This is a genomic window from Winkia sp. C0117E2, from assembly GCF_056590455.1.
The window spans coordinates 57,672-519,044 of sequence record NZ_JBWPWD010000001.1; the positions used below are offsets into that span (position 1 = coordinate 57,672).

Genomic DNA, 461,373 nt, shown 5'->3' on the forward strand with positions numbered 1-461,373 from the left:
CGGTTTTACTTCCAATCCCGCGTACAAGAAATTTGAGCAATTGGCGGCCGAGATCGACCACGCCCTTAAATTCATGAAAGCCTGCGGGGTTGATTTTGACGCATTGCAATATGTTGACTTTTATAGCGCTCACGAGGCATTGCTACTTGAATATGAAGCAGCGCTAACCAGAACCGACTCCCGTACCGACGATCTTTACAACACGTCGGCACACATGTTGTGGATTGGGGAGCGGACTCGTGACCCGAAGGGAGCTCACGTCGAGCTTCTTAGCAAGGTAAAGAATCCTATAGGCGTCAAAATAGGTCCGAACGCAAAGCCGGAGGACATCTTCGCCCTGACCGACAAGCTCAATCCAGAGGGCGAGCCTGGGCGCATGTCGCTAATAACGCGAATGGGCGCTGAGAATATCCGCGAGAAGCTTCCGAAACTAGTTGAGGCAGTGAAGGCGGATGGACGTCCATATACGTGGCTAACTGACCCCATGCACGGCAACACCATTACCTATGGTGGATACAAGACTCGGCGCTTTGACACAATCTTGGACGAGGTGAAGGGATTCTTCGAAGTACACCGCGCCCTCGGCACCATTCCGGGTGGGATTCATGTCGAGCTAACCGGCGATGACGTTACCGAAGTAATCGGTGGATCTGAGCCAGTCGGTGAGGCCGATCTGGGTTCTAGATACGAAACTTTGGTAGATCCGCGGCTGAATCATCAGCAATCCCTCGAGATGGCTTTCCAGGTAGCTTCTCTGCTAAATTCCTGATCTACACGTGGATCAGCGTAATTGTAGAGCCTACCTTGGCCATCTTGCCGCCCTTCGGGCTTTGGTCATATACGCGGTGTGGGTCAATGCCAAGGAGCTTGGCCCGCACCTCAACCTTGAAGCCTAGCTTTTCCAATTGGGCCTTTGCCTCTGACATCTTCATGCCACGAAGGTTGGGAACTTCTTTCTTTTCTGGCCCGAGCGAGAGCACGTAGGAGATTGGGTCGCCCCGGTAGGCGTCAGTGCCAGCCTTTGGATCCTGGCTGAGCACCTTGCCTGCGGCGATGTCATTGGAGTGCTGCTCTGTAACGGTTGCGCGAAGACCAAGTTGGGAAGTCTCCTTGGCCGCTTCCTCAGCGCTTTTACCTGAAAGATCAGGAATCTTTATGGGCTCGCGCCCCTTTGAAATGACCAGGGAGACCTTCGTATGGTGGCGAAGTGTGGCCGGAGGCGCAGGGGAGGTAGATATTACCTTGTCCTTGGCAACGGTGCCCGAGTATTCTTCGGAAATCTTTCCGATCGTTAGTGGAGCCGCCTTGAGTGCCTCTATCGCCTCGTCTTTGGACTTTCCGACTACATCCGGCAGGGGCACCATCTGCACACCTTTGGATACAACCAAAGCGATCTTGGTACCGGGTTTCACCTTTTGTTTGGCTGACGGTTTCGTAGAAATGACAATGCCGCTTGGGACCGTGTCCGAGAATTCTGCCTTCTTATTCGGATCCAGGTTGGTGTCTACAAGCAGCTTTTCTGCAGTGGAATCCTGGAGCCCAACCACGTTAGGAACATCAACGCGTCTGCCAGGGCCATAGATGAAGTACCAGATGGTGCCCAAAATTAGGCTCAGCACGATCACTATGGCCCCGAGGATTACCGCCCAGTTCTTTGACTTGCGGATTGTTGCGGGGGAATCAATTGCTCCAATCGGCAGCGCAGAAGTGCCAGAACCGTAATCAATTGCTGCGGTGGATGAAGAACGCGGGGCAACTTCTGTTTTGTTCTTTTCCTTGGTTTGCTGTGGGAGGACAGTGTACTTCTTTGCCAGCGTTTCTGGATCTAAGGCATCAATCACTTCACGCACGTAGTGTGCTCCGGCAGCCCCATCTTGAGGGCGATCTGCCGGTTCCCGGGCAGCAAGAGCGCAAAGCAGATCATCCACCTCGGATGGGATCCACTCAATTGTGTCGGAAAGGCGCGGAATGTCCTCGTGCACGTGCGACCAAGCCACCGCGATAGCGCTTGACGAAACATAAGGTGGCTTACCTGTGAGTAATTCATAGGCCATGATGCCAACCGAGTAGATATCAGAGCGAGCATCCGCCTCGCCGGAAGTGACTAGTTCCGGAGGAATGTAAGCGACCGTTCCGAGGACGGAACCGGTGGTGGCCATGGTTGCATCTGATACGGCACGAGCCAGACCGAAATCGGCAACCTTAACATTGCCATCTTTAGTTAGAAGGACGTTTTCAGGTTTCACGTCCCGATGAATAAGGCCTGACCGGTGGGCAGGAGCGAGTGCCTCTAGGACGGAGTCGATAATGGAGAGCGTTTCGCCTAGGCTAAGAGAGCCTTCCTCGCGAAGCCGCTCACGCAGGTTAGTGCCGTCGACAAGTTCCATTACCAGATAGCCAGCACCATTTACTATTCCCTGGTCAAACACAGATACGACCGAGGGGTGATTGATCCGGGCAGTAGCTCTTGCCTCGCGTCTAAATCTAGCGACTAGATCGGGAGAACCGGACAGGTGCGGGTGCATCACTTTTAGTGCTACCGGCCTATCAAGTCGTTCGTCGCGGGCTCTGTAGACAGTTGCCATACCGCCGGAGGAAATCTTGTCCAAGACCATGTACCTACCGTCCACGATCTTGCCGACTAGAGGATCGCCCGCCGGGGCTGAAGGGGCAGAACTTTCCGCATCTGCAAGGGGCTTTGTGTCCCCTTTAGATTTGTTGGCCTTAAATGGAAGATGCAGCGCTCTCTTCGAATCGGCGCGCTTGATCCCCCGAGGTCCTTCCATGGTTGCATTCTACGTGTATAAACCGCGCTGGCGAACTTTACACACGCCCCAGAGGGCAATGTAGTCTTAAGCGCATGAGCAAAAAACTACTTCCCCTGCCCGATGTCTCCGAAATGTTGTCCGTGCCTTACTCTAGGCTGCGCTCGGCGGTGCGCGAGGGGAGAGTAGGGGCACTACGCAGCGAAAATGGTGTGCTGTGTATTCCAGAAGACTTCCTGTCCTTCCAGGACGGATCGTGGACTCTGGTGGACGGGCTTAGCGGGACACTTACAGTCTTGCAGGATGCTGGAATGGATCTAGTGCAGGCTACAACCTGGCTACTGGAAGGCGATGACACTTTTGTCGGTCGCCCGATCGATGCGCTAAAGCAGGGGCGCAAGAAGCAAGTTAATTCCTACGCCCGTTCGCTAGCTTTCTAGACCTGCCGGTTCACAAGTAGGTTGCGGAACTGGCGAAGCGATTCCTTGCCGGCTTCCGGCAATTCCAGCTGCGCAAGATGCTGCTCTCCATCCTGCAGCAAAGAGGCGATCAACTGCTCGTGGTCGTCGTAGGCTCCACAGGCGGATATAGTCTGTCGCATCTTGTCGATTTCACGTTCGGATAGGTCGGTTCCCAGCGCAGCAAGAAATTCTTCGGCATTCTTTCCTAGCCGCTTTAGAGTGAGAGCTACGAGTACAGTGCGCTTTCCTTCGATCAGGTCTGCGCCTGTCGCCTTTCCCATAATTTGATCATCGCCGAATACCCCCAACTGGTCATCACGTAGCTGGAAGGCGCTGCCCCAAGGCTCTAGCACCTTCTCGAGCCCGTTGGTTAGCGCTTCCGAGGCGCCGGCAAGTTGCGCGCCGAAGATTACAGGAAGGGCAACCGAGTAGCGGGCAGCCTTGTGCTTCACCACGTCAAGGGCAGCTTCGAGCGCGTAGCCAGGATTGTCCATAACAGGGGTATCCTCCAGCGCACAGTCGAGGAACTGTCCGACAGCAACCTCGGCAGTCATCTGGGCGAAGGTATCCCGCGCAGACTTTGAATTAGCAAGATCTGCCGCCCTGTTTGCTACTTGCTGAGAAAGAGAGAGCAACAGGTCGCCTACCAAAATGGCACAGTTCTGGCCGAATGTCTGCTCGTTGCCTCGAAAGTTGTGCGATTTGTGCCAGCTCTCGTAGAAACGGTGCAGGGAGGGGGCGCCCCGCCGCAAATCAGCGTTATCAACTATGTCGTCATGAGCTAGTGCGCTGGCCTGATACAGCTCTACTGCAACTTGGCCGGTTAGGCAGGCATCTTCCAGCTGGCTGGCTCCGTCTGCAAGCGAAAAGCCTAGCTGCACTCCGCGGGCACGCAATCTTTTTCCGCCCTTGGTGTAATGAACAAGCCCGTCGGCAAGACCGTTAAGAACGGTGGTGGAAGGCCACTTCGCCCTCCATTGAGCCAATTCTGCACTTATCAGGTCGCTTAATTTCTGGCTATTAAAAGTCACGCTAAACACCCTATCGTACCTGGCTAGAGGGATCCCAGAAAGACAAAGAGATTTTCGTTGTTATAATTGTGTTAGCACGCCGTATGGCGAAGAGATAGAGATTTCATCCGCATAGCGGAAACTGGCTTACGAAAGGGCATTCGTGTCAACTTCGCGTTCTAAGAACACCGCTTCCAAGGCATCCGCTTCCAAAGCCAATGCTACCAGCAAAACCAGCTCTAACAAGGGTTTAGCAACAAAGAAATCAGCGGCTAAGAAGAAGACCAAGGCCACCGCAAAAGCTACTGCCGAGCCCGCTGCAGAGGGAAAGAAGACCCAGGCCGGCCAGCCGAATTACGGGCCTGTCAAGGCCCATCACGGGAAGGCAGCAGTGAAGGCTCACCGCGGTCGCAAGAAGCGCAACGAAAAGAGCGGCTTCACTCTTTCCGAAAAGGATGAGGGTGACGAGCCGGCACAGCAGGTTACGGTAGCGGGCGCAACGGCTGATCCAGTTAAGGATTACCTGAAGCAAATCGGTAAGGTGCCGTTGCTGAATGCTGAAGAGGAAGTCGACTTGGCTCGCCGCATCGAAGCGGGACTGTATGCCGATTACAAGATGAAGCAGGATGCGCAGACCATGACTTCAAAAGAGATGCGTGATCTGCGAGCAATAAGCATCGACGGCCAGCATGCAAAGAATCACCTGTTAGAGGCGAACCTGCGTCTGGTTGTTTCACTGGCAAAGCGTTACACAGGCCGTGGCATGCTGTTCCTCGACCTGATTCAGGAAGGCAACCTGGGCCTGATTCGCGCGGTCGAAAAGTTTGACTATGCCAAGGGCTACAAGTTCTCTACCTACGCGACTTGGTGGATTCGGCAGGCTATCACTAGGGCAATGGCTGACCAGGCTCGTACTATTCGAATTCCCGTGCACATGGTCGAAGTAATCAACAAGCTGGCGCGTGTGCAGCGGCAGATGTTGCAGGATCTTGGTCGTGAACCCACCCCCGAGGAGTTGGCTAAGGAACTGGACATGACTCCAGAGAAGGTCGTTGAGGTTCAAAAATACGGTCGCGAACCTATTTCCTTGCATACTCCGCTAGGCGAGGACGGCGACAGCGAGTTCGGCGATCTAATTGAGGATTCTGAGGCCGTAGTGCCAGCGGATGCCGTCTCGTTCACCCTGCTGCAAGAACAGTTACACAGAGTGTTGGATACCCTGTCCGAGCGTGAAGCGGGCGTAGTATCGATGCGTTTCGGGCTTGGTGACGGCCAGCCTAAGACTCTTGACGAGATCGGCAAGGTGTACGGAGTTACCCGCGAGCGCATTCGCCAGATCGAATCGAAGACCATGTCCAAGTTGCGCCATCCGTCCCGTTCCCAGGTTCTGCGCGACTACCTGGATTAGAACTGAAATAGTTTTGGGGCCCGCAAATGCGGGCCCCAAAACTTTTAAGTCAAATAAGTCAAAGGTTACTTATTTCAGCAGACCTTGAGGATCGTCTAGGCTGACCGCCTGCTGCACCAGCTTTTCTTGGAATTGGCGGGCGTGGTGGCCACAGAACAATAGTTCTCCGGAAATAAGGTTCGCTCGAACCTGAGCTGCAGCACCACAGGCATCGCAGCGATCAGCAGCGGTGAAAGTCTGTGTCTGTTCGGTTCTTTCGATTGTTGTTTCCATACCCCTATTGTGAACGGTGTCTTGGGGCAGATTCCAACTTTGTGGCGCTTTTACGCCAGAGGCGCAACAGGTAACTGTGGGACTCGAGTCGCTACCGGCCATGACGTCACTAAGCTAATAGACTACTTCTGTGAGTGCGTCTGAACAGAAGAAACAGGAATATAATGCCCAACACTTAACCGTGTTGGAGGGCTTGGACGCGGTGCGTAAACGTCCAGGTATGTACATCGGCTCTACGGACAGGCGCGGTTTGATGCACTGCGTATGGGAAATCGTAGATAACGCGGTCGATGAGGCTGTCGAAGGATACTGCGACAAGATTGTTGTCACTTTGCACCCAGACCGCTCTGTTTCCGTTTTTGATAATGGTCGCGGTATTCCCGTGGACGAGGTCCGGGGCACCGGGCGATCAGGCGTTGAGGTTGTATACACGAAACTACATGCAGGCGGAAAATTTGATTCGGGTAACTATGCCGCAGCAGGTGGCTTGCACGGGGTTGGAGCCTCGGTAGTTAATGCCCTGTCGGCACGTTTGGACGTTCAGGTCGATCGCGGTGGCAAGACCTATCAGATGTGTTTCCGTCGGGGTGAACCGGGCGTATTTGATGATTCAAAAGGGCGCACCCCAAACTCGCCGTTCACCCCATTCACTGAGGGATCACATCTTGATGTGGTAGGAAAAACCAAGAGGGGAGTCACTGGCACCCGGGTGCGCTTTTGGGATGACTTCCAAATCTTTCCGCCGACTGAAACTTTTGACTGGGAAAAGCTGTTGAACAGGGCCAGGCAGACCTGTTTCTTAGTGCCTACGGTGACGATCGAGTGTAGGGATGAGCGCGGCGAGGAACCGGTTGTGGAGTCCTTTCACTTTTCTGGCGGGATTAGCGACTTTGTGGAATTCAATGCCAAGGACACCCCGGTTTGTGACACCTGGGCTATAGAAGGGGATTTTCCTTACCAGGAAGTTGTCCAAGAGATTAGTCCTGAGACTGGGCACCTGGCACCGATTGAGCGGCAACGTAACTGTCACGTCTCGGTCGCCCTTAGGTGGGGTACCGGCTACGACACGGACATTCGCGGTTTTGTAAATATCATTGCCACGCCCAAGGGCGGCACCCACGTGGCGGGGTTTGAACAGGCTGTCCTCAAGGTGGTTCGCGCCCAAATAGAAAAGTCTGCTCGAAAGCTGAAAGTCGGTGCGAAGGACGGCAAGGTCGAAAAAGATGACGTTCTAGCTGGGCTGACCGGGGTGGTCACGGTTTCGCTCCCCGAGCCCCAATTTGAAGGGCAGACTAAAGAAGTACTGGGTACCCCGCAGGCACGCCGGGCGGTAAATAAGATCGTTACGGAGGGCCTAAAAGCTCGTTTTACTTCCTCTAAACGCGAGGATAAATCTCAGACCTTTACGATTCTCGAGAAGGTTGTAGGCGAGATGCGGGCGCGCGTGAGTGCCCGGGTCTCGAAGGAAATCTCGCGCCGTAAGAACGCTCTGGAAACTTCTTCATTGCCTGCCAAACTGGCGGATTGCCGAAGCAACGATGTAGAGCGTTCTGAACTTTTTATTGTCGAGGGCGATTCCGCACTTGGCACTGCCAAAGTAGCGCGCAATAGCGAATTTCAGGCCCTGTTTCCCATTCGTGGCAAGATTTTGAATGTGCAAAAATCCTCCACCTCGGACATGCTGTCGAATGCCGAGTGCTCTGCCATTATTCAGGTGGTAGGCGCTGGCTCTGGGCGGAGCTTTGATATTGACGCGGCTCGGTATTCGAAGATCGTCATGATGACGGATGCTGATGTTGATGGGGCGCATATTCGCACTCTGCTGCTCACATTGTTCTTCAGGTACATGCGACCGCTGATCGAACAGGGAAGAGTGTATGCGGCGGTTCCTCCGCTGCACCGCATTGAGGTGGCGGCAAAGGGGCGCAAACCGCGCGAATTCATCTACACGTATTCCGAAGCTGAACTGCACCGGAAGTTGGCTGAATTGAAGAGACGTGGGCGCACTTATAAGGAACCAATTCAGCGCTACAAGGGACTCGGCGAGATGGATGCGGATCAGCTTGCTGAAACCACTATGGAACCTGAGCATCGGACGTTGCGGCGAGTAACGCTAGATGATGAAGAGGCAGTAGAGAAAGCCGAAGAGGTATTCGAGCTTCTTATGGGTTCTACCGTTGCCCCTAGACGCGATTTCATAGTGGCGGGCTCGCACGAGTTCGACCGCGAACGCATTGATGCCTAAACAATATGAGTTTCCGGTAAAGACTAAAGACCTATTACAATGAGAGACGTGTCCCAACCATTAGTTAATCGAGTGCATCCGCCGTTTCGGGCTTCTATACCAGGCCCGCACCTAGGGCTGTCCTGGCGTTTTTCCTCGGCCAGCGATCTGCCGGCGCTTTCCAGGTTCGTATACTTTTGTGAAAACCACGACCAGGTTGTACGGCCTACGCCGCCGGCTAGGCTAGAGCGCCTCGTGGAGCCGAACGATTATCAGGATGCCATCGTGGGGCAAGATGCCCGTGGAGACATTGCAGCATTTGCTGCGGTTACCTTGATAAACAAAGATCAGTTACCTGCTCGTGCCGAGCTGTTTGCAGTAACTTCTCCTACCTGGCGCGGCCGCGGTATCGGGCGGGCCTTGTTGGCATGGCAGGATGCTCGGGCAAGGCAGCTGCTGGTGCAGGTTTTCGGAGACCTCTCTGATGCTCCAGCTTCGATTTTGAACGTGGTAGACGAGAAGTTGCAGGACCGGCGCCGGATGTACATTGCTGGCGGATTTTCGGCCAAGTCGACCTTGCTGTGCCTATCCAGGTCACTGCAGGAGCTGCCTGCCGATTTCGCCAATGCAACTGGGCAGATTGTGCCAGCATCCTCACTGGAAAAATCTGAACTAATGAAGTTTGTGGTCTCGGAGCGTACCTCTCTTGGAGCTACTGCTGACCAAGTGCGTGGCTGGGCAGAGCAGGTAAGCGACAGGATGGATACAGATCTGTCTTTAGCTCTGCTCGAGGACGGCGAACTGAAGGCAGTTGTGCTCGTTACCAAGGAAGAGGGCTTGCGTCTTGGCCAGGAAGAAGCAGACGTGCAGTGCCAGGTGACTGCCGCTAGAAAGCCGAAGAGGGGGGCGGCTCTTGCAGAGCTCATGTCGGTCATCTGCGATAAGGCCGCGCGTCAAGGTGGGCAAAGAATAGCCTTAGAACTGGACGAAGCCTCGAAATGGGCACTAGATCCCATGCTCACTCAGTTGAAGTTCGAAAAAGTGGGCGCTAGGAAAGTCTATTCGATCGAGTTGTGACATGACCATCACCTGGAGGGAACTAAACAGCAAGGACTCGGCTCAGGTAGCAAAGCTAACTGAGCGGATCCAGCATGTCGATAACCCTCCGTACCGGACTAGCCGTGCCGAGATAGAGGCCGATTTCGCGGCGGACCAGCGATGGCGCGCGTTTGGGGCTTTTGCAGGAGCGACATTGGTGGCTTTCGGCCATGCTCTATTTCGCCCGTCTCAACCACCGCGGGTGCTCTGCATTGGGGGAGTAGATCCTGACTATCGCAGGCAAAAGTTGGGCGGGCGCATAGTTGACTTGCAACTGCAGGCAGGAAAAGAACTCCTTGGCGGCAACGAAGGTGACGTTGTTATGCATGTCGACGAGGGAATGGCAGAGCTCGTAGATGTGCTGGCCTCAAGAGGTTTTACCTGGACTAAGACCTACTATGAACTGCGGGCTAGCTTAGACTCGTTCCCCGCGCTGCAGGCCGATCCGTTTATCTCAATTGTGCCCTGGAGCGCAGATCTAGATGATGAATTGCGTCTTGCGGTAAACGACGTTACGGGACAGAAATGGGGCTCCAGCCCTCTTAGCGAACAGGAATGGGAAGAAGGACGCCCTCACTTTTCGGAGCAGCATTCCTTTATTGCCCTAGACAAATCCACTGATAGGGCGCAAATAGCTGGTCTGGTAATGTGCTCGCTCTACAAGCAAGACTGGCAGGCACTTGGGCTGAAGGAATGCTACGTAGACATATTTGCTGTAGCCGAGCCGTGGCGCCAGACCAATGTGGGAGGCAGACTGCTCACAGCGGTGATGCAGCAGTGTGCCGAAGACGGGCTGGATGCAATTGGAGCTGGCATCAGTTCCGAAAACGATTCTGGAGCCCTAGACCTATACCATTCGCTGGGGTTCCGCACGGTTGCCCGAACTAGGGCATACACGGTGCACCTATCCGATTGAGGCTATCTGGTTCAAAAGCGGAGATCCGGAACCGTCACGCTTTGGATTGATATCCGGCAGTTCAACTGGCGAACCGGCAGAATCTACCGCCCTCGGATCAGCTAGAACCCCTGCCACTTCAAGACAGTCCTCATCCTTTAGGAAACGCTGTGCGCGCACACCCTGGCCACCGCGCCCCTTGGTGGGAAATTCTGAGAGGGGGGTTACCTTAGCTGAAGTTTGACCGGTGCCAGGTAGCGCAGTACTCAGGGCAGCAACGGTTATAACCAACGCGTCTTGCTCGGCAGTGAAAGTACCGGCGATTACTGCGCCGTCTTGCACGGACATTCCCGCCACGCCATGTCCGGATGTGCCTTGAGGGCGGATCTTTTGGCCGGGGGTACGAAGCAGTTGCCCCGTAGAGGAAATTAGGACAGCGTCGGCCTCATCTGGGGCGGGTACCAGGCATAACACCTCGTCTGAATCTTCTAGCCCCATGTAGATCCATTCATCCTTGCTAACAGGATATTCCGGCCGTATCCGTTTCACCTGACCGCTCCGTGATATAGCACCCATGATCGTGGAGTTTGGGTCGAGTGATGCCAAACCGATGACGCGCTCATCTTTTTGCAGATCCACCAATGATTCCGCCGGCATGCCGGCATTGAGAGAAGGCGCATCCTGGGTGCGCGGCAAAGATGGAGTATCCAGAACGTTAAACCGGAGCATCCTGCCTTTAGAGGTGGCTAGCCCGACTTCGGCCCTAACAGTTGTACCGAGAGTGGCAGCCAACGCGTCGTGAGGAGATCGGGATCCCGTGCGACTTACGGACTCTTCGCCACTGACACGGGCCAAGCGGCCGGTAGTAGATAGCAGGAGCTGACAGGGATCGTCGGCAACTTCCAGATCCAAGTTGGCCTTCGCCGATGCCGTGGGGACCACAGCCCCTGCGTCTTCCAGCAGAAGGGTTCGGCGCGGTGTAGAAAGCCGATCCGAGACCTCAGCAAGTTCCTTGGATACCAAGTCCTTACGGACCTGGTCATTCTCAATGATTTCCTGCAAAGTAGCGATGTCGCGCATTAGTTCATCGCGTTCGCCCTCTAGTTCTAGCCGGGAGAACTTTGTGAGTTTACGAAGACGCAGCGCCAGGATGTGATCTGCCTGCACGTCGTCGAGGTCGAATGCCGTCTTCAGACGCTCCCTAGCTGAAGCTACGTCCTCGGAGGCACGAATGATGGCTATGACGTCATCAATATCCAAGACCGCGATCAGTAGGCCCTCTACCAAGTGCAGCCGCTCTTGGGCCTTGTTAAGGCGATATTTGGACCTACGCAGTACTACCTCCATGCGATGATCCAAGAAGACCTGCAACATCTTTTTGAGGCCGAGCGTTTGCGGTTGGCCGTCGACAAGAGCGACGGCATTGATTCCGAAAGAATCCTCCATGGGAGTATGCCGGAAGAGCTGAGAGAGAACAGCCTCCGGATTGAAACCATTCTTTACCTCGATAACGATCCGCAACCCGTGATTCCTGTCGGTCAGATCAGACACGTTCGAGAGGCCCTTGATGCGGCCTCGCTTTACGCCTTCCTTGATCTTTTCAATCACGCGTTCGGGACCTACCAGGTAGGGCAGTTCCGTGACGACTATCCCATGCTTACGTGGGCTGACTCGCTCGATGGATGTCTTCGCTCGGGTTTTAAACACGCCGCGGCCAGTTTCGTAGGCATCACGAATGCCATCCAGGCCAACTATGATTCCGCCACAGGGAAGGTCCGGACCCGGAATAAACCGCATCAGATCCTCTGTAGTAGCGTCAGGATTTGCCAGCAGATAGCGCGCGCCGGCGGTAACCTCTCCGAGATTGTGCGGGGCAATGTTGGTAGCCATACCAACGGCAATGCCAGAGGCCCCGTTCACCAGTAGATTCGGGAACCCCGCAGGAAGAACACTGGGCTGAGTCAAGGTGGAGTCATAGTTTGGCTCCATGTCTACGGTGTCTTCAGCGATGTTGGAGACCATGTCCAAGGAAGCCTCCGCCATGCGCACCTCGGTATAACGGGAGGCAGCCGGCCCGTCGTCTAGCGAACCGAAGTTGCCGTGCCCGTCGGCAAGCGGTAGACGCATCGTAAAATCCTGGGCAAGTCGAACAATGGCATCGTAGATTGCTGAATCGCCATGAGGGTGGAGTTTACCCATGACTTCGCCGACCACTCGCGAGGACTTGACATGACCTTTGGTGGGAAGTAGTCCCATGTTGGACATCGTGTAAAGGATGCGTCGCTGAACAGGTTTGAGACCGTCACGGGCATCAGGGAGAGCACGGGTGTAGATCACCGAGTAGGCGTATTCCAAAAAAGATGTCTGCATCTCCTGGGAAACATCAATATCGACGATGGTGTCAGTATCTTCGTGCTCTAGAGACTTCATGGGCTTATTATCGGAACTATTACCATCGCCAGTTGGTAGCCCACGCCGGAAAGGAGCGCTAAATGACCATTTCCACTCCGCGCCAAGGTAATGCTTGGGGTACGGGTTACCCTAGTTTTCGTATTTACGACTTGTTTAGCGCAGCAGTGGAATCTTTGGAGGGAAACGACACTTGGCTACTGCCTGGCTGCAAGCAAGTACTTTTCTTCCTGGTCGATGGCATGGGCCTTTCTCAGCTTGAGCACTACCGGGGGCATGTGCGAAATATGCGCCAGCTCGATTCTGTGCAGCGCTGTCAAACCTGCGTGCCTTCCACTACCGCAGCTGCTATTACGTCCTTCGCTACTGGCAAGACTCCCGGACAAACCCGCATGGCAGGATACGAAGTGGCAGGGCGGAACTGGCGAGAAAACCTGATCACCTTCGCCCACGGCAAAAATCCCCAAGAATGGCAGGATCAGCCCACTTTTTTCGAACGACTGGCGCAAGCCGGAAAGAGGGCGGTCTTCGTAGGTAAACCCAAATTTGCCGGTTCTGGCCTTACCAAAGCAGCGCTGCGCGGCAGTGATTTTCTGCCGGCTCGGTCTTTGACCGAAACTGCCAAACGCTCTTTGAGTGCGCTCCGTGCAGGAGCTGACGTGGTCTACATGTACTGGTCCGAATTGGATCATGCGGGGCACGGCAAAGGAGTGGGCTCCGAGTCATGGCTAGGGCAATTAGAAGAGATAGATTCTACAGTTTCTAATTTGAGTCGGAGCTTGCCCGAGGGCGCCTGCCTGGTAGTTACTGCCGACCATGGCATGGTTAATACTGATGAAGACCATGCTATTGAAGCCGATGCGTATCCAGACCTCCTAGAGGGCGTGTACGCAGTAGCGGGGGAGCCACGCGCGCTGCACTTGCACTGCGAGGATCCCATCCTAACGGTCGAGCGCTGGCGGGAAAGGCTTGCGGAGCGGGCTTGGGTTACCACTGCCGAAGAATCTCCGATAGGCCCCGTCCGCGACGGGGTTGCCGGATCAGTCCAGGTATGGATGCGCGGGCGCTGGGTATGCTACGTAAGAGGAGTACACTCTGAAGGTGCTAGATCGCTTGTGGGGGTGCACGGGTCCCTTACTAGTGAGGAGATGCGCATTCCAGTATTGAGAGCGTTTTAGGGTTTCGCTCCAAACACGATTTCGTCCCAACTAGGCATAGCGCGCCTACCTTTCTTTTTGGCAGGACGTTCCTCGGCGCGGTCAGGCTTCGGGGCAGACTCGATATGCTCCATCCCTGGGAGAGCATCGGGATCTTCCTCGTCTTCGGGCTCTTCCCCGGTAGCGGGCTCTACGCGCTGCCCGCGTCTGGCGTTCAATTCGTCAAGTAACTGTTCCGTTCCCTGCACCTGTTCGACCTCTTCGGTTTCGGCTGGTTCAGGCGCGGGATGCAGGGGGATTGCGCCCCGCTGCGGCCCTGCAGGCGTTGTAGTTTCGGTTAGCCAGGTAGCCTCTTGATCAATAGCCTCTACCGAGCGTCCTGCCTGGTTCAATTTCCACGTGGCGATGTGCTCAGTAGCGTCTTGCACGAATGTGACGTTTACGTGCCAGGGCTCGCCTGGATTGCGCGTAGCGTCCCAGGTGGTGTGCTCCGGGTCTATGCCGCGTGCCGCCAGGCGATTCACTACTAGTTCTCCGAGAGTAGGAGCTGTGGCCTCGCGGGAAATGCGAGCATTGCGCCCCTGTTCAGCTGCGTAAGCACGCTCAGCAAGGATCGGGCTTTCAAAGCGCTCGAGGGATTCGACCTCCATGTCATGGTTGGCGGCGATCTCAGCTGCTGATACGCCCGCCCTCATCAAAGTCTGGATCTCCTTCGGGCGAATCTTTTTATTAGCTGAAATTCCGCTAGTGGAGGCAAGGTCGCGGAGAGGGCGCCGGACTGCGATTCGTAGTTCTTCGGTGATGGGAAGGCTGTAGCGAGCCCCTTCGCTGTCGGTCAGGATAACCGCAGTTCCATCGGGGGTAGCGCCCAAAACTTCCAAATCAACCATCGCAAAAACCGTCCTACTCAGTGAGTGTTACCGATGCTTCGATACCGTCGATATTGCCACACAATTAGGGTATTTTTACCAAAGAATTCGGCGAGTCTAAAGCACCTGGATAAAAGTGGAGTAGATTAGCGCAAAAATAGGTGCTAATATCCCGGCGCACCCAATTTACTACGTAGGACCGAAAGGACCCTTCATGGCAACTGATTACGACAGCCCTCGCAAGCGCGATGATGACAACAATGAAGACTCCATCGAGGAGCTAAAGGCGCGTCGTGCCGATGCTGCCGGTTCTTCCGAAGTCGAGCAGGATGAAAACGAAGCTGCCGAATCTTTCGAGTTGCCCGGTGCTGACCTTTCCGGCGAAGAACTGTCCGTCAGGGTCGTTCCGCGTCAGGACGACGAATTCACTTGCTCCATTTGCTTTTTGGTCCACCACACTTCGCAGCTAGCATACGAAGAGGATGGACAACCAGTCTGCACAGACTGCGCAGACTAACACTGAAGAGAGAATGCAATGGGTCTTTTTTCGCGACGGAAAAAGAAGGTCAGCCAAGCAGAGGTGTCGCCTGAGCCAGTAGCTCAGGAGGCAGATGCGGCTCCTTTAGCAAAGACAGTTGGCCCCTTCGACATTTCGCAGGTTGAGGGCGACGAGCCACTTGTTGATTTTGGTCCCATCAAGCTGCCGTATGTGCAGGGCATGCAGATAAATCCGCTACCGCACCAGAATCAGCTGATTGGCCTACGCGTAATTCTTAATAATGCGGCATTTGAACTGGGTGTTTTTGCCGCTCCACGGTCTGGCGGAGCCTGGGCTGCGTCTGCTCCGGCCATGCTGGAAGGATTCGCGCAGATGGGGTGGAAGGCGCAGAAAGTGTCTTTGCCCGAGGGCGATGCCGTCCTCGCTACTCCGCCCGAAGGGGAAGAACAGCTTCCGTCTTTGACTGTCGGCGTCGAGGGACCGCGGTGGCTCTTGCGGGTTTGCTATCTTGGCTCTGCGGCTACTGATGAAGCTGCCAGGCGAAGCCTTGACTCGGTCTTGCATGGGATTGTGATAGACCGCGGCTCGGAAGCGAAGGCTCCCGGGGATCGGCTCTTGCTAACTTTGCCGGCCGAACTCGTCGAGCAGATTGCCGAGCAGAACGAACCGGAACAGTGACTAACGTGTTTACCTGGCTGAAGGGAAAGTTTAACCAGGTCCGGAAGTCTCGTGTAGACATTGGTGCTGAAGACGAGAAGGCTATCTCCGAGGCTCTTGGAACTCGGGCTATTCGCTCGGTTTCGGCTCGAAACGAAGTGCGTATTGGTGGAGTGTTGACATCCGTCACCTATCCCGCTCGGCCGGGAGCCATTGACCTCTCGGCAACCTTGTCAGATGGCACCGGCACGATTGAACTCGTTTGGATGGGCCGAGATGACATTCCTGGCATTGCGCCGGGAGCGCACATGGTTTTGGAAGGAATGGTCAGTGAAGACCGCGACCATCTGCGTATCGTAAATCCTGCCTACTCGTTACTGGCGAGCGCAAAATGAGTGCGAGACTACCTGGAGTAACGGACGAGGGCGATTTTTCGGTTGGTGCAGCTCTTGGGGGAGTGCGGGGTACCCTCGAATCGGTTATTCCGGGATTGGTATTCGTCATTGTCTACGTGCTGACCTTCTCCTTGAAGGCCCCGCTAATTGGATCTGGCATCTGTGGTGCTATAGCCCTCATTGCTCGCTTAGTACAGCGGCAATCAATAAGGCAGGCACTTGTTGGCCTAGCTGGAGTGGGGATAGGGCTAGTGTGGGCGCTACTCACCGGCAATCCCGCAGATTTCTTCGCCTTCGGATTATGGCTGAACGCCATATATGGCGGGATATTCCTAATTTCTATACTTGTGCGTCGCCCTCTTGGTACAGCGCTGGTCTGCCTGTACCGCGGAGAAAAGGTCAGTGGGGCATCACAGCGCCTCAGGCGGGCCGGGGCGTGGGCAACATGGCTTTGGGTAGTTCTATTTGGACTTCGCTTGGCAGTAGAGACACCTCTGTACCTTGCGGACCAGGTGGCAGCCTTAGGCAGCGCTAGGCTTGCCCTTGGCTTGCCACCATATATTTTGGTCGCCTACCTCAGTTGGCGTCTTCTGGCTCCTTATCTGAAGCGGGAGAAGCCACTAGCGCACTGACTTCGGCCAACACATCTGGGCCCTGGCGGTCACCGAATAGCAGCAGCAACTCGTCGCCTGCCTCAACCGTGTCATCGTCAGTCGGATTGAACGGCCTTTCATCGCGAAGGATAGCTGCCAAAACTACATCTGGAGGCAGTGCTACGTCCTTGCAGCGCATCCCTTGAATTGGGGCGTCCTTGGGGATGGTGACCGAATACATTGAAGTGGTTGATTCGTGGAACCAGAAGATCCGGACCAGCGAACCAACAGCAACGGCCTCTTCTACTAGAGCGGTCATCATGCGAGGAGTGGACACCGACACATCGACGCCCCAAGTCTTATCGAACATCCACTCATTTTTTGGATTGTTTACCCTAGCTACGGTGTGGGGGACTCCAAACTCGGACTTGGCAAGAAGCGAGATGACCAGGTTTGCCTTGTCGTCGCCAGTAGCGGCAACCATAAAATCGCACTCGTCTACCTTCGCCTGCGAGAGCGCATCTGGAGAACAGGCATCCGCCAAAATCCAGTCGGCCTCGGCCACAGAGGCTACCCTCATCTTGTCGGAGGACTTGTCCATAAGTGTGATCTGGTGGCCGTGGGACAGGAGCTCCGCCGCGATCGAGCGTCCGACTGAACCGGCCCCGGCAATGACGATCCTCATTTATTTTTCCTCACTTTGACCGTTGGCAAGCTGATGGGACACGTCTGTCAGATTGGAGTGCTGTACTGCTATGAAAAGCTCATCGTTTTCCTGCACCACATAATCCGGGCGTGCTAAAAGGGCATTTCCCAGGCGTGAAACATATGCGACTCGTACCCCCAACGCTTTTTCGAGCTCCGCTAGGGGCCGGGTGAGCCACATCTTGGCGGGGCGAGCCCGCAAGATCTCCATGCCGTTCGTCTGGTCGGCAAAAATCACCTCAGAGTTGTCAGGGAGCATGCGGCGCAGCATTGCTCTTGAGGTCCATTTCACTGGCCCGACGGTGGCTATCCCTAAACGCTGATAAAGCTCAGCTCTTCGAGGATCATAGATACGGGCAACAACCCGCTTTACCCCGAAGGTTTCACGAGCCACCCGCGCAGACAAAATGTTGGAGTTATCCCCGTTAGATACTGCCGCGAAGGCATACGCGTCTTCGATACCTGCACGCTGGAGCGTGTCTCTATCGAATCCCACTCCCTTGACCTTCTGGCCAGAGAAATCTTTCTTGAGTTTTCGGAATGCGGCGGGGTTCTGATCGACTACGGCAACTGAGTGGCCTTGCCGGTCAAGCTCTATTGCCATTGCCGCACCAACACGGCCGGATCCCATGATCACAAAATGCACGGCTCTAACCTACCCTGGGGATTGCAAAAACAAAAGCAAAATGCCGCGCTGTTTCACTTGCGTTGGGAAGAGTGTAGATTATCGGCGTGACCCAATACTTAGACGGGATAAAAAGAGTCCTCTTAGGCAGGCCCATGCGTTCGGACGCACTGGGCAATACTCTGTTGCCAAAGAGGATCGCGCTGCCAGTTTTTGCCTCGGATGCGCTCTCCTCGGTTGCCTATGCGCCGGATGAAATCTTACTGACACTTTCCTTTGCCGGGCTCGGCGTGACTGCGCTTTCACCAGCGGTAGGACTTGCGGTGGTCGTTCTGTTGGTGGTGGTAGTAGCTAGTTACCGCCAGACCGTGAAAGCCTACCCATCCGGCGGTGGCGACTACGAAGTGGCTACAAAGAATCTGGGCGGAACTGCCGGGCTAGTAGTAGCGTCTGCACTACTGGTGGATTACGTATTGACGGTCGCGGTCTCAATCTCGTCCGGTGCACAGTACCTATCCGCCACTTTTCCTGTGTTAGCCGGCAGTGAGGCGCTCATTGGTTCGCTTATTATCGCAGTGTTAGCGTTGCTTAATTTGCGCGGTATGCGCGAGTCGGGCAAGGCATTTGCTATTCCTACTTATCTGTACCTGGTAGCGATCGGCGCGATGATCTGTACAGGTATATTCCAGTGGGCTACAGGATCCATCGGACATGCACCTACCGCGATGTATGAGATTGCGCCCAAGGCTCAATACTCCGCTGGTCTAGTTGGCATCGGGGGAGCCATTTTGATGCTCCGCGCTTTCTCGTCAGGTTGTGCAGCCTTGACGGGGGTGGAAGCGATTGCCAATGGTGTTCCAGCCTTCAAGAAGCCAAAGTCGAAAAATGCTGCCACTACGCTAGCGCTACTTGGGACCATTTCGGCGGCTATGCTCATGTCAATTCTGCTGCTAGCAGGTAAGACCGGTGTACGGTCAGTTGAAAACCCAGCTACCGATCTACTCGTTAACGGCAAGCCTGTGGGCACAGGGATCAGCGTGGATCCGGTCATTGGGCAGCTAGCAGCTACCATTTTTGCCAATGCCAAGCCGATGTTCTACCTGGTTACTATCGTCACTGGTCTGATCCTGGTTCTGGCTGCGAATACCGCTTTCAATGGTTTTCCGCAGCTGGCGCAGGTACTGGCGCGGGATTCCTTCCTACCTCGGCAGCTCTACAATCGTGGCGATCGCCTGTCCTATTCAAACGGCATCTTGGTCCTAGCAACCGGGGCAATTGTCTTGGTTCTTTCCTTCGATGCCCAAGTGACTCGCCTGATCCAGCTGTACATCGTTGGGGTGTTCATCGCCTTTACTACTTCCCAGTTGGGCATGGTCGTGCACTGGAGCCGTGAGCTGTCGGTATCTACAGATGCCGATGCCAGGACTGCCATGAAGCGCTCCCGGGTCGTGAACGTTATTGGCTTCTTGATTTCTGGTGCGGTGCTAATCATTGTCATGGCCACTAAGTTCATCCACGGGGCATGGATGGCATTGCTTCTTATGGCTTTGGTGTTTGCCATCATGATGGGCATACGGAAGCATTACCGGACGGCAAATGAGGAGCTTGAAGTTCCCGACTACCAGGGGGCATTGGCCTTGCCCTCACGCGTACACGCAGTGGTCCTGGTATCGAACCTGCATCAACCTGCAATGCGCGCCATCTCCTATGCGAGGGCGACATCGCCCTCTACCTTAGAATTGCTTACCGTCGACATTGATCCGGATAGCACAAGGGGATTGAAGGAACAGTGGAAGGCCTCAGCAGTGCCGGTGCCACTAACCGTGCTTGCCTCTCCTTTCCGAGATATAACCGGACCCGTGGTCCAATACGTGCGAAACCTTCGCAAGTCTTCCCCGCGGGACCTCGTGGTGGTCTATATCCCGGAATACCTAGTAGCACACTGGTGGGAGTCTGCGCTTCATAACCATTCGGCGACAAGGCTGCGCGTGCGCCTACAATTTGTCCCAGGTGTAGTGATGGCGACAGTCCCTTGGCAGCTGACTGGTGCCTATGACCACGTTGCTAAGCCGGGCGCCAACTCCACCATTAATCCCCCAGAACAAAGTAGGAAAGAAGCCTAATGGGCGACATTGTAGAACTTAAGATTGAAAGCCCGGCCCATGGCGGCGAGTGCATCGGGAGACTAGATGGAAAAGTCATTCTAGTTTCCGGTGCTATTCCCGGGGAGCGCGTAAGAGCTCGGATTCTAAAGTCTAAAAAGAACCTAGCGTGGGCAAAGACAGTGGAGGTACTGTCTGCTTCTCCGGAGCGAATCAGCCACATTTGGCCTCTGGCAGAGAAAGAGGGGATCGGCGGAGTCGAGCTAGGGCATGTCTCCCTCGAAGGGGGAATGGCATGGAAGAAAGCCGTGATTGCCGATCAGACTCGGAGAATAGGCGGCAGTGATGCTGCAGCGGCTCTGAAGCAGCTAGACATGCAGATAGAGCCGGGTGCCTCTAAGGGACTTCACCAGCGCATAAGGGTGGAGTTTGAGGTCAATGAACAAGGGCAAGCCAGTATGTATAGGGCTGGCAGCCATGAACTAGTCCCAATTGATTCCATGCCCCTTGCAAACGAGCAGATCAACGCACTTGGGCTGTTCGGCACAGACCAGTGGGAATTCGTGCCCGGTGATCGTATACGCGTCGTTGCCTCCAGCGCAGATGCTCCGAAGATTGTTGCGAATAAGAACGTTTGGGGACCGGACGGTGAGCCTGCAACCCCGGTGGTGAAATATCCCCTGAGTGGACCTGTGCACCCCGGCGGGGAAGATGAAGTAATTCTTCGGGCAATGGCCACCGATTTTTGGCAGGCCCATGTCAATGCGCCTCACCTGCTTTTCAGTGAGGTTATGGAGGCAGTAGGAGAAGATCCCGGGAGGGTGATTGAGCTATTTTCCGGCTCCGGGCTATTTACGGTTGGCCTTGCCAATAGGGCGCAGTCGCTGCAAACCTTTGAAGGAGGACGAAGCGCAGTAACTTCTGCCCAGAAGAATCTACGTGCGTTGGGCTTGCAGGCGCAGGTTGTGCAAGCGCGCATAAATGCGAAGACCTTGGCTAATTCGCAGGCAGATACCTTCGTGCTGGATCCGCCCCGTGCGGGAGCGGGACGCGAGCTGATCCATGCCATGGCAACCGCGGGAGCGAAGAAGATTGTGCATGTTGCATGCGACGTCGCAGCAATGGCCCGAGATGCAAGCTACTACCTTGCAGAAGGCTATTCCTGGACGAGAGCGCAGGCATTTGACCTGTTCCCGTACACTCACCATGTCGAGCAGGTGAGCGTCTTCGAAAAGTAGCACTGTCCAAGTTGGACAGTGCTCACCCCAGCTTGGGAGCGGATGCCTATCGGAAGTATTTTCGAGCGCCGGGGTGCTTTTCGAGCCACCTGGAACCCCACGAGCTTTGTTTGCCCGCTGCGATTGCTCGCCTTTGCTCGCGATACATCCTGCTGACTAGCGCACGCTGGGAAATCCACCCGATAGCTTTCCCGTCCTCGATCACGGGTACCGCGCTCATGCGGGAATTTAGCATCACGGACAGCACTTCCGAGGGCAGATCTGCTGACAGAACGTGAGAAGTATCGAGTTGGGCTTCGCCGATTACCGCATCCTCATCGGCTCCCTGCGCAGCACTGAGGGCTAGTGGGGTCGCCAAACCGACAAAATTGCCTTCCTTGTCGGTTACCAGGGCCGTTGATTCCCCGGTGCGGTGAAGCTGGGTTAGGGCAGACTTCACTGATTCTGCGGAATCGAGTGTGAGGGGCACCGGTTCCATCAGCTCCTTGGCAGCGTGCCTACCGACAAGGGTGTGGTCGACCGGCTCGTCAAGAGTGTCGCCGCGCCTAAATAGCTTGGCTGTGTAGATCGTTTCGCGGGTTAGGAATCGCGAAATTCCCACAGCAATCACCACGGCTAGCATCACGGGCAGGATCAGGTCGTACTGCCCGGTCATCTCGACAATAATTAGAACCGCTGTGATCGGTGCTCGAGCCGCCCCTGCGAATGCTGCGGCCATTCCAATTACGCCCAGGGTCCCGATGAATAGTGGATCGTCCGGAGAGATCAGCTCGCCAACGATGGCTCCGGTTATTGCACCGACAAACAGGGAAGGAGCAAAGACTCCGCCAGAACCGCCGATTGCAATGGTGTAAGAGGTGAAGAGTATGCGTGCAACGAGCAGGGCGGCAAGCATCCCAATAGTATATTTGCCTGTCAGCGCATTCACTTGGATGGGGTAACCAGAACCGTACATGTAAGGGAAGACCAGTAGGGCCAGTCCTAGCAGCACGGATCCAATTGCCGGACGAGCCCATTCGGGACCGCGATAAACCCAGTTCACCGCGTCCTCAAGTGCGTACAGAATCTTTGAAAATGCTAGCCCTGCCAGGCCTGCAAGAATCCCCACCGCTGCTGCGGGGGCCAGTGCAATGTCACTGTCCCAAGACAAATTTTGAGGAAGCGCGACCACGGGAGTATTGCCGATGAAATAGTGTGAAACTATTGAAGCGGAGACAGATGCCACCACGGCCATGCCGAAGGTCTCGGCAGAAAACTTTACTAGGATCACTTCTAGAGCAAACATTGCTCCTGCCAGGGGCGCGTTAAAGGTGGCAGCGATTCCGGCGCCGGCGCCCACTCCTGCCAGCAAGATAATGCGCTGACTAGGCAGTCCCGTCAGGGTAGCAAGCTTGGAACCGATAGCGGCTCCCACCTGGGCAATTGGACCTTCTCGGCCTACTGAGCCGCCACCGCCCAGCGTCATGGCACTGGCAATGATCTTTACGATGGCGATGCGACCGGGAATGCGACCACCTTTGCGGCGAACTGCCAGCATTATCTCCGGGATTCCGTGGCCTCTGGCTGTGGGAGCCCACTTCTGGATGAGGGGACCGTACAGGAGCGCCGAAAGAACGGGGACAATCAGCAAAAACCATGTGCCCACCCCAAGATAGCCGTGGGAAGCTCCCGGATGTTCGGTGTAGTCGGTATAGCCCGTCATCAGATAGGTCCACCCGGCTATGCACCAATGGAATACCACGGAAGCAAGCCCACAGGTCAGCCCGACGACGCCTGCCATAATGGCGAGGGCGAAGCGGTGGTCGCGGATAAGTTTAGTAAACCAACTTCTGTTCGATTCGCTAGGGGTGGGGCTCATGCCTTCTTGAGTCCCCAGACCTGGCGATAGAAGTCAAGTTCCCTTTGCAGAGAACCGCCGATCGAGGAAGCTTTAGCCAAGCGGTGTCCTTCGCCAGTAAACTCAGCGGATTCTACAGTGGTGCCATTTGCCTGCAGGGCCTGCGCCATTTGGCGTACTTGGTCGACAGGGACGATGGGATCGTCAGTGCCGTGGATGAAGAGTGTACTGGCGCTGATCTGGTCTGCCCAGGTGATGGGGGAACGATCCTTCCATTTTGGATCGTCATCTTCTGTAGCCCCAAGCAGGGCACCAAGATATTCGGAAGCAAACTTGTGGGCATGGTCGCGGACATTTTCCAAGTCACAAATACCGTGGCGCGAGCAAACTGCGGTGAACAAATCTGATTTCGCAGCCGCTAGTAGCGCGGTAGTGGCACCAGTACTAGAACCTCTAATAGCAATCTTGTCTTTATCTACCTTGCCTTGTTCTATAAGCATGCGAACCCCACTAATAACATCGTCGACGTCGTAGATCCCCCAATTACCAAGAAGACAGTCGCGGTAGGCACGGCCGTAGCCTGTAGAACCACGGAAATTCACGTCTAGCACTGCGAAACCGCGATTCGTCCAGTACTGGCGCTCAAGGTTTAGGCCGGCGCGATTAGCACTAGTGGGACCGTCATGAACAGTAACAATCAGCGGGGGTTTGTCCCGCTTAGGGCCTTTGAAACTGGCAGAGGTGGGGACAAAGAAGAACCCATGGCACACTGAGCCATCCGTGTTCTTCCATGTAAGGAACTGCGGGGAAGAAATATCTTCCTTAGGAAGCGGAGATTCGATAGCGCGACGAATAACCGTTGCCTTTGCGTCCAGAATTTGCACTATAGAAGCTGGTTCTTGCTCTGAATCTGCCAGCAGCACTACGCGCCCGTCATCGCAACACACGTTGCCGGCTGGAGCCCACCCGGTCTCCCAAGTCTCCAGCTGCCCGTTGTCTAGCCGAATCGCACCTAGTGCGAAGTGGCCATCTTCGCTCCAACCAGCTACCAAGTGGTCATGGTCCAAGTTGTCATAGGAGTGCAAGCCGAGACGCCATTCAGGAGCCGAGAAGGCCTTCTGCGAGGGGTGGAGCGCCCGCGTCCGAAGGTTCTTCTTCCAGTCTCCGCTAGCAATTCCCTGAGCGGTGTTTGCACCCACGAACCCCTCTGTGCGATACAAATTTGCCCAGCCGGAGGAATCGTCGACGTGGATCAAGTTGTCATCCAAAGACCACCTAGGCTGCGTCACCGATACTTCCGGATCATCCAACAGCACCATGTGATCAGCAAAGTCGCCCTCGAAAGTAAGAGGCGCAACGTGGAGCGCAGCTTGATTCCAGTTCATCTGTGGACGGTTCCAAGTAATGAAGGCAAGGAATTCTCCGGCATTCGACAGCGCCGGGGAGGCGACGAAATCGTCCTCGTTCCACAGCACCTTAATGTTGGAAGATTCCCTAGCAGCGCTTCCGTCCAGAGGCACAGAAACCAGCTTGTTGGCCACGGACTGGGCGCCCGTATGGTCCTCGAGCACAGCGAAGACAACCCCACGAACCGGGTCCACAGTCATGTCTGCAAAGCGGTATGCCACCTTCGGGGTTAGGCGCCTGAGCCCCGCCGAAGGATTATCCAGGTCGAATTTGTAAAGGCAGCCATCACCGCCGTGAGAAACCACGATCAGATTATCGATGACGGTGTATGCCTTCCCGCCGTAGTCATGAACCTTGGTACGCACATCCACTAGTTCGGAATCGGGAGTCATCGGGAGAACCTCTTCAGTTCGCCCATCCATCCGCCGCCGCAGAAGTACATTACGGCCCTCCTGAGCAGAACGGGTTTCTACCCAGTAGGTGTCGTCTCCGGATACGCGCACCTGAGAAAGGCGGAACGAGCGCCTGTTTAAAACTTCAGTGGTTAACTCCGACGTCCAGGTCCCGTAAGGGGATACTTTCAAGGTTTTTTCGCTCATGGTATCTAGTTTAGAGCCATGGCTAACATTTTTGTGCTGCGGGCTTGATATTGCCAAAATCCTGACAGAAAAATCTACCATTGCATGGAGCTACATTTTACGCACTAGGCACCGGCGTTTAGACTGGATTGTCTAGGTAGTCGGAGGAAACGTGAGCGAACATCTAAAGTACATTCAGTCCCCCGCAGACTTGAAGAAGCTGAACTCTGCGCAGGCCAAAGAACTGGCCAGCGAGATTAGGCATTTCTTAGTGCAGTCTGTGTCAAAGACCGGGGGCCACCTAGGACCAAACTTGGGGGTAGTTGAGCTGACTATCGCCCTCCACCGGCAGTTCACATCCCCACGCGATCTAATCGTGTTCGATACCGGGCACCAAGCTTACGTACACAAGTTGCTTACCGGCAGACAAGACTTTACTAACCTGCGCCAAAAGGGTGGCCTGTCTGGGTACCCTTCCAGGGCCGAATCGGCGCACGACGTTGTCGAGAATTCGCATGCCTCTACCGCCCTGTCTTGGGCGGAAGGGATATCGAGGGCGCGCAAGATGGACCGCAAGGACGATTGGGTTGTTGCAGTCATCGGTGACGGCGCGCTAACAGGTGGCATGGCGTGGGAAGCTCTTGACACGATTGCTGAAGAAGCAGGAGACAAGCTAATAGTGGTTGTCAATGACAACGGCCGTTCTTACGCTCCTACGATTGGTGGGCTTGCGCACCACCTGGATGCTATCCGCACTAACCCGCATTATGAAAAGGCGCTCAGCTGGGGCAAACGCCATCTAAAGTCCAAGGGTATGCCTGGTGAGCTTGCCTACGACGCCCTCCATGGATTGAAAGCTGGAGTAAAAGACGTGTTGGTTCCCGACATGATGTTCGAGAACCTAGGAATCAAATACACCGGACCGGTGAACGGACACGATATCTCGGCGCTGGAGTTCGCCTTTGCAAGAGCGAAAGAATACGGCGCGCCGGTCATCGTGCACACGATTACCGAGAAAGGCCGTGGCTACACTCCTGCAGAGCAGGATATTGCCGATAGGTTCCACGCGGTAGGAAAGATTCATCCCGAGACGGGATTGCCGATAGCCCCCGCACGCTTCGGATGGACGGCAGTCTTTGCCGATGAGATTGTGAAAATAGCGCGCGAAGACGAACGCATCGTTGGGGTAGTTGCCGCCATGATGCAACCGGTTGGGCTGCTGCCAATGTACAAGCAGTTCCCGGATCGCGTAATTGACGTGGGCATTGCCGAACAGAACGCGCTCACCATGTCAGCTGGGTTGGCCTACGGGGGCAAACACCCGGTAGTCGCCCTCTACTCGACTTTCCTAAATCGAGCATTCGACCAGCTCCTTATGGATATCGGACTCCATGACGAACCGGTAACAGTCGTGTTGGACCGCGCCGGCATTACCGGATCGGATGGTCCTTCACACAACGGCATGTGGGACATGTCGATCGCCGCCATTGTTCCCGGCATGAAACTGGCGGCCCCCAGGGATGAAACCAGGGTGCGCCAGTCGCTGCGGGAAGCTACTTCTTGGCAGGAAGGGCCAACTCTGGTCCGCTACCCGAAGGGTTCGATTGGATCGGATATTGAAGCTATAGGCGTTTTGAATGGCGAGCCCGATACCAAGTGGGCTGCGCACATCGGGGCTCCAGAAATCATCGCTGAAGCAGGCAGTGGGGATGTAGAAATCCTGATACTGGCACTAGGCGCATTTGCACAGACTGGCATTGAGGTAGCTCGGTTGCTTTCCGAGGGAGCGCACGTGCGGGTGGTTGATCCGCTGTGGGCCATGCCGCTCGATTCCAGAGTAGGGGAAGCGGTAAGCGCTGCTGATCTGGTGGTGACTATCGAGGACGGATTAGCCCAGAGCGGGTTCGCCGCTGTGCTGAATTCATGGATGCAGCAAAACGACTGCTTCACCCCAACAAAGAACTTTGGTATTGCAAAGCAGTATCTGGAACACGCCTCGCGTGACCAGGTGATCAATGAGTTGGGATTGGAACCAGCTCAGATAGCTGAAACGGTCCAGCGCACAATGCGTGGACTAAAGCTCAGTTAGCGCCTCGGCTAGCAGATCCGTCACAGTGGCTATTTGCCACGGGCGGGCACCTGCGCTTTGCAGGATCTGCTCTACTTCAGCACCTGGCGCATACTGCCATGCTAATTGCTTTTGCGCAGCGGGAGCGACCAACTTTTCCTGCCAAATAGATAGTTCGTCCGCCAACGAATGGACGCAGAACCGGATGATCTCGAGCCTTTCTGCCGATCCTGGACGAAGTTTTGCCCACTGCCGGCGGCCGGGTAGAGAGCGCTTATTTGGTTTCTTGCGCTCCGGCAGGTCGGATTCCTTGGTACGTCCCGCGGCACGCGCGGCACGCGCCCAATTGGCAATGCGAGTGCGGGCTTTTCGTTCCCGGAATGCTCCAATGGCGAGCAGCTGCCGTCTAGAGGTTGCCTCCGCCTGGCTCGCGGCCACCATAGCCTGATTGCGCAAAATCTTCGTGGGCGCAATATTGAGTTCACGCGCTATTTCGTCGCGTTCAGCCCACAGTCTTTTGAGTACCTCTAGACCCCTGGGGGTGCGCACCTTGCCCGCGCCGGGCACCTTTCGCCATGGTTCTGCGGGAGCTTCTTTAGGCGGCGCTAACCTGATTGCTTCCATTTCTTGCTTAGCCCACTGGGCCTTGCCTGCGATTTGGAGGGCACGCGATAGTTTATTGCGCAGTGGAATGAGTAGTTCCACGTCTAGAGCGGCGTATCGGAGCCAATCGTTGGGAAGAGGCCGCTTCGACCAGTCGTCAGCCTGGTGATCCTTGAGCAGAGATTTGCCGAGGGCATACTCGCATACCGCTGCCAGCCCAATATGTTCCATTCCCAGCAGTTGGGCAGCCACTTCGGTGTCGAACAGTTTATCCGGCAACATCCCCACCTGCGCAAGACACGGCAGGTCCTGGTCAGCTGCATGAAGGATCCACTCGGATTTTTGGCAGGCTGTATCGATGGGGGACAGATCTCCGCAGCGAACTGGATCCACCAGAAAAGATCCGGCGCCCTCACGGCGAAGCTGCACCAAATAGGCGCGTTGAGAGTAGGTGAATCCCGAAGCCCGCTCCGCGTCGAAAGCTACCGGGCCGTGTCCTGCTTCCAAAGCACGCCCTACTTCTTCGATCTGCCAGTACTCGGATACGACCTCGGGAATGCCCTCTGCAGGGGCTTTTACCAGCTGCACCTTATCTACGCCCTCGCCTGCAGCGCGGAGGCCGCCTTTGCCATCAATATCCAGCTTGGCGGCGTGGCGTTCGACTAGTTTTTTGGCAGCTTCTTCGTTCATACGACCTCGTGCAACTGGGTACCGGTCAGGGACATCATTAGGTAATCTAACGCCTGCAAGTGCGGTCCCAAAATTTCGGTGTTGGGGCTCCAGGAGGCCCGCAGCTCCACGTGTAGGCGTCCGCCTAGTAACTCCGTCGCCCCAAAAGACTGCGATTCTGTCCGGGTGACAGTGCCCGTAATGGCGTGCCTGCCAGCACCGGCGGCATCTAGAGCCTCGCCTAGCCAGGCCCATACGACATCTGCGAGCAGTGGGTCGGAGGCGAATTCGTATTCGATTTCGCTTCGAGCCATTATGACGATCCGGAAGTGTGAGTCCCAGCCCGGCTGGCCCTGCGGATCGTAGAGCACAACGAAACGCGCGTGTGCAGTTTCGGCGCTCAGTGCTAGTGCGGCGGCATAAGGCGACAGCCTGGAAGGGGCAGGTACCTCTTGAATCTGCCACTTCGATTCTTTGCCAGCTTGCCTGAGGCTAAGGAGGGCCTCAACAAACTCCTCTGGGGGCCGTTCGTTCACATACCACAATGTAGCCTCCTTTACACCTCAGAGGATGGGGCCCACGCCGGTGGGCCTAATCTTTCCACTCATGTATGCTTAGGAACTCCCAGGGCTAGGAGTAAAACATGAATGTACTAACCCAACTTTTCCTCGTCGTCAGTGTTGCCCTATTAGCCCCAATAATTTCTAAACTTCTCTTCCGCGGCGTTGTCCCGGAGGTCGTCTTCTTACTTGTTGGGGGCATGCTTATTGGCCCCTTCGTCCTCAACCTAGTTGAAGTAGGCCCAGAGCTAGGGCTGCTCCGCGAGCTTGGGGTAGCATTTCTATTCCTTCTTGCCGGCTTCGAGATCAATCCGGCAGACCTGAAAGGTGGCCGCGGCGCGAAGGCCTCGCTGGTGTGGCTCGTCTCGCTCCTGCTGGCGTTTGTGGTGGTGGTTGTGCGACACAAGGTACCGCCGCTATCGGTGGAGGGCGCAGCCATTGCCATCGCGATGACTTCAACAGCTATTGGCACGCTCTTGCCCGTTTTGAAGGAACGCGGAGCAACCGCTAGGCCGGTAGGGAAGTTGGTGCTAGCTCACGGTGCTGTGGGGGAGCTAGGCCCGGTGGTGGCCATGGCGCTGCTACTTGGCTATCGCGCCACCTGGGTCTCTTTGGTGCTGCTGTTGCTCTTCGCAGGACTGTCCGTGGTGCTCGCAGTGATCCCTAAGCCTTTTCAGAAATTCGGAGGGCGAATCATAGAGGGCATCAAGTGGGGTGCTGAAACTACGGCGCAGGCTACCGTGCGAATTATGCTGGTGCTGCTGGTTGGGTTCGTAGCGCTCGCTGCCACTCTTGGCTTAGACATTGTCTTGGGCGCATTTGCGGCTGGCTTCGTCTTGCGACAAGCACTCCCAAACGGGCGTGCCGAACTCGAGCAGAAGTTGGATGGCCTGGCCTACGGCTTCTTCATCCCAACCTTTTTCATTATCTCCGGTATGGAGGTTGATCCCGCCGCCTTGCTCGACTCACCTCTTGGCGCCGCAGCCTTCCTCATCTGCCTTCTGGCTGTACGCGGACTGCCGGTATTCGGATCAACCTTCGTGATGCCCTCTGAATTAGAGAAGGAACTGTCTATTCGACAAAAGGTAACGGTAGGGCTGTACTCGACTACGTCGCTGCCTATTATAGTGGCTGTGACGCACGTAGCCGCGCAAGCTGATGCAATGAGCCAAACCACCGCCTCGACCTTGGTAATAGCGGGCACGATATCCGTGTTGGCAATGCCTTTGCTGGCATACATCACAGATCACGTTCCAGGCGCCGAGATTCTTGCCCGAAATCGAGCCCAAGCTGAAAAATCAAAGCCAGCCAAACCCACAGGAAAGGCTAATGTATCTATAGGCAAGCAGATAAAAGCCGAACAGAAATCCGCAGGGCAGAAGCGAAAGAAGGAGCGATAATGTCCAAACTTACCCGCGAACTAGCAGGTAAACGCAGCGCCACTTGTCAGGTTAGCCACCAGCGGGTGCACCTAGATCTAACTAGGGCGAAGGAAACTGATGGACATTTCCCTGTCTCTACGCTTTTGCAAGTTGATCTGAAGGAAGATTGGCTCGCTCTAGATGTCCAGGAAGGCAAGGTACTTGCCGTTACGGTAGACGGCGCTGAGCCTAAGTGGCGTCAAGATGAACATCAATTATGGATTGAGGACTTATCTAGCGGAGCGCATGAGGTTCAGGTGCGTGCGCAGATGACCTATTCCCATACCGGCCAAGGACTGCACAGATACCAGGATGCTACCGGTGCTACCTACCTATACACGCAGTATGAACCGGCTGATGCCCGCGCTGTTTACCCATGTGTGGATCAACCCGATATGAAGCCTAGGTGGACTTTCGTTATCGACGGCCCCTCGGACTGGATCATCCTTACCGGAGGAGCGGAGGTTAGCGCTACCGAATGCGAGGGCGGCACTCGCCACGAGTACAGAGAAACTCCGCCACTGTCCTCCTATCTAACCGCCGTCATTGCAGGCCCATACACGTGCGTAGAGCTCGGCACTTGGAAGGGCGGGGCACAGGATATCGAGGTTCCACTCCGCGTGTTCTGCCGAGGTGAGTTGGCTGATGCACTGCCCGTTCAGGACATGGCACAGTGGACTAAGGCCGGCCTGGATTTCTACCACGATCGGTATCAGTTTGACTACCCGTGGGGTAAGTATGACCAGGTGTTTGTTCCCGAATACAACCTGGGAGCTATGGAGAATCCTGGATGCGTTACTTTCAACGAGAAGTATTTGCGGCTCGGTGGGGCTAGCGCCACCGAGCGGGAGAAGCTGGCAAACACTCTTATGCACGAGATGGCCCATATGTGGTTTGGGGATCTGGTTACACCGCGGTGGTGGGATGGCCTGTGGCTGAAGGAATCGTTTGCCGATCACGAGGGCTATTGCGCGCTTGTCGGCGCTACTGAATTTACCGATGCATGGGCATCTTTTGCGGTAGCTCGCAAAACTTGGGCCTTGCAGGCTGACCAGTTGCCCACTACGCACCCAATCCAGGCGGAGATTCCTGACGTCGATGCCGCAAAGCAGAATTTTGACGGGATTTCCTATGCGAAGGGCGCTGCCGCCCTTGCCCAGCTGGTTGCCTACGTTGGCGAGGAGGCCTTTGTCGAGGGGGCACGGAAATACTTCGCCGAACACGCGTTCTCAGCAACGGAAATGTCGGATCTAACTGCGGCATTGGAAGAAGCCAGTGGGCGCAAGCTGGATCATTGGGTCAGGTCGTGGCTTACTACTACTGGGCCGACATTCTTGGAAATTGCAGATGGCAAAGTGACCCGCGTAAGCAAAGATGATCGCCCTCAGGTGTTCGATGTGGGCTTTTTCGATACCGACGGCACAAGATTGGCCCGCGAGCAGGTGGAACTCGATGGCGCCGAGGTGAGGCTGAAGGCCCAGGCGCCATGGACAGTGCTAAACGAGGGCGACCGCACTTACGCCCGGTGTGGTCTTAGCCCGGCAGTTCGAGAGGCTCTTACCGACGCATTGCGCGAGATCGACGACATGTCCGCTCGCGCTGCTCTGTGGGCTTCGGCCTGGCAGGAAGTACGCGATGGCCAACTATCGCCAGCTGCATTTACCGCTGCTGTGCTAAGCGCGGCGCCACTAGAGACCGGCACTGTGCGCGATACTTTGTTGTCACAGGTAGAAACAGCAATTGGCGAATACACTGCTCCGGCACAGCGAGGTCAACTGGCACTCAAAGCTGCTCGTAATGCGTTGCAGATTGCGGGGGTGACCCAGGTACCTGAAGCACGCACTGCTTGGGCGAAATGTGCTGCTGAGTTAGCAGCAATTGGGCACGTGAAGGATATCGTCGCCGAGGTTGGCACCGGGTATGGCCTGACCGAGGACGACCAGTGGCGGCTTCTTGCGCTGGCAGCGAAGGTTGGCCAGGCGGATCTTGAAACAGCGAAGCAACGGCTTGCTGCCGCAGATACAGGCAGAAGCCGGCAGCGTTTCCTTACTGTCCAGGCAGTATTAGATCCTGAGGGCGCGAAGAAGCGTATCGTCGAGGACGAATCGGCGGCGAATGCAACGATCGATGCGCTGATGGAAGGCATCGAGATTGCCGCGGTGCCGCACACAGACCCGCAGCAGGCAGTCGCTGACCTGGAGCTAGCCGCAAAACTCTGGGATTCTCGCGTAATCCAGATTGCCACGCGCGTCGCCCATACGCTCACCCCGCACCGCATCGATACCGATGGAAGTGAAGAGCCGGAGGTATTGAAAGCGTGGAAACAGTGGGACAGGCAACTGCCCGCCACGCTCGCACGTCTTGTTGCGGAAGACCTGGACGAGACCACCAGGCGTGTTCGCATTCAGAACAAGTGGAGTGAGTAGTTTTGTTAGCGGCCCTAGCGCCGTTATCATTTAGTAACATAGTCGGTAAATAGATATTGGTACTTAGAAAGCAGGACATGATGGATTTACCATTTGGCGACGAGGATCCTCAGTCAACTGCCATTTTCGGCTCTAAACCTGCCGAAGAGGCTATTGAACGAGTCCCTCTATCGGCTGCCGCGCAGGCCGCAGTTGATGCGCTTCCTGAAGGTTCTGCATTGCTAGTAGTACATAAAGGACCCAACTCTGGGGCTCGCTTCCTATTGGACCACAATGACACTACTGCAGGTAGATCCACTAAATCCGATATTTTCCTAGATGACGTCACCGTCTCGCGTAAACATGCCATCTTCACCCACCAGGATGGAGCATGGACCGTTCGCGATGCCGGTTCTCTGAATGGCACCTATGTCAATCGGGAACGCACCGACAGTGCGGTGCTAAGCGCCGGTGACGAAGTGCAGATTGGAAAATACCGCATGACCTTCCATCCGTCTGGTGTTACTAAGTGAGTGCTGCCCCGCTAACAAAGCCTAATCAAATAGAACCTTGGCCTAGGGGAGTAGACAGGAAGGTCTGCTTCTCTATAGGCCAGGTTGTTGCTAGGCTCAAGAAAGAATTCCCCTCGCTGTCCGTATCCAAGGTGCGTTTTTTGGAGGACCAGGGAATTGTTTCCCCCACCCGCTCCGGCTCTGGGTATCGGAAATATTCCGAGGCAGACATTGCTCGTATCCGTTACTGCCTTACTGAACAGCGCGATCGGTACAAGCCAATCCGCGTAATTGTCACGCAACTGGAGAAGCTTGATCAGGGCTATGACATTGCTCCTGCCCCGGTGGCGAGGGTAGTTGCCGATGGGGGCGAAGTCATCGCACCTACAAGGGCCGATGGCACGCTTACCGTTGCCGAACTCGCTTCACTAACCGGCGCTACTCCTGAATCACTAGAGGCGATGGTCTCTGCTGGACTTATCTCTTTAGAACTATCTGGTCGCTTTGACAAGTCCGCCTTGCAAACTGTCAAGGCCGTGAAAGTACTTAACGAAGCAGGTATCTCCACGCGTAATTTGCGTTCTGTCCGCGTAGCAGTGGAGCGAGCCGTGGAACTGATAGAGCATGTCGTTACCTCCAGTGGTGCCGAACGCACCGAGCAGGCCAGCGAATTAGCTACTCACATGAGCGATTTGATGTCTGAACTGGTAAAACGTAGCGCTAATAGCTCCGGGGCCCTATAAGACCAATCTGCCTTAAAGGTAACTTTCAAGTTAAGGTTCAGACTTTGCGCGCGTTTCGTTGACCACCCGGTTTTGGCCAACTAATCTAGAGCTTGTTATCCCCGAACTTCGCAAAAGGAGCTTACAGGCCATGGTCGCATTCCCCGAACGCCGGCAACCGCTGCTCTTCAACGACGGCCTTCCAGAACTTGACCCCAATGCCGGTTACCGTGGTCCCACGGCCTGCAAGGCAGCTGGAATTACCTATCGCCAATTAGATTACTGGGCACGGACTCAACTAGTCGAGCCTTCCGTTCGGGGAGCCAAGGGATCTGGCTCACAGCGACTGTACTCTTTCCGAGACATTTTGGTGTTGAAAGTAGTAAAGCGGCTGCTCGACACCGGTGTCTCTTTACAGCAGATCCGCCAGGCAATCGCTGCACTAAAGGAATGGGGAGTCGAAGACCTAGCCCAGATAACGCTCATGTCGGACGGCGCATCTGTGTACGTTTGCACTTCTGCTAATGAGGTTATCGATCTTGTCCAGGGTGGACAGGGAGTATTCGGCATCGCAGTGGGACGTGTTTGGCGCGAGGTCGAAGGTACTTTGTCTGAGCTTCCTTCCGATGCAGCGCAGGGGGCTGACGTAGTAGACGAGCTGGCGCTACGCAGAGCACAAAAGCACGCCGGCTAATCATAAACTGAATATAAATGGATCCCGCAGGCTAATTCCTGCGGGATCCATTTATATTGCTTTTAGTCCTCTTCTACCTGGGTGAACTTTCGATCCCAAGCGGAGCGAATAGGATTGGCGTTTGCCATCAGTATGTCGAAACGATCATTGGCCACTTCGACAATCTGGCTTAGGGCCACCCGGTGCTCCTGTTCGGGGGAGTTCTCCAACCGGCGGACGCCCTCGGAAATAATTGAATCTACCGTATCCGCAGTTCCAAGGCAGGCAACGAAAGGCATGTGGAAACGCTGTTGGTATTCCTGACTGACAGATTCGAGCTTTGCCTTCTTAGTATCATCCAACCGTTCGAGGCCGAGTGAGCCACGGTCACGAGCAATAATTGCAGCCTCTTCCGGAGAAGCCAAGATCAGCTGAGCCATGTCCGGGTAGTCGTGAATCAGATCTTCCCGCAGTTCTTCTGCACTCGTGAGTACGGCAGTTTGAATGGCCGCACGCAGTTCAACGGCATTCTTGAAAGGGCGAGACTGCCAGGCTTCCTCGAGCGGCCAAGTCTTGTTGTTGAACAGGGATCGCAAAGTCGCAACAAAGTCGTCCTTGCTCATCTGGTTGATTTCTTCAATAGAAACCCCTCGTCCTTGCGCGTCCTCGGCCACAGTAGTGCTCTTCTGCTTGCCTACGTGGAAGAACAGCAGGTTGAGTACAATCGCTGCAATAGCGCCGATAGTCATACCGGAAGAGAGGAAGATCTGCGCCCATGCGGGGAAAGCATTCGCAATATCTGGCTTGAATGAGACAAGCATAGCCAGCCCAAGGGCAGTGGTGACTATGACTGCATTGCGGTTATCCGAAAGATCAGTCTTCGCAATTGTTTGCAGACCGACATAGGCGACGTTGGCAAACAGCGCGAGCGAGGCTCCTCCCAGGACGGGCGAGGGGATCGAAGCTACAACTGCACCCGCCTTGGGAATAAGCCCAAGCAGAATCATGAAACCCGCAGCTGCCGCAGCAACCCATCGCGACTTGACTCGAGTAATACGAACCAGCCCAACGTTCTGCGCGAAACAGGTATAGGGGAAAGAGTTCATAACGCCGCCGAGCAGCGTAGACAGTCCATCAGCTCGCAGGGCGCGGGTGATGTGAATCTTCCGGATTCGCTTGTTGACGATCTCGCCTGTGGCAAACACGTCACCGGTAGTCTCGACCATGGTAATGATCATGACGATGATCAAAGAAATGATCGCCGACAGATTGAATTGCGGTATTCCGAAGTAGAAGGGGGTAGTGATTCCGAACAGATTGGCACCAGCGACCTTATCCAGATTTGCATCTCCGAGTATGAGAGCTACTGCGGTGCCGCCGACAAGCCCAATAAGCACGGCGATGGTGCCTAGGAACCCATGGAGGAATCGCTGTACCAAGACAATAACTGCGAGCGTCCCGAAGGCATATGCCAGATCGCGGATCTTCGGCGTGCCTTCGGCATAGTTCGTGAAGTCGTTCGCCGATACTGCAAGTAGGGAAGTACCCATCACCAAAAGTACTGAACCAGTTACTACCGGCGGGAAGTACTTCAGCAGCTTCGCAAATAGGGGAGCAGCGAAGAAGGTGAACAGGCCCGAGACGATAATGGCTCCATAGATTGCTGGTAGTGAAGCAACTCCGCCTTTACCTGAGGTCACGCCCAAGCCGACTGCGATGATTGGCGCCACGGAAGTGGTAGTGACGCCCTGAATTATAGGAAGGCGGACACCAACCCATTTACCTATGCCAACAGACTGAATAATGGTAGCCAACCCGCAGGTAAGCAGGTCCGCGTTAATCAGGTGAATAGTTGTGGCAGTGTCCAGTTTTAGTGACTGGGCAATTAGAAGGGGAACAATTACGGCGCCGGCATAGAACGCTAATACGTGCTGTAAGCCGAGCATTACCAGTTTGCCTGGCGCAGGAACTTGATTGACGGGGTGTTTTACGGTTGCCATTGGGGCTCCTAACGTTCTTACCCCAAGTTTGGCTAACAGCTTATAAGTTTCCCAAATATTTTTGCTGTGATTTTATTCCTACGTCCGTATAGAGTGGACTACTACAGTACTCGCAGCGCGTTATTCCGGGTCTTCCGCAGGTATGGTGCGGTTATTAGTGCCAGCACGACCATGATCCACCCTGCAGACGCCACGGTCATTAGACCACCGTGGGCCCCAGCAGATTGGATTGCCTGGCCACCGATAGCTGAACCGATGGAAGCACCGACGTTCGAAGCGGTAACCATCCAGGCCATTGACTCCGTCAGTCTTGATCCAGGCACTGCCTGCGAGACCATGGTCATGACGTTGGTAGCGGTAGGTGAGAAGGCAGAACCGGTTATAAAAACAGTCACCATAAACCAGAAGAGCCCGGGCACAAAGGGGAGGACCGAACAGCCCACCCCTAGGAAGATGACCCCAAATAGGTAAAGCCTCAGAATAGATGGCTTCCAGCTGCGGGCGCCGTAAACCAAGCCTGCAATGAGCGAGCCAACCGACATAGCGGCAAGAATTACCCCCGAACCGGACGGCCATCCATTCTCGTTTGCAAAGGAAACGCACGAGACATCCAGCGCCCCGAAAATTGCCCCCATGGCAATGTAGACAATCATCAGCATCAGCAGAGTGCGGTTCTTCAGCAGTGGCTTCGATGGAGTAGTGGGGGCAGGCTTTCGGCCTGATGGAATTGGTTCAGTAGACCGCTGCGGGAAGAGCAGAAAAGCACCGATCACAGAGACAATCGCGGTGCCATAGATGCCAGCCGTTCCGTGAATCTCGGTAGCCATAAATGTCGCTAGGACCGGGCCAACGATGAAGATTACCTCGTCTAGAGTAGCCTCCAATGCAAACGCGCTTTGCAGCTTTCCCGGTTCCTTCAGTACGTAAGCCCAGCGGGCACGCACGAGCGCACCAATGGAGCCGGAAAAACCGGCACCCATAATAGTAAGTAGGTAAAGCAACGGCCTGGGGCCAGCATGGTGGGCAGTAAAAGCGAGCCCTCCGAAGGAAGCGGCCGAAATTAGAACGGACGGGAACATGATCTTCGCCTGCCCGTAAATGTCCACAAGCCTGGATAGCTGGGGGACCATAATTGCGAAGCTCACGGCAGCGACAGCAGAAAGTCGCCCGGCAAGTGCGTAGTCTTTGTACATGGCGGTAATCATCATGATGACCGCCAGGTTGGTCATTGCCATGGGGAAGCGCGCCAACGCGCCCGCCATGGAAAAACGTGCAGCTCCCGGAATGGAGAATAATTGCTTATATATCGACATTTCTGCTTCGCTAAGAAAATCCCTTTTCCTCTGAATCATAGCCTCTAATCTAAGGACCAAGCTAATTTATGAGCGCCATTGCGCCAACTTATAGAAAGACAGGTTTTTCATTGCGTCCAATTGCGTATGCACGAACGGAATTTCCCCAAAAATTCGGCATTCCTAGACAAGCGGGCAGGGTTGGCCAGCTACGCGCGCGGATCGTATTTGAGCCAGAATTTGCCTCCGAGCAAGCGGTGCGAGGGATCGCTGGGTTTTCTCATCTTTGGCTTATTTGGCAGTTCTCTGAAGTGCCTGAGCGCGACGGATTTGCGCCCATGGTTCGCCCTCCGCGATTGGAAGGTAACGAACGCATAGGCGTGTTCGCTACCAGGTCGCCATTTCGCCCAAATCGCCTTGGGCTTTCCTCTGTAAGGCTTGAAGCCGTAAAGGCTGGCGAACTAGTGGTGGCCGGTGCGGATTTGCTGGACGGAACGCCCATCTTTGATGTGAAGCCTTATGTGCGCGAGGATGTGCACGAAGATGCTCGATTCGGGTTTACACAAAAGGCGAAAGCTACGTACGAGGTAATTATTGATCCGCAGATAACTGCAAGTCTGCCTAGCGCCTACGTGGACAAATTGACTGCAGTGCTCGCCGAAGACCCACGGCCTGCTTATCATAGCGATCCAGAGCGCATCTACGGTTTTACGTTCGGAGGCTATGAGATCAAGTTCCGAGTGGACGGGGTGGTGCGGGTTCTAAGCGTTACCCGTATATAAGGAAGCACAGTTAACCCTAAAAGTACATAATGTACATTATCGGCATTTACCTATAGCGGCACTTGCGAGCTGGTTCGCCTCTCTTATGTAAGCCCTGTACAATTACATAGATTGATAGAAAGGACGATGCATGGCTGATCGCGCACTCCGTGGTACTTCCATTGGTTCAAAATCTCTTGAGACTGAAGATGGGGTTGTTTTCGCCGACCGCATTGAGGCGACCTACGTAGTTCCTCTTACCGGTGAAACTTTTACTGTCCCGTTTTCGTCTGAGGCCGAACCGCCGGCTGTGTGGGAATCTAAGACTGGCCAGCAGGCGCTTCTTCAGGGCGCATCCAAGCCAAAGGACGAAAAGCCGTCAAAGCCGCAGCGTACCCACTGGGACATGCTGCTTGAACGTCGCAGCCTTGAAGAGCTACAGGTTCTGCTAGACGAGCAATTGAAGATGTTGCACGAAGGAAGACTACGTGAAGGCGTCCACTACAGGCGACGCTAGTAAAACTTACATAATTAATGGAGGGCTTACCGCCCTCCATTAATTATTTTGCAAAGGCCCACCTGGTTACCTGCACAAGAGATTCCCAAAATATTCTGGAAGACATCTTCGAGTAACCACTGCGACGTTGCGGGAAGACAATCGGCACCTCAGCAACGCGCAAATTGGCTTTGTGTACGGCTCTAGTAAGCTCAGTCTGAAAGACATACCCGCTAGTTTGTGGTTTGAGCAGCGCGAATGCCTCGGCAGAATAAACTCTGAGGCCAGCTGTGGCATCAGCAACGGGCAGCGAAAGCATCGCCCTGATATACAGATTTCCGGCTCTTGATAGCAGTTCACGCCATTTTGGCCACCCCACTACCCTGCCACCGCGGATCCATCGCGAACCAATAACGAGTGCGGGCAGATCAGCCTGATGCGCCCGAGCAATAATTCGCTCAAGATCTTGTACACGGTGAGAACCATCGGCATCCATCTGCGCTATCAAGTCGTAATCGCGTTCAATAGCCCAGTCGAAACCAGCCCGGTAAGCGGGTGCTAGTCCCTCTTTCGTATGCCGCGAAAGCAGAAATATGCGCTCGAACGTATTGGCAAAAGCTTTCGCAATTCTTCCTGTGCCATCCGGAGAGTCATCGTCTACCACCAGCACGTCAAGAGGCAGCTTCGAAAGCTGCTCCAACAGAATGGGCAGATTCTCGGCCTCATTGTACGTAGGGACGATAACTACTTCCTTAGGCACGATTTCTCCTACTTTTTCGCGTATACACGACTGCTGCACTGATAACCCAAAGGCTAGCTGCCAGAACCATTGCTGCCAGCTGTACCCTGCCCCCGATCTTTGCGGCAGGAGTAATGTCGCTGTGAAGCGGCAACTTCGCAATCAAGGTATCCGCCGTAAAAAGCTGCGACTGCTGGGCAACGGTACCGTCTGGCAATATCAGCGCGGACACACCGTTTGTTGACACTTGGGCGGTAGCACGATGGTATTCCAAAGCCCGAAACCGGGACATTTGCAACTGTTGGGTAGATTCTGCAGAAAATCCAAATGAGGAGTTATTAGTAGGGACAGCCAGAAGTGTTCCTCCCGCGTTTATCCCCTGGCGAACTATCTGGTCGATCGCCACCTCAAAGCAAATAGCTTCGGCTAGTCTCACCGGCTTTAGTCCTTTTACATCCAGGATCGCTGGTCCCGCTCCCGGCGCCATATCAGTTTGGATGCGATCCACATCCGAGAACCAATTGCGCAGTATATTCCGAAACGGAATATATTCGCCAAAAGGAACGGGTCTCTGCTTGGTGTAGGGGGCACTGAAGGAACCATCGGGATAAGCCACATAGTGGTCGTTATAGCGCAGGCCATTCTGGTAACGGATAGCCCCAACAACGATAGGTACGCCAACGCTCCGGACTGCCTCCCCCACCATCTGTCCTGTAGTCCGATTTAACCGGGGATCCCGATCTGCCGCCTGCTCGCCCCACAGCACTAGGTCTACCGGCTCGGCAAGAGCCTTGGTCTGGGCCAGATGAGCGCCTGTAACTTTGCCTTCCTCGGCGTAGGTAGCTTCGACTGGTCGAGCAATATTGCCCTGCACAGCGCCGACTGTGAGTGTTCCCTCTGGCGAAGCCGAGGGCATGGGCACAGCAGCAGGAAAAATAATCAGGCCAATGCAAACTAGTACGGTGCCGAGACGGGCAAGAAGGGACAGTCCAGTAGAGATGGCTGTGAACGCGAGGGCGCCTATCGCGAAGGTCAGAGCACTCACCGCTACTTCCCCGCCGTACGGGGCTAGATTCGCTAGCGGAGAATCTACTTGTCCGAATGCTGCGTATCCCCATGGGAATCCGCCCCAGGGCATGTGCCCTCTAAGTTGTTCGAAGCCGGCCCAGGTGATTGCTCCAACTATCGTCTTCGATATATCTGCCTTCAACCACCGAGTAAGCCAGCAGTTACCGATTGCCCATACCGCAACGAAAACTGATTCAATCGTGGCAAGGGCGACCCAAGGGCCTATCCACCCTACCGATTTAGAAATCCACTCAATGTGAGGCAAGAAAAAAGCTAAAGACCAGGCTAAACCGGATAGTCCAGCAACAGTGGCTCCATGTTCACGAGTACACCAATACAGCGCCCCCAGTGCGAGCGGCATCAGGAACCAAGCTCCGGTAGGAGGGAATGCCAAATACATCCCAATACCGCCGCCAACTGCTAATACAAGTGCTTTGGCGTAGGTCAAGAAGCCTCGTCTTGGCTTTAATACTCGGTCCATGCCACTACCCCACGGCGAATTAGATCGGCTGCTGACTGTGCCTTGCGAGCAATGGCCGGATCGGCTACGAGACGGAGCTGGCCTAAAACATCAAGCAGGATTTTTGCCCATCGGACGAAGTCGCCAGCCGGCATCTTGTCAGTGCTATCGAGAGTAGTAGTTAGAGATGCTCCGTTTGCCCATGCTGCAATGGCTCCGGCTAGTCCGGCCGAAGACCATTCCGAGGGCGGCAAAGAATTCGCTTGTTCAGCTCGTTCGATCCGGGCCTGTTGGGCCTCAATCTTCGCCAGAGCACCGCGCAGCTGCCCGGGCAGATGGGTAAGAGGAGTAACTGCTTCAGTCCGGGTTTCATATATACAGGCACTGACGGCACCGGCCAGATTCGCAGCGCTCAGACCAGCAAATACGTCGTTTTTTAGACACTGAGCAAGCAGCAAATCGTGCTCGGAGTAGATTCCTGCCAGAACTCTGCCCTGCTCGGTTACTTCAGACTCGGAAAGGTAACCGAACTCTCTGAGAACAGCACATACTCCTGCGAAACGATCGGTTAGTGCGCCCGTTTGTTCATTCACCTTGGACAGCAGACGTTCGTATTCAGTCTTGGCGCGCACCCAGGCTCGAGACTTGGAATAGTGCTCCTCGCGCCTTGGACAACTGTTGCAAGGATGATTCTGGATCTTGCGCTTTAGCCGATCAAAATTCTGTAGCTCGGGCTCCGCCTCCCTGCGAGCCTTAAACTTGCCTGCTCGCCCATCGTGGCGAAGGCGCGAGGCTAGTTCTTTCCGGTCTCGTGGCTTACGACCTGTCAGCGAAGGGGGAATCTTCATGTGGCCGACTCTAGCTATTCCCGAAGGAACATCGTCGGCGCTAATATGCCTGATTTTGGCGTCGTCAGTAAGAGCTACCAAAGTAGGTACGCCATGATGTTTAGCACCACTTAGAATTAGCGCCGCCCGAAAGCGTTTGCCAATCTTCAACTGTGCTACGTCTCCGCGATCAAGCTCAAGAATGACCTGCCTAGTTCTAGCATGGCGAGCCCGGTTCAAAGCTTTAGCAGCAGATTTTTGCGCCCTCGACAGTTCCTGCCTAGCCAAAGCATATTCCTTGAAGTCACCCCTAGAGCAGTGCAGGTCGCCCTCGGCGGCATCCATCTGTTCTTTCCAGCTACGTGCCTTGAGCGCATTTTTTCTGGCTTTTAGATCGGACTGGAACTGGGCAAAGGATCTTTCCATAGTCGCCTTCGCGGCCTCTAGATCCATATGTTCAAGTAGTCCGACCGCCATCGAGTACGTAGGGCGGAAAGCGGAAATTAGCGGATACGTACGTTTAGAAGCCAAAGAGGCAACAATCGCAGGCTCTGCTCCGATCTGATAGGGAACTACCGCATGCCCTACAACGTCAATTCCGCGTCTTCCTGCCCGCCCGGTCAACTGCGTGTATTGCCCGGGAGTAAGCATTACATGGTCCGAGCCATTCCACTTTCTCAATTGGGTTATTACCACCGACCGTGCTGGCATGTTGATACCGAGCGCAAGGGTTTCGGTAGCAAACACGGCTCCGAGTAGGCCCTCCGAGAAGGCGAGTTCGACCGCCTCCTTCAGAGCTGGCAACAAGCCAGCATGATGCGCAGCATAGCCACTGAGTAATGCTCTGGCCCACTTGTCCAGTCCAACCACCGCATGATCCTCTGCAGGGATACGGTCCTCGACGTCCTCTACAATTTGCGCCAGCCGTCTACGCTGGTCGGGAGTAGTTATAGAGATCTTAGCCCGCAAACAATACGAGACGGCCCTATCGCAACCTGCTCTAGAGAAGATGAAAAAGATCGCTGGAAGTAGATCATGTTTCGCCAGCGTCAACATATTATCTTCCGGGAACACCCTCGGCCTACGCTCCAAAGAACGCGCAACCGCATCTGTCAAAGCAGAATTAGGACGGTTCGAGCCACGCCTGTATAAGTCGTAGAGTCGATCGCCGACCAGCATATGTTGCTTCAGCGGAATTGGTCGCTGCTCCGAAACTACTACAGCGCAGTCGCCTCTTGCCTCTTCTAGCCACTTCCCAAATTCTTCAGCGTTAGAGACGGTGGCAGAAATAGAGATGATCTGCACCTCTTCAGGCGTGTGCAGGATTACCTCTTCCCAGACAGGACCGCGGAAGCGATCAGCCAGGTAGTGTACTTCGTCAAGCACTACTACCCCGAGACCTGTCAGCGCGCGATGCCTCTGGTAAAGCATATTGCGCAGTACTTCGGTGGTCATTACTACCACGTCAGCATCGCCGTTTACTACCGTGTCTCCGGTGAGGAGGCCTACCCGATCTCGTCCCCACTTCCTACAAAAGTCGGCGAATTTCTGGTTAGACAATGCCTTGATTGGGGTTGTGTAGAAGGCCCTCTTGCCTAATGAGAGCGCACGTTCAATGCCGAATTCGCCAACAATAGTCTTGCCCGCCCCGGTAGGAGCAGCAACAAGTACTGGCCTACCAGCTTCGACTGCCTCGCAGGCGGATACCTGGAAATCGTCCAGCTCAAAGTTGAGCCCGCCCTCGAATCGACCCAACAGCGTCGACTTCCTTTCCTGCCGCTTCTTAAAGGCAAGGTACCTTTCCGCAGCAGAGGGCTCTGGTGGCAGAGTCTGCTCGGTTCGTTTTCGTCTACGCCTGTGCTTTGTCATATCCCTAATCCGTCAGGCCAATGCTATGCCATCTGTGCAGAGCCTGCTCGCTGCGGCGCGCTCTTGCCTCGCGCCTCTTCAGGCGAATCTGCATCCGGGCAACCTGACAGTCACGGATCTGGGTGCTAGTTGCGACTGCGCCAGGTGCGCAGTGACGTGGAGGGCGGGATGGCTCCGGCATCGGCACGAGCGCTTCAAATAAAGACGGAACAACAGCCAGCAACTGCCGGAACTTGCCCCACAGCCTGAGCGTAAGCAAAATTGGCACGATGATGGCAGCCAGTACCAGCAAGATCCATACAATAACCATAAATTCTGCCCTATCTGTATAAAGCTAGTGCTTTTCTTGCGCGATCGGTAGCCGCCTGCGCAAATAGCTTCTGATCTACCTCGCGGATGCCGCTGCCAAGTCGTAGCAAGAGTCGGGTAAACCACTCGACGTCCCGCACCACCAAAGATAGCTCAATTGCTCCGTCTTCATGACGGGCAAGCACCCTGGATGGGACCGTATCGCACAGCCATCCCAGCTCGCGATCTATCACCATCGTGACTTCAAGCAATGGAGGCCTCTCGACTCGCTCAGACCGATCCGTCGCGATTGGCTCGTCCAGTATTTCTAGGTCGAGTATTCGATCTAGCCGGAAACTCCGGGGTGCGTTGGCCAGTTGACACCAACCGTCAAGCTTCCACTGCCCGTAAGAGTGCTCCAATTGCCAAGGTTCTACCGTTCTTTCGGTTACTTTGTCAGCACGGTCTACATACCGCAGATGCACGTTGTTGCCCTGGTTTAGAGCCTGCTGCACCATTCCGCCTAATTGGCCAATCCTAGGGGGCGTGCGGGAAGTTGATACCTCGGCCTTTCCAAGACCAGCAGCAGAGATTTTCGCTGCAGCTCTGCGGGCGATTTCAGCAAATTCCGGTATCGGAGTTTCAGCTAGTACTGTCAGCCCCGCAAGAATCGTTGCCGCTTCAGTGGCACTAAGCGCAAGGGCACGGGTAATTCCTTGGTCGTCGTCAACATTTACTTCGTCATCCGGGTCGGAGGGAATGTCCACGACTATCGATTCCCAGTACGCTCTGGAGCCGCGGCCAACTCCTACCAGAGTAGTAAGTGTTCTGCGCATTCCTCGCACGTCAGTGTCAAATGCCTTAGCAAGCTCACGCAAGGTAGTGCCCGGGTGTGCCTGCAGATAGGCCAAAATGGATACAAAGCGCACAATGTGCTTCGAACTGGAAATACTAGGCATCATCCACCATCTTCTTAAAATGGGCAATTACCTCTTGTCGTAGCCGATTGGGAGCTAGCACCACAACGTTGGGGCCGCACTCAACCAGATCCCCCAGCCAAGCTAGGAAATCGTCCTCTTCAAGTAAGTAGTTCTGCCACCCCTCCGGGGTTCGCTCGTCAGCAGGCCGGCGCGTACCTCGCATCCGTAAAGCATGCTCACTACCGGGAGCAATAGCAACCAGTGGGGCTATCTCGAAAGCATCCACTACCGCGTCAGAAGCAGGATGCGAGATGACCGCTCCCGGCGTCGGTTCTCCAATAACCCGAGACACTCGAAACGTACGCACGCGATCACGATCGTGGTCATAGCCGAGTAGGTACCAAGCGCCATCCTTCGCACGCAACCGCCACGGATCGACGTGCCGTACTTCAGTTTCACCGCTCCCCTTGCGGTATTTGAAGCTAACCGAGCGGCCCGCTACCAGCGCCTCCATAAAGCCTGTAAGAGATTCAGTACCTGAAACATGCCACTGCGGCACGTCAATTGGAGCGGCATCGGGCACCTTCGATTCAACCTGAGAGACGTTCCAGCCGGCATCATCCGACCACATGCGGATGGCGGCCAGCACTACCGCTGCCTCCAGCGAATCCAATTTCAAATCCGAACTCGCTAAATCCACCGAATAGTAGGTCTCGTTTGTAAAAACCTCGTCCTGGCGGATTTTAAGTGCAATCCCCGCATCCACCAAGGTCTTCTTGTCACGTTCAAAAGTGCGCTCATCTGCTGGGGTATACCCCGCAACCGACTCCAAAAGTGCTGCCTTGGTTATTCCTTTAGTAGGCGCATTGACTAAGGTAACGAGCAAATTCGCTACCCGTTCAGTACCCTTCACTCTGAAATCTGTCACGTACTTACACTACCGCCTAAAATGAGCTTTATGATCTATCGAGATGGCGTGGTTGTAAACATCGTTCGTACATGGGAAGGCGCGGGCATCTTTGAAGTGGAAGTAGACTCCGCGCCTACAAATGCAACCCTGATAGGAAAAGGGCAGCGGTTACACGCACTCGCCTATGACCGCATTGTAGGGCCGGTAAAGGTAGGCGACCGTCTGCGTCTGGAATGCTCCGCCCTCGCCAAACGTCTAGGCACCGGTGGGCAGGCAAGTGTTGTCACCAACCTCTCCGCTCTTCCATCAGACTATTTGCCTAACGGCCACATGGTAAAGGCACGGTACATGCCTACCCAGGTGATGGTTTCGGCAGCCGACGAACAAGGGTCGCCAACGCATGACAAGCTCACTCGCATTGAGAATGTTCCAGTAGTGGCGGCAGACCTCCACTCACAGCTGCCCGCCATTATCTCCGGAGCGCGGGCAGCGAAGGCGGACGCAAGAATTGCGTACGTGATGACAGACGGGGCCGCCCTCCCGCTTCCTTTGTCCATGCAAGTAGCGGAGCTTGTGCGCGCAAATTGGTTATGTGGGACAGTCACCGCTGGACAGGCTTGGGGCGGCACCTACGAAGCCGTTTCTATTCCTTCAGCGCTACAGGTGGCAGCCGCTGCCCTATCTGCAGACCTGATAGTTGTCTCGCAAGGGCCGGGAAATTTGGGGGGCGACACCGAGTTCGGTTTTTCCGGAGTAGACGTAGCCTGGACCTTGACTGCGGCTGCTGTGCTGGGGGCCCGCCCGATTGCCGCGCTGCGCATCTCCGGAGCGGACAAGCGCAACCGCCATCTGGGGCTTTCTCACCATACCCACACTGTCTTAGCCGACCTTACGCAGGTGGGGGTAGACCTTCCGCTCCCCTCTTTCGCCACTCTAGACAACATGCCAGAAGGATTCGATGCCCTGGTAGCCAAGCAAGTTGCTCAGGCCTGTGCTGGCCGCCACCACATTCGCGAGGTCGACGCCAGCGGTGCCTACGAGCTCTTACAGGACTCGCCCGTTAGGCTCCGCACGATGGGCCGCAGCTTGGAAGAGGACGCAGCGATATTTGTTAGCGGTTGGGCCGCAGGCAACTACGCATTGAGCTAAAGCTCAGTGGCAGTGCCCCTCGGCCAGTGAGCGCAACGCGGAAATCTCCTTGTCAGCGTCCTCAGCACCGAACACAGCAGAACCAGCAACAAATACGTCAGCACCTGCATCGGCAGCCTGCTCAATGGTCTTCCGGGATACCCCGCCATCGACCTGGATTGATACTTGCACACCCGCAGCCGAAATAGCCTTGCGGGCCCGGCGAATTTTTGGCAGCACCTCGCTTATGAACGACTGCCCCCCAAAGCCGGGTTCCACCGTCATACACAGGATCATGTCAAAGTAGCCCAACACGTCCTGGAACTGCTCGAACGGAGTGGCAGGATTTAGCGCAAGCCCCACCTTTGCCCCTAGCTTGTGGATCTCTTTTGCCAGTCGAAGAGGCGCTGCCGCAGCCTCCGCATGGAAGGTTACCGACGCACACCCGACCTCGGCATATTGCGGCGCCCACACGTCAGGATTTTCGATCATCAGGTGGGCATCAACGGGCAAAATACCTGTTTTTACTACCGATTCCACCACCGGCAATCCCCATGTCAGATTTGGGACGAAATGGTTGTCCATCACGTCAACGTGGGCATAATCAGCATTCTTGATCTTCGCCAGCTCGCCGCGTAGGTCGGCTATATCGCAATTGAGAATTGAGGGAGAAATCGTAGTCATGTATCTAGGCTAACCTTTCTTCCGCAAAAGTGCGGCGAACATGGCATCGGTTTCATCTCTGTCAGGCCATAGCTGCAGCATTGGTCCGTTACCTAGTTCTACTCCCGAAATATCCTTTGCGACCTGGGCAGCATCAATTATTTCAATGTCGCTGCGGTCCGCTAGCACCTCTGCAATGACCAGTCGGGTTTCCCACACGTGGGGGCTGCAGGTGGCGTAACAAAGTACCCCGCCGCCGCGGAGCATTTCAAGGCCCTTACGCAGCAGTTTCCTCTGCAGCCCGGTCAACTTCGCTAGATCGGAGTTAGATTTGCGGTAGCGGGCTTCTGGCCGTCGGCGCAGCGAGCCGAGACCGGTGCAGGGGGCATCTAACAAGATCCTGTCGAAGCCCTCGCCTTCCAAGTCGAGGGCGTCTGCCACCTGCACCTGGACGTTATTGAGAGATTGAACGTTCTGCCGAACCAACTCTGCCCGGTGTGGGGTAATCTCGTTTGCCAGCAGACGTGCGCCTCGCTGTGCCGCCAACGCGCCTAGCAAACCCGCCTTTCCCCCAGGGCCAGCGCACATATCCAACCAGCGGTCGTCTGTCCCTCCGAGGGGAGCCTCGGCAAGTAAGCCAGCTACTAGTTGCGACCCCGCATCCTGCACTGCCGCGTATCCCCTCTGGATAGGTTCAAGCAGCGCGGGATCACCGTGCTGCAGAATTACTGCCCACGGTGAGATATCCGAGAAGGCAACATTGGTATTAAGCTCGTCCTCGGCAATATCGGCCAGCCTTTCCCGATCGATCAGTCCAGGACGGGCGCACAGAGTAACATACGGAGATTCATTATCCGCATACAAGATGTCTGCTAGCGCATCTGCCCTGCCTGCAGCTTTAGCCGCTTCCGCTATGGCACCCACAATCCACTCCGGGTGGGATGAACAGATCGCTAAAGCCTGCTGCTCACTTTTGCCCTGCGTTATGCGATTATCCCATTCTTCATTGTCGCGCTCGCTGACTCGGCGAAGCGCAGCATTTACCAACTTGGCTGGCCCATCAGAGGTGTGTACCCGCGCCTGGTCTACTGTTTCGGCGACTGCAGCATGTGCGGGCACACGCATATAAAGGAGCTGATAGGCACCGATGCGCAAAAGAGCCCGAACCGGTAAATCTAGCTTCGAAACCAGCCTGGAGCTAGCACTTGAAATAATCGCGTCCAGACGAGCCATCTCGCGCAACGTGCCGTAGGTAATCTCTGTTGCAAATGCAGCATCGCGCCCCTTTACCCGCTTGCGGCTCAAGACCTTCGGCAATAGCAAATTGGCATAGGCATCGCGCTCATCTACAGCACACAAGACCTCAAAAGCAGCCTCACGAGCTGGATCCAGCCTCTTAGCTTTAGCTCTATAGCTCATTTCTCCTCCATCTTTGAGGAAGCATCAAGGTGTGCTCCTCTAGCCCAAGCCGCCCCACTCATCCAAGATTTACCAGCTGGCGCAACCTGCCCAATTTCGAGCGCCTCGGTGCCGGTGCCTACGAAAAGCTGCTTTTTTGTCGCCTGGATTGCCCCCGCCGGCAAGGTCTTAGCTGTGATAGTTGGACTGGCAATTTTCATACGAGTCCCCTGATGGGTCGACCATGCCCCTGGAGTAAAGGCACGGATCTTCGCGCTTACCTCTTCAGCCGGGCGCTGCCAGTCAACTTGCTGAGCTGCCTTATTGAACATCTTCGCATAAGAGGACGTTCCTTCTTGTGGCAGAGGGGCCTCATTTCCATCGGCAATCTTAGCGAGTACGTGCCCAATCATCTGGGCTGCTTTCACATTCAAGGCTTCAAACAGTTGCGGGGTATCAGTAGAGGGGGAAATGGGGACTTCTTGCTTGTCCCAGATTGGGCCGGTGTCCAGGCCCTCTTCAATTTGGAAAATGCTTACGCCCGTTTCGCGCTCCTCCGCTTCGATAGCACGTTCCACCGGCGCTGCCCCGCGCCACTTGGGCAGCAGCGAATAATGCACGTTTATCCAGCCTTTGGGGAGCTGTGCTAGTGCTGGCGGCGGAATAATTTGCCCATACGCAACAACCACTGCCAGATCCGCATGCAATGAATCCAGCAATTGATGAGCAGCCTCATCTTTCAATGTTGCCGGTTTATACACGGGGATAGATAGTTCTTCCGCCCTCTTCGCTATTTGAGAGGGACGAAGTTTCTTCGACCGTCCTCTAGGCGCATCCGGGCGGGTGAGCACACCTACGATTTCGTGATCTTCTAGGGCGGCAACTGCCTCTAGCAATGGCAGCGCAGTATCAGGAGTTCCAGCAAAAATTAAACGCACTAAGCTAGTGTACCGACCATAGATCTGCCGGCGAGACTTGGACGCGCACTTTCTGCTTTCGAGCAGCACTACGACTGGCCTGAACGCCATTTAACGCGGTCATCAATTGCATATGTTCGCCGAGATGACTGCGTAGCAATGCACGTACCCCATTGCTTGTAGGAAGCGGCCCAAGCACCTCGTACTTTAGCTGGAGGGGAGATTCCTTCAGCTGTGCGAGCAGCTCTTCAACTGCCTCCTGACCGCCATCAACAGCAACCATCCAGTTCACGGGCGGTAAGTCCAAAGTTTTTCGCTCTTCATATTCTCTGCGGGCCCATCCGGGCCCATCCCAGCGAATAAACGCTCCGGCCAGTGCTCTATCTACAGCTCCCAGAAGAAGAGTCCTCCCCTCTGGACGCACTAACGCGGCCGCATTAAACCAGCGTCTAAGAGCCTCAGTGGGAGCCCACAGTTCTGGCCGCCCCGCCGTGGCTGCCCCATCCAGTAATACAGCCGCAAAGTAGCCCCTTTCGGCAACTGGCTCAGCACCCGGCGTCGCAACAACAAGGCGAGGCTGGGCATCTATCTCTTCTACAACCGCCCTAGCCGCCCCAGAAACAGTAACTGTAACTCCGGGAAATGCTCTGCCAAGTTCTTCGCCAACGCGACGAGCCCCAACTTTTCGAGAACGGATTCGCGCCGATCCACACTCGGGACAGTGATAGTTAGGATTCGTCTTACCGCACCAGTTACAGGACAACATTCCGGCACCAGAAAGCGAAAGCGGCCCAGAGCACTCCTGGCACCTTGCAAGTGAACCGCAATCGACGCAAGCCGTGACCGGAACGTAGCCCTCCCGAGGTGCCTGAATCAGCACTGGCCCATGCTCGAGTCCACGAGCAAGCAATTTATGTGCTGGAGGCGGAATGCGCATGTGACCGCTTGGGCCATAAGCCTCCAGTTCCTGGTCCGTTGGCGCCTCGTTGATACAGGTGTGCGACCGCAGCACTTCCCTAAGAGGAGTTACGGAAGCACACCAGCCAGACTCTAGTAGCATGTGTGCCTCGACAGAGCGAGCATATCCCCCAAGAACTAGACCGCATTGGGCAAGTGCGGCACGTTCGACGGCAATTGTGCGTGCATGCAGATAGGGACTGCGTCTGCCCTCCAAGCTATCGGACGCCTCATCCCAAATTGCTATTAGTCCAAGATCCGAAAGTGGAGCCCAGATTGCGCTTCTGGTCCCCACAACAACCTTTGTGCCTCCACTTAGGCAGACCAGGTGAGCCCTATAGCGTTGTGCATCGGAGAGCCCGGAGCCCATTCGTAGATGATCAATTCCGGCCTGCTCCAGCATTGTGGAGAAGTACTTTACCTGAGAGGCTGTAGGAAGTATCACCAGGGCAGTTCGCTTCGAGGCAAGCGTCGAGGCAACGAGCGCTATGTATTGACCAACCCAGCCCTGTTCGCCCGACGGGGGCATCCCCATTACCAATGCTCTAGGAGACTGCCCAGCTTGCAGACGAGAACACAGCGCCTTGCCACTATCGGTACCGGCAAAAACGTCGCTACGAATCTGCAGATCGGGAAAGTCCGCTTCGTTAGGCACAAAGCTACCTTCAGTACGCGCATGTCGCTTAGGAATAGCCTCAGCTAGGATCCCGGCAATGGAACCGCAGTATTTGCGGCTCAGCCGTACCGCTAACTCGTAAATACTGTCTGTCAGTAGTGGTTGAGTTGAAACTACCGAGCGAATACGTGCCAGCCTGCCTGGATGCTCTGTGGTGCTACCACGAGATATTACCCAGCCATTGTGCCGGCTCCCCGCCATATTGACGCGGACCAGGCCACCGACCTTCGCATTGCGTGTCTTCGCATCCAGCACATAATCCAGAGGACGGTTGAGGTGCGGCACCGATAGATCCACTAAAACTGACACCACAGGATTTTCTACCCCGGGCACTGTTACAGTGCGCGGGGTAGGGTCCGGCAGTGCCAGAAGCGCATCTTGGATCATGTCTTAATTAAAGCTTCTGCCACAGACAGATGAAACTATAGGGCAGCCTTCAGTTCCTCGATCTTATTCGTCTTCTCCCAGCTGAACTCACTACGCCCGAAGTGGCCGTAGGAGGAGGTGGCCTTGAATACAGGTTCTTTCAACGACAGAGCATCGATAATGGCCGCCGGCCGCAGATCGAATACGGTAGACACTGCCTTCTGCAGTGCCTCTTCCGGAACTGTAGCAGTACCGAAAGTATCTACCCACAAACCTACCGGACGAGCTTTTCCGATTGCGTAAGCAACCTGAATTTCACAGCGCGAGGCAAGCTTTGCCGCAACAACATTCTTTGCCACCCACCGGAGTGCATATGCGGCGGAGCGGTCTACTTTGGAAGCGTCCTTGCCAGAGAAGGCGCCTCCCCCGTGCCGTGCGTACCCCCCGTAGGTGTCAACGATAATCTTTCTGCCAGTCAGGCCTGCATCGCCCATGGGGCCGCCTACCGTGAATAGGCCGGCGGGATTCACAAAGACGGAATCCGAATCGGGCATAGACCATCCCAGCTCAGCCAACGTCGGCTCAATAACTGTCTCGACAATTGCAGGACGCAACTTGGCAAGGGCGAGATCCGGCGAATGCTGGCTGGAAACCACTACAGTATCCAGCCCTACAGGGGTGTCGCCCTCATAAGCAACAGTGACCTGGGTCTTCCCGTCCGGACGAAGCCCCTCGACGATGTTCTCTTTGCGAACCTGAGCCAGTCGCTTGGCCAGCTTATGGGCTAGCCAAATCGGTGCCGGCATCAAATCAGGTGTCTCGTCGCACGCATACCCAAACATGAGGCCCTGGTCACCAGCGCCCTGCACGTCGTACGCGTCGTAATCGCCACTCAGGTCGTCTCGAACTTCCCACGACTTCTCTACACCCGCCTGAATATCCGGGCTTTGCTGATCAATTGAGGTCAGCACCCCGCAAGAGTTGCCATCGAAACCAACCTCGGAAGAGGTGTAACCAATGGAAGAAACTTCTCCGCGCACAATCTGCGGAATCTCGACGTAGGCGTCAGTGGTAATCTCGCCTGCTACGTGAACCTGGCCAGTAGTTGCCAAGGTTTCGACAGCCAGATGCGCATTGGGATCCTGTTCTAAGACAGCGTCCAAAATCGCGTCAGAAATCCGGTCACATACCTTATCGGGGTGGCCTTCGGTAACAGATTCAGAAGTAAACAGACGGTTCATAGATCTTCTCTCCCAACTTGCGGGACTTTCTAGCACTTAGAAGCTAGAGTACTAATTTCCTCAACAACGGCGCGGGCAACAACATCTTTTGGACCCTGTGCACTGCCAAGCTGTTGACCTTTGGCATCGACGAGCGTAATAGTCGTGTCAACGTCGCCAAATCCGGCGGTATCTCCGACCTGATTGATAACAAGCAGATCAGCCCCCTTGCGGCGGGCCTTCTCTTTTCCTAGCTGTGCCACCTCTGTAGGAGTACCAGTCTCTGCAGCAAAGCCAACCACCAGCTGGCCAGGTCGCCTATTCTGCGCCAATTCAGCCAAAATATCTGGATTCTTAGTCAGTTCCAGCACCATGGTGTCAGCTGGCGTCTTCTTGATTTTCCCGGCGGATACTGTCTTCGGAGTAAAATCAGCGACCGCGGCGCACTGCACTAGAATGTCACACTCAGCCTGTGCCGCGAGCATTGCCTCCTCGAGCTCGGCTGTGCTAGCGACAGACACGACTCGCGTGCCAGCGGGGACTATCGCGTCTTCGACGTTTGCTCCGACAAAGGTTACTTCAGCGCCGGCGGCAGCAAGCTCACTAGCAATAGAAGCGCCCATGCGCCCGGAGGATCGATTTCCAATCCACCGCACAGGATCGAGCGGCTCGCGAGTCCCACCAGCAGACACGGCAGCCTTATATCCTCGCAGCGACTGCTTCCGCAGCGCCGCTTTGAGGTGGAACAAGATTGTGGCTTCATCCGGCAAACGTCCTCGGCCCGAGTCGCCGGAGGATAGATCTCCTTGCGCGGGAGTAACGACGCGAACGCCACGTGTCCGCAATGTATCCACGTTAGTCTGCGTGGCAGGGTGCTCCCACATCTGCGTGTGCATAGCAGGAACCACTACCAGCGGACACGTTAGTGCTAGCAAAGTGGTGCTCAGTAGATCGTCCGCTATACCGCAAGCCATCTTTGCGAGTACGTTGGCTGTTGCAGGCACGACCAGGGCAACATCTGCCTTCCTGGCAGCCTCAATATGGTCAACGTGCTGAGCATCTTCAAAAACGCCCGTCCGCACAGGCTCTCCGGTAAGAGCTTCCCAGGTGGCCTTTCCCACCATCTGCAAAGCATCAGCAGTAGGAATAACACGGACATGCCAGCCGGCCTTGATAAGAGCTCTTACAACACCGACTGCCTTATAGGCCGCGATCCCTCCGGTTACTCCTACAAGCGCATTTGCCATGGACTATTCCTTGTCGGTTCCCTGCTCCATAGACAGCAAGCCCTCATTGATCTCGCGGAGCGCGGTACCGAGCGGCTTGTCCTCAGGAGAAACCTCAACTAGAGGCCCGGGGGTAGAGATCATCCCGTCCGCTACCTGCTGGTTGTAAGTGTTGATCTGACGGGCACGCTTTGCTGCGTACACAACCAATGCATACTTGGAATCTACCCTCTCGAGCAGATCGTCGATTGGAGGATTCGTAATTCCTTCGGGATGTGCGACAATTCCGGACATTTGATTCCTTTCCTTCAACTGCCCTATTTTATGCCAGGCCCATAACGGAGGCCAGCTTAGAAACTGCGGTATTTACCTCATCATTTACGATTTGAACGTCGAATTCGTCAGCAGCTGCAAGCTCCACTTTTGCGGTCTGCAGTCTTCTAGTCTGCTCTAATTCATCTTCAGTTCCTCGTCCGCGCAATCGCGACACAAGCTCCTCCCACGAAGGTGGAAGCAGGAAGACTAACTGAGCATCGGGGCGCTTCTGCCGAATCTGCCGAGCACCGGCCAAGTCGATCTCGACTAGCACCGCCCTACCCTCAGACAAGGCGTTATCTACCGGTTCGGCTGGAGTTCCGTAGCAGTGCGCCCCGTGCACCTGCGCCCATTCAAGCATCTTCCCATCGCGCACTAACTGGTCAAAGCGATGTTGATTGACAAAATAGTAGTCCTTGCCGTCCTCTTCACCAGGACGAGGATTGCGAGTAGTAGCTGAGATAGAAACATAAAGGTTTGGGTAAAGCTCCCTCAACCTTGCCACTACTGTCCCTTTACCCACCGCCGTGGGACCTGCAAGTACCGTAAGTTTCGCGCTCATAGATACAATCATGCCTTACTTGGGCGCCGCTCCCAAATAGTCGCTTAAATCCGTAAGGGGGCACAGACCAAGTCTGCGCCCCCCTTACGAAAGTACTGAGCTAGCCGAAGCGGCGAATCAGCTCCTGAGCCTGGTGAACTCCCAGACCGCGAATACGTCGCGACTGAGCGATCCCAATCTCCTCCATAATGTTCTGGGCGGTGGTCGAGCCTACGCGGGGCAGAGACTCCAGAAGGGTAACAACCTTCATCTTGCCGAGTGCTTCATCCTCTTTGGCATCCTTGAGCACCTTCGACAAGGTGGTCTGATGCTTCTTCAGAGCTACCTTAACTTCAGCGCGGACGCGACGAGCTTCAGCAGCCTTTTCCAGAGCAGCAGCACGCTGTTCGGCTGTTAGTGGAGGCAGAGCCATAAAAACCTCTCTAATTGAATTAGTTGTACAGACGCGCAAAATCTTACGATATTGCTGGACTAACGCAAAAGCTCGCCCAGCACCTATCCCATACATGACTATTCGAAAAGTTGCGTGCGGAAGCTTTGTATAGCCTTCACCAGGTCGGCCTTGTCGGGCCCGTTCATTAAAATTGAGCGAGAGGCCGAAGCGAGCACATTCTCCTGCACTCCCTTGAAAACACTTGCCAATTCTTGCTTTCCGGCCCCCTGCGCTCCAAATCCAGGTGAGAGGATTGAAACCTTAGCATTAGATAAATTAATGTTCAGTTTCTTGAGTACATCACCGATAGTTGCGCCCGCAACTATCCCGATGGGTCCCATGTGACTATTGCCACAGGCGGAATTGTTTACTTCAGCTGCGTGTTCGACTACATATTTGGCCACAGAATAGCCATTTGCAGTAGTTGCTTGCTGAACCTCTGGCCCCTCCGGATTAGACGTAAGTCCCAGTACATACAGGCCTTTGCCATTTTCAATTGCAAGGTCTACGGCAGGGCGTAAAGAGCCAAATCCGAGATATGGGCTAACGGTAATTGCATCTGCTTCCAGTGGCGCACCTTTAGCAAGGTAAGCCCTTGCATATGCGGCCATAGTCGAACCAATATCGCCACGCTTTACGTCCAATATAGACACGAGTCCGGCGTCGCGGGCAGCTTGCAAGATCTTCTCCAGAGCTGCAATTCCCGCGCTGCCGTAGCATTCGAACAGAGCAGATTGCGGTTTCACTGCCGCAGCGTTTTCCGCCGCGGCCTCAACCGTTCGAAGCCCAAACTCGAGTGCGCCTTTCGCTGAGTTCTCGAGGCCCCAGCGCTCCAGTAGGTTCTGATGCGGATCAATGCCCACGCACACCTGCCCATATTCGCGCATGCGGGCGGCGAGCTTTTTAGCGTAGTTCACTTGTTCCTCCTAGCAATGCGATCGGCAGCGTACTCCTGCAAGGATGCAACCTGGAAGTCTGCAGGATCGATCGACAGCGCACGAACGTAGGCCGTTAGCTGCTGCATAGTGGTGATAATCGGCTTACCCGCACTAGTGGTGGCTGTGCGAATGTCGTAGCCATCCGCGCGCGAGCCCTGAGATCCTGGAGTGTTCACTACAATCGCAATCTTCGAATCGTGAATCATATCCACGATTGTGGGTTCGCCGTCTTCGCCACGGCCATCCGATGCCTTGCGCACTACCTCACAATCGATACCGTTGCGAGCGAGAACCGCAGCAGTCCCCTTAGTAGCACATAGTTCGAAGCCCATTTCGGATAGCTGCAGCGCGGGAAGCACCAGCGCCCTCTTATCCCGGTCGGCTACCGAAATAAACAATTTGCCAGAGCTCGGAACCTCGCCAGCAACAGCTAGCAAAGATTTCGCAAAAGCAATCGGGAAGTTCTTATCGAATCCCATCACCTCACCAGTAGAACGCATCTCCGGGCCAAGGATTGTGTCGACAACCTTGCCTTCGTAATCCAAGAACCTCTTGAATGGAAGCACGGCTTCCTTGACTGCCGTAGGATCGCCCGGAACCATCTCTGTGGCGTCCTTTGCCGGCAGCATTCCTTCTTCCTTCAGCTGCGCAATCGTCCTTCCGATCATTACTCGGGCAGCTGCCTTAGCCAAGGAGACGCCGGTAGCCTTGGAAACGAACGGGACGGTACGCGAGGCACGCGGATTAGCTTCGATTACGTAGAGCACGCCAGATAGCAGAGCAAACTGAATGTTGATCAGGCCACGCACACCTACGCCTGCAGCAATAGCTTCGGTAGCTTTGCGAATCTGCCGAATGCGGGCCTGGGACAAAGTCATTGGCGGAATCACACATGAGGAGTCGCCCGAGTGAACCCCGGCCTCTTCGACGTGTTCCATGACGCCGCCAAGGAATAGTTCGGTGCCATCGTAGAGAGCATCCACGTCAATTTCGATCGCGTCATCCAGGAAACGGTCGATCAGCAGTGGCCCTTGGCCAGCGCCTTCGGCTGCGATACCAGAAGATTCTAGATACTCATTTAGAGCCTTCTCGTCATAGATGATAGCCATACCACGACCGCCTAGGACGAACGAAGGACGTACCAGCACCGGGTAGCCAACCTCCAAAGCGGCGCTGCGGGCTTCTTCGACGGTGTGGGCAGTACCGTGCGCAGGAGCATCGAGTCCGGCCCGATCCAATACTCCCCCGAAAATCTCGCGATCTTCAGCAGCATCGATTGCCTTTGGAGAAGTACCAATAATTGGCACTCCAGCCTTCTCTAGCTTTGCTGCCAGGGAGAGCGGAGTCTGCCCACCGAGCTGAACGATCATCCCGGCAACAGGACCGGCCTGACATTCGGCACGGTAAATTTCGAGGACGTGCTCGAAGGTAAGCGGTTCAAAGTACAGCCGAGAAGAAATGTCGTAGTCAGTGGACACCGTTTCCGGATTGCAGTTGACCATGATGGTGTCATAGTCCTTTGCCAGTTCCATGGTCGCGTGCACACAGGAGTAGTCGAACTCAATGCCCTGACCGATGCGGTTGGGACCGGAGCCCAAGATAATGATTGCTTCCCGATCGCGCGGGGCCACCTCATTCTCGAAATCGTAAGTCGAGTAGTGATAGGGGGTGTCCGCAGCAAATTCAGCAGCACAGGTGTCGACGGTTTTGTACACCGGGTACAGCCCGTAGGCATGTCGAACCTCGCGAACTGTGTCTTCGGTCAGTCCCCTAATCTCTGCTATCTGCAGATCAGTGAAACCGTGCCGTTTAGCCTCGGTCATGATCTGCTTGTCCAAAGCATCGGCCTTCTCGATTGCAGTTGCAATTTCGTTGATCAGGACAACCTGATCAACGAACCACGGGTCAATCTGGGTTGCCTCAACTATCTGCTCGGCGCTAGCACCTGCCCAGATAGCCTGCTGAACCTGCACCATCCGGTGCTCGGTCGGAACTTTGATCTGCTCGAGCAACTCAGCTAGTTCTTCCGCCGAGGGCGCGGTGCCCTTCCAGGTGAAACGAGTGCCCTTCTTGTCAATGGAGTTCATTGCTTTCTGCAGAGCTTCGGCATAGTTACGGCCAATTGCCATCGCCTCGCCCACAGACTTCATAGAAGTGGTCAGACGCGGATCTGCAGCAGGGAACTTTTCAAAAGCAAAGCGCGGCACCTTCACCACGACGTAGTCGAGTGTCGGTTCGAAAGATGCGGGAGTAGAGCCGGTGATGTCGTTGGGAATCTCGTCTAACGTGTAGCCCACCGCCAGCCTGGCTGCCATCTTCGCGATCGGGAAACCAGTTGCCTTGGATGCAAGCGCTGAGGACCTAGAAACTCGCGGGTTCATCTCGATTACAATTACGCGGCCGGTCTTCGGATCCACGGCAAACTGAATGTTACAGCCGCCGGTATCTACCCCGACCTCGCGAATGACGGCGATACCGATGTCGCGCAGATTCTGCAGTTCCCTATCAGTCAGGGTGAGTGCAGGTGCAACAGTGATCGAGTCACCAGTATGGATGCCCACCGGATCGACGTTCTCGATAGAGCAGACCACAACTACGTTGTCTGCCTTGTCGCGCATCAGTTCTAGCTCGTATTCCTTCCAGCCCAGGATGGACTCTTCCAGCAATACTTCGTTCGTAATTGAATCGTGCAGGCCTTCTCCGGCAATCCGGTCCAGATCCTCACGGTTGTACGCGAAACCACTGCCCAGTCCGCCCATGGTGAAGGAGGGCCTCACTACCAGCGGATAGCCCAATTTCTCGGCGGCTTCGTGGCATTCTTCCAATGAGTGCGCAATGTAGGAGCGAGCTACTTCAGCCCCGCAGCGCTCAACCACGGCTTTGAACTCATCACGATCCTCGCCAGCATTGATGGCCTCAGCGCTAGCACCGATAAGTTCCACTCCGAACTCATCGAGTATTCCTTCGTTCTTGAGGGCGATCGCCGCATTTAGTGCAGTCTGCCCCCCCAAGGTCGGCAGCAATGCGTCCGGACGCTCCTTATCGATGATGCGGCGCAAAGACTGCGTGGTTAGCGGCTCAATGTAAGTCGCATCCGCCATCTCTGGATCAGTCATGATGGTTGCCGGGTTCGAGTTGACCAGCACAACTCGCAGACCTTCCTCGCGCAGTACGCGACATGCCTGCGTCCCCGAATAGTCGAACTCGCAAGCCTGACCTATGACAATGGGGCCAGAACCAATAACTAGAACAGATTCAATGTCATTGCGGCGAGGCATTTACTTGGACTCCTTATTGTCTTCAATCATGGTCAGGAAACGATCAAACAGATGCTCAGCATCGTGAGGACCGGCGGCTGCTTCCGGGTGGTATTGCACAGAGAAGGCGGGAATATCCAGGGCTTTCAGCCCCTCTACTACCCCGTCGTTTAACCCCAGGTGGGAAACCTCCACCCTGCCGTAACGGCCATCGTCATATGGGGCCACCGATACTTCGTCTACGGGCGCATCTACCGCAAAACCGTGATTGTGGGCCGTGATCTCTACTCGACCGGTAGCCCGGTCTAGCACCGGCTGGTTTACCCCTCGGTGCCCATAAGTGAGCTTGTAAGTGCCATATCCGAGTGCCCGCCCAAGAATCTGATTGCCAAAGCAAATGCCGAAGAACGGAATCTTCCGATCCAACACTGCCCGCAGCAGTTCTACCTCGTGCTCAGAGGTGGATGGGTCACCCGGGCCATTGGAGAAGAACACCCCGTCCGGCTCGATTTCAAGAATGTCGGCAAGCGTGGCCGACTGTGGGAGGACGTGTACCTCGATGCCGCGAGCTGCCATTTGTTCTGGGGTGCGCGACTTAATTCCAAGGTCCAAGGCGGCCACCTTAGCCACCGGGGTCTTCCCCTCGTATTCGCCAGTAGGCGCTACTACATAGGCTTCCTTGGTAGTTACTGCCCCAGCAAGAGCAGCCCCTGCCATGGCAGGCTGTTCACAAACGATTGACACCAGGTTGGCCAGTGCAGCCTCAGTTAGGTTCTCGGCTCCAGCTGGAAGCGCATCCCCAGAGAAGATGCCCGCCTTCAGCGCACCCTTTTCCCGCAAGTGCCGGGTCAGAGCCCGCGTGTCGACCTCGCAGATACCGACAATGGACTGCTCTTTGAGTGCATCTTCCAAAGCGCCTTCAGAACGCCAATTTGAGGTAATGCGCGAGCCCTCGCGTACAGCGTAGCCTGCGACCCAAATACGCTTAGATTCGTTATCTGTCTGGTTTACGCCAGTGTTGCCAATATGCGGAGCAGTCTGAATAACGATCTGCCCATAGTAAGAAGGATCGGTCAGGGTTTCCTGGTAACCGGTCATACCGGTAGCAAAAACAGCCTCGCCTAGCGCGCGACCAGTTGCTCCGTATACCTTTCCGGGAAGATAGAAGCCGTCCTCGAAAACGATTATCGCGAGATCGCGAAACATAAGTGTCCTCTCGGGTGGGTTAGCCACCGTTAGTTGAAGTTGACTAGTTTTCCATCGCGGACGGTCATCTTGCCGCGATATAGCGTGTATTTGATTTGTCCAGGAAGCTCTCGGCCTACGAAGGGGGTGTTCGTAGACATGGACTTCTGCGAGCTCGGATCTACCTTGCGCACGATGGTCGGATCTACCAAGGTGACGTTTGCAAAAAAACCGCTCGCAATGTCCTGGCCCTGATCGGCTACTCGACCGATCTTTGCAGGAGTCTTGGACAGAACCTGGGCGACCTGCCCCCAAGTAAGCCTGCCGGTGTTCACCATCGTGTCGATAACTACGGGTAAAGCAGTTTCCAATCCGGTCATCCCAAAGGCACCGGACTGCCAATCACAGTCCTTGTCCTCGATCGGGTGTGGGGCGTGATCGGTACCCACAATGTCGATGGTTCCGTCTTCGAGGCCGGCGCGCACCGCCTCCACATCAGCTGCGGAACGCAACGGCGGGTTCACCTTGTACAGCGGGTCGTAGCTGCGGGCCTCCTCCTCTGTCAAGTACAGGTGGTGGGGCGTCACTTCAGCAGTTACGTTGATTCCCCTCTCCTTGGCCCATCGCACCAGTTCAACCGAACGCGCCGTGGACAGGTGGCATACGTGCAACCGAGACTTTGTAAGTTCAGCTAGCATTACGTCGCGGGCAATAATAGATTCTTCAGCAACTCCAGGCCAGCCTTTGAGGCCCAGTTCGTCAGAGAGAGCCGATTCGTTCATCTGGGCGCCCTCAGTGAGCTCTGGATCCTGGGCATGCTGAGCCACAACGCCATCGTAGGCACGCACGTATTCCAAAGCGTGCCGCATAAGCAGTGCATCATGTACACACTTGCCATCGTCAGAGAACACCCGAACCTTCGACTTGCAGGTCGCCATCGCGCCGAGGGCGGCCATGTGCTCCCCGCGCAGCCCCGCAGACACTGCCCCGACGGGACGTACCTGTACGTACCCGGCTTCGTCTCCCAATGCCTGCACCTGTTCGACAACCGGTGCGTCGTCGGCGACCGGGGTGGTGTTTGCCATGGCGTGTACGCAGGTGTACCCGCCCATGGCCGCAGCCTGGCTTCCAGTGCGCACCGTCTCAAAGTTTTCCTGACCGGGTTCGCGCAGATGAGTATGAAGATCAACCAGGCCTGGCAGCGCGATCAAACCCGAACCATCAATTCTTTCCGGATCTTCTAGATAGCTTGCTGCATCTGGACCTACCGCGACGATTTTTTCGTCCTTGATCGCAATATCTGCGACCTGTTCGCCCTCTATATTTGCGCCTGAAATAAGAATTTCGCTCATTTTACTTTTCCTTCGCTAGCAGCAGGTAGAGAGCTGCCATTCGCACTGACACACCATTTGCAACCTGTTCCACGATTACAGACTTGTCTGAGTCAGCTGCTTCCGCACAAATCTCCAAGCCTCGGTTCATAGGACCGGGGTGCATGACAATGGTCTTTTCGGGGAGCGCCTCGAAACGTTCCCGGTTCAGGCTGTAGAGCCTCCGATATTCCACCGGGGACGGGAAGTATCCGCCGCCGGCGGAGGACATCCGTTCCCGTTGAATACGCAGCATCATTACCGCGTCTGGAGCCGATTTCAGGGCCTCGTCGAAATCATAAGTAACCTCGCACGGCCAGGTCTCGATTCCATAGGGAACCAAGGTTGGGGGTGCGACCAAAGTTACCTTGGCACCGAGTAGATGCAATAGATCTACGTCCGAGCGGGCCACCCGCGAATGTTGGATGTCGCCGACAATGACTACGTGAGCACCGGCGATGTCAGAACCGGCAGGGGCAGGTTTTCCCTGTGCACGGAAGTGCCGGCGCAATGTCATCGCGTCCAGTAGTGCCTGTGTCGGGTGCTGATGGGTACCGTCGCCAGCATTCAGAACCGGCAGTCCGATCCAGCCCGCATGGGCTAGCCGGTGAGCGGCGCCAGAATGGTTGTGCCGCACAACTATGGCATCGGCTCCCATTGCCGAAAGAGTTAGGGCGGTGTCTTTTAGCGATTCGCCCTTCGAGACTGAGGAACCTTTCGCGGAAAAGTTAATCACGTCAGCCGACAGTCTCTTTTCGGCGGCTTCAAAAGACTGCCTAGTCCTGGTGGAGTCCTCGAAGAATAGGTTCACTACTGTCTTCCCGCGCAGGGTGGGTAGCTTCTTTACTGCCCTGGACTGAGTCGCTGCCATGGTTTCGGCAGTGTCCAGGATTTCGATAGCTTCGGCTCGGCTCAAATCTTTGATCGATATTAGATGATCCATATTATTTTTCCTGCTCGATTAAAACGGCGTCTTCTCCGTCGATTTCCATGGTGCGAACTACGATCGATTCCTCTTTCGAGGAGGGAAGATTCTTTCCTACGTAATCGGCCCTGATCGGAAGTTCTCTGTGTCCCCTATCCACCAGTACAGCAAGCCTCACAACGGAGGGACGTCCAATGTCTACGAGGGCGTCCAGCGCGGCTCGAATGGTTCGCCCCGAGTACAGAACGTCGTCTACTAACACCACTGTCTTGCCATCAATGCCAGAGTCAGGAATTGACGTCGGGTGGGGGTTTCGCACCGGGTTCTCGGATAGGTCGTCGCGGTACATGGTCGTATCGATGATGCCGAGTGATACGGGAGCACCTTCACGCTCAAGAACCTTGTAGATGCGATTTGCAAGAGGCACCCCGCCAGTGGGAATGCCGAGCAGAACGATCTCGGAGGCATCCTGGTTGCGCTCCAAAATCTCGTATGAAATGCGTTTTAGCGAGCGGGATATATCCTCCCGCGACAGGACTTTTTTAGCCCCTGGGGTAGCGTGCGCCACACCCGCCTCCTTCTCCGCCTCACAGGACGGTCATTAAAGGGTTTGGACACCCCAAGTTTAGCGTCCGAGGGCGGCCCTGTCACTTACGGAAAGCGGCATTAAAGCAGGAGGTGGCGAACATGACAGAAAAATTTTCGGGCCACCCGAAGGTGGCCCAAAAACTATTCCTCTTCCTCGTCTTCCAAGAAGTCGCCAGCAGCCAAATTTGCTAGCGCCTGTGCGACGGAATCTGCTCCAGGTCGTGGCGGCGCATCAGCTTCAGTAGCCTCTTCAGCCCTGACCGATTGATCCGGTTCTTCGGAAGGTACCTCAACTTTGTCGGTTGGCGCCTTCGCAGCTTCTACTGCGTCTTCACCGGCAGCGTCCGATAGCTCAGCCGTATCCGCATCCTCGGTACCGGCTTCGCCGGCGTTGTCCTCTTGGTCAGAACCGGCCTCTTCTACAGGAACAACGACGCTGCCTTCAGGAAGAGTCTCCTTGGCAGGCAAGTCGACGCCCTCTGCAAAATCTTCCGGCACCGTTGCAGAACCAAACACTGCTTGGCGTGCTTTCGACACCTTCAGAATGCGATCCAAAATCGCATTCACAAAAGCGGGCGTCTTGTCAGAGGCAATAACCTCCGAAATAGCCATCGCCTCTTTGATCGCAACGGGACCGTCGATCTCGTCGTTGAACATGATTTCCCATGCCCCGACGCGCAAGATTGCCAGGTCCACTCCCGGCATGCGATCAAGCGTCCAGTTAGTCGCGTTGGCCGAAATAGCCTCGTCGATCTCGTTTACATGGTCCGCAACCCCAAGCACGATTTGGTAGGCGTACGGGGGGATCCCGGTTTGGGCGGTGGACACAACCTGCCTTGCCCGCGCCAAGTCCTTTATCCGCTCCGGGGTAGAGCCAAAGCCGCGCTGGTCGGCTTCGAAGAGGGTATCTACTGCCCTGCTGCGAGCCTTCGTTCGACCAGTAAACTTCCTATTTTTCTTCCTTGACATTATTCGGTCACGCGCGAGACGTATTCACCGGTACGGGTGTCCACCTTCACCTTAGTGCCCTGTTCCAGGAAGAGCGGCACCTGGATTTCAGCACCGGTTTCGACGGTGGCAGGCTTAGTACCGGCATTGGAACGGTCACCCTGCAGACCGGGCTCGGTGTAGGTGATCTCGAGGGTCACCTGCGGGGGCAGTTCTACGAAAAGAACGTTGCCCTCGTTGAAGGAGACGATGACCTTCTGGCCTTCGAGCATGAACTTCTTGGCGTCGCCAACAATGTCCTCGGGGATTTCTACCTGCTCGTAGTTGTCATCATCCATGAACACGAAGAATTCGCCGTCGTTGTACAGGTAGGACATGTCGCGGCGATCGACGGTAGCTGTCTCGACCTTGACCCCGGCGTTAAAGGTCTTGTCGATGGTCTTGCCAGACAGGACGTTCTTCATCTTGGTGCGTACGAATGCCGGTCCCTTGCCAGGCTTGACATGCTGAAATTCGACTACCTGCCACAGCTGGTTGTCGATCTTTAGCACCATACCGTTCTTTAGGTCATTGGTCGTTGCCATTAGTGTGTCCTTTCAAAAATTTTCACTCTGACTTTAAACACTACCTGCTTCAAGCGCAAACCCGTTATTTTATAGGCCGAGCTCACGGATTATTGCTGCGGCGCTCTCTTCAGGAGTGGCCTCGGAGGTATCTATTTCTACCGCGGCCAGTGGGCGTAGTTCTTCTTCACGGCGTTTCTTTAGTGCGGCAAAGGTTGCATTTGGGGTGCCGAGGGCGATTGAGCGAGGCGCGTTTAAGCCGTTGCGCACCGCCAACACGTGAGTCCTGGCATTGAGTAGCACAACCGGAGATTTTCCAAGGAGCTCTGCCACGGCGGCGTAAGTGGGACCCGCCGATGGCAGCCCTACCACTGCGCAACCCGAGTTCAGCCCCTTCAAGCATTCTTCGAGTTCGACCTTTCGGTATGCCTCTTCCCCATCATTTAGCAAAATTGCGCTTCCGCCACGCTCGGCCATATGGGCCTCGGTGTCCCAAAAGCTAAGTTTCATTGCCTTTGCAAGGCACTCTCCGACGGTGCTGACTCCTGCTGCAGGCAGACCGAGCAGTACTAGTCTCACTTATTCACCTTCATAAATGCGCGCTGTAAGACGGATGTATCTTCGATCGGAACCGTAACAGGCTTTGCCAACCCTTGCAGCAGAACCATACGGATTACGCCGCCACGCACCTTCTTGTCGGCTTTCATTGCCTCAAGCAAGCGGGGGAAATCTGCTCCGTCGTAGCTGGTGGGCAACCCCAAATAAGAGATGACTTCTTGATGCCGGCGAACCAGCTGCGAACTAATCATGCCTAGTTCATGCGCGACATGAGCGGCAAACATCATGCCAAGTGCCACAGCGTTTCCGTGCCGCCACTGGTAGTTTTCTACCTTCTCAATAGCGTGGCCGAAAGTATGTCCGTAATTCAGAATTTCGCGCAGGCCAGCCTCGTGCAGGTCTTGGGACACTACGTTCGCTTTGACCCGGATTGAACGAGAGACAATCTCGACGAGCCGGTCGTCCTCGGGTCCAATCTCTTCATTTTCCAATAGTTCAAGAATGCGCGGATCGGCAATAAAACCGCATTTGACCACCTCGCCAAGACCTTCGATCAAATCGTCTTTAGGCAGTGACTTCAGGTAATCCAAATCGCACACCACCGCTCGCGGAGTGTAAAACGAACCCACCATATTCTTGCCGATTGGGGTGTTGATGCCAGTCTTGCCGCCAACCGCAGCATCGACCATCCCCAGTAACGAGGTCGACATGGCAATATGATCAATGCCTCGCATCCAGGTGGCGGCTACGAATCCAGAGAGGTCAGTGGTCGCTCCCCCGCCTAGACCGATTACCGTGTCTTCTCGCCCGAATCGTTCCAAGCCAAGAGTTTCCCAAGCATTAGACAGGCAATCAACGCTCTTCTGCTCTTCCGCGTTCGGGGTAATAAATCCCTGCACCTGCCTGCCCATTTCCTCCAGGACTGCTGCTAGTTCGATGCATTCCTTCTTCATATCTTCGGGGGCAATCAGCAATACTTTGCGAGAGGCAGAGGCAATGAGTGAATCTATCTTTGCCTTCGCGATACCTCTTCCGATGCGCACTGCGTACGGGGCATTTCCGTCTACTCCGATTAGCTCATGCTGGCTACGCATTAGGTCTTCAGCAACTTCGGCTACCGTACGCCCGTCAGTTTCTATCGCTATGGTGCAGACGGATCGGTAGGTTTGCTCGCGCTGCGCATAGAGCTTCGTGAGCGCAGGCAGCGGGTCTTCTCCGAGTAACGGTCGGGAATCGGACTTTCCGACTCGGGCAGCGGAAACAGTCGGGCTCGCTTTTAGGTAGACCGTTTCATGTCCGCTTACGAGTGCCGCTGCAGCCGAAGTACTTAGAGCTCCCCCGCCCAGCGCAATAAGATCTGGCGCCTCCTGCAGCGCTCGTCGGATTGCCTCTTGTTCGTAGCGGCGAAACGCGCCCTCTCCCTCACTGGAAAATATTTGCGGGATGGATTTTCCGGCAATATCCGGTATCAAATCATCCGTATCGATGCTGGTCAGACCATACTTGTTTGCCAGGTATTCACTGACCGAGGTTTTTCCGGCACCGGGCATGCCGGTTAGGAAAATGCTCACGCCAACCCCCTCGAATTGAGCGTGGCAACATAGGCACTGACCGCGGCCTTGATCTGTTTTACCGAATATCCTCCAGTGTGTTCCAGCAAGGCCTGTAGCAAGGTGAGGGCGACCATCGCTTCTGCGATTACGGCGGCTGGAGCCACTGCACAGACATCGGAGCGCTGGTGTATTGCAGTGTCTGCCTTGCCGGTTTCGATGTCAAAGGTGCGCAGCGCCCTGGGCACCGTGGAGATTGGCTTTAGCGCTGCCCGTACCCGAATATCTTCTCCATCGGACATTCCACCTTCGATGCCGCCGGCTCGATTTGAGGCGCGGTGAGGATGGCCATCTTCTACCAGGATCTCGTCGTGGGCAGCTGATCCCGGCCGGTCGGCAGTAGCGAACCCGTCCCCGACCTCGACCCCTTTGATCGCCTGGATCGACATCAGGGCTTCTGCGAGACAGGCATCTAGGCGCCGTTTTCCCTGTACATGAGTACCTGCAAGACCAAGCGGAACCCCGGACGCAATAACTTCCACCACTCCGCCTAGCGTGTCGCCTTGTTTCTTTGCCTCGTCTATAGCTGCCACCATCTGGGCGGAGGTGGCAGCGTCGAAGCAGCGAACCGGATCTTCATCCAAGGCTGCCTTGTCATCGGCGCAAGGCTGAGGAGCCCACTCCGGTACATGTACCCCTCCTAGAGCTACTGTGTGCGAGACGGTACGGATCCCAAAGGCCTGCTCCAGGGTCTTTTGTGCGACTACCCCAAGTGCCACCCGCATCGCAGTTTCGCGAGCCGAAGCCCGCTCCAACACCGGGCGAGCATCTGGTAGATCGTAGGCTGCCATACCCGCCAAATCTGCATGTCCTGGACGGGGGCGAGTAAGTGGTTTGTTGCGGGCAATCTCGCGTTCATCGCCCTTGCCGGCGTCCACCTTAAGGGCTGAGGCCGGCACCGGATCCGGGCTCATGACGGTCTTCCACTTCGGCCACTCAGAGTTCTCAATCAGTATGGCAATTGGGGCACCAGTGGTCACTCCGTGCCGTACCCCACCCAAAAAACGGACCTTGTCCGCTTCCCATTTCTGGCGCGCTCCACGCCCATAGCCGAGCCGTCTTCTAGCTAGCCCATCCTGTAAATCTTTAGTAGTTATCTCCACTCCCGAGGCAATGCCATCGATAATTCCGACTAACCCTTCGCCGTGGGATTCCCCTGCAGTAAGCCAAATCATGCCTATAGTGTTCCACATTCTTGCTGAAGGGCGTGAAATCGTTCCGGAGGTCAGAAGATAAGGGCAGAAAGGTAGCCACCCAAAATCAGGTAGGGACCAAAGGCGATCTGCGCCCTCGGATTATGGGTTCTTAGGATCGCTACGAGGGCGCCGCAGCCGGCAAGTAGGAAGGATCCAGCTACCGCCCAGAGCGGCCCGGCCGAAGAAATTGTCACGGGCCAAGATAAGGCTACTGGAGCAAGACGCACATCGCCGAAGCCCATTTTGGTAACTACGGAGAAGAGCGCAAAAAAGCAGAATATCCCGAGCGCAGATGCGGCTAGGGGAAGAAGGACGCCCCGGTAGGCGGCCACTGCTGAGCACAAGAGCGCTCCCCCGCCTGCCCACACCCATAATCTTGGCAACCGATGGGCAGCAAAATCGCACAGTAGGGGCACGGAAAGAAACCCCGCAATACTTAGCCCTACCCAATGCGCCCTCGAGCATAACGCAAGTCCGCACAATCCCAAGGACACCAGCGCATATGTGTAGCGTCTATTCCATCTTGGCGCCTCGATGCCAGCGCTGGTGCAGTAGCGCGCACAGGTAGCGGGACCAAAATACACCGCTGCCCCTACGCCGCCGAGGCAGATTGCCAAGCTAAGAACGGGCCCGATCCATTGCATCGCGCATAGCTTCCACGTCCGGAGTTGCTCCAACCATCAGCACTACCTGCGCCACAGCCTGATAAAGCAGCATATCGGTACCGGGAACAACCTTAGCCCCGGCATCACTGAAAACCTGCGCCAGGGCGGACATTCCACCCGCGTAGGCGACATCCAAGAGTGCCTGGCGCGGCTTTGCGACCGCTCCAATGCCACCTGCCCACTTGTCGGCAACCCTTGCAGGCAGAGTCGAAATTAGCACGTCCGCCTTTGAGATGGCATCGATCATCTGATCAGAACCCAACCGACACTGTGTAATCGGAAAATCCATCCGAGCCGCTGCTCCGGCAACCGAGCCACCCCCAGAGAAACTGCGGGCACAAACTGTAACGTCCCTAGCCCCCATCCACTTCAGGGCAGCTAAAGCGGACGACGCAGTAGCCCTCGCACCTAGGATGACAGCCGATCTGGGCTCTACCTCATCTAAGGCGCGAACGATCCCTTCGACGTCGGTATTAGTTCCTTTTAGGCCGGGAAGTACGGTGTTGACAGCGCCAACTACCCGTGCCAGCTCGGTAAGCTCCAATGCAGGCAGAATTATCTGCTTGTTAGGCATGGTTACCGAAAATCCCCGCCAACCAGGATCAGCTTCTGCCTCCTTGATCGTGGCAACAGCCTGTTCTTGCGGCACGCGTATGGCCTTGTACTGCCAGTCAGAGCGCCCTAGGGACCGGTACGCAGCTTGATGCAGTACCGGTGACAGAGAATGTTCAATTGGGTCGCCGATGACCGCAGCCCACATTAGCTCTCACAAACCTTTGGGTTGTTCTTGCAATATTTCTTGAGTTCTTCGACGTTAGCATTTTGCTGGTCCAAGTTCTCGGCAAATTTAGTTTCACCAGTTTCTAGATTGACCGTGGTGTAATACATCCACTTGCCATCTGCCGGAGCAAGAACAGCTTGCAACGCCTTGTCCGAGAACGTTCCGATTGGAGTAGGAGGCAGTCCCTTTTGCAGATAGGTGTTGTAGGGATTGTCTGCTTTCAGATCGTCAGCGGTGGGAATGCCACCGGACTTACCAACGCCATACAGTACGGTGGAGTCCATGTCTAGTTTTCCTGCCGTATCCGAGTTCCCAGCCGCAAGGCGATTCTCGATGACACGGGCGACCATCGGGTAATACTTCTCGACGTTTACCTCTTTTTCCAGAATAGAGGCCTTCGTCATTACCTCTTCCCACTTCTCCTCGGGGACCTTGTGGTCTTTCAGCTTTGAAATGGTTGCATCAACCATCGTCTCCAGGACGTCTGCGGGTTCAGTCCCGGGCGTTACTGTATAGGTGTCGGGAGCCAGCCAGCCCTCTAGGTTGCCTTTCGCTACCTTGGGCAGCTTGGACTTAGCTACTTCTGCAAAAGCCTTCTCCACTTCGTCCGGATTGAACTGATCGACATTCTTTAGTCGTTCCTTAGCTTCCTTTACAGTGAAACCTTCAGGAATTGTTACCTTTAGATCCGCCTTAGAAGCCGGGTCAAGAAGGGCAGCTACCGCTCCCGCACCCGACATCTTCTTCTTCAACTTGTATGCCCCAGGCTGGATAGCAGGGGCCTGCGCATTGGCGTCGAATGCCTTGGCAAATGCCTTTGCAGAAGCAACTACGCCTTGCTTTTCCAAAATTTTGCCAATGTCTGTCCCGGAGGATCCCTCAGGAATCTCGACGCTTACTGGTGTTGTCCCAGGGCCGGGATAGTCAGGCGCCTTCGCGAAGAGTCCAGACCCCATTACCGCTCTCATACCCAGTGCAGCAGCACATACCACCACGAAGGTCGCAAGCAGCATCACGATGGTAGTCTTCACGCGACGCCTACGCCGGCGCCTCTTGCGCTCAGCTGGTCCTTCAGTAGGACGGAGCTGCGCCTGAGGGCGGCGCCGCACTTTGATCTTCCGTCTCTGCTGGCGCATCTGCGCGCGAGAAGGAAAACTTTTCGGGCCTTCACTATCCGGTGTCATCCTGGTCCTTATAACTTCTGGCCTGCAGGCCGATCGTTAATTCTTTCGTATTCCAAAGCTTGCTGCAGGATAACCACAGCTGCCTGCTGATCTACCAGCTGCCTTTGCTGCCTGGAATTCATTCCTGCTTCACTCATCTGAGTGTGTGCCGAGACGGAGCTTAGTCGCTCATCGACCATGCGAATCGGCACCGTAACTAGCGAGCGCAATCCGCGCGCCCATTTCAGCGCCATCTTTGCGCTCTTGCCGCTATTGCCGGCCAAGGTAACCGGCTTACCAACGATTATCTCTACTGCCCCTACCTCATCGACTAAATCCGCGGCCTCGTATAGATCCGCATCATATTTGTCTTTGGCAATAGTGGTCTTTGGGGTGCACAGTATCGTATCGGCGTCACACACCGCGACACCGATGCGAACTGTGCCCACATCAAAAGCGATTCTGCTGCCTTTGCGCATTAGGCCTTCGATACAGACTCGACTATGTGTTCAAGCGCAGTTGGAGCAGCCTTGGGGTTTTGGCCTCCCCCCTGGGCAATGTCAGGACGGCCACCGCCGCCACCGCCCATTAGCTTGGCGGCCTCGCGTACGAAGTCTCCGGCACGCAAGCCGGCAGTGCGGGCGCCCTCATTAGTTGCTACCACAATGCCAGGCTTGCCCTTAGAAATGCCAGCAACTGCCACTACAGCTGGAAGGTCTTCGCCTAGACGCTCGCGGACGCCAAGTGCCAAAGTCCGAAGATCGTCTGCGGAGCCTACTTCACCGGCAAAATGGGCTACTACCAGCTTGTCTCCTACCCTCTTGGCATCGGCGGCTATCTGAGGAATTGCCGCCTGCAACGCCTGCGAACGCATATTTGCCAAGTCTTTTTCAGCCTTCTTCAGGCGAGCCATCATGGTCTGTACGCGATCAGCGAGTTCTACAGGGGTGACTCCAAGCATGCCCGATACCTGATTGACCAGGGCATGCTCCTTTGCCTGGAATCCAGTAGCAGCATCGCCTACCAATGCTTCAACACGGCGTACGCCCGACCCGACTGAGGATTCACCCAATATGGCAATCCTGCCGACGTGTCCGAGCGAGGGCACGTGGGTGCCGCCGCAGAACTCTCTGGACCAGCCGTCGCCGATGTCTACGACACGCACAATCGAGCCGTACTTTTCGCCAAAGATTGCCTGTGCCCCTAGCTTTTTAGCTTCTTCGATCGGCAGCTCATAGTCAGTGACCGAAAGATTGAGTCCAAGCCTCCTGTTGGCATCGTCCTCAACGTCCTCGACCATTCCTTCGGGCAGCGCGTTTGGATTGCGGAAGTCAAATCTCATTCGCGAGGGCGCGTTCTCGGAACCTGCCTGCGTTGCTCCCTCACCCAGACGATCCAGCAGTTCCTGGTGAATTACGTGGGTCGAAGTATGGGCCCTAGCAATCTGCAGCCGTCGATCCGTATCGATCTGGGCATGGGCTGGCTCGTCCAAAACCACTTCCCCGTCGGTTAGCGTACCCCTATGCACAGAAAGGCCCTTTACGGGTGCCTGTACATCCAGTACATCAATGACACCGCCAGAAGAGGTGCGGATGGTTCCCTGGTCAGCAAGCTGACCGCCGGCTTCTGCATAGAACGGAGTGCGATCGAGAATCAATTCGACGTTTGCGGGAGCAACAGCCTTAGGCTGCGGTTTGCCGTCGACTAGGATGCCCAGCACTCTAGCATCAGCCTGCGAGTCCGTGTAACCCAAGAATTCAACATTTCCGCCTACCCGGTTCTGCAACTCATGGTAAACGCGAGAGTCAACGTGACCAGTCTTCTTCTTTAGCGCATCAGCTCGTGCCCGTTCACGCTGCTCTGCCATCAACGAACGGAACTTTTCCTCGTCCACGCTGACACCCTGTTCGGCTGCCATTTCCAAGGTCAAATCGATTGGGAAGCCGTAAGTATCGTGCAGGGAAAAGGCTTTTTCGCCAGACAGTACCGGAGAGCTCTTAGACTCCTTCTTGGCATCTTGAACTGCCAGATCCAAAATCGTGGTGCCAGCGGACAGGGTGCGGCGGAAGGAATCTTCCTCCGCAAAGGCGACCTGGGAGATAGCATCCCAGTTACGCTCGAGCTCGGGGTAAGACTGCTTCATGACATCCTTGGAAGCTGTCAGCAAAGTAGGCATTACCGGCGCATCCACGCCAAGTAGCCGCATCGAGCGGACGGCGCGCCGCATCAACCTGCGCAGCACATAGCCGCGGCCCTCATTTGAAGGACGTACGCCATCGCCAATTAGCATGAGCGAGGAACGCACGTGATCAGCCACCTGGCGCATCCGTACATCATCCTGATCGGCGCCACTGTCGTATTTGCGCCCGGACATCTCCTCTGCAGCGGCGATCACGGGGAATACCTCGTCGATCTCGTACATGTTGTCTTTGCCCTGTAACAAGAATGCGAGGCGTTCAAGCCCTAGTCCGGTATCAATGCACTTGGCATCCAGTTCGCCCAGCAGCGGGTAATCCTTGCCCTTACCCTCGCCACGAAGGTACTGGTCGAACACTAGGTTCCAGATTTCTAGGAAGCGGTCACCGGCAACGTCCTTCGCGGGGCCTCCATCCGGGCCGTACTGACTGCCGCGATCAAAATGGATCTCGGCACACGGGCCTGCAGGACCGGGCTGACCGGTATCCCAGAAGATCTCTTCCCGCGGTAGCCCCTGCAAGTGGGCCGGATCAATGCCAATCTGATTCAACCAAATATCTTTAGCCTCGTCGTCCTGGTCCCAGATCGTTACCCACAGCTTGTCGCCATCCAGGCCATACTTGCCCTCAGCAATGGAACCGGTAAGCAGGTCCCACGCAAACTTCGAAGCCTCTTCTTTGAAGTAGTCACCGAACGAGAAGTTGCCGCACATCTGGAAGAACGTACCGTGCCTAGTCGTCTTCCCGACCTCGTCAATGTCATTGGTGCGGATGCACTTTTGCACTGACGCAGCCCTGGGCCACGGAGCTTTCTCGGTGCCAACGATGTACGGAATGAAAGGAACCATCCCGGCAATGGTGAACAAAATCGACGGTTCCGGGCTCACTAGCGGCACGGATTCGCGGATCTCGTGGCCGTGAGCGCCAAAATAATCTAGCCAGCGCTGCCTAATTTCAGAGGTACGCACAGAAGGCACCTTTCAGTATGTAGGGCGAACATGTTTGCCACTGGAGGGCGCAAGCAATGTCCGCGTAATGTATTCTTCGTTTTCCTTCATAGCATTAGAAAACTGTGAAGCGTAGAAACTAATTTTAGATCGCACAGGCGGGAGTGCTAACAATGCGGCCGCGGCGACGCCAATGAGTATGGCCTTTTTCACTGCCTCTTCCTCCCCTGCAGCACTTCCCGAGTAGCCGCACTAAAAGCAGCCAGTTTGATAAGCGGACGTCCCACCGTAGAAGACACCAAGGTGGACACCGCAGAAGCATCCTGGGCCATCTGCGAAGCAGAGGTGGTCACCGTATCTACCTTTGCCAGTTGGGTGTTTACCTCGGTAATAGTCTTCGAGGCCTCCTGCACAGTACCCCTTGCATCGACGGTAATGTCCTGCACAGACTTGCGCAGTTCGTCAATAAGCCCACCTAGCTTCAATAGCGGGACTGCCAGCAGTAGAACCAGCACGGCAAATGCGATAGCCGCCACCATCCCCGCAACTGTTCCAAGATGCATAAAAACTCTCCTTATAAACGGGATCTATCTAAGAGTACCTGAATAAGAAGACGCCCCGGAACCAGCAGGCTCCGGGGCGCACTATAAGTAAGATTAGCGAGAGTAGTATTCGACTACTAGCTGTACATCGCAGACGATCGGAACGTCGTCACGCTTGGGGGTCTCCTTCAGCTCGAAGCGCAGCTTCTCAAGAGCAACATCGAGGTAGGAAGGTACCTCAGGCAGGACGTCGCGGTGCGAACCGGCTGCTGCAACCTGGAACAGATCCTTGGTTACCGAAGCGGGCTTGACGTGGACAACCTGGCCGGGCTTCACGTGGAAGGACGGACGGTCGACGATGCGGCCATCGACCATGATGTGCCTGTGCACAACGGCCTGACGAGCCTGGGCAATGGTGCGAGCGAAACCAGCGCGCAGTACCAGAGCGTCTAGACGAGTCTCCAGGTAAGCGATCAGGTTATCGCCAGTCTGGCCACCGCGGCGCTTCGCATCAGCGAATGCGCGACGCATCTGGGCCTCACGAATACCGTACTGAGCGCGCAGACGCTGCTTTTCCTTCAGTCGGACGGCGTAGTCAGATTCGCTACGACGACGGGCACGACCGTGCTCACCGGGACCGTAGGGACGCTTTTCAAAGTGGCGCTGAGCCTTGGGAGTAAGCGCAATACCGAGGGCGCGGGACAGGCGAACCTGGCGGCGCGAGCGGTTAGAGTTAGACATAACCTTTTCTTTCTGTCGAAGTTATTTGCGTGCTTATGCACGGGGCCAACACATACGGCTAAGACCCCAGTGTTGCGGTAAAGCAACCCCACCAGACTAGCGCATTCGCAGCATATTGCGAACCTGGGCAAGAGTTTTCCCAATGTGGGATTCATTACCATGGCTAGTTGGCTCGTAGTAGATAGTGCCATCCAAGCCGTCTGGAAGATACTGCTGGCCCGCAATTCCCGCGGGATCGTCGTGGGGGTATTTGTAGCCTTTGCCGTGCCCCAGCCCCTTTGCGCCCTGGTAGTGCGCATCGCGAAGATGGGCAGGAACGGGCGGGGCCCCTTCCCTTCGTATCTGCGCAATCGCCGAATCAATAGCAGTGATTGCCGCATTAGATTTTGGCGCAAGAGCCACCGCAATAGCCGCTTCAGACAGGATAATTCTTGCCTCCGGCATCCCTACGAGCGCTACCGCCTGAGCCGCTGCAACAACTACGGGAAGCAAGCCACGGTCTGCAAGCCCCACATCCTCGGCAGCCGCAATCATGATCCGTCGGGCAATAAAGCGGGAATCTTCTCCGGCCTCAATCATTCGCGCCAAATAGTGAACAGTCGCATCCGGGTCTGAGCCCCGCATCGATTTGATAAACGCCGAGATCACGTCGTAGTGCTGGTCTTCGTCATAACGCACTAGGGCTTTGTCGGCACTGACTTCGACATCGGCAACCTCTATTGTGGTCCGCTCGTTATCGATCGCTGCCCCTGCCGCAGCTTCCAGCAAAGTCAGAGACCGCCGCCCATCAAAGCCCGCCGTGCGCAGCAGTAGCTCTTCTGCCTGCTCAGATATGTCGATTTTGCCGCCAAAGCCTCGCTCGTCAGTTAGCGCCCTACGCACTAAAGTCCTCAGATCCCCTTTAGTAAGAGGATTTAGCGTGAGCAGCAACGACCTGGATAGCAGGGGCGAAATAACCGAAAACGAAGGATTCTCTGTAGTGGCAGCTACCAGTGTCACCCACCTATTTTCCACGGCAGGTAAAAGAGCATCTTGTTGAGATTTCGAAAACCTGTGCACCTCGTCCACGAAGAGGACTGTTTCCGCTCCGTTAGATGCCAAATGGTGCCGTGCCGAATCGATCACCGCGCGCAATTCTTTCACGCCGGCAGACACCGCAGAGACCTCGGTAAAGCGCCGCCCTGACTGCCGTGCAACTAGGTAGGCAAGAGTAGTCTTTCCAGTTCCAGGCGGCCCCCACAGAATAACCGAGGACACGCCAGATTCTTTAGGCTCTAATAGCCTGCGCAACGGTTGCCCCGGTTTCAGCAGGTGCCCCTGCCCTACCACCTCGTCAAGCGAGGTCGGGCGCATGCGTACTGCCAGTGGAGAGTTTTGTTCAACGGCCGGAACGCCTACCTCTTCCATCCCGCTCGCTTCGAAAAGATCCATAGTCCTACCCTAGCGGAATGGCACTACCGGAGTGTTAGAGCGCTCTTGCATCCTCCAGTACTCCTGGTATCGATCGAAATGGTCCAACACGTCGTGGATCAGCGCTGATTTCGAATAGCCCATCACGTTGTAGTCCCCATCGCCATTAGGGAGGTGCACTTCCAACCTGGTAGAACGTGCTGAAGAGAGCGGCACACCTGCATATACAGCCGCGGGAGTATCTACCGCAAGGATGCGGTAGATGAACTGGTCCGGTCCCGTAAAGGCAGTGAGCTTCAACCGATCGTAGATTCGGCGATCCTCAACTTCTTCTACCGAATCTGTATCGGCACGTACTACCTCAGAAGAAATTCCTTGCCGCTGCAGCTCCCTGGCAATTGTTTCGAGGGCGGGTTGGGCCACGCGGGTGATGTACTTGCTAGCCTGTGCCGGACTAACCTGGTCGAAAGTGCGGGCGAGGCGATCGTGCCAGGATGCCCCATCCGTACCGGAGCCAGCTACAACATTCCTTGCCGAGTGTTCAAGCATCACTACTTTGGAGCGTTCTTCCCGAAGTGCCTTTGCGAGTCCGATCATCACCAGGATCATTACAAAGGCAAATGGCAACCCCATAATGATCGTTGCGTTCTGCAGCGCGTGAATACCCCCTACAACCAGCATTGCAACGGTGAGTACTCCCACCAGCACCGCCCAGAATATCCTTAGGGAAGCCTTCGCGTCCGATCTGGCGGTTGGTAGGTTAGAGCACAAATTCGCCATCACCAGGGCGCCAGAATCAGCAGAGGTAACGTAGAAAAGCAGCCCAACAAAGGTTGCTAGCCCAATAGTAAAGAAGGGCGCCGGGTAAGTTTGCAAGAGCGCGTAAAAACCAGATTCTGGAACCGCGATCGTATTCCTAGCAAAATCAAGGTTGCCAGAGCGCACCAGATCGATGGCAGCGTTACCAAAGACGGAGATCCAAAGCACCACGTACGAGAACGGAATGAGCATAGTGCCTATTACGAATTCTCGTAGGCTTCGTCCTCGGGAAATCCTCGCTAGAAACATGCCAATAAAGGAAGCCCAGGCTACCCACCATGCCCAGAAAAATAGGGTCCACGCCCCCATCCAGAGCCCCTTGTCCTCATAAGGGAAAGTCTGCATGCTCCTGGATGGGAATGTCTGCACAAAATCCCCGATGTTGGATGCCATAGCATTTAGCAGAAAGCTAGTCCTTCCAGTAAACAGCACCCATCCAATAAGGAACACCGCTAGAAACACGTTCAGCTGGGACAGGATCCTGATCCCCTTATTTACACCGGTCGTGGCCGAAGCGGTAGCCATTATTACCGCGAGCACCACCAGAATGATTTGTACTGGTAGGCCACGGCCCGTCCCAAAGAGGATGTCCAGCCCAACATTTAGCTGCACTACCCCGATTCCCAGCGTGGTCGCTACCCCAAAGATGGTGCCGAGGATTGCAGCCGAATCAACTAAGTGTCCAAGCGGACCATCAATACGCTTGCCCAATACCGGGAATAAAGACGAGCGCACCGAAAGGGGCATCTTCCGGCGGTAGGCAAAATATCCCAACGCGATCCCCATGAGTGCGTACATCCCCCACCCGGTTATGCCGTAGTGAAAGATCGTCCACACCGGTGCTTCCGCTGCCGCTTGCAGACTCTGGCCTTTTCCCGAGGGCGGATTCATGTAGTGATTTATGGGTCCGGCCACTGAAAAGAACATGATGTCCGTGCCAATTCCCGCAGCGAACAACATTGCCGCCCAGGAAAACAACGAAAACTCCGGTCTTGAGCTTGGGGGGCCTAGACGCACCCGCCCATACCGGGAGAAGCCAAGGTACAGGACAAAGACAATGATCGCACTGGCCAAACACACGTAGAAGGAGCCAAACCACCTGCAAATCCAAGCTACAGCTGTTCCCAGCACCGATCCGGCCTGAACTGGCGCAATAATCGCCCACAGGGCGATCGCTCCGATGCCTAGTGCCGAACCAATGAATACGGGATAGCTCACTTTTACGTGCCGTATCTGACCGGTGCTCATCTTCCCTCCCTAGCGATTAAACAGTTTGGGGCCGACGATTTTTCGCCGGCCCCACCTGCTAACCAATGAAATCTACAGCTCCAGCGCCTTCACGCTTTATTTCCGGGATGCCGCTAGTCACATCTACCACCGTGGTAGGCCCTTCCGCCCCACACGGACCATCGATGATCGCATCCAGCAAATAACCGATCTGGTCTCGAATCTGCCAACCGTTTACCTCTGGCTCGCTCTGCCCAGGCAGTATTAGCGTCGAAGACATCAGCGGTTCGCCTATTTCGTTCACCAAAGCCTGAGTGATCTTATGCTTCGGGATGCGTACCCCCACCGTGTGCTTCTTGGCATTGAGCATAATGCGGGGGACCTCCTTCGTACCTTTCAAGATGAAGGTATAAGGCCCAGGGGTGAGCGACTTAAGCAACCGGAAAGTCTTGTTATCCACAATCGTCATCTGCCCGACCTGAGAGAAGTCGTGACAAATCAGCGTGTAATCGTGCTTTGGAGGGAGCTTTCTGATCTTCGCGATCGTGTCGATCCCCTGTTTATTTCCAAGCGCACAACCAATCGCGTACCCGGAATCCGTCGGGTAGGCAAGAACGCCGCCAGAGCGAACTACATCGGCAGCCTTCCTAATCAGCCGGTCCTGCGGATTTTCGGGGTGGATCTCAAGAAACTGCGTCAAGGCTATTCCTCTTCGTCGTCCTCTGGAGTGTAATCAACACCCGTTTCAGCACGCTGCTCGTCCGAGATCGGAGCGGGAGCGTCGGTAAGCGGATCCCAGCCGTTGCCGATCTTCGGGAAGGCAATGACATCACGAATCGACGGAGCCTTGCACAGCAGGGACACAATGCGATCCCAACCAAAAGCGATGCCACCGTGTGGCGGTGCACCAAACTTGAATGCATCCAGCAGGAAGCCGAACTTCTCCTGAGCTTCCTCAGGGCCAATCCCCATGACGTTGAAGACTCGCTCCTGCACATCGCGACGGTGAATACGAATCGAACCGCCACCAATCTCGTTGCCGTTACACACAATGTCGTAGGCGTAGGCGAGGGCGTTCTCCGGGTCCTTGTCAAAAGTATCCAGGCACTCCGGCTTCGGAGAGGTGAATGCGTGGTGCACTGCCGTCCACTTCGAGTGGCCGAGCGCAACGTCGCCCTCTTCTTCAGCCTCACCGGTGGGCTTGAACAACGGAGCGTCGACAACCCAAACGAAGGACCAGGCATCCTCGTCAATCAGGCCGGTACGCTTGCCGATCTCGAGCCTGGCCGCTCCAAGGAGTGCGCGCGACTCAGCGGCTTTACCTGCGGCGAAGAAGATGCAATCACCAGGCTTTGCGCCCGTAGCCTCGGTCAGCCCATCCTTTTCAGCCTGCGAAATGTTCTTCGCAACGGGACCACCAAGGGTGCCGTCCTCGGCAACAGTGACATAAGCCAGGCCCTTCGCTCCCCTGGAGCGGGCCCAATCTTGCCACTTATCAAAAGTACGACGCGGCTGGGAGGCGCCTCCCGGCATCACTACGGCACCAACGTACGGGTTCTGGAAGACCCGGAACGGCGTGTCCTTGAAGTACTCAGTCAGATCAACTAGTTCCTGCCCAAAGCGCATATCAGGCTTGTCAGATCCGTATTTCTCCATTGCATCCTTGTAGGTGATGCGCGGAATCGGAGTGGGAATCTGGTAATCGATGAGCGCCCAAATCTCGCGAAGCAGATCCTCGGTAACAGCAATTACATCGTCCTGTTCAACGAAGCTCATCTCGCAGTCTAGCTGCGTAAACTCAGGCTGCCTGTCTGCTCGGAAGTCCTCGTCACGATAGCAACGAGCAATCTGGTAATAGCGTTCCATGCCGGCCACCATCAGCAGCTGCTTGAATAGCTGCGGAGACTGCGGCAGCGCGTACCACGAGCCCGGCTTGAGCCGAGCGGGCACCACGAAGTCGCGGGCGCCCTCGGGAGTGGAACGAGTCAACGTAGGGGTCTCAATCTCGACAAAATCATGCGCATCCAGGACTCGGCGAGCAGCCTGGGAGACCTTAGAGCGCAGTCGGATCGCATACTGCTGAGACTGGCGCCGCAAATCAAGGTAGCGGTACTTGAGGCGCACATCTTCGCTCACCTGGCCTGCGTCCTCGGCATGTGCAGAAACTTGGAATGGTAGCGGTGCGGCCGGATTTAGAACTTCAACATCGTCAGCGAATACCTCAATAGCCCCCGTCGGCAGATTCGGATTCTCGTTGCCCTCTGGACGCTTCTCCACCTTACCGGTGATCTTCACGACAAATTCGCTACGTAGGCCCCTAGCTACCTCTTCGTCGTGGATAACTACCTGGGCAATACCTGAGGCATCCCGAAGATCGATAAAGGCGACCCCGCCATGATCGCGGCGACGGTCAACCCAACCGGCCAGGGTAACGACCTGGTCGACTAGCGATTCGTTCAGCGTACCTATGTTGTGAGTTCGCAGCACGTGCTATTCCTTTCTAGTTTGCGACACCGCTAGACAGGCGGGCGCTTCTGTCCTAGGTTAGCGCGATCTGCATAGTTGACGCCAATGTGCAAATATTGGCCCCGTGCCAACGCAAGACAAATTTCCCGCACAGCGCCTCTTCGCAGTGGTTTCTACCAGTGCTTTCACCATTATCGCGCTCTCTACAATGTCCACAACCGCCATCGCTCCCGTGATTGGACGGGAACTCCATGGCACCCAGTACTTCCCACTGATATTCGGCCTCTCTGCTGGCATGCAGGTGATCTCCACTGTGCTTGCTGGGGTCTGGGTGGACGCGCGAGGGGCAAAACCGAGCCTGTTGGTTGGCACATGCGCGCTGCTAGCTTCCCTACTTGGAGCCGGCCTGGCACCAAATATTGCCACTTTTCTTCTTGCGCGAGCACTGGATGGCATTGCCAACGGCCTAGTCCTAGTTCCCCTATACGTTCTGGCTGCCACACTGGTGCACCCAAATCGGCGCGCGGACATGTTTGCGTTGTTCTCGGCTGCCTGGGTTCTTCCCTCCCTCGTCGGGCCAGTGTTAGCAGGATTTGCTAGTCAAGCATGGGGCTGGAGGGCGACCTATTTGGCACTCGGAATCATCTTTCTTCCGGTCTTACTATTTGCCACTAGGCTGTTCTCCCACATAGAAAATGCTCATCAGGAAGTCCCTAAGGCCATCCGGAACCGCTCAATGTGGGCGGTAATCGCCGGCGGCGCAGTCGTAATATTGCAGCTCTCGTCGGCCCTAACCGGCATGGCCAGGCTTCTGGCAATGGTCGCTGGGATTGTTCTTGCCATTATTGGCATAGGCAAAGTTCTTCCGGCAGGTACTCTGTGGGCTGCCGGCTCCATTCCAGCATGGGTCGGTGCGCGCGGCCTATTTAACGGCTCCTTTATTACCCTGGAGGTATTCATTCCCCTAATGTTGCAAAATACCCGGGGCTATTCGGTGGGAGCATCAGGATTGGCACTCGCTTTAGGCTCAGCTACTTGGGCTGCGGGTTCATTTCTGGGAGGGCGTTCCTTTGCCAGACCAAGACTGGCCACTCTTCCCGTTGCTGGCGCGATTGTGTTGGCCGTTGGCATTGCACTTACTTCCACCGCAGCCTGGCCTAACCTGCCAGCCTGGCTGTTCCTGTTCGGGTGGGTTATAGCGGGCACGGGCATGGGCATGGCATTTGCTCCCCTATCCGTCCTCGTCCTTGGGAAAGCCCCAAAAGAAGAACAAGGCCTACAAAGTGCCAACATTCAGGTGGCAGATTCCTTAGGAATGGCCCTGATCATGGGAATAGTAGCTTCACTGATGTCCGTCTTTACTTCCAGCTACGGCCCCGCCCCGTACCTGCCAGCACTAGGAGTAGCCTTCTTCTGTACCCTCCTGGCCGCACTATCCTCCTGGCGTGGGCAACGTCATAGTCGCAGGACATAGCCATCTAGGTAGGTTACCGATAGGGTTGAGAGCCGGTCTGAATGGAAGAAAATACTTTATGACTTCAAAAACCTTTGCTGATCTTTCCCTGCCCTCCTATCTTCTAGAAGCTGTACAGAAACTAGGCTTCGAAAATCCCACTCCTATCCAGGAAGCGGCAATTCCCGCCCTCTTGGCTAAGCAGGACGTAGTCGGCATTGCGCAAACCGGTACGGGCAAGACTGCGGCTTTTGGGCTGCCGCTGCTTGCCCATGTAGATGGCGAGGGCGTACAGGCCCTGGTGCTAGCCCCCACCCGTGAGCTCGCGCTGCAATCCGCATCTGCAATTGGCGCTTTCGCCTCCGCAGCGAAAGACACAAACGTGGTTGCCGTCTATGGCGGTAGCCCCTACGGTCCACAAATCGGCGCTATTAAGGCCGGTGCGCAGGTAGTCGTTGGTACTCCCGGCCGCGTCATCGATCTGATTGAAAAGGGTGCTTTAGACCTTTCTGGCGTACGTTTCTTCGTCCTAGACGAGGCCGACGAAATGCTGCGCATGGGCTTTGCTGAAGATGTGGAAACCATTGCCGGCTCAGTGCCCGATGATTCGGTAACTGCCCTCTTCTCGGCTACCATGCCTCCCGCCATTAAGAAGGTCGCACAGACCCATCTAAATGATCCGGTAGAGATCTCTATTGCCCGCCAGTCCACCACTGTCTCGACTGTGCACCAGACCTACGCGGTAGTTCCTTTCAAATTCAAGAACGTGGCGCTCGCCCGGGTCCTTTCAACCATGGATTCGGGAGCAACTATTGTCTTCGTTCGCACTCGTCTGGACGCTGAAGAAGTAGCAAATGACATGACGGCGCGTGGTTTTCGTACCGCAGCCATCTCTGGAGATGTTGCCCAGGCCGAACGTGAACGTATTGTCGAAAGGCTTCGCAATGGCACGCTTGACGTCCTAGTTGCCACTGACGTGGCTGCGCGCGGCCTAGACGTGGAACGCATCGAGCTCGTAGTCAATTTCGATGTTCCTCGCCAAGACGAAGCTTATGTTCACCGGATTGGCAGGACGGGTCGCGCTGGCCGCGAAGGAACCGCTCTGTCCTTCTTTACGCCGCGCGAACGAGGCAAGCTCCGCCAAATCGAAAAGCTTACCGGCACCAAGATGGAAGCCGTTCGCGTTCCTTCGCCGCAGCAGGTACGCACCCACAAGGCGCACCAAATTTTGGATAAGTTGCCCGAGCGAATTGCCTCTAAGGGACTCGAGCTGTACTTCGGACTTATCGAGGAACTGGCGGAAGAGCAGGGAATGTACATTGCCGACATTGCTGCAGCCCTACTCGCCCTCGCTGTGGGCGACACCGCCTCCTCTAAAGAGGATATTCGCAGTCGTTCTGGCCATTCGCCTCGGATTCGTCGCGAAGAATTTGTCGATGAAGACGGCGAGTTCCTCTACGCCGTTTTCGAAGAAGGCCGTGACTCTGGCAAAGACAAGCGTGGCCGCTCCGCCAAGGGTAGGCGCGAGGGCGGATCACGCCGCAACGGGCATGCGCCAATGCGCGGGGCCAAGCGCTACCGTGTGGAGGTCGGCCGCCGGGACGGGGTTAAGCCAGGATCGATCGTAGGAGCAATAACCGGCGAATCTGATCTGCGCGGCAAGGATCTGGGGAGAATCGAAATCTTCCCCTCCTTCTCGTTAGTTGAGATCGCTGGCGGCATCTCTGGGACCGAGGCGAAGCGCATCGGCAAGGCCAAGGTTGCCGGTCGAGCCCTGCGCATTCGTGAGGACCGCGGTCCTAAGCACTAAGTAGTTTCTGCAGGCCCTGGTAGGCCGACAGCCGCTCGTTGATCGGCTCTGCCAGTGCTATGCGCAATTGCGTTCCTATAGCTTTCCTTAGCTTGCGTTCTGCCCGCCGGGTGGCCCGTGCCGCTCCGTTCATAACGAATAGTGACGAGACGAGCGCGGTAAGCGCTCCGGCGAGCAAACCCCCAACAAGTAATTCCAGTGGGATGGGCAGCCCCTGCCACGTAGGCGGAGACACCTCTATCGCAAGGAAATGCAGGACAAAGTTGACGGCGAGCCATCCGAGTCCGGCAACCGCTACCCCAGCAAAAATAAGCTGCAAGAATGCGACCATTCGCCACCACAGCGGTACTCGGCGTTCATCTAACTGGGCTTTGCCAAGGGCGCTATCGAGCGGATCAGCTAATGTGGGCAGTATTTCCGCCACCGTGGCAGACATGTCCGAGCGATAGGCGGCAGGTAACGAACGCGTCTTGTTAGCCCCCACCTGCCGTACCGACCGAGCCAGATCGGAACTGGTAATGGCAGGTGCGGCCGGTAGCGAGGTATGCCCTATCACCTTGTTGCCCGCATTGATTCGCAACCGCCGCAGTGGATCCGGACGCAGGCGTCGCACCCACGAGATTACCGGCCAGCCGGTCCATAAGCCGGCTCGATGTTTGTACGATTTGCCGACTGCTTGGGCTACGGTTTGGGCGCCCGAGGAGCGAAATGCCGCATCGCTGACGCCTGTTAAGTCCCGATCGGCAACGGGGGCTCCAACCTTACCCGTGCCCACTTCCTTGGCAAGTTCTGCCCTAATTGAGTCAAGGTCCGCTTCAAGCCGCTGCCATGCTGCTTGTTTTTCTTCTGCCATAGAGGAAACGGTCTGACGAAGCCGATCTATCCCTTCCCCGCTAAGTGCGGATACTCCTAAGACTGTCGTATCAACGCCATCCGAAGCAAAAACCTGCTTGCAGTGGGCCAGAAGACGCGCCTGCTCCGCTACTGGTACCTGATCGATATGGGTCATAACTGTGCGGGTTATTCCGGCATGAGCAGCAAAGGAGCGAACGAAGCCCTGATGAAGGCTAGCATCGGCATATTTTTGCGGATCGACAACCCACACCAACACGTCAACTTTCTTTGCAAATTCGGCGGTAATCTGCCTGTGTTCAATCGCGTAGGAGTCTACGTCTGGCAAATCCAGCAGCACCGTGTTGGGCGGGAAGTTGGGATCGCGCACTACCGCCCTCTCGGCTACTCCGAGCCAATCCAACACTCGGTCTGCATCTGCGCCTTCTGCAACGGCCGCTAACGGTGAGGTAGTGGTTGGACGGCGCGCGCTGGCGCTGGCAATCTCGGAGCCCGCAACGGCATTGAAAAGAGAGGATTTTCCGGACCCAGTGGCACCCAGGAAAGCCACTACCGTGGTCTCCATACCGGCATCCATCCTACCTGCCGCATTTTGCCGAACTGCCTGGTAGCGCCTGGATATTTCTGCGGGAAGCATTTCCTTAGTCGCAGCAAATACCTCATCAAACAACTCGATCTTGTCTATCAGGCTCACTATTTCCACCCCTGCGCAACCTGATTAGCTGCCTGGCGCAGCGGTTCGATAGGTTCAGCTTCAGGGATTGCATCATAGGCATCCGCGAGGACGAAATCCAGTAGCTCTGCCACTCTGGAGAGTAAATCTTCACGTGCTTCCCGAGCCATCGTTCGTACGGCCTGATCACCGAACACGGCCTCTAAAAGACGCTGCGCTACAACGGCAGTCCCGCCAGCTACCCCAAGCTCGGCTCCGGTAAGTCCCCCGGTTGAAGCAAAGATGACAAGCATCAGCGCAACTCCAAGGACGTTTACCCCGATCGAGAGGATGCGTGCAGTAGTCTTCTTTGAATCTGACTGTTCGCGCAGCCGAGTCAACAAGGAACGCTGCCATTGACGCACCAAATATGCGCCTTTTTCAACCAGTACTTGCTCATCTAACGGGGATAGCTGCGCCCCTAAATTTCTTGTTTCCGCACGCTTCGACCAGCGCAGCGCCACTTGTTCCCGAGCCTGTTCTGCCTTGTCTACCACGATGGAGGCTAGACCGTCCTCTAAAGCCTCCTCGACGGGCTCAACCGGCGCGGGCTTGCCTCGCAGAGCATTCCACAGTCTGTCCCGCCAGTGTGAAATCTGGTTTTCCAATGAGCGGAAGAAATCAGAGGTGCCCACTATGTCTTGCCACCGCGCCAAGACTTCCCCGCGCAAAAGCGTGCCATCGGCGGTGGCATCTTCTATTCCGTCAAGAGCGTCCACTCGGGCCGTCTCTATGTCGCTAATCGCATGCTCCCGGGCATCGTCTTGGTCTTTGGCGCCGCCGATCACCATCTGGGTACGCTCAAGCAGCTCCCCGATCGCACCTTTCAAAGTACGTTTCGCAATGGCGGATCTGGAGGCAGCGTCTGAAGCTAAAGTATTGAGCCAAGTCTTGAGCTCGGCGACGTACTGCGCCGGTAGTTTGCCCTGTTCTAACGCCAGTTCGGGAATTTGGAAAACGGGGGCCTCCCCTAAAGAGGATTCTGCCAGGTGGGAGCGCAAATCTGCCTCAATTTGGGCTCCTTGAGCCGCTGGTAGCCGGTTGAGGACGACGGCTACAGCAATGTCGCGTCTAGCTGCCTCGTCCAGCACCTCCCAGGCCTTCGCATCAGCGTAGCGCGCGGCGGTAGTAACAAAAACCCACAGATCCGCAGCGGAGAGTAGCTGGTTAGCCAGTCGCCTGTTGTCGTCTACTACAGAATCGATATCTGGCGCGTCTAGTAAAGCAAGCCCCTCCTGGAGGCTGTCACATTCACGAATCTCAATGGATGTCCATGCCTCTTTTACCTCGGCCGGCGTCGGCGCTGCATCCGCTTCCACGCGTACTCTAGCCAGTGACGGTAAAATGCGCTGGTCAGCAAACCACCGCCCATCTGTTTTGGCATGGAGCAAAAGCGGCCGGCGGGTGGTCGGGCGAATCACGGAAGAAGCCGACACCTCGCGTCCCACAAGGGCATTGATAATCGTAGACTTCCCCGCACCCGTGGAACCGCCAATTACTCCAAGTAAGGGAGCATCGAGGTTTCGAGTGCGGGGAATGATGTGGTCGTCCAGGCGATGAACGAGCCCGTCCCGAGCCGGCCTCCACTGGGTTGCTAGATCCATTTCAAAACGTAACGCCGAAAGTGCATCACGCAACTGCAGAAGGTCAGCTTCGGGACTCATCGATCATCCTTTTTAGTTATCGGTGCTTATTTGCGGTTTGGCGTAGCATTCCTCAGGCTCCCAAGTTGCCACGTCAGCTTCGGTTTGATCGCCGGAGATGATGTTCTTTACCTCGCCGGCATCGGGGAACCATACGTATGGGATTCCCCGCTGATCGGCTGCCTTGATCTGTTTTCCGAATTTCGCAGCCTTCGGCGCAGTGTCTGCGCTAATGCCGCGGTTTCGGAGGGCATCCGCAATCCGGTTGGACTCTGCCCGATGCTCCTCATCTGTGACGGCAACGAGGACGCAGGTAGGTACCTTCCGGGAGGAAGTAGCCAGGCCCTCTGCAAGCACGCGCGAAACAAGCCGGGACACGCCAATTGACATGCCCACGCCCGGGTAGGTGCGTTTCCCGTCGCTCGCCAGCGAATCGTAGCGGCCACCAGAACAGATGGACCCCAGATTTTCGTGACCGGTGACCGTAGTCTCGTAAACCGTACCGGTGTAGTAATCCAATCCGCGGGCAATAGATAGATCGCCCGTTACCGTGCCCGGAACGCGTTCTTCGGTCTGCGTCAACAGATCGATGAGCTCGCCCATGCCCTCTTCTAGCAACTCGCTCTTGCAGGCTAGCGCATCAACTTGGGAACGAATCTGCGCGGCGTCACCCTGAATCTGGGCCATCTGCAGCAGCTTTTCCCTAGCTTCTTCGGCAAAACCGAGTTCTGCCATTTCTTCGCCTACGCCCTCGGCACCGATCTTGTCCAGCTTATCCAAGCACCGTAGGGCCCCTTCTACGTCAGTAACCCCGACAGCTTCGCAGTAGCCCTGCACAATCTTGCGGTTGTTCACGCGAATTGTGATGGGAGGAATCGGAAGAGAGGAAAGCACTCGAGCCATGACAACCGCGACCTCGACCTCGTGGAAAAATGGCAGTGAGCCATCGCCGACGATGTCGATATCAGCCTGGGTAAATTCACGGAAGCGACCGTCCTGAGGACGTTCCCCGCGCCAAACTTTCTGAATCTGATAGCGCTTGAACGGGAAAGTCAATGCGCCGCGATTTTCCAGCACGTAGCGAGCAAAGGGCACTGTTAGATCAAAATGCAATCCGAGCTGCCGAGGATCTTCAGCGGCCTTTACTGGATCCTCTTGTAGCCTGCGCAACAAATAGATCTCTTTTGAGGTTTCGCCCTTCCGGAGCAATTCACTTACCGGCTCAATTGCGCGCGTTTCAATATTGGCGAAGCCGTGCAGCTCGAAACCCTGCCTGATCTTTTGCAGGATGTAGTTTTCGACTACCCGCCCTTCGGGCAGCCATTCAGGAAAACCTGACAGTGAAGTTTTCGACATTCCTCTTCCTTATAACTAACCCGCGATACGTGCCTGTACAAGGTACGGGTTCGTTCGTTTTTCAACATCCATGGTAGTTGGGCCACCGTGCCCGGGAAGCAGTACGGTAGCTGGATCTATCACGTTTTGCAGCGTGCGCAAAGTGTGCAACATTTGCTCCTGGTCGCCGCCCACCAAGTCGGTTCGTCCGACAGAACCAGAGAAAATTACGTCCGCAGCGAGGGCGAACAACTCTGAGTTGTCAAGCAGTCGGGCACCCGGCCCCTCCAATGGCCCCGCGCCAAGGAAAAGCATCGACCCCTCGGTGTGCCCCGGAGCAGGGACAGCGCGCAGAGCTACTCCCTCGACCAATTCCGTAGGCTGAGTGAGCATCTGCGGCGGTAGCTCCTGCACGTTCGTGGGACGCACCCACTCGGTGTTACCTGTTTGAGCCATTGCTGCCGAGAGCAGATTGTCCAAGAGCGGATTATCCATGCGATACAAGTCCGGCGAGGGTACGTAAACGGGCTTGTCGCCGGCAATCTTGGCTGCATCCCACACATGATCAGGGTGGCCATGAGTGCACAGCACCGCCCCCACCTCTAGGTCATTCTTCTCTAGCGTGGCAAGGATCTCCCTAGCATGACCAGCACCTGGATCCACTACCAACGCCTGCTTTTGCACATTCAAAATATACGTATTCGCGGCAAAAAATGGCGCTACCAAGGTGTTTATTTGCATGGGGCCATACTATCGCACAGCGCACTTATTGCCCTTTCACTTTAGAGCCACTTACACAGTACAATGACACAGAGCACATGTGCTCTAATAATCTAGGCTTCGGCCGCTATAAACCTACGGGTTCGCCCGTCCAAGTGATTGAAGGTTGCACCGTGAGCGATTCGCCCACCCAGAACGTATCCAACGAACATCCCCTGCCCCAAGCCCCTGTTGATGATCCGGCTGCTCAGGCGGCCCGTCAATTCGGTCGAGTCAGTTACGATGGCACCATTTGGGTAAAAGAAGCAGGCTCCGAACGGGCTGTCGGCCAGTTCCCCGACCAGCTGCCAGAAGATCCACTAGGTCTTTACGTTCGCCGCTATCTTGACTTGCAAGCGCAGATTGAGCTTTTCGAAGGCCGTCTCCCGCACCTCAATGGCAAAGAAATCGACCAGACTCTTAGCAGTCTGGAAGAAGCCGTGCGTGAACCGGCTGTCGTCGGTGACGTGGATGCGCTCCGCACCCGGGTTGAACAGCTGAAGCAGAAGGCCACCGAGGCCAAGGCTGCCGCAAAGGAACGCAGGGCAGAGCAGAAGGCCGAAGCTCTCGCTCGGCGCACCAAGATCGTTGAAGAAGCTGAGGCAGTCGCCGCTCAGGATCCGGGTCGTACTCAGTGGAAACACTCCTCGCAAAAATTGCGCGATCTCCTTGAACAGTGGAAGTCAGAACAGCGCAAGGGACCGCGTCTTGATCGTCCCACGGAGGACGGTTTGTGGAAGCGCTTCTCTGGAGCCCGTACTGTCTTTGATCGTCACCGTCGCCAGTTCTTCTCTAAGCTCGATGCCTCTCAGGCCGAAGCTAAGAAGGTGAAGCAGGATCTGGTACGCCGCGCAGAAGAACTATCTGCCTCCACTGATTGGGGTCCCACTGCTGGCGCCTACCGTGATCTCATGAACGAATGGCGCCGAGCCGGACGTGCCTCCCGCAAGGATGACGATGCCCTTTGGGAACGCTTCCGCAAGGCTCAGCAGACATTCTTCGACGCCAAGAACGCCCAGAACGCTGCTCTGGAAGAAGAATTCAAGCAGAACCTGGTTCTGAAGGAAGCCCTCTTGCAGAAGATCGAGGCAATCCTCCCAGTAACTGACATTGAGGCTGCCAAGGCTAAGCTGCGTCCTCTGCAAGACGAGTGGGACGAGATCGGGCATGTGCCGCGTGCCGACAAGTCCAGGATCGAGTCTCGCATGCGTGCGGTCGAAGATGCTATCCGCAAGGCGGAAGAGGACGAATGGCGGCGAACTGACCCCGAAACGAAGGCTCGCGCCCAGGGCATGCTCGGCCAGCTCGAGGTAAAGCTAGAAGATCTTTCCAAGAAGATCGAAAAGGCAAACGAGGCCGGAGACACCGCTAAGGCTGCAAAGCTACAGGATTCATACGACACCGCTAAGCAGTGGTTCGATCAGATTAGCTCGCAAGCCTAATTTTCCACAGCAAATTTTACACAGGTGGCGGCTCACTTAGTTGAGTCGCCACCTTCTTTTTTGGCAGCTTTGCACTATGCAAGAAATGATTTACTTTGCGGGCAAAACGGCGCCTCTCACGCCCCGAATCCACGGCATCTATCGGCCCCTGTGTACGGGCAAAGTTCTAACTGAACTCGCGAAAAATTTTTGGGTATTCCTGCCCGAGCTGAAAACCCCATATTTAAGAGCCAGAGCATGCCAGCAGATTCTCCCTGCCAGTGGGGTAATCACCGGACCTACGGTTGCCTGGGTTATGCAGGGAGGTACGCCCGCTCCCCTGTGGTGCGCCGGGCGGTCTACTGCTAGCAGGGCGGGCCGTACGATCTACCGCCACCTGAGCCGATACCTAAAAATTGCTGGCATTCGCCTTAGTTACCCCAATCAAGCGCTCGCGGACCTAGCGTGCTACGGCGACGATCAGGAATTCGACACCTGGGCCGGCGCGCTACTGGAATGCGGTGCGAAAGTTCATGGAGCGCTCGCCCTCACTGGCAAAAAGGTGTCCGGGAGCAAGCGGCTGGCTGCTCTAGCGTGAGTTGGTTACCCTCTTTGCAGAGAACACCCCATCAATACGTGTCAATGCCGACAGGATTGCGCTAAGGTGGGAAGCTTCGGCCATTTCGAAGGTCCACCGCTGGGTCGCTACCCTATCTGAGCTAGTAGCAGCGGAAACTGACATTACGTTTACGTGATAATCAGAGAGCACACGGGTAACGTCGTTCAGCAGCCCTTCCCTGTCGAGGGATTCTATTTGCACCTGCACCAAGAATGCGGAATGAGGATGCTCTTCCCACTGCACCTCGATTATTCGCTCCGGGTGCCTGGAAAGATTCTTTACATTCGAGCAGTCTCGTCTGTGCACAGACACGCCTTGCCCACGAGTTATGAAACCGATGATCTGGTCCCCAGGAACTGGAGTGCAGCATTTGGCAAGCTTGGTCCAAATTGTTGAGTCATTTCCTTCGACCAACACCCCGTTATTGCCCGACCGGGAGCGTTTGGTCCTAGCAGGCGTTACGGCCTCGGCTAAGGTTTCTTCCGAACCCGACTCACCACCAGCTTGCTCAAGCAGCTTAGTAGTCACGTTTGCTGCCGAAATATGACCGTCCCCAATAGCCGCGTACAGGCCGCTCACGTCGACGTAGCCAAAGTCGGTGGCAACCGCGGTAAGAGATTCACGAGTCATCAGCCTGCGCAGAGGTAGATTTTGCTTGCGCAAGTTCTGCCCTAGCTCATTCTTGCCCGCTTCGATGGACTCCTCGCGCCGTTCCCTCGAGAACCACGCCTTAATCTTTGATCTGGCCCTTCCCGTAGCAACGAAATTCAACCAGTCGCGAGATGGGCCGGCTCCCGTTGCCTTGGAGGTCAGAATCGACACGGAATCGCCATTTTCCAAAACCGTGTCGAGGGGAACCAATTTACCGTTTACCTTGGCCCCGACGGTCTTATGACCAACCTCTGTATGAACTGCGTAGGCAAAGTCCACTGTGGTCGCCCCAAGCGCGAGCTCCACCACCTCGCCTTGAGGGGTGAACACGTAAACTCGGTCGCCCGACATTTCGTAGCGCAACTGGTCCAAAAATTCGGCGGGATCCTCTGTCTCGCGCTGCCAATCAACCAACTGACGCAGCCAGGACATGTTCTCGGTGTTCGAGACTTCCTTTTCGTTAGTGGCGTTAGGATTCTCCTTGTACCGCCAGTGAGCAGCTACCCCAAACTCTGCCCGTTGGTGCATATCGAAGGTACGCACCTGGATCTCGACAGGCTTGCCACCCGGCCCCATAACAGTCGTATGCAGCGACTGATACATATTGAATTTGGGCATGGCAATGTAATCTTTGAATCTACCGGGCAGCGGATTCCACCTGGCGTGCATAGCTCCAAGAACGGCGTAGCAATCGCGAACCTCGTCGACAAGCACGCGCACACCAGCTAGATCGTAGATGTCGTCGAAGTCTCGCCCTCGCACAATCATCTTCTGATAAATCGAGTAATGATGCTTCGGCCGCCCAGATACAGTGCCTCGAATATTGTTGCGCCGCAGTTCGTCTTCAATAGCACGGATGATCTGGGCCAAATACTTTTCGCGGGCGGGCGCACGCTCGGCCACAAGATGGTCGATCTCTTCATAAACGCCGGGATACAGCGTCTTGAAAGATAGGTCTTCTAGCTCCCATTTAATCGAATTCATACCCAATCTATGCGCTAATGGGGCATAGATCTCGAGGGTTTCGCGGGCTTTGTTCTTGGCCGACTCAGAGGACACATATTTCCATGTCCGAGCGTTGTGGAGCCTATCGCCCAATTTGATCATCAGTACGCGAATGTCCTTCGCCATAGCGACGATCATCTTCCGAACCGTCTCGGCTTGGGCTGCTTCCCCATACTGGACCTTGTCCAGCTTGGTTACGCCGTCTACCAACAGTGCAATCTCGTCACCATATTCGGCGGTGAGCTCCTCCAAGGAGTAGTCAGTGTCCTCGACAGTATCGTGCAGCAACGCAGCTGCCAGGGTCGTGGACGTCATCCCAAGTTCCGCAAGAATCGTCGCAACCGCTACGGGGTGGGTGATGTAAGGCTCCCCGCTCTTGCGCATCTGCCCTTCGTGCAGGGCCTTCGCCTTTGCGTAGGCGGATTCTATAAGTTCGATATCGGCCTTGGGGTGATTAGCCCTAAGTGCCCGAACAAGCGGTTCGAGGGCGGCCGGCACCTTTCGATGCCGGGCCCCAAACCAGGCCAGTGAAGACCGAACGCGCGAAGAGGACCCAATCCCCTTGGGGCTCCCGGCTACTTGATCATCACTCATAAGCCTAATGTTATCTCAGAAGGTGACTAAAGATTGGAAAGGAATCGAACCAATTCTTTCCCGTCCTCCCAAGTCGGTCAATTCCATCAAGACTGCGATCTCGGCGACAGTGCCCCCTGACTGTTCAATCAGCTGGGTGGCGGCTAGGGCGGTGCCACCGGTTGCCAGTACGTCGTCGAGGATCAAGACACGGGCTCCCTCAGGCACCGAGTCAGGTCTGATCTCCATGCGGGCACTGCCGTATTCCAGGTCATAATCGACCCCAATAACCGGCCCGGGCAGCTTTCCGCCTTTACGCACCGTCATCATCCCGATACCTAGTTCTACGGCCAGCGGAGCCGCCAGAATGAAGCCTCGAGACTCCAGGCCGGCTACCGCGTCAATTTTGCCGCGGTAGTGCTCGGCCATCAAAGTGATTAGTTCCTTGAACGCCTCTCCGTTTGCCAGCAGCGGGGTGATGTCGCGAAACAGTACTCCCTCCGTAGGAAAATCGGGAATTTCACGAAGGTTGTCTACAACCAGATCGTGCATTCGAGGCGGAAACTTCATCGTTTACTCCTTGGAGTTCGTTTTGGCTGAGCCGCTTGGCCCAGGTGACGGCCCGCCTTCACCGGGGTGGCGCTAACGTGCTGCGCCGCCGAGGAACCTTCGTCCTCGTCTACCACAGACTTGCCAGCCCGCTTAGCGTAAACCGCCTGCGTGTGTTTCTTTACTGAGGCTTCCCTGCCTCGCACGGCTACCAGCACTGGCGAAGCAATCAGGATCGATGAGGCTGTACCCACGATCATGCCGCAGAAGAGCGCCAGCGAGATGTCACGCAGCGTCCCTCCACCCAGAACTACAGTCGAGATGACCAAGATGGCGCCAACCGGTAGGACAGCCACCACCGAGGTATTGATTGACCTAACCAGAGTCTGGTTTACTGCCAGGTTTACCAGTTCGCCGTATGTGTTGAAGTGCTGGGACTTGAAGTCCTGCGTCAGCTCGCGGACCTTGTCGAACACAACAACGGTGTCATAGAGTGAATAACCCAAAATAGTCAGCAAACCAATTACCGTCGCGGGCGACACTTCAACCTGAGTCAGAGCAAATACTCCGCCGGTTAGCAAAATGTCGTGCAGCAGTGCGAACAGTGCCGCAAACGCCATGGTCCAAGTCCGGAAGTACAGTGCCATCACTATTGCCACGAGGACTAGGAAGATCACCAGAGACTGCGCAGCCTTCTTGGTAACGTCAGCACCCCAGGAAGGACCAATAGTCGTGGCAGTGACCTTGGATTCGTCAACGTTGTACGCCTTGGCTAGTTCGGCGCGCACCGAACGCTGCGCCTTAGTAGGCAACGACTTAGTTTGCACACGCACGCCGGTCGAGCCGAGGTCGCGAACGTTGGCGTCCTTCTGCCCGGCGTCTTCCAGCACTTTCTTCGCCGGCTCCAGCTTGTCAGCCGGAACAGACGAGATTGTGAACTCGGAACCGCCCTTGAAGTCGACTGACGGGTTCAGGCCTGGGAATACCAGGGTGATGAGCGACAGGACGATCAGTACTAAGCCGATGGAAATCCATAGCTTACGGCGCCCGATGATGTCGTAAGAAGTCTTACCCGAGTAGAGCTCGTTGCCCCAAGTTGCGAAGCTTTTCACTTTAGCTCTCCTTCTGCCACGGCGGTAGATCCGGGGGTCTTCTTAGCTACCACCCTGCGCTCGCGCCTGTTCCTCTTCTTGTAAGTCCGCCTTGTGGCTCCCAGGTGTTCAGGATCGAGCCCAGACCACTTGTGTCCCTCACCAAAGAACTTGGTGCGGATCAGCAAAGCCATAGTCGGGTGGGTGAACATGAACACTACGAGCAGATCAAGGAGGGTTGTGATGCCCAGAGTAAAGGCGAAGCCCTGCACGCCACCAACTGCTAGGAAGTACAGCACCAAAGCAGCGAGCATGTTAATCGCGTCGGAAGCCAGAATGGTTCGCTTTGCACGCGACCAACCTTCCTCTACAGCCGCACCCAACGGACGTCCATCGCGGACCTCGTCGCGGATGCGCTCGAAGTAAACAATGAAGGAGTCACAGGTAACACCGATTGCAACAATCAAGCCGGCCACGCCAGCGAGCGACAACCGGTATCCCATTGCCCAGGACAGCAACGAAATGGTCAGATAGGACAGAATGCCAGCAATTACTAGCGATCCGATCGAGATGAGACCAAGCGCGCGATACTGCCAGAGCAAGTAGATGACGATCAGAACGAAGCCAATCAGACCGGCGATCAGGCCCCACTGCAAGGAGTCAGTGCCCAGAGTCGGGGAAATCTGCTGTTCAGACTGCACATCAAAGTTCAAGGGTAGAGAGCCGAACTGCAGCTGGTTTGCCAAGGTAGCTGCAGATTCCTGGGTGAAGTTACCAGAAATAGCCGCCCGGCCGTCGCTGATGATCGCGTTCATCGTCGGGGCAGACACCACTAGTCCGTCCAGCACAATCGCGAATGCGTTCTTAGTGGGCTCTGTCTGCTTGTATTCAAACAGGCGCTTGGACACCTCTGCGAACTTGTCGGTGCCCTTCTGATCTAGCTGAAGAGAAACCTCCCACTTGCCGGTGGAAGCACCAGTCTGAGTTTGTCCCATCCCAGAGTTGGCCTTCGCGACGTGAGTACCTTCGAGATCAACCGGGCCAAGGATGTACTTGGCATTGCCTTCGGTAGAACAAGCAACCAAAGCCTTATTGTGGTCGCCTGCGCTGCCACCTTGCCGGTTCTTGTGGTCGGTGCAATCGAGCTTCAGGAAGTCGTAGATTACCTTTTCGGTAATGTACTTAGAATCGGAAGGATTAGACGGTTTTCCGGAAACTTCGTCGGAAATCTTGCCGTCGTGGTTCTGGTCGGCCTGCTCCTTAGCCAACTCCTCAGTTGACTTATCGGAAGGCTTGACCGAGTTCGGATCCTTCCCCTGCGCCTTAGCCTGAGCCTTCTGTGCCTCAGCTATAGCTTTGGCAGAAATAGCCTGCGGTGCCCCGGCCTGGATAACAGGTCGGAAATCCAACTGCGCTGACGAACGCACGAGGTCTAGTGTTTCTTCTGAAGGCTGTCCGGGCAGAGAAACCATAATGTTCTGTCCGCCCGAAGCCGTGATCTCGGCTTCAGAAACGCCGGAAGCATCGACACGCTGGCGGATGATAGCAATCGCCTGATCGATATCCTCCTGGGTTACGGAGTTACGACCCGCCCCCTCTTCCGCCTTAGGGGTCAGAATTAGCTGGGTACCGCCTTCAAGATCCAGCGCTAGGTCTGGCACCCCGTCGGTCTTCTTGTTGATAATTCCTGCTGCCAGCAGACCTACCATTGCCAAAGTTATGACAAGGAGGGCGATCAGTACGCGACCTGGCCTCGATTGCTTTTTTGTCTTGGGCACTTTAGTTCCTTACCGCTTTGCGGTGCAGGTTAGTCCTGCTTTTTGTCCTCATCTTCTGGATCCTCTACCGCACCGGTCTGAGCCTCGGCAGGGGAAGTTTCTGTTGTCTCGGAAGCGGCCGAAGAGCCTGCTTCGGTCTCGCCCTCGACGGGGGCGACTGCGAATGGCGGTTCCTCGGGGCCGATCACTGCACGCCTATTGAAGTACAGTTCGTCTCCACCAGGAGTCTCCAAAACCATTACGTTGCCGTCCTGATCGACGTAGCGTAGGTACAACCCTCCAATGGTGCGTACCCAGGTTCCCGGTTCCAGACTTGCCTGCATCTTTTCCTGCTGGGCCTGCTGCTTCTTACGGGCACGAGAGGACATAAAGAACATGACCCCTAGGAACAGGATCATGATCAACATCAGCATTAGTGGATCCACAAATACACTCCGTTTCTTTACTTAACAACGCTAGAAGTCTATGGGAGATTGCGCGAATGTAACAATTTGTATTGCAAACTCACACATCTAGCGTCCCTTCTTCAGTGGGTGGGCGAAGCCCAAGGTGCTCCCATGCTTTGGCAGTTGCCATGCGCCCTCGGGCGGTGCGGACCAAGAACCCTTCCCGTACTAGGTAAGGTTCGGCGACCGTTTCAATCGTTTCAGCTTCTTCGCCAACTGAAACCGCCAGCGTGGTAAGTCCTACCGGCCCACCAGCGAATCGCTGACAGAGCACCTCGAGCACCGACCGGTCCAGCCTGTCGAGACCTTGCGCGTCCACCTGGAAAAGCTCAAGTGCTGCCTTGGCAGCTCCTAGATCGAGGTCGGTACCGTGCACCTGGGAGTAGTCCACAATGCGGCGCAGTAGTCGGTTGGCAATACGTGGGGTGCCCCGAGAACGTGCGGCTAATTCCGCCGCGGCATCCACTTGTAGTTGCACGCCCAGCAACGCAGCAGAGCGCATCGCGACTTGCATGAGTTCTGCAGCGCTGTAGTACTCCAAGTGTCCTGTAAAACCGAAGCGATCGCGCAAAGGCGCAGGCAGTAAGCCAGCTCTTGTCGTTGCACCTACGACTGTAAATGGGGGCAGAGTAAGCGGAATCGAAGTCGCACCCGGCCCCTTGCCGACTACCACGTCGACGCGGAAATCTTCCATTGCCAGGTACAGCATTTCCTCGGCTGGTCTGGAAAGACGATGGATTTCGTCGATAAAGAGCACGTCGCCCTCTTGCAGCGCCGACAGAATCGCTGCCAGGTCCCCGGCATGTTGAATAGCAGGACCGGAGGTTAGTCGCAGCGAAGTACCCATCTCGTGGGCAATGATCATGGCAAGCGTAGTTTTCCCAAGGCCTGGAGGGCCCGAAAACAGTACGTGATCAGGGCTCATGCCTCTACCCCTAGAAGCATCTAGGACCAGTTGTAGCTGCTTGCGCACCGTTTCCTGGCCAACAAAGTCCTTTAGCGACTTTGGGCGGAGAGCTGCCTCTGCGGCGCGCTCAGTATCGCCCGCGGCAGGTTCTACGATTCGTCCTTCTCCTTCAGCCACGACGCCGCCCTAAGGTTTGTAGTGACAGTCGCAGCAAGGAAGAGGCGTCGTCAGCCTGAGACTCTACCTGGCTAACCGCCTCTTGCGCCGTGGCCTCATCCCAGCCTAATTGCGTCAGAGCTGCAACGACTTCTGCCCCCACTGCCGAGGACACACGGGAAAGGCCCTGCTGCGGTGCGGGGCCCAGCTTGTCGCCAATATCCAAAATCATTCGCTGGGCCGATTTCTTTCCGACGCCAGGAATGCGAGTCAGCATCTTCTCGTCTTGATTTGCAACTGCCGTGCGCAGTTCATCGACACTCATTACTCCCAACGCTCCGAGCGCCATCTTGGGGCCGATCCCCCGCACGGACTGCAGGATCTCAAATGCTCGCTGCTCTTCCTCTGCTACAAACCCGAACAGACTGAGCGAATCTTCCCGAACAACCAGGGAAGTGAATACGGTGGTTTCCTTACCGGTACGCAAGCTCAGCAAGGTACCGGGGGTGGCAAAGAAAGAAAACCCCACCCCGGACACTACGATTTGGGCTGAAGAGGCGCCGATGTGGCTAATCTTCCCAGTCAGTGAAGAAATCATCACCTACTCCTAATCGAACACACGTACGACACTAGCTTCGCCTGCTTCTGCGCTTTCTGGGATCTACCGCGCCGGTACGTCGGAAAGCCGCTTGTGCTTTTGCCCACTGTTCCTGCGCGGGGGTTAGCTTAGATCTTGCGGAGACCTTGCCCGACAGCGACACCGACACGGTCGAATCGTCGCTGCCACCAGCTAGCCCGGTCCCCCGCCACGACTGAGTGATTGCGATTGCCAGAGCGTCAGCGGCATCTGCAGGGCGGACCACCTTGTCCAGCCCCAAAATCCGTTTCACCATCTCTTGGACTTGAGCCTTACCCGCAATACCGGATCCGGTGACTGCCGACTTCACCTCTGACGGCGTGTGTATAGCAAGTGGCAAACCGGCCTCGGCCACCTGATACATGGCCACACCCATTACTTGCATGGTGGTTGTTACCGATTGCAAATTCTCTTGGGCGAATACCCGCTCGATGGCAACAATCTGCGGATCGAAAGTAGAAATAACACGGGCAATCTCGCGGCCTATAGTGCGGAGCCGGAAATGCTGGGCCAAACTGGCCTGAGTACGAGCAACCCCGACATACACCAGGGAGGCAGTCCGATCAGTTTTCGTATCTATTACGCCTAGACCGCACCTAGTGATGCCGGGGTCAATGCCCATAATTCGCAAGGAGGCTTATTCCTCTTCTGCCTCGGCAGCCTTGCGTACGTCTTCAGGCACGTTCATCGAAGTGAAGACGTTCTGAACATCGTCAGAGTCTTCAAGAGCATCGATCAAACGGGTCGTCTTCCGCAGCCCATCTAGGTCCACGTCGATCTGAGTGGAGGCTACCCACTCGGTTTCTGCGGAGTTGTAGTCAATGCCGGCTTCCTGCAATGCGGTGCGCACGTCGACGACCTGGGAAGGATCGGAGTCTACAACAAAGACCTCGCCCATGTCGGTCACTTCTTCTGCACCTGCATCCAGGACTGCCATGAGGACGGTATCTTCATCTACGCCATCGGCCTTGGGAACTTCCACGATGCCGCGTCGCGAGAAGAGGTAAGAGACCGAACCCGGGTCAGCCAGGTTGCCACCATTGCGGGTGAAAGCGACGCGAACGTCGGAAGCAGCCCTGTTCTTGTTGTCGGTGAGGCACTCAACCAGGAAGGCGACGCCATTGGGGCCGTAGCCCTCGTACATGATGGTTTCCCAATCCGCACCGCCGGCTTCTGCGCCGGAGCCGCGCTTTACCGCGCGATCGATGTTGTCGGCAGGGACCGAGTTCTTCTTCGCCTTTTGGATGGCATCGTAAAGGGTCGGGTTGCCGTTGGGGTCGCCACCACCGGTGCGGGCTGCAACTTCGATGTTCTTAATGAGTCGCGCAAACAGCTTGCCGCGCTTGGCATCAATCGCAGCCTTCTTGTGCTTGGTCGTAGCCCACTTAGAGTGTCCCGACATATGTACCCCTATCTAGATTTCGTATATTTTTCGCGGCCGGGGCCGCCTGGCACGGATCAATAATACAGGTTAGTTGCCTGATTCGTTTATTCCTATGTGTTGCACGTGTCCATCGTAGCCATGCTGCCACCGGTTGAGCAGGGAAAAGAGTTCCGCTGGGTATAGCGCCGCTCCATCTTTTTGTAGCTGGCGCAACTCGTTTTGATCAAACCACCTGTACCCATCTAGTACCTGTGTTTCTGACTGTGTCCATTTTCTATCTATGCGCTTTTCGCGCCCATCTAGATAAGCCACGAAGAAGGTTTCATGCTGTCTGGCCGAACCGCGAGCAAAGTCAAATATTGCTTGCCTGTAAATAGCCGGGCCCAGAAGTTGGGAGGCCGAAAGCTCAATACCCGTTTCTTCTGCCAACTCCCGACAGGCACCTTCCCGCGCCCCTTCGCCCTCTTGCAGGCCGCCACCGACCGTGAACCACCAATGACGCGATGGGTTGTCCTTGTCGTGTCCTTCAATAAGCAAGGTGTTTCCCTGCGCGTCAAACAGAATTACCCTAGCTGCATTCCGAAACGGGATTCCATCCGGGCCCATTGTCCAATCGCTCATTCGAGTCCCTCTCCAATGTTGATTGTCTCGGGAAGCGGAGCGCCCCCGGCAAGATGCAACAGACGAATGATCGCTCCGGAGCGAATCTGCCTGACTCGCACTACCGCCCCATTATGAATTTTCATGGCAATTTGAACGCTGGAATCAGCTGCCTGAAGTTCAGCGAATAGATTTTTCCCTAAAGTTTGCCTATCCGCTGTTGCAGTGATGACCTGCGAAAGGTTCGACTCCACTAAAGCGCGCTGGGAACTGCCCCGCCCTACCTGATTAGCGTGCAGCGCCTCCAAAGCTGCTCCCTCAAGCAGAATCGAGCTAGCCGGGTCTAGTATCCCTGCTCGCGCTATCCCCAGTGCACAAGCCGCCCTCTGTAACAGCGCCCGATCCAGATTATGCTGCATCTGGTCAATACGCTTGTGCAGTGAGTCGAGCTTTCTTGCTTGCAAGGTAGCAAATATGCCCGCACACACGAGCAGCACTACTGCCGCGATAAGAAGATATTTCACTATGCACCCGCCAAAACCGTACGGTACACAGCCTCGACCTTGTCAGTTACGCTCTGCCAGTCATATTGCAGGGCACGTTCCCTGCCCTTTCTAGATAGAGCCACCTGCAAATCGGGGCTTTCTGCCAAAAGGACCATCTTTTGAGCTAGATCTGTACCGTCGGCACACTTGAATGAGATCCCATATTCGTCATGTTGCAGAACTGCCATAAAAGCAACCAGATCCGAAGCAATCACGGGGGCTCCGGCAGCCATGGCTTCCACCAAGACTATTCCGAATGATTCGCCTCCGGTCTGCGGTGCAATATAAGCGGTCGCCGATGCTAGCAGCTGTGCCTTTTCGAGGTCGGACACGCCGCCAAGAAATTCCACTCCAGGTACATCATCAAGACCCAGATTCTTGGTGTTTGCCTGTCCTCTGCCAGCGATCAGGAAGCGGGCCTTTGGCAGCTGCTCAGAAACTAGCTTTATCGCCTGGGCAAATATGGGCAGTCCCTTGCGTTCTTCGTCTAAACGACCCAAGAACGCAAATGTTGGAGCTGAGCTAGTTCCTTGCCACTTAGTGACCGGATCTACCTGAAAATCGGCGACGGAAACGCCGTTAGGGATTACCACCGCGTCTCCGCCGAGATGATCTACCACCGTTCGCCTGGCTTCATCAGATACCGCTATTCGAGCCGCCAATTTATCCATAATCGACACCAGGATTGGCGAAGTTATTTTCAAGGCTAAAGAGCGCATCATATTTGAATGGAAGGTCCCCACTACAGGACACTTTGCATTTGCCAGTGCCAGGAGCGAGACAGAGGGGCTGGCTGGCTCATGCACGTGAATAAGATCGAACTTTCCCTGGTCTAACCATGCACGAACTCTCGCATTTGGGCGAGGTCCGAAGGCCAGCCTCGCCACCGACCCGTTGTAAGGAATCGCGATCGAGGGGCCAGTCGAAGTGAACCCTTCGAATCCGGGATCTTTGGTTGCAGGTCCCAACACTTCAACGTCATGTCCCCGCTCGCGCAACACTTGCGCGATGTCTCGGATATGGACCTGTACTCCCCCAGAAACATCAAAACTATAGGGGCAAACAATACCTATCTTCACGAGTGTTGTTCCATCTGTGCGTGCTTTTTCCGTGACCGCTCTAGACGCTCAGGATCGAGATCCCGCACAAAGACCGGCTGACACATGTGCCACGACTTCACCCAGGGCCGCATCATGGTCTCGAATTCTTGTACCCACACTGCTGTGACCTGCTCAACCGTGCCTGCCGTATCGAGTGGCCCCCGAACTATCATCTCTACCCCATTTTTAGTTCCGGCTGCTTTAGCTCGAGCCCCGTTTAGTGATATGTCCCTAGCTGCCGCCATGTACAGAGGCGCCCCTAATTTCTTCGCTAGTGCTGCGGGACCGGCTGCTACGAGCGCCTTAGCACCAAATAGGTCGACCTCTATCCCAGCGCCGGTAATGTCCCTGTCAGCAAGCAGGGCGATGATGCCCGCCCCTTCCTTACCTTGTCGTAGCAGTTCCCTGAATACGGGGTTTCCTTTCTTGGCAGGGATAATCTTCATATTGTTTCGAGCGCGCAGCTCAGTGAAAGTGTCGAAGAGTGCCTTCGGGGCAACTTCTTCGGCAACGGTAGTAAGACCAGCCAAGTTCTGGGCTGCCCACGCCCCCACCAAATCCCAATTCGCAGTGTGGCCTAGTGCTACGCAAACTGGACCAGCCGCTAGGTCTCTATACAGTTGCGCAGGTATCTTGGCATCTACAGCCGCATCAATCCGCAGCCGCGAAGGGCTTGCGAAGTTTCCCAGGTCCGCAAAGTACCGGTAGTAGCTGGCTAGCGCCCCCACGACGTCCTCTTCACCTGCCTGGGCGAGGTTAGTTTGGAGTTGCCTGGCGCCGGGATACCGCGCTGCGACCGCAATCCGACTAGCGCCATAGGCCGCCCAGTATCGGAAAGCCGATGGCACTTTAGCTGCAATTTTCAGAGCTACCGGGTAGGGATTCATCCAAGCTGCTCTTTCACAGTGGCCAGTCTTTGCATAACAGTCACAAATCCGGCTACTGCGACGAGGGCGAGTGCAGCAGTAATAAACCAAGTAGAGGCACCGATACTAGTTAGGAGTGCGCCGATTCCGACGGTAACTAGCCGGTCGGTACGTTCGGCAATTCCCACAGTGGCGTTAGCACCTAGCGATTCTGCTTTAGCCCTGGCATAAGGCACCGCCGCAGCCATGACGGTAGCGCAAATGCCCAGCGCGATAGTGATGATCTGGTGAGCCCCGGCAGGCAAATGCAAAGCCGCCCATAGAGTCAATGACCCAAATACTGCCCCGTCACTAATGCGATCGAGCGTCGAATCCAAAAAAGAGCCGAACTGCGACTGCTTCTTAGTTAGCCGTGCCAAGATTCCATCAAGAGAATCACAGAACATGACTATGACCAGAACAATTACGCCGGCAAGCAGATGGCCCGTAGGTATAAGGGAACACGCGGCGGCCACTGTCACTACGGTTCCTGCAGCAGTAACCGCATTGGGACTAATTTTCCACTTCGCCAAAACCTTGGCTAACGGGGTAAAAATAGCCTTAGTTACACTCCGCCCGTGAATCCCTAGCACCTATTCCTCCCAAGCCTTTGCTATCAGTTCGCGTTCCTCGCCAAGTAGCTGTGGCACGGCCTTTACCTGGGCCACAATCGGGAAGAAATTCGCGTCTCCGGACCACCTAGGAACAACGTGCTGGTGCAGGTGTGCCGCAATTCCGGCTCCTGCTACTGCGCCCTGGTTCATACCCAAGTTGAAGCCGTGTGGCGAAGCTACCTGCTGTAGCACTTGCATTGCCTTTGCAGTAAGTTCGCCGAACTCGACTCGCACCTCGGGAGCGATATCCGGGTAGAGAGACACGTGCTCGTACGGGCACACCAAGAGGTGGCCAGCGTTGTACGGGAACAGATTCATCAATACGAAGCAGTGCTTACCGCGGTGGACGATCAGCCCGTCTTCGTCTGTCTTATCTGGCGCTGCGCAAAACGGGCACTCATCCTTAGAGCCGTCCTTCGGCTTTGACTCTCCGGAGATGTATGCCTGGCGATGCGGGGTCCACAGACGCTGAAAAGCATCCGGAACCCCCGCGTACGCCCGCGAATCCTGAGTTGGAATCTCAGATGTCATTGCGACGGCTCCTAATGGCCTCGACAATCTGAGCCACGGCCTCATCTACAGGAATGCCGTTTTCCTGCTTTCCGCCACGGTAACGGAACGAAACTGCTCCCGCCTCCGCATCTTCACCACCGGCAATCAGGATGTATGGGACACGTTCCTTAGCAGCAGTGCGAATCTTCTTGCCGAAACGGTCGGAAGAAAGATCGACTTCCACCCTGACTCCCTGGCTACGCAGCTTTTCGGCCACCTCGTTTACGTAGTCGAAGAAAGCCTCGGCAACAGGAACCAGGCGTACCTGCACAGGGGCGAGCCACGGAGGGAAGGCGCCGGCGTAGTGTTCTACGAGCACGCCGATGAAGCGTTCCACTGAGCCCAGCTTGGCGGAGTGGATCATTACGGGCCGCTTTCGAGTGCCGTCCTCGGCAGTGTATTCGAGGTCGAAGCGCTCCGGCTGATTGAAGTCGTACTGAACGGTCGACATCTGCCAGGTACGCCCGATAGCGTCCTTTACCTGCACCGACACCTTAGGACCATAGAATGCTGCTCCACCCGGATCCGGAACTAGATCCAGACCAGTTGCTTCGCATGCCTCGGTCAGAATTCTGGTTGCGTTGTCCCAATCTTCATCAGAGCCGATGAACTTGTCCTTATGAGCCCCGTCGTCGCGAGTAGACAGCTCCAGGTAGAAATCGGTGAGGCCGAAATCGCGAAGAATTCCTAGGAAGAAATTCAGCTGCATCTGAATCTCTTCTTTAGCCTGCTCCGGAGTGCAGTAGGTGTGCGAGTCGTCCTGCGTGAATCCGCGCATGCGAGTGAGGCCGTGTACAACGCCCGACTTCTCGTAGCGATAATCGTGTCCGAGTTCGTAGAAGCGAAGAGGTAGTTCGCGGTAAGACCTGCCAGAGGACCTGTAGATCAGGTTGTGCATCGGGCAGTTCATTGCCTTCAGGTAGTACTCCTGGCCCGCCTTGGTCACGTTCCCCTGTTCGTCGACTTCCTCGTCCACCTTCATGGGCGGGAACATTGTGTCGGCGTAGTAGGGCAGGTGTCCGGAAGTGTGGAAGAGTCCGCCCTTAGAAATTTCAGGCGTGTGCACCATCTGGAAGCCGGCTTCAATGTGCTTGCGGGTCACAAAATCTTCGATTTCGTGACGCAAGATGCCGCCCTTGGGGTGGAAAACAACTAAGCCGGGGCCGATCTCTTCTGGGAAAGAGTACAGGTCCAGCTCAGTACCCAGCTTGCGATGGTCGCGCTTCGCGGCCTCTTCAATGCGGGTTTGGTATGCCTTTAGATCTTCCTTTGAGGCCCACGCAGTTCCATAAACACGCTGCAGGTGATCATTCGCCTGGTCACCGCGCCAGTACGCAGCAGAAGATTTGGTGAGCGCAAAGCCGTTGCCCAAGTACTTCGTCGACGGCACATGCGGGCCGCGGCACAGATCCTTCCATGCCACTTCCCCATTCCTGCGCACGTTGTCGTATATGGTCAGTTCGTTGCCACCCACCTCGACTGAAGCGCCTTCGGGACCGTTGCCTCCCTTGAGCCCGATCAGCTCCAGCTTGTACGGCTGATCTGAAAGCTCTTCGCGAGCCTCATCTTCAGAGACCACGCGGCGGACGAAGGACTGATTCTCCTTCACGATCTTTTGCATTGCCTTCTGCAACTTCTTTAGATCATCCGGGGTAAGTGGGTCGATGTTGCCGAAGTCGTAGTAGAACCCGTCCGTTACTGGCGGGCCAATACCCAGGTTTACCTGTGGGTTGGCCTGCTGCATTGCCTGGGCTAGGACGTGCGTGGCGCTATGACGCAAAATCGCAAGTCCCTCTTCGGTAGCAGTGGTAATTGGCTCTATTTCATCCCCATCAGCGATAGTCGCAGCCAGATCCACCGTTTTTCCGTTGCGCCTCATGGCGACGATAGTTCGATCCTTGCCCCACAGGGTCAGGCCGGTGCTTTCGGCTTCGAGTTCCTGGGCTTTGCCATCTATAGTGCATTGGACGCTCGCCACTGCATCTCCATTCTTAGGGGTTACTTCGGTAATGATTCTACCGTCTTCAAAACACGGTAAGGGACAGGTCTATTTCTTGGCTATTTTCTGCAACGCGCCGCTTAGCACCCGCTTGGATGCAAGGGCGTGTTTTAGGGCTAGGTATACCGGCTTGTTGACCGGTACATCCCATGCCCAAGGCAGTTCGGTGCGGTGGTGTGCCCACCGCTTCTTGTACTGGCCCACTCCATATAGTTCGGGGCAGCGCGAGGAGTCTGTTCCCATAAGATCGAAAGTCTTTACGCCTTCAGCTGCGAGCGTCTGACAGGTTCGCAGGTCCAGTAGGTCTGCCCCCAGCACGTCGTGAGCTTCAGGCAACGATGCACCGTAGTAGGCCCACGAGTGTTTCCCGTTGACCACTACCAGATCCCAGCACACGGGTTTGTCGTCGATAAAGACAGCGAACAGACGCGCATGTTCGGGGCCAAGAATCGACAGCATATCCGTGTATACCTTCATCGGATGAGGACGGAAGCCGTCCCGCTGCGCCGTGATCTGCATAATCTTGTAGTACTTGGCGAACTCTTGCTCGCTAAGGCCGGTCACCTCGCGGAATTGCACGTCGTCTCGGCCCTCAATCCGCTTATTTACCCGGCGAATTGCGCGCCGGCCTTCCGTGGGAAGTGCGTCCACGATTCCCTGTGCAGTCCCCGAGGACAGATCGACAAGGACGGTCTTGTCATAGGGCAAATACTGCAACACGCGGTGGGTGTCCTCAGCCTCGTAGGTGGCGTGCAGACGCACGAAGATAACCTTCTTGTCCCGTTTCTTCACCTCAACCAAAAGGAGTTCGCGCAGCTCTGCCTCATCAGCTGGGGAGGGAGATTTAAACCATACCGGGCCATTTTTGGCCCATAAATATTTGAAGCCGCGCACCGAGTACTCGGTAAGCACAATGACGGCTTTCGTTTTTTTGCCAGATTTTAATGCAAATCGGCCCCATACTTTGCGCCCCAACTTTTGGTTGTAGGTTCCCCACACTTCAGTTTGTTCTATGGGGTACCGATCAATTCCCGAGGCGAGTTGTTTCAGTTCGGAATCCGAAATTTGAACGAGCTCCACAAAATACCTTCCGCTGTGATCTTGTCTTGTTAAGCCTAGCTGCCGTGTCAGTACGAGGTATCCGTGGCTTTGGGATAGTACTTGGCAAATTTCCGGTACTGATTTAGTCGTTGCCCGTGCAGCAACAAGCTACGGGACAATGAAGGTTCTGCCTTTGACAACGTGGGATCTACAATCTTCCGTTCCCAAAGTAGCCGCCACAACCTGGCACGCACCTTCTTGTCCGATACATAGTGCAACAGCAGCGGGAAGGGAACTAACGAGTAAAGAACTTCGTTCTTCAGAGTGCGTGGCTTTAACTGTTTGCCTTCTACCAAGTCATAGACCATCGGCTCCAATGCATTCAGTCCGCCTGCGGCCATGTAGTAGGAATTCCTGCCGATCCGGGGATTGATCTCGAAGAATAGGGAGCGTCCGTCGCGTGGATCAATTTTCACGTCGAAGTTAGCAAAGCCGCGATAGCCAGTGTGCTTCAGGAATTTCTTGGCATCCTCCCATAGCTTCGGGAACTGCTCTGTGATCATGGCGACGGGATTGCCAATCATGGTTGGCAGGTGATCTTCCAGCAGTACTCTGGCCGACCCCAACAGCGTTACTTCTCCGTGGGAGTCTACATATGCAGTGATGGACCGCATCTGGGTGTTGTCACCGGGAATTAGCTCTTGCACTACGAACGTAGAGCGATAGCCGGCGCTGGCGAGTTTTTTCCACAGATCATCCAGTTCTGCCTGGGAGTCAACGAAGTAGATCTTCTTCTTGCCAACAAAAGATACCTCGTCGTAATCTGCGCCCACAGCTGTCTTGGCCACTACCGGGAACCGCAGTTTGGTAGGGGGAACAGTGAAAGAATCCGCCGCTGCACCAGAAAAATCAACAACCTCGGTTTCAGGGGTATCGATGCCCAGCTCGTCACAGATTCCTGCAAAAGCGACCTTGTCGGAGACTTTGTCGATGACGTCTACGTCAGGGAACGGGATAACCCACCGCTCCCCCAGCTCTGCGCGAGACTTTGAGATGAGGCGCGCGTGCCCATCGGTGTTGGCCATGATCACCAACTTGCCAGCTGGCACTGAAGCTTCTACCTCTTTTAGGGCCGCAATCACGTCCTTAGCACGCCCCGATTTCAGAGGGCGAACCTCGCAGTAAGCAGATTTGCTGATGGCACCGATGGCCCCTCCAGTCAAACAGATGGAAGTCTTGGCAAAAGCTTCATAGAACTGACGCGCTAGCGCATAAATGCCAATGTCTCCGCCAATTAGCACAGGGGTGAAGTCAACCATTTCTTCCTCAACTCGTCGGATTCTTTCGCCTTACCACCTTACAAGCAAACCATCGCCCCGGCAGATTGCCCCGCCGAAGCTATTTTCTTCAGTTTTCTTGCTGATATAAGCTAAAAGGCATGGTTTGGGGACTGGCGCTTGCGATTGTGCTTTTGCTGATAGGCCTTCCCTTTGCCTATCTTCGAGGGCGAAAGAATGCCAGCAAAGGCGAGGCAAGCCAGTCGGCGCCGCTGGCACAGGTGAGTACTTTCGCAGTTCTAACCCACGAAATTCGCACGCCTCTTTCGCTAATCAGTGGCGCCGCGGAACTCCTGCGCAATGAGTACGCTGGGACGCTGTCTGACCAGCAGGCAGACCTGGTACGCACCATTAGCGACAACGCGAGCAGATCGATTGGCCTAGCCGAGTCGTTTCTAACACTGGAGAAGGTACGGGCAGAGAATTTTTCGCCCGTGTTTGAACAGGTGGATTTGCGCGAACTTATCCGAACTAGCGCCCGCGAGCTGCGGGCAATAAATGACAATCCGGTTCTTCTGACAGACACCCCTGAGCCCATGTGGTTGCAGGCTGATAAGGCACTTCTTAGGGCAGTAATTTGGAATTTGCTGAACAACGCCCTGCGACACGCTTCGGGAACTAATCCTATTGAGGTGTCTTCACACGCTCATGCCAACATGGCTTATATAGAGGTGACAGATTTTGGCAACGGCATTGACGGAGCTGGACGAAAGAATCTTTTTGTCCCATTTGCGGGCCCGATGAAATCGCATGGCACGTACGGTTTGGGACTGGCTATCGTGGCCCAAATAGCGAAGGTGCACCACGGGAGGGTTAGGGTTGATTCCACCCCGGGTGGCGGCACGCTTTTCCAAGTTGAACTGCCTAGGAGGCAGAAGTGAAACCTCTAGCTTTAGTGGTTGATGACGAGGTGCAGATGACCGCTATAGTCTCATTCGCACTGCAAACCGAGGGTATCGAATCCATTGTCGCCCACTCGGGGACCGCTGCCTGGAAGCTCTTTACAGAACGCGACTTCGACCTGGTGGTACTCGACTTGATGCTGCCGGACATCACCGGTACTACTCTTGCCAAGCGGATCCGAACCACCTCCACGGTCCCGCTTATTATGCTCACTGCCCTCTCCGAGGTGGACCAGCGAATAGAAGGTTTTGAGGCCGGAGCTGACGACTACTTGCCCAAGCCCTTCTCTCCTAGAGAGTTGGCGCTTCGAGCCCGCGCTCTACTAAAACGTATGGGCCCATCGAGCGAGAGGATAGATCGAATTGAACGGGATAAATTCGTATTGTTTCCAGGACGGGGGCAGGCATTCTACGCGAACTCAAATCTTGGTCTGACCGAGACGGAGTTTGCTATGCTCACTGCGTTGATAGAGGCTGACGGCGCCACCTTATCGGTGCGCGAGCTGCTAAACCTGGTATGGGAGACGACCTCTGTTCAAGGAGGGCGGAACATGGTGAAGACTACGATTTACAGGCTTCGCAAGAAACTCGCTACAGCCGGCGCGCCACCAGAATCCATCAAGGCCATTCGCGGAAGGGGCTATTCCTTCCACCCGAAGTAACAGCCCTGTTACCAACTGTTACCAGGGGACGGTACTTTGTGCCTATGCCTGTATCAGGCTTGTAGTAGAAGAAACAAACCTACTATTTGCACAAAGGAGTGCCGTAAATGGCAACATCTCTCCCCCACTGGTTGCAGGCTCCTGCCAGCGCGCCACGGCTTAGCGATGACGAGGTCGCCCGCAAGTACCCGCGGCTTCGCCTCCAGGTCTTTATAGGCATCTTCATCGGATACGCGGGCTTCTACCTGATCAGGAACAATATCTCTTCGATCGCGCCGCTCCTAATGGACGAAACCGGGATCGACAAGATAGGAGTAGGCATAATCGCGAATGCGGTACTTCTTGCTTACGGCCTCTCTAAATTCTTTTCGGCGATGCTTTCCGATCGCTCTAATGCACGCTATTTCTTGGTAATTGGGCTGGCTCTCTCGGCAATCACCAACCTACTTATTGCATTCATTCCGTGGCTGACCGCTTCTGTAGGCATCTTCGCAACCGTCATGTTCTTCAATGGCTGGTTCCAAGGAATGGGATGGCCTCCCTGCGGGCGTGTCCTGGTTCACTGGTTCTCGACTAATGAGCGCGGCTGGAAAACCTCCATCTGGAATACCGCGCACAACGTTGGCGGTGCAGGACTACCCATCGCAGTGGGCGCAGCCCTGTCTTGGACTGCGAATGACTGGCGTTCGGCTTTCTGGTTCCCAGCAGCGATAGCGCTCGTAGTTGCCGCCATTGGCTTCCTACTTATCCGCGACACTCCAGAATCGTTGGGGCTCTCCCCGATCGAGGAATACCGCAACGATCCCGCCAAAGTCGAGGTCGATGATTCTGAAGGCATGTCTGCTAAAGAGATGATTTTCAAGCACATTCTGACCAATCACACGATCGTCATGTTGGCCGTAGCAAACGTCTTCGTATACGCACTGCGTTATGGCGTGTTGAATTGGATCACCGTTTATCTGCATGAGAAGCATGGAGCGGAGATCGGCTCTGGGCTATTCGGCATCGGCGCCTATGAGATAGCAGGCATCCTCGGCACTCTAGTCTGTGGTTGGATGTCGGACAAGGTCTTCAAGGGTTACCGCTCTGGCGCCGGCATATTCTTTACCGTCGCGACCGCAATCGCCATCTTGGGCTACTGGCTTGCCCCTATCGGCACCCCTATGCCCATTCTGATTGGTTTGGTCGCTCTGATCGGCGGTCTTATCTACGGTCCAGTTATGCTGATCGGCCTGCAGGCAATTGACCTGTCGCCAAAGAATGTCGCTGGTACCGCAGCCGGATTCACCGGACTATTCGGTTATCTGCTAGGAGCAACCCTTGCCTCCACCGGCGTTGGCCTAATCGTGCATAACTTCGGCTGGAACGTGACCTTCGGCGTTTTCGTAGTATTTGCGGTCTTGACCGTTGTCATCTTTGCCATCGTTGGTCGTGACGAGAAGGCCATCATGGCAGGACGCGCGGAAAAGCTCGCCTCCCAGAAGTAAGTGGAATAGTCTAGGTGGGCGCCGCCCACCTAGACTATTCTTATGCGAAAGCAATTAGGACTCTTGCTGGCAGTCGCACTTGTGGCTGCCAGTATTTGTTCATGCAGCACAACGCCGCAACTGCGGCTGCTCTGTTCAAACGACGAACAGGTTTGTGCCGCCTGGGCCAGGGCATATTCCGAAAGCAGAAATATTTCGGTTCATTTCCTAAGACTGCCCACCTCTATGGCATTGTCCAGGCTGCAGTCCCGGAAAACTGATCCGGAATTCGACTTGTGGGTTGGCGGCCCTTCAGAAAACTACGAGCTCGCAGCTGCTAAAGGCCTACTGCAAGAAAGCATGCCAGCCTCGGCAAAACAGGTAAGTAGACACTTTCAATCACCCCAGCACAAATGGTTTGGGGTTTACGGATCGCTCCTTGCCGTTTGCACTGCACCTGATTCTAGGCTCGCCCTCTCCTCTTGGGCAGACCTAGCAAACCCAAAATATACAGGAAGAATTTCTGCTTCTTCTCCACTTAGCTCCGGTACTGCCTACTCTCTAATTCAAGTTGCCGAAAAAAGTCAGAAGAATCCGAAGAGGACGCTTGAGGGCATCTACAACAACGTAGGCAGATTCACCAATTCGGGGACCGCTCCCGCCTCTGTCGTGTCCAGTGGACAGGCAGATATCGCCATCTCGTTCGTCCCCTATTGCGTGGCAAATGGTCTCTCAGTGCACTACCCCAAGGACGGAACCACTTTCGAGATAGGCGCTGCCGGGGTCTTGAAAGGAGCCCCCCACCCAAAGCAAGCAGAGGACTTTTTGGACTGGCTGCTGGCAAAGCCCGGCCAGCAGATACTTCAGCGGGGCAAAGTGACTCAGTCACCGACCAACCGCACTTTTGCTAATTCCCTCGATAAGGAATTAGCAGACAAGCCCGTACATGTGTTCCCAATCCACGTAGCCGAGGCGGCGAAAGGGCGCAAGAACTGGTTGAAGTGGTTCCGGGCAAAGGGATGGCAGCGATGAAAAAGACGGCAGCAGCACTTGAGTGGGCCCTTCTTTGGGCCACTTTCGCCCTCCTGGTGCTTCTGCCCGGTTGGGCGCTAGTACAGGCAGCAGGGCAGCCGGCAGATCTCAGCGCGATTATCCTTCCACTAGCGAGCTCGGTTGCCTTCGCTTTCCTATGCTCGATAGTTGCTCTGCTATTGGGCACTCTAGCCGCAGCTGCCGTCCGCTTTCTTCCCGCTAAACTCTGGCCATTGACAGACTTGCTAGCAGCAAGCGGCGTGGCATTTCCCCCATTTATTCACGCCGAGGCATACCAGTGGTTAGGTGATATCTTCTTCAGTCGCTCCCAACTGTGGCACTCCAACGTAGTAATTATGATTGCTGGCGCCTGCTACGTGAGTGCCTATCTGCCGCTCACCTATTTTGCGATGCGTATATCACTGGCCAAAGTTTCTCCTTCCGTTGTGGACAATTTGCGCGCCGTGGGCATCTCAGACTTAGCGATCTGTTATCACTGCGCCGCAAAACCGGCATTAGCCTGTTTACCTCCCGCGGCGCTACTCACGTTTGTGCTAACTATCTCTGATCCCCTGGTTCCCGCCCTCTTACCCCTACCCATTCCAAACGCCGCCTACTCAATTTGGCTAGCCGTAGGATCGGGAGTTTCGCTGCATCAAGCGGCCCTGCTCGCACTCATCCTGGCCGCTTTATCGATCTGTCTAGCTATTGGAGTAGGACTGTTCTACTACGCCAAGGGATTGGTTTTCCTTAGGCAGGCGCTTCTTTCTGAATCACTTCCTGCCCGCCCTATCACCCTAATACACTCTAAAACTGCCAAGATATTTACAGCCCTCGCCCTCGTCATTTTGGTAGGCAACTCCCTTGCAAGCTTCATCATCGGCGGCGGCGCCAGCCCAGCAGGTGGCCTAGATGTTCGCGCGATCGCCACTACGGTAGTGCTTGCTGGAGTAGGCCTAGCCGTGGCGGGATTCATCGCACTCCTTGCATTCTTTCTAGGCAGGCGGCGTAGGTCTGTGAGAGTCTTAGATTTCCTTTTCCTTATCTTATTAGGTACCCCGGGAGCCACGCTGGGCACAGCGCTATCCCTCGCATACATGTCCTCTACTCCTCTGTTCAGTGCAGTGGCTGGTACCGACTCCGACTGGTTTGTGACCGTGATGGCCTATGTAACCTCGCTAAGCCCGTTCCTCTACTTCGCTATTCGCGCATTCGCAGCATCAATAGACCGCACCAGCATTGATCTGTTACGGGTAATGGGATATTCGCGCACTAGAGCGTTCACGATTTCTTACTTGCCACAACTACGAACCCTCGCATTCTTAGCAGTAGTGATCTCCTTAGCGATGGCCGCCACCGCCTCCGCACCCCTCATGTGGGTTACTTCCCCCGACGTGCCTCTGGTGGTGCCCCTATTATTTCGGCTACTTGACCATGGTCGGGTGGCAGACGCCTTCATCCTTACCTTTGCGATGGCGATACTGTTATTCCTGCTGGCTGCTGCGCTTTACCCGGTGCTACGCTACCGCTCTGTTAGGAGGTTACCGTGAGGCAAGGCTTACAAGTGGACCACCTAAGCGTAACCAGTGGTGATAAGACCCTGGTTGCCGACCTCTGTTTTGACGTCTCCCCTTCTGAAATGGTCGTATTGGTCGGCCCCTCCGGCGCTGGCAAATCAAGCCTTCTGAGAGCTCTGTGCGGCCTCGCAAAGGCCGCAGCGGGAACAATCTACGTCAACGGCACCGACGTGACCTCGCTCAGCCCCCAAAAGAGGCAGATGGGTCTACTCCTGTCGGACCCGGGTTTACTTCCGCACCTAACAGTTGCTGAAAATATTGCCTTGCCAGCTCCAAAAGCAACAGAGCGCGTTGAAACTAGCCTTGCCACCCTTGGCCTAACTAGCCTGCGCGAGCGGCATCCAGACTCTCTTTCAGCGGGTGAGAAACAGAAAGTAGCATTGGCGCGGCTCCTGGTGGCTCGACCGCAAATCTTGCTTTTTGATGAACCACTCGCCCACATGGACACCGTCTCCGCAGCCAGGATGCGCACAGAAATCCTCCGGGTACATCGACACCTGGGGGCTGCAAGCATTTTCGTTACCCACTCAGCTGTAGAGGCGATGCAAATGGGCGATCGCATCATCTACTTAGAGGGCGGAAGTATTCTGCAAGATGATTTGCCAGAGGAAGTATTTGAAAGCCCGAACACCCTGGAAATTGCCAAGCACCTGGGGGCTAAAGTGCTCCTGTACGCCACCGTGCACATGTGCCCAAGTGGCGGAGACTTACTAGCGTCTACAGCCGTACTAGGCCAACGCGTGCAGGTACCTGCCCACCCTGCGCTCACAGATGGCAGAGCTGTCCTAGTAGGACATCCGAATTGCATCACCCTTACCCCCGCTAGGGCGCAACGAGTTCACATAAAGGAAGAAGTCGGCCAGATTATCTCTACTTCTTACCTTGGCGGCGCTTATCTTTGCGAAGTGGAAACCGAGCAGGGGCGCATCTCGGTTGAAGTTCCCGCAGACGGGCCGGTTCCAGCCCCCGCCGATGCAGTCAGGATGAAGATAAATGCGGACCTGATGTGGGCATTACCGGTAGCCAACCATAGAGATTAAACAAAAAAACCGGCCGAAGCCGGATAGTGGGCGATACTGGGATCGAACCAGTGACCTCTTCCGTGTCGAGGAAGCGCGCTACCGCTGCGCCAATCGCCCGAGGTGGGTACCGGATTCGAACCGGTGTTTACGGCTTTGCAGGCCGCTGCCTATCCTCTCGGCCAACCCACCGGAGAAGGATCCCTATTCGGTCTCCTAGAGCGGATGACGGGACTCGAACCCGCGACCCTCACCTTGGCAAGGTGATGCTCTACCAACTGAGCCACATCCGCAATGTGTCGTGCCGCTTGGCACGCATGAAAGTTTACGCAATTTTTGGCTCAGGTGCAAAAATCTGAGTGTGGCATTGCTCATGCTCGCACCCAAACCCCATTTCACCTGCCCTTTACCGGCCGTTTTCAAGCGATTCATCCCCGACGCCAAGGAAGAGGCCTTAGATGGGCAGCTCACAACATAAGCACAAGGGATGCCAAGAAGAAAGTAGAGCGCTTTTGCAGACTTACGGGAGGGCGTAAAAAAACCCGGCCTACGCCGGGTTTGGTGGTGGGCGATACTGGGATCGAACCAGTGACCTCTTCCGTGTCGAGGAAGCGCGCTACCGCTGCGCCAATCGCCCGAGCGGATGACGGGACTCGAACCCGCGACCCTCACCTTGGCAAGGTGATGCTCTACCAACTGAGCCACATCCGCGTGCCATCCTGAGAACCTTTCGGCTCAACAGGTGCGAGAAGAACATTAGCATGGGACGGCGCTGAAAATAAAATCAGATTGGACGTGAGTCCGAACACGTTTGCCAATTTTTCCTGTAATTACAACGGAAAACTCCACTAAGAGCCCACTCCTTTCAAATATCGGCCGCAGCGATTTTGATGCCCAGCATTTTTTTGCTAAAGTTTCTCTTCGCCGGGCCATTGGCGCAGTGGTAGCGCGCTTCCTTCACACGGAAGAGGTCACTGGTTCGAACCCAGTATGGCCCACAATGAACCTCCCTTAGACGGGAGGTTTTCTTGTTTAACTTCCTCTTCCCCACTTCTTGGCTGCAATTGGCCGCTGCAAGAGAGTCCCAAGTTGGCGCATTTTCGCTCTTCGGAGGCCAGAATGACCAAAACGTGAGAACCTAAAGGTATGAATATTAGGCCAGGAGTTCCGTACCCATTAGGCGCAACGTATGACGGCACAGGGACAAACTTTGCCCTTTTCTCGTCCGTTGCCGAATCCGTTGAGCTTTGCTTGATAGACGACAATCTCGCTGAAGAACGCATAAAACTTACAGAGTGCGACAACAATGTGTGGCATTGCTACATTCCCGGGATTATCCCCGGACAGCGCTACGGCTACCGAGTCAGCGGGCCCTTTGATCCAGCTGCCGGACATCGCTGCGACCGAGCAAAGCTCCTCCTTGACCCCTATGCCAGGGCAATTGAAGGCGAAGTTCAAAATTCTAATTCTGTCTACTCCTACAACTTCGACAATCCTGACGAACGCAACACGGAAGATTCTCTTGGTTCTACTATGTTGTCGCTCGTTTCCAGCCCATTCTTTGACTGGGCCCATGATCGTCCTCCGGGACATGACTACCATGAGCTCGTAATTTATGAGGCCCACGTGCGCGGCCTGACCATGCTGAATCCAGACATCCCAGAGGATATTCGCGGCACCTATTCAGCTATCGCCCACCCATCTACAGTGGAGCATCTAAAAGAACTAGGCGTCAACGCCCTCGAGCTGATGCCGATCCACCAGTTCGTAAACGATTCCAGCCTGAAAGAGCGTGGCCTTTCAAACTACTGGGGCTATAACACTATTGGTTTCTTTGCCCCACATAACGCCTACTCCTCCGACCCGCGCAGTTCTGTGCAGGAATTCAAGCAGATGGTGAAGGCTCTGCATGACGCAGATATTGAGGTGATCTTGGATGTCGTCTATAACCACACGGCCGAGGGCAACCATATGGGGCCAACGTTATCTTTCAGAGGCATTGATAATGCTTCCTACTACCGGCTGGTAGATGAAGACAAAGCCCACTACTTCGACACTACCGGAACAGGCAACTCGCTGCTAATGCGCTCGCCTGCAGTACTGCAGCTCATCATGGATTCGCTCCGATACTGGGTTACTGAAATGCACGTAGACGGATTCCGTTTCGATCTGGCTTCCACCCTGGCCCGCCAATTCCACGAAGTAGATAAGCTCTCTGCTTTCTTTGAACTAATCCACCAAGATCCAATTATCTCTAGGGTAAAGCTTATTGCCGAGCCTTGGGACGTAGGCGAGGGCGGCTACATGGTGGGCCAGTTCCCAGTCCTTTGGAGTGAGTGGAACGGGTCTTACCGCGACACGGTGCGTGATTTCTGGCGCGGCCAATTCTCCACCCTGGCAAAATTCGGTTCCAGATTGGCAGGTTCTTCTGATCTGTACCAAGACGATGGCCGCAAACCTATGTCTTCGATCAACTTTGTCACTGCTCACGACGGATTTACCCTGAACGACCTGGTTTCCTATAACGAAAAGCACAATGAGGCCAACGGCGAGGATAACCGGGATGGCTCTGACAACAACCTGTCGTGGAATTGCGGAGTCGAGGGTGAGACAGACGATCCCGAGGTACTGAATCTGCGGATGCGCCAACGGAAGAACTTCATCGCCACCATGATGGTTTCTCAGGGCGTTCCCATGATCTCGCACGGAGATGAGGTTGCTCGCACCCAAGGCGGCAACAACAACGTGTACTGTCAGGACAATGAGATCTCCTGGATGAGCTGGGAAGAGACGGATACGTCCTCGGAAATGTTCGATTTTACGAAGAGGGCGATTAGGATGCGGCGGGAACACCCGGTATTTCGCAGGCGCCGTTTCTTCGCTGGCAACCCGCAACAAGGTGGAGAATCTGAGCGTGGCGAGATCGAGTGGATGAACCCAGATTCTTCCCACATGACTGCCGAATCTTGGGACGCAGCCTACGCTCGCACATTGATGTTCTATTTGAATGGGTTGGCCATTGGCGAACCTGACGATATGGGCAATCGTATTGTTGACTCAGATTTTCTGGTGCTTATGAATGCAGCCCCCGAGGACATCGAATTTACGCTGCCGCCGCAAGAGTACGGCAAGTCGTGGACTGTGTGCCTCGACACCGACGAACAGCATGTCGATACCGACTTCTCTGCCGGTGACAAGATCTGTCTTCGCAACAGGTCAGTGCTGGTCATGGAACATACCCGTGAGGAGGGCGAGGACGCCCCTACCGTGAGCGTAGAAAAGGTCCTTCCTCCGGTACACAACGAATAGGAGTTGCCATGTCTCACCCCCACTTACCCAAGCCGGGGAAACGCCTTCCCATTAGCACCTACCGACTGCAGCTGAATGAGAATTTCACCTGCAGAGATGCTATTGGAGTGTTGGATTACCTGGTGGCGTTGGGGGTTACTGACATCTACCTGTCCCCTATTTTGCAGGCAGCTCCTGGTTCTAAACACGGTTATGACGTGGTTGATCACCGCCACGTCTCCCGGCAGATAGGCGGGCGCAAGGCATTTGAGGAACTAGCCAGCGCCGCCCACGAGGCAGGCCTTGGGGTGATCGTCGACGTGGTACCAAATCATATGGCAGTCCCAACCCCGGTATGGCACTCGCGGGCCATGTGGTCGGTACTAAAACGTGGCCTCGAATCCGAGTATGCGAATTGGTTCGATGTTGAGGTAAACGAGCCAATTTTGATGCCGATTTTGGGTGCTCGTATCGGCCAGGTGTTGGCTGCTGGAGAGCTGGAGCTTGTCAAGATGCGTGTGCCCACCGAGCCGGATCGTGGTCAGCAGTGGGTATTGCGCTACTTCGATCATGTTTTTCCTGTTGCCGAAGGTACCGAGTCTTTGCCTCTGGAAGTGCTGGTAGAACGGCAGCATTACCGCCTAGCGCATTGGAAGGTCGCCTCGGAAGAATTGAATTATCGCAGATTCTTCGATGTGGGGTCACTAGCCGGGATAAGGGTTGAGCTGCCCGAGGTGTTCAATGCGACGCACGCGCTCCTTTTGGAACTGTTCAATGCCGGGTTTATTGACGCCTTCCGGGTCGATCATCCCGATGGGCTAGCTGATCCGCGGGGATACTTTCGGGCCTTGTCTGAAGCAACGGGAGGGGCTTGGATAGTGGCTGAAAAGATTTTGGAAGCGAACGAGCAGATGCCCTCAGATTGGCCCGTAAGCGGCACCACTGGGTACGACACGGCCTGGCGACTTAACGCTCTAAATGTGAACCAGTCGGCTGCTCTTTCCCTGGGGGCAGTCATGGCGCAGGTAAGTGGCGATTCGCCCTCTTCTTACAGGCAGATCGTACGCGAGGCAAAAGCGCAGATTATCGACACTTCGCTTGCGGCGGAGGTGCGCCGACTCGGGAACGTCATCTGGAATATTTGCTTGGAAGATTTCCGATTGCGCGATCACACCTTCAGAGGGCTTATTACCTGTCTGCGAACGTTGATCATTCAAATGGATCGATATCGTGCCTATGTCGTGCCCTCTGAAAGTGCCCCTGCCCTGTCTAGGGCTGTTGTCCAGGAGGCGGCTGCGAGGGCGAAGAAGGAACTTCCCGAAGACCTCTCGGACACGATGGATGTCATTGTGGCACTGGTCCTAGGAGACGAGATTGGTTCTGCCGGTAATTATGAATCGGCAGCGCAGAAGGCGGAGGTGCTAGTTCGATTCCAGCAGGTGTGTGGTGCGGTGATGGCGAAGGGGGTAGAGGACACCGCTTTTTATCGCTGGACCCATCTACTTTCGCTTACGGAGGTGGGGTCTGATCCTTCCCAGTTTGGCATCAGTGTCGACGAGATGCACCGGCACGCTGCTTACATAGCTGCGCAGTGGCCGGCAACGATGACCTGTGGCAGTACCCATGACACAAAACGGGGCGAGGACGTGCGCGCTCGGCTGAATACCATTGCGTCTTTTCCCGACAAATGGTCAAACCTGGTTGCAGATCTTCGCGAAGCATCTAATTCCTACAGGCCACGAGATCTTGACGGGCGGATCGAATACATACTGTGGCAGACTTTAGTGGGGACATGGTCAGATGCAGGGCCTATTAGCTTCGATAGGCTGGAAGGCTACCTGTTGAAGGCCGCGCGGGAGCAGAAGACGTGGACGAGCTGGATAGATACCGCTGCCTCCCGCGAAAAGCGCATGACCGAGTTTGCCCGCAATGTGCTGAAGGATCCCGCTGTTAGGGAGCTGGTTTTATGCTGGCGGGAAGAAACCGCCGAGTGCACAAAGGCAGCAATTTTGTCTACTAAGACACTTCAGCTGACCATGCCCGGTGTAGCAGATATATATCAGGGCACCGAGATGGTGGGGACAAGCCTGGTTGATCCAGACAATCGGCGGCCGGTTGACTTTGACGCACGTAAGAAGTCCTTAGAACGATTGCTCTCTGGCTGGGCTCCGGAAAATATTGACGAGGAGAAGCTGGACCTGGTTCGACGCATCCTGGCACTGCGAGCCAAGCTGCCCAATGTTTTTGTTTCCGCTGAGTCAGACTATGCGGCCTTGCCAGTTTCTACCTCTCATGCCCTGGCTTTCTCACGCGGGGTGGGCACTCCTCAGGTGGTAGTTATTGCAGCTAGAACCTTCGCTAACAAGGATAATTGGCACTCACACACCGTTGGGATTCCCGAGGGAGAATGGGCATCGATCTTCCATGACCAGAAGGTGTGCGGCGGCGTCCGTCCTCTTTCGGAGGTATTAGGAAATTCCACGGTCGAGATCTTGGTTCGGACTGAGCTGACATGAATCTTCGACAGATCGGCTGCGGACGAGTCCCCGTGTGGGCACCGGCGGCGAGCAAAGTCGAGCTGGTGACTGAACGGGGGCGTACCGAGATGTGTCGGCGCCAGTCGGGGTGGTGGGTGGCTCCTACCCCACTGCCAGATGGCACCGACTACGCCTTCTCCTTAGATTCGGGCCCTTGCCTGCCGGACCCGCGTGCTAGCCTGCTACCTACCTCAGTACACGGCCCTTCCCGCACGTGGTGCGCTCCGGCCTCGCCTGGCCCCTTGCCAAAGGTGCAGGTGTTGGGAGGGGTAATGTACGAACTTCACGTGGGAACCTTTACTCCCGAAGGTACACTTGCAGCTGCTGCCAAAAAGCTTCCTTATTTGAAAGAACTGGGGGTAACCTGCGTGGAACTGATGCCCCTAAGTGCTTTCGATGGCAATGTTGGGTGGGGCTATGACGGGATTAATCCTTTCAGCGTGCACGCCCCTTACGGAGGCCCTGACGGTCTTATTGATTTTATTCGGGCAGCGCATGAGTTGCAGCTCGGCGTCTGCATTGATCTAGTTTTGAACCACCTGGGCCCTGTGGGAAATTATTTGGGCCAATTCGGACCGTATTTCACTTCTAGGCATAGCACGCCGTGGGGCGATGGCCTGAATGTCGACCAGCAAGGTCTACCCGAACCGCGTGAATACCTATTGCATGCTGCATTAAGACTCTTCGCGATCTTTGGAGTAGATGCGTTGCGTCTGGATGCCGTACATGCCATAAAAGATGATTCTCCGGTTCATCTTCTGCAGGAGCTGTCGCAGCTGGTGAATAACCTTGAACAGACTTTAGGGCGGGAACTAACTCTGATTGCCGAGTCAGACCTAAATGACATTTCGATGATCACGCCAGTAACCGAAGGCGGCATGGGAATGGACGGCCAATGGGATGACGACATTCATCACGCGTTACATGTTGCTTTTACTGGGGAATCACAGGGCTACTATAAGGATTTTTCTGACCCCGATGCGCTGCGGAAGGTGTACGAGCAGGTGTTCTACCACGACGGCACGTATTCTTCTTTCCGAAAAAGAAACTGGGGTCGCCCGGCCGGCAATGTTGCCCGATGGCGTCTGGTAGCCTGCGATCAAAACCACGATCAGGTTGGAAACCGGGGTATGGGAGATCGCCCGAATCTTACCGCGGCCGAGGCGGCTGCTGAGGCGGCAATGTTGCTGCTAAGTCCATTCACTCCGTTAATTTTTATGGGCGAAGAATGGCATACAAAGGTCCCCTTCACTTTCTTCACGTCCTTCACTGATGAGGACGTTGCCCGTGACGTAAGTGCTGGTAGGGCCAGGGAATTTGCGAGTATGGGGTGGGCAGATGGGGTACCTGATCCCCAGGATCTTGCTACCCACCAGAAGGCAATTTTAGATTGGCCTGCGGCTCGATCTGCTGCCGGCGCACGAATGGTCAAGTTCTACCGAAAGCTCATTAGTCTGCGGCAACTTTACCACCTTGCCAGTACAGAGGTACCTACCCGGCTACACCGCGAGGGCGGACAAATTACTTTGGATCGAGGCCGGGTCCAGGTACACGTGAACCTGGACCAAACCGAGATAGGCTTTGCGCTACCGAAATTTTGTAAATCACTACTTTGGAATGCTTCTGTCCAAGGCAATGCAGTTACCCTAGCGCCGAAATCTGTGGCAGTTATTTACCAGCCCTGAGTCTTGCCTACCTGCTTGTAGCTCTTTACCGATTTTAAAAGTATTATTGGCAGGACAAAGGAGGCAAGGACGCTCCGAGATACCTACACCAGCGAGCAACTAGTTGAACTAGCCCGCACGCAGCAACCGCAAATTATGGCTCACCCAGCGTGTAGCGATTCGTTGAAAGAATGGATTAAAAGCAGAGATTCCTACGCCCGCAACAAGTCGAGGACTAACGTGCTATTCGGCCTCGTAGCAGGCGTAGGAACCATTTTCTTTGCGCTTATGGTTGCGGCAATGGCGTTTTATGCAAGGTATTCATACCCCATGCAGATACGGCCCCCGTCCTCGGTATATTCTACCAGGCCTACCTGCTGGTAGCCGGCTTTTTCAAAGACTGCGCGCATACGTTTGTTCTCTTCAGAGGTATCACCGCGCTTGTTCCCATTGGGGGATATCTCAGCTGCATATTTCAGAAGCTTCGAGGCAATTCCAAGCCCTTGGGAATCCTTTGAGATCGCTAGCCTGTGCACCACCAGGGTACCTTCGCGGGGAGTTTTCCAGTGGAGCTCTTCGTTGTCGTAAGCCGGTTCTGGTTCGGGGTCAAGACAGACCGTACCAACCACTTTCCCGTCAGCCGTTGCCACATAGGAAATACCGCGTTCGATGTCTTGCATCATGGTGTGTTCGTTGGGGTAGTCGCCTTCCCATTGATCTACCCCTTGGGCGCGTAGGGCTTCCTTACCAAAATCTATGATCTGCATTATGACTGGCAGATCGTCCATGGTGGAGTGACGAATTTCAATATCCATGGATGTTATCCCTTCGGAAATATTTGTCTACGAACTGACTCTACACGATTGGGAGGGTCTAACCTACTGGCCGATTAGGAAGTGATACTTTTCTAACATGGCGTTTACCTGGTAGTTTGCTTTAAGCTACGGCACAATTTTACGGCAGTTCTACCGCTCTCACCGCCTCCCCGATTGTCCGATTATTCAGTCTTATTCCATTCCTTTAAAGGGAAGATTCGGCTCGGTATCTATCTGCAGCAACTGATCTAAATGCTCAAAGTATGCCTTCTTATCCACCTTCTCTATGACGTGCGCGTTAGCTGGGCGGGCAAACTTGTCCCATGCCATTGCTGAGTATCCCCGAGTGAGTTCCGAAGAGGTTTCAACATCTACTCTATAAGTATTTTCATCCAAGATTAGCTCGGGATGAAGCAAACAGGACAAGGTCACCGAATCGGGGTGAGTGGAACCATCAACCCCCACTGACTCATTGAAGTCAAGGGTGGTATCACATACCTTCTTGAAGAATTTTGCTAGGACCGTTCCCTTGTCTGTCATCTGCAAGTATTCACTACGCGTAATCGTGGCATCTTCGAGCGTCACGGGGTCCCAGGTCAGAACGTGAATGTCTGCGAAGCCAGACGTGAATACCATCTGCGCAGCCTCTGGGTCCACATAAAAGTTGAATTCTGCCGAGGAGGTGGTGTTGCCCCGTCCGTTGTTAGAACCACCCATGATGTAAAGGCTCTTGACGTTCTTCACGAAGTTGCGATCTTTTGCTATGGCAGTCGCGATATTCGTCAGCGGTCCAATTGCCACCACACTAACTTTTCCAGGTTCTTCCGCCGTGATTCGGATGAGGGCGTCCACCGCGTGTTCGTCCTCGAGACGTGTCTTTGTAAAATCGATGCTCAGGCCGCCGGCACCGTCACCGTGTACTTCTTCAGCAGATACCCATGGCCGAAGCAAGGGTTGCGAGCACCCTACATGTATTGGGACGCGCCCGAGTGCCCCAGCGGCGTTTAGCGTCATATGAGCATTTCGTATCTGGCGCTCAAATCCGACGTTGCCCGCCACCATAGTTATTGCCCGCATATCAGCGCGTTCATCCAAGAGCCCTACCAAGATTGCTACACAATCGTCCTGGGCTGTGTCGGTGTCAAGAATAAACGGTACTTTTTCCATGTTTCCTCCCCCAGCCAACTATAACGGCACGTTTTGCATGTTTCCTGACGGTAAGGCAGGTACCTCTAGTGATCTCTATCCGCGACTACAAAGCTGGTAGGAGTTTTGCGATGGGAATTGTCTATTTTTCAGGCAGATTTTTTATTTTCACCCCTGTAGGAACTTCAATATTTTGTCTATTAAGTTTCAGTAACCGCATCCGGTTCACGATATATACAGCAATTGCAGTCAAGAAAAGAGCCACCCACCCAGGCAGCTGCCATGCTAGTGGCGGCACATGTTTGGGGTCAGGAAAAACTCTGCTGCCTGTAACTAATAATCTGTGCGAATTTACCCCGTATGGAGTGCGCGTGACGAGCGTTGCTAGATCCTCCCCTAGCCTACGCTGCAACAGAAATATCTACTCAGGACGCAACCCATAGATATCAACGACTCGGTATTTTAAAGGTTCGCCCTGCACCTCTATGTAAAAGTAATCGCCTTTACGCACAGAAGTGAGTTTGTCAAACATTGTCGCGTTTGCTAGGCCAGTATGCGCGGTAACCACGCTGTGTCGGTTTGCTTTTTCCCGCAGGCAGGTCTGAGCCGTACAGGTGGCCGGCAGCACGCTGTAAGGTCTAGTGAGAACTACTACGACAGGTAGGCTGACTAAATCCGATCTTCGGCACCTTAATGATCCCAATTGTTCCTGCAGGATCATTCAAAGTGTTCAAGTAGAGCTGGTAATCCGGTGTCGCTTGCATATTGTTTTCCCCTTGATAGTGGTCCACGAACCGGAAGTCCTTCCGCGCAGCATTGTATCTTCTAGCCGCCTGAAGGTACGGCTTTCATACTTGCGCAGATTCGGTTGACAAGTGCCCGGCGTAGTTTTGGGAAACGATTTTTGCTTCGCAGTTATTCCACAACGTTTAAATAACAGGATAAACCAATGCCATTATGCCAAATAAAATGATAGTAGAGGAGATTAGTACACGGGCTTTTCTCATACTAGTTATAGACATATGTGAGGTCAGTTTCCTGACCTCACATATCAATATTGTGTTGCCTTTATGCAGTCTTCATGCGGGAGAGCATTACAGAGCACGTTCCCACCAAAGAAACTTCGGCAAGAGCGAAGATGATAATGCCCGCGGCACCGGTCTTCGGGAGAGTAAACCAGAAACCGGAATCCGCCTTGGCCACGTTTTCGATAACTGCGACGTGATTGATGTCCGTCACGGTATACAAAGTTACTTCTCCGCTACGCACAAAAACCTTGAACTTCGCATCCTTCAGGACACCGTTTGCCGTGTCAGTGGCCTTACCCTTCTTGATCTGAAAATCGGCGAACTTGGTCTTGGGGTTTGTTGATTCTGGTGGTACATCCTCGGGAGAGGACGGTTCATTTTCTCCGTGGCCGGGGACAAAACCAAACTTGTTTTCCACCTCTGCCGGCGGCTGATCAGCCACCTTGAACTTCATGGCTACGACAACTTTTGCTTCAGAATCAGCGTTCACTGCTGCTGCAATCTTGCCTAGGCCATCTTTTGTGAACGAGACTTTGATCCGAAGGAGACCATCGGCTTTGTTTTCGGTGCTTACCGTGTAATCGGTGGTCTTCTGCAGTACAGTGCCGCCGATCTTCACCGATTTAACTGAATCTACACCCGGCGTCTTGTAAGCCGCCTGGAGCGCGTCGTCAAAGACTGCATACCCGGTTACTGTACGGCTTTGTCACCAACCTTCTTCTTGTTCACCCTAGAGGTGATGGTGTAAGAAATGTCGTCTCCGGCGCCCACCGTCTTGGTAGTATCAGCGCTCTTGGTAATTTCCGACGTCAGATCCTTGTTCTTAGGCTGCACGGTGATGTTGTATTCAAAGTTGGTAGCCTTGGCCGCCGTGCCGGTGATCTGGGGAGCCGTTAGGTAGAAGGGCTCTACCTCCGAGGAATATCCTGCAGGGACTACAGTCTCTTCCACCTTTTATAGGCCTAGGTTCAGGTTAGAGAAAGAAGCATTGCCTTGCGCATCGGTTACTTGCGAGTTCGCGGTACCGAGTTCAATGTTCTTTTCCGTACGGGAATTTAGAGCTTCTACCTAGTGTGCCAGTGTCTTCCAGCCGTCGATCGTATTCAGGTCTACAGTCTTCCCACCTACCTTATTTACTGGCGTGACAGTAAAAGTAGCGCCCTTAACCGGATCCTGAGCACTTTCCTTCAACTTGTGGATCGTGATTGGGCCAGTTTCCGAATGTCCCGTTTGCCACGGCGCAACCGGCTTCTCGGACTCGTTTGCACCGGCCGCGCCGGCGCAAACGAGTCCGATGGTTACAACAAGAGCGCCACCAGCATTCTTTAAGCTTTCGCATCTTAATACTCCTTTTATGGTGTTATGACCGGCTGGTCTTCTTTGTGAGCCGCCTTATCCAGGCACTAATTCCACCTGTGCCCAACAAGGCAATTAGCCCAGCGCACCAGGTCCACCCCGCCCCGCCAGTGCGGGGCAGTGAGAAAGGCTGCGCTACATCCATTTGGGAGGTGACCGATTCCCAGAGGATTGAGCGCTGCGAAACGAATGGGGATCATCCTTGCAGCTGTCCGGTTTCGTCGAGTTTCATCTGTCTTGGAGCTTCCGGAGCGCTGGTTGCATAAACGGCACATTTGTATTTGCCTGCCTGAATGAACCGCCCTGTCAGACTTGCCTGAGTCTTGGCTTTGATGCCGTCCTCGCTGTAGATGAGGCGAAAAATCCTCTCTCCTGATGCCCGTCTTGCCATCTCTTGGTCCAAGTTGGCTATCTTCCACTTAACCGAGGGCGTCATTTCGATTCCGCCAATTCCGCCTAACCATACCGAGGTCGCATCCGATTTCTTGCAAGCCATTTCTAGCCGTATTTGTTTATTAGAAGCGATCAAGGAGGCTTCAATCTGCACAGGCGCATATAGGGGCATGCCGACGATAGAGCTAATCTGTTTTTCGGATATGCTCAGCTTCAGGTCACCTGACCTGGCAACACGAGCGGTAACTGTTAGGTTTGCAGCTAGCTCATCTGTAGAGCCATCCGGATAGGTTACTAGTACCGGAATGGACAGATGCTGGCCCGCGGTATTTAGCGGTGGGCTCACCCGAATCTGACCGGTATCCCCATTAATGCTTACCCAGTTTGGCACTGGCCGTTTCAGATCTGTCAGCACGGCAAATGTGCTCCCGATAGGCAGGCGCGCTTTGGGATCCGCAGGCGGGGCGAAGTTTCCGCTGGTGCATTCCTCCGACGCTCAGGTCTCGGTATGCAGGGGGCAAAGTTGTCCGATTGTTTTCGCACTCGTACTTTGAAGGTGGTGTCCTTACTAAGTTGTGGGGCGACATCTGGAAGCGGGCGGGTAGGTGGCACGAATCTTGAATTCAAGTTTTCTGCCAACGTCAGCTTTCTTGGGGCCCATTTGGGATTGTCCGGTTTTCGGATCTAGATAGTATTGCCCCTCACGTGGATTCGGCCCGGCAGATTGCATATAACCGTTTGAGTTCCCTACGATCGCAAAGCTCATCTCTCTTGCAGGCACATCAGTAAATATGCCCGCATCTGGATCTTCTACAAATGACCAAGGATGATCGGGTTTTTAATCATCGAAGGCCAGCTTTCCTTTAGGGAAATGGGGGAAGGTATTATATATGGTATTAGATATCTGCCCGTAGAAAACGTCTGTCTTCTTGTAGTGGACGTCTCCGGCCAGAAGGTTATTTCCTTAAGAATTTTCTACGACATCTGGGATGCCGTCTCCACCGATGGCGTAGGGGCCGTACACCATGTACTGCTGCTCCTTTTCCTACCGGTGTAGTAGCCCGCAATAATGGCAGCACGTCTAGATCTAAATCTGCCTGTACAGTGGCGGTTATGTCCATATATGGGTGACGTTACTGCCATTTTCCCAAGACCAGAGAGAACGACCAAACCACCCGGCATCATGCTATTTCACGAGTATTAGTCATGCAATCCCTCCGCCGGCATACCCCAATTCCAGCGACGATAGCTGCCATTGCTAGTAGACAGATCCCAATACCAAAGGAACCTGTCTTGCTCAACATTGGTAAGGCTCCATTTTTTGAGGCATACTTTTGCTTCGCCGGGATCGGCACTGTCTTAGTAATCTTTGGCTTTTCCGAGTTTAGTTTCGGAGTAACTACGAAGCGATAGCTCCACTGCGCCCGTTGCGGGTCGGCAATGGGAATAGTGACTAGGAAAGGCGCAATCTGCCTATATTTATGGGTGGTATCTGCGGGTGATAGTTCATCTACTAAATACATCCCTACTGGTAAATCCCGAAACACTGCTTTTCCGGCCTCATCAGTTACAGCGACTGTCACCGGCAGTGCCTTTGGCGCAAGCTCCTTTAGTCGCAGCCTATTCAAATCCTGCCAATTAGCACCCTGCAGCGATATATTTGGCACCTTGCTAATGCGAATTTGCTGGCCCTCGACCGGACCATTTGGCTTACCACCCGGCACCGGATCATCAAACGGGTTGTCCCCACTTTTTATTACCGTGAGCGTACCGCGCTCAGTTACATCTATGGCCGACGTGTCTAAACCATCACCATCACCGATTACAGGAGGCGCCGCAAAAGCGCTTGCTGTAAAGGTGAAAGTAGACAGTGCAGTAATTACTCCAAGTAACACGCGCTTCATGATTTCCCTCCTTCGAGCTTGTCCTTAGCCGTCTTTTTTACTAGCCACCGCATAAGTAGCAGCGCAGCCACAACACAAATGCAGATAATTAGGATCATCCACCACGACCAGCGCATTCCCGTGACTTCCGGAAGGCCTTTCGGATCCAGTGGTACCCTATGGCCGGTTACCAGAAGCCGGTGAGAGTTAATCCCGTAGGGGGTACACGTGATCACCGTGAGAAGGTCCTTGTTTGGAACGCGGGCTAATGAGGAGACCTCGTTTGGACGCACCACCTGGATGGAATGCACCTGGTATTTCAACTTGCGGCCTGCCACCTGCACATACATTTCGTCGGCTCGTCGAACGCTGGAAAGATTGTCTAGCAGGGTAGCGCTCGAGAGGCCTGAATGCCCGGTCAATACCGCGTGGGTACCGACTCCTCCAACTGGCAGCGAAGATCCATATAGATGGCCGATACCTTTTTGCAAAGTGTCTTCCGTTGTGCCGTGGTAGATCGACAGGTTTATGTGCGCCTTTGGAATGATCAACCGCCCCATCTCTGGGAGCAAGTTCAACTGGTGCAAATATTCCTGATACGGATTATTAGTTTTAGAAACTCGCGCAAGCCACGGATCCAAAATGGGAGCTCCCGGGACCTGACGATTATACTGTTCAGCCCGCGCAAGGCTTCGTTCTAAGAGTTGGGGTGGTACCTGGCGCTCCGAGACCGCGTATTGCCTAGCAACAGCTTGCTGACGCGCATTATTCCATTGGCTCGCGACCACAGGATACGCCAGCACAATAATGCCCATCACCGTAAGCAGCACCGTTACGAATCTAGAGCGCCAGGTATCTACCCCCTTTTTCAAGGCTCCTCCTCTATGCGTCTTTTCGGGCTCTGCTGTAGGCAGTTGTCAGCAAGCCGGCACCGGCTAGCACGAAAAGTACGATTCCTAGTCCACCAGTTAGCGGGAGTTTACTGGTGAACTCGCTTGTAGCCGAGTTGTATACGGTCGCGATAACGGCCTTGTCTGCGTCTGCCTTCTGAGCCGCCTTTATGGCTGCTTCATCGAAAGTAACCTGGGTGGCAGCCGGGTTGAGCTCATAGCCCCTAGGAGCGACCGTTTGCTTCACGCATAGCTTCTTTGTACTCAGTGCACGAAGTGGTCCCACAACTTCATTGGCAGCAAACTCGTCTTTACCTTCAATGCTCAGTGCGTTCCCGGTTACGCCTTCCGTGCCCTCGCAAAGAAATACCTTGAACTTGGCCCCGGTCAGCGCTTCAGTAGTATTTGTCTTAAAGTTCAAAATTTTCAGCTTACCCATAGGTGTCGTGGGAGTCTGGTCGCCACCGGGGGTAGAAACCTCAGTGTCCGAAGTCTCGTCATCGGCCTTATTCGTGTTAGAAGCCGAGTTGGAAACCTTCTCGCTCACGTCAGCTGCTACTGTCGCCTGGATCGTTACCCTTAGGAACTTCCCTTGCTTGGCACTAACTTTCTCTAGGCCTGTGTCAGTTAGAGTCACAACCTTCTTTTGCACGTTTTCACTGGCACCATCAGTAACCTGGAAATCGTTATCCACCAAAGTCTCCGCTGCAACAGTCGCATCTGCGGTGTCAACAATTTCAACCTTCGTAACTTTGCCCTTTTCACCATTGATCTCCAGGCCGGTGATAGGGGTATCTGTTACCACGAATTTGTCGAACTTGTGTCCGGTAGCAAGGGTCCTGATAGAAGCATCGATCTGGAACTCCATCGTCGATCCCTTTGTGACCAAAGAAGTTTCCGGGGTAATGTCCTTCTTGATAACAGTACCTGCGTCAGTGGACTTCGGATACACGTGAATGGTGTCCATATAGGTGCCGGTATTCGGGTCTGTCAGAGGCACCAAGATGTAGCTGTCCTTCGCTGGTGAAAGCCCTACTGGAGCCTTGGTTTGGACCAGTTTGTAGTAGCCCGGTTTCAACCCGGCGAAGGTTGCTGTTCCATCTGTGCCGGTAGCCTTTTCGGCACCCCCGATGAATGTAGTATCGGCAGTGCCGAACTTCCCTTCCTTTGCCTGGGCATATCCTTCCCCGGTGGTCACGTCCAGCGTGGACTTTTCCAGCTTGAACTTTGCCTCGGCCACTACCTCATGGGACGGGTTATCGGCCGCAGTACCGGTGGCTGCGGTATTGCCCGCAGGTCCTTTCTGCGCGTGAACAGTTATTGCGTAGGTAGCATTCGGATCGATTACGTTAGCCGCATTTGATACTGGCGCTACCGTCCCCAATCCCAGCGCTAGCAACCCGGCAGAAGCCACCGCTGCTACGCCTCTCCTAATTCGTCGTAGGGATAGCATTTTTCTCCTCTTCTTATGGTTATTTCTGTTTGAAAGCTCTAACGGCGCCCGCCACTAGAAGCGCTAACCCGGCAAGGATTACCCATGGTCTGGCTCCCCCGGTCAGCGGTAGATTTCCCACACTCACGTCAGCTAACTGGATAGTCCACCTACCCGTTGGAGGAAGCGAATCTGCACCTCCAGAAGAGTTGGTGCCATCGGGAGTGAACAGCTGGACCAAACCGCTGTTGCGGGTTTGCTCGCTCAAGGTGATAGTGCCGTCACTACCGCCGGAGGCGACAGTGAACTTGTAGGGGAACGGCAGTTGTTCGCCGGCATGAGCCCCGCCGTTAGTGTTTAGAAGGTAGTAACTGCCCGGATCTAACTCCTCGAGAGGCAGGTACGTACCCGCAGTGTCCTTATCTTTCACAAGTTTCTCGGCTTGGTCAGGAGTGCCCTCTTTGTACAGCTCAAATGTTGCCCCGGGGACCACGTTGCCCTTGGGATCGACTTTTTGGATAGCCACCTTGGCGCCATTATTCAGTGCTGTGTACAGCACGACGCCTTTAGGTTTGTTTCTATCCAACGTGAAGCTGAACGGGTCGGAAGTCAGCTCTGTCCTAGGCGCAGCCTTAAACTCTGCACTTAGCAGCGGGTCGCCCTCTTCTAATTCCGGTTCCGGCGTGCTTTCCCTCGAAGCAGCGCGCTCACTGCGGCCAGCACGAGCGGCCGGCGCAATCTCTCCCTGCCAGTCGACCCAGTGAGTGAGCATCTTCACGTACCGCTTAGGAGTCGGCTTCCTAGAAGAGACCTTACAAGTTGCGGCCTGTGGCATGCTGGGCAAAGAAGCATAAGTGCCCGCCACTACAGGTTCTATCTTGCCCGTGAGCTTCTTTAGATCATCCGGACCGGGCAAATGCGGCCAGGCACACTGATAGTCATAATGCAGCCCAGACACCTCGACGTCATCCTTGCGTTTGCCCACAACTGCAGTACCAACTTGGAAAGTGGAGACGCCATAGAAGTAGTCATCAACAAAGGTTGCCAAAGCACCATTCGGGTAACCCAGAGCAGTAGACAGCCTCACAGAAGATATCTCGCCCTCGCCTATTCCCCCGAAAGGCTGCTCCCCAAGAGATGTGGATAAAGTAGCAGACGGGAGTACTTTTACCTCGCCCTTATACTCAGGTAACGGATCTGCCAGCGCATTCGTGTGCCAAAGCGTACACGTAGAACTTGCCGGCATAAAACGGCTCGTCCCGAAGAGCTGTAACTCACTTTGAGCCGGCAACTCAACTGAACCGGAAGTTACAGCAGGCTTGCCATTCTTATCCTTTACAAAGGCGTCCTCACACCTGTAGTGCAAGGTATAACCCACCTTGCCGTCTGCTAACAGGGCCTTGCCTATGGACTTTCGACCAACCCCGTCAGGAGTATCTAGTACATGGCGAACCGAAAGCTTGCCCGCTTTGCGGTCAATCCGGTCAGTTATCGTAAATTTAGTCCTGGGATAAGGAAAGCCCGGCCCCGAGAGCGACGGGTGAACTCTGAAAGCGAGCAAAACCTGATCGCTGTCAGAAATCGCAAGATTAGTGTCTACATCTACCAGCGATTTCTTCCCACCTGCGTAGCTGAAGAACTCCCGCAGCTGGTCTGCCCCTACCGTGGTGGTTGGCTGTGTCGGATCCTTCTCAATCTTCGCCGTAACCTCAGTGTCATAAGTTGGCAGAGCCCGCTGGGCCAACGCACAGGAGTAGCCGACTGGGATTTGCTGCGCTGCTACGACCGGCTCGAAATGGTCACCTCGCGCACTGAACTGGAGCTCTGCCTGGATAATTCCCGCACTATTGGCGCCCTCAGGCAATTCGTCCTGCTCCGCCTCGGTCAAAGTTACCGGTGGGCGGCAATAAAGCCGGGCAGAAAAGTCCTTCTCCTTCATAAGGAGTGCACCGCTACCACTTACGCGCAAACCAACCTGGACCTCTGTCTTTTGGAAGTCATAGTTGTTCCACACGACCATAGTTCCCGCAAAATTCTCGGGCAAAGTCTGTGGCACCGTCGGATTGGCGGGCACTTCCTTCTTTCCAGACGGAGTTTCGATCAACCGCTTGCGCGCATCCACCGCTGCCTTATAGAACTCATTGGCAGCAGGCGCCTTATCTCTGGGTAGGGACACCTCCGTCGTTCCAATTGAGCGCCCCACAAGAGGACGGCAAACCTTCGAATTCTCGTCACAGTTATGGGAAGGCTCGCGGCCTCGGTACCCTTCCGATACTTCCCAATAGCGATATACAGAAGTGTTATCTACGTGAGCCGAATCATCGGTTTCTTCCAGCACGCATTTGGCACCTGCCGGAATGGCGTCTACCGGATTCCACTCCCCCTGTTGGAAACGACCTATCCCAATTTGCTGAGTAGGTGCCACACTAGCCAATCTCGCTTGCAAATCTGTTGCGAACGTCGCTGCGGCATCGTAATTGGTATCGGGGACCTTTCGCGGAGCAGGAATAGGAATATTGTGCCCATTCAGCGCACACGAAATATTCACAGCAAACTGCTTAGCCCCAGAGACGATAGCTACGCCCTCGCCGCCGACTTTCTTCTTCACGTTGAAGGAAGCCAGCTGCATCCGGTAGGCGGCATTTAGGGTTGCTCTTGCCGGACCATCAACCTGCCAAGCATGGTGTGACTCGCCTACAGCCCGGTCGGACGAAGCTATGGTCCAATTCGCCGACTCAAGATCGGCTCCGGGAATCCGCAACGACCCTGGCTCCGAGGTGAGCTCGCACTTCCACCCAATGGGCGCGGGCACTGTAGTGACGTTTTCTTCCCTGGGCAGCAGCTCAATTGGGACTTTTTCGTTCTCGGTTTTTCCCGCCTCACTGTAGTTGCAGGACAGACTCGCCTGTACCTTGAATTCTCCGTCATCACGGGCAAAAAGCGCGTTCTTCCATTCTGCGGGTACAGGAATCTTCTGCTCACTCTTATAGGCATTGGTGTAGACGTCAGCACTTGAGGTCAGTGTCAGCTCAGCTCTGGCGACCTCAAACCACACGTCGAATTCGATATTCAAAGCACCATCACGCGAAGGCGAGGTGAAGGAGAAACTCGTCGTATCACCTTTCACCCGGTCGCGGGCATCTTCACCAATTTTGGCCTGGCTGTAGCTCTTCAGCAACGGGTTGCGCCCTAACGTAATTCGCATGGTGCAAGACGTATTTTCAGGCAGGTCACCGCCCTCAAGAGTACTCGCTGATTCGGTGGTCAGATCCAAACTAATCTGCTTCTCGATCGCCCCACATGTGAGTGTGCCGGTAGCCGCCCGGGGAACCTTCTTACTTAACAATTCGTACTGAGGGCGCTGACGCACTCTAGGCGAAATCTTTATGGCTCCCGCCTTTGGTAACGAATAGGTGGTACTAATCTGCACGGTTTTTGTCTGGTTTGCCCCCACAACTACCTCTGCGCTGTGGGAGGTGTAGTCGACCTTTCTACCCGTGAGGATTTCGGGCCTGGACAAAACTGAACATCTTGAGCCGGCGGGAATCTCGTTGGGCAGGACTACCTCACCGTCACCGTCTATTGAGACATTTTGGGTAACAGTTTGGGAGTTACCAGGTGCCTGGCAGGAAACGGTTATCTCTTTGCGAGCCTGAACCAGCTTCTCCTGTAAATCTTTCTCAGTCAGGTTTGGACCGAAGTTAGTAGCGTGCGCAATCTTCAATGTTCCAAGTTTGAAGTCCAGCTGGTTATTTACTCGGACATCGACCACCCGGTTCACGTCAGTTATTGGAGCAATCGCGATCGGCTCGGGTGTGATTACACTTGCGTTGGGTAGGTCAGTTTGTTCTTCAATCACCTTGCAATTGGCCCCAGCGGGCACGCCATCTATTAGTTTCGGGCTGCCGTGGGCCAGCGAGAAGGCGTAACTTTGGGAACTGCCGGCCACCGGTAGTTTTATTCCCTCGTCTTCGCACTCAAGACGCATGGCGAACTTATGTCCGATACCTTCACCTTGGGCGTTGCCGGTCAGGACCTTAGCTAGTCGTACCTGCCCATGAAGCCTCTTGAGATCCTGGGTGATGCGCACCTGGTGTTCTCCACCGGAGTGCACCCAGAAATAATCGCCTTTACACGGTTTAGCGTTCTTCGGCCTCGCAGCTGCATCTTCTGAACAAATATTGGACGTAACTGAGTGCTCCACTTCAAAGCCGGGCACATTCACCGGTTTCGCTCCGGCAGGAGTATTAGTGCCGGTTGGCGGCGTCGTAGAGAACAGGCAGTGAGTACCCACCGGCCACGCGTCTTTACCGGCCACTTTACCGACACTAACTTTGCCGCCAGTAGTAGGAACGCTCACATACCCGGCCCCAACGTATCCCGGGTAGGAGCCCTGATTCTTCTCAGGTAGTTCAGGAGGCTTCGTAGGATCGGCCATGAACCTGCAGTTGTAGTAAATCGGTACCTGTTTTGGTAGCTGGCCCGCTGCGATCTTCCGGGCCAGGGGCTCGTCGCCCTCAGAATTTGTAAAACGCACGTCCAGCGTCACCGACGCGGTGATTGAGGAATAAATTGTCTCGGAAATAAACTGGCTGGTCGGCTGCTTTCCATCAGCTCAGCGCACAACGCCGGTAGCCGAGGCAGAAGTTGCCTGCCCCTTGTCAGAGTGGTTCTGTTTGTCTTCCAACTCCAGATGTTGTGATGACAACTTATTGACAGACGTGAAAAGACGGTTTAATTCCTCTTTAGGGCGCCCAGAGGGCAAAACGATTTTCTCCTTTACCGCGCATCTTGCCCCTACCGGAAGTTTGCCCATATTGATGGGGGCCATCGTTACCGCAACGTTCACGTTTTCGAGTAACCGCTGGGCTTTTCCTTCCACAATCAGAGTGTTCGGATGCTGCCCTAGCGGATCTGCGCACGAGTAGGTAAAGCTATAGCGCGCACCACCAACAAATTTGACTGGCTTACCTCTTGGGTAGCCGCCGACTTCGAAACGGATTTGTTCGTTAGTTACTTTCCCCTTCTTGATTATCTGAGCCTGCTGCAGGGGGCGTGAATACATTGAGCATTTGATGGAACGGTAATCTTCCATCTGCTGACCGGAAATATTGAATCCGCCATTGCCGTCCTTATCTACTGCCAATGCCTCGGGCTCCGCCTCAAGTTCGCCACTCTTTCCATTTTTCACGTTTACGCCCCAGCAGCGAGGCACGTTGGCGAGCATGGTAGAGAGCTTCTTACCGGAACTTCCCTGTTCCTGAATGGTCACGCCGTGGGCGGTATCCTGCCCGGTTAGTCGCACAAAGGTTCTACCCAACTGATTTGTCTTGAGGGCGTATGAGCGTCCCCCCGCTACAGTCATATTGATGGACTGCCCCACATTGGGTTTTACATATCTAAAATCTTGATCGATCCAATCAGATGTAATTGAAATTGTTTTTTCTTCAAGAATCCATTGGCGCAACACGCGCTCAAGAGTTCCATTTACGATCTGGTTGTCTGAGTATTCATAGCTTCCAGGCGTAACCCAATAATCGTTATCCCCCTTCGAACTGAAGTCTATGTGTTGGTAGCGACCTTCCTTTCCGCTAGTAGTGGCTTCCGCAAGAGCCTTGAGGGTATCGCCATATTGAGACATCTTCTCTGACCAATCCCCCATGCCTAAGATGCGCAGTTCAGCACCTTTGCCTCGGATAAGGTTGGCTACACCCAAGGCTCCAGCCGTACCAGGCCTAGCGTCTAGGCGATTACGACGGAAGTACCCATTCGCCTCAGTTTCCGGCCTGTTTACAAAATTGCCATCTACATCGAGCTGATTGAGATCAGCCTCGTACCAGCCCTTGTCATTTTTCTTGACAGTATCCTGCAGATAGTATTTATTGTCGCCGTGTGTAAGTACAATTATCTTTGTGTATAACGGCTTGGGAGCAACATTAGGGTTTGCCTTCCGTTGGGCACTCTCATAATCGGCCATGTCTTTATACACTTGAGCCAATCCATATTGCAGATTGTTTCCCCAGGCGTGATCTGGACTACTGCCACGACCATCTTTAGATCCATCCAGGGATCGAATCTTATTTATCACAGCGTCGTAGCCAGCCTTATTCTGTAACGAGGTGGCCTTTAGATTAGGAGTGTTATGGTATAGGCGGTTATTTGATTCGTCAGCCTTACGCGCAAAAGTATAAATGCCTACTTTTAGGGAACTTCCCCGGTGCCTCTTCATTTCTTCTTCGAAAGCTATATTAGTGTCCCAATTTCGGCAGAATCGGCCATCGGCGGTGGTGCGTTTGTCAGCTTGTTTTCTGTAGTAGTCAGGCCATTTTTCTTCGTTCGGGCAAAGTCGCCCAGCAAGAGTTCTGGTTTCACCTCCCATTGAGGCCCATCCTGACCTATAACCAAGCCCAAAGACAAACGCGACAGATTGCGCACCTTCATCTACCGTGGAGTCTGGTCTTTGCGGATCGGCTGGGAAAGGATCCTCTCCTCCCATACCAAAGATTGGGTTCACGGCCAGGTCAGAGTTAGCCCTCGCTACCGATTCGAGGCTAGCCGTAACCAGCTGCATAAGACTAAGCAATAAGCAAGGTAGTGACAGTAATGAGACTATCCGGATTATCTTCCCCTTAGCACGCAAATCTCTTCCCACCTCGGATAAAGCGAAACCGTCAACTTTGACAATCGTGCCCGCCACCTCATAGTGGCGAGTCAGCACTTTCATTATTTACGCAACGTAGCGGGAATTCACTCTAAGTTTCTATATTTGGCGCCACCTTGCCTAAAAGTCGGATTACTTGTCCATTCAGTTGCCAACATAAGGTAGTAAATTTGAGCAAAAACAAACATTTAGGATATTTAAGCCGAAGTAGATGCACACGCGTGCATAAGAACTCCATAAATTTTGCGTCACGATAGAAACATATGGGATTCTTTTTTCGCTGTGCTGGCCGTACCGCAACCCGTCGATACCACCAATCGCATCCAGCAATACGTCTCAGTCACTTGCCGGTATAGAAAAACCCGCTTCGGCCTGGCTAACTGCCAAGCGAAGCGGGTTTCGTTTCGTCGGGCTGACAGGATTTGAACCTGCGACCCCTTGACCCCCAGTCAAGTGCGCTACCAAGCTGCGCCACAGCCCGTTCCGACTAGAAAAGAATAGCAACCCCCCGCCGTATCTCCAAACTAGATCTACCTGATCGTCGCATCTTGTGACAGTAAACACCTCTCGCGCTCGCCACCCCAGGCAGCAATCGAGGGCCTCCTGGCAGCACTGCCAAGACAGGAAATGCCCTCTACCATTAGGAAGAATGCCCCTGCCAGAAGGGCGATGCACCCGCCAGCTGAAAGCGCCTGCCAAACCGCTAGCCCTAGACCAGCTACCGAGACCGCCGCCCCCGCCAGAGTTGATGCCAGTACGTATGCGCCACTCGAGTGGAATTTTGTTTTCAATGCTGCTGCAGGTCCCGCTAGCAACGAAATAGAAACCACGGTGCCCACAGCTGGAATAATGACCGTGACAGTAATAATGATCAACGCATTGATACTGAAGCGCCACAACCCCAGCCGCCCTCTGCTGGCTCGGAATCCAACCGGATCAAACGCAGCACCGATAAGAGCCTGTCTTCCAAAGCACCACATGGCTACTGTCAATAACAAGGCACTCACGCTCGCCCACACGTCCACCCTCGTACAAGAGAGCAGAGATCCAGTTAGGAATGATTCTATTTTCAGTGGTAATGGAGAGAACCATTTGTTTAGAAAGTAGCCAGCTGAAAAACCTAAGGTAAGGGTTATTCCAGCAGCAGCTTCTGCGGTTATCCCCCGAACTGTGGCGACTGCATGCATGAACGCTGACAGCACTACTCCCCCCACCGCCGCTCCAACAAATAATCCACCCGAAAGCCAGGAATGACTACTCACGAAGCAGACAGTTACCACTACCCCCAACACCGCTCCTGGGAAAGCCGCATGGGTAATAGATTCCGCAAAGAAGATACGCTTATGCAATAGTGCAAGCGAACCGACCAGACCACATAACGCACCCACTGCTACAGCCTCCAACAGCGGCAGAGACACTATGTGCCACAAACTCACCATTATTTCCTCCCTATTTTCAATAGGTTGGCAACTGCGGGGGCATTACATCCGAAGCGAATAGCTAGGGCACCAACAAAAGTCGCACACAAACTCAGGCATACAGCCCCCTGTGGGGATACCGGATGTGTGGAAGGTAGGCTAAGTACTACCAAACCAACATATGCTGCCAGCAAGCCCGCAATAATTCCTATCGGCACCATAGATGAAGCGCTCCTTGCGAGCAACCGACCAACCGCACCAGGAATCACGAGGAATCCGATCACGAGCAACACCCCGACCGCGGATGCGGCCGAAACTACCACTGCGGCAATTGCAACATTTAGGAACAGGTCAATCACGAAGGTGTTAATGCGAAGCACGGATGCGCTTGCCCTATCGAAAGCAACAATTATTTGACTCTTCCAAGTGATGCCGACCAGAAGAATCGCCACTAAGCATGCCAGGAGGGATTGTTCTAACCGCACTTGCGTCACGTCCAACAGTCGGCCAAACATGAGCGATTCAAGCTGCCCGGACATATCCCCTTTCTTTAGGGAAAGCACCACCCCGAGGGCGAAAAACGTAGTGAGGACAGTAGCGGTTGCGCCTTCGCTTATTTCAGCCTTGCTGCCGGCCCACACAAGGGCCAACACCACGAAGATGGCGCAGATGGCAGCGCCGGGAAGAATCATGTCGATTCCCCCATATATTGCCCCCGCTACGATGCCCGGAAATACGCCGTGCACCAAGGCTTCCGCATTGAACTCTGCACACCGCAAATTGACTACGGTGCCAACAATTCCAGCAGCAACCGCAAGCACAACTAGCAGGCAAAATGGCCTGAACAGGTATGGGGCACTGCAAATAAATCCCCACCCGGGAATCGGCGCTAATGCGGCCCGCATCATTTCAAAAAGCTCCGCTAGCACGAGCGTTACCTCTTTCCATATGCCACGTCTACCAGTTGTTCAGAAAGCACTTGTTGCAGCGACCCGTAGGCCACCTGACGCCCTGCTAGCAGCAACGCTTTATCGCAGGTTTTCTGTGCCAGTTCGATGTCATGGGTAGATACCACCACCCCAATCCCGCTAGCTTTCGCCTGCGAGATGATGCGCAATAAACCCGCCCGATTAGGTTCATCCAGCCCGTTGAACGGTTCATCGAGCAGTAAGAGCGTCGGCTCAGCGATTAGGGCTCTCGCTAGCAATATCCTTTGTTGTTGCCCGCCTGAAAGATCACCGAAACGTTGCCCAGCCTTCTCCTGTAGCCCTACGTGGGCGATAGCCTTTTTCAAGCGATCTTTGTGTTCGGCCCGCAGCAGGCCGAGTATCCCCGTCTGGGCACGCAAGCCCATCGCTACCACCTGTGCTGCCGTGATGGGAAAGGTGGCGTCTAGATTTAGATGTTGCGGAACGTAACCGATGCTTGCCCCGGGCGGCATCGTGATTGCCCCAGATGCTATCCGAACCGCTCCGGTCAGAGCTTTGAGCAAAGTAGTTTTCCCTGAGCCGTTGGGGCCTATCAGTGCCAAAGCTTCGCCCTCGGCTAGAGTACCGTTTAGGCCGGTGACCACTATTTTCCGACCATAGGCAAGGCTAGCGTCAGCCATTTCCAAAACTGTATTCAAGACGCCACCTTTCGTCTATTTCACCGACGCTGGCAGGGTAGGAACAGTGCCATCCCACGCCTTCACCAAGGTGGTGACGTTGTGAATGATCGAACCAATGTAGGTTTCCCCTGCCGAACCGACAGGGCCGAGCGAATCACCGTAGAGTGCGTCGTCGCCAATAATTGCTTTCACACCCGCGGCCCGCGCTACTGCCTCAATGGATTTCGAATTGTTTGAGTTTTCGGCGAACAGAGCAACTGCACCGGAGTCCTTCACTTGCTTCGCTGCCTCCTGAATATGGGTAGCGGTCGCATCCTGCTGCGCGTTGAAATCAGATAGGGCCGCACCGATAAACTTCACCCCATAGTCAGCCGAGAAATAGCCGAAGGCATCGTGAGAAGTGAATAGTACGCGATGGTTAGCCGGTACGGACGCAATTGCCTCGCCTACCCACTTGTCTAGATCCTGCAGCGCCGCAGTGTATTTCTGAACGTGCTTGTCGAAAAGATCTTTATTCTGTGGGGAAACCTTCCCTAGAATGGCTCCAATGTTTTGCACCTGCACGATCGTGTTGCGCGGACTGGTCCACACGTGTGGGTCATATTGGAACTCGGGCGCAGATTCGCCCTCCTCCGGAGGGAATGGCCACTTGCGAACGTTTACCTTGGCGACCCCGTGATCCACCTTGTAAGGCAATTTTGCCGCTGTCTCTTTCTTATCCACCTCATCGGCGGTAAGCACGCCGGACGTGACACCCATGGTTCCATGGAAACCGGACGATTCTACTGCTGAGTCTAGGAAGTGCTCCAGGTCTACCCCGGAAACAAGCATGACATCAGCTTCAGATAGTGCTTTCGATTGTCCCGGCGTCATTTCGTGTTCATGCGCTGAGGCGTTGGGTGCCAGCAAGCAGGTCAGGTTGATAGTCGATTTAGCATTCTTAGGCTCTGCTCCAAGACTTGAGGTCTTTCCGGTAGCATCCGTCTTTTTGAGGGTGAGCTTAGAATCTGCGTCGCGGCTACCGGCTATCTGGGTGACGTAGTCGCAGATTTGGGTGGTTGTTGCTACGACGTTGACTTGATTCTTCGCCTTTTGGCTTGGGCCTGCAGCTTTCTGTCCTGCCCCACACCCAGTCATGGTGAGGGCGAGCAGAACGCAAGCGCTCATACCCACAATTGACCGTTTCACTATTTCCCCTTGCTTGTTCTTGTATTGAATCTCTAGGTGCCGGCCGGACACAGTTGTTAATGACAACGGTTATTAGTCTAGGCTTAGTGGGGAAATTAGGTCAACCTAACTTCTGAGGGTTACAAGATCATGCATGGGCACAAGGTTTTTCCGGGACGCTCCACAGGCAGCAACGACGCTCGGGTCCCATTGCTTTGGTGGGAGGTGCCAAAACAAAAAAAGGGGGGGCCGTAGCCCCCCCCTTGTATCTGCTACTGCTAATCCTTCATGGTTACCAATGCAGCCCCGATAGCTAGCATCCACGAATCCTTCGCTAGCGGAATGCCCTGCTCGGACGGACGAATCCCGTCAGACTGTGTCATCTCGGGATTGCGGAAATACATTGACAGCATGCCTGCTGAAAAGCCACAGAGCGCTAGGCCCGCCAACTTGCGCGGAATGAAGGGCAAAAGCAGCGCCGCGCCAATACCAATTTCCGAGGACGAGATAAACTTACCGAAAGTCTTCCCATCAAGTTCTTTCAACGCGGGGATGCCAGTTACAGCCATCTGCTGCAATCCCTTGGCACCCTCTTCATCTAGGCTTAGCTTCCCAATTCCGGAATTCAAAATGAAGGCGCCGGTTATGCCCCTCATAATTCCACTTGCTAACGACATCTGAACTCCTTCTATGCGTTCCTAAGGGCAATGCTATCTGCGGAGTTCACAAATGTCTCAGCAGTGCGGTTCTTTTTTCTGTCAGTGGAAGGTGCTGTTTGCTTCGGAGAGTCACTGCCTTAGCGAACGGATCACCGAAGGACAATGAATGGGCTAAGAGCTGTAGTGGTACTTGCTCTCCCTCCCACCCATACAAGCGGTCGCCCACTAGTGGCGCACCGAGGGCTGCCATATGGGCTCTAATTTGGTGCATTTTCCCTGTCTGCGGGCGCGCCTCGTACAGTGAAATGTTTCCTCTCTTCGAGAGTCTACGAAACTTAGTGTAAGAGTTTGCTTCACCGGTGTGTGCTACGCCCACCCGATGCTGCCCGTCTACCCGGTAAATCCGAGCTTCAAAGGAAAAACTGTCAGGCAGACTAGCAGTGGGAGCAAGTAACCGGTACGACTTTTGTACCTTCCGCTCTTCAAACAATTTTTGGTACGCGCCCCGAACTTGCTTCCTTTTAGTGAAAAGCAAGACCCCCGCAGTTGGTCTATCCAACCTGTGAGCCGGCACGAGTTCGTCGTTACGCTCTTGCCTGCGAAGTGCAACAGTGACCGATCTGGCCACGAAGGCGCCCCTGGGCATGGTTGCTAATCCTGCTGGTTTATCCACCGCTATCCAGTTCTCGGTTTGCGCTAGCACTGGAACTTCGATTGGCGTATCAACCTCGTCGGCTATAGGACGGTAGAAATACACCCCTTGCCTTATCAATTCCGAGGGCGTATCCGCCCCAAGTGCATCGCCTGCGGAATTAACGAAGGCACCTTGGGCAAACAGTTTTTTGAGCTCGGTGGCATCGAGTTTTTCGTATCGTTGTTGCATCCATTGAAGGAGGGTGAGGTCCGCACAGCCGGTGGGTCCCATTTTGATTGGGGCCAGTCCGCCTCGAGCCTGCATAGCGCCCCCTCTTTGAAAATTCTTGTCCACGCGTTTTTCTTGCCCGCGTCCCCCCTTCGCCGTTTGTGACTTGTTCATGCGGCGATGGCACGCGCCAATTATGCTAACGCATCTTGGCTGTGAGGCATTTATCAGCTGCTCTCTATGGGCATAAGTTGGCGTTATTGTGCGGATTTTTTCCTGTTTAGTAGCACCCAAATTCTGTCTTGCGCTAGCACGTGCCAATTGCCCCTTTAGCTCTTGCAACGTGGCGGCGATATCGGCACTATAGGGGACGAGTTCGCAAGGTGCGACCCACTAGAAAGGATTTGACATGGACGCTGTAACTGCAAACGAAACTTCCTCTAAGATTAGCTTGGGAAACGTTGCTTTGGCTTTGACTATTCTGGTCGGTTCCGTGCTGATTGTGGCGGGTATTGTTACCGCTACTGCTCCGCTGGCCATTGTCGGTGGGCTCCTATTTGCAGTGAGCTCTCTAGCTTGGGCAATCATGCACCCGAGCGCTCTAAAGGCCTATGGTGACATGTACGCCGAGGCCCACCTGCGCTAGTACCAAGTCTAATGGCCTAAGAAGGCTAGAACGGCTTAAGGCCAGATAGCCTAAAGTCAGGAGTCAGGTTGACGAAAGTCTATAGTTTTGGCCCAGCACCCTCCGTGCGGGGCCAAAACTATATTTGGTCTATTTTTCTGCCAAAGGCCACCTACCATATGCGGCGCCTAGCTAGCTTCTGGCGGACTATTTCTTGTAGTCCTTGAGCGCGGTTTCTACTTCGTGCAGTAGGTCTTCCAAAGCACCACGGTAATCTGACATCTGGTCCCAGATGGCATCCTCGCTCAAAACGCCGTATTGGCCTTTGCCGGCCTTATCCAGTTCTTCCCGGTCATCGCGCCATGGCCCGTAGTAGTACTGCATCAACTTGCCCATCTGGGCGCCCAATTCTTTGATTTGCGCTGGCGCTTCTTGCAGCTTCGCAATGTCTTTTTCGACTTGCTTCAGCCGCTGGTCGTTTTCGGCTGCAAGCTGTTCCTTTTCGGTCAGTGCCATTACTTCTTTCGCCTTTGCCTTTCACGAACTGCAATCTGGATTGGAGTACCCACGAAGCCGAATTTTTCGCGAAGCTTGCGCTCCAAGAAACGCCGGTACGAGGGATCCATGAACCCAGTTGTAAACAGCACGATCCGCGGAGGCGCTGCATGCACCTGGGTACCAAATAGGATACGTGGCTGTTTGCCTGAGCGCACCGGGTGGGGGTTGGCTGCGACTACCTCGCCCAGGTAGGAGTTGAGCATTCCAGTGCTAATTCGGGTGGTCCACCCGTTGATCGCCGCATTGAGCGCGCGCACCAGCCGGTTCGTGTGCCAGCCGGTTCTTGCCGCAACGTTTATTGAGGGTGCCCATGCCACGTGCCCTAGGTCGCGTTCAACTTCGCGTTTGAAGTCGTACTGGCGATCTTCGTCAACCAGGTCCCACTTGTTGTTCACGATTACCAGAGCACGCCCTGCTTCTAGCACCTGATTGATAATGCGCACGTCCTGTTCCGAGACCGTCTGGGTGGCATCCAGAAGCACGACCGCCACATCCGAGCGTTCAATGGCGGCCTGGGTACGTAGGGAGGCGTAAAAATCGGCTCCCTTGGATTTGTGCATCTTTCGGCGAATGCCAGCGGTATCTACGAACCACCATGGTTCTCCGTCAATTTCAAGTAGTTCGTCCACGGGGTCGCGGGTGGTCCCTGCCATGTCGTGCACCACGACTCGCTGTTCGCCAGCTAACGCATTGAGGAAGGAAGACTTGCCCACGTTAGGCCTACCTACCAGGGCGATCCGGAATACCCCGTCGTTTGGCTTTGCCGACGCTACAGCCGATTCCTTGGGGAGGACATCCATGAGGGCGTCTAGCAGGTCCCCAGATCCCCGCCCGTGTAGAGCAGAGATTGGGTGCGGCTCCCCCATTCCTAGTGCCCACAGGCCCGCCGCATCAGATTCGAGCTGCTCTGAGTCAACTTTGTTTGCCGCAAGCACAACGGGTTTGCCGGAGCTACGTAGCAATCGGACAATGTGCTCGTCGGTGGCGGTGATCCCCACAGCTGCGTCGAGGACGAAGATCACCACATCGGATTGGTCGATAGCGATCTGCGCCTGGTGTGCCACAGTACGGTCGAGTCCTTTGACGTCCACTTCCCAACCACCGGTATCTACTAGGGTGAACCGGTGGCCAGCCCATTCGGCAGCATAGGAGACTCTGTCTCGGGTTACCCCTGGGGTATCCTGTACAACCGCGGCGCGGCGGCCCAGGATACGGTTTACTAACGTCGACTTGCCAACGTTTGGGCGCCCCACGATGGCTACGACAGGCTCGCCTGCGGCTACCTGCTGGGCCTGAGCCTGCTGCGGGCTTGTCTGCAGCAGCGCCAGGTCTTCCTCGCTAAGGTCGTAGTCAGCCAGGCCGGCACGCAGGGCCTTCGCTGTCTTGTCAACCAGGTGGTCGTAGCCAGCCTCCACAATAAGAGCTTTGATCTGATCAACCACCTGGGGAATTGTCATTTCTGAAGAATCGACCAGCGTTACGCCTTCGGCCGCTTCTTGGAAGGAAGTGGTCTTAGAATCGCGTTTGTCGCGCTGCACGATCTGCTTTTCGAGGGCGGCCCAATCCGATTCTCCAAGTTCGGCGCCGCGGCGTGCCATGCGCACTGCCTCAGAAGCAGTGAGGAGCACGCGTACCGGCGCCTGCGGAGCCACGACGGTGGTGATGTCGCGCCCTTCCACAACAACGGCGGGCGCCTCCACTTCCTTTATTAGTTGCCGTTGCTTAGCAATTAGGCCTTCGCGCAGCGCGCCGCATGAGGAAATTTGGGAAGATACCTCGGTTACCTCCGGGGTGCGAATCGCGGCGCTTACATCCTCAGCACCAACCCGGACACCGGGATGGTCCGGGTCAGTAGATAGGTCGAGCGGGAATTCTTGGGCAGCCTTTCCCAGCACTGCCTCATCATTTCGGTCAAGATCCTGGTTCAGCACCCACCATGCGAGTGCGCGGTATGTTGCCCCCGTATCAATGTAGGCACCTGCAAGTTCGCGGGCTAGTTCCTTAGACACGGTAGATTTGCCAGACCCAGAGGGCCCGTCAATTGCTACTACTAGTTTCGATTCTTTCATCATCTACCCCTATTCATTGCAGAAGGTACCTGCCAGCCGCGCCTAACTAACGCGCTAGCGAGTGGCTGGGCCACAGAAGGCATCACTAACAATCGTGCCACGCCCGCGGCCGCCCCAGCAGAGTGTTCCAGCGAAAAATCTTCAATATTGACTTGCTCTTCACCAATCTCCGTAAAGAGTCTGCCGAGCTCCCCCGGCTTGTCTGGCACCAGGACTGAAACTTCCAGGTACCGGCGGGGAGCCCCACCGTGCTTTCCAGGGATGCGTTCTACCCCGTCGTTGCCGGCAAGCATCACTTTGGCAACAGAGCCCATCCGACCCGGAGTAGACAGCCCTGCGGGCAGGCCAGCCGCCAAGCCTTGCCGCAGTTCGGCTAGATCCCGAGCGAAAGCTTCGAGGACCTCGGCAACCGCATCGGAGTTGTGGGCAACGATAGCCGCCCACAGCTCTGCGTCTGAACGAGCAATACGAGTGGTGTCACGCAGCCCCTGCCCAGCTAGTGACATCGCCCTAGCAGGTGCGTCCTTCAACCGCCCTGCCAGCAGCGAAGAGACTAGTTGGGGCACGTGCGAGACCAACGCTACGGCCTGGTCGTGTTCAGGCGCGCTCAGCTGCGAAGGTACTGCGCCGACCTCTACCGCCACAGAGCGAACCAGCCCCAGCGCCCTCTCAGAAGTTTCCTTTGTGGGCACTAGCACCCAGGGACATCCCTCAAAAAGGTCTCGATCAGCTGCAGATGCTCCCGATCGTTCCCGACCCGCCATCGGATGCGAACCGATATAGTTGGTCCGATCCTCTGCCTCTTCTTCGACAACCTTGGCCACTGCCTGCTTCACAGAGGCTACATCGGTAACTACTGCGCTCGGATAACGCCGCATCGCCGCAACTACGCACTGTCCCGCCACATCCGGAGGGGCGCACACCACTACCAGGTCTGGAACGCTCTTTCCGTCATAGAGGCTGCCAGCCCCCATGTCTCGAGCCAACGCGGCTGCAGCTGGTGAAATATCGGAAAGCCACACCTGCCAGGTGTCAGTAAGGCGAAGTGCCAGCGAGGTTCCGAGCAGGCCGGTACCGACAATTAGTACCGACTGGGTATTCACAATCCGACCATCTTCATAAGTTGCGCAAGCTGATCGCCATCTACTGCTCGAGTTGCCCCCGAATGTAGTTTGCCCAAGAAAATGTTGCCAATGCGGGTGCGCACCAGTCGCTCCACGGGATGTCCGAGCTCCTTCATCATGCGACGTACCAGCCTGGACCGGCCTTCGTGGACGGTCACCTTTACTAGCGACCGGTTGGAATGTTCATCCTTCACAATGAACTCATCCGGCACGATGATGCCGTCTTCAAGCATGACCCCCTCACGAGCCTTCTTCACCTCACTTGGCGTAAAGATGCCCGCAACCGTGGTCATATAAGTCTTCGGCACCTCGTAGGAGGGATGGGTAAGCCTATTTGCGAGCTCCCCATCGTTAGTGGCCAAGATCAGCCCCTCAGAGTTCTGATCCAGACGGCCCACATGGAACAGCCTCTCCGGGTACTCGACAAGCAGATCAGCCAAGGTCTCCCGTCCCTCGGGATCCGACATTGCAGAAATCACCCCGTACGGCTTGTTCAAGGCTACCGTGACGTGCGAATCGTCTACAAAGACTCGCTGGTTATCGACATGCAATACAGCTTTCGGGTTAACCCTTGTGCCCAATTCGCGTACGATCTGGCCGTCCACTTTTACCCGGCCCGAGGCAATTAGCTTCTCGCACAGCCGGCGCGATCCGACTCCTGCCTGGGCTAAAACTTTTTGTAGTCGCACTCCATTAGGTACGTGTGGGTCGCGCTTATTCATCATGGTCCTCCATCGCGGCGAGCATATTATCTAAGTCCTCTGATTGTGGCATAAAAGGAGACAGCGGTGGCAACTCATCGAGGCTGTTCATGCCCATCTGTTCTAAGAAATGTTCAGTGGTCCGATATAGCACCGCGCCCGAAGGGGCCTCCCCAGCTTCCTCAATCATCTCGTGAGACAGTAGGGTACGCACTACCGAATCCACTGCAACGCCGCGGATTTGCGCCACCTGGGTGCGCGTACACGGTTGCCTGTAGGCAATAACCGCAAGCGTCTCCAGGCTTGCCCTGGACAGTCGCGCCCGCCGCCCTCTAGTGACGAATTTCCCAACGATCGGAGCGTATTCCGGTGCGGAATAGAGGCGCCAGCCACCCCCTACATTGCGCAACCTGTAACCGCGCGGGCGAGATTGGCCGCCCTCGTATTCCTGCTGCAGCCGCACTAGGCTTTCACTAACGCTTGCCAAAGGTACTTCGAGGGCGGAAGCCAGGTCTGCTTCGAATACGGGCTCTGAAGCAATCGCCAAGATCGCTTCCAGTGGTCCTGCCAGCTCATCCATCCTGCTCTCCTGTGTAGTCGTCGGCGAGGGCAATATTGGTATCGCTGCCGACCCAGCTGACCCACAATGTCTCCATGGGGGCATCTTGCTCAAACGTAACCTGATCTGCCCGGAAAAGTTCTAGCAACGCTAAGAATCGGGAAATCACCACTGGCAGGTTAGCCGCGTCCTCGGTAAGTTCGCCGAAACTAGCCCTGCCTGCGGCGCGCAGTTTGGCCGAAATGATCGCAAGTTCGCGACTGACAGGGGCTATTGGATCATGTAGGTGAGCAAGCCCCACTGTCGGCTCCTGGTAATAGATGGCTTCCGCAGCCAACTTGGCTAAGTCAGTGGGCGCAGCCTTTAGCACCAGGTCGGGCAACAGGGCCGCAAAATGGGCCTCCAAGGGGACCTCACGCGGGAAGAAAGTGCCCTGCTCATCGAGGCGATCCTTGATCGCATCGGTAGCCTCACTAAAAACCCGATACAGCAGCAAGCGCGAAAAAAGCAGATCCCGCGCCTCCAAAAGCTCAATGTCATCGCGTTGCGCCTCCTGTTTAGGCAGCAAGGATGCCGCTTTCATTGCCAACAAGGTAGCCGTAGTGACTAAGAATTCACTGGTCTGCGACAGGTCAGGACTTTGCTTCATATAAGCAATGAATTCGTCCGTAACCTGGGCAAGCGCTACCTCGGTAATGTCAAGCTTGCGCTTGGCCAGCAGTCCCAGCAACAGTTCGAAAGGGCCGGAGAAATTAGTTAGATTGACGCTAAATTCAGGCTGCGTCGCCACGAGCTACCAGTTCCCGAGCCAGCCGCCTGTAAGCCTGCGCGCCCTCGTGTGAAGGAGCGAAGGAAGTGATGGGCTCGGTCGCTACCGTAGCGTCTGGGAACTTTACGGTTCGCTTGACCATGGTCCTAAAGACCTTGTCCCCAAAGGCTTCCTCGAGCCGATCCACAACCTCGCGAGCATGCAGCGTGCGCATGTCAACCATGGTTATCAAAATACCGTCTATCTTCAGCCTCGGATTCAGCCGGTCGCGCACCTTTTCAATGGTCTCAACAAGAAGGGCGACGCCGCGCAGAGCGAAGAATTCGGCTTCCATAGGGATCATGACGCCGTGGGCTGCGGTAAGCGCATTCACCGTAAGCAAACCAAGAGAGGGCTGACAATCGATAATGATCAAATCGTATTCATCACGAACCGGACGCAGCACAGAAGCCAAAATTTGTTCACGCGCTACCTCGTTGACCAACTGCACTTCGGCCGCAGAAAGGTCAATGTTCGCCGGAATAACATCAAGGCCCTCATAGTCGGTGTGCTCGATAACTTCGTGCACATCCATGCGGGGATTAGTCATCAGCGTGTAGATCGTCTGATCCAATTCGTGGCTCATAATGCCGAGCCCGGCAGATGCAGCCCCCTGCGGGTCAAAGTCAACAATCAACACACGCCTGCCATATTCGGCGAGGGCCGCCGCAAGATTGATAGTGGTAGTGGTCTTTCCTACCCCACCCTTCTGGTTACACATCGCAATAACGCGCGCGGGGCCGTGGGTAGCAAGCGGTTCCGGTTCTGGAAACTCGGGATCCCTGCCCCCTTCAGGCGGAACTGGAATCAATCCTGGCTGCAGTTTACTCACCCTCTTAAACTATCGTCATTTTACAACCCGTGTGGGGGCTTACCACATACTCTACAGTGCGCGCGGATGCGAGGAGCGATACACCTCGCGCAAAGTTTGCGCTGTCACCTTCGTATAAATTTGAGTGGTGGTAACAGACGCGTGCCCAAGCAGCTCCTGGACCACGCGCACATCTGCTCCTCCCTCTAACAGGTGGGTGGCAAAGGAGTGCCGCAGGGTGTGCGGAGATACATGGGTATCAAGGTGCGCTTTCTTTGCAGCATTTTGCAAGATCACCCACGCCGCCTGCCGTGTAAGCGGATTACCGCGGGTGGATAAGAACAGTTTCGGCGACCCCTTCCCTTTAGCCGCAAAGGCGGGGCGAGCCCGCACCAGATATGCCTGCACAGCCTCTAGGGCGTAGCGCCCTAGAGGCACATACCGTTCCTTCCGCCCCTTGCCTATTACTCGCAAGCTAGCAAAATCCTCATCGGAAGCTATGTCATCTACGTCCAATGAGATAGCTTCTGTTATTCGGGCGCCTGTCGAATAGAGAACCTCTAACAGGGCCCGATCCCGCAATGGAGAGAGCCCGTCCCCTGCGCTGGCAGCCTCCAGCAGTGATTCGACCTCATTGATAGTGAGCGCCTTTGGCAACCGTTGCGGTTGCTTTGGGGTATCCACTCCCTCTGAAAAATCTGTAGCTAAGACGCCCTCGTCACGCCCAAACCGGGCAAGCCCCCGCACCGAGGCAAGCATACGGGCCGCCGAAGAGGCGGTAAGCGCTTTTCCGCCATCTTTGCCATTTCGTACTGCTACCAGGAAATCGTTGACAGTATTCGCGTCAAAGTCGGACAGCGACAGCTGCTGGCTTTGCGCCCACCCAGCTAGACGCCTCAAATCGCGCCTGTAGGCGGCAACAGTGTTCGGCGAAGCTCCCCGCTCCACCCCTACATGCGTGAGGAAGGCGGATATGAGCTGTTCAAGCGGCATCATGGCACAACCATAATCCGCTGTTGGCGGAACGTACCAAATCGAATCTCACCTTGACGTGGGTACCATCACAATCAGTTATCCTTATCAAAGAAAGTGTTAATTCTTCTTCTAAGAGAAAGCGCAGATACATGACAGTGAAGTGGGATGACCTCGACAAACGCGCGGTTACTACCGCAAAGGTCCTAGCCGCAGATGCCGTTGAAGAAGCTGGCTCCGGCCACCCGGGGACCGCTATTTCGCTGGCCCCACTGGCATATTTGCTCTTCCAGCGTCACCTGAACTTCGACCCGAAGGATGAACGGTGGCTCGGTAGGGACCGGTTCATGCTTTCCATTGGCCATGCTTCCCTAATCCAGTACATCCAGCTGTACCTGGCGGGCATGGACATGGAATTGGAGGACCTAAAGCAGTTCCGAAAGTTCGAATCGAAGACTCCGGGCCACCCCGAGTACTCGCACACCAAGGGCGTGGAGATCACCACCGGTCCGCTTGGTTCAGGTTTTGCCGCCGCGGTCGGGTTCGCCATGAGTCAGCGCCGAACCCGTGGCATGTATGATCCGGATGCCCCCGAGGGCACTTCTCCCTTCGATCATCACGTCTACACCATCGTCGGTGAAGGCTGCCTCGAGGAAGGTATCACTTCGGAGGCTGCGTCTTTGGCTGGCACCCAGGGGCTCGGCAACCTAATTGTTTTCTACGATCAAAACCTCATCTCTATCGAGGACGACACCTCCATAGCCTTCAGCGAGGATGTGCCCGCCCGCTTCCAGGCTTACGGCTGGCATACACAACAGGTAAACTTCCTGAAGGATGACGGTTCTTATGACGAGGACGTCAACGCTCTGGACGCCGCAATCGAGGAAGCAAAGAAGGTCACTGACAGGCCTTCGCTTATCTCTGTGCGCACCATCATTGGGTGGCCTACCCCAGGAAAGCAGAATACCGGCGAGATCCACGGTTCCGCCCTCGGCGAGGACGCTTTGGTCGGCCTAAAGAAGGCGTTGGGCCTGGATCCGCAGAAGCATTTCGACGTAGACGTCGAGGCTGTTGAGCATGCTCGGGCCAACGCCGCCGAGCGTGCCAAGCAGGCACGCGCCGATTGGGATGAGCGCTTTGCTAAGTGGCAGAAGGCAAACCCGGAACTTGCCGCCCAGCTGTCTAGAACTTTGGAGCGCAAGCTCCCCGAGGGGCTGGAAGAGGCGCTGCCCAAGTTTGAAGAGGGCAAGTCGCTAGCTACTCGCGCCGCTTCCGGGAAGGTCATCAACGCACTTGCTCCTCTGGTGCCGGAGCTGTGGGGCGGCTCGGCTGACCTGGCCGGGTCCAACAAGACCATGATGGACGGCGAGCCTTCGTTCTTCCCGCAGGAACGTTCTTCTGAGAAGTTCAAGGGAAATAAGTATGGCCGTAACCTTCACTTCGGTATTCGCGAACATGGCATGGGTGGCATCCTCAACGGCATTGCTGCTGATGAGCTAACCCGCCCCTATGGCGGCACCTTCTTCGTGTTTGCCGACTATATGCGCGGCGCCGTGCGCCTGGCCGCTCTAATGAATCTGCCTGTCACCTACGTGTGGACGCACGATTCTATTGGCGTCGGCGAGGACGGCCCCACCCACCAGCCGGTCGAACACCTGACCGCCTACCGAGCCATACCTAACCTGTCGATAGTTCGGCCTATGGACGGCCCCGAAACCGGTTATGCCTGGCTAGAGATACTGCGTCGCGATGCGCCTGCCGGCCTGATCCTTACTAGGCAGGGCCTGCCCACCTTGCACCGCGGTGAAGAGGGGCTTGCTTCTGCGGCAAACGTGGCTAAGGGCGCCTACATCCTGAAGGACACCGAAGGTACCCCAGACGTCCTCCTAATGGGCTCTGGCTCCGAGGTACAGCTAGCAGTAGAGGCAGCCAAAGAACTGGCAAAGCAGGGAGTAGCAGCCCGCGTTATTTCGGTACCTTGCATGGAATGGTTCGAACAGCAGGACGATGCCTACAAGGAACAGGTCATGCCTGCTGCCGTGACCGCTCGTGTCTCTGTAGAGGCCGGTTTGCCCGATCCCTGGTACAAGTACCTAGGGTGCAAGGGTAAGGCAGTCGCAATGGACTCCTTCGGGCTGCCCGGTGCGGCCGGCGAACTCTTTGAACACTTCGGGTTCACTGCCGACGCGGTAGTAGCAAAGGCCAAGGAAGTTCTGTCCAACAAGTAAGCTAGTAATCAAGCCCAATGGTGGGTGTGGGATCATATCCCCACCCACCATTGTTTTTGTTGCAGAAAGGATTCCGTGTGAGCGAGCAAACCCTTTATGATCCGCGCGATCGAAGGCTGCCCATAGTAGCCCCTCCCTGCGGTCTAGTGATCTTTGGTGTTACTGGGGATTTAGCCCGAAAGAAGCTCATCCCCGCCATCTACGACCTTGCTAACAGGGGCATGCTGCACCCCGCCTTCGCTCTTACCGGGTTTGCTCGTAGGGACTGGGATATTCAGACGTTCCAGAATTTTGTTCGGGAGGCTATCGAAAAACATGCCCGTACCGATTTCAACGAACGCACGTGGAAGACCTTGGCACAGGGCATCCGCTTCGTAGGGGGCACCTTCGACGACGCCGAGGCGTATCAGAAGCTGCGGCAGACGGTGCAGGAACTCGATAAGAACCGGGGCACCGGTGGGAACCACGCCTTCTACCTGTCCGTTCCACCAAAGTACTTTGGGCTGGTTTGCACCCACCTGGCACAAACAGGACTCACAAAGAAGGAACCGGGACAGTTCCGCCGCGTCATCATAGAGAAGCCTTTTGGGCATGACCTACAGTCAGCGAAAGAATTGGCGGCCCAGCTTCGATCTATCGTGGACGAGGAAGATATTTTCCGTATCGACCACTACCTGGGCAAAGAGACTGTGCAGAACATTCTGGCCACCAGATTCGCCAACACTATGTTTGAGCCAATCTGGAATGCCAACTACGTCGATCACGTCCAAATCACCATGGCAGAGGACATTGGGATTGGTTCGCGCGCCGGCTATTACGACGGGATCGGCGCCGCCCGCGACGTCATGCAGAACCACCTGCTCCAGCTACTTGCCCTTACGGCTATGGAAGAGCCGTCCACCTTTGATCCAGAAGAGTTGCGTGTCGAGAAGGAAAAAATTCTTGCTGCGGTGCGTCTTCCTAAAGACTTAGCTGCGAGTACCTCGCGCGGCCAGTACGAGGGCGGATGGCAGGGCGGAACGAAAGTTTCAGGGTACCTAGAAGAAGACAATATTCCCTCCGATTCCGTCACCGATACATTCGCTGCCGTCACCTTAAACATCGCAAATCGACGATGGGCCGGGGTACCTTTCTACTTGCGTACTGGCAAACGTCTAGGCAAGCGAGTAACCGAGATCGCGGTCGTCTTCAAGAGGGCAGCACATATGCCTTTCGACAATGCTTCGACATCGCAGCTCGGCCAGAACGCTCTGGTTATCAGGGTCCAGCCGGACGAAGGCATGACCATCAGATTTGGCGCTAAGGTTCCGGGAGCGGGCATGCAGGTCAGAGACGTAACCATGGATTTCGGGTACGGTCACGCCTTCACCGAAGATTCCCCGGAAGCATACGAGAAGCTGATCAAGGATGCATTAACTGGCGACGCTCCTCTATTTCCCCATCAGCGCGAGGTCGAACTGTCCTGGCAGATCCTCGACCCGATCTTGCAATTCTGGAGCGAGAAAGGCAAACCTGACTTGTATAGGCCGGGCACCTGGGGCCCCCAATCAGCACATGACATGCTTGCACGCAGCGGACGAGCTTGGAGGATTCCGTGATTTATACTCTAAAAGGGACCAGTGGTTCCGAAGTAGCAGCATTTTTGAACAAACAGCGTTCCGAGCAGGGCTCTAGTACACTAGGCAGAGTTCTGACGCTGATTATCTGTGTCCCTTCCCCCGAGGACGTCGAGCGCGCCATTGAGATTTCTGATGCAGCTGCTAAAGAGCATCCTTGTCGAGTCCTAATTGTCGTCGAGCGGGCAGAACCAAGCAAGGAGGCTTCCTTGGACGCCCAAATACGGCTTGGAGGCAAGGCGGGAGCTTCCGAGGTTGTTGTTCTTGACCCTAGAGGTGCTACTGCCGAAAATTTGGACACGTTGGTCAATCCGCTACTGCTATCAGATGTGCCCATCGTGGTCTTCTGGCCGCTCGATCCACCAGATAATCCTTCTGCACATCCCCTGGGCAAGCTCGCGACCAAGCGCCTTACCGATTCGCGGCAAACTGCTCATCCGATGGAGACCATCAAACATCTAGCCAGGAACTACACTGCCGGCGATGGGGACTTGTCCTGGTCTGCAAATACCCTCTGGCGAGCCGTTCTGGCAGCTACCGTAGGTGAAAAGCATGAGGCGCCATTCGTGAAGGCAGTAGTGCGAGGCAATCTGAAGCAGCCCTCTCCTAGCCTGATAGCCTCTTGGCTGGAATGGAAACTAGGTATTGACGTGGTCGTATGCCACGACGAGACCGCCAGCACCGTAACGGGTATCTACTTCACTGACAGCGAAGGCAAAGAGATGTCCTTGACCCGCAGAGAAGGCTCGGACGTGGCACACTTGCACCGCCCCGGCCTATCTACCACCTTCGTCAATCTGGCTAAACGTGAACTGCAGGACTGCCTGATGGAAGACCTGCGCCGCCTAGATCCGGATCCGGTGTATCAGATTGTCCTTACCAAACACATCCAGAATTTGAAGAAGGAAGAATAAATGCCAGCCAAGACCGTCGTTTATGCAGATAAAGCAGTGCTAGCGCGGGCAACTGCCGCCCGCACAATCCTCGCCCTCGGGGATGCCCTTGCTTCCAAAGAAGAGGTACACCTGGCGCTGGCTGGCGGCTTCGTAGCCCGAGAAGTGCTCTCTGCTATTGCCGTTTCAAAGCTAAGCAACGACGTAGACTGGTCCGGACTGCACGTCTGGTGGGTTGATGAGCGATTTGTAGCTCCCGCCAGCTCAGATAGAAACGATAAAGAAGCCCTAGAGAATTTGGCACGAGTTTGGGATAAGGCAACATTCCATCCCATGGGCAACTCCGAGGACTTCGATAGCGCCTCACAAGCTGCGAAGGACTACACAGAGCAACTAGCCAGCTTCAATATCACCGGCTTCGATCTTGCCCTCCTGGGAATGGGCCCGGATGGCCACGTTGCCTCTCTGTTCCCCGGTCGGGAGCACTCTTCGGCACCCGCTTTTGCTGTTAGGAATAGCCCAAAGCCACCGGCTACCCGCGTAAGTTTGTCCATGCAGCTGCTTGTAAACAGCTCGCTCCGCTTCGTCGTCTTGGCCGGCGAAGAAAAATCCGCCGCCTTCGCAAAAGCGATAGCGGCAGGAATGGACCAAAAGCAGATACCGGCAGCAGCCTTGAATACCTCGGGAACCTACTGGCTCACCGACTTAGCTGCCGCCGGCAACTAGCTAGAAAACAACGCGCAAGATAGACACGGTTAGTGCGCCTACTACTGCTGCCGCCGGAAGGGTGATTACCCAGGCGGTTGCGATCGGGCGCATTAGCTTCCAATTCGCTGCCTTGTTTACCATACCTACGCCCAGCACCGCCCCAATCAGAATGTGGGTAGAAGATACCGGAAGGCCAAGCAGAGAGGCTCCCATAACCACCGCCGCAGCCGACAGCTCAGCGGCGAACCCAGAGGCCGGGTGGATCTCGGTAAGACCGGTTCCAACCGTCTGGATAACGGTTCGCCCAATAAACCACAGACCAGCTATCAAGGCCACCCCGAAGGCAACCATTACAGCAGCAGGTACGGCCGCCTCGGCACCAATCTTGCCAGTACGTAGCACATCTAGAACCGCCGCGAATGGTCCCACCGCGTTAGCAATGTCGTTCGAGCCATGAGAGAAGGCGAAAGCCGACGCCGTAAACACCTGCATCCACGAAAACAGTAAGAAAGTGGACTTTTCCAAGTCATAGTCTTTCAGTTGCTTTGCGAAGATAAAGACAGCCATCCATACGGCAGCTCCCACCATCGCCATGATCAGGTAAGACCCTAGCGAATCAATATTGATATCCAGGTTGGATAGTCCCTTGAAGAGCAGCATCGCAGTAATGATCATGGCACCGATTGCTGCCAGAATAGGCACCCACACGTCAAGGGCCCGGTGCGCATTCACATCCTCGCTCTGCTCCTGGATCTTGTGCAACTGCCGGTAGTAGTCCGTCTCTATCTCGTCAGCGTCGAAGTGATCCTGAGAAGTGGTGAAAGCATCTCGAACCATCGCATTAGTGTAAGCAAGCTGCTGGATCTCGTTTAGTTTTCCAAACGCATCTTTCTGCTTGCTCTTGAGCTCCATCCGCTTCTTTTTTATCTCACGAAGTTTCTTGTCGGCCTCTTCGTTGTAGACCAAGATATTATTCTTGATGGCTCTGAACAGGAAGAATGCAACTACCCCACCAAGGGCCGGAGAGAGTACCCAAGAGATAGCGATCTTGCCTATCTCTTTCCACTGCACCATGCCAAATCCGCCAGTGTGAGTAACGAAGCCGACCGTTACTGCTGCCCCAACGATGCCACCAACAATCGAGTGGGTGGTGGACACCGGCCACCCCATCTTCGTAGCAACTAGCAGCCATACCGCAGCACCCAACAGCGCAGACATCATTATGTAGACAAAGTCATCTGGACTGGAGCTAATAACATCCAGATCAACGATGCCGGAACGAACCGTCTCCGTCACGTTACCGCCGGCAATAACCGCCCCAGAAACTTCAAAGACCGCCGCTACTACCAGCGCTTGCTTCATGGACAGAGTGCCAGCCCCCACAGACGTACCGAAGGAGTTAGCGACGTCGTTGCCGCCAATGTTGAAGGCCATGAAAATGCCAAACAACACGGTAAGGATTAGAACGATATTGCTGTCTGCATCAGAGATATATCCGATTGCCCAAAAAGAGAAGGCAATGATTGTTCCTATAAGAAGAATTCCAAAGAACAGGTGCCAATTTCGGTCCGACCCACCCCGCTCGGGCAGATACGTGGAGCTACCTCGTTCTCCGGCTTTTTGAGTAGCCATGGGGACCAACTTTCCACAGAAATCTTTTACTCAAAACGTAGAACGCCATGGTTACTGGAAGGTTAACGCCAACTAAATAAAGGCTCTGGTCCACGCAGTTTACTTCATCTATCGTTGCTGCCGAGCGGGCGGCAAAAACAAAAGGCGAGCGGAAAACCGCTCGCCTCGTTGAAGGACTGTTTTTAGTACTGCAACTTGGTGATAATCCCAAGAATCACAATCACTACAGCCCAAATCAGAGCAATCGCAATGGTAATGCGATTCAAGTTTCTTTCGGCAACACCCGACGATGCGACAGACGAAGAGAATCCTCCACCGAACATGTCGGATAGGCCGCCGCCCTTACCCTTGTGCATCAAAATGGTAAGGATCAGCAGGAGGGACGTTATTACCAACAAAACTTGGCAAATGATCTGGATAACGTGCACTCTAACCTCCGCTATTTATAGGTCCAACTAGCCAATAGTAACGTAGATTGGCCCGTAGGGGGAAACCCCACGGGCCAAAACCACATTTAGGCGTTGAAACGCACAATCTTTCCGAACTCATCAGCCTTCAGCGAGGCGCCGCCAACCAGCGCGCCATCGACATCTTCCTTGGCCATGATGTCCGCGACGTTTGCGGACTTCACCGAGCCACCGTAAAGGATGCGGATCTTCGATGCGACGTCTTCCGAGTACAGCTCTGCTAGGTGCTTGCGGATTGCGCCACAAACTTCCTGAGCATCTTCGGGAGTTGCCACTTCGCCGGTACCGATTGCCCAGATGGGCTCGTAGGCGACAACGGAGCGAACTGCATCTTCAGCGCTGATATCGGCAAAAGCGCCGTCAATCTGGCCGAGGACGTGCTTTACCTGCTCGCCTGCCTTGCGAACCTCTAGGGCCTCGCCACAACAAATGATCGGGGTGAGATCTGCTGCCAAAGCCTTGCGTGCCTTAGCGTTTACGACCTCGTCAGTCTCGTTGTGGTACTCGCGACGCTCCGAGTGCCCCACTACTACGTAGGTGCAACCAAGCTTGGTGAGCATGGCGGTAGAGACCTCGCCAGTGTAGGCGCCGTTGTCGTGTACCGAAACATCCTGAGCACCGTAAGCGATCGGCAGATCGTCAGATTCCACTAGAGTCTGAATGGAGCGAATGTCAGTAAACGGCGGAATGACCACAACGTCGACAGTGCCCTTTTCAAACTTGTTGTCCTGCAGGTCGAGGGCGAGTCCCTGGACCAGGTGGATTGCCTCCAGATGGTCCATGTTCATCTTCCAGTTGCCTGCCATTAGCGGCGTACGTGCCATTTTACTTTTCCTCCAATACTTCAATGCCCGGCAAGGTCTTTCCTTCGAGGAGCTCGAGCGAGGCTCCTCCGCCGGTGGAAATGTGCGAGAACGAGTTTTCGTCGTAACCAAGTCCGCGTACTGCGGAGGCACTGTCGCCCCCACCAATGACGGTGAATGCTTCGGATTCGCTCATAGCCTTGGCGACTGCGCCAGTGCCCTTTGCGAAAGCCTCAAATTCGAACACGCCCATCGGCCCATTCCAAACCACGGTCTTCGATTCAGCAATCTTCTTTGCGAATAGCTCGGCCGTCTTCGGACCAATGTCCAAGCCCATCTGGTCGGTGGGGATGGCATCGGCATCGACAACAGTTGCCGGCGCATCTGCGGCAAATTCGGGGGCAACTACGGTGTCAACCGGCACTAGTAGCTCTACACCCTTTTCCTTTGCCTCTTCCAGGTAGCCCTTGACTGTTTCTAGCTGATCTTCTTCAAGTAGGGAAGTGCCTACTTCGTAGCCCTTGGCCTTCAGGAAGGTGTAGCCCATACCGCCACCAATTAGCAGAGTGTCTGCCTTGGACAGCAGGTTAGCAATAACCCCTAGTTTGTCCGATACCTTAGAGCCACCTAGCACCACGGTGTACGGGCGAGCCGGATCCTGAGTTGCCTTCGATAGCGATTCGATTTCCTTGACAACCAGTAGACCGGCAGCAGCGGGCAGTTTCTTGGCAACGTCGTAGACGCTGGCCTGCTTGCGGTGCACTACCCCGAAGCCGTCTGAAACGAAGAGATCGGCAAGTTCGGCCATCTCAGAAGCGAAAGCTTCGCGTTCGGCCTCGTCCTTAGAAGTTTCGCGGGGATCGAAACGCACGTTCTGCAGAAGGGCAATCTGTCCTTCTTCGAGTTCGGCCGTGACCTTCTTCGCAGACTCGCCAGTAGTGTCCTCAGCCAGGGTCACCTTGGCGTCAATTAGTTCGCCCAGTCGCTGCGCGACCGGCGCAAGAGAGAATTCGGGCTTTACCTGGCCCTTGGGACGACCAAGGTGAGCCATAACAATTACCTTGGCTCCGGCTTCGACAAGTTTAGTAAGTGTGGGTAGGGCTGCACGAATGCGGCCATCATCAGTGATTTTCCCGTCCTGCAGCGGCACGTTGAAGTCGGAACGTACCAGGACGCGCTTACCCTTTAGGTCACCAAGAGATTCGATAGTTTTCAGCATATTGTCCCCTAACGCGGTTTCACGAATAACGCCCGCGCACCCTCTCGGATACGCGGGCGTCGTTCATTAGCTAATGTCTCAGAGCTTCTGGCCGACTAGCACGGCAAGATCAACGAGGCGGTTGGAGTAGCCCCACTCATTGTCGTACCACGAGACAACCTTGACCTGATCGCCGATGACCTTGGTCAGCGGAGCATCGAAGATCGAGGAGTGCGGATCGGTCACGATATCAGTGGAGACCAGTGCACCCTCGGAGTAGCCCAACACACCCTTCAGGGCGCCCTCGGCAGCTTCCTTGACCGCAGCGTTGACCTCTTCGATGGAGGTTTCCTTGGAAGCGGTGAAGGTCAGGTCGGTTAGCGAGCCGGTCGGAACCGGGACGCGAACTGCATAGCCATCCAGCTTGCCCTTCAGTTCCGGCAGCACCAGTGCAACAGCCTTGGCAGCACCGGTGGTGGTGGGAACGATGTTCAGAGCAGCGGCGCGGGCGCGACGCAGATCCTTGTGCGGCGCATCGTGTAGACGCTGGTCGCCAGTGTAGGCGTGAATGGTGGTCATGAGGCCACGCTCGATACCAATGGAATCGTTCAGAGCCTTGGCCAGCGGTGCCAAGCAGTTAGTGGTGCACGAAGCGTTGGAAATGATGTTGTGCTTTTCCGGATCGTACTCATCGGAGTTGACGCCAATGACGAAGGTGCCGTCTACGTTCTTGCCCGGGGCAGAAATCAGGACCTTCTTTGCGCCTCCCTCAATGTGAGCCTTAGCAGCTTCACCGTCGGTGAAGAACCCGGTGGACTCGATGACGATGTCGGCACCCAGTTCACCCCAGTTGATGTTCTTCGGATCGCGCTCAGCCAGAGCAACGATGCGCTTGCCACCAACGGTGATGGACTCGTCGTCGTAGGTTACCTCGGAGTCGAGGTGGCCCAGAATGGAGTCCCATTCGAGCAGGTGGGCGAGAGTCTTATTGTCAGTAAGGTCATTGACTGCAACGATCTCAAGATCGGCGCCCTGCTTCAGAGCGGCGCGGAAGAAGTTACGGCCGATGCGGCCGAAGCCGTTGATTCCGACGCGAGTGGTCACTATGTCCTCCTGGTCTCGCTGCACTAAACAGCGATAGTCATGTTTTCAAAAGGGGAATCTCCCCATATTCGTCCGCTCAAGCGGTCGACATCTTTAAATTACACGGAAATCACACATCTAGCGCGGGTCAAAGGTCCAAAAATCTCAGAAATTAAGAGTTTTTCACCCATCTAGCATTTCTGGTGTAAGGGCACTTTCTGTTCCGGCGATGCCAAGCTCCATGGCCTTTTTGTCTGCCATAGCAAGCAAACGGCGGATTCTTCCCGCAACCGCGTCCTTCGTAAGAGGCGGGTCTGCCTGCTGCCCAAGCTCCTCCAGTGAAGCTCCCTTATATTTCACTCTTAGCTGACCTGCCTCCACTAGATGGTCCGGAATGTCGGCACCTAGGATCTCGAATGCCTTCTCGACCCTCGCCGCCGACGCAACGGCAGCTCTGGCGGACCGCCTCAAGTTAGCGTCGTCAAAATTGGCTAGCCTATTGACCGATCCGCGCATTTCCCGCTTTTCGCGGCGCTCTTGCCAAATAGCAACCGTCGTAACCGACCCCATCATCTTGGCAATCTTCTGGATATGGTCGCCGTCGCGAATAACTACACGGTCAACGCCCCTCACCTCCCGTGTCTTGGAGGTAATTCCGAGGCGACGGGCACAGCCCGTCAGCGCAAGCCCAGCTTCTGGGCCGGGGCAGGTGATTTCCAGCGATGAGGAGCGGCCCGGCTCGGTAAGAGAGCCACGCGCCATAAACGCAGCCCTCCAGATGGCCAAAGCTTCAGATTTTGCCCCGGAAACTAGCGAAGCAGGCAGACCGCGCACCGGGTGCCCTCGCCTATCAATGAGTCCGGTAAGGCGGGCTAACCGTTCTGCACCGGCGACAACTCGTATCACGTACCGGCCCTCGCGACGCAGCCCTCCCCCGGACACCACGATCACCTGCGAGTCGATGTTGAACAGTTCGGTCAGCAGTCCGGTAGTTCGTTCCATTACCTCTTCAGAATCTACCTCAGCTTCGATCACGATTCGTCTCGAAACTAGGTGGAGGCCACCTGCAAAACGCAGCATCGCTGCCAGTTCTGCATGCTTTTCTGCCGGAGTGTCGAGCTCTACCTTTGCCAGTTCAGATTTCATATCACTGGTCAACGACATAAGCTGGCCTTCCTTCGTGGGTTATTCTTTTTCTCCGACGTCCCCGAAATATCCTTCGAAAGCGTCCCGCAACGCGGCGGCAAGACGCAGCGGGTCATGATAAGGAAGCTTTCCTGGCCCTAGCGATACTTGCCGAAGAAGTATTTTTGCCCCGAGTTCCTTCGCGGCTTGATCCGCCGCTGAATAGTCCTCGAGAGTGGACGGATCTATTACTACCACATCAAAGGTTAGGTCCTTCGAAAACTCCCTAATCACATTTATATGATCGGCGATCGTCATCGACGACGTCTCAGTGCCGTCGGGAGCAAGATTTACCACTAGTGCCTTGTGCGCATTGGATTTGGCGAGGGCGTGCTCAATCTGCGGCAGCATAAGGTGTGGCAACACCGAGGTATACCAGGAGCCGGGCCCCATGATGATCCATTCGGCCTCGGCAATCGCCTGGAGCACCTCAGGGCGCACCGGCGGATTGTTAGGGCTAAGACGAATGGATTTGATCTTCCCCTCTGTCTTAGCAACTTTGGACTGCCCAACTATTGTGCGAACCTTGCCGCCAAAATCGACCTCGGCCTCAATAACCAAGGGCGCAGCAGCCATGGGCAATACCCGCCCCTCGCAGTGAAGTAGCTTCGCTACCCAATCGAGGCCGGCTACCTCGTCTCCAAGGAGATCCCACAGCGTAGTGATCAGTAGGTTCCCCATCGCGTGATTATCTAAAGGTCCATCGGTGTGGAAACGATGTTGCAGAGCGTCCCGCCACGTAAGGCCCCACTCAGAGTCGTCACACAGCGCAGAGAGGGCCATTCGCAAATCTCCCGGAGGCAGTACATCCAGCTCTTGCCTTAGACGACCGGAAGATCCTCCGTCATCGGCAACTGTGACTACTGCGGTAATTTGGCGCGAAAGGTGGCGTAACGCCCTCAAAGTGGCAGAGAGTCCGTGTCCCCCGCCGAACGCCACAACCTTTGGCCCATATTCACCACGTCTGGCCCAGCCCTGCTCGTCGTATAGCATTTCTCTAGCTAATCACGCCCCATGTCTCGGTGCAGAGTTTTCACAGGGAAGCCCAGGTCACGGAACTTTTGCGAGACATGCTCCGCGATTGCCACGGACCGGTGGCGGCCACCGGTACAGCCAATGGCAATGGTCACGAACGGCTTTAGTTCTGACAGGTAACCCTTCAGCATAGGGGCCATGAGGTCCACATAACCATCTGCGAAAGCTAGTGCCCCGGGCTGATCCAATACGTACTTCGCTACCGCTTCGTCCTGACCGGTCAGATTTCGCAGCTCGTTGACCCAGTACGGATTCGCCAGGAACCGAACATCCAACACGTGGTCTGCGTCCAGCGGAATTCCGTGCTTGAAGCCGAAGGACATTACGGTAAGGTTCAGCGGCTTTTCACTTGCGCCCCCGATCACGTCTCGCATATGCCGCGCCAAGTCATGCACCGACAGGCCAGAAGTATCGATCACCGCATCGGAGCGATCCCGCACTCCCTTAAGCAGTCCTCGCTCGGCCTGGATCCCGTCCAACAATCGCCCATCGCCCTGCAACGGGTGAGGACGGCGGACCTGCTCGTAGCGACGAACCAAGCATTGGTCCGAAGCTTCCAAGTACACAATCTGGTACTGGATCCCCTCGCGGGTTAGCGTGTCAAGCATCGACAAGAACTCTTGGAAGAACCGCCCGGAACGCACATCCACTACAGCGGCCAAGCGGTGCACGCCACCGCCCTCGGGAGTCATCATGTGCGCGAACGCGGGAAGCATCTGTGGCGGCAAATTATCCACCACGTACCAATCCAGATCCTCTAGAGCATGGGCTGCCCTGGAACGCCCAGCCCCGGATAGGCCGGTAATGATCAGAATCTCGGGAACAGTTGGCACTCGGTGCTGGGTGGCTTCATCTAATTCGGGAATTCCTGCAGGCACTGTATTGGTATTCGGTTCTTGCTCCATAACTATAGTTTGCCCTATCCGCACCAGGTTTTGTGATCAGGTTGCTAACTCTTCATGAATTTTGCTCGCAAGCGCTGGGCCTATTCCGCTCACCTTCGCCAGCTCTTCGGCGCTAGCCTGCCGAATCTTTGCCACCGAGCCAAAGTGCTTCAGCAGTGCTTTTTGACGCGCCGGCCCCAGGCCGTCGACTTTGTCCATAACAGATCGGGTCATGGCCTTGCCGCGCTTCTTGCGGTGATAGGTGATGGCAAAACGGTGGGACTCGTCGCGCAGATACTGCAGCATGAAGAGGGCGGCTGAGGTGCGCGGCAAAATAACTGGCAAGTCCTCGCCGGGAATCCAGATCTCCTCCAGGCGCTTCGCCAACCCCACTACCGGAATATCGGCCCCCATTTGCTCCACCACCGCGGCAGCAGCATTTACCTGCGGCAGACCGCCGTCGACCACTAGCAGATCAGGGCGATAGCTAAAGCGCCTGGGAGCTCCCTGCTCGTCGACTGGGCCCACCTCAAAAGGAACGCCTTCTTCGTCCTCGCCAGCAATCCCCTTCTCTTCTGCCTGGAGGCGACGCAGCCGCCTAGTTAGTACCTCGCTCATAGCAGCGGTGTCATCGGCAGCCCCGTCGCCGTCCTCGCCTCTAATTGCAAAATGCCGATAGGCAGACTTGCGCGGCGCGCCGTCCTCGAAGACCACCATCGACGCAACTTGATTTGTGCCTGAAATATGCGAAATATCGAAACCTTCAATACGAAGGGGCGCTGTATCCAGGTCTAATGCATCTGCTAGCTCTTCCAGCGCTTTGGAGCGTTCAGTCAGATCGCCAGAGCGCCGCAACAGGTGAAGACGCAGGTCATCTTTCGCATTCTTTTCAACAGTTTCTGCAAGAGCCTTCTTGTCGCCGCGCTGAAGCTGCCGCAAGCGAACCGGCCCGCCTCTCTTTTGACTTAGCCACTCGGTCATCGTTGGGGTGTCCAAGGGAAGTGCCGGGACCCAAATCTCTCGCGGCATCGCCGAGGTAGGCGTGTGCACCCGATCGTCCACGCTCTTAGACTCGTCGCGGCGCTTCGGAGTATCTGCGGGCGTGTATTCGCCATATACCTGCTCAAGCAGCTTTTCAACTAATTCTTCATCGCTTTCCTGATAGGCGCGTTCTACGACCCACCCGCGTTCACCGCGGATGCGCCCGCCGCGAACCATAAACACAGAAACCGAGGCGACCAATTCAGAGGTGGCCAGGCCGAAGACGTCCGCATCGGTACCATCCGGTAGCACAACCGTATTCTTCTCAAGTACCGTCGTTGCCGCTTTTAGCGTGTCCCTAATAGATGCCGCCCGCTCATATTCCTGCTTTTGCGCAGCCTCCTTCATCTGACTGGTCAAGTCGCGGATGATGGGGCCGGTCTTGCCCGCCATGAATTCGCACAACGACGTTGCTAGTTGCCGGTGATCCGCTTCGCTTATCCTGCCCACGCAGGGGGCCGAGCACCGGTCTATGTACCCCAATAGGCAGGGACGCCCTTGGGCCTTCGCCCGGTTGAAAACACCGTTAGAACAGGTGCGAACCGGGAACGGTCGTTGTAGCAGTTCCAAAGTCTCACGGATGGCCCACACCTTCGTGTAGGGGCCAAAATAGCGGTCCCCCTTTTTATGCTTGGCACGGGTTACCAATACCCGCGGGTACCTTTCGCTCATCGTCACCGCTAGATACGGATAGGACTTATCGTCCCTGTACATAACGTTGTAGCGGGGCTCAAATTCCTTGATCCACGCATACTCGAGCGAGAGAGATTCGACTTCAGAGCCCACTACAACCCACCGCACCGAACAAGCGGTGTTCACCATCTGCGCAATGCGGGGATTCAGAGCCGCCGGGTTCTGGAAATAATTTGCCAGGCGCGCTCGCAGGTTTTTGGCTTTCCCCACGTACAGCACGCGGCCGCTTTTGTCCATGAACCGGTAGACGCCCGGATCTGTAGGAATCTCGCCGGGCGATGGACGGTACGATGCTGGATCTGCCACCCGGCAAGTCTATTGCAGCAAACCCACAAAAAAGAAAGACAAGTTTAGTTGTGCGACAAATCTCCGGCCGTTACGGTTGCTACCTGCACTTAGATCGGTAGCATATGTGATGATGAGTACCCAGAATCCCGATTATGAGACGTCTTACGTAGGTATCCAGCCGACAGACGCCGGTTCAAGCAGCCCTAAGAAGCCCTCTTCCAAGAAGAAGTGGATAATTATCGGCGCTATTGTCGCAGCGCTACTTTTAGTTGCCGCAGCAATCGTTGGCTATTCAATTTACTTTAAGGACAAGGCAGTGCCGGGCGCTACCGTCGCGGGCAAGTCCGTTACGGGTATGACCGCCTCGCAGGTTGCCGAAAAAGTCCAAAAAGAATCGGCCTCGGCTGCAGTTAGAATCTCGGGCGATGCTACTAAGTCTGCTTCTCTTTCAGACCTCGGTTACAAGGTTGACGCCAAGAAGGCAGCCGCTGAGGCGCTCGCGCCCTCGCAGGGCTTCCTTTCGCGGCTGGCAGGACTGTTCAATCCCCCCTCGGTGACTCCGACGTACTCCAGTACTGCAGGTAAGGTTTCTGCTTATGCAGCCTCCCTACTGGGCGGCGCAGAGAACACCCCGGTCAATGCCAAGGTGGTTCTTTCCGAGGACGGGTCCGCTTTTCAGCTCAAATCTGGTAAGCCTGGCCGTGGCATAAACCCGGATCAGCTAGCTGATGCTGCGCAGAAGGCAGCGAAGACCCTCTCCAGCCAGGCTGTACGCGTAAAGGCCGTTCAATCCGAGCCTGCCATTACCGACCAAAAGGCAAAGACCTTCCTGGACAAGGCCAACAAGTTGGTAGAGCTTCCGTTCACCATCACCTATGACTCTGAGAGCTACCAGCCGAGCGCTGAAAAGAAGCGCGCCTGGGTGGATTTCGGAGAAAATGGTGCAGGCAAGCAAACTGCCCCCAAGATGAACAATGACCGGGTTTTGGAGTGGGTAAATAAGCTTGCGGGCCAGGTTAGCAAAGCCCCGCAGAACGGGCTAAAGAACGTCGATTCGTCCGGCAAGACCCTAGCGACGGTGCGCGAGCCCGAAGACGGATACACGATCGACAATGCGTCGGCCTTGGCTAAGGCTGGAACTGAGGCGTTGAACTCCAACAAGGAGTACACCGGCAAGTTCACTTCCAAGCCGAAGAAGGCAGAATGGGAAACTCGCACTATCGCGCGGGGCGCGGAGAAGCTTGCTTATCCCGCGACTGAGGGCGAAAAGTGGATCGACATAAATCTGTCTAACCACACCATCTCCGCCTACCAGGGGGCGCAGATGCTACGCGGCCCTGAACCTATGGTCGATGGCATGCCCGGGTACGAAACTATCCAGGGCACCTTCCAAATTCAGCGTAAATACCGCTTTGATGACATGCGTGGCGAGGATTATTTCACTCCGGATGTCCCCTTCGCGATGTATTTCTCCGGCGGCTATGCGATTCACGGCGCTCCTTGGAGGGGCAGCTTCGGGTACGCGGGCCCGTCCGGCTCACATGGCTGCGTAAATCTTCCTGTCTCGTTGGCAGGCTGGTATTACGAGTGGGCACCAGTAGGAACTACAACCGTAGTGCACTATTAGGATCCTTAAGATCCGTGCCTTACACCACAGCCGCTAGACATCCAATTTTTGGTTGGATACCTAGCGGCTGCTTTTGTAATATTAGAGATGTCTTTGACACCACCTTTAATCTCAAAAATCTCCGGGAGATCACATGTTCCAGTCCAAGGAAGAGGCTGTCGACTTCATAGATAAGGAAGGGGTCGAGTTCGTCGACGTTCGCTTTTGCGATCTGCCTGGCGTATCCCAACACTTCACCATTCCAGCTAGCGAATTCAAAGATGCGGCTCTAACCGATGGGCTTATGTTTGACGGTTCTTCTATTCGTGGCTTCGTTGCTATCAACGAGTCCGATATGAAGCTAATTCCAGATGTAAGCACTGCTTTTATCGATCCGTTCCGCAAAGCCAAAACCCTGGTCGTTAATTTTTCGATTGTTGACCCGTTCACAGACGAGCCTTTCTCCCGCGATCCGCGTCAGGTGGCTGCAAAGGCCGAGGCTTATTTGAAATCCACCGGCATTGCCGACACCTGCTTCATTGGCGCCGAGGCGGAGTTCTACCTGTTCGACTCGGTACGTTTCCAAACGCGCCGCGAAAATACCTTCTACCAGATTGATTCTGTTGAGGGCGAATGGCGTATGGGCGCCGAAGAAGATGGCCACAACGATGGGTACAAGGTAGATCTAAAGGGCGGGTATTTCCCCGTTCCTCCTACCGACCACTTTGCTGATCTTCGCGACACTATGTCTAAGTTACTGAGCCAGGTTGGGTTGAAACTCGAGCGCGCCCATCACGAAGTTGGTACTGGCGGCCAACAAGAGATCAACTACCGGTTCAACTCGCTGCAGGCGGCTGCAGACGACCTGATGAAGTTCAAGTACGTCGTCAAGAATGCCGCTATCGAAGATGGCCGCACCGCGACCTTTATGCCCAAGCCCTTGTTTGGCGACAACGGTTCTGGCATGCACACCCACCTGTCGCTGTGGAAGAACGGCGAGCCCTTGTTCTACGACGAGCGCGGTTACGGCGCCCTGTCTGACATGGCTCGCTATTTCATTGGCGGCTTGCTGGCTCACGCTCCGGCGCTGCTGGCCTTTACGAACCCATCTATCAACTCTTACCGTCGCCTGGTGCCCGGCTTCGAAGCACCGATTAACCTGGTCTACTCTGCTAGGAACAGGTCGGCTTGCATTCGCATTCCGGTCACCGGCACTTCCCCGAAGGCCAAGCGCGTGGAATACCGCGTGCCGGATCCCTCGGCGAACCCGTACCTATCCTTCGCGGCTTCGCTGATGGCAGGCTTGGATGGCATCCGCAACCGTATTGAGCCTCCGGAACCTGTGGACAAGGACCTGTACGAGCTGCCACCTGCAGAGTACGCAGACATCCAGAAGCTGCCTGCTTCGTTGGAGGAAGCCCTGCAGGCGCTCCGCGAGGATTCGGACTTCCTCACCGAGGGCGACGTGTTCACTCAGGACCTGATCGACACTTGGATTGAGTACAAGACCGAAAACGAGATCGCTCCGATGAGGGCGTACCCGCACCCCTACGAGTTCCAGCTGTACTACGGTCTGTGATCTAGTAACAGATAGCTTGGGCCCGGCTACGTGCCGGGCCCAAGCTCGTTAAAAGAGTCTGGCACTGCCTGAATACTCGGCACCTTCTAGATCCAGGAGGTAGCGCTTCTGTTCTATTCCCCCGGCGTAGCCGCCAAGATTACCGTCGGCCCCGATAACCCTATGGCAAGGAACAATCACAGAGAGCGGATTCTTGCTTACAGCACTTCCCACTGCCCTAGCTAGGAACCGGTTTCCAAGGGCAGCGGCAATTTGCCCATAAGTCCGCACGCTTCCGCGCGGAATAGTTTCCAGATATTTCCAAACCCGGAGAGCAAATTTGTCGCCCTTTAGCTCATAGCGTAAAGAGAAGTCTTGTCGTTTTCCGTCCAGGTAGTCCTTTATCTGGTCTGCCGCCGGAGTCAGAACAGGATCGAGAGGTTTAGCTACAATCCCTAATCTGGCTTTGTCCGGGTAGTGGCGCTGTCCTACGAACCAGGCCCCGTTTAGAAGCTCACCTGCAGCAGAGATAGTCATGTCACCGATAGCGGTTTCGATGATCGTGTAACGAGCCGGAAGCAGGTGTGAATATGTCATGTTCCTCAGGGTAGCAACATAGACACTATGCGTAGTAAATGCTTCTTGTCACCGTAAGTTACGGTACCGTAAGTAATATATTTTTCTTCTTCAAACTAGGAGGTCACTATGCCGCTGTTGCGTCGCCGCCCTAAGAAGGAATACCTGGCCGCCGGAACTATTCCCGGAATTATCGAGAAACGGGCCAGCCTTTACCCTGCGGAAGTAGCTGTAGAGCTACGCAATCAGATCGGTACGCAGTGGCAGAAGATCACTGCTGACGCACTGCGCGACCAGATTTACGTCGTTGCTCGAGGGCTCATTGCCTACGGGCTAGAGCCCGGCGATTCCGTGGCTATTTTTGGGGCCACCTCCTATGAATGGACCGTCCTGGATTTTGCTGCCCAGTCCATCGGGTGCGTCGTTGTCCCGGTCTACGAGTCTGATTCCAACGAGCAGATCAGCTGGATCATCGAGGACTCTGACATCAAATTTGTCGTAACCGACACTTCAATCCAAGCCAGGGTCATCGATTCGCTCGTGCGCGATCGCCCCACCGTGCTTGGAGTGCTCGCCCACGACTCTGATGCCATGGTACAGATCATTGAGCGTTCTGAAGAGGTAGACGAGGACGTCCTCAAGAAGCGGCTAGAGGCCCTAAAGCCCGAGGACGTAGCCACAATTATCTACACCTCCGGCACCACTGGACGCCCTAAAGGCGTCGAGCTCACGCACGCGAACTTCATGAAGCAGATTGAGGTAGCTCAGCAGATGCTGCCCCAGGCGATCGTGCACCAAGATACTCGAGTACTGCTGTTCTTGCCGGTAGCGCACGTACTTGCCCGCTTTATCAACTTCACTTCGCTTGCGGGACATGGAGTGATTGGACACTCCTCCTCTATCAAGAACCTGTTGGGCGACATGACAACGTTCCGCCCCACCTCCCTACTGGTGGTCCCCAGGGTTCTAGAGAAGGTCTATAACGCTGCCGACGCGAAGGCAGGCAGCGGTATGAAGCTCAAAATGTTCCGATGGGCTGCACACACCTTGGAAACTTACGCCAAGCAGGAAGAAGAGGATGAGCTCACTGCCTCTACGAGGGCGGCAGCTACCGTCGCCCGTCGGCTGCTGGCAAAGATTCCCGAGCTGCTGGGCGGAAACTTGCGGGTGGTTGTCTCGGGTGGGGCTCCGCTCTCGCCCACACTTTCCTACTTCTTCCAAGGACTCGGAATCGAGGTATTGGAAGGCTACGGCACCACCGAGATGGGTGGCCCGCTCACTGTTTGTATGCCGGAGACTAACAAGACCGGTTCAGTTGGCGCGCCCCTGCTGTGCAACCAGGTACGGCTCTCTGAAGACGGCGAGCTGGAAGCCAAAGGCCCGGGCATCATGCGTGGCTATCACAACAATCCCGAAGCCACCAAAGAAGCCTTTACCGCCGATGGTTGGTACAAATCTGGCGACCTAGCTTCCATTGACGAAAAGGGACGTGTCACTATTACCGGCCGTAAGAAGGAAATCATTGTCACCGCTGGCGGCAAGAACGTGTCCCCTGCCGTGCTAGAGGATCGCCTGCGCGGACACCCGCTAATCTCCCAGGTCGTAGTGGTTGGCGACCAGCGCAATTTCATCTCGGCGCTGATCACCTTGGATTCGGAGATGCTGCCTGGTTGGCTCGAAAATCATGGGCTTACCCATATGGAGGTTGTCGAGGCCGCCAAGGATAAGGACGTGCTGGCTTCATTGGATCGTGCTGTAAAACGCGCCAACAAGGCCGTCTCTAGGGCGGAATCAATCCGTAAATTCACGGTACTGCCCACTGATTTCACAGAAGAGAACGGATTGTTGACCCCGTCGCTGAAGGTAAAGAGGGCGAAAGTGTTAGCCCGGTTCGCAGACGTCATCGACAAGATGTACGAGGGCGCAAAGCGGGGCTAAGCACCAAAAATAAAAGTGGCCGGCAAAAGCCGGCCACTTTTACATTTAAGCCAACAATGGCTTCAGGTACTTGCCCGTCCAAGAGCCTTCGTTCTGCGCGACCTCCTCGGGGCTGCCAGTGGCAACGATAGTACCGCCGCCTTCGCCGCCCTCGGGCCCGATGTCAATTATCCAGTCAGCCGACTTGATGACGTCCAAGTTGTGCTCAATCACGATAACCGTGTTGCCCTTGTCAACAAGACCCTGTAGCACTAACAGAAGCTTTCTGATGTCTTCTAGATGCAGCCCCGTGGTGGGCTCATCCAAAATGTACACAGATTTGCCATTGGAACGCTTGTGCAATTCCGAAGCCAGTTTGACGCGTTGTGCCTCGCCGCCGGAGAGAGTGGTTGCAGACTGTCCCAGCTTCACATACCCCAGTCCGACGTCTACCAGAGTCTGCAGGTAACGGCTGATCCTTGGGATCGCGCTGAAGAATTCCACTGCCTCCGAAATGGGCATCTCTAGAACGTCAGAAACTGTCTTGCCGCGGTAGCGAATTTCGAGGGTTTCTCGGTTATACCGAGCCCCATGGCACGTCTCGCACGCGACATATACGTCCGGCAGGAAATTCATCTCGATCTTGATGGTGCCGTCGCCCTTACAGGCCTCACAGCGCCCTCCCTTGACGTTGAAACTGAATCTGCCCGGACCGTAGCCGCGCACTTTAGCCTCGGGAGTCTCGGCGAAGAGCTTGCGGACGCTGTCCCATACCCCCGTATAGGTGGCAGGATTCGACCTCGGGGTGCGCCCGATCGGCGACTGGTCAACGTGCACAACCTTCTTTAGCTGTTCCATGCCGGTGATTGACTTGTGCCGCCCCGGCACAGTCCGAGCTCTGTTGAGTGTGCGAGCGAGGGACTGATACAGGATCTGGTTTACCAGAGTTGATTTTCCTGATCCAGACACGCCAGTCACTGCGGTGAATAATCCTAGGGGGAAATCCACATCAATATTCTTCAGGTTGTTCTCGCGTGCCCCGTGTACCGACAGCTTTGCGTTCTTATCGAAGGGGCGGCGCTGTGCCGGTAGTTCAATCTGCCGTCTGCCCGAAAGGTAATCGCCAGTCAGCGAGTCTTTCGCTTTTTCTATCCCTTTTACAGGACCGGAGTAGACGACTTTGCCGCCGCCCGAACCAGCGCCAGGACCAATGTCGACAATCCAATCCGCGTTTCGGATCGTGTCTTCGTCGTGTTCTACCACGATTAGGGTATTTCCCAGGTCTCGCAGCCGAAGCAAGGTTTGAATCAGCTGGGCATTGTCTCGTTGGTGTAACCCAATGGAGGGTTCGTCCAAGACATACAGCACGCCTACCAGGCCCGAACCAATCTGGGTGGCCAGCCTAATGCGCTGCGCCTCCCCACCGGAAAGTGTTCCCGCTGCTCTGGAAAGTGTCAGGTAAGACAGGCCAACGTCGTTGAGGAAGTTCAGGCGGGCCTTTATCTCGGTAAGAATGGGGCCGGCAATCTTCTGAGCGGATCCCGCAAGGCGAAGAGTAGACAGGAACTCTGAAGACCGCTCAATTGACATATCAGTCACGTCGGCAATGGACTTGCCCTCGATAGTTACGGCAAGCACTTCTGGCTTCAGCCGCTTTCCTCCGCACTTTGCGCAGGGGACGTCCCGCATATATTCCTCGTAGCGGGCACGCTGCGAATCGGATTCAGTTTCAGCATGTTTGCGCTCAACATAGTGGATGGCCCCCTCGAATCCGGAAGCGTAGACGCGTTCGCGCCCCCACCTGTTTCTGTAGCGCACTTTGACCTTATAATCTTTGCCTTTAATTAGCGCATTGCGGGTCTTCTTTGGCAGATCCTTCCAAGGCGTGTCGAGGTCGAAGTCGAGTTCTTTACCTAATGCTTCAAGTTGGCGCATGAAGTACTTGTTAGATCCGGACCAAATGGCCACGGCGCCCTCGCCTAGACAGAGACCCTCATCAGGTACCAACAGGTCGGGATCTACCTGGAGCTTGAAACCGATGCCATCGCAAGCTTCACACGCGCCGTATGGGGCATTGAAAGAGAAAGTGCGCGGTTCGATTTCGTCCAGAACTAGTTCGTGATCGTTCGGGCACGCCCTATGCTCGGAGAATTTTCTGATGCCGTGAGGATCGTCGTCCGTCTTAGGCACAAACTCAATAAACACGCGTCCCTCGGCAATTTCCATCGCCGTCTCGACGGAATCTGTTAGACGAACGCGCACGCCCTCGCGCATCACGATCCGGTCTACAACAACCTCGATATCGTGTTTGAGCTTCTTTTCGAGCGTCGGCGGGTTATCCAGACGCATCATCTCGCCATCAACTTTTACGCGCGAGAACCCCCGCGAGCGCATGTCGTCAAAGACGTCTGCGTATTCGCCTTTGCGGCCTCTTACTATGGGGGCTAGGACTTGGAATCTAGTGCCTTCTGGGTATTCCAGCAGTTTATCTACCACTTGCTGGGGTGATTGGGAGGCGATTCTTTGGCCGCATTGCGGGCAGTGTGGTTCTCCGGCGCGAGCGAATAGGAGCCGTAGGTAGTCGTATACCTCGGTGATGGTTCCCACGGTGGAGCGGGGGTTCCTGGAGGTTGACTTCTGGTCAATGGATACTGCCGGAGAGAGGCCTTCAATGAAATCTACGTCGGGTTTGTCCATTTGCCCTAGGAATTGCCGCGCGTAGGAGGACAGGGATTCTACATACCGGCGTTGTCCTTCAGCGAAGATAGTGTCGAATGCCAGTGATGATTTGCCTGATCCGGATAGTCCTGAGAAGACGATTAGGCTATTGCGGGGCAGATCGACATCTACTCCTTTTAGATTGTGCTGACGGGCGCCACGTACTAACAGGTTTTCACTCACCCTCCAAATCTACCTGTGCTGTGGCCTAATCTCGCCTCTTAGACACTGCTTCGCCTTGGAGCGAACCTCTTCTACTTTCGCTTTGTATCTACCGGGGCGATACTTGAGTGGTGGCTTTTCCGGCGGCATAGCCGTGGTGCTCTTCGGTCAGCTAATCGATGATGAACTGGCCCTAGCCGTCGGGCGCACGCGTAAACTTGCAAGGGAAGTTCCAACCGATAGGAAGTACTGCAGTGAAAGTTTTAGTTGAATACCTCTACGACGAATCGAAGTCTGCGCAGATGGATGAGGTGCGGCCCAAGCACCGGGCTCACTTGCAGTCGCTTTTTGAAAAGGACATTGTGGTGGCTTCGGGACCGTTGGAGGGATCTGGAGCTCCTGGTGCGGTGCTTCTACTCAATGCTGCTTCCGAGGGCGAGGCGCTTGAGTTGCTTGGGGAAGACCCGTTCTTTGTTGGTGGTTTCGTAGCCAAGCGCACCGCACGTACTTGGAATCCTGTTATCGGGATATTTGCCTAGTGAGGAAGCTGCCGCCTGCTCTTTCCTCGTTTGCGGATCCGTTCATTATTGGGATTCTGCTTGTCCTTGCCCTGGGCATCTTTGTGCCGATTCCTTCCTGGGCTATCTCGGGCCTAGAGGTGATTGGTACCTTCGCGGTGATCGTGCTGTTCTTCCTGTATGGGGGAAGACTGTCTACTGCGGAGGTTATTGCTGGCCTGAAGAACATCAAGGTACAGGGCTCTGTAGCTGTGGCGACGTTCGTTATCTTCCCAATTTTGGGCTGCGTTACCTATCCACTTTGGCTATCGCTGCTCGGGAAGACTTTTGCCACTGGGATTCTCTATCTGACCTTGTTGCCTTCCACAGTGCAGTCGTCAGTAGCCTTCGTTTCTATTGCCCGAGGCAATATTGGGGCGGCAGTGTGTTCAGCGACCATCTCTAACATTGTTGGCATGGTCATTACTCCCCTGCTGGTAATGCTTGTCATGGGCACTTCTTCAGGGGTGTCTTTAGGTTCGATCGGAAACATTTTTCTGCAACTGCTCGTGCCTTTCATAGCCGGGCAACTACTCCAGCCGAAGATCGGAGGGTGGCTTCGCGCCCATAGGGGGCTTACTAAAGGGGTAGACCAGTCGACCATCTTGCTAATTGTGGCTTCTTCGGTTGCGGGAGCTACTGCCCGCGGGCTGTGGGCGCAGATTCAGCTGAAGCAGGTCCTGTTTCTGATATTGGCTTCTGTCCTGATATTGGCTGTGATGCTGGCGGTAACCTGGTTTGGTGCAAATGCCCTGGGCATGCCTATGGCAGATCGCATAGTCGTGCTCATGTGTGGGTCGAAAAAGTCCCTTGCAACCGGGCTTCCTATGGCAGCAATCATTTTCCCAACGGCTACGGTGGCTGCGGTTACCGTACCAATCATTGTTTTCCATCAATTACAACTAGTGGTCTGTGCGTCGTTGGCACAGACGTTGGCAAGAAGGAGGTCCTGATGAAGACTCATGAGTTTGTCATGCATGGGCATAAGATTATTGAACGCTGGCTCGAGGTACCCCTTGATTTCCGCACTGAAAGCGATCCGCGCACAATCACGTTCTTCTCCCGTGAATTTGTGCGGCAAGGCGGCGAAGATCGTCCTCTTTTGGTCTATTTGCAAGGCGGACCAGGCACTAAGGGGATGCGTCCGGCGAACCCCGCTTCCGGGTGGATGGATTGGGCCCTGGATCATTACCGCGTAATTCAGATTGATCAGCGCGGAACCGGGCTGTCCTCGCCAATAGATGCCCGCTACCTTTCCGAGCTTTCTGCCGAGGAAAGCGCTGCCTACTTGAGCCATTTCCGGCAAGACTCCATTGTTGCCGATTGTGAAGCTTTGCGCAGAGCACTTGGAGCGCCCCCATGGACGCTGGTAGGACAGTCCTTCGGCGGTTTTTGCATCACCGCCTATCTTTCCCTTTTCCCAGAGGGAATAGAGCGAGCCGCGATAACCGGAGGCCTCCCACACCTGGGGCACATAGATGACATCTATGAACTTACTTTCGCGCAGGCTATCCGCCGCAACGAACAGTTCGAGGACGTATACCCCGGCTCGGCCGAAACGATCCGACAGGTTGCCCAGCACATTAGCGAGGTAGACGAATACCTTCCTACCGGAGAGAAACTGACCGTGCCCAGACTCCGCATGTCTGGTCTGGGCTTAGGAATGACTGCTGGCTTTGATTCCTTGCACTATTTGTATGAAGATCCCTTCGCAGGTAGCCGCGGCTCCTCGCGCCGTCTCAGCTATTCGTTCCTTACTGACCTTGCCGGAGTGATCTCTAATGCGGCAGCGCCTCTTTACGCGCTCATCCACGAATTTACCTACGCCGGGGCGGGCCCTGCCGCTGCTGGGAAGGCAACGCAGTGGTCAGCACAGCGCCTAGCACAAGCCAATTTTGCTACTGATCCTAGCTCGGCAGAGCCCTTCTACCTGTCAGGGGAACATTTCTATCGGGAGGCTTTTACCGAAGATCCCGCTATGGCGGGGACTGTAGGGGCAATGGATGTACTGGCAGAGCAAACCGATTTCCCGCTCACCTATCTACCCGAAGTCCTAAACTCCAATCAGGTCCCTGTGGCTGCGGCGGTCTACCAGAACGACATGTTCGTGCCGGCCCCGCTCTCGCTCGAGACCGCTTCCCAAATTCAAGGGATCCGGGTACTTCATACCAATGAGTTCCAGCATGACGGCATCCGCACCAGGCCCACCATGGTGCACGACCTCTTAGCGATGACGTATTAACAGATTTTCCCCCTGCAATTGTAGGGGGAAAACTTTACTTTGCGTGCTTCTTTGTATACCACAAAGAGACGATTGTAGTTATCGCAATAACAATTATGATGTAGCCCATCGAGAACGCGATAGACGGCTCAGGAAGGGCCTGTGCCCAAGTTTCAGAACCAAATATTGGTGCCTCGTGCAGGGCGTGGAGGAATAGTTTCACTGCAATGAAACCAAGGATCAGCGCAAGCCCGTAGTGCAAGAACACTAGCTTCTCGAGTAAGCCACCAATCAGGAAGTAAAGCTGCCGCAAGCCCAGCAAAGAGAACGCATTAGTGGCAAACACCAGATACGGCTCGTTAGTTAGTCCGAAAATAGCTGGAATTGAATCCATTGCAAACATGATGTCGGCCGAGCCAATAGCAACAACACACAGCAGCATGGGAGTCAGGTAGGTTTTGCCACTGTGGCGGTGGAAGAACTTATCCCCCACGAACCCATCGGTGACAGGGAAGATCTTGCGCGCCCACCTAGTTAGGGCGTTCTCTTTGTATTCTTCTTGCTGTTCCTCTTCAAGGGAGCCCACGCCCTCGCGCGCCTGATTGATCGCGGTGTAAGCCAAGAATGCGCCAAAAAGGTAGAACACTGCCGCGAAGCGGTTGATAATAACCGCCCCCATCAAAATGAACACTAACCTGGCGAGAATTGCAATAACGATCCCCCACAACAGCACTATCTGTTGATCCCGGCGGGGAACCTTGAACCCAGTGATGATAATGATGAAAACAAAGAGGTTATCCAGCGACAGAGATTTCTCGGTCAAGAATCCCGCCAAATACTCAGTCGCGAAGGAACCACCCCAGATACCCCACACAATTAGTGCGAAGGACAGTCCCAACCCGACGTAGATGGCAGACCAAAGTGCTGCCTCTTTCAAAGTAGGTTCGTGAGGGGTACGAATATGGGCAATAATATCGAAGATGATCATGCCGATGATCATGGCGGACAGACCTATCCACCCAAGAATGTGTACGTCCAACTATTTATCCTCCGGTACCAAAAATACACGGAGGTCTCTTTCCGCCTGCAAGGCTATGGGACCGGGCTTGCGCCGTGATGACGACCCCAATGTTTCTGGAAGTACTCCCCTCCGCCTCAAGTGTACAAGGCGTGCGTCAGCTACGACGACGCTGACGCCCTAATGTGGTGCTTCGCATCTTGGCTGCCACCAACACGAGCACCACCCCAACCGTTCCCGCAATGGCAGCCACTTGCCATAGCTGCCGGGCAGGGAAAGCTAACGAGAAGAGGAATCGCAGATCTGGCACAGCAATGACACCCACGACAGCTGCGACCATAGCCCCCACCAGCAGGCCCCGCCAGGTCAACAAGGGCCTGGAAGCCAAAGCCAAGACTGTAGCCGAGATCAGGGCCAGAGTGATAGTAGCGACCGTGGCAGCATCGGCTCTACCGGCATGTATTCCCCTGGCAGTCCACCAGTATGCGAAGAAGACACATCCGGCCGCCACAACACCACTGGGCAGAGCGATTGACAGCGTGCGGCGCAAGAAGCCTCTGCGATAGCGCTGGTTTGTGGGCGAAAAAGCCAAAATAAAAGCCGGCAGCCCAATGAAGAACACGCTAATGAGCGTCAGATGCCGCGGCAAGAAAGGATACGGAATCGTAAAAATACTGACCAGGGCTGCAATGATTGTTGCGTAGACAGTTTTCGTCAAGAACAGTGACGATACCCTCTCCATATTCGCCAGTACTCGGCGCCCCTCGGCCACAACCGGTGGCAAGGCAGAAAACTCTCCGTTCAACAACACGATCTTCGCGGCAGCCTTGGTAGCCGGAGCGCCAGACCCCATGGCAACTCCCAGGTCAGCCTCCTTTAGCGCCAACGCGTCGTTTACCCCATCACCTGTCATGGCTACAGTGTGGCCGGTGGCCTGCAGAGCCTGCACAATATATTGCTTCTGTTCTGGCAAAACGCGCCCTAGCACATCAATATTCTCTAGTACCTCGCTTATCTCGCTAATGTCTCTAGGAAGGTCGCGAGCATCCCCTACCCGCGGAGATTCCATGCCTGCTTTTGCTGCCACCGCAGCTACAGTGACTGGGTTGTCACCCGAGATGATCAGGGAACGTACACCCTGCTGCCTAAAGTACTGCAAAGTGCGGTTTGCGTCCGGGCGAAGTTGTTCTACACACGCGATTAGTGCCCAGTCGGTTCGGGAAGGGGCAAGGTCAGAGTGTTTCCCGTCGGCTCTTACCAGCAGCAGTACTCTTGTACCGTTTTCTGCAGCCCGCTCAACGGCTTGCATAGTTTGTTCAGAGGTAGCAATAAATTCTGGCGCGCCCAAATACCACGTGACGCCCTGGGTAGTGAAGCTTGCCCACTTCCGCCCCGAGTCAAAGGGATCTATTTTGCCCTCAGCTGGTCCTATTTCCAGAGCATCATCGATGGCCTGCGCCGTTTCGTTTACGCGATCAGCTACCAGCGCCGCCAGAGCTCGTGCGGCCTCGGGCTCGCTATCGGCGAATGCCCTGGCGGGATCTTTCGGATCCTGCCACGCATGAAGTGGGCGGCCACCGCCTGAAAGTGGCACGATATCACCTAGCTCGATCCGACCACTCGTCAAAGTGCCGGTCTTATCCAGGCAGAGCGTGTCGACACGGGCGAGCACTTCAACAGCCGGCATCTGCTGGACGAGCACGCCTTTCTTCACCAGTTTTAGGGAGGCCGTAGCAAAGTTCACGGACGTCAACAACACGAGCCCCTGTGGAATCATCCCCACTATTCCGGCAATCACCGCAATAACTATGCCTCGCCAGGCACCGTTGCCTAGCGCCCGGTTCCATCCGCCGGCCACGTGGATTTGTGACCACGCCAGGATAAGCACCATGATGGGGATCGCCCGGCCAATAAGAACGATAATCCGGTTGATGCCGTCTGCGATCTCGGACTTGGCAAGCTTAAACTTTCGCACGTCTGCGCCCAGCCGAGCAGCGTAGGAATCATCTCCGACGGCCTTCACGCTAACCAGCGCACTACCTGCAGTAACGGTCGCGCCTGACAGCACTTCATCGCCGTTCTTTTTCTTCTGGGCTCTCGATTCACCGGTAAGGATCGACTCGTCGCAGGCAAAGCCTTGAGCTTCTTCAACTACCCCGTCAGCAGGAATCTGGTCGCCGCGTTTTATCCGCAGCCAGTCTCCTAACACGATCTGATCTGGCCGTAACTGCGTTTCCTGACCATCGCGAAGAACATTCAACGGGGAGGTATTCAAAATTGCGACCTTGTCCAGGGTGCGTTTCGCCCTCCATTCAGTAAAAATACCCGTAGCCGCATTTGTAACAAGAACCAGCCCAAATACCGCATCCGGCCAAGACCTCAGTGCTATAACCACTACCAAGCAGGCAGCCAAAATGGCGTTAAATAGCGTAAACACATTCGCTTTGACGATCTCGTGAAGAGGCCGCGACGTCGTCACGTGCGCCACGTTTACTTTCCCAGCCTGCGCTAGCTCACCAGCCTGCCTGGAAGTTAGCCCTTTCATCTAGTTAGCTGCCTTCATCTGCCGTAGTTCTTTCTTTAGGTCTGCTATCTCATCACGCAGCCGCCCAGCAACCTCGAATTGCAATTCCGCTGCGGCGGCGTGCATCTGCTTCGTCAGATCTTCTATCAAACCAGATAGATCGCCCTCTGCGGCGGAAGCCAGGCGGGCACGCACGGATAGATCTGCCTCACTAATTTCTTTTCGGCTCGGACCAGAGCGGGCCCCCCGATAGTGTCCTTGCAGTAGTTCTTCAGTATCTATGTCCTCGCGGGCGAGCATATCGGTAACGTCCGAGATCTTCTTGCGAAGAGGCTGCGGATCAATGCCGTGTTCCTTGTTGTAGGCCATCTGCTTTTCGCGTCGCCGCTCTGTCTCGTCAATAGCAAAACGCATCGACTCCGTGATGTTGTCGGCGTACATGTGGACCTCGCCAGAGACATTTCGGGCCGCACGGCCAATCGTTTGAATTAGCGAGGTAGTAGAGCGCAAGAACCCTTCCTTGTCCGCATCCAAGATAGCCACAAGTGACACTTCCGGAAGGTCCAACCCCTCTCTCAGCAGGTTGATGCCGACCAGCACATCAAATTTGCCTTGGCGCAGCTCTCGCAGCAATTCCACGCGGCGCAGCGTATCCACGTCCGAGTGCAGGTATTCGACTCGCACTCCTCGTTCGGCGAAGTAGTCGGTCAGGTCTTCAGCCATTTTCTTGGTCAGGGTAGTGACTAGGACTCGCTCTTCCTTGGCTACTCGCGCCTGTATCTCGCCCAGTAAATCATCAATCTGTCCCTCCGTCGGCTTCACGACTACCTTAGGATCAACCAGCCCAGTAGGACGAATAATCTGTTCCACCACTCCGTCCGACTTCTCTAATTCGTAATTTCCGGGCGTAGCTGACAGGTAGACTGTCTGCCCAATCCGCTCTAGGAACTCTTCCCACTTGAGCGGGCGGTTATCCATCGCCGATGGCAAGCGGAAGCCGAAGTCCACCAGCGTCCTCTTTCTGGACATGTCGCCCGCATACATGGCTCCAATTTGCGGCACGGTGACGTGAGACTCGTCAATGATCAGCACAAAATCATCTGGGAAATAGTCAAGCAGCGTGTTCGGTGGCGTACCGGGACCGCGGCCATCTATGTGCCTCGAGTAGTTTTCGATCCCCGCACAGGTCCCTACTTCGCGCATCATCTCGAGGTCGTAGGTAGTTCGCATACGGAGCCTTTGCGCTTCCAGCAACTTGCCTTCGCGTTCCAGCTCTGCCAGCCGCTCCTGCAGTTCCTTCTCGATCGACTCCAGTGCACGTTCCATGCGCTCCGGGCCGGCCACGTAGTGCGAGGCGGGGAAAATAAAGACCTGTTCCTCTTCACGAACCACGTTGCCTGTAAGTGGGTGCAACGTAGTCAACGATTCAATCTCGTCACCAAACATCTCGATGCGGATCGCCAGCTCTTCGTAAACTGGGATTATCTCGATTGTGTCCCCGCGGACTCGGAAAGTCCCCCGAGTAAAAGACATGTCGTTGCGCTGGTACTGCATGGTGACAAATTGGCGCAGTAGTACGTCGCGGTCGATCTGCATGCCCACTTCAAGGGCCACCATTCGGGCCACGTATTCCTGCGGCGTACCCAGGCCGTAGATGCAGGACACAGAAGAAACCACTACAGTATCGCGCCGGGTCAGCAACGAGTTCGTGGCCGAATGTCGAAGCCTCTCCACCTCGTCATTAATCGAGGAATCCTTTTCGATATAGGTATCGGTTTGCGGCACGTACGCTTCTGGCTGGTAGTAGTCGTAGTAGGACACAAAGTATTCGACCGCATTGTTAGGCAGCAGTTCCCGAAACTCGGCGGCGAGCTGGGCCGCCAGCGTCTTGTTCGGCTCCATGATCAAAGTTGGACGCTGAATCTGTTCGATTAGCCAGGCAGCGGTCGCTGACTTGCCTGTGCCCGTCGCGCCAAGCAGGACTATGTCCTTCTCGCCATTGTTGATCCGCTCAGCAAGCTCCGCGATCGCGGTAGGCTGATCACCCGAAGGCGAATACTCGCTAATAACCTCGAAACGTTTATCTTTGCGCTCAGCTTTTGGAAAGTCGGTCATCATGCCCTTTCAAGAAGTCTTGGCCAAAGCACCTCTTCGATGGCACGGCGGACTTCTTCTTGTTTGCCAGAGTTATTTACTACTACGTCTGCTACCTGCAATCGCTCAGTGTCACTAACCTGCGCAGCCATACGCGCGCGGGCTTCATCCTCACTCAAACCTCTACCAATAAGACGTTGCACTCGCACCTGCAGTGGAGCCCACACGATTAGCACCAGATCAGTCTCAAATCCGGTCTCGACTAAAAGAGGAATGTCATATACACGCACCTTGCCCGGCTCTACTGCGTCTAGGAATGAGCGTGCACGAGCCTGGATCAGTGGGTGCATAATTCTCTCCAGGCGGGCGCGTGCCTCATCATCGCCGAACACCCGTTTGGCTAGCTGCTGTCGATCTAGGCTGCCATCGGCACGAAACACCGCACTACCAAAAGCTGCTCGAATTGGAGGTAGTGCATCACCATCGCCGGCAGTTAAATCATGTGAGATCTGGTCAGCACTGACTACCTGCGCCCCTAGCTCCGCAAGCGTCGCCGACACCGTAGACTTGCCCGCACCTATGCCCCCAGAGACCGCCATCGCCAGTCCCTGACCATCGGTTTTCGGTAACCGATTTATCAACACCAATGAATCTAGAGCCACCCTGCTAGTGTAGCCGGATTTGCCCGCCCTCCCACATACGCAAACTAGCCAACAGCGAATTTTGATGAAACACTGACGAAGGTGAATGCCCCCAATAGTAAAGAGTGTTAATGACATCTTCAACTGAAGTTACAAAAAAGAAGCCTAAAAAGAAGGTCGATTATGCGGTCGCCGGCGTTTCTAAGTGGGTCTTCTACCCCTCTGTCGCCATCCTCGTATTGTTCGTCCTCAGCGCGATCGTGTTCCCCGAGCAATTCGAGAGCGCCATTTCTACCGTTTCCAGCCAAATCGTAGGTTCATTTTCTTGGTATTACGTACTAGTTGCCACGGGGTGTGTCATCTTCGCCCTCGTCGTGGCGTTTAGTAAGTTCGGCGATTTGAAGCTGGGGAAGGAAGATGAGGAACCCGAATACTCCACCATTTCCTGGTTCGCCATGCTCTTCGCAGCAGGCATGGGCATCGGTCTGGTTTTCTACGGTGCAGCTGAGCCGCTGTCACACTTCATGACTCCCCCTCCGGGGACTACTACGAGTGACGCCGAACATGCTCGCCTAGCGATTGGCACTTCATTCTTGCACTGGGGCATGCACCCGTGGGCAATTTACGCAATTGTTGGCCTATCCATTGCCTGGGCAGGCTTCAGGCGTGGCCGCCCCATGTCAATCAGGTGGACTCTAGAACCAGTATTGGGCGAAAAGCGAGTCAAAGGCCACTTTGGCGACCTGGTAGATGCAGTCGCGGTAATCGGTACCGTGCTCGGCATCTCCACCTCGCTTGGCCTAGGCGTAAACCAGGTGGCCGCAGGCATCGAATATCTGACCGGATTCCACGCCACCAAAACGATCCTAATCATCCTCGTTATCATCATTTCCTCCCTCGCGGCTCTCTCTGTAGCATCAGGGCTGGACGCAGGCATCAAGTTCCTATCGAACACCAACCTGGTCGTTGCTGCGCTGCTCGCCTTTGCCGTAGCCGCACTAGGCCCCACCACATTCCTGCTCAACGAGTTCGTCCAGGATCTTGGCACCTACTTTGGCAACCTGATCAACATGTCCTTTAGAACTTTCCCCTTCCAGGGCATAAAGGGCACCGAATGGCTAGCATCCTGGACCACCTACTACTGGGGTTGGTGGATGGCCTGGTCATCCTTCGTCGGGGTCTTCATCGCCCGAATTTCCAGAGGGAGGACAGTACGGGAATTTATCATCGGCACGATCGCAGCTCCCACTCTTGTCACCTTCGTGTGGTTCGCAATAATGGGGGGTAACGCGCTCTACCAGCAGATGTTCCGCGACGTTACATTCGCAGGTGCAGACGGAAAGATTGACGCTAATACAGCGTTCTTCCAGTCTCTTGAGAACCTGCCAGCCTCCCAGCTACTTTGCGGCGTGGCGATCATCGTAATCGTGATCTTCTTCGTCACGTCCTCAGATTCCGGGTCCTACGTCATTTCGATGCTTTCCACCGCTGGCAACCCTGATCCTTCCCTTTGGGTACGACTGACCTGGGCAGCTATGACTGGCGCGGTAACTGCAGCCGTTCTGAGCTCTTCGTCTTCTGACATCGGGTTGGCTGCACTGCAGTCGCTCTCGATTATGGGCGCACTCCCCTTCTCGTTGGTAATCATCGGTATGGCAATATCGGTGTGGCGAAATCTGGGGCAAACCAAGAAACAGATGGATAAGCAGGACCGCCGGATCCGACACGCCATGTTGGTGCAGGCTGTTTCTGAGGAAGTCACCGAAAACATCACTTCTACAAGCACGGACAAGTCGCACAGGCCGAAACCGATCACGGTCGCTCCGGAAGTGCGCAGGTACATGAAATCTTTCCGTGCCCAACGTCGTAAGAAGTAAAAGGGCATAAAATATGCTCCCCATCCGGGGAGCATATTTTATGTCTCAACTCTAGTGACGGGTGTACGCCTCCGAGTCCGAGTAAGCCTGTGCGTAGATGTCTAGAGCTTCTGGTTCAGTGATCATGACCGCTACTGAACACGCAACTAGCAGCAGTGCTCCCACAATTGCGGGTACGGGGGTAGACATGACCGCACCAGCAATGATTAGAAGTAAGCCCAGGGTGAACGCCATTATGTAGGCGATCGATCGAATATCTTTTCTAGTACCGGTTGCTGTTTTGACTTTTTCCATCACATCGTCCTTCCATCCTCGTATCCTCTGCCTTCTAGGCAGTTAATAGTTTGCGGATTAGGCAGGTAATGCACAACTGTCTAAAAAGTTTTGGAGCGTGCCAAGGTAGGGGGGCTTCAAAAATTTCAGATTTTGCTTCTTATAGCCCAACAGAAACAGTGGAGTTGGGCTCATGTCGAGCAACCTGTTAGCTCTGCTACAGTTTTTTCTCCACTGCCATTTAGAGCGCGCTAAGGGCGGGAAGGTTTCCCCTCCCGCCCCTTTATGGTTTCGCGCTTACAGCTCGCTAGCTATAGGCTTTCGCATCCACTCGGCAATCTGCCTACCAGTCAAGCCTTGACTTAGCAGGAACACCAGCTTCGCGTAGGTTGCTTCCAGGGTCATATCTGCAGCACCTACACAGCCCGCCGCTGCCAGCACATCTCCAGTTTCGTATGCACCTAGAACGACTTCTGCCTGGACGCACTGGGAAGCGATAACTACGGGCACGCCCGCTCGCACTAGCTCCCCCAGCACCTCTACGAAACCGGGTTCGTTAGAGGGCGCGTTGCCGACCCCAAAGGCCCGGACGATGACGGCCTCAGGCTTGGGAGTGACGAGTGCGGATAACCTCTCTGCTGTAATACCCGGCACCAGATCTATTACAGCCACGTCGTGCCGTTTGTAGGGGGCGCGGCTTTTGAAAGGGAATTCCTGTTCCCGGGCGATTGTTTCGGGCTTATTCCAGTGCCAGGGCCCACCCGCAATCGCCAATGGGGGCACAGCAGGAGTAGCGAATCCTTCGAATCCCCACGAAGAAACCTTCGTTGCCCTATTACCGCCAAGTAGGTGGTCACCGAAATAAAGGCTCACTCCTTGCGCTTTGCCAGAGGAAGCGGCGGTGAGTGCCCCCATGACATTCTTGCCGGCATCTGACCCCGGAGCTCCCAGAGGTAGCTGTGAACCGGTAATCACCACTGGCTCCGACTTGCCGACTCGTGCATACGACAGAGCTGCCGCAGTATAGCTCATGGTGTCTGTTCCATGCAGCACGACGTAGGCGTCTGCTCGGTACGTGTCGAGGGCGGCCAAGATTGCTTCCCAGTCGTCTGGGGTCGCGTTCGAGGAGTCAATAAGCTTATCCAGCTCAGTGAGGCCGACTACCCCTTCAAGATCGGTTCCAGCCAGCAGTTTTTTCAACCATCCTTCAAGGTCCGCCCCCGGAATTAGCCCGTTCGGAGAAGACACCATTCCGATGGTGCCGCCAGTGTAGATAACCCGAATACGCACGCTTACTCCTTAGGAAGCTCCTCTATGTTTTCATCAAGCATAGAGTCCATTAGGTCCGGATCGATACGATTACGCACTGCGAACCAACCAATCACCATCGCAATAGCTACGCCAACGAACATGTACAGGGTCTGCCTGCCAATCCCATCCGTGTCAAATACCATCGAGACGATCACGCCGGCGAAGAATACGATAGCTAGCAGGTTTGACCAGGGCGCCAGCGGCAACCGGTAGTCCGGCCGCTCCACTTCCCCGGCATTTGCCTTGCGCACAAACACCCAGTGAGAAACGAGGACCGAAATCCAGGTTCCAGCAATACCGATGGCAGCCAGATTCATTACAATCTCGAAAGCGTTGGTCGGATAGACGTAGTTGATAAGGACGCCGATCAGCCCGAGCAGTGAGGTAATCGCGATGCCGCCTGTCGGAACCTTGTGCTTGTTAAGCCGTGCAGCAATCTTTGGCGCTTCGCCTGCCACAGCCATCGAACGCAACGTGCGCCCAGTAGCGTAAAGGCCGGCATTTAGCGAGGAGAGCGCTGCAGTCAGCACCACAACCTGCATAATGTCACCAGCATGGGGAACGCCGATACCGGTAAAGAATGTCACGAATGGCGACTCTTCCTTCGAATATGCAGTCCAGGGCAACACCAGCGTCATTAGCACCACAGAACCAACGTAGAAGAAGGCAATGCGCAGGATCATAGAGTTAATGGCCTTAGGAAGGACGTGGCGAGCCTCCGCAGCTTCACCAGCTGCTACTCCGACCATTTCCGTTCCGCCGAACGCAAAAATGATACCGAGCGAAAGGGTAAACATTGGCAACACGCCCATCGGGAAGAAACCGCCATTTGCAGTTAGGTTATGGATTCCCGCGTGCTCACTGCCCACTGCCGCACCAGTCACGATCGCCCAGATAGCAATTACCATGAACGCAATGATTGCCGCGATCTTGATAGCTGCAAACCAAAATTCAAACTCGCCGAAGAACTTGACGCTGAAGATGTTCAGCGTAAAAACCACAGCCAGCGCAATCGCCGCAAGAATCCATTGCGGAATATGACCGAACAAAGACCAGTAGTGCAAGTAGAGCGCAACTGCGGTAATATCTGCCATCACCGTGACCGCCCAGTCTAGGAAGAATAGCCATCCAGTTGTATAAGCAGCTTTCTCCCCAAGGAATTCGCGCGCATAGGAAACGAACGCACCCGAGGACGGACGATGAATGGTCAGCTCCCCTAGAGCGCGCACCATGATAAATGCGAAGAACCCACATAGGGCATACGAAATAGCTAGGGCAGGTCCTCCCTGTGCAAGGCGGCCACCTGCACCAAGGAACAGCCCGGTGCCAATGGAGCCGCCAATAGCAATCATCTGAACGTGGCGGTTTTTTAACGCCTTGTCGTATCCAACGTCAGATTTATCCTGCTTGATCTGCGTTTTCTTTGCCTCAGACATTTTGAGTACCTTTTCTTTTGTCTTGGAACAGTATTGATCTATCACCTAAATCTCTACGGACAGTAAGTCTTAGGTCATAGCAGTAAAGAAACTCCAAAGAGAATACCATTTGTTTATTGTTAACATACCTAGAGTTAGGTAAGAAAATCCGTTTCGTACTCGTCTTTGAGCCCTAACTAGTCCTGGCTATGGCTTCTCAATAGCATTCTGCCTAATCTCCCGGTTATTGACTCTCTGTAGCGACTTACCGTATTACCTTTTCCACTCACCAATGAATGAAGGGGCATCCGCGTATGCATTTTATGTTAGCCATAAAGCGCTAGAGCCGGTTTGCCTTTTACACAATTTAGGTTTTCTGATCTGCTCTAAATGTAAAAGTGAGGGGCAGTGTAATAACTGCCCCTCACTTATCCCGATACTCTGCTAGTCCTCCAGCGCCTGTCCTGCTTCAGCTACCTTCTCGGCAGCTGCCTCTGCTGCTTTCTGCGCGTTTTCCGCATTGTCAGCCGCAGCCAGCGCAATATCTTGCGCTTCTTGCTCTTCACCTTCTGCGGTCACTACCTCCTCCGCCACAGCAGCTTCCTCTTGCTTAGCAGAGTCTAGTTCCTCTTCAGCTTCTGCCTGACGGGCTTCAGCCTCGTCGTTTTGCCGCTGCGCTTCCTCAACCTGTGGGTCCGCAGCCGCCTCCTCCTTAGCCTTTTCTATTTCTGTCTCAGCTATCTCTTGACGCTGGCGAGCCTGCTTGGAGGCTTCTTCAGCTTGCACCTGTGCGCTTCCTGCTTCCTCAGCGGAAGCAGAGGCACTGTCTGCCACAGCCTGCGCCTTCTCTGCTTCAGCTTTAGCCTTATCCACCTTTGCCTGGGCTTCTTCTAGACGTTCCTGCTTGGTGGCATTATTGATGAAGCCAGCTGGGTCTTCCGTAGGCAAGTTCTCGCTGCCAGCGATGTAACCAGGATTATCTCCTAGTTTCTCTCCTTCATAAGTAATGTCACCAGTTACGTCCACCCCAGCTATCAGGCGGGTTGAGGCTATCTTGTAGGAATCAGACTCAGGCAATTCGCCTACTGGGTAGAGCCGGTGGGCCACGTAAATACCGCCCGTCTTAGTGGTGGCTACCCCCAGTCCTTGGTAGGACCAGTCCCGCAGCATGTTCTTGTTATGCCATTCCGACTTCTTCCAAGCATCAAAGACTTCGTCGGCGAGCACCAGCGGACTACGCCACTTTCCCCCTCCGACCCAAGCGATGTTCTCAGCGTGGATGTACTTCAGTCCGTCTATGTACTTCAGATCCATTCCGCTAATAAGGTCACTAGCGTGTATCAGGTTGTCCTCCTGGGCCATGAACTGCGCCCAGGTCCTTGAGGCATGATCAGCTGCATGGTTGGCAACTAGCGGACGAAGCCCGGCCTTCTCGCGGTAGGAATTTATCTTCTCCATTAGCATGTGTGCGATCAGGGTCTCCCGGTCATGCACAGAGACTTTGCGCCAGTCCCCGATTGGCCAGCTCTGGCCTTCTGGAACTTCTGCTTCGAGGGAATCGTAGGCCGCCTGAGTATCAACAACCACCTGCTTAGCTTCTTCGGCAGCAGCTTTCCTCTGCTGAGCAACGGCACGAGCCGATTGTGCTACGTGTTTTGCCTCAGCTACATTGGCCACAGCCTTCTTTACTTCCGCTTTCACCGCCTCGAGTCGGAAGAGAGCTGCTTCTACTGACTTGTTCGCAGCAACTTGGGCCCTCAATAGCGCGGCATTAGCATTCTTCGTTGCAGTCCTACTTGCGGCTACTCTTTCTTCAACCTGTTCTACCTTCTGCTTGGCTGCCTCCAGTTTGGCTTTCACTTCGGCAAGCTTTGTCTGCTTCTGTTTGAGCTGGGCGTTCGCTCCCTGCAAAATCATCTCGGCTTGAGCCGCCTGATTCTTGGCCTGTGAGTACGAGGTACGGGCTGCTTCGAGGGCCTCTGTCAGGGCTGCCTGCGCGTCGCTGCCGGGCTCTCCGGTTCCCCCACCAGGATTACTGGGCTGGGTGGCATCTGGGGCCTGTTCTCCAGCGCCCGGTTTAGCTGGCGAGGTCGGACGGGATTTCGCTACCTGATCCTGCTTATTCTTGCCAGGACGAGTAACCGTAACCGGCTGGACAAGACTAGAGTTCCCGCCTACCTTGGTGGCCGGATTGAGGGTCCCACCTTCCGTTTTCTGACGAGGAACCAGGGATTGCAGCTGGGAGTTTTGGGACAGGTCGGCGGTGCCCTGAGAATGGTTATTTTCGGATTCTGCTGGTGTGCCAACTGTTCCAGTATCCGCCACTCCCGGCAGCTGTTGCGGGTGAGATGCCTCCTCCTTTTGATCCTTACCTTGACGTTTCGGAGAATCCTTCTTAGGAGTCTGTTTTTCTTCCGCACTTCCCGTCGATCCGCCTTGTGCGCTCGGCGAGGAAGCCGACTTGAGTGCATTTTCAGTTTGCTCGTTATTGGTGGAGCATGCACTCAACGAAGCAACAGTTATGGCGGCTAAAGCTGAGGCTGCAACAACCTGCCGAGGGCGGAACATGTTCTTAGTAGCCAATTTTTACTCCTTCTTAGAAGTTTCTTCGAATTGGCAACCCCACCCACGCTGTGGGGCCGCCAAGGCAGCCACAGAATGGCACTATTGCAAGAAAAATGAAACCTCATTCAGGGCCGCACGAAAAACTGGCGCAAATTAATACATGAGCGAACGCACACTCCGTCCGGCGCAACAGGCTAAGGTCCTACAAATCCGCTTTTCGTTGGAATTTAGCGGAATTTATACCAGATTCAAAGATTTCAAGCGGCTTTCCCTCTCGACAGGCGAGACGGGGCCATAATAATAAAACCCGCAGCCTCAGCTGCGGGTTGTTTGTGGAGCTAGGGGGATTCGAACCCCCGACCTCTTCCATGCCATGGAAGCGCGCTACCAACTGCGCCATAGCCCCTTGGGCTGTCCCGTTCGGACTCCATAAGCTTAGCGGGCGGAGGGCGAAAAAACCAAATCGAAATAGCGTGTCCCTGCTCACGATTTGAGTTTGTGGCTACACTCCAACGTTATGGGCGGTAAGACGCCATCCCGGAGCGCGGGTGCCAGAGGACAGAACCGACCAGTGACAGTTATCCGGCCCACCGATGCCCTGCCAAACCGATGCGTCCAGGCGAAGCACTCCAGCAATTCCCTGGCTTATTGCAGAACCGTGCGAAACAAATAGCGCGGCTCCATCAAGATCAGCGGTCACTTCGGCCACCACCTCCCGGAAACGCTCTGCTACTTCGCATCGTGGTTCTATCTGCAACTGTGGGCATTCCCCACAGACCTTGTAACTGGCGTATTCGGCAGTAAAATCCAACTTAAAATCGTCGAAAGTACGCCCTTCAACCTGCCCGTAACTACGCTCAATCAGCCTCGGGTCGGTTTCTACATCCAAGCCGAGCCTGCTGGCAACAGCTTGCGCAGTGAGCTTAGCTCTAGATAGTGGCGACGAAATAATACGTTCAAACGCGAACTGGCGGGCTAGAGCCTCGCCTGCTCGTTCAGCCTGTTCGACACCCGTCTGATTCAGGGGAATGTCGACTCGCCCTTGGTAGCGCCGTTGCAGGTTGAAATCTGTTTGACCGTGGCGCAGAAAGACGATCTGGCTCATGCAGTCACCGCGGCAGGAATACTTTGGATATCTGCCGAGATATCAATGCGCGGGCAGTCTTTCCACAGTCGTTCAAGTCCGTAGTAGTGACGTTCTTCGGGCTGGAACACATGGACCATAAGTCCATCGGCCTCTACCGCCACCCATGAAGCGGCCTCCAAGCCTTCCCGCCTCTGCACAGAGAAGCCTAGTTCGCGCAATTCATCTTCTACCGCAGACACGACAGCCTTGACCTGCCTATCCGTGTCGGCACTTGCAAGAAGGAATGCGTCTGCAAAAGGCAATCTAGAAGAAACATCAATTGCGACAATATCTTCGGAAAGTTTGTCTGCCGCAGCTTTTGCGGCAACGTGGACAGCGGACAGGACAGTATCGCTAACAGCCACAGGGCTCCTAAGGTAATTCGGTTATAAAGGTCAGGGCTAACACCCAGTTACAGCATATCTAGGAACCGGGGTAAGGCATATTAGACACGAACTTTTCCGCGATTTATCCCGCTTACAGATCCTGGTACAGATCGTATTTGTCTACATAGCGCACTACCCCGTCAGGAACCAGATACCAGATAGGCGAACCCTTCGAGGCACGTTGGCGCACGTCAGTTGAGGAAATAGCAAGAGCAGGCACCTCCAGCAAGCTCATCACATTGTCATTGGCAACGCCCTCAGGAAGTTCATGCCCCGGCCTGGATACCCCCACAAAATGGGCCAGCTTAAACATCTCTTCGTGGTCCTTCCACTGCATGATCTTTGCCAGTGCGTCTGCGCCCGTTATAAAGAAGAATTCGGCATCTGGGCGTTCTTCACGAAGGTCGCGAAGAGTATCGATCGTATATGTCGTGCCTCCTCGATCAATATCTACCCTAGATACCGTGAAGCGAGGGTTTTCAGAGGTAGCGATTACCGTCATCAGGTACCTATGCTCCGGGGGTGTCACTCGCCTACCCTTTTTAAACGGCTGGGTCGCGGTGGGGACGAATATTACCTCGTCCAAATTGAAGACATCCTGCACTTCAGAGGCAGCTACCAAGTGTCCATTATGGATCGGATCGAAGGTGCCGCCCATAATCCCAATTCGCTTAGATTTAGTTCCTGGCCCCACTGCCATTGTCGTTCCTCTCTAAAGTTAGGGGTAATGATACCGCGAAAGTGCAAGGGCTATCCCCTAACATGTCCCCGCCCGGTATATACCCAGGTAGTAGTTGTAAGTTCCTCTAACCCCATAGGACCGCGCGCGTGCATTTTTTGAGTCGAGATACCAATTTCGGCGCCGAGCCCAAGCTCCCCACCATCAGTAAATCTTGTGGAAGCATTTACTGCTATTGCGGCGGAATCTATCTGCTCGGTGAATTCTTCTATTACGCGCGCGTCCGTAGCCAGCACCGCTTCTGTGTGGCCAGTTGAGTGCGCGCTAATAAACGAAACAGCTTCTTTTAGCCCAGATACCATTTTCACTGCCATATCCAACGACAGGTATTCGGTATCCCAATCGCTCTCAGTGGCTTGCAACGCTTGTGGGACAAGTCCGCGCACCTGCGGGTCAGCGTGCAGACGCACGCCCGCCTCCAGCAACTTCCTGCACAACCTAATTACTGCCTCGGCGCCAACATTTTCGTCGATCACCAGGGTTTCTGCGGCATTACACACGCCCACCCTAGAGGTCTTTGCGTCTAATACCACGGCCTCTGCCTGGTCTATGTCTGCACTGGCGTCAACGTAGATGTGGCAATTGCCTGTTCCAGTTTCAATGACCGGAACCTTCGCGTTTTGTACCACTGTCTGGATGAGGGATTTACCGCCCCGAGGGATTAGCAGATCGATCGAGCCGCGAGCAAGCATCAATCCTTTCGCCCCTTCCCTACCCAGGTCATCTAGGGATTGAATCAGATTGGGATCGAATCCAGTCCGAACTAGAGCCTTCCCGATCACCCGGATCAGGGCAATGTTGGAGTAGCGGGCAGCTGAGCCCCCTCGTAGCAGCGCCGCATTGGAAGATTTCAGCGCCAATGCGGCCACGTCTACAGTCACATTGGGGCGGGCTTCATAGATGAGGCCGAGTACCCCAATTGGTACCCGCCTCTGCGTCAGGTCCAACCCATTCTGTAGTCGACTTCCCCGAACTATTTGTCCGATGGGATCAGCCAGGGTTGCTACGTGCCGCACTGCGGCGGCAATATTTTCAAGGCGGTCTTGGGTTAACGTAAGGCGATCAAGCAGTCCGGCGCTCATCTGCTTGTCTTTGCCTGCTTTTACATCTAGGCGATTTGCGTGGAGCACCTCTTCAGCGTCTTGCAAAAGCTGGCCAGCGATTGCATTCAAGGCCGCGTTCTTTTGCGCAGTGGTTGCGCTGCGTAGCTGCCGTTGCGCCTTACGTGCGAGCTGTGCTCGCTGCACTATTTGATCGTTCATATTAGAATCCCGCTGCTTCTACATCTGTGGCTCTTACCGACATATCGTCGCGGTGGACTACAGGTCTTGCCACTTCTCCAATTTGCGCAATTATTTCTGAGGTTAGGCCTTTGATCTGTTCGATTTCTACCGACGAGAAGCCAGCTACTCCCCTGCCTAGGACGCTGTCCTGGTAACGCATTTCTACCACCGAGCCGGCGGGGAATGTACCTTCTACACCTACCACTCCAGCAGCTAACAACGAAGAATGTTTTTTCCCTACGGCTAGCGCTGCACCCTCGTCAATTTTTACGGAACCTGCCACACGGGCGGCGTCCGCTATCCAGTCCGCCCTAGAGGGGCGGCGCTTGCCACACCCCTTAAACCAGGTGCCTACGTCAGCCCCGGCCAGCCCTTGCGAAAGGTCATCTGCGGCCAGTAGCAGAGTGTCAATTCCCGAGGACGTGGCCATTGTCGCGGCATGTAGCTTGGTGACCATGCCCCCTGTGCCGATCTCCTTGCCAGCCCCGCTCGCCCGCACTCCGGCAACATCGCTGGCACTGCGGACGGTCTTGATCCGTTTTGCTCCTTCAAGTGAGGGCGGCTTGTCGTAAAGACCGTCCACATCGGTGGCCAATACCAGAAGATCTGCATCAACAAGTTGGGCAACCAGTGCTGCCAACCTGTCGTTGTCGCCGAAACGGATCTCGCCGGTAGCAACCGCATCGTTTTCGTTTACGATCGGCACTACCCCAAGACTCAACAACTTCTCGAAGGAGGCTTTGGCATTCTTGTAATGAGACCGGCGCATCACGTCATCGCCTGTCAGTAAGATCTGCGCAACTAGTTTGTGGTGGGCTTGGAAAGCAGCAGACCAACGCGCCACCAAGAGTCCCTGCCCCATGGCGGCACAAGCCTGCACCGCGGCCAGATCGCGAGGGCGGCGAGCGTATCTCAGTGGCGTCATGCCGGCCGCTACCGCACCGGATGACACTATCACTACCTGCCCACCCCGGTTACACCGGCTGGCAACTAAGGCTGCCACCCGGTCAAGCCGGTTTAGGTCTAGCCCGCCATCAGAGCGGGTGAGCGAAGAAGAACCTAGTTTTACAACGATTCTTCTGGCAGTAGCTATTGCTTCTACAGGTCGGGATCCGTCCATAGTCCCTCTTCCTTCTCGGCAGCCAGCTCAGAGCGAGCCGCAGCCTTTGCATCCATGCGCGAGTAGTAGTCACGGCGCTTTTCTTCCCTGGTTGGGCGGGAGCGTTGGTCCAACCTTAGGTCTTCGCCGCGGCGGCCGAGCAATTCGGCTCCGGTAGACATCGTGGGTTCCCAATCGAACAGGACGCCATCGGTTATATCACCGATAACTACAGTGTCTCCGGCATGCGCCCCGGCTTCTAGCAGCAGATCTTCCACTCCTGCTGCGTTGAGCCTGTCTGCCAAGTATCCAACCGCTTCATCGTTACCGAAGTCTGTTTGGATTACCCAGCGCTCCGGGTTGCGACCGCGCACCTGGTACAGCGGCTCTCCGTCCCGAGTATGCTTAGTGACCGTAATCTTCGGCGCCCCTACGGGGGCAGGCCGAAGCACCTGCCGCACTTCCGGTTCTGCCGGCATCTTCGCCCTCTGTTCTTCCACAAGCTTGCCGAGGGCGAAAGACAGTTCGCGCAGCCCTTCATGAGAAAGTGCCGACACTTCGTAAAGTGGCCATCCCCTCTGCTTTAGCTGTTCGCGCACCAGATCCGCCATGTCTTTGCCATCAGGCAGATCGACCTTGTTGAGGACGACTACGCGCGGGCGCTCCGCTAGAGGAATCACGCCCTCCAGCTTGTCTAGATCAGATTCGTAGTTAGACAGCTCGTCCTCGATAGTTTGCAGGTCATCTACGGGGTTGCGATCTGGCTCGAAGGCAATCGCATCCAGGACGTGCACAATAACCGAGCACCGCTCAATATGGCGAAGGAAGTCCAGACCCAGGCCCTTGCCCTGCGACGCTCCGGGAATAAGACCCGGCACGTCCGCAATGGTGTAGCGGAACTGATCGGCCTTTACTACCCCCAGATTCGGAACCAGCGTCGTAAAGGGGTAGTCTGCGATCTTGGGGCGAGCAGCCGACAAAGCAGCAATTAGCGAGGACTTGCCACTAGATGGGAAGCCTACAAGCGCCACGTCGGCGACAGACTTGAGCTCCATGACAACTGTCGCCTCGCTGCCCGGTTCGCCTAGCAGCGCAAACCCCGGCGCCTTGCGTTTCTTCGAGGAAAGCGCACTATTGCCTAGCCCGCCGGCACCGCCAGACGCGATCATGTATTCCTGGCCTTCAGCAGACAGATCGGCCAGCACATTGCCGGCCTGATCCTTGATCACGGTTCCCTGCGGAACCGGCAAGATTAGATCCGCTCCGTTCTTGCCAGAACGCATATCCCCCATACCTGGAGTGCCATTTTCTGCGCGCCGATGCGGCAGGTGGTGGAAGTCCAAAAGCGTGGTCGTACCCATGTCTACGCGGGCAATCACCGAACCACCGTGACCGCCGTTGCCACCGTCGGGACCGCCCAGCGGCTTATATTTTTCACGGCGAATAGAGACACAGCCGTGACCGCCGTTGCCACCGGCAGCACTGAGGGTTACTCGATCAACAAAGTTAGCCATTGGTTACTCCTTACAAGTAGCCAGGATATACAAAAATGGGGGCGGACAACGTCCGCCCCCACTGAAAGCCTAAAACCTAGGCAGTGACGATATTTACAACCTTGCGGCCGTGACGGGTGCCGAATTCAACGGCTCCAGCTGCCAGGGCGAACAGGGTGTCATCCTTGCCACGGCCGACGTTGACGCCGGGGTGGAAGTGGGTGCCGCGCTGGCGGACCAGAATTTCGCCTGCGTTCACGGTCTGACCGCCGAAGCGCTTCACACCAAGGTGCTGCGCGTTCGAATCACGGCCGTTACGGGACGAACTAAGACCCTTCTTAGTTGACATATTTTCACGCTTCCTTAGTAGTAAAGATCAGGCGATCGAGGTGATCTTCACCGCGGTCAGTGGCTGACGGTGGCCCTGACGCTTGCGGTAACCCGTCTTGTTCTTGTACTTGATGATGTTGATCTTCGGGCCCTTAGTAGGCTCGAGGACCTCTGCCTTGACAGTTGCCTTTTCCAGGGCGGAGGCATCGGTGGTGACCTTGCCACCATCGCCGATCATGACGGGCTGGAAGGTGACCTCGTCACCTACTGCTGCATCCAGCCGGTCGACGACGATAACGTCTCCGACGGAGACCTTCTCCTGGCGGCCACCGGCCTTGACGATCGCGTAGACCACGTTAGACTCATTCCTCTTGTTGATATGGACAAATTTTAAAAGCAACCTAAGCTGCTCGCGCAAAGTGCGCACCGACGATCAAGGTTACGTGTTTTATACCCGTTAGAGCAACCACCTTGACCTGATTGTATGCGACATCACGCCTACCGAATCATGACTCCACTAGTCGAGCTGGAGGAGTCAGTTTTCACCGAGGCCGAAGTTGCGGCACGACGGCGATGGCGCCGTTTAGGAGTTTCCTCTTTAGATTCCCCTTCCGCACCCGACTTCGGATCGGGAAGCTGAATATCGGAGATATCCATCTTCGCAGCGCGTTTCCGCTTATTAGCGCTTTTTACCTCGGGAAGTTCCAAATGTGGTGTATTCCGCTTTTCTTTGCGGTTGCTCTTGGAGTGACCTTCCTTGGGCTGTTTTTCCTTCGGCGGCCTATTTTCGGTAGCCTCTGCGCTGTTTTGTTCAGCCTGCCCCCGCTGGATGCGCGCCTCGGACTCGGTGGGACCTTCATGGGACTTTTCGGCTGCCTTAGCAATAGCCGCTAGAGTATCGCGCGTCTTCTGGTCGGCCTCGTGGACCCGTTCAGAGGAGGCTCCTTGTTTGGCCGCTTCCTTCCGCCTTTGCGCCGCCTTCTTATCTTTCTTGTTGGCGGCAGCGTTGGTCTCGCCTCGTTCAACCGGATGCTGGTGCACTATGAAACCGCGACCATCGCAGCATTCACATGGGGTCGAGAAGGCTTCGACCAGGCCTTGGCCCACCCTTTTCCTGGTCATTTGGACCAGCCCGAGGGCGGTTACCTCAGTTACCTGGTGGCGAGTGCGATCCCGCCCCAAGCATTCGATGAGTCGGCGGAGCACCAGCGACCTGTTGGATTCAAGCACCATGTCCACGAAGTCGATGACGATGATGCCGCCAATGTCGCGCAGGCGCAGCTGCCGAACGATCTCTTCAGCCGACTCTAGATTGTTCTTGGTAACTGTTTCCTCTAGAGTCCCCTGCTTGCCACCGGTGTACTTGCCGGTGTTAACGTCGATCACCGTCATCGCCTCGGTGCGATCGATAATTAGGTAGCCCCCCGAAGGTAGCCAGACTTTTCGGTCCATGCCCTTGGCTAGCTGTTCGTCAATACGGTGGGCAGCAAAAATGTCATCATTCTTCGCCCACTGATGCACCCGGTCTAGCAAGTCTGGACTGAGTTCCTTCACGTAATCGTGAATCGACTTGTACGCGTCCTTGCCCTGGACTACAAGCGAGTTGAAATCCTCGTTGAAAATGTCTCGGACTACCCGGAGTGCTAGTTCCGGTTCACCTTTCAAAAGCATCGGAGCCTTGGTGGCCTTCGCTGACTTGTCCTGAACTGACTGCCACTGGCTAGCCAGGCGCTCAATGTCGGCACGGATCTGCTCCTCGGTTGCGCCCTCGGCGGCTGTGCGGACAATGACGCCGTTGCCTTTGGGAACCACGTCCTTCAAAATCGATTTGAGCCTAGACCTCTCGGAACCCGGAAGCTTCCGGGAAATACCCATCATGTTGCCGCCCGGGACCATGACCAGGTAGCGCCCCGCCAGGGTGATTTGGGCGGTCAAACGGGCTCCCTTGTGCCCAATCGGATCTTTAGTGACCTGCACCATGATCTTGTCGCCAGATTTTAGCGCCTGCTCGATCTTGCGTGGCTTACCTGCCATCCCCAGACCGTCCCAGTTAACCTCGCCAGCATAGAGAACAGCGTTACGGCCGCGTCCCAGGTCAACGAATGCAGCCTCCATCGAAGGCAACACGTTTTGCACTCGGCCCAGGAAGATTGAGCCGACCATCGACACCTGCGTGTGCGAGGCAACGTAGTGCTCGACCAGCAGATCGTCCTCGAGGACCGCAATCTGGTTGAGGCCGTCCTCTTCGCGAACTATCATGTCGCGCTTTACGGACTCCCGCCTGGCAAGGAACTCAGCCTCGGTAATCGAGTGGCGCTTGCGCCCCTCTCTTCTCCCCTCACGGCGACGCTGCTTCTTAGCTTCCAGACGAGTCGACCCCTTGAGGGCGGTGACTTCGTTCATTACTTCTTCAGTCGAAGCTACCGAATCGTCCGCCCCAGCTGATCGCCTACGGCGGCGCCGCCGCCTAGAAGAGGATTCTTCTTCGGCATCCTCGTTCTCTTCTTTCGAGGGCGACTTGTCAGCTTCAGCCTTGGACTGCTTTGAGTCACTACTACGGCGGCGCCTCCGCGTCTTCCGTGAGGATTTCTGCTCGCCTGCTTCTTCTGCGTCAGAATCCGGCTTTGCCGACTCATTCTTCTTATTAGAACGAGACTTCTTCTTCGAAGCCTGCTCGTCACCCTTTTTCGCAGACTTCGTCCCCTTGGACTTCTTGTCAGAATGCTTCTCGTTTTCAGGTCCTGCGCTCTGTTGCACTGGAGCGGGCACTGCGTTCGCCAGATCGGGAGCTTGGAAAAGCAACGTGGCGGCCGGTGCGGGTGCCACCGTCGACTGTTCAGTTGATTTAGACACTAGATATTCCTTTATTTTGCGGACTGGCACGCATCTGCCGTCCCGTCTCGCGCCTTGGCGCGGAAGTCTTTCACGCTTTCTAACAACGGCCCGCGGGCCGGAGAAAGCCACCGAGCTTGGGATGCGCAGCTCGGCAACTTGTTCCATTATTCCACAGGAAGCAGGTTAAGGATTAAGTGATACTAGTGATGCGAAAAACAATCAGGTGGTAACTAGAGCTAACCCGCAGAAAAAGCATCAAAACGCTGGCGATTTCTATGAATTCTAAACAGTTGTTTAGTATCTTAATGACATGGTTGTCATCAAGTGGGTGCAATTACCTACCGATAGACAACGCAAGTATCAATAGATCTACCCATTCAAGCGGAAAGGCATAGAAAATGTCTGTCGCCCCGACAGCGCTAGATGCGCTCACTCTGGCGCGGTGGCAGTTCGGTATTACTACCGTCTACCACTTCATTTTGGTTCCGCTCACCATCGGTCTATCTTTATTCGTCGCCTGCATGCAGACCATGTGGGTACGCACCGGTAAAGATTACTGGCTGAAGGCGACGCGGCTATTTGGCAAACTTTTCCTAATCAACTTCGCGCTCGGTGTCTCCACCGGTATCGTGCAGGAATTCCAGTTCGGCATGAACTGGTCTGAATATTCCCGTTACGTCGGAGACATCTTCGGCGCTCCCCTGGCAGTGGAAGCCCTGCTCTCCTTCTTCCTAGAATCCACCTTCATCGGTTTGTGGATCTTCGGTTGGGGACGCCTCTCTAAGAAGGCTCACACCGCCATGATTTGGCTCGCCGCTCTCGGTGTCAACACCTCTGCACTGTGGATTATCGGCGCTAACTCCTGGATGCAGCACCCGGTTGGGGCTGTGTTCAACCCCGAAACCGGGCGCGCCGAACTGGACGGCACTTCTGGTTTCTTGAAGGTTGTCTTCAATCCCACCCTGTGGCTCGCGTGGGTTCACGTTCTGACTACCTCGTGGCTGCTTAGCGCCGGGCTTATCGCAGGCGTAGCAATGTGGTGGATGGTGCGGACCGCTCGCACCGGAGCAACTACCTCCGCCGCAGTAACCGAGGTAGAAGCCGCAAAGACGACCGGCGCAACCACTACCGGCTCTTCGGTAGCTGGCACTAACTCCTCTGAGGTTCACCCCGCCGCTGGTGATGGCCGTTCCGAGGCACTGGCTGAATCTAAGAACATCTGGCATCCCATTGTTCGCTTTGGTTTGATGCTGATGCTCATCTCGGGCATTCTGACCGCTATCACCGGTCACGCCGAGGGCGTTCACATGGTTGCCGAACAGCCCACCAAGATGGCCGCCGCAGAAGCCATCTGCTCGACGCAGTCACACGCCCCGTTCACCATTGCCGCTTTCGGCAACGAATGCGGTAAGGACGGCAAGGGAATCACCCATATTGGCGAGATCCCGTCCATTGCTTCGATCCTGTCGGGCAACACGCCCTCGACCGAAGTTCAGGGCATGAACAACTTGAACGAAGCCTACGCTGGCGACTACGGAGTCGATAAGGTCACCCCGCCGGTTATGGCTACTTTCTGGTCGTTCCGCGCAATGATCGGTTTTGGTCTGCTGTCGGTACTGTTCGCAATCATCGGCCTGTACGCCACCCGCAAGGGCAAGGTAACCACTTCGACCGCGCTCTCCAAGTTCGGCCTGGCCATGATGCCGATGCCTCTACTAGGCATCGCCTTCGGCTGGATCTTCACCGAAATTGGTCGCCAGCCCTTCGTCGTATTCCCGAACAACCTCGCCGACCCTGTTGGCCAGGTGTGGATGCTCACCCAGTATGGCGTTTCTGGCGCTGTTCCGGCCGTGCAGGTACTGCTAACCATGATTCTGTTCACCGTTCTTTACGGTGCACTCGGTGTGGTTTGGTTCCTGCTAATGGTCCGCTACGCGAAGGAAGGCGTGCACACTCCTAAGGAGTCTGAAGAGCACGCCGAACACGCCGACGACAAGTCGCTATCGTTCGCGTACTAAGGATTTGAGGGACAAAAAATGACATTTCTACAGGTTCTCTGGTTTATCCTTATCGCCGTCCTCTGGACTGGCTACCTGTTCCTCGAAGGGTTCTCGCTAGGAATTGGGATGACTCTCCCGTTCGTGGCCAAGAACGACAAGGAACGCACCCAGGTTATTCGCACTGTTGGGCCGGTTTGGGACGCCAACGAAGTATGGCTTCTGACCGCTGGCGGCGCTACCTTCGCAGCATTCCCCGAGTGGTATGCAACGATGTTCTCGGGTATGTACCTGGCACTCTTCCTCATTCTGGTCTGCCTCATTCTGCGCATCTCTGCCGTTGAATGGCGCGCAAAGGTTGCTTCCGAAAAGTGGAGGGCACGCTGGGACGTAATGCACGTGGTTGCAGCCTGGCTCGTACCGATCCTCTTCGGCGTTGCCTTCGCAAATCTGATCCAGGGCATGAAGATCCAGGTTGTGGATCCGAAGAATCCGCTCGTCGGTGTAAACCCGGCAGATGTGACCCCGGCTCTACTACAGACCCACGTTCACAACTTGACCGGCGGCTTCTTCTCGCTTCTCACTCCGTACACCATCCTTGGCGGCCTAATGCTCGCTGCGGTGTGGTTCGCACATGCGACCCTGTACGGTCAGCTGAAGACCACCGGCATCGTGTTCGACCGCTTCAAGGCTCTGTCTAAGAAGGCCACCATCGTGGCAGTCGCACTGGTTGCAGTGTTTGCACTGTGGGGCCAGTTCGCCTACTCTTCGCAGAAGCTCTTCGGCTGGATCCCGCTAGTGATCGCCGCTCTGGCGTTCATCGCCTCGGCATTCTTTGCCTTCATCGACCGTAACGGCCTAGCCTTCATCTGCTCTGGTGTTGGCATTGCCAGCGCAGTGGCGTGGGTATTCGCCTCGATGTTCCCGTCGGTAATGAAGTCCAGCATCGACCCGGCCTTCAACCTAACGATCGAGCAGGCCTCCTCCACTAACTCCACCCTGATCGTGATGTCTATCGTTGCGGTCATCTTGGTACCGATTGTGCTGGGATACACCTGCTGGAGCTACTGGAAGTTCCGGGACCGGATCTCTATTGATGATGTCTCGTCCAACCCCGGCGTTGTATGGGACAAGGTTCGTTCAGGAGCTAACTTCCTAGTTGGCTAGTCCGAACTGACTTAGCTGGAGGGGCCACGACCGTGGCCCCTCCAGTTGCGTCTAATAGCAAAACTTCAGAAAAGTATGAAAGCCTAAGGCCCGTGAAACCATTTGATCCACGTCTAATTAGATACGCGAAATCAGCTCGCTCATACATCGCACTTATCGCCGGGCTCGGTTTCCTCACCGCTCTCCTGGTGATCGCCCAGGATGTGTTGATCGCCTGGATCATCAGTCCCGTTATTACCGATGGGATGCACCTGGGGCAAGTTATACATCTGGTGTGGATTTTGGCAGGAGTAGCGGTGGCACGCGCCCTCGTCATGTTCGTGCGTGAATCCCAAGCCCACAAAGCCGCTACGAAAACCATCGTGGAGCTACGCCACCAAGTACTTCGCAAAGCGATGCAATTAGGGCCTCGCTGGCAGGCCCGCAAGGGAGCAGACACGGTCACCTTGCTAACCCGCGCTCTAGATGATCTAGGGCCGTACTTCGTAAACTATCTGCCGCAGTTGGTTTTGACCTGTACCGTGACTCCAGCAGCCCTCGCAGTGATGCTTTGGCTGGACTGGCTTTCGGCGATCGTGGCAGTAATAACTATTCCTTTGATTCCTATCTTCATGATCCTCATTGGTAAGTTGACCCAAGAGGCTTCCAACCGCCGTCTGGCTTCGATGCAGCAGTTAGGTCGCGAGCTACTGGATCTTATCTCTGGTCTTACGACCCTGAAGGCCCTGGGTCGCGAGCGTGGTCCCATTCGGGAAGTGCGCAGGCTGGGCGACAACTATGCCCGCACGACCATGCGCACTCTCTCGGTAGCTTTCCTCTCGGGTGGCGTACTAGAGTTCCTAGCTACTCTCTCGGTAGCACTCGTAGCGGTCGAAACTGGCTTCCGCCTCGTATACGGAAACATCGAACTGGCCCCCGCGCTAGCGGTAATTATGCTCGCCCCCGAGGTCTACCTCCCGCTGCGGGAAGTAGGAAAGCAATTCCACGCCTCCTCAAACGGGCTTGCCGCAGCACAGTCTGCCTTCGCAGTACTGGAGGCACCCACGCCAAAGGAAGGGACTATCCCCGCCCCCGCATTGGAGCACACCACCATTGAGGCCTCGTCGCTCTCAGTTGCCGCCCGCGGCATGTGGGCTCCAAAAGACCTACATTTTACTTTGCAGCCGGGCTCTATGAGCGCCCTAGTTGGCCCGTCAGGGGTGGGCAAATCCACCACGGTTATGGCTCTCCTAGGGCTACAGCAATTCGAAAGAGGGCAGATTAGCCTCGTCCATTCGGGCAGCACCCTCGCTCTGCCAAATGTCGACATGGATAGCTGGCGACAGCAAATTACCTGGGTGCCCCAAAGCCCTGTTCTACTACCCGGAACGATTCTGGAAAATATCTGCGACGATGCGCAGCGAGCACATGCTCTTTGCCCCGACGGAGTTGCTACCGGACCATTAGCTAAAGCAGCCAAGGCAACCGGCTTCGACAAGGTTGTGGCACAGGCCGAAGAGGGGTGGGCCACTCCTATCGGACAGGGAGGGGTAGGACTCTCCGTTGGTCAACGCCAGCGCCTCGCCCTCACCCGTGCTCTCTTAGGGAAAGAGCAGCTCGTGATATTGGACGAGCCGACCGCCCACTTGGACGCCCACCTTGAAGCCCAGGTAACGGCCGCAGTAGAAGAACTAAAAGCTCAGGGCAAAACGATCCTCCTAATAGCCCACCGCATCCCCCTGCTAAAACTTGCCGACCAACTCATCGAAGTCTCCTCCGGCAAGATGACCGAAGCAGATAAGGATGCGCTTGCCAACCCGGTTTCCGGCGCTAGCAGTGTCCCGCTTGAAGAATACGGTTTCCTAGACGAACGAGCAGTGGAGCAGAAATGATTTTTTTAGAAAAAGATGAGGCACGCGCTCTTAGGAAATCCCTACGGCTTCTGAAGATAGACAAGAAATGGTTCGCCCTATCAGTGCTGTTCGGTTCCCTAGGATTGGGCGCGGCAGTAGCTTTAGGCGCTACCTCAGCATGGCTAATTGCCCGGGCATCTCAGATGCCTCCGGTACTGACTCTTTCTGTAGCTGCCACCGCAGTTCGCCTGTTCGGCATCTCCAGAGCTGTACTGCGCTACCTGGAACGATTGAGTTCCCACTGGGTAGCGCTGTCCGGGATGGGATCCCTCCGCTCCGGCGTATACGAGCGCTTGGCTGAATCTTCAACCTCGAAAGTAGCCGGTATCAAACGCGGCGACCTGCTAGCCCGCACCGGAGCCGACGTGGACGCGGTAGGTGACTTCGTAGTGAAGTCTCTGCTCCCCACAGCCGTAGCGCTGGTAGTCGGAGTATGCACCTGCCTAGGGATCGCCCTCCTAGATCCCGCCTGTGCGGTTGTACTTGCCATCTGCTTATTGCTGTCCGGCTTTGTCTCCCCGCTGCTAAGTGCCCGCGCAACCCGCCGGGCCGAACTGGCAAATCAGATTTCCAGAACCGAGATGTCGGTGTCTGCTATGACCATGCTAGATGGGGCTGCAGAACTCGCCGTTTTAGGCAGGACAGATGCCATGGACGCTCACTTTGTCAAGACAGATGAAGCGCTCACAAAGGCAAAGAATCAAGCTGCCTACCCCAATGGGTGGGCGAGCGCAATGAATGACGTTGCCACCTCGCTCTCGGTCATCGGCGCGATCATCTTTGGGACCTGGGCAATGCATGCCTCTACCCTCTCCCCTGTGGGACTAGCTGTCGTCGTATTAACCCCACTGTCCGCGTTTGAAGGTACTGCTCTGCTAGGACCTGCCACGGTGCAACTCATCTCTTCTGCGGGTGCGGCCAAACGCATCATCAGCCTTTTGGACGGGGAACAAGATACTGAAAAAGATTCGACCATCCAGGTGAAATCCAATGTCTTGAAAGCAACGGATCTTGCCATTGGGTGGCCAGGAGGCCCCACCATTGCCACTGGCATCAACCTCACGCTTACGCCCTCTTCGCGCACAGCGATAGTAGGGCCATCCGGAATCGGGAAGTCAACCCTGCTATTTACACTCGCTGGCCTCCTCGAGCCAAAATCTGGGACCGTAGAAATAGACGGAGTGCCGGTAAGCTCTCTGTCGCGACAGAATGCCTCTAAGGCCATTACGGTGACGGCGGAGGACGCACATATCTTCGAAACCACTGTTTTGGAGAACATCCGTGTCGCCCGCGGTGACGTAACTGAAACAGAAGCCTACGACCTATTGGATCGCGCTGGAATCGGCGAGTGGGCCCGGTCTCTCCCGGAGGGACTAGACACAGTAATTGGTTCGGGCGGCACTACAATTTCTGGTGGCGAGAGACGCCGCATCCTGATAGCCAGGGCTCTAGCAGCCACTGCTCCGCTGATGCTCCTTGACGAGCCCGGTGAACACATCGACCCCGCTACGGCAGACAAGATCCTCACCGAGATGCTTACTTCCCAATCAGACAAGGGAGTACTTGTTGTCACCCACCGCCTGTCTGCATTAGGAGCCGCAGACGAAGTGCTTATGATGGCCACGGACGGAGGCGCCGCTAAGGTAGTAGCACGCGGGCGCCACCAGGAATTGCTGGCTAATAACGAAGACTATGCATGGGCGGCATGCCAGGAGGAATATGCATATGGAAACTGAACGACTGCATAAAGACATGTCGTTGCTGAGCGCATTTTTAGACCTGGCGGGACGCCTCGCAGTTCCCGGCGTCATGCAGGACTTCGTTAACAAAGCATGCCAGCTAGTTAATGCCTCCTGCGGGTCTATGACCATGCTTGATAACCGTGGCGATCTAGCCCGGATATACCACTCCGGCATTGATGGCCTCGATATTCCCTCCCAACAGTCCTTACTTTCAAAGGCAGAACAGCAGATCGGGCTTGCTCACGGGCACGGGGTGATCCTTGGACCAGACAACGAGCTGTTCAACTCAATCTGGCCCCAGGCCCAGTCCCTAATGTGCGTGCCAGTGTCGATGCACGAGCAAATCATCGGGCGTCTCTATTTGATCAGTGACGACAATGACTTCAGTGACGACGATCTTAAGGTGATTTTAGGGTTGGCGGCAGTCGCTGCCGTAGCAATCGAAAATGCGCGCCTCTATCAGGATGCTCGCAAACGCGAAAAATGGATAAAGGTATCCCAGTCCCTTACCACAATGCTCCTGGAAGGCACCGACGAGGAAGAGGCACTGGAAGCCATTGCTCGCAGAGTTCGCGAAGTAGCCGAGGCAGACACCGCCTTGCTGATCTTGCCTTCCGTCGGAGACGTATACGCTTGTGAGATCGCCGATGGCGACGGCGCCCAAGGCCTCATTGGGCTGCGCTTTCCAGAAGAAGGAAGGGCAATGTCCGTCCTGCGCGAAGGAGCTGGCCTGGTGGTCGATTCCATGCGCAGAGCACAAACTATGCGCGTACCAGAGCTTTCGAAATGGGGACCAGCACTCTATGCTCCCCTACTAGCTCGAGGAAGCGCTACCGGAGTGCTCCTCCTCCTTCGGCGGCCCGGACACCCAGAATTCACTCAGGCCGAACTAGACCTGGCCGAATCCGTATCCGCGCAGGCCGCCCTCGCACTAGAACTGGCCTCGGCACGTCACAGCGAAGATATCGCTACCCTGCTAGATGAGCGCTCTCGGATCGGTCGCGACCTGCACGATCTGGCGATTCAACAGCTGTTCGCCACCGGCATGCAGATTGACGGGGCAAAACACGCAATAGCCGCAGGCAACCGAGACGACAAAGCAACGATCGAGGTACTCGAAAAGGCGCTGGCATCCGTAGACGATTCTGTAAAACAAATTCGGGCCATCGTTCACAACCTTCGAGAACCTGATGCAGGCGTCGTACTAGTAGAACGGCTGCGTCGCGAATCCTCGCTAGCGCGCACCCTTCTTGGATTCGCTCCCTCGCTAATCATCGTCGCCGACAATACCGAGCTCACCGGAGACGACATAGCTGAAGAAGAATTGATCCAAATGATCGATGACCAGGTTGGCTCTGACATTGCCGACGACGTAGTGGCGGTAGTCCGAGAAGGACTGTCGAATGCTGCCCGCCACGCGCATGCGTCCTCGGTAATGGCGCGCATAGATGTCTCTAGCCGTCTACAGGAGGGCCGCGTCCGTATCGAAGTTACTGATGACGGAGCCGGACTGGATCGATCCAACACGAGAAGATCAGGTCTCGATAACCTTGCCGCTCGCGCGCGCCGGCATGGGGGCAACTTCTCCATCGGCGCCCGTCCAACCCACAAGGGCACATTGATGGAGTGGCAAGTACCCCTTAAATAAAAATTGGGTGGACCGGCCGGTCCACCCAATTGCTTAGTTGTTCCTCCAGGCTTGCGCTCGCTGGCCGGCAACCCACGCCGCTACCTGGGTTCGGCGCTGCAACCCCATCTTCGCCAGCAACGACGTAATATGGTTCTTCACGGTCTTCTCGGCAACACCCAGCTTCTCGCCGATCTCGCGGTTAGACAGACCATCACCAATTAGTTCTAATACTTTGCGTTCGGAAGGGGTCAGATTCGCCGTGGGATCCCCAGAATCGGCCCTTCGCCTGGTAACTGTACGTTCGTCCAGCAGCACGCGCCCAGATGCAACCGCACGGATCACGTCTGTGATCTCTGCACCGCGAACAGTCTTCAGAATGTAGGCACGGGCTCCCGCCTCCAGAGACTCGGCCAAGGCATCGTCGTCATCGAACGAAGTAAGGACAATCGGGTGCGTATCGGGGCACAGTTCCTTCAGGCGATTCATCACGTCGATACCAGTTCCATCTGGAAGCTGCAGATCAACCAAAATAATATCCGGGCGTACAAGATCCGCACGGCGGACTGCGTCCTCGACAGATCCTGCTTCCGCGACCACTTCCAAGCCATCTGCGCGGTCCACGATTTCAGCAATACCACGACGCACGATCTCGTGGTCATCAACAATCATTACGCGAATATTCTTATGCTCTTCCATACCAAATATCCTAACCTTTATGCGCCGCTAGACTCCCGCGCGGCACCTTCTGACATTTTACGCACACCGTGGAGGAACGCCCCGCCACTACCACTTTGCGCATCGGCGTACCGCATCGCTCGCAGGGCCTCCCAACTCGTCCATACGCGGACAGTGATCTAGAAAAATAGCCAGATTCACCATTGACGTTCACATAGAGAGAATCGAAAGAAGTCCCCCCTTGAGTCAGCGCCCGCTCCATCACCAAGCGGCAAGCACCGTAGATCTGCTCAATCTTCGGCTTCGACAATTCATTGCCACGGCGCAGCGGATGCACCTGCGCAGCCCACAGCGCCTCGTCAGCGTAGATGTTTCCAACACCCGAAACTACGGTTTGATCAAGTAAAATAGCTTTCACTGCTCTTGCCGAGCTCTGCACCTGGCGGCAAACCGAGGCCATGTCGAGGTGGGGGTCTAACACGTCGCGCCCAACGTGGCTCACGCAGGCAGGCAGTCTTCCATCTGCATCTCCCCGCCCCGCTGGCACTCCCGCTCGGTCACCTACTAACTGATCAGCGCGGAGGTATCCGAAGGTGCGCTGATCTACAAACCGCAGGGAACGGCCACCACTAGTCAGCGTCGCCCGTTCATGCTTGGAGGGCGGAGCATCCGAAGGACGCACCAGCATCTGCCCTGACATACCCAAATGCACTACTAACGCCGTGTCATCATCCAGTAACGCCCACAAGTATTTTCCCCGCACAGCCCATCCCAAGATGGCCCGCCCTCTAAGCGATCTTTCTAGCGCCTGCGGCCCACCTACCGTGTGCCTGGCCGTGCGCGGGTGCCTGATAGCGGCGTCTTCAATCAAAAAATTAGAAGTATGCTCAGCTAAACCGGCCCGAACTACCTCAACCTCTGGCAGTTCTGGCATTTACTTCCTTTCGCACCGCCTCTACATCCACGTCGAACCCCAGTGGGGTGTGGATGTCATAGCGCTTTTGCAGTTCCTCGACCGCTGCCCTTGCTGCTTCGTGCTGAGCGAGCTTCTTCGAAGAGGCAGTTCCACTAGCCACCACCTGGCCATCGACCAGGGCCTGCGCAGTGAATACCCGCGCATGATCGGGGCCTGTAGAGGTCGACTCGTAGACCGGGGAGGAAAGCTCTAGCGCGGCGGCGAGTTCCTGAAGCGTCGTCTTCCAATCCATGCCTATGCCACGCTGGACCACCTGATCCAGAAGATCGGCAAGTAGGTCTTCGACCACCTTGCGCGTCTTCTCGAGCTTATGGGTCAAATACGTGGCACCAATTAGAGCCTCTACAGTGTCAGAGAGTATGGAGTCCTTGTTGCGGCCCCCGGAAGAATCCTCACCTTTGCCTAGAAGGATGTAAGGTCCCAGATCGATCTTGCGGGCGACTGCTGCAAGCGCCGGCTGAGATACCGTAGCGGCGCGCATCTTCGCCAAGTGCCCCTCAGGGTGACCCGGATAGTCGCGATACAGCTTTTCGGTTACCACAATAGAAAGCACCGAGTCACCTAGAAATTCGAGCCTCTCGTTAGTGGGCAAGCCGCCCTCTTCGTTGGCAAACGAGCGGTGAGTCAGGGCCAGAACCAGCAGGTCTGGATCGATACTTATCCCCCAGGCCTCTGTAAGCCTGCGTACATCCGGGGTTTGACTATTCACTTTCGAGCTTGTCCTTCAACGCTGCTAAAGAGGCCCACCTGGGGTCCACATTCTGGTGTTCATGACCGGGATTGTCGGCTAGCCTAATGCCGCATTCAGGGCAAAGTCCCGGGCATTCTGGCTTACACAGAGGCGCAAAAGGAAGATCGGCAATGATCGCGTCACGGACTACCTCATCTAGCGCCACTTCGTCGGCACCCACCGTAGGCATCGAAGCCGCCTCCTCGTCGCCCTCCGCGACCAGCTTCTTCAAATGATCCTCATAGAAGAACATCTGGTCAGCGTCGATTGAGACATCGAGGGTGACCGGATCTAAGCACCTGGAACATTCGCCCGTTACCCGGGTGTCGCCCTCGACGTGGGCAAGGATCCCATCTTCCAAAGCAGTCAGTCGCACCGCTAACTCCAGATTAGGCTCCTGCGGCACCTTCAGCACTTCTGTTCCTAGATCTTCAGGAACCGAAACCGACAGGTCAATCCCAATGGTAGAACCTACCTGGGTAGGAAGCTCCCGAAGAGAAACATTTAGTCCATCTTCGAAATCAGTACTCATCTAACGTCCTTTACGAGACAGGGACTGGCGGCCCCCGTGGGTCTGCCGCATGATCTGCTGCAGCAGTTCTTCGAACTCTGCCAGCTTGGAATCCACATAGCGGTCTGCATCGCCTGCGAGCTTACCAGCTTTATTTTGTGCCTCACTGACGATGGACTGCGCCTTGGCCTGTGCCTGCGCAACCACCGTCTCCTTAGCTACCAGTTCACTGGCGCGGGCTTTCGCCCGATTCACCAGATCTTCGGCCTGTGCGCGCGCAGAAGCCGCAATCTTTTCAGATTCTGAGTGAGCGTCGGCAAGGATCTGCTGAGAACGCTCTTCGGCCTCGGACACAGCGGTCTGTGCCTGCTGGTCCGCCTCGCTCCGCGTCTGCTTCGCGTAGTCGTCAGCTTCTAACTTGGTTTGTTCTGCCTGCGAATTCGCGTCCGCGATGGTGGCAGCCGCTTCAGCATCTGCCTGGTCCAACACCTTCGACGCATCCTGGACAATGCCGTCAGCTTGCACCAGATCGTACGGCAGAGCTTCCCGAGCATTGTGCAACAATTCCAGCGCTTCCGCCTGATTTACCAGCACAGACGCGGACAGAGGAAGAGATTTACCTGAGGCGATGAGTTCGCTGAGCCGATCCAGTACAGCGATCACGTCCGAGGGCGCGTACTGTTCCTCGACCCCTTCCAGATTTTCTACCTGATCCGTTTGAGTGTCTACTTCCTCGTTGGCCATGTCTCCTCCAGCTGTTTCATCTTCTTGTATACATTTTCAGGCACTAACGACGAAAAGTCGCCACCGAAACTCGCAATTTCCTTTACCGCGGAAGAAGAGACGCAGGTGTAGCGTGCCTCGGAGGGAAGTAGAAGAGTTTCAATGCCACCAATTTCTTTGTTGAGACGGGCCTGCGTCACCTCGTTTTCTACGTCGACCATGCCGCGCACCCCCTTTATCAGCACCTCGGCCCCCAGCTGTTCGGCCGTGTGCACAATGAGGCCACTCGTACTAATCACGCTGACGTTGGGTATGTCGGCCACTGCCTGCGCAAAAAGTTCCACCCGCTCGTCGGTGCTGAACAGGGACTTCTTGGCGGTGTTATGAGCAATTGCCACGTACAGGTGATCAAATAGCGGCGCAGCTCGCCGAACCAGGTTTGTATGCCCCAGCGTGGGCGGGTCGAAAGAGCCTGGATATACTGCGGTACTCATAGGTACACCTTAACCGTTATCCGTCTCCTTTTGCGGCATTGGCGCGGTATCGGCGTAGTAAACGGTCGTGTCACCATAGTTCTTCTGAGTGATCAGATCTAGCCCTTCTGGAAGGGGCGGCTCACCGTCTCGCTTCGCCCTCTCTAATACCACGACGGCTGCCGGACGCAGCTTGGGAAGCAGACTTTCTAATAGTTGTCCGATCTGCTCGTTTGTCACGTCGTAGGGAGGGTCAATGAAAACTAGATCCCACATGTCCTCGTCATTTTCTAAAAACCCGGCGGCACTGGTGGGATATACCCGCGCGTTGGCTCTAAAGTCGGTAGCCCGCACGTTCTGGCGGATTAGGTCGCATGCCCGCTGAGACTTATCGACGAGGGCGGCCCTTAGAGCTCCCCTGGACAGCGCTTCTAGCCCTAACGCCCCGGTACCTGCATAGAGGTCGAGGACGGTGACCCCCGCGAGCGCGTCGTAGTGTTCTAGTTTCGAAAAGATAGCTTCCCGAACTCGCTCCGAGGTGGGGCGGGTACCTTTTTGAGGGACGGCTAGTTTGCGCCCTTTCGCGCTTCCTGCGATTATTCGGGTCATCGTTAGTTCTTCTCCAAAAATGCCATGTTCTCGAGCTGGGCCTTTATTGCAGCTGCAAGATTCGGATATTTAGCCAAGGTAGGGTCTGATTCTATTAGTACTTTGGCGTTACTTCGAGCCTCCTCAATCACATCGGTATCTTTTATCACGTCTAGGAATTTCAGTGAGCTGGTTGCTCCGGACTGGGCTGCTCCCAGCACGTTGCCGGATGAACGCAGAGAGAGGTCGTATTCAGAGAGTTTGAATCCGTCGGTTGTAGAGGCGAAGGCTTCTAGCCGCTGGCCCGCCAGTGACTGTGGCTGCGCGCCGGTAACCGCCATGCAAACGGCAGCCTTGTTTCCGCGCCCCACGCGTCCGCGTAGCTGGTGAAGCTGCGACAAGCCGAAACGGTCTGCGTCGAGGATGACCATCATAGTGGCATCGGGAACGTCTACTCCCACTTCAATCACGGTGGTGGACACTAGCAGCCCTACTTTCCCGGCAGTGAAAGATTCCATGACTGCATCTTTTTTGGGACCGGACATCTTTCCGTGCAAGCTGGCAGCCGGAATGTCCTTGAGGGAGGGATTCTGCCCCAAGTCCGCTATTGTTTGGGTAACTGAGGCTATCTCGTCGTCACTTTCAATCGACGGGCAGACTACAAAGACTCTGCCCCCCTTATTGATTTCTTCTCTGCTGCGCTGCCACAGTCGTTCCATCCACACTGAGTTCTGCTTGGGCACTACGAACGTCTGCACGGGCTTACGCCCCTTTGGAAGCTCCTTTATTGTGGTCACGTCCAGGTCGCCAAAAACGGTCATTGCGAGTGTCCTGGGTATGGGCGTGGCGGTAGTGACCAGCATGTGCGGGCTAGTCAGCGCGCTCGCGCGGATTTTGTCGCGTTGTTCCACTCCGAAGCGGTGTTGTTCGTCCACTACTGCTAGTCCCAGGTAAGGCAGTTGCACGCCCTCGGATAGTAGGGCGTGAGTGCCCACGACTATGGCCGGTTCCGATGATGCAAGGCGGGCCAGCACTTCGCGTTTTCTTGCCGTCTTCATGTTTCCGGTCAAGAGGAACACCGGCACTCCCCCGCCGGCAGGGCCCACTAGTTCGTCCTCAGCTAGCGTCCCGAGGGTGGAACGCAATGAGGCATAATGCTGTTCTGCCAAGATCTCTGTGGGGGCAAGAAGAGCAGCTTGATAGCTATTCTCGACCGCGGTGACCATCGCCAGCAGAGCCACGATCGTCTTTCCTGATCCCACGTCACCTTGGACGAGTCTAGACATGGCCACCCCCTGGCCCATGTCTTTATCTATCTGCTTCAGGGCATTCCTTTGTCCCTCCGTGAGAGTAAATGGCAGTGATTGCTCAAGCTTTTCCCGCAGCCCACCACGGTGGCGCGCGCACTTGGGGGCTTTCCCAGCTCGCGACTTCGCCCTCATCTGCAAAAGCGCGGTCTGAGTCAGCATGGCCTCTTCGTAGCGCATCTGTTCCGTCGCTGCTTCCACGTCGCTATCAGTCGCGGGTAGGTGCAGCTTCTTTATGGCCTCGAAGCGGACAAATGGGGTATGGCTGCCCGGCGGAATAAGATCCGGGTACGAGGCAGGATCTATAGTCCCCAATATCATCTTCACTGCTTCAATAATCTGTTCATTCTTCAGCTTTGCAGTGGTGTGATAAATCGGGATCGGAGTTTCCTGGTCGAATGCGGCCAGTTGCTCGTCGTCATCTAACACATAGCTCGGATAGGTCAGCTGCAACTGATTGCGGTACACGCTGACTTTCCCTGAGAAAAAGCCAGTTGCGCCCTCCTTCAAGCGGCGCTGGTGCCCGCTGAGGGCGCGCACATGCCGCCCAAAAAAAGTTAGGCCGATGGTGGAAGTACCATCAGTTACCTGCACGTTCAATATTGCCCGGCCGCTGCGGGCTTTACGAGATAGAGCCGATATCACTTTCCCGTACACTGTCACGTCCGCGCCCACTTCCAGCGTGGCCATGGCCCTCAGTTCGCCTTTGTGCTGATACCTGAACGGAAAATGCGCCAGGACCTGCCCGGCAGTTTCAATATTTAGCTTTACGAATTTCTTCACCAGGGCATCAGCGAAGATTCGGTTTAGCGGCGTCTGCGCGGTGACCGTCACTGAATGCCTCCAATCAGGGACTGCCCTGCCTGCCCACCGTAGATTATCTGCAGGTCCGTTCCTAATGCCGCCTCATAGTTAGCGATCTCGATAGGACCGTCCTTACTGGCTGCCAAGAGGCGCAAAGGGCGGGTTGTATCCACCTGCACTTCTTCCAATTCCGAGGTCGACCATGAGGGCGGCAGGGAAGCTACCGTGTCGGCTACAACCGCCTCTAAATCCGCGAGCGAGCGGGCCTGCGGGGAACTTCCCGCTTCCAAGAAGGACAACACGTCAAGATCATTGCGCACCCCGGCCACGTGTACCCGTTCATCGTTGCGGGCCCGGCTCGCCGCAAATTCGCGGGCCCTGGCAGATCCACACAGATAGGTAACCGCGGCGGCTCCACCGGCTAGCGCGGTCAATTCTGCCCTAGCTAAAGCGTGCGTCGAGGAGGCGTTAAGCACCACCGTTGCACCCGCCTTGGCAACTTGCTGAGCGATACCGGGGGCCTCTATGCATGCCACGAACGCCATCCTTAGCTGGGTGAGCGAGTTGGGCCGGAGCTGAATAACGTTCGAGGCAGTCTCCACCCCGCGCCGTCGTTGCAGGTAGCGGATTGTAACGTCGGCGGTTTGCACGTCAAGGGGCACTAGCGCACTGGAATGCCATACCGCAGAGCGCATAATCGATTCGCCCAGTAGCTCCTCCGGCGCACTCCATGCCGCTTTGCCACCGTAACCATCTATCCGTGCCCGCGTATCCTGCAACGCCTTTGGACTCACGTCAGACCAGGCAGCGCTTGTCTCAAAAATATCGAGTGAATCCGCCAGCGTAGTCTTGGCCAAGCGGGCCGCCACCGGGTCCTCCGGAAGGGTGTCAGAGCGAATATCGTCACTGTAGACCTTGGACAGTTCTGCGGCTACAACTGCTGCCAACGCTTCACCGGGATCGGCAAACTCTTCTACAGGATAGAGCAATGTCAGCGCCAGAAGAAACACCACCTGGTCAATGCTCAAATAGTCATCGCGATCCTCGAGTGACTCGCAGATCTGCCCAATCCACGAGGGCGTAGACACATTCGCAAGCGAGTCCGTTACGCCCTCGAAAAAATGCAGTAGGAAATCCGCAAAATCCACGGGCCGTAGCACTCGCGGTAGGTTCACGCTCGCTCTCTGCATACCTGCGGCAATAGCTACCCCTAGGCGCCCTTCCGCAAAAGATGCGCAGGCGGCAGCAAATTCCGCTCCCCACCAAGACACGTCTGCTTCAGCAGGCAGTTGCGATACGGCCTCATATGCGCCTCCTAACGAAGCAACTGCCTGAGCCGTCCCCAGAGCGCGCGAAAACTCGGGCTGCTCCATCCGCTCCTTGAGTCCGCCTAACACACGCTGCCATAGCGCGCGTAAAGCCGGCCCATCGATCTGCGTCTGCCCACTTATTTGAAACACACCTTAAGTATTGCAAAAGCTGGGGCCTCACGAGGGTTACATCGCACCAGAAGACACTCCGACGTGAAACAGGCGACAAATGACCGCGGAGGTTTGGAGGCAGCAGTAAAATCAGTTATTCTAGACAAGTTGCTAAAAGCTTTAGCGAACTTTTTCCACTGTCGGCCATTAATTGTAAGGAGAAACCGTGGCTGCTACCTGCGAAATCTGCGGCAAGGGACCCGGCTTCGGGAAGTCCGTTTCGCACTCTCACGTGCGCACCAACCGCCGTTGGAACCCGAACATTCAGCGCGTGCGCGCCGTTGTGAACGGTACCCCGAAACGCATCAACGTATGCACCAAGTGCATCAAGTCTGATCGCGTTCCGCGCTAAGACACTTTAATATTCATTTTGGGCCGCGCCTGCGTGCGGCCCAAAAAGTGTTTAAGCTAGTTCCAATAACTCCGACTAAAGGACCAAAATGGAACTAAGTGAATTCGTATCTTCCCTCCCCAAAGTGGAATTACACGTACACATCGAGGGAACTCTAGAACCCGAACTAAAATTCGCTCTGGCCGAGCGAAACGGAATAACGCTTGATCAACAAACCCCACAGCAAGTCCGTGACTCCTACGATTTCACCGACTTGCCGTCATTCTTAGCCGCCTATTACGACGGCATGGACGTCCTGCGCACCGAAGCAGACTTTTATGACCTCGCCACCGCCTACCTAACCAAGGCAGCTTCCCAGAATGTTCGCTACGTGGAAATGTTCTTTGACCCGCAGGCACACACCAGCCGCGGAATTTCTTTCCACACCGTAATCAGTGGCATCCGCCGCGCACAGATAGACGCTGAAGCAAACCTGGGCATCGTAAGCACCTTGATTATGTGTTTTCTTCGGGATTTCCAACCCGAATATGCCATGGCGACCCTGCTGGAATCCCTACCCTACGCGCACTGGATCATGGGGGTCGGACTGGATTCTGACGAAAACGGCAATCCTCCGGCAAACTTTGAGGCCGTCTTTGCCCGCGCCCGCAAAGACGGTTACCTGCTTACCTGCCACTGCGATGTGGACATCCCTCACTCCATTGAACACATTGGCCAGGCTATTAACCAGATTGGGACTGCCAGGATCGACCACGGCACCAACATTGTCGAAGACGAATCGCTCGTAAAATACGTTGCCAAGGCCGGTATTGGCCTTACCTCCTGCCCCATCTCTAATTCTTGGATTTCAGAGGGCGGAAAGGTTGCCGAGATCAAACAGCTAGTAGGTCAGGGCGTGCGCGTAAGCATCAATTCAGACGACCCGGCATACTTCGGCGGTTACATCGGGGAAAACTTCCAATACCTCTTGGAGGCAGGGGTTGACAAGCAGTTCCTGATCGAGCGTTGTAAGGATGCCGTAGCAATGTCGTGGGCCTCCCCTACCTTGAAGCGGCAGCTTCTACAGGAGATAGCTGAGCTGGAGTATTAGTTTCCCTTGTAGGCTTCCAAGGCAGCCTTGATCATGGGGATCTGCAGTGGCAGCCGCCCGATAGAGATCACTTGCTTCTGCCAAGGTTCGTTGCGCCAGTCCCAAGCCATCTGGAAGTTTGCCGGCCATACGCCCGCAAGCACCCCGGCTGACAAAAGACCGGCAGCCTTGCGAGTCTTTGGATGCATGAGTCCAGCAGCGCAGGCTAGCTCCAAGACGCCAGAGGCGTAAGTCCAGAATCGTTTATCACCGGGAATGAAATCCGGGATAATACCATCAAATACTTCCGGTTTTACGAAATGCATGGTGCCTACTGGGATAAAAACAAACGGTAAATGACTAGCCTTCATGGCAGATATTTTATACCCCAACGTACAAAAAAGCGGTGAGGCAAGGCCTCACCGCTTTTGTGTTCTAGTAGCAGTTACATATTCTTCTTATACCGCATTGCGCCTACACCTGCGGCAACAGCCCCACCAGCAATCAGTAGCAGCGAGATGGCAGGCACGCCGGTACGTGCCAGAGAACTTGTGGAGGAGTTCCCCGCCTTACCAGAGGCGGCAGTGGTCTTACCCTTGTCACCTTCCGCCGGCTTAGATTCCGTAGAGTGGTCCTTGTCGGAGCCAGGCTCTGCGCTCGGCTCAGTAGGCTCAGTAGGCTCAGTAGGCTGACTCGGTTCAGAGGGCTTCGCATCCTTGTTTTCTGGGAGTGCATTCAGCACAGTGAAGAACAGGTCTGTCTGGTCAGTGCGTCCGATAACGTTCTGGGCGCCGGGACCAGAAGCTGCAATTCGCAACTGGGAGCCGGTGTGGTTTTGTCCGCCCAGAGCGTCCTCACCATTGGTAGGCGCGTTGGCGTAGTTGATTACCATCGGAGCACCATCAGCAGTTAGCAGCCTCGTGGTTAGACCCGCGGTGCGGTCTTGGTCGCTAGTGATCTGGCTGGTGTGTGCGTGATCTGCAGTGGCAACGATCAAGGTGGGTTCGCCCGACTGGCTTACCCACTTCTGGGCAGCCTGAATAGCCTGGTCCAGATCGTCCAGTTCACCAATCTGCCCACAAGCATCCGCATCGTGGTCGGACTTGTCGATCGAGGCGCCCTCTACCTGCATGAAGAAGCCGTTCTTATTCTGCAGAAGATCCATAGCCTTAGTGGTCATCGCCGCCAAAGTGGGCACCGAATCACTGCGCTCCGGATTTACCTGGCAGGCCTTCGCTTCGCCCTCGGCCCCATCAGCGGTAGGGGTAGTGCGCAGGAATTGGCGTGGCATGTTGCCTTCAGAGAATAGCCCCAAAACCGGAGCATCCTGGTCAGCTTTCTTTACCGACTCCAGTCCTGCCGCATCAGTGACCACGGTGTACCCGTTTGCCTTGGCATTGTCTAGCACAGACTTGCCCTTAGTCCACTGGGTAGAGCCGCCAAACTTTCCGGATACCTGCACCTTCTGGGCGAAGGCCTTCGCTCCGCCGCCCAAAGTGACATCGGCGCGCACATCAACGAGCTGCTCTGCGATGGATCCCAGTCCCCCATTCTCGCGGAACTGCTTCTTGAACTTCTCGCCCTGGCAAGCCTGCTTGTTCTTGTCCATCTCGGGGCCGTAGCACTTCCGGTTGAGGGCGTGAGTAGCAGCCCCCGCAGGAGTAGCATCTTCAATCTCGGCTGTGGAAACGTTGCCGGTCTTCATACCGCGAGCCTTCGCGTTCTCGAGAAGGTTAGGAACAGGCTTGCCCAACATGTCAACGCCAATGGCTCCGTTGTAGGTCTTAGTGCCGGTATTCCAAGCAGTAGAAGAGGCCGCAGAGTCGGTTACATAGTTAGGTTTACCGGTTTGAGGATTGAGCGAGAAGTGCGTGTAAGACCCGGTGTACTTCAGATTGTCTAGTCCTGGCAGACGCCCGTTGGCGCCGTACAGGTAGTTGCGAGCAGAAGTGATCTCGCTGTCGCCCATGCCATCGCCAATGAAGACAATGACGTTCTTCGCCTTGTCAGTTGACCGGCCTGGCCCGGACTCGCCATACTGGGCGCATTCGCCCGGTTTCGGGGCAACTACCTTGCCGTCCTTATCTATCTTGTAGCACGTATCCTGCACATTCTGGGCCTCTGCAGGTTTCTTCACCAGGTCATTGGCAGCGCCCTGTTCACCTAGACCAAGAGCGTTCTTGATAGTAAAGAATGTGTCAGTCTGATCTGTTTGACCAATGACGTTTTCCTCACCGGGACCGTAGGCGCCAATGCGGAGCTGGGCTCCGGTGTGTTGCATTGACGAATCAGTAGTCGGCTGCGTTCCGTAGGCCACAGTCATAGTCGAGCCTTCCTCCGTGCGCAAGCGCGTTGCGAAGGCTACCGAATCCTCGCCATCAGGCACTACCTGGCTGGTGTGAGAGTGATCTGCAGTGACTACCACCAGGGTGTTTCCGTCAGCCTTAGCAAAGTCCAAGGCAACCTTGGTGGCCTCGTCGAGGCGGCCGGTTTCGCCAATTTGCCCGCAAGCATCAGCGGCGTGATCGCGCTTGTCGATGGATGCGGACTCTACCTGTAGGAAAAATCCCTTGTCAGAGTCCGGCTTGTCCAGCAGGTCAATGGCCTTTTCGGTCATTGCCTTCAGTTCTGGTTCGGAACCAATTTCCTGCTTTTTACAGGTTTGCGGTTCTGCGGTGGCTCCACCTTTCACGGCCTCGGAAGGGGCAAAGGTAGTTTCCATGTTTCCGGGGCTAAATAGGCCAAGCACCGGATTTTGTTGATTCGCTTCAGAGATCTTTTCCAGGTCCTCGGCGGTTTCGGCTACCTGGAAGCCGTTGTCCTTGGCATTTTCGAGGACGGATTTACCGGCCTTCCATTTGGTGTCATACTTAGCTTCACCCTTTAGGAAGGGATTGGTGTTTCCAGAATCTTTGGCAACAACCGAATCGAAATACTTGCGGCCGCCACCCATGGTGACGTCGGCGCGAGTATCGATTAGCTGTTCAGAAATTGACCCGATCCCGCCATTTTCGCGCAAGTCCTCGCCCTTAGCAGGCTTGGGTCCAGTCGGAGAGTAGTAGGACCGGTCGGTGGCGTGGGCGCCCATTACTGCAGGAGTTGCGTCCTGAATCTCGGCAGTAGAGACGTTGCCTGTGCGCATGCCAGCGTTCTTGGCAACTTCCAACAGGTTCTCTTGGGGTTTGCCTTTTAGGTCGACTCCGATGGCACCGTTGTAAGTCTTGGTACCGGTAGACCAGGCAGTGCCTGATGCAGCCGAATCCGTAACGTAGTTAAAAGAACCGTCTTTATTAATCGAGTGGTGAGTGTATAGGCCATCCGAAGTCAGCTCGTCAAGCCCCTCAAAGCGGCCGCCCGCCCCCTTCAGATAGTTGCGCGCAGCCGTGATTTCCTGCTGGCCCATGCCATCACCAATAAGCAGGATGACGTTCTTGGCTTTTGCGTTGCTTCGCTGCTGGCCGGCAGTGCCAAACTGGGCACAATCTCCGGGGCCAGGGGCTACAACATTCCCGTTGCCATCCATGGTGACACATGAGTTGGGACCGTTATAACCGCGGGTCGTCGGTGAATCAGCTGCGGAGGTAGCAATGCCTGCTATGGGGGCTGCAAGCAGCGCCAGAGCGCCAATCCCTCCGATCACCTTCGAATTCTTTTTCAACATATCCTCTTCCTGTCATAGGACGCTATAGCACTTGGGCATAAAGTGCCTGCCAGCATCGAAGCAGAAAGATGCTAAGAAAAAAGAAAGCCAAGTTTACCGGCAAGTAAACAGAGCTGGTCAACAGCTAAGACATCACTTCCAGAAGCGATCCAGGCCGCGCTTGTCCTCGATCTGCGCCCGGATGATCTCTTCGAGCAGATCGTAATCAGTTTCCTGATCGTACCTAATTCGAAAGAGCTTCTTGCCGTGCGTATAACCGACTTTCTCGATCTTGGGTAAGAACTGCTCAAAGATATTCTTCTCGACAGCCACGGACATATGCTTAGTAGCCGCGTACAGGCCGAGAATAAAAGTACCCTCAAGCAAAAACATCGGCTTGTTCCACTTGATTACGGGCTCTAACTCCGGGAACTTTGTAGCAACCCACTCAAGCAAGCCAGCGTAGGAATCGCGTGCTTCGCCCTCTGACACACTAGCGATGAAATCCTTGAAAATGCTTATATCCACCATACCTAGATGCTACGTCCGCGGCTCCAATCAGGCGCGCTGAGAGTCGACAATCTTCTCCATGAAGGTCAGGTCCAGCCATCTACCAAATTTGTTCCCCACCTGAGGAAATTCGCCAACCTTTGTAAAACCGAGTTTTTGGTGGAGCCTGATCGAAGCATCGTTGGTAGCTTCAATCCCCGCCACTATTGTGTGATAGGGCTGAGCCCGCTCAACCAAAGACGAGAGCAGCAGCGTACCTATGCCCTTGCCAGCACACTCAGGTGCCACATAAATCGAATTTTCTACACAGGCAAAATATCCTGGCCACGGCCGGAACGCAGACAGCGAGGCGAATCCAACTACCTCATTGCCGTCCAGCGCCACGATTACCGGGTATCCTTCGTCTTGATGCCCTGCCAGCCAAGCACGCCTATTAGCAACATCTACAGGCTCTTCAGTCCACACTGAAGTCGTGTGCTCTATAGCGTGATTGTAAATGCGGGTAATCGCCTCAAGATGGTCTTCACTCGCCTCTGTCACACGAAGCTGACCCACTACTGCAGCACCTCGCCTGGCGAGCCAGCCCCATCTATCTTGCGCTCCCCCTCGATCGTCACACCTTCGTCGAAGGTCCAATCCCCCTCTACAACAAAGGAAGATGCCTTCTTCAGTGACGGAACCCCCTTCGGGAAACGCTCCTCGAATTGTGCAATCGTCTTGTAGTAATCGGGATCCAGCTGCACGAAGGGTGCCTCCTCGACCTGAGAGACTAGACGCGCATCGGCAGTTAGCTCGTACACATCGGAGCGCACGAGGGCCAAATCAGAGGTGGTCTTAACGGGTAAGAAGCGCTCACGGCCAACCAGAATCGCGGTCGCTCCGGGGAAAGACTGGACTGCAGCCCCCATAGCCGCTTCAATCTGGTACACCTCGGTGCTGTTCTTGTCAGTGGGATCTACAGTCTTCTTGTTGCGGATCAGTGGCAGCCCAAGGACGGCTTTCCTCTGTACCAGTGTGTCACGCAACACCTGCAGGTCGAACCACAAGTTATTGGTGTGGAAGTACGGGTGGCGATGCTCATCAGTAAAGAAATGCATCTGCTCTTTTGGAGTCTGAGCGGTGTCCCGCAATATCAGCTGCCCATCGCTCTTCCGCCTGGCTAGGTGGCCCCCTTTACGATCGGCAGGGGTACGTTCGCAAACTTCTGCCGCATATGGCGCACCTGAGGCGGCGAACCAGCCCGCAATATGCGGATTCGGGTAGCCGCCCAAATTATCCGAATTAGAAGTACACGCGTAGCGGTATCCGGCCTCTAGGAACTTATCAAGTAAGCCAGTCCCCAGTAGGGCTGTGTATATGTCACCGTGGCCGGGAGGGCACCACTCAAGTGACGGATCTGCTGGCCACTGAACAGGCTCAAGGTTGTCGGTTCGCAGTTTTGGTTCCTGGTTTTGCAGAAAATCCAGCGGGAGTCCGTCAACTTTGATGTCGGGGTAGTTCTCAAGTGCCCGCAACGTCGATTCCTGGGTGCGGAAAGAATCCATGAGTAAAAGAGGGAGGGTTGCATCCCAGTTCTGCCGCACTGCTCTAACTTGCTGGCAGATCAGATCCAGGAAGGACTTGCCATCGCGCACGGGTATAAGGGACTTCGCGTCGTCCAATCCCATAGACGTGCCTAGTCCGCCGTTGAGCTTTATGTAGACGGTCTTCTGAATAGCCTCTTTTGCCTGCTCGTCACTAACCGGAGTGGAGTCAAGACTCTGCACCTCAGTGAGGGGATCAATCGTCTCCTCTGGAATTAGCCCGGTAGCTCCCGCTTCCAGCTCCCTGTAGTAATGGGTGAACACGTTGATCGCATTCTGGTCGACGCCTTTGGCGGCCATTTTTTGCTGCGCTGCTTGCAGTCCTTTTTCACTCATAGGAACATCATAACTACATTGCAGCTAGTGCCTGTAGCTTTCCCAGCCCCCGGAAGCAGATAGCAATTTCCCGTCCAGACATACGCCTTCACCTGCCATTACCTTGCCTATTGCGCGCAAGCCTGTCGGCAGTTCTATGTGGCTAGGAATAGTGGCAAGTAGCGCGTGGTCTTCGCCCCCACAAAGCACATTGTCTAACGGATCGGCGCAGCTACCTTCCAACGCCGAAATAAACGGCTTTAAAAGTGAATAATCAAGATCCATGCGCACTTGAGAAGCCTTTGCGATGCGGCGAGCATCCTTTAGAAGGCCGTCAGAGACGTCCATCATCGCGCTCGCGCCGGCCTTGGCAAGCGTCGGCCCCATCTGCAAAGGCGGATTCGGGGCGCGGAATATCTGAACCGCTTGCTGCTCGCGCTGAGAGCGTGCCTTTCTTCCCTCGCTGAGTAGTTCCAGCCCCGTTGCCGAGTAGCCTAGGGTGCCAGCCAAGACGATGCGGTCCCCTACCTTCGCACCGCTACGCAGCACTGGCTGTAGACCTGCCATATCGCCGAGGGCGGTCACAGAGATGGCTAGAGTGCGCGACTGAGTTAAATCTCCGCCGACTACGCCGCAGCCAAGCGGACGAGCACGGTCGGCTAGTCCTTTAGCGAAATCCACTAGCCAACTGACTTCAAGGGATGGCGGGAGTGCGAGCGAGCATACCAGTGAGGTCGGGTGGGCTCCCATTGCAGCGACGTCAGCTAGATTCTGAGCAGCCGCTCGTTGGCCTATCTCGAAAGCAGAAGACCATTCTCTTTTGAAATGGCTCCCTTCAACCAGCATGTCGGTAGTAATGACATAGCGGGAATCCGGCGCTTTTACAACAGCACAGTCATCGCCTGGGCCGATGACTGTCTGGCAGCCAGTGGGCAGAAAAGGGACGAAGGCACCAATGAGTGTGCCTTCGTCCACTTCCGAGATTTTCACTGCCGCCCCTGCTGAGAGGCGTACAGGCACAGCGCAGCTGCCGCTGCGATGTTTAGGGATTCAGCTTGCCCTGACATGGGTATCGACACCGTAGCAGTGCATGCCTCCAGCTGATCCTCGGCAAGGCCATGCGCTTCGTTTCCAAGTACCCAAGCGTGTGGCGATCCTAGCCCAACAGGACCCTTATTTGCGCTGAGGACGGGAAGGGGAACTTCACCTTTGCCGTCAGCGCCGAGGAAGGCGATACCCTTTCGGGCCAACACGTCATAGACCTCGTCAAAGGTAAGGTCGGCAACCACGGGCAAATGGAAGACCGATCCTGCCGAAGCACGAATAACCTTAGGACCGGCAGGGTCAGCACTGCCCTTGCACATAACCACGCCAGCAGCACCAAAAGCATCGGCAAGCCTAATAAGAGTGCCAGCGTTGCCCGGATCTTGCGTTTGCGGACAGATGACCACTGGGCGTGCCGACGCTACCGCTTGCTCGGCGATCTTCTCCAGGTCCCCACCAATGGCGTCCCGGGAGGCAACGGCAATAAAGCCTTGCCCGTCCGAAGACATGGCGTTGACCACGGAATCGTCGCAGTCATGCATCCATTCGGTAGTCTGCAGGGCCAGCTGTACAACATCGGGCCTACGCCCTGTAGCTAGCTCGCCCACGTAGATGTCTTTTACCGCATCGGGAGCAAACCTGCACAGCTCAGCTACAGCCTGAGGGCCTTCTACTCTTATCTGCAACGACTTAACGCGGAAAGCGCGCCCCGAAAGGCGCTTTACCGTACGTACCCGATTTGTATTCGGGTCGGTAAGTCGTTCGGGACGCGCGTTCACCTGCTCCATTTACTTAGCAGCCGGAGCGTTTACGTCTTCGGGCAGAGCCTTCTTTGCGGTGTCAACCAAGGAAGCGAAGGCAGCCGGTTCGCTGACGGCCAGTTCGGCCAGCATGCGCCGGTCAACCTCAACCTCGGCCAGGCGCAAGCCCTGCATGAAACGGTTGTAAGTCATGCCCTCGGCGCGGCATGCAGCGTTGATACGCTGGATCCACAGCCTGCGGAAGTTACCCTTACGCTTCTTACGGTCCTTGTAGTTGTAGACCATTGAGTGGGTAACTTGTTCCTTCGCCTTACGGTAGAGGCGGGAACGCTGTCCCCTGTAGCCAGATGCCCGATCCAGGGTGGTGCGACGCTTCTTACGAGCGTTGACAGACCTCTTGACACGTGCCATTAGTATGTTCTCCTTTTATTCTTAAAAGCTTTAGATGCCCAGCTGACGCCTTGCGTGGCGAGTCATTGCGGGGTTCATGACGGTGTCCTTGGACAGGCGACGCTTACGCTTGGAGGACTTGACCTCTAGCAAGTGGCGCTTGTTGGGGTGCTCGTGCATGAGCTTGCCGGATCCGGTCACGCGGAACCGCTTCTTTGCACCAGAGTGCGTCTTCATTTTCGGCATTTCGTGTCCTTGTCTATTGCGGCAAAGCCGCGTTGTATCTAGGAAATTTTTGCTTTAGGAGGCTAGTCTTGCTGTTCTTTTGCAGCTGCCGCAGCGCGGGCTGCTTTACGAGCGTCTTTTTCAGCCTGACGGTTACGCTTCACAGGACGACCATCCTGGTGAGACCTACGCTGCTGCGATTTGGCCATCTTCTTGCGCTTTACCGGACCGAGCACCATAGTCATGTTGCGCCCATCCTGACGAGGCATGGATTCAACGGTGCCCAATTCCGACACGTCATCTGCAAGACGTTCCAACAGTTTCACACCAAGTTCGGGACGAGACTGCTCACGTCCACGGAACATGATCATGACCTTTACCTTGTCGCCACCATTCAGGAAGCGTTCGACATGCCCCCTCTTGGTTTCATAGTCGTGTTCGTCAATCTTCAGGCGGAAACGAATCTCTTTCAGCTGCGTATTGGCCTGGTTACGACGTGCCTCACGAGCCTTCTGTGCGGCCTCGTACTTGTACTTGCCGTAATCCATGAGCTTCGCAACCGGCGGCTTAGCGTTGGGAGCGACCTCGACTAGGTCAAGACCAGCCTCCTGGGCTAGATGCAGCGCCTGATCGACGCGAACGACGCCGACTTGCTCGCCCGAAGGGCCAACTAGGCGGACCTCAGGGACGCGAATGCGATCATTAATTCGTAGCTCGCTGATGATTACTCCTTGACTATTTGAGTGGTGGCACGAAAAAACCTCCGCACCAAACGCATGCGGAGGTTACCCATATCAGCCTTTTTGGCTACCCGGACCCATGTTGGTTCCAAGGTGGGATCGCTCCACTTACGCACCGGTCTAACCGGTTGTTGACTTAATACTAGCAAAAGACTGCCGGTACGAAAAGGTAGTAGCGGGTGGTACCGCTCACCTCAGTACGGGGATCAGGTGCAGTGGAGCACATCTTGCAACAACCATCTGATCTTGCCCGAGGGCGGCGCATGCCCTGGTCGCATCTTCTTTAGACTCGGCCTCAAAACGAAGCAGAGTCGCTCCCGTAGCAGTCGCGGAAAAGCGTAGGAAATGGCACCCGAAGTGGGCGCATACCTGCCGCACATGGTTATGCAATTGCTCATCTTCAGTAGGTGGAAGCCAGGTATCCCCCGCAGCCAGAGCCATGAGGGCTGGTTCCGGCAGTACTATTCCTGCGGGTGGATCTACCACCAGTAGTGCGTTTGCACTGATTGCAAGTAGCGCGATCCTTTTACCGGGCAACGGGATGGGACGATGGTTAGGAAAACACCCCTCTAGCTCGGTGAGACTCGTAAAAGCTGCCAAGCCGACACCGTCGTCAGGAAGCACGAAGGTAGCGAACTTGGGCGTCTGACATTCACCGTCGCCTACCTTCGGGTTGATGGCAAGAAGAAGACGTTCGCCCTCACACAGAGCCCGTTGGAACGCCCGTGCTCCCTGGCGCATGGCTTGCACTAGCGCGGCAGGCGCACTGCCGTCATCGCTGCGGTCCACCTGGTAGCTGAGTCGCTTTGACACCTTCTGCCTCTGGGAGGAATCCACTAGGCAACCTCCCGCGCGGCAGCGAGCGCCTGTTCCAGCGTAAATGCACCCTGATAAAGTGCCTTGCCTACAATCAATCCCTCGACGCTGCCCAGTGCAGCAATGGCCTTTATATCCTCTATCGAGGAGATGCCGCCGGAAGAGACAATGGCCGCGTCAGTGCGGGCAGCTACCTCTTCCAGCAACGGAAGATTCGGGCCGGACATCATGCCGTCGCGGGAGACATCGGTCACCACGTAGCGGGCGCAGCCGGCTTCGTTCAAGAAATCAATAACCTCAAATACATCCCCGCCCTGGCGCTTCGTGCCCCTGGCAGCAAGAGTGTGCCCGTGCACATCCAGGCCCACCGCTACCCGCGGACCGTAAGAGCGGATTATCTGCTTGGTCCATTCCAAGTCTTCTAGCACCACGGTCGACAGGTTTACGCGAGTTGCCCCCACGGACAGAGCCCGTCGAATTGAGGATTCGTCGGCAATGCCGCCAGACATCTGGATTTTTACATCCAATTCGCCAGCTATCTGCGCCAGCAGCGGCGCATTGGAGCCGCGACCAAACGCAGCATCCAAATCAACTAAATGGATCCACCCAGTACCGGCAGCAATGAACTGTTCTGCCACCTCTTTTGGTGAACCGTACTGATTCTCCTTGTCAACGCTCCCCCGCGACAGGCGCACCGCCTGCCCCGCCTCAACATCAACTGCGGGAAGAATATCTAGCATTATTTCTCCCTTACCCTCATAAGCCATTTTGAGATGATCTGCTCGCCTACTTCTCCGCTGCAGTGAGGCAGGAATTGCAGTCCAACTAGGGCCCCATTTTCTACCGCTGCAACCAGCTTTTCTTGGCCCGTCGTCATAGTGGTTAGGGGCGGTTTCAAAGGGCCAGGCCCCAGCAGCGTAGCCGGATCAGTGTGAGCGGCATATGCGGACGGGAAACTAAGTGGCTCACCGTTTAGATCGCCAATCAAAGGACTCTTCGACGGTTCCACCCGAAGATGCTGCTCGCTAAAATTGCGCCTATTGACGTTGCCGGGCCACTGCGCCAGGCTGCCGCCCTCTAAGTCCTCAACGTTCTCGAACAAGAGGTGCATAGGGCTGCCCACAACCAAAACGTGCCTTCCGCCGGCTAACCGGCGGTCCAGCAAGTAGTCCAAGCGCGCGGAAGAAAAATAGTCTGCAAGAGCCTGGTGACTATCTTCTCCGGCGATAACCAGCGCATCTGCCGCGAGCGCCTGACTGCCAGAAGGAGACAGATCTACTTGGCAACCTGCACTGGTTAATAAATCCTGCAGCCCTTTTGCTTCCTCGTGGAGCGGGAAGAAAGCAACGTTCATTCGCCTTTTTTCTTTCGCCTCATAGCTTTGCGCAACGCTTTTAGTCCTGCCATTCGGCCCATGCGGGAGGCATCAATGTTTTCGTAGTCGGCGGGAGTAGATTTTCCTAGCAACAGATCCTCCACGCGCCCATCGGCAGTGGAGATTACTAGCCCTGCCGGTAGGTCTGCCCCTTCGGCCCCCTTCTGGTAGCGTCTTGCGATCACCTGCCCGGAGACACCGGGTTCGCCCTGGTCCCCGTTCCCTAACCAACTAACCAGGAGCACGACTCCAAGCGGGGAGGTCTGTGAAAGCAGCTTTGCCAGTTCATCTGCTTTCTTCGGCATTGGCCGATCCGCTCCCAAAAGCGCATTTAGGTCGTCCTCGGGATCGGGTTCCACCTCGAGCCAAACGGCAGCCCCCGTATCAGTCATCAGCACCTGTCCAGGTAGAGATGACATTGCGAGAACTGCGGCTACGGCCTCGACAGAAGCCAGCGGCGTCATTACTAAAGCCACAGAGCGGGCATGCGAATCGGCCTCACCCATCTGCCCGGTCAGCTCGCGCAGCGCCTCATCCCAGTCGTCACCAATTTCCTCGCTCATGTCCCCTCCTGCCGGTAACCAATGTTCCTAGCCTAATCGTTTGCTGAGGCCAGCTCTTGCGCGACTGCCCTGGAGCGGTAACGCTCCGCCCCCAGCGAACCGGTTGCCATCTTGTTAATTATCATCGCGATGGCGCCGTCGCCGGTAACGTTGCAGGCAGTGCCGAAGGAGTCAATGGCTACATAGAGAGCTACCATCAGCCCGTACATCGGATCGGTAAATGCCAGCATGCCCTGCAGCACTCCTTGCGCTGCGGTAATTGCACCCCCCGGCACGCCCGGGGCAGCGATCATGGTAATTCCGAGCATGGCAATGAATCCGGCATAGGTGCCGAAGGAAACGCTTACCCCGCTCATGTACAGGACAGCCATCGAGAAGGCCACGATCTTAACAGTCGAGCCAGCAAGATGAATGGTGGCGCACAACGGCACGGTAAAGGAAGCGACCTCGGTAGACACCCCGTTCTTTTCAGAACAGCGCAGCGTTACGGGAATGGTGGCTGCGGACGAAGCGGTGCCAAGCGCGGTCAGGTAGGCAGGCATCATGCGACCCAACGCCACCAATGGGTTGGTGCGGGCGATAACACCGGCGAGTAGGTACTGCAGGATCAGCATCACGAAAGTTAGCAGGATAGAAACAATTACGATCTTAACCATTGCCACAATTACGGAGGCAATTTCGCCGGACTTAGTTAGGTTCATGAAGATGCCGAAAATATGCAGAGGCAGTAGCGGCACGATTGTCTTCTTGATCGTGGCCAACATGATGTTGCGGAATTCGCGCATGCCCTCACGCATTATTCGAGAATCCACCGAAGCCACCCCAATGCCAAGCAGGAAGGCAAGCACGAGGGCGGTAAACACGTCGAAGACGGGAGGAATAGTGAAGTCGTCCCCCAGTAGTGAAGAAACGGCTCCCCCCGGTGCCCCAAGTTTCACCATCTTCTGCCCCGCCAGCAGACTGGGATATAGCGCCTTTGTCACAAAGTAGGTGGCAAAGCCCGCAAAGAGAGTTGACCCATAGGCAATCAAGGTGGTGATCAGTAGCCACTTCCCAGCGCTTGCCCCCAAATCCGCCAGCGCTGGCGCAACGAGGCCGACAATGATCAGTGGAACCACAAATCCGAGGTACTGACCAAACACAGCATTGAAGGTAGCGAAAGGAACCACGAACCAGTTGGGTACGAACAGACCGAGTCCGATACCGGCTGCAATCGCGACCACCACCCAGAACAGCAGCGTACGGAAGACCTTTGGCATCTTGATATGAGCCATGAATTTATCTCTCCATATAGACAAAGGGGCAAATTACACTGTAAATTCCACGTTCGCGGTTATCGCCCTCAACCATCATATGAAACTTTTCCTCTCAGATAGCGTGCATGATATGGCCCACTTCTCCCCCGCATGCCCCAGCGGTAGCCGACCGGTAACATTAACCGCGTGCGAATCGTAAATCTTCTAGACCGCGGACCGATCGACTACTTGGAAGGGGATCGCACGCAGCGGCAAATCCACGCCGACGTGGCAGCCGGGCGCAGCGAAGACACCCTGATCCTGCAAGAGTTTAAGCCGACCTGGACTGCTGGACGGCGAACCAAGCCCCAAGACATTCCGGATACCACTATCCCGGTAATCGAAATGGATCGCGGCGGCTCTGTCACCTGGCACGGACCGGGGCAACTAGTGTGCTATCCCGTGGTCAAACTCGCCGAGCCTATAGATGTGGTCAAGTTTGTCCGCAACATCGAAACTGGCGTGCGCCGTTGCATAGAAGATAACTGGCATATAAAAACGGACATTGTAAAAGGGCGCTCCGGGGTGTGGATTCTGCGGCCAGGCATGCAAGATCGAAAAATCTGCGCCATTGGCGTCAAGACTGCACTTGGCACCACGATGCACGGCCTTGCCCTGAACTCCTACCCGGACATCGAATCCGGCTTCGGCAAGATCATTCCCTGTGGCCTAGCGGATGCCGGGGTCACTTCTCTTGAAGTCGAAGGAGCGCATGTATCCTTGCCAGACGTCGCCAAGGCCCTCGTGCCCGCCCTCGAAGAGGCACTCCAAGAAAACCGACAGGCAGGAAACTAAACTAGATGTCTACCGTTCCAGATCCTGAAGGCCGCAAGCTCCTTCGCATCGAGGTTAAGAACTCGCAAACCCCTATCGAGAAGAAGCCAGCTTGGATTAAGACCAAGGCGGTTAGCGGCAAGCGCTACATGGAAATGCGCCAACGCGTCCGAGACGCGGGCTCCCACACGGTGTGTGCAGAAGCCGGGTGCCCCAATATCTTCGAATGTTGGGAAGACCGCGAGGCAACGTTCCTAATCGGCGGCGCCCTATGCACCCGCCGCTGCGACTTTTGCGATATTGCCACCGGCAAACCCACAGAATACGACAAGGACGAACCTCGCCGCGTCGCCTCAGAAATTGCTGCCCTGCAGCTCAACTACGCCACTGTTACCGGGGTCTCCCGTGACGATCTAGAGGACGGCGCTTCCTGGCTTTACGCCGAGACCTGCCGACAGATTCACCAGCAATCCCCCAGCACGGGGGTGGAGCTGCTGGTAGACGATTTCCGGGGCAAAGATGCCGCCCTCGACGAAGTGTTCTCCTCCAAGCCGGAAGTATTTGGACATAACCTCGAGACGGTGCCGCGCATCTTCAGGAAGATCCGCCCAGCATTTAGGTACGAACGGTCTCTAGAGGTGCTGCGCAAAGCACACGAGGCAGGCCTGATCACCAAGTCCAATTTCATCTTGGGAATGGGCGAAACTACTGACGAAATTGTGGAGGCGATGAAAGACATGCGCTCCGCGGAAGTAGACCTGCTGACCATTACCCAGTATCTACGCCCCTCGCCCCTCCACCACCCCATTGACAGGTGGGTGAAGCCGAAGGAGTTCGTAGAACTTTCAAAGATCGCCTACGACCTGGGCTTTAAAGGAGTAATGTCCGGGCCGATGGTGCGCTCGTCCTACCGAGCTGGACGCCTGTGGGCCAAAGCAATGCGCGCCAACGGTCGCCCGCTCACGCCCGAACAGGAACGGCTGTACTTTGAGGGCACTACCCGCCAGGAAGCCTCAACGCTCCTGGCGGACAACCCCGCCCTCGCTAACGCTTAGACCAGTTTCGCAGCGGCCCTGCGGTCATGCTTGCCCGTGGGGCCAAGCGGAATCTGGTCTACCAGTACTAACTTTCGGGGCAGTTTGAACCGGGCAATAGATTTCTCTGCCCAGCTTCTGACCTGTTCTAACGAGGGCGGATTTTGCCCCGGGACAGCGACCACGGCTATAGTCTCGCCCCACTTCGGGTCCGCAGCTCCGACCGTGCACCAATCTTTTAGTCCGGCAATGCCCGCGAGCGCCCGGTCTACCTCGGCGGGGTGAATGTTCTCTCCTCCCGAAATTACGATCTCTTTGGAACGGCCGACAATAGTGAGTAGGCCCTCTTCGTCCCAATGGCCTACATCGCCGGTAGCCAAGGGGGCTTCTTCAAGCACTATCTGCCCCTGCCGTAGCCACCTGGTTACCACGTTGGGCCCGCTGATTGTCAGCTCCCCATCTACCCCGGGTTCGGTTATGGGCTCGCCGGAATCGTCGCACACTTCCACCCGCGTGTAGGGGAATGCGCGCCCGGCCGCAATGAGATGGTCGGCAAGAAGCCGCTGCGGCAAACAGGTACAGGTAGCCGACGCCTCGGTCATTCCCCACACGTGGATCGGGGTAAGCCCAACGCTAATCATCTCGAGCGCCAGATCCCTGTCCAACGGCGATCCTCCCACGAGCGGAATTCTAAAGTCAGGCAGGTCTTTTGCAGTGAAATTCGGCTGAGAACACAGTGCCTTGAACATTGTCGGGACAGCGAACATAGTATTCACATGCCACTTCTTCAACGTTTGCACTAATTCGGCGGGGCGGAATGCTGGCACGATCACTACTGTGCCGCCGCTACAGAACAGATCCGTAGACAGCCCGTTGAAGCCACCAATGTGGGACATCGGCACAGCTACCGCCAACGTGTCGCGTCGATCGTAGCCAAAACCTTCCCTAAGGTTCCGCCACCCCCACCAGAGATTGGCATGAGTCAGCACTGGCCCCTTAGGTTCACCGGTCGTACCGGAAGTAAAAATGATAGCGGCAGGCGTGTCCTCCGTGCACTCGACCGGCTGTGCCGCAATAGGGGCAAACCCGCCCAACCAATGCAGCCAATCCTGGCGAATGGGCACGACCTTTGCCTCCCACGAGTCACAATCAGCCCGATCCGTGAACACGAGCTTCGGCCGGGCCCTCCGCAGCAAATCCGTTACCTCGGCTCCAGAGAGGCGAACATTGATCGGATTTACAATTGCTCCTAACCAAGCGCATGCCGCATAAGTAAGCAGATGCAACGGGTGATTGGTACAAACTAACGAAACCACGTCGCCAGCGCGCACGCCCTCACCGTCTAGAAAATTCGCCAGGCGAGACACTACCTCTAGGCTCTCTTCGGCGGTGAGCTGGCTTCCAGGAAAAACAAGATTTACCTTGTCTGGTTCGCGAAATACTGCCCGCTTCAGATGGGAAACCGGAGAAAAATCTACCTTTGAAAAAGACATGCGCGCACCTTTCAGCCAATACAAAACCCGCCCCTTAGGGCGGGAACACCAGCTACCTAGCCAGTGACGGGAAACGAATTTTACGAATACCCCTGGCAATGCCGAAAGTAACTAGTACAGAAACGGCCCACATGCACCACAGGATAGAGACAGCCATAGTCAGTTTCGTAAGCGCAGAAAGAATCAGCGATAACGCCACAAACCAAATCAGCAACACCAAAATGTACAGACTCAGCGGCCCCTGCAGCCCTCTTCGCGCTGCAAGCACCCCCAAGATAGCCAGACCCACGGCAAGTGCGATGAGCCCGACAATGCGCATGCCAAGGTGTGAATCAGCGACGTTAAACAGTGCAACCGAACCCAATCCGAATGACACCAACATGTCAGCAGTTAGGATTCTCCTAGCAAAAGAGCGATTTCGCCTACGAATACCGGCCCTTTTAGAACTTGTCTTACTGTCCACGCTGCCTCCTCACCCCGACAGTTTATCCCGCTACCGGTAGACTTTGCCCATGGACACAATCGAGGTAAAAGGTTCGATACGCCTAGGACAATTTCTGAAACTCGCCGGCGTGGTAGAAGACGGAGCTACCGCCCGACTCGCAATCCAAAGCGGCGACGTTGAAGTAAACGGAACTACAGAAACAAGACGGGGATCCCACTTGAGCGACGGGGACATAGTGACGGTGCACTACCCCGACGGAGAAACCGGCGACATCGCAGTTAAGGTTATTGCCTAGCCTGACACTGCGGGCACACGCCCCAATAAATTACCTCGGCTTTTTCCACTTTGAACCCCATGTCATCCTTTGCTTGCAGACATGGGGCATGCCCAGTAGCGCAAGGGATATCGACCATTTTGTCGCACACTCTGCACACCATGTGGTGGTGGTTATCGCCCAGATCAATCTCGTATCTAGCCCGCACCCCGGCAGGCTCTACCCGATTCAAAATGCCTCGCTGGGTGAGCACGTTCAACGTGTCATAGACGGTCTGTCCCGACACTGAGCCGAGTTCGTCCTCGACAATTTCCCGAACCTGATCAGCATTTGCGTGAGGAGACTTAGCCAGAGCCCGAAGCACAGCAAGGCGCGTTCCAGTAACGCGCAAACCCGCCCTCCTAAGCAGGCCGCTATGCGAGCTCATGAGCTCCCTCTATTCCGCTAGACAATTAGGTCCAAGCAGCTCCTTCAGTTCGGCGAACAAGGATGCCTCTGGTTTTACCTTAAGAGAGGCGTCACATTCAGCAACCACTGTCCGCCCAGCACCAGACAACCTTAGATTCACCGGCGCAGGCCCCGGATGGGCCTGGAAAATCTGCTTTAAGGACTCTAACAGAGGCCTCGTGCAATTATTCATGTGCATGGCTAAGGTCACCGGTTCATCACCGGTACGAGTGAGCTCCAGAATCTTCATGGACTCAGCGTTCAGCTCCACCCCGCCCTCGCGTCGAGAAAGGCGGCCCGTAACAGACACGATCTGGTCAGGCTGTAACCGTTCCGAAACTGTCTGATAGGTGGACGGGAAGAACTGCGATTCAATGGATCCAGACAAGTCCTCGATAGTAACGATCGCCCACAGATTACCGGTCTTGGTAGTACGCCGCTGCACATTAGTAATTAGCCCAGCGATCGTTACCCTAGAGCGGTCCGGGCGCGATTCGTCCTCTTTAATATCGCTAATGGAAGCATCAGAATTCTTCGACAGGCCCATCTCTTGGCCGGCAAGCGGGTGATCCGAGACGTACAGTCCGAGCATCTCGCGTTCGAAGCCCAACTTTTCTTTTCTGTCCCATTCGGGCAAGTCCGGGATCTCGACGCGGAAACCGCCGCCGACCTCCTCGGCTTCCTCCCCCAAACCGGCAAACAGATCAAACTGCCCGGCTGCCTCGTTGCGCTTAATGCCAATGATGGATTCGACGGCCTCTTCGTGCTTCAGTTCCAAGGAACGCCTAGTGGCGCCTAAAGAGTCGAAGGCACCACCCTTGATCAGAGACTCGATGGTGCGCTTGTTGCAAACGGTCTGAGGAACCTTCTTTAGGAAATCGTTGAAGGACTCAAACCTGCCTTGCTCGGTGCGTGCCTGCTCAATACCCTCTACCACTGGCAACCCAACGTTCCTCACAGAAGCCAGCCCGAAGCGGATCTTCTCTCCTACAGGGGTGAAGTTAGCCGAAGACTCGTTCACGTCAGGGACCAGCACCTCAATGCCGAGGTGGCGACATTCGCCCAAATAGACCGGCAGCTTATCCTTATTCGCGCCAGCCGAGGTTAGCAAAGCCGCCATATATTCAACTGGATAGTTCGCCTTCAAGTAGGCCGTCCAATACGACACCAAACCGTAGGCAGCCGAGTGCGACTTGTTGAACGCGTACGACGCAAAGGGAACCAGGATTTCCCACAACGTAGTAATCGAGTCATCTGAATAGCCATTGTTCAGCATGCCTGCCCGGAAGCCCTCAAACTGCTGGGCTAGCACGTCGGCTTTCTTCTTACCCATTGCCTTACGCAAAATATCTGCCTGCCCCAGAGTGAAGCCCGCCAGCTTCTGGGCGATCTTCATAACCTGCTCCTGGTACACGATCAGGCCATGGGTCTCAGACAGGATGTCCTCTAGCGGCTCAGCCAATTCAGGGTGGATTGGCTCAATCCGCTGCTGCCCATTCTTGCGCAGGGCGTAGTTAGTATGCGAGCCCGCCCCCATTGGGCCCGGGCGGTAAAGCGCACCCACTGCCGAGATGTCAGCGAAAGAGGTCGGCTTCATCAGACGGAGCAGATTACGCATGCCGCCGCCATCAAGCTGGAATACGCCCAAGGTTTCGCCGCGTCCCAGCAGTGCGTACGTTGCTGGGTCCTCTAGCGAAACGTTTTCGAGGTCGAGCTCTTCCTTGCCGTTCAGCTTTATGTTCTCGAGACAGTCAGAGATGATGGTGAGGTTCTTGAGTCCCAAGAAGTCCATCTTCAGCAATCCCAGATGCTCGCAAGTCGGATAATCAAATTGGGTAATGATCGCCCCGTCAGCTAAGCGTTTCATCATGGGAATGATGTCGGTGAGCGTATGCGAAGACATGATCACTGCACAGGCGTGCACGCCCCACTGGCGGGTCAGCCCCTCAATGCCCAGTGCCATATCCACAACTTCCTGATAACCCCAGTATTCTGCTCCCCCGGGCTTATCGGCAGCGACCATGTCGCGGAAAGACTTAGCTTCGCCATACCGCTTATCGGCCGGATCAAAAATGCCGTGCACCGAAATGTCCTTGCCCATGATCGTGGGCGGCAATTCCTTAGTGAGCTTTTCCCCTACCACGAAAGGTTTGCCAAGGATACGAGCAGAGTCCTTTAGTGCCTGCTTCGTTTTGATCGTGCCATAGGTGATCACCTGAGACACTTTGTCTTTGCCGTATTTATCTTCTACGTATTTGATAACTTCGCCGCGCCTCTTATCGTCGAAGTCGACGTCAATATCAGGCATAGAGACGCGCTCAGGGTTCAAGAAACGTTCGAACATCAGCCCGTGTTCTAGCGGATTCAGCTCCGTGATGCCCATGCAGTAGGCGACGATGGAGCCTGCGCCAGAACCACGTCCGGGTCCGACTCGAATGCCGTGGTCTTTAGCCCAGTTGATGTAGTCGGCAACCACCAGGAAGTAACCCGGAAATCCCATGGAGGTAATGACCGAGATCTCGTAGTCGATCTGCTTCTGCTCGGCTTCAGGCACGCCGCCGGGGAAACGCTTATCTGCCCCTCGGGCAACCTCCTTGACGAACCAGGATTCCAAAGTTTCGCCCTCGGGCACGGGGAACGTCGGCATGAAGTTAGCGCCTTCATCGACCGTCTTGAAGTGCACGTCACACATCTCGGCAATAAGCAAAGTATTGTCGCACGCTTCCGGCAGTTCCCTAAAGATCTCCCGCATCTCCGAAGCAGGTCTCAGGTAGTAGTCAGAGCCATCAAATTTGAAACGACCCGGATCGTCTAGCCGCTTGCCCGAGTTGATGCACAGCAGCGCGTCCTGATAGTCGCGGTCTTCCTTACGAACGTAGTGGGAGTCGTTGGTGGCCACCAAGGGAGCATCGATAGTCTTAGCGAGCTCGAGCAGCTCCTTCTTTACGCGCCTTTCAATATCCAGGCCGTGGTCCATCAGCTCAACGAAATAGTTCTCTTTGCCGAAAATATCCTGGTATTCGCCAGCGGCACGCACGGCCTCGTCCCACTGCCCGAGTCGCAACCTAGTCTGTACTTCCGAGGACGGACACCCAGTAAAGCCGATCAGGCCAGAGGAATACTTTTCTATCAGTTCGCGGTCGATGCGAGGCCATTTCGCCATCTGCCCCTCAATGGAGCCCATTGAGGCCATGCGGAACAGGTTGTGCATGCCCTCCGTTGTTCGCGACAGCAAAGTCATGTGGGTGTAGGCGCCGCGTGCCGACACATCATCGCCGGCTGCTTGTTGTTCCCTAGTGCCCCACTGCACCCTGGTGTTGTCAAAGCGGGAAGTACCGGGGGTCAGATATGCCTCTAGTCCGACGATCGGTTTGATCCCCGCCTTCTGGCATTCGTTGTAAAGTTCGTAGGCCCCGAACAGGTAGCCGTGATCAGTGATGGCTACTGCAGGTTGGTCCAGTCTCTTGGCTTCGGCAACCAGTTTCGAAATCTTGGCCGCGCCATCGAGCATCGAATAATCGGTGTGGACATGAAGGTGCACAAAGTTATCGGTAGCCATGCCTGCCATTGTACCGACTTCGCGGCTACCGTATTACCCGGGTAGGCATTGCGGGCCCAGTTTCACAACCTCATCTGTTCGAGGGCGTTTTCCAGATCTTCCGGGTATGGGGCGTCAACAGTGAGCGTTCTGCCGGTAATCGGATGGGCAAAACTGAGCTGGACCGCATGCAGCCATTGGCGAACAAGCCCAAGCCTTTCAGCCTCAGTTGGATTTCCCCCATAGGTGGGATCCCCCACGATCGGGTGTCCAATGGCTTGCATGTGCACACGAATCTGGTGGGTTCGCCCCGTTTCCAAATGTACGCGCAACAGACTGGCTCCCGGCATGGCCTCGATGGTGTCGTAGTGGGTAACTGCCATCTTGCCGCCCTCGACAACGCCCATCTTGAACTCTCGGCCGGGGTGACGGCCGATAGGCGCTTCGACAGTACCCGAGGATGGGTCTGGATGTCCCGAAACTAACGCGTGGTAAATCTTCTTTACCTTGCGGTAGCGGAAGGCATTCTTCATGACCGTGTATGCACGTTCAGACTTGGTCACTACCATCGCCCCAGAGGTCCCCACGTCCAAGCGGTGCACGATCCCTTGTCGCTCCACCGGACCGGAAGTTGCAACCCTGCGCCCAGAGGCGATCAGAGCGCCAATTACCGTTGGCCCCTCCCACCCGGGACCGGTATGAGCAGCTACGCCAACCGGCTTATTTACCACCACAATGTCCGGATCCTCAAAGAGAATTTCCATGCCGAAAGGAGTGGGCTTAATTCCCGGCTTCTCGGGTTCCGGGAGCGTTATATCTAGGAAGTCACCAGCCTGTAACCGTTCTGATTTGCGCAGCGCGTGCCCGGCACACAGCACGTCACCAGCATCGATGACCTTCTGGGCGGCAGCTCTGGACATTCCCAGCATTCTGGTGAGGGCGAAGTCTACGCGCTCCCCATCCATGCCTTCAGGAACCGGCAACCTCCGAGAGATCATTTGCTATCCTCTTTTCCCCTCAAACCAAGTAAAGCTAGCCACAGCACAGAAACAACGATGGCTATGTCGGCAACATTACCGACAAAGAAGTCTGCGTAGTTTATAAAGTCAACGACCCACCCCTGCCCGTGGTAGGGCTGGCGAAAGAGGCGATCTACGAGATTGCCTGCGGCTCCCGCCTCAAGCATCCCCAACGCAAGCGTCAACTGCAGCGAGTCGGCTTTACGGGTAAAAAGCGCAACCACAATGCAAGCAGCACCCGCGACAATGGTGAATATCCACGTGTGCGAGGCAAGGAAAGAGAAGGCAGCGCCCGGATTGAAAACCAGCTGAATCGACAGTAGGTTGCCGAGCACCGGCTTCTTTGCTCCTGGCGACAAACTAGCAAGCGCCCACTGCTTAGTAGCAAGATCAGCGACAAACCAAGCAAGAGCGGTCCCCGCCCACACGCACCATTTCTTCACCCTAATACTGTAACGGAGCGCATTGCGGAAGAAAAACTACGCGGCGGTTAAAACAATTGTGGCCCCGCCTAGAGCGGGGCCACAACGCTAAAAACTACTTGATGTCGTCGGCATCGACGGTCTCGATTAGCTTCTGCAGGTGAGAACGCAGCTGGCTGCGGTACTCGGATTCGAAGCCCTTGAGCTCGTTGATCTTACCTTCAAGCATGGAACGCTCGGAATCGAGCTGGTTGATAACGCGAGTCTTCTCGTCTTTCGCTTCACGAAGAATCTGCTGAGACTGTGCGTGTGCGTCGTCAACAATCTTGTTGCCCTTTTCCTGGCCCTCATGCACGTATTCGTCGTGCAGGCGCTGGGCCATGGCGAGCATGGAGGTTGCGGACTCGGGCTCGTTGCTCTGAGCAGGTGCGGGAGCCTCTGCAGCCTTCTGAGCTTCGCTGCGAGCGGTTTCCGCCTCGGTGCGCAGCTTCTCGTTTTCTGCGCGCAGCTGTTCAATCTGTGCACGCAGCTGGGCTTCGGCCTCAGAGGGTTCGCCGGAAGACTTACGGGCCTCAGCGGCTTCAGATTCGACCTCGGCGGTACGCTTGCGCGCCTGTTCCAGTTCTGCGCGAAGCTTATCGTTTTCAGCGCGCAGAGCGCCGTCATCTGCAGTTGCAGGAGCGGCCTCAGAAGCGTTTTCGCTAGCTACGGCGCCACCTTCCTGGAGGGCAGTCAGTGTACGCACGACCTCGTCAAGGAACGAATCAACTTCGTCCTGATCGTAACCCTCACGGAACTTCGTGGGGGTAAACGTCTTGTAATGGACGTCTTCCGCCGTTAGCAGAGCCATATTGGTCACCTCGTATTTCGAATGTGGGCCCACTAGGCCCCGGTTGGTTCTTCACTTGGTCCAAAACCAAGTAACGCGTTCATCATACTAAATATTGCCTTATTTAACACGTTCAACAACAGTAACAGGCGCACCTGTTCACGTTTCAGACGGTATAAGACAGCCTAAAAAGTATTCGAATAAGGAAAGAAACTCCGAAGAAAAGTACTAAAAAGCCGAGGTCAAGCGCAATAGTACCCAGCCTCAACGGAGGGATATACCTACCCAAAAAACGCAGTGGCGGATCCGTGACCGCATACACAAAATTGGCGATAACTAAAATTACACCTTTTGGACGCCAATCGCTTGCAAGTATCCTCGCCCAGTCCAAAATTACTCGAACGAGCAAAACGATGGTGTAAGCCTGCAGCAGATAGGCGACAATCTGTAAAGCTGCTCCGATTGCCGTCATGCGCTAAAAGCTCACAGATCCGTTAGAGGACGACCCTGCCTCCACTGCCACCTCGGTGGGGGTAAGCAAAAAGACACGCTTGGTTACTCGCTCGTAGTGCCCGGACAGACCGTGCACCAAACCTGCCCCGAAATCTACAAGCCGACGAGCGTCAGCATCATTCATGGCAGACAGGTTCATAATCACAGGTGTTCCCTCGCGGAAGGCATTGCCGATCGCGGGAGCATCCGCGTAAGAAGTCGGATGGAAGGTGACAATGCGACGCAAGTCGCTCCCCTCCGAACGAACCGGGCGAGGAAATTCGGCTACTGGAGCGGCAGAGAAAGATTCCGAGCTGGAAAAATCTAGTTCGCCCTCTTCATCCGAGTCGTATGTATCGGCGAAACCATCAGAGGCCTCGGCTACATAGTCATCTTCCTCTACGCCTTCGGGCTCGCGCCACCCAAAAAAGTCCATCGTACGGCTAAGTGCTCCGGCCATGAACATACCCTTCGACTAGTACCTGCAACTGCTAAAAGATTAGCCGCATCCCGCCACGGCTGCCGCGATTAGTATCGGCGTGTTGATCAGGCGGGAAACACTACGCCACAAAAACGACCGGTAATTTGGTTTCTGCGGTAGGAATAAAGATTTTCGTCCTCATAGGTACACAGCTTAGAAATGAAATCTACCTGCACGCCTGCTTCTTGCAACTGCGAGTTGGCACTAGCCCGCAAATCAAGGCCCGGGCTACCCCACCGCGTTACACACCACGCTGAGGGCGTCACTTCAGCCAAATCAGCACGCAGCTTCTCAGGGACCTCGTAGCATCTCCCGCAAATGCAGGGACCAACAGCGGCGTGAATTGAATACGCGGGTACGTGCTCGCTCATCATCGACACGGCCTTACGGATAATTCCCGTAGAAAGGCCCGCCCGACCAGCATGCACAGCGGCCATTACTTCCCCACCAGAGGAGGCAAATACTATCGGCACACAGTCAGCTACCATCACTGCAAGCGCGGGCAAACGCAGATGTTTGGATGCAAATTCCTCAGCCACTACGAAGATGCCATCGGCGTTGACGACCTGATCAGTACGGCCAGGCTCAACCTTATGGACTCGTGCAGAATGCGTCTGGTTCATCCACACAATCGTCCGGTCGATCTTTGCTTCGAGCAGATCTCTATTGCGCTGAACCGCCTGCGGATCGTCCCCAACATGCATTCCCGTATTAAGTGTGGCGAAAGCCGCCTTCGACACCCCGCCGGTACGAGATGTGAAGACGGCTTTAGCCCCTCCGACTGAGATCGGTCGCATTAGCGCAAGAACGGAGGAATGTCTAGGTCATCGTCTTTGTCGGAATCGTCAAAGACGCGAGGCAGTTCCAGTTCCGACGAAGGAGTCGGATCAGTGCTTACCCGCGAGGGAGCAACAGGTTCGGGCTCCACAGCCTCGGGTAGCTGCGCCCTCGAAGTGGAACGAGGGCGGGTAGGCACGTCCAGCGGAGCGCGGTGCTGCGGCCCAGAAGGCAGCGAGCCTAGATCGCGCTGCTGGCTCTGCAACGGCGCTGGCGCGGGGGTCGGCTTCGGAGCAGCTTCGGAGCGAAGAGTATTGTTTTCTTCTTCCTTCTTCTGCACATTCAGCTCTGGGTCATCAAAGCCGGCAGCGATGACAGTGACTCGCACCTCGTCGCCGAACGCTTCGTCGATAGAAGCACCGAAGATGATGTTTGCTTCCTCGTGCGCGGATTCGCGCACCAACTCGGCAGCCTTCTGGATTTCGAACAGGCCCATATTGGACCCACCCTGGAAGAACAGCAGCGCTCCGTGGGCACCTTCGATCGAAGCTTCCAGCAGCGGAGAAGCGATAGCCATCTCGGCAGCCTGGACTGCACGATCCTCGCCACTTGCGGTACCAATGCCCATAAGAGCGGAGCCCGCATCCTTCATTACGGACTTGACGTCAGCGAAGTCAACGTTGATCAAGCCCGCAGTGGTGATCAGGTCAGTGATCCCCTGTACGCCCGACAGAAGCACATTGTCGGCGCTACGGAAGGCATCGAGGACGGAAATATTCGGGTCGGAAATCTTCAGAAGGCGATCATTCGGAATGACGATCAAGGTGTCCACTTCGCTGCGCAAGTTCTCGACGCCAGCTTCGGCCTGCCTAGAGCGCATCCGCCCTTCAAAGGTGAACGGGCGGGTAACAACACCGATGGTAAGCGATCCAAGCTCGCGCGCGATGCGCGCTACTACGGGTGCGCCGCCGGTACCGGTGCCGCCGCCCTCGCCAGCGGTCACGAACACCATGTCAGCACCCTCAAGGGCGTCGCGAATGTCCTCAGTGTGGTCCTCAGCAGACTTCTGCCCAACAGATGGGTCCGCTCCCGCGCCGAGTCCGCGTGTCTCTTCGCGCCCAATATCGAGCTTCACATCAGCATCGGAGGTCAGTAGCGACTGCAAATCTGTGTTGATCGCAATGAACTCAACGCCAGCAAGACCAGCTTCGATCATTCGGTTCACGGCATTTACGCCGCCCCCGCCGATGCCTACAACTTTGATAGTTGCAAGATAGTTCTGAGGAGATGCCACCTCGGCCCCTTCCCTTTCATCCAACCCTCAACCTCAACTGAAGGTTGAACGTTATGTCATATTTCCGGTATCTGTCACGTTATTAGTCTGGACAACCCAATGCCTGGCACCGCTTCGGCGTGTTGCGACACCCAATAATTTTGCCCCCGAAGTTCAGCTAGTAACCGGCCTCGCGGGATCGGTTAAATCGTACGTAGAAGCGTTACGCTGCGCCAACACGGCAATGACTTTCGCCTTCAACTCATTATTGGATTCATCACCCCAGATGATCGTGGCACCAGAATCCAAAACTAGCGAAATACGGTCCGCATTAGCACCGTCGATCTTGGTCACTCGATCCATAATCTGAGTAGGCACTGCCGGGATGATCTTCGCCATAGCCGAAGCCGTCGCTGCTCGGTCCGCTCCCGCGGGCAACGATATTTCCTTCAGATTCTGCTCCCCTGCAGGGGCAAACGCGATGCCTTTCGAATCAACAAGTTTGGCATCGTCGCCGCTACGTTCAATCCCAATCGGAGTACGCAACTTCAGCTGGAGTTTCACTCCATGCAAAGGCGACCTGTGCACCTGCACGTTGGCTATCCGAATATTAGAGCGCGCAATAGCCTTGGCCATAGCCGCAGTATCCAACCTAGGTAGTGGCACGCCCTTGAACGGTTCCGTTGCCTTCACTACCTGAGCCGAAGGAACCTCCTTGGAAGCGCCCTCCACCACTGCGGCACTTGGCCGGTACTGAAGGAGAGGCGAGAAAAAGGCGAGCCCAACAATCAGCGCCACCAGGACTATAGCGCCTAGAACCGACCCCAGGTAGAGTCTTCTTCTACGTTTTAGTGCCCTAGACCGCTCTGCCAGCCGCGCCGCCAGCTCATAGTTGACCCTTGCCCTCACAACAATTCCAAAATCACACTGGCCATCGTCGTTACGTCCCCGGCGCCCACCGTGCAAATTAGATCGCCAGGACGCGCCTTGGAAACCAGGTAGCGGGCCCCGTCCTCTAGAGAATCGGCAAGGTAAGCCCCCGCAAGCTTGTCCCCAATCAGAGAGGAATCTACGCCCTCAATCGGATCTTCGCGGGCGCCATATATAGGTGCCAGGGCCACTTCGTCTGCTCCCCTAAGCGCCTTCGCGAACCGGTCGGCAAAATTCCTTGTTCGCGAATACAGGTGAGGTTGGAACAGCAGAAGCACTCGCCCTTCTGTCTGTTCGCGTGCCTGCGCTACCAACGCGGCCACCTCGGTCGGGTGATGGGCATAGTCGTCACGCACCTCTACCCCACCAGCGGTTCCCTTATATTCGTAGCGGCGCCCAGTGCCCGTAAACGCTTCCAAGGCCCGCACCGCTTCCTGGGGGGCGAAGCCGGCAGATACCAGTACTGCAAAGGCTCCCGCAGCATTTAGCAAGTTGTGCTTTCCCGGAACCTGCAAATGGACTTCGTATGTTTGCCCCTGCCAGGTGAAGGAGTCCTCTGCTACCAGGACATGCTCACCCTCAACCGGTGTTGTGCCGTAGGAAATATGGCGCAGATGACTGCCGACACTTTGCCCAAGTGCGCGCGCGCCCTCGTCGTCAGAGCACGTCACTAGGGTGTCTGAAACAAGGTTAGAAAACTCTACAAACGCCTGTTCAAAGGCTTCCTTTGAACCGTAGTGATCCAAGTGATCTGGTTCCACATTGGTCACCAGAGCAATGGTTGGCTTGTAGTTCAAGAAAGACGCGTCAGATTCATCAGCTTCGGCGACAAAATACTTGCCCTTGCCAAGATGTGCCCCGGAACCGAATCCGCTGACTATTCCGCCTACTGCAAATGACGGATCCGCCCCAAGCTGCGAGAGTGCGACAGCGAGCATACCGGAAGTGGTGGTCTTGCCATGGGCTCCAGCTACCGCAATAAAGTCCATTCCTGCCGCCGCCAAGGCAAGTGCTTGCGAGCGGTGAATTACCTTGCACCCAAGTTCGCGAGCCCTAGCGAGCTCAGGGTTGGAGTCACGTACCGCTGTCGAAACCACCACGATCGAATCGGGGGTGACTGCAGCAGGATCGTGGCCTACCTGTGCGTTTATGCCTAGCCCACGAAGGTGGGCGATGTTGGCTGAATCCTTCTGATCGGAACCGCTCACCTGCTGGCCACGGTCGAAAAGCAATTCAGCAACTACGGACATTCCGGCGCCGCCGATTCCTATTAGGTGAAAATGGCTCATTTCTCTGCAACTCCAAAAGCAATATCTGCCACGCGCTGGGCGGCATCTATCTGTCCAAACCGCTGTGCTGCCGCACTCATTTCCGAAAGCTTCTCGGAATCGTTCACAAGGCTGAAGACTTGGTCCACTACCGTGGAGGCATTCAAATGCTTGTCTTCGATAATCTGGGCGCCGCCCCCTGCTACCACATCGGCAGCGTTCAGCTTTTGTTCCCCATTGCCGATCGGCAAGGGCACGTAGGTTGCAGGCAGCCCCAATGCTGAGATTTCACACACTGTGCCCGCCCCTGAACGGGCAAGCACCATGTCCGCGCAGGCAAAAGCATCCTGCATATTTGAGCAGTATTCCAGAACTTTATAGTCAGGCGCCTCGCCGACCGTCTCGGCTACCGCCTGGCTCTTCCCCTTTCCTGCTATATGCAGGATCTGAATGTTGCCCCTAGAAGAAGCTGCATTTGCCACGGCTTCGTTTATACTCTTTGCTCCCAAAGAACCGCCGGTGACAAGAAGAGTCTTCTTCTGCGCATCCAAGCCGAATTGCGCCAGCGCGTTGGTTCTAAGCTGTTCTTTAGTTTCGGGATCCAGCCGAGCTTTAGCCAGCTTTTCAATGGACTCTCGCAGGGGCAGTCCTGTTACCTCGGTAATACCCTTACGGGCGGATAACGGGGTGGATGGGAAGGTCAATGCCACTCCCTCTGCCCATCTCGCTCCTAGACGATTGGCTAGTCCGGGCCGAGCGTTCTGCTCATGAATCACTACTGGCAGGTGAAGTCGGGCAGCGGCCACGTAGGCGGGAGTCGAGACGAAGCCGCCAAAACCAATCACAACGTCTATTGACTCATCAATAAGGGCCTGCCTGCAGATTCGCAGTGCCTCACGCATGCGCGGGGCAAAGAAGAACAGGTCCTTGCCGGGACGCCTGGGGGCGGGCACCTTAGGAATCTCGATCATCCTTATTCCAGCCTGTGGGAGCAGGTCTACCTCCAGCCCTTTTGCGGTACCAAGTGCAATAACCTCGGCCCCCGCAGCACGCAGCTTCTGCGCCGTTGCAATAAGCGGGTTAATATGCCCTGCAGTGCCGCCACCGGCAAGTAGTACCTTCATTTCTTCGCCTTTCTGCGTCGCCCAACAACGGCGATAGTCCGCTTTATTGACGCTTCTCGTGCCATTAGTACCTCATTTGCGCCCGGTTCAGCGCGCGCACACGAGAGCATGATCCCCATAGCGATTAAACATGCCACTAATGCCGATCCACCAGCTGAAATAAATGGTAGCGGGACGCCAATAACCGGAGATATTCCAACCACGACACAGATGTTGAGCAACGCTTGCAGCCCAATCCAGGCCATTGTGGAGGCAGCGGCGATACGGATGGAGTTACTACGGGCCCGTCTGGACAGACGCAGCAGGGCCCATCCGAGCACTGTGTACAGAATAATTACGGACAAGGTCCCAACCAGTCCGAATTCCTCACCTAGGATCGCATAAATAAAGTCGGACTCCGCCTGCGGCAAATAGTTCCATTTCTGTCTGGAAGCACCCGGTCCGACCCCCGTAATGCCACCTGTACCCAGGCCGAGTTTGGCACGCAAAGGCTGCAGATCAATGCCCTGTTCATCTTTGGGCGCTCCGGGTAAGAATGCGCGAATGCGCGCTCGTCGCGAAGACGAGGACGTGGATGCGACAGCTACTCCGAAAAATGCCGCCAGCACCAACAGACCAATCTTCTTCCAGTGCAGTCCGCTGATGAACAATATTGCCCCTACGACACCGCCGACTACCAGGGTCGTACCAAAGTCACCACCCACCATAATGGCCGCCATAGACCCAAGTGTCGGCCAGGCCAAGTAACGCCCGATTGATGCCCAATCGGATAGGTCTACAATGCGGTGACCGATAATTGCCGACATGTGCATTATCAGGGCAACCTTCAAGAACTCGGAAGGCTGTACGGTACCGATTCCGGGAATAGCAATCCAGTTCTGATTACCACCGATATTCTGGCCAAAGGGCAACACCAGTAGCTGGAAGCCTATTGCCGCAACTAAGACTGTTGCAGAAACCTTCGGATTGAAATACAGCTGCGGCCTAGCTTTCGTAGCCAGCCACATTAGAAGAAGGCCCAAGATAGCGTAAGTAAACGGTTTGAAGAAAGCTAGGAAGGGGTTATCTTGCCTAGACAGCTCCCCAATAGAGGAGGCCGAAAACACCATGATCAGGCCGACCCCGGTCAGCAGCAGAGTCGAAATCAAGATCATGTAGAAGGTGAGAACCGGGTTGGTTCGCATCTGTTCTTGTACTACCGCTCGAGTCGAATCTATGGTGTCGTCGTCAGAGACTACCCTTATTCGCGGCAGCTTCAGCTTCGCTCTTAAGGACACTTAGTCCTCCAATCCCGCCACCGCCTGGGCGAACAGGTCGCCTCGCTCTCCGTAGTTGGTGAATTGATCCCATGAGGCGCATGCGGGAGCCAAGATGACAGTATCTCCGGGGCGCGATAGCGCTACGCATTCGTGCACTACAGACCCCATTATGTCGTCTGGCGGCTCGCACTCGACCACGGGAACATTGGGGGCCTGAGTTTGCAACGCAGAGCGGAGGGCTCGCCGATCCTTGCCAATCAGTACAACTCCGCGCAGAGTAGGTGCCACCGCTGCCACTAGTTCGTCAAAGGACTGGCCCTTGGTGTCTCCGCCTGCAATCCAGACTACTGACGAGGGCGGCATTCCGGCCAACGAGATCTTCGCGGCGTGGGCGTTGGTCGCTTTCGAATCGTCGATCCAGGTGACGTCTCGAGCTGCACCTAACAGGGTGCGCCGGTGTTTCACTGCCTTGAAGTTACCGAGGCCTTTTGCCACGGAGGAAAAGTCCACTCCTAGAGAGCGAGAGAGGCCGGCCGCTGCAAGCGCATCGGCCAACACCGGATGCGTAATGGGGCCACCGGTCAAGTGACGTAAGTTGTCGAAGGTGAAAAGTTCGGTGGCCTCGCTCCATCGGTTAGCGATGAACGCGCGGTCAAGCGCAATATCGTCCACCACGCCAATTTGCCCTACCGCGGGAGCTGAGAAAGACAGGCCTATAGCTCTGCACCCCTCAACTACGTCCGCGTTATCCACCATTTCCCGCACGCTAGTGTCTGAAATGGGTAGCAGACAGGCCTTGCGAGTGCGCTCGTAGACCATAGCCTTGGCCTGTTTATAGGCTTCCACGCTGCCGTGCCAATCCACGTGGTCTGATGCGACGTTCAGGCAGATCGACGCGTGAGGAGAAACGGTGCTTGTTGAATAGAGCTGGAAGGAAGATAGTTCAACCACGAGGGCGTCGTAACCGCCCTCGGCAGCTTTCAGCACAACGGGAGCGCCGACGTTACCTACTGCGTACGCCTGCCGCCCATCTGCACGCAGGATCGCCTCGGTCATGCTTACAGTGGTGGTCTTCCCGTTCGTGCCGGTTACTGCCAGCCAAGGCGCGTCGTCTTTGCGACCGGCTTGCAGCCGCCAGGCTAATTCGACCTCTCCAAGGATTTCCCGTTCGCTAAGGAGTGCCCCCTGATAGATAGCGCTGGCAGGGGGAATTCCCGGGCTCACCACTACCTGTTCCAGCCCAGCATCCGCAATTTCCTGCTTCACCTGCTGCGAAGAAGTGGCATGGATTTTCTGGACATTCTTTGGCAGGTCGGCACTTTCTAGTGCCTCCTGCGAACCATCGATTACCGTGACCTCGTGTCCAAGGCTAGAAAGAACCTCCACCGCAGCGAGTCCGGACTTGCCGACCCCTGCTACCCCAATCCGGGAGCTCATATCCTCAATACCCATTCTGCGTAGAAAATAATTGTGCCGATGATGCCAAAGAGGCCGGCGATGATCCAGAAGCGCACAACGATCGTAACCTCTGGCCATCCAAGGAGCTCAAAGTGGTGATGCAAGGGAGCCATTTTGAAGACCCGCTTACCTGTGAGCTTGAAACACCCCACCTGGATGATGTCCGAAAGAACAATGATCACAAATAGGCCACCGATAACGACCGCAAGGAATTCGGTCCTGGTCAAAATGGACATGCCAGCAAATGCGCCGCCCAGTGCGAGCGAACCGGTATCTCCCATGAAAATCTGGGCCGGAGAGGTGTTCCACCACAAGAACCCGAAGCAGGCTCCCACGATAGCTGCCGCAATGATAGCTATATCTCTGGGGTCGCGTACCTGATAGCAAGCGGCAATATTAGCTGGGTCGGATCCGGGGCATTTCTGGTAGAACTGCCATACCGCAACGAGGGCGTAAGAACCGAAGGCGAATAGCGAGGCTCCCGTAGCCAATCCGTCCAGGCCGTCGGTCAGATTTACCCCGTTAGACCAGGCCGCAACAATGAAGTTTACCCAGATTACGAATGCCAGTATCACCAGTGCGCCTATTCCAAGTACTTTCAGCGATACCGAAGTGTCACGCACTACTGAAATTGCCAACGAGGCCGGCCGCACTCCCGTATGGTCCGGAAATGCGTATGCGCCGAGGGCAAACAGGGTGCCTACTGCCAGCTGTCCAACGAACTTCGCTTTTGCGTTTAGGCCAAGGGAACGTTGATGGGAAATCTTAATGAAGTCATCCAGGAACCCAATGACGCCCAGGCCAATGAAGAGGAACATGAGCAGTACTGCGGACCAAGAAGGTCCATTTCCGCTAACCAGCATCGATACCAGCCAGCCCACAGTCGCAGCACCGATAATAACGATGCCACCCATGGTGGGAGTCCCTCGCTTCATGTAGTGGCCCGTGGGCCCATCCTGCCGAATGAACTGCCCGTACTCACGCGCCCGCAGTACACGGATCAGCGCTGGAGTGCCTAGCAAAGAAACAATTAGCGCGACACCACACGCACTAATTAATGCGAGCACGCGTTTTCCTCCTTTAGAAGTTGATCTGCCAGGCGCCACACGCCCGACCCGTTAGACCCTTTGAATAGGATCACGTCCGCGCTAGCGGGCAGATCCTTAATCAGGCTAGCCGCTTCATGGTAGTCGGCGGCGGAGATAGTCTCGGCGCGTTCGGAAACTGTCTCTAGCAACGGTTTCGCTCCCTGCCCGACAACGACCACGACGTCTACCCCATTTGCAGCCACTACTTTTCCGACCTCGCGGTGAATATCATCCGACTGCGGACCAAGTTCAAGCATTTCGCCGAGGACGGCTATTTTCCGACGACCCTTGCCGATTTTAGCGAGGGCGCCAAGAGCTGCCTTCATAGAATCAGGGTTGGCGTTGTAGGCATCGTCGATCACGATTGCACCGCTCTCTAGATGCCGCACATCCATGCGGTGCGGGGAAGTGGCTTTAGTACCGGCGCACTTAGCAACAGCCAGTTCCAGGGGAATTCCGGCAGCTACTGCGCCGGCAATAGCCGCCAACGCGTTAGAAACATGGTGGGCTCCTACTAGTCCTAAGGAGAGTTCACTGTGGGTGCCGTCGTGATGCACCGTGAAACTTGCCCTGTCATTGCTATCGACCTCTACCCCGCTCGCATAGAAGTCGGCCTGTTGACCAGCTGCGAAGGTTAGGAGCTTCTTGTCCTCACTCAGGTATTTAGTCATCTCGGCTACACGGGAATCGTCAATGTTGAGGACGGCTACTCCCCCAGGAACCAACCCGCCAAGCAGCTCAGCTTTTGCTTGGGCCACAGCTTCCTGAGAGCCGAAGCCACCAAGATGGGCCCGTCCTACCAACAGCTCAATCGCCACATCAAGCGGAGCTATCGAAGTTAGATATTCAATGTGGCCAACGCCCGAAGCACCCATCTCTAGCACCAGGTAGCGAGTACCTTCCGGTGCCGACAAAACGGTACGCGGCAGTCCGACCTCGTTATTGAAAGATCCCACCGGAGCCGTGGTTGGCCCCGCGGCGCGACAAATCCCCGCCAGCAAATCCTTCGTAGTGGTTTTCCCTGCGCTACCGGTAATGCCGATCACAGTGACGGGGCCTGCCTCGCGCAAGTTGCGCAGGTGGAAGGCCGCTGCCTGCCCGTAGGCATAGGTCACGTCGTCGACCTCAATGACGGCAATCTTCGGATCGAGGTCGAGTGCCTTCTGTGCGTTCTGAGTGACTACCGCCCCAGCACCCGCGCCTGCGGCCTTGGGAAGATAATCCAGTCCGTCGTTCTGTTCCCCAATTCGGGCGAAGAAAACCCCACCGGCCTTCGCTTCCCGCGAATCGGTCGTAGCATCCAGCAGTGTCAGCGCCGCATCCGAATCACGGACGAGTACGCCCCCTACCGCGTCTGCCAACGCCTTTGCATCTAACGTCATAGTTGCCATTGTATGTGCCTCTTTATAGGGCAGTTATTTGGTATTCGCTTCTATTGGGTAAAGTTTCGGTGCTTCAGTGGATGGTTTCACACCCAGCATTCTTAGCGCTGCCCCTGTGACCTCTGAAAACACGGGTGCGGCGACAACACCGCCGTACACCGAAGTTTGCGGCTTATTTAACACTACGGAAACCGCTACTGCCGGTTTTTCTGCAGGAGCAGCTCCAACGAAGGAAGCTACTACTCCCCCCGAATCGGCTCCTCCCAAAATTTCGGTAGTACCGGTCTTTCCGGCGGTGCGGTAGCCGGGAACCTTTGCCAGCTCGGCGGTACCATCCGAGCCGGTCACCGATTCCATCATCCGCATCAAAGTCGCGGCAGTATCGGGTTCCATAGCGCGGGTTGCCTTAGGGGTATCTGTCTTATGGACCACTCCGTTTTGATCAGTCCACGAGTCTACGATGCGCGCTGGGATGCGTACTCCCCCGTTCGCTACAGTTGCCATCAACTGGGTTACCTGCAGCGGAGAAACAGCAATGCCCTGTCCGAACATGGTGGTATACCGCTGCCTTCCATCCCACTCCTGCGGGGTAGGCACAAGGCCGCCCGTCTCTCCGGGCATCTCAATTCCTGTGGGCTCGCCCAGGCCTAGCTTCTTCATCATCTGATAACGCGACTTATCTGAGACCAGGTCGCCAATCTGAACAGTACCTACGTTGGAAGATTCCGCCAAGACCCCAGAAGCGGTCAGGTTTTGGACGCCATGCTCATGCGAGTCCACAAACTTTTCACCATTTTTCATAGTGATTTCGTATGGAATCCGGAAAGTAGACAGTGGAGTAATTTTTCCCTGGTCTAGTGCGGCCGCAAACGTTATCAGTTTGCCGGTGGAACCGGGTTCATACACCGACTGCACAACCCGCGACTTGGTAGATTCAGATTTCTCGCGAGCATCCATAGGAGGCAACGCTCCCGAGTCCGCTAAAGCCAGCACCCGTCCCGTAGCTACTTCCATAACTACAACGGTCCCCCAGGTAGCACCTGTTTTCTTTACTGCATTGTCCAAGCTAGTTTGCGCCTGCTGGTTGAGGTCTGCATCCAAGGATAGCTTCAAGCTCTGGCCAGACTGGGCTTCCTTCGTGGTCTCGGCACCGTCGGGAATAATCTGTCCGGTGGGCGCGATTTCGACAGTGCGTTCCCCGTCTTTGCCACCTAAGACTCCCTCACGGGAAGCTTCGATGCCGGCCGCACCAACGTTCTCTTGGTTCACGAACCCGACTACGGTCGAGGCGGTATTGCCTGCCGGGTAGGACCGCAAGGTGGTTGTTTCGGAGGTGATTCCTTCAATCTTTAACTCTTTGATCTTACGCCACTTCGCAGGTTCCACATTCCGCGCAATGATCTGATAGCCCGAATCGGCAACCAGCATGCCGCCAAGTTCTGCCCTATCTTGCTCCAAGATGGGCGCGAGTTGTCTGGCTGCTTCGACAGGACCGGTACCCATGACCTTTTCCCTGGCATCTGGTCCCTCGGCAGCCCGAGTGTTGGTGATGACCTTCCCAGCTGAGTTCACGACCTCTTTATGCACGTAAGTGCGCAGCAGGTAAGGGTTGGCAACAACGTTATACCGCTGCGTCGAGGTAGCAAGAACAGTACCCCGAGCATCTAAAATCTTCCCGCGTTCAGCACGGATCGGATAGGTTACAGTGCGAAGCTTGGCTGCCTGCGAGGAGAGTGAGGGCCCATCGATCACCTGAATCTTAATCAAGGCCAGCGAGCAAATGCACATGCCCGTAGCCAAAAAGACCACAAGCCACCTAGTGCGATCCACCCCTGCGAATCGCTTTAGAACACGGCGCCAAAATTTTCCTCTTGCGGCCACGCCTACTGCGCTGCCTTGCCGCCCTCGATCTGCTTAGAACCGAGGCTTATGTATCCTAACTCCACGGCTGGAACCATACCGTGAGACACCGCGAATTGGCGTAACGAATCGGGAGAAGACAAAGACTCGACCTGAACCTGCAATTCCTGATTCGCTTCCTCAACTTTGTCCAGCTCGATCTGATCTTCATGCATGGAGTAGGACAGCATAGCCATCTGCGTATTGATAGCCATAGGAACCACAATCAAAGCTAAGAGCGCTGCGACTACGCCACCCCAGGTAAGTATCGGGGTTTTTGCCGGCGCAGAGGTTTGCACTACCGAAAGGATCGGCCTGGCAATCCGACGGGGCCCTTTACGAGGGCGACCAAGTGCGGCCTGAGTCATGACCTTTACCTTCCTTCACTAATGCGTTCTATGGCGCGCAACCGAACTGGTGCGGAACGCGGATTTGTCTTCTGCTCTTCTTCATCGGCCTTTTGCGCTCCAGAGAAGACGAGGTTGAAGTTTGGAGCTAGTTCTGGTGGAACTACTGGCAAGTCGGGCGGAGCCTGAGAGGTGCTAGCCTCTTTGAAGGCAGCCTTAACTATTCGATCTTCCAAAGATTGGTATGCCTCCACAACCAACCTGCCACCCACATTCAGGCTGTTCAGGGCCGCGGGGATAGCATCCTCGAGGATGGACAATTCGTTGTTTACGGCTACGCGTAGAGCCTGAAAAGTCCGCTTCGCAGGATTGCCCCCTTTCCTTCTGGCGGGAGCAGGTATGGACGCGCGAACCAAAGCTACTAGTTGCCCAGACCGTTCTATAGGCTCGCTTTCGCGCTTTTTCACGATTGCGCCAGCTATCTTGGCAGCAAATTTTTCTTCGCCGTAGACCCGCAGAATCCTAGTCAGTTCCTGTTTGCTAGCTTCTTGCAACAGTGTGGCAGCGGATTTCCCCTGCGATGTATCCATGCGCATGTCTAAGTACGTGTCGCGGGAGTAGGCGAAGCCGCGATCGTCCTGATCTAGCTGGAAGGAAGATACTCCCAGGTCCATCAATATCCCATCGACTTTTCCGCCAGCCTGATCGGCGACATCGCCAATTCGATCGTAGGTGGTGTGAATTGGAGTAAAACGGTCCCCGAAGGGCGAAAGGCGCTCGCCAGCAATCTGCAAAGCCTGCTCATCTCGGTCTATCCCGTACAAACGGACCTGCGGAAATTCTTTCAAGATGGCTTCGCTGTGGCCACCCATGCCAAGGGTGCAATCTACAAAAACGGCACCATCGTGAGCCGCTGGTTCCAGGAGTTCCAGACAGCGTGCAACCATTACCGGCACGTGTCCGTATTCCTTAGCCATGTAGACCGCCTTCCGTCAGGCCATAAGCTTGGATCCCCTCCGCTCTCTGAAGCCGGGGAAGTGGCCTCAGAAATCGGAGAGAAACCGAACCTATGCCCCTAGAACAAACCTGGGATTACCTCTTCAGCAGTGTCCGAGAACGCCTGCTCATGTTCCGCTAGGTACTTCTGCCAAGAAGCTTGATCCCAAATCTCGATTCGAGATCCGGCACCAATCACCGTTACGTCTCGCTTCAACCCCGCATAGGTGCGAAGTAACGCGGGAATGGTGATTCTTCCCTGCTTATCCGGTTTGTCGTCCATCGCTCCCGAGAGCATGATCCTGACGAAATCTCTAGCCTGCCTACTGGAGATAGGCGCCCGGCGGAGCTCTTCGTACATGTTTGCGAATTCCTGGGAGGTGAACATGTATAAGCAGCGATCCTGGCCCCTGGTTAGGACCAAGCCGTTTGAAAGTTCCTCGCGGTAGCGGGAAGGCAGAATGAGGCGCCCCTTGTCATCGAGCTTTGGCTCAGCTGTACCAAGGAACACACGCACCTCCTCACCGCTGAGCTCCACTTTACTCCACAATCAACCACATTGTGAAGCTAATCCTCCATTTTTCGCATTTCTGCCTAGATCAAACATCTACTGAACAGCTAATTTACCGAATGGAGTGAAGTGGAGTAAAAATCCATACATAGTGGAGGACGACTGGCCACCCAGAGGGGTGGCAGTTAAAAATAAAAAGAGGGGAAGACTCTGCGTCTTCCCCTCTCTACGAAACTACTTACTAGTAGCGGCCAGATTCGCCCTGACCGCGGCGTTCCCATTTTTGCTGTTGCTTCTTCATAAAAGCAGATGAGGATGCACCCCTAGCCGTCTTTCCAGAAAGCTTCGCAACAACTTTTCTGTTCCAAGGCAGGGTGATTCCAAATACCATTACCAAGAATCCAACTACCGCCAGCGCCATGGCCGGCCACGTATACCCGAGTGACACCGCAACCACAATGATCACCAATCCAAGAAGTGTCACGACACCCATAGCTGCCATAACCCTAGGAGGCGTCTTCCTTGGTGAGTTAGGAGCCTCTTTCGCCATGGCGGCATCGAAGGAAGGATCGCCCTCGCGCAGCTGGGCTTCCAAATCCGCAAGGACCTGCTTTTCGTAGTCAGACAGTCCCATGACACCTTCCTTCGCTATAAATGTGTCTTCACTCTCAGGATAGAGCATTACCGCCCTATTTCCCCAACTCGTTCCTTTCCTTCCGGTCACCCAGCAGCGACGCGGGCCGCAAAGCGCTGGCGCCAAATCGGGCCGCAATTCCGTCCATCGCACTCTCGGCTGCCCGGCGCGTATCTTGGCCGTCGATGGTTAGCTGTATTCCGACCTCTGCCGAAACTAGCCCTTCGACACGCAGACCAACCAGCCTATAGCCACCGGTTGGCAATGGCACAGAATGCGCCAAAGTGCGCGCCACCTTATAGATATCTGCACCTAGATCAGTTGCCGGCACGGTTTTTGACCTAGTCACTGTTCTAAAGTCGGCACCGCGCAACTTGACCACGATTGTCTGCCCCTGCCATTTTGCGGCGCGTAGCTTAGCAGCGCACTCGTGTGCCTGCGCTAAAAGCACTTCTTCTAACCTAGGGAATGCGGTTACATTTTGTTCGAAGGTAACCTCAGTACCGATCGACTTTTCGGGGCCGCTCTCGCCTACCTTTGACGCATCAATTCCCAAACTAATCTGTGCCAGTCTTGCCCCTGCCGCTTTTCCTACCTTGCGCTGCAGATCAGACTCGGGAACCTGCGCCAACTGGCCAATAGTACGAACGCCAGACCGCAGCAAAATCTCTTGGACCCTCTTTCCCACTCCAGGAAGTGCACCTACGGGCAAATCATGTAGGAACGCGGACACAGCGGTATCTGGAACCAGTAATATCCCGTCGGGCTTCGCATGCGAGGACGCAATTTTTGCTACCAATTTCGAGGGCGCAATGCCTACCGATGCCGCAATCCCCAGTTCGGTTTTGATGCGACGGCGAAGAGCAATTGCGATCTGCGTGGAGGAGCCAAATATCTTTCGGACTCCAGACACGTCCAGGTAAGCTTCATCCACGCTTACCTTCTGAAACGCAGGAGTATAGGAAGACAAGATCTTCATTACCTCGGCCGACACCTGGGAGTACACCCCTTTGCGGGTGGGCAACACCACCGCCCTGGGGCAAAGGCGAACTGCACGCGACACCGGCATGCCGGCATGCACGCCGTAGGCCCGCGCTTCGTAGGTAGCAGAAGTGACTACGCCCCTGTTCGAGTGCCCACCGACAATCAGAGGCTTTCCTACCAGTTCCGGATGATCCAGCAGTTCGACGGAAGCGAAAAAACAATCCATGTCGACGTGCAAGATATTGGCATGCGAGTCGTCTTTTCCCCACCCATGCCTGGCACTGGCTAGCCTAGGCGAATTAGACATTACTTAGGCTGATTTGCTGGGGCCATCTACCGGCCCATCAGCGCGGTGACGCCCCTTCGGCTTAGGTGGCACTGCAGTCTGGCCCTGGTCGGCACGCTGCTGGTCGGTATTGCGCAAAAAGTCTTCGAAACGCTCGGCAAGATCGTCCCCGCTGGGGATTTTCACTGGTGAATCGGAAACTTGCAATTGCGAAATATCCAACGAATCGACGCGCTGCTCCAGTTGGGCGATGACGCCGCCAATCTCAGCAGATTCCTGCACTTCCAGGTCAAGCCTCTTTGAGAGCATGTCAGAAGCGGCAGCCAAATCACCAATTGGCAAATCCAGTCCAGTAAGATCGCTGATTCGCGAAATTAACGCTGTTGCTGCAGCCGGGTAGTCAGAGTCCATCACGTAGTAGGGCACCCCTACCGTAAGACCAATGGAATCGATCCCCTGCTGCCCCAGGCTGTACTGCAGGAACATTCCCATGGAAGCGGAAAACTGCATGGTGCCGATTTGCTCGTCTTGCGGAGGCAGTAGATCCGGACGCGTTCCAGTCTGGTTCACTAGCGGAGGACGCGTGTGCGGAGTGGCAGCTGGCAACCCCAGGACGTTAATAGCGGTCTCGACTCCCACCTCTTTGGCATACTCGGATACCACTTGGGCGAACTCATTCCAACGCAGATCCGGCTCAGGCCCGTGCAAGATCAAGATTTCTTGTCCCGAATAATCGGTAACCTTGTCGATGGCGATTTCAGGAGGCTCCATATCCGTTACAGTCCATTGGGACAAAGTCGCCAAGGGACGGCGGGCACGATAATCGACAAGTTTGTCTGTATCGAAAGTCACTACGCGCTCTGCCTGCAAAGATGGCAGCAATTGTTCTAGCGTAAGCCGGCCGGCGTGTCCCGCATCAATAGCGCCATACATGTGGTGGAGCATAACCCGCGAGCGCACCGGCACATCAGAGATCTGAGAGATTAGCTCTGTCATTTTTACCTCCACCTTCTTTAGCTATTAGCCTATATGTTCTGTCTGACAGTTGATGTCCCAACATGACCAACTATCATTTTGGTCTGACACAATAGGTTAACTTTCAATCTGTCTAACAAGAAACTTACTACCGTTATTCCAAGGATAAGCGTGACTTCTACCCCAATGGACCAAGAGCAGCCCGCAGTCGATCGTGCCTACCGGGCACTTGACGCAGCTCGGTCTAGCTACCGACGCCAACAGCGCAAGGCTGAGGCCGCAGGAGCTCAAGGGTCTCCTCAGGCCCGCTCTGAACGAGATGCAATCGCAGCTCATTTTGGTGATCAGGCGACTCGCTTGGAGCAGGTGGAAGACAAGCTTGTGTTTGGCAGATTGGATATGACATCCGATCATGCCCCTTCGCCTCGCTACATTGGCAGGGTGGGTCTTTCCGAGGAGGGCAAGACCATTTTGGTTGATTGGCGCGCACGGGCCGCTACCCCGTTTTATCGGGCTACTCCCGCCCATCATGAGGGCGTGGTCAGGCGTCGCCATATCGGCACGAAGCTGCGGAAAGTGGTCTCGGTTGAGGACGATCTTTTCGATGTGTCAGCTTCCGAAAATGTTTCCTTGGCAGGCGAGGGCGCCCTTTTCGCCGCGATGAATTCTGCGCGCGGTGGTCATATGGGCGACATTGTGACTACCATTCAGGCAGAGCAGGACGAGGTTATTCGTTCTGAGGCTAAAGAACTTCTAGTGGTTCAGGGCGGCCCGGGCACGGGCAAGACTGCTGTAGCGCTACATCGCGCGGCTTATCTACTGTATTCAGAACGCGAGAAGCTGCAACGGTCAGGGGTGCTTATTGTTGGCCCATCCAGGCGTTTCTTGCGGTATATCGAACAGGTATTGCCGGCATTGGGGGAAACGGGTGTCGTCTCTGTAACGATGGGTGACCTGCTCCCAGGTATTAGCGCCGTTTCCCATGACAGTGACGCCCTCGCGCGTCTAAAGGGCTCCCTAGAATGGATAAAAATCGCGAAGAGGGCGGTAGCTTCCAGGCGTCGCATTCCGGAGGCTCCCATAACGATGCGCGTATCCGGCGTGACCGTCACTCTTCTTCCAGAGGACGTGAAGGCTGCTGCTCGGCGGGCAAAACAAGCATCTAGAGCGCACAATGTGGCGCGCACTACCTTCGCCCTCACGCTGCTAGAAAAACTCACCGATAGCTACCTGGCCGCAGACGAAAATCTAAGTTCGTCTGACAGGGCTTGGGTGCGTGAAGAACTGCGCACGAACATTGATGTAAAGCGCAATATCAACCTGTGCTGGATGCCCGAGTCCGCCACTGCCCTACTCCGCAAGCTCTATTCACGCCCGCAGCTCCTAGCAGCATGCGCCCCCAGTTTCACCGCCGAGCAAGTTGCCGCTCTGCAGCGGCCAACCGATGCTGCTTTTACGGTAGAGGACATTCCCATCCTCGACGAACTGGCAGAGTTGTTGGGCCCTTCAGATGTGTTTGCTGCGGCAGCCCGCGAGCGCGTTGCTAGGCAAGAACAGGCCATAGCGAGGGCGCAGCAAGCCCTGGATATGGATGGCCTGGGCGGAGGGATCGTGAATGCCCAGCTACTCGCGGAACGCACACAGGGGCAGGCTGATTCTTCGACATTGGCAGAGAAGGCCCGAGCCGACAGGTCCTGGACTTTTGGCCACATAGTCGTAGATGAGGCGCAGGAGCTCTCGCCCCTAGCATGGGCTGCTTTGCTCAGGCGCTGTCCCTCTCGCTCGTTCACAGTGGTAGGCGACCTAGCACAAAGGACGGGAACCAGTGCGAAAGATTGGACGGAAATCCTTGGGCCAGCTGCCCGCGGATACTCCGGTACGGCTATCTTGTCGATTTGCTACCGCACCCCACAAACCATTATGGAGGCAGCTGAAAAAGTCGCCCGCGCCCTCGGCAGACCAATCGACTACCCGGTAAAGGCCGTCCGCGACCTACCAGATTGTCTGCGATTGCACCAGAGTGAAGGCCTTGCGCGCAGTGTCAGTCAGCTTGCCCAAATTGCCTGCGAAGAGCTGGACTTAGAGCACGGCACGGGGCAGGGCCAGGTGGCAGTCATTGCCGAAAAAGAGATAAGGCAGAAACTGACTTTCTCGGATCCACGTATCAACGTTCTTTCTGCCCGCGCCTCGAAGGGACTGGAATACGACGTAGTCATCCTGGTTGAACCTATCCAGATGCAGGATCGTCCTGGGGATCTATACGTAGCAATGACTAGGCCAACTAAGAGACTCGAGGTCGTCTATTCTGAAAAACTGCCAGAAGGATTCACTTCTAAATAGTTTTTCGACAAACCGCTTGCTCAGCACACTTTGCGATGACACTATTTATACATGCCCAAAGTTTTACTTCTGGAAAATCCTCACCCCGATGCCGACGCGATCTACCGCCAGGCGGGATTCGAGGTTGAACGACGGGTCGGGGCGCTGGACGAGGACGAACTGATAGAGGCTCTTCAGGGAGTTGACGCGGTCGGGATACGGTCAAAGACCGCGATCACCGAGAAGGTGTTAGCAAGCTGCCCACGTCTGTCTTGCATCGGCGCGTACTGTATAGGGACAAACCAGATCGACCTGTCCGAAGCCACCAGAAGAGGCGTCGCCGTCTTCAATGCCCCCTACTCCAACACGCGCTCGGTGGTAGAGATGGCAATATCTTTAATCATCGCGCTCAGCCGTCAGCTTCCCCAAAAGAACGCCGCCCTCCACCGCGGGGTGTGGCAGAAAAGCGCCGCTGGAGCCCATGAAGTCCGAGGAAAAACGCTGGGCATTATTGGCTATGGCCACATCGGCATGCAGCTGTCCGTATTAGCCGAAGCCATGGGAATGAAGGTTATCTTTTACGACACTGCCGAACGCCTCGCCCTCGGCAATGCCCACGGTTGCAAAACCATGGAAGAACTATTAGGACGCGCAGACGTAGTTTCCATCCACGTCGATGGGAACCCGACCAACGCGAACATGTTCGGCCCACAGCAATTCGAGCAGATGCAGCCTGGGGCAATCCTTCTAAATCTGTCGCGAGGATCAGTCATCGACTCTGGCGCCCTAGTGCAGGCTCTGGAAGCTGGAATGCTCAGTGGAGCTGCCATTGACGTGTTCCCAACCGAGCCGAAGAAGAATGGGGATCCATTCAACTCGCCACTGGCAAAGTTCGCGAATGTAGTACTTACTCCACACGTGGGCGGGTCTACCGAAGAAGCCCAACTAGATATTGGACAGTTCGTCACTTCAAAGGTTGTCGGCTATTTCCAATCCGCATCCACAGACATGTCAGTGAATCTGCCAAACCTTACCCTCCCAGTTTCCAAAGACGCTCTGTACCGCGTGGCATACATTCACACCAACGCACCGGGGGTGCTTGCTGAAATAAACCACATTTTTGCCTCCCACGGGGCCAACATCAACGGGCAAATCCTTGGTACGCAGGGGCGCGTCGGGTACGTAATAACCGACATTTCCTCAGAATTGCCTGTCGAGACGGTTGCAGCCCTAAAACGCGGCGAAGAAACCATCAAACTCCGCGTACTAACTCACTAAGTTCTGCCAAGAGACAAATAGGAAAAGTAGATAGGCTTACCCCGTGGATAGCGAAGACCCAGTTTCAGACCTAACCAGGCGCTTGCGCGAAAACTACGACCCGGAAGTAGGTCATGAAGTAGACCAGAGCCCAGCAACTTTAGTCTCTTTACTGCAAGAATCGGCAGCCAAGTGGCCAGATCGGGTAGCAACAGATTTCATGGGCGCCACCTTGACTTATTCCGAGCTGGAAGAACAGTCGCGAAAAGCCGCTAGCGCAATGGCAAACATGGGTGTCACAGCCGGTGATCGGGTCAGTTTAATATTACCCAACTGCCCGCAGTTCATTTGCGGCTTTTTTGGCGCATTAGCATTGGGGGCAATTGCGGTAGCACATAATCCGCTAGCCCCAGCGTCAGAGCTCCACACCGAAATCGAACGTGTCGATTCTAAATTGGTACTAGCCTGGCAAAAAACCGTCTCCAAGGTTGCCAGCCTGTCCGTGCCCGTACTGTCCGTAGATCTGGTAGCAGCACTGCCTGCAAAACTTCGGCTCGCACTGAAACTTCCGATCCCCAAAGCACGCAAGATGCGCGCACAGCTTTGCGAAAAAGTACCAGCCTCTATCCCCTCCTTTGACAAGCTAGCAAAGAAGGCAACACCACTCAGCACCCCGGCTGCAATTGACCCGGACGACACCGTCGCAATGCTGCATACAGGCGGAACAACAGGGTCACCAAAGTCGGTCATGCTCTCGAACACGAACCTAGTGTCCAACTCTCGGGCAGCTGCACAGTGGGTTACGCCCCTCCTTTCACCTCACGAAACCATTTATGCCGTACTACCGTTTTTCCACGCATTCGGAATGACATTGGTAATGCTCTCGGGCTTTCTGGTTGGTGCCACCCAAGTGGTATTTCCCAAATTTGACGAGTCGCTCTGCCTAGACGCCATGAAGCGCCGCCCCTGCACTTTCATGATTGGCGTTCCCCCGATGTTCTCTCGCCTATTGAAAGCGGCACAAAAGGCAGGCATTGCCTTAGACAGCATCAACTACACAATCTCTGGTGCCATGCCCTTGAAGAAGAAAGACGCACAGGCCTGGGCAAGCGCCACTAACGCTCCAGTTATCGAAGGTTACGGTATGACGGAGACGTCGCCCATCGTGACCGGATCGCCCCTCAGCTCCACCAGAGTCGGCACCCTTGGCTTACCGTTCCCTTCGATCCAGGTTCGCCTAGTCAGCTTGGAGGATCCCACCAAAGACGTGGACGACGAGGCCGGCGAGCCTGGTGAGCTCATAGTTAAAGGGCCCGGATGCAGCGCAGGATATTGGAATAACCCTGAAGAATCCAAAAACCTTTACACTACGGAAGGCTGGCTGCGCACCGGCGACATAGCCATAAACGACGACGGCTACCTTGCACTAGCTGACCGGCGGAAAGAGCTAATCCTTTGCGGTGGATTTAACGTCTATCCATCTGCGGTAGAAAACGCCATCCGCAAGCTAGACGAAGTAGAAGATGTTGCCGTTGTTGGCATGCCCGACGAAGATCGCGGAGAGGTAGTCACTGCAGCCATCGTCCCAGCTCAAGGACGCACCCCTACCCTTGCCAAGATTCGCGAGCAAATCGTAGAAGATTTGCCAAGATACGCACTTCCCCGGCAGATGTTTCTGGTAGACAAACTAGCCACCTCGGATTTAGGAAAGGTGGTGCGCCGGCGAGTACGGGATGAGCTTCTGCAGCGGCAGCGCTAGCGCTTCTGCTGTTCAGCCCGCAGCTGCTTAATGGCCTCCTCGAAATCGTTCAAGGAGTCGTAGTCGAGATACACCGAGGCGAACCGCAAATAAGCAACAACATCCAGGTCGCGCAGAGGTTGCAAAATTGCGCGGCCCACATCCTGGGTAGTGATTTGCGCCCTCCCCGACCCACGCAGGTCCTCTTCGACCTTCTGCGCTAGTAGGGCCAGATCATCCTGGCTAACTGGCCGGCCTTGACAGGCCTTCCGAACTCCTGAAATAACCTTCCCTCTGGAGAAAGGCTCTATGACCCCGGAACGCTTCAGCACGGTTAGCCCAGCAGTTTCCTGAGTAGTAAAACGACGATTGCAATGAGGGCACTGCCTCCTACGCCTAATAGCCATACCGTCGTCAGTGGTTCGAGAATCTACTACTCGCGAATCGGGATGCTGACAAAAGGGACAGTGCAAAAGGGCCTCCAGAGCTGGGCAGCCTCACCGCGATGGCACAGAGAGCTGCTGGCCAGGGTGGAGCTGTGAGGACTGCAAACCATTTAGTTCTTTTATGTGTTCTACAGTATCAGCAACCGACACATCCGCAGCGACATATTTAGCAATAGACCACAAAGTGTCCCCACTGGAGACCGTGTAGGAGACAGTCGGCCCATCGTAGGTGGCCCCCGGCAGCGAAAGCCCCAAGGCCGAACCCAAGAAAACCGCTACTGCCAGGGAAACTAACATTCCCAGCCGCTGCAGAGCACTAACGGTAGTAGCGGAGTCAACTTTTTGCTGTTTTAATACCGAACTCTTGCTCCCCTGCAGCCTTCGCAAGTAGGCAGCGTCAACGACCTGCAGATGGCGTACCGGCCGAATTTCTGGGGTGATAGGCAGAGCGGACATCAGCTTCCTTTCGAACATCTGTTCGTCGAACACTTGTACGATACAGCTTACCTGGAGACATTTCAAGACTCTTCGAACAAATGTTTGCTTTGCGTCTTTCAGCCCCGTAAGCTCTTTATACGCACAGAAAAACATCCACCACTGACAAATGGTGACAAGGGGGATTTTCAATGACCTCGCCGGATCCGAACCTGCTTCCCAAAAGGACCCAACAGGTGCTCCAGGCTCTCAGCCAGGCAATCGAGGCAACTGGCTATCCGCCGTCCTTGCGTGAACTGGGAAAAGAAGTAGGACTCCGCTCTCCCTCCTCAATCAAGCATCAGCTGGATCTACTTGAAGAAGCGGGCTTCATCACCCGCCGCTCGTCTCGCCCTCGCGCCATCGAGGTAGTCGGCAGAGCTAAGCCTGAAAAAAAAACCGGGCTGGTCCCGGTACCGGTGGCAAGCTCCGAGGGCGGCACAGCAACTAGCGTTCCCCTAGTCGGAAAAATTGCGGCAGGCGCGCCTATCACCGCCGAACAACATGTCGAGGATGTCTACACCCTGCCACAGGAGCTAACAGGCAGAGGCGAATTATTCATGCTGCAGGTACAAGGCGAATCCATGGTTGATGCGGCCATCTGCGACGGCGACTTCGTTGTAGTGCGGGTCCAGCCGGACGCAGAAGAAGGGCAGATCGTCGCCGCTCTAGTAGATGGGGAAGCAACCGTTAAGGTCCTCTCGAGGAAAGATGGTCACCAGTGGCTGCTGCCCAGAAACGAAAACTACGCGCCCATACCGGGCGATGAAGCCACGATTATGGGGCGCGTAGTTACGGTAATGCGTTCCCTCTAGTTGTTAGTAGCCTAGCGACCTAGCTACCTCACGCAGACGCTGTGCCGATTCAGTCAGGCCATCGCGTTCGTGCAAAGTGAGCGGCGGCACCAGTACTCTACCTGCACCCTTACGAGAAGTAATCGCAGGGGCCGCCATGCAGACGCCAGAAATGCCGTGCCAATCTTCCAATAGGGTCGAGATGGTCAGCACCCGATGCTCATCACGCAGCACTGCGCTAACAATGTTCGTTGCAGCGAGGCCGATCGCATAGTTGGTGGCACCCTTACCTTCAATGATGGTGTAGGCGGAGTCCACTACCTGTTGCGCTATCTCGGCACGCAGATCGGAATCAAAGAGACGGTCATTCAGAGTCTTCCCCCAGTGCCGCAAAGGCACGTTTCCGATTTCTGCGGAAGACCACAGCGGGATCTCGCTATCGCCGTGCTCGCCAGCAATGTATGCGTGAATATTCTGTACAGCCACTCCCGTCTCTTGAGATACCAGGTAGCGAAGACGAGAAGTATCGAGCACCGTACCGGAACCGAACATTTGGTTTCGAGGCAGACCCGAAATCTTGAGCGAGGCGTAGGTGACTACGTCCACCGGATTGGTGACCAGCATGTACACCGCGTTAGGAGCTACCTCCAAAAGCTGGGGGATCAGCTTTTCCATCAGGCCCACCGTAGCTGCGGCTAGATCAAGCCGCGACTGGCCCGGTTTCTGCTTCGCGCCTGCAGTAACCACCACTACGTCCGCGCCGCGCACGACCTCGATGTCCGAAGACCCGATCACCGAGCCGACCGGGGTGAACTGAATACCGTGGGCAATGTCCAAGGCCTCGGCCTTGACCTTCTTTTCATTAATGTCATAAAGAACGACTTCTCGGGCGTCCCCGCGGATAACAGACGCATAAGCAAGCGCAGTTCCTACAGCTCCTGCCCCAATGATGGCAACTTTTGAAGGATGCCCCTCTGATCCCGATGGGTACAGGGTTGTGGCACGTTCAGACATCTATTTCCTCCGTGTAAGGCAAAGTATGTACCAACATTTTATCTGGCCAACTACCGAAGGTTAAGAGCTAAAGGCCTACGTTGTCTTTCAACCTCGCCAACGCCCCTACCGCCACTTCTTGCGAACGAGTAGGCCACATTTTTGGCAGTGATGACAACAAAAACCTGCCATATCCCTTCGAGTACAGACGCGGATCTAATAAAGCGACCATACCCTTGTCATAACTTGTCCGGACCAATCGTCCCGCTCCCTGAGCTAAAAGCAGCGCGGCATGCACAAGCGATACTCCCGTGAATCCAGACCTACCCGCCGCATTCGCGGCATCGGACAACGCAGAGGTAATGGGATCATCAGGCCGCGGGAAAGGAATTCGGTCGATGGTAACCAATCTGCACGCTGGCCCCGGGATATCTACTCCCTGCCAAAGCGAGATAGTCCCGGCCAGGACTGCATTGCCGTCCTCACGGAAAGCCTTTATCAGCGACGGCAGGTAATCTTCCCCCTGCACGAACACGGGAAGATCGGTGTGTTCACGCAAGTATTCGCCGCCAAGCTGCGCGGCCCTGCGAGAGGTGAAAAGGCACAGTGCTCCCCCACCACTTGCCTTAACCAATTCACCGATCTCGGCTAGCAGCTGCGGACTAGGTCCGTCCCTTCCGGGCTGAGGTAGCTGAGGGATGTACATAATCGCCTGGTGGGGGTAGTCGAATGGAGAACCTACATCCAGCCCTTTCCAAGTTTCCGCCAGCTGCGCGCCGAGTCTATTCGCCATGGCATCAAAACTATTTCCCAGACACAGAGTGGCCGAAGTGGCAACGACCTTGTGATTGCCATACAGCCGGGAGGCAATCGGGCGAGCCACATCTAAGGGGGCAGAGCACAGGCGCCTACGCTCCTCCGCATCTTCGGTTATCCAATTGACTCGAACTGCCGGATCGTCAATCAGAATCGCATCGATCGAATCGATTGCCGAGATCAGTTCCGCCCTGGCAACACGTTTCTTGTTGTCGGTGTTCTCTTTCCCGTCACCAATTGTTTCGAGGGCGTCTCGCATGGCTGATCCTGCACTCACCAATGCCCCGTGCAGCCCAGAGGGAAGCGCCTTTATCCGACCGGAGACAGATTCCTTCAGCCCTTGCGCCAATGCCGATGCCGCCTCTTCAATCTTTGCAGCCGGTACGCCGGTGGCCCGTCTAGCGAGGCGAGCTAGTCGCAAAAGGCTCGCATCGGAGATCTCGACTGTTCCTTGAGATCGAATCCGCCCATCCAATTCGTGGGCCTCATCGACTACCAGGACGTCGAACTCTCCTAACAGCTCGGCCTCCGTCATAGCCTGCACTCCCAGGATGGAATGATTGGTGACTACAACGTCGGCCTCGGCGGCCGCCTTTCGGGCATTCCTTGGAAAACATTCGGTGGCAAAAGGACACGATTCGCCCACACATTCGTTCTTCGTTACTGAGACTCCCCGCCAAATCTTGTCAGTTACCCCCGGGCTCATGTCGTCGCGGTCGCCAGTGGAGGTCTCTTCTGCCCACTCGCGTACCCGGAGTACTTCGGCTCCGGTGGCAGTTACTTCAAGTTCGTCAAAAAGGCCAGCCTGGTCCTCTGGCGCCATGGTTTTGAGCTTGCAGACGTAATTGGTCCACCCCTTCAGCAGCGCGATCCGCGGCGCTTTCCCAAGGACTTTCTTCACTGCCTTTTGTACTGCCGGGATGTCTCCGCCAACCAACTGCCTTTGCAAGATCAAAGTTGCTGTAGAAATCACGACTCGGCGGGACTCTTCGACCGCTTCCGTGAGTAACGGAGCCAAGTATCCCAAAGATTTGCCCGTGCCAGTACCAGCCTGTACTAGTAGAACTTGGTCACGAGACAGGTCCCAGATAGCGTTTGCCATCTGCGTCTGTCCGTCCCGGGGAACCCCGCCGAGGACGGCCACCGCCTCTGCTAGGACTTTCTCGCCTTTATTCATCTACTGCTGCGTCCTGCAGAAGACCGGCAAGGTCAGCCCTGGCCATCCCGCGCAAGCGAGTTCCAGACGCGGTGTAGTCGATCTGGTCTATTTGGGCCTCTTCATGTGCCCGGCCCACCAAGTCTCCTCTGGAGAAGGGAATGACTAGATCAATCGGCACGTCAGGATGCGGCAACATCCTTTCAATGGCTAATTTCAGTTCGGCTATTCCCTGCCCAGTGCGAGCAGACACAACAACCGAATTCTTATGTTTAGACCGCAGCACCGCTATGCGTTCTTTTGAAGCCAAGTCTGCCTTATTCAGCACCATCAGCTGGGGAATATCCATGGCGCCCTCTATATCGGCGAGCACCTTTCGAACGGCTCTGATCTGCGCCTCCGGATCCGGGTGAGCAGCATCTACAACGTGCAACAGCAGATCCGCCTGGGCAACCTCCTCCAGCGTCGACCTAAAAGCCTCCACCAGCTGGTGCGGCAAGTTTGATACGAACCCCACTGTGTCGGTGAGGGTATAGCTCCTCCCCTCAGGGGTCTCAGCTTTACGAACGGTAGGATCCAGCGTCGCAAACAATTCGTCAGCAACCATAATCTGGCTCCCCACCAATGCGTTAAGTAAAGAGGATTTGCCCGCGTTGGTATACCCGACCACCACCGCGGCAGGCGTATTAGTACGGGTGCGGCCCGACCTCTTAGTGTCCCGCGCTGCCTTCATTCCCGCTATTTGCTTGCGCAGACGAGCCATGCGGTGCCTAATCCGCCGCCTGTCCATTTCAATCTTGGTTTCACCGGGACCACGCGAACCGATGCCTTCACCGGCTGCAGCCCGACCACCGGCCTGCCTGGAAAGAGATTTACCCCACCCGCGCAGTCTAGGAAGCATGTATTCAAGCTGAGCAAGTTCCACCTGCGCTTTTCCCTCGCGGGATTTGGCGTGCTGGGCAAAAATATCCAGGATCAATGCGGTACGATCAACCACCTTTACCTTCACCACGTCCTCGAGGCCGCGCCGCTGAGACGGAGGTAATTCGCCATCGACAATCACCGTATCAGCATCCACAGAGTGCACCAGATCCCGCAGTTCACGCGCCTTTCCCGAGCCCAGGTATGTACCCGGATCCGGCTTTTCGCGGCGCTGCAAAACACCGTCCAAGACAAGAGAGCCGGCAGTTTGAGCAAGAGCAGCAAGTTCACGCAACGAATCCTCAGCTTTAGCAGCGTCAGCAGTGTAGATCCCCACCAACACGACCCGTTCCAGAGCCAATCGCTGATATTCGACCGATTCAATAGCGTCCTCGGAATGGTTCAGGCCACTGACCCGACGAAGGGCCCGTCGCTCTTCGCGCTCCATCGCGCCAGCGTCGGCGGACGTATCCATACCCTCAGTGGATTCCAGGGCCGTACCGGTCCGGGCCAAAATTCGCGCCACGACGTCTTCAGCGCGATCTTTATTATCCTGCTTCATACAACCTTTCGTGCCCCTGTAATCTAGAGGCGATGACTGAACACTATTTTACCGAAGCAGCCCCTGCAGCTGAAGCCGAGCTGGAATCACTACACGTTTCTCTTCGCGGTCGCCCCCACGACGTGCACGTAGCTGCGAAAGTTTTTTCTGCGCACACCCTGGATAAGGCTACTAAGATCCTTCTGGATGCCGTTCCTGCCCCCACCGCTCCTGCCCTGGATCTAGGTTGCGGATGGGGCCCTATTGCCCTGGCACTAACTGACGAACTCGATGGCGAGGTGTGGGCCGTCGATGTCACCGAGCGTGCTCTAGATCTAACCCGTCGCAATGCTCCAGGGGCCACGGTTGCACATGCTGACAAGGCGTTTGCGGAACTTTCCAAGCGAGGACGTCCGCTGCGTACTATCTGGTCCAATCCTCCAATTCGCATTGGGAAGGAAGCCCTGCACAGGTTGCTTCAAACATGGCTTGCCCTGCTGGCACCCGACGGGGAAGCATACCTGGTAGTAGCTCGTAACCTGGGAGCAGATTCGTTGGCAAAGTGGTTGGGCGAGCAAGGCTTTGAGGTTGCCAAGGTCTCCTCGAAGAAAGGATTCAGAATTCTGCGAGTCAGGCCTACCGAGTAAGTGCTCGGGTGGCGAAGGACAGTGCCTCATCCGGTGTCGCGAACCAGCTAATGCGATCGTCCCGCTTGAACCATTTCCACTGTTTCTTTGCTAGTTTTCGCGTCGCCAAAGCATTTTGCTCCGTGGCAGTAGCCAGATCGATCTTCCCATCTAGATAATCGATCATCTGCGGGTAGCCCGTTGCCGCCCGCGCTGTGGGCGCCTCGCGTAGTCCCTTCTGCAGTAGCGCCTGGACCTCTTCAACAAGGCCCTGCTCTACCATCTGCGCACAGCGTTTTTCGATCCGAGAGGACAGCACTTCCGCGTCGGGACGAAGCCCTATTTGCAGAGTGTCCGCGTAATGGTATTCGCCGGTGGGCATAGTTGCCGAGAACGGCCTCCCAGTAAGCTGTATTACCTCTAAAGCTCGCACCACCCGTCTGCCGTTAGAAGGCAGAATATTCGAAGCGGCCAGCGGATCTAGGGTAGCTAGAGTTTTATGCAGCTCAACGCTACCTACCGCTTCCAATTGGTCCTGAAAATGCGATCGGATCTTCGGATCCGTACCTGGAAAGATAAGCTCGTCCAGGAGCGCCCGCACGTACAATCCCGAGCCCCCGCAAACCACGGGCACCTTGCCTCTAGCAATGATTGCCTCAGCGTCTTCACGTGCGTGCTGCTGGTACGCAGCCACAGACGCCCTCTGGGACAGGTCCAGCACATCGATCTGGTGGTGCGGAATACCACCGGCTTCCGCTTCGGTCACCTTCGCGGTACCAATGTCCATGCCGTGATACAGCTGAAAGGCATCAGCAGAAATGACTTCCCCACCGAACTCTTGCGCGAGCGCCACCGCCAGAGAGGTCTTCCCCGTGGCCGTGGCACCAACTACTGCAATGATCACTTGGGGCGAACCAGCGGTATTCCAAGCGAAACAGTACCTGCGGGCATTGGTTGGGCGTTCTTTGCCTGCCAGGCGTCTCCGGCCCTGGTGGGTATCACTTCGTAGAGTCCACCCTGAATGCCAGAATCTGCAACTAGATGGTGCGGGGCACCGTGCGTCACCTGTGCGCGCACAAAATCACCTGGCCGCGGAACCTTGGCGCCGGTTGGAACCGACACATGCACGAGGCGGTTATCTTCTGCGCGCCCAGAGATACGCATCGTCTCGGCATCCTTCCGCCCTTCGCCCTCGGCTATTAGGATTTTCAGATCGCGGCCTTCCTGCTTCTGATTTTCCTCGGTAGAAATGCGTTCTTGCAGCTCGAGCAGCCTGTGATAGCGCTCTAACTTGACCTCTTCGGGTACCTGGTCCTCGCGGTCGGCCGCGGGAGTACCCGGCCTCATCGAATAGAGGAAAGTAAAAGCGGAAGAGAAGCGGGACTGCTCCACAATGTCCAGAGTCTGCTGGAAATCTTCCTCAGTTTCACCCGGGAAACCCACGATGATGTCAGTGGTAATCGCCGCATGCGGGATAGCCTCTCGGACGGAATCTAGAATCCCAAGGAACTTCTTCGACCGGTAGGACCGGCGCATAGCGCGCAGCACCTTGTCAGAGCCGGACTGCAATGGCATGTGCAGCGAGGGCATTACGACATCGGTCTCGGCCATAGCGTCGATAACATCCTGGGTAAACGCTGCCGGGTGAGGACTGGTAAAGCGTACTCGCTCCAGTCCGTCGATCTTTCCAGTTGCCCGAAGCAACTGTGCAAAGGCTCCACGCTGGCCAAAACCCACCCCGTAGGAGTTCACATTTTGCCCGAGCAGAGTAACTTCGATAGCCCCCTGATCTACAACCGCTTCGATCTCGGCAAGGATATCCCCTGGGCGGCGATCGCGTTCCTTGCCCCTCAAGTGAGGAACGATGCAGAACGTGCAAGTGTTGTTGCACCCAACTGCAATCGAGACCCAAGCTGCGTAGGCGGACTCGCGGTGGGTAGGCAAGGTGGACGGGAACGTCTTCAGCGATTCCTCGATCTCTACAGCCGCCTCCTGATTGTGGCGCGACCGCTCCAGAAGAGTCGGAAGTACGTCTATATTGTGGGTGCCAAAAACAGCGTCCACCCAAGGCGCTCGCTCGAGGATTCGAGCGCGCTCTTGCTGCGCCAGGCAACCTCCAACCGCGATCTGCATCCCCTTGCGCTTACGCTTTACCCCGGCAAGCTGGCCCAGGTTGCCGTACAACTTATTAGCTGCATTTTCACGGACCGAGCAAGTATTGATCACAACTACGTCCGCACCCTCATCGCCGGCATCTGTAGCCCTTGCAGCAGCATCAGGTACCTGTTCCACAGGAACCAAGCCGACGGAATCCAACAGGCCTGCCATACGTTCGGAATCGTGAACGTTCATCTGGCAGCCAAGAGTCTTAATGTGATAAGTGCGTGGTGTAGTCATCGCGGGTCATTCTAGAGCATCTGAGCTAGTAGGACTAGTCTTCTAGAGCAGTATTTGCCGCTGCCAGGGCAAGAATCACACTTTGCGCGCGTACGGTGGCGCGGTCTCCCTCGATATTCACAGTGCGGAGAATCTGCTTAGTAGGGGTAAGTACACAAATGTGCACCTCTCCGGCTGGGTGCCCGCCATCGTCGCCAGGACCGGCAACGCCAGAGGTCGCAATTGCCATATCGGCCGAATAGAGCTTCAACACGCCCTCGGCCATCTGCCTTGCGACCGAATCTGTATACGGGCCCGTCTGCTCTAGTTCTTCCGCTGAAACACCCAGAACAGAGGCTTTAGTTTGAGTCTGGTAAGTGAGGGCTCCCCCACGGAAAACAGTAGACGCTCCGGGTATATCAACAATTGACGATGCCAGCCATCCGCCAGTTAGCGATTCCGCAACTGCGATCGAGTAGCCCATATCCTTGCAACCCTGGATAAGCTGGGCAGCCAATGTGTGATTAGTCGAAGCCTCTGTCATATTTTCCTTTCTAAAACTGTTCCAGCGCAGCCACGATAGCTTGCCTGCACTGGCCAGGACCATACCCCTTACGAGCCAGAAAAGCGTTGGTACGCCGAATAATCACGTCCCGAGGACGCCCTTTCAGTGTACCGACCTTCTTCACAGCTAACTGGTTGGCTAATTCCTGCTCGTCTACCTCGCTGACTTCTTGCATCGCCTGTGCAGCAATATCGGGAGAGATTCCCTTCTTCATCAATTCGGCATACAGGGCACGCCCCACCAGCGATCGCTCCGCATTCTTAGTGCGAACCAGCATCTGCGCATATTGCAAGTCATCGAGCAGTCCCACCTCTTCAAAACGGGTAATAACCTGATCTATGACCTCGGTGACGAAGCCTCTTTGAGAAAGCTTCTTTCTGACCTGACCGGTAGACTGAGCTGCTCCATCGAGCATCCGCAGCGTGGCCTCACGGGCCTTCTGCACAGCGTCGTCAAAGCCCAGTTCGGCATTTTCTTGCCGCCGCTTTGCCCGCCTCTTAGCAGCCTTTACCGGATCGCGCCGTTTACGTTCCGCTTCGCCCTGTTCAGGATCGAAGTAGGAAACCACTAAAAGCCTCCGTCCTCGACGTTCTTCTTAGTGTTCTTCCCCTTCTTCTTCGCTGCAGGTTGGGAAGCAGCTGCTTCGGGTGCCTCTTCCGCACCGTCAACTATGCCCACAGCTACCAAGATCTTGCGCTCAATCTCGTTAGCAAGCTCAGGATTGTCTTTCAAGAACTGACGGACGTTCTCTCGGCCCTGGCCCAACTGATCAGAGCCATAGGTAAACCACGAACCAGACTTCCGCACGATTCCCGTCTCGACACCCATGTCAATCAAGGAGCCTTCTCTAGAGATGCCCTCGCCGTAAAGAATGTCGAATTCAGCCTGCTTGAACGGCGGCGCCATCTTATTCTTGACTACCTTCACGCGAGTCTTGTTACCAACCGGAGCGCCGGCATCCTTCAAAGTCTCGATGCGCCTAATGTCGAGCCGCACAGACGAGTAGAACTTGAGCGCCTTGCCACCCGTGGTAGTTTCTGGCGAACCGAAGAATACGCCAATCTTCTCGCGTAACTGGTTAATGAAAATTGCCGTAGTACCAGAGGCCGACAGTGCGCCGGTCATCTTCCGTAGCGCCTGCGACATCAAGCGAGCCTGCAACCCTACGTGCGAGTCGCCCATTTCTCCTTCTATTTCAGCCTTGGGAACCAAGGCCGCAACGGAGTCAATGACGATAATGTCAATACCACCAGAGCGGATCAGCATATCCGCGATCTCGAGGGCCTGCTCCCCCGTATCCGGCTGGGCCACCAGCAGATCGTCCGTATTGACTCCGAGCTTCTTGGCGTATTCCGGATCAAGGGCATGCTCAGCATCGATGAACGCGGCATTTCCGCCGGCCTTCTGCGCCGACGCTACCGCATGCAACGCAACCGTAGTCTTACCGGAGGACTCTGGGCCGTAGATTTCCACAACCCTGCCGCGCGGCAATCCTCCAACCCCCAACGCGATGTCTAATGCCAGCGAACCGGTGGGGATCACCGATACTGCCCGATGCGTCTGATCGCCAAGGCGCATGACAGAGCCTTTACCAAAAGCCTTATCAATTTGCGCTAGTGCAACGTCGAGCGCCTTAGAGCGATCCTGAGCCTGAGTAGCCATAATCTTGTCCTCCTAGTACCTACAGAACTGGCCTGCAACCAGATTCCCCTCTCCGGGGCCCTGGTAGCGAGAATATGTCCGGCCACCGACATATGAAGACACAATCCACAGCTGCTACGAACTGCAAGGTCAACCTCGCCTGTGCACACTTTACTGCGAACAGGTGTTCGAAATAAAATTGGCGCGCCGAAGCGCGCCAAAGTCTATTTCTTTTTATTCTGTGCCATATGCAACCACTTGAACTCTTCAGGCTTCGAAGTGGCATCTATAAGCGACTCCCACACTCGCTGCGGTTCGACACCTTGTTCCAAAACATCAGCCGCAGTTTGGTACCAGGGTTCCAACACCAGATCTGCAGCCAACGACTGCCCGTAGGCAGATCCGTACACCTGCTCCAGGTTCTTCCAGAACTGCGAATGCTTCATCTAGACGTGCAAGGACATGGACATCGAGGGCAACCCAACGCCCTCGGCAAGGGCGAACCGATCCGCGACCTCGCGAAGCAGGGTAGCCATAGGCAGATCCAGCGCCTGGCAGATAGCCTCTAGCAATTCAGAGGAAGCTTCCTTCTGCCCGCGTTCTACCTCAGAGAGGTACCCCAGGGAAACCTGCGCCTGCGCCGACACCTCACGCAGAGTACGCCCCTGCGACTGGCGGATCATGCGAAGCACATCCCCTACCTCATGACGCAGCAACGGAACCGAGACACGGCTAACCGAGGCTGTACGAGCTTGGTTGACAGTGGGCTTAATTTCCGTATTAGTCAGTTTCTTCTTCACGTTAATTGTCAACACTCCATTCCTCTATTTCATTCCCGCCACTTGAAAATTGTGGCGTGACATGCGCCACTAGCCTTGCCCGAGGCCTCAGTGGCGGCCATAAAACTAATTATTGCCGGAGTTCCTGGGATCCTTCTGAACGTCTACTTTGCTACTGCTACGAGCATCCAAGAAGTAGATAAAACCGGACAGCCCAGTGATCACAAATGTAATCACAATGAGTGCTTGGATCAGATAGTCCATTACCGTGTAGGCAGCGCCCGAGAAGAATACGTGGATAAGCATCAGGAAAATTAGTAGCAGCTGGGTTACCGTTTTGCCCTTGCCCCACATGTTGGCAGGGATGACGACCCCCTTGCGAAGGGCACTCATGCGAAGCAGGGTGACTGCCACCTCCCTGCCGATAATCATCGCAAGGAACCACCAGTAGTACTTGAAGGGCAGCTGCCCCACAACAGACAACATTATGAAGGCGCCAATAACCAGAGCCTTGTCAGCAATGGGATCCGCAATCTTGCCGAAATTGGTAACAATATGCAGCCTGCGAGCGAGCATACCGTCTAGATGATCGGTGGCCGCGGCAACGCAAAAAATTACCGTTGCCCAGGCTCGAGCCTTATAGGAAGTCTGCACCAGCATCAGCCCTATGAACACTGGCACCAAGATTAGGCGGATGATCGTCAATACGTTGGCAACGTTCAGATTCGAGAGCGCTCTGGTCTCTTCATCCGTTTCTTTGCTCAATTTCCTAACCCGTTCTGCTAATTTTCCGTACCTTACGGTATTTTACACTTCCTTTAGCGCCCAGTCAGTTCCCACGCATCTTCGCTGTCCTTATTTACTACTTCCAGTTCTGGATGTTGCTCCTCTAGCGGGCGAAGATCGGGGCCTTCGCTGACTTCCGGTTCAGGTACGGACTCACCCTTGATGATCGCGAGTGCGCGATCGACCTCTTCCGGCGGAATTAGGACGTCGCGTGCCTTCGATCCTTGGCTTGGGCCAACGATTTCCCGAGATTCCAGCAAATCCATTAGACGGCCAGCGCGGGCAAAGCCGACCCGCAATTTGCGCTGCAACATCGAAGTGGATCCGAGCTGGGTAGATACCACCAATTCTGCTGCCTGAAGCAAGACATCCAGATCGTCACCAATGTCGTCATCAATAACGCGTTTGGTGGGCTCAGCCGGGATCACGTCCTCGCGATAAGTAACTTCCCGCTGTGCCTTCACATGGTTCACAACCTGGTGTATTTCGCTTTCATTGACCCACGCGCCTTGCACACGGATCGGTTTTGAAGCCCCCATGGGCAGGTACAGCGCGTCACCTTGCCCAATCAGTTTCTCGGCACCCGGCTGATCCAAAATTACGCGAGAGTCAGCCAACGAGGACGTAGCAAAAGCAAGGCGGGAGGGAATATTCGACTTGATAAGTCCCGTAACTACGTCTACAGAAGGTCGCTGGGTGGCCAGCACCAGGTGAATACCAGCTGCACGCGCCAGCTGAGAAATACGCTGAATTGACGCTTCTACATCCCGTGGCGACACCATCATTAGATCCGCCAACTCGTCTACTACCACCAGCAGATAAGGGTACGGCTCCAGCTTGCGCTTGGAATCCGGCGGCAGCTGAATGCTTCCATTGCGAATCGCCGCGTTGAAATCGTCGATGTGCTTGTAGCCGAAACGCGCCAGATCGTCGTAGCGCGCGTCCATCTCTTTTACGACCCATTCCAGCGCTTCTGCCGCTTTCTTAGGATCGGTGATGATCGGAGTTATCAGATGGGGAATGCCCTCGTAGATGGTAAGTTCCACGCGCTTGGGATCCACTAGGATCATGCGAACCTGCGCCGGAGTTGCTCGCATCATGATGGAGGTGATCATCGAGTTTACAAACGAGGACTTACCAGATCCCGTAGCACCCGCTACTAGCAAGTGCGGAGTCTTTGCGATGTTCGTGACTACGAAACCGCCCTCGATGTCTTTGCCCAGGCCCACAACCAAGGGATGGGAATTCTTCTTCGCAGTATCAGACCGCAGTACGTCACCAAGAACTACCGTTTCTCGGTCGCTATTTGGAATCTCGACGCCAATCGCCTGTTTGCCCGGGATTGGGCTCAAAATTCGCACGTCGGCACTGGCTACAGCGTAGGCGATGTTCTTCTCGAGGTTGGTAATCTTATCTACCTTTACCCCGGCTCCTAGATGTACCTCGTACCGAGTAACTGTTGGTCCCCTAGAAAAGCCGGTGACCTTCGCATCGACCTTGAATTCGTCAAGAACTCCCTGTAGTTGAGCCACTACCTTGTCGTTTGCCGACGAGCGGAGCTTTTGCGGAGCGCCTTTAATAAGCAGTGAGTCCTGGGGCAAGTCGTAGGGCTTGTCATCGAAACTAGTATCGGCTTCAAACGCCGACGATTCCTCTTCTGGTTCCTGCGCAACGGGGGCAGGCGAGCCCGATGCGGCAACGGTGCTGCCTCCGCTTGCAATAGGCCCAGTTGGAGCAACCACCTGGGTTACTTCGGAGCTGGCAGGCTCTTCCAGCAGCTGAGTGTGATCGTCGTATGCAGGCGGTTCTTCGAAGGCAGGCACAATCGGCACAGGTTCTGAGATGACCCGAGTCGGCTCCGCCGGTGTCTCGGTGTGCAACGGCGTGCGGAAAGCATCATCCCCATCGTAGGAGTCCAGCTTCTCTTCGCTCTGCCCCTTACTTGAACGGGCAAAGCGCGAACTGCGTTTCGGTTTATCGCCGGCTTCCTCCCGTTTTTCTTCATGTCCCTTCCGCCAAGAGGCATACTTCTGTTCTGCAGAACCAAACCACGCCTTAGCGGCAGCGAATGCACTTGCCAACGGCGTTTCAGTAAGGACCAACAGCGAATAGGCAAAAATCAGCACAAGCAACAGTGCCGCACCTACCCGAGTAAACAGAATGGCTAGCGGGTGCCCTAGAACCCATCCGATAATTCCGCCTGCTTGTTCCAGCGCTTCAATGCCGTTACCGAGCGAAGGTGCCCCTCGCCCGACGTGCACAATCCCGGTAGCGGCGATCACTACCCCAAGGGTGCCGACAATTACGTGCGCCTTAGCGCCAAGAGGTTCCCGGTTGCGGAAAATACCCAATGCAACCCAAAGGGCGAGCAGCGGTGCGACGACAGAGAAAACCCCGACGGCCCCTGCGGCCACGTGGTGGATCACGTCCCCTGCCAGGCCCGACATGCCAAACCACTCGCGGAGTGCAATGACGACTGCCAGCCCAATGATCGCAAAAGCCAAGCCGTCGCGCCTCAACGAGGGCGTGTATTCCTTAGGAGGTTCAGGTTTCTTCGGTGTTTTCTTGCGTGTAGCCATAGCGGTTTCAGACTATAGGTAAAGTCCAAAAGTCACCTTCCGGCCACGCCGCGGTAAGGCTTATGTGAGCGAATCCTGCGCCATAAGTGCCTCCACGTCCCGGTCGTCTGGCACGTTCCGCCCTCCTGGGCGTCCGACCATGATGGCACCGGCAGCATTGGCGCGTCGGGCGGCAGTAATTGGGTCGTGTCCCTGCAGAAGAGATGCGCACAGTACCCCGGTGTGTACGTCACCCACCGCGGCTGTATCTCTAATTTGGGATGGGAATGCTGGTACTTTGACCGGTTCGGAGTTTGGGCCGTCGGTGACCCAGCAGCCCCTGGAGGAATCCCGGCGGACGATGACCGCTGACGGTTTCATAACCTCACTTAGCGCATCGTGTAGGGTTTGCCGGCCCAAGACTGCCCGAAGCAAGTCCGTTTCCCGCCTATTCATGGTTAACAGGTCGATGTGCGGCAGGATTCGCCGCAGCCATTCAGGGTCTACTTCTTTTATCTGGGGGCCCAAAGCCAGCGTCAAACTTACCCCTTCAGGAAAGTCGGGGAGCCAACCTTCTAGCGCGCTCTGATATGCCGGAGAAACCAGGTCAGAGGCAGACACGTAGACCATGTCCTTGTCCTTTAGCTGGAGCCTTTGCAAGGAAGCTAATTCCTGTTCCGCTTCGACTCCGGGAGCCACCACTGAAGAGATGAACCCATCGGCTTCGACAAGTACTAGTTTCATGCCGATGTCACCCACTACGTCAGAGGTGACGACGGTGATTCCTTCGCGCCCCAGTTCTTCGGCAACCATCATGGAGTTCGGTCCGGTGCCCATACAGGCAGCGCACCACACCTCGACTCCTTGGCGGCGGGCAGCGACCATTACTGGGAACGCGCCGCCTACTCCAACAGAAGACATGGTCGCAGAGACCTCGCCTCCCCTGTCAGGAAGATGGGGAACGTGCATCGGCATAGTCAAAATGACCGATGCAACAGCAACCAAAGAACCAGCCATCAATTACCCTTCAATAACCACGGGAACAATCATTGGGCGTCGCCGCAGCCTGCGGGAAACCCACCGTCCCAAGGCGCGTCGCATGGCCTGCTGCAGTGAGTAAGCGTCCACGTGCCCCGGTGCTGCCGCCTTCGCAAGAGCCTCTGCCACATCGGGGAGCACTTCCCTAAACACAGCTTCGTCCTCGGCCATCCCGCGAGCGGTAATGTGCGGGCCCGCCAGGACCTGCCCCATTTCGAGGTCGACAACGGCGAAGACGCTGACAAAGCCCTCTTCGCCGAGCACTAGCCGATCGTGCAGTTCGCTTTCACTGATCTCGCCGATCGAACCACCGTCTACGTACACGTAGTCACAGGGCACTGCGCCAACTACGGAAGCTTGCCCATTGGCGAGGTCGACTACTACCCCGTCTTCTGCCAGGGCAATGCGCGACGCCGGCACTCCCGTTTGGACAGCCAGCCGGCCGTTTGCCACGAGGTGTCTGATCTCGCCGTGAATCGGCATCACGTTCTTCGGCTGAACCACGTTGTAGCAGTACAGCAATTCCCCTGCGGCGGCGTGTCCAGATACGTGCACCTTTGCGTTGCCCTTGTGCACAACCTTGGTACCTAGGCGCATCAGAGCATTGATTACGCGATATACGGAGTTTTCGTTTCCGGGGATCAACGAGGACGCCAAGATGACAGTGTCCTCGGGACCTACCGAGATGAACTTGTGAGTGCCGTTGGCGATCCTGGCCAGAGCTGCCATGGGCTCGCCCTGCGAACCCGTGGCCATGTAGACCCGCTGCCGTGGGGGCAAGTTTTCAATTTCGCGAGAAGAAACGATTACGCCCTCGGGAGCATTCAGGTACCCCAGCTCCATCGCAATACGCATGTTGCGTTCCATAGAGCGCCCCACAAAGGCAACCTTGCGACCGTGCTCGGCAGCAGCGTCTAGTACTTGCTGGACACGGTGCACATGCGAACTGAACGAGGCGACAATCAGCTGCCCCTGTGCTTTGCCGAACACCGCACTGATGACGGGTCCGATCTCGCGCTCATGGGTAACAAATCCCGGCACTTCAGCGTTGGTCGAATCCACCATGAACAGGTCTACGCCCTCTTCGCCAAGACGGGCGAAGGAACGCAGGTCTGTAATACGGCGATCTAGGGGCAGCTGGTCCATCTTGAAGTCGCCCGTAACTAGGGCGTTTCCGGCCTCGGTGCGGATCATGACTGCAAGCGCATCCGGAATGGAGTGGTTTACTGCAACAAATTCGCAGCCGAACCCGCCGATCTGAACGGTGTCGCCCTCGGCAACCACGTTTAGGTTTGTGTCGCGCAGCCGATGTTCTGCCAGCTTCGGTTCCAAGAACGCAAGAGTTAGGCGCGAGCCGTAGATCGGGATGTCGCGGCGCAAACGCAACAGGTACGGGACCGCGCCAATGTGGTCCTCATGGCCGTGAGTGAGCACAAGCCCCACCACGTCATCCATCCTGTTAGAGATTGCCGAAAAGTCCGGAAGAATCAGGTCTACACCCGGCTGGATTTCTTCAGGAAACAGTACGCCACAATCGACGATCAATAGTTTGCCGTTGATCTCGAATACGGTCATGTTCCGTCCGACCTCACCTAGGCCGCCCAGCGGAGTTACGCGCAGGGTGTCTTTGGCCAGTTTCGGCGGGGTGGGTAAGTCAGGGTAAAGAGAATTCACACTCTTATTGTGTCATCTAAAACGCGAAACACCGACCTATTCGCCGGGCAAGGTGAAAATGTTTCAGCATAGACCCAGTTTTTCCATAACTACTTTCAAGGCAAGCACCTTATCCTCTGGCTCTGCCACCAACGGCAGACGAAGTGTCGGCTCAGACAGAACTCCGGCCAAAACGAGGGCGTGTTTCGCCATTACGGCCCCCTGTCCGCCTCCCATAATTGCGTTCACTAGAGGACGTAACTTAGATGTTAAAGCCCGGCCAGTAGCAATGTCGCCCTGAGCCAACGCATCTATCATTTGCCGGTAAAAGGCTGCCCCCACATGCGATACCACCGAGATGACGCCCGTGGCGCCGTGGGTTAGGAAAGAGAAGTTCAACCCATCGTCTCCGCTATAGCAGTCGAGTCCGGTCCGTTCAAGCCTCTCCTGCGCCCGCTCGACATTGCCCGTTGCATCTTTAAATGCTTGTATCTGCTCAATTTGGGCGAGGCGATCTAACGTGTGTTCGCCAATCTCAAGACCGGTACGTCCAGGTATGTCATAGACCATGGCCGGAAGGTCAGTCGAGGTCGCCACTGCGCGAATATGCTGATACACCCCTTCCTGGGAAGGGCGGTTGTAATAGGGAGCCGCAACCAGCAGTCCGTCAGCGCCAGCCTGGGCAGCGCCTTCAGCCATCCGCACCGCGTGGGCGGTGTCATTCGAACAGGCCCCTGCGAATACCACCACGCTAGGATCTACTGCTGCCTTTACAGAACGGATCAGTTCTGCCTTTTCAGGCTGGTGCGTAGTTGGGGATTCCCCGGTGGTGCCAGAGAGCAAGATAGCATCACAGCCGTCTGCTGCAAGTTTCCTGGCAAGGTTAATCGCCGCCTCATAATCCACCTCCCCGTCTTTCTGGAACGGGGTGACCATCGCTGTGGCTAGAGTGCCGAATGTATGAGCTGCCATATCCTTACCCTAAAGTTAACGGGAAGGAAAAACTTTTCGTACCAAAGTGTGGATCTATTTTAGTCTTGCAACTGCGTGTACCAAACGTGTTGCACTAAGGATTGTTCGCCAACCTGGAGCTTTCTACGCACGCCTGCGGGCGCAAATCCGGCCTCGGTATAAAAACTGATTCGCCCAGCATCTCCACCGCTGATCCACACTTGCACCCGCTTCGCTCCGGTGCGTCCAAGCATGTCAGCGCATGCAGCTAGCAACCTGGATCCGTGCCCTTTACCACGTTCCGAGTCAGCCACTTCTAGCGCAACAATCTGCGCCTCTGCCGGATGCTCTTGTAGCGGAGCAGGACCATCCGGCAGAGAGGTTGCCTCCGACAGGTCTTCAGCTGGTGCCAGCGCCGCAAAACCAACAACTTTTGCCCCAGCAATGGCAGTAAGTACCATGTGCCGACCATCAGGCGGATTAGCAATTGATTCTTTCCACGTCCGAGTAAATTGTTCCCGTTTCAAGCTAGCAAGAAGGGCGGGTGATGGATTTTCCAGCACCCCGGCCAGCTCCGTCTTCATTGCCTGCAGATGAATACTGCCAATTGCCTCGGCATCCTCAACTACAGCAGGGCGAACAGAATTGTCCGCGCTCCTCATAGCCCCATCACCTTATCGAGACCAATAGTGAGCCCAGCTAGCCCGCCCACTTTCCGACACGCAAGCATTACGCCAGGCATAAAGGATTCTCGGTCAAAACAATCGGTGCGCAGTACGAGCTGTTCTCCAGGGTTACCGAACAAAACCTCCTGATGAGCATTGAGGCCACGCAGTCGGACTGCATGAACCGGTACGCCTTCATACTTGGCACCGCGAGCGCCCTCGGGGTCCGATTCAGTTGCGTCAGGCACCGGCTTGCCCGCTCTTCCGGCAGAAATCGCCCCCGCGGTAGCAATGGCAGTCCCGGAAGGCGCGTCCACCTTATTCGGATGGTGCATCTCGATAATTTCGGCACTATCGAAGTAAGGTGCGGCTAACTCAGCAAATTTCATGGTCAATACCGCCGACAACGCGAAATTCGGAGCAATCAGAACGTTCTTACCCGCCTGTTCGGCAACCCGGGTAATCTGTTCGTACTTTTCAGGGGTCCACCCCGTGGTGCCCACTACGGAATGTGATCCAGCCCGAAGCGCAGCACTCACAGTATCGAAAGCCACGGCAGGAACCGTGAAGTCCACCGTAACTTCAGCACCCGCCAACGACTGTTCATCGATGGAATCACCCGAATCCAGACGTGCCACTAATTCCATGTCTTCTTGCTGGGAAACTGCCTCACAAACAGTTGCTCCCATGCGCCCGGAAGCGCCTACTACTGCTACTTTGATCATCACTTCACCCTACCTTTGGGCCCACCACTACTTCCACGCGGGCTCCCTCTATGAGATCTCTACAGATCGTGCTAATCTGCTGCGCCGACACTGCCTCTAGCTTTGCCATTGTGTAGTCGTAGGTATCCAGCCGGTGCCTGCCAATCTCAGCCCGCCCTAATCTATTCATCCGGGCCGAAGCAGATTCCATCCCCAAGGCTGTTCCGCCCCGTAGCTGTCCGAGGGCGAGGGCGATCTCCTCTTCCCGCACTCCCCCTTGGGCCATATCTTCCAATTCTCCCAACATTACTTTGCGAACTTCGTCGACCTTGCCGGGCTGACATCCGGCATACATACCGAAGTACCCCGCATCCGCGTACGCCGACTGGAAAGCAAAAGTGGAATATGCAAGCCCCCGCTTTTCCCGTACCTGTTGGAACAGGCGCGAGGACATCCCAGAGCCCAAAATTGTGGAGGCGATCGTTGCGGCATAGCCGCGTTCGTCGCTAATCGAGTAGCCTCGCCCTCCTACCAGTAGGTGTGCCTGTTCAATGGGACGCTCAATGTGCAGTTGCGCTTCTTGGGTCGGACGTACCTCGGTGACCGAGCGGGCCGGCCTGGGGGCATCCTCATCCTCGCCTGACCGATCCGCCCACGCTCCGGATTGCCTGAAGTCATCGACCAATTCGCACAGCTGTTCGTGATTCACATTTCCGGCAGCCGCGATCGTGATTCCAGACGGTACGTAGGTCTGCTGATAATGCTCCCGTACAGCTTCGAGCGGAGTTGCCGTTACCGATTGCGGGGTGCCCCCGATTGGGCGGGCGAGCTCATGACCAGCAAACATGGCACCCGCGAACTTCTCGTGCGCTAAATCAGTCGGGTCATCGGCTGCCATTGCTAGCTCGTCCAGGATAACGGTGCGTTCCATTTCGAAATCGGCACGATCCAGTTTGGCTCTGGATACCATGTCCAAAATAATCTGAAGAGCCATCGGCATATCTGCGGCAAGAACTCGCCCATAATAAGTGGTGTATTCCTTTGCAGTGCCGGCGTTTGATTCGCCTCCAACCCGATCAAACGAGGACGAGATATCTAACGCGGTAAGGTTCTCAGTCCCCTTGAACAGCAGGTGCTCCAAATAATGGGTGGAACCGTAATGGCCTTCAGCTTCGTCGCGGGAGCCTGCTTCTACCCAAGCCCCCAAGGAGACACTCCGAGAGGTGGGCACGTTTTGCGTAATTACGCGCAGACCTCCCGGTAAGATTGTGCGCCTGATCAAGGTCCCGTCCTCAGCAATAGACAGGTCTGCTCCAGGCTGGTTGCAACTGACGCGAGGCAATTCAAAGCTACCGGTATCCATAGGTTTCCTATTCTATTGCCCGGACATAAGTTCACCAACCATTATGAGACAACTCTAACCACCTAGTTGCAGGCGCAACTGTTCACCTTGGGCGATAAGCGTAATTATTCGCCTTCAAACCTAGCTAATACCCATTAGCTGCGGTAGATTTTCTCGCGAGACATAGGTGAATGCTTTTCGGATAGGAGATTAAGTTGAATCAGCAAATATACAAAGCCATCGCTAGAGTCCTAGGAACCATCTTGGTGCTAGTTGGCATAGGAGCAATCGGAGGCGGGCTGTTCCTACACTCCTCTGTTAGCTCACAGCTTTCCGAGCAACAGATAACCATGCCCTCCAAGGAGAATCTAACTACCCAAGAGCAGAAAGATCACCTCCTCCAATATGCGGGCCAGCCTATGGAGGACGGCAACCAAGCCTTCGCTTTCTCGGACTACTACATAAAAGAACACCTGAAGCAGATGGCGGGTGGGAAGAACTACAACGAGGTTTCTGGCGAATACATGAAACTGTCGGCAGATCCCAAGGCTGACCCGCAGAAAGTTGCCAAGCTTCGCGAGCTACGTGCCGACATGTTCCAGGGCAACTCCCTGCGCGGCATGCTACTCAACGCCTACGCTTTTTGGACGATGGGTACCGTGGCCTTCTGGGCAGGAATCGGCTCCTTGATCGTAGGTGCGGGCGCGCTCATCTATTCCTTCCTAGGCAACTCAACAAAGCGCGGCTCTTCTAAAGCTACTGCCTAACTCTGTTAATAAGTTTTGGCCCGCAGCCAGAGGCTGCGGGCCAAAACTTATCTACGGATTATTCCTGGTCGTCCTTCGAACGCGAACGGGACCGGGAACGGTTACGCCGCTGGCGACGCTCCCCCGAACCGTTTTCACGACGACGGCGCCGGCGCGGGCGAGATTCCTCGTCCTTCTTCGGCTCTTCAGACTCTTCAGACTTAGCCTCCGAGTCAGATTCTGCCTCCTCGCCCTCGACAACCGCGTGCAAGGAAAGCTTGCCACGAGCATCGATCTCGGCGATCTCGACCTCGACCTGCTGGCCAACGTTCAACACGTCCTCGACAGAATCGATACGCTTGCCGCCAACCAGGCGACGGATCTGGCTGATGTGCAGCAGCCCGTCCTTACCTGGGGTAAGCGAAACGAAGGCGCCGAAGGAGGTCGTCTTGACAACAGTACCGACGTAGCGCTCTCCGACCTCGGGCAGCTGCGGGTTAGCAATCGCGTTGACCGCGGCGCGCGCTGCTTCTGCGCTCTCGCCATTATCAGAAGCAATGTAGACAGTGCCGTCATCTTCGATGGTCAGCTCGGCTCCGGTGTCTTCCTGGATCTGATTGATCATCTTGCCCTTCGGGCCAATGACCTCGCCAATCTTGTCGACCGGCACCTGGACGGTGATGATACGCGGCGCGGTGGCAGCCAGCTCATCCGGAGTATCGATGGCGGCAGCCATTACCTCGAGGATGTGAAGGCGGGCGTCGCGGGCCTGGCTCAGAGCAGCAGCCAGAACGTCGGACGGGATGCCGTCCAGCTTCGTATCCAGCTGCAGCGCAGTAATGAATTCGCTGGTACCGGCAACCTTGAAGTCCATGTCGCCGAAGCCGTCCTCGGCGCCAAGGATGTCAGTGAGGGCGACGTACTTAGTCTTGCCATCTTCCATAGGCTCGGACATAAGGCCCATAGCAATACCTGCAACCGGTGCGTGCAGCGGAACGCCAGCCTGCATCAGCGACAAGGTGGAAGCGCAAACGGAGCCCATGGAGGTAGACCCATTGGAACCCAGTGCTTCCGACACCTGGCGGATCGCGTACGGGAAGTCTTCCTTGGAAGGAAGAACCGGAACAAGTGCGCGCTCAGCTAGCGCACCGTGGCCGATCTCGCGGCGCTTCGGCGAACCTACCCTACCGGTCTCGCCAGTGGAGTACGGCGGGAAGTTGTAGTGGTGAATGTACCGCTTGTGAGTAACCGGAGTCAGACCATCAATCTGCTGTTCCATGCGGAGCATGTTCAGCGTGGTAACGCCCATGATCTGGGTTTCGCCACGCTGGAAGAGGGCGGAGCCGTGGACGCGAGGCAGGACCTCGACCTCGGCAGACAGGGTGCGGATATCGGTGTACCCACGCCCGTCCATACGAACGCCCTCGTGCAGAGTGCGAGAACGAATAGCTTCCTTCTCGATAGCCTTGAAAGCGGCCTTCAGATCCTTTTCCTGCTCCGGGAACTGTTCTTCCAGTTCCTCCAGGGCGGCATCGCGGATCTCTTCGAGCTTGGCCTCGCGAGGCAGCTTCTCGACGATCGAAATCGCCTCGGGCAGCTTCGCGGATACCTTCTCTTCGACAGCCTTGTACTGCTCGTCCGAGTAATCCTTGAACAGTTCAAATTCGGCGGTGGGCTTGGAAGCCTTGTCGGCAACCTCCTGCTGGGCACGAACGAGCTCACGAATGAACGGCTTCGCAGCCTCGAGTCCCTCAGCAACCACAGACTCGGTGGGCTTGGTGCCACCCGCGGCAATCAGCTCGACCTCGTTCTCGCCGCCACCGGCCTCGACCATCATGATGGCAATGTCTTCTTCCCCGTCAGCGCGGGTAACAACGCGGCCTGCGACGACCATGTTGAAAGTAGAACGCTCCATTTCGGAGAAACGGGGGAAAGCCACCCACTGGTCTTCAATTAGAGCCAGGCGAAGACCACCGATCGGACCCGAGAAAGGCAGGCCGGCAATCTGGGTGGACATAGAAGCAGCATTGATGGCGAGCACGTCGTAGGCGTCATCGGGGTGCACTGCCAGAACCGTCTCGACGACCTGAACCTCGTTACGTAGGCCCTTCACAAACGAAGGACGAAGAGGACGGTCAATCAAGCGGCAGGCCAAGATTGCGTCGGTGCCCGGACGACCTTCACGGCGGAAGAAGTTTCCGGGGATCCGCCCTGCTGCGTACTGGCGTTCCTCGACGTCAACAGTCAGGGGGAAGAAATCAAATTGATCCTTGGGGTGCTTGCCCACGGTGGTAGCGGACAAGATAGCAGTTTCGCCATCGAGGTAAGCCATGGCGGAACCGGCGGCCTGCTTGGCTAGCAGACCGGTCTCAAAACGGATGGTGCGCTTACCAAAGCGACCATTGTCGATTACTGCTTCTGCAGCAGTGATGTCATTTCCTTCAAACACTAAATCGGTTTCCTTCTGTGTAGGTATCGGAGGAACCCACATGGCGGTCATCGATCGAGACTCACGGACCTTACTTCCGGAAGCCACTACCGAAGACCGACGCGACTGGGTTCCCGATAGTTAGTCTAACGGTTAGACTCAGTTTTTTAACTAGTGCCAGAACATATACTTTCGGCCCGAGCTGACGCCCGGGCCGAAAAGAAGACAATCAGTGACGCAGACCGAGGCGCTCGATCAGGGAACGGTAACGCTCGATGTCAACTTCCTTCAGGTATCCCAGCAGACGCTTGCGCTGGCCTACCAGGAGCAGCAGACCACGACGGGAGTGGTGATCGTGCTTGTGATCCTTGAAGTGCTCGGTCAGATCCTTGATGCGCTTGGATAGCAGAGCGATCTGCACCTCGGGCGAACCGGTGTCGCCCTCGTGGGTTGCATATTCTGCAATGATCTGGTCTTTTTCTTCTTTAGTAAGCGACACTTCGTCCCTCTTTCTATATTGTTGTTGCACGGAGCACCGGGGCCCATTCACCCGAGCATGACGCTACCGTGGCCGGCATGACGGCACCGACAATGCTACCAGCTCCAGTTACGGGCTCCCAGCTGCGCGTTCAGTGAGATGAGGCACGCTCTATTTTTCAAAGCAGTCACACCGAATGTTGCCATAGTCCTCATATACCAAGGTACCGACCCGCTCATACCCCTCAGAGAGCAACAGATTCACCATCGGAAGATTCTGCGGGGACGTGTCGACGCGCAAATGCTTTCTCCCTGCCAAAGCAGATGCAAAACGCAGAAATTCCCTAGCGACTCCCCTACCTTGAGCAGACTCGCAAACGGCTAGCCTGTGCAGCACCACCGCCTGTTCTGGAGGGTACCGCCACGCTAAATCCGCGCGAGCAAAACAAGGATCCGACTTCGGGTCAATGCTCATGGTAGCCACCACCTCGCCACCTGTTTGCGCTACATAGCAAATGGAGGCAGCAATATCGTCGGCAACTATCTGCGCATTCGGATAAACCCCCTCTTCCCACTGATCGACACCGATGGCGGCAAGCCTCTTTTGCCCATAAGCAAACATCTGCATCAGCTTCGCCAGGTCGCTCTGGCAGGCCCTCCTAAACGCAATCCGCATACGCACATCGTAATAAAAGTGACCGCCCAACAGAGCGGTCACTTTTATTACGAAGGATTTTACTCAACCTGGAAGGAACCGGTTACCCCCTGGAATTCCGTGTCATGGTTACCCGGCGCCCTCGAAGTGCCGTTGTAAACCATCCTGTAGGTGCCAGGCTCGGCCTCGGTGGTATCCCACTCCATGGTTACCTCAGAGGCAGAAATCCCCTTGCGCTTCCAATTGAACTTTGTAGAAAAGTCCGAATCCTTAGCAACGTCGACCCACTTGTCGCCCTCACGCTTTTGCACCTGTAGGTAGGTGCCCTCATGGCGAATATTCACGTTCGGGTGAGATCCCTGGAATACAGCCTTTACCACGTCACCCTTGCGGTAATTGCCACGCACCGGGATCAACACGTCCCCGTACTTGTGTGTTCCGGGAGTATCGTGCAAAACCTTGCCATACGCCGAGTAAACGAACGGGCGAATCTTCGGAGCTGTACCAACCACCTCAGCGCCACCTTCCTTGAAGGACTTCCCCACCGCGGCCAAGGCCTGGTTTAGGGCAGGCACGGTGTAACGGCCGTAAATGGTCGCGCCGCCCTCGTAATTCTGTCTGTCGTATTCCCACGGAGTAGTGAAGTAGTGCCCGTACGCATTAGCGGCAGAAGAGACCATTACCTTATCTACCGTGGTTCCTGCAGATTTTGCGAAAGCTTCACGCATGAGCACGCCGGATGCGGAAGTAACCTCGCCGGGCATGCCCAGGATGTAGTGGTCACCAATGCGCAGAACCTGTACAGGAAGTACGCCCTGCACGGAATCCACCATGCCAGATTCGAACAGTACCTTCTTCGGGCCCTGACAATCCTTCAGGCCGGGAGTTGCATCGTAGGTGGTCTTAGTCAACGAATCCATGAGCTCGTTCTTATCCAAGCCCTCACCCAAGAAGGTGACACCGCCGCCACCATCTTCTTCAGAACCAGAGCCAAAGGGAGCACCAACAATTGCGCGGCAAGTCTTCTCTTCCTTACCGGTAGTAGAAAACTCTGGGGCCACCTTCTGGTTCTGCATATCGACCCACATCATGCGGTAGTCAACAGTGGTGTTGTCGTCTACTGCCAACTTCTGCAGCGACCTCTCGGCGCCGTCATGGATCCGCTTGCCCATGATCTCTACGCTCTTGAAAGGATCCGAGGAGGGGCCGGTGGCCGGCTTCAATCCAAGGTTAGGCGTCTGATCGCCACCGTTGGAATAAACGTAGGCAGCCACCATCGAGGGCGAGTCTAGCTTGGTGTAGTCCACGCCTGCTTCCTTGACCTCGTCTAGGTACTCGGCATACCCCTTGTTGTCCGAAGAAATCAGTTTGTTTTCAGTGGGAAGGGTGGTTGCGTGGGTTGCCATCCAGTTGACAAAACCAGTGACTTTGCCATCCCGAGAGATAGCCATCGTATCGGAGCGCGAGTCGCGATCGCCCGGCAGCTTGTCACGCAGTTCCTTCGGGTTATTCATGAAGGCGTCCATGGACCGGTTTACGCCTGCATCTTCTACCTTGTCCGAACCGAAAGATACCTGCGAGGGCGCCAAGTCGGCCTCGGCACGATCAATAGCCTTGGCAAAACCGTCAACGGTGGCGTCAAGTGATTGCTTGTGCACGCCCATGGTGGTGATGTTGTAGAGCGAGTAATCAGTGGTGCCGCCGGGAGTGGAATGAGTGTGGGTAGCGGCGATCAGAACGTTACCGTCGTTGTACTTGTCACCGTACTTCTCCCGCAGCTTCTTCAGCAGCAACTCGCGCTCCAGGTTGGTACCCGAAAGCATGTCGCCAGATAGGAAGACAACACGTTTGTTCGTCTTGGGGTCGACGATCACGTAGGCGCGCGCGAATTGGCGAGAGTGAATTCCGGCGCTCTTCTGGCGCGAATCACCGTAACCCATCATGCCGTTTTCGCCCGGCTCACCTGTCATGTCGGCCATTCCGCGCCCGGCTAGGAAGGAAGGTTCTTCTGCCGAAGCTGTCTTAGGAGCAAGGGATCCTACAGCGGCCATCGACAGCGCCATAGAAATCCCAAGCAGTGCGGATGTAAATCTTCTACGCATAAAAAATCCTTAGATGAGATTGGGATCTTCAATGCGACTATATGAAAAACCGCGGGTTACCACAGGTTAAATATTTTAACTTTTTCGCACCATTTTGGGCTTTAAGGGCGGCCGACGTAAGTCGCACCGGCCTGAAACAGAGAAATAATCACAGAAAAAGATTAAAATATTTTCCTCTATTTCCAATGGTGTCTAAGATTTACAGTTTCAAAATTTTCTTGTAATCCTTGACACACCTATTTAGCTGTTACTGCCTCGGGCGCGATACGACCAGTGGGAGGCGCTCCCAGAACCCTGGCAGCTTCCAGCAGATCTTCGTCCATTCGCTCCAGCAGTTCTTCCACAGAGTCGAACTGCTGCATCGGCCTGATCCGAGCAACGAAATCTACCGCTATATCTTCTCCGTACAGATTCAAATCCGAGCGGCCAAGCACGTGGGCTTCGACTGTACGCACTTCCCCATCGAACTGTGGATTGGTGCCAACCGAGATGGCAGCAGGGAGCATCTCGCAGGCGGGCGCTTCCGGGATTTGCCTCACTATCAAGCCGGCATATACTCCGTCTGCCGGGACAAACCCGACTCCCCTGGAGTTCAGATTCGCGGTGGGGAAACCTAGTTGGCGCCCTCGCTTAAAGCCGTGTTCTACCCTGCCGCGCAGTCGGTAGTTACGTCCCAAAATCCTATTGGCAAGAGTTACGTCACCAGCGGCCAGCGCCTGCCGGACCCAGGTGGAAGACCATCGTCTGCCTTCGAAGGATTCCACATCTACTATTTCAGTAACGTCGAATCCGAACCTATCGCCCAATTCGTGCAAGGTCTCTACCGTGCCGGCGTTGTTTCTACCGAAACGCATATCCTCGCCTACGACGACTTCCGCCACCCCAAGCCCATCGACGAAGAATTTCTGCACAAAATCGTAAGGGGTCAAAGAGGCTAGTTTCAGGTCGTAGTTCACGACCAGCACCGCGTCAACGCCGAGGGCGGCTATCTGCCCCAGCCGATCTGACAACGGCATGATCAGTTCGATCCCCTCGGGACGGTGTACTACCGCGGGATGGGGATCAAAAGTAACTGCTACCGACAGCACCCCGAGCCGTTGTGCATCACGTACGGCGGTAGTAAGGATTTTCTGGTGCCCGCGATGGACACCATCGAAGATACCTATAGTTGCAACCGATTCGATGTCAGTAGGGACTTCGTCCAAGCCGTGCCAGACTCGCATTTTACTTTTCTTTCGCCTGCCCTCGAAGACCTAGTTCTTTTCTTCCTGCCGGCGCTACTCCCATGGCTCCCCGTACCTTATGCGAGGTCGAGTGGGAGGTGTGTCCGCCTTTGCACTTACCGCCGCAAGAGCAGCCGTTCTTCTCGTCAGCCATTGGATCCTTCCTGTGGAATTACCGTCTTCGGTTGGAGGCGCCAGCCGTCGCCCTGCGCACTTAATGTTGCCATACCTACGAGCTTGTTTGTTCCATCCAGCATTGCCCAGGTGCCTTCTGCGCCCTCGGCAACGTGGAGGCGCCGTCCGCAGCGGACATCTTCCACGTGTTGCGGGCTCAAAACCATGGTCCGGAAGAACCACGCGGCGACCTCGGACAGTGAAATGGTTGGCAATTCGCCATCTACAAGTGCATCCGAAAGCTGCACTGCCTGATCTAGGGTAAAGCCGCCTACGCGAGTACGCCTCAGATAGGTTAGGTGCGCCCCGCATCCAAGTGCCTCCCCCAGATCTCTTGCAAGAGCACGAATGTAAGTTCCGGAAGAACAAGTCACCCTTATCGAAATGTCCGTGACGGGAACTTGGGCGCGCACCTGTTGAGGCTCAGAGGTTAATTCCAGTTCATCTATGGTTACCGGGCGCGCCTCGAGGGCGACTTCTTTGCCTTCGCGGACGAGCTCATAGGAGCGTTTACCCTGCACTTTTATAGCTGATACCGCAGAGGGCACCTGCATTATATTGCCTCGGAGGCGGCTTGCAGCATTTTCTATCTGCTCTGCAGATAGCCTTGCTCCCAGTGCCTGGGTAACTTCTCCGGAGGCGTCCTCCGTGGTTGTGCTAATGCCGAAGCGGACGCGGGCAAGATACTGCTTATCCGCGCCCGTAAGGTAGCGCAACAGTTTCGTTCCGGCGCCTACCGCCACCACCAAGGCTCCTGTTGCATCGGGGTCAAGGGTTCCGGCGTGGCCCACTTTGCGGGTGCAGGCTAGCCTGCGTACAGCCGATACGACATCGTGACTAGTACATCCGGCGGGCTTATCAATTACGACAAACCCGGGAGCAGCCGGATGCTGCCCCCGGGGTACTTCGAGGCGCATTACTTAGTCCTCGTATTCCTCGTCTTTGACGCGCGGGGCCTTATAGGGGTCAGGGTCAGAAGCGTAAGACTTTCCCTGAGCAGCCTGAGCAATCTTGGCGTCACGGTCGCGGGCGGCTGCTAGGGCCTCCTCGATCGAAGCCGCGGCTTCAGGCAAGGCATCGGGAATGAACTCTAGGGTCGGCGTAAGCCGGATACCCAAAGCTTTTCCAACCTCGGAACGTATTAGCCCCTTAGCGGATTCAAGCGCGGCGGCACTTGCCGAACGGGAAGCCTCATCGCCGAAAACGGTGTAAAAAACCGATGCGTGCTGGAGATCTCCGGTTACACGGCAATCCGTAATTGTCACGAAACCGATCCGCGGATCCTTGATGCGCCTTTCCAATAGACGCGCCACGGTCTGTTGGATCCGGTCCGCTACCTTCCGCTGACGTGCTTCATCTGCCATATTTTCCTCCCAAAGAGGGCGGGCCGAAGCCCGCCCCTGGTGGTATTAGTCGCGAGGCTTCTCGCGCATTTCCCAAGTTTCGATAATGTCGCCGACCTGGATGTCCTTGTGGCCAAGAGTGATACCGCACTCGTAACCGTCGCGGACCTCAGTCACGTCATCCTTCTCGCGACGCAAAGAGGCAATCTCAAGGTCGGGGGCTACTACTACCGAGTCACGGATCAGACGAGCCTTAGTGCCTCGCTTGATCTTGCCAGAACGGACGATCGAACCAGCAATATTGCCGAACTTACCGGACTTGAAGACCTGCAAGATCTCGGCTTTACCGAGTTCAACCTCTTCATAGATCGGCTTCAGCATGCCCTTCAGAGCATTCTCGACGTCCTCGATCGCAGCGTAAATGACCGAGTAGTACTTGATGTCTACGCCCTCGGAATCAGCCAACTCTGCCACACGTTCAGCCGGACGGACGTTGAACCCGATAATAACCGCGTTGTCGACGGTTGCCAGGTTTACATCGTTCTGGGTAATTGCACCTACGCCACGGTGAATGATGCGCAACTGTACTTCGTCAGAAACCTCGATCTTGAGCAGCGAATCTTCAAGTGCCTCGACAGCACCAGAGACGTCACCCTTGATGATGAGGTTGAGAGTCTCAACCTTGCCTTCCTTGAGTGCTTCATCGAAGTCTTCAAGCGAAATCCTCTTGCGGCGCTTAGCCAGCTGTGCTTGCCTCTCGGCAGCTTCACGCTTGTCTGCAATCTGGCGCGCAGTGCGATCGTCGGGGGCAACCAGGAACGAGTCGCCTGCTCGCGGCACGGAGGTCAAACCTAGTACCTGTACTGGGCAGGACGGGCCCGCTTCCTTTACGGAATTGCCGCGATCATCGAACATTGCGCGGACGCGCCCGTGTGCATTTCCGACAACCAGTGCATCGCCAACGCGCAATGTACCGCGCTGCACGAGCATGGTTGCAACAGCACCGCGCCCCTTGTCCAGGTTAGCTTCAATGGCAGTGCCACGAGCTTCAGCATCCGGATTCGCCTTGAGGTCGAGCGCTGCGTCGGCGGTAAGCAACACAGCTTCCAGTAGTTCCTGAATGCCGGTGCGCTGCTTCGCCGAGATGTCTACAAACATCACGTCGCCGCCGTATTCCTCAGCAACCAAGTTGTATTCGGTGAGCTGGGCGCGAATCTTGTCAGGCTTAGCCTCGGGCTTATCGACCTTGTTGACGGCGACCACGATAGGCACATCTGCCGACTGGGCATGGTTAATCGCTTCAACAGTCTGCGGCATGACGCCGTCATCTGCTGCAACCACGATGATCGCAATGTCAGTGGACTGCGCGCCACGTGCACGCATAGCCGTGAATGCTTCGTGACCAGGCGTATCGATGAAGGTAACCGCACGGTCTTCGTCATTCAACGAGACCTTCACCTGATAGGCACCAATGTGCTGGGTGATGCCTCCGTGCTCGCCACCGACAACGTCGGTGTGGCGGATCGCATCCAGCAGCTTCGTCTTACCATGGTCTACGTGGCCCATAACCGTGACTACCGGGGGTCGGGGCACCATGTTATCGATGTCATCGGCTTCCTCGGCCTCCAGGTCGATGTCGAAGGATTCGAGCAGTTCGCGATCCTCGTCCTCGGGAGAGACGATCTTCACTACGTAGCCGAGTTCAGCACCAAGAGCCTCGAAGGTGTCCTGGTCCAGCGACTGGTTAGCAGTCACCATTTCACCAAGGTGGAACATAACGGTGACCAGTGCGGCGGGATTTACGTTGATCTTGTCAGCGAAATCAGCCAGCGAAGCGCCGGAACGGATCCTGATCTCGGTGCTTCCATCCCCGCGAGGTACCTGAACGCCACCAATGGTAGGAGCCTTCTGTTCGAATTCCTGACGCTTGGCGCGCTTAGACTTACGGCGCTTAGAGCCGCCTCCGCGACCGAACGCACCTTGAGTCGAGCCGCGGCCACCGCGGCCTCCACGAGGACCACCGAAGCCACCGCGAGGACCACCGGAACCACCACGGCCACCACGACGGGAGTCCCGGTTTCCTGGCTTGCCGTTCTGGCCGGCGCGAGCCTGCGCCTCTGCCAACTTGGACCGTTCCGGCATCATGTTCGGATTCGGCCTCGGACCGGACGGGCGACGATTCTTCGCACCGCTTCCCGGCTTGTTAGAGCGGCCACGGCCACCCGGCTTCGGCATTCCCTGAGCCGATGCGTAGGGGTTATTGCCAGGACGCGGTCCAGGCCTGGGCCCGGGACGACGCGATCCACCCGGACGCGGCATTCCCTGGGAGGAAGCAAATGGGTTGTTCCCTGGACGCGGTTCATGCGCCTTCTGGGCAGACTTAACGGCTGCCTTCGGGGTTGGAATGTGGGCGCCAGGTTTAGGCGCAGCCTTCTTTGCTGCTGCCGGTTTCGCCGGTGCCGGTTTAGCTGCCGGCTTCTTAGCTGCTGGCTTAGGGCCGGGCTTGGCGGCAGGCTTGGGTGCAGCCTTCGGCGTACCCTTGGCATTTGCTGCCGGTTTAGCTGCTGGCTTCGCTGGCGCTTCAGCCTTTGCCTTTGGCGTTTCCTTCTTGGTCTTCGGGCCCGGCTTAGGTGCCGAGCTGGCAGTAGCCTTCTTGGCAGCAGCCTTAGGAGTAGCTGCCTTCTTCGTTGTCTTTGTAGTCTTCTTTGTTCCCTTGGCAGCGGGCTTCTTTTCGTCTTCGACGCCCTTCGGGAACTGTTCTCGGATCCGGCGCACTACAGGCGCTTCAATGGTAGAGGAAGCAGACTTCACAAATTCGCCCTGCTCCTTGAGGATTCCAAGAAGATTCTTAGAGGTGGTACCGAGCTCTTTCGCAAGCTCATGCACGCGCAGTTTTGCCACAATTCTCCTGTCTGGGTCCGCCCCAAACAGGACGGACAATTTACTTTTGCTGGCAGCTCATCGCTGGGTACTCATCGGGTGCCCATCAGCTTCCAACCCGCTTTCGTCTCGTGACCCAAGGACCTTACCGCCCTGAGTGCCCTCTTGATTAGCCCACAGCTGCAACCCTAGTGAGCGCGAATCAACCTTTACGGCAGTTCGCAATGCCCTGGGTATCGCACCGGTCTTTACAGCCCGCTGCAGACACATTGGATCCGGGTGAATCCAAGCGCCCCTGCCACTGTGCGCCACCGGGGAACAAACTACTGCTTGCTTCCCGTCTTGAACCAGGCGGACCATTCGGTCCCGTGAATCCCGGCTCCTACAACCCACACACGTGCGGTCCCGTTTCCTGGAAGCGCCGTTCGCAAGTATGCATACACGACCTAGTTTAGCGGTCATTCGGCCGAATCTACAGGCGACCCAGTACCGTCAATGTGTGTATCTGGTCTCGATTCTGAGGACGCAAGAGGGGTACCCAACTCTTCAGTATCTGCCTTTATGTCGATCTTGCACCCGGTTAACCTGGCAGCAAGTCGGGCATTCTGCCCCTCTTTACCGATCGCTAGTGAGAGCTGGAAGTCCGGGACGAGCACTTTTGCCATAGCCTCACTATTCGGGGCCATGGTGACAGATGACACACGCGCAGGTGAAAGCGCGTTCGCTACAAACGTAGCCATATCGTCAGAATAATCGATAATGTCAATCTTTTCGCCGCCAAGATCACTCATCACGGCTCGCACACGTGCACCCATCGGACCAATGCATGCGCCTTTAGCGTTGACTCCCTTTTGCAGTGGCTTTACCGCTATCTTGGTCCGGTAGCCCGCTTCCCTAGCAATGGATTCGATTTTTAGCCCACCATCGGTAAGCTCGGGCACTTCGCGTTCAAAAAGACGCCTAACTAGTTCGGGGTGACGGCGAGACAGTTCGATGCGGGCGCCCTTCTCTGTGCGAATCGCACGGACCACATACGCCCTAATAAGCGTGTTGTGCGTGAGCTTCTCGCCAGGAATTTGTTCGCCCTCGGGAAGGATGGCCTCGTAGTCCCCCACCTTCACCGTAACAATGTGTGGATTACGGGACTGCTGCACGCGGCCAGCAACAACAGTTCCGGTCTTGTCAGAGAATTCGCCCAAAACCTGGGCATCCTCGGCCTCACGCAGACGCTGCACGATCATAGAGCGGGCTACAGAAGTAGCGATACGCCCAAACCCCGAGGGCGTGTCATCAAATTCCCCGATGGGGTTTCCGTCCTCGTCCTCTTCGGTGGCCATCACAATGACGTGACCATGCTTGTCGATTTCGACTCTGGCTTTTGGAAGAGCACCAGGAACGTTGTGGTAGGCCTTTAGCAGCGCGTCCTCGATAGCCTCTACAAGCTGGTCCAGGCTAATGCCGCGCTCATTTTCGACGGCGCGCAGAGCGCTCATGTCAATGTCCATCAAAGTCCTTCCTAAAAGAACATCACTACGGTGCGAGCCGCCGTGATATCTGCTCTTGCCACTTCCCGGAGCCCATCCGAAGTCTTAATCTGAATCGGATCAGGACCAGCTTCCACAAGTTTACCCGCCAAGGTAGCATTTCCCACCTCAAGCTCGACGTGTTGGCCGAGCGCGCGACGAAAATCTCGATCGTCATGGAGTTCCCGCTCTGCGCCTGGAGTAGTTACTTCTAGCGTGTATTGGCCAGCAATCGGATCAAGATCGTCAAGAATTTTTGAGATTTTATGGGTAGCTTCGGTAAGCGCCTCAGAATCAACAGCTCCTGGCCCGTCTATCAGGTCGACAACTACCCGCAAACGCGAGTGTCTGCCGGCGGGGATCTTCGCTACTTCCATTACCGTTAGTTCGAGCTCGCTAACTTCCTGGATGAATCGCTGCCGAAGTGATTCGAACTGATCCTTTTGCAAGACGCCTCCTTCAAGATTTTTCTACCTCAATCCTACCCGTGCGATGATGGCGGCATGAAAAAAATTCTTGCTACCTGCCTTTGCTTCGGCACAGCGCTGATAACTCTGTCTGGATGCAATCTCCGTGTTGATACAGGTATTCCGCCTCTTCCGGACCTTTCTATCGATCAGGTAGCTAGAAATAATGCTGCGGAGTGTGAGCAAAATTTCGGCCAAGCAATCAACGCTAGCGGGCTTACTAAGAAGCACTCGGCGTGGGCTAGTTATGCCGCATCGGCTGCCAAAGAGCGGCTAGACGCATTCGGCGGAGTGTGGAAGGGATGGCCAGGACAGCGCCCTGAGGGCGGGGCTACACCGCCGCCAACTGCAGCAGCTCCTTCCGATAGCAAGGACCTCCTAGCCGAGTACTCCCGCTGCGCTGCACAGGCCGAAGTGGATGCCGGCGCAGTCAGCGATGCCTTGCTGGCAAAGATGCTACTATCCGCCTCAGTAGCCCGCTCCCTGGAAGGGGCAGAGCTAGCTCGAGCCGAAAAAGTTCCTTTTGAGCCTACCAAGGTTTCCCAATCACAAGCGCTCCGCCTTAACAGGAAAACAGGCAAGTACAGCACAGATTCCTCTAAATCTCCCCGCACGAACGCATCCGCCCCATCCGCCTCGGCTAAGGCTAACCAGCTTCCCAAGGACTTGTTAGCTGGCCTAGACGCGTCCCGCTACCAACTAGAGTGGGCTGCCGCCAACAGCGAAGACCTCCCAACCGATTCTCTAACTCAAGCCGCTGAATATTTAGCTAGCGAGGTCGACGCCTTAGCGGCTGCCGGAGCACCCGATAGCCGCCAGGTATCCTACCCCACCACTAGCAGCGCTAAGGAGTGCGCACAGGCTGCCCTGCAGAATGCAGGCGCGTGGCAGCTAGAGCTAGCACCTACAGCCCTTTACCCGCACCTGCAGCTAGCAAATACTCTTGACCGCATTTACGGGGCAGACGTAGCACTATCGGCCAATAAAACGGCACTCCCGTATTTGAAACAGGGGAAAGCCGATGGCGGGCAGACTAAAAGCGCGAAGTAGGCACCTAGGAAGACCTTGCCCTGGACTACAGTCACCGAAGGCAACAATTCATATCTAGTTTCCATACAGCAACATATCGAGGCTGCCGTTTTACTCCCTGCTACTAACAGATCAGCATTTCCAGCTCCCCTTATTTCTAATTTTATTTTCAAATAGATCCTCCGATAGGCAGGGAGTTTCACACTTTTCCCTAAAACCGTGGCAACAACAATCGTTTTGTCTCCGCCCCAGACGCACCTTAAGCAGCTAATGGAGCTAATCTAGGTGCACTCTCCAGCAGAGATTTTAATGCCCACCTACCCGCCAATAGGCGATGTTAACTACCACCTCGACCGGCCAATACTAATTTGCCAACATTTAATCCACCTACGCAGGTGCACTTATACTCTAACTTCTAAGAGCTGACACTCTATTTATGAGATCTATCGCCACCTATTTTTACAAGGGGGCTAAATTTTAAATCACGTAAATAGGGGCACTATCGCAATCAGTTCTGATAACCGCGCGTGGAGTCCTCAAACTGCCTATTAGTAAGGGAATAAGAATGAGCAATAAAAAGTTCTTCAGGGCCACTACCCCGCTAATCGCACTAATGATGATTTCGTTGGCAGGCTGCTCGAACACTCCGGCAGAGCCGAAAAATACAGAAAAGCCAGCTGATTCAGCACAATCTGCACCTGCGAGTCCGACACCAACGCAAACTCCAAAAAATAACACTAGCAAGGTACCAACTAAGCCCAAGCCTAAGAAAGAGAAAACTGTCAAAGCTCTTACGCAGGCTTCCCCATTAACTCCAACTCAAGATGCAACTGTTGGGAACATCTACAGGGCATTGCAAGGCGCAACTAGAACGCAACGACAGGTAGTAGCAGAAGTTGCGTCATCTGCTCCGGTACAGAATTTGGTTGCCAAACGGTCGCGCGCGGTACCTAAGGTGAGCGTACCCAAGACACAGGCTGCACGCCCAACCAATACCGTGGCTTCTACCCCATCAGTGTCTCCTACCACCACAGTTACGCCGGAAGCCAATATTAAGCCTGGAAGTGCAGTAAGGCCGACCGGGGATACCAACCCGAGCACAGTAACGAAGCCGGGCACAGATACCAAGCCGGGCGATACCCACAAGCCGGACACCCACCCAGGCACCGACACCAAACCAGGCACCGACACCAAGCCGGGCGATACCCACAAGCCGGACACCCACCCAGGCACCGACACCAAACCAGGTACCGACACCAAACCAGGGACCGACACCAAGCCGGACACCCACCCAGGCACCGACACCAAACCAGGTACCGACACCAAACCAGGGACCGACACCAAGCCGGGCGATACCCACAAGCCGGATACCAAGCCGGGCGACACCCACAAGCCGGACACCCACCCAGGGACCGACACTAAGCCGGGCGACGCCCACAAGCCGGACACCCACCCAGGCACCGACACCAAACCAGGGACCGACACCAAGCCGGGCGATACCCACAAGCCGGACACCCACCCAGGCACCGACACCAAGCCGGGCGATACCCACAAGCCGGACACCCACCCAGGCACCGAAGTAAAGCCAGGCACAGAAGAAACTCCTAGCATCGGATCTCAACCGGATGTGGGGACGAAACCTGATCCCAAAGCTCGCATCGAAGCAGAGGCTCGTTTAAAGGCCGCTCAACAGGTTAAGAGTGAAGCAGAGAGTGCCCTTAAGGCTTCTCAAGTCATATCCGCTGGCGCAGACCAAGTATTAACTAAGGCACGCGCTGACTTGGAGGCAGCTCAAGCCAAACTTGGAGCTGCCCAGGAAGAACTCGGTGGGGCAAAGGCTCGACTAGCAGCTGCTCACAGCAGCATTCCGACAGACGCCGTGGCAAGGGCAGAAAAAGCTGCTAAAGATGCTACCGAGAGGTTGAACGCAGCTCGCGCTAAGGCAGAGGCGGCACAAGCAGTCGCGACTACTGCTGCTGCTAACACCGCGACGGCTCAGGATGCATATACCAGCGCCCTCAAGGCTCTCAAAGATGCTGAAGCAGCTTCCGCCGAGGCAAAGCGCTTTGATTGGGAGAAGATGTCCGAAGCTCAGCGTCTAGACTATGTGAACCACCGAGTCGCTGAGATGACCAACGAATACCGCAGCCAGGGAGGCCTTGAAAAGCTCCCTATGGTCAAGCGATACAACGCTCTAATGACTGAGTTCGCAAACTGGGTTGCCGAAGACCCGAAGGATGCACAGGGTAACGACAGGCGTCTAAACCACATACCCACTGTGGACGAGAATATTCCCGGGGCTACCCGTGAGGATAAGGAGCGGTTCCTGATAACTCGGACTTTGGGAGACGACCAGATATACGCAGCTGCTGAAAACATGTCATATAGAAGTGGCTACGGGGTCGACAGCCAAGAGACTGCAGATGCACTGGCAAAATCGATATTCACTGGCCTGACAAATTCCAAGGGACACAATAGGAATTTCCTGAACCCATCAATCAATGCCGCGGGTTCCGGTCTGGGATATAACAAAGCAACCGGCGTATTCATCTATATTTGGCGCGGTCTTGGTTTCGCACAACCGAACCAGCCAGTGGATGTGTATACAGTAGCTTCAACCAAACATTTGGCGGGATCTGATGCTATTGCGGGGGTTTCCTATAAAGATAACCGGTACGTGCTTGCTGGCGACTACAAGAACAACAAGACTTCAGCGGACTACCAGAAGATCAAGGCCCCGCTCTCCGAGGGACTGACCGGTACGCTAGCTACTGCCCCAACGACAGATGGTGGAATAGACACCGCTGATGCCCAGGAAAAGGTAGCCGCCGCACAAGCACAGCTCGACTCTGCTAAGCAAAAAGAAGTCAAAGCCGTTGAAGCCGCTACCGTCGCAAATTCTGCAGTGGAGAGCGCTACTACTGCAGCGAATTCTGCCAAGGCAGACCTCGAAAGCAAGACGCAGCAAGCTAACGAAGCTCAGGCTGCACTAATAACCCAGGCACAGACTGCGGTGGATGCCGCTCAGAGCAGGGTTACCACTGCCCAGAGTAGCGTAGAGGACGCTAAGAAGGCGCTAGGCGCTGCAGAAACTAACAAGCAGGCTGCAGATGCAGTGGTAAAGGCAAACACTGCCAAACTTGCCGAAGCAGAGGCTAACGTTGCAACAGCCGAAAAGGAGGTTGCAGCTACCACAAACTAAGCTGCCTGCCACCTCATGGGTCCCGGCCTTATTAGCCGGGACCCATGAGTTTATAAATCTATTGTGGTACCGGGGCGCAAAACAACGACAATACAAAGCTGCTACCCCTCCATTCCTCCGTCAACACAAGGGCGTGCGAGAGATGGTTCAAGCTCAAAATGGCATCGTAGCTACGTGCTCCTGCAGTTTTAGCCTCACACTGTAAACAGCTAGTGCCCCCACAAATTAGGTGAGCCTGGCTGCCACAAGCAGCCTCGGAAACATGCTACTCCTGCACACGAATTAGGGTCTTAGTCCCCTACGACGGCGAATTACGATGGCGGTTATAAAACCACTGAGACAAACCTCCGAGAAATGATCCCTGTAGCTGGGGATAAAAAACAATTCTTCCTAGAAAATCTTGACGAAACCCATCGCGAGAACATAACAATGCCACCTGGTTGTCACCCGGCGGCTCTGGAGAATGGAGTTTTGAGACGGTGGTTCTGACTGGTATCTAAGTATTCCTAGCTCTTCCCATCTCTAGGGTAGGAGTCATTGAGTCGATCGACTACCTACTTAACAAAGGGGAACGCTAGCCGCGGGCTGGCAAGCCCAGTCCCCCAGGTTCCTCTAACAAAGTAGAGACAGTGATTATGGAAACGATTTCGAAGGGAAGGAGCATCAGTAACCTCCCACGCATCTTTACGGAAAGGATTCAGTCCTATTAGCCGATGAGCATCGCGCCGAAACAGCACGCGCGGGGGCAAACGCAGCACAACTAGCGAAGGTTTTAGGAACCTCCAAAGTTTCCATATCCCGCCGCTGGCGCGGCGCGGTTGCGTGGTCCTTGGATGAATTGGACGTCGTAGCTCGGTATCTCGAAGTGCCGCTTTCGGCGCTATTAAAGAAAAATGCCCCGGCGCATGGCCGGGGCGAAGAGCTCCCGCGGTTGGACTCGAACCAACAACCATACGATTTTAAACCCAGGGTGTAGCCTCACACCTTCAGAGCCCTAAACCTCTTCCTACCTGGCCTAACACTGATGTATCGTCTCGACGTGAAATCAAAGTGACGTTTTATTGACGTTTTATTGACGGAGAACCAAAAATTTTCGTGGCTGTATTTGCCATTTATGACGAGATTACTGACTACCGTGCAAGTGGCAAAAATACTCTCCTGTTCCGTGCGCACGCTCCAACGGTGGCGCGAAATGGGGACTGGGCCCATATGGGTAAAACTAGAAAACTCGACCGTCCGATACGAGTACAACCAAGTATTAGATTGGATCGAGAGTCAAAATGCCTAGGCCAAAAACAAACCCAACAGACTATAGCGAAATCAAGTTCCGCAAGGCCGGACCCGCATGGGATGCCGTCTGCTATTACACTAATGAGCTGGGTACCTACAAGCGGGTTACCGCACGGGGCAAGACCAAAGGGGCGGCCCGGGCCAGACTGGAAGAAAAACTGGCCCCAAAGCCCCACCTTTCGGGGGTGCAGGCCCCTAAAACCTTAGATGAGCTCATTGGAATTTACGTGCGCTCTCTAACCGGCAGGGTTAGCCCACAGTCCCTAGAAACCTACAACACTCTGGCGAAAAGTACAGCCCACTATATTGGGCCGCTCCCGCTAACGGCGGTGAACACCCCCGAGCTGCAAACCCGCCTAGATGTCGTCGTAAACGCCGGGATGGTCAAGCGGGCGAGAGAAATCCGCTCGCTAGTATCCAGGGCCCTAAAATACGCGACCAGGCGCGGGTGGGTAGAGCGCAACTTTGCTGCTGATACCGAAGTAACCGCCCCCAGAAAGGGGAAGATACGCACACTTGAAATGGAAGAAGTCGCCAGACTACGCACCCTAGTTCCCTCGGTGCGGGCCAGGTCAACGCAAGAAGACCACCGGGCGCAAAACTTCGTTAGTTTATGCTTTACGTCATCTCTGGTTACGACATCCACCGTGGCCTCCATCTGTGTTGCCAGATAAATAATAGCCTGCTCTAGGCTAACTGAGCCCGCATCTTCCAGCAGGTACCTACGAGGCTCTTATGGGATCAGCGTGTAGGCCATAGGAGGCCTGCGCCTTAGTTTTGGGAATGTTTATGCAGGCCGCGCTCCGATAGTGTGCTTTGGTTAGGGTTCCCTAACTAATCCCATTATCTTCCATGAGAGGAGTCTTTGTGCGAAGAAAAGCAGGAGCCGTATTGGCCCTGGGCGTTATCGCCTCACTTAGCTTTAGCAACGTTGCTTTGGCTACGGACAAGGCCGAAATTGACCCCACCTTGCGTGAGTGTATCTCGGTGCAATTAGGCCGGGGCCAGTACGGGACAGTAACCGCTGAAGACCTGGGCAAGATCACTGAGCTGAAGTGCGCAACTTTGGCCGATCTTGACAAACTGGAAAACCTGACCAGTTTCGAATTCGAACCACACCGGATGAATCCCCCAGGCATTTCCGGCAAGTTTGCGTCTCTAGCCAAGCTGAAGAAACTAAAGAAGCTCTCCCTGCGTGATGCTGGAGTGAAAAACCTTAGCTTTCTCTCTTCTATGACGCAGCTGGAAGAGTTAAACCTGAACAGCTATGACACGGCTATAGAAAAGTACGGGCAGATTTTCTCTAACGAGATCCGCGACATCACCCCACTAGCCCCACTAACCAACCTGAAGGTGCTAAAGGTCAACAATGCTCTGCTGCGCGACATCTCTACTGTGAAGAAGATGCCGAAGCTAGAAGAACTCGACTTAGGGCACGTACGCGGGGTTAGCAAAGAAGATAGCTCTTATAAGCTCCGCGATATTAGTGCGCTGGCAGGGCTTACTAACCTGCGCAAACTTAACATTGAGCACAACGCGGTCGCAGATCTTAGCCCACTAAAAGGGCTCAAGAAGCTGGGCTACGTCAACTTCAACAACAATCGTGTCATCGACATGGCCCCGGTGTGTCATGTATCCGATATTGCCGCCCGCGAGCAGGTCGCCTCCATGACGGTGAAGATGGGCAAGCTAGTGCCTCCGTCGGATTGTTCGGGCCCGCTAGACATCGATAAGCAAAACGACTACCACTCTTTACCACATGAGTTTAAGACCGAGGGCGAAGTGGATACTTTTGCTTTCTCTTCAGGTAAGTCGGGGCAGTCGGGCTTCAACGTAAAGGTCACCTACACCGTAAGTCAGACCAAGCCGGCAGATCCTGCCCCGGAGACCTCCGAGTGGCAAAATCTTGACTCCGGCACTGATTGCACGGCCCGCAAAGGTAAGAAGTCGCGTACCAAGACGACCTACACTTGGGTTGACGATGCGACTGGTACCGGCTGGGTGCTAAAGGCGGTTACGGATGTGGAAACTGCCCAGCGCGATCTTAATGAAAAAGATTTGAAGGCTTGCGCAGGCCCGAAACCTGCTGACGAGGTTACTACTACGGACTGGGAAGACATCCCTGGAACCCTCAGCATGGACTTCTATAACATTGAGCAACAACGTACGAAGACCACTATTTCGTATAAGTGGGATGCCGCTAAGGCCACTTGGGTCAAGGGCGAGCCACAGGTGGAGGTTGAAAAGCGCGAGCGCCCTCTAACCGAGCAAGAGATCCGGGACAACACACCTAAGCCTGCCGGCGAATATAAGCACGAGATCAAGAAGAAGCGCAAGGAAGAAAAAGACTGTAGGACTAAGACTGTTACGCTCACCCACACTTTTATCACTGCCCCGTGGAAATGGAGTTTGTCTTCACACAAGTGGGTTCCTGACTATGACAACGAACGTCGGGTAGTAGAAACTGATAAGCCGCGTCCCATGAGCGAGGCCGAGCTGAAAGAATGCCCTGCTGATGCGCCAGAGCCGAAGAAGAATGAGGGCCCCTGGCTTGTGGTGGTTGGCAGTTTCGATGCCAAGACTAAGACCCTAGAAGAGTCCCGCCTGGTAACGACTATCCCCTATAAGTGGGACGCCGGGACTAAACAGTATGTTTTGGACGAGGCCAATAAGACTAACGTAACTGAGAATCGCCGCCGGGACTGTACTAACGATGAGCTGAAGGACTTGCTACAGAAACCTGAGGCCAAGGTTGTGAAGGCCGATTGGGTTGAAGGCGATAAGGATTGCAAGGCGAAGACTGTAAAGCGGACTCGGGAGGTGGAAACCTCCCAGCCGACCTGGGATGCCGCTAAGCGGGATTGGAGCTTTGGCCCAGCGCAAGTAAGCGTAGAAGAAGGCACAAGGGATATGACTGAGGCCGAAATCAAGGCTTGCAGCGTGACCCCACCAGCCCCGGGGCCCGGAACTGACGCCGGCACACAGACTGACCCGGCTAAACCCGGAACCGATGCTGGTACTCAAACTGACAAGCCAGCCGGTACCGACAAGCCTGGCGCAGACAAGCCTGACACAGATGCTGCAAGGCCCGGTACTGGCGCCGGCACACAGACTGATCCGGCTAAGCCAGGGGTCGATGCTGGTACTCAAACTGATAAGCCAGCCGACAAGCCGGGGGTCGATGCTGGTACTCAAACTGATAAGCCAAGCACCGATGCCGGTACCGACTCAGACAAGCCTGACACAGATGCTGCAAAGCCCGGTACTGGCGCCGACAAGCCAGGCAACGACACTGGCAAACCAGCTGGCAAACCGGCACCAGCTAAGCCTTCCACCAAGTCGGCAACGGCGGGGCCTGCTGGCCGGGCTAAGGCCGAGACCCTGGCAGCCACAGGCACTAGCGTGCTTGCTCTGCTAGCGGCTTCGACCCTACTGGGGGCCGGTGGCGCAATAATGGTGGGGCGCAAGGTGAAAAACCAGTAACATAACCAATAAGTAATGTGGCTTGGCCGCGTTACGGGCCCGGGACGGATACGCCCGTCCCGGGCCTTTATCATTGAATAATGAGCCCCAATATTTTGTATTTATAAGAAGTAGCTACAGGCACCGACCCCATAGCGGTCGCAGGTCATAACAGCGCCAACCCGCAGCCACGACTCCGCCCAAAGCAGCCGGTAATTTATATGACTGCTACGACTCTGGCCGGATAGTTTACTTCTGCAAGCGAGATGCCCCCTCTTTCGGAATGTAGCCACTTATTATCGCCAGCGTGCAAAATCAGCTTGCCAGAACAGTCCTCTACCCCAACCCCACAGGCAGGAAGCGCAAGGAAGTCATGTTGGACAGTATTTTCCCATTTTGCAGCCCCATAGTGGGGGTATCTACGACTTCGATTTGTAGGTCTTCCCATTCTTCACTTGCTAGCGTTACTCCACCTTCGGAGCGCAGCCGTAAAATGCCGGTTTTATCGCGGGAGATTTTTGCAACTACGCCTTATAAAAGTGACCGTTGCATCCTTGTGGATGAATGTTGTTTTAATGGTGTAGCCGCACTCTACGGTGTCAATCTTTGTAGTCATGCTGACTAATTACAGCATCGCGACAGGGGCGAATTTCGACTGTAAGCCATTTATATGGAAACGACGGCCGCCCCCGTTTCGGCTTTTGTATCAGGGAGGAAATGTTGTAAACAAGGAACAGCTTTTATGTCAACAAAACTTCGACACCAAATGTGCTTATCTGCTGCATAATGAACGCGAGCACAGGTACATGTTCGAAGATTACGACCCGAATGTCGGCGACTTACGCGACGCCGCCGGAGTATGGTTTGACGCTTGCATCAAAGCCATCGACGATTTCGCCATCTGGCAAGAAGACAAAGACCCTCTTTAAACTCTAGCCGAGGTTAGACGAAAGACCCTAGGCGGTGCAGACGAGTTCTACCTACTTGCCCTAACCTTAGTCACTTCCCTAATGAGCGGGGATGCGGACGGGGTAAAGGCCTTTTGGTAAGCCTACGATGTGGAGGGCCTGCATGAGGTGGTCGGGTTCCTGCCTCTTGTTGCAGCCTGCTGTGGAACTTATTTGGTCGGCGAAGAGCGGGCCCACATGGCTTTTCTCAATCAGGCTGACCTGTATGGGGTTATGGCCTCCCACCTGGACGTATAGGCAGGCTCCTACAAGTTAGGGCGGCAATGGCTTTGAATCCGCAACCCCCTTGCGTAAAATGAAAACCGTATCCGATATGAGTGGTTTTGCTTAAGGCAGTTGGCAGCCTCTCTAGTGTCACGTTGGAGACGGATACGCCTAGCTGCGAAGACTTGTTCGACGCTTCGCAGCTAGGCAAACAATTTGCTACCGGAAAACGGCCGGAATCCCAAAAAGTAAACGTAAAGCTACCGAAGTGGCAACCACAGTAACCCCCATAGCCAGCCATTTATATTTGCCATCACAGTCAGAGACATAAGAGACTAGGCCTAGGACACTTAAGATAACCAACGGCAGCACAAACAAGACACAACTAGCATGTGCAAGCCCCTCAAAAGCCACCCTGCCTGCGCAAACCAGCGCAGCAGCCCCAGTGCAGATTGCAACGTAACCTTTGCGGCCCGCATTCTTATGCGACATCAACTTTGTGCCCCTACAGAAGTGCAAAAACGATCGCTCTGGCTGCGACACCGGCAGCCCAAGACGGGACCTTAATTGACGTTAGGGCGTTGGTGATCATATTTTCGATCGTCCCTTCAAATCCTGTAGCGACATTTAGGGCCTTCATCACTGTTTCATAGCCTAAATATTTCTTCACCGAGTTGGGAACTGGCAATTTATTTATTGTTGCGTTCCAAGCCTTCTTCCCGATCCCCCTTATGGCTTTTATTGCAGCCTTGATAGCAGCCTTAGCGGCCGCCCCCTTAGGCCCTCTTTCTTGTTGTATAGCCCTCAGATCCTGTTGCAGTTCTAAGCATTCGCCGTACTTCCCATTAGCAATCATTTCTTGCTTGAAAAGGCTCCTAACTAGATCGTGATCAATATCGCTTGTTTCCAGAGCAGGAATTGATGCTATTGACTCAGGTGCCTCAATCGCAGAGGCCGCACCTACGCCAGACATAGTTAGCACACTGGTAACCATGACAACGACGAATGCTCGGGCTGTAGTTTTCACAGGAATTACCCATTCGTCACTGAATGCCATAACTTCCCTACGCGGGGTTCACCTCAGTAGGGATAAGTAATGGTAGTCACAGCAGGTTGATCGGGTCAATGTAGTGATTGATAATCCCCGGGACCCCCACCGGGGCAACATTCCGTAACACCTACCGCCCCGTCAGGGCAGACTACCGTTCGTACTTATCCTGCCGTCCTATATAGTCTCTTACCTTTTGCGCGGCCCTAGGGGATACAAAAGTCTGCACGTACCCGTTCTCGTCGGCATCAGGATTGCCTTTACCGACGAATATGGGCTTGCCTTTCACTCTCGACTGGTAAGGTCGCGTGGCCCCTTTATAGGGTCTGGGCTTAGGCTTCGGTTCAGGCTCCACCTCTGGCTTCGGTTCTGGTTCCGCCTCTGGCTTCGGTGGCTCAACCGGCAGGGCCCCGCCCTCCTTTTTCGGCTTATTAGCCCCGGCGGCAGGCAATTCGTCAGCGCCCTCGAGAGCTTCAGTCTGACCGCCAGCACCACCAGGATTGCCGGGGGTTACCTCTTGGCCGCCTCCACTGTCGGGGGCCCCACCTTGGCCGTCAGGCTTATCCTCAGCAGTATCCTTCTTGGGGCTGAGGAACCCCTCTTTACCAAAGTCTTCAGGCAGAATTCCCTTGCCTTCGGCAAGCCCATACAAGTAGCCGAACTCCCTGTTGTGAGCCGCTTCCCTCTCGCGCTTTGCCGCATACTCGGCCTTCTTCATCTCGCGCTCTCTTGCCTTATCCTGGCTCTCTTCAGCATGATCCTGGCCATCCTCAGCCCTTAAACTATGCTTCCTAGCCTTCATCACCAGGCCCTTAGCCCCGCCTGCAGTACCCGAAAGGCCCTTCTTGCCAAAGGACTTAGCAACAGAACCAGCCTTAGAACCAGCCATCGGGTTGAGCCCGGCCCCGAACCCGCGCCCGGAAGACCCCGAACCCATAGAACCAAGCTTGCCCCCAAGATTAGAAGCCATCGCCTGCAACTGATTAGAGGTTCCCACACCCCAAGAAATAGCACCCCTTGAGCGTTAGCGGGGACTTCACCTTGAAGACCCTCGTAAACAAGGCGTGAATACCCAGCAAGGACAAGAACGGGCCAAGCCCAACCATCATAGTTGAAGTAAAGCCAGCTAACCCACTAGTGCCACCCGCAAAAATCTGCGCCATAGTCTGCGACAACATCGTGACCGTAGACAAAATAAACGTAGTAAGCACCGTCAATAGCGAGTAAGAGAACGTCGGCTTTAAAATCCCCGCCAACTTACTCATCCCACTGTCTGAAAATAACGCAAACAGCAACATCGGGAAAACGATAATCGAAAAGCTAATCAGCACCGTCTTAGCCATCAGCACCATGATGGACAAAGACCCCACCGTGAAAAACACAAACAACGACGAGAGCATGTGTGCAAAAGGCCCAAGCAAAATATTGGCATTAGACGTAGGCTCGTGCAGCGAAGACAAAAACACATACCCGTTAGACATCTTGTAAGGGAACTTATTCTGCGTTACCTCATAAGGCGGCCAGAAGAACGAGAGCGAATAAATTGGATTATCCGAAGTACCAGCCTCAGCCTTCGCAGTCTCAGAACTCAAAGTATCCGCAGAAGGCGCTGTGCTATCCCCCTGGCCTGGAGCCTTTACCTCCGACAATTTCCGCACATTATCCGTAAGGGAAGGCTTCTCCTTGCTAGCAATAGCCTCAGTAGACCGGAAATCCTTCTCAAAAGCAAAGGCGCAATCCTCCTCGCCCTTCTTTACCTCTTCCTTAGTGCGACTAGAAGGAAACTTCTTACCCTTATCACTACTGGTCTTATTCTGACCGTCCCCCTCCTCAGTATCTAAAGGCCGAATCAAACCGCGCAAATCAATACCAACAAGATCCTTATCCCCCGCCGTCAAATTAGGAATAGCCCACTGGCCAGCCCTACCCTGACGGTTACGACAAGCAGCCCACGCCACCATCGCAATATCAGTATCTTTACGATTCGTAGACTCAAACGAAAAAGCAATCGAATTAGGATTCAGCGCCATCTTGGAAGCACCCAAAGCCTTATTCAACAGCCCGACCTGATCCTTAGCCAAAACCTTCGAATTAGACTCAAGCAACCTACACCAAGAATGGGTATCCATCTGAGCCTGCTTGCCATCAACCACAACCCGACCAAACTGCACCTGCCTCCACGCAGGCACAGACGTCGCCTCCCACAACCCAGACACACCAGTCATCACCCTGGCAGCCTGCTGATTAGAAGCCAAAGACACATACTGCTGACGCAAAGCCCGAATATAGGCCTCACAACTAAGCGGATCAGCATTAGCTTTCCTACCCAAATAAGTATCAAAAGCCTGACCGAAACCAAACCGGCTACACCGGCTGGGCCGACAACGGCTGATGTGCCAGTAGCACAGGCCCCGGCGAGCACTGCTAGCTAAAGGGGGTGTTTCTATGCAAGATATTGCCGAGCTTCCTTTAGTGCCTGACAATTACGCTAGCGCAGATGGCATCTATTCCATTGGAGCCTTCGTTGCCCGCTTTGGCCGGGATGCTGACCCGGGTCGGGTGCGCGCCGCCATGAGTGAAAGAGTGGGGTCTCTAGCGCAAACAGATGATGTAGTAGGTTCTCTTTCCAATTGGGGGAGCTTCAGAGCACCAACCTATGATTGCGCCGAAGAAATCTACTTACGCACTACGGATGATGCAGCTGCTAACGGAATTTTTGCTAATAACCGTGAAAAGGTAAACACGTTCCGTCGCAGTTGGATCAATACTTGGGCTAGTGATGCTCAAGACGCGGGATTCTTGCCGAAGCAGTGGCAGCTGAAGTTGCTCCCTAAGGACGATGGTGCCTATACGCTGGAGATCACCGGTGAAAACCTAGGTGAGTTAGCGGAGCGGGTTTACCTACTTCGGGCACGAAAAATGTACTGCAACGTCCTACCCATTGGTGACATTTGCAGGGATGATACGTGAAGGAGACTTACATACGATCTCCCCTTTCATGGCCAGGTAATAAATCGAAGCTGATCAAGCAGTATGCCCGACTGGGTGTTTTTGACTGCGATGTAGTTGAGCCATTTTCCGGCCTGGCCATGGTGGGGGTAAACCTTGCTAGATCAATCCACGTAAATGATATTGACCGCCTGCTTATTGCTGGCCTACGTTTCTTATACGAGACCCCTACCGGGGCCATCTTGGAACGGTTACGGGCAGTAATTCGCGCTTACGGCTTTACTGACGCTTCCACCTACGGGCGGGCTTACTATGCGGGGAAGGGCTGCACTAGGTTTAATTTGGCCAGGCTCAACCGGGACCCGTTCAATGCCCTCAGGGAAGACATCAACCGGGGCAATATTAGCTTCTCCCTAAGGCAGGCAGCCCTGGTACTAATGATGTATTCCTTCAATAACCGGCTGCGCTACAACCTAAAGGGTGAAGTAAACATTACGGTGGGCCGGGTAGATTTGTGCCCGCCTCGGGCTAAGAAGCTGATTGCTTACGCTGGTGCTTTGCAATCGAAAGAGGTCATCTTCTCCACCCTGCCCTACCAGCAGGTGCCAACCAAAGACAGGTTGGCCTTTTTTGACCCGCCATACCTACTTGCCGGGGTTAATTACCAAGGCTGGGGGCCGGGGCACCTGGAGGGCCTGCTGGCCCATATTGACGCTCTAGAGGGCCCGTGGGCGCTAGCTGAGTGTCTAGAGCATAAGGGGCGAACTAATCAGGTTCTCACCGCTTGGGCAAACGGCCACACGGTCGTGCCTTTGCGGCGTAATTACAATTACGCCGGCCATGTAACTACTAGTCGGGAGGTATTGATACTGCCATGAACACGCATAGTTTTGATGCGGCTGCACTGCACGCGGCCGCCCGGGCCTCCAATGGGGAGAGGGCGGCGGCGCTGCTAGCAATACAGAGCGGCCAAGTGGATTTTTGGGATGTGGTGAAGGACGCGGCTCAGCCAGGCTCCCCACTGGCTAAGCTCCGCCTGTATCAGGCACTCCTTGCTACCGGTGACTTTGGCCCAGCTGAGGTGCGCGGCATTTTTGAACGCCTGAGTGTGGTTATTGGGACCCCGGTAGGAAAAAGGCTTCTTTGGCTTGGCTGGTAGATGGACGTACGGATTCGCGCCGGATTGCGGCCTTGGCTAACGCGATGATTGAGGATACTCCCCCACCTTGGGACGGGTTTCCTTTGCGGGAGCCCCCACAGGAGTATTTATTGACGTTGCGCGGTTGGACTCCGCCGGCTGATCGTTAGAGTTGGCCTGTACCTTTAGGTGGGACTGAAACACAATTTAATAGCGACGGCCGAGTTTTCATCATCTCATTTACCGAGAACGCCTCGTCTTAAGAATTTTGTAGACATGCCAATAAGCGGCTAAATATCAACGGAAAATAAGATTCACGAAAAACACACACAAGCCCATTCACTACTAAATAAGCGGTGAATAAGCGGGCCAAAATCGGCTCTAAGAGCTCCCGCGGTTGGACTCGAACCAACAACCGTTCGATTAACAGTCGAATGCTCTGCCATTGAGCTACGCGGGATCGCGACGAGTAAGAATTTAGCAGACTTACCACCCGCTCGTCTAATCGCCTCCAAAGACAGGTTCATCAGAAGCGGGTCGAAGAGGCATTCCAACTTGGTCGCGCAGCTCACTTTCTAACTTGCCAACTTCGTCCAAATATTTTTCTGGAACATACCCATCAGCGGCCACAAAAGAAAACAATTTCCCACTATTGTGCCGCAAAATCGACACACTGACTTGCGTACCATTAGGCAGTGTTCGAGCAATACTGGCCACCTGCGCCTCCTCTACGCCCTCGCGAATTTCATCCATAAACCGAATCGGATCACCCTCATCAGTGACTAGTCTCACGTTATCCTGGGATGGATCTTGAAAGCTAATAGTGATCGAGGACTCATCATCTCGATACACAGCGTGCTTCACTTCATACCAAGGAGCAGAAAAATTACGCTCTGCGTCTGCCACCACCAGACCGCGGCGAGTAGCAGCAGCCTGTCCGGTAGTAAGCGAGATGAGATGCAATATTTTTTCTTTCGGCTCCAACAACTTAGCTAGCGCTGCCGACGGTTTATAAGAATTTCTGCCAAACATAGCTCTACGGTAACCCGGCGATGTGACTTAGGCAGAAGTTGCATATAAACTAGAGCGCGATCCCCCTGTAGCTCAGTCGGTTAGAGCAGCGGACTCATAATCCGTTTGTCGCAGGTTCGAGCCCTGCCGGGGGGACTTCTTTTTAACGCTGCGCCTACGGCATCCCGCGACGGCTCGCGACTTCTTCGCTTCTGCCCCACCCCACGCAACTGCAAAAATTGCTGTAACAGTAAGAACAATGGTCGCCCCCGTCGGAACGTCTAATGCCCATGACAGGTAAATTCCGAAGAAGGAGCCAATGCAGCCGAAAACAGCTGACAGCACCATCATTGTTGCTAGACGGTCCGTCAGTAGTCGCGCGGTTGCAGCCGGCGTGACCAAAAGGGCAAGCACTAAGATGTTCCCAATGGTGCGCACCGAGATAACTACCGCGCCTGTTACAGCTATGTAGAGCACAAGATCTAGCCAGAACACCGGTAGCCCCAGAGCCCGCGCCATCTCTCGGTCCAAAGAAACCGCAACCAGCTCTTTATTCAGAATAAGAACTGTAGCCACAATCACAGATCCCAAGGCGGCAACAAGTAAGATATCGCCCTCTGACACACCGGTAATAGAGCCGAAAAGGAAACTGGTCAACGAAGCGGTATACCCCTGCGCCCTAGAAATAATCACCAACCCCAAGGCAAATGCTGCAGCAAACAGTATCCCAATCAACGTCTCTTCACGTATTTTTCGGTTTTGGGCAAGCACGGCTACAAGCAACGCTATTGCTCCCCCAGCAGCTGCCCCTCCGGCCACTAAAGAAAAACCCATAACATAGGCAATCGCTATGCCTGGAAAAACCGCGTGAGCAACCGCGTCCCCAATAAATGCCATTCCGCGCAAAACTACGTGAGTTCCTACTACGGCGCATACCAATGCAGAAAGCATCGCAATCAACAGTGCTCTAGGCAAAAAGGAGAGCACCGGGTTAGAAAGATCCGCGAAAAAGTCAAGAAGAGAAATCATTTACATCCCACCAGCCTATAGAGAGGCGAATCGTCAGTAACTTCGAACGCCTCTTTCCAAAGTTGCCTATCACGCATCCCCTGTGGCGAATCGTATGCCACGATCCGCCCCTTCAGTAGCAACAATTTGTCGCACTTTTGCACTGCCCCCGCTAGATCATGAGTGGACATCAAGATTGTGGTCCCACTATCAGCTAGCCTTCGGAAAAGCCCCAATAACAATTCTGCAGAGGGCAAATCCAAGCCCGTGAATGGCTCGTCCAGCAGCAGGACCGAAGGACACCCGGCAAGTGCCCGTGCTACCAGCACGCGCTGGCGCTGACCTCCCGACAACTCCCCTACACTACGTCGTGAAAGAGCCCGTAATTCGACTCTTTCAAGTGCTTCGAGGGCGGCGCGGAAATGCTGCGACTTAGCCCTGCGTCCCCACCCTATCTGTCGAGTAAGTCCAGAAAGCACTACCCCAGTAACGTCAATAGGGAAATCCCATGCAAATTCTCTCCGCTGCGGCACATACCCGATCTGTGCCGGGTCCAAGTCGACTGTTCCCTTAGAAGGAACCAGTCCTTGTATCGCCCTCAACAATGTGGTTTTTCCGGCACCATTTGGACCAACCAACCCCACAAGTTCACCTGGTCGAGCCGCAAAGCTAATGTCCTGCAGGATCTGGCGTCCCCCAAGGTGCACACCTAGTTCCTTTACTGCAATCCCACTCATTGCGCTTCGGCTTCCTCTCGCGCCCTCTTAGAACGCACAGTCATCAAATAAGCCACGCCAGCTGCTACGAAGACACCAGCTCCTATTCCAAAAAACAAATACCCATTTCTTCTTTCAGGCCTCGCTGCATCTGCTTTTTCAGGCCGTGTAGCTTCCTCCGCCATCTTGCCTTGCCAAGACACATCGACGCTGGAATGCGGGTCAGTCTGCACGGCAAAACGCAAATACGTTTGCAGGCTCTTCTGCTTTCGTCCCTCCATCCGCATCCTGATAGCAATAAGATGGACTCCCGGCTTTGTGAACACCCAATTGGCGTGAGCATGGGTTCCTATCTCCGTAAACACCGGCTGGGCGTGTTTTTTCTTTGAAGTCCATAGCACCCTAGGCTTTGCAAAGCCTCCATCTTGTTCAAAAACAGTGGCTTCGCCCGGCCCAATATGTCCCGCGTACTCGATTGTCACGCCACGCAATCCCATATTCGCCAGCCCCGGGTGTTGCGTATTCCAACCTAGCCACGGCACGTGCGCAATTTGTTGTTGCGGTATTACCCATACCCTCTCGCCTGCCGCGGCCCCTGTGAAGTTGTAGTCAGTTCCCTCTGGAAGTACCTGGATGGCACTTTTCTGTAGATTGAACGTGACGTCCTCGGGATGACGCCATACTGGCTTATCTGCCGAATCGTCGCGAATCAGGATTTCCGCCCGTTCACCAGAAACAACGATGCCTAAGTCGGCGTGCCCCTCCGAAAAAATTTTCTTCGTTCCGGCAGGCGCAATCTGTTCGTTTTGCTCGACAACTTGATCTAGATTTTCATCAGCGTATGCGGGAGCTAGCGGCAAGATACCCAGTATCAAGGCGCTCATCAAGATCAGGATTGTTCTTTTCATTTCTTCTCCAGGCACCGCCGCAGAGAGTCTGCATTGGCGGCCATCATTTTTTCGTAGGTATTTATTTCTTCGGTGAAGGTATCCCCATGTATGGGGCATATAGCTATGTGCAGCCGCTTCGCTGTTTCAGTCAGATCTTTTGATCTAGCAGAAAGGTTAGGTTCTAAGAAGACAGCTTTGACATGCAGGTTCTGCAAGGTCCGAGTTAGCGCTACTAAATCTCTACTGGAAGGTTCCACCGCGGGGTTAGGCGATACGAAACCGGCGACATTTATCCCATACGCCTTACCCAGATACCCGTATGCGTCGTGAGTGGTAACTAGATGCCTCTGCGCCTTCGGAATGGCGCGAATTTGTCCGCGTACATATTCATCTAGTTTTTTCAGTCTCGCCTCATACTGCCGGGTGTTCCTGTCATATGTGGCGCTGCCAGCCGGATCGACCTCTTTCAAATGGTCGCGTATGACCTTCGCATACGCGATACCTGCCTGCACGTCCTGCCACATATGGGGATCCACTTCCCCGTGGACATGTTTGCCAATCACTGCTTGCGCCAGCATGTAGGTCTCGTGTCCGGGGCGACCTAGGAACCGAAAACGTGGGTCGGGAGGAATCTGTTCGAGGGCGGCAGGCGGCACTACGATTACAGTCTTCGTTGGGTCAAAGCTCGCTTTGTTCCGGCCGTCTTTTGCGTCGCCTGTGATTAGGATCTTTCCGTCCTTTAGGGTGATGTCTTCGTGCCCTTGGGTTAGGGCCTCCATATTTTTCGTCAGTTCGCTTCTGGCGGGGTCCACTCCAACTGCGAAGGTAATTGAGTTGCGTGCGTTCTTTGCGGCAAAGTCGATCTGGTAGATCCCCGGCTTGGTGAATGCCCAGCTCATGTGCGTGTGCGCTCCTGCGGGAAGGTCCACGCCGTCGCGTTGATCGATGCCGTCGGCAGAGTTTAGGTAGACCTGCGGGCTGCCGAATGATGTGGTTAGGTAGGCACTCACGTCTCCGGGGCCGCGTTTTGCGGTCATTTGCATGCGTGCTGTAGTCCCGTCTACTCGCATCCCTAGCCACACCGTGTCCAGGGTGATGTCTTCAACGAGCGGGAGCATTCGCGTCCCATATTTGGGAGTCTCTTCACCGACTTTTATCACTGGTCCGCGCGAGTTGTTTCGGACTGCACGATACAGGGATTGTTCTTCCAGGAGCAGATGGTTGGTGAGCGCCAGCTTGGAATTGGCTATGGCGCGCACGTCTGCCAAAGTCGGTTCATATGAGTGCGGATCCGCGCCTGGCTTTACCAGACCCTTCACTTGGGCCCGCGTGCCCGCAACGTTTTGCGCAATATCAGCTAACACGGGGGTGGTGGCAACTACTTGTGGTTTTTTACTCTGTGCTGCGGGGCTACAGGCGCAACAGCAGAGCAAAACCACTGCAATTAGTTTGCGCATTTGCGCCTAACTAGTACACCGATCCCGAACACAGCTAGCCCGGTTGCCAGTACGCTGAGCGATCCCGTAAATGAGGATGTTCCAGTGCCTGCCAACCCTGCTGCGGGTTTGCATTCCTTGCCATCCGGGGTACGCCAGACTTTTCCACCTTTGCCTATTTTTGCGCCAAGGTCGAAGTGTCCGTCCATTGCGCCTTTTCCAACTGTGAAGTGCAGGGTGGTTTTCGCGCTGAGGGATTTACCGTCCTTGCCTTTTGCGGTCTGAGTAATTTCAGCCTCATAGTTTCCGGGTTTAGTGAAGGCCCAGTTTGGGTGCACGTGGGTATTGTGGGGAATGTCGACCTCGCCGGAGGCGCTGTTATCTTTTCCTAGGAACCACTTTTGTCCTACAGCTTCTCCTAGGTTCCCGTTGGTGAACACAAACATGGTGCCCGGTCCTCGGAAGCCCGTGAGTTTCCACTTGACTGGACCATCAGTTTTTTCCACCAGCGTTTCGTGCATCGTGTTAGCGCCCAGCCACGGAACATTCTTCGTCTGGGTGGCACCTATTAGCCAGACATGTCCCGCCTGTACCGGCCCGAGGGCGGAGGACAGGTTTTGCTTCGCAGCTTCTCCGACGGGAAACGTGATGCTTGCAGGGTCTATCCATTTCGACGGCGCAGTTCGGTCGTCTTTTAGGACTGCTTGCAGCCCTTCTTCATCGCTGTCTATCAGTTTGCATTCTCCAGTTTCCTGACGAGCAGCAGTCGGCGTTGGGGCTTCGCCAGCGGCATTTTCCCCACTTGTAGGCTGATTCTGTGTTTGCTCTACCCGCTTCGCCTCGCCCTTATTTGTTCGTGGGCTATCTGCCTTCGGAGCCGCAGCTACCGTTTCCTTTTCTGGGGCACTGTAAGTCCTTGTGGATGTGTTCGGATGTTTCTGGCCAATCTGCCAGGTGTAGGTTCGCTCCGCCGAGCGCACCGTCTGCCCCTCCTTTTCAGCCTCGGCAGCAACAGTCATCTTGTAAGTGCCCGCTTTTTCAAACAACCAGCTGATAGCTTTACGCTCTGGTTCGGCATGCTCCATAGTGCTGCCCGAACTAAGCAGCGTCTCTCCGCCAGACAATGCGCCTATCGATTGCCCCTCCTGCCAGTGATAGGCAAAAACTTTTCCAGGCCCTTCTATTTTCTTGAAACGCACCCTGGCGGCCCCATAGCCCTTATTGGCGAGGGCGGAGCTATCCCATCCGAAAGGACCGCCATCTTCTGGCTGGGAAAGAAAATAACTGCTCTCACCAATTCCTTCAGGGATCCGGATATTCTCTTTGGCGCTTTTCCCCGTAACACTCAGCAGTATCGCTTGCGGATCATAAGCTTGCCCAGGCTCTTGATTCTGCCCCGCCACAGAAGCGGTAAGACTAAGTGAACCAGTGGAATCGGTAAGGGTAAAAATGTTGGCATTCTCTGCCGGAATGGGTTTAGGCGCAGCTACTGCTGCTGGCGCTAAGCTCGCGCCGAGGGCGGCTACGGCTAAGGCCGTAAGCAACTTCTTGATTGCCACGATTGCCTTTCTAACTACTCTATTGGGAATGGTTATCGTTTTAATAGGGTAGGTATAGGGCGCCCCCATGTCAACAAAAAGACCGCCCTAAGGCGGTTTTAAATTAGTTGGGCGCCGGCAATAGCCGACGCCCAACTACATTTTTACAGCTTAGTACACTGTCAGGCCACGAGAGCGGAAAATATCGCGCACCTCTTCAGCCTGCTCCTTCGAAGGCGGCTCCACGTCCTCGAGCTTGTACTCCATATTCAGATCAGCCCACTTATCGCGAGCCATCTGGTGGAACGGCAAGACTTCCAGGCGCTCAACATTTGGCCACTGGGCCACAATGTCGGCAACGCGCTCCACGTTGTCTTTATCATCCGTCCACCCGGGTACATCCACGAAACGGATCCAGACCCTATTGCCATTGTCCGCAAGCCTTTGCCCAAACTTCAGTGTGGGCTCAAGCGGGCGACCAGTAACCTTCTTATAGATTTCTGGATTGCCACTCTTTACGTCCATCATGACTAGGTCAAGCAGATTCAGATCCTCATCCGAGAAATTAGCTCCGAGGAAACCACTGGTATCGATATTCGTATGAATACCGCGATCCTTGCAATCCTTCAGCAGACGCTTCAGGAACACGGGTTGCATCATCGGCTCGCCACCCGAGAAGGTGACTCCCCCACCAGTAGCATCAAACACTGCCTTATAACGAGCAATCTTTTCCACTAGATCCGACTCACGCACTGCCGTACCATCACGCATCTTCAACGTGTCAGGGTTATGACAGTACACACACCGGAGCGGGCATCCTGCGAGGAAAACGGTCAGGCGCGTACCAGGACCGTCAACCGCAGTCACCAGCTCCCACGAGTGCACCGATCCAATATCTCCGGCTCGTACCGCCATCAGATGTTCCTGGCGGTTCATCTGCGGCGCATCGGTGACACCCGCAAGTCCGGCTCCCTGAAGCCTGGGAACCTCAATCTCTAGTGGTTCGGGGCGATACTCGCCGGTAGAGCCTTCACTCTCCCAGCTTGTATCGCCCCGAACTGTAAGCGGTAAAACCAAATTTACCGAGTTGCGTGGAAGGTACGCGAGATCACGTCGAGCTGCTGCTCACGGGTCAGGCGCACGAAGTTGACGGCGTAGCCGGATACGCGAACGGTCAACTGCGGGTACTTCTCGGGGTGCTCCATGGCATCCTCAAGGGTCTCCTTGTTCAGGACGTTGATGTTGGCGTGGTACAGGCCCTTGACGCCACCATTGTCCTTACGAGCGGCCTTCATCGACTCCATGCGGTCTTCGAAAGTCTTTACTGCCATTCCTATTCTCCTTCTCTGTGTTGTTTATAGGACGTTTTAGGGTTGACTAGCCTTTTTTGATGAAGCCAGCATCCATGATACCGACCAGGTTGGTGATCTGCTCATCTTCAGTGCGTCCCAGCGAAGAGGGAACAATGGTGTTGGTGAGCGAGATACCATCCAGGGCATCCTTGTAGTCGAGCTTTCCGACAGAAAGCATCGAGGCCAACATGCCGTGGGTATCCATGCCGTTCTCCGGGTTTGCGCCCGGTGCGAACGGGGTACCTGCCTTGTGGCCCGACGGGAAGGCGCCAGTGGCCTTGCCGTAGACGACGTTCGAAGTGATGGTCAGAACCGACTGAGTCGGGATTGCATCACGGTACATCGGGATGGCCTTGATCTTGGACATGATGGTGTGGACCACGGTCGCTGCAATGTCGTCGGCACGGTCATCGTCGTTGCCGTAGAGCGGGAAGTCGCCCTCGGTCTTGTAATCGACTACCAGGCCGGTCTCGTCGCGAACGGGGGTGACCTTCGCGTACTTGATTGCCGACAGAGAGTCAGCAACGATGGACAGACCAGCGATGCCGCAACCCATGGTACGAACTAGCTCGGAGTCGAGCAGTGCCATTTCCATGGACTCGTATGCGTAACGGTCGTGGCAGTAGTGGATGATGTTCAGGGCTTCTACGTAGGTGCCGACTACCCAGTCCAGCATCTTTTCGTACTTTTCCCAAACCTCATCGAAGTCCAGCGGGCCGTCGCCCTTGATGGGCTCATAGCCTTCCATGATCTGCTTGCCGGAGACCTCGTCGCGACCACCGTTGATGGCGTACAGAAGAGACTTAGCAGCGTTCACACGAGCGCCAAAGAACTGCATCTGCTTGCCAACGCGCATCGGGGAAACACAGCATGCGATTGCTGCGTCGTCGCCCCACTGCTCGCGGATCTGCTCATCAGCTTCGTACTGAATCGAAGAAGTCTCGATGGAGACCTTGGCGCAGAAGCGCTTGTAGCCTTCAGGCAGCTTCTCGTTCCAGAAAATGGTGATGTTCGGTTCCGGTGCCGGCCCAAGGTTGATCAGGGTCTGCAGCAGACGGAAGGAAGTCTTGGTCACTAGCGGGCGACCATCTTCGCCGAAGCCTGCATCCGACCAGGTTGCCCAGTACGGATCGCCAGAGAAGATCTGGTCGTATGCTTCAGTGCGCAGGAAGCGGACGATACGCAGCTTGATCACCAATGCGTCGATGATTTCCTGTGCGCCCTTTTCGTCCAGCACGCCGCGAGCGAAGTCACGCTCGAAGTAGCAGTCAAAGAATGCGGACAGACGACCAATGGACATTGCGGCGCCATCCTGGGACTTCACGGAGCCTAGGTAGCCGAAGTAGGTCCACTGAACAGCTTCCTTAGCAGTAGTTGCCGGCTTGGAAATGTCGAAGCCGTACTTGGAAGCCATGTTCTTCAGCTTCTTCAGAGCCTTGATCTGTTCCGCGTGCTCTTCGCGGTAGCGGCACCAGTGCTCAGAGAAGGGCTCGCTTGCGTACCGATCCTTGTCCTTCTGCTTCTCTTCGATCAGCTTGTCAACGCCGTAGAGGGCGACGCGACGGTAGTCACCGATGATGCGGCCGCGGCCGTAGGCATCCGGAAGACCGGTAATAATGTGCGAGGAACGAGCTGCACGAATACGCGGGGTGTAAATATCGAACACCGCGTCATTGTGAGTCTTGCGGTAGTGAGTAAAGATCTTCTTTACTTCGGGATTTACTTCCTTGCCCGCTTCCTTGATAGCGGTCTCGACCATGCGCCAGCCACCGAAGGGCATCATGGCGCGCTTGGTCGGAACGTCGGTCTGCAGGCCGACTATTACGTCGTCGTCCTCGCTAATGTAACCAGCGTCGAAAGCGTCAACATCAGCCGGGATGTCGGTGTCAACGTCGTACACGCGCTGCTTACGCTCTACAGCGAGGTAGTTCTTGTCTAGAGTGTCCCAAACACGCAGGGTCTTCTCAGTAGGCCCCTCCAGGAAGGATTCGTCACCTTCGTACGGAGTGTAGTTCTTCTGAATAAAGTCCCTGACATCAATCTGGTCGGTCCAGGATCCTTCTTTGAACCCTTCCCAACCTTCAAAGGTTTCTTCTGAGTTTGACACGTCCAACTCCTTATTTGATTTGACGCTCAGTTTCAGTGGTCAATTCTGAGTTTACGTGATAATCAGCCACCTTCAAGGGGGGCGTCCGTATGTGCGGAACACCACTTGCGCAAATCTAGGACTTTCGTCTGAAGTTCGTTGTAGAGGGGGCGAATCGGCCCCACATTAGGCCAAAATTAGCCAGCTGACCTGCTGGGACGTTCTTACTGACGAGCACAGTTTGGCGCGCTCTAAAAAAACGTACCTATATTTTTTAAGGTGCGTTTACCTTTTTTAAGGTTTTTAGTTCGCCTGCTCACTAAAAAACAGCCTAGTTTTTCCCAAAAGACTGTACGTGAGAAAAGTAATAATTAAGCGTTTAGCGCTATTTCGTGCCACTTATAACCGCTAAGGCGGCTCACCAGCTGGAGGCAGCCTAAAGAAGTAGTAGTTGACGAAGCCGCCCCCATAACAGACAATCGCTAATGACAACCATTCGCATTATTAGAAACGGCTCCTATGCGCACAAAGTTTATTTCAGCGATTGCCGCATTCAGCGCTCTGTGTATCCCCTGGACCAGTGCACAAGCCGGTCCCAGTGACGATCTGCTTGTTGCCACACAGGCACACGTCGATTCCCCAAAAGTTTTTTGGGAGCGCAATAACTTCACTCTAAACGCAGAGGTCGACGGCGCCCTCCACCCCCTCCAAAGCACAGTGAACTGGGTAGGAAAGGGCTACAAACCCACCGGCGAACAGCAATACATCTACAAGATCCCAAAGGACAACACCATTCCCGGTCTTGGAAAGCCCGGCACACTGCTATACCAGGCCCCCATTCTGCCTGGTTTTAGTAACTCCCCTATTTGGGCCGGTTTTGGTGCAGACATTGATATCCCTGCCGATAAGTTCAAGGATCGATCCTTCAATCTAGATTTGGTCGGCTTTGACGGCCCCGGCGAGATGAACTTGTTCAAGTCTGATGATTGGCTGTTGGCATCACACATTCCTGGCATGCGGTCAGCATGGATAAATCCGGGCAGCCATACCCACAACCTCACGACATTTACGAAGCCGGGCACTTACACACTCACCTACCGGGCCTCGGCACGGGACCAGAAGGGACGATTCATCGCTTCTGCCCCGCAAAGGCTGGTCTGGCAAGTCGGTGGCACAAAGCCTACAAAAGGAGGGATTAGCGACCCCAGGGCTGCATATGATGCAGCTCCTTCCGAGGGCGACCAATCTCCCTCTTTCACCCTGAAACCGCATGAGGGGCGCGACAAAGACGGCGATGAGCACCTAAGCGATCTGCTCTTCGATGCGGGCAATGATAACGCGAGCGGTACCGCCCTGTTCTACATCGACGGCTACCACCTTGCGGAAGTGCCAGTTCAAAACGGAAAAGCGGCCTGGACGGAGATGGTCGGTTCTGCCCCGTCTAACTTCCAGGTGGTATTTATTCCTACCCAAGGAGGCAAAAAGTGGATTTCCGCTCCTGTTCGCTACCAAAGTGCTGCTCCGCAGGTTTCGACCACTAACCCCGGTAGTTTTCCGCAAAAGCAAACTACTTCGCCCGCTCCCGCCTTCGCCAACGATGACCGCCCGGTAACCAGCGCCAAAGTGAAGCTGAGCGCTACGAGCCTGGACGAAGAATATGCCCGGATCTCCGCCATACCTGAAGACAAGAATCTGAGCTTTCGAGTAGTGGGCGGCTTCTATGACACTCCCAATGGGAAATACCCATCCTGCGAGATCGATTTCATCTCTTCTCCGGCTCGCCGGCAGATGGTGGTGCCCCAGGAAGGGTGTACCGGCAGCAAGTACACGCTGAAACTGCGGCTGCTACCCAATTCTCGTACCAACGTAGGCGCCAAGACAATCAGGCTTGGTTATCCACTACCCAAAACTGGGATAGTGACTTTTAGCTCTACCCCCTACGTAGGACGAAGCGGCGATCCGATCAGTGCACATCCGCTTTCTGTAGATGCCCCCACGGGCGCCCCTGCAGAGGTCGAGGAACAATTGCCAAGTGGAAAAGAACCCGCACCAAGTGGCAACAAACCAGCAAAGCCGACCCCCGCTCCCCCCACAAAGGAAGTTACTCCGCCAAAGAGCACCAAAAAAGCCGTAATTTCAGACGGCCATGTCGATGTACGGGCAGTACAGGCCGGCAACGGACTAGCAATGGTTTTGGGGGACGACTCTGGCTCATTTTCAAAAAAGCCCATGGTGCACGACCTCGCCAAGGTGAGTCTGGCCGTTCGCCCTCAGGCTAGGGCAAAACGGTCGAAGCATGTATTTGCTGATGCCAGCTTCAATTTCTTGGGCCCGCACGGCACCGAATTGTTTGTTCTTCCTCAAGATCAGAAATCCGGTCTGGTGTGGCCTGGCTTCTCTACGCAAGAACTCGATTATTCCCACTTCCCCAAGGGAGTGGACATTGAGATAAAACCGCACAGCGGTCCCAAGGGAGCCAAGTGGTGGGCGTTCACTCAAAATTTGGGGAAATTGGCCGATATAATTGCCGCCTCCGACCGAGTAAGCACCCTACACACGACCAACAGGACGCACCTGCATACCAACTGGGCGTTCACAAAACAGGGTCGTTATCAGATTCAGGTTCGGGCTAAAGACGTGGCTACTGGGAAGTACTCCCCGTGGTATCCAATATCCTTCCAGGTAGGTGCCGCGACCGGTAAACAGCACCCCAGCCAGCCGGCAGGGCCCAATAAACCTGGCTATACTCCAGCGGCTACTACAGTCCCTGGGACTGCGGGCAGCGGCACTCCTTCTACAGCCCCTGAGACTTCCGGCAATGACACTGCAGTGCAGTCACCCGCCAAGCCTATAGAGGGATCTTCCCCCGGCGAAGACGCGGCCTCCGGCGATGGGAATGCCCCCGCAAATTCTGACAGTAACCAACCCGCCGATGGCGAAAGCAGTAAAGAGGCACCGGCGCCCTCCGGGCCGGCTCGAGTGACTTCTAAGCCCTATGCCAGCCCACTAGCAAAAACCGGATCCAACGGTATGGCTGAGCAGTGGCTTACTATCCTCGGTGCCGTGTTGCTGGGGGCTGGAGCAGCGTTAGCCTTCACCTCTATTAGAAAACGCAGATAGCTGAGCGCAAACAAAAAAGTGTGGGGCTCTTGCCCCACACTTTTTTACTACTAACGCTATGCGTTTTCGCGCTTTTCTTTGATCTTCGCAGCCTTGCCGTGACGATCGCGGATGTAGTAAAGCTTGGCCCTACGGACATCGCCGCGGGTCACAACCTCGATCGATTCGATGGTAGGTGCGTGTAGCGGGAAGGTACGCTCGACGCCTACACCGAACGAAATCTTGCGAACGGTGAAAGTGGCGCCTAGGCCCTTGCCGCCGCGACGAGCGATTACGAGGCCCTGGAAGACCTGCACACGCGAACGGTTTCCTTCAGTAACCAGAACGTTTACCTTGACGGTATCGCCTGCACGGAACTGGGGGATGTCGTCGCGCATCGAAGCGGCGTCTAGCTGATCAAACTTCTGCATCAGTTTTCCTTCAAGCTATCGGTGCCACAGGTCACCGCTAGCCATAGGCCGGGAACACCCCGGCGACTTCATGGCGTCTGCGAGCGCATTGGCGTCCCCCTGTGGCAGGATTCGCCCACGTCACAGACCGATCCATTGTCGCACAGTTAGTACTGGTCGTCACCTGTGAGTTCTCGCACCATGCACACGTCTCGGTTGGGCTGGCCGCCTACCTTGAACATGCGGGTGCCCTTCTTGCGGAAACCGTGCCTGCGGTAGAACTTTTGTGCTCGTTTGTTGCCCTGGTTCGTACCGAGGCCGATTGCAGGCGTGGCAGGGGGAAGTAGTTGTGCAATGGCCGCCTCTAGCAAAGCCCCAGCAATACCACTGCCCCGCCACTGCGAATCTACATACAGTTTCGAGAGATAGGCACCCCCCTGCGGCATCGCTTTTTCAAGAGTGGATGTAGGAACCGCTCCATCTGCAGCAGGTGGTGTGATCCATGCGTAACCGACGAGCTGCTCACCAACCTGCGCAACTAGAATCTCTTGACGGTCAATCGCTTTAGCCAATTCCGCCTCGTTCAAGTTTTGCGCAACAAAATCAGCTATGGCGTCTTCCGTCAAGTATGTCGGGCAGGCATCAGGGAATGTGCGCGCAGCCAAGCGATGTAGTTGGCTCACTTGCTCTGCTCGCGCAAGGCTAAAAGAGATCCGCCCGTGGAACGGCGGCGCCAACAGGCCGCAGCCGGCAATAACCTCGCGGTCCGAACTGTCCAATTCGTCCTCGTCAAGCCGCGCGATCATGTCTGGCCTACGTTCACAGGTCCGCTGCAATGCCAGGTCTCGTCGCCACCTCGCGATGGCCGCATGATTGCCACCCAATAACACAGACGGAACACTGAGCCCTCGCCACTGCGAAGGCTTCGTAAAAGCGGGGTATTCCAGCAGGCCCGCAGTGGAATGGGATTCTTCAACTAACGAGAGGGGATTTCCTACTACGCCATCCAACAATCTGCCGACGGCTTCAATAACAACTAATGAAGCAACCTCACCGCCGTTTAGTACATAGTCGCCGATGGAGAATTCCATTACGGTGACGTTCTTCTTGGAACGGTAGTGCTGGGCTAACCGCGCATCAATACCCTCGTACCTTCCGGGTGCGAACACTATCCGCTTAGCCCGGGTAAGCTCCTCGGCTTTGCGCTGGGTAAAGTTTTCCCCCGAGGGCGTAGGCAACGCAAGTACCACGTCTTCGTCACCTATTATCTGATCAAGTGCCTTACCCCAGACGTCCGGGCGCATGACCATACCCGCGCCTCCCCCGTAGGGAGTGTCGTCTACGGTGCGATGCTTGTCGCTCGCCCAATCACGAAGGTCATGGACTCGCACGTCCAGCAGCCCGGCGGCTTCAGCTTTGCCTAGCAAAGATATGTCCAGCACCGAAAAGTACTGAGGAAAAATAGAGACTACGTCAATTTGCATGCTAGTCCCCCAGAAGACCCGCGGGGGCATCTACAACAACGCGTTCTGCTTGCAGGTCAACCTGAACTATTGCCTTCACAAAAGGCACCAGGAAAGTGCCGGTCTCGGTCGTGACTTTGAGCCGATCCTGCCCAATCCCAAACTCCAGGCCGCTAATTGAGCCGAGTTTGTTTCCCTGCGGATCGTAGATAGGCAGTCCTTCCAGCTCACTTGCGTAGAACTCGCCCTCGTCCAGCTCCTCCTCGGAAACATCAAAAGAGACGACTTTCCCGCGCATTGCTTCTATTTCTTCACGGGTCGTAATCTCTTCAAATGTCACAACCCATCGTTTGCCTGACCGATAGAAGCTGCGCACGGTGTAGTCATTGCCATCTATCTGCAGCACGGTTCCCGGGGCGAACCGTGCCGATGCTGAATCGGTGCGAACGTCTACTATTGCTCCACCTTTGAGCCCCTTGGCGGGGCCAATAACCCCTACCCTCATCAGGTTGTCGTTCACTAAAGCTCCAAAATTTCTTGTACTTCGGCTGCCGTCTTCGCGCTTGCCCACGCCTTAGACTTCTCCCACTCTTCGGCGTTGGAGCCCCAACTGACCAAAATCGTGCACAGCCCGTTCTTTGCGGCACCGTCTATGTCGTAATGCCGGTCGCCAACCATGATCGCGTTCTGGACGGGAACATCTACCTTAGCTAGCGCTCTGCCTACAATCTTCGCCTTATCTGAATGGGACTCTGCCTCGTCTGCGCCGCAGATCGCCTCCATTGCGTAATCCAGGTTGCAAAGCTGCGCTACCTTGATCGCCTGTTTTTCAGGTTTAGAAGTAGCAATAGCCTGCTTTATTCCAGCCCTATGGATGGTGTCAACCAGTTGGGCGATTCCTTCGAAAAGCTGGGTTTGGTCCGCCTTTGCCAGGTACTTCTCGCGATAGGTATCGATTAGTTCTGCGAGCTGTGCCTCGTCTGCCTGCGGCGAGAAGTGTTTGAACGTGTGACGCAGAGGCGGGCCGATAAACCTCCGCAGATCAGCTTCGTTTTCTTGAATATTCAGCTTCTCTGAAAGAGTTGCGGCCATAGCAGGCAAAATGACCGGAGCGGAATCAGTGAGCGTTCCGTCCAGATCCCACAGCACCGCCCCTATAGGAAACTCCGGGGCGCAAATATTTTCTAGTACTGTCTCGTCAAAGGTGTCCATAGCTACTAGTCTAACGGCATAAAACTGGGCCCCCCACCTAGCTGTGGGGAGCCCAGTTGTTCGCTTTGTCTTAGTCGCGGTCGGTGTCGATCACGTCCACGCGGACAGGGCCGCGTTTCGACAATGCCGACATGACGGCTCTAAGTGCACGTGCGGTACGCCCAGAACGGCCGATAACGCGTCCCAAATCGTCTGGGTTTACGCGTACTTCAAGAAGCTTGCCGCGGCGCATAGAGCGTTCACTGACACGGACGTCGTCCGGGTTGTCAACGATTCCGGCAATCAAATGCTCGAGGGCGTCCGCTAGCATTAGGCCTCCTCGGCCGGCGCTTCAGCTTCAGCGGCCTCTTCAGCCTTTTCCTCGGAAGCAGCAGCTTCCTCGGCGGCCTTGGCCTCTTCAGCAGCCTTAGCCTCTGCTTCTGCCTTTGCCTTAGCCTCGGCAGCAGCAGCCTTACGCTTTTCGGCGTCAGCTTCAGCAGCCTTCACGGCTTCCTCAGCCTGCTTAGAAGCAGCGTCGGCGTCGGCAACCTTGATGCGCGATTCGGTGTTCTTGGCACCCTTGAACTTGGCCCAGTCACCGGACAGAACCAGCAGACGCTTTACGGTGTCGGACGGCTGTGCGCCAACACCCAGCCAGTACTGAATGCGCTCGGACTGAAGCTTGATTACCGAAGGATCCGGGTTCGGATCGTACTGGCCTACGCGCTCGATGACCTGACCATCACGCTTCTTGTGCTGGTCTACAACAACGACGCGGTAGACGGGACGGTGAATCTTGCCAACTCGCTTGAGTCGAATACGAACTGCCACTTGTGTGGTTCTCCTAAATATAATCGGGTGGACTGCATGCCTCGCCGGTGGGATTCGGGTCTGGTCTAGCAGGTCCGGACACGTCGCACTTACAGAGAGGGCGGCAAATGCGACGGGTACAGCGAACTATTGTGTCACATATAGCCGGCTTTTTAAACCTGCCTGCCCCACCAGGCGACTAATATCACTTATATCTGCGCCCGCGCAGATACACCTCATCTGGTTTGGCTAGGATCCGAGGATTTTCCAGCGGGTTTTCGTGGTAGCACAAAAAGTCTGCACTGGCGCCCTCGGTAAGATTGTCCAATTCTAAGAAATTCCTGGTGCGCCAAGAGGCTGCCGCTACGATTTCGCTACCGGGCAGTCCTACCTTTTCCAATTCCGCAATCTCTTGGCCAATTCCCCCGTGTAGCGGCTTTGGCGCAGTGTCGGTACCTACCATGATGTGGATGCCAGCATCGACCATCTGTGCTACCTGCTCGTAGCGCCGCTCCCACATCCGGATCATTTGCTCGTAGTAGAGCGGGTATTTCTGTCTGCCCGGCGCTGCGAAAGTGGGAAACATTCCCACCTGACACAGAGTGGGAGTGACCGCTATCGACCTGCGTGCCGCCTCCTGCATCTGCACTTCATCCATGCCAGTACCGTGTTCAATACAGTCGACGCCAGCTTCCAGCAGCGGATCGATAGCCTCGTGGCTGAAAGAATGCGCAGTCACTTTGGCACCGGCCTCGTGAGCGGCGGCGATTGCCTCCCGAAGAACGGCCTTCTCCCACAGAGGGCGAAGAACCGCCTCTCTCCCCATGGAACGGTCTATCCAATCGGCGACGAGCTTCACCCAACCGTCTGCCCGCTGAGCCTGATGCGACAGCACCTGCGGCAAGTCGGCCTGGTTGTCAACATCTATTGGCAGACCTTTTATGTACCGCTTAAAGCGGGCCACGTGGCGCCCACACCGGATTAGGCGCGGCAGGTAAGCGACAGACTTCACCCACGCATTGTTCGTGACAGTGCCACAATCCCGGACTGCTAAAACGCCGCTATCGCGATCTGCCTTCCCCTGTTCTTCTAGCTCTGCCCGGCTAACTGGCTCCACTCCGCGCATCCCAAGATGGCAGTGCACATCTACCAAGCCAGGCAAGATCCACCGATGTCCGTCCTGACCGGATTCGGGCAGGCGAATCCGCCCGTCCTCGACATGCAGGCCGCAGGGGACGAACTTGAGTTCGCCCTGCACTACCTGCCCTACTTTGCCGGGGAGGAACACTACATGCCTCCGAGCAAGCGCTTCAGATCGTAAGGCAGTTCGTCTACCGATGGCATCTTTGGTTGAGGAGCGGGGGCAGAAGTGGGGGCGCCAAATGCCGATCCCTTGGATTGCTTTTGCACCTTGGCGGGATTGCCGCTCTTCTTTACGCTGTTGGTTCGTGCCGGGGAACCGGACTTGCGCTTCTTTTTCTTAGATTTGCCTGCCTTGCGACGGGCGGCTCGCCCTCCCCCAACACCAGGCATTCCCGGCATACCGGGCATTCCTGGAATCTGGCCGGAACGGGTTGCCTGCTGCATCATCTTGCGGGCTGCTTCAAAACGCTTCAAAAGCCCATTGACTTCGGCCACGGTCACGCCAGAACCGGCGGCAATGCGCTTTCGCCTTGAGGCACGAATAATCGAGGCATCCTCACGCTCAGCCGGAGTCATCGACCGAACTATCGCTTCGATGCGATTGATTTCCTTTTCGTCAAAGTTCTCTAGCGCCTCGCGGTACTGGCCAATACCCGGCATCATGCCCATGATTTTCTTCAGGGAGCCAAGCTTGCGCATCTGTTGCATTTGCGCCAGGAAATCGTTGAAAGTGAAGTTACCCTTTGCGAGTTTCTTCGCCATGTCTTCCGCTTCTCGCTCATCGAAAGCCTTCTCGGCTGTTTCGATGAGGGTAAGTACGTCGCCCATGTCCAAAATGCGCGAGGCCATCCGGTCGGGGTGGAAGCGTTCGAAATCAGTAAGGCCTTCCCCGGTGGAAGCAAAGAGGATTGGTTCTCCGGTAACGCCACGAACTGAAAGTGCTGCACCACCGCGTGCGTCACCATCTAGTTTCGTGAGGACAACGCCAGTGAATCCGACCCCATCGCGGAAAGCCTCGGCGGTCGTAACCGCATCCTGACCGATCATCGCGTCGAGGACGAATAGAGTTTCGTGCGGCTCCACCGCATACTTGATGGCGCGCGCCTGACTCATCATCTCTTCGTCGACGCCAAGTCGGCCAGCGGTATCGACAATAACCATGTCGTAACCGTTCAAGATTGCATGGTTCACCCCGGAGCGAGCAGTTTCGACCGGGTCACCGACCCCATTTCCAGGGTTAGGAGCCCACACTTCTACGCCTGCCCGTTTGCCAACCACCTGAAGCTGGTTCACAGCGTTAGGACGTTGTAGGTCACAAGCAACCAGGAGGACACGTTTTCCCTGCTCGGTAAGCCACTTGCCCAGCTTTCCGGCAAGCGTTGTCTTACCGGCGCCCTGCAGACCAGCAAGCATGTAGACGGTCGGCCCTCTATCAGCCTCATGTAGGTCTCGTGCCTCGCCACCCAGAATCTGGATTAGTTCTTCATTGACGATCTTGATGACCTGCTGGCCGGGGTTCAATGACCTAGACTTCGAGACCCCGTATGCCTTCTCGCGGACATTAGATATAAATTCACGAACTACGGGTAGCGCAACGTCTGCCTCTAAAAGTGCACGCCTGATCTCGGATGTAGTTTTATCTACATCGGCCTCAGAGAGTACCCCTTTACCTCTAAGGGACTGAAAAGCGTTTGTCAGTCTGTCAGAAAGCGAATTGAACACGTAGTCCTCCAGTGCGATCGATCTGGTGTATAGCCTACCTTTTCACACAGATTGCTCACAGCTGGGCCTGGGTTGTCATTGTCACTAACATTTGGTTTTATGCTTATGCCATCAGTATCAATAGAGAAAGCTAACGACTTTGACCGCAACTACTGAAACAAAAAGCTGGTCGCTAAGAAGGTACCTCTGTGTATGGGGTATCCACTTTTTCACCATGACGGGCCTACTGTGGGCTCTACTGGCAATTTCGGCGCTCTACCACGGTCAGATAAAACTGATGTGGATGTGGCTAGGAATATCTCTAATAGTTGACGCCGCTGATGGCCCCATGTCCAGGAAGGCAGAGGTAACCAAGGTAGTACCGTGGTTCTCTGGGGTAATGATGGACAACGTGGTTGACTACCTGACCTGGACTTTTGTGCCAGCAATATTCATGACCTTGTATTTGCCGCTGGGCCCCAAGCCGCTTCCGGTCGTTGCCGCTGCCCTGGCGCTGGGATCATCCATGTTCTGCTACTGCAACACCAAGATGAAATCCTCTGACTGGTACTTCGTCGGTTTCCCGGCTGCGTGGAACATAGTCGCAATTATCCTGTGGCTATTCCAGACGCCCGCCCTGTTCAACTGGCTGGTAATCGTAGTCTTTACCATCCTCGCAGTAGTGCCGTGGAAGTGGGTACACCCCTTCCGAGTGAAACGACTACGGGCACTAAATGCCACCGCGGCTGTCATCTGGGTAGCTACCACTGCCTACATGACTGTAATCGCCCCATCGCGTCCGCTGTGGCTAAGTGCTGCATGGCTCATCTCGGGACTTTGGATTCTGGCCATCAGCGCAGCACGCACCATTCTTGGTCCGTCGAATCGCTAGTGCAATAGGTGCTTGCGCCGCCCCTTGGGACGCTTCCAACGCGACCTTCTGGACCGGCGCGGCGCAGCCACCTTTGCCAGTGACTTATAGGCCTTCCGATCCATCCACGCTTTGAATCCTTCCAACGCGAAGGTACCCATGATCAACATGGCGATGATGCCTATGACGTGGGGCGGATAGCCCCTGCCGTGCAAACCGAAGTACACGTAGGGAGCCATAAACGTCGCGATAGTAACCACCATGCCAAGCATTCGTTTTGCGAAACGAGGCGCTGTGACCATGGTTAGTAACCCCCACGTGTACGGGATAGCGGTAAGCAGGTCTATTGCCCACAGCATAACCAAAGATCCCTCAAATTCGCGCACAAACATTACGGGCAGAACTCTAAGTGCTGAATATGCAAGCACCACCAGGTAAGCCAGGAACTTCGCGTTGGTGAACAGGCGAACTAGGACGGACCGCGGCTGCAGCTGAATGCCAAGTTGCTGCAATTGTTTTGCTGCCCTTGCAGATATCAGGAGCGAATCCAGCCCGTGTAACGCCCCCGTCAGGAAAAGCTTGTCTGCCTTGGTACGCCGTTCCAACAGAAAATCGATCAGTAGTCTAGGGGCAATCCCGATGGGCGTTACCTCGTGCTCACGCGCGCTCTGTTTCGGTCCTAATTCGTGGAGTAAAGACGCATCCACCCACGTCTTCCATGCCCCTATTTGAGCATCCGTCATAGTGAGCAGCCACAGCCGCTCCCTCTTTCGCACAGAATCGCGCAACGTCTCCATGATTAGTTCACGCTCTTCTAGCTCTCGTGGGTCCGGCACATGAGTCATCTCGCGTACGTGCTTGTCGCGCAGATCCCCTAGTCTTTCGACACCGGCCGCCAGGCGTACTTGCCGCGGCCACAGGATCAAATCCTCGCCGAAAGAAATGTCGATTAGAAAATTCACCGTTACACCTTATCGGGTAAAGTCAGGCGGGTCAGCAAGCACCTGTGTTTCATCCACCATGTAAACCAGGTCTGCCAGTGCTGAAAGCTGCCCCCGAGGGGCTCCTACCGCCAGCAGGTAGGCTTCGGCCAAGACAGCCAGCAACGACAGCAGATGTTTCGAGCCCCCAATTGCCTCGTTTACCTCGTCAACAGCTCGCATACTGGCATCTGAGGAAACAGCCTGCAACAGAACTTCCCCAAGCTCTATCGATTTCAAGATATCGCTGCGCCACTCGGAGTCGACCCCCAGTTTCATAAGCACTTCAGATGCCTGGGACTTAGAAAAACCGCTGAGGATTGCCGCCAGCGCTACTACTCCAGGTGCGGGATGGGGAGCCATGGGTCGGGCCGGGACAACAGATGTTATTCTTCTTGATGCCAGCCCGCAGGCGAAGTAGGTGAGCTCAACCAGGAAATAGTCCTTTGTCAGGCGCTGCCCTTTTACGGGTTTGGAACGTACCTGTTCCCACAGCGGAAATATCCGAGAAGGGATCCCCACCCTGTCCAGTTGCCCAAATATTTGTCTAAATCCAGCAGATACCAGGAAGTCTATTAGTAGCTGACGAGCCGTATCGTCCCATTCAGAGGGCATTTTCGCTCCCCTGAGGGCGGATACCGTCCAGGCTCCCAGGTATGTTTGGCGTCTGCCTGCCGCCCTAGCCAGCCGCAACACTAGGTGCGGATCTGCAAGATCCCGTTTGGAGGACAGAACTACCTGCCCTGAATGGAGCGCTACTGACTTGTCAATAATCTGTAGAGCCGGAGCCTTCCGAATTCCCCGCACTACCCTCGGGAGTGTTTTCTTTGGGCCTCTGGCTACCGCTTCGGCACGATCAAGCAGACGGGCGGTAGCATTTTCTATCTCTATTGAGGCTTGCGCAATGGTGGCCCGCAATTGCCTTGCAGTAGTGCCCATATAGTCCGCCACTAGGTCTTGCTGTTCGATCCGCAACACCTGGGTAGACGAAAAATGTTCAACGCAATCGCGAACGTCGCGTAGCAGACTACCTGCCCGGTCCAGCCCCGCCCGGTTCGCAGCGGCTAGCCACGAAGATTCCACACAATCCAGTAGCCGCAGGTCGGCTAGCCCACCGCGAGCGCGCAGAATATCCGGTTCGCTAAGGTGTGCTAGCTGGCCGAGCTTGTCCCAGCGTTCCATCGCTTCATCAATCAGCTTGGGAATAACCTGATTGGCGCGCAGCCTCCATTGGGACAGGTATTCCCTCTTCAGGATTTCCAAGATCCCAGACTTACCCGCTATGTATTTTAGGTCCAGCAGCGAGAGGACATTCCAAAGGTTGTCTCCTTCTAAGAGCTGTGGTCTGGCCAAATGCACCCTAGCACCGAGGGCTTCCCCCAGTAGTGCAGCCCCTTCACTGGCTCCAGGACCGGAAATTACCAGTTCCATTGGGCAGGCAGGACCAGCGGTTGCCTTTCCCATAGCGCCGGCAAAGCCCACCGCGTAGTCAGCATCGTCGGGAACGTATTTTTCTACCTGTTCCTTTCGCTGGGCAAACAGCTGCCCCCTATAGGCGATACCGAAGGTGGGTGAGTAAGAATCCGCCAGTAACCCCCGTGGCGGTTCGAGGGTGCTCATCAATCACCCACTATTGCGTCTACGAAAGTCTGCGGATCGAAAGGCGCCAGGTCGTCAGCGCCCTCGCCAAGGCCCACCAGTTTTACTGGTACCCCCAGCTCACGCTGTACCGAAACAACAATGCCGCCCTTAGCGGACCCATCCAGCTTGGTTAGGACGATGCCGCTCAGGTTCACAACTTCGTTGAAAACTCTGGCCTGCTGCATCCCGTTCTGGCCGGTAGTGGCGTCGAGCACCAGCAATACTTCGGTCAGAGGGGCTTGCTTGCCAATGACTCGGGCTACTTTACCTAGCTCATCCATCAAGCCCGCTTTGTTCTGGAGTCTGCCGGCGGTGTCGACGATTACTACGTCCGCACCTTTTTCCTTACCGATCTTTACCGCATCAAATGCTACCGAAGCGGGATCTGCGCCCTCTTTATAAGAGCGGACGAGCTCTACGTCTGCGCGTTCAGCCCACGTCTGCAGCTGCTCCGCCGCGGCGGCGCGGAATGTGTCAGCGGCTCCCAGCACTACCTTCTTATCTTCTGCTTTGGCGATACGGGCGATCTTGCCGATAGTCGTGGTCTTACCAGTGCCATTTACGCCCACTATCAGCATTACTCCCGGAGTGTTTTCATCAGTTGCCGAGAAGTTGATGGATCTGTCCATATCCGGGCCTACCTGCTCTAAAAGAGCTGCCCGCAATATTTCTTTTACCCGCTGCGGATCGTGAGTGCCGTCAGCAGCGACCTCCTTGCGCAGCCGAGAAACCACTTCCTCAGTTGCGTCTAGGCCCAAGTCTGCCATCAGTAGATTGTCTTCAATTTCCTCCCAATCAGAGGTGGACAGATCCCCTTTGCCCAACACGGATAGCAACGCGGAGCCGAGCACGCCGGACTTCGAGAGGCGGGAGCGCAACTTCGCCATACGCCCAGAAGGCTTCTCAATTCGGGGTGGCTCCTGGGTGGCAGGTTCTGCCTGCTTTTCAGGTTGCGGCTGCGGTTCGACTGGGGCCTCCCCCTGCACCGACTCCTCAGAGCTTGGCAGCTGCGGCTTTTCCGGGGGTGGACTAATCTGCTTGCGGTTATGGGCTACGACCCCACCCACAACTAGAATCAGCACTACTACGAGCGCTGGGATCCATACTTCCGGCCTAGAGACGATCTGCAGAATATGTTCCATGCCCTAATCATCGCCTATTTTGGGCGCGGATGCGAAACCTCTACTTACTAGAGGACGATCCTGCCGAGGGGGCGGGCTTAGAAACCTTAGGTGCAAAAGAGGGCGGAAGATCGTTTCCGGCAGCATCCTTACCGTTGTCGATAAGGACCGCATCAGAGTTGATATCTGCCAGTGCACGCTGACCTGTGGCGCGGGTAATGCGACGCACGAGCCTGGCCTTAGAGAGTTCGCGAGCCTCAGAAAGCGTTATCTCTTTTACTTCGTTAGCCGCGTTCGCAAAGTCTTCCGTGTCGTTGAGGACGCGCGGAGTGGCCGGCGCGGGAGTAGAAGCGGACAGAATCGATCCCAACTTCGAATCGGTGGGATGCTGCGCGCCTAGATGCGAAAGTTCCCGCTTCTGCCATGCTGTGGTGGAATCACGAACCCACTTGGTCAGACCCCCATCAGGTCTACGGGTGCGGATTACAGCTGCCATTACTAAACATGCCACCACTACCGTGATGATCAGCACCGCAAATACAAGCAACAAGGACGCGTCCATGCCTATGATTTTGCCATGAAATTTTGCCCGCTCGCACCGGAAAAGTCCCTTTTAGAAAAACCGTGACCAAAACATAACATTTGCGCTAACGATGCGGCCGCTATTTAGCTAATTTCTGTGACACAACGCTAGTTACTCCACCTTGCATAGTGACTCCATACAGAGCGTCTGCCTTTTCCATAGTGCGCTTTTGGTGGGTAATCACAATCAGCTGCGAGCTCTGCCGCAATTCCTCGAACACTGTAAGCAAGCGAGCTAGATTCGCATCATCTAACGCCGCTTCGACCTCGTCCATCACGTAGAAGGGAGAGGGACGGGCCTTGAAGATTGCAACCAACATTGCCAGCGCAGCCAGAGACCGTTCCCCACCAGAAAGCAGCGACAGGCGCTTGACTTTCTTCCCGGCGGGCCTCGCCTCAATTTCAATACCAGAGGTGAGCATATTCTCCGGATCGGTAAGCACCAAGTCCCCTTGCCCTCCTGGGAAGAGCATCTCGAACACGTGGTGAAATGCCTGGCGCGTGTCGGCAAAGGCTTCAGAAAACGCATTTCGCACCTGGGTATCTACGTCCTCGATAATCTGCAGCAGATCATCTCTTGAGGAGCGCAAATCCGCTAGCTGGTCCGCAAGGAACTTATAGCGTTCAGAAAGCGCTTGGTGCTGCTCGAGCGCGAGCGGGTTCACCTTCCCCAGTGCGCGCAGTTCGCGATTGGCTTTGCGAAGGCGCTTTTCCTGTTCGGAACGCACGTAAGGATATCCTGGCCCATCTGGCTGCTCGGGGTCGGGCACCAGCAGATGGGGGCCATAGTGTTGCACTAATTCATCCAGGCTGAGCGATAGTTCGTCGTGCGCAGTCGCAGCCAGCTGATCCTTGCGGGCATTAATCTCGGCTTTTGCGACGTCCCCCCTATAGGCACTATCGGTGAGCGACGCCAGTTGTTTGCGGGCATCGTCTAAACGCTTCCGGATCTGCTTTATCTGCCCCGAGCGCGCTTTCGCGGCCTCTTCTTCCTGCGCCCTAGCCGCTCTTGCCCTCTCCAGGGCTCCCTGGGCTGCTTCGAGTGCCACCGTGGCCATGTCGCGAAGTTTTTCTGCTTCTTTCAGCTTCTGCTTCCGGCGAGCTTCCCCGGCCACTGCCCTATTGCGCTCTTCTTTTTGTCTAGCAGCATTTTTCCGCAGCGCAGAGGCCCTATCGCGCAGATGGCGGCCCTTTTCTTCTTCAGATCTATGCGACAACCTCGCATCGGTTTCAGTTTTGATCAATTCGCTTTCGCGCTGCCGGGCCTCCACGAGGGCTTTTTCTACTTCCTCTACCGCAACTGAGTCTGTGGGACTTTCCAGGAACGAAGCAAGGTTTTGCTCAGCGTCTTCCTTCCGCTGCCTGAACGTGTCCTTTTCCTGATCGGCACGCACTAGCGCCTGCTGGGCGCGATCTAGTTCCGCCTTCGCCGCGCTGACCGCCGCTTTCAAAGCCGCTGCCTCTTCTGCGGCCTTGGCGTATGCTGAGTCGGCTTCGCGTAGTTTGCGCAGGGCGCGGGCTTCATCTTCTTCTGCCGCGTTCAGGTCCTTTTCCGCCCTCTCTAATCCCCCCTTGGCGGCGAGGCTGGCGCGGGAGGCCGCCATGGCTTCTTTGGTGGCATTGTCTAGACGTGCTTGCATCGAGAGGACGGATTCGACCTCTGTTCCTCCGGTTTCGATGCGATGGAGCGAGATGATTTCGCCATCTTTACTGATAACGGTCGTAACGTTCGGTTGCGTCAGGGCCGCAATGGCCTCTTGCCGACTGTCCGCGATGACGATTCCTGCAAGGGCAAGGTCGAGGAATCCTTCCATGACACCCTCGCGGGCAGTGACCACCGACCGAGCCCACCGCCCGTGTTTCAGCTCAGGTTGGGAGGCAGGTGCTTGCTGGGAGGCGATTGCGAGCTTCACCGGGCCTCCCGCTACATCGGCCGCAGCCAGCGCATTTTCTACAGAATCGGCCACAACGGTGCCTGCCAGCTCCCCCAGGGCCAGGGCGATCGCGTCCTCGTACCCTTCGGAAATTTCAATTAGCGGGGGTAATGATCCCAACAGGCCCGGCAATTCGCGATCCAGCAAGGAGGCAGTAGCGTCGGCCGGCGCTACGGTAGAGGCGAGCGCATCTCTCTTGGAAGTCCACCGCATCTCAGCCTCAAGAGCCTGCTGGTGTTTGCTGCGCGCCTGCACCACCTTTTCTCTTTGCGCGCGCACATCGGCAGAAGCAGCTTCATGCACCTTGGCTACTTCCTGGTCTTTCTGAGGTAGCGCAACGGCCTTTTCGCCTTCCTTGGAGGCTTCAAAGCGAGTTTTTGCAAGGCTGAGCGCTTCCAGCGCGTTTTTTCGGTGCGAGGTAGCCGCATCAAAACGCGAGTTTGCAGAAGAGACTTCGCGTTCTAAGCGTTCCCGCTCCTTATTTCGTTTCCCGGCGACAGACTTGGCGAGGGCGAGTTCGCGCTCTAACTTCAGGCGCTCCTTTTCGGCCTCTACTTTCGCGGCAGTAATTTCCTGCAGATACCCGACCGCCGCCTCGATGTGTTCCATCTGGCGTCTATCTTCCTCGGTGGCTGCCGCGGCCCTGCGCTCGAGTTCTGCTGGATCTTCCCCATGGTAGGCGATGGGTACGGACAGGGATTTTACCCGCTCTGCGGCAAGTATTTGGTTGGAGCGCAGCCGTTCAGATACCGCGGTGAGGCGCTGCCATCCGGTGGTTAGTGCTTCCAGTGCCGGGGATCCTTCTGATTCTTCTCGCTCGGCACGTTCTAGCTCTTGGGTGATAGTAGAGAGGTTGTTTTCGGCTTCCTTTTTCTTCTGTTCCAGGGCCGCCCCGGATTCGTTCAGCGAGGTAAGCCTCTCCGCGAGCGCGGCCGCATCGTCGGCGAGCAGGCGCGCTTTGGCATCGCGAACGTTAGCACTAATCACGTCGGCGCGGCGGGCGGTTTCTGCCTGCCGGGCAAGGGGGCCAAGTTGTTTTCTTATCTCGTCTGTTAGATCTTCAACTCGGGAAAGGTTTCCTGCCATCTGGTTCAGTTTTGAGATGGCCCGTTCTTTCCGCCGGCGGTGTTTTAGCACCCCTGCGGCCTCTTCAATGAAGCCGCGCCGCTCCTCGGGGGTTGACGACAAGATGGCATCGAGCTGGCCCTGCCCCACGATCACGTGCATCTGCCTGCCCATGCCCGTATCGGAAAGGAGTTCTTGAACGTCCAGCAGGCGGCACTGGGTGCCATTGATGTGGTATTCGGAGCCGCCTCCCCTAAACAGAGTGCGAGAGATGGTTACTTCTGCGTAGTCGATCGGAAGAGCCCCATCCGAATTGTCGATGGTGAGTGTCACCTGTGCTCTTCCGAGGGCGGCTTTGCCAGAGGTGCCTGCAAAGATCACGTCTGACATGGCGGTACCGCGCAGTGCGCGCGCTCCCTGTTCGCCCATGACCCAGGCAAGCGCGTCTACGACGTTCGACTTGCCTGAGCCATTAGGGCCAACCACGCAGGTAATCCCCGGCTCTAAGCGCATAGTGGTAGCGCCGGCAAAGGACTTAAAACCCCGCAGGGTCAGATTTTTTAGATACACGCCGGCTTAGAACCAGATCTTTATTTCTCGTTCAGCGCTGGTGGGCGAATCGGAGCAATGCACCACGTTCTCGATATTGTTCGAACCCCAGTCGCGGCCGAAGTCTCCGCGCAGCGTTCCCGCAGGGGCAGTAGTGGGATCGGTAGATCCTGCCATGACGCGCATTCCCTCAATGCATCGTTCTCCGCGAACCACAATTGCCGTCATCGGGCCGGAGGACATGTATTCGACAAGGTCAGAGAAGAAATGCTTATGCACGTGTTCTGCGTAGTGCTCACGCAGTTTTGCCTCGTCGGCCGTTACTACTGCAAGAGCCTCTAGTTCGTAGCCCTTGGCCTCGATACGCCTGATAACTTCCCCGGTCAAACCACGTTTGAACGCTTCGGGCTTGACCAGCACTAGTGTGCGTTCACTCTGCGACACCTTCTTACCTTTCTGCTGAGTATCTATATATTACTGGGCACGTTCTCGGATGGGGCTTTTCCTACGCCCATCACTTCACGCACGTGTGCTGCAAATACTACCGATCCGAACGCAACTACAGCGGTGTTCGGTGCTGGCGCGCCCGCCTGCTCCGAAGCGGTCACAGCCTGATCAATTGCGGAGGCGGTATCTTCTGCAACAAGCACCCGGTCCGGTCCGAACACGTCCTCCGCAATCTGGCGAAGCCGATCAATCTTCATGGCCCGTTCGCCCGGCATCTCGGTCAGAACGATAGCTTGCAGAAGCGGTTCCATCTCTGAAAGCACGCCCTCTACATCCTTGTCTCCCATAGCCGAATACACGCCCACGATGTCCGTGAACGGGAAGTCGTCCTCGAGAGTACGCCGCAACACTGCCGCCCCGCCTGGATTGTGCGCAGCGTCGACCATGACCGTTGGGGAGGAACGCAGTATCTCGGCCCGACCTGGCGAGCTCGCCGCCGCCATCCCCTGTTCCAGCAGCCTCGCATCCAAGGCCTTACCACCGGCCATAGCCTCGAACGCAGCGATGGCGAGCGCAGCATTTTCTGCTTGGTGACGTCCGAAGAGCGGCACGTACACGTCCTCGTACACCGCCGCGGGCGTACGCACCGTAATCAATTGTCCCCCAACAGCATTCTGGCGGGACAGGACCTCAATATCCTTGCCGTATTCACGAACAGTAGCGTGCTTCTTCTGGGCTTCCTCCAAGATCACCTGCCGGGCGGACCCTTCCTGTTTGGACAGGATAAGGATCATTCCCTCCTTAATAATGCCCGCCTTTTCTGAGGCAATCTGAGGCAGCGTCGATCCAAGCCACTTCTCGTGATCCTTACTAATTGGAGTAATGACTCCTACCCCAGCATCGATCACGTTAGTGGCATCCCACCTGCCACCCATTCCAACCTCTATAACGCCAAGATCAATCGGGTAATCGGCAAAAGCTGCATAGGCCATGACCGTGAACACCTCGAAGAAGGACAGGCGCGCTCCCTCCCCAGCGGCATTCTTCTGATCTACCATGCTGACAATGTCAGCCACATCCTTATAGGCGGCAATGAAGCCTTCCTTCGAGATAGGCTCACCGTCGAGCGAGATACGCTCGCGGACGGTATGCAGGTGCGGGCTGGTGAATCGTCCGGTCCGCAGACCAGTAGCTTGGGCCAGCGAATCGATCATGCGCGCGGTAGAGGTCTTCCCGTTGGTACCCGTGATGTGCACTGCCGGGAAGGACTGCTGCGGGTCTCCCAAGTACTGCATTGCCATAGCTACCCGGTCAAGGGAAGGCTGCACCTTGTGCTCGGGAGCGCGCGCAATAATTTGGGCGTAGATCCGGCTGACCTCCTTGTCGAGGGCGGCCTCACGGGCTGCTTCTTTTAGCAGGTCCTGGTGGGCTTCTTCCGGAGTCTTTTCTTTACTAACTTCGTTTACCACTTCGGGCAACGGTCCTGCTAGCAATGAGGCCTCGACCAAATTCTCGAGAGCCTGCCTCTCTTCGGCCTCGGCACTTATGTCCGTCACCGGTAGTTTCTTCGGTTCCTCGTCCTGGTCGGCCGCTTCCAGATAGGGCAGCAACTCCGGGTCTATGCCCGACTGGCCTGCCTCATCTACCGCTGCCAAGAAGGCATCCGCCGCGCTGGTGTGATCCGCATCGTGTTCGTTATTCATCAACTCAATCTTAATGCGCCGGAGCATTACTTAGAAACCTGGAACCCAAGCATTTTAGATGCCATATCAAAACGTGAATCACCAGCTCGGAAAGACAGGACTGTTTGCCATAATCGGCCTATGAAAGCTAAAACGGAGTCAGTGTTGCGTTCTAAACGCGACTTTAAGAACATATTAGTAACGTCCCTTGCCCTGTTTGCCATGTTCTTCGGAGCGGGCAACCTAATTTTCCCCACTATGATCGGGGTCAATTCCGGCACCTCTTTCTACGCGGCTATTTTTGGGTTCCTATGTACCGGCGTAGCTTTACCTGCTCTAGCGATGGTCGCTTCGGCAACCTCTCGCGAGGGCATCACCAGCTCATCGAAACGCATGGGCACTCAGTTTGGCTTCATTTACACACTCATCGTCTTCCTGTCCACCGGCGTACTCTATGCAATCCCCCGCGTAGCTACCGTGAGCTACGAAATGTCGGTAAAGCAGTTCTTCCCCCACTCTTATGATCGCGTTTCACTAGCGCTCTACACTGTTGTTTTCTTCGCACTAGTGGCGCTCACCTGCCTAAACGCTCAGAAGCTAACCGAACGAATCGGGGCGATCCTGACTCCCGCCCTGCTCATTCTGATCACAATTTTGGTAATCGTAGGCATCTTCACTCTTTCACCTGTTTCGCACGCACCAGCCAAAGACTTTTCTTCTAACCCCCTGGCTACAGGTGTGCTGCAGGGCTACTTCACCATGGACGCTATTGCAGCCTTTGTCTTCGGCGGGGTCATCATCTCTTCTCTTCAAAATTACGGCTTCGGCGAAGGCAAACGCCTCTTCGGCGCCACCGTACTCACGGGCTTTTTTGCCGCCCTCATCCTTGCGGTCGTCTACCTCGGACTAGCCGCGTTGGGCGCACGCGTCACCGACGCCTCGGTGGCCAATGGCGCGGTCGCTCTGTCGGGAATGTCGCATACGCTCTTCGGGAGGGCGGGCATGGCCGTCTTTGGTGGAATCGTATTCTTGGCATGTCTAACTACCGCGGCAGGTCTCGTCAGCGCCTCGTCGCAGTATTTCTGCCGCCTCTTCCCCACTGTTTCACTACCCACCATGGTAATGATTCACGTGTTCATTGCAGCTGCCCTGTCTAACCTGGGCCTGGACCTAATCTTGCAGGTAGTTGCTCCTATCAACGTATTCGTCTACCCCATCACCATCATCTTTACCTTGGTGTGCATCCTAGACATCGTTATTCCCGGCCACATGAAGTGGACATACCGAGCCGGTGCCTGGACCGCTGCGCTGTTCGCCATTGTTGACTCGGTTCGTTCCGTTCCTGGACACGAAACCTTCGCGGACTCGATTTGGACACACTTGCCGTTGGGTGACGCCGGTCTGGGGTGGATTGTCCCGGCGGTAATAATGACTGCAATCGGGTTGGGAATCGACGTTGCTTCGGGACGCATTAGGAAGGGTGCGTCCACCATGTTGCAAACGGGCACAGTGCACTAAGCACAAGTTTCAGATCCATTGTTACTCAAAAGGAGGGGGCTGGCCCCCTCCTTTTGTTTTGCCCTACCTCGCCCTCGGCATCTCTTGGGTTATTTCGCCCAACGGGAAAGACAAAACGTCCCTGCCATGGCCCTTCAGGCACACTACCCATATCCTTAACACAGACCTACAGGCGGAATCCCGCCTCCCAACAGTGGCAAAACCACAGAAGCCGGAGATAGTAATGACAAAAGATCTAACAGCAGAACTGGGATCATTCACGCGATCGGTATCAGGCAGGCGCCCAGAGGTATCCACCCCCATCGAAATGTGGACCGGACTATCCGAGGCAGTAGTCTCGCGCATCGCGGATAATTGGGAGAAGACAGCTAAGAAGTTTGCCTCTGCTAGAACGGAACACTACTTTTCGGCAGAGTTCCTTATGGGCCGAGCAATGCTCAACAACCTCACAAATCTTGGCCTAGTAGATCTAGCGCGCGAAGCAACTAACGCCTTCGGCATCAATCTGGTGGATGTGTTGGAATCCGAGCCGGATGCTTCACTTGGTAATGGCGGGCTGGGCCGGCTAGCGGCGTGCTTCTTAGATTCTTGTGCCACGCTGGACCTACCGGTGACCGGTTACGGCATCCTGTACCGCTACGGCCTCTTCAAGCAGTCTTTCGAAGACGGCTACCAGCGGGAACACCCTGATCCGTGGATGGAAGAGGGATACCCGTTCGTCATCCGCCGCGAGGAAGAATTCCGTATCGTCCACTTCGCTGACATGACGGTTAGGGCAATACCTTACGACATGCCGATCACCGGGTACGGTACCAAGAACGTGGGCACCTTGCGGCTTTGGAAGTCCGAGCCGATGGAGGAATTCGATTACGATGCCTTCAACTCGCAGCGATTCACCGATGCAATCATCGAACGCGAGCGCGTTGCCGACCTGTGCCGCGTCCTCTACCCCAACGACACAACCTACGAGGGTAAAGTTCTGCGAGTACGCCAGCAATACTTCTTCGTCTCGGCTTCGCTGCAGACGATGATCGACAACTATATTGACCACCATGGCGAGGATCTACGCGGGTTTGCCGATTACAACTGCATTCAGCTAAACGACACTCACCCGGTGCTCGCCATCCCCGAGCTCATGCGACTCCTGATGGATGAACACGGCCTTGGGTGGGACGATGCTTGGAATATTGTCACCCACACCTTTGCCTACACCAATCACACCGTGCTCGCCGAAGCTCTAGAAACCTGGGAGTACTCAATCTTCCAGCGGCTCTTCCCAAGAGTTCTAGAGATCATTGCCGAGATCGACCGCCGCTTCCGCGAAGAGCTAGCTCAAGCCGGATACGACCAAGGCAAGATTGACTACATGGCGCCGATTCAGAACGGCTCCATCCACATGGCTTGGATTGCCTGCTATGCCTCCTTCTCGATCAATGGCGTGGCCGCGCTGCACACGCAGATCATCGAGTCTGACACGTTGCATGACTGGTACGACATTTGGCCTGAGAAATTCAACAACAAGACCAATGGGGTTACCCCGCGGCGGTGGCTACGGCAGTGCAATCCTCGCCTCTCGTCCCTGCTAACTAAGCTGAGCGGCTCTGACGAATGGGTTCGCGACCTCGATCGCCTGCACGCCTTGGAAGGGTATGCGGACGATCCCGAGGTACTTTCTGAACTACTTCAAATAAAACATGCTAATAAGAAGGACTTTGCTGCGTGGCTGAAGAGGCGCGACGGCATTGAGGTCAACCCTGACGCCATCTTTGACGTCCAGATCAAGAGGCTGCACGAGTACAAGAGGCAGCTTCTGAACGCCTTCTATATTTTGGATCTGTACTTCCGGATCAAAGACAATCCCGAGGGCGACTACCCGCCTCGAGTGTTCATCTTTGGGGCCAAGGCTGCTCCTGGGTACGTGCGGGCAAAGACAATCATCAAGTTCATCAACGCTATTGGTGAGCTGATAGCCTCCGACCCGGAGGTGTCAAAGATTCTGCAGGTTGTGTTCGTGCCGAATTACAACGTCTCCCCTGCCGAAAACATTATTCCTGCCGCCGATGTCTCCGAACAGATCTCGGTAGCCGGCAAGGAAGCTTCTGGCACTTCCAACATGAAGTTCATGATGAACGGCGCTCTAACGCTTGGCACTATGGACGGCGCGAATGTCGAGATTGTTGACGCTGTGGGAGACGACAATGCCTACATCTTTGGTGCCCGCGTAGACGAACTCGAACAGTTGCGTGCAGGCTACGATCCGGTCCGCACTATGCACGAGACGCCCGGCCTCGAGCGGGTGCTGAACACTCTTATCGACGGCACCTTCGACGATGGGGGCACAGGTATCTTCCACGATCTGCGGCGTTCGCTCCTGGAATCGCCCGGTTACGAACCAGCAGACATGTACTACGTACTCGGCGATTTTGCTGACTACCGGAAGGTGCGCGACCAGTTGGTAGAGGACTACCTCGATCGCCATTCCTGGGCAGCGATGTGCTGGCGAAACATTTGCAATTCCGGCCGTTTCTCCTCTGATCGCACAATCCGCGACTACGCCAATGACGTTTGGAAGATCGAGCCGCAAAAGATCTGACATCGGTTAAATAAGTTTGGGCCCAGCACTTAGCTGCTGGGCCCAAACTGTTTCTAGGCTACTTTTCCACGCGGGTTACAGAAGCGTGAACCTCGCTGTCGGATTCTTCGTTAGCCTCGAAGGAAACCGTCTTGGCCAGGGTTTCGGCGGCGATCATCTGCTGATGCATCCGCACATCCGGAATCCTTTCTTGGGGTACCGAGATGACCAAGTTGATTCGATCTGCCACGTGCAATCCGTCAGCTTTACGCTGGTCCTGCACTACGCGGATCACGTCGCGAGCATAACCTTCAGCTTCCAGCGCCGCATCCACGGTTGTGTCGAGGACGACGAAGGTGCCGTTCCCCAGCACGGTTGCCGCCTGGCCCTCCTCTGCCGTGACCTTCACCGAGGTCGCCACCTGGCCGGGGCCAAGAACGACTGGCTCGCCGTCTACCTCAACGCCATCGAAGCGGACTTTGCCGTCTTCCAGTTCTGTCCACGCTCCAGATTTCTGGGCTTTGAAAAGCGCAGAGGTGTGCTTGCGCACCTGGGGCGGGAACTCGCGCGGGTTCAGCGAAAGTTCCTTCGCTACTTCCAGGCCTGATTCAGCCGCCGGGACAAGTGTCATTTGCTTGACATTTACCTCGCTTGCGACCAGTTCCTTGAACCCTGCCAGGCCGGCAGAGTTTTCAGAAACTACAGTCAAAGTCTGCAGCGGCTGCCGGACGCGCAGCTTGTTTGCCTTTCGCAACCCGTGTGCTGCCGAGACAATGTCGCGGATTTCGTCCATGGTGGCAACCAGCTCATCATCTGCGCAGGCATCCCCAAGCACAGGATAGTCGGCAAGGTGCACCGACTCGTCCCCGGTTAGGCCGCGGTAGATCTCTTCTGCCAGCAGCGGGGCTAGCGGCGCGATGGCACGCATGAGGACTTCGAGAACTGAATACAGTGTATCGAAAGCGTCTTCGTCCTCGTCCCAGAAGCGCTGGCGGGACGTGCGAACGTACCAGTTGGTCAACACGTCAGTGAAGCGCTCCACCGCGTGAGCAGCACCGGCTACATCGTAGGAGTCCTGATCGGCGTCGACCTCTTCGACTAGCTTCTTGACCGAAGCGATCAGGTACCTATCCATGACAGGTAGCGAAGCAATCTTTTCCCGATCTGCGAAGTCAATCTTCTTCGCCGCATACCCCTCGCCGTTATTGCACGCGCCAGCGTACAGGGCAAAGAAGTAGTAGCAGTTCCACAACGGCAACATGACCTGGCGGACGGTGTCGCGAATCGCCTTCTCGGTAACCACGAGGTTGCCACCGCGCACCACTGGCGAGGACAGCAAGAACCACCGCATCGCATCCGATCCATAAGAATTGAATACCTGGTTCACATCCGGGTAGTTGCGCAGGGACTTGCTCATTTTGCGGCCGTCATCTCCGAGGACTATGCCGTGGCTTACGCAAGAGGTGAAAGCAGGACGATCAAACAGGGCGGTCGCCAGCACGTGCAGGGTGTAGAACCAGCCGCGAGTCTGCCCAATGTATTCGACGATGAAGTCGCCCGGGTAGTGGTTTTCGAACCACTCCTGGTTCTCGAATGGGTAGTGCACCTGCGCGTACGGCATGGACCCCGAGTCGAACCAGCAGTCGAGCACGTCCGGAATGCGACGCATCATGGACTTGCCAGTTGGGTCATCGGGGTTGGGGCGCACCAAAGTGTCAATGAACGGCCTGTGCAGGTCTTTCACTTCTACTCCGAAGTCGCGCTCTAGTTCTTCCAGCGAGCCGTATACGTCTACTCGCGGATACTGCGGGTCGTCGGACTTCCACACCGGAATCGGGCTTCCCCAGAAGCGGTTACGCGAGATGGACCAGTCGCGAGCACCTGCCAGCCACTTGCCGAACTGGCCTTCCTTAATATGGTCAGGCACCCAGGTGATCTGCTCATTCAGCTCGACCATGCGGTCGCGGAAAGCAGAAACCTTCACGAACCAGGAGGATACTGCCTTGTAAATCAGCGGCTTGCGGCACCTCCAGCAGTGCGGGTAAGAGTGGGCGTAGGACTGCTGACGTACCAGCACGGCTCGCTGCTCGCGAGGAATACGGGCAAGCGGCCCCTCATCGTCTTCAATGCCGCGGCGCAGATCGCGAACAACCTGCTTATTAGCGTCAAATACCTGCAGGCCTTCGTACTCAGGTACCTGCGAGGTGAATTTGCCCGCCTCGTCCACAGGAACGACGGCCTTGATGTCTGCCGCCATGCAAGTAAACATGTCGTCTTCACCAAAGGCAGGTGCCGTGTGCACCAAGCCGGTGCCATCTTCGGTGGACACGTAATCGGCGCTTACTACCGTAAACGCATTCGGCCCAGGAACTTCGCCCTCTTTGGCCCCATCCATGAAGTAATCAAAGATTGGAGTGTAGCGGCGCCCTAGCAGATCTTTCCCCTTGTATTCAGCTACTACTTGCGGGTCCTCGCCCAGCTCTTTGGCATAGTTGGGAGCCAGGGCCTTGGCGATCACAACCTTCTCGCCGGCCAACGGCGAGTCCAGGTCGGATGCTACCGCAATGGTTACGTAGTCGATGTCTTCGCCAACGGTAATGGCCAAGTTCGACGATAGCGTCCAGGGAGTAGTCGTCCAGATCAGCGCCAGCTCGCCCGTCTCTAGGCGCAGGCCTACGGTAACCGTGTTGTCCTGGCGAATCTGGTAGACGTCGTCATCCATCTTCAGTTCGTGGTTGGACAGCGGAGTTTGGTCGTGCCAACAGTACGGCAGCACCCGGTAACCCTCATATGCCAGCCCCTTGTCGTAGAGCTGCTTGAAAGCCCAGATGACCGACTCCATGTAAGTCACGTCTAGGGTCTTGTAGTCGTTTTCGAAATCTACCCAACGGGCCTGTCGGTTGACGTATTCTTGCCATTCGTCGGTGTAACGCAGCACAGAGGAGCGGCAGGTGTCATTGAACTTTTGGATGCCGATGCCGTCAGGGCCTTCAATCTCGGACTTATCTTCGATGCCCAGGATGCGTTCTGCCTCGAGTTCGGCGGGTAGGCCGTGTGTGTCCCAGCCAAAGCGACGCTCTACCCGCTTGCCCTTCATGGTCTGGTAGCGCGCGACGGAATCCTTTACGTACCCGGTCAGCAGGTGCCCGTAGTGGGGCAGACCATTGGCGAACGGGGGGCCATCGTAGAACACGAATTCGTTTGAGCCGCCCTCGCCCGCATCACGGTTGCGGATCGATTTGCGGAAAGTGTCGTCTTCTTTCCAATAGGCCAGGGTCTCCTCTTCCATCTGGGGGAAGTTAGGAGAGGAGGCGACTGCGCTATCACGGTGGCGTGGGTAGGCCCCTCGCTTTGCTTCTTGCGGATCCTTGCTCATGGTCTCCTTTTCCTCTGCTTCGAGGACGACATGAGCCGCGGTACCACCTCGGTTGCCACCTAAACCCTGCGTCAAGATGGCCACTCATTGCAGCTGTGTCGGGCTTACCCGCTGGGGTCTACTTAGTTACCCGTTCTTCCCAGTGCTCCCCGGTGATTGCCGGATCAATGCCCCTCCAGTGTAACTATGGCTCCAGTACTAGCAAAACCGTATTCGCCTTTTGGGAATTGTGGTGTTAGCCACCTACTTTTTGCGTGCGACGAGCGTATTTGTAGCTTGCGCGGTAGGTCTGATGATGACCGAATCGATATTTACGTGGACTGGGCGGGATAGACACCAGCAGATCAAATCCGCTACGTCCTCGGCAGACAGCGGATTGTCGACTCCTTCGTAGACCTTGTCGGCTGCCTCCTGCGAGCCAAGTCGGTTCAGGGAGAACTCTGCTGTCTTCACCATGCCGGGAGCGATCTCTATTAACCGCACATCTTCGCCCACCAGTTCTTGACGCAGCGTTAGCGGGATCATTCTTTCCGCATGCTTGGCGGCCACGTAACCGCCTCCACCAGGATAGGTATCGTGTGCGGCGGTGGAGGTAACGAAAACCAGGTCACCGCCCTCGCGCAAAGTGGGCAGAAACGCTTTGGTGACGTTTAGAGCAGTGGAGACGTTGCGAGAATACATTTCCTGCCAGTCCTCAACGGTGGTATCCGCGATCGGATCTTGGCCCACCGCGCCGCCGGCATTATTTACTACTACCCGCACGTCCGCGCCCAAGGACTGAGCCATTTTGTCCACTGCATCTTTGTCCTTTAGGTCGCACACATAGTATTCGCAGCCGGTTTCCTTGGCGAGCGCCTCCAGTTTGTTTTGCCTGCGAGCTACTGCCACCACAGACCAGTCACTTGCGGCCAGAGCTCTGACGGTTGCCGCCCCGATGCCGGATGAAGCTCCTGTTACAACTACTTTCCCGCCGCGCGGATTTGCATATCGATCCATATCTCTAATCTAACGCTGCTTTCCCTGGCTGGCTGGTTCAACGGCTTGGTAAATTGGAGGAAACTTAGGAGGACGAATGCTAACAGTAGGAATTTTGGGCACTGGCTCCATGGGCAGCGCCATTGCCCGTGGCGTCGCTGCAAACGGCAAGGAAAAATTTCGGCTATGTCTTTACGCGCGCCGGAAGGAATCGTCTGCTCCACTTGCCGAGGAACTAGGTGCGGAAGTCGCAACAGACCCGGATGATCTGGTAACCAAGAGCGATATTACGGTAATCGCTGTAAAGCCCTACCAAGTAAACGGCGTGCTCAGTAAACTTGCAGACCCCAAACAGACCATCATTGTTTCGGTTGCTGCAGGCCGTTCCCTTGCCACCTTGCAAGAAGACCTCCCCACCGATGCAGCCGGGCTAGTTCGCGTGATGCCCAACGTAAACGCCTCCCTTGGCAGGTCAATGTCCGGCCTCGCAGCCAGCGAAGGCACCTCCCCAGAAACCCTTGAGAAGGTAGTCCAGGTGTTTGATTGCTGCGGTAACACCGAGGTCATTTCTGAGGACCTCTTCCCGGCATTTGCTGCCATTGCCGGATGCCTGCCTGGATGGATTTTCCAACTGATCGATTCTTTTGCCCGGGCAGGACTAGCCCATGGCATTCCCAAAGCTCAGGCTGTACGCATTGTCGCCACCGCCATGGCAGGTACGGCTGAAAACGTGGAAGCCCAAGCAGCAAAAGGGGAACTCACTCCGACTGATCTGGTCGATACCGTCCTCTCCCCCGGCGGGACCACTGTCGCCGGACTCCTGGCAGCCGAGGCAGCTGGGCTATCTAACGCAGCAACTGCTGCGGTAAATGCGGCAGTGCAAAAGGACAACGAACTGTCTAGGGCAAAGTGAATCCTTTACGTAAACTCATTCGCCCAATTTACGCACCGACCGTAATCTTTGCGATTGGCTCGGGAGCCGTGGCACCACTTATCGTGCTTGCCGCTCTGCAGATCGGGTTCACGTCCTCGCACGCATCCACCGTGATGGCATATTACGGCGTGGTTGGCGTTATCGCGGCACCATTGGTAGGCCATGTCTTGCTTCATTCCACTGACAAGCGCGGCCTGATGGGAGCAACGGCGATAGCTGCTATCTCGTTGGCAATATGCCTTTTCTCGCTGTATTCGCCCGGCACGGTAGCAAAGGTCGGCTACGTAATCGGTCTGACCGGTATCGCAGTAGCGGCCTCTGTATGGGCGATCGCCCGGCAGTCCTATCTTGCCGACAACATTGATTCCCGCTACCGGGCAACTGCCCTTTCGATGCTGGGGGGCATGATGCGCTTGGGCGTCATGGCAGGTCCTGCCTTGGGCGCCGCCATGGTGGCTTGGGCCGGCATCCCGTCAGTGTTTTGGCTACACCTAATAACAGCGCTGATAGCAGGCGCTATGATCGCAATCTTCCTGGTGCCGGAGCCGGGACGGGCAAAAACCGCCCAAACTGCGGCAAAGGAGTTAAATCGGAAAATCCGGCGAAAAGCCGATTCAGTTTCCACTGCAATTGCGGCTTTTGCAGGAATGTCGATGCACATAGTAAGAGCGAATCGGAACGTGCTGATTCCACTGTGGGGAGCGCACATGGGGCTCTCCCCGACGCTGATCTCTGCTACTTTCGCTATCTCTGCTGCCCTCGATGTGGCCATGTTTTACCCCGCAGGTAGACTCCAAGACCGCTACGGCCGCTTGGTGGCTCTACTTCCCGCCTACCTGATCATGGGCAGTGGATTCTTAGGGCTGGTGCTAGTAGACGGCAAGATGGCGTTCCTGATATTTGCTTCTTTGGTTGGATTCGGCAACGGTTTCGGCTCGGGCATTGTCATGACTATGGGCGTAGACATGTCCCCGGACGTTTATCGCGAACGGTTCTTGGGGTGGTGGACCGCAATTACCCAGGCGGGTAGCGCCGCCGGCCCCCTATTCGTAGCAGTTCTTACCGACACGGTGGGGCTAGCCGGGGCAATGTGGGCCACTGTAGCAGTGGCAACAATAGCTGCCCTGTGGGTGGGATCCCTATTCCCTCTTGCCTACGGGCGCCTAGGCCTCAACACGGCAGGCCGAGAGCTTACTTCGAGTTCGCTCGAATAAAGTCTTTTACCTTCTGCGCGTCATTCGGAAGAGCTTCGACCCGCCGCGGTCCGTCCATGATCCCCACGAAACGGGCCGGTACCTCTGGTTCATGCCCAGTAGCCTCTTCGATGGTATCGGCGAATTTTACGGGCAAAGCGGTCTCCAGGACCACCACGGGGCCACCGCAGCGATCGCGCAGCTGTTCGGCAACGTGCAATCCGTCGGCAGTATGAGGATCTATTTGCACGCCCTGCCTATCCCAATCGCGAATCTGCTCGATGCGATCAGCGTGGGTGGAGGATCCACTGATGAATCCGTAGTCTGCTACCTTCGCGAAAGCCGGCGAATCGGACAGGTCGAATAGTCCTTTTTCTGCCAGCTGCCGCCCAAATAGGTCCGCAGTTGCCTTTCCGTCGCGGTCCAACAGATCAAAAATAAAGCGTTCGAAATTCGAGGCTTTAGAAATGTCCATCGACGGGGAGGACGTTGCCAGCGTTTCGCTGGCAGGACGCACGCGATAGCGGCCTGTGCGGAAGAACTCCTCTAGTACATTGTTCTCGTTTGTAGCGACTATCAGCTTGTCGATTGGCAGCCCCATTTGCCTTGCAATATGGCCTGCACAGACGTCGCCGAAATTACCAGTGGGAACACTAAAAGAGACCTTGTCTCCGATCCGGTTAGCCACTCGTAGGTAGCAGCTGATGTAGTAAACCAGTTGTGCTAATAGTCGGGCCCAATTGATGGAGTTGACCGCACCAATCGAATAGGAGCGCTTGAACTCTAGGTCACCTGCGATCGTCTTAACGATGTCCTGGCAATCGTCGAACACCCCATCGATTGCCAAATTGTGGATGTTGGGATCGGTAAGAGAGAACATCTGTGCCTGTTGAAAAGGGCTCATCCTGCCCGCCGGCGTCAACATGAACACCTTGATGTTCTTCCTCGAAGCCATTGCGTACTCTGCCGAAGAGCCCGTGTCCCCCGAGGTAGCCCCCAGAATATTGAGGGACCTTGCCTTCTTCGCCAGTACCCACTCAAATAGTTCTCCGAGCAGCTGCATTGCCATATCTTTGAACGCTGCTGTGGGACCGTTAGAAAGGTGGGCCAGCCACAGCCCTTCCCGCAGCTGCGAGACTGGCACCATTAGAGGATCAGAGAATTTGTCATTGTCATAGGCCCTGGCACAGATCTGTTCCAGATCCTTAGGGCTTATGTCGTCGATGTACAGGCTAAGTACTTTCGCCGCGAGCGCGCTGTAGCCGTCCTCTTTCAGCAGGACCGCCCATTCTTCCAGCGTCTTCGCATCCAATTGGGGGTATTCCGCGGGCATGTAGAGGCCCCCGTCCGGAGCCAGCCCTTCGAGTAGGATCTGGGTAAAAGTACGCGGGGCGCCGCCACCTCGAGTAGATATGTATCGCACGAGCTCAGTCTACCTTGGCAGTGGCCTCCGCCGGATTATCTTTCCTCTGATTGAACGAGGCCTCGAAGGTGGCTCCCCCTAGTTCTGGCTCCTCTAGCAGGCGGAGTTTACCACCGTGGGCTTCCACTATGGCGTGGGCAATGGACAGTCCAAGCCCGGTGGATTCGCCCGGTTTACGCGCTGAATCGGCGCGGGCGAAGCGGTCAAATATCTTCTTTTTGTCCTCTTCGGCAATCCCCGGCCCATCGTCGCTTACCGTAACTATTGCGCGGCCATCTTGACTGCGTAGGGATACTCGCACCAGTGTGCCCTCAAGCGTGTGCTGGTATGCGTTAGCAGTAAGGTTTGCAAAGACCTGCCGGAGGCCAGCTTCGTTTCCAATTACTTCAATGTCTTCTGCGCCCTCGGCCAGATTCAAATCCCACTTGTGGCTAGGGGCGCTTACTGCCGCGTCAGCTACCGCATCCACAGCTAGTCCCGCGAGCGGTACAGGTTTTACTTCCACTTTCCTACCGGAGTCTATGCGGGCTAGCAGTAAAAGATCTTCTACCAAGGCTCGCATTCGTTCCGCTTCTGAAGCAATCCGCGATACTGCTTGGTTGGGGCTCTCCCCCAGATCTGTGCCCGCTAAAAGCTGGGCGTATCCTCCGACCGTAGCTAACGGGGTACGCAGTTCGTGGGAGGCATCTGCGACAAATTGTCTTAGCTTTTCTTCGCTGCGCGCTCGGGCTCCAAGAGAGCGTTCGACGTGATCAAGTGCTACGTTGAGCGCTTTTGCCATCTCGCCCGCCTCGGTTTCGGAGGCGGCTAAGGCTGCTGGGGCTCGCGTGTTGAGGACGGCCCCGGACAGATCCTGTCTGGTTACCTGCCGTGCGACCTTGGTAACGGTGCGAATGCCGGCTAGTTCGCGGCGAACCAGCACCCTTGCCAGCAACCAGGCCAATGCCAGCCCGCCGATACCGTAGAGGGCGGAAAGGCCACCAAAGAACACCAGCACATTGTCGACTCGCTCTAACGGCTCGCCCGCCAGTACCTGAATGCCCTTTCCGTCGGCTGAAGGCAGTTTCGCCTCGAGTACCCGGTAGTGTCCCAAGCCGCTAATCCAGGTAGAGGACGGCGTTTCTTGGGCCGCCTGCAGGAATTCTTCCGCCTGCGAATCACTAATCTGCACAATGGCCAGGTCCGAGTCGACCTTGCCAGCGAGCATTAGGCCGCCCTTGCGGATCAGATGCACCGACCCGCGCGATAGTCCGGGGTTCTGCAGCGAGTGCGACAGGGACCCCCCGGAGGGGTCGGCTTTCATCTCTGCCTGCCCTAGCGAAGAGCGCAGCGTGTCATCTACCTGCCCTACGAGCACCTGCCGCAGGGTAACTCCTGCCAGTCCTCCAACAAAGAGCAGCAGACATATGCCGACCAGCAACACTAGCGCTGGTAGGCGTAGCCCTAAGGAGCGGTATTTACGCTTCATCGGCAGCCGCAGGTTTCATAACGTAGCCCACCCCGCGCACGGTGTGGATCATAGGCGGACGACCGGCATCAATCTTTTTCCGAAGGTACGAAATGTACAGCTCTACCACGTTAGCTTTTCCGCCGAAATCAAAGTGCCACACGGCGTCCAAGATTTGTGCCTTAGAAACTACCTTTGAAGCGTTCTGCATCAAGTATTCACACAGGTCAAACTCTGTCTTCGTGAGTTCGATCAGGCTGCCTGCTCGCGCCAATTCGTGCCGATCTACATTCATCTGTAGATCGCCCACTGTAAGTACGGTCTCTTCTACCTGTGCTGCCAGGCCACCGGCTCGTCGCACCAACGCTTCAAGGCGGGCTTCGACCTCGTCTAGATTGAATGGTTTCGTCACGTAGTCATCGGCACCTGAGCGCAGTCCCTGCACCCGATCTTCGACGGCATCTAGCGCAGTCAGTAACAGGATTGGCAGATTCGGGAGGTCTCTGCGGATGCGTTCCATTGCTTCTAGTCCGTCCATCCCAGGCATCATTATGTCGAGGACGGCGGCGTCGGGATCCAGTTTGCGCGCTGCCTGCACTGCCCCGAAGCCGTCAGTAACGGCGTGGGTGCGCCACCCTCTGGATTGCAGGGCCTGTGAGAGGAGGTCAGCGAGCATAGGCTCATCGTCTGCAATGAGTACGAGCGGGGCACTTCCATCAGCATGTTGGGGTAGGTGTGGCATTGGCATCCTCTCTTTCCCTACAACTGTACCCATATGGATTGTGTGCCTGATTGGCTATACCTGTGTGCAAACTATGAACGATTAATCCCACACCTGCCATTGCCGCCCCCTTAGCTAGCCTCATCCGCTCCTGGTCGCGGTACACTAGACCGGACAAAGCCGAAGCGCGGAACACCCCCGCGCCCTAGCTATGGAGCGTATTTTGACAACTGAACTGAAGATGCTGGAAAGTCCGGCGGTTCCCAGCAAGGTGAGCCCGGACGGCCTAGAGGAAAAGTGGACAAGGGCTTGGGATGAAAACCATACCTATACCTTTGACGTAAACACCGACCGCAAGAAGGTATATTCGATCGACACCCCACCGCCGACCGTATCGGGGTCGCTGCACGTGGGCCACGTCTTCAGCTACACTCACACAGATTTGATGGCGCGTTACAAGCGCATGCAAGGCTATTCCGTCTTCTACCCGATGGGGTGGGACGACAATGGCCTGCCCACTGAACGTCGCGTGCAGAATTACTTCGGTGTCCGGTGCGACCCGTCTCTTCCGTATGATCCGGATTTTGTGCCGCCACACAATGGCACTGGCAAGTCCATCAAGATGCGCGACCAGGTACCCATCTCGCGCCGCAACTTCATCGAATTGTGCGTAAAGCTCACTATCGAGGACGAAAAGCAATTTGAGTCTCTATGGCGCCAGTTGGGCCTGTCCGTGGACTGGGCCCATACCTACCAGACCATAGGCAAGAAGGCACAGAAGGTAGCCCAGGCTGCCTTTATTCGGAACGTGAAGCGGGGGGAGGCTTACCAGTCCGAAGCTCCGGGACTGTGGGACGTAACCTTCAAGACCGCGGTGGCACAGGCTGAATTGGAAGCTCGCGACTACCCGGGTAGCTACCACGCCCTCGCTTTCCACCGCACCGATGCGGACGAGGACGTAGTTATCGAGACGACCCGCCCCGAACTGCTAGCTGCTTGCTGCGCCCTCATTGCCCATCCGGACGATGAACGTTACCAGCACCTGTTCGGCAAGACGGTAAAGAGCCCCGGTTTCGAGGTTGAAGTACCCGTGTTGGCCCACCCTGCCGCCGAAATGGACAAGGGCGCTGGCATCGCCATGTGCTGTACTTTCGGCGACCTAACCGACGTGCAGTGGTGGCGCGAACTGGATCTGCCTACTCGAAACATCCTGCGCAAGGATGGCCGTATCATTGCCCAGACCCCAGAGTGGATTACTTCTGATTTAGGCAAGAAGCTATACGAAGAGATGGCCGGCAAGACCACCTTCAGCGCCCGCAAGGCGGTAGTGGAAGCTCTGACTGCTTCCGGCGAAATGATCGGTGAGCCGAGGCCGACTCAGCGAATGACCAACTTCTTCGAGAAGGGCGACAAGCCTCTAGAAATCGTGATGAGTCGCCAGTGGTACATCCGCAACGGCGGCAAGGATTACACCCGCGAAGGTAAATCGCAGAACCTAAACGAAGAGCTGATCAGCCGCGGCAACGAACTGGTCTTCCACCCGCAGTTCATGCACGTCCGCTACGACAATTGGGTACGCGGCCTGAACACGGACTGGCTGGTCTCGCGCCAGCGCTTCTTCGGCGTACCTATCCCCCTGTGGTACAAGGTAGACCAGAATGGTGAAGTCGACTACGACGCGGTTTTGACTCCTAGCGAGGACGCCCTCCCGATCGATCCTTCTATTGATGTGCCCGAGGGCTACACCGAGGACCAGCGTGGCCAGGCGGGCGGATTCGTTGGCGAAGTGGACATTCTAGATACTTGGGCGACTTCTTCCCTGTCACCGCAGATTGCGGCTGGCTGGCTCACTGACCAGAAGCTCTTTGATGCGGTATACCCAATGGATCTGCGTCCGCAAGGCCAGGACATCATTCGTACTTGGCTCTTCTCCACCGTTGCTCGCGCTCACCTTGAATTTGACGCACTGCCCTTCTCGCACACCGCTATCTCGGGCTGGATCCTGGATCCGGACCACAAGAAGATGTCGAAGTCCAAGGGCAACGTGGTCACCCCTTCCGGTCTGCTCGAAAAACACGGCTCCGACGCGGTCCGCTACTGGGCTTCCTCGGCAAGGCTGGGTACTGACGCGGCCTTTGAAGAGGCGGAGATGAAGGTTGGCCGCCGGCTAGCTATGAAATTGTTGAACGCCTCGAAGTTCGCTCTTTCGATGGCTGGCGAGTCTATTGATCTGGACCCGGCAAAGGTAACCTTGCCGGCTGACCAGGCAGTAATTGCCAAGCTGGTCGAGGTAATCGACAAGGCTACTGCTGCCTTCGAAGACTACGACCACACCCGCGCTCTGGAACAGGCAGAGTCCTTCTTCTGGTCCTTCTGCGACAACTATCTAGAGCTGGTCAAGGACCGCGCGAATAACTTCGAGGGTACCTACAGCGAAGCAGATGTGGCCTCCGCCCGCTGCGCGCTAGCGATCGTAGTGGACAATGTAACCCGCTTGCTGGCGCCGTTCCTGCCCTACGCTGCCGAGGAAGTTTGGTCCTGGTACCGCGCCGGTTCGGTGCACACTTCGCCTTGGCCGGACGGGGCTGATCTTCGCGAGGGCGGCGGCAACACGGCTCTGCTCGATGCGGCAGGCCAGGCTATGGCGGCGTTGCGCAAAGTCAAGTCCGAGGCGAAGGTCTCGCAGCGTACTCCTTACTTGCACGTGTCTTTGTTGGTACCCGAACAGATGGTGCCGGCAATCCAGGAAGTCCGCCCAGATATTGAGGCCTCGGCTAAGGTAGAGGGTGAACTGACTATCTTGCCAGCCGATCAGGAAACTGTTACCACTGGCGAATTTGAGCTTGGCGAACCTCCTGCCAAGCGGAACAGGAAGTAACTCCATGAGTGATCCGTTCCAACCAGAAGAAGAGGAAGTGGCCCCGATCCCCTTGACCGACGTGGTTGAGTGGACTGGCCCAACCCTGGCCAAGGTGGAACCGCACCAGACTGTCCCGTGGATCTTGCGCGATAGGGCTGAAAGGGCACCGCACCAGACACTGATTGACCGAAAGTCGCAGTTGGGTGGTTCTTGGATCCACTTGAGCGCAGCCGAGTTCCTTACCGAGGTTAACTCTGTGGCTGCCGGCCTTATCGGCCTCGGTCTAAAGCCCGGCGATCGCATGGCGATTATGGCGCACACCAGCTACGAGTGGACTCTGTTGGACTTTGCCGCGCAGAGCGCCGGCCTTGTTCTGGTTCCGATCTACGAAACGGACTCGGCAGAACAGATTGCCTGGATTCTAGAGGACGCAGATCCGACCCTCGTCGTCACTGAGACGATGGTGCTGAAGCGCCTGGTAATGTCCGTGCAGGACAAGGGCAAGTCGCTAAAGAAGATTCTGTCCCTGGACGACTCTGCCATCATTCAGATTCTGGAGGTAGGCAGGTCTGTTCTTCCTGAAGAAGTCGACCAGCGAGTTGCGGAACTATCTACCGACGACCTTTCGTCTATCGTGTACACCTCGGGAACGTCTGGCCGGCCCAAGGGAGTCGAGCTGACTCACGGGAATTTCACTCACCTGGCGCTAAACGGGATGAAGTGGATGCACGAGATCGCAGCTCCCAAGTCTTCCAGGCTGTTGCTGTTCTTGCCGCTAGCTCACGTGTATGCAAGATTCCTGCAGATGTTCCAAATCGCGGGTAACGGCGTGCTCGGCCACACTCCGAACACCGCTAACCTCCTTGGTGACCTAGCCTCATTTAGGCCTAGTTACATCCTGGCAGTGCCCCGCGTCCTCGAGAAGATCTACAATGCCGCCGAGGCAAAGGCTGATTCCCACAGGATCACTCGGCGCCTGTTTGCTGCGGCAGCCAAGACGGCAATTGAATACTCTGAAGCCCTTGACACTGAGGCGGGCCCGTCACGTTCGTTGAAAGCGCGGCGCGAGTTCTACGACAAGCTGGTGTTTCACAACATCACCAAGCTGTTGGGACCGAACGCGAAGTATGTCATCTCTGGGGGCGCTCCCCTTGGCCGCCGCCTGGGCCACTTCTTCCGAGGGCTGGGCGTTACCATTCTCGAGGGCTACGGTCTTACCGAGACTAATGCTCCCCTGGCAGTAAATACTCCGCGGCTCACCAAGATCGGCACCGTTGGTCCGCCGATTGCCACGGTTAAGGTCCGGATTGCTGACGACGGCGAAGTGCTGGTAAAGGGCCCTTCCGTTTTCCGGGCTTACCACAATGCCCCTGAACGGACCAAGGATGCTTTCACCGAGGACGGCTACTTCCGCACCGGCGATCTTGGTTCCTTGGACATGGACGGTTACCTGTCCATTACGGGACGCGAAAAAGAAATCATCGTTACTGCTGGCGGCAAGAACGTTGTCCCAGCAACGCTCGAAGATTCCCTTCGCGGTCACCCTCTGATCAGCCAGATTATGGTGGTAGGCGATCAGAAACCGTTCATCTCAGCTCTGGTGACACTCGATACCGAGATGCTACCCAAGTGGCTGAAGAACCGAAATTTGCCCAACATGGACGTTACGGATGCTGCCCGTCACCCCGAAGTGCTGGCAGCACTAGACCGGGCCATTGCCAGGGCAAACAAGCAGGTTTCTAGGGCAGAGTCCATTCGCAAGATCAAGGTCCTGCTAACCGACTTTACTGTTGAAAACGGTCTACTTACTCCCTCGTTGAAGGTGAAGCGCTCAGCAGTCCTGCATCGTCACGCCGATGAGGTAGCCGAGATCTATTCGACCAAGAAGTAGCAGACATAAATTTGTGGGGGGAGCATTTTTGCTCCCCCCACAATTGTTTAAGCCTTCTTTGACTCCTGGCGAATGCGGACGTGGTGGTGGATTACCTCGTCAACAATGAAGCGAAGGAATTTCTTCTCAAAAGCAGGATCCAGCCCGGATTCAGCCGCTAGCTCTTGCAATCTAGCTACCTGCCGCCGCTCCCGATCCGGATCCGCCGGAGGCAAATCAAGCCTAGCTTTTAGGTGCCCTACTTTTTCGGTGCAACGGAATCGTTCAGCAAGAATGTGCACAAGCGCGGCATCAATGTTGTCGATGGTTGCTCGCAGCTGAACTAGTTCTTCAGGAAGGTCACTCCCCTCCTGCAAAGTCTGATCTGCACTCACTACGCGCTCCGTTCTGCCCGCCGCTGTGAGGGATCCTCCCTAACTAGCCTCGCGGTTGCTCCTTCGGTGATCACCTCTGGGGTGATAACCACTTCTGTGACTGTGGGATCAGACGGTACTTCAAACATGGTGGTTTTCAAAACTGATTCCATGATCGAAGACAGCCCCCGCGCGCCAGTGCCCTGCGCAGATGCCAGCTTGGCAATCTCGCGCAGTGCCTCTTCCGTGAAGGTAAGCTTCACGTCGTCTAGCTCAAACAAACTTACGTACTGCTTCACCAGGGCGTTCTTGGGTTCGGTAAGCACCCGCATCAACGCTTCCTCGTCTAGAGCAGAAACAGTGGTGAGGACGGGAAGACGCCCGACGAATTCTGGAATCATCCCAAATTTGTGTAGATCTTCGGTAGTGACCTGAGCATAAAGATCCCCGTGCTCAGACTTAGATTTCAGATCCGACCCAAAGCCGGTGCGGCGCCGCCCCAGCCTCTCTTGGACAATATCCTCGATACCAGCGAATGCTCCGGCGGCAATGAATAGGATGCCCGAAGTATCTATCTCGATAAACTCCTGGTGGGGGTGCTTTCTTCCTCCCTGAGGCGGTACGGAAGCAACCGTCCCCTCAATAATCTTGAGCAGGGCCTGTTGTACGCCCTCGCCCGAGACATCGCGCGTAATAGAAGCGTTCTCGCCTTTACGCCCGATCTTGTCGATCTCGTCAATATAGATGATGCCGCGCTCGGCGCGCTTTACGTCCCCATCTGCCGCCTGGATTAGTTTCAGCAGAATATTCTCGACATCCTCGCCTACATACCCGGCCTCGGTAAGAGCTGTCGCATCGACAATCACGAACGGCACTCGCATCATCCGGGCCAAAGAACGCGCCAGGTGGGTCTTGCCAGTGCCTGTTGGCCCCAGCATCAAGATGTTGGACTTGGTCATGTCCAGATCGATCTCTTTGCCCCCGTCGCGGGCGCGGACCCTCTTGTAGTGGTTGTATACGGCCACCGCGAGTGATCTCTTAGCACTCTCCTGGCCGATTACGTACTGGTTCAGGAAGTCATAGATTTCGATGGGCTTGGGGATTCGGTTGAGGTCCTGGGTATCAGAATGGCCCAATTCCTCTTCAATTATCTCGACACACAGCTGAATACACTCGTTGCAAATGTAAACCCCAGGCCCAGCAATGAGCTTACGAACCTGCTTCTGAGACTTGCCACAAAAAGAGCACTTCAGAAGATCAACGCTTTCAGCAGATGTGGCCACGTTTTCCCCTCCCCGATCGTCACCTTCTACCCTACGCAAAAAAGCGGGTGAAGCGCGATATGCCACGCACTTCACCCGCCAATTAGAGCAATGACTTAGGCCTCTAGTCGCTTGATCTTGCGCGACTGCAGCACCTGGTCGATCAGACCGTATTCCTTAGCTTCTTCTGCCGTTAAGATCTTGTCACGCTGCGTATCAGCATGAATCTGTTCGGCAGTGCGCTTGGAGTGGCGAGCAAGCGTGTTGTCCATCCACTCGCGCATCCGGTCGATCTCGTTTGCCTGCACCTCAATGTCCGAGGCCTGAGCGTAACCACCCTGGCCGGCGAGCGCAGGCTGGTGAATAAGTACGCGGGCGTTCGGTAGAGCCAGGCGGCGGCCCGGACTACCAGCTGCAAGCAGGACGGATGCGGCGGAGGCGGCCTGCCCCAGGCACACTGTCTGGATTTCAGGTTTGATGTACTGCATGGTGTCGTAGATGGCTGTCATTGCAGTAAAGGACCCACCAGGGCTGTTGATGTACATCGTGATAAGAGAATCCGGATCCTGCGATTCCAGCACTAGCAGCTGCGCCATCACATCGTCAGCGGAGGCGTCATCTACCTGAACGCCCAAGAAAATGATCCGATCCTCAAATAGCTTAGTGTAGGGATCCGAACGCTTGAACCCGTAGGCGGTGCGCTCTTCAAACTGAGGCATCACGTAGCGTGCCTGCGGCAGCGAGGCTGCAAAACCCATATTGTTCATCTTTGCCTCCTACTTGTTAGTTCCAGCGTTGATAGCAGAGGCATGCTCGACCACGTGGTCAACAAAACCGTATTCCAGTGCCTCCTGAGCTGTAAACCACTTGTCGCGATCCGAATCGACTTCAATCTGCTCAAGCGATTTGCCAGTACGGTCAGCAGTAATTTGCGCAAGCGTCTTCTTCATCTGCAAGATCAGATCCGCATTGATACGAATATCCGCAGCCGTTCCTCCGATACCGCCGGAAGGCTGGTGCATCATTACGCGAGCGTGCGGGGTGATGTAGCGTTTTCCGGGAGCCCCCGCAGTCAGGAGCAGCTGCCCCATAGAGGCCGCCAGGCCTACCGCGACAGTTGCCACGTCAGGCTGCACCAGCTGCATGGTGTCGTAAATAGCCATCCCACCGGTGACCGAGCCACCCGGGCTGTTGATGTAGAGGAAAATATCGGCTTCCGGATCCTCGGCTGCCAAAAGCAGCATCTTCGCGCAGATCTCGTTAGCGTTTTCGTCTTCCACGGCGGAACCGAGCCAAATAATGCGCTCTTTTAGCAGACGCTCAAACACAGCGCTTCCGGGAGCGCCCGGTGCCGGCTGTTCTGCAGCTACTGGATTTGTCACTACGTCCTCCAAGGTCTTTTTCATTGCTAGGTAATACGGTACCTACTTCCCGCGAATATACCTGCACTAAATACCGTCTTTTCGCTATGGGCACAGGAAGCGGGTATAGGAAAAGTGGGGGCCAAAGCCCCCACTTTTCATCTACAAGACTTACTTGTCTTCTTCACCCTTGTCTTCTTCTTCTGCGGCTTCTTCTGCAGCGGCCTCGGCGGCAGCTTCAGCAGTAGCCTTTGCTTCCTCTTCAGCCGGATCCTTGGTGAACTCGGACAGATCTACAGCGTTGCCGTCCTCGTCTTCGACCTCGACCTCGCGGAGCACCTTGACAAGTGCCTTGTTGCGGGCCATGTCGCCGGCCATCGCCGACATCTGCTGCTGTGCGTTCTCTCCACCGAGCAGCTGAGAGGGATCAATGCCGTAAGCCTGGGCAGTCTGGAAGATGAACTCCAACAGCTCCTGCTGAGAAACCTGCACCTGCTTCTCGGCGACTAGCTTGTCGAGCAGCAGCTGGTCCTTCAGCGAAGCCTCGATTGCCTTCTTAGCCTCTTCCTTTTCCTCATCCGAAGCGGACTCGTCTACGCGGGCCTCAATCTCGGACTTCAGGATGTCCTCGGGCAGCGGCACCTCAGTGTTGTCGCGCAGGTGCTCCAGGACACGATCGCGGGCCTGGACAGCCTGCTCGCCAGCCTTGCCCTGCTCGACATTCTTGCGCAGGTCGGCGCGCAGCTCTCCGATGGTGTCAAACTCAGAAGCCATCTGAGCAAAGTCGTCATCAGCTTCCGGCAGCTCCCGGACCTTCACGGAGCGCAGCTTCAGGTGCACCTTGCCAGCTTCGCCCTCGTGGTCGCCACCGCGCATGGTGGTGTCAAAATCGGTCTCCTCGCCGGCAGACATGCCCTCAAGGGCCTCGTCCATCCCCTCCATCATGGAGCCGGAACCGACCTCGTAGGAAACGCCAGAAACCGAATCGATTTCCTCGCCCTCGACCGAAGCGTTCATGTCGATAGAAACGAAGTCGCCCTTCTGGGCCGCACGCTCAACACCCTTCAGGGAGCCGAAGCGAGTGCGTAGCTGATCCAGCTCTGCCTCCACGTCGTCATCAGAGACCGAAACGTTGTCGACCTTGATCTTCAGGCCGTCGGTAGAAGCAATCTCGAACTCGGGCATGATCTCGACTTCGGCGGTGAATACCAGCTTCTGATCTTCGCCCTTGCCAGTCGGAATATCAGTTACCTCGATGGCAGGCTGAGCCAACGGCTGCACCTTTGCCTCGGCCAGAGCCTGGCTGTAGAAATCAGACATCTTCGAGTTGATCGCCTGCTCGACGACATAGGCGCGACCAATGCGACGATCAATAATCTGCGGAGGCACATGTCCCTTACGGAAGCCAGGAACGTTGACCTGCTGGCCAACCTCCTTGTATGCCTTATCCATTGCGGGCTGTAGCTCTTCAGCTGAAACCTCTACGGTCAGCTTGACCTTGGTCTTCGCAAGGTTTTCAACAGTGGTCTTCACAGTTTCGAACTCCAAATGTATCTACGTTATTCCGGCTAAAGTGCCAATCCCTCTGATACTAAAGCAAAACCCCACCTATAAGGAAACGCGCGGGCAAAGCTGTGAGCTGTTACGCCTTTTAAAACTCACTGCCAACAACCAAAACGCTCGTTTTAGGCGAGTCTACGGATATGGACAAAATTTGCCTACGCAACCTTCACTCGTTAGCATGGTCGGCATGGCTAAGAACACTAACGCAGTACAGTCCGCCACTATGGCTATGGATACCTGTATGTGTATGTGCATGTGCCACATGTGTCGCTAGTCGATTTTTCCTAGCGCTTCAATAGGCGCCCCGAGCGCCAATTCTCTTTTCCTTCCTGCTGGAGCAGTATATCCAGTCACTCCCCCTACGCTGAGTGGATTCAACATGTCTAAACGCAATACCCCTCTATCCATTGCTACCCGCGTCGTAAACGACTTCTCTGCAGCGCGGCCCCATGATCAGTATCAAGCAGTAGTACCACCCATTTATCTCGCCTCCACCTTTGCTCAACATGCCGACGGGACCCCAGCGGCCTACGGTTATCAGCGCAGCGGCAATCCCACCCGCGGTGCCGTCGAATCAGCGGTAGCTTACGTCGAGGGCGCCGAACACGCCCTCGCTTTCGCTACGGGAATGGCTGCAAGCGCAACTATTTTCTCTTCCCTAAAGGCAGGCGACCGGGTACTGCTAACCTCCTCCGTTTACGGCGGCACTTTCCTGTTTGCAGAGAAGTTCTTCGAGGCACGAGCCATCGAATATCAGTTCGTGCCCGACTTCAACGCGATAACTGAAATCCCTTCTGACACCGCCCTTATCTTCGTCGAATCGCCCACCAACCCCACTTTGCGAGTCACCGACATTGCGCACGTAGCCGGCCTGGCGAAGCAAAGCGGCGCGAGGGTAGTAGTCGACAACACCTTCTCTACCTCCTACCTGCAAGACCCACTCGCACTCGGGGCAGATGCGGTCGTTTACTCGGGAACAAAGTACCTGGGAGGGCACTCTGACGTCCTGGCAGGCTTCATCCTCACCAATGATGAGGAATGGTATGCGAGCTTGAAGATTGCCTCAAAAGCACTGGGCAATCCCCTTTCTCCTTTCGACTCCTACTCCATCCTGCGCGGCCTAAAGACTCTAGTTATCAGGATGGACCGCCAACAGCAGAACGCCCTCGAACTACGAAAAGCACTAGAAGAGCACCCCGCAGTCGAGCGCGTCCTTACACCCGGGTGGTATTCAGAAAAAGAGGCTCAAATCCACGCTCGCCAATCGCATGGCGACGGCGCCCTCTTCTCATTTGAGCTGAAGAAAGGCATCGATTTTCACACCTTCGCCTCCCACCTCAACATCATTCGCTTTGCCGTATCGCTGGGCTCGGTAGAAACCCTAATTTGCCACCCGGCCACCATGATCCACGAAGACCTGACCCCCGAAGAACGAGAAAAGGCAGGCATCTCGGATCAACTGCTCCGCCTCGCTGTAGGAATTGAGGACGTGGCAGACCTGCGCGCCGATCTACTTGGAGCGCTTTCTTATGTAACCCCACTAAATAACGAGGAATAATGAAAAAGACACTACGTTTCATTGCCGCCAGCACAATCGCAGCACTTGCACTAGTAGGCTGCTCTAGCTCCGCCTCGGATTCCGCTAAGAAAATAGAGTCTGAAGGCAAAATCCGGGTCGGTATTGAAGGCACCTTCGTCCCCTACGGCTACCATGATCCTTCGGGCAAGCTAGTGGGCTTTGAGGTAGAAATTGCCAAGCAGATCGCCAAATACATGGGAGTGAAACCCGAGTTCATTGAAACTAAGTGGGATTCGCTCATTGCAGGCCTGGACACCAATAAGTACGACATCGTAATCAACAACATCAACCCGACCGAAGAACGCAAGCAGAAGTATGACTTCACCAAGCCATATGCTCTTTCTCGTCCGCAGATCCTGACCAAGGAAGACTCGGACATCAATTCGCTTGCGGACATCAAGGGCAAGAAGTGCGCCCAAACTCCCTCTTCGGACTATGGTCAGACTGCCGCCAAGGCGGGCGCAAATGTAGTTCCCTCCCAGGGCTTTTCCGAATCGACCCAGTTGATTGCCAACGGTCAGGCTGACTGCACGGTCAACGACGTGGTCACGGTAGCTGCCTTCTTGAAGAAGAACTCCCAGAAGGGTTTCCGCGCCGTGGACGTTCCCGACGCGGAACCAGTAAAGATCGCGATCATGCTCCCGAAGCATCAGGAGGAGCTAAAGAAGAAGCTCAATGCCTCCATCTCTAAGGGACAAGATAACGGAGCATTCTCGTTGATCTTCATCCAGCAAATCGGCGAAGATATCTCCCCCAAGTAAGGACTCTAATGCATACAATCACGCTTTGGATCGAGGCCTTTCCGCAGTTGCTTGCGGCAACCGCCAAGGTCACTATCCCCCTATCGCTCGTTTCGTTCGTAATCGCGCTGTTGCTAGGTATCGCGACCGCCCAGCTGAGGCTGTCTAAACTGGCCGCGGCCCGGTCCATTGCGTGGTTGTATGTATGGATTTTCAGGGGGACTCCCGTCCTCGTCCAACTATTTATCGTCTTCTACGGCCTCCCAAAACTAGGCGTCTCCTTCTCTCCATGGACCGCCGCAATCGTTACTTTCTCGCTTAACTCGGGTGCCTACATTGCCGAGGGCGTGCGCGGGGCGCAACTGTCCATCCCCGCCGGCCAATGGGAAGCTGCCTCAACGCTGCGGCTAAGTCATTGGCAAACACTGCGCCACGTCATTGGGCCGCAGATCTGGCGCATTGCCTTGCCCCCACTCGGAAATGAATTTGTGAACCTAGTAAAGTCCACCTCGCTTGCCTCGGTAATCACGATCTCCGATGTGTTCCAGGTAGGCCAGCAGATCACCGCCCGCACCTACGAACCGCTCATTCTTTACACCGAGGTAGCAGCCATCTATTTAGTCATTTGCACGGGCCTTACATGGCTGCAGGGCTACTTAGAAAAGAAAACTTCAAAGTATGTGGTAACCAATGATTAGCATCAAAGACCTCTCAAAATCCTTCCCCGGCAAAGCGCATGCCCTAGATGGGGTTTCCGCTTCTTTCGCCCCCGGAAAAACGACAGTGATTGTTGGCCCTTCCGGATCGGGTAAATCAACTCTTCTGCGCACGCTCAACCTGCTCGAAATACCAGATGAAGGCCATCTACAGGTGGAAGACGCCGAGTTGGCTTTCCCCACGAAGGTCAGCCGCGCAGCCAAAGAGAACCTCCGCCAGCACTCGGCCATGGTCTTCCAGGGCTACCACCTGTTCCCCCACCTAACAGTTAGGCAGAATGTCGAGCTAGCTCCGAAAGTTTTGAAACGAAAGGGCCCTCTCGACACAGAACGGCTGCTCCAAGATGTAGGCATGGCCGAAAAGGCCGACTCTTATCCCGCTGCCCTTTCTGGCGGGCAGGCACAGCGCGCCGCTATCGCAAGGGCAATGGCGCTAGAACCAAAGTACCTTTTTTGCGACGAGCCAACCTCCGCCCTCGACCCGGAACTAGCCGCCGAGGTATCGAAAGTGTTGACCAAACTCGCTGCCCGCGGCCAAGGATTAGTAGTGGTCACGCACGACATGTCTTTTGCCCGCAGGGTTGCCGATGCGGTGCTGTTACTTATAGATGGAAAGATATATTTCGACGGAACGCCCCAGGAATTCTTCAATTCCACGGACGAACGAATCGTACAGTTCCTGTCGGTATTCGAGGGCTAACGCTCGTCGCGCACGCCGAACCACCCTCTGGCGCTGCGCCGAGCCCTCTCGGTCAACTTGCTGAACGGGTAGACTTCCCCACCGGCATCTTTGACTGCCGTCTCGAGCTTGTCGCGCAAAAGCCACACGAGGGCGGGATCGCACCCCGGAGCCAAGGACAAAGTCTGGCGGGTAGTGGCCACGTCCACCCCGGCGCGGTCAGCAAGGCCTTCTACGCCGAGTCCACTACGTTTTAGATTCTCTGCTAGTTCGGCGGCGGTATTGGCGGTTTCCTGACGATCCAGCATAAAAATCCCAACTACTTTGAATCAGACCTGGTTAGTCTACCCCTGTCAATCTTGTATATCGACTGGGCCCAGTTCAACGCCTCTAGATCGTGTGTCACCATGAGCACCGCATGTTTTTGCTCGGCCTCTTCTGCCAGTAGATTCATGACCAGTTCTGTGCTTTCAGAATCCAGATCCCCAGTGGGCTCATCGGTAATAATCAGCTCCGGCTCGTTCACTAGGGCCCGGGCAATAGACACCCGTCGCAATTCCCCACCAGAGAGCTCGCTGGGCATCGCTAAAGTCAAGTCCGCTATCCCGAGCTTCTTCATCAGCTCCAATGCTCTAGGTAGCACTTCGTCCTCATCCTTGTCTGCCATAGCGGCAGGCAACAGCACGTTTTGCAAAATAGTCAGAGACGGCAGCAGGGAAGACTGCTGGGTGACATAGCCGACCGTCTTATTGCGCAGATGAGAGATTTCGCGGTCAGTTAGCTCTGCCAGATCTTTCCCGCAGATGTGCACGGTTCCAGTATCGGGTTCCAAAATACCCGTGAGCAGGTTTAGCAAGGTAGTTTTGCCGTTGCCGGAGCGGCCGACGATAGCTACGAATTCGCCCTCGTCAATAGTTAGATCTACTTTGTCTACTGCCGCAAACGGCTTGCCACGGCGCACAAAAGAACGGCTAAGTGCCTTAGCTTCTAGAATCATGCCTACTCCCCTGCCCTAAAGGTCAGATAAGTTTCCTTAGAAAGGACTTTTCGCGTGGCCAATGCGGCCGCAATAACGGCGGTAAGAGTCGAGAATATTAGGCAAGCCAGCGCCAAGCAAATTCCCGTTGCCCATCCGGTGGGCAAATATGGCAATTGCATATTTGACTGAATGAGTCCCGCGAAGGGGTACATGATTAGTGCCCCTAGGAATACGCCCACGGCGCCGCCGCTAGCTCCTAACATGGCAGCTTCCGTCATTAGCAGCTTCACCAGTTCGGCTTTTCTGGCTCCCAGGATTCGCAGGGTCGCTAGTTCTCTCTTGCGCTCGTTGGCGGCGGCCGCGAACACCGCGACCAAAACGATAATTCCGGTCACCCAAAATAGTCCTAGGAAACCGAACATGTAATTAGTAGTAGATCCCAGGGTGGCCTTCATCTTTGAGGTCAGCCCCGCAGGAGTTACTGCGCCCACCTCACGCATATCGCCCATGGCATTGATGTAGGCGGCTACGTCCTCCGCTTGGTAGCCCTTCTCTACTTCAACCAACACATTCGACACAGCCTTGTCGACGCCCGCCACAGCGGGACGGCCAACGGCTTTCGAATAGCTGATCACCATCTTCGTGGTATTCGGATTGATAAATACGGAGTTGTCAAAGCTCGTGCCGGTGGGGGCCAGATGGGCTGCCACGGGGAACTGGTGATTGAACAGCTTAATATTGCCGTTCTCCGCAGGGACGATGTTGGCGCCCGCGATTACTTGCCCGTCTTGCAGCTTGTCGGAATATTGGGAACGAATCCACGGCGCAATAACGAAGTCTGTTTTAGGGTCAAATCCAATGATCTGAAGCTGGGTGGCGCAGCATGGCGCCTTCAGCGAAGAAATGTAGGTTTGCGTGGTTACGTTCTTTACCCCCGCCACTTTCTTCACGGAGGGCGTCGGGTCCTTCTTGAAATAGAAGGTTCCGGGATTGCCCTTCGTGAAGATCCCAGCGGCTTCCTTTTCTGCACCCTTGGGGACGACCATGATGTCGGCTCCCATTCGCGCCTTCACGCTGGACAGCCCTGCCTTCATCGAAAGTGCTGCCAGAGATCCGCCAAAGAAGACGAAGGAAAGGACTGCTACGACGACGATCAGTCCGACTGTGCGACCGGGCTTCGCCGATAGATTCTTCTTGGGTAGCTTTCCTAAAGTGACGAGGTTTGTAGACATTACTACTTAGTTTCAGCTCCGTTGCGTAGATCGAGGTATGCCACTACTGCGCTGATAACGATAGCTAGTACGCTCAGAACCAGTAGCGTCGGGCGGGTAAGTGAGTGACAGTGCATCATAGCCATACCACAAACGCCAATCAGCTTGGTGACAATGGCAATTTCGAGCGCCGCCACGAGGACGACTGCAATGGATAGGCCTGCGCGTACCTTTGGCGCAACGAAGAGTGTAATCAGGCCGAGCAGGGCTATCACAACGCCAATGCCGAGGGAGGCCTGAGCAGTCCAGTGGCAGGGCATGTAGTCGCCCGGCTCACCCATGCACACAGGTGCGAAGGTGAAAGGAGCAACAGCAATCAAGATACCTAGAGCTAATGGGGAGATAGCTCCGATTAGTTTAGTTTTCATCGCTTCTCTTTCGAAGGCTATTTGGACAGCAAAATTGTGTCCCACCCAACCCGATAAAGCAAGGTTAGCCTTACCTTTTTCATATTTTCGTCGTGAAGGTCACACGGCGTAGCGAAAACAGGCATGACTTGCGCGAATGCACTTTCGCGTGCTTTTGAGTGTTTTTTCTGCCGGACTGTTAGCGATGGATTTGTGCTTACGGCTAGAGCCGGCTTTTATTTAGTGGAGCGAGTGACGGGAATCGAACCCGCGTCATCAGCTTGGAAGGCTGAGGTTTTACCATTAAACTACACTCGCGTGTTCGCCATCTGGCGACTGGATCAGTGTAGCGTACTGTTTTCAGTTTTCCTAATCGAAGTTAATTTTCCTATTCCTCTTCGGTGGGGTATATTGTACGAGCCGCGGGGTGTGGCGCAGCTTGGTAGCGCGCTTGCTTTGGGAGCAAGATGTCGCAGGTTCAAATCCTGTCACCCCGACGAACGAGGCCGAAAAAGGGCGAGAACGGGAGTTCTCGTCTTTTTTTGTGCCGAGTGAGGAAGGGGTCGTAGGGAACGTGGTGACCGAATACCCCGACGAACGAGGCCGAAAAAGGGCGAGAGCGGGAGTTCTCGTCTTTTTTTGTGCCGAGTGAGGAAGGGCGGGACTGCCCCGCGAGGCTGATAAAAAAATCCCCGCACCGAGGTGCGGGGATTGCAGTTATGAAACCGACTAGGCGTCGATCTCGTTAGCCGGCTCAAAAAGACCTAGCTTTGCTGCTTTGGCTAGACGACGAGGCATTACAACGTCGCGGCCACCTGCGCGAACAGACTGCAGATCAGTCAGCTTAGCCTTCCAAGTCGACCGGCGCGTACGAGTATTTGCGCGGGACATCTTCCGCTTCGGTACTGCCATTTGGCCGCTCCTTCCAGGGCTCGTGCACTTTTGGCACGACTTAACTTTCGAGGGGTAGCCTGCGGCCACCACTTAGACAACTCATATACCCTAACATTTGTGCCGGCTAAACCGGAATACGCGCCCTTTGCAATAGGTCACATTTGTGCAGTTTCATAGCGGAATTTCAACAGTTTTTGTGGCTTGGTAGCTTGTTTGCCCCGCTCCCCTAGTGAGCGCTTCTACTTCTTCTTCGAGTTTTTTGACTTCATTTTCACTTATTGGCAGGTGCATTGTTGCGAGTCTTGAACCGTAGGTGACTTCACTTATTTGCCATCCCGCGCCGCGCAGGGCCGCTTCTACTTTCCCTGCCACCGCATGTTCTACTCCCACGTTCCATATTTGGCGTTCCTCTAGGCGCACTAGTTTTGCCCGTTTCACTGCTTCGACTACGGAGTCGGTGTACGCCCGCACCAGCCCACCGGTGCCCAGTTTGATTCCACCGAAATACCTGGACACTATCGCTACTACATCTATTAGTTCTCGGCCGCGGAGGGCTTCAAGCATTGGAGCACCGGCGGTGCCCGAGGGTTCTCCGTCGTCGCTGGAGCGTTCGATGGGGAGGCGGCCGTCCGCCCTCACAATGAACGCGGTGCAGTGATGGCGAGCATCGGAATACTCTTTGCGCACGCCCTCGATGGCTTTGCGCGCGCCTTCTTCGTCCCTAACTCGCACCATGGTGGTAATGAATTGGGATCGCTTGATCTCTATTTCATTGCGGACGGGAGAGACTCGTAGAGTTTTCACCAAATTGCTCCTTTCTGACCCCCTAGCAGTTGCATTTCTAATAGCAAGATAGTTTGCGCCAGTTGTCTACAACCGCTGAGTTTATCTTGGACCTTGTAAGTACGAGCAGCAGGAGGGGCTATGAACGTCATCGTTGTCGCTACCATCGCCACCAGCTGCTGCCAGTGTATCTAGGGTGCCCGAATAAGGTTTGCCTATTTCGGTCCACCCATTTTTACCCATTTTCTGAATTCACTTACACACCTATTTTTACAAGGATATTTATATGACCATCGCAGCTAACGTTTCTGAACTGGTAGGCAAGACTCCGCTAGTAAAGCTCAATAAGATCGCGAAAGACATTCCCGCCGAGGTCGTCGCAAAGGTCGAGGCCTTCAACCCTGCGTCCTCGGTCAAGGATCGCATTGCGGTAGCAATTATTGATGCCGCCGAGGCTTCCGGAGAACTGCCCGCAGGCGGCACCATCGTGGAATCCACTTCGGGTAACACCGGCGTCGCACTGGCAATGGTCGGCGCTGCCCGCGGCTACAACGTTGTTGTAACCATGCCGGAATCCATGTCGAAGGAGCGTCGCATCTTGATGCGCGCTTTCGGCGCCGAACTGGTGCTGACTCCCGCTTCTGAGGGCATGCAGGGAACCGTAGATGCAGCAAAGAAGATTGTTGAGGAGCGCCGCGGAGCGGTGCTGGCTTCCCAGTTCACCAACGAAGCCAACCCTAAGATCCATCGCGAGACTACTGCCGAAGAGATCTGGGCTGACACCGATGGCAAGGTTGACGCATTCGTTGCCGGCGTCGGCACTGGCGGCACAGTTTCTGGCGTGGCAGAGACCCTGAAGAAGCACAACCCAGACATCAAGATTTTCGCAGTTGAACCTGCAGAATCTCCGCTCCTCAGCGAAGGCAAGGCGGGCCCGCACAAGATTCAGGGAATTGGCGCTAACTTCGTTCCCAAGAACTACAACAGTGATGTGGTCGACGAGGTACTGACGGTGCCCGGAGACGAGGCAATCGCAACTGCACAGAAGCTGGCCCGCGACGAAGGCCTGCTAGTTGGCATTTCTGCTGGCGCTGCCACCTATGCCGCGCTGCAGGTCGCCTCTCGCCCCGAATTCGAGGGCAAGCGCATTGTCACGCTGTTGCCCGACACTGGCGAGCGGTACCTGTCCACCCCACTTTTTGCTAAATTCGCAGAATAGGAACTAAAAGCGCCTAGAGCGCCAGGAAGGGAGACAATATCAAAATGCACACTCACCCCAAAGGCTCCCTCCTGGCGCTTTTGCGCGAAGATGTAGAAACCGCCCAGAAGCGCGATCCGGCCGCAAGGTCGAAAGTAGAAGTTGCGCTCACCTACCCGGGCGTCCACGCGCTGTGGGACTACCGCATGGCGCATTCCCTGTGGAAGAAGAAACATCCTCTTGCCGCCCGCGTGATCTCGTCCCTAGCGCGAGTGCTCACCGGGGTCGACATTCACCCGGGAGCCACTATTGGGCGGCGCCTTTTCATCGACCACGCAGTAGGAACGGTAATTGGCGAGACTGCACAGGTCGGCGAAGATTGCGTCCTGTTTCACCAGGTAACTTTAGGAGGAGTCTCGATGACTCCTGGGAAACGCCGCCCCACCATTGGGGATCGAGTGATGATCGGATCCGGAGTAAAGGTGCTGGGCCCCATCGAGGTGGGCTCGGATTCGAAGATTGGCGCAAATGCCGTAGTAACCAAACCCGTGCCCGAGCGCACTGTAGCTATCGGGATTCCTGCAAAAAACTCCCCTTTGACAAGACAAGAAAACGACGAAGACCTGATAATAGACCCAACGCTATACATTTAGGACTGCAATGGGTAACTTCAACGAATTCCTGATCGAAATCATCGACGGCGACGCTGCCGCATGGGACAAGGCGACCCAAATTTTGAGCCGCAAGCTCGCTCCCACTTCCTTTTCCGGCGCGTTCTTCCTGCTGCGCCAGGCTGGCCACCCGGATCGAGTCACCGTCGCCGATATATATGCTCTAGAGGCCGCTGGGCATCCACTGAACAAATCCCAGATTGAAGCCGTTTTTGCCGATGAAGACGGAAGTATAGCCGCGGCACTAAGCGCTTTGGCTCCGACTGCACAGTTGGCCAATATGCCACAAGAGGCCCTGGCTGCCCAAGGTGAAGTAGTGGCGGTAGTAAATGCCCTCACCCAGACTGCGGACCTGCGCCCCAGCCAGGCTCGTGCCCTGGCTGCCAGATTGCGCCCCGAAGTGATCCCCGCCCTCACTAAAGGGATGCGGAAGGCACTGGACTTAGAAGGCGAGCTTCCCGAACAAGTAGCCCAAATCCGAGACCTGGTAACAGACGCCAACTTGCGTCATCAGTTCCACTATCTGCGTCTTGCCGCGCAGGTCCCCTCGGAATTAGGAGACCTGGTGGTTTTGCAGGTGCTTGCCGAAGAAATCTGGGCAGAGAACAAAATTGCCCAGGCCGCTCAGAAGGCTGCTAAGAAAGCCGAGAAGGCCGCGAAGGAGGCTTTAGCTAAAGGCGAAGAACGCGCCCGCTCGCTACTAAGTGAACAGGAAAAGCAACGGCAAAAAGCTGCAGAGAAGGCTAATAAAGAGAAGAAGAAACGCGCCAAAGCTGCTAGGCGCAAAGAACTCAAGGCACAAGAGGAAGCCGCATTCCAGGCAGAACGCAAGCGGCTAGAAAAAGAGCTGGCGTCTTCTCCGTTCTCGAATATCTCTAAGCTGTGACACATCCACTATGCCTTCGGGATACCCTGAGGGCATGAGTGCAAAGTTAATTGCTGGAGTAATAGAGCCGGAAGCCCAAGATAAGTCCGTTCGCCCTCAGGATGACTTCTACAGGCATGCGAACGGCGCTTGGATAGACGAGCACGTAATTCCCTCAGATCAGGCTGCCGACGGCGAGTTTCACCAGCTTCGGCAGAACGCGTTGAGGCAGTGCCGGGAATTGATCGAATCGTGCGGAGATTCTGACGAGGAACGCAAGATTTCGATCCTCTACCGCGCCTACACCGATCTTGACGCAATCGAAAAAGCAGGCACACAACCTTTGCAGGAGCATCTACGCCTGATTGAGCAAACTCAACGAGCAGACTTTGAAACCTTGCTGGGAAAGCTCGGCCGCGAAGGCCTGTGTGGTTGGCTCGATGTGTTTGTCGACGCCAGCCCCGATGATCCCGAGACGAATATGTTGAAGGTATACCAGGGCGGCCTCGGCCTCCCCGAGAAGGCCTACTACGAGGACGAGTCCTACGAAGAGGTGCGCGGACAGTACCGCGACTATATTGCCCAAATTTTCACCTTGGCAGGTTTTTCCGAGGAGGCAGACAGGGCTCAGTCCGTATTCAATTTTGAGCGCGCCCTTGCGAAGGCCCACTGGCCAATCGCCGAGTGCAGAGACGTGGCAAAGACACACAATCTTTTGCCTGCCTCCCAGCTGAAGGAGCTTGCTCCTGATTTCGATTGGGATCAATGGTGGGAAGCCTCTGGGATAGCCCCCACTACTCTGCACGTATACCAGCCATCCTTCATTGAGGGCGCAGGCAAGGTGTGGGCGCAGGCTACGGATGAGCAAATCCGCGATTGGCTGCGCTTCCATGTGATCTCTGCGCAGGCCTCCCAGCTTCCGGAGGCTTTCAGGAAAGCCCGCTTTGATTTCTATGGGCGCAAGCTGTCCGGGCAAGAAGAGATGCCACCACGGTGGAAGTCAGCAGTAAGTTTCGTCGATTCCGCGGTGGGTTTTGCCCTGGGCAAGCTCTACGTGGCGAAGCACTTCCCGCCAGAGTCCAAGAAGCTGATCGACGAGCTAGTTGAAGACCTGCTGGCCGCGTACAAGGAAGCGATCTCGACTCTCGACTGGATGGGCCCGCTAACCCGCGAGCGCGCGCTCGAGAAACTGTCGTTGTTTACCCCGAAGATTGCCTACCCGGATAAGTGGCGCGACTATTCTAAGTTGGAGCTGTCCGAGACCGATTCACTTCCGCAGCTATCGCAGAAGGTGGCGGAGTTCTATTTCAACCGCGAGGTCGGAAAGATTGGCAAACCGGTAGACCACTCTGAGTGGTACATGACTCCGCAGACTGTGAATGCTTACTACAGTCCTTCTTCTAACGAGATTGCTTTCCCGGCAGCAATTTTGCAGGCACCTTTCTTTGCTCCTGACGTCGATGCGGCTGTTAATTATGGTGCGATTGGTGCTGTTATTGGTCACGAGATAGGGCACGGCTTCGATGATCAGGGCGCCAGGTACGACGGGCACGGGGCTTTGCATAATTGGTGGAGTAAGCAGGACGAGGCGGCTTTTAATGCCCGCACCTCATCGCTGATTGACCAGTATTCGCAATACAGCCCTGCCGCGCTCGACGACAAATTCAAAGTGGATGGGCGCCTTACAATTGGCGAAAATATTGGCGATCTAGGTGGCCTTGGAATAGCTCTTAGGGCGTACAAAAAGCACTTGGAAAAGGAGTCCCTGACTTTGCAGGATGCCCCAACTATTGATGGGCTTTCCGCATTGGAACGCTTTTTCTATTCTTGGGCTCGTATTTGGCGGTCGAAGAAACATAATGAGCTAGCTATTCAACTTTTAGCGACCGATCCGCATTCCCCGGATGAATTTAGGTGCAATGGCGTTCTGCAGAATCTTGATGAGTTCGCAGATTGCTTCCATGTTCAGCCCGGAGATGGAATGTGGCGTGATCCTGCAGATCGTATCAGGATTTGGTCTTAACACTAAAGGCCCAAAAAGTGCAACAATATAATCAACCCATTTGTAAAGAAAACTAGAGGGAGGCTCAATGCCCGGGCAAAATTTAACCCGCGCTGAGGCAGTATCAAGGAAAAACGTCGTAGACGTACATTCCTACGATGTTGCCCTTGATCTTACGCAGGGCGAGGAAACGTTCAGGTCCCACACGGTAGTCACTTTCTCTGCTACCGAAGGTGAAAGCACCTTCATTGACCTGATTTCCCCCTTCGTGCACCGGATCGTTCTGAACGGCAAGGAACTCGAGACTGGACTACACCAGGATTCCCGCATTGCCCTTTCTGATCTTCAGGATTCAAACACGCTCGAGGTCGCAGCGGACTGTGCTTACATGCACACCGGCGAAGGTATGCACCGTTTCGTTGATCCGGCAGACGGGCAGGCCTACGTATACACCCAGTTTGAGGTGCCCGATTCGCGGCGCGTCTTTGCTGTTTTTGAACAGCCTGATCTGAAGGCTACCTTCAAGTTCAAGGTCACTGTTCCGGCCGGCTGGGTAGTGTTCTCGAACTCCATTACTCCTGCCCCGCAGAAGGACCAGGATGCTTGGACTTACGACTTTGAGCCCTCCGAAAAGATCTCCTCTTACATCACCGCCATCGTTGCGGGACCGTACAAGGGAGTGACAGATCAGCTGACTTCCTCCGACGGCCGCACCATTCCGCTTGGTGTCTACTGCCGTGCCTCTCTAGAAGAGCACCTTGACGCCGATCGCATCATCGACGTGACCAAGCAGGGCTTTGGTTTCTACGAGAAGATGTACAACCGGCCGTACCCATTCACGAAGTATGACCAGATCTTCGTACCCGAGTACAACGCCGGCGCAATGGAGAACGCAGGCTGCATTACCTTCCGTGATCAGTACCTGTTCCGCACTCCCCCGACTCGCGCCCAGCTCGGTACCCGTGCCAACACCATCTTGCACGAACTGGCACACATGTGGTTTGGCGACCTGGTCACCATGAAGTGGTGGAACGATCTGTGGCTGAATGAATCTTTCGCCGAGTTCATGTCTCACCAGTGCTCCGCAGAAGCCACTGAGTATGAGGATGCTTGGACCGCTTTCGGTTCTAGGAAGGCTTGGGGTACCACCCAGGATCAATTGCCTTCTACGCACCCAATTGCTGCCGAGATCAATGACCTGAACGACATCGAGGTCAACTTCGACGGGATCACCTATGCAAAGGGCGCTGCTGTGCTGCGTCAGTTGGTGGCATACGTGGGCCGCGAGAACTTCGAGAAGGGCCTGCACGCATACTTCGACGAGCATGCCTGGGGCAACACCGAGCTAGCAGACCTACTCTCGAAGCTGTCCGAAGCTTCCGGTCGCGATCTAGACGAGTGGGCCAAGGTATGGCTGCAGGAAGCAGGCATTACCCTGCTACGTACCAGCGTGTCGACTGACGAGGACGGAACCATCCGCGACCTGTCGATCGTGCAGGAACTACCCATGGAGGGCACTTCTCTTCGTCCTCACCGCCTCACGGTGGGCGCGTACAACCTGCAGGACGGCAAGCTCGTGCGCACAGCCCGGTGGGAGCTGGATGTGGATGGAGCCCGCACTCCTGTAAGCGAGGCAGTGGGAACCAAGCGTCCTGACGTCATCGTCTTAAACGACGAGGATCTGGGCTACGCAAAGATCAGGCTAGATGAGGACTCCTTCAAGTTTGCCCTCGATCACATTGGCGATTTCGAGGATCCTCTCCCCCGCTCTGTCGTTATGCAGAGCCTGTGGGATCAGTGCCGCGACGGACAGATCAGCGCTCGCGCCTACATCGACGCTTCTCTTCCTTCGGTGGCAGCGGAAACCGATTCAGCACAGCGGGCCCTGGTTGCTTCGCACATGATCGCGGCCGCAACCGTGTATTCCAACCCGGCTACCCGCGATCAGACTGTAGCAGACCTGTCCCGAAGGCTACACCTGATGGCAGTAGCCCAGCCGTCTGGTTCCGACGCCCAAAAGCAGCTGCTGCTTGCCGCCGCCCATGTGGCTGTCGGTGCAGAGCTGGATTGGCTCAAGGCGCTGCTAGATGGTTCAGAGACCATGACGGGGATCGAAATTAAGTCTGAAGTTCGCTGGACCCTAATTCGCGAACTGGCTGCTGCGGGTGCCATCGATGAAGCATTCATCGATGAGGAGTTGGCAGCTGACGACACCTTGTCGGGCCGCGAAGAGGCCGCAGCCTCGAAGGCATCCCTACCCTCTAACAGGCAGGGGGCGCACGAGCGCATGCTCTCTGACACCTCGATCCCGAACGGTACGCTATCCGAGATGCTCTCGGCATACTCTTCTACCGGATGGCGCAACCCTGGCGACACTGCCCATATCGACCACTACTTCGAGCAGATCAATTCTGTGTGGGACTCTTTCACCTTCCACATGGCCGAGGACATCATCAACGATTTGTTCCCGGATCAGCTAGTTGGTCTTCCCGGCGAAGATGTAGTTGCCCAGGCAGAGAAGTGGCTACAGGAGAACGAGCAGGCTACTCCGGCGCTGCGTCGTTGCATCATCGAGTGCTTGGACTTCGCAAAGCGTGCCAGCAAGGCTCAGGCTGCTGACAAGTAGCATTTGTTAGTAACTGTGGAGGGGCGCTAAGCGCCCCTCCACTTTTATGCTTGAGGGCGCCTTCAGATCCGCAGCGGAGGCTACTGACTTTTCTTTGCCTTCTTCTTAGAGGAGCGGCCGGGGGTAGGAATATCGAAATACCTAATCGCACCCGTGAAGAGCACGTAATAGATCAGGAAGTAGGCCACAGCTAGTAGAAGCACCAGCAGAGTGCCGGTAGCACCCGAGCTGGACAGTTCCGCCGACCGGGTAAAGTTCAGCAGATAGTCCACTCCCCCAGCGCTGAAGGAATAACCGCTACGAATTCCGAGCGCTGCACAGATCATCATTGATGATGACACCAAAAAGGCATGAATTAAATAGAGCGGTACGGCAGCGTACGCAAAAGCAAACTCGATGGGCTCGGTAATCCCAGTTAGGAAGGAAGCGACTGCCCCAGAGAGCATCAGCGCTCCCACCCGTTTGCGCTGTTTCGCGCCGGCACACCTATACATGGCCAGTGCCGCCCCTGGCAGCCCACCCATCATGATTGGGAACATGCCCGTCATATATGCGCCCGGCACATATCCGGCGGGTTCGAAGGTGCCTAGTTGGCCCGAGAAAAAGCACGAGAAGTCCCCGTGCATGATCTCCCCGCTAGGAGAGGTGCACGTGCCTAGTGTAAAGAAGGGAACCGCGTTCGCGATGTGGTGGAGTCCGAACGGCAGTAGTAGGCGCTGCACAAGCCCAAAAAGACCCGCCGAAGCGACAGCGCTATTACTTTGGGTCATTACTACCCCGAGCCCTTCGGCAAACACTGTCCGGAAAATCGGATAGATGAGGGCCATAGCAACCCCCAGCAGGAGGCAAGCGCTGGTAACAACTAGGGGGACGAACCTTCTTCCTGAGAAGAACGCGAGTGCCGAGGGCAGCCTTGTCTTATAGAACCGCGCCCACAGATAGGCAGTTACAAGGCCGACCAGTATCCCCCCGAAAACGCCATAATTAATAAGTTCTTGGCCGCCTATTCCGCACAGGCCTATGGCATCTTTCGCCTGATAGTCGATTGGAATATATTTCGACGCTGTTCGCAAGCAAGCCACCTGTTTTTCGGTCAGCGCCCCAGGTTCCCCAAGGATATGCGGAGATAGGGTGCGCAAGACGCCTGCAAATGTGAAGTATCCGATTATTGCGGCCAGTGCCGTGGATCCATCAGATTTTTTTGCAAAGCCTATTGCCACGCCTACCGCGAATAGCAAAGGCAAGTTTTCGATCACTGCGTTTCCCGCAGCTAGCAGAACTTCTGCCACCGGGATGAGGGCGGAGATAGAGGCTCCCACTCCCCGTTCGCCCAGCATATCGGCCTGCCCAAAGCGGACAAATATCGCTGCTACCGGCAGAACCGCAATGGGTAGCATCAAGGAACGCCCTAGACGCTGGGCAAGCGAGAATAACTTACCTCGCAGTGCTGCGCCTCGCTTTTTCCTATCCATTCATTGCTCCTACCGGCGTTCCTCTGCCAGCTTTTCACAAGTATATCCTTATCGCTTTTTACTTCCCGGACGCGACTGAGTATCGCTTCAGGTAATCCGGTATTTTGCAGAGTCGATCTAGGTTCACTTTTGCGAACCTAATGATAGGCTCTTTATTAGTTGGATTTGTGTAATGACGATGATCGTCATGGAGGGACTGAAAATGGAGCAGGCGAAGAAGATTCTTGAGGCTCTCGGTGGAGATTCCAACATTGTTGACATGGAGTCTTGCATTACCCGCCTCCGCGTCGAGGTTGCTGACCCGACCAAAGTGGACCAGGATGCTCTTACCGAATCTGGCGCCTTTGGTGTAGTTGCCGTAGGTAGCGCTATTCAGGTTGTTGTTGGTCCTACCGCAGATCAGGTAGCCGACCAAATTGCCGAACTACGTAACAAGTAGTGCGGACACAGGTTTACGCCCCGTTCGCGGGGCGTATTTTGTTGCAGTCACAGATCCCAGATCCCGTTTTTAGCCAGGGCCTGGTGGGTCCGGCATTCGCCCTCGTGCCCACTCCGTCCTCAGAATTTGTGGATGTAGTAAGTCCGGTTGCGGGTACGCTCACTCGCGTCATGCCTCATGCCTTCGTGGTAAGCCTCGGCAAGCAGACGGGAATAATGGTTCACCTAGGCATAGACACGGTCAAAGCCCCCGAAGGGGTTTTTATGCCAGTTCTTCAGCAGGGCCAGCAGGTATCTGCAGGGCAGACGGTATGTCGAATGGTGCCCGACATGCTCGCGCAGGTAGGCACCTCAGCAGTGTCCCCCATCGTTGCCATGGGTGGACAGTTCGAGGACGTTTCAGACACCGAGGCCCAGGCAGGCCAGGCGCTTGCCCTACTGGTTGATTGAGTGCTCGACGGCGTTCGCCAAAGAGCGGAAGCGGGCACTGTCCCAGATCTGTTCCACGCTCACCGGTTTACCGCTTCCATCGCCTAGAGGGATTCTCCAGTTGGGGTATTCCTGATCAGTACCGGGCTGATTTTGTAGTCTCCGCTCGCCCAGCGCGTCAGCCAAGGACACGCATACCAGCTGAGCGCTACCGGAACAGATATAACAGTTCATCGCCTCGATGACGCGCTGCTCATCGGTGCGCTCTGCCGGATCTAGATAGCCCTGCTCCTGCAAGGTCCGCAGCATCGCTTCGCGCTTCATCTTTGCATCTTCGCGCGCCTCCTGCGGGGTTACCTCTAGCAAACCTAAGGATTCGGCCAAGTCCACCTGCACCTCATTCAGGTACCCGGCAGTCGGGGCCATGTCGTGCGTGTGCACGGAAGCAAGCTGATTCGCCCTCTTCCCAGAGGGCGGGAAGGGAACGCCGGCATCATCTACGTCAAACCACAGCACCGAAGTGCCAAGGATGCCGCACTCTGCCAGGTAATCCCTCACCCACGGTTCTACCGTGCCCAAGTCTTCGCCGACCACTACTGCACCTGCCCTGTATGCTTCCAGAAGCAAAATCCCCACCATGGCGTCGTGGTCGTAGCGCACATAGGTGCCCTCGGCTGGGCTAGCAGCTGAATCCGGGATCCACCACAGGCGGAATAGCCCCATTATGTGGTCGATTCGCACTGCTCCCCCAAGCGAGCAGACGCCGGCTATCATCTTCCGCAACGGTTCGTAGGCGCGCTCCTCCAGTTTGTCGGGACGCCAAGGTGGCTGCGACCAATTCTGGCCCAGCTGGTTGTACATGTCCGCAGGGGCCCCCACACACATGTGCTCCGCAAATACCTCTGGATCGAACCAGCGATCTGCCGCAAAGGGGTGCACGCCAACAGCCAAATCGTGCATGATGCCGATTTCCATCCCAGCATCTTTCGCTCGATTCTGGGCTTGCTGCAGCTGATCGAACACAATCCACTGCAGCCACCGGTGGAATTCGATCCGCTCCTCCAAACCGCTCAGCTGCTCAGCAATGGTGTCGCTCGAGCGTGGCGCTAGCTTTAGCAGACCATATTTTTCTACAAGGACGCACCACTGAGCAAAGGAATCCAACGCCGAGCCCGAGCGTTGCACAAACCTTTCATAAGCAATCTGCCGACTCGGCTCCCGGTGAGCCCGGAACACAATAGCCAGCGCCTTACGCTTGGCCTCCCAGACTCGATCGCGGTCGATCAAGCCGTCAGGATCATAACCAGCCTGTTTCTTCAGAGCTTCTATCTGTGCCCGCTCCGCATCCGTAAGCCAAGCATATTCGGGGATCGTCTCTACGTTTATGTACAAAGGCGAAACAAACTGCCTCGACACGGGCAAGTACGGGCTGGGAGCAATCGGAGCTGCCGGAGAAGAAGCATGTACCGGATTGATCAAGAAGAAATCAGCACCCTGCTGGGCTCCAATCGCCGCAAGGTTAGTAAGGTCATTCGCGTCCCCAAAGGCCCACGAGTGCTTCCCCGTAACCGAATAGAGCTGTGCTGTAAGCCCCCACGACCTCTTGGACAAAGTGGGCAAAGCAGAGGGCGCCACGGCGAGCGGGGCGGTAAAAACGCCCTCTTCTAGATGCGCCACAAGGCGGTGCCATCCGAGCGGCAGGTCGGCAGGAAGTTCGAACGACGCCTCCCCAACCATTTTTCCTTCAATGTCGCGTGGGGGAACCCATCTGTCAATCTGTTGAAGAGTGCGAGATCCACCCTCTTCAAGTGCAACCTCAACCCATACGGAAGTGCCATTAGGGACATGAACGGCAACAAAGTCAATGCGCCCTTGCCGATGCACCCGACAGGAGGGAAGAACCTTTTTCCAAGGTGCTTGATCCACCCGCAAGTGGGCAGCATAGAGTTCTTCATCAGAGTTAATTGAGTATCCCAAAGAAGAAAGAACTGCCAGTAGCGTCTGCACGGACACTTGCACGTGATTGCCGGAATAACCCCAGTATTCGGTTGCAATACCGCATTTATGAGCCAGTGAGCGCAAAGAGCCTACGTCGGAAAGCCCCATTACTTGTCCTTTTCAAGATCGTTGAGTTGTTCGGCCAGTTCATCAGCACTAGGCCCAATTACCACTTGCACTACTTTTCCCGAGCGCACGACACCGACGACGCCATCGCATCTAAGTCCCGAATCACTAACTGCCGAGGGATCGGCTACCTCAACCCGTACACGCGTAATGCACCCGACTATGCTAACAATATTGTCGCGCCCGCCCAGGGCCTGCATAATTGCATGCGGATCCGGCATTTGCATATGTCCCCCTTTGTACTTAGCCCTACTAATCATAGCTGAAGTGACACATATTACTAATCGGCACTACTGTGCCCAGTTTTCGCATCTTCTTCCGCATACTGGTTTGATAGAGGCATGACTGATCCAATTCAGATACCAGCCGTTCATGAAGAACCAGTCTCATCCGTGCTTCGCGCAATGCAATTGCGCCCGCTCGGCACGGACAGCTTTGAGGCTGACTCCCTACCCCAAACGGCAAACCGCATTTACGGCGGCCAAGTTCTTGCCCAAGCCCTACTAGCCGCCAGCGCGACAATCGAAGATTCGCCATCAGATCCACGGTTACCCAATTCCTTCCATGCGTACTTCATGCGGGTCGGAGACAACACAATCCCGGTTAGCATCGACGTGGATAGGCTGCGGGACGGGCATTCTTTCTCGACTCGCCGCGTAGATGTGATTCAGCGCGAAAAGGTCATCTTGACCATGACCTCATCGTTCCAAAAAGTTCAGCCTGATCTGTCCACCCAAATCCAGATGCCTGATGTGCCCGAACCCGAGGACGTGCCGAATTCCCTAGAGATGTTCCGCGACCAGGGCAACCCCGTATCTAAGTATCTTGGCAAGACGGCGGCTTTCGAGATGCGCCACGTCGCGGGCAGCCTCTACTTCTCAGAAAGGACAGAGCCGCTTGCGAAGGGGGCAACCTGGATTCGCCCTCGCGGAGCAAAACTGCCATCGTGGACGCCCCAATCGGTGCACCGGGCCCTACTTGCTTACGTTTCGGACCAGTTCATGCTCGAACCGGTAATCCGTTCCAATGGTCTTACCTGGCGTACCCCAGGGATGGCAGTAGCTAGCCTCGACCATGCCATGTGGTTCTACCGCAGCGTAGACATCAACGATTGGCACCTGTTCGTCCAGGAGTCGCCCACTACGTGGGGGTCTAGAGGACTTGGAATAACAAAGGTATTCAACTCCACCGGGCGGTTGGTAGCAGTCGCTGCCCAGGAAGGAATGATCCGTTCTAACGTTCCCACCGGAGACTGGGTCCTTCCAGAGCCACCGCTGCACTAGGCGGAGTACAAAGAAGGGGGCCGGGATTCGTACCATCCCGGCCCCCTTATGCTCGCTTACTTAGCCGCGAGTGAGCTTGCGGTGCGTCACCCGATGCGGGCGCGCTGCTTCTTCGCCTAGGCGATCAATCTTGTTCTTTTCATACCCTTCGAAGTTGCCCTCGAACCAGTACCAGTTCGCCTGGTTCTCTTCGGTGCCTTCATAGGCAAGGATGTGAGTGGCAACGCGATCCAGGAACCAACGGTCGTGGGTGATGACCACCGCACAGCCGGGGAATTCCAGAAGCGCATTTTCTAGGCTTGCCAGAGTTTCCACATCGAGGTCGTTGGTAGGCTCGTCGAGCAGCAGGACGTTTCCGCCTTGCCGAAGCGTGAGAGCAAGGTTCAACCGGTTACGTTCGCCACCGGAGAGCACACCTGCCGGCTTTTGCTGATCTGCTCCCTTGAAACCAAACGCTGACACGTACGCCCTAGAGGGCATCTCTACCTTGCCGACTTCGATGTAGTCCAGCCCATCCGAAACTACTTCCCACACCGTCTTATTCGGGTCGATGCCCGCGCGGTTCTGATCTACATACGACATCTTTACGGTCTCGCCAATGCGGAGCGAACCGCCGTCCAGGGGCTCAAGCCCAACGATGGTCTTGAATAGCGTAGTCTTACCCACGCCGTTCGGCCCGATGATACCCACTATGCCGTTCCTGGGCAGCGAGAACGACAGCCCGTCAATAAGCACTCGATCTCCGAAGCCCTTCTTCAGGTCCTTGGCCTCGATAACCAAATTGCCAAGACGTGGCCCAGGCGGGATTTGGATCTCTTCGAAATCAAGTTTGCGAGTCTTCTCGGCTTCCGCAGCCATTTCCTCGTAACGTTCCAGACGGGCCTTAGATTTCGCCTGCCGGCCCTTAGCATTGCTCCGGACCCAGGCAAGTTCATCTTTCAGCCTCTTGGCGAGTTTGGCATCCTTGCGCCCCTGGACCTCTAGGCGATCTTTCTTCTTCTCGAGGTAGGTGGAGTAGTTGCCCTCATACGGATAGAGGTGGCCGCGATCAACCTCGGCAATCCACTCGGCTACGTGATCCAAGAAGTAGCGGTCGTGGGTGATGGCAATTACCGCACCGGGGTAAGAATGCAGGTGCTTTTCTAGCCAGAGCACACTCTCGGCATCCAAGTGGTTAGTAGGTTCGTCTAGCAACAGCAAGTCTGGAGCCTCGAGCAGCAGCTTGCAGAGGGCGACACGGCGCCGCTCACCGCCAGAAAGAACCTTCACGGGAGTGTCGGGAGGCGGACACCGAAGAGCGTCCATCGCCTGCTCCAACTGAGAGTCCAGATCCCAAGCGTTGGCAGCATCGATCTCGTTTTGCAGGGTGCCCATCTCTTCCATCAAGGCATCGAAGTCTGCATCCGGATTGGCCATCTCGGCACTGATCTCATTGAACCGGGCAATTTTGGACATCATGTCGCCAACGCCCTGCTGCACATTTTCCAGAACCGTGGCATCGTCATCCAATACCGGTTCCTGCATCAGAATTCCAACAGTGTACCCAGGAGTCAGACGGGCCTCGCCGTTGGAAGGCTCATCGATTCCAGCCATGATCTTCAAAATAGAAGACTTACCTGCACCGTTAGGGCCAACCATGCCAATCTTTGCGCCCGGCAGGAAGGCCATGGTCACATCGTCAAGGATTAGCTTGTCGCCAATCTTTTTCCGAGCGCGCACCATGGAGTAAATGTATTCAGCCACTGGCTCTCCGTTTCAAAGTTCCAGATTTTTCATCAACGCCTTCACCATACCGGCAATTGCGCCCCTTCCCTACCCCAATGCGCCCATGTCAGATTGGTTTTCCTCACTAAGGGCGTATTCGCCCTTCCCAGCAGCGGCATCTGCCAGCGCTTTGACTGGGTCCGATTGTTGCAAAGTGGCCATTTCTGGCCTATCCACCTGCCACGGGTCAGGCACTGTTTCGGATCCGGCTGACTTCGTAAGATCTCTGTCAGTTTTTTCTGCACCGGAAATGGAATGGACAATGTAGTTGCCCTTATCGTCACAGGCCCTAAACCAAATGTAGTTTCCAGCCGTCAGATCAATAGCCACTCTGCTCAGATAGATGCAAAAGTCTTGATGCTCCTGGCCCTGCGCATCGGTCCACCGCTCCAGGCGAGGCTGCCCGGTAATTACCAGCCCCATGCCGCGCCTAACATTTGCCTTCACCGCACGCCCAAGTCGCCCCCAGGCCTTCACTGAGTACCAGATAGTCTCCAGTTCCTCCCAGCCATTTTCTGTCCGTTTAGTAGGCGTACATGCTAGTCGGAACCGGGCGTAATCAGTCTGATTAGGATCTTGCCCTACCGCCGGGTCGGCCCCTACATAACCTGCCAAAGTAATGTCGTATGGTCGCGTCATCGCATCCTCCAAGATGTTGTGATTTTACTTACGCAACCATCATGGAGATTACCCATTATTCTATTCGCGCACTAATAACAAGCGGCCTGAAACAACCACGACTGCGCCCTCTGTGGATAGACTTTCCCGGCAAACCACGGCGCAAACACGCAACCTTGGGATGCGACTTCCGGCCTGGATAAGTGGCGCCCCCGACAGGACTCGAACCTGCAACCTCGGGATTGGCATTTTTACCCCTTTTCACTTGCCGCTTAATATTTCTCTAATCCACAGGGCCTAAGGAAAAGAGTTAAGAATGAGTAAGCATACCCCGCCGGCCTGGGCCGGGCTCATTAGTGAGTGGGAGGTCTCTCTTTATGCGGCGGGCCGGTCTGTCGAGACTGTCAGAATGCGGACCGATTGGATAAAACGGTTAGCGCGGGCTATGGAGCCAGCCGGGCCCGGCGAGGTTACTTCGGCTATGTTTGCTAAGTACTCCGGCCGGGCGACCTGGTCTGTGAATACTCGGAAAAGCGTGCATGATTCGGCGCGTCTTTTTTACACTTGGGCGTTTCAGACTGGGCGAGTGAGTGAGGCGCCTGTAATCCCTGGGATTAGGAAGGGCCCGGCCGCCCCTCATCCCGCCGATGACTTTTCTTATCAAAAGGGCTTGCATTCTACCGATCGGCGAGTCTGGCTCATGGTCAGGTTAGCCGCCGAGGCGGGGCTTCGTCGCGGTGAGGTTGCCAGGGTAAATACTTCTGATCTGATTGCTGATCTAACGGGCCGGTCGCTGATTGTGCATGGTAAGGGTGGTAAGCAACGGGTTGTCCCGATCTCGGATGACCTTGCCGGGGCGGTTGAGGACGCCGGGCCGGGGTATGTATTCCCCGGCCGCGATAGCGGACATCTCTCGCCTGCGTGGGTTGGCAAGCTAGTTGGGCGGGCAATGCCAGCAGGTGTTACTATGCACGCGCTTAGACACAGGTTCGCTTCGCGCGCGTATGCTGCGAGCTCGAACCTGGTCGCGGTGCAAAAGCTGTTGGGTCATGCCTCGCCAGATACAACTATCCAGTACATTGCGGTGCCGGCCTCAGAGCTTAGGGCCGCCGCGCTCGGCGCGGCTTAGGACATCTTTTGCATTCCCTTTCTATTTGGTAGATGCGCCCGCGTAGCTCATTGTGCGTGTTCACCTCGTCTAGATAGAGCGTATTTACCTGCGCAGTCAGCGCTTGTACCATTTCGGCTATTTCACCGACTCGGTCGACAAGTGAGGGCCCGTCTGGAGGCCGTAAGTCTTTTGTTTCAGCTTTGATTTGATCGGTGCGGCGGTAGGTGGCCAGGGCAGTTATTAGAGCGCCAATACCGCCAAGGCCGCCCAAAGCGCTAATTATTGGGGCGATCTGATCCATTATCTTCATCATCTCGGTGTTTTGGGGTATGCGCGAGGGCAGTCCCAGTCCCCAGGACAGCGGCTGCCAGAGCGAGCCATAGAGCGGCCTGTGTAGCCTCGAGGACTCCATAGGCAATGAGGAGAGGGACAAGAGCTGTAACGATACCGTAGAGGTAGCGGCGGGCGGCCGGTGGGATCGGTGGCAATCCAGGGGCGCGGTGTTTACTCATGGGTTATTTCCCTTTCGAAAAGCGCGAGTTAACGATCCGCTGCAATGCGGCGATCGCGGGTGAGGGGCCATCTAGGCGCCCGTCGATAGGCGTTTTATAGTAGGTTTGCATGGCTTTTATAGTCGCTGGGCCAATCAGGCCGTCGCAGGTCGGAGCCGGCATATTCCAGAGTTTTTGCAAGTGCAAGATAAGGGCAGAGCCGGCTGGCTGGTCGGTCCATTCCCACCCGGAGGTTAGGCCGGGATTACACCCTCGCCAGGCTCTCGGCTGGGATGAGACCAGGCCGTCGGCCGGGGTACCGAAAAACTGTTGGAAGACTCGAGTAGTCTCGGTACCCCAGTACCCATCAGGGGCAAGGCGGGCGGCCGAGGCGGTCGCGGGGCTCTTTGGGTATTTACCTACTGGGGCAGCCCCGTCGGCTTTGAGTTTGCCGGGGTGGTCCGGGTCAACGGCTGGGTAAAGCTGCGCCGCCCGGTCTCTGATCTGGGTTAGCAAGCCGAGGTATTTCCCAGGGCAGGTGGTCGGGACCCATGAACTATGAGGCAGCGGGGTTTTACCGGCTAAGTGCGGGTACCAGTGCCAAAGCACGGCCAGTAACATTGCCGCCGATTCTCTGGTCGCGGGGTCTGCGTGTGGGTTGAGCTCGATCGCGATAGTCGAGTTATTCCCCGCCCTTGTCCCAGTGGACCAGGTCCGATCAGAGCACGCGGCGAGGCAGTAGACGAGATCATGAGAGATAACAAAATGAGCTGACACGCCGGCGGTCTCACTCATGAAAAAGTCAGCGACGGCGGTCGCGGCGGTCCTCTTGTTGGCATATTGGGAGGGATCGCCGAAGTGATGGAAGGTTACAGAAACGCGGGCATTTCCACCTGCCCACCGGTTAGGCGTGGTCAAGTTAGTTCGATATTCAAATCCCATTTTTTAGCCTTTCTGCATGGAAGTTAGACGCCAGCCGACGGTCCCGAGGGCGCCGGTGTTATTGGAAGCGATTTGTAGAACTCGGCAGTTAACGGTCCCCTCGACAAGGGCAGTCGAGCAGGTTTGAACGAAAGTGAAGCCGGTAGTTGAGGCCGCGAAAGCCTCGAAGTAGTACCCATCGGGGGGAATGTAAGGGGCGGGTAAGCGTAGAGTCGCGACATAGCAGTCGCCTTTTTGGGAGTAGCTAAACTTAGGGATGGACCGAAAAAGCCCGCTAACTTCGTACTCTTTGCCCTCGATGACTACCTTATTAGCGCGATTTGTCTCGGCAAAAGACTTGTTAAGGTCCTCGGCGGTGAGTATTTGGCCGGGCGTGTACTGTTTCATCTAATTTGTCCTTTCATGGGTTGGGTAAGCTCTAGGGCAATTTCCCACCGGTAGGGAGTTATCCGGTGTTTTATGCCAACAATTAGGCCGCGCATGGTCTCACCACGCGCGGTTACTCGTGCAGTTAGCATGGTCTCGAGCATGACAGCGGCGGCCATCAATGCGCCTTTATGGGAGGTTCGTGTCTTAGTGGAGGCAAGGAGGGTTATCTCGGCGGGCGGTGGAACCTGTTCGGCTTGGCGGATCAGAGCGGCTAGGACACCCGATATTTGGTCTTGCCTGTACAGCATGAGATCTAGGGATGCTCTAGCGCCCCTGTAGGGCACATCAGAGCGGGAATGACTGACGGTCTGGTCAGTTTGTTCCCACTCGAGACGCTCGGTATCCCATCGTGCCGAGTGATTATTAGCCTCGATGTCTGTTACAGCTGTTGAAATCTCCCAACCGGTCGCGGCTTGCGTGTAGGACCAGACGTGGGCATCCGGGTCGGTTTCGGCCTCGTCGGTAAGGTGGAAGGGGAAAGGATCCCTAAGCTCGGGCTCAGCAGAGATCAGCAGGCGCCCGTCTCGGTCTACGCGCCAGAAGCCACCTACCGAGGCGGTTAGGGCGTCGAGGTAATTAGCAAGGCTAGTTTCCCAGGTGGTAGGGGCTAATTCGATCTGGCTGGTACCGTTTATCCAGTATTGGCGGCCCCTTGCTGATCCCATAAGGCGCCGGGTCCGATCGGGGAATAACTCGGCCCCGTTGCGTCCTTGGTATGGTCCTATCGCGCCGTAGCGGGTAATGTTAGCGAGCTCGGCAACTGCATCAGCAGCGGTGATCTTGACGTGGTACGGAACGGCCGAGCCGGGCCGGGCGGGGTCATATTTTAGATTGATTACCTCTCCAGTAAAGATGGCTTGGCGGGTTGGCCAATGTACTAGCCTTATCGGGGTGCCTTGCCGCATGCCGGTAACGCGCGGGTCAAGGCCGCCGGCTGCTGTTACTTCCATGGTCCCGGCGCGGGCTTTACGGACCGGACCAGCCGCGTCATTGCCCCTGGATGTTTCAATATTGGTTACAGGGCTAATAATGTTTTGCCAGGCCACTGTGCGCACGGGGGCTTGTAAGCGGCCCTGATTGAGCCTGGAACGGTCAAGGATGAAGGTATCGCCGCCGGCGGCGGGTCGGTCGAGTGCGTCCACGTTCAGGCGGGAGGTACCAAGATAGAAGGCGCCGAGGCCTTTTACTGGTAGGTAGGCAAACAGTCCGAGGACCTGGGCCGGGTGTGGCTCGGCGTTGATTTGGGCGTGGTCGGTTAGGGTGAATTTCTGCAATGTCAGTGAGGCCGGCCCGGTCATTATTACCTCGACCTCGGCCGTCTCGGCTGTGAAGGTGTGGGTTACTTCCTCGCCGGGGCTGGCTGGGTAGGACCTACCAGGCAGAGAGTAAAAGACTTTCTCGGCCGCGAGAGCATTAATAGTGTATTTGTGGCCTGCGATAAGGTCGGTAGCAGTAAAGACTGCGCGCCCGGCTTGGGTTAGATCAAATACGTATGGGTTTTGAAATCGTGGGGTTGGCGTGAAATCGTGCCAGCTAACAGGGAGTTGCATGGCTATCTGCCTCCATTTACGCGGGTCCATTGATCGAGCGCGTCGCGGATACGCCGCCCTGTTTCAGGGGTAGCGTCGAGGGCTTTTACTTCGAGATTGATCGAGTAGTTATTAACAGTCAGGCCGCCGCCAGCAGGTAGCAGTCCCGCCTCACCAATGCCTGGGACTTTCAGACCGGAGGTTAGCCCGCTTAGGGATGCCCGAACGGCGCTGTAGCGGTCCTCGAGCCCGTCGATAAACCCGCCAATGATTAGACGGCCATTGTCCCTAAGGAGGCGCGCGTCTTTACTCGCTGGGCCCTTCCAGGAAGGCAGCAGGTTAGTTAATCGAGACAGAGTAGAGCGCACCCTATGAAAGACCGACATTATACCGTCGATAAATCCCTGAATTAATGATCGGCCAGCCCAGGTGAGCGCAGAGCCGAGATTACCCACAGCAGAGACGGCCCGGCCGGGTAAGCCGGCGATCCATCCGACCGCTCTGGAGATTCCGTTGCTGATAGTTCCGGTAAAGCGGCTCATTGCGCCTTGTACCCCGGCGGTAATACGGGACCAGCCCGCCGAGAGTTTGCCGGTAATACCAGCTACGAAGGAAGCGATACCGCGTGCGATCCCACCGATTACGCCGAGGACGGTCGATGAGAAAGCCGACCACATAGACCGGCCGATCGCGAGAGCACCGTTTAGCACACCGGATATTAGCCCGGCGGCTGTTGAGACTGCACCGGCAAGGACAGAGGCTAGGATCTGGGCGAGGGTCGAGATAACCGAGATTATCGGGGTGACGATCGGCAAAAGTGCGCTAAGGGCAGCGTTTAGGACGTCGGCTACGATCTGGGCGACTAGTCCGAGGGCGTTTACCAGGGTTGGCAGTATTGGCATGAGCGCGGAGAGAACAGTCATTACAAGCTGGCCAATAGCTGGAAGTAAAGGCGATAGTGCTCTTAGCAGGGTGCCGACTACCTGGGCAACCGTGCCTAGCAGCTGAGCGATAGATGGCAGGGTAGGCAAAAGAGCTTGGATGACTTGTACAACGAAGGTAATTAGCATTGGCAGCAGCGGTGCTACCGCCCCAATTAGGGCGGTGAAAGCGTCAACGATCCCAGTCAGTAAAGGGGTAAGCTGCGGAAGGACCGGAACCAGAGCAGATACTACTTGGCCTATGAGCTGTGCCAGTACGGGCAAAAGCTGTGCCAGAGCGTTTGAGAGGGCCCCGGCAAGGAGACCGGCAATATTGGTAAAGGCCTCGGCAAGTTGTGGCAGTACGGGCAGGATTGCTTGTAGCGCGCTCATAAGGAGTTGACCGACCGCTAGGGCTATCTGCCCTAATACTTGGCCGATCTGAGCGCCGAGGGGGGCCAAAGTCTGAAAGATGATACTCATCGGTGACAGGGAGGTCACTAGCTGGCCAATCAGCGGGGCCGCCTGGGATAGGGCCGGGCCGAGGGTGGAAGTGAGCATGTCGCCAAGCTGGGACAGGGCCGGGCCGGCCGTCTGCATTACTGAGCTAAGGAAGGAGCCTAGCCCCTGGGCTATCGGAGCGAGAGCGGGGCCAATCTGAGCCGGTAGAGTACTTAGAGCGCCGGTGATCTTCTGCCCTATCTCAGAGGTCCTAATCCTAGATAGGCCTTCGGAGAGTTTAGCCATTCCGGCCTCGGCGGTCTCGGCCGCCGCGCCGAGCTTGTCTTTTAGCCCGCCGGTAAGCTTTTCCCCGAGACCGTCGAGGACGGCCTCCAAACGCGGTCCAAGCCACTCAGCAAGCCTTTGCACGGCCGGAGCGATCGCTGCCGTGACGTTATCGACGGCGACAGTCATCTCAAAAAGGGCTTTTTTCACGGCTGGGAATACAGGCGAGACAGCAACCTCACCAAGCCGGTTTATCGCGGCCATGAAATTAGCGAACTGGCCACGCGTGGTATCTGCCATTACCTTGCCGGTGCCCCCGACCGTGTCCTCCATAGCGGCTAGGAAGCCGGCGAGATCGACTTTACCGGCGGCTACCATCTTTCGGAGCTCGTCCGCTGTTACGCCGTAGTGGTCGGCAAGCTTTTTATAGATTGGGATGCCCCGGTCGGCTATCTGATTCATTTCCTCAGCCGATACGCGGCCGTTAGTTGCGACTTTGCCGAAGATAGCGCCCATTTCGCCCATGCCAACCCCGGCAATTTGAGCCGAGTCAGCTACAAGGGTCAGGTATCGGGTCATGTCTTTACCGGGTTTGATGCCAGCAGCGAAAGCCGAGGCCGCCGCCGTGGAAGCCTCATCGAGACCGTAGGCTGTTCCCTTTACGGCTTTGAGTGCGTCCGCTGAGATCTGTTTTACCCTGCTTGCTGAGACCCCAAGGGCGGTGAGTTTCTTGGTCGCGTCCTCGAGTTTCATCGCGCGTGCAAAGCCGCCTTTTGCGGCAAGGCCGGCTATCGCGGTCCCAATCCCTACGGCGGCGCCAGCGCCGAGCTTGCCAATGGTGCCGAGTTTCGCGCCGAAACTTTTCGAGGTTTTGGCGGCGTCTTCAAAGCCTTTTGTAAAGTCTTTCACCTCGGCAAGGAGAGAGACGATAACAGTATGTTTAGCCATGTTTAGCTCTTTCTTTCACTAGCTGGCAAAAGGCGGTGTATTCGGCGAGGGTAAGGGCGCGGTATTCGGACGGGGGTAGGCCTGTCGCTAGGCAGAAGGCGGCTAGTCGCCTAGCGGCTGGGTAGGGTCCGGCTCGTCCTCGACGCCGAGGACGGTCTCGACGATGCCCTCGACCTTGCTCACTGGCAGGGCGCGGATATCCTCGAGTGTTTCGCCGGTGCCGTTACGGCGGGCGGCAATGTATGCGAGGGCGATTAGTAGGCCAGCTTTAGGGGTGCCAGGGCTACCCATTTCGTCCATTGGTAGTCCGCTAATTTTTTCAAATTGTTCGAGTTCGCCCATGGTCAGGCGGTCAAGCATTGCGGAGGTGTCCATTTTCTTATTTCATTCCGTTCTTTTTTAGTAGTTTCTCGATGCCCTCATCGAAGGCGCGGAATTGTGCGGCGCGGGTATCTCGGAGGGCTTGGTCGAGGAAATGCACCGCGCGGATACGCCGGCGCGGCCACCCGTAGTTAATTACCGGAGCGTATGGCACGCGCGCCCCGCCGGCCCTCGATACAGCCTTAGTTTTGCCTCGGCCGGCTCTGAGAGAGCCTTTTAGCCGCCCGGTCTTTAATGGGACGAGTCCGGCGGCGCGGCGTACTACAATCATGCCGACAGAGTGCATTAGATCACGCATGTCCGTTGCGGCCGCGCCGGCCCGGTTCAAGTCCCTAATAGTCTCGTTTAGGCCGCTAATGCGGGCGTTTAAGCCAGCGTATTTGCCGCCCTTGTCTCGACTCATTTTTAGCCCAAAGGCGCGGCGGTACCGCCTGTGAGGGTCCAGTCCTCGACGGGTAGCTCGAGCTCAAAAGTCGCAGTCTCGTTAACCTCTGTAGACAAGGCCGGAGGCTTTTCAATCGTGCATTTACCGGTAACGTGCGGCTGGTCGTCGGTGGGCTTTTCATTACCGTGTACCGCGATCATAAACGGGACTGTTTCACCAACGTGATCGAACAGGAAGCGCCAAAGCGAGGCTTTAGCGGTCGACTGGATACCGGCGACTTTTAGCTGCATCGGGGTTCCGCCTACGTTGATGGACCCGAAGGTAGCGGAATCGTCTTTATCGACCGGTTCCAGGGTTACAGAGGACATGTCTGGCCAGTATTCGGTCTCGTTTAGTTTGAATCCTAGGCGCTTGCCGCGGATGCGGGGAGACTCTTTGAGTTTGGAAGCCATAATAGTTTGCCTTTCTTAGAGGGTGATCGTCGTGTGTATGATCGCGGCGGGCCAGGCCGGCCCGGCCCCAATCTGGAGAGTTTCTAGGGTTGTGGTCTCGGCCTCGAGGTCCATGTCGAGGTCTTCGAGAATCTCACCAAGGGCTAGGACGGCCCCGGCCGCGTCCTCGCTATTGGGTGATATGAGGGCGGGCTCGAACTTGTAAGATCGCCGTTCATAAGTGATCGGGGTTATCTCGGTTGGCGGGGCAATAAATAGGATTATTTGATCGGCTGCCAGGGCTGGGATCACCTCTGCCGGGTCTGTGATGATCGGGACGCCGGTCCCCTCGAGGGCCTCAGCGGCGGCCTCAGCCATTGCATCTATTGCGGTTTGTATCATGCTAGGCCCGCCCCTTTCAGCCACGGGGCAAGGATCGGGCGGGCCGGGGTTAGCGGGTCCAGGGCTGGCCTATAGTATGCTGGCGCGCTCTCGATCCCCTCGCCTAGGCCTGGCTGGGCCGATTGGGCACGCCGAGCCCAGAGATTACCGGCGACCTGCAAGATTGCCTGGTCTTTTACTTCTTCCGGTACGGAGGCGGTGCCGATGTGACGCTCGACGGTTCCGGTCGCGGCGGTAAGGCAGGAGACAACAAAAGCCTCGTCGGCTTTTGGCCCGGCCCGCAGGTATGCTCGTAGCTCGGTAGCGGTAACCATTTATTCGGCCTTGGTAAAGGTGATTGGTCGGATAGCGGCCGGGGCGGGCTCGAAATGAGCGGCGTACCCATAGACGGCGAAGTCCTTGGTAAGGTCCAAGACGTTCGTGTCCTGCAACCTTAGAGGCGCGCCGGGCGCTTCCTTGATCGCGATTGCTTCCTTGGCAAAGCCAGCAGCAGCATTACCCGCCCAGCCTGGCACGCGCACAACAGAAAGGTTAGCGAAGGTCGCGCTACCTGTAGCAACTGTTAGGGTGCCCTGTTGGCGATCCGGCGCGCCGGTAAACTGTAGCGCCTTTGGCGTGTATTCGAGCTTGGCAAGGGCAGCGTAGACCGCCGGCGAGACCGCGATCCCGTCTAGCGGGTAAGGGGTGTCGTCATAGGCGGCAAGTAATGCAAGGATCGTGTCGATCCATTCGTTCACGGTGCCAGCGGTGATCGAGCCGACAGCAAGGGCAGTGTTAGCTTTCACCCGTTCGGTAAAGACTGAGCGGGTTTTCGCTTCGATCTGCCTACCGTATTCGAGGGCCTGCAGGTAGAGGAGGTCATCCAGTAGGGAGACGCTCGAGCGGTCAATGGCCTGGAAGCTCATTTTACCGGCGCCGCCGTAAGTTAGGACCGGGGCGGACTTGACTTCATACTGGGCGGGCTTGCCAAGGGGCAGCGGGTCCCCCTCGTTGGCCTGTACCCCAACCTTGACAGTGCTCTCTCCTTTACGCTGAGCGTACTCGACCGTCATCCCCTCGGCGGGCAGGTCGGTTGTGTGGGTGAAAAGGTTGGTCACGGGCTGTTTTAGCTCGATGCGCCGCTCGAGATTGCCAAGCCAGGCAGGGCGGGCGACGGTATCGCCGATGACCGCGCCCTCATATGCGCGCTTGGCGAGCTCGGTCGCGCCAGGACGGGATTCCTTGCCAATTAGGGCGTGAGCATACTCACCAAGAGAGCGGAATACGAAGGGGATGCCCTCGGTCTCGTCTGGTCTGGTGGCTTCTCGCAGCTGGGCGAGGTCGCGGCTGAGGTCCTCGACCTGTTCCCTTAGCGGGTCGGTCACGGTGGTCAGGTCGGAGCGGGTCAGGGTCTGGGTCTCAGTTGGCATGGTTGGCCTTTCTCTAATTTCTGTAATCTGGGTGGTTTCGTATGCTGGGAACTCGACAACCGAATACTCTCGAGCTTTGACAGCCGTCCAGGTTATGAGGGTGGCCTCGTCCTGGACGGTTTCGGTGTGCTCGAGGCCGTCAAATCCTATGGACATGCGGGTTAAGACACCGTCAGTTATGAGGGTTGCGATATCCCGCCCGCGCGCGGTATCGCTAATCTCAGCAGTAATGACGCGGCCGGCGTCCGTGTCCTCGGCTTTGATAATTCGGCCGATCGGCTCGGTATGCCCATAGCGCAGTATCGCGCCGGTGTCATCGATAGAGCCGGGCGCGAACTTCTCTTTGAGGCCGTCCCAAAGAGTCGTCTCGGTATCGTACGGGACAGCAAGCGCGGTAATGGTCCGTCCTTCGGCCCCGCCGGTGTTATCGGCGGTAAGGTCAGCCAGAGCGCGGGTCTGTAGTCCCTCTAGCGGGCTAGTGTTCTGCATTGGTTTGATCTTCCTCGAGTGGGTTTAAGCCCTCGATCTTTCGGACTTCGTTAGGCGTTAGGAAGCCGTTTCTAAGGGCGATCTCGTGGGCTTGATAGCGCGTTAGGGTATCGGGGCGTAGGAAGGCCTCGAAGTTGAATCGGATGGTTTGCCCATTCGGGGCGAGGGCGGTGAGGGCTTCCTCGATCTTCCGCGTGTAAGTCATTAGGGTGAAGCGGATAAAGCTCAACCATTCTTGTTCGAGGTTGGAATAGGTCTTGCTTCCGCCCTCGACAGCGGCGAGCATGAGCGAGGCAGGTATACCGAAAAGTCGGCTAATGTCGACCGCGCTCATCTTCCTGCCTTCGATCCATTGGGCATCGCGGGGGTTGATGAAAAGGGGCGTGTAATGCATTCCCTTGGACAGGACTCGCACACGGGCGGGGTTGTCCTCGACCGGCAAGGGCACCCCGTCGGCGTCCCGGTAGTTCCACGCGTTGCGCATGGCTTTTAGCTGGTCTTGGGTTGCGTCCTGGTCGGTAGTCAAGATTCCGGCTGGCTGGCCACTATCGCGGAAATACTTAGCGGCATAGTCGCGCATGTCCAAAGCGCCGGCGAGCTCGACGCGGGCGGCCTGGATCGGGCCGAGACCAAAGAGAGAGCCGGGCAGGGGCATTAGCGCTAGGTGCTGGATACGGTCCGCGCCGTAGGTCCGGCCCCGATACGAAACTGTTTTTGCCCCGGTTTTTGGGTCTACTATCGGGGTGGCTTCGGCGGGGTTGAGGGCCTCGAGTAGCATGTCCCGGCCTTGTCCGGTTGCCATAATGTAGGCATTTCCCCCGGATGCTAGGGACAGGGCAAGGGCCTCGAGGAAGTCGGAGCGGGATTGATGTAGGTTCGGGCGGCGAACGTACGGGGGAACTCCCTCGGTGACGGTAGTGCCGGATCGCTCGACTTGTAGGGGTAGCTGGGCGACGGAGGTCGCGATGATCTGGATCGCGCGATAGACACCAGACAGGCCACATGCCGCCGATACCGAAAGCGAGGCGTTTTCGGAGCGTCTTAGGGCCGGAGGGATGCTTATCCCAGCCCCGCCGGCAGCTTGTCGGGTTGCGGTTGGGCCTTTCAGCCATTGGCTAATCGCGCGGGTAATGCTCATAGCCCAGAGGCTAGGCCGCCGGGCGCGCGTTTGGCCAGGCTGGGCAACCGTTACAGGCCTTTACGGGCCTTTACGATCCGCCTAGGCTACGATCAGCGGGGTTACCTCGGCGACTTGGTGCGTATGGGCATATATGCCTATCGAGAGAGCGATTAGGGAGGGTATCGGAGCGGTCGACCGGTCGCGGTCGAATAGATCAACTCCGTTGCGGCGGCGTATTTGGGCGTTAGCGATAGCGATCCGAAAAGCTTTTGATCCGTCTTGGATTAGCTTTGCCTCGTCACGGGCGGCAGTTAGGAGAGTCTGATCGGCAAGGGCACGCTCGGAAAAGCTAAGCGCCTTAACGGGTAATTGGTCGGCGAGTGCGTCAACAAGGCGGGCGGCGGGGCCTTTCGAGTCAGCGGCAAAGACTTTTACCCCGCGCGCGGTAAGGTCCTCGAGGTAGTCTTTTACCCACCCGGTACCGGGGGCTTGGTGCAATAGCTTGCCGACGGGCCGGCCGGTCGGGGTGGTCCATGAGGCAACTACCGCTGCGCACTCATTACCGGCGGCGAGATCAAACCCTACTGTCACGTCCTCCAGGGCCGGCGGGGCCAGCTTGGGAAAGTCCTCGGCGAGTAGGTCCCAATCCTCCAAAGGCATGAGGGTCGCAGCAACCTCAGTAAGCCGGTTACAGTATGCTCTAAGCCATTCCCCTCTCGGTAGGTCGATTTCATCGCGGAGGGCTTCCTCGGTAATCGTGTTACCTAAAGCGGGGTGAAAGGACCACCAGACGGCCGGATCGTATGGGTCGGCGCCCTCGGCCATTTCCCAGCTAAAATAAGCCAGGCGCGGGGTTTCACCTTTCAAAGACGCGCCAACCATACCGTTCATGAACGTTGATGCGGCCGTCCCTTTGGTCGAGGTGTACCACCGCTGCGCTTGGCCGTGTAGGGTGATCTGCGCGGGTCTGATCCCGCCCATAATCGCCCGGCCCTGATCGGCGGTAAAGTTCCAGATCTCATCGAGATCAACGTACGGGGTGGTTTCACCGTGGACGGCTTCCTCGTTCGGGGTGAACTGGGCCAGGTCAGCGCCGTTACAGGTAAGGGTTAGGCCGGCGTCGCCTTTACCCCGCCGAGGGTGAAAAAGAGGCCCAATTATAGAGTGATCTACCGCGTCGACCATGTCTAACATGCGCTTTGAGGCGTGTTTTTGGGTCTGGGCGGTGCAGAAAAGATGAGTAGCCGGGTTTATTACCATCCGGTACACGCGCAACGGTCTAAGTAGGGTTGTTTTACCGGATTGGCGCGGGGTCGATACAAGCACATCGTTGTAATGGTAGACTCGCCGCCCTCTCGAGTCACGGCGGTATTCTGTTCCGATAGCCCATATGTGCCGTTGGTAGGGCATGGGTTCAAAGCCGAGGGCACGGGCAACGCGGGTTATAGAGGGTTCCTCGGTGTAATAAGAGTAGTCGCGGCGGGGCGCGTGAGCTGGGGCGGGGAAATGCGTAAAAGTCCGAAGTGTAGTAGCCATGAGCGAGCCTAATCAGTTGGTGCCACGTCGAAGGGGCCGGGTTCGTCCGTGTCAGCGGCGAAAAGCTCGGTAAGCCGATCAATCACACTTACTTCCTCGCTTTTTGGCTCTGGAAGGCGGGCCGATACCTCGTTCAAAGCTTTTATGAGGTTGGCTTGCCCGCTTGCGGCGTCTGTTGGTTTGATCCGGTCTACCGCGCGGGCTGATCTGAGGACCAGAGTTTTTAGGCCGGCCTGGGCCGCGTTCATTACCCCGGTTTTTTCTAGGTATTCGATCTGGGTTTTAAATGATTGCTCGACATCGCCGATAATCTCATTTTTTTCTGGGGTTTTTACGCTAAATAATGCCAATTCATCCATACTGGGCGGGCCTTCTTTCGGATGGGTTTCAGGCCGGTTTTAATAGTGGGTTTGGGGAGGGAAGTCCGGCAGGGGCGAGGTGGAGCCGCCCCAGCCTCGAGCGAAAAAACACGCCCGCGCGGCCAGCCGTAACATCGCGGTCTCATGTGAAGTATCCAAGCCCAGACTCGATTAGGCCCCCCGGCCCCGCGTATCCGCGATTACCGACCGAGCTATTACAGCGCCGATGGGCCGGCCGGCAAGACTCGAGGGTCGTCAGCCCGCCTTTAGACCTCGGTGTTAGATGTTCGACGGACTCATCGCCCGGCCTGATCGGTAGACCACAGATGCAGCAGCGCCAGCCATACAGCCGGAGCAACTCGAGAGTGAACGCGCGGCGCGCTTTACCAGACCGAGTGAGCCAGTCCTCGCCGCACCTCATGATATTACCCCAGTAGCGGGCAGTGTACCGCCCCGGCGCCGCTCGGTAATATACCTGGCCACATCCGCCGGGACGTACCGTACTGACCTACCCACCTTGACAAAGGCGGGGCCGGTACCCCGCTTCCTCATATGCGAGAGCTGGCAAGGTGACACGGCTAGCACCTCGGCGGCCTCGGCCGGGGTCCAAAGGCGATTATCATTAATCGGTCTCATAGCCCTGGATATCCATCCGATAAGTCGCTACACCAATACGAAGGATGTCCCGCGCCGATGCGAGAGCGTTAGAAAAGCTAATCTGCTGGCAACTCATCGAATACGGCGAGCCGCCCGCTATCCGGTGCATACCGTCAGTCAATAGATCAATAGCCATCTTAGCCGCTTCGATTTCTTCGACTTCTCTCATGCGCGCTTCCTCCTTGCCATTGCAAGAGCGAGGGCAGGCCCGGCGTATCCCTGCTTCTCGAGCTGTGCGACATCCGGGTCAGCAGAAGTACCCATAAGAGCCGGCTCGGCCGCTGCAGCCGGGTTTAGTGCCCCGCCTGCTGCTTTGTTGCGCTGCGCGTCCCACTCGGCAAACAGATTAGGCGGTAAGTGGTTTAGCTTGCATTGCGGACACCGATCAGGGCGGGCAAAGCCGTGGGAGCAATGCACGCCCGCTAATCGATCTGGCGAGATACTCGGAATAGCTGGCATTTCTTTACCTTTCTTAGGTGAGATACTTCGGCGGTGAGTTGAGTGGGTACACTCACCACCCTTTAAGGTGTGAGGGTCTTTACCTAGTTCTTCTTGGTCTGAGCTGGGTAAACGCTTGCCGCGATTTCTGAAACACAGTTTGTACAGATTGGCCAAGCGCTTTGAGGTCTCGAGGCGGTGCCGGCGAGTGTTCTCGTCATTGATCGGGCGGGCAAGATTAATCAGGGCAGCAAGGGCGCGTTTAGAGACACGGAATGTGCCAGCAGTGGGCTTGCCATCAATAACACCGCCCCGGTTCCAGGTAATGACACCGAGGCCCTCGAGTACCCAAAGACAACGCCGTGTCCAGTCCTTTGAAAGGCCGGTACGGACGCTAATCTGATACGCTGTACCCCGTCCGCTCAAACTCGGCGTTTTGTAAAGATGGTCCACTAGAGCGCGCAGTGTTGAACGCACCCCTTGCCATCGGCGACCGGTCAGAGGGCCCCAACCGGCATGTGAGAGCATCCCTATAAGCATCGGGCCGGGCATCCCAGCGGTAGCGGGCCTCATGCGCCCATCTCGATTGAGTCAAGGATGAATAGACCGAGCGCCGCCCAAAGGCAAGCAATCGAGGACAACAGGAAGATAGCTACTCCATAAGACCGGGTAATCGGATCAGCTCCATATAGGCCAAACCAAACGCCTAGCACGCCCCCGATAATGAAAAGGACGGTCAGCAGCAGCAGGCCCCAAATCAGGACGCGACGAACTTTAATAGCCCTCATCACTCGACTCCTTCTCGAGAGTGCGGCTAATAAGCTTCTCGACTAACAGGGCCCGTGTCTCTAGATCCCTAAGGGCATATTCGACACCTACCGGTAAATCCCTACCCATGTAAGCCACGCCAAGGACCGGCAAAACCTCGCCTAGGGCATCGGCAGCATCATGCAAAGACCTAAAACGATCCGGGTTACTCATCATCACGCCCCCTAATCGGGTGAGGCGACTCAGCCGTAACACCAGCAAGAAAACGGGGTGTTATGACCAACTGAATGCCTAGGCCAGCCAGGGCCTCGAGATCAGCGACGCTAAACGCCGTAAGCCCGTTGAGGCGCCGATTAAAGGAAGGTTGCGACATACCTAAACGGGAAGCTAAGACCGACTGCGAAATCCCTTCGGCGGCCATATACTCGCGCACTCGATCGCACACGTTCGTTTGAGTAGTGTTCATATTGCGTATGCTATGCATTTTTCGCACAACTTACAAGCATGTAATTATCAATTATGCAATAAGATGCTCCACACCTTGCTAGACTATGCGCTAATCGAATAAGGTAACAGCATGAGCACTACACTATTGGCGAGACCGACCTCGGCAGGCGATATCACTACCCTTAATATCAAGCTGCTTTTAACGCGGGCAGGATGGACCGGATCAGATTTAGCAAGGGCGTTAAGGATCAATCAGACTCAAATCTCTAACCGAATGACCGGGAAGACAGAGTGGAAGATCAGCGACCTTGAGTCGATCGCAACACTATTCAACACAACCCCTTGGGCACTCATGACGCCTGCGCCCGGTGACGAGTGGCGCCCCCGACAGGACTCGAACCTGCAACCTCGGGATTAGAAGGCCCTTGCTCTATCCATTGAGCTACGGAGGCAACGCCCCCACTTTAGCGGCTTTGCCACAGAAATTACTACTCTGACTACCCCTACCCGGCGGGATAGGGATGTTATTTGGGGCACTACCGCCCTTCCACCCGGTCCCGCAGTTACAACCAGTGAGCAAAACGTAACCGAAAAGATCTAGTGTTAGATGTATGAGTAGTGAAAAAACTGTCCAGGGCACTCCCCTGGTGTGGATAGATTGCGAGATGACCGGCCTCGATTTGGACAAGGACTGCCTAATTGAGGTGGCGGTAATTGTTACCGATGCAAATCTAAAGATGCTCGATGCTGGCTTCGACATCTTGATCAAGCCACCACAGAGCGCGCTCGACAACATGAATGACTTCGTGCGCAACATGCACACCACTTCCGGTCTTCTGGAAGAGCTGGATGGTGGAGTCGACGTTGCCACTGCGCAACAGGCAGTGCTTGACTACATCAAGCGTTTCGTCCCTACCGCAGGTAAGGCACTCCTGGCAGGCAATTCCATTGGCACTGACAAGACTTTCCTAGCCAAGGAAATGCCCGAAGTAATCGACTACTTGCACTACCGAGTAATTGACGTATCGTCCGTGAAAGAGCTTGCCCGCAGGTGGTACCCACGCAGCTTCTTCCACGCTCCCGAGAAGCACGGTGGGCACCGAGCACTTGCCGACATCATCGAATCACTTCAGGAACTGCGCTATTACAAAGAGCTACTGTGGCCACACGACGATGGGCCGACCAGCGAGGAGTGCAAGCAGGTAGCGAAGGAAGCAGTAGAGCACACCAAGCAAGAAACCGAGGCGCTCGGAGACCCCGAGGTTCGCTGATCCCTATGGTGAGGTGAAACACGCCCTCAGTTTTTTGCTTCTTGGCACCAACATTGTGTAACATCTAATCCGTTGCCTGTTGGTGACAATGGTGGCTGTAGTTCAGCTGGTAGAGCACCTGGTTGTGGTCCAGGACGTCGCGGGTTCGAGTCCCGTCAGCCACCCCAGTCTGGCGGCTAGCGTAAGCTAGCCGCCTTTTTGTTTAACTGCTCAGCAAGGCCCGCCCCCTACTGCCCCTTACAACAATCACGCTGAACTGGACAAACTTGCCTAAGAGAAACGTTTGGAACTAAAGTTCGTGTAGTCGAACAATCTAACACGGGTATGCTAAATAATGTCTACAGCTACACTTGAAAAATCTGCCCCGGAAGCAACCGGGGCAAAAGCGCGAATGATTGCGCTCCTTGGCCCTGCATTCGTTGCCGCTGTTGCGTACGTCGACCCCGGCAACGTCGCAGCAAACATCACTGCCGGCGCAAAGTACGGCTACCTCCTGGTATGGGTACTGGTGCTAGCCAATGCGATGGCGGTTCTAGTTCAGTATCAGAGCGCAAAGCTCGGCCTAGTAACAGGAAAGTCCCTCCCCCAGCTACTCGGGGACCGCATGGCCAAACGGTCGCGCATTGCCTTCTGGCTACAAGCCGAGATCGTAGCTGCCGCTACCGACCTTGCTGAAGTTATTGGCGGGGCTATCGCCCTGAACTTGCTCTTCAATGTTTCGCTCCTGACAGGCGCAATCATCACCGGCTTCGTATCGATTCTGTTGCTGCTGGTACAAGGAGAAGATCGCCAACACATTTTTGAACGTGTGGTGCTCGGATTGCTCCTAGTTATCACCTTCGGATTCATGGCTGGCCTCGTGCTAGATCCGCCCTCTGCAAGCGGTACCCTAGGCGGCCTAGTTCCGCGCCTAAAGGGCACCGAGACAGTTCTGCTTGCCGCCTCCATGCTGGGCGCAACAGTAATGCCTCACGCCATCTACCTTCACTCCTCGCTGGTAAACCACCGTTTTGCAGATCGCTCACACAGCTTGAAGCGACTGCTGCGGGCCAGCAAGTTTGACGTTACTTGGGCACTAATTCTTGCCGGATTAGTAAATATTGGTCTTCTGCTACTTGCGGCCTCTTCCCTATTTGGCGTAAAAGGCACTGACACTATCGAGGGCGCACACGGAGCCATCGTTTCCCACCTTGGCAGTGGAATGGGAATCATCTTTGGCATTGGTCTTCTAGCCTCGGGGCTAGCGTCAACTTCCGTGGGTGCATACGCAGGGTCGGAAATTATGTTGGGACTGCTGCACGTCAAGGTCCCCTTGGTAGTGCGCAGACTAGTAACCCTAATTCCCGCACTAATTATCGTGGGGGCCGGCATGGACCCAACCCTCGCTCTCGTATGGAGCCAAGCGCTACTGAGCGTGGGCATTCCCTTCGCCATCATCCCTCTAATGCGTTACACCGCGAAGAAAGAGATCATGGGCGAATACGTTGATTCCACCGCAATCAAGGTAATCGGATTCATCATCACCGCGCTGATTGTCTGCCTGAACCTTGCTCTGCTCTACCTAACAGCAGCAGGTATCGAATAGGCCCTACACACAAAGGTGCTCCGCCACAGTTACTGTGGCGGAGCACCTTTTTACGTAAAATACGGGCGAGGCCCCGAGATCTTTACCAGAAAGCACGCATTGCAATACCGTCGGCAAAGGTGTCGAGCGCGCCCTCCGTGTCCTTCAAATAAAGGAGCGCATCCACTAGCGAAACTTCCATCACGTAGTAGCCGCCCTTGCCGTCCTCGACTAGGTCGATGCGGTTAAACAAGAACTGCTCGTCGCGTCCTAGGCGAGCCCTCACATGCGCGTGCAGCGCGGTACGGATCTCTTCGCCCCAATGCCACTCTCGTTCGGTACCGGTCTGGGACACAATCACCTCGTCATAGATCTCGTCGTCGCGAGTCTCGGCAGGATGCAGCATCGCCCTCTTCTTCACGGCGTGAGAAATGATCCCGTTGATGTAAACCAGAGACATTTCGCCATGCTCGTCTACCTCATCAATGTAGCGCTGCACCATCACGGTCTCGCCACTGGACAGAAGATCCATAGCCTGTGCAAGCGCCTTCTGCCTGTGCGAAACAGTATTGGCAGTGTAACGGCCCATGTCCCGACCGCCTGAGGAAACCGCCGGTTTGATCACGAAATCGCCGCTGGCAGGGAAACGAGAATGCACCTGGTGCTTAGTAAGCCCCATGCTGGGTTCAAGCCACGTAGTAGGAATTATGCGAAGCCCCAGCTTTTCCAGCTGCTGCAAGTAGTGCTTGTCCGAATTCCATTCCTGAATATCGGGGTGATTTAGCAACCTGGGTACGGAATGCGCCCACTGTAGATATTCCTTCCGCCTGCGCGGATAATCGCGTACCGAACGAGTAACCTGCGCAGCAGAATCCGACCAGTCCACCGACTTGTCGTCCCAGCACACTACATAAGGGTCCAAGCCGCGATCCGAGAGAGCATCAAGGAGCCCCTCGTCATCGCTTTGCAAGTTTGGAAATTCGGTACATGTCACCAAATTTAGCCGCGGTTTGCTCATTATTTCTATACCCCTTAACGCAGGCCCTGAGGGCGCTGTAAAGCTAGTTCGATTAGTTTGGTAATAAGGTCAGAGTAACTCATACCTGCCTCTTGCCATAGCAGCGGATACATAGAAAACGGCGTGAAACCGGGCATAGTGTTGATCTCGTTTACAGTGATCTGCCCTGTCTCAAGATCAGCGAAACAATCCACTCGGGCTAGTCCCTCGCACCCCATGGCATCAAAGGCCGCCACCGCAATGTCCTGAGCCTTCTTCATGAGCTCATCCGGCAGCGGCGCCGGGATGACCAGAGAAACAGCATCGTGATCGACGTACTTGGTCTTGTAGTCATAGAACTTCTGCTCGTTCTTGACCTCAATTTGCCCCAAAACCGATGCTTTCGGCTGTTCTCCGGCAGGAGCGCCCAACACCGCGCATTCCACTTCGATCCCCTTAGTCAACGCTTCGACGATGACACGCGGATCGTGCCTGCGTGCCTCCTCGATCGCTGCGGGAAGATCTTCTACGGCCGTAACCTTTGTGATCCCTAGCGATGAGCCAGCGCGAGCCGGCTTTACGTATACCGGCAGCCCTAAGGCCCCCAGCCGATAGAGGACTCCATCCTGATCACTGCGCCACTGATAGTCAGTTACCAGCTGCCAGCGGCCGGCCGGAATTCCCTGCTCGGTAAGGATAGTTTTGGTAGTCGGCTTGTCCATGCAAGCAGCAGAGGCGAGCACTCCACAGCCTACGTACGGCAGCCCCGCCATCTCGAGCATGCCCTGAATGGTGCCGTCTTCGCCATACGGTCCGTGCAGAAGAGGAAAAACCACATCGACATTTCCCAGATCTGCAGCTTCTACGATCTCGCCCTCTTCCAAAATGATTTCGAGGGCGCGCCCCTCGCCTGGAACGATGTCCATCCGCGACTTGTCTCCGGCGATAGTTGCCCCGCTGTCGCCCTCAAGCCGGTACAACGTCGGGTCGTCGGGCACATTTACCCACTTTCCCTCCGGAGTAATTCCGACCGTAAGGACGTCAAACTTAGAACGGTCGATGTTCTCGAGGACACCCGCTGCGGTAGAGCATGAGATTGAGTGCTCACCAGAGCGACCGCCAAATACAATCAGCACACGCGGTTTCATTTGGGAAGAGTTCACCGTTTTACGGTACCGCAGTTTTCCCCTTCTTCCCGTACAACTTGCCTTGCTAAACAAGTTTGATGTCTACACCGTCCATCTTGCGTGATCTACCCATCAGATATTCACCCATATCAGCTATGGAACCGCCTTCAAATACTACTTTCGCTACTGCTTCAGTGATAGGCATCTCTATTCCGCGAGCCCGCGCAATAGTGATCACCGCCTTTGCAGAACGGGCCCCTTCAACCACACCCGCCGAGACTTTGAAGGCTTGCTCCCGGGCCATTCCGGATCCCATGTTGAACCCAAAAGTAAAATTTCTAGACTTTGCTGACGAACAGGTAGCTACTAGATCTCCGACACCAGCCAGCCCGAGGAACGTTGCCTCATCTGCCCCCAGTGCTTTTCCAAAGCGAGCCATCTCTGCAAGCCCACGGGTGATCAGCATGGAGCGAGTATTTGTCTGATACCCCATTCCAGCAGCAGCCCCTACCGCCACCGCAATGACATTTTTGACTACTCCGCCGACTTCGGCGCCAATCACATCCGTCGAAAGATAAGGCCGAAACAGCGGCGTAGAAAAGAGCGGGCATACCTGCTGCGCCCGCGCCAAATCCGAACATGCTGCTACCGCGCCAGCCGGCTGCCCTTCTGCGATCTCGGCAGAAAGATTTGGTCCAGAGACCACCACGACCTGACTGCGATCAATCCGCAAAGCATCGGCTAACACGTCTGCCATAAAGAGGTTCGTTTCTGCTTCTAGCCCCTTAGACAAGGACACCACAGTAACGTCTTTTGGCAGTGCCAGTCTGCTAGCTACCTGACGTACCGCAGCCGATGGCAAAGCCATCACTAGGACGGATTGGCCTGTGAGCACCCGGTGCAAATCAGTGGAGGCAAAACAGCTTGAATCGAGTCCCTGAAAAGATCGGGAATTACGCGCCCAAACGCTGACTTTCGTACCCGCTTGCACCATCAGCGATGCAAATACTTTGCCCCAAGCGCCGGCCCCAATAATCGCAGCTTCTTTGCTTGTTCCCACGCCCGCCACGTTATCACCTGCCCGTTATTGCCTCAGCCACGCTAGTCAAAAGGCTTACGCAACCGCTGCCAAATAGACCGCTTCTTGTACGGACGCTTGGAACGAGATTTCTTAGTTGGTTCGAACGGCTGGGCCGGAGGTACTTCCCCGCGAATCTGAGCAACCCCCTGCGTTAGGGCTTTCATGATTCGTGCAGTCGCCTCTTTGACAGCCTCGTGATCTTCGACGCCTCGCTCGTACAGATCCTCTAGGTATACCGGTTCCATCGCCCTCATCGTGATCTTCGTCGGGGGATACAGCTTCCACTTCGACGACCGCTGCGGGAGCACTTCTAGGGCGCCCCACTGTGCGATAGGGATAACGGGAACATGCGTGCGCAGGGCGAGCCTTGCTGCCCCGGTTTTTCCCCTCATAGGCCAGAAATTCGGATCCTCGGTAAGTGTCCCCTCAGGGAAAATACCGACACATTCGCCAGCCAGCAAAGCCTTCTCAGCCCCTGCCAGGGCATCACCGGCCCTGTCGGAACCTCGGTATACGGGCACCTGCTTGCACTTCCGCATGATGGCTCCCAACACCGGAATGTCGAATAACTCAGCCTTTGCAAGCATCCTAGGCGGGATTCCGGCCTCACCTAGAAAATACATGAAAGTCAGCGCATCGAAATTAGTGGCATGGTTAGACACGGCAATGAAGCCACCTTCCGGCAGATGCTCTTGGCCAGCCCAATCCTTCTTAGTAATAGCCGCCACCGCAGTCTTGGCAACATTGAAACAGAATTTGTAGAAAGATCCGAACTCTCGCATGGGCCCTATTCTACAGGCGCTAGCACTTTCAATCTTTGCGACGCAGTGGCCACCTCAACGCTCCCTTGCCAAAGCGCATCGCCGTCGGCATACGCAACAATGGGGACCAACGGGGTAATTTTCGCCCACGCCAGCCGGGTCACCTCGTAGAATTCGTTTTCCTGTATCTTACCGGCGTTCGCCATGGAAACAGCCTGGAGGATCTTCCTTACGGACGGCGGCTTGCGGAACGTGACCAGTTCAAACATTCCATCGCCGAGGCTCCCCGAAGCAATCTTGATGCCACCGCCAATGACAGAAGTATTAGCGCAGGTAGCTAAATACGCGTGATGGCGATACCTCCGCCGCTGCCCAGTTTCATCGCGAAACTCAATTAGATACGGGAAGGGCTTGTATCGGAGCGCGGCTTGAAGAAGAGCCGACCGATACCCCAGTGCACCCGGAATTCTAGAAGCGTTAGCCGCGGCGTTAATCGCCGCATCTATACCTGTAGAAACCGCCCCTAAACAGTACTTAACTTGGCCACTTTGTCCTGTGACCCGCAGCATATCTACCTGCCGGGAACAGTATCCTTCAAACCCGGCAAACACTTCCCCCACATCCAAAGGCAGCCCCACCGAGCGGACAAAGTCGTTGCCGCTGCCCGCAGGAATAGGCAGCAATATCTTCTGCCATGCCGCAACCGTCGGGGCACAGGCAGCCACAAACCCGTCTCCGCCAATAGCTACAACCACGTCTATGTCCAGCGCGCAGGCATGCTCCACTACCTGGCTGACTTCCTTAGCCCACGAGACTTGCTGAGCCAGTAAGACGTTACCGCGCCTCGACATTTCTTTGACTACCTGCCGGAGGCATCTAGCAGAGTGGCCCCTACCCGAACGGGTAGAGGCCAAAACAGCAAAAGACAGACTCACTGCACCAGTTCCACGTCAGCGTCCAGAGCCTCCAACTTAGAGATGAAATGCTCGTAACCACGCGAAATCATATTGATACCCCGCACATTGGAAGTGCCCTCAGCTGCAAGAGCAGCAATCAGATGCGAAAAGCCACCGCGCAGATCAGGTATTTCAATATCGGCCCCGTGGAGCGGGGTGGGACCCGAGATTACCGCCGAATGGAAGAAGTTCCGCTGCCCAAAGCGACACTCCAGACCGCCTAGACATTCGCGGTAAACCTGGATTGTTGCGCCCATTTCACGCAATGCAGAAGTGAAACCAAAACGGTTCTCGTAGACCGTCTCGTGAACAATTGACAACCCCTCAGCCTGAGTAAGCGCAACGACAAGCGGCTGTTGCCAATCGGTCATGAAGCCCGGATGCACGTTCGTCTCTAGGGCAATCGACTTTAGCGCGCCGCCCGGATGGTAGAAGCGGATGCCGTCCTCGTCCACCTCGAAAGCGCCGCCTACCTTGCGGAACACGTTCAGGAACGTCGTCATGTCCCCCTGGTGAGCGCCCTCGACAAAGATGTCTCCCTTTGTAGCCAGAGCGGCAGACGCCCAGGAAGCGGTCTCGATGCGATCAGGCAAAGAAGTGTGACTGTATCCGGTAAGGCGCTTCACGCCCTCAATCCTGATGGCGCGGTCGGTATCTACCGAAATAATGGCGCCCATCTTCTGGAGGACGTTGATCAAGTCAATGATCTCGGGTTCAACGGCTGCACCGCGCAGCTCGGTGATACCTTCCGCACGTACAGCGGTGAGTAGCGTCTGCTCTGTGGCTCCAACCGAGGGGTAGGGCAGCTCAATTACCGTGCCTTTCAGCCCATTCGGAGCACGCAGATGGATACCCGCCTCCATCTTGTCGACGATCGCTCCGAAGCCGCGAAGAATATTCAGGTGAAAATCGATCGGCCTGCCACCAATGTTGCAACCACCTAAGTCTGGGATAAAGGCCTCCCCCAACCTGTGCAACAGCGGTCCACAAAACAGAATTGGAATTCTGGACGAGCCGGCGTGAGCATCAATGTCGGCCACGTGAGCAGAATCGACATTTGTGGGATCCATCTTGAGGACACCACCAGCCTGGTCATAGTCAATCTTGACCCCGTGCAACTGCAGCAGGCCACTGACCACGTCCACGTCGCGAATCAGGGGAACAGAACGGAGTACCGAGGGCCCATCGCCTAGTAGAGCCGCAACCATGGCTTTGGGAACAAAGTTCTTAGCGCCACGGACTCGGATACGCCCCTTGAGGGGTTTCCCGCCGTTGACACGCAAAATTCCACCCATACTTCCTCCAATTAGATGCGGCAAAGACTATACGAGTTTATTCTACGTTTGGTCTAGCTGCTTCCACCTTCGCTGATGGCAAATGTTTAGCGGGTAAGGTCACTGGTTTGAAGCCTGGACGGGCAGCTTCGAAGGCATCAATTTCGCCCACATGTGCAAGCGTGATCGAGATGTCGTCCATCCCTTCCATGATGCGCCAACACGTGTAATCATCCAGTTCAAAATGACAAGAATAGTCGCCGGCGCGCACTGACCTGTCAGTGAGGTCCACGCTGATTTCCATACCGGGATGCGCCTCCAGGCGCTGCCAGACCTCTTCCAGATCCGAGGGCGAAATCACTCCGGCTACCAGCCCCTGTTTTCCGGCATTACCGCGAAATATGTCTGCAAACTTTGGCGATAACACCACTCGAAAGCCGTAGTCTTTGAGCGCCCACACCGCATGTTCGCGCGAGGACCCGGTTCCAAAATCAGGCCCTGCTACCAGCACGCTGCCCTGGGCATAGGCGGGATTGTTCAAAACAAAGTCAGGCCGATTCCGCCAGGAAGCAAAAAGGCCATCAGCAAAACCAGTCTTCGTTACTCTCTTTAGGAAAACTGCGGGGATGATCTGATCGGTATCCACGTTGGAGCGCCGCAGGGGCACTCCGATTCCGGTGTGCTTTATCAGCTTTTCCATTTCCCTCTCCTTACAGGTCTGCTGGCGATGACAGGGTGCCGCGCACGGCAGTAGCGGCTGCTACCAGCGGGGACACTAGGTGAGTACGCCCACCCTTGCCCTGTCTTCCTTCGAAGTTGCGATTTGAGGTCGAGGCCGACCTTTCTCCTTCACGCAGTTTGTCCGGGTTCATGCCGAGACACATAGAGCACCCTGCGTTGCGCCATTCGGCCCCGAAATCTTTGAAGATCTTGTCCAGCCCCTCCGCTTCTGCCTGCAGTCGCACCCGAGCCGATCCGGGGACGACTAGCATGCGCACACCGCTAGCTTTGTGGCGCCCTCGCACAATTTCGGCGGCAGCCCGTAGATCTTCGATACGACCGTTGGTGCACGAACCAAGAAACACCGTGTCAATTTTTATGTCACGCAGCGCCGTGCCTGGGGTGAGTCCCATGTACTGCACCGCTCTGCGGGCGCTGGCACGGGTAGTTTCATCGCAGAATGTTTCTGGATCCGGCACATACCCACTCAGAGGAGCCCCTTGTCCAGGGTTAGTGCCCCAGGTGACGAAAGGTTCCATTTCTTCCCCTTCCAGGACTATCTCGGCGTCGAAAATGGCATCCGGATCAGAGTGCAGCCCCCTCCAGTACTCAACGGCCTCATCCCACTGTTTACCTTCCGGAGCATGCGGACGTCCCTTCAGATACTCGAAGGTAACCTCGTCTGGCGCGATCATGCCGGCACGAGCGCCCGCTTCAATAGACATGTTGCAAACTGTCATGCGCCCTTCCATGGACAGCTCTTCGATCGCGCTCCCCCGATATTCGATGACGTAACCGGCTCCGCCACCGGTACCGATCTTGGCAATGACTGCCAAGATGATGTCTTTTGCTCCGGTCCCAGCCGGGAGGTGGCCATTAATTGTTACGGCCATTGTCTTGAACGGTTGCATTGGCAGCGTCTGCGTAGCCAGGACATGTTCCACTTGCGAGGTACCGATGCCAAACGCCAAGGCTCCAAACGCACCGTGAGTTGAGGTGTGCGAATCGCCGCAGACTACCGTCATGCCCGGTTGAGTAAGTCCTAATTGGGGCCCAACCACGTGGACGATTCCTTGGTCAGCATCTCCTAACTGGTGCAGCCTAATGCCAAATTCCTCGGCGTTATCGCGCAGTGTCTGCAGCTGCAGCCGCGAAGTCGGATCCGAAATGGGTAGGTCTATGTTCAGCGTCGGAGTGTTGTGGTCCTCCGTGGCAATCGTGAGATCTGGGCGGCGCACCGTTCTGCCAGCTTGCCTCAAACCGTCAAATGCTTGCGGCGAAGTCACTTCGTGGCACAGGTGCAGATCAATGTAAAGGAGGTCGGGGGCCCCATTTTCGCCATGGTAAACCACGTGGTCTTGCCAAACTTTTTCTGCCAAGGTTTTACCCATTTGCCTCACTCCTTTGCTGATTTCCGGTCCTTCACCAGGGGATTTCTGACCACGATACTTGCAATCTTGCTCACTGAGATGGCAATATCAGTCTATGGACAAAGCGAAAAATACCAGCGGCGTCGGTGTACTCGACAAAGCCGCGCTGGTACTTAGTGCCCTTGAATCAGGACCGGCTACCCTTGCCCAGTTGGTGTCGGCAACACATCTAGCTCGCCCCACAGCGCACAGACTCGCAGTGGCATTGGAATATCACCGCTTCGTGGCACGCGATATCCAAGGGCGATTCATCTTGGGACCCCGATTAGCAGAACTCTCCTCAGCCGCTGGCGAGGACAGACTCCTGGCGTCGGCAGCTCCCATTCTTAATGCTCTGCGCGATCACACTAAGGAATCCGCCCAGCTTTACCGCAGGCAGGGCGACCAACGAATTTGCGTTGCAGCCGCAGAACGCCCGGTAGGCCTGCGCGACTCCATCCCGGCAGGAGCTACTTTGTCCATGAAAGCCGGCTCAGCGGCTCAGATACTTTTGGCATGGGAAGAGCCAGACAGGCTGCACCGAGGACTTCACGGGGCATCTTTCACTGCGACCCAGCTGAGTCAAGTACGCAGGCGCGGCTGGGCACAATCAGTCGGCGAACGCGAAGCGGGAGTAGCTTCGGTCTCAGCTCCTGTCCGGGGCCCTTCGGGAAGGGTAATTGCAGCGGTCTCCATTTCGGGACCAATCGAGAGAATGGGACGCCAGCCAGGACGGATGCACGGCCCCGCCCTCGTCGCTGCCGGAAATAGGCTTTCAGAGTTCTTGCGCCGCGCCGAGGAACTGCACTCCCAGCATATGCGCGAGTCGTCGGGGCGATAGATCGCAGGCAGGCGGGGGCGGATCTAGGTAAAGTGGGCTTTATGCGTCGCACCCTACTTGTAACTAACGATTTCCCGCCTCGTCTTGGGGGCATCCAGACCTTCTTGCAGAACTACGCTAGTCGACTTCCTGCTGAAGACCTGGTGGTTTACGCGTCCTCATACAAGCGCAACGACCGCGGCGGCGAGTGCGCCAGCTACGACGCCACGGTTGGGTGGAAGACCTACAGGGATAAGACCAGCATGCTGCTACCAACGCCGCGGGTAGCACGGAAGATGGCCAAAATAATTCGCGACGAGGCCATTTCTACTGTCTGGTTCGGTGCCGCTGCGCCTTTGGGGCTGCTTGCGCAAACCGCGAAGGCCGCCGGCGCTAGCAACGTTGTTGTGACCACCCACGGCCACGAAATCGGATGGACACTAATTCCTGGTGCCCGCCAGCTGGTGAAGAAGATATTTGCTGACACTGATGCAGTTACATATATCTCTGACTACACCCTGCACAATCTGAAGCCGGCTATCGGCAACACTCCTGTAGTGCATCTTCCCGGGGGGATTGATACAGCAGAGTTCCGCCCTAACCCACAGGCGAGGGCCCAGCTGCGCCAACGGTATCAGCTCGGTGATAGGCCAGTAATTCTGTGTCTTTCGCGGCTTGTCCCCCGCAAGGGCCAAGACATGTTAATCAGGGCTATGGAGGGCATTACCAAACGTCACCCCGAGGCGCACCTGGTTATCACAGGATCTGGCCCTTACGAAAACCACCTGAAGGCAATGGCGAAGGCCTCGCCCGCTAGCGCTAACATCACGTTCACGGGAGCCATTCCTGCCGCCGAGTTAGCCGCCCATCACGCGATGGCAGATATCTTTGCTATGCCCGCTCGCACGCGGTGGGGAGGACTAGATGTGGAAGGTCTGGGCATCGTCTACCTAGAAGCCGGCGCCGCAGCTGTGCCTGTGATAGCCGGAGACAGCGGTGGCGCTCCAGAAACCGTGCTGCATGGACAGACTGGTTACGTAGTAAAAGGCACCGCAGTGGTAGATCTAGCAATGCGTATATGCCAGTTACTCGAGAACGACGACGCCCGTCGCCAGATGGGATGGAAAGGTCGCGAGTATGCCGAGAATTGGGCTTGGCCGCAACTGGTAAGCCGACTAACCGATGCGTTAGACGGCAATTTCTAAAAGATCAGCTCACCGGCCAGAGTAGCCACTGCCACTGCCGAAAGCAGCCCTGCAAATAGCAAGGTAAGGGTGGCCGGACGGACTTTTTGAGACAGTGGCCCGCCCACCAGTCCGCCTAGGGCGGAGGACACCGTGAATGCCACTACGACAGCCCAATCGACGCTCACCCCGGTGACCAACCGCGGGATTAGTCCCCCAAGGGAAGCGATCACCATGATGAGCAGCGATGTCCCAGAAGCCTTATGGATGGGGTAACCCAAACCCAGCATGAGCGCCGGTACTATTGCGAATCCGCCTCCAACGCCAAAGAAGCCTGTCAAGAGTCCAACTAAGCTGCCCAGTCCCACTACTGCTACGTAAGGATTAAGTCGGGGGGCAGCCGGGCTCCTCTGAGCTTGCTCGCCCTCAGATTTTGCCCTGCGGAACATTACCGCAGCAACAATGAAGAGCAAGATTGCAAAGGCAATCATCAGTGCTTTTGCTGGTACTAAGGCGTTGGCGTAGGTGCCAACAAAAGTTCCTGCCAAAGAGCAGCATCCGAAGATTAGTCCGCCCTTGTAGTTCACCTGCTTTTTCCGGGCTCGAAATACGAGTGATACTCCAGCCGTCACCCCTACAATGACCAGGGATTCAGCAGTTGCCGCATGCGGAGGTTGCGCCAGCAAATAGACCAGCACCGGCACCGAAAGGATGCCCCCACCCGCGCCTAGGGCTCCCACGACTATCCCTACAAGAAAACCGATCAGTAGGGCTAGCACAGACAACCTCCAGGATAGGGACCGCAAGAATCATATCGTTGCATCCGCGCCGCCGCAGCCGATCCGGGATAACGCATCGCAGTCACTGCAAAGAAAGGGCGCAGCCCCCATGAGCTGCGCCCTCCCTACTAACTAATCAGCGTCTGGATGCCGGTGCCTACCCCAGAAACCGTCCTCACTGAACAGCTTCTGCACAATCTGGTCGGTAAGCCCCAGATCAGCAATGACGTCTAGTACCGTGTATCGCGGCCTGATGTTCTGTGCCTTGTAGTGGGTTTCGACGAACCGGTCCCAGTCGATCTTGATCATCTCTGGGTGGTACGGCGCTCCCGCCTTCTTCAGCATCTGCCACACCTTGGAGGGCGAATACAACTGTTCCTTCGCCTTCTTAGATACCTCTGGCCAAACTTCCTTGATCTTTATTACGCGCTCGCGCAATTCATCGCCTTCCAGATGCTTTGCAAGCGTGTGCTTCACGGCGTCCTCAACGATGCGGTCTGTGTGCATCGAACGAACACGCTCTTCTACCTGCTCCGCGCTCGGAGCGTTCTGGACGATTTCGTCAACATCAAGATTTTCGATGTCAACATTCAGCAATTCTTCCCAGATAGCGCAGGAAGCAACGGTGCCGATGCCCACCTTCATGCCGTGAGATAGTGGCGGATCCCAGTCGGTTCCGTGTCCTTCCATCTCCCATACGTGCGAGAACTGGTGGCCCGCTCCAGATGCTGGCCGAGAAGACTGCGCCGCTTGCATCGCCAGACCGGAAATGATGTTGGCCTCTGCTAGCTTGGCAATCGATTCCAGCTCCCCCTGGGCAACCGCCTCAGGGTCTGCCAGAGCATCGCGCAAAGTCGACTGCGCTAGCGACCACACGTATTCGTCAATTGGTTCGATACCTAGGGCGTCGGCAACAATCCAGTCCGCTCCAGCGGGAATCTTCTCTATTAGATCGCCGTATCCAGTAGCAATAAGACGTTTCGGCGAATCCGCCATGGTCTGCAGATCGGCTACGAGTGCGGCCGGAGCTGGGCATGAGTGCGTCGACTTGAATCCATCCTTGGCAATGGAAGCGCCAAAGGCGGCATATCCGTCTACAGACGGCGCCGTGCAGACGTTCATGTACTCGCGCTTCAGTTCTCCGGAGGAGAGCTTTGCCAGGTCGTTCAACGTGCCGGAGGCGATGGAACAAACTACCGTCTCCTCGCCCAGAGGTCGAATAATCTCGCGTAGCTTTTCGACGTTTTCATAGCCTGCGTACAGAGTCGGCTTGCCGGGGAAGATATACGGCTCTGCCGCAAAGGGCACCCCTGCTTCACGAAGGGATTGCACCACCTGGTCACCACAGGCGCCGTAGGTATTCTGGTCAGCAACAACGAACACTTTCTTGCCCGGGAAATTCTTGGCAAATAGCTCGCCGGTCTTTTGGTTTACGTCTTCTCCGAAGGCGATATCCCTAGTCTCAGTTGCCGTCTTAAGGGCGGTCTCTATTAGTTCTGACACCATCTCTCCTAACTGATGTGGTCAACAGTCTTGTGGGTTAGTTCTGCCATTTGCGGCCATGCGTCCATGTACTGCTGCAAGTAGAACTGGTACTGCTCGTGCTTGTCTTTGTTCGGTTCAATGACTTCGGCCTCGTGAACCATGTTGCGTGCTGCGTCCGGCAATGACTGATACAGTCCGGCGCCAACCGCGGCAAGCATGCACGAACCGAGCACCACCGCATCGCCTACCTGTGTCAGAGTTGCGGGAATACCGGTCACGTCGGCATACATTTGCATCCACACCTTGGATTTGGTTGCCCCACCGCAATAAACGAGCTTGTCGGGCTTGAATCCGCCCTCTTCCATAACCTTTAGGTTGTGCGCGGTATCGTAAGCCACCGACTCCAAGATCGCGTGGTACAGGTGCTCCGGCGTGTGAGACAGCGAAAGCCCCCAGATCATGCCACGAGCGCGTGAGTCTGTGTACGGGGTGCGGTTGCCCTGGAAGTACTCATTGACGATAACTCCGTCTGATCCTGGCGGAATATCGGCGCAAGCTCGGTCCAGTACCTCATACGCGTTGAGACCAATTCTCTCCGTAGCATTTACGACGTCGCGAGCAAAGCCGTCCTTGAACCACTTCAGTACCGAGCCGGAAGATACCGAAGAGCCTTCCACTGTGTACTGCCCTTCGACGACGGCATCGGTGTAGGCGCCCATGAATCCCTTGCCATAGAGTGGTTTTGCGCTCTGCCCCGTCATTACCTGAGAGGAACCGGTAATAATGGCAAGCGAACCGGGTTCTACTGCGCCCAATCCGATCTGCCCATGCCAGGCATCGCCACCACCCTGTACCACGGGAATTCCCGGGGTAAGTCCAAGGTCAGACGCTGCAGATACCGACAGTCCCCCGATTGGATCGCCGAGGGCGGCAACGCGCTCTGGTAATTTCTCAAAAACGTCGCCTACCCCTAGCTTTTCGTAAAAGTCGACAGGCCAGCCGCCCTTGTCGGAGTTGTAGTACGAACGGATGGAGGCGGTGTTTTGGTTTACCGTCCATTCTCCGGTAAGTCTGAAGGTCAGCCAGTCCGGCGCATCAACTAGCCGGTAGGCACTGTTGTAATTGTCCGGCTCGTTTTCTTTGAGCCAGGCGGCTTTGAATGGATACCATTCTGCGGTTGCTGGCATAGTGCCACCGCCGTTATAAAGCTTTGCCCAATGGTCTATCTCGTCTGCACGGGCTGCCTGCTTTGTTGCCCGCACGTCCATCCACATGATCGCATCGCGCAACGCGTTGCCATCTTTGTCCATGGCTACGACTGTCATGGTGGTGGCGTCATAGGAGATGCCGGCAATATGCCGTGCGGGAATACCTGTCTTGTCGAAGACCCTGTGCACGGATGCTTGGAGAGCCTCCCACCAGTCGGTGGGCGATTGCTCTGCCCTGCCCGGAGAGGGGAAATTAGTCTTGTACGGAGTGCCTGCGAACCCTAGCGGGTTACCACGCAAATCAAATATTGCGGCACGGCACGATTCAGTGCCGAAATCAATTCCCAATAGGTATGGGCCTTCATAACCCGGAGCAACCACGTTGTTACCTTCCTTAGCTACTTTTGTTATTTCCAGTTGTCTTCAGTCCAGCCCAGATCATCCCACGTAGTCTGGGGAATTAGCCGGTCTGCGCGATCAATCAGGAATGTCGGCTGATCTTTCTTGTCGAGGGCGAGCGCTTCTTGCCAGGTAGAGTCCCCGGTTAAAGGCATGGCAGAGACCATGCCCGTGCGCACTGCCATCTGGATGTCAGTTCCTAGCCGGTCGCCTACCATGATGCAGTGTTTGGGATCTACGTCTAATCCCGCAATGGCCTCTACTAGCATCTCTGGGTTTGGCTTGCCGATCACCATCTCGCATTTTGTTTGGGTGCAAGCTTCGATTGCCGCAATGATCGCGGCGCAATCTGGTTCCCCCCGGCCACCTGGGAATGGGCAGTAACGGTCAGGGTTAGTGGCGATTAGTTTCGCTCGCTTATGGAACCAGATTGCGTCAAATGCGATTTGCAGTTTCCGATATTCGAATGTGCGGTCATAGGAGGCTATGACGAAGTCAATCTCGGCTGGATCCTCACTAATCTTGATCCCGGCCTTTTTGAAAGCCTTGATCAATGGTTCTTCAGCTATTGGGAACACCACCGCATCAGGGTGATGGTTCTTCAGCCACTTGGTCATAGTCACTACGGTGTTGGCTATATCTGAGATATCTGTAGGTAGTCCAAGCCGCTCAAGCTTTTCCACGTACTGGTGAGGATCCTTGGTGGGATTGTTTGACAAAAAGCGAACCGGAATATTCCTCCGGCGCAGTTCATTAATCATGCGCTCTACACCTGGAAGTAACTCATCACCAAGGTAGATTGTGCCGTCCATATCGAAGATGTAGGCATCGTAGAACTCCGTCGGGAAGGAAAGGGGTGCGCCCTCGTGCTCGCTCATGTGTCTCCTGTTCGAATATTCGGGTAGTACGCTCGTCAGCTATGCAAGTAACGAGCTCAGGCCAAGAACCAGGGTGGTGCAAGGCCAAATAGCAGCTGCTGGGGGGTCAATGTGCGTGTCGCCAGCGTCGTAAGAGAGCCGAGCCATTACCTCAGCAACAAATGCGGCGAGTACACCGAAGACGACACCTACCAGCAGGCAAATGAATGGGTTGTATCCGACCACGGGCAGGAACTTCACTGCTGCAAGAGCCCCGACGATCGTCATGTGGTGAGTTACCGGCATCTTGATCCCCATGGCTACGAGGAAAATGCATAGCGCCGAGATTGCGAAGGGAAGCCCTTGCGCATTAGCCATGATCACGTCTATTACTTCCGGCTTGGCATCGTAAACGTAGTGAATCATTGCCAGTACCGCACCGGCTCCGAGTAGACCGGAGAAGGCTCCGAGCGGTAGGTATTGGCTGGGCTTTTCCTGCCATTCCAGCCAGCGGCGATTCTCGCCTAGGTTCGATACCCATTCAAATGGAGACTTCTTGGAAAATAGGAGCCGCGCCAAAATACCCGAGCAGAAGACGGTGAAAGCAACCGAGTCAGTGTGAGTACCGAACCACGGGATCATTGCAACCAGCTTCTGGAAGATGTAACCGCCCAAACCGAACGCAGCACCGACCAGCAGCACGTCCGTCCTGCCGAGTCCTGCGAGTGGCTGGTTTACGTCCTTGCCGTATCCGGTCTTATCTAGTAGCCCCTTCTTCGAGGCGTAGGCAGAGGCAGCCACACCTCCGGCAAACGCTACGTGTGGGCCGAAGAGCGGCCCGAATGCCATGTATTCGAAGCCAATGGCAGAACCAGTCGCAAGAGCAATGGGGAAAGCGAAAAAGATCAACACTCCGGTGAATCCGAAAGCGTTGTTACCTCCGATTGCGGCTCCGAAAAAACCGCCGGCGATTGCTGCAATTGCACCAAAAATGGTTATATTTTCTACAAATTGTGCAGCTAAGTCTGGAGTCATTTGGTTACCTAACTTAGGGGCCCGTCCTCGTTGGCGGACCGATCGAGATTTATTGTGTGCGCCTTATTTCAGCTGGCATGCTGAGGCATCAGCATCGATGCCTCAGCATGCCAAGCTAGCGCTATTCGATATTAGCGTGTTTCAGGTGCCGTTTTAACATCCTGCAACAGTATCTTCGCCTGCATCTTTCTGATTGTCGTACTCGTCAATTGCAGCGACCTTCGGGGCAGAGTGCGAGGACGGATCGAATTCGTATCCCAACCATTCCTTGGCTAGCCTGCGAGCGAGCTCTAGACCAATTACTCGTTCGCCAAACGTCAGCACCTGGGCGTTGTTGGACATGATTAGCCGCTCTACCGAGAACGAATCATGAGCAACGGAAGCACGAATGCCGCGAACCTTATTTGCAGCCATCGCAACCCCCATACCGGTACCACACACGAATAGGCCACGATCTGCCTTGCCCGCGGCGATTAGGCGCGCCCCTTTTACCGCGACGTGAGGGTAATCTACGTCCTCGTCGCCGTTTACACCTACGTCGATTACTTCGTCTACTCGATCGTCTGCTTCCAGATCCTTCTTTAGTACGTCCTTGTAGTCCACTCCGGCGCTATCGGCAGCGACAACGATGCGTAGTCCCATTGAATCCTCCTTTGGATGTGGCGATAAGCACTACAACGGAACTGTATCAAATCCCCTGAGAAAAACACCAGATTTAGTGTGATTTTTTGAAAAGGGACTTCACCAGGCACATCAAGGGACGGGACTAACGTTCCGCCACTACCACTTTCGCCCCATTTTCCCGGAGCTGCGCGACCTTCTGAGCGGGAGCGTCAGCATCCACTACCACAGTGTCTACTTCACTTATGGAGCCAAATCTATGTAGGGCCCGCCGAGCAAACTTGGAGTGATCCAGCAAAAGTATCGTTTTTGCCGCGGCCTGCATCATCTTCGCCTTCACGGCCGCTACGTCCGCATAGGGGTGGAACAGTTGGTCTCCGCGAATACCAGAGGCCGAAATTAGACATAGATCCGCATCTACCTTTTCAAGGGCGGAGATGGTATGCGGCCCTAACGTAGCCTCTGCCCAGCTCTGATATTCGCCACCAAGGAAGAACAGGGAGTTCTTCGGACGCTCACGCAGCTCCTGAGCCACCAGCAGGGAGTTAGTGACCACAGACAGGCCACTTGTTTGTTCGAGCTGCCTAATAGCCCAAATAGCCGAGGTGGAATCGTCAATAATCACCGAGGCTGAAGCCGGGATGAGCGCGGCTGCAGCCTTACCCATCTGCTTCTTCTCTTCTACCCCCTGTGCCATGCGGTATTGCGCGGTGGCTTCGTGCAAGCCGGAAGCCGTAGCCCTTATCCGGCCATGTTCGCGGTGGACAATCCCCGCTTTCTCTAGCACTGATATGTCACGGTAGATAGTCATCACTGACACCCCGCAAGTATCGGCCAGCTCCTCAACCGATATATCTCCGTGCATAATCACATAGTTGGCGATCGTGTCACGCCGCGAAGACAAGTCCGGGGAAATGTTAGCCATATACTCCTCCGTGAAAAACAAATACTCCGCATAGGAGTTTACTAGTAATGGCGAAAAGAAAACCTACCCGCCCTGTCCGACGGCATAAAAAATGCTCACCGCGTGGTGAGCATTATTGGTACCCCCGACGGGATTTGAACCCGTGTTACCGCCGTGAGAGGGCGGTGTCCTAGGCCGCTAGACGACGGGGGCCTAAGACGACCACTAAGTGGTCGCTTCGCTGGGGTACCAGGACTCGAACCTAGAACGGATGAACCAGAATCACCTGTGTTGCCAATTACACCATACCCCAATACGGTGTTTCCAACGGTTTCCCGCGGCACTCCCAAAACTTTACACAACAGACCCAAGAAATCCAAACCAAAACAGTGTGCAGCTAATCACGAATTTATTTCCGCAGGTAAACAGCAGTTATCAGGGGTATTTTGCGGTAACGGCAATTTTTTCTTCGCTCCGCTAGTGCCAGCCGCCACCTTTCCACTATGTTGGATGTGGCCATTACTACAACAAGGAGACCACTGTGGGAGTAGAAAACACTGAACTAGAAGATTCGGTTACCCAGCTGAACAAGCTACAGGAAAAGCTTCGCTCCATCGCGAAGGACGCTCCTACCGGAGACGACCAAGTCGATCCTCTGACAGAAGTATTGGGAGGCGGGGATGAACACGTCTCTAAGCCAGCTGACTTTTCCGATGTAGACGAGCAGGACGACTGGCCAACAGACAACTAGACCAGCAGATAACTAAGAAAAAGAGGCGCTCCAAAGGGAGCGCCTCTTTTTCTACTTCACGATTATTACGTGCAAAGTACGCGGACCGTGGACTCCATCCACTCTAACGAGCTCAATGTCAGAGGTAGCAGATGGACCAGCGATCCAAGTTATTGGACGCTGGGGATGCTCCCCCAACAGGTCTACTGCTTGAGGTACCGTCGGAAACACATTCTTCGCTGCAACCAATACTACGTGCTTGTCTGGCACTAGGGTGATTGCGCGCCTTCCCTGGTCTTTGTCCCCATCGAGCAAAATGGTTCCGGTATGGGAAACAGCGCAACGCGAGGATGTAAGTACCGCAGCGACGTTACTAAGTTCCCTGTGGCTCAGCTGCGCGCCCGGCTTGTCTACCTTTACCTCGCCGCTAACCGCCGATAGCCAAGACGAATCTAGTCCCTCGGGAACAACCACTGTGGCATCGCCCTCTAGGGCCTTTCCAATTGCGGCAGAAACCTCGTCCTCGGTAACTACATCGACGATCGCATTGTAGTCTTCCAAAGCTTCGACGAAGGTTTCAATTACCGGCTGCGAGCCGGGCTCGTCTTCACCGGTACGCCGGTAGTCTCTGGGCACCTCGATCGGCTGGATCTGGCTAGTCTGCAGCGCTGCGCGGATGCGGCGCATGATCTCGGCTTTTGCAGCCTTATCTTTCTCTACGCGATTCACTGCTACTCCTCACCTTCCTGGGTTTCTTTCCACCAGCCTCTAAATGTCTGCTTAGGCGGTGCGGGCACATCGTGGATACGCGTCCACGAGGCTGCTACCGGAAGCGGGACGGCCCCAATTTTGCCGGATTTACCGCCAAGGAAACGTCCCATGGTAGCCAACTTGCCAGCCATCTCCATGTTCTTTCCAGAGGACATCACCTTCGACATAGCTTTCATCGACAGGTCCCAGCCATTCGGGATGGACTTCCGGTGCGCATCCTGATATTTCCGCCTATTTTCGACAATGATGCCAGGCAGATCAATGTGTACCGGACATGCTTCTGCGCAGGCGTTACATAGCGAACAGGCGAAGGGCAGGGTCGAATCGGGATCCGAGTGGTTGAATGCACTCTTGAGCTGCGGAGTGAGACAGATACCAATTGGGCCCGGATAGACCGAGTTGTAGGCGTGACCGCCAACCTGTTCGTACACGGGACAAATATTTAGACAGGCACCGCAGCGGATGCAGGACAGTGCTTCGTGAGCGACCTCGTCGGCTAGCACCTTGGTACGGCCGTTGTCCATAAGGATGACGTGCACTTCCTGCGGACCATCGTCGGGGCTGACCCCGGTCCACATTGAGGTGTAGGGGTTCATGCGCTCCCCAGTGGCCGACCTGGGAAGTAGCTGGCTAAATATTTCAGCATCTTGGAACGTAGGCACGATCTTTTCGATGCCTACGATCGAAATCAGAGTGTCGGGAAGGGTAAGGCACATCCTGCCGTTACCTTCGGATTCATAGACCGACAAGGTTCCCGTCTCGGCAATTGCCATGTTCGATCCGGACACGGCAAGGGTGGAAGAGAGGAATTTTTCGCGCAGGTGGGCGCGAGCGGCCATGGTAAGTTCGCGAGGCTCGGTAGAAATATCGGCCGGGATATTGTCCATCTTCTCTTTGAAGATTTCGCGCACTTCCGAACGGTTCCTGTGCAACGCAGGAACCACCACGTGGGAAGGCATATCTTCGCCTAGCTGAACGATCATTTCAGCGAGGTCGGTCTCCCATGCGGTAATGCCATTGGCTTCCAGGTATTCATTCAGGTTGATCTCTTGAGTGGCCATGGACTTGACCTTGACTATGTCGTCAAGTCCCTTCTGCTCAATGAGTTCCTTTACGATTTCACATGCTTCTTTGCCATCGCGGGCCCAGTGCACGATTCCGCCCCGGGCGGTGAAATTCTTTTCGAATTCCTCGAGCAGCTCCGGCAAATTCTCCTGCGTGTTCTGCTTTACTGCAGAAGCCGCTAGACGTAGTTGTTCCCAGTCAGGCATCTCGTCAACGCGAGTCTGCCGCTTGTTGCGGATAGCAGTAGTCGCGTGCCGAATATTGCGACGCAGCTGAGAGTTAGCAAGCTGCTTCTTCGCAGAATCCTCGAAGTAGTTTCCCCACCGAAGCGCATCTTCTGGGATCTCTGCACCCGGGCTCCAGTTGTGTTGGGGCTTGGCTTCTTCTTGCTTCTTCTTTTTCAGCATCTCTTGTAGCATTACGCACCAACCTTATTGGTAGTCGAGGGCGGGGTCCACGGGTCGTCAGCGGTTGGGGCTAGCACTTCAGCTAGGTGCATCACGCGCAGTCCCGACTGGTTGCGCGAGAGACCACCGCCAATATGCATCAGACAGGAGTAGTCACCGGCTACGAGCACCTCTGCTCCAGTAGCCATTGCGTTTGCCATCTTCTTCGAGAGCATCGCTGCCGAGACGTCGGGATTCTTGAGCGAGAAGGTACCACCGAAACCGCAGCAAGATTTTTCGTCTGGCAGACGAACGAATTCAAGGCCTTCTACATTTTGCAGAAGCTTGTAAGGTTTATCCCCCACCTTCGCAATGCGCAGGGAGTGGCAAGTCGGGTGGTAGGTAACCTTGTGCGGGAAGTAGGCACCCACGTCCTCGAGTCCTAGAACGTCTACTAACAGTTCAGACAGTTCGTAGGTGTGCGACGCAATCTGCTGCGCCTTCTTAGCGAGGGCGGAATCGTCTAGCGAGGACGCAACCGTCTGCTGTTGGTGCCTAAGAGAACCCGTGCAGGACCCCGACGGAACCACGATTGCATCCCATTCCCCGTCCAGGACGGGCTGGAAGGTCTTTACGTGGTTTCTGATTAGAGGCATCGCTTCGTTGTAGTAGCCAGTATTGATATGCATCTGGCCGCAGCACCCCTGTGACTCGGGGAAAATGACCTCGTGCCCTAGACGCTGAAGCAAATGCACTGTGGCCTGCGATGCTTGCGGAAACATAACATCCGAAATGCACGTGGCAAATAGTGCTATTTTCACCAGTTTTCCTTTCTTTACTGTGCTAGCCCAACAACGAGCTAAAACCTACGAGTAGCGCCAGGGCTACCAGCAGTACGAGTGAGATCGGCAGCGCTTTGCGGAGGAGCTGCGGCTCGGAGTTGGGCTGCCCCACAGCTCCGGCTGCGATAGTCAAGTTCTGCGGCGAGATGATCTTGCCGAGTCCGCCACCCACAGTGTTGGCACCGAGCAACAATGACGGATCTGCGCCAACAGAGTGCGCCGCGGTTGACTGCAGGTCTGCGAACAGGGCGTTGGCAGAAGTAGCCGAACCGGTCACGGCAGTGCCCAGCCAACCAAGGACCGGCGAGATGAACGCGAACGCCGCACCTGTACCCGCCATCCACGCACCGATAACCGCTGTCTGGCCAGAGAAGTTCATCACATAGGCCAAAGCCATTACCGTGGCGATGGTCAGGATCGAGATCCGCAACGAATAGATCGTCTTGAAGAGCGTGGCAATTCCCTGTTTGAAGGTAAGCGGGAAAGCGCCCTCCGAAGAGGTGGCACTGTAGACCGCCGCTACTACTAAAGCGGTGATCGCGATTAGGGTGCCAGGAGAGGATAGCCACTGCAGGTTGAACGTAGTTCCTGCGAGCGGTTCTCCGGCCTTGTTGACCAGGTTTCCATCTAGCCCGGGCCACCCGAATTTGATATCCGTGGAAGCAAGTAGACCTGGGATGTCAACACCGACCGTCCACAGCTTAGCCACGGCAAAGACCAGTACGACCAACCAGTACGGCATTAGAGCCAGTGCTGCCCTAGAAGCGGTCAGCTCGGACGTCCCCTCAGTACATTCCTCTTCCGGGGTATGCGGATGCCACACCTGCATAAGTGCAGTAACTGCGCCAAAGCCAAGCAGTGAAGCAAGCACAGAAGTGAGCTCATAAGAGAAGAATCCAGCGCACCAGAAGTGTCCCAGCGCAGTGACCGCTCCAGCTACGAGCGCCGCTGGCCACAGCTGCTTCAGACCGCGTATCCCGTCTAGCATAAACAGCAGCAGGACCGGGATGAAGCACGCAATTATTGGAGTGAGGTGACTCATCTGGCTGGCTACCTCAGTAGCCTTTACTCCCCCCAGTCGCCCGGCGGTAGTCACCGGAATTGCCATAGCGCCGTAGCCAACACTGATCGCGTTACCAGCAATGGTGACAAGAGCCGCCTTAATCGGCTTAATTCCAATTGCCACTAGCATCGCAGCAACAATTGCCACGGGGGCGCCAAAACCAGCCAGCCCTTCTAGCAGCCCGCAGAAACTAAACGAAATGATAAGTGCTTGGACACGGCGATCGCCACGTCCGACAAGGTTGAAGGTCGCACGTACGTCGTCTCCGCGACCCGATTCCACGGTCAGGTTGTACAGCCAGACCGCGGCAATAATAATGTACAAAATTGGCATGAATCCAAAGGCCAACCCCTGGCTAGCAGATAGCAGAGCAAGGGAAAGCGGCATCTTGAAACTCAGCCAAGCTACCAGTAGTGAAGCCACCAAGGAAATAAGTGCGCACCAATGCGTCTTGACCTTGAAAGCTCCTAGGAGGATGAAAAATACCGCCAAGGGAATGAGTCCCACTATTGCAGATAGGAAGAGTGAACCAATAACCGGGGCGTCCGGGGCGGTATACGTTGCAGTCGCTACCAAATTAGAACCATCCTGTTGCATGGCCGTTAGGCCGTAAGTCTTACACTGCAAGCTACCCCAACCGCGCTTCACCTCATCATTTACCCCTGTTTGCCCAGGTAGAAGGATTATGCGGTAGAAGGTGGGGAAACATTAAAAGGACTTAAGTGTTACGAAAAACCAGAACCCCCCGCGCACCTACGAACTGCGTTATTTATGCCGATTTGCCCCCTCTTGGGCACATTCAGAAAAGCTGGTAAGGGAATTTGGGCCCAAAAAGCTGGGGAGCAGGCGATGCCTGCTCCCCAGCTATTTGTTTATCGGCTATTTCTGCAACATCTGTGCAGCAGCATTCAGCCGCTTCAGTGTCTCTTCACGGCCCAAGATAACCATCGAATTGAAAACAGGGATCGAAGCATTGGTCCCGGTCATTGCCACGAATAGTGGCCCAAACGCAACCCTAGGCTTCAATTCCAGGCCCTCGATTATGGACTCTGTTAGAGCTTCATGAATACCATCCACCGTGTACTGGCTTTCAGGCAGGGCCTCAACAGTCTTAGCTGCCTGGGCAAGAACCTGCGGAGCAGAGTCCTTCAGTTTTCGAACTGCCTTCTCGTTATACGTGAGTTCCTCGCCATCAATGAAGAGGAACCGCAGTAGATCGACAGCCTCGCCCAGCAGCTGGATACGAGTTTGCGCAAGAGGGGCAGCTTCGCCAAGCAAGTACTGTTCCTGTTCAGTCAGGTCATCCCAGGAAGGAGCGGAGACGACCTTGCCTTCATGCAGGTACGGGACTAGGCGGGCACGGAAATCTTCAACGTCTAGCCTGCGGATATGCTCCGCATTTATCGCGACGCACTTCTTCTGGTCAAAGCGAGCCGGATTGGGGTTCACGTCGTGAATATCGAAGGCCTTGATCATCTCTTCTTTGTCGAAGATGTCCCGGTCTGGCGCGATAGACCAACCGAGCAATGCCAAGTAGTTCAGTAGCCCTTCTGGGAGCATCCCGTTTTCGCGATGGAGCAGAAGGTTGGACTTCGGATCTCGTTTAGATAGCTTCTTATTCCCCTCTCCCATGACATACGGCAAGTGCCCAAATTCGGGGATTCGCTTTGCGATACCGAGCTCCATTAGCGCCCGGTACATGACAATCTGGCGGGGAGTAGAAGACAGAATGTCTTCCCCGCGCAGAATGTGCGTCACGTCCATAAGAGCATCGTCGATGGGATTTACCAGAGGATAAAGTGGATCCCCATTCGCCCGCAGAATCACGTAATCCGGTACAGTTCCTGCCTTGAATGTGATCTCGCCGCGCACCAGGTCAGTGAAAGTAACGTCTTCATCTGGCATGCGCATACGGTAAACAGGCTTGCGCCCCTCGGCTTTGAAAGCCGCGATCTGTTCAGCAGTCAGGTTGCGGTCATAACCGTCGTAGCCCAGCTTCGGAGGACGACCAGCGGCCTTGTGTCGCTCCTCGATTTCCTGCGGAGTCGAATAGGATTCGTAGGCATAACCCGCATCAATAAGCTTCTTGGCTACATCTTTGTAGATGTCCATTCTTTCGGACTGCCGGTAGGGCTCGTGGGGACCTCCCACACCGATCCCTTCGTCCCAGTCCAGACCCATCCACTTCAAAGACTCAATGATCTGGTCGAATGATTCCTGGCTGTCGCGGGCCGCATCCGTGTCTTCGATACGGAATATGAAAGTGCCGCCCGTGTGGCGCGCATATGCCCAGTTGAACAGGCATGTGCGTACCATCCCTACGTGAGGGGTGCCGGTCGGAGACGGACAAAAACGAACGCGAACATCACTGCCTGTCGCTGGCGTTTTTTCAGTGCTCATAATGCCTATAGCGTACCGCGTGCCGGCCAGATCTTCGAACCGCGGCCTCTAACCAACATGGAATATTCGCGAGTAGTTCATAATAGGGAAAAATGAAGAACTAGTCGCTGGAGGGGCAAGTGTCGCTCGCAGATTTCTCGCGAAAAGCGGATTCGCTTTCTATTGAGCAGTTACGTGGTAGGGCAACAAGGAAGTGGTCCATGCGTATGGGCGAATCCCTGTTGGACGGGGCGTGGATCGCCGAAGCAGACTTTGGTACTGCCCCGCAGGTGGAGGCCGCACTCCACGAGGCGATCTCGAACAACTTTCTGGGCTACATGCCTACCTGGCTAGTCGAGCGCACGCTCTATGAATGTAGGCAGTTCCAAGCAGACCGTTTTGGCGTAACGCTAGCCGAGGACTGTTATGGCATTGCCCCCGACGTCCTTTCTGTACTGCATCAAGTAATTGAACAATTAACCGACAAAGGCACCCCGGTTATTGTTCCTACTCCTGCATATATGCCCTTCCTGACCATTCCCGGCTCCCATTTCCGGGCCACTATTCAAGTTCCGTCACACGTTGATGCAAATGGCCGTTACAAGCTCGACCTGGAGCGGATCGACCGTGCTTTTTCCGAGGGCGCACAGTTGTTGATCCTGTGCAATCCCTGGAATCCGACCGGCCAGACTTTCACTCGCGAAGAATTGGTTGAGCTAGCTAGCGTGGTGCACAAACACCCGCAGGCAATTGTTTTCAGCGACGAGATCCACTCCCCTCTGGTACATGCAGACCGTACCCATATTCCTTTTGCTTCTCTAAGTGAGCAGACGGCTTCTCGGACGGTAACTGCAACCGCGGCATCAAAGGGGTGGAACATTCCGGGGCTCAATTGTGCGCAGTGGTACATCGCTGGCAGCACTCTTAAAGAGCGTTTTGCCCGCGGATCGGAGTTGTTAGCTAGTGGGGCTAGCCCACTCGGAGCTCTAGGAGCATGCGTCGCCTACCGGGATGGGCGTGACTGGCTGGATGACTTCAATGCCTACATAGTGAAGAATTCTGTGCGCGTACAGGAGCTACTTGCGGATTCCGGCTCCCGGCTCCGCTGCACCAGCCCACAGGCAACCTATCTGACGTGGTGGGATGCGAGCGCTTACGAGGTCAACAATCCCGCTGAACTCATCGCTTCCAAAGCGGCGGTGGCGGTAAATGCCGGCCACGAGCTGGGAGAAGATTACTCGCGCTTCTTCAGACTAAATCTGGCCTCACCCACGCCGGTATTGGAAGATATGGTCTCTCGTATACTCGCAGCCTTCGCTAACTAGGGGACCAAGAATAGTTTTAGGGGGATGGGCCCGGCCTTGGCCGAGCCCATCCCCCTTTTCCATTGACAGCTAACGCTTTAGGGGACTTACCGTTCTGCTCCCCTGCATCGGAGTTATCGGCGAAGCACCTGATTTCTCAACGTGCCGATATTTTCTATCTCGCACTCGACAGTGTCCCCAGCATCCATTGGGCCGGCGCCCGCTGGCGTGCCAGTCAGGACTATATCCCCTGGCAGTAGTGTGAAAACGCTAGAGACATAGGAGACCAGCTCCCGCACCGAGTGTTTCATGTCGGCTGTGCTGGCCGACTGCCGCACCGAGCCATTTACCCTGCATTCAATATGCAAGTTATCCGGGTCCAGCTTCGGATCTACAACAATCCAAGGACCTACCGGGCAGGAGGTATCCCATCCTTTTGCCCGGGTAAGCTGCCCATCCTGCCGCTGCGTGTCTCGGGCAGTTGCATCGTTAGCAATGGTGTAGCCCATAATTACCTGGTCGACCTGCTCGACAGGGATATCTTTCGCCAAAGTCTTGATCACGACAGCGAGCTGCGCCTCTTGCTCTACTTCTGCAGAGAATTTTGGCAGCACGATCGGATCATCCGGGCCGATCACCGAGGTGTTCGGCTTCAAGAACAGCGGCGGCTGTTCTGCAGGCTGCCCGGCCTCTTCGGCTCCACTTAACGGATAGTTTCCGATGACCCCTACTACCTTTGACCGTGGGATTACCGGCGAAAGAAACCTTGCCTCTTCAAAAGGCACTAGGAGCCCGGACGGTTCCACCTTGGAAAAGAGCGGGTCGTTCTTAAGTGCCACTATCTGCTTAGCGTCGTCCTCGAAAACTCCGAACATCGGGGAATCTCCGGTAGAAAAACGTGCAACCTTCATTTTGCCTCATTCAAGTCGTGGCTCTCTGCTTCCATCTCGGCCCACGATTCCTCGTGGCCACCTTTAACATGCCACACAGAAGTTGGAAGTTCACCAGGCATATGCGGGTTGTCTAGAGATTGGAACTCAGGGATCTTCCCCTCCTTTAGCTGCGCCTGGTAGTCGCGCAGTGCCCCCAAGGCCCACTTGCCCAGAAGGAGGATTGCGACCAAGTTCACGATGGTCATTAGCGCTGTTGCCCAGTCCGCGATGGACCAGACCGCAACTAGCGGAAGCACGGCGCCAAGCGCAGTGGCAAAAATAACCAGAATTTTCAGAGGTAGCGTCGACCTCTTTAGGCCGACAATGAACCTGTAGTTCGTCTCTGCGTAGGTGTAGTTACCCAAGATTGTGGAATACCCGAAACAAATCATCATTGCCATGACCAGGATTGCCACGATTCCTTCAACGTGGCCTGCTCCTCCCAAGGAGGTAACTAGAGAAGTCGATGTTAGCGCCGTTCCGTCTAGGTCTGCGCTGCGATCGGGATTCCAGAAAGGTTCAGACATGAGGATTATGAATCCGGTCGAGGTACACACCAGCATGGTGTCCACAAAAACGCCTAGAGACTGCACCATGCCCTGGGTAACGGGGTGCGACACAGTCGCGGTAGCTGCAGCGTTTGGCGCAGACCCCATGCCTGCCTCGTTAGTGAACAGGCCACGCTTAATACCGGTAGTAATTGCGGCAACAAAAGCACCGGTGGCGCCAGCAACTGCTGGAGGAACGTAGGTGCCCTGTCCAAATGCACCGGCAAAGATCTCGCTGAACACGGACGGAATACGCTGGTAATTCAACGCCATCACCATGATGCCCATCAGCACGTACAGCAGGGCCATTGCGGGTGCCAACAATTCGGAAAAGCGTGCGATCGGCTTGACTCCGCCAAGTACCAGCGGCAAGGTCATCAAAATTAGCACCAACGCGCTGGCCCACGGCGGAATACCAAAGGAAGTGTGCGCGAGCTGGCTAATCGAATTGGATTGAATCATCTCGAAACTGAAGCCATATGCGAATATCAGCAGTATTGCGAAGACGATCCCCCAACCACGACTTCCCAAGCCACGCTGAATGTAGTAAGCCGGTCCGCCTCGGAACGTCCCGTCCCCATTGCGTACCTTGTAAAGCTGCGCGAGCGTTGCTTCGATGAAAGCAGTCACCATACCAACAGCGGCAACTACCCACATCCAGAACACCGCTCCCGGGCCACCAGCCACTACTGCAAGGGCCACCCCCGCAATGGATCCGGTCCCTACCCTGTCGGCAAGCCCGATTGCGAAAGCTTGGAAGGAAGAGATGCCTCCCTTAGCTCCGTCTCGAGAGCCCAAGATCACCTTGACCATGTGCGGGAACATGCGAATCTGCATGAAGCGGGAGCGGATAGTGAAGATAACACCCGCCCCCAGCAGTAACACGATCAGGACCCAGACAATGGAGTGTCCGTAGACGTTGTCCAAAAATCCTGAGATCGACTCGTTGATCTTTGTGAAGCTGTCATAGAAGCTGCCGGGTTTGGCGGAATCGTCCACGCTAAGTCCTCTCGGTGTTACTTAACTATTAGTCGTGTCAATACTGGTTAAAGGTAACTCCAAGAATAGGCCAGAGTGAAATTTACTTTTACAAAATAGAGAAGAAATCTTTACCTTTTGGCTGTCAACTGCACCTATGAGAATCAGATTAGAAAGCTAACTAATCCTCTCTACGCACCCACACATCTCCCTTGAGAACATCCGGCAAGAACTTGTTGTCGGTAGCAACAAATACCGGATCCTTATCTGCGCGTGTCTGTGCTTCATAATCCCGCAGTGCGCCGGCGACCCACTTCCACAGCAGCGCAATCGCCACTAGGTTCGTCACCGTCATAACAGCCATGGCGATATCTACCGAGTTCCACAGGACGGGCAACGAAACCACCGCTCCCAGACAGGCAGAGGCCACACACACCACGCGAACCAGATTCCTAGCCCACTTCGCGTCGGTGACAAAAGACATATTCACTTCTGAGTAAACATAAGCTGCAATTACAGAGCTAAAGGCCAGGACGAAAATCATCAACGCCATCGGCACCATCGCCCACTGGCCGATCTGATCTGCCACCGCGTACGCCGTCAGATTAGACGGATCGACGCCCTCTTTGCTCCACACCTTCGGGCCGGCCAAAAGAATAATGAAAGCGGTAGCGGAACACACAATCACGGTGTCAACAAACACACCGAGAGCCTGAATGAATCCCTGCTTTACCGGATGAGACACAGTAGCTGTAGCAGCCGCATTCGGCGCGGTACCCTGCCCTGCCTCATTCGAGAACAAGCCCCTCTTTGTACCGTTGATAATTGCAGCCATGATGCCGCCGCCGACACCGCCACCCAGTGCCGCCCCATTGAAAGCAGACTCTACAATCTGGCCAATCAAGGCAGGGATCTGCGGCAGGTTAATCAAGCAGATAATGAAGGCGATAACTACGTAAACCGTTGCCATGATCGGCGCCATCCACTCGGTAACCCGGGCCACGGAACGAATTCCCCCCAGGATTATCGGCCCTGCGAACGCGAAGATCAAAGCGGCAATAATCCACTTGTTAGCGCCCGGAATCGTCCACATGATTGTGGAGGCAATCGCGTTCGACTGCACGGAAGTGATTACTACACCGCAGGTGACAATCGCGATGATCGCAAAAACAGCCCCATAGGCTCTAGAGCCAACGCCCTTCCACATGTAGTAGGCCGGCCCCCCACGGAACGTTCCATCTGCCTGGCGCACCTTATAAATCTGCGCCAACGTCGATTCAAAAAAGGAAGTAGCCATGCCGACAAGAGCCACTACCCACATCCAGAAGACGGCTCCCGGCCCTCCCATCAACAGGGCTGCTGCAACGCCGAAAACGTTGCCAACACCAACGCGAGCCGCAAGAGAGATCGTGAAGGCCTGGAAGGAAGAAATTCCCCCCTTCGCATCGGTACGAGAGGACAACACCGCCTTGAACATGGCCCCCAGATGGCGGAACTGCATGCCCCTGGAAATGATCGTTAGGAATATCCCCACGCCCAGCAACACCCACATCGTGATGTGCAACGTAACCCAGTCAGCAACTGCCAAAATGCCGTCAGCTAGAGAGCCCATAAAAACCTCCGGGGCGAAAACATACACTGGTATTTATACTGGCAGATTTTCCCCACCGCTTCCGAATCGGCCACATCTCGACCACTACACCAGAATAATTAGCCTGCTACTACGTACACTTGTGGGGAGTCGAAAGGAATGCACATGCGCCACGTAATTATTGACACCGACCCCGGCATTGACGATTCTATTGCCATTCTTCTTGCTTCTACACATCCGGAAGTATGCATCGATGCGCTAACCACCGTGGGCGGCAACGTTCCCCTGGAAAAGACGACGGCCAACGCCCTCGGAATACTGAATTTCGCAAAGGCAGGCGACATTCCTGTTTATCAAGGTGCGGCTCATCCGCTAGCAGGAGCTGCAGAGCAGTACGCTGACGACACTCACGGCGAATCCGGTACCGGACAGGTGCACCTAGACCCGGCAGACAGAAAAATTGCCGGAACCGACGCCCCACAATTCATCGTGGATCACACAAAGGCCCACCCTGGCGAAATAACGCTCGTTCCCATCGGCCCCCTAACTAACATTGCCAAGGCTCTAGAGATAGACCCGACCTTGCCAGAGCGGGTACCAGAAGTACTGCTTATGGGCGGCGCAGAGGGCCCCGGCAACGTCACTCCGTCTGCAGAATTCAACTTCTGGTTCGATCCAGAGGCCGCAGCTGCGGTTATGAACGCCGGCTTCAAGAAAATCACCCTGGTCGGGCTGGACGCAACCGAACAAGCCTTCATAACAGCGGGCACGCGCGAGTTACTTCGCCGCCTTTCAGATTCCAAGAACGCCCAATTCCTTTATCAAATTACCCAGCAATACGCTGATTTCTATTGGGATACGCAAAAGGCGCTAGGCGCCGAACTATGCGATGTCCTAGCAATCGCCAAACTCATTGACGATTCCCTCGTAGAAACCGAAAGTGCCAGCATCGAGATCGCGCTGGATGGCATCTGCCGAGGGCGCTCACAAGTCGCCCGAAAGAAGCGCTTCCCGTCCCTGCCGCAAAACGGACATATCTGCACCAACGTCAATACCAGAGGCTTCTTCGAACTGCTACTTACCACCCTCATCCCAGAAGAGAAGGAACTAATCGAGCAGGTTCTGGCACACGAATACCGCTAAGAAGAGGCACCAACATGGCTATGAAACCCGCGCTAAACCTACTGCTCGACGATCTAGAAGACAGCGGCAAGATCGCAGATCCCACCGCCGTCATTGAAGCCTTTGCCGCCTGGGCGAAGGAGGGCGGACGCGAACTTTACCCGCACCAGCTCGACGCCGCCCTCGCCATCGCAGCTGGGGAGCACGTAATTGCCGCAACGCCTACTGGCTCGGGCAAGTCCATGATCGCCCTAGCAGCACACATGGTGGCACTGTCCAGAGGCGAACGCAGCTACTACACCGCTCCCCTGAAAGCGTTAGTCTCCGAAAAATTCTTCGATCTGGCCGGACTTTTCGGTACCGAGAACGTGGGAATGGTAACCGGTGACGTGTCCCTAAACGCGGATGCGCCCATAATCTGCTGCACCGCCGAAATCCTTGCCAACCAGGCCCTGGCAGACGGTGCCGAGACCGACTGCGGCATAGCCATTATGGATGAATTCCACTTCTACGGCGATCACCAGCGCGGGTGGGCCTGGCAAGTGCCGCTACTCGAAATGACAAAAACCCAGATGGTGCTGATGTCAGCCACGCTAGGCAACATCGACTTCTTCAAAGAAGACCTATACAACCGCACCTCTCGCACCGTCTCAGTAATCGACAATGCCAAACGCCCTGTCCCCCTGGAATTCAACTACACGTACGAAGAAACCTCAGAGTTGATCGAAAGGCTGATGAAACAGGGCCGCTGGCCAATCTACCTGGTACATTTTGCCCAGCGCGACGCCATCGAGAGAGCGAGTGCTCTAGCGGCGACCTCGAAAGTCTCGCGCAGCCAAAGGGACAAGGTTGCCGAAGCTATCAAAGGCTTTTCCTTCGGCGGCGGGTTCGGCAAGACCCTGAAAACGCTACTTCGCGCCGGGATCGGCGTCCATCACGCCGGGATGTTGCCCCGATACCGCCGCCTAGTAGAGCGGCTCACCCAAGAGGGACTTCTAGTTGCTATATGCGGTACAGACACACTAGGAGTCGGCATCAACGTTCCCATCCGCACCGTAGTACTAGCCTCCCTAACCAAGTTCGACGGCAGACGCTCCCGCCACCTTTCGGCCCGCGAATTCCACCAGATCGCTGGCAGGGCAGGCAGAGCCGGATTCGACACCATTGGCTTTGTAGAAGTGCAAGCCCCCGAACACGAAATTGAAAACGCCAAAATCAAAGCGCGCGCGCAGGCGGTAGTAAATGGCAAAAAGACGGGCGGACGAGCCAAGTTGAAGCAGGCCCCAGAAGGCTTCGTCTCCTGGACCGAGGCTACCTTCGAGCGACTAACTCAGGCACAGCCGGAAGCCCTCTCCTCGCAGTTCACAATGACTCACTCCATGGTGCTAAACGTGCTGTCGGGCAACCGCGATGCGGCCTCTCACCTAGTGTGTCTGGCTCGCAACAACCACGACAAACCCCGCGAGCGCAACCGTCATCTGCGCACTCTCGGGCAAATCTATTCCTCACTTCGCACCGCCGAAGTCGTGGCGTGGGAAGAAGGAAAGCTCGTGCTACAGCGCGAACTGCCAGAATCCTTCGCACTAAACCAGGCACTGTCACCTTTTGCCCTAGCCGCAGTAGAACTGCTAGATCCGGATTCGCCGACCTACGCCCTCGACGTTGTTTCGGTCGTCGAATCGATTCTGGAAGATCCGCGCCCCCTCCTCTTCGCCCAAAGGCGACTTGCACGCGATCAGGCCATGGCAGCGATGAAAGCAGAGGGCCTGGACTACGATCAGCGGATGGACGCCCTCGATGAAATATCCTGGCCCACCCCGCTTGCAGAAGAGCTACATGGCGCTTTCTCGACCTTCCGCCAAACCAACCCCTGGGTGGCAGGAAATGAACCGTCTCCCAAATCTGTAGTCCGCGAAATGGTCGAAAACGCTGACACTTTCTCCTCACTCATCTCTCGCTACGATCTGGCTCGTTCCGAGGGCGTGATCCTGCGATATCTGTCCGACGCCTATCGCTCGCTGCACCAGATCGTTCCGCAGGATGCCCGAAACGAAGAGTTCGACGCTATTGTCACCTGGCTAGGAGACCTGGTTAGAGCGGTCGATTCCTCGTTGCTGGCTGAATGGGAGATGATGGGCAACCAGGCCGTGTCTGCCCAGCCCGAAACAGTAGGTACCGAAGTTGCTTTCGGGGCAGACGAGAACGGCAATGTTGCTTTTTCTGCCAACAAACATGCCTTCACCACCGCGATTCGCAAAGAGCTCTTCAGACGCGTTGAGTTGATGGCACGAGAGGACGTCGACGGCCTCCTGGATTTGCAGGATCCAGGGTGGGATGAAGACCGGTGGAATAACGTTTTAGATCGTTACTACAACGAGTACGACTGGATTGGCACCGATCAGGATGCTCGTTCGGCTGGACTATTCAAAGTCATCTCCGCCCCCACCGAGGCTGACCTAGCAACAATTGGGATAGATCTGGACTCCCCTCTAGCAGGACGGGCATTGGAAGGACGCATCTGGCTGGCGCGGCAAACCATTTTGGATCCCGAGGGCGACCTACCGTGGCGGATTTGGGCCCTTGCTGATCTCGATGCCTCTGATGAGGCCGCATTAGCCGGTAAGCGGCGGGCCGTGGTGCACACTATTTCCGTGAGCGCCGACTGAAATCAGTATGATTGAAGTATGTCTGAGACAAAGCTAACTGTGGAAGATCTAAAGAAGTCTATTTCGACGATCAGGCGGCGGATTGATGACGCTGCTGAAAAGGCGGGCCGAAACGGCTCCGAGGTAGATCTAGAACTAGCCATAAAAACGCAGACTCCGGCAACTTGCGCAGCAGCCGCAGTAGCCCTGCACGAACTGTCACTGCCCGTATTGCTCGGGCAAAATAAGGTGCAAGAGGCACAGGCTACTTTTGATGCCATTAGCGCCACGATGGTCGAATCAAAGGTGAACATGATTGGCAACCTGCAATCGAACAAGTTGAATAACGCCCTGGGTTGCGTCACCGGTATCGAAACCATCGATCGGGGCAAACTAATCAATAAGATTTCCGAACGGGTCCGACCAGGCGGACGCTTTGCTGATAGGTTCCCCGAGGGATTCGACGTGTGGGTACAGGTAAATACCTCCGGCGAGGAAACCAAGTCCGGGTGTAAGCCTGAAGAGGCCGTCGAGCTGGCGTACGCTGCCGCAGCTGCTGAAGGGCTAAACCTGCGCGGCTTCATGACGATCGGGGCTCATACAAGCGAGGAAGCGAAGATTGTTGCGTCCTTCGAGGCTTTGCGCGAAATTCGCGACACCGTCCTCGCCTCCGGTGAAGAAGGCACCGCGCAAGCAAAAGATCTGTCTATGGGAATGACGCAGGATCTTGAAATTGCCGTGGCACACGGAGCCACACGGGTGCGCGTCGGCACAGCAGTCTTCGGCAAGCGAGACTAGTGATTAGGGGGTGGATTTTCCCACCCCCTAAAGTTTTATAGCACCCTCGAGATGTCGCGGCTCGCCCCCTGTGATGCTGAGCTGGCGGTTGCAGCGTATAGCTGAAGTGCGGCCGATATTTTCCGGTCGCGGGCTAGCGGCGTCCATGGTTTTTCTCGCTGCTCCATTTTTTGCCGTCTGCGTTCCAGCTCTTCTTCGTCTACTTTCAGGGTTAGCTCTTCCGTGTTCACGTCGATCACGATGCGGTCGCCGTCCTCGATCAGGCCAATAAGTCCGCCATCGGCTGCTTCCGGCGAGATGTGCCCGATGGAAATCCCTGAGGTTCCGCCCGAGAAGCGCCCGTCAGTGATCAGCGCGCACTTCTTGCCCAGCCCGCGTCCTTTCAGGAACGAGGTCGGATACAACATTTCTTGCATTCCGGGGCCTCCTGAGGGGCCTTCGTAGCGTATTACTACGACGTGGCCGGCATGTACTGTTTTGTCTAGGATCTTTTGGATGGCTTCCTCTTGAGACTCCATTACGATGGCTTCCCCTTCGAAATGGAAGAGTTCCGGATCAATGCCGGCAGCCTTCACGATCGCCCCTTCTGGCGCGAGGTTGCCTCGGAGCACTGTCAGCCCACCATTCTTCGTGTAGGCGTTTGTGACTGCTCTGATGCATCCATTTTCAGAATCGGTGTCCAACTGTTTCCACTGATTGGTGGTCGAGAAAGGAACGGTGGTGCGCACTCCGCCGGGAGCGGCACTGAATAGTTCTTTTGCTTCCTCGCTGGCGTCTGCGCCGCGCACATCCCACTTCCGCAGCCATGAATCCAAGCTGTCGGAATGGACAGTGTGAACGGTATGGCGCAGTAGCCCCGCCCGGTCTAGTTCTCCCAAGATTGCCGGGACGCCTCCTGCCCGGTGCACGTCCTCCATGTGGTAGTCAACGTGGTTCGGAGCCACCTTTGCCAGACACGGTACTGTCCTACCCAGCGTTGCAATGTCCTCGAGGTCGAAGTCTGTGCCCGCCTCTCGGGCTACAGCCAACAGGTGCAAGACAGTGTTCGAAGAACCGCCCATAGCCATGTCCAAGCTCATCGCGTTGAAGAACGCATCTCTGGAGGCGATAGAACGCGGCAACACGGATTCGTCCTCGCCCTCGTAGTAGCGGTTTGCCAATTCCACAATGAGGTTTCCGGCCTTTTCAAACAGAGTTTTCCTAAAGGCGTGGGTAGCTAGTGTGGAGCCATTTCCAGGCAGAGACAGCCCCAGTGCCTCCGTCAGACAGTTCATGGAATTGGCAGTAAACATTCCGGAACATGACCCGCAGGTAGGACAGGCAAGCTTTTCAACCCGCAGCAGGGTGTCATCGTCAAGCACGTCGTCTGCGGTAGCAGCCATTACAGTGATCAAGCTGCCTTTACCGGTGTGGGTTGTCCCTACAATCGCTTCGGGAGGAATGTTCTTCCCCGCTTCCATTGGCCCACCAGAGACAAAGATTGTGGGAATGTTCAGTCGCATCGCAGCTAGCAGCATTCCCGGCGTTATTTTGTCGCAATTCGAGATACAAACTAGGGCATCTGCACAGTGCGCATTAACCATGAATTCGACAGAATCAGCGATCAATTCGCGCGACGGGAGCGAGTACAGCATTCCGGTATGACCCATGGCAATACCATCGTCGATCGCGATCGTATTAAATTCCTTTGCTACTCCCCCAGCGGCTGCCACGGATTTTGCTACCAACTGGCCCATATCTTTTAGATGAACGTGTCCGGGAACAAACTGCGTAAAGGAATTTGCGATGGCAATAATCGGTTTTCCAAAATCTTCGTCCGTCATGCCTGTTGCTCGCCATAGCGAACGAGCTCCTGCCATATTCCGACCGTGCGTGGAAGTTCGCGAACGAAGTGGGTATGCCATGTCCTCTCCTTTTCCGTTATTTTTCAACTAGTTTAGGGAGCTTCAAATGAAAGGGCATTTTTAGGCCAGTTAGTGAACACTTCGGCTATTTTGGAAGGAATATCGCAAATTATTCCTTTGGAAATATGCCTCTCGCGGCGTATTAATGATGCCTTTTAGACTATTGCGTATACATTTAGGTACATGGAGCGCACACGGATAGCTATATACGACACCACCCTTCGCGATGGTGCCCAACAGGAAGGTATCTCCCTTTCTGTCGCAGATAAGCTTCGCATTGTGAAGGCACTCGACAAGATTGGGATCGCTTATGTCGAGGGCGGATGGCCCGGAATGGGCCCCAAGGATAGCGAGTTTTTTACCAAAGCGGGTGAATTATCACTCGTAAACGCCCAGCTTTGCGCTTTTGGCGCTACCGCCAAACCGCACGTTCCGGCTGCTAGCGATCCGCAGGTAGCGGCGCTTGCCGGGTGCTGCGCTCCCCAGGTGACGTTGGTGGCGAAGGCTGACGAGACACATGTGCAAAAAGCTCTTCACACAGATCTTTCCGAAAATTTGCGGATGGTGGCTGACACGGTTGCCTTTCTTTGCAGTCAAGGCAAACAGGTAATGGTTGACCTGGAGCATTGTTTTGATTCCCTGCACCGTAGCGACTACGCCCTCAGGGTTGCCGATACTGCTCTTAGAAATGGCGCTCACACAGTCATTGCGTGCGACACCAATGGAGGTACCCTGCCGGGGCAAATCTTCGCCCACACCAAGGCGCTAGTGGAACGCTTCGGCGATGCGGTTGGAATTCATGCTCATAACGATTCTGGCTGCGCAAATGCGAACGCGGTGGTGGCTGTCGAGGCCGGAGCAAGGCAGGTGCAGGTAACCGCCAATGGGTATGGCGAACGAACGGGAAATTCAAACTTATTCACCACCATTGCGAACCTAGAGTTGAAGATGGGATGCAAGACCCTTGCTGACCCTACAAGGCTCGCGGACCTGACTCATCTCTCGCATCGCATTTCGGAGATCACCAATATTTCTCCTTTCGCGCGCGACCCCTACGTGGGGGCTTCAGCGTTCGCTCACAAGGGTGGTCTACACGCTTCGGCAATGAAGGTTGATCCCGCCCTCTACCAGCACGTTAATCCGGAACAGGTCGGTAATAGTAGAAGGATGCTGGTCTCTGAAATGTCTGGACGGGCACTAGTCGAGATGAAGGCTGCCGAACTGGGAATCCCTGCTACGGACCCGACCTTGCTCAGAAAAGTTACGAACGCTGTCAAGGAACGTGAAGCCCGCGGATACACCTACGATGCCGCCGACGCCTCCTTTGCACTTCTCGTGCGGTATTTGCAGGGAAACCTCCCCCACTATTTCGAGGTCGAATCTTGGCATGCGCAGGTGCTGGCACTTGCTCCCAATACCGCTACCCCGGGAGGCAGAACGCGCGCTAAAGCGGAAGTCTCATTGACTGCTGGTGGCGCGCAGGTGATTCGTAGTTGCGCCGGAAATGGCCCGGTAAACGCGCTTGATCATGCTTTTTCGGGGGCACTAGCCCAGTTCTACCCCACGGTGCAAAAGCTAAAACTCATTGACTTTAAGGTCCGCATCTTAGATGAGGACCATGGCTCGGATGCCACCGTACGCGTGTTACTGGAAGCCGCGGGCCCCACGGGAACTTGGACCACTGTTGGTGTGGGTACCGACTTGATCGAAGCCTCGTGGGAAGCCCTAGCAGATTCCTATATTTACGGCCTTCTTGAGGAAGGTATTAGCCCCTTAGAATAGCCGCTCACTAGCTATCTCGGCGCCCTGTGCGAGTGCCTCTAGCTTTGCCCATGCGATCTGGGAATGCACCCTCCCTCCCAGGCCGCAGTCGGTGGAAGCGATTACGTTTTCTGGGCCTACGACCTCGGCAAAACGAATGATGCGTTCTGCGACAAGCTCCGGATGTTCCACCACGTTGGTCGAATGGCAGACTACCCCGGGCACAATCTTTCGGCCGGCTGGAAGCTGGTATTTCTTCCAAATTTTCCATTCGTGGGCATGTCTGGGCGAAGATCCTTCAAAACTGAACTGCCCGGCATTTACCTGCAGGCACTGCTCAATGATTGCTTCGAACGGAATGTCTGTCGTATGTGGTCCGTGCCAAGAACCCCAACAGATGTGCAGTCGCACCTGCTCCGGAGCGATCCCGGAGATCGCCTTATTAATGGCATCGATTCGAATCTGCAACCATTTTTGGTAGTCGGCAATGGTGGGTTCCGGATTGATCTGGTCCCAGGACTCAGCCAAATCTGGGGCATCGAGTTGAACGGTAAGTCCGGCCTCGGCAATGGCTTTGTATTCCTCGGCCATCACATCGGCGCAAGCTTCTACGACGTCAGCATCGGTGGCATAGTATTCGTTCTTGATTCGGGCCGCAGATCCCGGCGAAAGTGCTGCAATAAATCCTTTTGCAATTCCGTTATCCTTCATGGCTTTGGTGAGCAAGTCGATATCAGCACCTACCTGCTCGCCGGCGGTGTAGGTTAGCGGTCCGGTAATTTTCGGATTTCCAACCGAGGCTCTTCCCCCGAGGATGCCGGAATTAGGATCCTCGTATGCATCGCGGAATTTTGCGCGGTCACGCCGGTCAGGAAACGAGGTTAGTCGAATCTTTCCGGGTTCAGAACGCACAATGTCTTGGGCTGCCCACCGGTCTTCGTTGGTCATGGTTAGCCCACCCATGCGGGAGAACGAGTAATTCCACCAGGCGCCGTAGTCAACCGCACCGGAAGTGATGTGCCCGTACTCGCCCTCGTTGACGATGTCGATCCCGATGTCTTTCTGGCGGCGAACCACGTCCTGCACGGAATCGGTAAGGATCTGCGCAAACTCGGTTTCGGAGATTCTTCCTTCCGAACGCCTCTTGTTCGCATCCAATAGTTCCGAAGTACGTGGCAGTGAACCAACGTGAGTGGTTTCTATTTTGGTCATTGTTTTCTTTGCTAGTCAGAGATCTTGTAGGTCCAGTTGTATGGGTCTTCGCTGAGCCCGTTCTGGATGTCTGTGAGTTGCTTGCGCAGGGCGACCGTCTTGGCACCAACCGGTAGTTCAACTTCGAAGTCGTCACTCCCTAGTTTTGTGATGGGGGTGACTACGGCTGCGGTGCCGCAGGCGAATACCTCGGTTACCGCCCCGCTCTTGATGTCCTCCAGAAGCCTGCTTAGCGCTATGTCTTCTTCGCGGACTTCTGTGCCTCCCTCTCGGAGCAGTCGGCAGATTGCGCTCCTGGTGTTTCCCTCTAAGATCACGCCGCTCAGCCTGGGGGTAGCAACAGTTCCGTCGGCACGCACCACGAAGACGTTCATTCCGCCGAGCTCTTCCAAGTAGGTCTGCGTCGTATCCAGGAAGCATACCTGCGCGTAACCTTTTTTAGCCGCTAGATTTTGCGGCAGTAGAGATGCGGCGTAGTTGCCTCCGCACTTGGCCATTCCCGTGCCGCCGGGGCCTGCCCTGTGGTATTTGCGGTCTACCCAAATACTCACGCCTTCTGCCCCACCTTTGAAGTAACTTCCCGAGGGCGAAGCTATCAGATAGAAGGTCACATTATTCGCCGAGTGCACTCCCAGGAATGCTTCTGTGGCGATCATAAAGGGACGCAGGTACAGCGAAGTACCTTCGGCCTGTGGCACCCACCGTTTGTCAGCACGCACGAGGTCGACGACTGCGCGCACGAAGTCTTCCACAGGCAGTTCGGGCAAGGCGAGGCGGCGGGCGGAAGCGTTAAAGCGGGCCGCGTTGTAGCGCGGCCTGAAGGTCCATACCGACCCGTCTGCGTGGCGGTATGCCTTCAATCCTTCAAATACTTCTTGCCCGTAGTGCAGTACGGCCGCAGCCGGTGACAGCGAGATAGGCCCGAATGGCTCGATCCGGTAATTGTGCCAGCCTTCTTGACTATTCCAATCTGCTACAGCCATGTAGTCGGTGAAATCTCGGCCGAAGTCGAGCGTGGACATGATGCGCTCGTATTCGTCTTTGTCAGCAGGTTTCGGATGTGGATGGACTGGGAACTTACCAGCTAACGCATCGGCTGCGGGTAGTGGTTCGGATCCTTGTTTTTCCAGCTCTGTGGGAGTATGTGTGGCCATCGGTCCCTTCCTTTTTACTAATACCCTATAAAGTTTTGCTTTTACTTTTTCTTTTAATCGGCAGTGCTCTTTAGCGCAGCGGCAATATCAGAACCAATTTCTGCAGTAGTTCGCGCAGAAGCTCCGCTAGCCACATCGGCCTGCACTGCCTTGGTTACTCGCCTGGATTCATTATCAAATCCTTGATGGGCAAGCAGAAGCGCAATCGATAAAATAGCGGCTCGTGGGTCTGCTTTTTGCTGGCCGGCAATGTCTGGCGCGGAGCCGTGCACCGGTTCAAACATCGAGGGCGCAGTTCCCTCAACGTTGATGTTTGCTGAGGCAGCCAATCCGATGCCTCCGGTAATAGCACCAGCCTCGTCAGTCAAGATGTCTCCGAACAGATTATCGGTGCAGATCACGTCGAAGCGTTCGGGATCTGTTAGTAGATAAATAGTCGCCGCGTCGACGTGGCAGTAATCGACTTCGACCTGCGGATATTCTGCGGCTACTTCACTAACTACGCGAGACCACAAGCTCCCTGCGTTTACGAGCACATTTTTCTTATGGACCAGCGTGACTTTCTTTCGCCTGCGCATTGCTTGTGCGAATGCGTAGCGGACTACGCGATTTACTCCGTAGGCAGTGTTGACAGATACTTCGGTAGCGATTTCTTGATCTGTGCCAGCCCGAAGCACACCGCCATTACCGCAATAGAGGCCCTCTGTCCCCTCTCGAACTACAACAAAATCAATATTGTTCTTCGCCTGCAACACGCCTTTTACGCCGGGATAGCTTCGCGCCGGACGAAGATTGACACTATGGTCGAGGGCGAATCGTAGCTTCAGGAGCAACCCGCGCTCTAGGACGCCAGCGGGCACGGATGGATCGCCAATGGCGCCGAGGAAAATCGCGTCGTTTGCCCGTATCTTCTCTAGAGTTTCCTCCGAGAGCACTTCCCCACTCTTGTGATAGTGCGCTGCACCCAAAGAAAACACATGCGTCTGAATTGTGGCAATCTCGGGTGGCAACGCCGCCCGCAACACCTTCAGTCCTTCAGCCACCACTTCAGGACCGATCCCGTCGCCAGGAATTACCGCTAGGTCGATTTGCTTTGACATGCAACAACTGTACGGACATTTCATTTCTTGGAACCGCATACGTCACGATTTGGGACGCTCGCATTAAAGAAAAGCAAGCCACCGGGGCGCCCAATTTTCATACCGTCACGATTTATCGCACACGCCACTGCCCTAATATCTGAGTCGTCGCCGCTGCAGGCCTATTCCTCTAACAGCAAACCGCCTGGCAGGGAGCAATTCCAGAAGTAGATTAGAAGGAAATGCAATAGTGAGCCAAGATACATTCTGGAAAGGTAAGGTTTCGTGGCTTCCGTATTTGAATATTTGGCCGGCAATGGAGTCTTGTTACTCTTCATCCTCGTCGGCGTAGGAATGATCTTTGGACACATTAAGATCCGGGGCATAGGGATGGGCTCCGCTGCCGTACTCTTCGTGGCTATTGGCCTGTCTGCATGGGCGAATGCTTACGGAGTAGAGCTCAAAGTGGATCACCTACTCGGGATTTTTGGGCTAGCACTATTCGCATTCGCAATCGGCATCAACTCTGGACCGAATTTCTTTGCAGGCCTCAAGAAATCGTTAGGACCAATCGTTACCTACGTTGTCGTCATCGGGCTCGCGGCAGTCATCGCTTACCTTGTAGGTGTCCATATATTCCACATGGATATCGCCTTGATTGCCGGCACCTTCGCCGGTGCCCTAACAAATACACCGGCACTTTCGGCAGCAGGGGTTGCCTCGGGCAACGAGGGGCTGGCTACCGTTGGCTACTCTATTGCTTATATCTTTGGGGTGGTAGGAATGCTCGGCTTCGCCGGTGCAGCATTGGCCTACAGGTCCTCTGACAAGGACACTCCCTCCCCAGTCGCGAACCGGACAATTCGTGTCGAGCGAGACGATGAGCCACAGGTGGCAGACATTCTTGCCAAGTACGGCGACAGAATAACGTTTTCTCGACTAAAGCGCAGCGAGGCTTCCACTATCGTCCGTCCGTCCTCGTCGGATCGGCTTAGGCGCGGCGATCTAGTCACCGTCGTTGGCCCAGTAGATTTGGTAAACAATATAATAGATTCACTTGGGCACGGCTCCTCGCATTCCCTAATCGAAGACCGCACGCATCTAGATTTCCGCAGAATTACTCTCTCTGATTCAAAGATTGCAGGTCTTACTGTGGACGAGCTCGAGATGCCTCGACGGTTCTCTGCCACCATCTCGCGAGTCCGCCGTGGTGACGTCGACATGATTGGTGAACCCAATCTAGTCTTGCAGCAAGGCGACCGAGTCCGCGTTGTTGCTCCCGTTTCTAAGATGAAAGAGATCACTAAGTTCTTCGGCGATTCATCCCGAGGTCTCACCGACATCAATCCGATCGCTTTGGGGCTGGGTATGGCTCTTGGGGTACTTCTTGGTGAGCTGCCAATCTTCACCCCTACCGGAGAAGAATTCTCTATCGGTTCAGCTGCGGGAACACTCGTTGTTGGCTTGGTTATGGGCAAGATTGGCCGCGTTGGCAAATTTGTAACCACCATGCCGTTTACCACCTGCCAAGTACTTTCGGAACTAGGCTTGCTAATCTTCCTTGCTCAAGCTGGCACTAACGCAGGCGGCCAAATAGCGGGTGCTTTTACCGGAGGACACTGGTGGAAGATCATGGTACTAGGGGCCGTCATCACATCGTTTGTAGGCTTTGCCCTCTACGCCAGTATGCGATGGGGATGGAAGATGGGCGGCACTCGCCTATCGGGTTACCTAGGTGGCGCGCAGACCCAGCCAGCAATCCTTGGCTTTGCCAATTCCCGCACAGGAATGGATCCGCGCGTTGCACTGGGCTACGCCATGATTTATCCGATGGCAATGATCGGCAAGATTCTTGCCGCCCAACTATTGGGCGGTATGTAACTACCGCATCACGTAGCGGTGTGCCGTCTTAGCTCCCGGGTGCAGCTTTCGCAGCTCGGATTCTGTACGCCAGTTGGGATCCGTGACCATTCGTGCTAGAGCTAGCCCGATCCCTACTGCCAGAATTACAATGCATACCTCGGTGATGGACGAGATGGCCTCCGCGTAGTTGCCCTGGTTCATATGGGTAAGTCCCGCGTACAGCGGCACACCTGGGATCATTAGCACCGCAGCGGGCACTGACAGGGAGACCCGTGAATACGCGTATTTTGTGGCC

At 55.5% G+C, this 461,373-nt stretch carries 408 protein-coding genes, 16 tRNA genes and 4 pseudogenes (2 of these 428 running past the window's edge); 111 read left to right on the plus strand and 317 right to left on the minus strand.

Annotated elements, in window-relative coordinates; translation table 11 throughout:
- Positions 1 to 769, plus strand: partial view of a class II 3-deoxy-7-phosphoheptulonate synthase gene (locus tag AC1EKG_RS00265; protein WP_004805329.1) — the 3' portion only. Its footprint begins 569 nt before the window's first position; 769 of the gene's 1,338 nt are visible here — the last part of the coding sequence; the start codon falls outside the window, past its left edge; its stop codon occupies positions 767 to 769.
- A 1-nt stretch (position 770) separates the two neighbouring features.
- Here AC1EKG_RS00265 and pknB read toward each other — a convergent pair whose 3' ends face one another.
- Positions 771 to 2,786 carry a Stk1 family PASTA domain-containing Ser/Thr kinase gene (gene pknB / locus AC1EKG_RS00270; protein WP_004805326.1) on the minus strand — a complete coding sequence of 672 codons (2,016 nt, stop codon included), beginning with the start codon at positions 2,784 to 2,786 and terminating at the stop codon, positions 771 to 773.
- 74 nt (positions 2,787 to 2,860) lie between these two features.
- On the opposite strand from pknB, the gene AC1EKG_RS00275 reads away from it, so the two are divergent.
- Entirely contained in the window at positions 2,861 to 3,205 is a 345-nt protein-coding gene (locus tag AC1EKG_RS00275) for an Rv2175c family DNA-binding protein (protein WP_004805325.1), read from the plus strand.
- On the opposite strand, the gene AC1EKG_RS00280 is transcribed toward AC1EKG_RS00275, so the two are convergent.
- The gene (locus AC1EKG_RS00280) at positions 3,202 to 4,257 is read right to left on the minus strand and encodes a polyprenyl synthetase family protein (protein WP_048707303.1); all 1,056 of its coding nucleotides are present in this window, start codon (positions 4,255 to 4,257) and stop codon (positions 3,202 to 3,204) included. The two genes, AC1EKG_RS00275 and AC1EKG_RS00280, sit on opposite strands and share 4 nt — an antisense overlap.
- Before the next feature lie 142 nt (positions 4,258 to 4,399).
- On the opposite strand from AC1EKG_RS00280, the gene AC1EKG_RS00285 reads away from it, so the two are divergent.
- The gene (locus AC1EKG_RS00285) at positions 4,400 to 5,644 is read left to right on the plus strand and encodes an RNA polymerase sigma factor (protein WP_004805321.1); all 1,245 of its coding nucleotides are present in this window, start codon (positions 4,400 to 4,402) and stop codon (positions 5,642 to 5,644) included.
- Between the two features lie 69 nt (positions 5,645 to 5,713).
- On the opposite strand, the gene AC1EKG_RS00290 is transcribed toward AC1EKG_RS00285, so the two are convergent.
- Positions 5,714 to 5,917 (minus strand): DUF7455 domain-containing protein, encoded by a 204-nt coding sequence (locus tag AC1EKG_RS00290; protein WP_040314675.1) that lies wholly within the window; start codon positions 5,915 to 5,917, stop codon positions 5,714 to 5,716.
- Positions 5,918 to 6,047: 130 nt separating this feature from the next.
- Between AC1EKG_RS00290 and AC1EKG_RS00295 the strand changes: the two genes are divergently transcribed.
- From AC1EKG_RS00295 to AC1EKG_RS00305, 3 genes are all read left to right on the plus strand, one after another.
- Positions 6,048 to 8,162: a DNA gyrase/topoisomerase IV subunit B gene (locus tag AC1EKG_RS00295; RefSeq protein ID WP_004805318.1), complete on the plus strand. Its 2,115-nt coding sequence runs from the start codon at positions 6,048 to 6,050 to the stop codon at positions 8,160 to 8,162.
- A gap of 234 nt (positions 8,163 to 8,396) precedes the next feature.
- Positions 8,397 to 9,218, plus strand: coding sequence for a GNAT family N-acetyltransferase (locus AC1EKG_RS00300; RefSeq protein WP_048707307.1), 822 nt, complete (start codon positions 8,397 to 8,399; stop codon positions 9,216 to 9,218).
- A 1-nt stretch (position 9,219) separates the two neighbouring features.
- Positions 9,220 to 10,155 (plus strand): GNAT family N-acetyltransferase, encoded by a 936-nt coding sequence (locus AC1EKG_RS00305; protein WP_004805315.1) that lies wholly within the window; start codon positions 9,220 to 9,222, stop codon positions 10,153 to 10,155.
- Here AC1EKG_RS00305 and AC1EKG_RS00310 read toward each other — a convergent pair.
- A complete protein-coding gene (locus AC1EKG_RS00310; protein WP_004805312.1) occupies positions 10,144 to 12,564 on the minus strand; it encodes a DNA gyrase/topoisomerase IV subunit A in 2,421 nt (806 codons plus the stop codon). The genes AC1EKG_RS00305 and AC1EKG_RS00310 overlap by 12 nt on opposite strands.
- 62 nt (positions 12,565 to 12,626) lie before the next feature.
- Here AC1EKG_RS00310 and AC1EKG_RS00315 point away from each other — a divergent pair, with 62 nt between their 5' ends.
- Positions 12,627 to 13,721: an alkaline phosphatase family protein gene (locus AC1EKG_RS00315; protein ID WP_004805310.1), complete on the plus strand. Its 1,095-nt coding sequence runs from the start codon at positions 12,627 to 12,629 to the stop codon at positions 13,719 to 13,721.
- On the opposite strand, the gene sepH is transcribed toward AC1EKG_RS00315, so the two are convergent.
- Complete coding sequence (gene sepH / locus AC1EKG_RS00320; protein WP_004805309.1) at positions 13,718 to 14,590, minus strand: septation protein SepH; 873 nt, start codon at positions 14,588 to 14,590, stop codon at positions 13,718 to 13,720. The genes AC1EKG_RS00315 and sepH overlap by 4 nt on opposite strands.
- A gap of 193 nt (positions 14,591 to 14,783) precedes the next feature.
- Between sepH and AC1EKG_RS00325 the strand changes: the two genes are divergently transcribed.
- Genes AC1EKG_RS00325 through AC1EKG_RS00340 form a run of 4 tightly spaced genes read left to right on the plus strand, consistent with a single transcriptional unit; the run spans position 14,784 to position 16,752 of the window.
- Positions 14,784 to 15,086: a DUF4193 domain-containing protein gene (locus AC1EKG_RS00325; RefSeq protein WP_004805307.1), complete on the plus strand. Its 303-nt coding sequence runs from the start codon at positions 14,784 to 14,786 to the stop codon at positions 15,084 to 15,086.
- A gap of 18 nt (positions 15,087 to 15,104) precedes the next feature.
- The gene (locus tag AC1EKG_RS00330) at positions 15,105 to 15,746 is read left to right on the plus strand and encodes a DUF3710 domain-containing protein (protein ID WP_004805305.1); all 642 of its coding nucleotides are present in this window, start codon (positions 15,105 to 15,107) and stop codon (positions 15,744 to 15,746) included.
- Positions 15,743 to 16,120: an OB-fold nucleic acid binding domain-containing protein gene (locus tag AC1EKG_RS00335; protein ID WP_004805303.1), complete on the plus strand. Its 378-nt coding sequence runs from the start codon at positions 15,743 to 15,745 to the stop codon at positions 16,118 to 16,120. The genes AC1EKG_RS00330 and AC1EKG_RS00335 overlap by 4 nt, the downstream gene beginning before the upstream one ends.
- Positions 16,117 to 16,752 carry a DUF3159 domain-containing protein gene (locus AC1EKG_RS00340; RefSeq protein ID WP_004805301.1) on the plus strand — a complete coding sequence of 212 codons (636 nt, stop codon included), beginning with the start codon at positions 16,117 to 16,119 and terminating at the stop codon, positions 16,750 to 16,752. Before AC1EKG_RS00335 ends, AC1EKG_RS00340 begins: the two co-directional genes overlap by 4 nt.
- Here the strand turns inward: AC1EKG_RS00340 and AC1EKG_RS00345 are convergent.
- Together AC1EKG_RS00345 and AC1EKG_RS00350 are read right to left on the minus strand one after the other, a co-directional pair.
- A complete protein-coding gene (locus AC1EKG_RS00345) occupies positions 16,697 to 17,398 on the minus strand; it encodes a potassium channel family protein (protein WP_004805299.1) in 702 nt (233 codons plus the stop codon). The genes AC1EKG_RS00340 and AC1EKG_RS00345 overlap by 56 nt on opposite strands.
- Positions 17,399 to 18,064: a potassium channel family protein gene (locus AC1EKG_RS00350; protein ID WP_004805298.1), complete on the minus strand. Its 666-nt coding sequence runs from the start codon at positions 18,062 to 18,064 to the stop codon at positions 17,399 to 17,401.
- A gap of 134 nt (positions 18,065 to 18,198) precedes the next feature.
- Here AC1EKG_RS00350 and AC1EKG_RS00355 point away from each other — a divergent pair, with 134 nt between their 5' ends.
- Positions 18,199 to 20,166: an APC family permease gene (locus AC1EKG_RS00355; RefSeq protein ID WP_004805297.1), complete on the plus strand. Its 1,968-nt coding sequence runs from the start codon at positions 18,199 to 18,201 to the stop codon at positions 20,164 to 20,166.
- Complete coding sequence (locus AC1EKG_RS00360) at positions 20,166 to 21,383, plus strand: class I SAM-dependent RNA methyltransferase (protein WP_004805293.1); 1,218 nt, start codon at positions 20,166 to 20,168, stop codon at positions 21,381 to 21,383. Before AC1EKG_RS00355 ends, AC1EKG_RS00360 begins: the two co-directional genes overlap by 1 nt.
- 46 nt (positions 21,384 to 21,429) lie before the next feature.
- Here AC1EKG_RS00360 and AC1EKG_RS00365 read toward each other — a convergent pair whose 3' ends face one another.
- On the minus strand, positions 21,430 to 23,241 hold the full coding sequence (locus AC1EKG_RS00365; protein ID WP_004805291.1) for a chloride channel protein: 1,812 nt from the start codon (positions 23,239 to 23,241) through the stop codon (positions 21,430 to 21,432).
- Entirely contained in the window at positions 23,238 to 25,226 is a 1,989-nt protein-coding gene (locus AC1EKG_RS00370) for an alpha/beta hydrolase family protein (RefSeq protein WP_040314807.1), read from the minus strand. The genes AC1EKG_RS00365 and AC1EKG_RS00370 overlap by 4 nt, the downstream gene beginning before the upstream one ends.
- A gap of 151 nt (positions 25,227 to 25,377) precedes the next feature.
- Between AC1EKG_RS00370 and dxs the strand changes: the two genes are divergently transcribed.
- Complete coding sequence (gene dxs, locus AC1EKG_RS00375) at positions 25,378 to 27,294, plus strand: 1-deoxy-D-xylulose-5-phosphate synthase (protein ID WP_004805286.1); 1,917 nt, start codon at positions 25,378 to 25,380, stop codon at positions 27,292 to 27,294.
- On the opposite strand, the gene AC1EKG_RS00380 is transcribed toward dxs, so the two are convergent.
- Both AC1EKG_RS00380 and AC1EKG_RS00385 read right to left on the minus strand, forming a co-directional pair.
- The gene (locus AC1EKG_RS00380) at positions 27,280 to 28,566 is read right to left on the minus strand and encodes an HRDC domain-containing protein (RefSeq protein ID WP_004805282.1); all 1,287 of its coding nucleotides are present in this window, start codon (positions 28,564 to 28,566) and stop codon (positions 27,280 to 27,282) included. The two genes, dxs and AC1EKG_RS00380, sit on opposite strands and share 15 nt — an antisense overlap.
- Positions 28,563 to 29,081, minus strand: a complete 519-nt coding sequence (locus tag AC1EKG_RS00385) for a DUF3000 family protein (RefSeq protein WP_231288170.1) — start codon at positions 29,079 to 29,081, stop codon at positions 28,563 to 28,565. The genes AC1EKG_RS00380 and AC1EKG_RS00385 overlap by 4 nt, the downstream gene beginning before the upstream one ends.
- A gap of 107 nt (positions 29,082 to 29,188) precedes the next feature.
- Between AC1EKG_RS00385 and AC1EKG_RS00390 the strand changes: the two genes are divergently transcribed.
- The 5 genes from AC1EKG_RS00390 to AC1EKG_RS00410 all read left to right on the plus strand — a co-directional run bounded on the left by AC1EKG_RS00390 (position 29,189) and on the right by AC1EKG_RS00410 (position 34,859).
- Entirely contained in the window at positions 29,189 to 30,505 is a 1,317-nt protein-coding gene (locus tag AC1EKG_RS00390; protein ID WP_004805277.1) for a cation:proton antiporter, read from the plus strand.
- The gene (pepN, locus tag AC1EKG_RS00395; protein WP_004805273.1) at positions 30,505 to 32,952 is read left to right on the plus strand and encodes an aminopeptidase N; all 2,448 of its coding nucleotides are present in this window, start codon (positions 30,505 to 30,507) and stop codon (positions 32,950 to 32,952) included. The genes AC1EKG_RS00390 and pepN (AC1EKG_RS00395) overlap by 1 nt, the downstream gene beginning before the upstream one ends.
- Positions 32,953 to 33,032: 80 nt before the next feature.
- Positions 33,033 to 33,464, plus strand: coding sequence for an FHA domain-containing protein (locus AC1EKG_RS00400; RefSeq protein WP_004805271.1), 432 nt, complete (start codon positions 33,033 to 33,035; stop codon positions 33,462 to 33,464).
- Positions 33,461 to 34,186: a transcriptional regulator FtsR gene (ftsR, locus tag AC1EKG_RS00405; protein ID WP_004805269.1), complete on the plus strand. Its 726-nt coding sequence runs from the start codon at positions 33,461 to 33,463 to the stop codon at positions 34,184 to 34,186. The genes AC1EKG_RS00400 and ftsR overlap by 4 nt, the downstream gene beginning before the upstream one ends.
- 130 nt (positions 34,187 to 34,316) lie before the next feature.
- Positions 34,317 to 34,859, plus strand: coding sequence for a MerR family transcriptional regulator (locus AC1EKG_RS00410; RefSeq protein WP_004805268.1), 543 nt, complete (start codon positions 34,317 to 34,319; stop codon positions 34,857 to 34,859).
- A 62-nt stretch (positions 34,860 to 34,921) separates the two neighbouring features.
- Here the strand turns inward: AC1EKG_RS00410 and AC1EKG_RS00415 are convergent, their stop codons facing one another.
- The gene (locus tag AC1EKG_RS00415) at positions 34,922 to 36,838 is read right to left on the minus strand and encodes a solute carrier family 23 protein (RefSeq protein ID WP_481067700.1); all 1,917 of its coding nucleotides are present in this window, start codon (positions 36,836 to 36,838) and stop codon (positions 34,922 to 34,924) included.
- Positions 36,839 to 36,939: 101 nt separating this feature from the next.
- Positions 36,940 to 38,190 carry an MFS transporter gene (locus tag AC1EKG_RS00420; protein ID WP_004805262.1) on the minus strand — a complete coding sequence of 417 codons (1,251 nt, stop codon included), beginning with the start codon at positions 38,188 to 38,190 and terminating at the stop codon, positions 36,940 to 36,942.
- 71 nt (positions 38,191 to 38,261) lie between these two features.
- Here AC1EKG_RS00420 and tsaA point away from each other — a divergent pair, with 71 nt between their 5' ends.
- A complete protein-coding gene (gene tsaA / locus AC1EKG_RS00425) occupies positions 38,262 to 38,912 on the plus strand; it encodes a tRNA (N6-threonylcarbamoyladenosine(37)-N6)-methyltransferase TrmO (protein WP_040314799.1) in 651 nt (216 codons plus the stop codon).
- Positions 38,913 to 39,042: 130 nt separating this feature from the next.
- On the plus strand, positions 39,043 to 39,408 hold the full coding sequence (locus AC1EKG_RS00430; protein ID WP_004805258.1) for an RNA polymerase-binding protein RbpA: 366 nt from the start codon (positions 39,043 to 39,045) through the stop codon (positions 39,406 to 39,408).
- Between the two features lie 43 nt (positions 39,409 to 39,451).
- On the opposite strand, the gene AC1EKG_RS00435 is transcribed toward AC1EKG_RS00430, so the two are convergent.
- From AC1EKG_RS00435 to AC1EKG_RS00460, 6 genes are read right to left on the minus strand one after another with little or no spacing between them, the layout of a single operon-like run.
- The gene (locus AC1EKG_RS00435; protein ID WP_004805257.1) at positions 39,452 to 40,147 is read right to left on the minus strand and encodes a polyprenol monophosphomannose synthase; all 696 of its coding nucleotides are present in this window, start codon (positions 40,145 to 40,147) and stop codon (positions 39,452 to 39,454) included.
- Positions 40,140 to 41,675 carry an apolipoprotein N-acyltransferase gene (gene lnt / locus AC1EKG_RS00440; protein ID WP_081499145.1) on the minus strand — a complete coding sequence of 512 codons (1,536 nt, stop codon included), beginning with the start codon at positions 41,673 to 41,675 and terminating at the stop codon, positions 40,140 to 40,142. The genes AC1EKG_RS00435 and lnt overlap by 8 nt, the downstream gene beginning before the upstream one ends.
- The gene (locus tag AC1EKG_RS00445) at positions 41,660 to 44,350 is read right to left on the minus strand and encodes a DEAD/DEAH box helicase (RefSeq protein WP_065420879.1); all 2,691 of its coding nucleotides are present in this window, start codon (positions 44,348 to 44,350) and stop codon (positions 41,660 to 41,662) included. Before AC1EKG_RS00445 ends, lnt begins: the two co-directional genes overlap by 16 nt.
- A 4-nt stretch (positions 44,351 to 44,354) precedes the next feature.
- Positions 44,355 to 44,660, minus strand: a complete 306-nt coding sequence (locus AC1EKG_RS00450; RefSeq protein WP_004805252.1) for a hypothetical protein — start codon at positions 44,658 to 44,660, stop codon at positions 44,355 to 44,357.
- A 10-nt stretch (positions 44,661 to 44,670) separates the two neighbouring features.
- On the minus strand, positions 44,671 to 45,600 hold the full coding sequence (locus AC1EKG_RS00455) for a helix-turn-helix transcriptional regulator (protein ID WP_040314671.1): 930 nt from the start codon (positions 45,598 to 45,600) through the stop codon (positions 44,671 to 44,673).
- Positions 45,590 to 46,486: a helix-turn-helix transcriptional regulator gene (locus tag AC1EKG_RS00460; protein WP_004805248.1), complete on the minus strand. Its 897-nt coding sequence runs from the start codon at positions 46,484 to 46,486 to the stop codon at positions 45,590 to 45,592. Before AC1EKG_RS00460 ends, AC1EKG_RS00455 begins: the two co-directional genes overlap by 11 nt.
- 30 nt (positions 46,487 to 46,516) lie before the next feature.
- On the opposite strand from AC1EKG_RS00460, the gene AC1EKG_RS00465 reads away from it, so the two are divergent.
- Positions 46,517 to 47,617: a DUF3866 family protein gene (locus tag AC1EKG_RS00465; RefSeq protein ID WP_004805245.1), complete on the plus strand. Its 1,101-nt coding sequence runs from the start codon at positions 46,517 to 46,519 to the stop codon at positions 47,615 to 47,617.
- A gap of 3 nt (positions 47,618 to 47,620) precedes the next feature.
- On the opposite strand, the gene rpe is transcribed toward AC1EKG_RS00465, so the two are convergent.
- From rpe to aspS, 31 genes are all read right to left on the minus strand, one after another.
- Positions 47,621 to 48,280 carry a ribulose-phosphate 3-epimerase gene (gene rpe / locus AC1EKG_RS00470; RefSeq protein WP_048707317.1) on the minus strand — a complete coding sequence of 220 codons (660 nt, stop codon included), beginning with the start codon at positions 48,278 to 48,280 and terminating at the stop codon, positions 47,621 to 47,623.
- A gap of 9 nt (positions 48,281 to 48,289) precedes the next feature.
- Positions 48,290 to 49,678, minus strand: a complete 1,389-nt coding sequence (locus AC1EKG_RS00475) for an RsmB/NOP family class I SAM-dependent RNA methyltransferase (protein ID WP_070424981.1) — start codon at positions 49,676 to 49,678, stop codon at positions 48,290 to 48,292.
- Positions 49,675 to 50,595 (minus strand): methionyl-tRNA formyltransferase, encoded by a 921-nt coding sequence (gene fmt / locus AC1EKG_RS00480; protein ID WP_481067701.1) that lies wholly within the window; start codon positions 50,593 to 50,595, stop codon positions 49,675 to 49,677. Before fmt ends, AC1EKG_RS00475 begins: the two co-directional genes overlap by 4 nt.
- A 4-nt stretch (positions 50,596 to 50,599) precedes the next feature.
- Positions 50,600 to 52,594: a primosomal protein N' family DNA-binding protein gene (locus tag AC1EKG_RS00485; protein WP_004805237.1), complete on the minus strand. Its 1,995-nt coding sequence runs from the start codon at positions 52,592 to 52,594 to the stop codon at positions 50,600 to 50,602.
- Between the two features lie 35 nt (positions 52,595 to 52,629).
- Positions 52,630 to 53,814 carry a methionine adenosyltransferase gene (metK, locus tag AC1EKG_RS00490; protein WP_004805234.1) on the minus strand — a complete coding sequence of 395 codons (1,185 nt, stop codon included), beginning with the start codon at positions 53,812 to 53,814 and terminating at the stop codon, positions 52,630 to 52,632.
- 29 nt (positions 53,815 to 53,843) lie between these two features.
- Positions 53,844 to 55,040 carry a bifunctional phosphopantothenoylcysteine decarboxylase/phosphopantothenate--cysteine ligase CoaBC gene (gene coaBC / locus AC1EKG_RS00495; RefSeq protein ID WP_004805233.1) on the minus strand — a complete coding sequence of 399 codons (1,197 nt, stop codon included), beginning with the start codon at positions 55,038 to 55,040 and terminating at the stop codon, positions 53,844 to 53,846.
- Between the two features lie 3 nt (positions 55,041 to 55,043).
- The gene (rpoZ, locus tag AC1EKG_RS00500; RefSeq protein WP_004805231.1) at positions 55,044 to 55,313 is read right to left on the minus strand and encodes a DNA-directed RNA polymerase subunit omega; all 270 of its coding nucleotides are present in this window, start codon (positions 55,311 to 55,313) and stop codon (positions 55,044 to 55,046) included.
- A 28-nt stretch (positions 55,314 to 55,341) separates the two neighbouring features.
- A complete protein-coding gene (gene gmk / locus AC1EKG_RS00505) occupies positions 55,342 to 55,896 on the minus strand; it encodes a guanylate kinase (RefSeq protein ID WP_004805229.1) in 555 nt (184 codons plus the stop codon).
- A gap of 100 nt (positions 55,897 to 55,996) precedes the next feature.
- Positions 55,997 to 56,308 carry an integration host factor, actinobacterial type gene (gene mihF, locus AC1EKG_RS00510; RefSeq protein WP_004805226.1) on the minus strand — a complete coding sequence of 104 codons (312 nt, stop codon included), beginning with the start codon at positions 56,306 to 56,308 and terminating at the stop codon, positions 55,997 to 55,999.
- A gap of 98 nt (positions 56,309 to 56,406) precedes the next feature.
- A complete protein-coding gene (gene pyrF, locus AC1EKG_RS00515; protein ID WP_004805223.1) occupies positions 56,407 to 57,246 on the minus strand; it encodes an orotidine-5'-phosphate decarboxylase in 840 nt (279 codons plus the stop codon).
- Positions 57,243 to 60,545: a carbamoyl-phosphate synthase large subunit gene (gene carB / locus AC1EKG_RS00520; RefSeq protein ID WP_004805222.1), complete on the minus strand. Its 3,303-nt coding sequence runs from the start codon at positions 60,543 to 60,545 to the stop codon at positions 57,243 to 57,245. The genes pyrF and carB overlap by 4 nt, the downstream gene beginning before the upstream one ends.
- Complete coding sequence (gene carA / locus AC1EKG_RS00525; RefSeq protein ID WP_004805220.1) at positions 60,546 to 61,730, minus strand: glutamine-hydrolyzing carbamoyl-phosphate synthase small subunit; 1,185 nt, start codon at positions 61,728 to 61,730, stop codon at positions 60,546 to 60,548.
- A gap of 29 nt (positions 61,731 to 61,759) precedes the next feature.
- Complete coding sequence (locus AC1EKG_RS00530; protein ID WP_481067702.1) at positions 61,760 to 63,061, minus strand: dihydroorotase; 1,302 nt, start codon at positions 63,059 to 63,061, stop codon at positions 61,760 to 61,762.
- Position 63,062: 1 nt separating this feature from the next.
- Positions 63,063 to 64,022, minus strand: coding sequence for an aspartate carbamoyltransferase catalytic subunit (locus tag AC1EKG_RS00535; RefSeq protein ID WP_004805218.1), 960 nt, complete (start codon positions 64,020 to 64,022; stop codon positions 63,063 to 63,065).
- A 1-nt stretch (position 64,023) separates the two neighbouring features.
- The gene (gene pyrR, locus AC1EKG_RS00540) at positions 64,024 to 64,572 is read right to left on the minus strand and encodes a bifunctional pyr operon transcriptional regulator/uracil phosphoribosyltransferase PyrR (RefSeq protein ID WP_004805215.1); all 549 of its coding nucleotides are present in this window, start codon (positions 64,570 to 64,572) and stop codon (positions 64,024 to 64,026) included.
- A 161-nt stretch (positions 64,573 to 64,733) separates the two neighbouring features.
- Positions 64,734 to 65,561: a transcription antitermination factor NusB gene (gene nusB / locus AC1EKG_RS00545; protein WP_004805212.1), complete on the minus strand. Its 828-nt coding sequence runs from the start codon at positions 65,559 to 65,561 to the stop codon at positions 64,734 to 64,736.
- Positions 65,561 to 66,124: an elongation factor P gene (efp, locus tag AC1EKG_RS00550; RefSeq protein WP_004805210.1), complete on the minus strand. Its 564-nt coding sequence runs from the start codon at positions 66,122 to 66,124 to the stop codon at positions 65,561 to 65,563. Before efp ends, nusB begins: the two co-directional genes overlap by 1 nt.
- A 69-nt stretch (positions 66,125 to 66,193) precedes the next feature.
- A complete protein-coding gene (locus AC1EKG_RS00555; protein ID WP_004805208.1) occupies positions 66,194 to 66,682 on the minus strand; it encodes a shikimate kinase in 489 nt (162 codons plus the stop codon).
- Positions 66,679 to 68,232, minus strand: a complete 1,554-nt coding sequence (aroB, locus tag AC1EKG_RS00560) for a 3-dehydroquinate synthase (RefSeq protein WP_004805206.1) — start codon at positions 68,230 to 68,232, stop codon at positions 66,679 to 66,681. Before aroB ends, AC1EKG_RS00555 begins: the two co-directional genes overlap by 4 nt.
- The gene (gene aroC / locus AC1EKG_RS00565; RefSeq protein WP_004805204.1) at positions 68,229 to 69,446 is read right to left on the minus strand and encodes a chorismate synthase; all 1,218 of its coding nucleotides are present in this window, start codon (positions 69,444 to 69,446) and stop codon (positions 68,229 to 68,231) included. The genes aroB and aroC overlap by 4 nt, the downstream gene beginning before the upstream one ends.
- Positions 69,447 to 69,496: 50 nt before the next feature.
- Positions 69,497 to 70,111: an A24 family peptidase gene (locus AC1EKG_RS00570; RefSeq protein WP_004805201.1), complete on the minus strand. Its 615-nt coding sequence runs from the start codon at positions 70,109 to 70,111 to the stop codon at positions 69,497 to 69,499.
- Positions 70,086 to 70,892 (minus strand): shikimate dehydrogenase family protein, encoded by an 807-nt coding sequence (locus AC1EKG_RS00575; protein WP_481067703.1) that lies wholly within the window; start codon positions 70,890 to 70,892, stop codon positions 70,086 to 70,088. The genes AC1EKG_RS00570 and AC1EKG_RS00575 overlap by 26 nt, the downstream gene beginning before the upstream one ends.
- Positions 70,892 to 72,097, minus strand: a complete 1,206-nt coding sequence (gene mltG / locus AC1EKG_RS00580; RefSeq protein ID WP_004805197.1) for an endolytic transglycosylase MltG — start codon at positions 72,095 to 72,097, stop codon at positions 70,892 to 70,894. The genes AC1EKG_RS00575 and mltG overlap by 1 nt, the downstream gene beginning before the upstream one ends.
- Positions 72,098 to 72,105: 8 nt before the next feature.
- The gene (gene ruvX, locus AC1EKG_RS00585) at positions 72,106 to 72,555 is read right to left on the minus strand and encodes a Holliday junction resolvase RuvX (RefSeq protein WP_004805196.1); all 450 of its coding nucleotides are present in this window, start codon (positions 72,553 to 72,555) and stop codon (positions 72,106 to 72,108) included.
- Positions 72,555 to 75,239, minus strand: coding sequence for an alanine--tRNA ligase (gene alaS, locus AC1EKG_RS00590; protein ID WP_004805194.1), 2,685 nt, complete (start codon positions 75,237 to 75,239; stop codon positions 72,555 to 72,557). Before alaS ends, ruvX begins: the two co-directional genes overlap by 1 nt.
- Before the next feature lie 188 nt (positions 75,240 to 75,427).
- A complete protein-coding gene (locus AC1EKG_RS00595; RefSeq protein WP_004805190.1) occupies positions 75,428 to 75,781 on the minus strand; it encodes a DUF948 domain-containing protein in 354 nt (117 codons plus the stop codon).
- A gap of 93 nt (positions 75,782 to 75,874) precedes the next feature.
- Positions 75,875 to 76,501 (minus strand): 30S ribosomal protein S4, encoded by a 627-nt coding sequence (rpsD, locus tag AC1EKG_RS00600; protein ID WP_004805188.1) that lies wholly within the window; start codon positions 76,499 to 76,501, stop codon positions 75,875 to 75,877.
- Positions 76,502 to 76,597: 96 nt separating this feature from the next.
- A complete protein-coding gene (locus AC1EKG_RS00605; RefSeq protein ID WP_004805186.1) occupies positions 76,598 to 77,932 on the minus strand; it encodes a replication-associated recombination protein A in 1,335 nt (444 codons plus the stop codon).
- Between the two features lie 9 nt (positions 77,933 to 77,941).
- The gene (gene betT / locus AC1EKG_RS00610) at positions 77,942 to 79,978 is read right to left on the minus strand and encodes a choline BCCT transporter BetT (RefSeq protein WP_004805183.1); all 2,037 of its coding nucleotides are present in this window, start codon (positions 79,976 to 79,978) and stop codon (positions 77,942 to 77,944) included.
- Between the two features lie 58 nt (positions 79,979 to 80,036).
- Complete coding sequence (locus tag AC1EKG_RS00615; protein WP_004805182.1) at positions 80,037 to 80,657, minus strand: L-threonylcarbamoyladenylate synthase; 621 nt, start codon at positions 80,655 to 80,657, stop codon at positions 80,037 to 80,039.
- Positions 80,658 to 80,659: 2 nt separating this feature from the next.
- On the minus strand, positions 80,660 to 82,444 hold the full coding sequence (gene aspS, locus AC1EKG_RS00620) for an aspartate--tRNA ligase (RefSeq protein WP_004805179.1): 1,785 nt from the start codon (positions 82,442 to 82,444) through the stop codon (positions 80,660 to 80,662).
- Positions 82,445 to 82,547: 103 nt separating this feature from the next.
- On the opposite strand from aspS, the gene AC1EKG_RS00625 reads away from it, so the two are divergent.
- Both AC1EKG_RS00625 and AC1EKG_RS00630 read left to right on the plus strand, forming a co-directional pair.
- Positions 82,548 to 83,897: an MFS transporter gene (locus tag AC1EKG_RS00625; RefSeq protein ID WP_004805178.1), complete on the plus strand. Its 1,350-nt coding sequence runs from the start codon at positions 82,548 to 82,550 to the stop codon at positions 83,895 to 83,897.
- A gap of 58 nt (positions 83,898 to 83,955) precedes the next feature.
- On the plus strand, positions 83,956 to 85,686 hold the full coding sequence (locus tag AC1EKG_RS00630) for a DEAD/DEAH box helicase (protein WP_004805176.1): 1,731 nt from the start codon (positions 83,956 to 83,958) through the stop codon (positions 85,684 to 85,686).
- Here the strand turns inward: AC1EKG_RS00630 and AC1EKG_RS00635 are convergent.
- From AC1EKG_RS00635 to AC1EKG_RS00650, 4 genes are read right to left on the minus strand one after another with little or no spacing between them, the layout of a single operon-like run.
- A complete protein-coding gene (locus AC1EKG_RS00635; RefSeq protein ID WP_048707334.1) occupies positions 85,676 to 87,232 on the minus strand; it encodes a GTPase in 1,557 nt (518 codons plus the stop codon). The genes AC1EKG_RS00630 and AC1EKG_RS00635 overlap by 11 nt on opposite strands.
- Positions 87,232 to 88,914 carry a dynamin family protein gene (locus AC1EKG_RS00640; protein WP_004805173.1) on the minus strand — a complete coding sequence of 561 codons (1,683 nt, stop codon included), beginning with the start codon at positions 88,912 to 88,914 and terminating at the stop codon, positions 87,232 to 87,234. Before AC1EKG_RS00640 ends, AC1EKG_RS00635 begins: the two co-directional genes overlap by 1 nt.
- Positions 88,915 to 88,926: 12 nt before the next feature.
- Entirely contained in the window at positions 88,927 to 90,249 is a 1,323-nt protein-coding gene (gene hisS / locus AC1EKG_RS00645) for a histidine--tRNA ligase (protein WP_004805172.1), read from the minus strand.
- 15 nt (positions 90,250 to 90,264) lie between these two features.
- Positions 90,265 to 90,969, minus strand: a complete 705-nt coding sequence (locus tag AC1EKG_RS00650) for an MBL fold metallo-hydrolase (RefSeq protein ID WP_004805170.1) — start codon at positions 90,967 to 90,969, stop codon at positions 90,265 to 90,267.
- A 152-nt stretch (positions 90,970 to 91,121) separates the two neighbouring features.
- Here AC1EKG_RS00650 and AC1EKG_RS00655 point away from each other — a divergent pair, with 152 nt between their 5' ends.
- Positions 91,122 to 92,429 carry a DUF349 domain-containing protein gene (locus AC1EKG_RS00655; RefSeq protein WP_481067704.1) on the plus strand — a complete coding sequence of 436 codons (1,308 nt, stop codon included), beginning with the start codon at positions 91,122 to 91,124 and terminating at the stop codon, positions 92,427 to 92,429.
- 76 nt (positions 92,430 to 92,505) lie between these two features.
- Positions 92,506 to 93,006, plus strand: a complete 501-nt coding sequence (locus tag AC1EKG_RS00660; protein WP_004805166.1) for a hypothetical protein — start codon at positions 92,506 to 92,508, stop codon at positions 93,004 to 93,006.
- Here AC1EKG_RS00660 and AC1EKG_RS00665 read toward each other — a convergent pair.
- The 18 genes from AC1EKG_RS00665 to AC1EKG_RS00750 all read right to left on the minus strand — a co-directional run bounded on the left by AC1EKG_RS00665 (position 92,998) and on the right by AC1EKG_RS00750 (position 110,879).
- Positions 92,998 to 95,277 carry a RelA/SpoT family protein gene (locus tag AC1EKG_RS00665; protein ID WP_004805163.1) on the minus strand — a complete coding sequence of 760 codons (2,280 nt, stop codon included), beginning with the start codon at positions 95,275 to 95,277 and terminating at the stop codon, positions 92,998 to 93,000. The genes AC1EKG_RS00660 and AC1EKG_RS00665 overlap by 9 nt on opposite strands.
- Positions 95,278 to 95,292: 15 nt before the next feature.
- Positions 95,293 to 95,826 carry an adenine phosphoribosyltransferase gene (locus AC1EKG_RS00670; protein ID WP_004805159.1) on the minus strand — a complete coding sequence of 178 codons (534 nt, stop codon included), beginning with the start codon at positions 95,824 to 95,826 and terminating at the stop codon, positions 95,293 to 95,295.
- On the minus strand, positions 95,823 to 96,917 hold the full coding sequence (gene secF, locus AC1EKG_RS00675) for a protein translocase subunit SecF (RefSeq protein WP_004805157.1): 1,095 nt from the start codon (positions 96,915 to 96,917) through the stop codon (positions 95,823 to 95,825). Before secF ends, AC1EKG_RS00670 begins: the two co-directional genes overlap by 4 nt.
- Complete coding sequence (gene secD / locus AC1EKG_RS00680) at positions 96,914 to 98,674, minus strand: protein translocase subunit SecD (protein WP_004805156.1); 1,761 nt, start codon at positions 98,672 to 98,674, stop codon at positions 96,914 to 96,916. The genes secF and secD overlap by 4 nt, the downstream gene beginning before the upstream one ends.
- A gap of 29 nt (positions 98,675 to 98,703) precedes the next feature.
- Positions 98,704 to 99,099: a preprotein translocase subunit YajC gene (locus tag AC1EKG_RS00685; RefSeq protein ID WP_141740506.1), complete on the minus strand. Its 396-nt coding sequence runs from the start codon at positions 99,097 to 99,099 to the stop codon at positions 98,704 to 98,706.
- A 79-nt stretch (positions 99,100 to 99,178) separates the two neighbouring features.
- Positions 99,179 to 100,204: a Holliday junction branch migration DNA helicase RuvB gene (gene ruvB, locus AC1EKG_RS00690; protein ID WP_004805152.1), complete on the minus strand. Its 1,026-nt coding sequence runs from the start codon at positions 100,202 to 100,204 to the stop codon at positions 99,179 to 99,181.
- Positions 100,197 to 100,781: a Holliday junction branch migration protein RuvA gene (gene ruvA, locus AC1EKG_RS00695; RefSeq protein ID WP_004805150.1), complete on the minus strand. Its 585-nt coding sequence runs from the start codon at positions 100,779 to 100,781 to the stop codon at positions 100,197 to 100,199. Before ruvA ends, ruvB begins: the two co-directional genes overlap by 8 nt.
- A gap of 31 nt (positions 100,782 to 100,812) precedes the next feature.
- The gene (gene ruvC / locus AC1EKG_RS00700; protein ID WP_004805147.1) at positions 100,813 to 101,451 is read right to left on the minus strand and encodes a crossover junction endodeoxyribonuclease RuvC; all 639 of its coding nucleotides are present in this window, start codon (positions 101,449 to 101,451) and stop codon (positions 100,813 to 100,815) included.
- Between the two features lie 6 nt (positions 101,452 to 101,457).
- Positions 101,458 to 102,222, minus strand: a complete 765-nt coding sequence (locus AC1EKG_RS00705; protein ID WP_004805145.1) for a YebC/PmpR family DNA-binding transcriptional regulator — start codon at positions 102,220 to 102,222, stop codon at positions 101,458 to 101,460.
- A gap of 69 nt (positions 102,223 to 102,291) precedes the next feature.
- The gene (locus tag AC1EKG_RS00710; RefSeq protein WP_004805143.1) at positions 102,292 to 102,825 is read right to left on the minus strand and encodes an NUDIX hydrolase; all 534 of its coding nucleotides are present in this window, start codon (positions 102,823 to 102,825) and stop codon (positions 102,292 to 102,294) included.
- Positions 102,822 to 103,328: a hypothetical protein gene (locus AC1EKG_RS00715; protein WP_004805141.1), complete on the minus strand. Its 507-nt coding sequence runs from the start codon at positions 103,326 to 103,328 to the stop codon at positions 102,822 to 102,824. The genes AC1EKG_RS00710 and AC1EKG_RS00715 overlap by 4 nt, the downstream gene beginning before the upstream one ends.
- Positions 103,328 to 104,428, minus strand: a complete 1,101-nt coding sequence (locus tag AC1EKG_RS00720; RefSeq protein WP_004805139.1) for a glycosyltransferase family 4 protein — start codon at positions 104,426 to 104,428, stop codon at positions 103,328 to 103,330. Before AC1EKG_RS00720 ends, AC1EKG_RS00715 begins: the two co-directional genes overlap by 1 nt.
- Complete coding sequence (locus tag AC1EKG_RS00725) at positions 104,425 to 105,336, minus strand: LpxL/LpxP family acyltransferase (protein ID WP_004805138.1); 912 nt, start codon at positions 105,334 to 105,336, stop codon at positions 104,425 to 104,427. The genes AC1EKG_RS00720 and AC1EKG_RS00725 overlap by 4 nt, the downstream gene beginning before the upstream one ends.
- Positions 105,333 to 105,947, minus strand: a complete 615-nt coding sequence (pgsA, locus tag AC1EKG_RS00730) for a phosphatidylinositol phosphate synthase (protein WP_004805135.1) — start codon at positions 105,945 to 105,947, stop codon at positions 105,333 to 105,335. The genes AC1EKG_RS00725 and pgsA (AC1EKG_RS00730) overlap by 4 nt, the downstream gene beginning before the upstream one ends.
- The gene (locus AC1EKG_RS00735) at positions 105,948 to 106,499 is read right to left on the minus strand and encodes an HIT family protein (RefSeq protein ID WP_004805134.1); all 552 of its coding nucleotides are present in this window, start codon (positions 106,497 to 106,499) and stop codon (positions 105,948 to 105,950) included. It lies immediately after the preceding gene.
- The gene (gene thrS / locus AC1EKG_RS00740; protein WP_004805131.1) at positions 106,489 to 108,498 is read right to left on the minus strand and encodes a threonine--tRNA ligase; all 2,010 of its coding nucleotides are present in this window, start codon (positions 108,496 to 108,498) and stop codon (positions 106,489 to 106,491) included. Before thrS ends, AC1EKG_RS00735 begins: the two co-directional genes overlap by 11 nt.
- A gap of 69 nt (positions 108,499 to 108,567) precedes the next feature.
- Positions 108,568 to 109,599 carry a lipid II:glycine glycyltransferase FemX gene (locus AC1EKG_RS00745; protein WP_004805128.1) on the minus strand — a complete coding sequence of 344 codons (1,032 nt, stop codon included), beginning with the start codon at positions 109,597 to 109,599 and terminating at the stop codon, positions 108,568 to 108,570.
- Between the two features lie 47 nt (positions 109,600 to 109,646).
- The gene (locus AC1EKG_RS00750) at positions 109,647 to 110,879 is read right to left on the minus strand and encodes a carboxylate--amine ligase (protein WP_004805127.1); all 1,233 of its coding nucleotides are present in this window, start codon (positions 110,877 to 110,879) and stop codon (positions 109,647 to 109,649) included.
- Positions 110,880 to 110,998: 119 nt separating this feature from the next.
- Between AC1EKG_RS00750 and AC1EKG_RS00755 the strand changes: the two genes are divergently transcribed.
- From AC1EKG_RS00755 to AC1EKG_RS00780, 6 genes are all read left to right on the plus strand, one after another.
- Entirely contained in the window at positions 110,999 to 111,778 is a 780-nt protein-coding gene (locus AC1EKG_RS00755; RefSeq protein WP_004805125.1) for a sensor histidine kinase, read from the plus strand.
- The gene (locus tag AC1EKG_RS00760; protein ID WP_004805123.1) at positions 111,775 to 112,461 is read left to right on the plus strand and encodes a response regulator transcription factor; all 687 of its coding nucleotides are present in this window, start codon (positions 111,775 to 111,777) and stop codon (positions 112,459 to 112,461) included. The genes AC1EKG_RS00755 and AC1EKG_RS00760 overlap by 4 nt, the downstream gene beginning before the upstream one ends.
- Before the next feature lie 107 nt (positions 112,462 to 112,568).
- Positions 112,569 to 113,948 (plus strand): MFS transporter, encoded by a 1,380-nt coding sequence (locus AC1EKG_RS00765; protein WP_004805121.1) that lies wholly within the window; start codon positions 112,569 to 112,571, stop codon positions 113,946 to 113,948.
- A gap of 42 nt (positions 113,949 to 113,990) precedes the next feature.
- Positions 113,991 to 114,959, plus strand: coding sequence for an extracellular solute-binding protein (locus AC1EKG_RS00770; RefSeq protein WP_081499143.1), 969 nt, complete (start codon positions 113,991 to 113,993; stop codon positions 114,957 to 114,959).
- Positions 114,947 to 116,509: an ABC transporter permease family protein gene (locus AC1EKG_RS00775; RefSeq protein WP_141740507.1), complete on the plus strand. Its 1,563-nt coding sequence runs from the start codon at positions 114,947 to 114,949 to the stop codon at positions 116,507 to 116,509. The genes AC1EKG_RS00770 and AC1EKG_RS00775 overlap by 13 nt, the downstream gene beginning before the upstream one ends.
- A gap of 14 nt (positions 116,510 to 116,523) precedes the next feature.
- Positions 116,524 to 117,576 carry an ABC transporter ATP-binding protein gene (locus AC1EKG_RS00780; RefSeq protein WP_141740508.1) on the plus strand — a complete coding sequence of 351 codons (1,053 nt, stop codon included), beginning with the start codon at positions 116,524 to 116,526 and terminating at the stop codon, positions 117,574 to 117,576.
- A 27-nt stretch (positions 117,577 to 117,603) separates the two neighbouring features.
- Here AC1EKG_RS00780 and AC1EKG_RS00785 read toward each other — a convergent pair.
- From AC1EKG_RS00785 to AC1EKG_RS00805, 5 genes are all read right to left on the minus strand, one after another.
- A tRNA-Val gene (locus AC1EKG_RS00785) sits at positions 117,604 to 117,675 on the minus strand.
- 1 nt (position 117,676) lies between these two features.
- Positions 117,677 to 117,747, minus strand: a tRNA-Cys gene (locus AC1EKG_RS00790).
- A 28-nt stretch (positions 117,748 to 117,775) separates the two neighbouring features.
- A tRNA-Gly gene (locus tag AC1EKG_RS00795) sits at positions 117,776 to 117,848 on the minus strand.
- A 269-nt stretch (positions 117,849 to 118,117) separates the two neighbouring features.
- Positions 118,118 to 118,192 (minus strand) — tRNA-Val (locus tag AC1EKG_RS00800).
- Position 118,193: 1 nt separating this feature from the next.
- Positions 118,194 to 118,266, minus strand: a tRNA-Gly gene (locus AC1EKG_RS00805).
- A gap of 215 nt (positions 118,267 to 118,481) precedes the next feature.
- On the opposite strand from AC1EKG_RS00805, the gene AC1EKG_RS00810 reads away from it, so the two are divergent.
- The 4 genes from AC1EKG_RS00810 to treZ all read left to right on the plus strand — a co-directional run bounded on the left by AC1EKG_RS00810 (position 118,482) and on the right by treZ (position 125,065).
- Positions 118,482 to 118,553: transfer RNA gene (locus tag AC1EKG_RS00810), tRNA-Val, on the plus strand.
- Positions 118,554 to 118,701: 148 nt separating this feature from the next.
- Positions 118,702 to 120,864 carry a glycogen debranching protein GlgX gene (gene glgX, locus AC1EKG_RS00815; RefSeq protein WP_004805113.1) on the plus strand — a complete coding sequence of 721 codons (2,163 nt, stop codon included), beginning with the start codon at positions 118,702 to 118,704 and terminating at the stop codon, positions 120,862 to 120,864.
- Positions 120,865 to 120,872: 8 nt separating this feature from the next.
- The gene (treY, locus tag AC1EKG_RS00820) at positions 120,873 to 123,359 is read left to right on the plus strand and encodes a malto-oligosyltrehalose synthase (protein ID WP_053086206.1); all 2,487 of its coding nucleotides are present in this window, start codon (positions 120,873 to 120,875) and stop codon (positions 123,357 to 123,359) included.
- Positions 123,356 to 125,065, plus strand: a complete 1,710-nt coding sequence (gene treZ, locus AC1EKG_RS00825) for a malto-oligosyltrehalose trehalohydrolase (RefSeq protein ID WP_004805108.1) — start codon at positions 123,356 to 123,358, stop codon at positions 125,063 to 125,065. The genes treY and treZ overlap by 4 nt, the downstream gene beginning before the upstream one ends.
- A 287-nt stretch (positions 125,066 to 125,352) precedes the next feature.
- On the opposite strand, the gene AC1EKG_RS00830 is transcribed toward treZ, so the two are convergent.
- From AC1EKG_RS00830 to AC1EKG_RS00860, 7 genes and pseudogenes are all read right to left on the minus strand, one after another.
- Positions 125,353 to 125,859, minus strand: a complete 507-nt coding sequence (locus AC1EKG_RS00830) for a GNAT family N-acetyltransferase (protein WP_004805105.1) — start codon at positions 125,857 to 125,859, stop codon at positions 125,353 to 125,355.
- 192 nt (positions 125,860 to 126,051) lie between these two features.
- Positions 126,052 to 127,026 carry a nucleoside hydrolase gene (locus AC1EKG_RS00835; protein WP_004805102.1) on the minus strand — a complete coding sequence of 325 codons (975 nt, stop codon included), beginning with the start codon at positions 127,024 to 127,026 and terminating at the stop codon, positions 126,052 to 126,054.
- 400 nt (positions 127,027 to 127,426) lie between these two features.
- Positions 127,427 to 127,726: a sortase gene (locus AC1EKG_RS00840; protein ID WP_081499142.1), complete on the minus strand. Its 300-nt coding sequence runs from the start codon at positions 127,724 to 127,726 to the stop codon at positions 127,427 to 127,429.
- 347 nt (positions 127,727 to 128,073) lie between these two features.
- A pseudogene (locus AC1EKG_RS00845) lies at positions 128,074 to 128,670 on the minus strand (hypothetical protein); the annotation flags it as partial.
- 53 nt (positions 128,671 to 128,723) lie between these two features.
- A complete protein-coding gene (locus AC1EKG_RS00850; RefSeq protein ID WP_004805099.1) occupies positions 128,724 to 128,984 on the minus strand; it encodes a hypothetical protein in 261 nt (86 codons plus the stop codon).
- Between the two features lie 117 nt (positions 128,985 to 129,101).
- Positions 129,102 to 129,224, minus strand: coding sequence for a hypothetical protein (locus tag AC1EKG_RS00855; RefSeq protein ID WP_256172931.1), 123 nt, complete (start codon positions 129,222 to 129,224; stop codon positions 129,102 to 129,104).
- Positions 129,225 to 129,585: 361 nt separating this feature from the next.
- Positions 129,586 to 130,239: pseudogene (locus tag AC1EKG_RS00860) on the minus strand (Rib/alpha-like domain-containing protein); the annotation flags it as partial.
- 414 nt (positions 130,240 to 130,653) lie between these two features.
- Between AC1EKG_RS00860 and AC1EKG_RS00865 the strand changes: the two are divergent.
- Positions 130,654 to 130,839 (plus strand): hypothetical protein, encoded by a 186-nt coding sequence (locus AC1EKG_RS00865; RefSeq protein WP_141740509.1) that lies wholly within the window; start codon positions 130,654 to 130,656, stop codon positions 130,837 to 130,839.
- 124 nt (positions 130,840 to 130,963) lie between these two features.
- On the opposite strand, the gene AC1EKG_RS00870 is transcribed toward AC1EKG_RS00865, so the two are convergent.
- From AC1EKG_RS00870 to AC1EKG_RS00925, 12 genes are all read right to left on the minus strand, one after another.
- Positions 130,964 to 131,686, minus strand: a complete 723-nt coding sequence (locus AC1EKG_RS00870) for an isopeptide-forming domain-containing protein (protein ID WP_004805094.1) — start codon at positions 131,684 to 131,686, stop codon at positions 130,964 to 130,966.
- Positions 131,683 to 132,537 carry a class C sortase gene (locus AC1EKG_RS00875; protein ID WP_048707344.1) on the minus strand — a complete coding sequence of 285 codons (855 nt, stop codon included), beginning with the start codon at positions 132,535 to 132,537 and terminating at the stop codon, positions 131,683 to 131,685. Before AC1EKG_RS00875 ends, AC1EKG_RS00870 begins: the two co-directional genes overlap by 4 nt.
- Before the next feature lie 10 nt (positions 132,538 to 132,547).
- The gene (locus tag AC1EKG_RS00880; RefSeq protein ID WP_004805090.1) at positions 132,548 to 134,008 is read right to left on the minus strand and encodes a SpaH/EbpB family LPXTG-anchored major pilin; all 1,461 of its coding nucleotides are present in this window, start codon (positions 134,006 to 134,008) and stop codon (positions 132,548 to 132,550) included.
- 19 nt (positions 134,009 to 134,027) lie between these two features.
- Positions 134,028 to 138,524, minus strand: coding sequence for a DUF5979 domain-containing protein (locus tag AC1EKG_RS00885; protein WP_040314653.1), 4,497 nt, complete (start codon positions 138,522 to 138,524; stop codon positions 134,028 to 134,030).
- A gap of 78 nt (positions 138,525 to 138,602) precedes the next feature.
- Positions 138,603 to 140,705, minus strand: coding sequence for a hypothetical protein (locus tag AC1EKG_RS00890; protein WP_141740510.1), 2,103 nt, complete (start codon positions 140,703 to 140,705; stop codon positions 138,603 to 138,605).
- Positions 140,706 to 141,055: 350 nt separating this feature from the next.
- A tRNA-Pro gene (locus tag AC1EKG_RS00895) sits at positions 141,056 to 141,129 on the minus strand.
- 49 nt (positions 141,130 to 141,178) lie between these two features.
- A complete protein-coding gene (locus tag AC1EKG_RS00900) occupies positions 141,179 to 142,087 on the minus strand; it encodes a metal ABC transporter permease (RefSeq protein WP_004805084.1) in 909 nt (302 codons plus the stop codon).
- Positions 142,087 to 142,995, minus strand: a complete 909-nt coding sequence (locus AC1EKG_RS00905; RefSeq protein ID WP_004805082.1) for a metal ABC transporter permease — start codon at positions 142,993 to 142,995, stop codon at positions 142,087 to 142,089. The genes AC1EKG_RS00900 and AC1EKG_RS00905 overlap by 1 nt, the downstream gene beginning before the upstream one ends.
- Before the next feature lie 5 nt (positions 142,996 to 143,000).
- Positions 143,001 to 143,675: a metal ABC transporter ATP-binding protein gene (locus AC1EKG_RS00910; protein ID WP_048707349.1), complete on the minus strand. Its 675-nt coding sequence runs from the start codon at positions 143,673 to 143,675 to the stop codon at positions 143,001 to 143,003.
- Positions 143,676 to 143,708: 33 nt separating this feature from the next.
- Positions 143,709 to 144,842 carry a metal ABC transporter substrate-binding protein gene (locus tag AC1EKG_RS00915; RefSeq protein WP_481067705.1) on the minus strand — a complete coding sequence of 378 codons (1,134 nt, stop codon included), beginning with the start codon at positions 144,840 to 144,842 and terminating at the stop codon, positions 143,709 to 143,711.
- A 278-nt stretch (positions 144,843 to 145,120) separates the two neighbouring features.
- The gene (locus tag AC1EKG_RS00920; RefSeq protein WP_004805077.1) at positions 145,121 to 145,519 is read right to left on the minus strand and encodes a hypothetical protein; all 399 of its coding nucleotides are present in this window, start codon (positions 145,517 to 145,519) and stop codon (positions 145,121 to 145,123) included.
- Positions 145,520 to 145,565: 46 nt separating this feature from the next.
- Positions 145,566 to 146,384 (minus strand): pseudouridine synthase, encoded by an 819-nt coding sequence (locus AC1EKG_RS00925; protein ID WP_065420885.1) that lies wholly within the window; start codon positions 146,382 to 146,384, stop codon positions 145,566 to 145,568.
- Between the two features lie 388 nt (positions 146,385 to 146,772).
- Here AC1EKG_RS00925 and AC1EKG_RS00930 point away from each other — a divergent pair, with 388 nt between their 5' ends.
- A complete protein-coding gene (locus tag AC1EKG_RS00930; protein WP_004805073.1) occupies positions 146,773 to 147,009 on the plus strand; it encodes a hypothetical protein in 237 nt (78 codons plus the stop codon).
- 186 nt (positions 147,010 to 147,195) lie between these two features.
- On the opposite strand, the gene AC1EKG_RS00935 is transcribed toward AC1EKG_RS00930, so the two are convergent.
- From AC1EKG_RS00935 to xerD, 8 genes are all read right to left on the minus strand, one after another.
- On the minus strand, positions 147,196 to 147,504 hold the full coding sequence (locus AC1EKG_RS00935; RefSeq protein WP_004805071.1) for a DUF4298 domain-containing protein: 309 nt from the start codon (positions 147,502 to 147,504) through the stop codon (positions 147,196 to 147,198).
- On the minus strand, positions 147,504 to 149,618 hold the full coding sequence (der, locus tag AC1EKG_RS00940) for a ribosome biogenesis GTPase Der (RefSeq protein WP_004805068.1): 2,115 nt from the start codon (positions 149,616 to 149,618) through the stop codon (positions 147,504 to 147,506). Before der ends, AC1EKG_RS00935 begins: the two co-directional genes overlap by 1 nt.
- The gene (locus AC1EKG_RS00945; protein ID WP_048707358.1) at positions 149,615 to 150,718 is read right to left on the minus strand and encodes a prephenate dehydrogenase; all 1,104 of its coding nucleotides are present in this window, start codon (positions 150,716 to 150,718) and stop codon (positions 149,615 to 149,617) included. Before AC1EKG_RS00945 ends, der begins: the two co-directional genes overlap by 4 nt.
- Positions 150,715 to 151,461 (minus strand): pseudouridine synthase, encoded by a 747-nt coding sequence (locus AC1EKG_RS00950; RefSeq protein ID WP_004805065.1) that lies wholly within the window; start codon positions 151,459 to 151,461, stop codon positions 150,715 to 150,717. The genes AC1EKG_RS00945 and AC1EKG_RS00950 overlap by 4 nt, the downstream gene beginning before the upstream one ends.
- Positions 151,454 to 152,020 (minus strand): SMC-Scp complex subunit ScpB, encoded by a 567-nt coding sequence (gene scpB / locus AC1EKG_RS00955; protein ID WP_048707361.1) that lies wholly within the window; start codon positions 152,018 to 152,020, stop codon positions 151,454 to 151,456. Before scpB ends, AC1EKG_RS00950 begins: the two co-directional genes overlap by 8 nt.
- Complete coding sequence (locus AC1EKG_RS00960) at positions 152,013 to 152,789, minus strand: segregation and condensation protein A (RefSeq protein ID WP_048707363.1); 777 nt, start codon at positions 152,787 to 152,789, stop codon at positions 152,013 to 152,015. The genes scpB and AC1EKG_RS00960 overlap by 8 nt, the downstream gene beginning before the upstream one ends.
- The gene (locus AC1EKG_RS00965) at positions 152,773 to 153,528 is read right to left on the minus strand and encodes a ParA family protein (RefSeq protein WP_410482977.1); all 756 of its coding nucleotides are present in this window, start codon (positions 153,526 to 153,528) and stop codon (positions 152,773 to 152,775) included. The genes AC1EKG_RS00960 and AC1EKG_RS00965 overlap by 17 nt, the downstream gene beginning before the upstream one ends.
- Before the next feature lie 162 nt (positions 153,529 to 153,690).
- On the minus strand, positions 153,691 to 154,611 hold the full coding sequence (gene xerD, locus AC1EKG_RS00970; protein WP_048707558.1) for a site-specific tyrosine recombinase XerD: 921 nt from the start codon (positions 154,609 to 154,611) through the stop codon (positions 153,691 to 153,693).
- Between the two features lie 131 nt (positions 154,612 to 154,742).
- On the opposite strand from xerD, the gene tkt reads away from it, so the two are divergent.
- From tkt to pgl, 4 genes are all read left to right on the plus strand, one after another.
- The gene (gene tkt / locus AC1EKG_RS00975; RefSeq protein ID WP_048707368.1) at positions 154,743 to 156,818 is read left to right on the plus strand and encodes a transketolase; all 2,076 of its coding nucleotides are present in this window, start codon (positions 154,743 to 154,745) and stop codon (positions 156,816 to 156,818) included.
- Positions 156,819 to 156,895: 77 nt separating this feature from the next.
- Positions 156,896 to 158,416 (plus strand): glucose-6-phosphate dehydrogenase, encoded by a 1,521-nt coding sequence (zwf, locus tag AC1EKG_RS00980; RefSeq protein WP_048707370.1) that lies wholly within the window; start codon positions 156,896 to 156,898, stop codon positions 158,414 to 158,416.
- The gene (locus tag AC1EKG_RS00985) at positions 158,413 to 159,348 is read left to right on the plus strand and encodes a glucose-6-phosphate dehydrogenase assembly protein OpcA (RefSeq protein ID WP_048707372.1); all 936 of its coding nucleotides are present in this window, start codon (positions 158,413 to 158,415) and stop codon (positions 159,346 to 159,348) included. The genes zwf and AC1EKG_RS00985 overlap by 4 nt, the downstream gene beginning before the upstream one ends.
- Positions 159,349 to 160,053: a 6-phosphogluconolactonase gene (gene pgl, locus AC1EKG_RS00990; RefSeq protein ID WP_048707374.1), complete on the plus strand. Its 705-nt coding sequence runs from the start codon at positions 159,349 to 159,351 to the stop codon at positions 160,051 to 160,053.
- On the opposite strand, the gene AC1EKG_RS00995 is transcribed toward pgl, so the two are convergent.
- From AC1EKG_RS00995 to uvrC, 9 genes are all read right to left on the minus strand, one after another.
- Positions 160,054 to 161,667 carry an inorganic phosphate transporter gene (locus AC1EKG_RS00995; RefSeq protein ID WP_048707376.1) on the minus strand — a complete coding sequence of 538 codons (1,614 nt, stop codon included), beginning with the start codon at positions 161,665 to 161,667 and terminating at the stop codon, positions 160,054 to 160,056.
- 182 nt (positions 161,668 to 161,849) lie between these two features.
- Positions 161,850 to 162,095 (minus strand): preprotein translocase subunit SecG, encoded by a 246-nt coding sequence (secG, locus tag AC1EKG_RS01000; protein WP_004805046.1) that lies wholly within the window; start codon positions 162,093 to 162,095, stop codon positions 161,850 to 161,852.
- 86 nt (positions 162,096 to 162,181) lie between these two features.
- The gene (gene tpiA, locus AC1EKG_RS01005) at positions 162,182 to 162,958 is read right to left on the minus strand and encodes a triose-phosphate isomerase (protein WP_048707379.1); all 777 of its coding nucleotides are present in this window, start codon (positions 162,956 to 162,958) and stop codon (positions 162,182 to 162,184) included.
- Position 162,959: 1 nt separating this feature from the next.
- Positions 162,960 to 164,153, minus strand: coding sequence for a phosphoglycerate kinase (locus AC1EKG_RS01010; protein WP_040314769.1), 1,194 nt, complete (start codon positions 164,151 to 164,153; stop codon positions 162,960 to 162,962).
- An 81-nt stretch (positions 164,154 to 164,234) separates the two neighbouring features.
- On the minus strand, positions 164,235 to 165,239 hold the full coding sequence (gene gap / locus AC1EKG_RS01015; protein WP_004805041.1) for a type I glyceraldehyde-3-phosphate dehydrogenase: 1,005 nt from the start codon (positions 165,237 to 165,239) through the stop codon (positions 164,235 to 164,237).
- Between the two features lie 162 nt (positions 165,240 to 165,401).
- Entirely contained in the window at positions 165,402 to 166,382 is a 981-nt protein-coding gene (gene whiA / locus AC1EKG_RS01020) for a DNA-binding protein WhiA (protein ID WP_048707381.1), read from the minus strand.
- Between the two features lie 21 nt (positions 166,383 to 166,403).
- Positions 166,404 to 167,396, minus strand: coding sequence for a gluconeogenesis factor YvcK family protein (locus tag AC1EKG_RS01025; RefSeq protein ID WP_048707382.1), 993 nt, complete (start codon positions 167,394 to 167,396; stop codon positions 166,404 to 166,406).
- A gap of 8 nt (positions 167,397 to 167,404) precedes the next feature.
- Positions 167,405 to 168,343, minus strand: coding sequence for an RNase adapter RapZ (rapZ, locus tag AC1EKG_RS01030; RefSeq protein ID WP_048707384.1), 939 nt, complete (start codon positions 168,341 to 168,343; stop codon positions 167,405 to 167,407).
- Between the two features lie 36 nt (positions 168,344 to 168,379).
- Positions 168,380 to 170,362 (minus strand): excinuclease ABC subunit UvrC, encoded by a 1,983-nt coding sequence (gene uvrC / locus AC1EKG_RS01035; protein WP_048707386.1) that lies wholly within the window; start codon positions 170,360 to 170,362, stop codon positions 168,380 to 168,382.
- 112 nt (positions 170,363 to 170,474) lie between these two features.
- Between uvrC and AC1EKG_RS01040 the strand changes: the two genes are divergently transcribed.
- Positions 170,475 to 171,971: a L,D-transpeptidase gene (locus AC1EKG_RS01040; protein ID WP_160309232.1), complete on the plus strand. Its 1,497-nt coding sequence runs from the start codon at positions 170,475 to 170,477 to the stop codon at positions 171,969 to 171,971.
- Between the two features lie 133 nt (positions 171,972 to 172,104).
- On the plus strand, positions 172,105 to 173,529 hold the full coding sequence (glnA, locus tag AC1EKG_RS01045; RefSeq protein WP_048707391.1) for a type I glutamate--ammonia ligase: 1,425 nt from the start codon (positions 172,105 to 172,107) through the stop codon (positions 173,527 to 173,529).
- A 48-nt stretch (positions 173,530 to 173,577) separates the two neighbouring features.
- Here glnA and AC1EKG_RS01050 read toward each other — a convergent pair whose 3' ends face one another.
- Positions 173,578 to 174,105 carry a methylated-DNA--[protein]-cysteine S-methyltransferase gene (locus AC1EKG_RS01050; RefSeq protein ID WP_048707394.1) on the minus strand — a complete coding sequence of 176 codons (528 nt, stop codon included), beginning with the start codon at positions 174,103 to 174,105 and terminating at the stop codon, positions 173,578 to 173,580.
- A 108-nt stretch (positions 174,106 to 174,213) separates the two neighbouring features.
- Here AC1EKG_RS01050 and AC1EKG_RS01055 point away from each other — a divergent pair, with 108 nt between their 5' ends.
- Entirely contained in the window at positions 174,214 to 176,022 is a 1,809-nt protein-coding gene (locus AC1EKG_RS01055; protein WP_048707396.1) for an AMP-dependent synthetase/ligase, read from the plus strand.
- A gap of 45 nt (positions 176,023 to 176,067) precedes the next feature.
- On the opposite strand, the gene uvrA is transcribed toward AC1EKG_RS01055, so the two are convergent.
- A complete protein-coding gene (uvrA, locus tag AC1EKG_RS01060; RefSeq protein WP_048707397.1) occupies positions 176,068 to 178,902 on the minus strand; it encodes an excinuclease ABC subunit UvrA in 2,835 nt (944 codons plus the stop codon).
- Positions 178,903 to 179,135: 233 nt separating this feature from the next.
- On the opposite strand from uvrA, the gene AC1EKG_RS01065 reads away from it, so the two are divergent.
- From AC1EKG_RS01065 to AC1EKG_RS01075, 3 genes are read left to right on the plus strand one after another with little or no spacing between them, the layout of a single operon-like run.
- Complete coding sequence (locus AC1EKG_RS01065) at positions 179,136 to 179,420, plus strand: YciI family protein (protein WP_082149289.1); 285 nt, start codon at positions 179,136 to 179,138, stop codon at positions 179,418 to 179,420.
- The gene (locus AC1EKG_RS01070; RefSeq protein ID WP_048707400.1) at positions 179,420 to 180,391 is read left to right on the plus strand and encodes a bile acid:sodium symporter family protein; all 972 of its coding nucleotides are present in this window, start codon (positions 179,420 to 179,422) and stop codon (positions 180,389 to 180,391) included. Before AC1EKG_RS01065 ends, AC1EKG_RS01070 begins: the two co-directional genes overlap by 1 nt.
- On the plus strand, positions 180,391 to 181,680 hold the full coding sequence (locus AC1EKG_RS01075) for an alpha/beta fold hydrolase (protein WP_070424985.1): 1,290 nt from the start codon (positions 180,391 to 180,393) through the stop codon (positions 181,678 to 181,680). Before AC1EKG_RS01070 ends, AC1EKG_RS01075 begins: the two co-directional genes overlap by 1 nt.
- Positions 181,681 to 181,714: 34 nt before the next feature.
- Here AC1EKG_RS01075 and AC1EKG_RS01080 read toward each other — a convergent pair whose 3' ends face one another.
- The 4 genes from AC1EKG_RS01080 to coaE form a co-directional block, all read right to left on the minus strand.
- Positions 181,715 to 182,698: a TerC/Alx family metal homeostasis membrane protein gene (locus AC1EKG_RS01080; RefSeq protein WP_048707404.1), complete on the minus strand. Its 984-nt coding sequence runs from the start codon at positions 182,696 to 182,698 to the stop codon at positions 181,715 to 181,717.
- A 136-nt stretch (positions 182,699 to 182,834) separates the two neighbouring features.
- Entirely contained in the window at positions 182,835 to 185,222 is a 2,388-nt protein-coding gene (locus tag AC1EKG_RS01085) for an HAD-IC family P-type ATPase (RefSeq protein ID WP_048707406.1), read from the minus strand.
- The gene (uvrB, locus tag AC1EKG_RS01090) at positions 185,223 to 187,316 is read right to left on the minus strand and encodes an excinuclease ABC subunit UvrB (RefSeq protein WP_481067718.1); all 2,094 of its coding nucleotides are present in this window, start codon (positions 187,314 to 187,316) and stop codon (positions 185,223 to 185,225) included.
- Complete coding sequence (gene coaE / locus AC1EKG_RS01095; protein ID WP_204369650.1) at positions 187,316 to 187,957, minus strand: dephospho-CoA kinase; 642 nt, start codon at positions 187,955 to 187,957, stop codon at positions 187,316 to 187,318. Before coaE ends, uvrB begins: the two co-directional genes overlap by 1 nt.
- 110 nt (positions 187,958 to 188,067) lie before the next feature.
- Here coaE and AC1EKG_RS01100 point away from each other — a divergent pair, with 110 nt between their 5' ends.
- Positions 188,068 to 189,813 carry a BCCT family transporter gene (locus tag AC1EKG_RS01100; protein WP_004805006.1) on the plus strand — a complete coding sequence of 582 codons (1,746 nt, stop codon included), beginning with the start codon at positions 188,068 to 188,070 and terminating at the stop codon, positions 189,811 to 189,813.
- A gap of 51 nt (positions 189,814 to 189,864) precedes the next feature.
- Here AC1EKG_RS01100 and AC1EKG_RS01105 read toward each other — a convergent pair whose 3' ends face one another.
- From AC1EKG_RS01105 to AC1EKG_RS01170, 14 genes are all read right to left on the minus strand, one after another.
- Positions 189,865 to 190,107, minus strand: a complete 243-nt coding sequence (locus AC1EKG_RS01105; RefSeq protein ID WP_004805004.1) for a hypothetical protein — start codon at positions 190,105 to 190,107, stop codon at positions 189,865 to 189,867.
- A 276-nt stretch (positions 190,108 to 190,383) separates the two neighbouring features.
- Positions 190,384 to 191,376: an asparaginase gene (locus AC1EKG_RS01110; protein ID WP_481067706.1), complete on the minus strand. Its 993-nt coding sequence runs from the start codon at positions 191,374 to 191,376 to the stop codon at positions 190,384 to 190,386.
- A 2-nt stretch (positions 191,377 to 191,378) separates the two neighbouring features.
- Positions 191,379 to 192,833, minus strand: a complete 1,455-nt coding sequence (locus AC1EKG_RS01115) for an amino acid permease (RefSeq protein ID WP_481067707.1) — start codon at positions 192,831 to 192,833, stop codon at positions 191,379 to 191,381.
- Positions 192,834 to 193,256: 423 nt separating this feature from the next.
- A complete protein-coding gene (locus AC1EKG_RS01120; RefSeq protein WP_048707418.1) occupies positions 193,257 to 195,395 on the minus strand; it encodes a CAP domain-containing protein in 2,139 nt (712 codons plus the stop codon).
- A 315-nt stretch (positions 195,396 to 195,710) separates the two neighbouring features.
- Positions 195,711 to 195,783 (minus strand) — tRNA-Ala (locus AC1EKG_RS01125).
- Between the two features lie 96 nt (positions 195,784 to 195,879).
- Positions 195,880 to 196,482, minus strand: a complete 603-nt coding sequence (locus tag AC1EKG_RS01130) for a histidine phosphatase family protein (RefSeq protein ID WP_048707422.1) — start codon at positions 196,480 to 196,482, stop codon at positions 195,880 to 195,882.
- Positions 196,479 to 196,868: a ribosome silencing factor gene (gene rsfS, locus AC1EKG_RS01135; RefSeq protein WP_048707424.1), complete on the minus strand. Its 390-nt coding sequence runs from the start codon at positions 196,866 to 196,868 to the stop codon at positions 196,479 to 196,481. The genes AC1EKG_RS01130 and rsfS overlap by 4 nt, the downstream gene beginning before the upstream one ends.
- Positions 196,869 to 196,980: 112 nt before the next feature.
- Entirely contained in the window at positions 196,981 to 197,589 is a 609-nt protein-coding gene (nadD, locus tag AC1EKG_RS01140; protein WP_048707427.1) for a nicotinate-nucleotide adenylyltransferase, read from the minus strand.
- 50 nt (positions 197,590 to 197,639) lie between these two features.
- Entirely contained in the window at positions 197,640 to 198,890 is a 1,251-nt protein-coding gene (locus tag AC1EKG_RS01145) for a glutamate-5-semialdehyde dehydrogenase (RefSeq protein ID WP_048707430.1), read from the minus strand.
- 1 nt (position 198,891) lies between these two features.
- Positions 198,892 to 200,031 (minus strand): glutamate 5-kinase, encoded by a 1,140-nt coding sequence (proB, locus tag AC1EKG_RS01150; RefSeq protein WP_481067708.1) that lies wholly within the window; start codon positions 200,029 to 200,031, stop codon positions 198,892 to 198,894.
- Positions 200,010 to 201,524: a GTPase ObgE gene (gene obgE, locus AC1EKG_RS01155; RefSeq protein ID WP_048707436.1), complete on the minus strand. Its 1,515-nt coding sequence runs from the start codon at positions 201,522 to 201,524 to the stop codon at positions 200,010 to 200,012. The genes proB and obgE overlap by 22 nt, the downstream gene beginning before the upstream one ends.
- Before the next feature lie 76 nt (positions 201,525 to 201,600).
- The gene (rpmA, locus tag AC1EKG_RS01160; RefSeq protein ID WP_004804982.1) at positions 201,601 to 201,852 is read right to left on the minus strand and encodes a 50S ribosomal protein L27; all 252 of its coding nucleotides are present in this window, start codon (positions 201,850 to 201,852) and stop codon (positions 201,601 to 201,603) included.
- A 27-nt stretch (positions 201,853 to 201,879) separates the two neighbouring features.
- On the minus strand, positions 201,880 to 202,188 hold the full coding sequence (gene rplU, locus AC1EKG_RS01165) for a 50S ribosomal protein L21 (protein WP_040314638.1): 309 nt from the start codon (positions 202,186 to 202,188) through the stop codon (positions 201,880 to 201,882).
- A 143-nt stretch (positions 202,189 to 202,331) separates the two neighbouring features.
- On the minus strand, positions 202,332 to 204,686 hold the full coding sequence (locus tag AC1EKG_RS01170) for an Rne/Rng family ribonuclease (RefSeq protein ID WP_004804976.1): 2,355 nt from the start codon (positions 204,684 to 204,686) through the stop codon (positions 202,332 to 202,334).
- 380 nt (positions 204,687 to 205,066) lie between these two features.
- Here AC1EKG_RS01170 and AC1EKG_RS01175 point away from each other — a divergent pair, with 380 nt between their 5' ends.
- The 5 genes from AC1EKG_RS01175 (at position 205,067) to AC1EKG_RS01195 (ending at position 213,114) form a co-directional block, all read left to right on the plus strand.
- On the plus strand, positions 205,067 to 206,686 hold the full coding sequence (locus tag AC1EKG_RS01175; protein WP_004804974.1) for a cytochrome ubiquinol oxidase subunit I: 1,620 nt from the start codon (positions 205,067 to 205,069) through the stop codon (positions 206,684 to 206,686).
- Between the two features lie 18 nt (positions 206,687 to 206,704).
- On the plus strand, positions 206,705 to 207,832 hold the full coding sequence (gene cydB / locus AC1EKG_RS01180) for a cytochrome d ubiquinol oxidase subunit II (protein ID WP_004804971.1): 1,128 nt from the start codon (positions 206,705 to 206,707) through the stop codon (positions 207,830 to 207,832).
- Positions 207,833 to 207,924: 92 nt separating this feature from the next.
- Positions 207,925 to 209,703, plus strand: a complete 1,779-nt coding sequence (cydD, locus tag AC1EKG_RS01185) for a thiol reductant ABC exporter subunit CydD (protein ID WP_176744639.1) — start codon at positions 207,925 to 207,927, stop codon at positions 209,701 to 209,703.
- Entirely contained in the window at positions 209,700 to 211,460 is a 1,761-nt protein-coding gene (cydC, locus tag AC1EKG_RS01190; protein ID WP_004804967.1) for a thiol reductant ABC exporter subunit CydC, read from the plus strand. Before cydD ends, cydC begins: the two co-directional genes overlap by 4 nt.
- Positions 211,450 to 213,114: a GAF domain-containing sensor histidine kinase gene (locus tag AC1EKG_RS01195; protein ID WP_004804965.1), complete on the plus strand. Its 1,665-nt coding sequence runs from the start codon at positions 211,450 to 211,452 to the stop codon at positions 213,112 to 213,114. The genes cydC and AC1EKG_RS01195 overlap by 11 nt, the downstream gene beginning before the upstream one ends.
- A gap of 33 nt (positions 213,115 to 213,147) precedes the next feature.
- On the opposite strand, the gene AC1EKG_RS01200 is transcribed toward AC1EKG_RS01195, so the two are convergent.
- The 9 genes from AC1EKG_RS01200 to AC1EKG_RS01240 are packed head-to-tail and all read right to left on the minus strand — an operon-like array spanning position 213,148 to position 221,343.
- Positions 213,148 to 213,765 carry a response regulator gene (locus AC1EKG_RS01200; RefSeq protein WP_040314761.1) on the minus strand — a complete coding sequence of 206 codons (618 nt, stop codon included), beginning with the start codon at positions 213,763 to 213,765 and terminating at the stop codon, positions 213,148 to 213,150.
- A 37-nt stretch (positions 213,766 to 213,802) separates the two neighbouring features.
- The gene (mutM, locus tag AC1EKG_RS01205) at positions 213,803 to 214,705 is read right to left on the minus strand and encodes a bifunctional DNA-formamidopyrimidine glycosylase/DNA-(apurinic or apyrimidinic site) lyase (RefSeq protein WP_004804962.1); all 903 of its coding nucleotides are present in this window, start codon (positions 214,703 to 214,705) and stop codon (positions 213,803 to 213,805) included.
- The gene (rnc, locus tag AC1EKG_RS01210; protein ID WP_004804959.1) at positions 214,683 to 215,456 is read right to left on the minus strand and encodes a ribonuclease III; all 774 of its coding nucleotides are present in this window, start codon (positions 215,454 to 215,456) and stop codon (positions 214,683 to 214,685) included. The genes mutM and rnc overlap by 23 nt, the downstream gene beginning before the upstream one ends.
- The gene (locus AC1EKG_RS01215) at positions 215,449 to 216,009 is read right to left on the minus strand and encodes a YceD family protein (protein ID WP_004804957.1); all 561 of its coding nucleotides are present in this window, start codon (positions 216,007 to 216,009) and stop codon (positions 215,449 to 215,451) included. Before AC1EKG_RS01215 ends, rnc begins: the two co-directional genes overlap by 8 nt.
- Complete coding sequence (locus AC1EKG_RS01220) at positions 216,010 to 216,732, minus strand: hypothetical protein (RefSeq protein WP_004804955.1); 723 nt, start codon at positions 216,730 to 216,732, stop codon at positions 216,010 to 216,012. It abuts the gene before it with no gap.
- A complete protein-coding gene (coaD, locus tag AC1EKG_RS01225) occupies positions 216,714 to 217,205 on the minus strand; it encodes a pantetheine-phosphate adenylyltransferase (RefSeq protein ID WP_004804953.1) in 492 nt (163 codons plus the stop codon). The genes AC1EKG_RS01220 and coaD overlap by 19 nt, the downstream gene beginning before the upstream one ends.
- A 9-nt stretch (positions 217,206 to 217,214) precedes the next feature.
- The gene (rsmD, locus tag AC1EKG_RS01230) at positions 217,215 to 217,793 is read right to left on the minus strand and encodes a 16S rRNA (guanine(966)-N(2))-methyltransferase RsmD (RefSeq protein ID WP_004804952.1); all 579 of its coding nucleotides are present in this window, start codon (positions 217,791 to 217,793) and stop codon (positions 217,215 to 217,217) included.
- Positions 217,794 to 217,795: 2 nt separating this feature from the next.
- Positions 217,796 to 219,913 (minus strand): ATP-dependent DNA helicase RecG, encoded by a 2,118-nt coding sequence (locus AC1EKG_RS01235; protein WP_048707448.1) that lies wholly within the window; start codon positions 219,911 to 219,913, stop codon positions 217,796 to 217,798.
- A complete protein-coding gene (locus AC1EKG_RS01240) occupies positions 219,910 to 221,343 on the minus strand; it encodes a hypothetical protein (RefSeq protein WP_141740512.1) in 1,434 nt (477 codons plus the stop codon). Before AC1EKG_RS01240 ends, AC1EKG_RS01235 begins: the two co-directional genes overlap by 4 nt.
- A 187-nt stretch (positions 221,344 to 221,530) precedes the next feature.
- Here AC1EKG_RS01240 and rpmB point away from each other — a divergent pair, with 187 nt between their 5' ends.
- Together rpmB and add are read left to right on the plus strand one after the other, a co-directional pair.
- Positions 221,531 to 221,716, plus strand: a complete 186-nt coding sequence (gene rpmB, locus AC1EKG_RS01245) for a 50S ribosomal protein L28 (RefSeq protein ID WP_004804943.1) — start codon at positions 221,531 to 221,533, stop codon at positions 221,714 to 221,716.
- Positions 221,717 to 221,804: 88 nt separating this feature from the next.
- Entirely contained in the window at positions 221,805 to 222,806 is a 1,002-nt protein-coding gene (gene add / locus AC1EKG_RS01250; RefSeq protein WP_004804942.1) for an adenosine deaminase, read from the plus strand.
- On the opposite strand, the gene AC1EKG_RS01255 is transcribed toward add, so the two are convergent.
- From AC1EKG_RS01255 to AC1EKG_RS01325, 15 genes are all read right to left on the minus strand, one after another.
- Complete coding sequence (locus AC1EKG_RS01255; protein ID WP_004804940.1) at positions 222,803 to 223,111, minus strand: DoxX family protein; 309 nt, start codon at positions 223,109 to 223,111, stop codon at positions 222,803 to 222,805. The two genes, add and AC1EKG_RS01255, sit on opposite strands and share 4 nt — an antisense overlap.
- Before the next feature lie 119 nt (positions 223,112 to 223,230).
- The gene (gene phoA, locus AC1EKG_RS01260; protein ID WP_070424986.1) at positions 223,231 to 226,446 is read right to left on the minus strand and encodes an alkaline phosphatase; all 3,216 of its coding nucleotides are present in this window, start codon (positions 226,444 to 226,446) and stop codon (positions 223,231 to 223,233) included.
- A gap of 132 nt (positions 226,447 to 226,578) precedes the next feature.
- Positions 226,579 to 226,956, minus strand: coding sequence for an iron chaperone (locus tag AC1EKG_RS01265; RefSeq protein WP_048707455.1), 378 nt, complete (start codon positions 226,954 to 226,956; stop codon positions 226,579 to 226,581).
- Between the two features lie 27 nt (positions 226,957 to 226,983).
- The gene (locus AC1EKG_RS01270; RefSeq protein WP_048707457.1) at positions 226,984 to 227,490 is read right to left on the minus strand and encodes a GNAT family N-acetyltransferase; all 507 of its coding nucleotides are present in this window, start codon (positions 227,488 to 227,490) and stop codon (positions 226,984 to 226,986) included.
- Positions 227,490 to 228,854 carry a UTP--glucose-1-phosphate uridylyltransferase gene (locus tag AC1EKG_RS01275; protein ID WP_048707459.1) on the minus strand — a complete coding sequence of 455 codons (1,365 nt, stop codon included), beginning with the start codon at positions 228,852 to 228,854 and terminating at the stop codon, positions 227,490 to 227,492. The genes AC1EKG_RS01270 and AC1EKG_RS01275 overlap by 1 nt, the downstream gene beginning before the upstream one ends.
- Before the next feature lie 24 nt (positions 228,855 to 228,878).
- Positions 228,879 to 229,823, minus strand: coding sequence for a thiamine-phosphate kinase (locus AC1EKG_RS01280; RefSeq protein ID WP_053086207.1), 945 nt, complete (start codon positions 229,821 to 229,823; stop codon positions 228,879 to 228,881).
- Positions 229,820 to 230,665, minus strand: a complete 846-nt coding sequence (locus AC1EKG_RS01285) for a TrmH family RNA methyltransferase (protein ID WP_065420880.1) — start codon at positions 230,663 to 230,665, stop codon at positions 229,820 to 229,822. Before AC1EKG_RS01285 ends, AC1EKG_RS01280 begins: the two co-directional genes overlap by 4 nt.
- Positions 230,666 to 231,049, minus strand: a complete 384-nt coding sequence (gene rplT, locus AC1EKG_RS01290; protein WP_048707463.1) for a 50S ribosomal protein L20 — start codon at positions 231,047 to 231,049, stop codon at positions 230,666 to 230,668.
- A gap of 30 nt (positions 231,050 to 231,079) precedes the next feature.
- Positions 231,080 to 231,274 (minus strand): 50S ribosomal protein L35, encoded by a 195-nt coding sequence (rpmI, locus tag AC1EKG_RS01295; RefSeq protein ID WP_004804923.1) that lies wholly within the window; start codon positions 231,272 to 231,274, stop codon positions 231,080 to 231,082.
- 62 nt (positions 231,275 to 231,336) lie between these two features.
- Positions 231,337 to 231,978 (minus strand): translation initiation factor IF-3, encoded by a 642-nt coding sequence (gene infC, locus AC1EKG_RS01300; protein WP_048707465.1) that lies wholly within the window; start codon positions 231,976 to 231,978, stop codon positions 231,337 to 231,339.
- A gap of 204 nt (positions 231,979 to 232,182) precedes the next feature.
- Positions 232,183 to 232,830: an SseB family protein gene (locus tag AC1EKG_RS01305; RefSeq protein ID WP_102201958.1), complete on the minus strand. Its 648-nt coding sequence runs from the start codon at positions 232,828 to 232,830 to the stop codon at positions 232,183 to 232,185.
- A complete protein-coding gene (locus AC1EKG_RS01310) occupies positions 232,830 to 233,549 on the minus strand; it encodes a HisA/HisF-related TIM barrel protein (protein WP_048707469.1) in 720 nt (239 codons plus the stop codon). The genes AC1EKG_RS01305 and AC1EKG_RS01310 overlap by 1 nt, the downstream gene beginning before the upstream one ends.
- Entirely contained in the window at positions 233,549 to 234,163 is a 615-nt protein-coding gene (locus AC1EKG_RS01315; protein ID WP_102201956.1) for a type 1 glutamine amidotransferase family protein, read from the minus strand. Before AC1EKG_RS01315 ends, AC1EKG_RS01310 begins: the two co-directional genes overlap by 1 nt.
- Complete coding sequence (locus AC1EKG_RS01320) at positions 234,160 to 234,747, minus strand: hypothetical protein (protein WP_048707474.1); 588 nt, start codon at positions 234,745 to 234,747, stop codon at positions 234,160 to 234,162. The genes AC1EKG_RS01315 and AC1EKG_RS01320 overlap by 4 nt, the downstream gene beginning before the upstream one ends.
- 32 nt (positions 234,748 to 234,779) lie before the next feature.
- Complete coding sequence (locus tag AC1EKG_RS01325) at positions 234,780 to 236,021, minus strand: dicarboxylate/amino acid:cation symporter (RefSeq protein ID WP_053086208.1); 1,242 nt, start codon at positions 236,019 to 236,021, stop codon at positions 234,780 to 234,782.
- 168 nt (positions 236,022 to 236,189) lie between these two features.
- On the opposite strand from AC1EKG_RS01325, the gene lipB reads away from it, so the two are divergent.
- Both lipB and lipA read left to right on the plus strand, forming a co-directional pair.
- A complete protein-coding gene (gene lipB, locus AC1EKG_RS01330; RefSeq protein ID WP_004804908.1) occupies positions 236,190 to 236,837 on the plus strand; it encodes a lipoyl(octanoyl) transferase LipB in 648 nt (215 codons plus the stop codon).
- Between the two features lie 5 nt (positions 236,838 to 236,842).
- Positions 236,843 to 237,871 (plus strand): lipoyl synthase, encoded by a 1,029-nt coding sequence (lipA, locus tag AC1EKG_RS01335; RefSeq protein ID WP_102201954.1) that lies wholly within the window; start codon positions 236,843 to 236,845, stop codon positions 237,869 to 237,871.
- Here the strand turns inward: lipA and AC1EKG_RS01340 are convergent.
- Positions 237,868 to 239,343: a class I adenylate-forming enzyme family protein gene (locus AC1EKG_RS01340; protein ID WP_004804895.1), complete on the minus strand. Its 1,476-nt coding sequence runs from the start codon at positions 239,341 to 239,343 to the stop codon at positions 237,868 to 237,870. The genes lipA and AC1EKG_RS01340 overlap by 4 nt on opposite strands.
- Positions 239,344 to 239,395: 52 nt before the next feature.
- A complete protein-coding gene (locus tag AC1EKG_RS01345) occupies positions 239,396 to 239,806 on the minus strand; it encodes a hypothetical protein (protein WP_004804893.1) in 411 nt (136 codons plus the stop codon).
- Positions 239,807 to 239,855: 49 nt separating this feature from the next.
- On the opposite strand from AC1EKG_RS01345, the gene AC1EKG_RS01350 reads away from it, so the two are divergent.
- Complete coding sequence (locus AC1EKG_RS01350) at positions 239,856 to 240,083, plus strand: RNA-binding S4 domain-containing protein (RefSeq protein ID WP_004804892.1); 228 nt, start codon at positions 239,856 to 239,858, stop codon at positions 240,081 to 240,083.
- Here the strand turns inward: AC1EKG_RS01350 and AC1EKG_RS01355 are convergent.
- The 23 genes from AC1EKG_RS01355 to AC1EKG_RS01465 form a co-directional block, all read right to left on the minus strand.
- On the minus strand, positions 240,073 to 240,489 hold the full coding sequence (locus AC1EKG_RS01355; RefSeq protein WP_004804887.1) for a Fur family transcriptional regulator: 417 nt from the start codon (positions 240,487 to 240,489) through the stop codon (positions 240,073 to 240,075). The genes AC1EKG_RS01350 and AC1EKG_RS01355 overlap by 11 nt on opposite strands.
- Before the next feature lie 9 nt (positions 240,490 to 240,498).
- The gene (gene dnaE / locus AC1EKG_RS01360; RefSeq protein WP_004804885.1) at positions 240,499 to 244,077 is read right to left on the minus strand and encodes a DNA polymerase III subunit alpha; all 3,579 of its coding nucleotides are present in this window, start codon (positions 244,075 to 244,077) and stop codon (positions 240,499 to 240,501) included.
- A gap of 53 nt (positions 244,078 to 244,130) precedes the next feature.
- Complete coding sequence (locus AC1EKG_RS01365) at positions 244,131 to 245,045, minus strand: RluA family pseudouridine synthase (RefSeq protein ID WP_004804883.1); 915 nt, start codon at positions 245,043 to 245,045, stop codon at positions 244,131 to 244,133.
- Positions 245,042 to 245,509, minus strand: coding sequence for a signal peptidase II (lspA, locus tag AC1EKG_RS01370; RefSeq protein ID WP_257993960.1), 468 nt, complete (start codon positions 245,507 to 245,509; stop codon positions 245,042 to 245,044). The genes AC1EKG_RS01365 and lspA overlap by 4 nt, the downstream gene beginning before the upstream one ends.
- 94 nt (positions 245,510 to 245,603) lie before the next feature.
- The gene (locus AC1EKG_RS01375) at positions 245,604 to 246,338 is read right to left on the minus strand and encodes a DivIVA domain-containing protein (RefSeq protein WP_004804877.1); all 735 of its coding nucleotides are present in this window, start codon (positions 246,336 to 246,338) and stop codon (positions 245,604 to 245,606) included.
- A 145-nt stretch (positions 246,339 to 246,483) separates the two neighbouring features.
- A complete protein-coding gene (locus AC1EKG_RS01380; protein ID WP_004804874.1) occupies positions 246,484 to 246,789 on the minus strand; it encodes a YggT family protein in 306 nt (101 codons plus the stop codon).
- 3 nt (positions 246,790 to 246,792) lie between these two features.
- Positions 246,793 to 247,269 carry a cell division protein SepF gene (locus tag AC1EKG_RS01385; RefSeq protein WP_004804873.1) on the minus strand — a complete coding sequence of 159 codons (477 nt, stop codon included), beginning with the start codon at positions 247,267 to 247,269 and terminating at the stop codon, positions 246,793 to 246,795.
- A gap of 86 nt (positions 247,270 to 247,355) precedes the next feature.
- Entirely contained in the window at positions 247,356 to 248,087 is a 732-nt protein-coding gene (pgeF, locus tag AC1EKG_RS01390) for a peptidoglycan editing factor PgeF (protein ID WP_004804870.1), read from the minus strand.
- The gene (ftsZ, locus tag AC1EKG_RS01395; RefSeq protein WP_040314630.1) at positions 248,087 to 249,361 is read right to left on the minus strand and encodes a cell division protein FtsZ; all 1,275 of its coding nucleotides are present in this window, start codon (positions 249,359 to 249,361) and stop codon (positions 248,087 to 248,089) included. Before ftsZ ends, pgeF begins: the two co-directional genes overlap by 1 nt.
- 153 nt (positions 249,362 to 249,514) lie before the next feature.
- Entirely contained in the window at positions 249,515 to 250,249 is a 735-nt protein-coding gene (locus tag AC1EKG_RS01400) for a cell division protein FtsQ/DivIB (RefSeq protein ID WP_004804867.1), read from the minus strand.
- Positions 250,246 to 251,559, minus strand: coding sequence for a UDP-N-acetylmuramate--L-alanine ligase (gene murC / locus AC1EKG_RS01405; RefSeq protein ID WP_004804866.1), 1,314 nt, complete (start codon positions 251,557 to 251,559; stop codon positions 250,246 to 250,248). The genes AC1EKG_RS01400 and murC overlap by 4 nt, the downstream gene beginning before the upstream one ends.
- Positions 251,556 to 252,662: an undecaprenyldiphospho-muramoylpentapeptide beta-N-acetylglucosaminyltransferase gene (murG, locus tag AC1EKG_RS01410; protein WP_004804863.1), complete on the minus strand. Its 1,107-nt coding sequence runs from the start codon at positions 252,660 to 252,662 to the stop codon at positions 251,556 to 251,558. The genes murC and murG overlap by 4 nt, the downstream gene beginning before the upstream one ends.
- Positions 252,659 to 253,939: an FtsW/RodA/SpoVE family cell cycle protein gene (locus tag AC1EKG_RS01415; protein ID WP_004804862.1), complete on the minus strand. Its 1,281-nt coding sequence runs from the start codon at positions 253,937 to 253,939 to the stop codon at positions 252,659 to 252,661. Before AC1EKG_RS01415 ends, murG begins: the two co-directional genes overlap by 4 nt.
- Positions 253,940 to 255,373 (minus strand): UDP-N-acetylmuramoyl-L-alanine--D-glutamate ligase, encoded by a 1,434-nt coding sequence (murD, locus tag AC1EKG_RS01420; protein WP_040314627.1) that lies wholly within the window; start codon positions 255,371 to 255,373, stop codon positions 253,940 to 253,942.
- Entirely contained in the window at positions 255,355 to 256,446 is a 1,092-nt protein-coding gene (mraY, locus tag AC1EKG_RS01425; RefSeq protein ID WP_102201948.1) for a phospho-N-acetylmuramoyl-pentapeptide-transferase, read from the minus strand. The genes murD and mraY overlap by 19 nt, the downstream gene beginning before the upstream one ends.
- A complete protein-coding gene (locus tag AC1EKG_RS01430) occupies positions 256,434 to 257,858 on the minus strand; it encodes a UDP-N-acetylmuramoyl-tripeptide--D-alanyl-D-alanine ligase (protein WP_004804856.1) in 1,425 nt (474 codons plus the stop codon). The genes mraY and AC1EKG_RS01430 overlap by 13 nt, the downstream gene beginning before the upstream one ends.
- A gap of 24 nt (positions 257,859 to 257,882) precedes the next feature.
- Complete coding sequence (locus tag AC1EKG_RS01435) at positions 257,883 to 259,730, minus strand: peptidoglycan D,D-transpeptidase FtsI family protein (protein WP_048707508.1); 1,848 nt, start codon at positions 259,728 to 259,730, stop codon at positions 257,883 to 257,885.
- Positions 259,731 to 259,732: 2 nt separating this feature from the next.
- On the minus strand, positions 259,733 to 260,116 hold the full coding sequence (gene ftsL, locus AC1EKG_RS01440; protein WP_004804852.1) for a cell division protein FtsL: 384 nt from the start codon (positions 260,114 to 260,116) through the stop codon (positions 259,733 to 259,735).
- Positions 260,117 to 260,121: 5 nt separating this feature from the next.
- Positions 260,122 to 261,072 carry a 16S rRNA (cytosine(1402)-N(4))-methyltransferase RsmH gene (rsmH, locus tag AC1EKG_RS01445; RefSeq protein ID WP_004804845.1) on the minus strand — a complete coding sequence of 317 codons (951 nt, stop codon included), beginning with the start codon at positions 261,070 to 261,072 and terminating at the stop codon, positions 260,122 to 260,124.
- A 98-nt stretch (positions 261,073 to 261,170) separates the two neighbouring features.
- Entirely contained in the window at positions 261,171 to 261,602 is a 432-nt protein-coding gene (gene mraZ, locus AC1EKG_RS01450; protein WP_040314625.1) for a division/cell wall cluster transcriptional repressor MraZ, read from the minus strand.
- Between the two features lie 241 nt (positions 261,603 to 261,843).
- A complete protein-coding gene (locus AC1EKG_RS01455; RefSeq protein WP_081499136.1) occupies positions 261,844 to 262,284 on the minus strand; it encodes a DUF3040 domain-containing protein in 441 nt (146 codons plus the stop codon).
- 7 nt (positions 262,285 to 262,291) lie between these two features.
- Positions 262,292 to 263,527: a DNA polymerase IV gene (gene dinB / locus AC1EKG_RS01460; protein ID WP_004804842.1), complete on the minus strand. Its 1,236-nt coding sequence runs from the start codon at positions 263,525 to 263,527 to the stop codon at positions 262,292 to 262,294.
- A 3-nt stretch (positions 263,528 to 263,530) separates the two neighbouring features.
- The gene (locus tag AC1EKG_RS01465) at positions 263,531 to 264,502 is read right to left on the minus strand and encodes a PAC2 family protein (RefSeq protein ID WP_004804840.1); all 972 of its coding nucleotides are present in this window, start codon (positions 264,500 to 264,502) and stop codon (positions 263,531 to 263,533) included.
- A 150-nt stretch (positions 264,503 to 264,652) separates the two neighbouring features.
- Here AC1EKG_RS01465 and AC1EKG_RS01470 point away from each other — a divergent pair, with 150 nt between their 5' ends.
- From AC1EKG_RS01470 to AC1EKG_RS01480, 3 genes are read left to right on the plus strand one after another with little or no spacing between them, the layout of a single operon-like run.
- Positions 264,653 to 266,821, plus strand: coding sequence for a HelD family protein (locus AC1EKG_RS01470; protein ID WP_004804838.1), 2,169 nt, complete (start codon positions 264,653 to 264,655; stop codon positions 266,819 to 266,821).
- A 51-nt stretch (positions 266,822 to 266,872) separates the two neighbouring features.
- Positions 266,873 to 268,078 (plus strand): phosphoglycerate dehydrogenase, encoded by a 1,206-nt coding sequence (gene serA / locus AC1EKG_RS01475; RefSeq protein WP_004804836.1) that lies wholly within the window; start codon positions 266,873 to 266,875, stop codon positions 268,076 to 268,078.
- Between the two features lie 43 nt (positions 268,079 to 268,121).
- Positions 268,122 to 269,816 (plus strand): AMP-binding protein, encoded by a 1,695-nt coding sequence (locus AC1EKG_RS01480; protein ID WP_004804834.1) that lies wholly within the window; start codon positions 268,122 to 268,124, stop codon positions 269,814 to 269,816.
- Here the strand turns inward: AC1EKG_RS01480 and nrdR are convergent.
- Together nrdR and AC1EKG_RS01490 are read right to left on the minus strand one after the other, a co-directional pair.
- Positions 269,813 to 270,268, minus strand: a complete 456-nt coding sequence (nrdR, locus tag AC1EKG_RS01485) for a transcriptional regulator NrdR (RefSeq protein WP_004804832.1) — start codon at positions 270,266 to 270,268, stop codon at positions 269,813 to 269,815. The two genes, AC1EKG_RS01480 and nrdR, sit on opposite strands and share 4 nt — an antisense overlap.
- A gap of 24 nt (positions 270,269 to 270,292) precedes the next feature.
- Positions 270,293 to 270,730 carry a LysM peptidoglycan-binding domain-containing protein gene (locus AC1EKG_RS01490; RefSeq protein ID WP_176744640.1) on the minus strand — a complete coding sequence of 146 codons (438 nt, stop codon included), beginning with the start codon at positions 270,728 to 270,730 and terminating at the stop codon, positions 270,293 to 270,295.
- 137 nt (positions 270,731 to 270,867) lie between these two features.
- Here AC1EKG_RS01490 and lexA point away from each other — a divergent pair, with 137 nt between their 5' ends.
- Complete coding sequence (lexA, locus tag AC1EKG_RS01495; protein WP_004804829.1) at positions 270,868 to 271,530, plus strand: transcriptional repressor LexA; 663 nt, start codon at positions 270,868 to 270,870, stop codon at positions 271,528 to 271,530.
- Positions 271,531 to 271,533: 3 nt separating this feature from the next.
- Here the strand turns inward: lexA and AC1EKG_RS01500 are convergent, their stop codons facing one another.
- The 3 genes from AC1EKG_RS01500 to hflX form a co-directional block, all read right to left on the minus strand.
- Positions 271,534 to 272,523 carry an L-lactate dehydrogenase gene (locus AC1EKG_RS01500; RefSeq protein WP_004804826.1) on the minus strand — a complete coding sequence of 330 codons (990 nt, stop codon included), beginning with the start codon at positions 272,521 to 272,523 and terminating at the stop codon, positions 271,534 to 271,536.
- Positions 272,524 to 272,590: 67 nt separating this feature from the next.
- Positions 272,591 to 274,495, minus strand: coding sequence for an ATP-dependent DNA helicase (locus tag AC1EKG_RS01505; RefSeq protein WP_004804824.1), 1,905 nt, complete (start codon positions 274,493 to 274,495; stop codon positions 272,591 to 272,593).
- The gene (gene hflX / locus AC1EKG_RS01510) at positions 274,488 to 275,957 is read right to left on the minus strand and encodes a GTPase HflX (RefSeq protein ID WP_004804823.1); all 1,470 of its coding nucleotides are present in this window, start codon (positions 275,955 to 275,957) and stop codon (positions 274,488 to 274,490) included. Before hflX ends, AC1EKG_RS01505 begins: the two co-directional genes overlap by 8 nt.
- A 32-nt stretch (positions 275,958 to 275,989) precedes the next feature.
- Here hflX and AC1EKG_RS01515 point away from each other — a divergent pair, with 32 nt between their 5' ends.
- Entirely contained in the window at positions 275,990 to 276,583 is a 594-nt protein-coding gene (locus AC1EKG_RS01515; protein WP_004804821.1) for a class I SAM-dependent methyltransferase, read from the plus strand.
- Here the strand turns inward: AC1EKG_RS01515 and miaA are convergent.
- The 15 genes from miaA to AC1EKG_RS01590 all read right to left on the minus strand — a co-directional run bounded on the left by miaA (position 276,573) and on the right by AC1EKG_RS01590 (position 291,641).
- Entirely contained in the window at positions 276,573 to 277,466 is an 894-nt protein-coding gene (miaA, locus tag AC1EKG_RS01520; RefSeq protein WP_004804820.1) for a tRNA (adenosine(37)-N6)-dimethylallyltransferase MiaA, read from the minus strand. The two genes, AC1EKG_RS01515 and miaA, sit on opposite strands and share 11 nt — an antisense overlap.
- Positions 277,463 to 278,959 (minus strand): tRNA (N6-isopentenyl adenosine(37)-C2)-methylthiotransferase MiaB, encoded by a 1,497-nt coding sequence (miaB, locus tag AC1EKG_RS01525; RefSeq protein WP_004804818.1) that lies wholly within the window; start codon positions 278,957 to 278,959, stop codon positions 277,463 to 277,465. Before miaB ends, miaA begins: the two co-directional genes overlap by 4 nt.
- Positions 278,960 to 278,993: 34 nt before the next feature.
- The gene (locus tag AC1EKG_RS01530; RefSeq protein ID WP_004804816.1) at positions 278,994 to 279,482 is read right to left on the minus strand and encodes a CinA family protein; all 489 of its coding nucleotides are present in this window, start codon (positions 279,480 to 279,482) and stop codon (positions 278,994 to 278,996) included.
- Between the two features lie 10 nt (positions 279,483 to 279,492).
- On the minus strand, positions 279,493 to 280,071 hold the full coding sequence (locus AC1EKG_RS01535) for a regulatory protein RecX (protein ID WP_004804814.1): 579 nt from the start codon (positions 280,069 to 280,071) through the stop codon (positions 279,493 to 279,495).
- The gene (recA, locus tag AC1EKG_RS01540) at positions 280,071 to 281,165 is read right to left on the minus strand and encodes a recombinase RecA (RefSeq protein WP_004804812.1); all 1,095 of its coding nucleotides are present in this window, start codon (positions 281,163 to 281,165) and stop codon (positions 280,071 to 280,073) included. Before recA ends, AC1EKG_RS01535 begins: the two co-directional genes overlap by 1 nt.
- Positions 281,166 to 281,368: 203 nt before the next feature.
- Complete coding sequence (locus tag AC1EKG_RS01545; protein ID WP_004804803.1) at positions 281,369 to 281,590, minus strand: DUF3046 domain-containing protein; 222 nt, start codon at positions 281,588 to 281,590, stop codon at positions 281,369 to 281,371.
- A complete protein-coding gene (locus tag AC1EKG_RS01550; RefSeq protein WP_048707580.1) occupies positions 281,591 to 281,917 on the minus strand; it encodes a helix-turn-helix domain-containing protein in 327 nt (108 codons plus the stop codon). It lies immediately after the preceding gene.
- 132 nt (positions 281,918 to 282,049) lie between these two features.
- A complete protein-coding gene (gene pgsA / locus AC1EKG_RS01555; protein WP_004804799.1) occupies positions 282,050 to 282,688 on the minus strand; it encodes a CDP-diacylglycerol--glycerol-3-phosphate 3-phosphatidyltransferase in 639 nt (212 codons plus the stop codon).
- A gap of 53 nt (positions 282,689 to 282,741) precedes the next feature.
- Positions 282,742 to 285,288 (minus strand): FtsK/SpoIIIE family DNA translocase, encoded by a 2,547-nt coding sequence (locus AC1EKG_RS01560; protein WP_004804798.1) that lies wholly within the window; start codon positions 285,286 to 285,288, stop codon positions 282,742 to 282,744.
- A gap of 60 nt (positions 285,289 to 285,348) precedes the next feature.
- Positions 285,349 to 286,284, minus strand: a complete 936-nt coding sequence (locus AC1EKG_RS01565; RefSeq protein WP_004804794.1) for a PfkB family carbohydrate kinase — start codon at positions 286,282 to 286,284, stop codon at positions 285,349 to 285,351.
- A 3-nt stretch (positions 286,285 to 286,287) separates the two neighbouring features.
- Positions 286,288 to 287,979: a ribonuclease J gene (locus AC1EKG_RS01570; protein ID WP_004804791.1), complete on the minus strand. Its 1,692-nt coding sequence runs from the start codon at positions 287,977 to 287,979 to the stop codon at positions 286,288 to 286,290.
- A gap of 63 nt (positions 287,980 to 288,042) precedes the next feature.
- Positions 288,043 to 288,930: a 4-hydroxy-tetrahydrodipicolinate synthase gene (gene dapA / locus AC1EKG_RS01575; RefSeq protein ID WP_004804789.1), complete on the minus strand. Its 888-nt coding sequence runs from the start codon at positions 288,928 to 288,930 to the stop codon at positions 288,043 to 288,045.
- A 59-nt stretch (positions 288,931 to 288,989) separates the two neighbouring features.
- Entirely contained in the window at positions 288,990 to 289,571 is a 582-nt protein-coding gene (locus AC1EKG_RS01580; protein ID WP_004804788.1) for a GNAT family N-acetyltransferase, read from the minus strand.
- Positions 289,568 to 290,299, minus strand: coding sequence for a 4-hydroxy-tetrahydrodipicolinate reductase (gene dapB, locus AC1EKG_RS01585; RefSeq protein WP_004804786.1), 732 nt, complete (start codon positions 290,297 to 290,299; stop codon positions 289,568 to 289,570). The genes AC1EKG_RS01580 and dapB overlap by 4 nt, the downstream gene beginning before the upstream one ends.
- Positions 290,300 to 290,303: 4 nt before the next feature.
- A complete protein-coding gene (locus AC1EKG_RS01590; protein ID WP_004804784.1) occupies positions 290,304 to 291,641 on the minus strand; it encodes a M16 family metallopeptidase in 1,338 nt (445 codons plus the stop codon).
- Between the two features lie 194 nt (positions 291,642 to 291,835).
- Between AC1EKG_RS01590 and AC1EKG_RS01595 the strand changes: the two genes are divergently transcribed.
- Positions 291,836 to 292,387 carry a hypothetical protein gene (locus AC1EKG_RS01595; protein WP_004804783.1) on the plus strand — a complete coding sequence of 184 codons (552 nt, stop codon included), beginning with the start codon at positions 291,836 to 291,838 and terminating at the stop codon, positions 292,385 to 292,387.
- Positions 292,388 to 292,445: 58 nt separating this feature from the next.
- On the opposite strand, the gene AC1EKG_RS01600 is transcribed toward AC1EKG_RS01595, so the two are convergent.
- From AC1EKG_RS01600 to AC1EKG_RS01655, 12 genes are all read right to left on the minus strand, one after another.
- Positions 292,446 to 294,866 carry a polyribonucleotide nucleotidyltransferase gene (locus tag AC1EKG_RS01600; RefSeq protein WP_004804781.1) on the minus strand — a complete coding sequence of 807 codons (2,421 nt, stop codon included), beginning with the start codon at positions 294,864 to 294,866 and terminating at the stop codon, positions 292,446 to 292,448.
- A 157-nt stretch (positions 294,867 to 295,023) separates the two neighbouring features.
- Positions 295,024 to 295,293 (minus strand): 30S ribosomal protein S15, encoded by a 270-nt coding sequence (gene rpsO / locus AC1EKG_RS01605; protein WP_004804779.1) that lies wholly within the window; start codon positions 295,291 to 295,293, stop codon positions 295,024 to 295,026.
- Positions 295,294 to 295,443: 150 nt separating this feature from the next.
- A complete protein-coding gene (locus AC1EKG_RS01610) occupies positions 295,444 to 295,989 on the minus strand; it encodes a GNAT family N-acetyltransferase (RefSeq protein ID WP_004804776.1) in 546 nt (181 codons plus the stop codon).
- Between the two features lie 17 nt (positions 295,990 to 296,006).
- On the minus strand, positions 296,007 to 298,028 hold the full coding sequence (locus tag AC1EKG_RS01615) for a neutral/alkaline non-lysosomal ceramidase N-terminal domain-containing protein (protein WP_004804774.1): 2,022 nt from the start codon (positions 298,026 to 298,028) through the stop codon (positions 296,007 to 296,009).
- Between the two features lie 236 nt (positions 298,029 to 298,264).
- Positions 298,265 to 299,251, minus strand: a complete 987-nt coding sequence (locus AC1EKG_RS01620) for a bifunctional riboflavin kinase/FAD synthetase (protein ID WP_004804771.1) — start codon at positions 299,249 to 299,251, stop codon at positions 298,265 to 298,267.
- Between the two features lies 1 nt (position 299,252).
- Positions 299,253 to 299,405 carry a hypothetical protein gene (locus AC1EKG_RS01625; protein WP_004804768.1) on the minus strand — a complete coding sequence of 51 codons (153 nt, stop codon included), beginning with the start codon at positions 299,403 to 299,405 and terminating at the stop codon, positions 299,253 to 299,255.
- Positions 299,398 to 300,342 (minus strand): tRNA pseudouridine(55) synthase TruB, encoded by a 945-nt coding sequence (truB, locus tag AC1EKG_RS01630; RefSeq protein WP_004804767.1) that lies wholly within the window; start codon positions 300,340 to 300,342, stop codon positions 299,398 to 299,400. Before truB ends, AC1EKG_RS01625 begins: the two co-directional genes overlap by 8 nt.
- A gap of 3 nt (positions 300,343 to 300,345) precedes the next feature.
- Positions 300,346 to 300,789 (minus strand): 30S ribosome-binding factor RbfA, encoded by a 444-nt coding sequence (gene rbfA / locus AC1EKG_RS01635; protein ID WP_004804765.1) that lies wholly within the window; start codon positions 300,787 to 300,789, stop codon positions 300,346 to 300,348.
- Between the two features lie 45 nt (positions 300,790 to 300,834).
- A complete protein-coding gene (gene infB / locus AC1EKG_RS01640) occupies positions 300,835 to 303,669 on the minus strand; it encodes a translation initiation factor IF-2 (protein WP_102201937.1) in 2,835 nt (944 codons plus the stop codon).
- Positions 303,670 to 303,726: 57 nt separating this feature from the next.
- Positions 303,727 to 304,110 (minus strand): YlxR family protein, encoded by a 384-nt coding sequence (locus AC1EKG_RS01645; protein WP_004804762.1) that lies wholly within the window; start codon positions 304,108 to 304,110, stop codon positions 303,727 to 303,729.
- On the minus strand, positions 304,107 to 305,153 hold the full coding sequence (gene nusA / locus AC1EKG_RS01650) for a transcription termination factor NusA (protein WP_048707520.1): 1,047 nt from the start codon (positions 305,151 to 305,153) through the stop codon (positions 304,107 to 304,109). Before nusA ends, AC1EKG_RS01645 begins: the two co-directional genes overlap by 4 nt.
- An 11-nt stretch (positions 305,154 to 305,164) precedes the next feature.
- Positions 305,165 to 305,620, minus strand: a complete 456-nt coding sequence (locus AC1EKG_RS01655) for a ribosome maturation factor RimP (RefSeq protein ID WP_004804759.1) — start codon at positions 305,618 to 305,620, stop codon at positions 305,165 to 305,167.
- A 54-nt stretch (positions 305,621 to 305,674) separates the two neighbouring features.
- Between AC1EKG_RS01655 and AC1EKG_RS01660 the strand changes: the two genes are divergently transcribed.
- From AC1EKG_RS01660 to AC1EKG_RS01690, 7 genes and pseudogenes are all read left to right on the plus strand, one after another.
- Entirely contained in the window at positions 305,675 to 306,688 is a 1,014-nt protein-coding gene (locus AC1EKG_RS01660; RefSeq protein WP_004804757.1) for a hypothetical protein, read from the plus strand.
- A gap of 544 nt (positions 306,689 to 307,232) precedes the next feature.
- Positions 307,233 to 309,869, plus strand: coding sequence for a hypothetical protein (locus AC1EKG_RS01665; RefSeq protein ID WP_285463353.1), 2,637 nt, complete (start codon positions 307,233 to 307,235; stop codon positions 309,867 to 309,869).
- A 760-nt stretch (positions 309,870 to 310,629) separates the two neighbouring features.
- Positions 310,630 to 310,845: pseudogene (locus AC1EKG_RS01670) on the plus strand (helix-turn-helix domain-containing protein); the annotation flags it as partial.
- A 138-nt stretch (positions 310,846 to 310,983) separates the two neighbouring features.
- Positions 310,984 to 311,157, plus strand: coding sequence for a helix-turn-helix transcriptional regulator (locus tag AC1EKG_RS01675; protein WP_102201935.1), 174 nt, complete (start codon positions 310,984 to 310,986; stop codon positions 311,155 to 311,157).
- Positions 311,150 to 311,833, plus strand: coding sequence for a phage integrase central domain-containing protein (locus AC1EKG_RS01680; RefSeq protein ID WP_004804750.1), 684 nt, complete (start codon positions 311,150 to 311,152; stop codon positions 311,831 to 311,833). The genes AC1EKG_RS01675 and AC1EKG_RS01680 overlap by 8 nt, the downstream gene beginning before the upstream one ends.
- A 193-nt stretch (positions 311,834 to 312,026) precedes the next feature.
- On the plus strand, positions 312,027 to 314,642 hold the full coding sequence (locus AC1EKG_RS01685; protein ID WP_048706503.1) for a hypothetical protein: 2,616 nt from the start codon (positions 312,027 to 312,029) through the stop codon (positions 314,640 to 314,642).
- A gap of 785 nt (positions 314,643 to 315,427) precedes the next feature.
- Positions 315,428 to 315,550, plus strand: a complete 123-nt coding sequence (locus AC1EKG_RS01690) for a hypothetical protein (protein WP_004804743.1) — start codon at positions 315,428 to 315,430, stop codon at positions 315,548 to 315,550.
- 748 nt (positions 315,551 to 316,298) lie between these two features.
- Here AC1EKG_RS01690 and AC1EKG_RS01695 read toward each other — a convergent pair.
- The 3 genes from AC1EKG_RS01695 to AC1EKG_RS01705 all read right to left on the minus strand — a co-directional run bounded on the left by AC1EKG_RS01695 (position 316,299) and on the right by AC1EKG_RS01705 (position 319,117).
- Positions 316,299 to 316,850, minus strand: a complete 552-nt coding sequence (locus AC1EKG_RS01695) for a hypothetical protein (protein ID WP_004804738.1) — start codon at positions 316,848 to 316,850, stop codon at positions 316,299 to 316,301.
- Between the two features lie 142 nt (positions 316,851 to 316,992).
- Positions 316,993 to 317,838, minus strand: coding sequence for a hypothetical protein (locus AC1EKG_RS01700; protein ID WP_004804728.1), 846 nt, complete (start codon positions 317,836 to 317,838; stop codon positions 316,993 to 316,995).
- Positions 317,825 to 319,117: a hypothetical protein gene (locus AC1EKG_RS01705; protein WP_141740554.1), complete on the minus strand. Its 1,293-nt coding sequence runs from the start codon at positions 319,115 to 319,117 to the stop codon at positions 317,825 to 317,827. Before AC1EKG_RS01705 ends, AC1EKG_RS01700 begins: the two co-directional genes overlap by 14 nt.
- Before the next feature lie 169 nt (positions 319,118 to 319,286).
- Here AC1EKG_RS01705 and AC1EKG_RS01710 point away from each other — a divergent pair, with 169 nt between their 5' ends.
- Genes AC1EKG_RS01710 through AC1EKG_RS01720 form a run of 3 tightly spaced genes read left to right on the plus strand, consistent with a single transcriptional unit; the run spans position 319,287 to position 320,949 of the window.
- Entirely contained in the window at positions 319,287 to 319,811 is a 525-nt protein-coding gene (locus AC1EKG_RS01710; RefSeq protein WP_004804723.1) for a hypothetical protein, read from the plus strand.
- Positions 319,808 to 320,668 (plus strand): DNA adenine methylase, encoded by an 861-nt coding sequence (locus AC1EKG_RS01715; protein ID WP_004804722.1) that lies wholly within the window; start codon positions 319,808 to 319,810, stop codon positions 320,666 to 320,668. The genes AC1EKG_RS01710 and AC1EKG_RS01715 overlap by 4 nt, the downstream gene beginning before the upstream one ends.
- A complete protein-coding gene (locus AC1EKG_RS01720) occupies positions 320,665 to 320,949 on the plus strand; it encodes a hypothetical protein (RefSeq protein WP_004804720.1) in 285 nt (94 codons plus the stop codon). Before AC1EKG_RS01715 ends, AC1EKG_RS01720 begins: the two co-directional genes overlap by 4 nt.
- Before the next feature lie 367 nt (positions 320,950 to 321,316).
- On the opposite strand, the gene AC1EKG_RS01725 is transcribed toward AC1EKG_RS01720, so the two are convergent.
- Positions 321,317 to 321,388: transfer RNA gene (locus AC1EKG_RS01725), tRNA-Asn, on the minus strand.
- Positions 321,389 to 321,429: 41 nt separating this feature from the next.
- Positions 321,430 to 321,960: a hypothetical protein gene (locus AC1EKG_RS01730; protein ID WP_004804718.1), complete on the minus strand. Its 531-nt coding sequence runs from the start codon at positions 321,958 to 321,960 to the stop codon at positions 321,430 to 321,432.
- A 61-nt stretch (positions 321,961 to 322,021) separates the two neighbouring features.
- Between AC1EKG_RS01730 and AC1EKG_RS01735 the strand changes: the two genes are divergently transcribed.
- A tRNA-Ile gene (locus tag AC1EKG_RS01735) sits at positions 322,022 to 322,095 on the plus strand.
- 66 nt (positions 322,096 to 322,161) lie between these two features.
- Here AC1EKG_RS01735 and AC1EKG_RS01740 read toward each other — a convergent pair.
- The 8 genes and pseudogenes from AC1EKG_RS01740 to pflB all read right to left on the minus strand — a co-directional run.
- Positions 322,162 to 322,968: pseudogene (locus tag AC1EKG_RS01740) on the minus strand (anchored repeat-type ABC transporter permease subunit); the annotation flags it as partial.
- Positions 322,965 to 323,684 (minus strand): anchored repeat-type ABC transporter ATP-binding subunit, encoded by a 720-nt coding sequence (locus AC1EKG_RS01745; RefSeq protein WP_004804717.1) that lies wholly within the window; start codon positions 323,682 to 323,684, stop codon positions 322,965 to 322,967. The pseudogene AC1EKG_RS01740 and the gene AC1EKG_RS01745, both read right to left, overlap by 4 nt.
- Positions 323,681 to 324,571 carry a choice-of-anchor M domain-containing protein gene (locus AC1EKG_RS01750; RefSeq protein WP_004804714.1) on the minus strand — a complete coding sequence of 297 codons (891 nt, stop codon included), beginning with the start codon at positions 324,569 to 324,571 and terminating at the stop codon, positions 323,681 to 323,683. Before AC1EKG_RS01750 ends, AC1EKG_RS01745 begins: the two co-directional genes overlap by 4 nt.
- Positions 324,568 to 326,010, minus strand: coding sequence for an anchored repeat ABC transporter, substrate-binding protein (locus AC1EKG_RS01755; RefSeq protein WP_004804712.1), 1,443 nt, complete (start codon positions 326,008 to 326,010; stop codon positions 324,568 to 324,570). The genes AC1EKG_RS01750 and AC1EKG_RS01755 overlap by 4 nt, the downstream gene beginning before the upstream one ends.
- Complete coding sequence (locus AC1EKG_RS01760) at positions 325,998 to 327,548, minus strand: TIGR03773 family transporter-associated surface protein (RefSeq protein WP_160309211.1); 1,551 nt, start codon at positions 327,546 to 327,548, stop codon at positions 325,998 to 326,000. The genes AC1EKG_RS01755 and AC1EKG_RS01760 overlap by 13 nt, the downstream gene beginning before the upstream one ends.
- A 150-nt stretch (positions 327,549 to 327,698) precedes the next feature.
- Positions 327,699 to 328,442 carry a pyruvate formate-lyase-activating protein gene (gene pflA, locus AC1EKG_RS01765; protein WP_004804708.1) on the minus strand — a complete coding sequence of 248 codons (744 nt, stop codon included), beginning with the start codon at positions 328,440 to 328,442 and terminating at the stop codon, positions 327,699 to 327,701.
- 164 nt (positions 328,443 to 328,606) lie between these two features.
- Entirely contained in the window at positions 328,607 to 328,858 is a 252-nt protein-coding gene (grcA2, locus tag AC1EKG_RS01770) for an autonomous glycyl radical cofactor GrcA2 (RefSeq protein ID WP_004804705.1), read from the minus strand.
- 46 nt (positions 328,859 to 328,904) lie between these two features.
- Positions 328,905 to 330,986 carry a formate C-acetyltransferase gene (pflB, locus tag AC1EKG_RS01775; protein WP_004804703.1) on the minus strand — a complete coding sequence of 694 codons (2,082 nt, stop codon included), beginning with the start codon at positions 330,984 to 330,986 and terminating at the stop codon, positions 328,905 to 328,907.
- Positions 330,987 to 331,484: 498 nt separating this feature from the next.
- On the opposite strand from pflB, the gene AC1EKG_RS01780 reads away from it, so the two are divergent.
- Positions 331,485 to 334,085: a choice-of-anchor M domain-containing protein gene (locus tag AC1EKG_RS01780; protein WP_004804701.1), complete on the plus strand. Its 2,601-nt coding sequence runs from the start codon at positions 331,485 to 331,487 to the stop codon at positions 334,083 to 334,085.
- 56 nt (positions 334,086 to 334,141) lie between these two features.
- On the opposite strand, the gene rplS is transcribed toward AC1EKG_RS01780, so the two are convergent.
- The 8 genes from rplS to ffh all read right to left on the minus strand — a co-directional run bounded on the left by rplS (position 334,142) and on the right by ffh (position 340,803).
- Positions 334,142 to 334,495 carry a 50S ribosomal protein L19 gene (gene rplS / locus AC1EKG_RS01785; protein WP_004804699.1) on the minus strand — a complete coding sequence of 118 codons (354 nt, stop codon included), beginning with the start codon at positions 334,493 to 334,495 and terminating at the stop codon, positions 334,142 to 334,144.
- A gap of 146 nt (positions 334,496 to 334,641) precedes the next feature.
- Positions 334,642 to 335,958 (minus strand): tRNA (guanosine(37)-N1)-methyltransferase TrmD, encoded by a 1,317-nt coding sequence (trmD, locus tag AC1EKG_RS01790; RefSeq protein WP_004804697.1) that lies wholly within the window; start codon positions 335,956 to 335,958, stop codon positions 334,642 to 334,644.
- A 1-nt stretch (position 335,959) separates the two neighbouring features.
- A complete protein-coding gene (gene rimM / locus AC1EKG_RS01795) occupies positions 335,960 to 336,457 on the minus strand; it encodes a ribosome maturation factor RimM (protein ID WP_004804694.1) in 498 nt (165 codons plus the stop codon).
- On the minus strand, positions 336,457 to 337,149 hold the full coding sequence (locus AC1EKG_RS01800; protein ID WP_004804691.1) for an HAD hydrolase-like protein: 693 nt from the start codon (positions 337,147 to 337,149) through the stop codon (positions 336,457 to 336,459). Before AC1EKG_RS01800 ends, rimM begins: the two co-directional genes overlap by 1 nt.
- 70 nt (positions 337,150 to 337,219) lie before the next feature.
- On the minus strand, positions 337,220 to 337,459 hold the full coding sequence (locus AC1EKG_RS01805; protein ID WP_004804689.1) for an RNA-binding protein: 240 nt from the start codon (positions 337,457 to 337,459) through the stop codon (positions 337,220 to 337,222).
- A complete protein-coding gene (rpsP, locus tag AC1EKG_RS01810) occupies positions 337,459 to 337,959 on the minus strand; it encodes a 30S ribosomal protein S16 (RefSeq protein WP_004804688.1) in 501 nt (166 codons plus the stop codon). Before rpsP ends, AC1EKG_RS01805 begins: the two co-directional genes overlap by 1 nt.
- A gap of 184 nt (positions 337,960 to 338,143) precedes the next feature.
- Positions 338,144 to 339,226 (minus strand): amidohydrolase family protein, encoded by a 1,083-nt coding sequence (locus AC1EKG_RS01815; RefSeq protein ID WP_004804685.1) that lies wholly within the window; start codon positions 339,224 to 339,226, stop codon positions 338,144 to 338,146.
- Complete coding sequence (gene ffh, locus AC1EKG_RS01820) at positions 339,226 to 340,803, minus strand: signal recognition particle protein (protein WP_004804683.1); 1,578 nt, start codon at positions 340,801 to 340,803, stop codon at positions 339,226 to 339,228. Before ffh ends, AC1EKG_RS01815 begins: the two co-directional genes overlap by 1 nt.
- Before the next feature lie 214 nt (positions 340,804 to 341,017).
- On the opposite strand from ffh, the gene AC1EKG_RS01825 reads away from it, so the two are divergent.
- A complete protein-coding gene (locus AC1EKG_RS01825; RefSeq protein ID WP_004804681.1) occupies positions 341,018 to 341,674 on the plus strand; it encodes a CDP-alcohol phosphatidyltransferase family protein in 657 nt (218 codons plus the stop codon).
- Here AC1EKG_RS01825 and AC1EKG_RS01830 read toward each other — a convergent pair.
- The 7 genes from AC1EKG_RS01830 to AC1EKG_RS01860 all read right to left on the minus strand — a co-directional run bounded on the left by AC1EKG_RS01830 (position 341,671) and on the right by AC1EKG_RS01860 (position 351,675).
- Complete coding sequence (locus AC1EKG_RS01830; protein WP_048706482.1) at positions 341,671 to 342,615, minus strand: hypothetical protein; 945 nt, start codon at positions 342,613 to 342,615, stop codon at positions 341,671 to 341,673. The two genes, AC1EKG_RS01825 and AC1EKG_RS01830, sit on opposite strands and share 4 nt — an antisense overlap.
- Before the next feature lie 9 nt (positions 342,616 to 342,624).
- Positions 342,625 to 344,253, minus strand: coding sequence for a bifunctional uridylyltransferase/uridylyl-removing enzyme family protein (locus tag AC1EKG_RS01835; protein ID WP_004804678.1), 1,629 nt, complete (start codon positions 344,251 to 344,253; stop codon positions 342,625 to 342,627).
- Positions 344,253 to 345,416: a signal recognition particle-docking protein FtsY gene (gene ftsY, locus AC1EKG_RS01840; RefSeq protein ID WP_004804676.1), complete on the minus strand. Its 1,164-nt coding sequence runs from the start codon at positions 345,414 to 345,416 to the stop codon at positions 344,253 to 344,255. Before ftsY ends, AC1EKG_RS01835 begins: the two co-directional genes overlap by 1 nt.
- Positions 345,417 to 345,456: 40 nt before the next feature.
- Positions 345,457 to 345,957 (minus strand): hypothetical protein, encoded by a 501-nt coding sequence (locus AC1EKG_RS01845; protein WP_004804674.1) that lies wholly within the window; start codon positions 345,955 to 345,957, stop codon positions 345,457 to 345,459.
- A 100-nt stretch (positions 345,958 to 346,057) separates the two neighbouring features.
- Complete coding sequence (smc, locus tag AC1EKG_RS01850) at positions 346,058 to 349,546, minus strand: chromosome segregation protein SMC (protein ID WP_004804670.1); 3,489 nt, start codon at positions 349,544 to 349,546, stop codon at positions 346,058 to 346,060.
- Positions 349,547 to 349,552: 6 nt separating this feature from the next.
- The gene (gene ndk / locus AC1EKG_RS01855) at positions 349,553 to 349,969 is read right to left on the minus strand and encodes a nucleoside-diphosphate kinase (protein ID WP_004804669.1); all 417 of its coding nucleotides are present in this window, start codon (positions 349,967 to 349,969) and stop codon (positions 349,553 to 349,555) included.
- A 23-nt stretch (positions 349,970 to 349,992) separates the two neighbouring features.
- A complete protein-coding gene (locus AC1EKG_RS01860) occupies positions 349,993 to 351,675 on the minus strand; it encodes a bifunctional folylpolyglutamate synthase/dihydrofolate synthase (RefSeq protein WP_051004214.1) in 1,683 nt (560 codons plus the stop codon).
- A 120-nt stretch (positions 351,676 to 351,795) separates the two neighbouring features.
- On the opposite strand from AC1EKG_RS01860, the gene brnQ reads away from it, so the two are divergent.
- Both brnQ and AC1EKG_RS01870 read left to right on the plus strand, forming a co-directional pair.
- Complete coding sequence (gene brnQ / locus AC1EKG_RS01865; RefSeq protein ID WP_004804665.1) at positions 351,796 to 353,172, plus strand: branched-chain amino acid transport system II carrier protein; 1,377 nt, start codon at positions 351,796 to 351,798, stop codon at positions 353,170 to 353,172.
- A gap of 223 nt (positions 353,173 to 353,395) precedes the next feature.
- Positions 353,396 to 355,765, plus strand: a complete 2,370-nt coding sequence (locus AC1EKG_RS01870; protein WP_004804663.1) for a glycogen/starch/alpha-glucan phosphorylase — start codon at positions 353,396 to 353,398, stop codon at positions 355,763 to 355,765.
- A 58-nt stretch (positions 355,766 to 355,823) separates the two neighbouring features.
- On the opposite strand, the gene ileS is transcribed toward AC1EKG_RS01870, so the two are convergent.
- Complete coding sequence (gene ileS, locus AC1EKG_RS01875) at positions 355,824 to 359,120, minus strand: isoleucine--tRNA ligase (RefSeq protein WP_102201930.1); 3,297 nt, start codon at positions 359,118 to 359,120, stop codon at positions 355,824 to 355,826.
- Positions 359,121 to 359,363: 243 nt separating this feature from the next.
- On the minus strand, positions 359,364 to 360,116 hold the full coding sequence (locus tag AC1EKG_RS01880) for an SDR family NAD(P)-dependent oxidoreductase (RefSeq protein ID WP_102201928.1): 753 nt from the start codon (positions 360,114 to 360,116) through the stop codon (positions 359,364 to 359,366).
- A 76-nt stretch (positions 360,117 to 360,192) separates the two neighbouring features.
- Between AC1EKG_RS01880 and proC the strand changes: the two genes are divergently transcribed.
- Both proC and AC1EKG_RS01890 read left to right on the plus strand, forming a co-directional pair.
- Positions 360,193 to 361,008 carry a pyrroline-5-carboxylate reductase gene (gene proC / locus AC1EKG_RS01885; RefSeq protein WP_004804657.1) on the plus strand — a complete coding sequence of 272 codons (816 nt, stop codon included), beginning with the start codon at positions 360,193 to 360,195 and terminating at the stop codon, positions 361,006 to 361,008.
- Entirely contained in the window at positions 361,005 to 362,243 is a 1,239-nt protein-coding gene (locus AC1EKG_RS01890; RefSeq protein WP_102201926.1) for an MFS transporter, read from the plus strand. Before proC ends, AC1EKG_RS01890 begins: the two co-directional genes overlap by 4 nt.
- Here AC1EKG_RS01890 and thrC read toward each other — a convergent pair.
- The 3 genes from thrC to AC1EKG_RS01905 are packed head-to-tail and all read right to left on the minus strand — an operon-like array spanning position 362,221 to position 365,834.
- Positions 362,221 to 363,645 carry a threonine synthase gene (thrC, locus tag AC1EKG_RS01895; RefSeq protein WP_004804654.1) on the minus strand — a complete coding sequence of 475 codons (1,425 nt, stop codon included), beginning with the start codon at positions 363,643 to 363,645 and terminating at the stop codon, positions 362,221 to 362,223. The genes AC1EKG_RS01890 and thrC overlap by 23 nt on opposite strands.
- Positions 363,646 to 363,649: 4 nt before the next feature.
- On the minus strand, positions 363,650 to 365,113 hold the full coding sequence (locus AC1EKG_RS01900; RefSeq protein WP_004804652.1) for a sensor histidine kinase: 1,464 nt from the start codon (positions 365,111 to 365,113) through the stop codon (positions 363,650 to 363,652).
- Positions 365,103 to 365,834: a response regulator transcription factor gene (locus tag AC1EKG_RS01905; RefSeq protein ID WP_004804649.1), complete on the minus strand. Its 732-nt coding sequence runs from the start codon at positions 365,832 to 365,834 to the stop codon at positions 365,103 to 365,105. The genes AC1EKG_RS01900 and AC1EKG_RS01905 overlap by 11 nt, the downstream gene beginning before the upstream one ends.
- A 190-nt stretch (positions 365,835 to 366,024) precedes the next feature.
- Between AC1EKG_RS01905 and valS the strand changes: the two genes are divergently transcribed.
- Both valS and AC1EKG_RS01915 read left to right on the plus strand, forming a co-directional pair.
- Positions 366,025 to 368,691: a valine--tRNA ligase gene (gene valS / locus AC1EKG_RS01910; protein WP_004804647.1), complete on the plus strand. Its 2,667-nt coding sequence runs from the start codon at positions 366,025 to 366,027 to the stop codon at positions 368,689 to 368,691.
- A gap of 4 nt (positions 368,692 to 368,695) precedes the next feature.
- Entirely contained in the window at positions 368,696 to 370,564 is a 1,869-nt protein-coding gene (locus AC1EKG_RS01915) for an AMP-dependent synthetase/ligase (RefSeq protein ID WP_048706467.1), read from the plus strand.
- Positions 370,565 to 370,611: 47 nt separating this feature from the next.
- Here AC1EKG_RS01915 and AC1EKG_RS01920 read toward each other — a convergent pair whose 3' ends face one another.
- The 5 genes from AC1EKG_RS01920 to tig form a co-directional block, all read right to left on the minus strand.
- Positions 370,612 to 370,938 (minus strand): chorismate mutase, encoded by a 327-nt coding sequence (locus AC1EKG_RS01920; RefSeq protein ID WP_004804643.1) that lies wholly within the window; start codon positions 370,936 to 370,938, stop codon positions 370,612 to 370,614.
- On the minus strand, positions 370,938 to 372,200 hold the full coding sequence (gene clpX / locus AC1EKG_RS01925; protein ID WP_004804641.1) for an ATP-dependent Clp protease ATP-binding subunit ClpX: 1,263 nt from the start codon (positions 372,198 to 372,200) through the stop codon (positions 370,938 to 370,940). The genes AC1EKG_RS01920 and clpX overlap by 1 nt, the downstream gene beginning before the upstream one ends.
- Positions 372,201 to 372,295: 95 nt before the next feature.
- On the minus strand, positions 372,296 to 372,946 hold the full coding sequence (locus AC1EKG_RS01930) for an ATP-dependent Clp protease proteolytic subunit (protein ID WP_004804639.1): 651 nt from the start codon (positions 372,944 to 372,946) through the stop codon (positions 372,296 to 372,298).
- A 9-nt stretch (positions 372,947 to 372,955) separates the two neighbouring features.
- Positions 372,956 to 373,585, minus strand: coding sequence for an ATP-dependent Clp protease proteolytic subunit (locus tag AC1EKG_RS01935; RefSeq protein ID WP_040314596.1), 630 nt, complete (start codon positions 373,583 to 373,585; stop codon positions 372,956 to 372,958).
- A 126-nt stretch (positions 373,586 to 373,711) separates the two neighbouring features.
- Entirely contained in the window at positions 373,712 to 375,073 is a 1,362-nt protein-coding gene (gene tig, locus AC1EKG_RS01940) for a trigger factor (RefSeq protein WP_004804635.1), read from the minus strand.
- A 409-nt stretch (positions 375,074 to 375,482) separates the two neighbouring features.
- On the opposite strand from tig, the gene AC1EKG_RS01945 reads away from it, so the two are divergent.
- From AC1EKG_RS01945 to AC1EKG_RS01960, 4 genes are read left to right on the plus strand one after another with little or no spacing between them, the layout of a single operon-like run.
- Positions 375,483 to 376,661: a trans-sulfuration enzyme family protein gene (locus tag AC1EKG_RS01945; RefSeq protein ID WP_004804633.1), complete on the plus strand. Its 1,179-nt coding sequence runs from the start codon at positions 375,483 to 375,485 to the stop codon at positions 376,659 to 376,661.
- Entirely contained in the window at positions 376,661 to 377,443 is a 783-nt protein-coding gene (locus AC1EKG_RS01950) for a transporter substrate-binding domain-containing protein (RefSeq protein WP_004804630.1), read from the plus strand. Before AC1EKG_RS01945 ends, AC1EKG_RS01950 begins: the two co-directional genes overlap by 1 nt.
- 8 nt (positions 377,444 to 377,451) lie before the next feature.
- Positions 377,452 to 378,120, plus strand: coding sequence for an amino acid ABC transporter permease (locus AC1EKG_RS01955; RefSeq protein WP_004804627.1), 669 nt, complete (start codon positions 377,452 to 377,454; stop codon positions 378,118 to 378,120).
- A complete protein-coding gene (locus tag AC1EKG_RS01960; RefSeq protein WP_004804625.1) occupies positions 378,113 to 378,838 on the plus strand; it encodes an amino acid ABC transporter ATP-binding protein in 726 nt (241 codons plus the stop codon). Before AC1EKG_RS01955 ends, AC1EKG_RS01960 begins: the two co-directional genes overlap by 8 nt.
- Here AC1EKG_RS01960 and AC1EKG_RS01965 read toward each other — a convergent pair.
- The 5 genes from AC1EKG_RS01965 to AC1EKG_RS01985 form a co-directional block, all read right to left on the minus strand.
- Entirely contained in the window at positions 378,835 to 379,125 is a 291-nt protein-coding gene (locus AC1EKG_RS01965) for a DUF2316 family protein (protein ID WP_481067709.1), read from the minus strand. The two genes, AC1EKG_RS01960 and AC1EKG_RS01965, sit on opposite strands and share 4 nt — an antisense overlap.
- Positions 379,126 to 379,136: 11 nt before the next feature.
- A complete protein-coding gene (locus AC1EKG_RS01970) occupies positions 379,137 to 379,814 on the minus strand; it encodes an ABC transporter ATP-binding protein (protein ID WP_004804621.1) in 678 nt (225 codons plus the stop codon).
- Between the two features lie 2 nt (positions 379,815 to 379,816).
- Complete coding sequence (locus AC1EKG_RS01975) at positions 379,817 to 381,028, minus strand: ABC transporter permease (RefSeq protein WP_481067710.1); 1,212 nt, start codon at positions 381,026 to 381,028, stop codon at positions 379,817 to 379,819.
- Positions 381,029 to 381,030: 2 nt separating this feature from the next.
- Positions 381,031 to 381,435, minus strand: coding sequence for a DUF4418 family protein (locus AC1EKG_RS01980; RefSeq protein WP_004804618.1), 405 nt, complete (start codon positions 381,433 to 381,435; stop codon positions 381,031 to 381,033).
- 223 nt (positions 381,436 to 381,658) lie between these two features.
- Positions 381,659 to 381,732 (minus strand) — tRNA-Gly (locus tag AC1EKG_RS01985).
- A gap of 105 nt (positions 381,733 to 381,837) precedes the next feature.
- Between AC1EKG_RS01985 and AC1EKG_RS01990 the strand changes: the two genes are divergently transcribed.
- Positions 381,838 to 381,911: transfer RNA gene (locus AC1EKG_RS01990), tRNA-Pro, on the plus strand.
- A 232-nt stretch (positions 381,912 to 382,143) separates the two neighbouring features.
- On the opposite strand, the gene rpmF is transcribed toward AC1EKG_RS01990, so the two are convergent.
- Positions 382,144 to 382,326, minus strand: coding sequence for a 50S ribosomal protein L32 (rpmF, locus tag AC1EKG_RS01995; RefSeq protein WP_004804616.1), 183 nt, complete (start codon positions 382,324 to 382,326; stop codon positions 382,144 to 382,146).
- A 153-nt stretch (positions 382,327 to 382,479) separates the two neighbouring features.
- Positions 382,480 to 383,112 (minus strand): YigZ family protein, encoded by a 633-nt coding sequence (locus AC1EKG_RS02000; RefSeq protein ID WP_004804614.1) that lies wholly within the window; start codon positions 383,110 to 383,112, stop codon positions 382,480 to 382,482.
- A 265-nt stretch (positions 383,113 to 383,377) separates the two neighbouring features.
- On the opposite strand from AC1EKG_RS02000, the gene cysK reads away from it, so the two are divergent.
- From cysK to pepN (AC1EKG_RS02025), 5 genes are all read left to right on the plus strand, one after another.
- Positions 383,378 to 384,310: a cysteine synthase A gene (gene cysK, locus AC1EKG_RS02005; protein ID WP_004804612.1), complete on the plus strand. Its 933-nt coding sequence runs from the start codon at positions 383,378 to 383,380 to the stop codon at positions 384,308 to 384,310.
- A 44-nt stretch (positions 384,311 to 384,354) separates the two neighbouring features.
- The gene (epsC, locus tag AC1EKG_RS02010; RefSeq protein ID WP_481067711.1) at positions 384,355 to 384,942 is read left to right on the plus strand and encodes a serine O-acetyltransferase EpsC; all 588 of its coding nucleotides are present in this window, start codon (positions 384,355 to 384,357) and stop codon (positions 384,940 to 384,942) included.
- 7 nt (positions 384,943 to 384,949) lie between these two features.
- Positions 384,950 to 385,846, plus strand: a complete 897-nt coding sequence (locus AC1EKG_RS02015; RefSeq protein ID WP_004804608.1) for a DUF6308 family protein — start codon at positions 384,950 to 384,952, stop codon at positions 385,844 to 385,846.
- Between the two features lie 34 nt (positions 385,847 to 385,880).
- Positions 385,881 to 387,848 (plus strand): M13 family metallopeptidase, encoded by a 1,968-nt coding sequence (locus AC1EKG_RS02020; protein ID WP_004804607.1) that lies wholly within the window; start codon positions 385,881 to 385,883, stop codon positions 387,846 to 387,848.
- A gap of 67 nt (positions 387,849 to 387,915) precedes the next feature.
- Positions 387,916 to 390,453: an aminopeptidase N gene (gene pepN / locus AC1EKG_RS02025; RefSeq protein ID WP_004804605.1), complete on the plus strand. Its 2,538-nt coding sequence runs from the start codon at positions 387,916 to 387,918 to the stop codon at positions 390,451 to 390,453.
- 80 nt (positions 390,454 to 390,533) lie between these two features.
- Here pepN (AC1EKG_RS02025) and AC1EKG_RS02030 read toward each other — a convergent pair whose 3' ends face one another.
- Positions 390,534 to 391,925 (minus strand): PTS transporter subunit EIIC, encoded by a 1,392-nt coding sequence (locus AC1EKG_RS02030; RefSeq protein ID WP_004804604.1) that lies wholly within the window; start codon positions 391,923 to 391,925, stop codon positions 390,534 to 390,536.
- Between the two features lie 202 nt (positions 391,926 to 392,127).
- On the opposite strand from AC1EKG_RS02030, the gene AC1EKG_RS02035 reads away from it, so the two are divergent.
- Positions 392,128 to 392,364, plus strand: coding sequence for a PTS sugar transporter subunit IIB (locus AC1EKG_RS02035; RefSeq protein ID WP_040314702.1), 237 nt, complete (start codon positions 392,128 to 392,130; stop codon positions 392,362 to 392,364).
- Entirely contained in the window at positions 392,364 to 392,813 is a 450-nt protein-coding gene (locus AC1EKG_RS02040; protein ID WP_004804600.1) for a PTS sugar transporter subunit IIA, read from the plus strand. Before AC1EKG_RS02035 ends, AC1EKG_RS02040 begins: the two co-directional genes overlap by 1 nt.
- On the opposite strand, the gene malQ is transcribed toward AC1EKG_RS02040, so the two are convergent.
- Together malQ and AC1EKG_RS02050 are read right to left on the minus strand one after the other, a co-directional pair.
- Entirely contained in the window at positions 392,799 to 394,898 is a 2,100-nt protein-coding gene (gene malQ / locus AC1EKG_RS02045) for a 4-alpha-glucanotransferase (protein ID WP_004804599.1), read from the minus strand. The two genes, AC1EKG_RS02040 and malQ, sit on opposite strands and share 15 nt — an antisense overlap.
- Positions 394,898 to 395,143, minus strand: coding sequence for a PTS sugar transporter subunit IIB (locus AC1EKG_RS02050; RefSeq protein WP_004804598.1), 246 nt, complete (start codon positions 395,141 to 395,143; stop codon positions 394,898 to 394,900). Before AC1EKG_RS02050 ends, malQ begins: the two co-directional genes overlap by 1 nt.
- A gap of 114 nt (positions 395,144 to 395,257) precedes the next feature.
- Between AC1EKG_RS02050 and AC1EKG_RS02055 the strand changes: the two genes are divergently transcribed.
- Positions 395,258 to 396,199, plus strand: coding sequence for an acyl-CoA thioesterase (locus tag AC1EKG_RS02055; protein WP_040314593.1), 942 nt, complete (start codon positions 395,258 to 395,260; stop codon positions 396,197 to 396,199).
- Between the two features lie 60 nt (positions 396,200 to 396,259).
- Here AC1EKG_RS02055 and ettA read toward each other — a convergent pair whose 3' ends face one another.
- Positions 396,260 to 397,942, minus strand: a complete 1,683-nt coding sequence (ettA, locus tag AC1EKG_RS02060) for an energy-dependent translational throttle protein EttA (RefSeq protein WP_004804594.1) — start codon at positions 397,940 to 397,942, stop codon at positions 396,260 to 396,262.
- Positions 397,943 to 398,011: 69 nt separating this feature from the next.
- Complete coding sequence (locus AC1EKG_RS02065) at positions 398,012 to 398,602, minus strand: single-stranded DNA-binding protein (protein WP_048706546.1); 591 nt, start codon at positions 398,600 to 398,602, stop codon at positions 398,012 to 398,014.
- A 295-nt stretch (positions 398,603 to 398,897) separates the two neighbouring features.
- Between AC1EKG_RS02065 and AC1EKG_RS02070 the strand changes: the two genes are divergently transcribed.
- Positions 398,898 to 399,710 (plus strand): site-specific integrase, encoded by an 813-nt coding sequence (locus tag AC1EKG_RS02070; RefSeq protein ID WP_101485770.1) that lies wholly within the window; start codon positions 398,898 to 398,900, stop codon positions 399,708 to 399,710.
- On the opposite strand, the gene AC1EKG_RS02075 is transcribed toward AC1EKG_RS02070, so the two are convergent.
- From AC1EKG_RS02075 to AC1EKG_RS02180, 22 genes are all read right to left on the minus strand, one after another.
- Positions 399,682 to 399,993, minus strand: coding sequence for a hypothetical protein (locus tag AC1EKG_RS02075; RefSeq protein WP_102201916.1), 312 nt, complete (start codon positions 399,991 to 399,993; stop codon positions 399,682 to 399,684). The genes AC1EKG_RS02070 and AC1EKG_RS02075 overlap by 29 nt on opposite strands.
- Complete coding sequence (locus AC1EKG_RS02080; RefSeq protein WP_101485771.1) at positions 399,968 to 400,204, minus strand: phage holin; 237 nt, start codon at positions 400,202 to 400,204, stop codon at positions 399,968 to 399,970. Before AC1EKG_RS02080 ends, AC1EKG_RS02075 begins: the two co-directional genes overlap by 26 nt.
- A 3-nt stretch (positions 400,205 to 400,207) precedes the next feature.
- Entirely contained in the window at positions 400,208 to 401,125 is a 918-nt protein-coding gene (locus tag AC1EKG_RS02085) for an N-acetylmuramoyl-L-alanine amidase (protein WP_101485772.1), read from the minus strand.
- A 3-nt stretch (positions 401,126 to 401,128) separates the two neighbouring features.
- Entirely contained in the window at positions 401,129 to 401,512 is a 384-nt protein-coding gene (locus tag AC1EKG_RS02090) for a hypothetical protein (protein WP_101485773.1), read from the minus strand.
- Complete coding sequence (locus AC1EKG_RS02095) at positions 401,509 to 403,104, minus strand: hypothetical protein (RefSeq protein WP_101485774.1); 1,596 nt, start codon at positions 403,102 to 403,104, stop codon at positions 401,509 to 401,511. The genes AC1EKG_RS02090 and AC1EKG_RS02095 overlap by 4 nt, the downstream gene beginning before the upstream one ends.
- Positions 403,105 to 403,106: 2 nt before the next feature.
- Positions 403,107 to 405,677, minus strand: coding sequence for a phage tail protein (locus AC1EKG_RS02100; protein WP_101485775.1), 2,571 nt, complete (start codon positions 405,675 to 405,677; stop codon positions 403,107 to 403,109).
- Between the two features lie 102 nt (positions 405,678 to 405,779).
- Positions 405,780 to 406,052 (minus strand): hypothetical protein, encoded by a 273-nt coding sequence (locus AC1EKG_RS02105; RefSeq protein ID WP_101485776.1) that lies wholly within the window; start codon positions 406,050 to 406,052, stop codon positions 405,780 to 405,782.
- Between the two features lie 4 nt (positions 406,053 to 406,056).
- Positions 406,057 to 406,461: a hypothetical protein gene (locus AC1EKG_RS02110; protein ID WP_101485777.1), complete on the minus strand. Its 405-nt coding sequence runs from the start codon at positions 406,459 to 406,461 to the stop codon at positions 406,057 to 406,059.
- A 2-nt stretch (positions 406,462 to 406,463) separates the two neighbouring features.
- Positions 406,464 to 406,895 carry a hypothetical protein gene (locus tag AC1EKG_RS02115; protein ID WP_101485778.1) on the minus strand — a complete coding sequence of 144 codons (432 nt, stop codon included), beginning with the start codon at positions 406,893 to 406,895 and terminating at the stop codon, positions 406,464 to 406,466.
- 15 nt (positions 406,896 to 406,910) lie between these two features.
- Positions 406,911 to 407,276, minus strand: coding sequence for a hypothetical protein (locus AC1EKG_RS02120; protein ID WP_101485779.1), 366 nt, complete (start codon positions 407,274 to 407,276; stop codon positions 406,911 to 406,913).
- Positions 407,273 to 407,590 carry a head-tail connector protein gene (locus AC1EKG_RS02125; RefSeq protein ID WP_101485780.1) on the minus strand — a complete coding sequence of 106 codons (318 nt, stop codon included), beginning with the start codon at positions 407,588 to 407,590 and terminating at the stop codon, positions 407,273 to 407,275. Before AC1EKG_RS02125 ends, AC1EKG_RS02120 begins: the two co-directional genes overlap by 4 nt.
- Positions 407,591 to 409,174 carry an HK97 family phage prohead protease gene (locus AC1EKG_RS02130; RefSeq protein ID WP_101485781.1) on the minus strand — a complete coding sequence of 528 codons (1,584 nt, stop codon included), beginning with the start codon at positions 409,172 to 409,174 and terminating at the stop codon, positions 407,591 to 407,593. It lies immediately after the preceding gene.
- Complete coding sequence (locus tag AC1EKG_RS02135; protein ID WP_101485782.1) at positions 409,161 to 410,312, minus strand: phage portal protein; 1,152 nt, start codon at positions 410,310 to 410,312, stop codon at positions 409,161 to 409,163. The genes AC1EKG_RS02130 and AC1EKG_RS02135 overlap by 14 nt, the downstream gene beginning before the upstream one ends.
- Positions 410,313 to 410,393: 81 nt before the next feature.
- The gene (locus AC1EKG_RS02140; protein WP_102201912.1) at positions 410,394 to 411,830 is read right to left on the minus strand and encodes a terminase large subunit; all 1,437 of its coding nucleotides are present in this window, start codon (positions 411,828 to 411,830) and stop codon (positions 410,394 to 410,396) included.
- Between the two features lie 8 nt (positions 411,831 to 411,838).
- Complete coding sequence (locus AC1EKG_RS02145; protein WP_101485784.1) at positions 411,839 to 412,189, minus strand: hypothetical protein; 351 nt, start codon at positions 412,187 to 412,189, stop codon at positions 411,839 to 411,841.
- A 142-nt stretch (positions 412,190 to 412,331) separates the two neighbouring features.
- Entirely contained in the window at positions 412,332 to 412,610 is a 279-nt protein-coding gene (locus AC1EKG_RS02150) for an HNH endonuclease (protein WP_101485785.1), read from the minus strand.
- Entirely contained in the window at positions 412,607 to 412,825 is a 219-nt protein-coding gene (locus tag AC1EKG_RS02155; RefSeq protein ID WP_101485786.1) for a helix-turn-helix transcriptional regulator, read from the minus strand. Before AC1EKG_RS02155 ends, AC1EKG_RS02150 begins: the two co-directional genes overlap by 4 nt.
- Positions 412,812 to 413,015 (minus strand): hypothetical protein, encoded by a 204-nt coding sequence (locus AC1EKG_RS02160; RefSeq protein WP_101485787.1) that lies wholly within the window; start codon positions 413,013 to 413,015, stop codon positions 412,812 to 412,814. Before AC1EKG_RS02160 ends, AC1EKG_RS02155 begins: the two co-directional genes overlap by 14 nt.
- Complete coding sequence (locus tag AC1EKG_RS02165; RefSeq protein ID WP_101485788.1) at positions 413,012 to 413,305, minus strand: hypothetical protein; 294 nt, start codon at positions 413,303 to 413,305, stop codon at positions 413,012 to 413,014. Before AC1EKG_RS02165 ends, AC1EKG_RS02160 begins: the two co-directional genes overlap by 4 nt.
- 548 nt (positions 413,306 to 413,853) lie before the next feature.
- Positions 413,854 to 414,075: a hypothetical protein gene (locus AC1EKG_RS02170; protein ID WP_481067713.1), complete on the minus strand. Its 222-nt coding sequence runs from the start codon at positions 414,073 to 414,075 to the stop codon at positions 413,854 to 413,856.
- Positions 414,059 to 414,265 carry a hypothetical protein gene (locus AC1EKG_RS02175; protein WP_219722213.1) on the minus strand — a complete coding sequence of 69 codons (207 nt, stop codon included), beginning with the start codon at positions 414,263 to 414,265 and terminating at the stop codon, positions 414,059 to 414,061. The genes AC1EKG_RS02170 and AC1EKG_RS02175 overlap by 17 nt, the downstream gene beginning before the upstream one ends.
- Complete coding sequence (locus AC1EKG_RS02180) at positions 414,258 to 414,518, minus strand: helix-turn-helix domain-containing protein (RefSeq protein ID WP_101485791.1); 261 nt, start codon at positions 414,516 to 414,518, stop codon at positions 414,258 to 414,260. The genes AC1EKG_RS02175 and AC1EKG_RS02180 overlap by 8 nt, the downstream gene beginning before the upstream one ends.
- A 111-nt stretch (positions 414,519 to 414,629) precedes the next feature.
- Between AC1EKG_RS02180 and AC1EKG_RS02185 the strand changes: the two genes are divergently transcribed.
- Positions 414,630 to 414,917 carry a helix-turn-helix domain-containing protein gene (locus AC1EKG_RS02185; protein ID WP_101485822.1) on the plus strand — a complete coding sequence of 96 codons (288 nt, stop codon included), beginning with the start codon at positions 414,630 to 414,632 and terminating at the stop codon, positions 414,915 to 414,917.
- Here the strand turns inward: AC1EKG_RS02185 and AC1EKG_RS02190 are convergent.
- Positions 414,876 to 414,951: transfer RNA gene (locus AC1EKG_RS02190), tRNA-Arg, on the minus strand. The two genes, AC1EKG_RS02185 and AC1EKG_RS02190, sit on opposite strands and share 42 nt — an antisense overlap.
- A gap of 159 nt (positions 414,952 to 415,110) precedes the next feature.
- On the opposite strand from AC1EKG_RS02190, the gene orn reads away from it, so the two are divergent.
- The 3 genes from orn (at position 415,111) to AC1EKG_RS02205 (ending at position 417,355) form a co-directional block, all read left to right on the plus strand.
- Positions 415,111 to 415,770, plus strand: a complete 660-nt coding sequence (orn, locus tag AC1EKG_RS02195; protein WP_004804589.1) for an oligoribonuclease — start codon at positions 415,111 to 415,113, stop codon at positions 415,768 to 415,770.
- Positions 415,771 to 415,861: 91 nt separating this feature from the next.
- Positions 415,862 to 415,937, plus strand: a tRNA-His gene (locus AC1EKG_RS02200).
- Between the two features lie 167 nt (positions 415,938 to 416,104).
- Positions 416,105 to 417,355 carry an Nramp family divalent metal transporter gene (locus tag AC1EKG_RS02205; RefSeq protein ID WP_004804588.1) on the plus strand — a complete coding sequence of 417 codons (1,251 nt, stop codon included), beginning with the start codon at positions 416,105 to 416,107 and terminating at the stop codon, positions 417,353 to 417,355.
- An 82-nt stretch (positions 417,356 to 417,437) separates the two neighbouring features.
- Here the strand turns inward: AC1EKG_RS02205 and AC1EKG_RS02210 are convergent, their stop codons facing one another.
- The 8 genes from AC1EKG_RS02210 to leuC form a co-directional block, all read right to left on the minus strand.
- Positions 417,438 to 418,352, minus strand: coding sequence for an ATP-grasp domain-containing protein (locus AC1EKG_RS02210; protein ID WP_004804586.1), 915 nt, complete (start codon positions 418,350 to 418,352; stop codon positions 417,438 to 417,440).
- Positions 418,353 to 418,366: 14 nt separating this feature from the next.
- Entirely contained in the window at positions 418,367 to 419,479 is a 1,113-nt protein-coding gene (locus AC1EKG_RS02215; protein WP_004804584.1) for a D-alanine--D-alanine ligase family protein, read from the minus strand.
- Positions 419,480 to 419,543: 64 nt separating this feature from the next.
- Positions 419,544 to 420,518 carry an NAD(P)H-dependent glycerol-3-phosphate dehydrogenase gene (locus AC1EKG_RS02220; protein WP_040314697.1) on the minus strand — a complete coding sequence of 325 codons (975 nt, stop codon included), beginning with the start codon at positions 420,516 to 420,518 and terminating at the stop codon, positions 419,544 to 419,546.
- A gap of 41 nt (positions 420,519 to 420,559) precedes the next feature.
- Entirely contained in the window at positions 420,560 to 421,321 is a 762-nt protein-coding gene (locus AC1EKG_RS02225; RefSeq protein ID WP_004804580.1) for a lysophospholipid acyltransferase family protein, read from the minus strand.
- Between the two features lie 5 nt (positions 421,322 to 421,326).
- On the minus strand, positions 421,327 to 422,235 hold the full coding sequence (locus tag AC1EKG_RS02230; RefSeq protein WP_481067714.1) for a diacylglycerol/lipid kinase family protein: 909 nt from the start codon (positions 422,233 to 422,235) through the stop codon (positions 421,327 to 421,329).
- Positions 422,232 to 423,551 (minus strand): UDP-N-acetylglucosamine 1-carboxyvinyltransferase, encoded by a 1,320-nt coding sequence (murA, locus tag AC1EKG_RS02235; RefSeq protein ID WP_004804576.1) that lies wholly within the window; start codon positions 423,549 to 423,551, stop codon positions 422,232 to 422,234. The genes AC1EKG_RS02230 and murA overlap by 4 nt, the downstream gene beginning before the upstream one ends.
- Positions 423,552 to 423,588: 37 nt before the next feature.
- A complete protein-coding gene (gene leuD / locus AC1EKG_RS02240; RefSeq protein WP_004804574.1) occupies positions 423,589 to 424,230 on the minus strand; it encodes a 3-isopropylmalate dehydratase small subunit in 642 nt (213 codons plus the stop codon).
- A gap of 10 nt (positions 424,231 to 424,240) precedes the next feature.
- Entirely contained in the window at positions 424,241 to 425,641 is a 1,401-nt protein-coding gene (gene leuC / locus AC1EKG_RS02245) for a 3-isopropylmalate dehydratase large subunit (RefSeq protein WP_481067716.1), read from the minus strand.
- Between the two features lie 94 nt (positions 425,642 to 425,735).
- Between leuC and AC1EKG_RS02250 the strand changes: the two genes are divergently transcribed.
- Together AC1EKG_RS02250 and AC1EKG_RS02255 are read left to right on the plus strand one after the other, a co-directional pair.
- Positions 425,736 to 426,500, plus strand: a complete 765-nt coding sequence (locus tag AC1EKG_RS02250; protein ID WP_004804571.1) for an IclR family transcriptional regulator — start codon at positions 425,736 to 425,738, stop codon at positions 426,498 to 426,500.
- A gap of 41 nt (positions 426,501 to 426,541) precedes the next feature.
- Positions 426,542 to 427,684, plus strand: coding sequence for a glycosyltransferase family 4 protein (locus AC1EKG_RS02255; RefSeq protein WP_040314591.1), 1,143 nt, complete (start codon positions 426,542 to 426,544; stop codon positions 427,682 to 427,684).
- Here the strand turns inward: AC1EKG_RS02255 and AC1EKG_RS02260 are convergent.
- From AC1EKG_RS02260 to AC1EKG_RS02300, 9 genes are all read right to left on the minus strand, one after another.
- Complete coding sequence (locus tag AC1EKG_RS02260) at positions 427,681 to 428,442, minus strand: sulfite exporter TauE/SafE family protein (protein WP_004804568.1); 762 nt, start codon at positions 428,440 to 428,442, stop codon at positions 427,681 to 427,683. The two genes, AC1EKG_RS02255 and AC1EKG_RS02260, sit on opposite strands and share 4 nt — an antisense overlap.
- A 132-nt stretch (positions 428,443 to 428,574) precedes the next feature.
- Complete coding sequence (locus AC1EKG_RS02265) at positions 428,575 to 429,948, minus strand: sn-glycerol-1-phosphate dehydrogenase (RefSeq protein WP_040314586.1); 1,374 nt, start codon at positions 429,946 to 429,948, stop codon at positions 428,575 to 428,577.
- 5 nt (positions 429,949 to 429,953) lie between these two features.
- A complete protein-coding gene (locus tag AC1EKG_RS02270) occupies positions 429,954 to 431,516 on the minus strand; it encodes an FGGY-family carbohydrate kinase (RefSeq protein WP_004804564.1) in 1,563 nt (520 codons plus the stop codon).
- 26 nt (positions 431,517 to 431,542) lie between these two features.
- Positions 431,543 to 432,412: an HAD-IIA family hydrolase gene (locus AC1EKG_RS02275; protein WP_004804562.1), complete on the minus strand. Its 870-nt coding sequence runs from the start codon at positions 432,410 to 432,412 to the stop codon at positions 431,543 to 431,545.
- A 39-nt stretch (positions 432,413 to 432,451) separates the two neighbouring features.
- The gene (locus AC1EKG_RS02280) at positions 432,452 to 433,426 is read right to left on the minus strand and encodes a DUF7973 family transport facilitator (protein ID WP_004804560.1); all 975 of its coding nucleotides are present in this window, start codon (positions 433,424 to 433,426) and stop codon (positions 432,452 to 432,454) included.
- A 153-nt stretch (positions 433,427 to 433,579) separates the two neighbouring features.
- A complete protein-coding gene (locus AC1EKG_RS02285) occupies positions 433,580 to 434,068 on the minus strand; it encodes a ribose-5-phosphate isomerase (RefSeq protein WP_004804558.1) in 489 nt (162 codons plus the stop codon).
- A 124-nt stretch (positions 434,069 to 434,192) separates the two neighbouring features.
- On the minus strand, positions 434,193 to 434,972 hold the full coding sequence (locus tag AC1EKG_RS02290; protein ID WP_004804556.1) for a DeoR/GlpR family DNA-binding transcription regulator: 780 nt from the start codon (positions 434,970 to 434,972) through the stop codon (positions 434,193 to 434,195).
- A 116-nt stretch (positions 434,973 to 435,088) separates the two neighbouring features.
- Positions 435,089 to 435,164 (minus strand) — tRNA-Glu (locus AC1EKG_RS02295).
- Between the two features lie 28 nt (positions 435,165 to 435,192).
- Positions 435,193 to 435,264, minus strand: a tRNA-Gln gene (locus AC1EKG_RS02300).
- Positions 435,265 to 435,492: 228 nt separating this feature from the next.
- On the opposite strand from AC1EKG_RS02300, the gene AC1EKG_RS02305 reads away from it, so the two are divergent.
- Positions 435,493 to 435,702: a hypothetical protein gene (locus tag AC1EKG_RS02305; RefSeq protein ID WP_004804554.1), complete on the plus strand. Its 210-nt coding sequence runs from the start codon at positions 435,493 to 435,495 to the stop codon at positions 435,700 to 435,702.
- A gap of 51 nt (positions 435,703 to 435,753) precedes the next feature.
- Here AC1EKG_RS02305 and AC1EKG_RS02310 read toward each other — a convergent pair whose 3' ends face one another.
- The 5 genes from AC1EKG_RS02310 to gltX form a co-directional block, all read right to left on the minus strand.
- Complete coding sequence (locus AC1EKG_RS02310; RefSeq protein ID WP_004804552.1) at positions 435,754 to 436,410, minus strand: LutC/YkgG family protein; 657 nt, start codon at positions 436,408 to 436,410, stop codon at positions 435,754 to 435,756.
- Positions 436,411 to 436,412: 2 nt separating this feature from the next.
- A complete protein-coding gene (locus AC1EKG_RS02315) occupies positions 436,413 to 437,936 on the minus strand; it encodes a LutB/LldF family L-lactate oxidation iron-sulfur protein (RefSeq protein ID WP_053086190.1) in 1,524 nt (507 codons plus the stop codon).
- On the minus strand, positions 437,936 to 438,724 hold the full coding sequence (locus AC1EKG_RS02320) for a (Fe-S)-binding protein (protein ID WP_004804549.1): 789 nt from the start codon (positions 438,722 to 438,724) through the stop codon (positions 437,936 to 437,938). Before AC1EKG_RS02320 ends, AC1EKG_RS02315 begins: the two co-directional genes overlap by 1 nt.
- Positions 438,725 to 438,746: 22 nt before the next feature.
- Positions 438,747 to 440,405, minus strand: coding sequence for an L-lactate permease (locus tag AC1EKG_RS02325; RefSeq protein ID WP_040314693.1), 1,659 nt, complete (start codon positions 440,403 to 440,405; stop codon positions 438,747 to 438,749).
- A 282-nt stretch (positions 440,406 to 440,687) separates the two neighbouring features.
- Positions 440,688 to 442,208 carry a glutamate--tRNA ligase gene (gene gltX, locus AC1EKG_RS02330; protein ID WP_004804545.1) on the minus strand — a complete coding sequence of 507 codons (1,521 nt, stop codon included), beginning with the start codon at positions 442,206 to 442,208 and terminating at the stop codon, positions 440,688 to 440,690.
- 119 nt (positions 442,209 to 442,327) lie between these two features.
- Between gltX and AC1EKG_RS02335 the strand changes: the two genes are divergently transcribed.
- Positions 442,328 to 443,512 carry a MalY/PatB family protein gene (locus AC1EKG_RS02335; protein WP_004804543.1) on the plus strand — a complete coding sequence of 395 codons (1,185 nt, stop codon included), beginning with the start codon at positions 442,328 to 442,330 and terminating at the stop codon, positions 443,510 to 443,512.
- Between the two features lie 113 nt (positions 443,513 to 443,625).
- Here AC1EKG_RS02335 and AC1EKG_RS02340 read toward each other — a convergent pair whose 3' ends face one another.
- The 3 genes from AC1EKG_RS02340 to AC1EKG_RS02350 form a co-directional block, all read right to left on the minus strand.
- Positions 443,626 to 444,402 carry a fumarylacetoacetate hydrolase family protein gene (locus AC1EKG_RS02340; RefSeq protein ID WP_004804541.1) on the minus strand — a complete coding sequence of 259 codons (777 nt, stop codon included), beginning with the start codon at positions 444,400 to 444,402 and terminating at the stop codon, positions 443,626 to 443,628.
- Positions 444,399 to 445,970, minus strand: coding sequence for an alanine/glycine:cation symporter family protein (locus tag AC1EKG_RS02345; protein WP_004804540.1), 1,572 nt, complete (start codon positions 445,968 to 445,970; stop codon positions 444,399 to 444,401). The genes AC1EKG_RS02340 and AC1EKG_RS02345 overlap by 4 nt, the downstream gene beginning before the upstream one ends.
- Before the next feature lie 160 nt (positions 445,971 to 446,130).
- Positions 446,131 to 447,561 carry an alanine/glycine:cation symporter family protein gene (locus AC1EKG_RS02350; RefSeq protein WP_004804537.1) on the minus strand — a complete coding sequence of 477 codons (1,431 nt, stop codon included), beginning with the start codon at positions 447,559 to 447,561 and terminating at the stop codon, positions 446,131 to 446,133.
- Positions 447,562 to 447,705: 144 nt separating this feature from the next.
- Between AC1EKG_RS02350 and AC1EKG_RS02355 the strand changes: the two genes are divergently transcribed.
- Genes AC1EKG_RS02355 through AC1EKG_RS02365 form a run of 3 tightly spaced genes read left to right on the plus strand, consistent with a single transcriptional unit; the run spans position 447,706 to position 452,105 of the window.
- Complete coding sequence (locus AC1EKG_RS02355) at positions 447,706 to 448,683, plus strand: nucleoside hydrolase (protein WP_004804535.1); 978 nt, start codon at positions 447,706 to 447,708, stop codon at positions 448,681 to 448,683.
- A 20-nt stretch (positions 448,684 to 448,703) separates the two neighbouring features.
- Complete coding sequence (locus tag AC1EKG_RS02360) at positions 448,704 to 451,328, plus strand: DEAD/DEAH box helicase (RefSeq protein ID WP_040314692.1); 2,625 nt, start codon at positions 448,704 to 448,706, stop codon at positions 451,326 to 451,328.
- Positions 451,329 to 451,346: 18 nt separating this feature from the next.
- Positions 451,347 to 452,105: a YggS family pyridoxal phosphate-dependent enzyme gene (locus tag AC1EKG_RS02365; protein ID WP_004804531.1), complete on the plus strand. Its 759-nt coding sequence runs from the start codon at positions 451,347 to 451,349 to the stop codon at positions 452,103 to 452,105.
- A 35-nt stretch (positions 452,106 to 452,140) separates the two neighbouring features.
- Here AC1EKG_RS02365 and ilvD read toward each other — a convergent pair whose 3' ends face one another.
- Complete coding sequence (ilvD, locus tag AC1EKG_RS02370; protein WP_004804529.1) at positions 452,141 to 454,009, minus strand: dihydroxy-acid dehydratase; 1,869 nt, start codon at positions 454,007 to 454,009, stop codon at positions 452,141 to 452,143.
- A gap of 183 nt (positions 454,010 to 454,192) precedes the next feature.
- Here ilvD and cimA point away from each other — a divergent pair, with 183 nt between their 5' ends.
- Entirely contained in the window at positions 454,193 to 455,791 is a 1,599-nt protein-coding gene (gene cimA, locus AC1EKG_RS02375; RefSeq protein ID WP_004804527.1) for a citramalate synthase, read from the plus strand.
- Here cimA and AC1EKG_RS02380 read toward each other — a convergent pair.
- The 3 genes from AC1EKG_RS02380 to AC1EKG_RS02390 are packed head-to-tail and all read right to left on the minus strand — an operon-like array spanning position 455,783 to position 459,236.
- Positions 455,783 to 456,982, minus strand: a complete 1,200-nt coding sequence (locus AC1EKG_RS02380; protein WP_048706566.1) for a cobalamin-independent methionine synthase II family protein — start codon at positions 456,980 to 456,982, stop codon at positions 455,783 to 455,785. The two genes, cimA and AC1EKG_RS02380, sit on opposite strands and share 9 nt — an antisense overlap.
- Positions 456,983 to 456,993: 11 nt before the next feature.
- Entirely contained in the window at positions 456,994 to 458,136 is a 1,143-nt protein-coding gene (locus tag AC1EKG_RS02385) for a branched-chain amino acid aminotransferase (RefSeq protein WP_004804523.1), read from the minus strand.
- A gap of 53 nt (positions 458,137 to 458,189) precedes the next feature.
- Entirely contained in the window at positions 458,190 to 459,236 is a 1,047-nt protein-coding gene (locus AC1EKG_RS02390; RefSeq protein WP_004804521.1) for a 3-isopropylmalate dehydrogenase, read from the minus strand.
- 264 nt (positions 459,237 to 459,500) lie between these two features.
- Here AC1EKG_RS02390 and AC1EKG_RS02395 point away from each other — a divergent pair, with 264 nt between their 5' ends.
- Positions 459,501 to 461,096: an aspartate:alanine exchanger family transporter gene (locus tag AC1EKG_RS02395; RefSeq protein ID WP_070425085.1), complete on the plus strand. Its 1,596-nt coding sequence runs from the start codon at positions 459,501 to 459,503 to the stop codon at positions 461,094 to 461,096.
- Here AC1EKG_RS02395 and AC1EKG_RS02400 read toward each other — a convergent pair whose 3' ends face one another.
- Positions 461,097 to 461,373, minus strand: partial view of a threonine/serine exporter family protein gene (locus AC1EKG_RS02400; RefSeq protein ID WP_004804516.1) — the 3' end only. Its footprint extends 1,211 nt past the window's final position; the window shows 277 of its 1,488 coding nt (coding positions 1,212-1,488); its start codon lies beyond the right edge, outside the window — the gene reads right to left on this strand; the stop codon is at positions 461,097 to 461,099.

Excerpts from the sequence above, each read along its gene's own strand:
- AC1EKG_RS01720 (WP_004804720.1), top strand. The coding sequence starts at position 320,665 with ATGAACACGCATAGTTTTGATGCGGCTGCACTGCACGCGGCCGCCCGG.
- AC1EKG_RS00770 (WP_081499143.1), top strand. The coding sequence starts at position 113,991 with ATGCGAAAGCAATTAGGACTCTTGCTGGCAGTCGCACTTGTGGCTGCC.
- AC1EKG_RS00465 (WP_004805245.1), top strand. The coding sequence starts at position 46,517 with ATGATCTATCGAGATGGCGTGGTTGTAAACATCGTTCGTACATGGGAA.
- AC1EKG_RS02275 (WP_004804562.1), bottom strand. The coding sequence starts at position 432,412 with ATGAGCGAGCACGAGGGCGCACCCCTTTCCTTCCCGACGGAGTTCTAC.
- AC1EKG_RS02140 (WP_102201912.1), bottom strand. The coding sequence starts at position 411,830 with ATGGCTACTACACTTCGGACTTTTACGCATTTCCCCGCCCCAGCTCAC.
- AC1EKG_RS02035 (WP_040314702.1), top strand. The coding sequence starts at position 392,128 with ATGGAGCAGGCGAAGAAGATTCTTGAGGCTCTCGGTGGAGATTCCAAC.
- AC1EKG_RS00910 (WP_048707349.1), bottom strand. The coding sequence starts at position 143,675 with ATGGCTGACGCTAGCCTTGCCTATGGTCGGAAAATAGTGGTCACCGGC.
- AC1EKG_RS01040 (WP_160309232.1), top strand. The coding sequence starts at position 170,475 with ATGAGTACCCAGAATCCCGATTATGAGACGTCTTACGTAGGTATCCAG.
- AC1EKG_RS00830 (WP_004805105.1), bottom strand. The coding sequence starts at position 125,859 with ATGGATATTGAAATTCGTCACTCCACCATGGACGATCTGCCAGTCATA.
- AC1EKG_RS02215 (WP_004804584.1), bottom strand. The coding sequence starts at position 419,479 with ATGAAACCGCGTGTGCTGATTGTATTTGGCGGTCGCTCTGGTGAGCAC.
- AC1EKG_RS01780 (WP_004804701.1), top strand. The coding sequence starts at position 331,485 with ATGCGCACAAAGTTTATTTCAGCGATTGCCGCATTCAGCGCTCTGTGT.
- proC (WP_004804657.1), top strand. The coding sequence starts at position 360,193 with ATGCTAACAGTAGGAATTTTGGGCACTGGCTCCATGGGCAGCGCCATT.
- AC1EKG_RS01905 (WP_004804649.1), bottom strand. The coding sequence starts at position 365,834 with ATGCCACACCTACCCCAACATGCTGATGGAAGTGCCCCGCTCGTACTC.
- cysK (WP_004804612.1), top strand. The coding sequence starts at position 383,378 with ATGACCATCGCAGCTAACGTTTCTGAACTGGTAGGCAAGACTCCGCTA.
- AC1EKG_RS00570 (WP_004805201.1), bottom strand. The coding sequence starts at position 70,111 with ATGCAATGGATCGGGCCCGTTCTTAGCTTGGCAATCTGCCTCGGCGGC.
- AC1EKG_RS01265 (WP_048707455.1), bottom strand. The coding sequence starts at position 226,956 with ATGGTGGATATAAGCATTTTCAAGGATTTCATCGCTAGTGTGTCAGAG.
- AC1EKG_RS00340 (WP_004805301.1), top strand. The coding sequence starts at position 16,117 with ATGAGTGCGAGACTACCTGGAGTAACGGACGAGGGCGATTTTTCGGTT.
- AC1EKG_RS02380 (WP_048706566.1), bottom strand. The coding sequence starts at position 456,982 with ATGACCAAAATAGAAACCACTCACGTTGGTTCACTGCCACGTACTTCG.
- proB (WP_481067708.1), bottom strand. The coding sequence starts at position 200,031 with ATGGACGGATCCCGACCTGTAGAAGCAATAGCTACTGCCAGAAGAATC.
- AC1EKG_RS01860 (WP_051004214.1), bottom strand. The coding sequence starts at position 351,675 with ATGAATAACGAACACGATGCGGATCACACCAGCGCGGCGGATGCCTTC.
- AC1EKG_RS01560 (WP_004804798.1), bottom strand. The coding sequence starts at position 285,288 with ATGGCTACACGCAAGAAAACACCGAAGAAACCTGAACCTCCTAAGGAA.
- murD (WP_040314627.1), bottom strand. The coding sequence starts at position 255,373 with ATGGGTATTGAGGATATGAGCTCCCGGATTGGGGTAGCAGGGGTCGGC.
- aroC (WP_004805204.1), bottom strand. The coding sequence starts at position 69,446 with ATGATTTGGCTTACTGCAGGGGAATCCCACGGCGAAGGGTTAGTCGGA.
- AC1EKG_RS00665 (WP_004805163.1), bottom strand. The coding sequence starts at position 95,277 with ATGAGTGATGATCAAGTAGCCGGGAGCCCCAAGGGGATTGGGTCCTCT.
- lipA (WP_102201954.1), top strand. The coding sequence starts at position 236,843 with ATGTCTACCGTTCCAGATCCTGAAGGCCGCAAGCTCCTTCGCATCGAG.
- AC1EKG_RS02340 (WP_004804541.1), bottom strand. The coding sequence starts at position 444,402 with ATGAAGGTTGCACGTTTTTCTACCGGAGATTCCCCGATGTTCGGAGTT.
- AC1EKG_RS02255 (WP_040314591.1), top strand. The coding sequence starts at position 426,542 with ATGCGTCGCACCCTACTTGTAACTAACGATTTCCCGCCTCGTCTTGGG.
- metK (WP_004805234.1), bottom strand. The coding sequence starts at position 53,814 with ATGAACCGTCTGTTTACTTCTGAATCTGTTACCGAAGGCCACCCCGAT.
- AC1EKG_RS01600 (WP_004804781.1), bottom strand. The coding sequence starts at position 294,866 with ATGACCGCCATGTGGGTTCCTCCGATACCTACACAGAAGGAAACCGAT.
- rapZ (WP_048707384.1), bottom strand. The coding sequence starts at position 168,343 with ATGGAGCAAGAACCGAATACCAATACAGTGCCTGCAGGAATTCCCGAA.
- mltG (WP_004805197.1), bottom strand. The coding sequence starts at position 72,097 with ATGACACCGGATAGTGAAGGCCCGAAAAGTTTTCCTTCTCGCGCGCAG.
- treY (WP_053086206.1), top strand. The coding sequence starts at position 120,873 with ATGTCTCACCCCCACTTACCCAAGCCGGGGAAACGCCTTCCCATTAGC.
- AC1EKG_RS02020 (WP_004804607.1), top strand. The coding sequence starts at position 385,881 with ATGAGTGCAAAGTTAATTGCTGGAGTAATAGAGCCGGAAGCCCAAGAT.
- AC1EKG_RS01930 (WP_004804639.1), bottom strand. The coding sequence starts at position 372,946 with ATGAACAATATGGGTTTTGCAGCCTCGCTGCCGCAGGCACGCTACGTG.
- AC1EKG_RS02285 (WP_004804558.1), bottom strand. The coding sequence starts at position 434,068 with ATGGGACTACGCATCGTTGTCGCTGCCGATAGCGCCGGAGTGGACTAC.
- brnQ (WP_004804665.1), top strand. The coding sequence starts at position 351,796 with ATGAAAGCTAAAACGGAGTCAGTGTTGCGTTCTAAACGCGACTTTAAG.
- AC1EKG_RS00920 (WP_004805077.1), bottom strand. The coding sequence starts at position 145,519 with ATGTCGTTAGCAAGTGGAATTATGAGGGGCATAACCGGCGCCTTCATT.
- treZ (WP_004805108.1), top strand. The coding sequence starts at position 123,356 with ATGAATCTTCGACAGATCGGCTGCGGACGAGTCCCCGTGTGGGCACCG.
- AC1EKG_RS00575 (WP_481067703.1), bottom strand. The coding sequence starts at position 70,892 with ATGTGGGCTGCGGTCATCGGCGACCCAATTGAACATTCTCTGTCACCG.
- AC1EKG_RS00735 (WP_004805134.1), bottom strand. The coding sequence starts at position 106,499 with ATGACATCTGAGATTCCAACTCAGGATTCGCGGGCGTACGCGGGGGTT.
- pflA (WP_004804708.1), bottom strand. The coding sequence starts at position 328,442 with ATGGCGGTACGAGCCGGAGATATTGGATCGGTGCACTCGTGGGAGCTG.
- AC1EKG_RS00365 (WP_004805291.1), bottom strand. The coding sequence starts at position 23,241 with ATGAGCCCCACCCCTAGCGAATCGAACAGAAGTTGGTTTACTAAACTT.
- valS (WP_004804647.1), top strand. The coding sequence starts at position 366,025 with ATGGAGCGTATTTTGACAACTGAACTGAAGATGCTGGAAAGTCCGGCG.
- rplT (WP_048707463.1), bottom strand. The coding sequence starts at position 231,049 with ATGGCACGTGTCAAGAGGTCTGTCAACGCTCGTAAGAAGCGTCGCACC.
- hflX (WP_004804823.1), bottom strand. The coding sequence starts at position 275,957 with ATGAAGCAGGATAATAAAGATCGCGCTGAAGACGTCGTGGCGCGAATT.
- AC1EKG_RS02160 (WP_101485787.1), bottom strand. The coding sequence starts at position 413,015 with ATGAGAGAAGTCGAAGAAATCGAAGCGGCTAAGATGGCTATTGATCTA.
- AC1EKG_RS02015 (WP_004804608.1), top strand. The coding sequence starts at position 384,950 with ATGGGTAACTTCAACGAATTCCTGATCGAAATCATCGACGGCGACGCT.
- AC1EKG_RS00925 (WP_065420885.1), bottom strand. The coding sequence starts at position 146,384 with ATGCAACAACGATACGAAAAACTCGATGCCACCGAGCTCAAAAAACTG.
- nadD (WP_048707427.1), bottom strand. The coding sequence starts at position 197,589 with ATGGCAGTGGGGCCAGGAACTAAATCTAAGCGAATTGGGATTATGGGC.
- AC1EKG_RS01050 (WP_048707394.1), bottom strand. The coding sequence starts at position 174,105 with ATGACATATTCACACCTGCTTCCGGCTCGTTACACGATCATCGAAACC.
- AC1EKG_RS01980 (WP_004804618.1), bottom strand. The coding sequence starts at position 381,435 with ATGAAAACTAAACTAATCGGAGCTATCTCCCCATTAGCTCTAGGTATC.
- AC1EKG_RS00315 (WP_004805310.1), top strand. The coding sequence starts at position 12,627 with ATGACCATTTCCACTCCGCGCCAAGGTAATGCTTGGGGTACGGGTTAC.
- nusB (WP_004805212.1), bottom strand. The coding sequence starts at position 65,561 with ATGTCAAGGAAGAAAAATAGGAAGTTTACTGGTCGAACGAAGGCTCGC.
- AC1EKG_RS01690 (WP_004804743.1), top strand. The coding sequence starts at position 315,428 with ATGTTCGAAGATTACGACCCGAATGTCGGCGACTTACGCGACGCCGCC.
- AC1EKG_RS01870 (WP_004804663.1), top strand. The coding sequence starts at position 353,396 with ATGACAAAAGATCTAACAGCAGAACTGGGATCATTCACGCGATCGGTA.
- AC1EKG_RS00660 (WP_004805166.1), top strand. The coding sequence starts at position 92,506 with ATGCAAGAAATGATTTACTTTGCGGGCAAAACGGCGCCTCTCACGCCC.
- AC1EKG_RS01710 (WP_004804723.1), top strand. The coding sequence starts at position 319,287 with ATGCAAGATATTGCCGAGCTTCCTTTAGTGCCTGACAATTACGCTAGC.
- AC1EKG_RS01385 (WP_004804873.1), bottom strand. The coding sequence starts at position 247,269 with ATGGCCGGAGCACTTAGCCGTACGATGGACTTTTTTGGGTGGCGCGAG.
- AC1EKG_RS00535 (WP_004805218.1), bottom strand. The coding sequence starts at position 64,022 with ATGGATCATCTAATATCGATCAAAGATTTGAGCCGAGCCGAAGCTATC.
- AC1EKG_RS02135 (WP_101485782.1), bottom strand. The coding sequence starts at position 410,312 with ATGAGCATTACCCGCGCGATTAGCCAATGGCTGAAAGGCCCAACCGCA.
- AC1EKG_RS00640 (WP_004805173.1), bottom strand. The coding sequence starts at position 88,914 with ATGAGTCCCGAAGCTGACCTTCTGCAGTTGCGTGATGCACTTTCGGCG.
- xerD (WP_048707558.1), bottom strand. The coding sequence starts at position 154,611 with ATGCCGCTTGAACAGCTCATATCCGCCTTCCTCACGCATGTAGGGGTG.
- rpe (WP_048707317.1), bottom strand. The coding sequence starts at position 48,280 with ATGACTACGATTTCTCCCTCAATTCTCAATTGCGATATAGCCGACCTA.
- AC1EKG_RS02120 (WP_101485779.1), bottom strand. The coding sequence starts at position 407,276 with ATGATACAAACCGCAATAGATGCAATGGCTGAGGCCGCCGCTGAGGCC.
- AC1EKG_RS01115 (WP_481067707.1), bottom strand. The coding sequence starts at position 192,833 with ATGTCTGAGGCAAAGAAAACGCAGATCAAGCAGGATAAATCTGACGTT.
- AC1EKG_RS02360 (WP_040314692.1), top strand. The coding sequence starts at position 448,704 with ATGAAACCCGCGCTAAACCTACTGCTCGACGATCTAGAAGACAGCGGC.
- AC1EKG_RS00345 (WP_004805299.1), bottom strand. The coding sequence starts at position 17,398 with ATGAGGATCGTCATTGCCGGGGCCGGTTCAGTCGGACGCTCGATCGCG.
- pepN (WP_004804605.1), top strand. The coding sequence starts at position 387,916 with ATGCCCGGGCAAAATTTAACCCGCGCTGAGGCAGTATCAAGGAAAAAC.
- AC1EKG_RS00325 (WP_004805307.1), top strand. The coding sequence starts at position 14,784 with ATGGCAACTGATTACGACAGCCCTCGCAAGCGCGATGATGACAACAAT.
- AC1EKG_RS01145 (WP_048707430.1), bottom strand. The coding sequence starts at position 198,890 with ATGAACGATCAAATAGTGCAGCGAGCACAGCTCGCACGTAAGGCGCAA.
- cimA (WP_004804527.1), top strand. The coding sequence starts at position 454,193 with ATGGAGCGCACACGGATAGCTATATACGACACCACCCTTCGCGATGGT.
- AC1EKG_RS02365 (WP_004804531.1), top strand. The coding sequence starts at position 451,347 with ATGTCTGAGACAAAGCTAACTGTGGAAGATCTAAAGAAGTCTATTTCG.
- AC1EKG_RS02210 (WP_004804586.1), bottom strand. The coding sequence starts at position 418,352 with ATGAGCAAACCGCGGCTAAATTTGGTGACATGTACCGAATTTCCAAAC.
- AC1EKG_RS01380 (WP_004804874.1), bottom strand. The coding sequence starts at position 246,789 with ATGACGGCAATCGGAGCAGCTTTACAGATTGTCGCCTATCTGCTGCAG.
- dnaE (WP_004804885.1), bottom strand. The coding sequence starts at position 244,077 with ATGGCAGGCATGGCTACCGATAACTTTGTGCACCTTCATGTCCACACC.
- AC1EKG_RS01915 (WP_048706467.1), top strand. The coding sequence starts at position 368,696 with ATGAGTGATCCGTTCCAACCAGAAGAAGAGGAAGTGGCCCCGATCCCC.
- leuC (WP_481067716.1), bottom strand. The coding sequence starts at position 425,641 with ATGGGTAAAACCTTGGCAGAAAAAGTTTGGCAAGACCACGTGGTTTAC.
- AC1EKG_RS01805 (WP_004804689.1), bottom strand. The coding sequence starts at position 337,459 with ATGCTAGCGGACGCCCTCGAGCATTTGATTGCCGGAATCGTTGACAAC.
- AC1EKG_RS01835 (WP_004804678.1), bottom strand. The coding sequence starts at position 344,253 with ATGAGCACCCTCGAACCGCCACGGGGGTTACTGGCGGATTCTTACTCA.
- AC1EKG_RS00775 (WP_141740507.1), top strand. The coding sequence starts at position 114,947 with ATGGCAGCGATGAAAAAGACGGCAGCAGCACTTGAGTGGGCCCTTCTT.
- malQ (WP_004804599.1), bottom strand. The coding sequence starts at position 394,898 with ATGGGGCTTTCCGACGTAGGCTCTTTGCGCTCACTGGCTCATAAATGC.
- AC1EKG_RS01255 (WP_004804940.1), bottom strand. The coding sequence starts at position 223,111 with ATGCATTTCGTAAAACCGGAAGTATTTGATGGTATTATCCCGGATTTC.
- AC1EKG_RS02090 (WP_101485773.1), bottom strand. The coding sequence starts at position 401,512 with ATGAAACAGTACACGCCCGGCCAAATACTCACCGCCGAGGACCTTAAC.
- AC1EKG_RS02125 (WP_101485780.1), bottom strand. The coding sequence starts at position 407,590 with ATGGTTACCGCTACCGAGCTACGAGCATACCTGCGGGCCGGGCCAAAA.
- AC1EKG_RS00725 (WP_004805138.1), bottom strand. The coding sequence starts at position 105,336 with ATGAATCCCTACCCGGTAGCTCTGAAAATTGCAGCTAAAGTGCCATCG.
- glgX (WP_004805113.1), top strand. The coding sequence starts at position 118,702 with ATGAATATTAGGCCAGGAGTTCCGTACCCATTAGGCGCAACGTATGAC.
- AC1EKG_RS01375 (WP_004804877.1), bottom strand. The coding sequence starts at position 246,338 with ATGGCTCTGCTAACGGCGGAAGACGTCCATTACAAGACGTTTACCCCC.
- coaBC (WP_004805233.1), bottom strand. The coding sequence starts at position 55,040 with ATGGCAAATGCGCTTGTAGGAGTAACCGGAGGGATCGCGGCCTATAAG.
- AC1EKG_RS00310 (WP_004805312.1), bottom strand. The coding sequence starts at position 12,564 with ATGAAGTCTCTAGAGCACGAAGATACTGACACCATCGTCGATATTGAT.
- AC1EKG_RS01675 (WP_102201935.1), top strand. The coding sequence starts at position 310,984 with ATGACGAGATTACTGACTACCGTGCAAGTGGCAAAAATACTCTCCTGT.
- AC1EKG_RS01660 (WP_004804757.1), top strand. The coding sequence starts at position 305,675 with ATGAAAAAAATTCTTGCTACCTGCCTTTGCTTCGGCACAGCGCTGATA.
- AC1EKG_RS01945 (WP_004804633.1), top strand. The coding sequence starts at position 375,483 with ATGTCTAAACGCAATACCCCTCTATCCATTGCTACCCGCGTCGTAAAC.
- AC1EKG_RS02105 (WP_101485776.1), bottom strand. The coding sequence starts at position 406,052 with ATGGACACCTCCGCAATGCTTGACCGCCTGACCATGGGCGAACTCGAA.
- AC1EKG_RS00835 (WP_004805102.1), bottom strand. The coding sequence starts at position 127,026 with ATGGAAAAAGTACCGTTTATTCTTGACACCGACACAGCCCAGGACGAT.
- gmk (WP_004805229.1), bottom strand. The coding sequence starts at position 55,896 with ATGAGCGCGAAACTTACGGTACTTGCAGGTCCCACGGCGGTGGGTAAA.
- AC1EKG_RS01965 (WP_481067709.1), bottom strand. The coding sequence starts at position 379,125 with ATGCTGGATCGTCAGGAAACCGCCAATACCGCCGCCGAACTAGCAGAG.
- AC1EKG_RS01750 (WP_004804714.1), bottom strand. The coding sequence starts at position 324,571 with ATGAAAAGAACAATCCTGATCTTGATGAGCGCCTTGATACTGGGTATC.
- AC1EKG_RS01955 (WP_004804627.1), top strand. The coding sequence starts at position 377,452 with ATGCATACAATCACGCTTTGGATCGAGGCCTTTCCGCAGTTGCTTGCG.
- AC1EKG_RS01515 (WP_004804821.1), top strand. The coding sequence starts at position 275,990 with ATGACTGAACACTATTTTACCGAAGCAGCCCCTGCAGCTGAAGCCGAG.
- AC1EKG_RS02325 (WP_040314693.1), bottom strand. The coding sequence starts at position 440,405 with ATGCAACAGGATGGTTCTAATTTGGTAGCGACTGCAACGTATACCGCC.
- whiA (WP_048707381.1), bottom strand. The coding sequence starts at position 166,382 with ATGTCGTTGACCAGTGATATGAAATCTGAACTGGCAAAGGTAGAGCTC.
- AC1EKG_RS00390 (WP_004805277.1), top strand. The coding sequence starts at position 29,189 with ATGAATGTACTAACCCAACTTTTCCTCGTCGTCAGTGTTGCCCTATTA.
- AC1EKG_RS01320 (WP_048707474.1), bottom strand. The coding sequence starts at position 234,747 with ATGAGCGAGGAAATTGGTGACGACTGGGATGAGGCGCTGCGCGAGCTG.
- pknB (WP_004805326.1), bottom strand. The coding sequence starts at position 2,786 with ATGGAAGGACCTCGGGGGATCAAGCGCGCCGATTCGAAGAGAGCGCTG.
- AC1EKG_RS01880 (WP_102201928.1), bottom strand. The coding sequence starts at position 360,116 with ATGGATCGATATGCAAATCCGCGCGGCGGGAAAGTAGTTGTAACAGGA.
- nusA (WP_048707520.1), bottom strand. The coding sequence starts at position 305,153 with ATGGACATTGACATGAGCGCTCTGCGCGCCGTCGAAAATGAGCGCGGC.
- AC1EKG_RS01970 (WP_004804621.1), bottom strand. The coding sequence starts at position 379,814 with ATGATTCTAGAAGCTAAGGCACTTAGCCGTTCTTTTGTGCGCCGTGGC.
- pgeF (WP_004804870.1), bottom strand. The coding sequence starts at position 248,087 with ATGCGACCGATCTCAGTCGGAGGGGCTAAAGCCGTCTTCACATCTCGT.
- dapB (WP_004804786.1), bottom strand. The coding sequence starts at position 290,299 with ATGATCAAAGTAGCAGTAGTAGGCGCTTCCGGGCGCATGGGAGCAACT.
- AC1EKG_RS00380 (WP_004805282.1), bottom strand. The coding sequence starts at position 28,566 with ATGAACGAAGAAGCTGCCAAAAAACTAGTCGAACGCCACGCCGCCAAG.
- AC1EKG_RS01845 (WP_004804674.1), bottom strand. The coding sequence starts at position 345,957 with ATGGACGCGTCCTTGTTGCTTGTATTTGCGGTGCTGATCATCACGGTA.
- AC1EKG_RS01350 (WP_004804892.1), top strand. The coding sequence starts at position 239,856 with ATGGACACAATCGAGGTAAAAGGTTCGATACGCCTAGGACAATTTCTG.
- AC1EKG_RS01505 (WP_004804824.1), bottom strand. The coding sequence starts at position 274,495 with ATGAATAAAGGCGAGAAAGTCCTAGCAGAGGCGGTGGCCGTCCTCGGC.
- AC1EKG_RS02205 (WP_004804588.1), top strand. The coding sequence starts at position 416,105 with ATGTCTACAGCTACACTTGAAAAATCTGCCCCGGAAGCAACCGGGGCA.
- AC1EKG_RS01085 (WP_048707406.1), bottom strand. The coding sequence starts at position 185,222 with ATGAAAGGGCTAACTTCCAGGCAGGCTGGTGAGCTAGCGCAGGCTGGG.
- AC1EKG_RS00420 (WP_004805262.1), bottom strand. The coding sequence starts at position 38,190 with ATGATTCAGAGGAAAAGGGATTTTCTTAGCGAAGCAGAAATGTCGATA.
- AC1EKG_RS00900 (WP_004805084.1), bottom strand. The coding sequence starts at position 142,087 with ATGGTGAGTTTGTGGCACATAGTGTCTCTGCCGCTGTTGGAGGCTGTA.
- AC1EKG_RS00455 (WP_040314671.1), bottom strand. The coding sequence starts at position 45,600 with ATGATGCCTAGTATTTCCAGTTCGAAGCACATTGTGCGCTTTGTATCC.
- AC1EKG_RS02055 (WP_040314593.1), top strand. The coding sequence starts at position 395,258 with ATGACTGATCCAATTCAGATACCAGCCGTTCATGAAGAACCAGTCTCA.
- AC1EKG_RS01530 (WP_004804816.1), bottom strand. The coding sequence starts at position 279,482 with ATGACAGAGGCTTCGACTAATCACACATTGGCTGCCCAGCTTATCCAG.
- AC1EKG_RS01565 (WP_004804794.1), bottom strand. The coding sequence starts at position 286,284 with ATGGCTGGTTCTTTGGTTGCTGTTGCATCGGTCATTTTGACTATGCCG.
- AC1EKG_RS00275 (WP_004805325.1), top strand. The coding sequence starts at position 2,861 with ATGAGCAAAAAACTACTTCCCCTGCCCGATGTCTCCGAAATGTTGTCC.
- epsC (WP_481067711.1), top strand. The coding sequence starts at position 384,355 with ATGCACACTCACCCCAAAGGCTCCCTCCTGGCGCTTTTGCGCGAAGAT.
- AC1EKG_RS01730 (WP_004804718.1), bottom strand. The coding sequence starts at position 321,960 with ATGTTTGGCAGAAATTCTTATAAACCGTCGGCAGCGCTAGCTAAGTTG.
- AC1EKG_RS01580 (WP_004804788.1), bottom strand. The coding sequence starts at position 289,571 with ATGAGGAGCGCGGACAATTCTGTTCGCCCTGCTGTAGTTGAGGATGCC.
- AC1EKG_RS01825 (WP_004804681.1), top strand. The coding sequence starts at position 341,018 with ATGACGGGCCTACTGTGGGCTCTACTGGCAATTTCGGCGCTCTACCAC.
- mutM (WP_004804962.1), bottom strand. The coding sequence starts at position 214,705 with ATGCCAGAACTGCCAGAGGTTGAGGTAGTTCGGGCCGGTTTAGCTGAG.
- AC1EKG_RS00595 (WP_004805190.1), bottom strand. The coding sequence starts at position 75,781 with ATGCATCTTGGAACAGTTGCGGGGATGGTGGCGGCTATCGCATTTGCC.
- AC1EKG_RS00915 (WP_481067705.1), bottom strand. The coding sequence starts at position 144,842 with ATGAGCGCTTGCGTTCTGCTCGCCCTCACCATGACTGGGTGTGGGGCA.
- AC1EKG_RS01175 (WP_004804974.1), top strand. The coding sequence starts at position 205,067 with ATGTCTGTCGCCCCGACAGCGCTAGATGCGCTCACTCTGGCGCGGTGG.
- rpmA (WP_004804982.1), bottom strand. The coding sequence starts at position 201,852 with ATGTCAACTAAGAAGGGTCTTAGTTCGTCCCGTAACGGCCGTGATTCG.
- rpsD (WP_004805188.1), bottom strand. The coding sequence starts at position 76,501 with ATGTCTAACTCTAACCGCTCGCGCCGCCAGGTTCGCCTGTCCCGCGCC.
- AC1EKG_RS02265 (WP_040314586.1), bottom strand. The coding sequence starts at position 429,948 with ATGGTGTCAGAACTAATAGAGACCGCCCTTAAGACGGCAACTGAGACT.
- phoA (WP_070424986.1), bottom strand. The coding sequence starts at position 226,446 with ATGTTGAAAAAGAATTCGAAGGTGATCGGAGGGATTGGCGCTCTGGCG.
- AC1EKG_RS01950 (WP_004804630.1), top strand. The coding sequence starts at position 376,661 with ATGAAAAAGACACTACGTTTCATTGCCGCCAGCACAATCGCAGCACTT.
- mihF (WP_004805226.1), bottom strand. The coding sequence starts at position 56,308 with ATGGCTCTGCCTCCACTAACAGCCGAACAGCGTGCTGCTGCTCTGGAA.
- dapA (WP_004804789.1), bottom strand. The coding sequence starts at position 288,930 with ATGGCAGCTCATACATTCGGCACTCTAGCCACAGCGATGGTCACCCCG.
- rpmF (WP_004804616.1), bottom strand. The coding sequence starts at position 382,326 with ATGGCAGTACCGAAGCGGAAGATGTCCCGCGCAAATACTCGTACGCGC.
- recA (WP_004804812.1), bottom strand. The coding sequence starts at position 281,165 with ATGGCTACTCAGGCTCAGGATCGCTCTAAGGCGCTCGACGTTGCACTA.
- AC1EKG_RS02085 (WP_101485772.1), bottom strand. The coding sequence starts at position 401,125 with ATGGGATTTGAATATCGAACTAACTTGACCACGCCTAACCGGTGGGCA.
- AC1EKG_RS01105 (WP_004805004.1), bottom strand. The coding sequence starts at position 190,107 with ATGGAAAAAGTCAAAACAGCAACCGGTACTAGAAAAGATATTCGATCG.
- AC1EKG_RS01645 (WP_004804762.1), bottom strand. The coding sequence starts at position 304,110 with ATGACCGCTAAACTAGGTCGTGTATGCATACTTGCGAACGGCGCTTCC.
- AC1EKG_RS00305 (WP_004805315.1), top strand. The coding sequence starts at position 9,220 with ATGACCATCACCTGGAGGGAACTAAACAGCAAGGACTCGGCTCAGGTA.
- betT (WP_004805183.1), bottom strand. The coding sequence starts at position 79,978 with ATGAGCACCGGTCAGATACGGCACGTAAAAGTGAGCTATCCCGTATTC.
- AC1EKG_RS02315 (WP_053086190.1), bottom strand. The coding sequence starts at position 437,936 with ATGCTACAAGAGATGCTGAAAAAGAAGAAGCAAGAAGAAGCCAAGCCC.
- AC1EKG_RS01025 (WP_048707382.1), bottom strand. The coding sequence starts at position 167,396 with ATGCTATACGACGAGCAGGGCTGGGCCAGACGTGGTGAATATGGGCCA.
- AC1EKG_RS02355 (WP_004804535.1), top strand. The coding sequence starts at position 447,706 with ATGCGCCACGTAATTATTGACACCGACCCCGGCATTGACGATTCTATT.
- AC1EKG_RS00870 (WP_004805094.1), bottom strand. The coding sequence starts at position 131,686 with ATGAAGCGCGTGTTACTTGGAGTAATTACTGCACTGTCTACTTTCACC.
- miaB (WP_004804818.1), bottom strand. The coding sequence starts at position 278,959 with ATGACTACACCACGCACTTATCACATTAAGACTCTTGGCTGCCAGATG.
- AC1EKG_RS00485 (WP_004805237.1), bottom strand. The coding sequence starts at position 52,594 with ATGATCCAAGATGCGCTTCTGGCACTGCCGGACCCTACCCCGCGCACT.
- AC1EKG_RS01455 (WP_081499136.1), bottom strand. The coding sequence starts at position 262,284 with ATGCTCTATCCTGAGAGTGAAGACACATTTATAGCGAAGGAAGGTGTC.
- AC1EKG_RS02065 (WP_048706546.1), bottom strand. The coding sequence starts at position 398,602 with ATGACGCGACCATACGACATTACTTTGGCAGGTTATGTAGGGGCCGAC.
- AC1EKG_RS00630 (WP_004805176.1), top strand. The coding sequence starts at position 83,956 with ATGACTTCAAAAACCTTTGCTGATCTTTCCCTGCCCTCCTATCTTCTA.
- AC1EKG_RS00355 (WP_004805297.1), top strand. The coding sequence starts at position 18,199 with ATGCGTTCGGACGCACTGGGCAATACTCTGTTGCCAAAGAGGATCGCG.
- carB (WP_004805222.1), bottom strand. The coding sequence starts at position 60,545 with ATGCCTCGCCGCAATGACATTGAATCTGTTCTAGTTATTGGTTCTGGC.
- AC1EKG_RS02180 (WP_101485791.1), bottom strand. The coding sequence starts at position 414,518 with ATGAACACTACTCAAACGAACGTGTGCGATCGAGTGCGCGAGTATATG.
- AC1EKG_RS01695 (WP_004804738.1), bottom strand. The coding sequence starts at position 316,850 with ATGGCATTCAGTGACGAATGGGTAATTCCTGTGAAAACTACAGCCCGA.
- grcA2 (WP_004804705.1), bottom strand. The coding sequence starts at position 328,858 with ATGGCAGTAAAGACTTTCGAAGACCGCATGGAGTCGATGAAGGCCGCT.
- AC1EKG_RS01355 (WP_004804887.1), bottom strand. The coding sequence starts at position 240,489 with ATGAGCTCGCATAGCGGCCTGCTTAGGAGGGCGGGTTTGCGCGTTACT.
- AC1EKG_RS01315 (WP_102201956.1), bottom strand. The coding sequence starts at position 234,163 with ATGAACGTTGCTTTCTTCCCGCTCCACGAGGAAGCAAAAGGGCTGCAG.
- AC1EKG_RS02110 (WP_101485777.1), bottom strand. The coding sequence starts at position 406,461 with ATGAGTCGAGACAAGGGCGGCAAATACGCTGGCTTAAACGCCCGCATT.
- AC1EKG_RS00865 (WP_141740509.1), top strand. The coding sequence starts at position 130,654 with ATGGGGGAAGGTATTATATATGGTATTAGATATCTGCCCGTAGAAAAC.
- AC1EKG_RS00430 (WP_004805258.1), top strand. The coding sequence starts at position 39,043 with ATGGCTGATCGCGCACTCCGTGGTACTTCCATTGGTTCAAAATCTCTT.
- sepH (WP_004805309.1), bottom strand. The coding sequence starts at position 14,590 with ATGGTTGATTTGGAAGTTTTGGGCGCTACCCCCGATGGAACTGCGGTT.
- AC1EKG_RS01200 (WP_040314761.1), bottom strand. The coding sequence starts at position 213,765 with ATGATTGTTGATGACCACGAGATCGTGCGTCGTGGTATTGCTGAAATC.
- AC1EKG_RS00415 (WP_481067700.1), bottom strand. The coding sequence starts at position 36,838 with ATGGCAACCGTAAAACACCCCGTCAATCAAGTTCCTGCGCCAGGCAAA.
- AC1EKG_RS02080 (WP_101485771.1), bottom strand. The coding sequence starts at position 400,204 with ATGAGTAAACACCGCGCCCCTGGATTGCCACCGATCCCACCGGCCGCC.
- cydB (WP_004804971.1), top strand. The coding sequence starts at position 206,705 with ATGACATTTCTACAGGTTCTCTGGTTTATCCTTATCGCCGTCCTCTGG.
- AC1EKG_RS02185 (WP_101485822.1), top strand. The coding sequence starts at position 414,630 with ATGAGCACTACACTATTGGCGAGACCGACCTCGGCAGGCGATATCACT.
- carA (WP_004805220.1), bottom strand. The coding sequence starts at position 61,730 with ATGTTTCGCGATCTCGCGATAATCGTTTTCGAGGACGGCTTCTATCTT.
- murG (WP_004804863.1), bottom strand. The coding sequence starts at position 252,662 with ATGAAGGTACTACTTGCCGGTGGCGGCACTGCAGGGCATATTAACCCG.
- rbfA (WP_004804765.1), bottom strand. The coding sequence starts at position 300,789 with ATGGCAGATGAAGCACGTCAGCGGAAGGTAGCGGACCGGATCCAACAG.
- AC1EKG_RS02225 (WP_004804580.1), bottom strand. The coding sequence starts at position 421,321 with ATGCGAGAGTTCGGATCTTTCTACAAATTCTGTTTCAATGTTGCCAAG.
- glnA (WP_048707391.1), top strand. The coding sequence starts at position 172,105 with ATGTTCCAGTCCAAGGAAGAGGCTGTCGACTTCATAGATAAGGAAGGG.
- AC1EKG_RS00935 (WP_004805071.1), bottom strand. The coding sequence starts at position 147,504 with ATGGCACTGACCGAAAAGGAACAGCTTGCAGCCGAAAACGACCAGCGG.
- dinB (WP_004804842.1), bottom strand. The coding sequence starts at position 263,527 with ATGTCTAATTCGCCTAGGCTAGCCAGTGCCAGGCATGGGTGGGGAAAA.
- AC1EKG_RS01075 (WP_070424985.1), top strand. The coding sequence starts at position 180,391 with ATGAAGACTCATGAGTTTGTCATGCATGGGCATAAGATTATTGAACGC.
- AC1EKG_RS00330 (WP_004805305.1), top strand. The coding sequence starts at position 15,105 with ATGGGTCTTTTTTCGCGACGGAAAAAGAAGGTCAGCCAAGCAGAGGTG.
- cydC (WP_004804967.1), top strand. The coding sequence starts at position 209,700 with ATGATTTTTTTAGAAAAAGATGAGGCACGCGCTCTTAGGAAATCCCTA.
- pgl (WP_048707374.1), top strand. The coding sequence starts at position 159,349 with ATGCCAGCCAAGACCGTCGTTTATGCAGATAAAGCAGTGCTAGCGCGG.
- AC1EKG_RS02145 (WP_101485784.1), bottom strand. The coding sequence starts at position 412,189 with ATGGATGAATTGGCATTATTTAGCGTAAAAACCCCAGAAAAAAATGAG.
- AC1EKG_RS00950 (WP_004805065.1), bottom strand. The coding sequence starts at position 151,461 with ATGAATAAGCGCGACCCACACGTACCTAATGGAGTGCGACTACAAAAA.
- hisS (WP_004805172.1), bottom strand. The coding sequence starts at position 90,249 with ATGTCGAAAACTTCACTGTCAGGTTTTCCTGAATGGCTGCCCGAAGGG.
- scpB (WP_048707361.1), bottom strand. The coding sequence starts at position 152,020 with ATGGATGAGCTGGCAGGACCACTGGAAGCGATCTTGGCGATTGCTTCA.
- AC1EKG_RS02280 (WP_004804560.1), bottom strand. The coding sequence starts at position 433,426 with ATGACTCCAGACTTAGCTGCACAATTTGTAGAAAATATAACCATTTTT.
- AC1EKG_RS01900 (WP_004804652.1), bottom strand. The coding sequence starts at position 365,113 with ATGAAGCGTAAATACCGCTCCTTAGGGCTACGCCTACCAGCGCTAGTG.
- AC1EKG_RS00400 (WP_004805271.1), top strand. The coding sequence starts at position 33,033 with ATGGATTTACCATTTGGCGACGAGGATCCTCAGTCAACTGCCATTTTC.
- lexA (WP_004804829.1), top strand. The coding sequence starts at position 270,868 with ATGACCTCGCCGGATCCGAACCTGCTTCCCAAAAGGACCCAACAGGTG.
- AC1EKG_RS01975 (WP_481067710.1), bottom strand. The coding sequence starts at position 381,028 with ATGTCTACAAACCTCGTCACTTTAGGAAAGCTACCCAAGAAGAATCTA.
- AC1EKG_RS01590 (WP_004804784.1), bottom strand. The coding sequence starts at position 291,641 with ATGGATACCGGTAGCTTTGAATTGCCTCGCGTCAGTTGCAACCAGCCT.
- AC1EKG_RS01100 (WP_004805006.1), top strand. The coding sequence starts at position 188,068 with ATGACATCTTCAACTGAAGTTACAAAAAAGAAGCCTAAAAAGAAGGTC.
- AC1EKG_RS01325 (WP_053086208.1), bottom strand. The coding sequence starts at position 236,021 with ATGGCTCATATCAAGATGCCAAAGGTCTTCCGTACGCTGCTGTTCTGG.
- leuD (WP_004804574.1), bottom strand. The coding sequence starts at position 424,230 with ATGGAAAAGCTGATAAAGCACACCGGAATCGGAGTGCCCCTGCGGCGC.
- AC1EKG_RS01680 (WP_004804750.1), top strand. The coding sequence starts at position 311,150 with ATGCCTAGGCCAAAAACAAACCCAACAGACTATAGCGAAATCAAGTTC.
- AC1EKG_RS02130 (WP_101485781.1), bottom strand. The coding sequence starts at position 409,174 with ATGCAGAACACTAGCCCGCTAGAGGGACTACAGACCCGCGCTCTGGCT.
- ruvA (WP_004805150.1), bottom strand. The coding sequence starts at position 100,781 with ATGATTTCTTCACTGACTGGGAAGATTAGCCACATCGGCGCCTCTTCA.
- AC1EKG_RS00930 (WP_004805073.1), top strand. The coding sequence starts at position 146,773 with ATGGACGCTGTAACTGCAAACGAAACTTCCTCTAAGATTAGCTTGGGA.
- AC1EKG_RS00880 (WP_004805090.1), bottom strand. The coding sequence starts at position 134,008 with ATGCTATCCCTACGACGAATTAGGAGAGGCGTAGCAGCGGTGGCTTCT.
- AC1EKG_RS01340 (WP_004804895.1), bottom strand. The coding sequence starts at position 239,343 with ATGTCTTTTTCAAAGGTAGATTTTTCTCCGGTTTCCCATCTGAAGCGG.
- pepN (WP_004805273.1), top strand. The coding sequence starts at position 30,505 with ATGTCCAAACTTACCCGCGAACTAGCAGGTAAACGCAGCGCCACTTGT.
- AC1EKG_RS01745 (WP_004804717.1), bottom strand. The coding sequence starts at position 323,684 with ATGAGTGGGATTGCAGTAAAGGAACTAGGTGTGCACCTTGGGGGACGC.
- rplS (WP_004804699.1), bottom strand. The coding sequence starts at position 334,495 with ATGCAGAAGTTTGATCAGCTAGACGCCGCTTCGATGCGCGACGACATC.
- AC1EKG_RS00995 (WP_048707376.1), bottom strand. The coding sequence starts at position 161,667 with ATGGCTACTCAAAAAGCCGGAGAACGAGGTAGCTCCACGTATCTGCCC.
- AC1EKG_RS02150 (WP_101485785.1), bottom strand. The coding sequence starts at position 412,610 with ATGAGGTGCGGCGAGGACTGGCTCACTCGGTCTGGTAAAGCGCGCCGC.
- AC1EKG_RS01545 (WP_004804803.1), bottom strand. The coding sequence starts at position 281,590 with ATGAAGCATTCGCAGTTCTGGAAGAACCTGGAGCAGGTGTACGGATCT.
- AC1EKG_RS00475 (WP_070424981.1), bottom strand. The coding sequence starts at position 49,678 with ATGAGCTATAGAGCTAAAGCTAAGAGGCTGGATCCAGCTCGTGAGGCT.
- AC1EKG_RS02155 (WP_101485786.1), bottom strand. The coding sequence starts at position 412,825 with ATGAGACCGATTAATGATAATCGCCTTTGGACCCCGGCCGAGGCCGCC.
- AC1EKG_RS00670 (WP_004805159.1), bottom strand. The coding sequence starts at position 95,826 with ATGAAGTTTCCGCCTCGAATGCACGATCTGGTTGTAGACAACCTTCGT.
- rpmI (WP_004804923.1), bottom strand. The coding sequence starts at position 231,274 with ATGCCGAAAATGAAGACGCACTCTGGTGCAAAGAAGCGGTTCCGCGTG.
- AC1EKG_RS01215 (WP_004804957.1), bottom strand. The coding sequence starts at position 216,009 with ATGAGTACTGATTTCGAAGATGGACTAAATGTTTCTCTTCGGGAGCTT.
- AC1EKG_RS00360 (WP_004805293.1), top strand. The coding sequence starts at position 20,166 with ATGGGCGACATTGTAGAACTTAAGATTGAAAGCCCGGCCCATGGCGGC.
- AC1EKG_RS01500 (WP_004804826.1), bottom strand. The coding sequence starts at position 272,523 with ATGTCTGAACGTGCCACAACCCTGTACCCATCGGGATCAGAGGGGCAT.
- AC1EKG_RS02290 (WP_004804556.1), bottom strand. The coding sequence starts at position 434,972 with ATGGCTAACATTTCCCCGGACTTGTCTTCGCGGCGTGACACGATCGCC.
- AC1EKG_RS00705 (WP_004805145.1), bottom strand. The coding sequence starts at position 102,222 with ATGTCGGGACACTCTAAGTGGGCTACGACCAAGCACAAGAAGGCTGCG.
- AC1EKG_RS01620 (WP_004804771.1), bottom strand. The coding sequence starts at position 299,251 with ATGCGAGTCTGGCACGGCTTGGACGAAGTCCCTACTGACATCGAATCG.
- AC1EKG_RS02350 (WP_004804537.1), bottom strand. The coding sequence starts at position 447,561 with ATGGGCTCTCTAGCTGACGGCATTTTGGCAGTTGCTGACTGGGTTACG.
- AC1EKG_RS00530 (WP_481067702.1), bottom strand. The coding sequence starts at position 63,061 with ATGAGCGAAATTCTTATTTCAGGCGCAAATATAGAGGGCGAACAGGTC.
- AC1EKG_RS02250 (WP_004804571.1), top strand. The coding sequence starts at position 425,736 with ATGGACAAAGCGAAAAATACCAGCGGCGTCGGTGTACTCGACAAAGCC.
- uvrB (WP_481067718.1), bottom strand. The coding sequence starts at position 187,316 with ATGACCGACTTTCCAAAAGCTGAGCGCAAAGATAAACGTTTCGAGGTT.
- AC1EKG_RS00450 (WP_004805252.1), bottom strand. The coding sequence starts at position 44,660 with ATGGTTATTGTATGGATCTTGCTGGTACTGGCTGCCATCATCGTGCCA.
- AC1EKG_RS01195 (WP_004804965.1), top strand. The coding sequence starts at position 211,450 with ATGGAAACTGAACGACTGCATAAAGACATGTCGTTGCTGAGCGCATTT.
- AC1EKG_RS02100 (WP_101485775.1), bottom strand. The coding sequence starts at position 405,677 with ATGGCTAAACATACTGTTATCGTCTCTCTCCTTGCCGAGGTGAAAGAC.
- AC1EKG_RS00410 (WP_004805268.1), top strand. The coding sequence starts at position 34,317 with ATGGTCGCATTCCCCGAACGCCGGCAACCGCTGCTCTTCAACGACGGC.
- AC1EKG_RS00710 (WP_004805143.1), bottom strand. The coding sequence starts at position 102,825 with ATGAGCGATTGGACAATGGGCCCGGATGGAATCCCGTTTCGGAATGCA.
- AC1EKG_RS02165 (WP_101485788.1), bottom strand. The coding sequence starts at position 413,305 with ATGCCAGCTATTCCGAGTATCTCGCCAGATCGATTAGCGGGCGTGCAT.
- orn (WP_004804589.1), top strand. The coding sequence starts at position 415,111 with ATGAGTAGTGAAAAAACTGTCCAGGGCACTCCCCTGGTGTGGATAGAT.
- AC1EKG_RS02050 (WP_004804598.1), bottom strand. The coding sequence starts at position 395,143 with ATGCAAATGCCGGATCCGCATGCAATTATGCAGGCCCTGGGCGGGCGC.
- AC1EKG_RS02070 (WP_101485770.1), top strand. The coding sequence starts at position 398,898 with ATGAGTAAGCATACCCCGCCGGCCTGGGCCGGGCTCATTAGTGAGTGG.
- AC1EKG_RS01755 (WP_004804712.1), bottom strand. The coding sequence starts at position 326,010 with ATGCGCAAACTAATTGCAGTGGTTTTGCTCTGCTGTTGCGCCTGTAGC.
- trmD (WP_004804697.1), bottom strand. The coding sequence starts at position 335,958 with ATGCAAATTGACGTAGTCTCTATTTTTCCTCAGTACTTTTCGGTGCTG.
- murA (WP_004804576.1), bottom strand. The coding sequence starts at position 423,551 with ATGGGTGGAATTTTGCGTGTCAACGGCGGGAAACCCCTCAAGGGGCGT.
- AC1EKG_RS00605 (WP_004805186.1), bottom strand. The coding sequence starts at position 77,932 with ATGGATCTTTTCGAAGCGAGCGGGATGGAAGAGGTAGGCGTTCCGGCC.
- tkt (WP_048707368.1), top strand. The coding sequence starts at position 154,743 with ATGACAGTGAAGTGGGATGACCTCGACAAACGCGCGGTTACTACCGCA.
- AC1EKG_RS00650 (WP_004805170.1), bottom strand. The coding sequence starts at position 90,969 with ATGCAAATAAACACCTTGGTAGCGCCATTTTTTGCCGCGAATACGTAT.
- ileS (WP_102201930.1), bottom strand. The coding sequence starts at position 359,120 with ATGAGCAAGGATCCGCAAGAAGCAAAGCGAGGGGCCTACCCACGCCAC.
- rpoZ (WP_004805231.1), bottom strand. The coding sequence starts at position 55,313 with ATGTCCGGAATTGTCGCACATCCCGAAGGAATTACGAATCCTCCAATC.
- AC1EKG_RS01800 (WP_004804691.1), bottom strand. The coding sequence starts at position 337,149 with ATGGACACCTTTGACGAGACAGTACTAGAAAATATTTGCGCCCCGGAG.
- ruvX (WP_004805196.1), bottom strand. The coding sequence starts at position 72,555 with ATGCGCAAAGGCAGCAGAATCGCTTTTGATGTGGGCACAGTTCGCATC.
- coaD (WP_004804953.1), bottom strand. The coding sequence starts at position 217,205 with ATGAGTACCGCAGTATATCCAGGCTCTTTCGACCCGCCCACGCTGGGG.
- AC1EKG_RS00445 (WP_065420879.1), bottom strand. The coding sequence starts at position 44,350 with ATGACAAAGCACAGGCGTAGACGAAAACGAACCGAGCAGACTCTGCCA.
- ftsY (WP_004804676.1), bottom strand. The coding sequence starts at position 345,416 with ATGGAACATATTCTGCAGATCGTCTCTAGGCCGGAAGTATGGATCCCA.
- AC1EKG_RS01960 (WP_004804625.1), top strand. The coding sequence starts at position 378,113 with ATGATTAGCATCAAAGACCTCTCAAAATCCTTCCCCGGCAAAGCGCAT.
- AC1EKG_RS01615 (WP_004804774.1), bottom strand. The coding sequence starts at position 298,028 with ATGCGTAGAAGATTTACATCCGCACTGCTTGGGATTTCTATGGCGCTG.
- AC1EKG_RS02075 (WP_102201916.1), bottom strand. The coding sequence starts at position 399,993 with ATGGATCAGATCGCCCCAATAATTAGCGCTTTGGGCGGCCTTGGCGGT.
- der (WP_004805068.1), bottom strand. The coding sequence starts at position 149,618 with ATGATGAAAGAATCGAAACTAGTAGTAGCAATTGACGGGCCCTCTGGG.
- serA (WP_004804836.1), top strand. The coding sequence starts at position 266,873 with ATGCCCAAAGTTTTACTTCTGGAAAATCCTCACCCCGATGCCGACGCG.
- AC1EKG_RS01055 (WP_048707396.1), top strand. The coding sequence starts at position 174,214 with ATGCCGCTGTTGCGTCGCCGCCCTAAGAAGGAATACCTGGCCGCCGGA.
- AC1EKG_RS02385 (WP_004804523.1), bottom strand. The coding sequence starts at position 458,136 with ATGGCCACACATACTCCCACAGAGCTGGAAAAACAAGGATCCGAACCA.
- add (WP_004804942.1), top strand. The coding sequence starts at position 221,805 with ATGGAACTAAGTGAATTCGTATCTTCCCTCCCCAAAGTGGAATTACAC.
- AC1EKG_RS02175 (WP_219722213.1), bottom strand. The coding sequence starts at position 414,265 with ATGAGTAACCCGGATCGTTTTAGGTCTTTGCATGATGCTGCCGATGCC.
- efp (WP_004805210.1), bottom strand. The coding sequence starts at position 66,124 with ATGGCAACGACCAATGACCTAAAGAACGGTATGGTGCTAAAGATCGAC.
- ftsL (WP_004804852.1), bottom strand. The coding sequence starts at position 260,116 with ATGACTCAGGCCGCACTTGGTCGCCCTCGTAAAGGGCCCCGTCGGATT.
- AC1EKG_RS00290 (WP_040314675.1), bottom strand. The coding sequence starts at position 5,917 with ATGGAAACAACAATCGAAAGAACCGAACAGACACAGACTTTCACCGCT.
- AC1EKG_RS00755 (WP_004805125.1), top strand. The coding sequence starts at position 110,999 with ATGGTTTGGGGACTGGCGCTTGCGATTGTGCTTTTGCTGATAGGCCTT.
- truB (WP_004804767.1), bottom strand. The coding sequence starts at position 300,342 with ATGCGCCTCGAAGTACCCCGGGGGCAGCATCCGGCTGCTCCCGGGTTT.
- AC1EKG_RS01665 (WP_285463353.1), top strand. The coding sequence starts at position 307,233 with ATGAGCAATAAAAAGTTCTTCAGGGCCACTACCCCGCTAATCGCACTA.
- AC1EKG_RS01625 (WP_004804768.1), bottom strand. The coding sequence starts at position 299,405 with ATGGCTGACGAGAAGAACGGCTGCTCTTGCGGCGGTAAGTGCAAAGGC.
- AC1EKG_RS02030 (WP_004804604.1), bottom strand. The coding sequence starts at position 391,925 with ATGGATAGGAAAAAGCGAGGCGCAGCACTGCGAGGTAAGTTATTCTCG.
- tpiA (WP_048707379.1), bottom strand. The coding sequence starts at position 162,958 with ATGGCACGTACGCCGCTAATGGCAGGCAACTGGAAGATGAACATGGAC.
- AC1EKG_RS00765 (WP_004805121.1), top strand. The coding sequence starts at position 112,569 with ATGGCAACATCTCTCCCCCACTGGTTGCAGGCTCCTGCCAGCGCGCCA.
- AC1EKG_RS02390 (WP_004804521.1), bottom strand. The coding sequence starts at position 459,236 with ATGTCAAAGCAAATCGACCTAGCGGTAATTCCTGGCGACGGGATCGGT.
- AC1EKG_RS01365 (WP_004804883.1), bottom strand. The coding sequence starts at position 245,045 with ATGATCTCTCGGAGGTTGCCGGTTCCTGAAGGCATGGATGGGGAGCGC.
- ilvD (WP_004804529.1), bottom strand. The coding sequence starts at position 454,009 with ATGGCATACCCACTTCGTTCGCGAACTTCCACGCACGGTCGGAATATG.
- obgE (WP_048707436.1), bottom strand. The coding sequence starts at position 201,524 with ATGGCTAACTTTGTTGATCGAGTAACCCTCAGTGCTGCCGGTGGCAAC.
- murC (WP_004804866.1), bottom strand. The coding sequence starts at position 251,559 with ATGAGCCATTTTCACCTAATAGGAATCGGCGGCGCCGGAATGTCCGTA.
- AC1EKG_RS00840 (WP_081499142.1), bottom strand. The coding sequence starts at position 127,726 with ATGATCCTGCAGGAACAATTGGGATCATTAAGGTGCCGAAGATCGGAT.
- AC1EKG_RS01285 (WP_065420880.1), bottom strand. The coding sequence starts at position 230,665 with ATGGAGCAGGTGAACGCGCGTCCCGAACGACTTACCGACCCGAATACA.
- AC1EKG_RS00750 (WP_004805127.1), bottom strand. The coding sequence starts at position 110,879 with ATGGTTGACTTCACCCCTGTGCTAATTGGCGGAGACATTGGCATTTAT.
- AC1EKG_RS00370 (WP_040314807.1), bottom strand. The coding sequence starts at position 25,226 with ATGAGCGAAAAAACCTTGAAAGTATCCCCTTACGGGACCTGGACGTCG.
- AC1EKG_RS02115 (WP_101485778.1), bottom strand. The coding sequence starts at position 406,895 with ATGGCTTCCAAACTCAAAGAGTCTCCCCGCATCCGCGGCAAGCGCCTA.
- AC1EKG_RS01430 (WP_004804856.1), bottom strand. The coding sequence starts at position 257,858 with ATGGCAACTATGACGTTAGATGCAAAGGCGTTGGCAGACGCGGTAGGG.
- AC1EKG_RS02095 (WP_101485774.1), bottom strand. The coding sequence starts at position 403,104 with ATGCAACTCCCTGTTAGCTGGCACGATTTCACGCCAACCCCACGATTT.
- AC1EKG_RS01465 (WP_004804840.1), bottom strand. The coding sequence starts at position 264,502 with ATGACAGAGCTAATCTCTCAGATCTCTGATGTGCCGGTGCGCTCGCGG.
- lnt (WP_081499145.1), bottom strand. The coding sequence starts at position 41,675 with ATGGACCGAGTATTAAAGCCAAGACGAGGCTTCTTGACCTACGCCAAA.
- AC1EKG_RS01130 (WP_048707422.1), bottom strand. The coding sequence starts at position 196,482 with ATGAGCCAGATCGTCTTTCTGCGCCACGGTCAAACAGATTTCAACCTG.
- rsmD (WP_004804952.1), bottom strand. The coding sequence starts at position 217,793 with ATGACCCGAATAATCGCAGGAAGCGCGAAAGGGCGCAAACTAGCCGTC.
- rsmH (WP_004804845.1), bottom strand. The coding sequence starts at position 261,072 with ATGGCTAAGGAATACGGACACGTGCCGGTAATGGTTGCACGCTGTCTG.
- AC1EKG_RS01935 (WP_040314596.1), bottom strand. The coding sequence starts at position 373,585 with ATGAAAAAGACCTTGGAGGACGTAGTGACAAATCCAGTAGCTGCAGAA.
- AC1EKG_RS01275 (WP_048707459.1), bottom strand. The coding sequence starts at position 228,854 with ATGAGTGAAAAAGGACTGCAAGCAGCGCAGCAAAAAATGGCCGCCAAA.
- gltX (WP_004804545.1), bottom strand. The coding sequence starts at position 442,208 with ATGAGCACTGAAAAAACGCCAGCGACAGGCAGTGATGTTCGCGTTCGT.
- AC1EKG_RS01220 (WP_004804955.1), bottom strand. The coding sequence starts at position 216,732 with ATGGCCAACGAGGAAGTAGACACTCAAACGGATCAGGTAGAAAATCTG.
- AC1EKG_RS01310 (WP_048707469.1), bottom strand. The coding sequence starts at position 233,549 with ATGCTAGATATTCTTCCCGCAGTTGATGTTGAGGCGGGGCAGGCGGTG.
- AC1EKG_RS00965 (WP_410482977.1), bottom strand. The coding sequence starts at position 153,528 with ATGTGTAACCAGAAGGGTGGGGTAGGAAAGACCACTACCACTATCAAT.